The sequence below is a fragment of the Polaribacter sp. HA6-7 genome, assembly GCF_055693625.1.
The window spans coordinates 2080343-2541715 of the sequence record NZ_CM146338.1; the positions used below are offsets into that span (position 1 = coordinate 2080343).

The window sequence follows — 461373 nt, forward strand, 5'->3', positions numbered from 1 at the left end:
TTACAAAAACACGCCGAGAACCAAACGGAAACTTTAACAGACAAGCAATTATACCAAACGCAGATCGTTTCTTTTTTATTGGTTTCTTACGGACAATTAGTAATAACAAAAACACAAATCAGTTAGATAACTTGTAAAATTTACAATTCGGTTATAAAAAACAACAATTCGGTATGTTTGTTGTTTTAATTTTGAAAAAACATTCGATATTTACAGTGTTAAACAAATTAAAAAAAATTATGAAAAACATTCTTCTAATAATCGCACTTATTTTTACAGGTTTATCAACTACTAAAGCACAAGAATCTACAGTAAATTTAACTATTAACATTTCGGTTTAAATTCTGATAAAGGAACTTTAATGGTAGGAGTTTACAATAAGGAAGAACTTTTTCTAAAAAAACAATTTAAAGGAAGTCTTGCTAAAATAAAAAATAAAAAATCTGTAGTTATTTTTAAAGACTTACCTAAAGGAGAATATGCCGTTTCTTTTGTGCATGATGAAAATAATAATAAAAAAATGGACACCAATTTCTTTGGAATACCAAAAGAGGATTACGGTTGCTCTAATAACGCTACTGGATTTATGGGACCACCAAAATACAGCGATGCAAAGTTTATACTTTCTGAAGATAAAACAATACACATCGAAATATAAAATTAACCAAACCACAAAAACTTTTTAAAATGAAAAAATCTATTTTAATTATCGCAATTTTCATTGCGACAGGAATTGCTGCGCAAACAAAATATCAAAAAGGAATGCAAAAAGCTTTCTCGCTTTGGAAACAAGGTAAAATGACAGAGAGCTCTCAATTATTTGAAAGAATTTCTAAAGCAGAACCTACAAAATGGTTGCCAGCATATTACACCGCAAACGTAGAGATATTAAGCAGTTTTGGTTTAAAAGACGAAACAGCTTTAAAAGCAAAATTAACAAAGGCTCAAGAATTTTTAGACATTGCAAAAGCTAACTCAGAAAATAACCCAGAAATATTAATTACGCAAGCACTTTTAAATTTAGGATATATTGCTTTTGATGGTCAAAAATACGGAATGACCTTGTCCGGAAAAACAAATCAATTATATGCAAAAGCATTAGAAATTGCGCCAAACAACCCAAGAGTTATTTTAGGGAATGCAGAGTGGAATATGGGAACTGCAAAATATTTCGGGCAATCTACAAAACCATATTGTTCTGAAATTAAGCGCGCAATTGAGCTTGGTAAAAAAGAAAAAATTGAAATTGAATTTTATCCGAAGTTTATGCAAAATAGAGCTGAAGAAGTTTTAAAACAATGCGAATAACAACATCTAAAACTAATCATAAAAAAACTTGAGAATATTCTCAAGTTTTTTTTATGCCTTTTTAATTTTATTAGATTCTAGGTCTACATACAATTTCTTTTTACCATTTGGTAATTTTATTTTTGCATCATGAAAAGTACCAAAAATAGTTTTCCCTTCAATTACTACAGACTTTCTTGGCTCTAAATACTCATAAATACAATTTCTATAAGCATCTAAATATTTTGGTTGAATACGAGTTAGAAATTCGGAATACACCTCATCAAAATCTTGATCTATTTTAGATTGTAACCACCTATTTACCAAAGTTGTATCTAAATATGTTTTTTTAGAATTTTTACCTTGCATAGATTCTTTAGTAGGTAAATCTTCAAAATTTGAAAACTTACCTCCTCTTCTACTCGAAAAGTCTCCGGTTTCTTTAAATTTAGCTCTAGAGCCGAAGCTTTTCTAAGTAGCCATTTAGACATTATCCTATAATTTTATTTATTAAGTCTTGTTTGGCTTTCTCATCTTCACCAAAAAGCCATTGTAAAACATTGTCTTCCCAAATTTCTTCTTTTTCACTTTCAGAAATTATTTTTTGATCAATAGCTAAATCTAATATTTTACCAGGATAAGAAGATTGTTTATCACTTTCCATTTCACCTAAAGGATAAGGATCATCTAAGCCCATTAAAACTTGATTTGTTCCTTGTCTTTTAAACATTAGTTTTAAAGAATCTGTATCGTGTACAAGTGTATCAAAAAATATGTTTTTATGTCCTACAGCTTTTCTAGGATGCGTTTTGCCCTCAAACAAATCGGGCCTTCCGTCGAAACCTTGAATTCTTCTTCCCAAATTCATTTGTGCCAATTGCCCACCGTGCGCAAAACAAGTTCTAATATTTTTAAAACGCTCTTGCATACCATTTAAGGTATAAAAATGATAAGCATCACCACATTGTGCTAACATCCAAATTAAATGAAAACGCCAATTGGTATTTTCTAATTTAATCATCTTATCACCATCATATGGATGAATTTCGATTGCCAACTTGTATTTATCTGCTAGTTCAAAAATTCGATCATTTTCTTCATCAAAAACACAACGCCATTGCCCAATAGAATCCATAAAATGTGTTGGTAAACACAAAACTTTTAAATCTAATTCTTCTACACAACGTTTCATTTCATCTAACGCACCATAAATAAACCCCGGATGCACAACAAATCCGCAAGTAAATTTAGAAGGATGTTCTCTTTGCACTTTTGCGTTAAAGTCATTTTGAAAACGCAATGCTTTTTTCATTTCTTCTAAACGTAAACCATTACCATACAATTGAGAAAGATTTAGAACAACCGCATGGTCTATCTTATTTTTCTCCATCCAAAGTAATTTTTCATCTAAGAAAAAACTAGAATCTGTTACAGGTCGTCGCCAACCTTTTTGTAACATGTGTTTACGCTCATCATCTACCCAAAAAATTTCCTTTTCTTTCATAAATTCAGGAATTTCTTCTGGATAAGGTAATAAATGAGAATGACCGTTAATACGTAATTTGCGTTTCATTTACTATATTTTATTTGGTGCAGACATTACAGTACCACAATTACTACAAGTACATTTTTCTTTATCAGAATAGTATTTATCGAAAATTATTGGCATATCAGTTTCGATGTTATCTAAAGGAAATTCTTCTCTATACAATTGGTTTCCGCAATTTTCGCAATACCATTCTAAAGCATCTAACATACGTTCAGATCTTGGGTATTCAATTACCAAACCAACTGTATTTTCTTTTCTTTGTGGTGAATGTGGTACTTTACCTGGTAATAAATAAATATCACCTTCATTAATTTCAACATCAATTTGTATTCCATCAGAATCTATAATTTTTAAAATCATATCTCCTTCTAATTGATAGAAAAACTCCGGAGTTTCATTGTAATGATAATCTTTTCTATTATTTGGCCCACCAACAACCATTACAATATACTCGCCATTATCCCAAACCTGTTTATTACCAACAGGTGGTTTTAATAAATGACGATGTTCATCAATCCATTTTTTAAAATTTATAGGTTGTACTAAATTACTCATACATTAATTATTATTTTAACAAACAATAGCTTTTGATTGTTTTTTAACTCTTTTTAAAGTGATTGTATTATTCAACTTATTTTTAAAAGAAAAAATACTAATAAGACCTTTTTTACTTTCTAAAACCTCTACAGGAAAAGCAAAATCAGATAAACTATAATTAAAGTTTAAGGCATTCATATTGTACTTATAATTTTCTATTAAACTAGTAAACTCAGTTGCTAATTCTTCTTCTAAAATATAATAATTGCTATTCCCTTTTTCATTAATTAATAAAGCCAATTCATTAGACTTAAATCCTAATAAAGAACTCTTTTGAATAGAAATAGCATAACAATTACTATTTAGTTTAATCGCATGATTAGAAACACTATAATCTTCACTTTTTAAATCTGTAATTAAATTATTACATGTTTTTAGAAAGCTACTAGGTAAGCTAGATAATGACAAGTTGTTGCTAAAACCAGCAAAACTTTTTAAACCTGCATAGGTTTTATAGTTATTACTTGCTAATGTAGCGGTTGGTGTAATTGATAAAGCACCCGCAGTAATTGCAGATGAAAATAGAAATTTTCTACGATTCATAATATTTTAAAGTTTGGTTAATTATTCTTTAAAGTTAGTGTTTTTAATTTTATATGAATCGAACTATAAACTTTTTGTTCTACCACCATCAACAGGTACATTAATTCCGTTAATAAAACTTGCGTTTTCACTGGTAAGAAAAACTATAGCCGCAGCAATTTCTTCTGGTTTTGCAAAGCGTTTTGCAGGAGAAGAATTTTTCATATTTGTTGCAACCTCATCTACTGTTAAGCCTGATTTATTTGCTTTATTTTTAATAATTTCATTTAAACGCTCTGTGTTTGTTGCTCCTGGCAACACATTGTTTACTGTTATACCAAACTGACCAAGTTCATTTGCCATTGTTTTAGACCAACTGGCAACTGCACCTCTAATAGTATTTGAAACTCCTAAACCATCTAAAGGTTGTTTTACCGAAGTAGAAATTACATTTACAATTCTACCAAAACATTCTTCTTTCATAAACGGAACAAGACTCTGAACCAAAATATGATTGCATTTTAAATGTTGCGTAAAAGCATTTTCGAACTCTTCTATTTTTGCGTTAAAAATTGGACCGCCAGCAGGACCACCAGTATTATTGATTAAAACATGAAAATTTAAACTAGTACTTTCTAAAACATCTTTTAATTGATTCGGTTTCGAAAAATCTGCCACCAAATAATTATGATGCTGATTGTTGCTTGGTAAAACGGATAAAACTTCTTTCAATTTAGTTTCATTTCTAGCAATAAGTGTAACATTTGCACCTTCTTCTGCTAAAAGAATTGCGGTTGCTTTACCGATACCTTGTGTACTACCGCAAACTAATGCGTTTTTATTTTTTAAATTTAAATTCATTCTTTTAGCTTTAAAAAATCAAATTAATAGTATTCTTTTAATTCAATTTTATTATTTGTTATCAATCATCATTTGTTTAATCTTAGCTGCTTTTTCAAAATGATCTAGCTGATGTGTTTCAATCCACCAAGTGGCAACTTGCATTAACAACTTCGGATTATCATTTTTGTTTTTGAAAAAAGCATAAAAAGACAAACCAACATTTTCTCCTTTTTTAGCGATTTTATCATCACAAACCTCAACAATTTTTGCTCTTATCTCTTTATTCATATTGTAAGCATATATTTTTTTGTTCGGTAAAAAAACGCAAAGCTTCAAAACCACCTTCTCTTCCTATCCCGCTTGCTTTTTGTCCACCGAAAGGTGTTCTTAGGTCTCGCATCATCCAAGTATTTACCCGAGACAATTCCTGTTTTTAATTGTTTAGAAAACTGCATTGTTCTATTTAAGTTATTTGTCCAAACAGTTGCAGACAAACCATATTTTGTATCATTTGCTAATTCTAAAGCTTCTTTATCAGATTTAAAAGACATTAAAGTTACCACTGGACCAAAAATTTCTTCTTGATTCAATTTACATTTATTGCTACTAACTTCTATAATTGTAGGCTCTAAAAAGTATCCATTTTCACTATCTTTTACAGTTAATTTATTTCCTCCAAACAAAATTTCACCACCTTCATTCTCTGCAATATCAATATAGCTTTTCACCTTTTCTAAATGTTCTTTAGAAACCAAAGCGCCGATATTTGTATCGCTTTCAGACGGATTTCCTACTTTTAATTCTGATACTTTTTTTATAAAATCTCTTTTAAATTTTTCAAAAATACTTTCTTCAACAAAAATTCTACTTCCGCATAAACAGATTTGTCCTTGATTGGCAAAAGAAGAACGAACTGTGGTTGTTAACATTTTTTCGTAATCGCAATCTGCAAAAATGATATTCGGATTCTTGCCTCCTAATTCTAAAGATAATTTCTTAAACATTGGTGCTGCAACTTTTGCAATATGAGCTCCTGTTTTTGTACCGCCAGTAAAAGAAATAGCTTTAATTTTAGGGTGTGCAACAATTGCTTGTCCCGCACCTGTACCCAAACCATGAACAATATTTAAAACTCCTTTAGGTAAACCAGCTTCTGTACAAATTTCTCCTAAAAGATAACTTGTTAAAGGCGTAATTTCACTTGGTTTTGCTACAACACAGTTTCCTGCTGCAATTGCGGGTGCAATTTTCCAAGTAAATAAATATAACGGTAAATTCCACGGAGAAATACAACCAACCACACCAATTGGTTCACGTAAAGTAAAGTTTATAGCATTTAAACCAACGCTTTCATGTGCTTCTGATGAAAATTGTGTAATTGCATTCGCATAAAACTGAAAATTAGCAGCTGCTCTTGGTATATCTATAGCTTTTGCCAAACTTATTGGCTTACCATTGTCTTTAGATTCTGCTTCTGCTAAAAAAGTAACTTTAGTTCTAATTAAATCTGCAATTTTAGATAAGATTTTACTTCTTGTAGCTAAAGTTGTTTGAGACCAGCTTGCAAAAGCATTTTCTGCAGCTAAATAGGCATTTTCTACATCTTCTATTGTTGAATTAGGAATTTGCCCATATACTTCTCCTTTAGAAGGATTGTAATTATCTAACCAATTGTCTAAAACTGGGTTTGCAAACTCTCCGTTGATGTAGTTTTGTATTTTCATTTGATTAAGCTTGTTTTTTGTAAGCCGTAACCTTTATTTCTACAACCAAATCCGGATGCGGTAATTGATGCACAGCTACTGTAGTTCTTGTAGGGCCAGTTTCTTTGTCAAAAAACTCTGCGTACGCTTTATTGTAACCTGCAAAATCATTCATATTTACCAAAAAAGAAGAAACATCTACTACATCTTTTATACTTGCACCAACCGTTTGTAAATTTTTATCTATGTTTTTTAAAACTTCTCTGGTTTGCGTTTCTGCATTTAAAAACTTCGTTCCCATTTCATCAATAATATCTACTCCGGCTATTGAATTGTCTCGGTCTTCTAGAGCTTGTACCCGATACAAAAATGAAATCTCCAACAACTTTTACATGCGGATAAGCGCCTCTTGGTGTTACTTTTTTTCTGACATATTTACTTTGCTAATTCTGCTAATTTTAATGTAGTTTTTAAATTTCTTGTGGTAGCATTTACATTTAATTTTTTCTCTAGAACATTATTGGTAAGTTTCGTTTTTCCGAAACCGGATTTACAATTTAAATAGACTACATCTTTTACTATTTTATATAAATCTTCACCAACATTTTTAACCTCAATGGTTTCTTTATCAGAAATTTTATCTAAAAATGTGAATGCTACAATTTTTTCATTTTCAAGAGAAAAAGGATAGTTTTTTACAATTTCATTTAACTCTAAAACAGTTTTTACAATTACATGAATATCTAAATCGAACTTTTGTAAAATTCCTTTTTTTATACGTTTAGAAACTTCTAGTTTCGACTGTTCTGAAGTTAGAATTATATTACCACTTTGAATATAAGTTTGTACATTTTGAAATTCTAAATCGTTTAATAATTCTCGTAATGTTACCATCGGAATTTTATTTTTTCCCGACACATTAATTCCGCGTAATAAAACGATATATTTTTTCATTTATAAACCTGCTATTTTATCTTCTTCTAAAATCTCATTCGTTTCTTTAATTACTTTATCTAAAATAACTTCCAGCTCTTGCTTAGTCATGTCTAAATGAGTGTGAATAGTATCATCAGCAATTAAATTTAACAAAGCTTTATCTTGCGCTCTACCTCGTTTTAAAGCCTCATAATACCCTATGTTTTCATTAAAAGTAACTAAAGAATATTTAGATGAATATTGTTTTGGAAATGTTTTTTCTAAATCCATTTCAATTTTTCTTTTTCTTTAAAAAGCGGATTAGCAACATGGTCTTTCATTTCATGAAAATTATCTATCGCTAAGTCTGCAATAGCATCTGTATCTTTCTTTCGAGTCTTTTGATAGGTTTTAAAAATCGATTTCCAATCTTTTAAATCTTGATTTAAAATTTCATCTAACACAAAAACATCTTCAAAAGAAGCATTCATTCCTTGTCCGTAAAACGGTACAATTGCATGCGAAGAATCGCCAATTAAAAGCGTTTTATTTTGATAAGACCAAGGAGAACATTTTATGGTTCCTAAAGGACCCGTTGGATTGTTTACAAATTCTTCTTTTATATTAGGAATTAATGCCAAAGCATCTCGGAAATTCTTTTTCAAAAAACGCTGTAATTTTTTCTTCGGATGTTAAATTTTCAAAATTATATTCTCCTTCATCATAACTTAAAAATAAAGTTACGGTAAAGCTTCCGTCCATATTTGGCAGTGCAATTAACATAAAATCTCCACGAGGCCAAATATGTAAATGCTCTTTACTAATTTGGTGTTTTCCTGATGAATCTGCAGGAATTTCTAATTCTTTATAACCGTGATTTAGATAATTCTGAGAATAACTAAACAAAAATTTACGTTCTAATATGTAACTTTTTCTTAAAGAAGAACCAGCACCATCTGCACCAAAAATAACTGCTGCTTCAATAGAAAATTCTTCTTTGGTTTTGTAATCTTTAAAATGTGCAATTTTGTTTTCTATGTCTACATTTTTACATTTTTTATTAAAATGAATGGTTACATTTTCATGTTTTTCTGCTTCATCCAATAAAATTGCATTTAAATCTCCTCTAGAAATAGAATTTATGTATTCATTTTCTCTTCCGAATAATTAGAAGAAAAGGTATTGCCTTCTCGATCATGCATTAATCTACCATACATTGGTATACAAATTTCGCGTGCTTTCTCTTCCATACCGCATAAGCGCAATGCCTTTAAACCTCTGTCTGATAATGCTAAATTTATACTTCTTCCGGCAGAAATATCAACAGTTCTTAAATCCGGTCTACTTTCGTAAACATCAACTTTAAAACCTCTTTGTGCAAGTCTTAAAGCTAACAAACTTCCGCATAAACCTGCACCAATTATTAATATTTTATCATTTTTGTTCATTATATTTTGTTTAAAACTTTTTTTAAATTCCTACGATTAAAAAAATAATTATTGTGCAAAAAACCAATGTTAATAAATGATTTACACCTGAAACTTTACAATCATCATTGTAAATAGAACCTGAATAATCATAAAAATGCCAAGGAAAAATATTATCAAAAATTGGTAAATTAATATTAAAAATTGAATTCAAAATTTTAGGTGATAAATCAATAATATCCGGAGAAATACATCCTAATAAAATTATTGCTATTAATAGTTTAACATGTTTTTTTACAACATAAAGTAAAATAAGGATAATAAATAAACCCAAGATTACATCAACCTTAGAATTTAATGGATAACAGTGAGGTATATAATCTAAAATCCCGTGAGATATAACTCCAAGAACAAAACTAAATACATAGACAAGTAAGTTAATTTTATCCTCTTTAGTTTCTTTTTTAGAAACTACTGAAAAAATAGTTACACCTGCTGTTATGTGAAATATTACATTCATAATCCTACAACAATCCTTTTAAGATAGCTACCATTCTGTAAACATCTTCAAAAGAATTATACATTGGTGTTGGAGCACAACGTATCACATCTGGTTCTCTCCAATCTGTAATAATATTGTTTTCGGTTAGTTTTTTATGCAAACTTTTATCGGCATTTTTAACCTGAATAGATAATTGGCAACCTCTTTCTTTAGGGTTTGAGGGCGTAATTATTTTAATATCATCAGAATTAATTTCATTGATTAAAAACTCGAAATAACCTGTTAATTTTTCTGATTTTTCTCGTAAAGCATCCATACCAACCTCATCAAACATATCTAAAGATGCTTTTATGGCTGCCATAGATAATATTGGCGGATTCGATAATTGCCAACCTTCTGCACCTTCCATCACATCAAATGGTTGTCGCATATTAAAACGAGTTTGTTTATTGTGATTCCACCAACCTGCAAAACGTGGTAAATCTTTATTTTTTGCATGTTTTTCATGTACAAACAAACCTGCTAAACTTCCTGGTCCGAGTTTAAGTATTTGTAGGTACACCAAGCTGCAAAATCTACTCGAATTATGTAAATCCGGAGAAATATTTCCTGCTCCATGTGCTAAATCAATTCCGACAATACAATTTTTTGCATGCCCAATTTCTGCAATTCTCTTTAAGTCTAAAAACTGACCAGTATAATAATTTACACCTCCAATTAATAACAACGCAATTTCATCTCCATGTTCTGCTACAATTGTTTCTAAATCTTCGATATTTAAAAGTTCTTCTCCTTTTCTTGGTTTCCACTCTATAACATCTTCTTTAGAAAAACCGTGAAATTCTAATTGAGATTGTACAGCATATCTATCCGAAGGAAAAGCATCACTTTCGATAACAATTTTATACTTTGTTTTTGTTGGTCTATAAAAAGAAACCATTAGCAAATGTAAATTGGTTGTAAGTGTGTTCATTACAACAACTTCTAGAGGTTTTGCGCCTACAATTTTCGCCATTTTATCGGTTAAATATTCGTGATAATTTAACCACGGATTTTTAGCTTCAAAATGTCCTTCTACGCCTAAATTTGCCCAATCTTCTAATTCTTGATTTATATAATCTTTGGTAGATTTTGGCTGTAAGCCTAAAGAATTACCTGTAAAGTACAACCAATTGTTACCATTTTTATCTTTAGGTATAAGAAATCGATTGCGTAAATAAGAAAGTGAATCTTCTTTATCTTGCTCTTTTGCAAATGCTAAGTTGTTTTGATATTTCATCAATTATAAAAAAATGAGTGTCTTCAAATATAAAACAATCTAAATTTAGAATTAAATTAATCTGAATAAATTACTACCTTTATTTTTTATATAATTAGAAAAATTAAACAATGAAATTTCAAAAATTAGCTATTATATTTTCGCTTTTAATATACATATCTTGTAGCAACAACGGCATCCTTATAACAGGTTTAGAAGGTGTTAGTAAAAGTATAAAAGAACAATATGCACTGAGACAAAAGAGTGGCAATTTTTGATATTAATTTTGATAATTCTGATGATAAAATAATTGCTACAGGAATGACAAATTCTAAAGAAGCGTATCAAAAATTAGTTGATAGTTTGCAGTCTTTAGATGTTTCTTACATTAATAATATTAGAGTTTTACCAGATACGGTTGTTGGAAATAAAATGTTTGCAGTAGCAAGAAATTCTGTAATAAATATTAGATCTGCACCAAAACATTCTGCAGAGTTAGGCACGCAAGGTTTGTTAGGTATGTCTTTAAAAATTTTAGATAAAGCTGGCGATTTCTATAGAATTCAAACTCCGAGATAATTACATTTCTTGGGTTGATAAAGGCGGAATACAGAAAATGAATAAAGGTGAATTTGATACTTGGAATGCTTCTAAAAAAATAATTTTTACAAAGAATTTTGGATATGTTTACAATTCAAAACAACAAAATGCAGCAATAGTTTCTGATATTACTTTGGGCGGACTTTTAAAATATCTTTCTGAAGATGCCAGTTTTTACGAAGTTAAATATCCTGACAATAGAACTGGTTTTGTTAAAAAAAGTGAGGCTGTTGTTTATGAAAATTGGTTAAAAAACCTGCAACCATCAAAAGAAAATGTAGAAAAAGTTGCAAAAAAACTAGAAGGTTTTCCTTATTTATGGGGCGGAACTTCTTCTAAAGGAATTGATTGCAGTGGTTTTACGAAAATGGTTTATTTAATGAATGGTTTTGTAATTCCTAGAGATGCTTCACAACAAATTAATGCAGGTAAACAAGTTGACGAAAAACTAAATTTCGAGAATTTAGAAAAAGGCGATTTACTCTTTTTTGGAACTGAAGCTACAGAAACTAAAAAAAGACGAGTTGTACATGTTGGTATTTGGTTTGGTAATAATAAGCAAGAATTTATACATGCATCTGGCAATGTACATATAAGTTCTATGGATTCTTTACAACCACATTTTGATGCATTTAATAAAAACAGATATTTAGGTAGCAAACGCTATTTAGGCATAAAAGATAAAGAGATTATCAATCTTAAAGAAGAATTTAAATTCTAAGAAATCGTCTAAAAAAATTAAAAGCCTTTCAATAAAATATTGAAAGGCTTTTTTGTTGTGTTGATTGTGATTTTGATTGTTAATACAGAACTCTAAATCTAATTGTTCCTTCAATTTTTCTTAACTCGTCTATAACTTCTTTATTGTATTCTTTATCTAAATCTGTAATTACATAACCTACTTTAGGATCTGTAGATAAATATTGACCGTTAATGTTTAATTCGTATTCTGCTAAAACCTTATTAATTTTAGCCATTACACCAGGTACATTTTTATGAATATGTAAAAACCTGTGTGCATTTGTTTGCCTTGGTAAACGAATGTTAGGAAAGTTTACAGCATCAACAGTATTACCGGAATTAATGTACGCCATTATTTTACTTGGTACAAAATCTGCAATATCTCTTTGCGCTTCTTCTGTACTTCCACCAACATGCGGAGTCAAAATAACATTTGGCAATCCTTTTAATTCAGTATAAAATTCTCCGTTTTTTCTTGGTTCAGACGGATAAACATCAACTGCTGTTCCTGCAATTTTACCGCTTTTTAAAGCAGCAACTAAAGCTTCTATATCTACAACAAAACCTCTAGATAAGTTTACCAAATGAGCACCATCTTTCATTTGAGAAATTTCTTTTTCGCCAAAGAAATTTTTATTTGCCGCGTTGTCATCAACATGTAAAGTAACAACATCAGAAATTGCTAACAACTCTTCTAAAGTGCTCATTTTTGTTGCGTTTCCTAAAGCTAGTTTATCTTCAACATCATAATAATAAACATCCATACCTAAAGCTTCTGCTAAAACAGATAATTGCTTACCAATATTACCGTAACCAACAATACCTAATTTTTTACCACGAACTTCTTTAGAACCTTCTGCTGTTTTGTTCCATTGCCCATTATGAATTTCTGTACTTCTTTGAAAAACACTACGCATTAACATAATAATTTCTCCAATTGCTAATTCTACAACAGAACGTGTATTACTGTAAGGTGCGTTAAAAACAACAATACCTTTTTCTTTACACGCATCTAAATCGATTTGTTTTGTACCGATACAAAAAGCACTAACAACCATTAATTTTTCTGCTGCATCTACAACTTTTTGTGTAACATTTGTTTTAGAACGAATACCTAAAACATGCACATCTTTAATTTTTTCTATCAATTCGTCTTCAGACAAACTTTTAGATACAGTTTCTACAGAAAATCCATCTTTAGATAACTTCTTAAAAGCATCTGGATGTACGTTTTCTAATAATAATATTTTAATTCTATTTTTTGGGTAACTTATATTTCTTGGCAAATCGTTTACGTATAAAAATTCATCTAAATTTGGGGCAATATGGTCTGCGTTTTCTGTTGTTTTTTCTCTAGAAACATTTTCTGTATAAGCAAAAAACTTATCAGCAATACCTGCTTCTCTAGTTACATAATCGCTGTAACCATCGCCAATCACTTGTATTTCTCCGTCTAAATTCATGTCTTTTAAACACTCAATTTTTCCGTTATGTTTTGATAACGGATTATCAGCGTCAAAACCAATTATTTCTCCGTCTTCTGCAAACGTAAATGTATTTGCATACACACGCTCAGAAGGAATATTGTATTCTTTAACAATAGGATCTATAAATTCTTTAAATCCGCAGGAAATTACATAAATATCGTCTGCAAAATTCTCAAAAAATTCTTTGTTACTTTCTATTGATTTAGAAACTTGCTTTTTTAATGCGACTACTAAGTTACTTAAATCTGCCTTATTTGCTTTTAATAACTTAATTCTTCTTTCTAAAGATTCTGTAAAAGAAATTTCGCCATCAATACCTAAATTTGTAATATCTATAATTTCTTGAATTATAGCTTCTTTTTTAGGATTATCGGTTAATGTTATTTCGGCTAAAACATCTAAAGCTTCCACTTTAGTAAGTGTGCTGTCAAAATCGAAAATATAGTTTCTTTTTGTAGTGATCATTATAAAAATCTTGATTGATTTATTCTCTGTAAATCTACAAATATAGTGGCTTAATAGAAAGCCAAACTAAAGTTTTATGATATCTATTATAATTAACATCAATAATATTAAAGTTGATAAAAAACCTTGTAAATGTTGTTATAAATTACGGAATCCTAAAAGAAATAACCACCAAATTATAGGTAATGATTCTACCCAAAATGAACTGTAGTATTTAGATTGATTGATTTTAGATCGCATTAATAAAATGATAACTAGAAAAAAGAAAATCATAAAGGCATTTTTAGAAATACCGTTTACATTTATAGCATATTCTAAAATCAAAGCAAGAATCATAAGGGTTAAACCTAACTTTTTTGTTTTTTCAACTCCTATTTTTTTTGGAATTGTTTGCAAAGAAATTGCATCATATTTTACATCTCTAATATCAAAAGGAAGTATTAACACTACCACAATTAAGAAACGCTGTAGCATTACTAAAAATAGTTTAAAATTAAATTGAATACCAGCTTCTACACAGGGAATTAAAACCGTAAAACCAGCCCAAACAATAGCTACAACAACAATTTTCAAATAACTAACTTCTCTTAAAGTTTTATCGAAACCACTTAGAAAAGGTACTGCATATAAAAAAGTTAAAAGAAGAAAAGGCAAAGTGAATAACAATGTCACTTTTTGGAGTTTAAAAGCATAAAAACACATTGCTAAAAAACAAAAAAAAGAAAAAACCTGAATTACCTTTAAGTTATTTGTTAAACTTCTATGATGCAATTTAGCAACACCTGCATATTTCACAAAATTATACCCTGTTATTGTGCTAAAAAATATAAATATTGATAAGTTTTGATGTAAAGAAAGTTCAAAATATTGTTCAGTAATTTTTACAAGCGAAAAAACTGCCAAAGCCACATGAATACTGGCATTTAGGTAAAAATTTATAAATATTTTTAAAAACTTCATTAAACAAAAATAACGTTTCTGTTCATAACATTAATTTTTAGTTAATAATTAACATCATTTTATACGTTTTCGGTTAGAAAATAATTTATTAAATCCTTATTTTTGAGCGGTCAAAAAATACGTTTTTTAGACATCAAAAAAACAACACTAAATCGATTGAAATCAATCGTTCACAAAACTTAATTAATGAATACAAATTCGTTTCAACTTAGACATATTGGTCCTAATAAAAAGGAACAAGAAAAAATGTTAAAAGCTATTAATGCAGATAGTTTAGAACAGTTAATTAATGAAACTGTGCCGAGACAACATTCTTTTAAAAAACAAACTAGATTTAGAAGAATCTATGAGCGAGTATAAATACTTAGCACATATAAAAGCTTTATCAGAAAAAAATAAAGTGTTTAAAAGTTATATTGGTTTAGGTTATAACGAAGCAATTGTACCAAGTGTTATTCAAAGAAACATATTAGAAAATCCGGGTTGGTATACAGCTTACACACCTTACCAAGCAGAAATTGCTCAAGGTAGATTAGAAGCTTTGCTAAATTACCAAACAATGGTTTGTGATTTAACAGGTATGGAGCTTGCAAATGCTTCTTTATTAGACGAATCTACAGCTGCTGCAGAAGCAATGGCTTTGTTGTTCGATGTAAGAGAAAGAGCTAAGAAAAAAGCAAAAGCAAATAAGTTTTTTGTTTCTGATGAAATTTTACCACAAACACTTTCTCTTTTAGAAACAAGAGCTACACCAATTGGTATAGAATTAGTTGTCGGAAACCATGAAGAGTTTAATTTTGATGATGATTTTTTCGGAGCAATATTGCAATATCCTGGTAAATTCGGTCAAATATTTGATTATGAATCTTTTGCTGAAAAAGCGAATAATAACGACATTAAAATAGCAGTTGCTGCTGATATTTTATCATTAGTTAAATTAAAAGCTCCTGGAGATTTTGGTGCATCTGTAGTTGTGGGTACTACACAACGTTTCGGTATTCCGTTAGGTTATGGTGGTCCTCATGCAGCTTATTTTGCTACAAAAGAAGCTTACAAAAGAAGTATTCCTGGTAGAATAATTGGGGTTACTAAAGACATGAATGGTAAACGTGCCTTAAGAATGGCATTACAAACCGGAGAACAACATATAAAAAGAGAAAGAGCAACTTCTAATATTTGTACAGCACAAGTATTATTAGCTGTTATGGCTGGTATGTATGCTGTTTATCATGGTAAAAATGGTTTACAGTATATTGCTAACAATGTACATCAACATACAAATCTATTAGCAAATGCTTTAGAAAACTTAGGTTTTAAACAACTTAATAAATCTTATTTTGATACTCTTTTAATTGAAGTTGAAGCAGATAAATTAAAAACCGTAGCAGAATCTAAAGAGATAAACTTTAATTATATTGATAAAAACCATGTTTCTATATCTATAAATGAAACTGTAGATAAGGCTGCTTTAAAAGAAATAATTTCTTGTTTTGAAGAGGCTTTTAATTTAAAACCACAAGCATTACCGAAACAACAACTATTTTAAACGAATCTTTATTAAGAAATACTACTTTCTTAGACAATGAAGTTTTTAACACGTATCAATCGGAAACAGATATGATGCGCTACATAAAGAAATTAGAGCGTAAAGATTTAGCTTTAAATCACTCTATGATTTCTTTAGGTTCTTGTACAATGAAATTAAATGCTGCATCAGAAATGTTGCCTTTAAGTAATCCTCAATGGGGAAATATTCATCCATTTGTTCCTTTAAATCAAGCAGAAGGTTATCAAGAAGTTTTAAAAAATTTAGAACATCAATTAAATATTATTACAGGTTTTGCAGGTACATCTTTACAACCAAACTCTGGTGCACAAGGTGAATTTGCCGGTTTAATGACTATTAGAGCTTATCATCAAGCAAATAATGATTCTCATAGAAATATTTGTTTAATTCCTGCTTCTGCACACGGTACAAATCCTGCTTCTGCAGTTATGGCTGGTATGAAGGTTGTTGTAACTAAAACTGCAGAAAACGGTAATATCGATGTAGAAGATTTAAGAGAAAAAGCAACGTTACATAAAGACAACTTAGCGGCTTTAATGGTAACTTACCCTTCTACTCATGGTGTTTACGAAAAAGAAATTAAAGAAATAACTAAAATTATTCACGATAACGGTGGACAAGTTTACATGGACGGAGCAAATATGAACGCTCAAGTTGGTCTAACAAATCCTGCTACAATTGGTGCAGATGTTTGTCATCTTAATTTGCATAAAACTTTTGCCATTCCTCATGGTGGTGGTGGTCCTGGTGTAGGGCCAATTTGTGTTGCTCCACAATTAGTTCCGTTTTTACCAACAAATCCAATAATTAAAACTGGTGGCAAAAGCGCAATTACTGCAATTTCTGCCGCTCCTTGGGGTTCTGCTTTAGCTTGTTTAATTTCTTACGGATATATAACAATGTTAGGTGCAGACGGATTGACTAATTCTACTAAAAATGCAATCTTAAACGCAAACTACATTAAAGAGCGTTTAGAAGAACATTATCCAACTTTATATACCGGAGAAAAAGGTCGTGCAGCACACGAAATGATTATTGATTGTAGAGATTTTAAACAAAAAGGTATCGAAGTTGTAGATATTGCAAAACGTTTAATGGATTATGGTTTTCATGCACCAACAGTTTCTTTTCCTGTAGGAGGAACAATGATGATTGAACCTACAGAATCTGAAAGTTTAGCAGAATTAGATCGTTTTTGTGATGCCATGATTTCTATTAGAGAAGAAATTAAAAATGCATCAAAAGAAGATTTAAACAATCCTTTAAAAAATGCTCCTCATACACAAGAAATGCTTACTTCGGATGAATGGGAGTTACCTTACACTAGAAAGCAAGCTGCATTTCCTTTAGAGTACATTGCCGAAAATAAGTTTTGGCCAACTGTAAGAAGAGTTGATGATGCCTATGGCGATAGAAATTTAATTTGTTCTTGTAATCCTATTGAAGATTACATGTAATAATTGATTAAATAATTATAAAAAAACCACCTAAAATCTAGGTGGTTTTTTATTTTATAAATTTTTTATTGGACAATATCATCTACAATCATTTTTGCATGAATTCTAGAATTTTCTATAAACCATTTATGAGTTTCTAAACCTCCACAAATTACTCCAGCTAAATAAACACCTTTTACATTTGTTTCCATAGTTTCATCATTATATACGGGTATTTTCTTATCGTCTTTAGAAAACTGAACACCTACATTTTCTAAAAATTTAAAATTTGGTTTATAACCAGTTAAGGCTAATACAAAATCATTTTCTATTGTTTTAATACCATTTTTAGTATTTACAATTACATTTTTATCTGTAATTTCTTTCACTGTTGTATTGTAAAAAACGTTTATACTTCCCTCTTTAATTCTATTAATAATATCTGGTCTTACCCAGTACTTTACACGTTGCCCAATTTCTTCTCCTCTAACTATTAAAGTTACCTCAGCACCTTTTCTGTAACATTCTAATGCAGCATCAACAGAAGAATTACTTGCACCGATTACAGCTAATTTCTGACCTGCATAAAAATGAGGATCGTTATAATAATGGGAAACCTTAGATAGATTTTCACCTTCAACATCCATTAAATTTGGCAGATCGTAAAAACCAGTTGCAATTATAATATTAGTTGCTATGTATGTATTTTTTGAAGTGTTTACTGTAAACTCCTTTTCATTTTTATCTATAGAATTTACCGTTTCAAATAAATGTAATTTTAATTTATTTGAAGTTACAATTCTTCTATAATACTCCAAAGCTTCGTTTCTTCTTGGTTTGGCTTCTTTACTTATAAATGGAATATTGTCTATTTCTAATTTTTCTGAAGAAGAAAAAAACTGCATGTTAACAGGATAATTGTATAGAGAATTTACAATTGGACCTTTTTCTATAATTAGATATTTTAATCCTTTCTTTTTAGCTTCTAAACCACAAGCAATTCCTATTGGGCCTCCGCCAACAATAATAACATCATACAAATTCATAAAACTATTTTTAGTTGTAATAAACTTCATCTAAACTAACTACCTCTTCATCTTTCCTTCTTCTAAAAATATGGTTTGGTGCTAATTCGGAAATAGAATGCAAACCTAAAGCTGCAATAATTTCTTTAATTGCTACTACCGTTTTTGAATGATAATTTTTTACTCGAACATTTTTCTTCTCTACAACAAGCGCTTTCACCAAATCTTCATCTTGGGTTGCAACACCAACTGGGCAAGTATCTAAATTACATTCTCTTGCTTGAATGCAACCTAAGCTTAACATAAAACTTCTTGCCATACCAACAGCATCTGCACCTAAAGCTAGATATTTTACCACATCAAAAGCATCTACGGCTTTACCACTTGCAATTATTTTAATTTGATTTTTTAAGTTGTGTTTTAATAATTGTTTATTGATAAAAACCAAACCTTCTATTAAAGGCGTACCAATGTAATTTGTAAATTCTAAAGGAGCAGAACCAGTTCCTCCTTCTCCACCATCAACAGAAATAAAATCGGGTAATTATTATGCGTTGCAAATGCAGTAATCATTTCTGATATTTCTTGGTTATCACCAACACATAATTTAATTCCGACAGGTTTACCATTCGCTAACTCTCTTACTTTTTGAATAAACTGAATTAACTCATCATAGTTAGAAAATGCCGAATGACCTGGAGGAGAATCAACTTGAGTACCCGGAGTTACAGATCTAATTTCTGCGATTTCTTGTGTGTTTTTTTTAGCTGGTAAAATTCCGCCATGACCTGGTTTGGCACCTTGAGAAAACTTAATTTCAATCATTTTAACCTCTGGTCTAACAGCATTTTTTTTGAAAATTTCATCATCAAAAACACGTTTACCATTTATAGATTTTCCTGCACCAAAATAACCCGTTCCTACTTGAAAAATTAAATCACCGCCTTGTAAATGATAAGGAGAAATTCCGCCTTCGCCAGTATTATGTGCAAAATCGCCCATTTTTGCTCCTTGATTTAACGCCATAACTGCATTTTTACTAAGCGAACCAAAAGACATTGCAGAAATATTTATGATAGAACTTTTATATTTTTGAGTACACTTATCTGAACCAAAAGTAATTTTATCGCCAATTATATCGTGGTGTGCAGTAGGAAAAAGTGAATGTTTTACAAATTCATATCCTTTTTTATAAACATTATGTTGTGTACCAAAAGGAATGGTTTCTTTTTCTAATTTAGATCTTTGATAAACAATACTTCTTTTTTCTCTATTTATGGGAGTTCCGTTTAAATTGTCTTCTATAAAATATTGCTGAATTTTATCTCTTTCTTCTTCGAAAAACCAACGTAAACGAGCTACTAACGGAAATGCTCTTAATAACGAGTGTTTGGTTTGTAAACTATCATAAACAGCAATTAAACTAAGCAAACCAGATATTGATAGTAATATTATTGTGCCTATTTGAGGAATAAAATAAACTAAAACTCCAGCTAAAATTGTGATTGCAAATAATATTGCAAGTATGGTATTTCTCATTATATAAAGTATATTTTAAAAAGGTTTAAAAATAATGAAATTAGCACGAAAATTGTACTTGCTTTGGCAAATAGTTTGCGTTAGGGATTGAATTGGAAATCCTTTTTATGAAGAATGAATAAAAAGATTGAAAAGTAAAGCCCGACCTGTAAGGTAACGCCCAAAAAAACTCTAACAAATTAATGTTAGAGCTTTTAATATGTTTGAAAAACTTAAGAAAATTATTTCTTAAATTTTGCATATTTGTTTTTGAACTTGTCAATACGTCCTGCAGCATCAATAAGTTTAGATTTACCAGTGTAAAATGGATGAGAAGTTCTAGAAATCTCTAATTTTACTAAAGGATACTCTACACCATCAACGTCTAAAGTTTCTTTTGTATCTGCAGTAGAACGCGTTAAAAATACGTCTCCGTTAGACATGTCTTTAAAAGCAATCAGTCTATAATTTTCTGGATGAATTCCTTTTTTCATTTTTAATATATTTAATACTTTAATGTTATGTTTGTAAGAGTAAAGTTGGTAAAGTTTTACTCAAAATTCTAAATAGCTGTTATTAACTATTTTGAGGATGCAAATTTAAGCTTATTTTTTAATTTACAAATAAATAAATTGTTTTTATTTTAATAAAGTTCTTTTTTATGCTTCTTTTAATACATAAAAGTTGTTTTTTATGCTGATTTTTTTGAATCTTTACGTTCTAATATATTGAAATCTATATAAATAATGAAGAAATTTTCTACTTTAGTAACACTTTTAACAACGTTATTTTTAACAATATCTTGTTCTAATGATTATAAATTTATTCTAGAAAAACCAAATAAAGCTGTTTTAAATGAATCTGTTACCTTAAAACTAACAGAAAAAGACAGCAAAGAAATTGAAAAAGTACAATTTTACGTAAACGGTAAACAAGTAGAAAGTAACGGTAATACTGCTACCATAAATACCAAAGATTTGGGTGTAGGTAAACATGCTGTAAATGCACTTGCTTTTTTTGATGGTAAAACTAAAAAAACGAATGGATTTATTGAAGTTTTTGCCAATACAAAACCTGCCATCTATAAATTTAAAATTATTAATGAATATCCGCACGACACAAAAGCTTACACACAAGGGCTAGAATTTTATAAGGGTTATTTATATGAAACTACGGGTCGTAGAGGTGAATCTACTCTTAGAAAAGTAGATATAAAAACGGGTAAAGTTTTACAAAAAATAGATTTAGACAACAAATATTTTGGTGAAGGAATGACAATTGTGGATGACAAAATAATTTGGCTTACCTGGGAAAGTAACAAAGGTTTTGTTTACGATTTAGAAACTTTTGAATTAGAAAAGGAATTTGCTTACAATAAAAGTAAAGAAGGTTGGGGTTTAACGCACAGCGATAAAGAACTTATAAAATCTGATGGTTCTGATAAAATTTGGTTTCTAGACCCAAACACACTTAAAGAAAAACGTTTTATACAAGCATACACTAATGATCGTTCTGTAAATTATTTAAACGAATTAGAGTTAGTTAATGGTAAAATTTACGCTAATAAGTATCAAAAAAACACGATTGCAATTATTAATGCAGAAACTGGTATTGTAGAAGGTTTAGGAGACTTAAGAGGTTTAGAAAAAGTGATGTCTAAAACTCAGAAATTAGTAGAAAACGATGAGGTTTTAAATGGTATTGCATACGATGCAGAAAATAACAGATTGTTTGTTACCGGTAAATATTGGGGCAAATTATTTGAAATAGAATTGGTTAAGCAATAATTATATTACTTTTACGTATATAAGAACTTATACTTACAAAACATTAATTTATGCGTTATTTTATTTCTTTCGTTATTTGTATTGCTTTAATTTCTGTAAGTTCTTGCAGAAAAGATTTCTCTACAATAGAAAGTTTTGGAGCTTTAGAATTTTCTAAAGACACCGTTTTTTTAGATACTGTTTTTACAAATATTGGTTCTGCAACTTATAATTTAAAAGTATATAATAGAAGTAATAATGCAATCACCATTCCTTATATTACTTTAGAAAAAGGAAACAGTTCTAATTATAGACTAAATGTAGATGGTATTGCTGGTAAAACATTTAATAATATAGATATTCTTGCTAAAGATAGTATCTATGTATTTATAGAAACTACAGTAGATGTTTCGGCAGAAACAAATCCGTTGTATATAGACAGAATTTTATTTGATAACGGAGATAAAGAACAAAACGTAGATTTGGTTACTTTGGTTGAAGATGCAAACTTTATTTATCCGGGTAAAGATGCTATCTCTATGAAAATTGATAGTTTAACTTTAGACGGAGAACCAACGACAATTAAAGGTCGTTTTTTAAATGATGATGAACTTATTTTTAATAAAACAAAACCAACTGTAATTTATGGTTATGCTGCGGTACCTGCAAATAAAACACTTACTATAGAAGCTGGTGCAAGAGTTCATTTTCATGATAATTCGGGTTTAATCGTAGACAATAAAGCTACCTTAAAAGTAAACGGAACTCTTAATGATAAAGTTATTTTTGAAGGTGATAGACTAGAAAATAGTTTTAGTGAAATTCCTGGACAATGGGGAACTCTTTGGATGCGAGCCGGAAGTACAGAAAACGAAATAAAAAACACAATTATAAAAAATGGTATCATCGGAATTTTAATTGATAGTATAGGCAGCAGTACATCGCCAACTTTAAAATTAGAAAATACCGAAATCTACAACCATTCTAACTTCGGAATTTTAGCTAGAGAAACAAATATTGAAGGAAATAATGTTGTAATTGGTTCTGCAGGTCAAGCCTCTTTGGCCGCTACCATTGGAGGAACTTATAATTTTACCCACAGTACTTTCGCAAATTATTGGAACAATGGAATAAGACAATTACCAGCCGTGTTAGTAAATAACTTTTTTACCTATACAAATGAAAGTGGAGAAGAAATTGCAGAAACTAGAGATTTAAAAGCTGCAAATTTTACCAATTGTATTTTTGAAGGCAATAATAATATAGAGTTTGTTTTAGATAATTTAAATAATGGGAGTTTATTTAATTATGCCATCAAAAATTGTATGATCCTTTTTAATGATACCAATAATTCTTTTGAAGGCATTACAGAACTAGACTTTAACAACAACACAAATTACAGTGATATTATTTTAAACGGAAATGCTAATTTTAAAGATACTCAGAAGAGTAATTTTATAATTGGTGAGAATAGTGACGCTATAAATAAAGCTTTATCTACTCCTTTTAATATTGATATCTTAGGTGTAGACAGAACTTCAAATCCTGATATTGGCGCTTATCAGCATATTATTTTTAATGATTAATCATTTCTTTTTTAATTAAATTTACAAAATCGTTTTTAGCATCTATAAAAACAGCCAAAGACGTTGCTTTCTTCTTAAAACCGTAAAAACTTTCGAACTTTATATTTTTATTCAAATAAATAATTACATTATGTCCTGATGAGCTTCCTAACGGCGAAAAGTACTTTATTGGAGATTTTTCTGAAAACTCTTTCGTAGAAACCTCTATCTCTTTAATTGTTTCAAAAGGAATAATTGCATTTGCTAAAATGCCGAATTTTAAAACTACTTGTTTCTTTTTTAAGTCTATAAAAACAGGTCTTCTCGATAAAGATTTTATAAGCGCCAATACTTGTAAAAAGGTATAAATACTTAAGGTCGTTAAAATAAATGTCCCTTTGCTATTACCCACCTTTATCATAGAATGTGTTACAAACGCTTCTACAGCAATAACCAATAGAAACCCCGTAATTACACTATTAGCTGTGCTTTCTTTATGATAAGAAAACTCATTTTCTTTTAACTTTCTCTTCCTCCAATTAAAAAGACCGTAATAAACAACAGAAATTTCAGCAGCTAGAATATTTCCTATAATTCGAGGCATTATTTTCGTACAAATTCTTTGAACTATCTCATAAAAATCTAAAGAATTATTTTTGTTTTCTTTTACTTTTTTTAGTTCACTACTACTTTTTATTATCACAAAAAAAACAACTAAAACCTCAACAAAGGGCAATGTATAAATTTTTAGATTTTCTTTTGGAAGAATAGAGCACGCAATAAAAAACCTAGCAAAGCAACAATAATTATTGTTTTATTAGAAATGTCTTTACTCCTAATTAATAAATAATAGACAAAAGGAACTGTTATTAGCAAATCTATAAGTACAAATACTGAAATTTCTGAAACAAGATTAGATCTTTTTGTAATTGTCACCAATAATAGAAACATTAATAACGGAATACCGAAAACAAATAGATTACTTCGAAAATTAATTTTACCAATCATAAAAAAACTATTATTCATTCTATAGCACTTGGCTTTCCCATTTTTTTGTTACGCTTTTCAAGAGCTATTTTTCCTTGTAAACAACACCGTTTTTCATCACAAAAACTACATTTTCCATTGTGTTAATGTTTTTTGTTGGATCTTCATCTACAGCTATAATATCTGCATAAAATCCTTTTTTAATTTGTCCAATTTCATCTGACATCTTTAATAACATCGCATTTGTAATTGTTGCAGATTGTATTGCTTCTATAGCTGGCATACCGGCTTCTACCATAAAACCAAATTCTTTACCATTATTACCATGCTTAAAAACACCCGCATCTGTACCAAAAGCAATTCCAACACCTTTTTTATACGCTTTTGCAAAAGTTCCTTGAATCTGTGGACCAACTGCTAAAGCTTTAGGAACAACTATTTCTGAGTAAAACCTTCAATTTTAGCTTTCTCTTCTACTTCTTTACCTGCAGTAATTGTTGGCACTAAATATGCATCGTGTTTTTTCATTAAATCCATTGTCCCTTCACTCATATAAGTTCCATGTTCTATGGTTTTAACACCTCCTATTATTGCTCTTTTCATACCTTCATCTCCGTGCGCGTGCGCAGCAACATGCATTCCATAATCTTTAGCCGTTTCACAAATAGCTTTAATCTCTTCTATTGTAAACTGCGGATTATCGCCTGATTTTGCCACACTTAAAACACCACCTGTTGCTGTTATTTTTATACAATCTGCTCCGTTTTTATAACGCTGTCTTACAGCTTTTTTTGCATCATCTACAGAATTTACAACACCTTCTTTTGGTCCAGGATTTCCAATTAGTTTTCTTCTACTACCGTTTGTAGGATCTGCATGACCACCAGTAGTTGCCAAAGATTTACCCGCTGTAAAAACTCTTGGCCCCATAATTTTACCGAATTTATAGCATTTTTTATAGAAATATTTACACCTGTCCCGCCTAAATCTCTTACAGATGTAAAGCCATTTAATAAGGTTGTTTTTGCAAAACCTACAGAATTAAATGCAACATCTGCCTCGTTTAAAATATAATTATTCAGCCTTGTATTTCTATTAAATTCTTGCTCTATATGAACATGAAAATCAATTAAACCAGGTAAAACCACTTTATCTTTTAAATCTATAACATTTGCAGTAGAACTTTTAGGAGCAACATAACCATCTAAAATTTTAGAAACTTTATCTCCTTTTACAACAATTGTTTTTTTAGAAGAAATTACACCGGATTTTGTATCTAATAATTTTCCGCATAAAATATATGTTGTTTGTGCATTAACGTTTTGTAACATAAAAAGTGTTGTAAAAAGTAAAAGTAATTTCTTCATTTGTATAAATTTTATCTTTAAATGTATGAAAAAATACCTAATTTGCTTGCTTTAAACTTAAATAATGAAAAACGTAGTTATTACAGGTACAAGTAGAGGAATTGGTTTTGAACTTGCCAAACAATTTGCAGAAAATGGTCATAATGTTTTGGCTTTGTCTAGAAATACAAAACCTTTGTTAAACTATAACCATAAAAATATTACAGTAATTTCTGTTGACTTATCGAACTCTAATGATTTAAAAAAAGTTTCTGAATTTGTAGAGAACAATTGGCAAAGTGTAGATATTTTAATAAACAATGCTGGTAAACTTATAAATAAACCTTTTACAGAGCTTTCTTCTAACGACTTTCTAGATGTTTATAAAGTAAATGTATTTGCAGTTGCAGAAATCACAAAAATTATGATTCCTTATTTGAGGAAAGGAAGTCATGTAGTTACTGTTAGTTCTATGGGCGGAATTCAAGGAAGCATGAAGTTTGCAGGATTGGCTGCATATTCATCTGCCAAAGGAGCTGTTATTACCTTATCAGAATTGTTAGCAGAAGAATATAAAGAACAACAAATAGCTTTTAATGTTTTGGCTTTAGGAGCCGTTCAAACAGAAATGTTAGCAGAAGCTTTTCCTGATTATCAAGCACCTTTAACAGCAACAGAAATGGCAGATTATATGTACAACTTTGCTTTAACAGGTAATAAATTTTATAACGGTAAAGTTTTACAAGTATCTTCTACAACTCCGTAATTTCATTTCAATTTTGGATACAGATTATAAAAATTACATACCCCAAAAAGCAATTCCTTTTTTAGAATTTTTAATTAATGAACATAATTTCACATTAAAAATTGTAAACCAAAGAGCCACAAAACATGGCGATTTTAGAAGTTTACCAAATGGTAAATTTCAAATAACCGTAAATAATAATTTAAATAAATATCAATTTCTATTGACTTTGGTGCATGAAATAGCACATCATGTTACGCATCAAAAATTTGGAGTAGTTCAAGCACATGGAAAAGAATGGAAAGCTATTTTTCAGCATTTGATGTTGCCTTTTTAAATCCAAATATTTATCCGAATGAAATTTTACCTCATTTAGCCAATTATTTAAAAAACCCGAAAGCAAGCACAGATTCTGATGTAAATTTATCTCTAGCTTTAAGAGGAAATGTTGCAGAAAATGGCAAACATTTTATTTTTGACATTCCCTTAAACGAACTCTTTATTTTTAAAAATACTATTTACAAACGCGGTAATAAAAGAAGAACTCGTTACGAATGCTTAAATATGTCTAATAAAAAAGTCTATTTATTTAATCAAAATGTAGAAGTAAAACTTTACAAAGATTTATAATGATATAAAAAAAGCTCCTTTTTTAAGGAGCTTTTTTAGTTAATCTCTTTTGATAAATAAAGTATCTAAATTCATTTCTTTTTGCAACCAATTTCTTAATTCCCTTTCTTTAGGTGTTATAATACTATCTGGTATCTTTAGATTCCATTTAATTGTTGCAACCGGAATTGTATCAATCTTAATAAAATCTTTAGAAGACAAAACACTTGCAAAACCAATTTCTTCGATATCTACATATCTTATTTTAGCATCTTTTGCTATTCTACTAAAAGCTACTACTTTTTGATTTTTATTTAAAGCATCTTGTTCTATTCTGTTATTTAAACTAGATATAGTTTCCTCTAAATCTGCTATTTGCTTTTGTAAACCTGCAATAATATTTTTACTTTCCTTAAGCTCTTCTCTTTTCTCTTTATAAGCTGTTGTAATCAACTCAAAACTTTTGGTATCGCTACCCTTAATAATTATTTTAAAATCCTTTATTTTATCGTAGCTAACGTTATTTGCTAATTGATTATTTAAAATATTTTCTTCGCCATCACTTACTTCATTAAAGAAATTAAGATTAATAATTTTATTTTCATAACTATAAGAATCATCAATTAATTGAAAAGACTTTACAGTTTTAACTTCGTTTTTGATAAAATTATTAACCTGTGTTTTTACTTGGTTTTCTTTAAAAACAGTTATAAAAGTAAATATGGCCGGTATCATTACAGCAATACCAACTACCGTTGCAATGGTAGAGTATCTTTTACGTTTAGCAGCATTTGCATATTTATGCATAGGAAAACGTAATAACTTTAATACCAAAAATGTTGCCAATGCAATAAAAATAGTATTTATAGTAAATAAATACATAGCACCAAAAAGTAAGAAAACTTACCTTTAGCTAAACCATAACCAGCTGTACATAAAGGCGGCATTAATGCTGTTGCAATTGCAACACCAAAAATAACAGAAGCTATAGTACCTTTTTTTGTTCTTGCAACCATTAAGGCTAATCCACCAAAAAAGGCAATTAAAACATCTCGAATATCTGGACTAACTCTTCCTAATAATTCTGAATTATCTTCACTTAAAGGAAAAAAGTAAAAGAACAAGAACGAAGCAAATAAACTTAAACCAATCATGGTTCCTAAGTTCATCAAAGACTTTTTAAAAGTATTGATGTCATTTAATGCAAAAGACATACCTAAACCTAATATTGGCCCCATTAATGGCGATATTAACATGGCACCAATTACCACTGCTGTAGAGTTTGCATTTAAACCGATAGAGGCCACAAAAACGGCAAAAAGTAGAATCCAAGCTGTAGCACCTTTAAATGGTATATCTGCTTTTATAGCTTCTATAGTTGCTTCATGATCTGTATCATCTCTAAAGTCGAAAAGTTCTATTAAAAACTTTTTTACACTTTCTAGCAAACCTTTTGCATCTTTCTGAACATTTTGTTTAGAATTTTCTGCAGCATTAGGTGTAGGGTTTTTAAGATCTTCTTCCATTTATATTAATTTATAACTTTGGAAAGATACAAAAAAAGTGATTTGATTCTTAAAATATATACTATTGTAGATAAATTTTATCTATCTCTAATTTAAAAGTTTCTTGTTTTTTATTACCTATTAGAAATGCAATTTCAGCAATACTGTTAGCAGAAAAATTTCCGATTGATAATTTTCTTCCTCTAAAGGCAGGATACATTTCTGAAAGCTTTATTCTAATAGTTTGCCACTCTCCGGAGGTTGTAAAAGGCGATATGTAGGAATGAGCATTATCTAAATTATCTTTTAATCTAAATTGATATTTTTTACCATCTCCTTTTACCTTTATAACTACCTCTGTATAGCCAATAGTTTTTAAGTTTATATTTTTATTTCTTAATGATGAAAATCCGCCATTATTTTCTAAAGAGATTTTTCCATAAAATTCTCCATAACCTGAATTATTTAAGATAAAACTGCCATAAGACTTTCCTCCCATTACAACATCATCTACTATTTTCCAATCTTCAATGTTTACAGATTTTTTAAAGTCGAAAAGTATTTGGCTTGATAAATTCATAGTGCTAAAATAAATGATTAAAATTATTTTGTTTATCATTTCTTATAATTATTTAAACAAAAATACTAGTTTAAAAGCAAAACTATGTTGAAGTAGTGTTAAAAAAAACTCCACACAAAGTGTGGAGTTTTATAATCAAGTGACCGGGCTGGGGCTCGAACCCAGGACCCTCTCCTTAAAAGGGAGATGCTCTACCAACTGAGCTACCAGGTCATTCTTTTCGCTTAGCGGGTGCAAATATACACCTTAATTTAAATAAAACAAGTTTTTTTTTATTTTATTTCATCTAAATAAACTTGCCTAACTTTCTTTAATAAATTAGAAGAATAAACAAAACTTACAACCGACTCATTTTCAGTAGAAAATATATCTTCACTAGAACCTTCCCAAGCTTTTACTCCTTTATTTAAAAAAACAATTTTTTCTCCAATTTCTATTACAGAATTCATATCATGTGTATTTATTACTGTCGTAATTTTATATTCATCTGTAATTTCTTGAATTAAATTATCAATTACAATTGCAGTTTGAGGATCTAAACCGAATTTGGTTCATCACAAAACAAATATTTAGGGTTCATAACAATTGCTCTAGCAATTGCAACTCTCTTTTGCATTCCTCCGGATAGTTCTGCAGGTAATTTTTTGTTGGAATTTTCTAAATTTACCCTTTTAAGAACTGTGTTTACACGATCTAACATTTCCGATTGAGATTTCTTAGTAAACATCTTTAAAGGAAACATTACGTTTTCTTCTACCGTTTGAGAATCAAACAAAGCACTTCCCTGAAAAACCATGCCTATTTCTTGTCTCCACTGCATTTTTTGTTCTTGAGTAAATTCTGTGTTTAATCTTCCGTCAAAAGCAACTGTTCCTTTCTCTGGAACATGCAATCCAATTAAAGATTTTAAAAATACTGTTTTACCGTAACCACTTTGTCCAATAATTAAATTTGTTTTACCAGGTAAAAAAGTTGTTGTAATCCCTTTTAAAACTTCTGTACCATTAAATCCTTTATGTAAATTTTTTACTTCTATCATATTTTATGTTAATAGCATTTGAGTTAAAAAATAATTTGCAATAACTATTAAAATGGTTGTCCAAACTACAGCTTGTGTACTTGCTCTTCCTACAGCAATCGATCCTCCTTTTACATAATAACCATGATATGAAGGCACAGTAGCTATTAAAAAAGAAAAGATTATCGTTTTTATTAATGCATAAACTATTAAAAATGGTTTAAAATCTGTTTGAATACCTGTTATGTAATCTGTACCTGCAAACAAACCAGAAAGCACACCTGCAATCCAACCTCCAAAAATACCAAGAGCCATTGCTAACGTTATTAAAAAAGGATAGAAAAAAAGAGCCGCTATAATTTTTGGTAATACTAAAAAATTAAGTGAATTAATTCCCATAACTTCTAAAGCATCAATTTGCTCTGTAACTCGCATTGTACCAATACTTGATGTTATATAAGAACCCACTTTACCTGCCAAAATAATACAACAAAATGTAGGTGCAAATTCTAAAATTATAGATCTTTTTGCGGCAAAACCAATTAAAGAATCTGGTATAAATGGGCTATCTAAATTTAAGGCAGTTTGTAATGCAATCACTCCTCCAATAAAAAATGAGATAAACATAATAATACCTAAAGATTTAATACCTAAATCTTCAACTTCTTTCATTAATGCTTGGTAAAAAACACGACGTTTCTGCGGTTTTCTAAAAACACGCTTTAACATCATAAAATACTTACCCACATGTTCTAAATACGTCATTTAAACTAATTTTAGGCTAAAGTATTAAAATATGATTAATTGAATGTTAATTATACAACTTCAAAATAAAAAATAATTACTTTTGATGAAATTTATAATATTTTTCAACTAATGAAGAAAGCTATTTTCTACCTATTAACATCAATTATTTTAATCTCTAGTTGTACTAGAAGTAGTACAAAAACCTCAAAAAAACCAAAGTTGGTAATTGGTATTGTAATAGATCAAATGAGATATGATTATTTAACAAGATATGCAGACAGGTATTCTGAAGGCGGGTTTAATAGAATTTTAAAAAACGGATTCTCTCTTGAAAATGCCCATTTTAATTATATACCAACATATACTGCTGTCGGACACACATCTATATATACAGGTACAACACCAGATAATCACGGTATAATTTCTAACAATTGGTACGATAAAAAATTAAAAGAAACGATCTACTGTGTAGATGATGATAACTACAAAACGGTAGGAAATGATGGTTATGTAGGAAAAAAATCTCCACATAGATTATACACTACAACAATAACCGATCAGTTACAATTAGCACAAAATATGCAAGGAAAAACAATTGGTATTTCTATTAAAGATAGATCTGCAATTTTACCAGTTGGGCATACAGCTAATGCTGCATATTGGTACGATGGAGGCGATAAAAATCAATGGATAACAAGTTCTTTTTATATGGATGAATTACCAAATTGGGTAAAAAATTTTAATAAAAATAACAAAGCAGATTCTTATTTAAATACTACTTGGGAAACTTTATATGATATCGAAACATATACACAAAGTAGAGCCGATAATAATATTTACGAAAACAATTTAAACGGAAAAGAAAAACCAGACTTTCCTAAAGACTTAAAAGAATTAAGAGAAAAAAATGGTAATTTTAGCTTGATCAAAACTATTCCTGCTGGTAATACTTATACTGTAGATTTTGCAAAAGCAGTGATTAAAGGAGAACAATTAGGTACTACTGAATTTACAGATTTTTTGAGTGTTAGTTTTTCATCTACAGATTATGTTGGTCATAGATACGGTGTTGCTGCTGTAGAAACTGAAGACACATATTTAAGACTTGATAAAGATTTAGAAGATTTTTTTAATTTTTTAGATACTGAAGTTGGTAAAGGAAATTACACTTTATTTTTAACTGCAGATCATGCAGCGGTTCATGTACCATCTTACCTTCAATCACTAAAAATACCTGCACATTATATGAGCACTAAAGATTTTAGCGATTTCTTATTAGGTGTTACCCAAAAGTATTTTAATTCTAAAGAATTGATAGAAAATGTTTCTAATTATCAAATCTTTTTAGATAAAAATAAAATTGAATCTTTAGGTTTAGATAAAAATGATGTTGCACAAAGAATTGCTGATGAAGTTGTAAATTTTGATAAAATATACAAAGCTGTAACTGCTAGAACATTACAAACAACTAATTTTACTAGCGGTATTTTAAGCTCTTTGCAAAATGGTTACAATCAGAAATTTTCCGGAGACGTTTTAATGATTCCTTATCCTGCAACATTAATTAGTAGTAGAAAAGGTACCAGTCACGGTTCTCAGTTACTCTTATGATACACACGTACCAATTATATTTTATGGTAACGGAATTAAAAAAGGAAGATCTACTAAGAAATATGATATTATAGATATTGCACCTACAATTTCTAATTTACTTAAAATTGAAGCGCCAAACGGAACATCAGGAAAAATTATAGATGAAGTTTTAGAGAAATAATTACAATTTAAAAACAGAATTATCTTGGTGCTTTTTAATAGCTTTTCTAGAAAGAACAATTCCTATTATAAGCGATATAAAAGCACCAATTGAAATTCCCGGAATAAAATTTATGAATAGAAAAAAATCATAAGCTCCATGAAATATTGTAGCTAATAACAAACCAATTAAATTCAATTGAACTCTATTCTTAGAAAACTTAGCTTTTCCCATAAAATATCCCATCAAAATTCCGAAAGTTGCATGTGCAGGAACAGCCGTAAAAGCTCTAATTAAACCTGTCCCAGCACCATATTGAAAAGTATATATTACATTTTCTAAAGCTGCAAACCCCATAGAAACCATTACTGCATAGACGATTCCATCGAAGGGTTCGTTAAATTCTTTATTTTTTTGCGAATAAAACCTTACTATTAAATATTTAGAGAATTCTTCAACTAAAGCAACTACTACAAAAGCTTTTAAAAACTGATGAAATATATCTTTAGAATTTAATTCGGAAATAATAAGGCAGCAGCATAGCCAATAGCAAATGTTAGAGTCACACTTACAGTTGCACCTAATAGAAATGTTTTTACTAAAATTGCTACAGGCTCTTTTTCATATTTATCTTTAAAGTAAATATATAAAATTATAATAGTTACTGGCGCAATAGCCAAGAGTAGTAAATTCATTTATCCGCAGCAATTTAAACTTGATCTTAATTTTTGGTAAAAATACTTCTGCCATCATACATCGTGCACTACCACCACCGCAAGTTTCTATTGTTTCTAAAGAACTAGAAATAATTTTACAATGATTATTTATTTTAGCTACCTGACTTTGTGTTAACGAATCGTGTGCAGTTTTACTCATCACAAGAAATAACTCATCATTAGCTCCTCTAACTTGTAACATGTTACCCGCAAAATTATGCATTTGAGCTTCAGTAATTTCAATGACCTGTTTACCATCTTCTTTTAAATGCTTTAAGACATTTTTCTTTTCGGCTTTATTATCTATGGTATCAAGACAGATTACTGCAAAAGTTTCTGCAACGCACATCATCACATTTGTATGATAAATTGCTGCTCTCTCTCCTTCTACAGTTTGATTAGCAACAAAAACTACAGGTGTATACTCAAAATCTTCACAAAACTCTATAAATAAATCTTCATCTGCTCTAGCAGATAAAGCGCAGTATGCTTTTCTATTTACTCTATCTAAAATAATACTTCCTGTACCTTCTAAAAATAAATCTTCTTCTTCAGCAGAAGTATAATCAACAATATTTTCGATTAAAAAATCATTTTTTTCTAACTCATTTAAAATATCATCTCTTCTTTCTAAACGTCTATTTTCTGCAAACATTGGATACAATCCAACAGTTCCATCAGAATGAAAAGAAATCCAATTATTGGGAAAAATTGAATCTGGTGTGTCAAATTTATCAGTATCAGAAACTACTACAACATTAACACCAAAACTTTTCAATTTAAAAACATAAGCATCAAATTCTTGTTGAGCTTTGTTATTAATTTCAGCATTTTTTAAATCAATATCTTCCTGAAAATAGTTGTTTACTGCAGTTTGTTCATTCATCCTAAAGTTGATAGGACGAATCATTAATATGGTATTTGTAGTTTGTTGCATAAATTTTAAATAAAGTACAAATATAAACACATATTATTATAGAATACGTATTAAAATTAAAAACCGTTTTCTTTTTTTGAAAACGGTTTTTACTAAATTTATTACAAGCTTTATTCTCTTATTAACGGCATTGTAGAACACCTTAGCAAGCCTTCTTGTTTGGCTATTTCTGAATAAGCAACTTCTTCAACTATAAATCCTTTACTTCTAAGCCATGTATTTAAGCGAGTAAAGTTTTTTTCTGAAATGATTACATCTTCTGAAATCGAAAAAATATTACTATTCATGTTATACATTTCTTCCTTATCAATTTCAAAAATATTTTCTTTTCCAAAGAAATCTACTAACCATTGATATTCTTTTTCAACTAAAAATCCGTTTTTATGAAGTATAGCTTTATTTTTTCCTATTGGTTGAAAGCAACAATCTAAATGTAAAGCATTCTCTTTAGGGTTCACATTATCTTTTCTTAATTCAAAAGATTTTACAGTTTTTTCTCGAAACAATTCTTGCAACGCAATTACAGCATCTGTATTCGTTCTTGCTGTAATAAAATCTGGATAATCTTCTCCTGAGTAAGTACCCACAAAAATATAATCATTCCAGGGCATTACATCACCACCTTCTACATGACATTCTTCGGGTAGCTTGATAATATTTTTAGCATCAATTTGAGATAGCACATGATTTATCGCATCAATTTCTTGATCTCTATCTGGCAAAATATTTGCTTTTACCAATTTGTCTTCTATTACAAATGCTATATCTCTAGAAAATATTTGATTATAATCTTCTATAACTTTTGGTCTAAAAACTTCTACATTATATTTTTCTAAAACAGTTGCAACCGCATCTATTTCAGCAATCATATCTGCTTCTTTTGGGTAAGTACCCCAAGAACATGCTGCTTACTTTTAGGGTCGTAACAATCTTCTACTTTGGGCGTAGGACCCACACTATTTGCAATTCCTAATACTACAGCTTTAAGTTTAGCTGTTTCATTTTTGATATTTAGTTTTAACATATAAAAAATGTAAAAAAAGCTTCATATAATTATGAAGCTTTTTATTGTTAGTGTTTTTATTATCTATTTTCTATAGATGTAAAAGCTCTTAAGTTTTCGCCAGTATAAATTTGACGAGGTCTACCTATTGGCTCTTTGTTTAAACGCATTTCTTTCCATTGTGCAATCCAACCTGGTAATCTACCTAAAGCAAACATTACTGTAAACATCTCTACAGGAATACCCATTGCTCTATAAATAATACCGAGTAGAAATCTACATTAGGGTATAATTTTCTATCTACAAAATAAGGATCGTTAAGTGCTTCTTGCTCTAATCCTCTTGCAATATCTAAAATAGGATCTTCGATACCTAAATCTTTTAAAACTTCATCGGCTGCTTTTTTAATAATTGTAGCTCTAGGATCAAAGTTTTTATAAACTCTATGACCAAATCCCATTAAACGGAAAGGATCGTTTTTATCCTTTGCTTTAGCCATGTATTTTTTTGTATCTCCACCATCTTCTTTAATAGCTTCTAACATTTCTAAAACAGCCTGATTAGCACCACCGTGTAATGGTCCCCAAAGTGCAGAAATTCCTGCAGATAAAGAAGCAAATAACCCTGCATGAGAAGAACCTACTATTCTTACTGTAGAAGTAGAACAGTTTTGCTCATGATCGGCATGTAAGATTAATAATTTATCTATTGCGTCTTTAATTATTGGATTGATTACGTATTCTTCATTTGGCTCTTCGAACATCATTTTCATGATATTTTCAACATAACCTAAAGATTTAGATCCGTAGTTTAAAGGTAAACCTGTTTTCTTACGCATTGTCCAAGCAACTAACACAGGAAATTTACCTAGTATTTTTACAATTGCATTGTACATTTCTTCTTCTGAATTTACATTTACTGAAGAAGGATTAAAAGCTGTTAAAGCACTTGTTAAAGAAGACAAAATACCCATTGGGTGAGCTGTCTTAGGAAAAGCATCTAATATTTTTTTAACATCATCATCTACAACAGACTTAGATTTAATATCAGAATGAAATTTTTCTAATTGTTCTTTTGTTGGTAACTCACCAAAAATTAAAGCATATGCAACTTCTAAAAAGTCTGCTTTTTCTGCTAAATCTTCAATAGAATACCCTCTATATCTTAAGATTCCTTTTTCACCATCTAAAAAAGTAATAGCACTTTCACAAGAACCTGTATTCTTGTATCCAGGATCTATTGTAATAACCCCATTGGTAGCTCCACGCAACGATTTAATATCTATTGCTACTTCATTTTCTGTTCCTTTTACAAGAGGAAATTCATATGAATCTTCTCCGATTTGTAATTTAGCTATATCTGACATTTATAATGATTTTATTGTGTTTTTCTCAATTCCACGAAGATACCATATTTTATAGATAATTTATATTACTTTTTTATAGTTTTTCAATATTTTAAAATAATATTAACTTATAGTTTAAAAACGAAAAAACCCCGCATAAAATGCGAGGCTTGTAATGTTTATAAAACTTAAAAAATTATATTTTAAAAGCTTTTTCTTTAGGGAAATATGCAACTTCACCTAATTCTTCTTCTATTCTTAATAATTGATTATACTTAGCCATTCTATCAGAACGAGAAGCAGAACCTGTTTTTATTTGTCCACAGTTTAATGCAACTGCTAAATCTGCAATTGTATTATCTTCTGTTTCACCAGATCTATGAGACATTACAGATGTAAAACCTGCATTTTTAGCCATATATACTGCTGCAATTGTTTCTGTTAAAGTACCAATTTGGTTTACTTTAATTAAGATAGAATTTGCAATGTTGTTTTCAATTCCTCTAGATAAACGTTCTACATTTGTTACAAACAAATCATCTCCAACTAATTGTACTTTATCACCAATCTTTTCAGTTAAATATTTCCAACCTTCCCAATCGTTTTCATCCATACCATCTTCAATAGAAATAATAGGATATTTAGCGGCTAATTCTGCTAAGTAATCTGCTTGTTCTTGGCTAGTTCTAATTTTACCAGTTTCACCTTCAAATTTAGAATAATCGTATTTTCCATCAACATAAAATTCTGCCGCAGCACAATCCAATGCAACCATAATTTCGTCTCCGAAAGAATAACCTGCATTTTTAACTGCTAATGCAATAGTATCTAAAGCATCTTCTGTACCATCTAAAGTTGGTGCAAAACCTCCTTCATCACCTACAGCAGTAGATAAATTTCTGTCATGTAATACTTTCTTTAAATTATGAAAAATCTCTGATCCCATTTGCATAGCCTGAGAAAAAGTTTCTGCCTTAACTGGCATCACCATAAATTCTTGAAAAGCAATAGGTGCATCAGAATGAGAACCACCATTAATTATATTCATCATAGGAACTGGTAATGTGTTTGCAGAAACACCACCAACATATCTATATAAAGGCATTCCTAACTCATTTGCAGCAGCTTTAGCAGCAGCTAAAGAAACTCCTAAAATTGCGTTAGCACCTAATTTAGATTTATTTGGAGTACCATCTAAATCAATCATTAATTTATCAATACTATTTTGTTCAAATACAGAAACTCCTAAAAGTTCTGCAGCTATAATATTATTTACATTATCAACAGCTTTTAAAACACCTTTCCCCATATAAGCATCTCCTCCATCTCGTAACTCTACTGCTTCATGTTCTCCTGTAGATGCTCCGAAGGAACTGCTGCTCTACCTAAAATTCCATTTTCAGTAGTTACATCTACTTCAACTGTTGGATTTCCTCTTGAATCAAAAATCTGACGTGCGTGAACGCTAATAATAATACTCATTGTATATTTTATTTAATTAATTTACTATTCTATATTGCTAATTTACAAAATATGATACTCATTTATTTGAGTTTAAACGGATTCTTACGAAAACGATTTCAATATTTATAGATTAACAATTAAGTTTATGAATTGCTTTTTATAGTTTCTATAAACTGGTCGAATAAATATTCTGAATCATTAGGTCCTGGACTAGCCTCTGGATGATATTGTACAGAAAAGACAGGTTTATTTTTCATTTTGATACCAGCAACCGTATGATCATTTAAATGAACATGTGTTATTTCAATATCTTTATTACTTTCAGTTTCTTCTTTATTGATTGCAAAACCATGGTTTTGAGAAGTAATTTCACCTTTACCAGTTGCAATATTTTTAACAGGATGGTTAATACCTCTATGACCATTATGCATTTTATATGTAGAAATACCATTTGCCAATGCAATAACTTGATGACCTAAACAAATACCGAATAAAGGTAAATCTCGTTTTATAATTTCTTTAGCAACTTCTTGGGCATCTATTAAAGGCTCTGGATCTCCTGGTCCGTTAGAAATGAAATACCCATTAGGATTAAATGATTCTAATTCTGAGAACTTAGAATCGTAAGGAAATACTTTAATATAAGCACCTCTTTTAGCTAAATTTCTTAAAATATTTTTCTTAATACCAATATCTAATGCCGATATTTTAATTGAAGCATTTTCATCACCTACAAAATATGGTTCTTTTGTAGAAACTTTAGAAGCTAACTCTAATCCTTCCATACTTGGTACAGATGCAAGTTGTTTTTTTAGTTCTTCGATGTTATCTGTTTCTGTAGATATGATTGCGTTCATAGCACCATTGTCTCTAATATAAGCTACTAAAGCTCTAGTATCAACATCAGAAATTGCAACAATATTATGCTTTTCGAACCAATCTTTTAAATTACCGTTAGAATCTACTCTAGAGTGAGTAAAACTAAAGTTTCTACATATTAAACCAGATATTTTAATTCCATCAGATTCTACTTCATCATCATTTACTCCATAATTACCGATATGAGCATTTGCAGTAACCATTATTTGACCAAAATAAGATGGATCTGTAAAAATTTCTTGATAACCTGTCATACCTGTATTAAAACAAATTTCTCCTGTTGAAGTTCCTTCTATACCTACAGATTTTCCATAAAAGATAGTTCCATCAGCTAATAAAACTAGTGCTTTTTTTCTTGTTTGATATTTCATTAATATATAATTGTGTTTGTTGTTGTTGTAAAAATATAAAAAAGGGATAAACGTAAACGTTTATCCCTTTTATATAAATTAAAAAATTTTCATTTTTTATTCTTCAGATTTTGCTTCTGTTGCAGTACCTTCTACTTGAGCAGATTCAGATTTTTTCCTCTTCCTCTTCTTGTAGATTTTTTCGCTTTTTTACCATTAGGGTTATAGATTTCGTTGTAATCAACAAACTCTACCATTGCCATAGGAGCGTTATCTCCTTGACGATTTCCTAATTTGATAATACGAAGGTAACCACCTGGTCTATCTCCTACTTTTACAGAAATTTCTTTAAATAATTCTGTAACAGCAAATTTATCACGTAAGTAAGAAAAAACAATACGTCTATTGTGAGTAGTATCAGTTTTAGACTTTGTTACTAATGGTTCAACAAAAACTCTTAATGCTTTTGCTTTAGCCACTGTTGTGTTAATACGCTTATGTTCTATTAAAGAACAAGTCATATTAGCTAACATCGCTTTTCTATGCGAAGTTGTTCTTCCTAAATGATTGTGTTTTTTTCCGTGTCTCATGACCTTGTTTTATTATTCATCTTGCATCAACTCTCTTTGAGGAGCAAAATATGAAAATTAATCTCTATCTAATTTGTATTTGCTTAAATCCATTCCGAAACTTAAACCTTTAACAATAACTAATTCTTCTAGTTCTGTTAAAGACTTTTTACCAAAGTTTCTAAACTTCATTAAATCACTTTTGTTAAAGGAAACTAAATCGCCTAATGTATCAACTTCTGCAGCTTTTAAACAATTTAATGCTCTTACTGATAAGTCCATATCAATTAATCTAGTTTTTAATAACTGACGCATATGTAATGATTCTTCATCATATGTTTCTGTCTGTGCAATTTCATCTGCCTCTAAAGTGATACGCTCATCAGAGAATAACATAAAGTGGTGAATTAAAATCTTAGCAGCTTCTGTTAAAGCGTCTTTAGGATTTATAGATCCATCAGTATCAATATCGAAAACTAATTTCTCGTAATCCGTTTTTTGTTCTACACGGTAATTTTCGATTGCGTACTTTACATTCTTAATTGGTGTGTAAATAGAATCTGTAAAGATTGTACCTATTGGTGCTGAAGCTTTTTTATTTTCTTCTGCAGGTACAAACCCTCTACCTTTTTCTATTGTAATTTCTGCATTTAATTTAACAGATTTATCCATGTTACAAATAACTAAATCTGGATTCAATACTTGGAATCCCGATATAAATTTCTGTAAATCTCCAGCAGTAAACTGCTCTTGACCTGAAATAGAAACAGATACAGTTTCTCTATCTGTTTCGTCTATTTGTTTCTTAAAACGAACTTGCTTTAAGTTTAAGATAATTTCAGTTACATCTTCTACAACACCAGATACAGTAGAAAATTCATGTTCTACACCATCAACTCTTAAAGATGTGATTGCAAAACCTTCTAAAGAAGATAAAAGTACTCTTCTTAAAGCGTTTCCTATTGTTAAACCAAAACCTGGTTCTAAAGGTCTAAATTCGAATCTTCCGGAGAAATCTGTAGATTCTATCATTATAACCTTATCTCGGTTTTTGAAAATTTAAAATTGCCATTTTTTCTTCGTTTTAATTGTTATTTAGTTGCGCGAAATATGAGTGTGAAGAAATACTTATAAATCCTTTGGCTAAATACCAATATGATTAATTTATTACTTAGAATATAATTCTACGATTAACTGCTCTTTAATGTTTTCTCGGAATTTGTAATCTTGCTGGTACTTTAACAAAAGTTCCTTCTTTTTTATCAGAATTCCAAGTTAACCATTCATAAACATTATTGTTAGATGCTAAAGCATCATCAATAGCTTGTAAAGATTTAGACTTTTCTCTAACAGCAACTACATCTCCTTCTTTTAATCTGTAAGATGGTACGTTTACTAATTCTCCATTAACAGTAATATGTCTGTGAGAAACTAATTGACGTGCACCACTTCTTGATTTAGAAACACCCATTCTGTAAACAACATTATCTAATCGAGACTCACATAATTGTAATAAAATCTCACCTGTAATACCTTGTGAAGCAGAAGCATCTTTAAATAAGTTTCTGAATTGACGTTCTAAAATACCGTAAGTATATTTAGCTTTTTGCTTCTCCATTAATTGAGTAGCATATTCAGATTTTTTCCTCTTCTTCTTGCATTACCATGCTGTCCTGGAGGGTAATTTCTTTTTCGAAGTTTTTATCTTCTCCAAAAATAGCTTCACCGAATTTACGGGCTATTTTTGTTTTTGGTCCTGTATATCTTGCCATTTCGTTTGTGTTATAGATAGGGATTATGAATTAAGGCTTACTCCTTCGATAATCTTGTTCCTATCAAGTTAAAATATTTAATTATACTCTTCTTCTCTTAGGAGGACGACAACCATTATGAGGAATTGGAGTAACATCGATAATTTCTGTTACTTCGATACCTGCATTATGAATAGATCTAATTGCAGATTCTCTACCATTTCCTGGTCCTTTTACATAAACTTTTACTTTACGTAAACCTGCTTCTTTTGCAACGTTTGCACAATCTTCTGCTGCTAATTGAGCTGCGTAAGGAGTATTCTTTTTAGAACCTCTAAAACCCATTTTACCTGCAGATGACCATGAAATTACATCTCCTTTTTTATTAGTTAAAGAAATAATGATGTTATTAAAAGATGCTGTTACATGAGCTTCTCCTATTGCTTCAATTATTACTTTACGTTTTTTTGAACTTGCTTTTGCCATAATTATTTAGTTTTAGTAACTTAGTTTTCTATTAATAATTGGTAAAACCAATTGATAGATCTTATGTTACTTGTCTAACTTACTTTTTCTTGTTAGCTACAGTTTTTCTCTTACCTTTTCTTGTACGAGAATTGTTTTTAGTTCTTTGTCCTCTTAAAGGAAGACCAAGTCTATGACGAATTCCTCTCTGACATCCAATATCCATCAAACGTTTGATGTTTATCTGAACTTCAGATCTTAATTCTCCTTCAATTGTGAAAGATCCAACTTGCTCTCTAATTGCAGCGATTTGATCATCAGTCCAATCTTGAACTTTAATACTCTCGTCTACCTTAGCTTCTGCTAAAACTTTTTTAGCTCTGCTGCTTCCAATACCAAAGATGTAAGTTAAAGCAATAACCCCTCTTTTATTCTTTGGAATATCAATACCTGCTATTCTTGCCATTACCCTTGTCTTTGTTTAAATCTAGGATTTTGTTTATTAATTACGTATAATCTACCTTTTCTGCGCACTATTTTGCAGTCGGCACTTCTTTTTTTAACTGATGCTCTAACTTTCATCTGTTTAGTTTTTTTAGTATCTGTAAGTAATTCTTGCTTTTGATAAATCATACGGACTCATCTCTAACTTTACCTTGTCTCCAGGTAAAAGTTTGATATAATGCATACGCATTTTTCCGAAATGTGAGCCGTTACAATATGTCCGTTTTCTAATTCTACACGAAACATAGCATTTGATAATGCTTCTGTGATTGTTCCGTCTTGTTGAATTGCTGATTGTTTAGCCATACTATTTATTTGATTTTCTATTGCTGTTTCCTGTTTTCATTAAACCATCATAATGATTATTTAATAAATACGAGTTAATTTGTTGCATTGTATCAATTGCTACACCTACCATAATGATTAATGATGTACCACCGTAAAACATTGCCCATCCCTGTTGTACTCCAAACTGAACTACAATTGCAGGTAATATAGACAATGCAGCTAAAAATAACGATCCAGGGAAAGTTATTCTAGATAATACACTATCTAATCTATCCGCAGTATCTTTTCCAGGTCTAATACCAGGAATAAAACCACCACTTCTCTTCAAATCCTCAGCCATTTTATTGGTAGGAATTGTAATTGCAGTATAAAAATAACTAAAAATTATAATTAGTAAAGCAAATATAACATTGTACTGCCAACCATTAGGATCTGTTAAACCAACTAAAGCTGGAAATCTTTGACCTAAAGCTAAAGGCAAAAACATAATTGCTTGAGCAAAAATAATTGGCATTACACCTGCTGCATTTAATTTCAAAGGAATGTAATCTCTTGAACCTGCAACATTTTGTACATTACCTGCAACTGTTCTTCTTGCATATTGTACAGCAATTTTTCTAACAGCTGTAACTAATAAAACAGTTAATAAAATCACTACAAACCAAACGATAATTTCAATTAAAATCATCATTAAACCACCTGCACCTGCATTTTCTGTTTTAGAAACGAATTCTTGTAAAAAAGCAGCTGGGAAATTAGCAATAATACCAACAGTAATTAATAATGAAATACCATTACCTATACCTTTATCAGTAATACGCTCACCTAACCACATAGCAAAAATTGTACCTGCAGTTAAGATTATGATTGACGATACCCAAAAAGTTAAACCACTAACTAAAAAAGCTTCGGTGGTAAGTTAAATTGAGTCTTAATAGCAGTAATATACGTTGGTGCTTGCACTAACGTAATAACTATTGTTAACCATCTTGTAATTTGTGTAATTTTTTTCTACCACTTTCTCCATCTTTTTGTAATTTTTGTAAATAAGGAACAGCAATTCCCATTAACTGAACTACAATAGAAGCAGAAATGTATGGCATTATACCAAGAGCCATTACTGACGCCCTAGCAAATGCCCCACCTGTAAATGCATTCAATAATCCTAAAAGACCTCCGAAGTACTTTCTTTTAAAGCTGATAACTGTAATGGATCTATACCAGGTAATGGTACAGCAGCCATAAAACGATACACAGCAATTAAACCGATAGTAAGAAGAATTTTGTTTTTTAATTCTTCAATTTTGAAAATATCCTTTAGCGTATTAATAAAATTCATCATTTACGTGTTCTTATAAAGCAACAGCTTCTCCTCCAGCTGCTTCAATAGCTGCTTTTGCTGATGCTGTAAATTTATGTACAGTTATATTTAATTTAGCTTTTAACTCTCCGTTTCCTAAAATTTTAACTAGGTCGTTTTTACCAGCCAATCTATTAGCAATTAGAATATCTAAATTTACTGTATCTGTTATTTTTCCACTATCAACTAAAGATTGTAATTTATCTAAATTGATTCCTTGATACTCCTTACGGTTTATATTTGTGAAACCAAATTTAGGTACACGTCTTTGAAGAGGCATTTGACCACCTTCAAAACCTATCTTTTTAGAATAACCAGAACGAGATTTCTGTCCGTTGTGACCTCTTGTAGCAGTACCACCTTTTCCAGAACCTTCACCTCTTGCAATTCTTTTTCCTTTTTTAATGGAACCCTCTGCAGGTGTTAAATTATGTAAACTCATTTTTTATAAATCTTATTTAATTTCTTCAAAAGAAACTAAGTGTTTAACTGTATTTACCATACCAATAATTGTAGGAGTTGCCTCATGTTCTACAGTTTGGTTCATTTTACGTAAACCTAAAGCCTCTAAAGTTCTTTTTTGACTTTGAAGACGTCCGATTTGACTTTTTACTTGTGTAACTTTAATTCTTGCCATCGTTCTTAGATTTATCCGTTAAATACTTTTTCTATAGATATACCTCTTTGCTTAGCAATAGAAGATGCACTTCTTAATTGTAATAATGCATCAAAAGTAGCTTTTACAGCATTGTGAGGATTAGATGATCCTTGAGACTTTGATAATACATCATGTACACCAACAGATTCTAATACGATACGTACAGCACCACCAGCAATAACCCCTGTACCAGGAGATGCAGGCTTGATAAAAATCTTTGCTCCACCAAATTTACCTTTTTGTTCATGAGGTAAAGTACCATCTAAAATAGGAATTCTAACTAAGTTTTTCTTTGCATCTTCAACTGCTTTTGCAATTGCAGAAGAAACATCTTTAGATTTACCTAAACCATGTCCTACAACACCATTACCATCACCTACAACAACAATTGCAGAGAAACCAAATGCTCTACCACCTTTTGTAACTTTGGTAACACGTTGTACACCTACTAATTTATCTACAAGTTCTAACCCACTAGGTTTAACTCTTTCTACGTTTTTATAACCTTGCATATTTTCTTAAAATTTTAAACCAGCTTCTCTTGCAGCTTCTGCTAATACTTTAACTCTACCATGGTATAAATAACCATTTCTATCAAAAGCAACATTTTCTAATCCTGCTTTAGTAGCTTTTTCTGCAATTGCTTTACCTACCGCAGTAGCTGCTTCAATTTTAGAACTTGCTTTAATATCTTTATCTCTAGATGAAACAGCAGCTAAAGTCACTCCGTTTACATCGTCTACTATTTGAGCGTAAATTTCTTTGTTACTTCTATAAACCGATAATCTTGGTTTTGTAGCAGTACCGAAATAATTTTTCTAATTCTACGCTTTATTCTAGCTCTTCTTTCTAGCTTTGATAATGCCATATTGCTATATTATTATGCAGATTTACCTGCTTTTCTTCTTAATAATTCACCAACAAACTTAACACCTTTACCTTTATATGGCTCCGGAGCTCTAAAAGAACGAATCTTTGCAGCTATTTGACCAACTAACTGTTTGTCAAAAGAAGTTAATTTAATGATTGGGTTTTTCCCTTTCTCTGATACTGTTTCTACTTTCACTTCGGAGCTAATTCTAAAACAATATTATGAGAGAAACCTAAAGCTAAGTCTAATTTCTGACCTTGATTTGAAGCTCTATAACCTACTCCTACAAGTTCTAATTCTTTAGTCCAACCTTTACTTACGCCTTCAACCATGTTATTGATTAAAGCTCTCATTAAACCATGTTGTGCTTTATGGTCTTTGCTTTCCGATGCTCTATCTAATGTGATAACTCCATCTTCAATACTTACTGTAATTCCTTCAGAAATAGTTTGAGTTAACTCTCCTAACTTCCCTTTTACAGTAATTACGTTGTCTTTTATGTTTACATCTACACCTTGTGAAATGCTAACGGGATTTTTTCCTATTCTACTCATTTCTTAAAAATTAATAAACGTAACATAAAACTTCTCCTCCAACATTTTCTTGACGTGCTTTTTTGTTTGTCATAACACCTTTAGATGTTGAAACAATAGCAATACCTAGCCCGTTTAATACTCTTGGCATCTCTGAAGAACCAACATATTTTCTTAAACCTGGCGTACTGATACGTTGGATTTTTCTAATTACTGAATCTTTTGTTTCCTTGTCATACTTTAAAGCTATCTTGATAGTTCCTTGAACTTTATCATCATTAAACTGATAACTTAAAATAAACCCTTGGTCAAACAAAATTTTAGTCATTTCCTTCTTCAAATTTGAAGCCGGAATTTCTACTACTCTGTGTCCTGCAACGATTGCATTTCTAACTCTTGTTAGAAAATCCGCAATTGGATCTGTATACATACTTATTTATATTGCGATTACGGTTTTCAAATACCTCTATTTATGCTACAGATTTCTCTGTGATAAATGAACCTATAATCAGTTAAAATTCTTATACTCAAAAAAAATAGAGCGTGCAAAGATACACATTCTATTTTTATTTTTAAGCTTTATTTAAATTTTCTACCAACTTGCCTTTTTAACACCTGGTATTAATCCTTGATTTGCCATTTCACGAAACGTTACACGAGAGATACCAAATTGTCTCATATATCCTTTTGGACGTCCAGTTAATTTACATCTGTTGTGCATTCTTACTGGTGATGCATTTTTTGGTAATTTTTGCAATGCTTCATAGTCTCCAGCTTCTTTTAAAGCTTTTCTCTTTTCTGCATATTTTGCAACTGTTTTTGCTCTTTTACGTTCGCGAGCTTTCATTGATTCTTTAGCCATTTCTTAATTTTTTTGAATGGTAAACCTAATTCTCCTAATAATGACTTTGCTTCCTTATCAGTATTTGCAGATGTTACAAAAGTAATATCCATACCGTTAATCTTCTTAACTTGGTCAATATTTATCTCTGGGTAAATGATTTGTTCAGTAATACCTAAATTGTAATTACCTCTACCATCAAATCCATTAGCTTTAATACCGTTAAAGTCTCTTACACGTGGCAAAGAAGCTGTAACTAGTCTGTCTAAAAATTCATACATTTTATCACCTCTTAACGTAACTTTTGCTCCAATTGGCATTCCTTTACGTAATTTAAATGATGCAACATCTTTTTTAGACATTGTAGATATCGCTTTTTGACCTGTAATTTTAGTCAACTCTTCTAAAGCATAATCTATTAATTTCTTATCTGCAATTGCAGCACCAACACCTTTAGAAACAACAATCTTTTCTAATTTTGGTACTTGCATTACATTCTTATAACTGAATTCTTCAGTAAGAGCTTTAACAACTCTTTCTTTGTATTCTGATTTTAATCTTGGTACGTAACTCATGATTACTCTTATTTTTTAGTTTTTTTAGAGATTCTAGTTTTAGTATCTCCATCAACCTGATAACCTACTCTTACAGCTACACCTTCTTCTACTAACATTACGTTAGATATATGAAGAGAAGCTTCTTTCTTTACAATACCACCTTGAGGATTTTGAGCATTAGGTTTAGTGTGTTTAGAAACTAAATTTACACCTTCTACTAAAACTCTATCCTTATCTTTGATAATTTGTAAAACCTTACCTTCAGATCCTTTATGATCTCCTGCAATTACTTTTACAGTATCTCCTGATTTTAATTTAAACTTCTTCATTTTATTATAATGTTAAAGCACTTCAGGTGCTAATGATACTATTTTCATGAATTGTTTCTCACGAAGTTCACGTGCAACTGGTCCGAAAACACGAGTTCCTCTCATTTCCTCTGTAGGATTTAAAAGTACACAAGCATTATCATCAAATCTAATATAAGATCCGTCTTTACGTCTAACTTCTTTCTTTGTTCTTACAACAACTGCTCTAGATACTTGACCTTTTTTTACAGTTCCGTTAGGAGTTGCAGATTTAACCGATACAACAATCTTGTCTCCAATACTTGCGTAACGCTTTTTTGTACCTCCTAAAACTCTAATTACTAAAACTTCTTTAGCTCCAGTATTATCTGCTACTTTTAATCTTGATTCTGTCTGTAACATATTATTTAGCTCTTTCTAGGATTTCTACTAATCTCCAACGTTTAGATTTACTCATAGGTCTTGTTTCCATGATCCTAACTGTATCTCCTTCGTTGCAATCATTCTTTTCGTCGTGTGCAACGTACTTCTTAGTCTTTAATACGAACTTTCCGTACATTGGGTGCTTAACTCTTTTAGTTTCAGCAACAACAATAGATTTTTCCATTTTGTTACTAGAAACAACACCAATTCTCTCTTTTCTAAGATTTCTTTTTTCCATCTTTAAAACTGACTATAGAATTATTGTAATTCTCTTTTGTTAATTCTGTTGCAATTCTTGCTACAGTTCTTCTTAAACTTCTCAACTGCAATGGGTTCTCCAAAGGAGTTATTGCGTGAGCCATTTTAAGATCAGTATAATTCTTTTGCAACGCTCCAAGCTTTTCATTAAGATCTGCTATAGATAATTCTTTTATTTCTGATTGTTTCATTGTATTTAGAATTAAGCGTTAATATCAAAATCTCTTGCTACTACAAACTTCGTTCTTACTGGAAGTTTTTGTGCTGCTAAACGTAAAGCTTCTTTTGCAACATCCATTGGCACTCCACCAATTTCAAACAAAATTCTACCTGGTTTAATAACTGCAACAAAATGATCTGGTGCTCCTTTACCCTTACCCATACGTACTTCTAAAGGCTTCTTAGTGATAGGCTTGTCTCGGAAATATTTTAATCCATAACTGACCTTCTCTTTTCATATGACGAGTAGCCGCAATACGAGCTGCTTCTATCTGACGCGAAGTTAATAAATTCCGGTCTAAAGATTTGATACCAAACATTCCGTTAGAAAGTTGATTTCCTCTACCAGAAATACCTGTCATATTTCCTTTCGCCTTCTGTACCTTACGGTATTTTACTCTTTTTGGCTGTAACATTTTTAATTTCTAATTTTAAAAATTATTTTCTTCTACGAGGTTGACGTTTAGATCTGTCACCACCTTTAGAACCAGATTGTTTCTTAGACAATCCTACTAATGGAGATAATTCTCTTTTACCATAAACTTCGCCTTTCATAATCCATACCTTCACACCTAATCTTCCGTATGTAGTATGAGCTTCTACAAGTGCATAATCAATATCAGCTCTAAAAGTAGAAAGAGGAATTCTACCTTCTTTAAAGTGCTCTGAACGTGCCATTTCAGCTCCATTTAAACGTCCTGAAATCTGAATTTTAATACCTTCAGCATTCATTCTCATTGTAGCTTGAATAGCCATTTTAATAGCTCTCTTATAAGAAATTCTATTCTCAATTTGACGAGCAACACTAGTTGCTACTAATCTTGCATCTAATTCTGGACGCTTGATTTCAAAAATGTTAATTTGAACTTCTTTTCCTGTAATTTTCTTAAGCTCTTCTTTTAACTTGTCTACCTCTTGACCACCTTTACCGATAATAATACCAGGTCTAGCAGTAGTGATAGTAACGGTTACAAGTTTTAAAGTACGCTCTATAATTACTCTAGAAACACTTGCTTTAGATAATCTAGCATGTATATACTTTCTTATCTTATCATCTTCAGCAATTTTATCTCCGTAGTCATTACCACCGTACCAGTTAGATTCCCAACCTCTGATGATTCCTAAACGATTTCCTATTGGATTAGTTTTTTGTCCCATTTCTACTTTGATTATTTGCTTATTGTTTTAGTACCTAACTCTAAAGTAACGTGATTAGAACGCTTACGAATTCTATGAGCACGACCTTGTGGAGCTGGTCTTAATCTTTTTAACATTCCTGCGCTATCTACATAAATAGTTTTCACATATAATCCAGCATCTTCTATAGCTGCATCTTCATTCTTAGCTTGCCAGTTTGCAATTGCAGACAACAATAATTTCTCTAAGTTTATAGATGCTTCTTTAGGGCTAAATTTTAAGATTTGTAAAGCTTTTTCAACTTCAACACCTCTTACTTGATCTGCTACTAAACGCATTTTTCTTGGTGATGTAGGACAGTTAGTAAGCTTAGCGAAAGCACGTTGCTTTCTATCTGCTTTTAACTGATCTGCCATATTTTTTTTACGAACTCCCATTTCCTACTATTTTTTTCCTTTATTTTTTGCACCAGCGTGTCCTCTAAAAGAACGAGTTGGTGAAAATTCGCCTAATTTATGCCCTACCATGTTTTCTGTAACGTAAACCGGTACAAATTGACGTCCGTTATGAACAGCAATTGTTTGTCCAACAAAATCTGGAGTAATCATACTTGCTCTAGACCAAGTTTTGATTACAGTTTTGTTTCCACCTTCTACATTAGCTAACACTTTTTTCTCTAACTTATAGTGAACGTAAGGTCCTTTTTTTAATGATCTTGCCATAACTTATTATTTCTTTCTACGTTCTATAATATACTTATTACTAGCTTTGGTTTTAGATCTAGTCTTGAATCCTTTAGCAGGTATACCATTTCTTGATCTTGGATGCCCTCCGAGAAGAACGTCCTTCACCACCTCCCATTGGGTGATCAACCGGGTTCATTCTTACTGCATTTGTTCTAGGTCTTCTACCTAACCATCTAGATCTACCAGCTTTACCTGAAACAAGTAATTGATGATCTGAATTAGATACAACACCAATAGTTGCCATACAAGTTAACAAGATTAATCTTGTTTCACCGGAAGGTAACTTAACTGTAGCATACTTACCATCTCTTGCCATTAATTGAGCAAAAGAACCAGCAGAACGAGCCATAACAGCTCCTTGACCTGGACGTAATTCTATACATGAAATCGTAGTTCCTAAAGGAATTTCACTTAAAGTCATTGCATTTCCAATTTCTCGAGCAACATCTTTACCTGAAATAATAGTTTGACCTACTTTTAAACCGTTTTGCGCAATTACATAACGTTTCTCACCATCAGCATAACTTAATAGCGCTATAAAAGCTGTACGATTTGGATCGTATTCTATTGTTTTTACTGTTGCAGGAATACCTTGCTTATCTCTTTTAAAATCGATAATACGGTACTTTTGTTTATGACCACCACCAATATTACGTGTTGTCATTCTTCCCTGATTGTTTCGACCTCCAGATCGTTTTTTCGGAGCAAGTAAACTTTTCTCCGGCTTATCAGTTGTTATGGTGTCGAACCCATTTACAACTCTAAAACGCTGACCTGGTGTTATTGGTTTTAATTTTCTAACTGACATTTTTGTCTTTTAAAGATTGTTATAAAAATCAATACTTTCTCCTTCTGCTAACTGTACAATAGCTTTCTTATACCCACTCTTAATACCAGTAACTAAACCTTTTTTAGTAAACTTAGTATTTCTTTGAATTGGATAATTTAAAGTTCTTACACTAGATATAGAAACCCCGTAAGCAGATTCAACTGCTGACTTAATCTCTAATTTATTAGCATTTTTATCTACTACAAATGCATAACGATTAAATAATTCACTATCGTTTGTAGCTTTTTCCGTAATAATAGGTTTTATTAAAATACTCATTTCGAATCCCTATTTGCTTAAATTAGTGTTTATACCTTCTAAAGAACCTTCAGTAATCACTACTTTGTTTGCGTTTAACAAACCGTATGTGTTAATTTCTGAAACTTTAATTACTTTAGAATTTTTCAAATTACGTGATGATAAATACACATTTGTATTATCACTACCTAAAACAAATAAAGACTTTTTAGTATCTAATTCTAACGCTTTTAAAACGTTTAAAAAGTTTTTAGTTTTTGGATTTTCAAAGTTAAAATCTTCAACTACTACTAAATTCTCATCATTTGCTTGAATACTTAAAGCAGACTTACGTGCTAAACGCTTTAAGTTTTTATTCAATTTAAAAGAATAATTTCTTGGTCTTGGTCCGAACATACGTCCACCACCTCTAAAAACACCAGACTTGATAGAACCTGCTCTTGCAGTACCAGTTCCTTTTTGTTTTTTTATCTTTCTTGTAGAACCAGCAATTTCTGCTCTTTCTTTAGATTTGTGCGTACCTTGACGTTGATTTGCCAAGTATTGCTTAACATCTAAATAAATAGCATGATCATTAGGCTCAATACCGAATACATCTTTAGAAAGCTCAACCTTTCTACCTGTATCTTTTCCTGTAATATCTAAAACAGCTACTTTCATTATTTCTGAATAGTTACAAAAGCATTTTTGTGTCCAGGAACAGCTCCTTTAACAACAAGTAAGTTCTTTTCAGCAACTACTTTTAATACTCTTAAGTTTTGTACTTTCACTTTATCTCCACCCATTCTACCTGCCATACGCATTCCTTTGAATACTCTTGCAGGATAAGATGCAGCACCAATAGAACCCGGAGCTCTTAAACGGTTATGTTGACCATGCGTAGCTTGACCAACACCAGCAAATCCATGACGTTTTACAACACCCTGAAAACCCTTACCTTTAGAAACACCGGAAACATCTACAAACTCACCTTCTTCAAAGTGATCTACAGATATAGAATCTCCTAATTTATACTCACCTTCAAACCCTTGAAATTCAACGACTTTTTTCTTTGCAGTGGTGCCAGCTTTTTTAAAGTGACCGTCTAACGCTTTGTTAGAGCTCTTCGCCTTCTTGTCATCGAAACCAAGTTGTAACGCATTGTAGCCGTCAACCTCTTCGGTTCTGACTTGGGTAACAACGCAAGGACCCGCTTCGATTACTGTACAAGGAATATTCTTCCCGTTTTCATCAAATAAGCTGGTCATTCCAATTTTTCTTCCTATTAACCCGAGACATTTAGTTAAAATTTTAGACGAATAGATATTTATCCAGCGCGTCTATATTAATAATTATATTTTTTGAAACAAATGTTTCAGTACACATCCTTAAAATTTCATAAAAAAAAACAGCGCAAACAAATTCAACGCTGATTTTGTTTTTTCCGTTTTTCCTTCGCGAAACGCTCCGGACATGTCACTATTAGTGATAATTACATCAAAAATAGCAGTTCCCTACTCTATTTCGGGTTGCAAAAGTATAAAAAACTTTCGGTTTAACAAAATTAAACCGAAAGTTAATATTTTACTTAAACTTTGATCTCAACTTCAACACCACTTGGTAACTCAAGTTTCATTAAAGCATCAATAGTTTTCGAAGAAGAACTATAAATGTCTAATAACCTTTTGTAAGCAGCTAATTGAAATTGCTCTCTAGATTTTTTATTTACGTGTGGAGAACGTAAAACTGTAAAAATCTTTTTATGTGTTGGTAAAGGTATTGGTCCGTTTACAACAGCACCAGTACTTTTTACCGTCTTAACGATTTTCTCAGCAGATTTATCTACTAAATTATAATCGTAAGACTTTAATTTTATTCTAATTTTTTGACTCATCTTATATTCTTTAGTCGATTAACCTTTAGATTTTGCTATCACTTCTTCAGATACATTAGAAGGAGTTTCAGCATAATGTGAAAATTCCATAGTAGAAGTTGCTCTACCGGAAGACATAGTTCTTAAAGCTGTAACATAACCAAACATTTCTGATAATGGCACTAACGCTTTTACAACTTTTGCACCGTTACGATCACTCATATCGTTTACTTGTCCTCTTCTTCTATTTAAATCACCAACGATATCTCCCATGTTCTCCTCTCGGAGTTAACACTTCTAATTTCATTAATGGCTCCATAATTTTAGCTTTAGCAGCTTTAGCAGCAGCTTTAAAACCTAATTTTGCAGCTAACTCAAAAGAAAGTTGATCAGAATCCACTGCGTGGAATGATCCATCCTTTAAAGTTACTTTCATAGAATCCATTTCGTATCCAGCTAATGGTCCGTTTTTCATAGCTTCTTTAAATCCTTTCTCAATAGAAGGTACAAATTCCTTAGGAACATTACCACCTTTAATTACAGATTCAAAAACTAATCCTTGAACACCTTCTTCTGCAGGCTCCATAGTAAATACTATATCAGCAAACTTACCACGACCACCAGATTGTTTCTTATAAACTTCTCTATGATCTGCAGATGCTGTAATAGCTTCTTTATATTCTACTTGAGGCTGACCTTGGTTAACTTCAACTTTAAATTCACGTTTTAAACGATCTACAATTACATCTAAGTGTAATTCTCCCATTCCTGAGATAATAGTTTGACCGAAGCTTCATCAGAACGAACAGTAAATGTTGGATCTTCTTCAGCTAACTTACCTAAACCAATACCTAATCTATCTACATCTGCTTTAGTTTTAGGCTCAACAGCAATACCAATTACTGGGTCCGGAAAATCCATAGATTCTAGAACAATTGGATGCTCTTGAGAAGACAAAGTATCTCCTGTTTTGATAGATTTAAAACCTACTGCCGCACCAATATCTCCAGCTTCGATAAAATCAATTGCATTCTGCTTGTTAGCATGCATTTGATAAATACGTGAAATACGTTCTTTTTTACCTGAACGGTTATTTAAAACATAAGAACCAGCATCTAAACGACCAGAATATGCTCTAAAAATGCTAAACGACCAACAAAAGGGTCTGTAGCAATTTTAAATGCTAAAGCAGCAAAAGGTTCATCTACACTTGGCTTACGTAATTCTTCTTGTTCTGTATCTGGGTTTACACCTACAATACCATCTTTATCAGTTGGTGAAGGTAAATAACGACAAACAGCATCTAATAAGAACTGAACTCCTTTATTTTTAAACGCAGAACCACAAATCATAGGAATAATTGCCATATCCATTACAGCAGCTCTAAGTGCAGCATGCACTTCTTCTTCTGTAATAGAATCTTCATCTTCCATGAATTTTTCTAAAAGATTCTCATCGTAACTTGCTACTTCTTCAATTAAAAGTGCACGGTACTTACGAGCTTCTTCTTTCATATCCTCAGGAATTTCGATAACATCGAAAGTAGCTCCTTGAGTTTCATCATGCCATACAATAGCACGATTCTTAACTAAATCTATAATACCTTTAAACTCATCCTCGTCACCAATATTTAAAACGATTGGCACCGCATTTGACTTTAACATATCTTTTACTTGCTGACAAACTCCTAAGAAATCAGAACCTTGACGGTCCATTTTATTAACAAAACCAATTCTTGGTACTTTATAGTTATCTGCCAATCTCCAGTTAGTTTCAGATTGAGGTTCTACACCATCAACAGCTGAAAATAAGAAAACTAAACCATCTAAAACACGTAATGATCTATTTACTTCTACAGTAAAATCAACGTGTCCTGGAGTATCAATAATATTAAAGTGATATCCTTTTGTTTTCGGAGTTTTTTCTCCGTTTTCTATTGGAAAGTTCCACGTACAAGTAGTAGCTGCAGAAGTAATTGTAATACCTCTTTCTTGCTCCTGCTCCATCCAGTCCATTGTTGCTGCACCATCATGTACTTCTCCAATTTTATGAGAAACACCTGTATAATACAATACACGTTCTGTTGTTGTAGTTTTTCCAGCATCAATATGTGCTGCAATTCCAATATTTCTTGTAAATTTTAAATCTCTAGCCATTTCTATTAAAATCTGAAGTGAGAGAAAGCTTTATTTGCTTCTGCCATTTTATGAGTATCAGTACGTTTTTTAACAGCAGCTCCTTCTTCTTTAGCCGCAGCTAAAATCTCAGCAGCTAAACGCTGTGCCATTGTTTTCTCGTTTCTTTTACGAGTGTACAAAATCATCCATTTAATAGCCATAGAAACCTTACGATCTGGTCTAATTTGCATTGGTATCTGAAACGTAGCACCACCAACACGACGAGATCTTACTTCTACGTGAGGCATTACATTTGATAAACCATCTTTCCAAATCTCTAAAGCTGTTTTTTCTTCTTCACCTTTTCTTTCTTCTACGATATCTAACGCATCATAAAATACTTTAAAAGCTACTGACTTCTTACCATCCCACATCAAGTTATTCACGAAACGTGTTACTAACTGATCATTAAACTTTGGATCCGGTAATAAGACTCTTTTTTTGCTGCTCTTTTTCTCATGTCTTTACATTAAAAAAGTTACTAATTTACTTTTTTGGGCGTTTTGCTCCATACTTAGATCTACGTTGGGTTCTACCCTCAACACCTGCAGTATCTAATGCACCACGTACTACGTGATATTTAACTCCTGGCAAATCTTTTACCCTTCCACCTCTAACTAATACTATCGAGTGCTCCTGTAAGTTATGTCCTTCTCCTGGAATGTATGCGTTTATCTCATTACCATTTGTCAATCTAACTCGGCAACTTTACGCATTGCTGAATTAGGTTTCTTTGGTGTTGTAGTATAAACACGAGTACAAACTCCACGTCTTTGAGGACAAGACGACAAAGCAGCCGATTTACTCTTCTTAGTTATTTTGGTTCTTCCTTTACGAACTAATTGTTGAATAGTTGGCATACTAAATAATTACTGTTTTTCGTTTATAATTAAACATTATCTCTTTTTTAAGAGTCCGCAAATGTACAACTAATTTCTAATTATTCAAATGTCAGTGAGTTATTTTTCAAAAAACATTTTTTTAGGAGAACCATTATCAGTAAAACTTATACATTTGACATCTACAAACCTTATCATTGTTAATGTCTTTTAAAAAAACATTTTTTATAATTCTCTCCACACTTCTTGTGAACTACACAGTGAAAGCACAAGACTATGAATTGAAAATTACATCAATAAATAAAACAGAAAACAAAATCTTAAATAAAATAAATTATTTGAGAAAATTTCAAGACTCGACAATAATATCAAAAGAATTAAAAAAAATCGAAAAAGAATTACAAAAAAAGGATACTACACCTATATGATTGACAGTGTAAAAAAACAAAATAAAATTTTTAATATTTACATGAGTCTAAATAAAAATGTAAACAATATCATCATATCTTTTTCGAAACTAAATCCCGCAACATTAAAAGTATTAAAACTACCCAACACTAAAGCAATTGTTCAAAGCAATAAAATTGAAGAATACCTAAATAAGCTATCCTTCAAATTAGAACAAAATGGTTTAAGCTTCTCTAAAATTTATTTAGAAGATTACAAAACGTCAAATAAAACAATAAAAGCTTCCTTAGTAATAAGAAACTTAAAAGAAAGAAAAATAAACAACACGATAATAAAAGGTTATGAAAATTTCCCAACAAAATACATAACCAATCATTACAACATCAACACTAAAACGATTTACAACAATAAATTATTAAACAAAATAAGCAAAAACACGAAACCTTTAAAATTCATTCAAGAAATTAAAAAACCGAAATACTTTTCACAAAAGACTCTACCTTATTATATATGTATTTAAAAAAATAAACAGAAGTAGTATTGATGGATTGATAAATTTTGCAAACAACGAAAACGGTAAAATAAAATTTAATGGATATTTAGAGTTAAATCTATTAAACATAATTAATAAAGGAGAAGAAATAAATCTTGAATGGAAAAATTTAAATAATGACAGAAGTGAATTTTCTTTAAATTTTATTAATCCTTATATTTTCAACTCAAAAATATCACCGAAATAAAATTTAACATATACAGACAAGATTCAACATTCACAAATACTAGATTTGAAACTAATTTAAAATACAAATTATCTAAATATTCAAAAATATCAGTTAACTACACCACAGGATCTTCGGCAGAAATTATTAAAAGCGACAATATAGAAACATTTAATAATAATTTCTTCGGATTTGGTTATGAATTTACAGTTCCAAATTACGATGAATTCAATTCTGATAAATTTTCGTTTTTAATAAACCCTTCCATTGGAAAAAGGAAAACAAGAACAGAAAACACATCACAAATTAAAATTGAATCTAGAATTAGTTATTTATTTAACTTGAACAACAGAAACAAAATATATCTTCAAAACAATATGGGATTTTTAAATTCTGAAAATTATGTAAACAACGAATTATTTAGAATCGGAGGTAAAAATACGATAAGAGGAGTTAATGAAAAAAGCATATTTACTGAAAACTATATAACACAAAATATAGAATACAGATACCTAACTAAAAAAGACGCTTACTTGTACACAATATCTGATTTAGGAATAATCTACAATAAAGAAAATAGTGAAAAACTATTTGGTATTGGAATAGGCTATTTATTTAACACAAATAAATCTAAAATTAACTTTTCTATAACAACACTATTAAAAAAGAAGCTTCTGTCAACCCCTGAAAACACTCAGTTCACAATAAATTGGATGAATTATCTATAATGAAACATTAATTTTAACACTTAAAATTAACAATTATTAACCATTTCATTGTTTTATTAATAAAATATTTAGATATTTGGGCTAATTAATTCAAATCAAATAAATAATGAAAACAAAGTTAAAGGGAATTTTAACGCTATTACTGGCGTTTGTTGTGCAAATAAGTTTTGCGCAAGAAAAAACAGTTTCGGAACAGTCTCGGATGCCACAGGATCACTACCTGGAGTAAGCATTCTAATTAAAGGGACTACTAAAGGAACTGAAACTGATTTCAATGGTAAATTTACTATTAAAGCTAACAACGGAGACGTTTTAAGCTTTAGTTATGTAGGATACAAAACTATTGAAAAAACAATCGGATCATCAAATACAGTTAATGTAACTATGATTGAAGATGCTAGTGTACTAGACGAAATTGTAGTAACTGCATTAGGTATTAAAAGAGACAAAAAATCTATTGGTTTTGCTCAACAATCTGTTAAACCGAGAAAACTTAGTGAGATCAAGAGAAACAGATGTCAACAACGCGTTAGCAGGTAGAGTTGCTGGTGTACAGGCAGTAGGTGCTCCTTCTGCAGGTTTTGGTAATTCGGAATAAGATTAAGAGGTAACTCTAATGTATTATACATTGTAGACAATGTGAAAATTAGTTCTACATCTGACATTAACACAGATGATATTGCTGATTTATCTGTTTTAAAAGGTTCTGCAGCAACTGCATTATACGGGCCTGAAGGAATTAATGGTGTAGTTATTATTACTACAAAGTCTGCAAAAAGTGGTGAAAGTGTTGTTACATTAAACCATAGTACGGCAATGGAAAATGTTTACATTTTACCGAATACCAAAATGAATATGGTGGTGGTTACTCTCAAGAATTTAACACATTTAACTATGACCCTTCTAGACACCCAGCTTCATGGGCTTCTTTTAATGGTCAAAAAATGGTTGAATATTATGCTGATGAAAGCTGGGGTCCAAAATTAGATGGACAAATGGTTCGTCATTGGGATTCTTGGATTCAGGGAGATCCTGAATTTGGAAAATTAAGAGCTTTTGAAGCTAACCCAGATAACATTCAAGACTTTTTCGACACAGGTATTATCAACAACACTTCTGTAAGTTTTGCTAAAGGTGGTGATGACTACAACGTAAGAGTTGGTTTAACAAATATTGACAGAAATAGTGTTTTTCCTAATTCTAAAAGAAAACAAGTACAAGCTACAATTAATGCGAGTTTAGATATTACAGACAAGTTAACTGCATATGCTAACTTCAACTATCAAGATAGAAGAACTAATAACTTTCCGAGACAATGGTTATGGAAATGTAGTTTCTAACTTAAACCAATGGTGGCAACGTCAACTAGACATGGACAGAGTAAGAAATTATGAAAGAAACGGTCAGTTTGTATCTTGGAATATTAATAGTCCAACAAACTCAGCACCATTATATTGGGATTCTCCATTTTTTGAAACTAATGAAAACTTAAACTTTCAAACAAAAAATGCAATCTACGGTAAGATTGGATTAAAATATGAAGTTAATGAAAATTTAAACATGAGTTTAGATTTAAGAAAAACATTTAACTCTTATGAATATAATAATAGAACAGCTTTTGGTAGCTTAGGAGGGCAAACATTACCTTCTTACAGTGAAACTGAAAACATGGACTTTAGAGAAGAACTTTTTGGTATTGTAAATTACTCTAAAGATTTAAATGAAGATTTTGACATTACAGCATCTGCCGGTTTTGAATTATCTACAATAGGATCTGAAAGTTTAAGCGGTAGTACAGTTGGAGGATTAAACACTTTAGGTTTCTACAGTTTAAGTACTTCAGTAGATAGACCAACAGTAAATAACTCTTCATCTAAATTTAAATCTAAATCTATATTTGTAAAAGGTTCTGTTGGATATAAAGACATATTATTTTTAGATGGATTTACAAGATTTGACTGGGGATCATCTGCATATTCAGAAGAAAATAGAATTGAAACATATGGTGGATCTTTAAGTTTTATATTCTCTAAATTAATTCCACAAAACGATTTTTTAAGGTTTGGAAAATTAAGAATGAGTGCAGCTCAAGCACCTAAATTCCCTTCTCCATATCAATTATCTGCTGTATATGGAATTGGTACTCCTTACGGAAGTACAGGTACTTTATCTGCTCAAGGAACGTTTGCTAACCCTTTCTTACAAGGTGGAGTTCGTAAAGATTACGAAATTGGTACAGAATTAAGATTATTCAACAGTAGATTAGGAGTAGATTTTGCTTACTTTAAGAAAATAGATGAAGAACTGCCTGTATCTGTTACTTTAGACGGATCTACGGGTTACACAAGTACTCTTAAAAATGATGGTAAGCAAACATACAATGGTATAGAAGTTGCTTTAAATTATGATATTATTAAAAAAGAAGATATCGCATGGGATGCAACTTTAAGTTTTGCTACTTTAGAAAGAACAGTAAATAAAATTTCTGAAGGAATTGATGTAAATGTGTTATCTAGTTCTTGGAGAGGTATTCAATTACAGGAAAGAGTTGGAGAAGAATGGGGAGCTATTTACGGTAGAGCATTCAGAAGAGATGCTGATGGTAACAAAATATTAACAGCTTCGGAGCACCAATCTACGACACAAATCAATATTTAGGTAATGTATTGCCTGATTTCACTGGAGGATTCTCTAACAATATACGTTACAAAAACTTTAACTTAGGTTTTGATATTGACTTTCAAAAAGGAGGAAAAGTATTTTCTGTAACAAGAATGTTTAACAATTATTCGGTTTAGGAATAGAGACTGTTGGTAATAACAACTTAGGAAACCCTGTAAGAGACGCTGTAGCCAATGGTGGTGGTGAATTAATAGAAGGAGTAGATGAAACTTCGGAGCACCTGTATCTTATAATATTGAATCTAGTACTTACTGGGGTCGTTTATTTGCTTTACATGAAAGATGGTTATATGACGCTTCTTATGTTAAGTTAAGAACTGTACGTTTAGACTACGATTTACCAAATAACATTTTAGAAAAAACTCCTTTCAAAACATTAAATTTAGGTGTATTTGCAAACAATGTATGGCTAATTCACTCAGCTTTACCAGGATTAGACCCTTCTGAAATTGAAACAAGAAATGGAGTAAATTGGACTGAAGGTGGACAATTACCAAACGTTAGAACCGTTGGTGTTAACGTAAGAATGTCATTTTAATTAAAAAATAAATTAAGAAATGAAAAAAATTAATAAAATAAAAACCCTTATTCTTGCTGTAGCGGTTTCATTTACAGCATGTGATACAGTGGATTTTGGTGACACAAACCAAAACCCAAATAACCCAAGTACTCCAGTAACGGCATCCTTATTAGCGAATGTTCAAAGAGGAACAAGTGGTTATATAGCTAGCACTACATCAAATTTATACGTTCAATATTTGTCGAACGGTCAATATGATGAAGAATCTCGTTATCAAACACTAAATTGGAGCCCTGATGGATCTTATGGTCTATTAGAAGATTTACGTCAAATTATTGAAATAAATTCTAATGATGATACTAAAATAGCTGCTCAAGCATATGGTTCAAATGGAAATCAAATTGCTGCTGCCTCAATTTTAAGAGTATACATTATGCATGGGATGACAGATAGATGGGGATATTTACCATATTCAGAAGCTTTAGATGTTTCTAACAATATCTACCCAGCATATGATTCTCAAGAAGCTATTTACGATGGCCTTTTTAATGAATTAGACGCTGCATTAGCTTCTATTGATGGTGGCAATGGTCCTGATAGTGATATTTATTTCGGAGGAGATATGGATAGATGGAGAACTTTTGCTAATACTATTAAGATGGTAATGGGATTAAGACTTTCTAAAGCAGATCCTGCGAAAGGTCAAGTTAAATTTAACGAAGCATTATCCGGAGTAATATCTTCTAATGATGAAAATATTAAATACACATACCTATCAGAAGATTCAAATGATAATCCTTGGCAAGATAGATTTGAGTCAAGAAAAGATTACCTAATGAGTGATGTTTTTGTTGACAAATTAATTGGTACAGGAACAAATACATTACCAGAAGATCCGAGATTAGCTAAGTTTGCAGAACCTGCAACTACTTCAGCTACTTTTGTTGGAGCACCTTACGGAGCTTCAAACTCTGCAACAGCAGATTATTCTTTCATTACAAGTGATATTATTAGTAATAGCGAAGCACCATTAATGATTTATACTTATTCTGAAGTTTTATTTGCTAGAGCCGAAGCTGCTGCTAAAGGTTGGACAACTGAAGATCCAGCTACACTATACAACCAAGCAGTTACTGCTAGTATGGAACAATGGGGCGTTGATTCAGCGGATGCTACAGTATATTTAACTGCAAACCCATACACTGGAATTGAGGATATTGCATATGAAAAATATGTATCTTTATTTTTTCAAGGATATAATAGTTGGGCTGAATGGAGAAGATTCAAAGCCGAAGGTAATGATGGACGAATAGCATTAGTTGCTCCAGCAAACTTATTATCAAATGCTACAGACATTCCTCAAAGACACGGTTACTCTGCAACCGCAGGTGCATTAAATGAAGAAAACTACAACGCAGCTGTTAGCGCTCAAGGTGCTGATAATCTCGACACTAAACTATGGTTATTTAAATAATCACTGTTATTATTTTATAGAGAAGCACTCAATCTAGTTCGATTGAGTGCTTTTTTTGGAAAAATAATAAATTATACTTTCAATATTTTATGTTAAAAAATTGTTTTATTAAGATAATTTTAAGACTTTTGGAATTAATTAATTCAAATAATTATACAATGAAGACAAAGTTTAATGGAATTTTAACGCTATTACTGGCGTTAGTTGTGCAAATATCATTTGCTCAACAAAAGACTATTACTGGTAAAGTTAAAGACGGCTCGGATTATTACCTGGAGTTAGTGTTTTAATACAAGGAACAAATACCGGTACTGAGACTGACTTTAATGGTGAGTACACAATTAAAGCAAATACTGGAGATGTGCTAGTATTTAGATATCTTGGTTATAAAGTTGTTCAAAAAACAGTTGGTAACTCAAACTCAATTAATGTTACCTTAGTAGAAGATGCTAATGTTCTAGACGAAATTGTTGTTGTAGGATATGGTACAACTACAAAAAAATCATTTACAGGTAGTGTTAGTACTGTTTCAGCAGAAAATATTGATGCAAAAGCAGTATCAAATGTTGCTCAAGCTTTAATTGGTGAAGCTTCGGTGTATCTGTTGTAAGAACAAATGGTAGACCTGGTGGAAGTGCTAACATTAGAATTAGAGGTTTTAGTTCAATTGAAGGAAATAGTTCGCCACTTTATGTTGTGGATGGTGTTCCTTATACAGGAGATGTAAACTCAATTAATCCTAATGATATTGCATCAACTACAATTTTAAAAGATGCATCTGCAACAGCTATTTATGGTGCCCGTGGTGCGAATGGTGTTGTTTTAATTACAACTAAAAGAGGTAAGAGTGGAAAAAGTGTTGTAGAATTTGATTTTCAAACATCTATCAACAGTAGAACATTACCATTTTATGACTTAATTCATAGTGAAGAAGAGTACATGGGATTAGTTTATGATGGATTGAAAAACAGTGCAGAGTTAACTGGTCAAGCAAACCCATCTCAGTATGCTTTAGATAATGTTTTTTCTGATAGAGGTATCGCTCCTTTATATAACATGTGGAACGTTGCTGACGGTAATGAATTAATAGATCCTTCTACAGGTCAAGTTAGACCAGGCGTAACAAGAAAATTTACTCCTACTGACTGGGCTGACGCAGGTTATAGAGACGGAATAAGAAATGAATTCAACTTTAAAACATCTGGTGGTACTGAGAATACAAAACATTACTTTTCTTTAGGTTACTTATCTGACGAAGGTTACGTGCAAGAATCTCAATTTGATAGATATAGTGCTAGATTAAATGTTAACACTAAACCTATGGATAGAGTTAAGATAAACACTAATTTAGATTATTCTTACAGTGAATATAATGATGCTACTGGTTATGGTGGTGGAGTTGTAACTTATATGTTAGATTATATCCCAACAATTTACTCTTTATTTTTAAGAGATGCAGATGGTAACATCTTAACAGATCCTAACACAGGAAATCGTCTTTATGATTTTGCAGATAACTCTGCTGGTAATGGTAGAGATTTTTCTGCAACATACAACGGTATTGGAGAAGCTATTTATAACATTAATAGAACTAAAAGACATAACATAAACGGTAACGTAAATTTTGTTGTTGATATTTTAGAAGGATTAACTTTCGAAACTACTTATGGTGTAAATATTTATAGTAGTAACTTCGACCAAGTAAGAAACTCTATTCAAGGTAGTGCAGGTGTTGCTTTAGGAGGAACTTTATACAAGTCTAATACTACATATTCTGCTCAAAACTTTAATCAAATTTTAAGATACGCAACAACTTTTGGAAACGACCATAACTTTAATGCTTTAATAGCACATGAAAGTTTTGAATCTTCATTTGAAGATTTTGATTTAAGCAAAAAAGGAGTTGTTAACTTAAACCCTAATGCAGTAATTGTTCCGAGAAAATTACATCGATCAAAATGGTGTGTCTAATGGTTCTAGAATTGGTAGAAGCTTAGAAAGTTACTTTACTCAAGCTAATTATAACTACGCAGGTAAATATTACTTATCTGGTACATTAAGAAGAGATGGATCTTCAAGATTCTTTAAAAACAAATGGGGAACATTTGGATCTGTAGGTGCAGGTTGGGTTATTAGTGAAGAAGATTTCTTAAGCTCTAGTGAGACTATCGATTTCTTAAAGTTAAAAGCTAGTTATGGTGTTTTAGGAGACCAAGGAAATAATTCTTTTGCTGGTCAATTAGGATTTAATGTACAAAACTTATTAGGATTACCTTCTTTAGCTCCAAGAGCAGTTGTAGATCCAAACATTACTTGGGAATCTAGTCAAAGTTTCCAAACAGGTATTGAAGCTAGATTTTTTAATGGCGCTATAGATTTTGGTTTAGATTATTTTGTTAAAACTACAACGGATTTATACGTTAACAAAAGATTATCACCTTCTACAGGGGATGCTATTATCTTAACAAACGATGGTGAAATGGTAAATAAAGGTTTAGAATTTGATTTAACTGGTAACATCATCAGAAATGAAGATTTTAAATTATCTTTATCTATTAATGGATCAATGTACGAAAACGAAATAACTCAAATGCCAATTGAAAATGCAACTGGTGAAGCAAAAGTTATTAATATCGATGGTAATTTTGCACAATCTGCAGGTCGTAGTAGATTTGACTACTACTTAAGAGAATGGGCTGGTGTTGATCCTGCTACCGGTAATGCTCAATGGTTAGAAAGCTGGGTTGATGAAAATAACAATGGTCAATACGATACTAACGAAGGAATTAATGATTTAGAAGTATACAAAGCTGCAAATCCAGGAGCAAGCATTCAAGAACGTGTTACAACTGAATATGCAGACGCAACACGTAAATACAACAATAAATCTTTAATACCTACAGTAAGTGGAGCATTTAGACTTAACACTTCTTATAAAGATTTTAACTTAAGCGCTCAATTTAGTTATAGTTTAGGAGGTTATGGTTATGACCAACAGTACGCTACTCAAATGAGTAATGGAAAAGTAGGTTCTTACAGTTACCATGCAGATATGAGAGATAGATGGATGAATCCTGGTGATATTACAGATGTACCAAGACTTTATTCTAACGAAAACATTAGAGTAAATGCGGCTTCTACAAGATTTATTACAAGTTCTGATTATTTATCTTTAAATAATGTAAGGTTAGGATATAGTATACCGACTCAGTATTTAGAAAACATAGGTCTTTCTTCTGTAAGCTTATGGGTATCTCGGAGATAATTTATTTTTAATCTCTGCTAGAGACGGTTACAACCCAACAACATCTCTTACTGGTACTTCTGAAAGATATAACTATAGTCCAATATCAAACTACACTTTAGGTGTTAGAGTTAAATTTTAATTAAACAATTTTAATTATGAAAAAAATAAATTTTATATTATGTATTATTGTTGCGAGTCTCTTCTTGAGCTCTTGTGATGAAGAATTTTTAGATCAAAGACCTACTAGTTTTATCTCGAATGAAGATTTAGGAGAAACTGCCTTAATTAACCCAAGCATTGTTGAAGGTAACTTAAGAGGTATTTATAACCAAATGGTTACTGCATACATAGGTGGAACAGGTAATCAGGAAGATTTTGGACATAAATCTTTTGATTTAATGAGTGATTTACTATCTAGTGATATGGCACAAATTGGTGCTAGATTTAATAGATTTGTAAATTTATCAAATCTTTTATGGACAAATGATCCGTCTATAACACTACCAAATTATACTGCTTGGAGATTTTATTACAGAATCATTAACAGTGCAAACTTAATTATTGCTGCTAATGGTGGTAATGATGCAGTACCAGCATCTGATGCTGTTAAGGGTGTTGTAGGGCAAGCAAAAGCTATTAGAGCGTTTGGTTATTTTTATTTAAGCCAGTATTACGCAATTGAGTATGATGCTAATGCAGAAATTTTACCTATCTATGTAAACCCAGGTGAATCTGGAAAAGCAAAGTCTACAATGGGTGAAGTATATGACCTAATAATTTCAGATTTAAATTCTGCAATTAGCTTTATGAGTACGTATACAAGACCAAACAAAGCTTCTATAAATCAAAATGTAGCTAAAGGTTTATTAGCTTACGTTTATGCTTCTATGGGGCAAAGTGATAAAAACTTAATGGCTAGAGATTTAGCTGATGAAGTAATTAATTCGGTGAATTCACAATGATGAATCAAGATGAAGTTACTGGTGGTTTTACACAATTAAGCACTCCAGGATGGATGTGGGGATTTGACCTTACAGTTGCAAATGACTTAGGTTTAGTTTCTTGGCATGGTTTTATGGACTACTATAGTTATTCTTACCAAGCAGTAGGAAACTTTAGAGGTATTGATGATGGTTTATATGCTAAAATCAATGATAATGATATAAGAAAACAACAATTTGGTGCTCCAGCAAGTGGTGGTACTGTTGCTGTAGGTGAATCTCCGTTAATTCCAATCGGAAAATTCTATAATGCTGCAAGAACTCCTTTTTCTCAAAATCCTATGACAGATGATTATGTTTACATGAGAGTTACAGAAATGTACTTACTTTCTGCTGAATTAAGTGCTGTAGAAGGAGATGATACTGCTGCAAGAACTAGATTAAAGCAAGTTTTAGCTAATCGTTATGATGACGCTGCTGACTATGCATACGTTGATGGTTTATCAGGTCAAGATCTTGTTGATGAAATAGTGTTTAATACTAAAATTGAATTCTTAGCTGAAGGTAAAAGTTATTTACTAATGAAAAGAAGAAAATTAACAAACACAAGAGGTAGTATTCACTTAAACAGAGCTGGAGAAAGTTTTGCTTATGATGATCCAAGATTAACTTTTGAAGTTCCACAAAGAGAACTTACAGATAATCCTAACATTACTGAAGGAAATAAATAATATTTTTTAATATTATATATAACATTAAAACCATCTCTTTTAGAGATGGTTTTTTTTGCTCTTAAATTAGCATACATTTGCAAAATGAATAATGAAATGACAAATATTTTTGGAATTAGAGCGATTATTGAAGCAATCGAAAGTGGTTCTACAATTAATAAAATATACCTTCAAAAGGGTTTAAGAGGAAATCTTTTCTATGAATTAGATAAATTGATAAAAGAAAAAAATTAACTACAAGTATGGTACCTGTAGAAAAATTGAATCGTTTATCTAAAAACAACAACCATCAAGGTGCTGTTGCTCAAATTTCTCCTATAGAATTTCATGATTTAGAAACTTTAATTGAAAAAACTTTAGAAAGTGATAAGAAACCTCTTTTCTTATTATTAGATCAGCTATCTGATGTTAGAAATTTTGGAGCTATAATAAGAACTGCAGAATGTACAGGTGTTAACGGAATTATTGTTCAAAAGAATGGAAGTGCTCCTGTAAATGCAGAAACTATTAAAACTTCTGCTGGTGCTGCTTTTAAAATTCCTATTTGTAAAGTAGATCATATAAAAGATGCATTATTCATTCTTCAATCTGCAGAAATTAAAACAGTTGCGGCAACTGAAAAAACAGATGATTCTTTATACCAAGTAGATTTAAATCAACCAATAGCAATCGTTATGGGTTCTGAGCATAGAGGGGTTAACCCGTCAATACTTAAAATGGTGGATTATAAAGCAAAATTACCTTTATTAGGTGAAATCGCTTCTTTAAATGTTTCTGTTGCTTGTGGAGCTTTTTTATATGAAACAGTAAGACAAAGAATGGAATAACTATATTATAACTCCTCCTCTACTTCACTGTTAAGTTCTCGGAGGAATAAAATTTCCATCTTCATCAAAGTAAGTATCAAATTCAGTTTTACTAAATTGATATTCTTTTTGTACAATCCCTTTTTTCTATAAATAATAGAAAATAGAAATCCCATAATAAAGCCAGATAAATGACCTTCCCAAGACATGCCTTCTTTAATTGGTAACACATACCAAATCATACTTCCGTATAAAAAAATAATTATAAGAGAAAGGGCAATTAATCTATAATGTTTTCTAATAATTCCGCTAAAAAAAACAAAACTAAATAACAAATAAACGATTCCGCTGGCACCAATATGGTAAGATTCTCGGGCAATAATCCAAGTTAAAGCACCGGATAAAACACCTCCATAAATTAATATTTTTAGGCCTATATCTCTATAAAAATAAAAAAGACTAAGTAGTAAAACAAATAACGGAATAGAGTTATTAAAAAGGTGTTTAGTATCACTATGAATAAAATGAGTGAAAAATACACCTCTTAATCCTTGAAAATTTCGCGGTAAAATTCCGAATTTATTAAAATTGAAATTAAATTTAATTTCCACCCAATATATAACCCAAATGGCAACTACATATAGTACAGGTATAAAAAAGATAGATTTTGATGTATTTAATTGATTTTCTTGTTCCATATAGTTTTAAAAATATCAAAAATTTTACCAAAATAGAAATTAACAACATCTGTCATAAAACTTTACTATTTTTACAGCATGAATGAACCTTTGGCAGAAAGAATTAGACCGAAAACTTTAGAAGATTACATCAGTCAGCAACATTTAGTTGGTAAAAACGGTGTATTAACTAATTTAATAAAGCAAGGTATTATTCCTTCTTTGATTCTTTGGGGACCACCAGGAATCGGAAAAACGACATTAGCAAACATAATTGCGACAGCATCTAATAGACCTTTTTATACTTTAAGCGCTATTAGTTCCGGTGTAAAAGATGTAAGAGAAGTCATTGAAAAAGCCAAAAAAAGTGGTGGATTATTTACTGCTAAAAATCCGATTCTTTTTATTGACGAAATACATAGGTTTAGCAAATCTCAACAAGATTCTTTATTGGGTGCAGTAGAAAAAGGTTGGGTAACTTTGATTGGTGCCACCACAGAAAACCCAAGTTTTGAGGTTATTCCTGCACTTTTGTCTAGATGTCAGGTTTATATTTTAAATTCTTTTGATAAAGAAGATTTAATTGCATTATTAAATAGAGCTATTGAAAAAGATGAATTTTTAGCTGCTAAAAAAATTGTATTAAAAGAAACGGATGCTTTACTTCAAGTATCTGGCGGAGATGCTAGAAAACTTTTAAATATTTTCGAATTATTGGTTTCTGCTGATGAGGAAATAGAAATTACAAATGAACTGGTTTTATCTAAAATTCAAAAAAATACAGCTAGATATGATAAAACTGGCGAACAACATTATGATATTATATCTGCATTTATTAAATCTATAAGAGGTAGCGATCCTAATGCTGCGGTTTATTGGCTTGCAAGAATGATTGAAGGTGGTGAAGATGTAAAATTTATAGCTAGAAGAATGTTAATTTTAGCGTCTGAAGATATCGGTAATGCAAATCCAACTGCACTAATTTTAGCAAATAACACTTTTCAAGCAGTCTCTGTTATCGGAAATCCTGAATCGAGAATTATTTTAAGTCAAACTGCTGTTTATCTTGCTAACTCAGCTAAAAGTAATGCGTCTTACATGGCAATAGGAGCCGCACAAAATTTAGTTAAAGCAACCGGTGACTTATCTGTACCTTTAAATTTAAGAAATTCGCCTACAAAATTAATGAAGGACTTAGAATATGGTAAAGATTACAAATATTCGCACGATTATCCTAATAACTTTATAGATCAAGAGTTTTTACCTTCAGAAATTTCCGGCACAAAATTGTACGAACCTGGCAATAACCAAAGAGAAAATCAATTTAAAGAAATATTAAAAAATAGATGGAAAAATAGATACGACTATTAAAACTTTACTTGATATTTTTCTTGAACTAACTTCTCGTTTTCGTAGTATTCTGCAATCCATAGATTATCTTTTAAGTAGAATATTCCGTTTTTATCTTTAATAATAAATACATCTTTAACTTTACTATTTAAAATGATGAAAACAACCTCCGGTTTTAAATTAATCAACTGAAATCCGTTTGACTTTGGTTGTGCATAAAGTGTTTTTATAGTATTGGTTACTTTAGATAAAGTCTCTTTTTTTACTTTATTCTTAATTTTTGTAACTGTATTATCTATTCTAACTAAGGGCTTAATATCAGATACTTCTTTTTCTACATCGTTTTTAACAATTACCTCTTTATTCTTAGTTGATTCTAATATTTCATTATTATTAGTAATTGCAACTTCTAAACTTGGCTCATAAACAAAATTAGACATCGAAGCATGCGCTCTTCTTATTGCTTCTTGATAACTTTTTTGTAATCTTTAATTCTACTGCCACCTTCTTTAGAAGTGTATAAAACCTTGTTAAAACAATCTCTTAATTCAATTAGAACCGCCGTTTTAAACATAGATGATTTATCTTGAATAATAACTTTTAGTGCTTTACAAGGATCATTTTTTAACTCTAAAGGTAATTCTTCGGAATCTAACATAACATTAAAACCATTCTTTTTAAAAAGAAACTTTGTTAAAGAACTAGTTTGATATTGATCTGTTTTCTTTAAAAAACTAAACCTTTCTGGAACGATTAAGTATTTATAATTGTTTATTTTTTTCTGTTGACTATATACCGAACTAAAAGTTAATATAAATATAAGTGTATAAATTGTTTTCATTTTAATTAAATAAAAGGTTAAAACCGAATTGTAAAGAAACATTATTTGCAGAAGAAATATTAGATAATTCTGTGATATTATCTACTAATCCGTAGAAATTAATTTTCCATATTTGGGTAGAAAGTCCAAAGCCAATATTCGAATATGAAAAATTATCGACAGTATATGTTAGTTTTGCATGTAGTTTATTTGAAAAGGATTTTTCATAAAAACCTGTAAAAGCGAATTGCTGACGTAAAGGTCTAAAAACTGAATATAATTGCGCACCAAAAGCATCGGTAAAGAAATCTTTATACGTGTCATCATAGCAATATTTGCTTCTTTTTTCACCAAAACTATATTTAATTGCTGCATTAAATTTAGCAGGTCTCCATGAGATATAAGAATCTTGATTTTCTTCTGTTGGCAATTGTTCTTCAAAAGCATCATTCAAATTCTGCCAATAATTTGTATTGTTTGTATCATAATCAAAAGCAATACCTTCGAAAGTAAAACTTCCTTTTGTTATAGTATTTTTAATGTTTTTAGTATGATTTATAAAACCAATATCTAATAAACTTGCAGAAAACTGTAATTGCGGAGAAAAGTTATAGGACAAACCGAAATCTAATCCAACGCCCATATTTCCGCCAAAAAAAGTATTACCAATGTATGTACTTGCATCATTAATGTATTCATTGTCTTTAATCAAACCAGAGGTTCTAAAATTTATATCTATATTTTCTAAATAGTGCACATAAATATTATTATTACCAAGGTTAGAAGTAAAAGTACCAGTGTTATTTGTAGATTCTACATTTAACGAAGACGAATAGATTTTAAAACGCCCTCCTAAAGTCAAATTATCATCTATTTTTCTAGTAATTCCTGCATGAATTACACCCAAATAATCAAGTTTGTAAAGAATTTGAGATGCACTAAAACTTTTGTTTAAATACGCAGCATTACCTTCGTTTATAAGTGTAATTCCGTCTTTAGGTAAATAACCAATTCCGTCTACTTCATTATAAAAACCACCACTTAAATATGTTTTATCATCTAACCTATAACCAATATTTATTACGTCGATTTTGGCGTTTATACTTAAAAAATCACTAGTAGATATATTCGCTAAAACGGCTGTAACTTTATCTGTAATATCTCTATTATCAGCAGCAAATAAATCTGAAACTGTAAAACCAGTTGATCCTATTTCTGATGAAAACCCGTAAAGCATAGGTACACCAATATGGTATTTATAATTAGTTTCTAAACCAGGATTTAAGAGTAGTGTTTGCGGTAAACCTGCAAAGTCATACAATACTTGTTTATTTTGACCGTAAACACCAATGCAAAAGATAAATACTAAGTAAAATAGTTTTGTTTTCATTTTATAAAGGCGCTTCTAAATGTATTGTTGCTGCAGAATTAAATATGATTTCACCAACATCAGATGCAATTATAGGCGTTGTTTTATCATCTAAACTCAACTTTACCTCTACTCTAGTAAAATTTCTAACCGTTGGATTTGATTCTATATTTAAAATTTCTGTTTGTTTGAATTCTAAGTTATTTGCAGCTACATTTAAATCGTTTAACTGATAAATAAGATTGTCATTTTCATCTAACAACGAAATTTCTACCGTAAAATCTCTGTTGAATCTATTCGTAATTTCAAAATCGAAATCTAATTGTACTAAATTTTGTCTTATAAAACTTGTTTCAAATATTTTAACGTCAGATTTTTCTGAAATTTCTGTAATTGGAGGAGCGCCAGGAATTGGCACAAAATTATTTGGCGATATTGTAAAATAGGTTAATGATAAAGCATAAGAGGGCTTTAGTGTATAATCTTCTATCTGATCGAAATCCACAGCTTCTGAGCACCCAAATATTAAAACAAAACACAAAAGCATTTTTATTATTATATTTTTTTCATCTTAAATATTTTACAAATTACAAACGCTTAAATCCTTATAAATATTGCTTAATCTCAAGTAAATTAGCTACAGAAGTAACATTTTTGTCTGTTGCTGTTTCATCATTAAAAACACAATGAATTGCCTTAAAACCTACATTTAAAGCACCGTTAATATCTGCTTCTAAACTATCGCCAATCATAACCGAGTTTTCTGCAGTTGCGTTGGCTTTCTTTAATGCAAAATTAAATACTTTCGGATTCGGTTTTTTTACGCCAACAGAATCAGAAGTAACGATCGCATCAAAATAATCAATAATTTTTGAACTTGTCATTTTCTTCATTTGAACTTCGTCAAATCCGTTTGTAATGATATGCAACTGATATTTACTCTTTAGATAGTCTAAAATTTCGAAAGTTCCTTCGAATAAGTGATTAAAACTTGATAAATTATCTATGTAATCGATCGCTAATTTATCAATCAATGCATCAGAAATTTCAAAATTCAATTTATTAAAAGACTTTTTTAACCTATTATATCTAAGTACTTCTTTGGTTACTTTTTCGTCTCTGTAAAGTCGCCAATATTCTAAATTAATAGGCATATAGATTCTTAAAAAATCATCAATTTCTATATTTACATTGTTTAATTTAAAAATTTTCTCAAAGGTTAAACCAGAGTTTTTATCAAAATCCCAAAGCGTGTGGTCTAAGTCGAAAAATACGTGTTCTATTTTCATCCTTTAAAAGTAAAGATTATAAATAAACTATAAGCACATTAAGTTGTTATATTTGTAATAATAAATTATTTTTTTTGAGTAAAAAACTACATATATTATTTCTTTGCGGCTGGTTTCCTTCTAGAGTCTTGCCAACTAATGGCGATTTTATAGAAAGACATGCTAAAGCTGTTTCAAAAAAACATAAAGTAACAGTTTTACATATAATTTCTGATGAAAATTGTATACAAAAAATAGAAATAGTTTCAGAACAAAAAGACGAATTAGATATACATATTGCCTATATAAAAAAGACGAAAAATCCTTTAAATAAGCTACTTTTATATAGAAAAGCTTTTCTTTCTTTATTAAAAAATATTGGTGATTTTGATGTTGTACATTTAAATAAATTATATCCTTTTGGTATTTTTAGTTTGTATCTAAAAAAAACTCAAAAGAAACCATTTATTATTTCTGAACATTTTACGGGTTATCATTTACCTTTATCAAAAAACATTTCTTTTATTGAGAAGTTTATCAGTAAAAAAATTGCTAAAAATGCAGCATTTATTTGCCCAGTTTCTAACAATTTAAAAGAAGCAATGCAACAGTTAGGTTTTGATGGAAATTACAAAAGAGTACCCAATGTTGTTGATACAAATTTATTTGTTCCTTCAGAATCTAAAAATTCGGTTTTTACAATCTCGCATATTTCTAATATGGTTAATCGTCATAAAAACATTGAAGGTTTACTACAAGTGATCAAAAAACTAGAAACTAAATTAGCAAATTTTAAGGTTGAAATAATTGGTGAAAATTCTAGTAAATACATCTCTTTTGCTAATAAAATTGATATCAATCTAAATAATGTAACATTTATTGATCAAATTCCTCATAAAGAAATTTCAAATAGATTACAGAACAGTGATTTGTTTGTTTTGTTTAGTAATTATGAAAATCTACCATGTGTAATTTTAGAATCTTTTTCTTGTGGTGTACCTGTAATTTCTACCAATGTTGGCGGAATTGAAGAATATTTTCCAGAAGATTTTGGTAAACTAATCAAAAAAAATAATCAAGAAGAATTATTAAAAAGTATTATACTTTTTGAAAAAAGTTTTAAAACCAAAACACTTAATAAACAAAAAATGCACAATTTTGTTATCGATAATTTCTCTGAAAATAAAATTGCGCTAGAGTTTGAAAAATTATATTTTAAAGCATTAAAATAAATTACACTGAACTTAATTAAAACGTACATATTAAATTTTTTAAAACGCTCTCGGTAGTTATGTGTTTTTGGCAACAATTTTTGCTAAGATTTTATCTTTAGCTGCATCTTGGGTAGCTTTACAATTTATAGATAATCAAGATTTAGGTGTATTACTTTTTTCTTATAATGTTATTGTATTTATTTTGCCAATTAGCGGTTTAGGCTTACATCAAAGTTTACTAAGATTTAGTGCATTAAACAATAATACAGAAGATAAAAATCATATTTTTTTATATGTTTTAAAATACGGATTAATTTCGTGTCTTGTTTTAATAAGTATTATTATAAGTACTAGTTTTTTTATTTCTTTTCAATTTGAAAAAGCACAATTTTTCATAATTATTTTATCGTTTTTATTAATTCCGGCTTTTCTTTTTGAAATTATTAAAACCCAGTTAAGACTAAATCACGACAATAAAAGCTATGCATATTCCGAGTTTTTATACAGTCTAATCTTCTTAATTCTAATTACCGTTTTAACCTATTATTATCAAGAAAATGGTTATATAATTTCTTTATTACTGGCACCTGTTTTGGCGTCTTTATTTTTTATCAAAAAGATAAAAATTAAAGCAACTAAAATAAAAATAGTTTCAGAATTAAATTTTCAATTCGGCGATATGGTTTTTTTGCTAGTTTATCTAACGTTGTTACACAATTACTTTTTGCTATTGATATTTTATTAATTGGTTACTTAATAAACGATGCAGAAATGGTAACAAATTATAGATATGTTTCTATTATACCTTTTAGTTTATTATTTCTACCAAGAGTTTTTATTAACACTGATTTTGTTGCTTTTACAGAAAAAATATTAGACAAAAATTATATAAAAACGTATATAAAAAGCTATATACAACTGTTTACTATATTAAGTTTCTTATTAATTATGTTTAGTTATTTTTTTGGTAGTTTTTTACTAAGTCTTTTAGATGAAAGCTTTATTAAATACCAAACAACTTTCTTTATTTTAATGCTTGGAATTTCACGGTATATCTATTTTAAGAGGTTTATATGGCAACCTACTTTCGTCTATTGGAAAAGCACATATTAACTATTATATTGCTAGTATTGCGCTTGTAATAAATATAATTAGTAATTATTATTTGATACCAAAATACGGCATTAAAGGTGCTGCAATAACTTCTGCTATTTTAATGTGGTTAACAGGTTTATTCTCTTTTATTTGCTTTAAAAAACTTTACAAGAGAGTTCTTTTAAAAGCAAAATAGTTTTCTTCTTCCGCGCCAAAACTTCGATAGAATTTGGCAATACTTGGTATATTACCACCTTCAAAATCTAGTGTTAGATTGCTATTTTGATACTTTTTAATAACCTCTGAAAGTAAAAAACTAGATGCTTGTAACGTTTTACCTTTTGTAGTAAAAGCGGCAAATAAATAGGTGATTCTGTTATTATGATCTGTAAAAAGTGCACCTCCTAAAAGTTGCTCGTCCTTAAAAACACCTATTAAAAATCCTTTTCGATTTCGTAAAATAGCATTAGACAATGCAGTTAATACTTCATAAGGAATTTTATATGAATAATTCTCTTTGTGTATTTTAATCAACTCAGCTATAGTTGTTTCTTTTACATAAACTGATGCCTTCTCTCCTACTTTAATTGCGTGTTTTCTTCCTTTAGAAAAATTCTTTTTAAAAGAAGCATAATCAGTATTTAAGATTAGTTTGTAATTTTTTAATGTAATTGTATTTTCTGTAGAATAATTCTGAGAATTAAAATGAATAACAACTTTAAAAAAATGAATCGGAATTTGACTTAAAAATTCTTTTTGTAATTCTTTTGAAATTAAATCCTTAGAAAAAACTCCTAATTGCTGACTAAAATAAGGTTGGTTACCAAATTTAAAGAACAATTTACGCTGCCAAGAAATTGGTAAAACTGCTTCATAATCGTTCAAGACTAAAACACTCCAATTTTTAGAAACAGTATCTAAGTACCAAGAAAACGCATAAATTCTAGACTGAATTGAATTTTTAATACAACCATCATATTTATCAATGTTGATATTTTTTCTTGAGATAAGCTTAATCATCCTAAGAAGTTGCTATTTTAACCATAGACTCATACAATCTTTTCCAACCTTTCCATCTTAAATGATTGCTTAAACTTTCATTATGAAATAAGGTTATAAAGGTTCCGTTTACAGCTTTTACTTCATTTCTTAAATCTCTAATTTTTCCAAGAGATTGTTTGGGTGTTATTTTTAAATAGTCGTTTAAAGTTGTATCCATCAAAGCAAAAGGAAATACCTTTAAAGGAGTTTGAATTTCGAAATCTATATCGTAAAAATAATATGGTGTGCAGGTACTCGCTCTAAAACCAACATTACTAGCATATCCCATAGAATAATCTTCTTGAACTTCTAAATCTATCAATTGCTGATACGTTTCTGGTAAATTAAAACGTAAATAATGCTGTCTAGATCTTATAACCGGCATGTTGGTTATAGATTCTAATCTTTCTTTTTCTTTTTTTAGCAACCCAGGATTTTGCATTGTAAAATAAGATGGATGTAAACCAACTCTTGCATAATCTACCAAATCTTTTATAAGCAATCTGTATTTGTTTTTAGATGCAGATACATTGGTATCAAACGTTGTATAATCTCCTATAGAACAAAAAAAGATAGTTCTAATATCCGATGCTTTTTTTATGTCTAAAATCTTTTGAAAATTATCAAAAGGATCTTTCTTAATATTTAAAGAAACTGCAAATCTGTACCAAACATTTATCAAACGAAGTTTAAATAAATCGTTAAAAAAACCACCAAAGGTTCTAATAAAATTTTTATGTTTATAGGCAAATGCATTATCAATATCTATAGTAGATAAATATTTGTAAGATCTTGTTTTGTAATCGTAATCTGGAAATTTTTCTTTTAACTTTTCTAACAACTTGTATGCCCAAATATCTACAACCGGTTTTTCCAAAAATCCGTTTTTGTATGCTAAACTTTCTGTTGCTGTATAACGACCATGCATGTCTTTTACGTGCGGTAAATATTCTTCATAGCGCGATATTAAATAAAAACTTGCCGCAAAAATATCAAAAGGAATTGCTGATTTACTTCCGGCACCAAAAAAACACGGAGTATTGTCCCATTTTTGAATATTAATATCTAAATCGTTTACACCTTGTTCAAACAACAAATCGTTACTTTTTATAAAAAATTCGTTTCCTAAAGGCGTTTTTGTGTATGTTAATTTGGGTCCACTATGTGCCACAAATTCTTCTACTTTTGTTGTAAAATCAACAGAAATTAAAAGCGTTCTAGTTAAAACATGCTTAAAAATGTAACGAACTCTTGGTGTTATTTTATGTGTGTAAACTAATATCATTTATGGGTATAGAAGTTTTAATTAATTGTAAATTCTATAAAATTCCTTCGTCTGCAAAGCTAAAATAATCTTTTTGGGTAATTATCAAATGATCTAAAAGTTTAATATCTAAAGTAAAACCTGCATCTTTAATCTTTTTAGTAAGTTGTTTATCTGCATTACTTGGTTGTAATTTACCTGATGGATGATTATGTGCCACAATAATTGCCACACAAGCCAATTCTAAAGCTCTTTTAAATAACAACCGAACATCTACAACTGTTGCCGTTAAACCACCTTTACTTACTTGCGTTTTTGCAATAACTTTGTTAGAATTATTTAAAAACAGTACCCAAAATTCTTCATGTTCTAAATCGCCAATAATACTCTGTAAAACTAAAGAAGCATCTTTACTACTAGTTATTTTTGGTTTTTCTAAGGCAACTTCTAATTGTCTTCTTTTGCCCAATTCTAAAGCTGTAATTATACTAATTGCTTTTGCTTCTCCGATGCCTTTAAATTCCATTAATTTTTCTAAAGAAAGTTTCGCTAGTTGGTTTATGTTACCATCTATCGATTTTAAAATTCTTTTAGATAAAGCCACAGCACTTTCGTTTCTGTTTCAGAACCTATTAAAATAGCAATAAGTTCTGCATCAGATAATGATGTTTTACCTTTAGCAATCAATTTTTCTCTTGGTCTATCGTCTAATGCCCAAGATTTAATAGTCAATTTTTCCACGCTTTTTTTATAAAAATACAAAATCAGATTTAAGTTAGGTTTAACCGATTTAGTACCGCTTTTTAAATGGTTGAAAAGAAAATTCAATTTTAAAAAAACAATTTACAGACTTTCGTATCTTTGCAACTTATATTCTATCTATTTTTACATATGAAGATTATTATAGCTGGAGCTGGAGATGTTGGCTTTCATTTAGCAAAATTACTTTCTTACGAATCTCAAGATACTTATATCATAGATTTTGATGGAGAAAAACTAAATTATATTAACAATCATTTAGACGTAATTACCAAAAAAGGAGATGCCACTTCTATAAAACTTTTAAAAGAAATTGGTATAAATTCTGCTGATTTGTTAATTGCTGTTACAGAAAGTCAGAATACAAATTTTACAATTTCTGTAATCGGTAAATCTTTAGGTGTTAAAAAAACAATTGCTAGAATAGACAACCCGAATTTTTAAATGAATGCGAAGTAAACTTTAAAGAGTTTGGTTTAGATTTTATGATTTCGCCACAAGAATTAGCAGCAAATGAAATAAAAATGTTGCTTAAACAATCTTCTTTTAACGATACAGTAGAGTTTGAAAGTGGTTTGTTTAATGTAATGGGTACTTCTTTATCTTACAAATCTCCATTGGTAGATTTAACTGTAAAAGAAGCTAAACAGAAATTTAGCAATATCGATTTTATAACTATTGCTATTAAAAGAGATAATGTTGCACAAACTATTATCCCTAGAGGAGATACAAAATATCAACTTAACGATCAAGTTTATTTTTCTGTACCAAGTTATAATATGAAGGATTTATATCCGATTATAGGAAAGAAAAAATTCGATATTAAAAATGTTATAATTCTTGGAGGAAGTAGTATTGGTCAAAAAACCGCAAGGAATCTTTGTCAAGATAGTTTTAACATCAAACTAATTGAAGAAAGCAGAGAAAAAGCAGAAAATTTAGCTGAAGAATTAGAAAATGTCTTAGTAATTCATGGTGATGGTAGAGATTTAGAATTATTGGAAGAAGAAAATATTAGAGAAACCGATGCTTTTATTGCAGTAACGGGTAATTCTGAAACCAATATTATGTCTTGTTTAGTAGCAAAGTCTAAAGGTGTTAAAAAAACCATTGCTTTGGTAGAAAACATGGATTATATCGAGATTTCTCAAACCATTGGTATCGAATCTTTAATCAATAAAAAACTAATTGCTGCAAGTAATATTTTTAGGCATATTAGAAAAGGAGAAATACTTGCATCTGCAAATTTACACAACATAGATGCTGAAATTTTTGAGTTTGAAGTTCAGCCGAATGCTAAAGTTACAGAAAAACCTATTAAGGATTTAAATTTTCCTAGAGATGCAGTTTTTGGTGGCTTAATTAGAAATGGTAAGCCATATATGTCTTTTGGTGAAATGCAAATTCAAAGCGGAGATAAAGTGATTGTTTTCTGTTTGCCGAAGCAATTAACACTGTAGAAAGCCTATTTAGATAAATGGGGAATTTAAACACAAAAATAATTTATCGTTTTTTAGGTATTACAGCAATACTTAATGGTCTGTTTATGTTTTTAACGGTTCCGTTTAGTATTTTTAATGATGAAATAGAAAAATGGGGAATTTTAAATGCAGGTATTATAACAACCTTTATTGGTAGTTTACTTTACTTTTTTAACAAACCCACAAACACTAATATTCAGAAAAAAGAAGGTTATTTAATTGTAACACTTGGTTGGCTAATTCTATCTTTTACAGGAATGTTACCATATTTACTTTCCGGAGCAATACCAAGTATTTCTGATGCTTTTTTGAAACAATTTCCAGTTATTCTACAACTGGCTCTTCAATATTAACCGATATTGATAACATGCCAAAAGGAATTCTTTTTGGCGAAGTGCTACACATTGGATTGGCGGAATGGGAATTATTGTTTTAACAATTGCTATTTTACCACTTTTAGGTATTGGTGGTATGCAATTATTTATGGCAGAAGCTCCAGGTCCATCAGCAGATAAATTACATCCAAGAATTACAGATACAGCTAAAAGATTATATTTAATCTATGTAATATTAACATTATTAGAATTCTTTTTATTGAAATTTGCTGGCATGACATGGTTTGATGCAATTAACCATGCAATGGCAACAATGAGTACTGGTGGTTTTTCTACAAAATCTGATAGCATCGCATTTTATAACGGAAAACCTTTAATACAATACATTGTCATCTTTTTTATGTTTGTTGCAGGTACAAATTTTGTATTGACTTATTTCGCTTTAAAAGGAAAAATGCAACGTGTATTTAAAAGTGAAGAATTTAAGTATTATTTATTTGGATCTTTAGGTGTTTCTGCAATAATTGCAATCATTATTATATTCTTTCCAGATCCTAATTTAGAATCTGTATTAGCGCATCCAAAAGTTTTAGGAGAAACAGAAAGTGCTATTAGACATTCTTTATTTATGGTTATATCCGTAGTAACTACAACTGGTTTTGTTTCTGCTGATTTTACAATGTGGAACTTTTTTGCAACCGGAATCTTTTTTGCACTATTTTTTACAGGTGGTTCTGCTGGTTCTACAAGTGGTGGTGTAAAGGTTGTTAGACATATTGTCATGCTTAAAAATAGCTTTTTAGAATTTAAAAAAGCATTACACCCTAATGCCATTATACCAGTAAGATACGATGGCAAAACAGTAAACCAAACCATTGTTTTTAACATACTATCTTTCTTTATAATTTATATGTTAATTTTTATCATATCTTCAGTGATTTTAACATTATTAGGTTTAGATTTTATGTCTGCAATTGGTGCTGCAGCATCTTCTCTAGGAAATATTGGGCCTGCAATAGGTTCTGTAAGTCCTGTAGATAATTTTGCTCATTTAACCAACTCTGCAAAATGGTTTTGTTCTTTTTTAATGTTAATTGGTAGGTTAGAATTGTTTACTGTTTTAATACTATTTACACCTTTCTTTTGGCGTAAAAACTAGAAAACTACAATCTTTCTAATTTTAACATATTGTTAACAAATACTAAACACTAGTAATAGCTTTATTTTTTTGTATCTTAGACTACCTAAAAACTAACGATATGAAACAAAAGTACTTTTTAAAGGTTTTCTGCCTTTTTATTTTAACAGTATTTACAGTTAATTCTGTAAATTCTCAAACTACTGGTGATATTGCTTTCACAGCATTTAATGCAGACGGAGATACAGATTTTTCTTTAGTTAACTTAGTAGATCTTTCTCCAAATACAATAATATATATAAAAGATGGCTCTGGTTTTATAACTTGGAACACTGGAAGCAATGTTATAAAATCGGAAGTATCACAGTATTTACAGATGTTGATGCCACATTAAACCCTTTATTAGGGGTTTCGAAAGGAACTATAGAAAAAAGTGGATCTTTTAATTGGTCTGCAAGCGGTGAAGCAGTTTTTGTTTATTTAGGGACTGATAAAGATACACCAACTACTTATTTAACAGGTTTAAAAAATGGAAATTTAAGTGGAGAATTAACTGGTACTGGTTTGACTGCTGGAGTTGATTTTTTAGAATTTAATCCTGTTTCTAGTCCTGACGGAGGATTTTATAATGGTTCAAGATCTACAGAAGCATTGTATTCAAATTATTTTAATCTTATGATAGATAAAAATAATTGGACACACAACACTGGTGATGGAGAAGCTACTTTACCTATTTCTAAAGAATCTTTTACAATATTAACCACAAATTGGTTAGGTGCTATAAGTTCTTCATGGACTGACCCTTTAAATTGGGATAATGGCGTTCCTAATTCTAGTTCTTTAGTTATAATTCCGGATTTAATGCCGAATGCACCTGAAATTAGCACATCTACTAATGCAGAAGTTGGTAATTTATCAATTTCTGAAGCTGACGGATTATCTGTATTATCCGGAAGTTTAACTGTATATGGAAATGTTACAGTTAATGCAGGAAGCTCTTTGTATTTAGAATCTAAAGTTACTGCATCAAAAACTTTAGATGCTGCAACCCTAATTTTAAATGGAAGTTATACTTCTGTTGATGATAATTCTTTTTTCTATTTTACAGAAACTTTTATTGACGATACATCTGAATGGAGTTTAATCTCTTCTCCTACCGTTGGAGAATTAATAGATGGTAACACCGGAGAGGGAAATTTTGCTGTTTTTAATGCTTTGCAACAAAGTGCAACAAACTACGGAATCGCATTTTACGATAATTCTCAATCTGATTCTAATCTTCGTTGGGATTATTATTCTAAAGCTGAAGTTGATGTTGCCAATACAAGCGCAGTTCTAACAATGGAACAAGGTAAAGGATACAGCGTTTTACCAAATTCTGCTTTAAATTCTGATACTGCGAAAGGAAACTTAGGGTTTAAAGGTGATGCACCTACTTCTGATGTTTCAATTACAATTACCGACAAAACAGCCACTTCAGGAAATGCTTTTAACTTGGTAGGAAATCCTTATCCTGCGTATTTACCTTTTAATACTGCTGTAAATTCAACTAATTTATTATCAGAAAATTCGGAGTATTAGAAGAGGAAACACTTTGGATTTGGGATAAAACTACTGCTTCTTATATTACAGTTAACCAAACTACAACTGTAGGAACCGGAACAAATCAAAGACCATCTCTATACATAGCTCCGGCACAAAGTTTCTTTGTAAAATCTAGCAATACTGGTGGTGATTTTAAGTTTAAACAAGCAGATCAAAGTCATCAAACAACAGGAACATTTAATAAAATAGAAAATTTGAGACCAGAGATTAATTTAAGTATTACAAACAATGGAAAAATCTCAAATACTTCTATCTATTATTATGCTGAAAAAACAACAGGTTTTGACAACGGTTATGATAGTTCAATTTTTACAGGTGCCGGTGATTCTTTTACAATATACACTAAATTAGTATCAGAAGAAAGCAATCAAAAATTAGCAATTCAAACTTTACCAAAATCCAATTTTGATTCCATGGTTATTCCTGTTGGTGTTAATGCACCTGCTGATTCAGAAATTACATTTTCTGCAAACGGAATTAATTTACCAAAAGAACATAACATTTATTTAGAAGATAGATTAACAGGCACATTTACGCTACTAGATACTTCTTCTAATTATATTGCTACTGTTAAAACTAATAATACTGATGATCGTTTTTTTATTCATACAAAGACAAACGAAGCTCTAAATATAGAAAATGTATTAGTTAGTAATATTTCAATTTTTCAAACAAGCAATACTAACTTAAAATTAACAGGGTTTAATAATGAAAAAGTAAACATTTCAATTTTTAATATCTTAGGTAAAAATGTTTTAAAGAAAGAGCTAAACATTGTTGACACAAAAAATGTTGCACTACCAAATTTAACGAGTGGTGTATATATTGTAAAATTAGAAACACTTTCTAATAGCATTAATAAAAAGATAATTTTAGAATAATTCTTTAGAGATAAAACATTTAACCATGAAAAAAACGAAACAAAAATTACTCGTAAAGAAGCTATTAAAAAAATAGGTAATTATGGTAAATATACTGCTTTAACTGCCTTGGGAACTTACATGATTTTAAATCCTCAAAAAGCGCAAGCACAAAGTCCAGAAAAACCTGGAGTAGGATTTTAAACTGAAATTTTAAAACAATTAAAACGCTTCAATTTTATTGAGGCGTTTTTTATTGAATATCATTTAGAAATTACCTACATTTATTTTTCATGAAAAATCAATCTGAATTATTACTTAAAACCATAGAAGACAAAACAATTGTTTGGTTTAAAAATAGTAACGAATATCTAGTATTAGAGAATACAACAGCAGATATTTTAAAACGATTAAGTAAAGGAATTTCTGTGAAAGAAATAGCAACTCCATTAGCTAAAAAACTACAGGTGCCTTTGGATAAAACAATAGATTTTATTTTAGACCTTGAAAAGAAAATTTATGCCAATAAATCTATTATTAATAATACAATTGTTAACGACTATAGAGATGTTACGAAACCAACTTCTTTCGAGTTCACAAAGTATTACAAAATAAATAATGAAGTTTATAAAGTTGAATTCAACTCAGAATATGAACTGTATTTAGTTCATCCTAAATTTGCGCATTTAGAAACTACCATCTCAGATAAAATACACACTACATTTACAGTCTTTCTAAATAATAGTTTTATCTTTTTTTATGTTGACAACAACTTTATTGGTGCTTGGAACAAAAAAGAGGTTCATTATTTTCAAGGAAAATTTTCAATGGAATTAATTCAAAAAATCCATCAGAAAAAAGAAAATGAATGGATGGGTGTTTTTCACGCATCTGCTGTTTCTAACGGTAAAAAAACTATATTATTTTTAGGAGACTCAGGTAACGGTAAAAGTACTTCTTTAGCTTTATTACAAGCAAACGGGTATACTTGTTTAGCTGATGATTTTGTGCCGATCGATATAGAAAAAAATGAAGTTTTTAGTTTTCCTGCATCAATTTCAATCAAAAAAACAGCTTAAAAACACTACTCCCTTTTTATCCGGAATTAGAAAACTCTGCAGAATATCATTTTAAAAGACTAAATAAAATAGTTCGCTACTTAGAGCCAAAGAATAGTAACTTTTTAGCACATTTACCTTGTAAAGATTTAGTATTTATTAAATATGAAAAAGATAGTGATATCTCTTTTAGTAAAATTTCTAAGATTGAAGCTTTTCAGCAATTAGTGCCAGATTCTTGGCTTTCTCCAATAAAAGAAAACTCTGAATTATTTTTAGACTGGTTTTCGAACTTAAATTGTTATCAAATTACATATTCTGATAATAAAAAAATGATAAATACAGTTTCTAAAATTTTTGAGAATGAATTATAAAGAAACACTCTTTTTTGTAGCCAAATGTTTAACAATAACTTTAGAAAAAAAGAACCGAATCGAAATTGAGGATTCATTAAAAAACACTGAAATAGATTGGGATTCTGTTGTTAAAGTAAGTACGAAACATTTTGTTTTTCCTTCATTATATTGCAATCTAAAAAGAGGGAATCTATTACAATATTTACCTGAAGAATTGGTAAATTATATGGTTCATATAACCGATTTAAACAGGGAAAGAAACAAACAAATTATAAAACAAGCAAAAGAAATTAATAGTCTTTTACTTGCAAATGATATTACGCCAATTTTCTTAAAAGGAACCGGTAATTTACTAGAAGGTTTGTATGCCGACATTGCAGAAAGAATGGTTGGTGATATTGATTTTATTGTTTCAAAAAACGATTACATTAATACAATTAAACTTATTAAAGGTTTTGGTTATAATCGAGTTAGTAAAGAAAGTTATGATTTCCCACAATTTAAGCATTATGCAAGATTGCATAAAGAAAAAAGAATAGCTGCAATCGAAATACATAAAGAACTTTTAATTGAAAAATATGCAAGTGAGTTTAATTATGATAGCGTTAAAAAAACCTCTTAAAAATAAATGAAATAACAGTTTTAAGTTATGATGATCAAATTTCGCTTTCTATAATTGCGAAGCAAATAAATGATGATGGAATATATTTTAAAGACATTGCTCTAAGAAATGCATATGATGTATTTCTATTGTCAAAAAAACAACAGCAAAAGAGGCATTTAAAAACTTCAAAAATTTAAAGAACCCTTTAAATTCTTTTTTAGCTTCAACTTATATTACCTTTAATAAAGTTTCTTCCTTAGAGTATGAAAACACAGTGGAAACTGAAAAGTATTTACAAGTTTTTAATAACCAAATATCAAATAGGGTGAATACAAAACGTGTTCATAAAAACATTGGATTTTATTTATTCGTTAAAAATAGATTAAATATTATTTTAAAATCAATTGTAAATAAGGAATTTAGAAAATGGGTATTTAATAGAATACGAGATAAAAACTGGCAAAAAGAAAAGCTTAGGCAACTAAACCTTACAAAATCTAAATCAAATTCTTAACTTCATCAAAATCTAAGCCACCATAATTGCTGTAACTCATTAACACCACTGCTGTTTTTTCTAAATTCTGATTAAACAAAAACTCTTTAAAAGCTGAAGGATTTGTATAGATAATTAAATCTTCTCTTTCGAAGGCATTTGCTATTTGGGCAGAAGTTACTTCTTCTAACTGTTTAATTTTTACTGCATTTGGTGAGTAAAATACAACTGCTTCATCAGCAGCATCTAATGCTCCTTTATACTCTGACAAAAACTCAGCATTTAAACTCGAATACGTATGCAATTCTAAACATGCTAAAACTGTTCTGTTAGAATATTGCTCTTTAACAGCTTTTGTAGTTGCAGCAACTTTACTAGGACTATGAGCAAAATCTTTAAAGATTACAGAAGAATTATTTTCTGCAATTTTTTCTAAACGCTTACTTGCTCCTTTAAAACTAGCAATTGCTTCATAAAAATCATCTTCATCAACACCCATGTGTTGACAAATCCATTTTGCACCTGCTAAGTTTTGTAAATTATGATTTCCGAAAATTTCTAAAGGTAAATCTCCTTCTTCTGTTTCTAAAAAAGTAATACCGTTTTCTATAAAATGTTTCGGAGTTTCATATGGATATTTTTTTATATGATTTTCAGAAGATTCTACAACATCTTTTACGTTATCATCTTCAATATTGTATACCATACTTCCTCCATTAACCATAGAATCAGTAAAAATTTGAAACTGATCTTTATAATTTTCAAAAGTTGGAAATACATTAATATGATCCCAAGCAATACCACTTAACAATGCAATATTAGGCTTGTATAAATGAAATTTAGGACGCATATCCATAGGAGAACTTAAATATTCGTCTCCCTCTAAAACAATAAAATCATTTTCTTCTGTTAAATGCACCATTGTTTCAAATCCTTCTAATTGTGCACCAACCATATAATCTACTTGTCTTTCATGATAATTTAAAACATGTAAAATCATAGAAGTTATGGTTGTTTTACCATGAGATCCACCAATAACAACCCTTGTTTTGTTTTTAGATTGCTCATATAAAAATTCTGGATAAGAATAAATTTTTAACCCTAATTCTTGGGCTTTTAATAATTCTAAATTATCTTTTTTAGCATGCATCCCTAGAATAATAACATCTAATTCATTTGTTATTTTTTCTGAAACCAACCAAATTCTTTTGGCAATAGACCATATTTTTCTAACCTAGATTTAGACGGATCGTGAATTGTATCATCACTTCCGGAAACTTGGTATCCTTTTTGGTATAATGCTATTGCAAGATTGTGCATTGCGCTACCACCGATGGCAATAAAATGAATATTCATTTAACAAAATTTTAAAAAGTAAAAGTACAAAAGCTCTTTACATTATTAATTATATTTATCACGAAACTAATCGAAAAGTTACTTTTACTTGCAAAAAGTACCACTTTAGTAAAATACGTTTTAGTTTCAGTAAAATTTACACTTATTTTAGGTGCAAACAATTTAACTATGAAAAAAATTATAACAACTTTATTTTCAATATTTTTGATTTCTACGACCGTTAATTCTCAAGATAATTTTAACGAATTATGGTTAAATGTCGAAAAATTTGAGTTGGATGATTTACCTAAATCAGCCTTAAAAATTGTCGACAAAATATATAACAAAGCTGCAAAAGAAAATAATTCACCGCAATTAATTAAATCGCTGTTTTACAAAAGTAAATTTTCTCTTACTTTAGAAGAAAACGCACAGTTAAAGGTTATAAATCAATTTAAAACACAAATTGCACATCAAACATTTCCTACAAAAAACATTCTAGAAAATATTTTAGGGAATTTATATTGGCAATATTTTAAACAAAATAGATATAAATTTTACAATAGAACTGCTACTAAAGAAAAAACCAATTTAAAAGACTTTAGAACTTGGGATTTAGCTACAATTTTTAAAGAAATACAATTTCATTTTGATAATTCTTTACAAAATGATAAGCAACTTTTAGAAATAAAAATCACAGATTATAATGATATCTTAAATATAGATGATGAAACTATTCAATTTAAACCATCTCTATTCGATTTTTTAGCGAATTCTGCACTAAAATTTTATAATACAAGCGAAAATTCAATTCATAAACCTTCATATAAATTCGAAATAAACAATCCAGATTTCATTAAAAATTCACAGACTTTCTCTTCTTTAGAAATCAAATCAAAAGATAGTATTTCAAATCAATTTCATGCTTTAAAATTGTATCAAAAATTGATACAATTACATTCAGAAAAAAATCAAAAAAATGCACTAGCGCATATTGATATCGAAAGATTAAAATTTGTAGAGAGCAACGGAACTTTTAAAAACAGTAAAGCTGAACTTTTAAAAACACTTCAAACTAGTAAACAAAATAATAGTTTACACGAATCTAGTGGTTTATATGCTTTTGAAATAGCACAGTTTTTTAATGAAAAGGCATTGCATTATAAGGATACTCTAAAAAAAGAAAATCAATTTAAAAACAAAGAAGCTTTAGAGTTGTGTAACCAAACTATTTTAAAGTTTCGAAAAGTTTAGCTGCAAAAAAATGCAAAGTATTAAAAGCAAATATTTTAAACTCATCTTTAAGCATAACTTCCGAAGAATTTATTCCAATTCAGTCTAATTCTAGATTTTTAGTATTATACAAAAACCTAAATAAACTTTACTTTTCGGCTTACAAGGTCTCTGAAAGTGAATTGAGCTCATTTAATGATATTTATGACATCCAAAAGAAAAAAACTTTCTTTCAAAACTATCAAAAGTAAAAACGTGGATAAGTAATTTAAAAAATGAATCTGACTTTTTACAACACACCACAGAAACTATTGTTCCTAAGTTTGATGGTGGTAAATATTTAATTATTGCATCAGAAAAAAGAGACATAGAAACCAATTTTATTCACGCTTCTACTGTAATACAAGTTACTGATTTAACTCTGGTAAGTAATACTTTTAATAACTCTTATAATTATCAAGTTTTAGATCGAAATACAGGAAAACCTATTGAAAATGCTAAAATAAATTTACAAAACACTAGACGTAATTACGGTTCATATATCAACAAAACCTTAGTTACAGATAAACAAGGATTTGCAACTTTTAAAAGCAATAGCAGATATAATAACGTTCAAATTAAAGTTCAAACCAAAGATGATGCTGCAACTTTTGGTTCTTCATATTTATACAATAGAGCAAATAATAATGCAAACAATAAGAATGATTATATTGACATTAAGGCTTTTATTTTTACGGATAGAAGTATTTACAGACCCGGACAAATTGTTTATTTTAAAACTATTTTAACTCAGAATGAAAATGAAATTTCAAAGGTTGTAAATAATAAAACTGTAGAAATTAGTTTAAAAGATGTAAATAACCAAATTGTAAAAACTCAAACTTTAGAATTAAATGATTTTGGCAGTGTTGCTGGTGAATTTCTATTGCCAAATAACGGTTTAACAGGTAATTATAAAATTCATGTTAAGGCAAATTCAATCATCACTAAAAACGTACGTTTTAATGGCGCATTCACAAATATTGCAGTAGAAGAATACAAAAGACCAAAATTTAAAACTGAGTTTAAGCCAATAACAGAAAGTTTTAAAATTAATGATTCGATTGTAGTTAATGGTTTTGCAAAAGCTTTTTCGGCGCAAATATTACCGATGCAAATGTTGTTTATAGAGTACTAAGAAAAACACAATTTCCGTCTTGGTATTCTTGGAGAAGGCCTTACTACAGCTCAGAATCACAAGAAATCTCTAACGGAGAAGTTGTTACAGATAGTTACGGAAATTTCTCTATCAAATTTAAAGCAATACCGAGATAAAAGTACTTATGAAGAAAATTTACCAATTTTTACGTATCAAATTACTGCAGACGTAACTGATATTAATGGAGAAACTAGAAGTGCCACAACCACTGTAAAAGTTGGTTACCATAGTTTATTGGCTTCTATTTCTATGGATAGTAATATTGATAAGAATCAGCAGAAAACAATAATTAATATTGAAACCAATAACTTAAACAATCAGTTTACTGCTGCTCAAGGAACTTTAAAAATATACAAATTACAAGCACCAAAAGCTCCTTTAAGAAATAGACCTTGGCAAGAACCAGATTATCAGCAAATTTCTAAAGAAGAATTTAAAAGATTGTTCCCGAATGATCCTTACTCAAATAAAGAAGATGATGTTGCCAATTGGCAAAAAGGAGCATTAACTTTTTCTAAAAAATTTAACACTAAAAATTCTAAAAAAATAAAAATATCAAATCTTAAAAAATGGGAATCCGGTAAATACATTGCTCTATTAGAAACCAAAGATAAGTTTGGTAAAAAAGTAAAAGATGAAGTTAACTTTTCGGTGTTTTCGACATCAGAAAAACAAGTTGCAGACAATAAGTTGTTTGTAATTAATACCGATAAAAACTCGTATAAAGAAGGTGAAACAGTAAACTTAAAAATTGGTTCTGCTTCTAAAGACATCACAATTATTGTGCAAATAGAAAAAAATTACAAAATTGTAGATACGAGACTAATCCATCTAAAAAACACTACTAAAACGGTTAAAATCCCTGTAAATAAAGAAGACATTGGTGGTTTTGCTATTAAATATCATTTTGTAAACTTTAATTACTTTAAAAGCGGAAGTATTCTTGTAAATGTTTTAGATAAACCTAAAAGTAATATTGAAATTGAAACAAATGTTTTTAGAGATAAACTAAGACCCGGACAAGAAGAAACATGGAGTTTTACCATCAAAAATGATAAAAACGATAAAGTTGCTGCAGAATTATTAGCCTCTATGTACGATGCTTCTTTAGACGAATTTAAAACACACAATTGGTATTTTTATCCAGTAAAAGCTACTAAAAAATATTACTCGTATAAATCTAGTAATGCAAACTTAAGCTTTGGTGTAAATAATTTTAACGTAACAAATAATAGAAACAGGTATTTAAATTTTCCGACTATAAAGAACATTACCTATAACTGGTTTGGGTTTAGTTTGAATAATAATTCTTGGCTAAACAACAGTTATCTAAGAACAATTAGACAAAAGCTAAATTCAAAAAAGATTAAAATAACAAAGTCTCGGCTCGTTTAATGGTACAATTTACTGGTTTTATTACTGATGAAAATAACGAACCTTTACCAGGAGTTTCAATTCTTAATAAAAATAAAACAAAAGGCGTAAACACAGGTTTTGAAGGTAACTTTACAATTGATGTTAAAAAAAATGATATCATATCTATCAGATATATTGGTTATCAAAGTGTAGAGGTTAAAGTAGAAGATTTTTCTAGATTAAATGTTCAGTTAATTCCAGATTTAGCATTATTAGATGAAATAGTTGTTACAGGTTATGGTACTCAAAAAGAAAAGCATCCGATAGAACAGGTTCGATAAGCGTACCACAAGAAGAAGCCGAAATAACAACTGTTTTAAGCGGAAAAGCCGCAGGAATAAATATTGCTGATGATAATAAAACAATAAGAATTAGAGGAAATTCTTCTTTAAACTCGAATGAAAAACCATTAATTGTAATTGACGGTAAGATCAGTACTTTAGATGTTTTAGAGTCATTAAAAACTGAAAACATCAGTAGTTATCAAGTTTTAAAAGATTCTGAAGCAGTTGCTTTGTATGGCTCGAAAGGAAATAATGGTGTTATAATTATAACTACAAATGCTGTTGCAGATTTATCTCAAATTAAAGCGCGTAAGAATTTTAAAGAAACTGCATTTTTTTATCCACAGTTAAAAACTGATAAAGAGGGAAAAGTAAGTTTTACCTTTACAATGCCAGAAGCATTAACTCGATGGAAATTGCAATTGTTAGCACATACAAAAGACTTAAAATATGCTGTAAAAAGTATGCAAACTGTTACTCAAAAAGAAGTAATGGTAATACCAAATGCACCAAGATTTTTAAGACAAAAGGACACAATTACTTTAAGTGCTAAAATTACCAACCTAACAAATAATACCTTAAACGGAATTGCACAACTTGAGCTATCAGATGCTATTACCAATAAAAAAATAGATGTTTTAATGCAAAACATTGGTGCAAATAAAAACTTTACAGTTGCTAAAGATGGTAACACAAATGTTTCTTGGAAAATTTTTATTCCGGAAACTGTACAGGCGGTTCAGTATAAAATTGTAGCGAAAGCCGGTTCTTTTTCAGACGGAGAACTACAAGTATTGCCAGTTTTATCTAACAGAAAACTGGTTACAGAAACATTACCAATTTGGGTAAATTCTAATGAAAACAAAACGTTTACCTTAAAGAAATTAAGAGAAAATAATTCTACAACTTTAAAAAATCATAAATTAACATTAGAAGTAACCTCTAACCCAGTTTGGTATGCAATTCAATCTCTGCCATATTTAATGGAATATCCGTATGAATGTTCAGAACAAACTTTCTCTAGATTTTATGCAAATACTTTGGCTAGTTTTATTGCGATTTCAAATCCTAGAATTCAAGAAGTGTTTAATCTATGGAAATCTTCTGATGCGTTGCTTAGCAATTTAGAGAAGAATGAAGAATTAAAATCATTAATTATTCAAGAAACACCTTGGTTAAGAGATGCACAATCTGAGTCTGAACAGAAAAAAAGGATTGCATTGTTATTCGATTTGAATAAAATGAAAAACGAGCAAGAAAGAGCCATTGCAAAACTTAAAGATATGCAAAAGAGTTACGGTGGTTTTCCTTGGTTTAAAGGCGGAGAATATGAGAATAATTACATTACACTTCATATTGCAACTGGTTTTGGTCATTTAGAAAAACTAGGTGTAGCTCAGTTTAACACAGACACAAAAAAAATGATTAACGCTGCTGTTAATTATTTAGATAGCCAAATTGTAAAGAAACACAAAACACTTTTAGAAAATGCCGATAAATTGAAGAGAAAATCTAAAAATAAATCTGCCGGTGAAAAAGTATATAAAAATTATTTAGAAAAAAATCATTTAGATTATACAACAATTCAGTATTTGTACATGCGAAGTTTTTATCAAAATTTAGCTAAAAATACATCTTTAAAAGTAGCTGTTAATTACTATCAAGAACAATCAAAAAAATATTGGACAGAGTTTAATTTATATGCAAAAGGGCAAATTGCATTAAATCTATTTATAACAAATGAAAAAACATCAGCAATTAAAATTTTAAATTCATTAAAAGAAAATGCTATTACTTCAGATGAATTAGGTATGTATTGGAAATCTAATAATAGCGGTTATTATTTTTATCAAGCACCTGTTGAAACACAAGCTTTAATGGTAGAAGTTTTTTCCGAATTAGAAAATAACACCAAAACAATTGACAAATTAAAAGTTTGGCTGTTAAAAAATAAGCAAACCAATAGCTGGAAAACAACCAAAGCAACATCCGAAGCAATTTACGCTTTACTTTTAAACGGAAACGATTGGGCTTACAATAACGAAGAGTTAGTTACTATTAAAATTGGTGAACATAAAATTGAACCAACAAAGTTAGAGAACGCAAAAATAGAAGCTGGTACAGGTTATTTTAAAACTTCTTGGTCTCAGTAAAGAAATTACAAAAGAAATGGGTACTGTAACTATTAGTAAAAAGAATAAAGGTATTGCTTGGGCTGGTTTATATTGGCAATATTTTGAAGACTTAGATAAAATTAGTGCAGCAAACACTCCTCTTAAGTTGTCTAAGAAATTATTTTTGAAAGTGAATTCTGACACCGGAAAAGAGTTAATTGAAATTACAGATAATAGTCAATTAAAAGTTGGTGATTTAATTACTGTTAGAATAGAATTATCTTCTGATAGAAATATGGAATTTATTCACATGAAAGATATGAGAGCTGCTGGTTTAGAGCCAATAAATGTAATTTCTAGTTACAAATATCAAGATAATTTAAGTTATTATGAAAGCACTAAAGATGCGGCCACAAACTTCTTTTTTGATTATTTACCTAAAGGGGTTTTTGTTTTTGAATATGACTTAAGAGTTAACAATGCTGGTAGTTTTAGTAACGGAATTACAACCATAGAAAGCATGTATGCACCAGAAGTTTACTAGCCATTCTAAAGGTGTAAGATTAACTGTAAAATAAAGTTTATTTGGTGTAATTTTTAATGCATATGAGTTAATTTTAAAAGTAGTTTACAACTAATTTTGCTATTAAATAAACATAAACAATCATGAAAAAAACATTTTTAATTATAGGTCTTTTAGTAGCAGGAGCTTTTTCTGCAAATGCACAAAGTATTTCTAAAAACGCAATTGGTTTGCGTTTAGGTGATAATGATGGTTTTGGAGGAGAAATTTCTTACCAAAGAGCATTAAACAATAACAATAGATTAGAAATAGATTTAGGATTAAGAGATAATTCTAATTACGATGGTTTTAAAGCTACAGGTATTTATCAGTGGGTTTGGAACATCGAAAATAACTTTAACTGGTACGCTGGTGTTGGTGGTGGATTAGCAAATTACAATGGTAACGGAAATGATAATTTTTCTGAAACTTTTATTTTTGCTGCTGGTGATATTGGTATTGAATACAACTTCGATTCTGCACCAATTTTACTTTCTTTAGATTTAAGACCAGAGTTTGGTTTTGGTGATAATTTTAATGATTACGATAATGATATCGCATTTAGTATTAGATATCAATTCTAGAAACTAGAAACACATAAAAAAATCCTCTAAATTAATTTTTAGAGGATTTTTTATTTTTTTAATTTGAAAATTCTGAACTCAATTCATTAATTTTTTGGTGGATATTTTTGTAAAATTTTAGAAATAACCTCCTTTAAATGAGCCTCTCTTTGTTCGAGGTTCTGTTTTTTGAAATCTTACTTTCTAAAGAACCTTCCCAAACTAAATCATTGGTCTCTGCATCAATAAATTTTATAATTAATTTCTCATTTATTTTATGATTCCCAATTGGTATTCCACCTGAAACACCCACATTTCTATTTCCTAATCCTATAGAAATCGACTTATTATTTCTTACAGTAGCTGTTTGTGTATCAAAATAAATAAAAAAGTCTGGTAATTTATCTTGTTCTAAAAAATTGTCTTTTAATACTAACGTAATGTAATTTGTAATTCTTGTTATGTCAAAATCATTTAAATTATCTCCGTTATCTTCATAAAAATTGAATGTTTTATATTTAGAGTACCTTGTATTCGAATCATAATCTGACACTACTTTCGAACTAGAACATCCAAAAATTAAGAACAATAAAATAAACTTAACAACTTTCATTTTGCAATTTATTTAATAATTACTCTTGTTGGTGTATCTGTACCGTTTATAATACTTTCTGTACCTTTTGCAACTGCCTGAATTGTTTGTGTTATAACAGTCATGTTTAAAGTTTCAGCCTCATCAGTTAATTTATGATAATCTGGATCTACATCTATTGGTGTTGTTGAAAACGTATGCGATGGCACACCTAATCTTGCCAATGAAGCGTTGTCTGATCTAAAAAATAAATTAAATTTTTTATAAGGATCTCGAAATAACTGATAACCTGTACCTTCTAAATTCTTCTGAATAATCTTTCCAAAATCAGAACGATCAAAACCAGTTAACCAAGCTGTATTTGGGCCAAAACTTGGTGTTTTACCAATCATTTCTAAATTAATTCCTGCAACAAATTTATCTGCATCTATACCTTTACCAAAATGTGTAGAACCAATTAAGCCCATTTCTTCTGCAGTAAATGATGCAAAAACAATTGTTCTTTCATTCCCGATTTCTTTAAAATATTTTGCCAAAACTAATAATCCTGTAACACCGGAAGCATCATCATTTGCGCCATTGTATATTAAGTCTCCTTCTCCACTCTCTTTCATTCCTAAATGATCGTAATGCGCAGAAATAATTACATATTCATCTTTTTTGCTTTTCCCTTCTAAAACGCCAATAATATTGCTAGAAGTAATGTCTTCTTTCGTTCTTCTATTTTTAAAAGTAAACGTTTGTCTATAATCTTTTAAACCGTTAAACGTGGTAAGTCCTATTTTATTGTATTCATTTTCTATATAAACCGCAGCTTTTTCGATACCTGGTGTTCCAGATTTTCTACCTTCCATATCATCTGCAGCTAAAGTGTATAAATGTTTTCTAACCAAATTAGAATCTATAAAAAAGTTTTTTCTGGTTTTACAAGTTTTCCGGAAATACCATCGGCTCCTTTTTTTCCATTTAGACTTGGTTCTCCGGCTGTTCCTGCTTTTCCATCTTTTCCTTTTGTAACAATAGCACAACTAAGCATTAAGCTCATGGCTAAAAAAGCGCAAATAATTTTTCTCATATAATATCTATTTAGAGGCTAAATATAACTATTTTAAATTGAAGGTTCTCTTATAAAATTCGATTATAACTCTATAAATAAGCGTTAAAATTTTATGTATTTTTGTTGAAAATTTTACAAATGATTTTATCTGAAATTCCGAATATAAAAAACACAGATGCAAATAACTTTTTCTTATTAGCAGGACCTTGTGCTATAGAAAGTGAAGAAATGGCATTAAGAATTGCTGAAAAAGTAGTTAATATTACAGACAAATTAGAGATTCCTTACATATTTAAAGGAAGTTTTAAAAAAGCAAATAGAAGTAGAATTGATAGTTTTACAGGAATTGGAGATGAAAAAGCATTAAAAATTTTACGTAAAGTTTCAGAGACATTTAATGTACCTACAGTTACAGATATTCATGAAGTTTCTGATGCAGAAAAAGCAGCAGCATACGTAGACGTTTTACAAATTCCTGCTTTTTTAGTACGTCAAACAGATTTAGTAGTTGCAGCTGCAAAAACAGGTAAAGTTGTAAACTTAAAAAAAGGACAGTTTATGAGTCCTGGTGCCATGAAGCACGCTGTTCAAAAAGTAAAAGATGCGGGTTCTAATAAGGCTTGGGTAACAGATAGAGGAACAATGTTCGGTTACCAAGACATGATTGTAGATTTTAGAGGAATTCCGAAATGAGAGAGTTTGCTCCAACAATTTTAGATGTTACACACTCTTTACAGCAACCTAATCAAACTGCTGGTGTTACAGGCGGAAGACCAGAAATGATTGAAACTATTGCTAGAGCCGGAATTGTAAACAACGTTGACGGTTTATTTATTGAAACTCATTTTGATCCTAAAAACGCAAAATCTGACGGTGCAAATATGCTACATTTAGATAATTTAGAAAGTTTATTAAGTAATTTAGTAGCCATCAGAAAAACAATAAATAACTTGTAAAATATAAGTTATTAGTACTTATTTCAACCATTCAGATTTTAATTTGAATGGTTTTTTTATGAATCAAATATAAAGGCACAATAATTGTTTAGCTTAATTGTTAACACATATTATATGAAACAATTTATTTTTTTCTTTTTAATAATTTCTTACTCAACTTTTTCTCAGAGCTTTGATAAAGTTGATAGTATCGTTTTAGAATATCCTAAATTCTCTAAAATTGAAAATTTAGCTTCTAAAATAGATGCTGATTTCTCTTCGGATGAGGAAAAGGTTAGAGCTGCATTTTTTTGGTTGGCAAAAAATATAAGATACGACTTAAAGCAGTATTACAATCCTACAGGAAGAAGTTTTAAATTTAGTTACAAAAATGAACTTGAAAAAGAACAAAAAATAGAAGCTGCTAAAAATAAAATAATAAGTAATACTTTTAAAAGTAAAAAAGGTTTGTGTGAAGAATATGCACAATCTTTTAAGAAAATATGTACTTTATTAAATATAGAAGCTGCAGTAATAAAAGGATATACAAGAAATTCTGCAGATGATATTGGTAAAGTAGTTTCTGAAACAAACCATGCTTGGAACGCAGTAAAACTTAATAATAAATGGATCATTTTAGACGCTACTTGGGTTGCAGGATATTTAATGAATGGAAAATGGACACGTAAATTTAACTCTTATTTTTACGACATACCTAAAGAGAAAATTTTTAAAACACATTTACCCGAAGACAGCATGTGGATTTTAAGATTTGGCAGAATTACAAAAAGTGAGTTTTATAATCAACCAATTTACGGACAAGAATTTTTAGATTCTGCTATTGAATTATTATCTCCAAAGAGCGGATTTATCAGTATAAAAAAAGGTAAAAATATTGTTTTAAAATTTAAGAATTTATCAGAAAAAGCTTCTTTGTTGTATCACTTTAAAAATTATAAATATGCAAAGAGGCCAATTTTAAAATCAGAAAATAATATCACAACTTTAACAATTTTAAATCCGTTAAGAAACTCTGAATTATATTTATTTTTAAATAATAAAACTGCACTTCAATTTAAAGTTTTATAGCTTAGTTTCTCTTATAAAAACCTTTGTCTTTAAGTGAATGTGCTTCTTTTAAAACAGACAGCAGAATTTCTTCATTTATATCTTCAATTTTAAAATATCTAAGAGATTTAACCACTTTTCTATTCTCTGAAATTAAATGTTCATTGTATTTTGTTAAATGTGCAGAAACCCAAAAAGCGATATCAACATATCCTTTCTTTTTAGATGGATTTAAATAACAAAAAGGTTTTTCATTTAAATAATAAAAAGGAATTTTCCATTTAAATTGTAAATCAACTTCAGAAAAAGTAGCTTCTATTAATATTTGCAAGTGTAGTAAAATAGACTTAAAAGGTTCGGTTGATTTAATATATATTCTTCCGCTGGTTTCATAAATAAAGATAAACAATACGCCTCTTTTTGTATCTTTACGAAAGTTATAAAATTTACAAGAAAAACCATGCAATTGCAAGATAATTTTAAAAACAACTTTTCTTTAAAAGGATTCGCAAGTATATTAATAGGATTTTATTTTTTTACTCGCTTATGCTTATAAATATTTATTAGATGGTTTTTTAATTGATAATCATCCTTTAGGTGTTATAAGCCCTCAAATACTAGAAATTCTTTGTATTGTTTTGGCTGTTATATTTATAGTATTTTCTTCTTTAGCTATTTTTTTAAAGCAAAAAGAAAGGCAAAAAAAGAAGACTCTTTATTATGGAATAAGCAAAGTAAAAGTGCTCTTAAAAAATATTCTTTAACAATTATTATAGGGTTTGGTATTTTATTGATTCTAAAAAACTACGGATATATTAACCTTTTAACTCCTATATTTCTATGTTGTTATGCTACTTTATTATTTCTATTAAAGAGTAAGAATAACAATAAATTGTATGTTTTAATTGGTTTGGCTATTCTATTAGCTTTGTATTGCTTTATGATACCAAGTTATTGGTATTCATCATTTACAATTATGGTTATTGCGCATGCAGCTTTTGGCTTGGTAGAAAAAAATTAATTTTCAACTTTAAAACCAGGTTTTACATATCCTTTAGGCACATTTTCTAGGCGGAACGGTTAAAACACTCCCATCTCTAACAGCATTGTAATGCGGTGATAAAATTTCTATGCCTGCATTATGCAATTCATTTTTAATACTTTCGTGCAATAAAGAATAAATTAAAGCTCCTTTTTCTGGATTTTTTGTGTGGCAGTTGATTTCATAATTTATATAAAAATCATCTAAACTTTTTACCAAAACAAATGGTTCGGAGATTCTAAAATCATTTTGGTATTTTTTGCTCCTTTCACCAAAGCTTTAATAACTTCTCCACTCGGCACATCATAACCAATAGTTACAGAAGTATGTAAAATAACACCAACTTCTTCTGCAGCATTTTTACTAAAATTGATTATATGATTTCCTAAAATAGTAGAATTTGGAACTGTAACATCTAAGTTCTTAATAGTTCTAACTCGAGTTACTAATAAACTTCTTTCGGTAACATCACCAACTGTATTTCCTATTTCTACGCGATCACCAACTTTAAAAGGTCTCATGTAAGTAATTACAACACCCGCAACAATATTAGATATTGCTGCTGTAGAACCTAAAGAAAATAATACACCAAAAAATATTGAAACTCCTTTAAAAGCATCTGATTGTGAACCTGGTATGTAAGGAAAACAAATAACCGCTGCAAAAGCTATAATTACAACTCTAATTAAATTAAAAGTTGGTTTTGCCCAATCTGCATGAAAACCATCTAACCTTACCGCTTCTCTTTCTAATTCGCCAGTTACATACTTTAAAAATTTAAGTAGATATTTAGTAATAAAAACAATTACTAGAATAAAAAATAAGCCCGGTATAAATTGTAAAAAACCACTTATTACAAACTGTACTGGTTTCATTACATAATCAAAAACTGTAGATGCCACTTCTTTTGTTTCTGGTATAAAACTAAAAACAAAAGGCAAATAAACCACTAAGAAAAAAATACTAATAGCTATTCTTAATGCTCTTACCGAAAACTTTAAAATATGTTTTTCTCTTCTTGGTGTTATAAATTTAAAGATGTTTAAAAGCTCTTTTTTCTTAAATAACACATTTCTATCTAAAGAATCTAATTTGGTTTGTAACCATCTAAAAAACTTCTTTAAAAGAAAGAAGAAAAGGAAAATTCCTAGAATTGCAAATCCAAAATAAATATACTTTAAAGTCATAATAACCAATTAATTTAATAATATTAATGTATTACTAAGAATATTCTTTTTGAATTTTCCTAACAATATCTTCTAAACCATTTAATTGAAGTTCATATACCAGCGCCATTTGTTTACCCAATTTACCTTGCGGAAATCCTTTGGTTTTATACCAAACTATATAATGTTCTGGTAAATCTATTAAAAATCTACCTTTAAATTTTCCAAATGGCATTCGCATTTTAGATAAATCAATTAGAAATTGTCTGTCGTTTATCATTCTTTACCGTCTATGTAATCTTGTAAATATGAAAATCTTTCAGTCAGTTTTCCGTTTTCTGTCATTTTAGCACGTGCTAACACTCCATTTTCATCATTATTAAAAAATGCAGGAATTACGTTTTCTAAAAACATTTCTCCGAAACCTTCACTTGCATCTTTTGGTAGTTCGCATGGTAAATTATCTACAGCCATCACAACAATAGCATTTTCGTCATGATAATCTACTTCTTTTTCTGTTGTTGGATCGTATCCGTAAATAGGTTCTGCAATAGTAGATGCTTTTATTGTTGAAGCCACCGGACCATCGACATCACAAGAAATATCTGCAACAAACTTTATATTAAAATCTTTAGATTTTGCATCTTCTCTTGTAAACAAATATGGCGCACCGTTTCCGTAAAAGTGACCCGCAATAAAAAAATCTGAAACTTTTGCAAAACGCATAAAATTAGATTCATAATTTTCTGGATGATTGTAAAAATCAAAATTATCTAAAACTTTACCATCTTTTCGTTTATTATAATCTAAAACATCTGCTAAACAATAAACAGTTTCATCAAAAGTTTCATTTAAATATTGGTTTACAGAAACTTCTCTAATTTGCATTGCATCTAGCATTTCTTTTGCACCATAAGCAACTTTACCATTACCAGTTAATAAAATTTTTATTTTTGGTAATGCTATTTTTTTTAATTCTGATATTAATTCTTGTTGGCTATCTAATGTTTCTGCTTTAGGCAAATTAAATGTTTTGTTTTTTAAACCAATTGCTCTAAAACCATTATATGCGCCTACAATACCGGCATATCTACCAAAACCAATTAAACGAGCACCATTTTCTTTAATAATTGTTTCGTGGTCGTATAACTCTATATTTTTATCTAAAATAGCTAATAATAAATCTCTATTATATGGTTGTTTCTTAATTGTATGACTAAAAAAGAAATATTTTTTATTAGGAATTAAAGCATTAATTGGCACTTCTTTTACACCCAATAATACATCGCAAGTAGACATATCTTCTAGTACATCAAAACCAGAATCTTTATAACTCTGATTGCTAAAAACACGAATATCAGAACTTTCTACTACAATTTCTGCATCGGGATATTCATTTTTAAACTGCTTTAATTTAGAAGGTGAAAAAACAACTCTTCTATCTGGTGGATTTTTTCGTTCTTTTATGATACCGAATTTCATATGTTTTAGTTTTGTTCGAAGATATTTTATTTAAATGAACCTACAAAAAGTTAGTTTACTCTTTCGACTTCACTCTCTAATTTTAAGACAGCACTACCGTCTTTTTGCTTGATATACAATGCTTTATTGCCAGCTTCTCCTTTTCTAACAATTTCTGTGTTGTCTATTGTTTTTGATACTTTTTTAGAATACGTTTCTACAACTTTACCTTCTGCTGTACCTTTTCCCCATTTCCAAGTAACGTTTGTTCCTTTTCTTATCATAAGATTTATTAATTTATTTACTATTATTAGAACTAATTTGTGCTACAATTATAAGTTTTTGTATTTTTGCAAACTTGTAATATTAATTACTAAGACAAGTTACAAAGTTTCAGCAGTATTAAAAAATGAAATTTTAAAATTAAATTGGCTTAATATTTGTAATCTTATTACAGTTCTTTGAAATTTTGGGGACGACTGGTTTTGACAGCAAGGTCAGTGAATTTGTAAGCATATCGAGTTATGAAATTACACTCGTAAAACCTAATTTCAACTTTTTAAACGGCGAAGATAACTACGCTTTAGCTGCATAATTCGAATCATAGTAGAATTAGCCTCGGCACACAAGGTGTGCAAGCTTTATGTCCACGAAAAGCCTTGGTTTATGGCGTTTCACTTTTGGGCATCGTAAAAATAAACATAGAAAACCTGTAACTTTGCCAGGTTTTTGAAACTAAAAAAGTTAAGTTTAAAGTGGATTGTTCTTAATCAGCTTTAAATCGAAAATTAAGAAAGAACTAAATATGTAGAAAGCTTTTTGGCTGCTTGTTTGGACCCGAGTTCGATTCTCGGCGTCTCCACAAAATTAAAAAAACCTCTAATTAACTTAATTAGAGGTTTTTTATTTTAACATGTTTAGTAAATAATTATTTTTTCTTATTTCCTTTTTTAATAATTATCGATGTTGTAATAAACGGAATTCTTATATATTTAACTTTACATTCATGACACTTATAAATTTTTGCTTTAAAAAATAAACGTAAATAAGAATTTCTTGTTATTCTTTTTCTAAAACCTGAATTGCATGAAGGACATTTACTCATAATTGTCTTTTAAAAATTAACTATAAAAAACATGCTTATTTAATTAGTAACTTGAAAACCTCTTTCTAATTGCTTTCCTTTTTTAATAATAAATTCAGAAAACAAATAAGGTATTCTTAGAACTTTTGTTTTGCAATGAAAACATTTAAAAACTTTTGACTTTGGTATAATCCTTTGAAAAAAGTTTCTAGTAGATCTTTTACTGTAATTAGAATTACATGAGGGGCATTTTGACATTAAATTGGGTGTTTTAGGGGTTAAATTTTATTTTAATAAAAACACTTTTTCTTATAATATCATGAGCAATTATCTCAAATATAATTATTATTTTAACAATTCAAACATATTTATCTTAAAAATTTATGAATTTTTAGATGTAAATTTTATTCTTTTCGCAACAAATTACAGTTAATCAATATTATAAGTAAAAATGTAAATTGATTATTTAAATTGATTTGTTTTTAATTTATCTTGCAAGAAATTCTAATAATTTTGAAAAGAGTATTTATCTCTGTTACTAATGATTTATCTACAGACCAAAGAGTTGCTAAGGTTTGTAAAACGTTAACGAACAATAATTACGAAGTAATATTAATTGGTCGAAAACTAAAAAACAGTAAAAATATTTCTAGAAATTATACAACCAAAAGATTTAAACTGCTTTTTAATAACGGCTTCCTATTTTTTGCCGAATTTAATCTTCGATTATTTATTTACTTATTATTTCATAAAAAAGATATTTTATTAGCAAATGATTTAGATACATTATTGCCAAACTTTCTTGTAAGTAAACTTCAAAATAAAAAATTGGTTTTTGATAGTCACGAACTCTTTTCTGAAATACCGGAATTAGTTAATAGACCAAAAGTTAAAAGTTTTTGGATGATTTTAGAAGATCTAATTATTCCGAAATTAAAAAATAATTATACCGTTTGTGATAGCATCGCTAAACATTATAAAAATAAATATCAAACTAATTTTAAAACCATCAAAAACTTACCTTTTCAAAAAGAATTAAAAAAAGGGAATTTCAATTTTGACACAAAAAATCAAAAAATTATCTTATATCAAGGCGCAACAAACCTTGGTAGAGGATTAAATTTAATGATTGAGACAGTAAAACTTATAGATAATTGTTGCTTTGTTATTATTGGCGACGGTGATGAGTTTCTGAATTTAAAATTAAAAGTAGCATCAGAAAAATTAGAAAAAAAGTATTTTTATTAGGTCGAAAAACTCCCGAAGAATTAGCTAAATTAACTCCGTTAGCAGATTTAGGTATTAGTATTGAAGAAGATTTAGGGCTTAATTATAGATATGCATTACCTAATAAAATATTCGATTATATTCAAGCAAACGTGCCTGTTTTAACTGCCGATTTGCCGGAAATGAAAGCTGTTATTACAAAGTATAATGTTGGTGAAGTTCTAAAAAGTAGAAAGCCAGCAATTATTGCATCACAAATTAATCAAATGTTTGCAAAAAGTTATTCTGAATCTTTAAAAGTTGCAAAAAGAGAATTAGTTTGGGAAAAACAAGAAACTGATTTATTAAAAATCTTTGAAAACTTACAATAACTACTTCTTATATTGATGCGGATTCTCTCGAACTCCTTTCTTAAAGATTTTTCGCAAACTTCCTCTAAAGCCATTGTCTAATCGCAATAAAATATCTTTAATTTTTTCTGACGATCTTCCTCTAAAAGTAGTCACATGAAAAGTATCTGAAGTTAAAAAAGGATCATTCGAAAAATAATAATTAGAAACACAATTTCTAACATCATCCTTTAAAACTTTACTTACAGAATGCCAAGAATTATTGTGTGTAGACATTACAACTAATCTGTTAAACTTACTAACAATGGTTATTTGTGACTCTTTTAAACCTTTTGGCCATAATTCTAAATTACCGCCATTTTCTAGTTTCCAATTGGGTGAAACATAATAAAGCAAGTTTAAAACGCGCCATTTATTTCTATCCTTGTCATGTGAATTATCTAAATGCGGATTCAAAAAATTGTCTTTCTCCATTAAAGACAAACCTCCTGCATACAGATTCTCATCACCTTCTATATCTTTTAATTCACAAATTTCACCAACTAACTTTACAACTCTTTTATCTTGAAAAGCATAAACAATTTCCTCTAAAAGCACATCATATTTATTCATTTGATATGCTGTAAATTTAAACTCTCTTAAGTTTTTTCTTAACAGCTTCTTTTGTGTCTCGAAAATTCTGATAGATTTCTAAAGCCAAAGTTTCGGTAACAAATTATCTAGATAAAAATAACCTATTTCATCCTTTGATGATAAAAATTGCTTTTTTAAAGCATCTTTATTTTCATTTAAATTCGTTAAAATTAAATTAGCAATTTCGGTTCTATTCATGCTTTAATTTTAGTTGACAGAGGTAACTTACTTTCATGCAATTTAAAAAAAATACTGATGATTTATTCTTTGCCAAATTCTCGAAAACAGGTTGTAAAAAAGCAGCTGCTTTTAATAACTTAAATTTAGAAATTTTATTGATTAGCTTTAATAGTTGCAAACTATCAGCATCAATCAAATTACTTTTTTCTAAGAAAATTAAATTTTTCATTGCCTTTTTTGTCTTTTTAATAAAAAGTGCATTGTCATCAATACCCAAATGATAAACCTCGTTTGCTATTTGTTCTATTTTGTAACCTTCTTTTATCAAATCCATAGAAAAAAGTAAATCTTCTCTACCATAATCAACTAATTTTTCTTCGAATTTAATTTTTGAAAAAACTGCTTTCTGAATTAAAAAATTGGAGGTAAAAAAATATTTTGAAGGGTTTTGTCTTCTTTTATTTAAAGAAATTTCTTCATTTTTTTCCGTATTTGTATCTTAAATACTTTTGATTTTCGGTTGAATCTTGATATTTAATTCCGCCACAAAAAACAATTTTATCAGAATTAAAATACTTTATATAATTTTTAATAAAGTTATTGCTTACCGGTAAAACATCTGCATCTAAAAAAAGCAACCAATTAAATGTGGCTTTTTCAGCTAACAAATTACGTATTGCACTTCTACCAACATTCTTCTTAAAAGCGATAAAAGTTGCGTTAGAAAGTGTGTTTATTTCTTCATTATTTATAGTAATAGAAGAATTAGATCCATCATCAAAACAAATAATTTCGAAAGGTATTTTTTCTAAAACTAATTGTTTCTGAATATTTTTAACTAATAAAAATGCATTGTAATTATATGTTGGTATTAATACAGATAGCATTAAGCACTTGCTTGTTGAGCAACTTCAAACAACTCGCCACCTTCACATTTTAAAGTTTTTTGTTTAAACTTTACTATTAATTGATAATCGTGAGTTGCCATTAAAATTGTTTTACCACTTTTATGTATTTCGTTTAAAAGTTCCATCACTTCCATAGAAGTTTTAGGATCTAAATTTCCAGTTGGCTCGTCTGCTAAAATTAATTCCGGATCATTTAAAAGAGCTCTTGCAATGGCAACTCTTTGTTGTTCTCCGCCAGAAAGTTCGTAAGGTTTTTTAAAATATTTAGATTTTAAACCAACTTTATCTAAAACTTCATGAATCTTTTCTTTCATCTGTTCTTTGTCTTTCCAACCTGTTGCTTTTAGCACAAACTTCAGATTGTCAAAAACATTTCTATCATTTAAAAGTTTAAAATCCTGAAAAACAATTCCTATTTTTCTTCTTAAAAACGGAATTTGTTTCTCTTTTAACGTTTTTAAATCAAAATCTACAATGTTTCCTGTACCTTTTTGCAATTGCAAATCGCCGTACAAAGTTTTCATTAAGCTACTTTTACCACTACCCGTTTTTCCTATTAAATAATAGAAATCGCCTTTATTAATGGTTAAATTAACTTTAGAAAGCACTAAATTATCTCTTTGGTAAATTTCTGCATTTTCTAATTGTAAAACATGATTTTTCATAGGAATAAGTAGTTTCTACAAACTTAAAAGTTTCTATTGATTTTTTAACTATGAATTGACAACAATTCTTATTTTTGATTTTGAATAAAATAATATTTCTTCCCCAATCCAACAAAGTAAAAAATTATTCGTTATACATTTTGAGAATAAATATAACTCTATGAAATATCGTTTTTTAACAAAACTGATTCTTTCTTTTTGCATCTTTTTATGCAGTATTCATTGTTTTTCGCAACAAACAATTGCAGATGCAACAAATTTAACAACGTATAATAATGCATTAAAATTATACAATTCTAAAGCTTACGCTGCTGCTTTTAAAACTTTTAGTAAAGTTGCAGAAGACGCAAGTGTTGGTTCTAACTTAAAATCTGATGCAAGTTACTACGAAGCAATGTCTGCAATAAAATTAAATAGAGCAGACGCAGATAAAAAAGTATTAACTTTTGTAGAAGAAAACCCAAACAGTAATAAAAAAAATATTGCTTTTTACAATGTAGCAAACTACTATTTTGCGAATAAAAAAGCAGCTTATGCTTTAAAATGGTTTCAAAAAGTAGACTTAGATAATCTTTCTAAAGAAAACAGAAAAGAACTTAATTTTAAAATGGGTTATTGCTTTTTAGCTACAAATAATTTACAATTAGCCAAAGCACGATTTTTACCTTTAATTAATGATGCAAAATATGGTAATGATTCGAGATATTACTTCGGATTTATTTCTTACAAATTAGAAGATTACGGTATTGCAGAATCCACCTTAAAAGAAATTGCAGACGACGAATCTTACAGAGCAGAAATTACTTATTATTTATTAGATATTAGTTTTAAAGCAGGTAAATTTAAACGATGTATTAAAGTTGGTTTAGAGTTATACCCAACAATAGAAAGAAAATTAAAATCTGATGTTGCTAAAATTATTGGAGAAAGTTATTTTAATTTAAATAAATATGCAGAATCTATTCCTTATTTAAAAGCCTACAAAGGCACAAAAGGAAAATGGAATAACACCGATTTTTACCAATTAGGATATGCGTATTACAAACAAAACGATTTTGAAAATGCTGTAAACAGCTTCAATAAAATTATCGATCAAAAAAATTCAGTTTCTCAAAATGCATATTATCATTTAGGTGAATGTTACATGAAATTAGAGAATAAAAGTGCTGCTTTAAACGCATTTAAATCGGCTTCTTTAATGAATTTTGACAAAAACATAAAACAAGACGCAGCATTAAATTATGCAAAACTTAGCTACGAAGAAGGAAACCCTTTTGAACCCGTAGCAGAAGTTTTACAAAAATATTTAAAAGAATATCCGAAATCTAAAGCGTATCAAGAAATTAACGAATTAGTAGTTTCTTCTTTCTTAAACCAGCAAGATTACAAAGGTGCTTTGGCATTTTTATCAGAAAAAAATCCGAAGAAAATATTACGCTAACATATGAGGTCTCTTTATATAGAGGAATTCAATTGTTCAACGAAAATAAGTTATCCGAATCGGTTCCATTTTTCATAGAAGCAAAGAAATCTAAAATTAACCAAATTAATCAGAGAGCTAAATATTGGGAAGCAGAAAGCTTATATCTTTTAGAAAACTACAAAGATGCATTGTCTAAATTTATAGCTATTAATAACGCTTCAAAATCAGTAAACATCAATGAATTTTCTAGATTAAATTATAATATTGGTTACAGTTATTTTAAACTAAAACAATATGAAAACGCTGGTAATTATTTTAAAAATTTCCTGAAAAAGGATAGCATTTCAGACAATTTAAAATACGATGCTTTAATTAGGTTAGCAGACAGTTACTTTGCCACTACAAATTACACAAAAGCAATTTCTACATATAAAAATGTTACTGATAATTTTGGTCTTGGTGCAGATTATGCGCAGTATCAAATAGGTATGAGTTATGGTTTTATAGATAAAAATGAAGAAAAAATTACAGCTTTAAAAAACGTAATAAATAACTACCAAGTTTCTAATTTAAAGGACGATGCTTTATACCAATTAGGAAACACATATTCTAAAATAAAGGATCATAAAAATGCTCATATTGCGTATGACCGTTTGATTGAAAAACATCCGAAAAGCACCTTTGTTTCTAGAGCTTTACTGCGACAAGGTTTATTGTATTTTAATGACAACTCTAACATGCAATCTTTAATGAAATATAAAGATGTTGCTGCAAAATTTCCAAATTCACCAGATGCGCTAGAAGCCGTTGCAAACGCAAGAAATGTGTATATTGAAGAAGGAAATTTAGAAGATTATGTAAATTGGGTTGCTACATTAAAATTTATAAATATTACAAATTCAGAATTAGACAATACTACTTTTGCCGTTGCCGAAAAAAAATATTTAGAATCTAAAAAAGGAGAAGATATTATAAATAGTCTTCAGAATTACATTAGAAAATTCCCTAAAGGAACTCATAAAATAAAAGCCAATTATTATTTAGCAGATGTATTATTTCAAGTTAAAGAATTTAAAAAATCGATTCCTTATTTCGAGTTTGTTATTAACGAAGACACATCTGATTTTACAGAAGATTCACTAAATAAATTATCTCAAATTTATTTAAATCAAGAAGATTTTAACACTGCATTACCACTTCTAGATCGATTAGAAGAAGAAGCTTATGTTACAGAAAACATTATTTATGCACAGAGTAATTTAATGAAAGGATATTACGAAACAGAAGCCTATGATTTTGCAACAGAGTATGCTAAAAAATCTTGCAAAAAGATAAACTTGATGCAACTATTAGCAATGATGCAAAAAATAATTGCAAGATCTTCTTTTAAAAGTAACGATTTTATAACTGCAGAAAAATATTATAGAGAGATCGAAGCTACAGCTATTGGCGAGATAAAAGCAGAAGCTCTTTTTTACAATGCTTACTTTAAAAATCAGCAAAAACTATTTAAAGAATCTAATAAAGTAGTACAAAAGTTAATTGCCAAATATGCAAATTACAAATACTGGGCTGTAAAAAGTTATGTAATAATGGGTAAAAATTATTACGGATTAAATGATGTTTACCAAGCAACGTTTGTTTTAGAAAATGTAATTAAAAACTTTAAACAGTTTGATGATATTGTTAAAGATGCAGAATTAGAATTAAATACAATACGAGAAAACGAAGCCAAAACAAATAATTCAGTAACACTATGAAAAGAAGAACTAATGAGAAAAGGCTTTTTATTAATTATAGTTTTATTGGTTGTTTTCTCTGCTAATTCGCAAGAGAAAAAGAAAGATACTGTAGTAGAAACAGAGGTTGTAAATGTTGTTACAAAATACAATCCTAAAATTGCTGATGTAAAAAAAATTAAAAACAACCCTACAATTCAATTACTTAAAAAAAGTGATAAGAAAAAATTGAAATATTCTATATTTTCTGCACCTGTTGCCTCTACTTTTATTCCTAAAACGGGTGTTGTAAAAGGTATTAATGTTGGTGTTAAAGAAAGAGTTTATAACAATTATTTTGCAGCCGGAATCGGGAATTACATAAGTCCGTATGCAGAGTTATTTATATATCACAACACAAGATTTAATGATGAATATGGTGTGCATGCTACATTTAATTCATCAGAAGAAAACATTAAAGACACTAAATTAAATAGTACATTTTTAAATTTTAAATCTTCGGCATATTTTAAAAAAGAAGAAAGGTATTTCGATTGGAAAGTTGGTTTAGACGTCGAAAGAAACCATTATAATTGGTATGGTTTACCTACAGATATTCTTTATAGCGAAGCAGTTATTAATGGTATAGAAGAAGATCAAAATTACACATATTTTAAAACTACTGGCCAATTTAAATTTCATGATTCTTATATCGATTATGGTAATATTACAGCTTCATATTTTACTGATAAATATAACAGTTCGGAAATTTATGCAAGCTTTAATACAAAATTAGATTTTCCGTTAGACTTTATAAATTACAATTTAAATACGATTTCTTTTGATGCGGGCGTAGAAGTTTTAAACGGAAATTTTACTGAAAACTATGACAATTCTGACGGAATAAATTACAATATAATTACAGCAAAATTAATCCCGAGTATAAACATGAGTTTGGGAATTTACTTCTAAAAGCTAGTTTAAGAACATTTGTTTCTGTTGATACAGAAAATGATATTACAAACTTTTTTATGTTTCCAGATTTGTTTTTACAAACCCCAATATATAAACAATATGTAAATATTTATACAGGTTTAACAGGTAATTTAGAAACCAATACTTATAAAAAGTTCACAGAAGTAAACCCTTATGTTTCTCCAAGTTTATTTATTACTCAAACAGCAGAATCTTCGAATATTTTTTTAGGTTTAAAAGGAAATTTAACTAAAAGTATTAGCTACAATATTAAAGCTAGTGTTGTTAAAGAAGAAGATAAACCTCTTTTTTTAAGAAACAATACAAAATCTAACGGAAATAGTACCTCGTTTAACGGCGAAGAATTGAAAGGTTATGAATATGGTAATTCTTTCACCATTTTTTATGATGATGTTAAATCGAATACTATTTTTGCCGAATTTGAATATCTTTTTAACAAAAACCTTACTTTCTCTACTCAAGTAGAAGCAAAAAACTACACAACATTAAATGCTTTAGAAAGTTGGAATTTACCAAGCTTAGAAGGTGCTTTTTTGGCAAAATATAAAAAAACGAAATGGTATGCGACCGCAAATATATTTTATGTTGATGAAAGAATGGATGCTTTATACAACGCAGAATTTCCTTCTAGTCTAAGTGGTATTCAAACTTTAAATTCTTTTGTTGATGTAAATTTAGATGGTGGTTATCATTTTAACGATAAATTCTCTGCTTTTCTTAAATTAAATAATGCACTAAATACTAATTATCAAAGATTTGCAAATTTTAATACACAAGGGTTTCAAGCCTTAGCCGGTTTTACCTATAAGTTTGATTTTTAAAACATTACATTCAATAATATAAATAAACAGTATCAAATTATAAAAAAATAATTTTCTCAATTCATTTTTGTAGCTTTAACAATTCTAAAATTATTCTACAAACATGAAAAAAATATTATTTCTACTTACATTATCTTTATTAATTATTTCTTGTAATAATAAGCAAGAAAAACAAATTAATAACGGACTCTCATCAGAAGAAAAAATAGATTCTACTAAAATAAAAACACTTTTTAATAGCGCATTAACCCAAGGTAAATCTTATGAATGGTTAAGAGATTTAACGCAAAATATTGGTGGTAGATTATCTGGTTCTAAAGAAGCTGCACAAGCAGTAATTTGGGGAGAAAAACTAATGAAAGAAGTAGGTTTAGATTCGGTTTGGTTGCAACCAGTAATGGTACCACATTGGGTTAGAGGAGAAAAAGAAATTGCCACTTATACAACTAACGGAGTTCAAAAAAATGTTGCTATTTGTGCATTAGGTTTTTCTGTTGCGACTCCTAAAACTGGCGTTTTAGCAGAAGTTTTAGAAGTAAAATCTTTAGAGGATGCAGAAAAATTAGGCGATAAAATGAAAGGTAAAATTGTATTTTTTAACAGACCTTTTGATAATACTCTAATAAACACATTTGGCGCTTATGGCGGTTGCGTAGATCAAAGAGTACAAGGTGCTGCAGTATGTGGTAAATTTGGTGCAAAAGGTGTTATAGTTCGTTCTATGACAAATTCTGTAGATGATTATCCGCATACAGGAACAATGACTTATAATGATTTGCCAAAAGAAAAACATATTCCGGCTGCTGCAATTAGTAGCAAAGCTGCTAATATTCTAAGTAAAGATTTACAAACAAATCCAAATTTAAAATTCTACTTTAAGCAAAGTTGTAAAACCTTACCGAGACGCTCCTTCTTTTAATGTAGTCGGAGAAATTAAAGGAACAGAAACACCAGAAAATATTTTTGTTGTTGGCGGTCATTTAGATTCTTGGGATTTAGGTGAAGGTGCTCATGATGATGGAACCGGAATTGTACAATCTCTAGAGGTTGCTTATTTATTTAAGAAAAACAATATCAAACCAAAAAACACAATACGAATTGTGTTTTATATGAATGAAGAAAATGGAACACGTGGTGCAAAAAAATATGCAGAATTAGCTAAATTGAACAAAGAAAAGCATATTGGTGGTTTAGAGTCTGATGCAGGCGGTCATACACCTAGAGGTTTTTCTATACAAGCAAACAACTCGAATACAGCATTGCTACAAAGTTGGAAAAAATTACTATCTCCTTACGGATTACATGATTTAGACAAAGGTGGTTCTGGTGCAGATATTGCCCCGCTTCAAGCAGAAAACGTTACTTTGGTTGGTTACAGACCGAGATAGCCAGCGTTACTTTGATTATCATCATACAAGCAGAGACACGTTTGATAAAGTAAATAAAAGAGAACTAGAATTAGGTAGCGCATCTATGGCTAGTATTGTTTACCTGATGGATAAGTACTTGTACAACAACCAAATTGTGAAACCATAATAATGGAAACGACTGTACTTATTTTAAGAATTTTCTTCGGAATTTTATTTTGCTTTGCAGGAATAATGCACATTATAAAACCCAAAATTTTCAAACATTTTATACCTGAATTTCTACCAAAATTATTAATAAATTATGTTTTTGGTGCCTTAGAGTTTTTTCTTGGCTTAGGTTTATTTTTTACTAGTAGTGTAAAAAATGCATCTGTAGGAATTTTTATATTATTGGTAATCTTTTTACCAATTCATATTTGGGATGCTACCAAAATTAGACCTGCTATAGGATCAAAAAAATTGCATATGTTAGAATTCCGCTACAATTTCTATTAATGTATTGCATCTATTTAATCTATATAAATTATTAAAAAATGAATAAAAACTTAATCTTAATTTTAACCCTAATTTCAATTTTCTCTTGTAAAAAAGAGCAAGTAGATTTAATTGTTTTAAATTCTAACACTTATACTGTAAATAACGATTTTAATAAAGCAGAAGCGTTTGCTATTAAAGACGGTTTGTTTGTTGCCGTTGGTAATAACAACGAAATTAAAGGTAAATATGAATCTAAAAACATAGTTGATGCGCAGAGCCAAACAATTGTTCCTGGTTTAATTGATGCACATTGTCATTTTTTTAGAATGGGTTTACAACAACAAAAAGTTTCTTTAGAAGGCACAAAAAGTTATGACGAAGTTTTAGAGAAAATTGTTGCTTTTCAGAAAGAAAAAACACAAGTTTTATTACTGGTCGTGGTTGGGATCAAAACGATTGGGATATAAAAGAGTTTCCTACAAAAGAAAAATTAGATGCTTTATTTCCGAAACACCTGTTGCAGTTGGCAGAGTTGATGGTCATGCATTGTTAGTAAACCAAGCGGCCATAGATTTAGCAGGTATTACAAAAGAGACAAAAGTTTCGGTGGAGAAATTATAATAAAAGATGGTAAAATGACAGGGGTTTTAATTGACGCAGCTATGGATTTTATTAAATTCCCATCAACATCATTAGAAGAAGCAACACAAGGTTTATTAGATGCTCAAAAAATATCTTTTTCATATGGTTTAACTACTGTTGACGACGCTGGTTTAGACAGAAGCACTATCGAGTTAATAGACAGTCTTCAAAAAGAAAATACGCTTAAAATGCGTGTTTATGCAATGGTATCTCGGCGACAAGCAAGAGCAAATAGATTATTATATAAATAAAGGAATTATTAAAACAGAAAAATTAAACGTTCGTTCGTTTAAAGTGTATGGTGACGGTGCTTTAGGCTCTAGAGGAGCAGCTATGAGAACATCTTATTCTGATAGAGAAAATCATTTTGGAGCTTTAATTTATTCACCTGAAAGATATCAAGAAATAGCAATACAAATTGCTGCTTCAGATTATCAAATGAACACACATGCAATTGGTGATTCTGCCAATACTTGGATGCTTAAAACCTATAAAGAAGTTTTAAAAGATGCTAAAAATAGACGTTGGAGAATTGAACATGCGCAAATAATTTCTGAAGATGATTTCTCTTATTTTGAAAATATAATTCCGTCTGTGCAACCAACACATGCAACTTCTGATATGTATTGGGCAGAAGATAGAATCGGAGAAAAAAGAATGAAAGGAGCTTACGCTTTTAAAGATTTACTAAATAAATACGGTAAAATTACTTTAGGTACAGATTTTCCGGTAGAACAAGTAAATCCGTTTTTAACTTTTTATGCTGCTACTATAAGAAAAGATTTAGAAAATTATCCTGAAGAAGGTTTTCAAATGGTAAATGCATTAACAAGAGAAGAAACTCTAAAAGGTATGACTATTTGGGCTGCATACTCTAATTTCGAAGAAGAAGAAAAAGGTTCTATTGAAGTAGGTAAATTTGCTGATTTTGTGATTTTAAATCAAGATATTATGCAAATTGAAGGAGAAAAAATTCCTAAAACAAAAGTTTTAGCAACCTATTTAAATGGTGAAAAAGTATATTCTGAATAAATAAAACTAGAGAAATAAAAAAAGGGTTGATGAAGTAATACATTTCATCAACCCTTTTTTTATATACTATTTAAGATCTTGCAATAGAACCTCTACAGCTTTTTTTAATTGATCATCTTCATTTCTTGCTTTCCAACCAGGTTTGTTTTCTACTAAAACATCCGGCACCGCAGGACCGTGTTCCATATTTAAACCAGATTCTTTTACATACCAAGCTCTATACGGCATTCTTATAGCACCATCTTGCAAACGATAACTACCGGTAGATATTACAGCTCCAAATGTTGGTTGCCCTACTAATTTACCTAATTTTAAACTCTTAAATGCGTGTGCAAAAATCTCTGCATTAGAATAGCTACTTTGATTAGACAAAGCAACTAATGGTTTCGTATTTACAGATAAAACTGCTCTCTCATTAAAAGGATAATTTTCTTTGTATTTTAAATTGTTCTTCTGTAGATTATCTGTAGCATCTCGTGGCACGGTATATGCGTGTTGCTGATACGTTAACACTGCTAACAAACGATCTGTGGTCCAACCACCACCATTATTTCTCACATCAATAACAATCCCTTTTTTACCATAACCACTAGCTTTTAATTCTCGTTCAAAACGTTCAAAACTTGGTAAATTCATTCCTTGTATATGAATATATCCTAATTGCCCATTAGAATATTTTTCTACTAACTTTTTACGAGAATTTATCCATTCTTCATAACGCAAACCACTTATGGTTCTTGTAGATTCTGTTCTTACAACAACTTCTTTTTTATCAGCTAAAGTTAAAAAAATTTCGTTACCGAGATGTATTTCTTAAAAAACTATAAAAGTTAGTGTTTTTATTAATTTTCTTTCCATTTACAGCAGTAATTACATCGCCAGTATTCAAAGAAACATTCGTTTTTGTAGCGGCTGAATTTGGTAAAATATAATCGATTTTAACACCATTATTAACATTAGAAACTGCCAAACCTAAAAGGCCAACTCTATCGCTAGAAACTTCTTCCGGCGAACTACCTCTATAACCCATGTGGCTTGCATTTAACTGCCCTAACATATTATTGTACATAAAAGTATAATCTTGTTTTGTGGCTGCAGATAAAACCCAAGGTGTGTATCTTTTGACTATTTTATCCCAATTATAACCATGATATTGAGGATCATAAAATCCAGCGGTTATTGCTCTTACACCTTCATAAAAAACTTGTTCATTTAATTTATAATTATCAACTGTATAAGTTGCAATATGTGAAAAAGAAGAAACTTTATCTGTCTTTAAGTTTAAAGATTTTAACTTTCCTCTAGATGAATAGTATAATGTTTCTTTGTTTAAACTATTACCGCCAACATAAGTAACTCCTTTAATTTCTTTAGGTAATCCTCCTAATAAATCAACTTTATAATAACCATTTTTTCTAGTTGCTGGGTTTGTAGCAGAAATATAAATACTTTTACTGTCTGCACTAAACAGTGCTCCGTATTCATTACCTGCCCAACTAGTTAACTGAACCAATCTGTCGTAAATTTTATCTTCGTCTATTTTTACAACAACTTCTTTTTTGTCTTTCTTTTTTCTGTTTTTTGTTGATAATAGTCTCCTTCTTTATAATCAGAATTTGTTTTTTCCCAATCTGATTTTTGCAACCAAACCATCCAAGTATCATAATTGATACCGCCTCTATCTCCTGCTCTATTAGAAACAAATGAAAGTTTTTTACCGTCAGGACTCCAAACAGGATTAGAATCTGACCTTGGATGCATAGAAACATTCATCTTTTTCGAAGGATTTTCGACAGATTGAATATAAATTTCGCTATCAAAATTTAAATCTGATTGAGAATAAGCGATGAATTTACTATCTCGGACTCCACGCAACACTATTTGCTGCTGCCCAAGTATCAGAATAACTTTTTGGCTTACTTAATTTGCCATTATTTACATCTGCAATAACCAATTGACCTCTACCAATTCTATATGCCAACTTCTTTCTATTAGGAGATAAAATTGGTTCAAAAACATCAATTTTACTATTTGTAAGTTGTGTTACTTTGGTCTTTAGACTTCGGTGTAAATTCACATTTTCATCCGTAGAAACAACTTTATATAATTCATTTTGACCACTTCTATCTGATAAAAATCCTAAAGTATTATTATCTATCCAAAAAGGATTGTCATCTTTATAAGGATGATTGCTTACATTATTCGTTTTAGTTTTATCCTTATTATTTTCTTTCACAAAGATTTCTCCGTTAATACTCAAAGCGATTAACTTTCCGTTTGGAGAAACACTTAAATCTCTAATTCCGTCTGTAACTGTTTTAGTTTCTTCTATATTAAATCGATTATCAGTAGCTAAATTTAAATTGATTTTTGTTGTTTTTCCATTCAACATTTTAAAAACTTCAATTCCGCTATTATAAATAATTGTACCATTGTTGCTAACAGAAAAAGATAAAACCCCATCAACTTTTAAATTTGTTAGTTGATTTTCAACTCCTAATTTACTTCCATTTTCATTTAAAGTCGTTTTGTAAATATTGTATCTACCACTTTGCGCACTTATGTAATATAAGTTGTTATTTGCGTCCCAAAGTGGTGTATGATCGTTCTTTTTACTAGTTGTAATTTGATGATATTCTTTCGTTTTAATATTATAAATCCAAACATCTCTTTGCGCAGGACCATTATAATCTTCTCTAGAAATCCTACATGTTCCTTTTACAAAAGCTACCAATTTTCCGTTTGGTGAAACAGAAGCCTGACTACCTAAAGCAGTCATAAAACGAGTTGGTGTTTCTCCTTTTTCGTTAATTTTATAGATAGATGATTCTCTTTCTGTACCTTTAAAAATCCTATTACTAGAAAAAATAATCTCACCATTTTCTCGCCATTGGCTTGGTGTGTCTGTCGTTGGATAAAAAGTTAATTGATTTGGTACACCTCCATTTAAATCCGTTTTAAAGATGTTTCGACTTCCTTTTCTATTCGACATAAAAACAATTTCATTGCTTTTAGAATTCCAAATAGGATTACTTTCGTAAGCCTGATTTATCGTTAATCTGTTTTTTTGATTTGTATTTAAGTCTAACACCCAAATATCACCATGATAACCAAATGCCATTTTAGATGCATCAGGACTAATTGTTGGGGTTCTTATTAACGTGTTTTGTGCGTTTAAAAGAGTTAAATTACATAGAAATGCAATAATTAGAATCGTTTTTTTAGTCATATTATTTGAATTTAAAACACCTAAGTTAGCCTTTATTAGTAACGATTCTGAAAATTTGAAAATTGTTTAAGACTTTTTTAAGTTTTATTTAACGAATCACACACAATTTAAAATATTAATACAGAAATATATACACTTTTTTAAGTTCTAAATGATTGGATAAGTAGTACCAAATTATACTTGCTTTAGATTTTAAAGTATCTAAATAATTCAACTTATATTTGTTTAAAATTATATCATAAAAATGAAAAAATACTTAGTTCTTTTTGTAACAATATGTTCACTTTTTTCTTGTGTAAGTGACGAAGTTAATTTTAAACCGCAAACAGAAGAAGACATTATTAAATATATTGAAGCTAATGATTTAAATGCAAATAGAAGCAATACTGGTTTGTATTATGTTATTTCTAAAGAAGGCTCGGTGCTAGACCAACTAATAGTTCTAATGTTACCGTGGCTTACAAAGGATATTTTTTAGATGGTGAAACTTTTGATGAAAGTAGTTCTGAAGGTATCTCTTTTGGTTTGAATCAAGTAATTCTAGGATGGACAGAAGGAATTACGTATTTTAAAGAAGGCGGAGAAGGAAAATTACTAGTACCCTATAATTTAGGTTACGGTTTAAATGGTAGACCAGGAATACCTGGTGGTGCTGTTTTAATTTTTGATATTAAATTGATAAGTGTAAATTAAAAAAAGCGAAACTTAAAAGTTTCGCTTTTTTTATGATATAATTGGTAATATAAAATCCTTAATTCCAGAGACACCATTAGCACCTAAGTTCTTAATAAATGCAGAACCTATAATAGCACCGTTTGCATAATTACAAGCCGTGTTAAATGTTTGTTTATCAGAAATTCCAAAACCTACAATTAGCTTACTTTTCAAATTCATATTTTTTATTCTTTCGAAATAAGCTATTTGATTATTAGAAATCTCTCCTTTTGCACCCGTAATTGAAGCAGAAGCAACTACATAAATAAAAGACTTTGTGTAATTATCTATTTTATGAATTCTTTCTTCTGATGTGTGAGGGGTTATTAAAAATACGTTTGTAATTCCGTATTTATCAAATAAATCTTTGTAATGGTTTTCAAATTCTACCATAGGTAAATCTGGTAAAATAACCGTATTAATACCACAATCTATAACTTTCTGACAAAATTTATCTTCACCATATTTTAGCATCTGATTCAAATATCCCATTAAAACCAATGGAGTTTTGTTTGAATCTTTAATAGACATTAATTGATCAAAAACAATGTCTAAATTTACACCATTTGCTAAAGCTTTCGGCTACTGTCTTGAATCGTTGGCCCGTCTGCAAGCGGATCTGAATAAGGCAAACCTACCTCAATAAAATCTACACCACTTTTTTCTAATTCTGAAATTACCTGCGTTGTATCATCTAATTTCGGATAACCACATGTAAAATAAATAGATAATAAATTTTCTTTTTCTTCTAAAATACTTTCTAAATTTTTCATGCTAAAATTGGTTCTTTTTTACTTTCTAATTTTTGCTTCACTGCCGTCCATAAATTAATTCTTACCTGTAAGGCTCTTTTTGCAACATCTAAAACATCTTGCCATTTTGTGTTATCGTCTCCACATAATTCTTCTATCATTTGCAAAGACAACGGTCCGTGTTCATCACCATCTAACTCTATATGCCTTTCTAAGTAATATGTAAAATTATCAAAAGTAATATTTTCTTTTGAAGAAGTTTCTTCTACTATTTTTAAGAACATATCTGGTATAATATCTTCTCTTCCATAAGTAAAAGCTGCAGCAATTTTATGTGTTTCTTTAGAGTTGATAATATCAAAAGTAAAATTTACAAACTCTTTTACAGCATCTGATACGTAAACTAGTTCTAAGGATTTTTTTACAGTTGATCCTTCTTGAATACTTTGTAAGAATGTTTTTATAAGAGATGTATCTGCTCTCAATTCTTTCATAGCATCAACATACATTTCAAAATGACTTTTGAAAACGCCATCCTTATTTACATCGCTCTCTTCTGCTAATGTAATTTCATTTATAAAACGAACAAGATTGGTGTTCTTTTTTGGTAACCACGGTAAAGAAACAGAAGTTAAATTAATTTGTAAAGCTTTTAAAAGCGACATAAAATCCCAAACAGCAAAAACATGGCTTTCCATAAAAAACTTAATATCTTCTATAGAACTAAGTGTTTTATATAAATCGTGCTCTCTTAATTTTATTCTTAAGGGCATTAATTCTGTTTCTATAAACTTTAAATTAGAATTCATTATTCTTTTAAATGCTTTATATAGGTTTCTAAATCTTTATCTCCTCTTCCGGATAAATTAATTACTACAACTTGATTTTCTTTAAACTCAATTTTTGGTAAAACTGCCAAAGCATGTGCCGTTTCTAAAGCAGGAATAATTCCTTCAATTTTTGTCAATTCATATGCTGCTTCTAACGCTTCTGCATCTGTAGCATTCATAAATTTAGCTCTTTTACTTTCATATAAAAAAGCATGTAATGGCCCAACTCCCGGATAATCTAAACCTGCCGAAATCGAATATGGCTCTACAATTTGCCCATAATCATCTTGCATTAAAATAGTTTTACTTCCGTGAATAATACCTACTTCACCAAGTTGAGAAGTAGCAGCACTTTCACCGTAATTAACACCTAAACCAGCAGCTTCTACAGCAATTAATTCTACTTCGTGTTCATCCATATAATGGTAAAATGCTCCGGCAGCATTAGAACCTCCACCAACACAAGCAATAATTGTATCAGGATTTTCTTTACCTGTTTTTTCTTTTAATTGCCATTTCATTTCTTCAGAAATTACAGCTTGTAAACGTGCAACCATATCTGGATGTGGATGCGGACCAACCACAGATCCTATTAAATAAAATGTTTCCGGATTCTGAATCCAATATCTTATTGCTTCATTGGTTGCATCTTTTAGCGTTTTACTTCCGCTAGTTGCTGCCACAACTTTGGCACCTAACATTTTCATTCTAGCAACATTTGGCGCTTGCCTTTCGATATCTTTTTCGCCCATAAAAACTGTACAATCTAAGCCCATTAAAGCACAGACAGTTGCTGTTGCAACACCATGTTGTCCGGCACCAGTTTCTGCAATAATCTTAGTTTTACCTAATTTTTGTGCAATTAAAATTTGACCAATTGTATTGTTTACTTTATGAGCACCCGTGTGGTTTAAATCTTCTCTTTTTAAATAAATATGAGCTGCATATTTTTCTGATAAACGTTTAGCATAATACAAAGGCGTAGGTCTACCAACATAATCTTTAAGTAAAGATTTATATTCGTCTTGAAACTCTTTAGATTCGATAATTTGAATATAATTATCTTCTAATTCCTTTACATTAGGATACAACAATTCTGGTATAAATGCACCTCCAAACTGTCCGAAATATCCGTTTTTATCTCGGTTGAAATTTTGATTTCATATTATATTTTGTTCTTGAAGCTTTTAACTTCATTAATATTTTTTAATCCTGGTTCTATTTCAAATTTACTATTTACATCTAAGCCATAAATAGGTAAATTAGACTTTGCTATTATTTGTACTTGTTCTAAATCATTTAAACCAATACCACCGCTTAAAAAGAAAGGCTTATCAAAAGGATATTTTTCTAAAACAGACCAATCAAATTTTGTACCATTACCACCTCTTTCTTTTCCTTTTGTATCAAATAAAAAGAAATCTACAACGTCTAAATATGGTTTTAAAACATCAAAATCAAAAGTGTCTTTAATTCCGAAAACTTTTATAATTTCAACTTCATTTTTTGAAATATAATGCTGATTTTTTTCTTTTTAATCTGCTTATTTTCATCAATAAACAACAGCCTTCTTTCTGCTAATTGTTTTTTTAATTCGGTAATATAATCTACGGATTCATCACCATGTAATTGAACTGCATCTAATCGATATTCTTCTACCAAAGAAATTACAATCTCGATATATTCATTTACAAAAACACCTGTTTTTTTTATAGAATTAGAAAATTCGGGAATAATACCTTCAAAATTTCTTTTTGATTTTTCATAGAAAATAAAACCCATGTAATCTGGATTTACATCAGCCAATTGCTGAATATTTTCTGTAAACTTCATTCCACAAACTTTCAGTTTCATACCTATCTAATTTGACTGATAAATTCTTGACAAGCTTCTCCTGGATTTTCTGTTTTCATGAAATTTTCTCCAATCAAAAAACCTTGAAAACCAAATTCTTTTAATCCTGTAATAATTTTTGGATCAGAAATTCCGCTTTCAGAAACTTTTAAACAAGTATCTCGGTATTTGGCTAGAAAGTTTAATAGAGTGATCTAAATCTACTTCAAACGTCTTTAAATTTCTGTTATTAATACCTATAATTTTATTGTCTAAATCGTTAATTTTATCTAAATCTTCTTGTGTATGTACTTCATATAAAACTTCCAATCCTAAATCTGTTGCTAAATTTCCGTAGTTTTTTAGTTCTGTTGCAGTTAAACAAGAAGCTATTAAAAGAATTACATCTGCACCAATTGCTTTCGCCTCGACAATTTGAAAACCATCAACAATAAAATCTTTTCTAAGAATAGGTTTTTGCTGATTGATTACTCTTGCCTCCATTAAATCTGCCATCGTACCACCAAAAGAAGTATCTGTTAAGATAGATTGTGCTGCCACATTTGCATCTAAATAACCATTGGTAACCTCTGCAATTGTAGCTTTATCGTTTATAATTCCTTTTGACGGAGATTGACGTTTGTACTCTGCAATAATACCTGTAGAACCAACTTCTAATAACGATTTTTTTAATGAAAAAACAGTTCTACCAAAATTAGGACTTTCTACTAATTTCTTTACTGGAATTTCTGCTTTAATCTTAGCAATTTCCTTCTTTTTAAATGCGATTATTTTATCTAAAATTGTCATATTTATAATTATGAATTCTAAATTAAGAATTATGAATTTGTGTTTCTAATTGTTTTTTGAATACTTCCGATTATTTTTAAAATTTCTTCAATATCCTTTAATAATGATTCTGATTCTTGTTGTGTTAAAAAATCTGTATCTTTTAATAAACGAATCCAATAATGAGACTCTCTTGCTTCTTTATAAGCTATTGATAGTTTAGCAAAAAAGTCTTTTCTGCTTTGGCCTCCAATTGCTTCTTCTATATTTGCGCCAATTGATGTTCCTGATCGTAACAACTGTTTACTCAACACAAACTCTTTTTTTCTTGAGATAAATGTTTGTACAGTTTAACAATTCTAATTGCGAAATTATAGCTTTTGATTTGAATTATATTGTCCTTTTTCATCAGTCGTAATTTCTAACTCGTAATTAATAATTACTTATTCAAATTATTTCTATACCTAAGAAAAAATAAACAATTAATCCAACAATTAACCCAACAGCTGCTTGCTTAAATAATTCTTTTGTCTGAATACCTATTGCCAAACCAATAAATAGAAAACCAGGTACAATTAGAAATAAGTTCTTTTTCTTTTTTGCCATTATTTTTATTAAAAATATAAATGCTAAATACTAATTAATTTTTCTAATGTTTGTTTTGCTTTTAAACCAAATAATGATTGTTTGGCTTCTTCAAAAGCTGTTTCAAATGATTTAGTTTCATCAACAATTGTTAAAGCAAATGCTGCGTTTGTTAAAACTACGTTGTTTTGAGATTCAGTTCCGTTTCCCTCTAAAATAGTTTTAAATATTTTTGCTGCATCTGCCACAGAATTCCCTCCAAATATTTCTGACTGTTGTATTCTTTTCTGACCTAAATCTTCTGGATTAATTAACTGCTCTCCGTTTTTAGTAAACAATTTAAATCCGCTAGTTAATGATATTTCATCATAACCATCTAGTGCATGAATAATACCGTAATTGATATTTTCTTCTTGTAAAATATAATTATACAAACGTGCAACTTCTAAATTAAATGTACCCAACATGTGGTTTTTTGGTGAACTCGGATTTACCAAAGGCCCTAACATATTAAAAAACGTTTTTAATTTTAACGCCTTTCTTGTTGGTCCAACAGCTTTCATTGCTGGATGAAATTTAGGTGCATGTAAAAAACATATATTTGCTTTTTCTAAATGTTCTTTTAAAACATTTTCATCATTTGTAAAATTATAACCAAAACTTTCTAACATATCTGAAGAACCAGATTGAGAAGAAACCGAATAATTACCATGTTTTGCTACTTTTTGTCCTGTACCTGCAACTATAAATGATGTTAAAGTTGATATATTAAATGTATCTTTTCCATCTCCGCCTGTACCAACAATATCAATCGTATTAAAGTCAGAAAAATCTACTTTAATAGACAATTCTTTTAATGCATCTCTAAAACCCGATAATTCGTTTACGGTAATTGGTCGCATCATAAAAACCGTCATGAATGAAGCCAAATGGGCATCATTATATTTTTCTGATGCAATATCTATCAGAATTTGTTTGGCTTCAGATTTAGACAATCTCTCGTGATTGTATAATTTGTTTAAAATTGCTTTCATTACGAATTTGCATTGATAAAATTAGTAACCAACTGCTCGCCAACATCTGTTAAAATAGATTCTGGATGAAATTGTACAGCAGAAATAGGATATACAGCATGTTCAATTGCTTGTATTAAGCCATCTTCATCTCTAGCAGTTACTTTTAATTCTTCTGGAAAACCTTCATCTGTTGCTGCCCAAGAATGATAACGTGCTGCTAAAAATGTTTCTGAGACATCTTTAAAAATAGTCGCATTTTTATCTGTTACATTCATTTCTGTTGCTACGCCATGAAAAACATCATTAAGGTTGATAATTTTACCGCCAAAAACCTCGGTTATTGCTTGTAAACCTAAACAAACTCCAAAAATTGGTTTTACACCAGCATATGTTTTAATTACTTCTTTTAAAATACCAGCTTCATCAGGAATTCCTGGTCCTGGAGATAGCATAATCATATCATAATTTGCAACATCTGCAATACTTATTTCATCGTTTCTAAAAACTGCAGGAAAATTTCCTGTAATTTTTTCTACCATGTGAACCAAGTTATAGGTAAACGAATCGTAATTGTCTAATATTAATATTTTCATAATTAAAGCTTTTAGCTCTTGGCTCTTGGCTTTCAGCAAATAGCTAAAGGCAAAAAGCGAACAGCCAATTATATATTTTCTGCTAAAAACAACGCTTTCTTTAACGCTGCTAATTTATTATTAACTTCTTGTAACTCTTTTTCTTCATCAGAATGAATTACGATTCCTGCACCTGCTTGGTAATACAACACATTGTTTTTACTTACAAAACTACGAATTGCAATTGCCAAATTTACAGAACCGTCTAAACCTATAATACCAACTGCACCACCATAAAATCCACGAGATTGATTCTCATAAGTGTCTATTAACTGCATTGCTTTGTATTTTGGTGCGCCACTTAAAGTTCCTGCCGGAAAAGTATCGCCCACAATTTCTATAGGGTTTCCTTTTAATTGTCCGAAACTGTAGAAACTAAATGAATAACGTGACTAAAATACTGTACTTCTTTAAAAACCTCTACTTCAACTTTATCTGCATGCTTACTTAAATCGTTACGTGCCAAATCTACCAACATAACGTGCTCTGCAGTTTCTTTTTTATCTGCAGATAATTTTTTACCTAATTGAATATCTTTTGCCATATCGCCAGTTCTTCTAAACGTCCCAGCTATTGGATTAATGGTTGCTTTACCCGCAGAAATTTTAATTTGCGCTTCGGTGAAGATCCCATCAATTTAAAAGAACCATAATCAAAATAAAATAAATATGGCGACGGATTGATAGAACGTAAAGCTCTATACACATTAAACTCGTCTCCTTTAAATTTTTGTTGAAATTGACGTGATAAAACTAATTGAAAAACGTCTCCTCTTTTACAATGAGATTTTGCTTTTTTAACATACTCTATAAATTCTTCGCCTTTTACATTCGAAGTTTCGTCTCCAACAATTTCGAAACTTTGTGTATTAAAAGTTTGTGCATCTATAATTGTTTGAATTTCTTTTATTCTAGACTCAGAACCTTCTTCAATATTTTCAATCAATGTCATTTCATCATTAAAATGATTGATTGCAATAATAAATCTGTAAAAACTATATTGCATTAATGGTATTGCAGATGGCGCTTCTTTAACACTTAAATCTATGTTTTCGAAATATTGTACAGAGTCGTAAGTTGTATAACCATATAAACCATTAAATGATTTTAATTCTGCCGGACAATCTAAATCGATTGCTTTGCTATAATTCTCAAAAATCGCATTAAAATCTCTACCAATTTCTTGGTTAGCCAATTCTTCTCCTTTATGAGAAAATTTTAAATGATGATTCTCTGCTTTAATCGTTACAACAGGTTCTATAGCTATAAAAGAAAAACTTTCTTCTTTACTATGATAATCTGAACTTTCTAATAAAAGTGTATTTGCGTATGTATCTCTAAAACGTAAATACAAACCTACAGGTGTTATTGTATCTGCAATTTTTGTCTTAAAAGTAGTCTTAAATTGTATTTTCTTCATATTGATAATATGTAATTGTCTCGTAAAATTTACGGTAACAATTTGTTTGTTTAAAGAGAAATAAATGTTTCATTAACTTCTCGAAATGATGCTTAATAAAAAGCGAAAAGGCTTATCGTGAGATAAGCCTTTTTTTATGTTATATACATATAGGTTTCTTCTCACTTATTAGATAAGAGAGTTCCACCACCATGTATTGTTTGTGTTATTTTTCATACTTGCAACAAAAATAAGATAGAATTTTAAAATAAGCAACCTTTATTATGTTTTTGTTTTTCTTACGAAACCTAAAGCTTATTACTCTATATTTTTTTAAGAATGTTTTACTTTTTTGGTTTAAGATTTCTAGTAATTCTATTTCATTTCCATAATTTAATAGTTTAAAATCAAATGTATCATCTTCTACAAACCTTACAAACTCTTCTACCCTATGTTCGGAATGTTAAAATTATTTATTAAAAAATTAGAGGCTAAATAATATTTTATAGCTTTTACAGGAACCTCTGGTATACCAGCTTCTTTTTTATTTTTTACTTCTGATCTAAATAAAGGGATTAATAATTGATCTACAACGTTTACAATATTCAATCCATCTACAAGTGTTTGTTTAGGATAATGCATTTTATCTACCTCAACATTCTTTATTGTAGTTAATTCTGCATTTCTTTTCGCGCCAAAATAAATAACATCTTTTTTCTCTATAAACCTATTCGTAATCTCTACATCCGTTTGAAAGTTACCGGTTAATTTTCTAGTAGAAACTACAATCTCATCCAATTTATTAATTTCTTCTAACAAAAAAATAGTAACTTTTCTTGATGTTAAAATATCTGAATTAATAGTAAAATCGAAATCTTGATATTCTAGAGCTCTAACTTTTATGCTATCGTTTTCTCCAACTAATAAATCAAATTCACCTATTTCATTTGAAACTGCACCTTTCTTAGTTGAAGAATTAAAAATCGTTATTCCTTCTAAATCATTTCCTTCAACAATAATCTTTCCTTTAATATTCTTACGAATGATTTCTTGAGAAAATGAATGTATGCTTAAAAACAAAAAAATTAATGCTACTATTTTTTTCATAGACAACTGTTTTTACGGGCTTTATTTAAAACTGTTAATTATGTTTAAATATACGCAAAAAAAGCTAAACAAAATGAAGTTATTTTACTATTTTTTTTAATGTTTTTGCAACTATTAATAAATGAATACAATAACGATTCTAGAAAAACCAAAATCTTATTATCTCATAATTTTCACATTCATTTCTTCTACCTTTTTATCTGATAAAATTGATGGCGCATTAAACAATAAATCTTCTGATGTACCAGTTTTAGGAAAAGCCATCACTTCCCTAATAGAAGCTTTTTTCTCTAAAATCATCATTAATCGATCAACACCCCATGCAATTCCACCGTGTGGTGGTGCACCATATTGAAAAGCTTTATACATTGTTCCAACGCTTTTCATCATTTCTTCTTTATTGTAACCCATATTTTTATAAGTTGCTTCTAAAATTTCAGATTTGTGTGCACGTACAGAACCTCCGCCAATTTCATAACCATTTAAAATTAAATCGTATTGTTGGGCAATAATTGTTCCTATTTCTTCACCTTCTCCGTTCATATGCTTTTCTAAATCATAAATTGCTGGCATCGAAAAAGGATTGTGTGTAAATGTCCATCTTCCTTCATCTGTTTTTTCAAACATCGGAAAATCTACAACCCAAGCTGGTCTTAATTCCTTCGGATTAATCAATCTTAATATTTTTGCCATTTCTTGACGAACAGCGTCTAAGGCTTTATTTGCTGTGGCATAATCTGCTGCAGAGAAAAATACAATATCACCAACTTTAGCCTTTGTAGTGTTTATTATCTTTGCAGCTATTTCTTCTCCTAAAAACTTAATTATTGGAGATTGTAAATCGTTTTCATTAACAATAATATACGCTAAACCACCTAAACCATTTTGTTGTGCAATGGCAGTTAAGTTTTCAATTTGCCCTTTAGACATACGTTTATTACCTTGCTCTTTTGCAGAAACTTTAATGCATTTTACAATTCCGCCTTCTTCTATTGGCTTACTAAAAACCTGAAAAGTTGTGTCTTTTACAATTTCGGTAATATCTTGCATTTGCAAACCGTAACGCAAATCGGGTCTATCACAACCATATTTATCCATCGCATCTTTGTAAGTTATTACTTCAAAAGGATGTAAAATCCATTTTTTACCATAAATTTTTCTCACAACTTCATTAAACATCTTAGTATTTAAATCGATAATTTGCTGCATACTTACGTATGCCATTTCTATATCTAATTGCGTAAATTCTGGTTGTCTATCTCCTCGAGAATCTTCATCTCTAAAACAACGTGCTATTTGAAAATATTTCTCAAAACCACCAACCATTAACATTTGTTTAAACTGCTGTGGTGCCTGTGGCAATGTATAAAATGAACCTGCCTGTTTTCTAGTAGGTACAATAAATTCTCTAGCTCCTTCATCTGTACCAGCAGTTAAAATTGGCGTTTCAATTTCTAAGAATTCTTCTTCATCTAAAATATCTCTAAGTAACTTAATTACTTTATGTCTATTTACTATTGCTTTGCGAACTTCATCGTTTCTATGATCTAAAAACTTGTATTCAAAACGAACTTTTTCATTACTCTTTGCTGCTCTTTTAATTTCAAAAGGTAATGTTTTTGATAAGTTTAAAATCTCTAAAGTTGCAGTTTCTAACTCTAACTTACCGGTTCTTAAACCAGCATTATAATCATCTTCATTTCTTTTTACAACTACACCTCCAACAGAAATTACCGTTTCTGGTTTTAATTTTACCAATTCATCTAAATTAGGAAAAGTCTCTCTACTTAAACGAACTTGAAAAATTTGATAACTAGAATCACGTAAATCAATAAACATTAACTCACCGTGATCTCTAACACTTGCTACCCAACCAGATAAAACTACATTTTCTGAAATAGATGCTTCTGATAAATCTGATATTTTATGCGTTCTGTATTCTTCTTTAATTATGATAGGAGTTTTTTGCAACTCTTCCTCGCTTTTAGCAGTTGGCTGTTGACTTTTAGCCTTTAGCTTTTCGCTAACTGCTAAAGGCGAATTGCTAAGGGCTGAATTTTCGCTAACAGCGTTAAGAATCTCTTCACGAATTACTTTTCCTGAAGCTCCCTTACCAATAATTGCAATTACTTTACCAACTAAAATTCCAGCTTTTCCTTTGTTTCCGTTTTTAATATCATTTGCAATTGCTTCGTTTTCTGATATTACTTTTAAAACAGCAGCTTTAATTTTATCTTCTGAAATTGTATTGTTTTCAAAATACGTTTTATAATCAAAACTTGTATCTTTTAAATAAGATGAAATTCCGTTTTGCACTAAAACAGAAGTGATTTTATCTTCTTTAAAAAGTTTAAAAATTTCTATTAAATCATTTACATCATGAATGTTTTCGTATTCATCTGCAGCAATATTATTTACTAAGGTTTTAGCAACAAAAGAAGGATCTTTAATAGCATTATTAAGAGATACAAATGTTTTAGAACGCAAAGAATCTGCCGTAAAAAACTTAGCATCCTGCGGTAAAACTCCGCCTTTAATCAAAATAGATTCTACAGCAAAAGGTAAAGAACTAATATCTACACTTATACTTTCTACTACTTGTTTAATACTTACAAAAGGTAAATCTGGTTCTGATATAAAACGATAATCTGCTTCAAATTCCTTTTTACGCATAGTTTTGGTTTGCTTTAAATCTGCATCCCATAAAACCGTGGTTTGATCTGGTCTAAACGTTTTATTCTCTGTAAAATAATTAAGTTGTTTTTCAATTTCTTCTTTTAAAGCCTCTATCATAAACTTAAAAGAATTTAAGTTTTTAATCTCGGTTCTAGGATTTAAAATTGTCGTTCCTTTTTTTCTTAACGAAACAGAAACATCAGATTTAAACTCTCCTTTTTCTAAGTTAGCTTCAGAAACACCTATATTCTGCACAATTCTTTGAATATATTGCGCGTAGGTAGAGGCATCTTCTATATTTCTAATACAAGGTTCTGTAACAATTTCTATTAACGGCACACCAGCTTTGTTAAAATCTACCAAAGAAACTTTCTTTTCGTGCATTAATTTTGCAGCATCTTCTTCGATATGCACTTGTGTTAAATCTACTGTAAATTCTGTACCATCGTTTCTAAAACAAGAAACTTGCCCATTTGGTATAACAGGATTATGAAATTGAGTTATTTGTATATTTTTAGGATTGTCTGGATATTCATAATGTTTTCTATCCCAAGAAATAACTTCATTAGAAAATGTAGAGTTTACAGCTTTACCAAAATAAATCGCTTTTGTAATAGCCTCTTTATTAATTGCTGGTAAAACACCCATTTGACCTGTACAAACAGAGCAAATATTGGTATTTGGTATTTCTGTTTCTTCATTAGGACAAGAACAAAATAATTTTGTCTTTGTGTTTAAACGAACGTGTGTTTCTAAACCAATTATCAATTCTAAATCATGTGCTTTTAAAGCATCATTTAATTGCGCTAGTTCCATTATAAAATATCGTTTAAGAAGTTCGCAAAATGTAATACTTCTGCATCATTTTTTTTATCTGCTGTAATTTGTAAACCTGTATTTGTGCCTTTTGGTATTGTTAGTGTTGGTAATTCTCCTAAACTAAAACCAACCGTATAAGCATCAGACAAATACATTGCTAAAGGATTGTTTAAACTATCGCCAATTTTAGGCGGATCTTGAGGTGTTACTGGCGATAAAATAACATCTACAGCTTCGAAATCTTTGCTAAATCTTGCTGAAATTTGATCTCTTAAATTTTGTGCTTTTAAGTAAATTTCATCAGAAAAACCTTGTGATAAAACTTGATTACCACCAACAATTCTTCTTTTTGTTTCTTCAGAAAATTTTTCTGAACGGGTAATCGAATACGTATCTTTTAAATTTTCTCCTTCTACTCTATCTCCATAATTTGTACCATCTAATCTAGATAAATTAGATGCGGTTTCTGCCATTGCAAGCGTGTAATATGTAGAAACTAAAATATCTGCATCAAAAAAATCTAACTCTTTAACTTCAATTCCTTTCGATTTTATTTTATCTAAAGTAGCTAAGAAATCATCTTTTATTTCTTTAGAGATTGCATCTGTTTCAATAAAACTCTTAAAATAACCAACAGATTTTACATCATTTTTGGTTTCATCAGAAATTAATTCTGATGTATAAGTAGTTTGATCTTTTACATCTTTACCACTAATTTCATTAAGAATAATTTTGATATCTTCTATTGATTTTGCAATCGGGCCAACACAATCTGTAGAGGACGCATAAGCCATTAAACCGTATCGAGAAATTCTGCCATACGTAGGTTTTAAACCATATACTTTATTGTAACCGGCAGGTTGTCTAATAGAACCACCTGTATCGCCTCCAATAGAAAAAACTGTATAATCTTTTGCAACATTTACTGCAGAACCTCCGCTAGAACCTCCACCAACTAAATCAGGATTTACAGCGTTTTTTACTGCTCCGAAAATCGTATTTTCTGATGACGATCCATGCCCAAAAGAATCACAATTTTCTTTAACTAAAGGTATTGCACCTGCGTCTAACAATTTCTGAATTGCAGTTGCTGTGTAAGACGATTTGTATTTTTTAAGCAAATTAGAACTCGCCGTTGTATAGGTTCCTTGCAACATATAAACATCTTTTATACCAAACGGAATTCCTTCTAAAAGACCTATCTTTTCTCCTTTTGCAATCTTATCATCTACATTTTTTGCTAAATCTAAAGCAATATCATCTAATAACGCATTTACAGTATTATGAGAATTCTGCTTTAACAAATCTAACTTTGCTTGCACCAAAGCTGTACAAGTAATTTCTTTAGACACCAATTGCTGATGTATTTTTTTTATTTGCGAACTCATATTAATCTTCTATCACTTTAGCAACTACTAAAAAACCATCTTTTTCTTTCGGAAAGTTTTCTTTAATTATTTCTTTTTCTGTTAATGAACTTTCTATAACAACATCTTCTCTTAAATCATCTAAAGACACAACATTATTATAATTGACATTGGTAGTATTATTATTGGCTTTTTTAATTACGTCGAATAATTTATTAACCGATTCTGATGGTTTTGCTCCTTTAATACTAGACAAAATGTCTACCGTCATTATTTTACTCATCTCTTTAAATTTAGATTCAAAAAAAACCTTCCAAAAATTTGGAAGGCTTTATATATTTTTTTGACAACAACCTTCCTTTCCTATATATTAGGATTATTGAAATTACGATTATTGTTGTTAATTGTCATATTATCTATTGATATTGACAAATATATGTAGAAATTATGTTACAAAACCTTCTTTTTTATCATTTTATCTAGCCTTTACATAATCTACAATATATTGATGTTTAATTACTGATATGATAAAAAACAAAGCTTATTTAAATAAAAATTACTTTTTTAAAAGATAAAAAGAAAGCTGTAATATTAAAAATTCGCAATTTTTGATAAAACTATTTTCTTAAGGGAATTGCGATATTAGGATAATCTGTAATTAAGCCATCTACTCCCATTTCTAATAAATTAATCATATCTTGTTTTTTATTAACTGTCCAAGGAATAACTCTCATATTATTCTTCTGAATATTTTTTACCTCTTCTTTATTCAGTAATAAAAAGTACGGACTATAAATTTCTGGCATAAAACTTAACATTTTCATGTTTGTTTTAAAATCATCCTTATAAGTTAAAAAAGCCAATTTATAAGCAGGATATGTAGCGTGAATATACTCTAAAACTCTAGGATCGAAACTTTGTATCACAATTCTATTTAAAGACACCTTAGTCTTTTTTAATGTGTTAACCACTAAATCTGAAAACTCTTTTACAGATGGCTGATATCCATTTCTCTCATCTGTTGGTGTGCTTTTAATTTCAATATTATAGAGAATATTAGCATTTTTTTGCTCTGCAAAAGAAATTACTTCAGATAATAAAGGTTTATGAGCAGCAACTTTTTCTTGCTCAGGAAATTTAGAATTCCCTAAAGAACCAACATCGTATTTCTTTATGTTTTTGTACTTGTTTTTATAAATATTAAAAGCAATAGCGTTTTCTCTACTTAAAAGATTACCATCTACATCTAAAGTAATATCGTTATTCAACCAAGGTTCATGAGAAACAACTACCTTGTGATCTTTACTAACTACAACATCTAATTCTAATGTATTTACACCTAACTTTAATGCTTTTTCAAAAGCTTGTATTGTATTTTCTCGGTGATAAACCTCTAGCGCCTCTATGCCCTTGTAATTCAAAATTATATTGATTGTTTTTCTCTAAAATTACTTGATCAATAAAAGATACAGTTTCATTGAATACACCTTCCCAATCATTCGACCTTAAATCACAAGCAATTACATGATTGCCAGCTTCCGGAAAAGCTACTTTTTTCTTTTTATCAAAAGAAGTACCTAAATTACTATACATCTCTAGAATTGCGGCTACAGATACCACTTGATCTTGTTCTTTTTCATTTTTGTAATAATAACCAACAAAAACAGGAATCTTAACTTTTGCAAAAGTTTCTGGAGTCATATTACTTGTAAGCATTTTTATTAAAGCCTCGTAACCGTTAACGTGATATTTTGTAGACCAATATTTCGCTTGCTCCGCAGGCCTTTTTTGTTTTACAATTTCACTACCATTCATTTTTATAAAACCTGCTTTTCCTTCGGTAGTTAAAATTGTTTTAAAAGCAGGGTTTTTTAAACCGATAAACGGAGAATACATTACCAATCCTAAAACAGAAGTATCTTCTGATGCTAGTTTTAAACTCAATGTACCTCCTGTTGATGTACTAACTATAACAACCTTTTTACCAATTTTTTTCCCTATTTCTAAAGCTTCTTTTGCAGATGCTATATAATTTTCTGGTGTTAAATTAATAAAACTATCATCTCTATCTAAACCATGCTCTTTTAAACGAGATAAGTAAACATTTGCATCGTATTTTTTTGAAAGCATACTCATTACAGGCTCTCCTTCTCTACCACTTGCACCAAAACCATGTAAATACACAAATGCAATTGGAGATTGTTTTTCTTTATACTTATTAGACCAGATAATTCTAGCTTCATTACCAGGTTTCATTCCTTTCACACTTACTTCTTTATTCTTAATACTATTTTCTAAACTAGCTAAATCGAAAACTTCTTGAGAATTAAAAATAGCTACAGAGAAAATTAATAAAAAAAACGTTAAGATATTTTTTTCATTGTAAATATTTAAAAAGGTTTCTAAGACATCTTAGAAACCTTTGATTATTGTTTAAGTAATTAAAAGCTTGCTTTTAATTGAACACCAAAAAATCGAGGAGCACCGGCTATAAAAGTTGGTATACCAAAAGCACCACCAGTATTACCCGCATCGATAATATACTCTTTATCCAATGCATTATTCATAAAAAATGTAAGTTCATAATCTTTGTTAATTACCAAACCTGTTTTAAAGTTTAAAATACCGTACGCATCTTGCGATATGTTTGGCAAATTAGTTTCTTCAAAAAACACTTTAGATTTATAAGTGTAAGTTGGTCTAAAGAAATATCCTAAATTTTCATTAACATCTACGTTAAAATTAAATCCGGCAGAAAAAGAGTTTTTAGGAGTCAATCTAAAAGTGTTTCCTGCAAGTATTTGATCATTTCCGTTTGAGTCTTTATCATCGAAAGACGCATCTATGTATCCGTAATTAGCAAAAAAACTAGATGTTTTAGAAAACGCATATTGCATAGCTAATTCAAAACCAAAAGAACTAGCGTTACCACTATCTTCTGGCACAGAAGTTAAAATACCGTTTTCAAACTTTGTAATTGTTGTTTGAAAATTAGAATAATCATACACATAAGCATTGGCATCAAATTGTAAACTGTTATTAAAAAATAATGATTTTCCACCTACTTCATAAGACCAAACAATTTCGTCTGATAAAACTGTTGTTTCTGTTGCTGTAACTCTAATAACATTTGGTCTTCTTCCTCTAGAAGTTGTACCAAATAGCGTAATATTATCATTTATATCATAATTTACTGCAAAACGACCAACTGCAGATAAAAAACTTTCATTAGCTTCTATTTTTTCTTGATTAGTTGAAGCAAATAATACATTTGGAAAATTTCCTGACAAATATCCTAAGACTGATGGATTTTCTGAATCTATTACCTGAAAGCCTGCATTTATTTCTTCTAATGTTGCTCTTAACCCCATTGTAACAGACAATTTTTCTGAAACATCATAAGAAGCATCTACAAAAAGATCTCCGGAGTAATTTTCTCCAAAATTCGTATAAGTTTCTTTATTAAATGAATTTAAAGGAGCACCAGCAAGTGCACCAAATACATTAGGATCATTTGGTAAAGAAGGTGCTAAAATCGCTACTCCGTTAGAAACTAAAAAATCTGAATTTAAAAGTAACATTGCAACACTTCTTTCATCATACTCCCACGGTACATTTTGCGAACCATCTTCATAAAAGAAGTTTGCACCAAAGAAACCTCTAAATTTATCATCGGTATCAAAATTAAATCTAAATTCTTGACTAAATTGTTTCCCTTTAGATATTTCACTAAAAAATAATGCTGGTGCAACAGTTCCATCTGCATCAAAAGCCTCATTAGAATCAAACTCTCTATAAGCAGTTGTAGATGTTAAATCCCAAATATCATTAAAACTATGTTTTAAAATTGCAGTAGCACCCCAAACAGTTCTATCTAAACCTAATTCTTCTCCTCTTTCTAAATCTGCAAAAGTGTTCGGATTTGTATCTCCTCCTACAGGCGCAAACGTTCCACTTTTAAAAGATGTTCCAGGAGGTGTATCTTGTTGCCAATTAGCAATAAAATCTAAAGTTGTATCGTTATTTAATAAATATTTAAAAGACGTTCTAAAAGCAAGTGTTTCTTTCCCATTTAAATCTCCTCCAGAAATATTTTCTATAAAACCATCTCTTTTATTATAAATGGCAGCAGCTCTAAAAAATAACTTATCTTCTACTAAAGGCGCATTGAAATGACCTGTTGCTAAAAACTGATTAAAATTACCATAACCTAACTTTAAAGAACCGAGATGTTTCGTTTTTTGCTTTGTTTTGAATAATGTGCATTGCACCAATTTGAGCGCCCCTACCAAATAATGTTCCTTGCGGACCTTTAAGTACCTCTACACGTTCTATATCATAAAGTTCTACAACAGAACCTCTAGATTTACTAATTGATACACCATCTTGAAAAATAGAAACTCTTGGCTCTACTCTAGAGTCTCCGCTATCACTTGTAATACCTCTAATAACAATTCCAGGATTGTTAACACTTTGAATTTGTACTTGAAAACCCGGTACATATTCCGACAAGGCATCATATTCAAATGTTCCTTGATTTTCTATAAAATCTGTACCATAAGATGTAATAGCAATTGGTACATCTTTGTTTTTTTGTTCTCTTTTTTGTGAAGTAATTACAACCCCTTCTAACATAAAAGAACTCTCTTTTAAAACAAAATTTTGAGTGGTGACCATATTACTTATTTCAACTTTTTTTGAAACCGTATTATACCCTAAATATGATACTTCTACGATATAAGTTGCATAAGCAATTTTACTTAACATAAATTTTCCGTTTTCATCAGAAGTTGTTCCTTTAGACAACTTTTTGATGTGAACATTTGCTCCCATAATAGCCTCTCCATTATCAGAAGTTACAACTCCTTTTAAGGCTCCAACATTTTGTGAATTTATATTAACGATAGTAAAAAGCATTAAAAAAGTGAGTAAAGATTTAAAGTACATTTATTTTTATTTTTAGGTTAAATTAGACGGCAAATTTATTTCCTATCAGCCATAAAGATGTTAACCTAAAATGATACAATGGTTACTATTTCAAAAATAAAAAGTCTTTTTTTACATATAATTTACAATACTATAACATCAAATTTTCACACTATTAAACCTTAGATATACTAATTACTAATTCGTAAAGAGCTATCAATTGATAAACAAATTATTAAGAAATCTAAGTTTATTTTTAATACTTTTTTATCTATTTATTTTAATTAACATCTAACCATAAACTCACCTCTAAAAAGCTTTAATTTTCTTAAAAAACTAAAACCACGATTGTTTCATCCTTACAAAACATCAGTTTTAAGCTTATTTTGATGATTTTATTTTTAAAATAGAATTAAAAAGTAGTAAAATTAAAAATAAAGCCATTTTTAAGCGATTTAAGACGTTTTTAAGAAATCAACAAATGTTGATAATTTTCATACCAAATCGCTAAAAACTATTGAAAATTAGACTGAAAATTGTAAATTTGATTTTACTGAAATTCGTATTTGTAATAACGATTTTCATCAAAAATTAAAATTAACAATTCACTTTATATATAATGAGCGAAGAAAAAAACATAATTATTCTGCCGATAGTATTCAGGCATTAGAAGGTATGGAGCATGTAAGAATGCGTCCTTCTATGTATATCGGTGATGTAGGTGTGCGTGGTTTACACCATTTAGTATACGAAGTTGTAGATAACTCTATTGATGAAGCAATGGGAGGACATTGTGACACTATACATGTTACAATTAACGAAGACAATTCTATTACAACAAAAGATAATGGTCGTGGTATTCCTGTAGGAATTCATAAAAAAGAAGGTGTTTCTGCATTACAAGTTGTAATGACAAAAATTGGTGCTGGTGGTAAATTCGATAAAGATTCTTATAAAGTTTACGGAGGATTGCATGGTGTTGGTGTAAGTTGTGTTAACGCATTATCAGACCATTTAACTGCAACAGTACATAAAGAAGGTAAAATTTGGCAGCAAGAATACGAAAGAGGTAAAGCTTTATATCCTGTAAAAACGATTGGCGAAACAGACTTTACTGGTACCATTGTAACTTTTTTACCGGACAAGTCAATTTTTCAGCAATCTACAGAATACAACTACGAAACTTTAGCTACACGTTTGCGTGAACTAGCGTATCTTAATAAAGGAATTACAATTACTTTAACAGATAAAAGAAATACAGATGATGAAGGCAACTTTGTTTCTGAAACTTTTCATTCTGATGAAGGTTTACCGAATTTATAAAGTATTTAGATTCTACAAGAGAGCAACTAACAGCTTCTGTGATTTCTATGGAAGGTGAGAAAAACGGAATTCCGGTTGAAGTTGCTATGGTTTACAATACTTCTTACGCAGAAAACCTACATTCTTATGTAAATAATATCAATACGCATGAAGGTGGAACACATTTATCTGGTTTTAGACGTGGTTTAACAAGTACGCTTAAAAAATATGCAGATGAATCTGGTTTATTAAAAAATGTAAAGTTTGAAATTGCAGGAGACGATTTTAGAGAAGGATTAACCGCAATTGTTTCTGTTAAAGTTGCAGAACCTCAATTTGAAGGACAGACTAAAACTAAGTTAGGTAACAGAGAAGTTACTTCTGCAGTTTCTCAAGCGGTTTCAGAAATGCTTACCGATTATTTAGAAGAAAACCCTAACGATGCTAAAACAATTGTACAAAAAGTAATTTTAGCAGCAACCGCAAGACATGCAGCACGTAAAGCCGGAGAAATGGTGCAACGTAAAACTGTAATGAGTATTGGTGGTTTGCCTGGTAAATTATCTGACTGTTCTGAAACTGATCCTGCTCAGTGTGAAATATTTTTAGTTGAGGGAGATTCTGCAGGTGGAACAGCAAAACAAGGTAGAGACAGAAACTTTCAAGCAATTTTACCACTTCGTGGAAAAATCTTGAATGTTGAAAAAGCAATGCAACATAAAGTTTTTGAAAACGAAGAAATCAAAAATATGTTTACTGCTTTAGGTGTTTCTATTGGTACAGAAGAAGATCCTAGAGCCTTAAACTTATCTAAAGTTAGATATCATAAAGTAGTTATTATGTGTGATGCCGATGTAGATGGATCGCATATTGCAACTTTAATTTTAACATTCTTCTTTAGATATATGAGAGAAATGGTAGAGCAAGGGTATATTTATATTGCAACACCACCTTTATATTTAGTTAAAAAAGGTCAAAAAAGAGAATACGCTTGGGATGATAATCAACGTGATTTGATTGCTCAGAAATTAGGTGGCGGTGTAAACATCCAAAGATATAAGGGTCTTGGAGAGATGAATGCAGAACAATTATGGGATACAACAATGAATCCTGAATTTAGAACTTTACGTAAAGTTGTAATTGATAGTCCTACAGAAGCAGATAGAGTTTTCTCTATGTTAATGGGAGACGAAGTACCACCACGTAGAGATTTTATTGAACGTAATGCAAAATATGCTAAAATTGATGTTTAAAAAACATTGAATTTAAAAGTAAAAGCCTCAACAAATAGTTGAGGCTTTTTTTGTACCTATCTTTAGGTATTTTCCCCTTTTTTGTAGCAAAACGGTTAATATTTTAGCAGTCTATTAACATAATTTTATATATTCGCTTAAGTTTCCCCGTTAATTATAGAAACATAACTAAAACATAACTAAACATGAAAAAATCTATTTTAATTTTCTTAGGAGCCATTTCATTGGCCTTTAACACCAATGCTCAAGACGGTTTTGAAGGCTACTTATTAGCAAGTGATCAAGATCGTGGTAAATTAATAAATGCTTATATAAATCCTGCAATGAAAGGATTAATACATAGTATGAATAATGGTTGGTATCACACAGCAAAGGTTCATAGCCCTTTCGGATTCGACCTTTCTATTGGTTTAAATGCCTCTTTAGTTCCAGAAGAAGATGAAATGTTTACCTTATCTGGTTTAAACTCTATAAATACTGGTTCTATATCTGCTGCAACTGTTGCTGGTTCAGAAGACTTTACTCCATTAACAGCTGTTAGTTTTCAAGACCCAAATAATTCTGCAATAACTTATACAACAAGTTTTAACGCTCCAGGCGGTGTAAAAGAAAGCTTACCTCTTAATGCTGTTCCTGCACCTGCAGTTCAATTAAACTTAGGTTTACCTGCTAAATTTGAAGTTAGCTTAAGGTTGGTTCCTAAAGTTGGTTCTGACAATGTAAAAGGAGATTTATTTGGTATTGGATTAAAAAAAGAAATTACAAACTGGTTTGGTCCTTTAGACAAAACACCTTTACATGTTTCTATTTTAGCGGCATATACAACTATGAATGTTGATTATAACATTAAAGACAGTAACGCTGTAGATGTAACTGATGGAATTGCTCAATTTAAATTAAACTCATACAATGTAGAAGCTATAGCTTCATTAAACTTCCCTTTTATTAATTTATATGGTGGTTTTGGTTACGGTTCTGGTAGCTCTACGTTAAAGATGTTAGGAGACTATGAATTATCTTATGGTGGACAAACAAGAACTATTACAGATCCTATAGATTCTGAATTTAACGCTAGCGGATTTAGAACAACACTTGGTACAAGATTAAGCTTAGGGTTCTTTAAAATATTTGGTAGTTATACATTACAAGAATATAACACTGCTAATTTAGGTATTGCAATTAGCATTAGATAATTTTTATTTAAATATTCAACAAAAAAAGACATCTCGTTAAGATGTCTTTTTTGGTTTAAAATAGTTAAAAATTCGTCTAAAAAATTGTATTTTAGCGGGATATATTTTAAACAAATAAAAAACATATAAATATGAAAGTTACAGTTGTTGGTGCAGGTGCAGTAGGTGCTAGTTGTGCAGAATACATTGCTATTAAAAATTTTGCTTCTGAAGTTGTTATTTTAGACATTAAAGAAGGTTTTGCAGAAGGTAAAGCAATGGATTTAATGCAAACAGCTTCTTTAAATGGTTTTGATACTAAAATTACTGGAAGCACAAATGATTATACTAAAACTGCAAATTCTGATGTTTGTGTAATTACTTCGGTATTCCTAGAAAACCAGGGATGACTCGTGAAGAATTAATTGGTATTAATGCCGGAATTGTAAAAATGGTTTCTGCTAGTTTAATCGAGCACTCTCCAAACACAATTATCATTGTAGTTTCGAATCCTATGGATACTATGACGTATTTAGTTCATAAAACTACAGGATTACCTAAAAATAGAATTATCGGAATGGGTGGTGCATTAGACTCTGCTCGTTTTAAATATAGATTAGCAGAAGCTTTAGGTGCTCCTATTTCTGATGTTGACGGAATGGTAATTGGTGGGCATTCAGATAAAGGAATGGTTCCTTTAACTAGATTAGCTACTAGAAACTCTGTTCCTGTTTCAGAATTTATTTCAGAAGAAAGATTAGAACAAGTAAAACAAGATACTAAAGTTGGTGGTGCAACATTAACTGGTTTATTAGGAACTTCTGCTTGGTATGCTCCTGGTGCTGCAGTTTCTGGTATGGTACAAGCAATTGCTTGTGATACTAAAAAAATCTTTCCATGTTCTACTTTATTAGAAGGAGAATTTGGTTTAAACGATTTATGTATCGGAGTTCCTGTTGTTTTAGGTAAAAACGGAATTGAAAATATTGTAGAAATCAACTTAAGCGATGCAGAAAAATCTCATTTAGAAGAATCTGCTGCGGGTGTTTCTAAAACAAACGGTTTATTAGAATTATAAGAAATTCTTATTTAAATTATAATTAAAAAGTCTAGCTTTAAAAAGCTAGACTTTTTTTATTACTATAATTTAAAACTTTTAAATTATGACAATCCGGAAATAACTCCGTTTTTATCGATAAACATATTTTCTGATGCAGGTTTTGAAGGCAACCCAGGCATTCTCATCATTTTACCAAGAATAGGAATAACAAATTGTGCACCGGCTGCTATCTCAATTTCACGAACTGTAATTACAAAGTTTTTAGGCCTACCTATTAATTTATCATTATCAGAAAATGATTTTTGTGTTTTCGCCATACAAACAGCAAAATCATTAAAACCTAACCTATCAATTCTTTTTAGATTTAATAGCGCTTTGTTATCGTAAACAACCTTATCTGCACCATAAATTTCTTTAGCAATTATTTCTATTTTATCTTTTATAGGAGATTGCCAATTATACAAAGGCTTGTATTGTGTTGCTTTTGTTTCTACTACTTCTACAACAGCTTTTGCTAGATCACTTGTACCTTCACCTCCGTTAGCCCATCCTTTAGAGAGAACCGCTTTTACACCTAATTTTGCACAACTTTCAATTAAAAAATTAACTTCTTCTTCAGAATCAGAAATAAAAAAATTTATTGCAACTACAGGTTCTATATTAAACTTTCTAATATTTTCTATATGCTTCTCTAAATTAGCAAAACCTTTTTTTACTTTTACCAAATCTGCAGTATCATAAGCATCTTTTAACGCGCCACCGTGATGACGTAAAGCTCTAATTGTAGCTACTAAAACTACACATTTAGGATTTAAATCTGCAAACTGAGATTTAATATTTAGAAATTTTTCAGCACCTAAATCTGCTCCAAAACCAGCTTCTGTAACAACATAATTAGACAAAGAAAGTCCCATTTTAGTTGCAATAATAGTGTTAGTACCTTGTGCAATGTTTGCAAATGGTCCGCCATGAATAATTGCAGGATTTTCTTCTAAAGTTTGTACCAAATTTGGTTTAATAGCATCTTTTAATAAAATTGCCATCGCATTTTCGGCTTTCAAATCTCTTGCAAATACTGGCTTTTTATCGAAAGTAAAACCAATAAAAATGTTACCCAATCGTTCTTTTAAATTTTCTAAATCAGAAGCCATACAAAGAATTGCCATAACTTCTGATGCCGGAGTAATATTAAAGCCATCTTGTCTAGGTATTCCGTTTGCTGTTCCTCCCAAACCAATAGTTACATCTCTAAGAGCTCTATCATTCATATCTATAACACGTTTCCAAAGAATAGTTCTAGGATCGATGTTTAAGTTCTTTGTTTTACTTTGGATGTTATTATCAATCAAAGCAGATAGTAAGTTATTGGCTTTTTCGATTGCATTAAAATCTCCTGTAAAATGCAGATTGATGTCTTCCATTGGCACAACTTGAGAATATCCACCGCCAGCTGCACCACCTTTAATTCCGAAAACAGGCCCTAAAGAAGGTTCTCTCAAAACCACTGTCGCTTGTTTCCCAATCTTATTCAATCCTTCAGTTAATCCTATGGAAACTGTTGTTTTACCTTCTCCAGCAGGAGTTGGAGTTAATGCAGTTACCGGAACCAAATTATTTTCTTTCACTTTGGTTTCATCTATTAAATGTAATGGCAATTTAGCTTTGTATTTACCATACATTTCTAAATCGTCTTCTTTCACATTTATTTTTGCTGCAATTTCTTTTATATGCAACAACTTTTTTGCTTGAGCAATTGCAATATCTGTTTGGTGTTTCATTTTTATATAATCTGAATGTTATTTTATCAATTTTGAAAAATAAATATAGTTAAATTTCATATTCTATAAAACGATAATCAGAATCGAAACAAACTTTAACATATAAATAATTTTCACTCTAACAAACTCATTTAAATAAGATTATATATTTAGAAAGTAAAACAACATTTTTTTATATATTTGGCGCATGCAAGCAAAATGGTACTTTAGTACTTTCTTTTTAATATTTATATACTTTGGCGCATTCCAAGAGCAAGTTTCTTTACCAAACCAAGAAATTGTTCTGAAATTTGTTGATGCAAATATTAATGAAAAAGATATTGAAAAATCTATTGCAGAAGTTAAAGAAAAACTACTAAAAGTTGGGATTACAAATATTGTAATTCATAAATCTGAAACTAGCACATTAAAGATCTCTTATTTTAGTAAGATTGATATTAAAAACATAAGAGAAATTCTTTCTAAAGAGAATAAATTACTTTTAAATACAAATTCTCCTTACAAGAACTCAACAAATTATAATCTTGATGTTTACGAACTAAATGATGCAACACAACTATCTAATGTAGATAAGAAGTTTGTATTCGAAATTAAATACAATTCAGATCGTTTTACTACTGTTAACTATAGTGCTTTAATTAAAAACTTAGAAAGTAGTACAGCAGAACAATTGTATAAAACTGCTTACAAAGTAAATAAGGACAATCCTTTTACAAAAGATAAAGCTTCTTGTAAAGAACCGAAGTTAGGGCTGGCCCAAAGTCTTATCTATCTTAACAAAAGTATTTTTAAACACTTTTTAAGAATACACTTCAATTTTATGAGAACCATACTCATAAGCTAAAAAAACATACAAAAAAATTAATTGTCTGATAATTCGAGAAACTATATATTTGCTCGTTTTTAACAAAAAAAGCAGACAATAAAATAAAAAACATGCAAAACAAAGGACTTATTAAAGTATTCGCTATCCTTTTCGGAATAGTGAGTTTATATCAACTATCATTTACATTTTTAGCCAATAAGGTAGAAGATGATGCAAAAGTATATGCAGAAGAAAAAGTAACTGATAATGATGCTAGATTAAAAGCAACAACAGAAAAAAAATATTTAGACAGTGTTGCTAATAAAAACATTGTAGATTTAGGTATTGCAGAATACACTTATAACGATGTAAGAGACAAAGAAATGAATCTTGGTCTTGATTTAAAAGGTGGTATTAATGCAATCTTACAAGTTTCTGTAAAAGAAGTTTTAAAGAATTTATCTAACGATTCTAAAAACGAAGCTTTTAACAAGGCTTTAGAAATTGCAGACGAGAAGCAAAAAAGTAGTAACTCTAACTATTTAGATTTATTTTTCGAAGAATTCGAATTACTTGCTGGAGATACTAAATTAAGCGATCCATCAATTTTTGGTACGAAAGCATTAAGTGATAAAATCTCTTTTAACGAAAACAATATTTCTGTTAGAGAAACTTTACAAAAAGAAATAAACAGTTCTATTGGTACTGCTTTTGAAGTATTAAGAAGTAGAATTGATAAATTTGGAGTTTCTTCTCCAAACATTCAAAGAATTGGTAACTCCGGTAGAATTCAAATTGAATTACCTGGTGCTAAAGACATCGAACGTGTAACTTCTTTAATTACAAGTAAAGCAGAATTACAGTTTTGGGAAGTTTACACAAATGCAGAAGTTTTACAATATTTATCTGTAGCAAACTCTAAGTCTATCGAGTTATTAAAAGATACATCTGTAACTGAAAAAGTAAAGGACACTACTAAAAAAGATGATATTGATGATTTATTAGGAGAATCTATCGATTCTACACAAGTAAATCAAAAAATGCTTTTCTCTTACTTAAGCCCAATGCAAGCACAAATAAGCTCTACAATTGGTTATTCTAAAGTAATTGATACTGCAAAAGTAAATGATTTATTAAAGAGAAAAGAAATTAGAGATTTATTACCAAACGAGTTACGTTATGTAAAATTCTTATGGGATTATAAATCTTTTTCTACAGAAAGAAATGCAACTTCAGATGATGAGTTTGAAGCTGATGAAATTGTTGCTTTATACGCTATAAAATCTAACAGAAATGATGTTGCACCTTTAGAAGGTGATGTAATTTTAGATGCGTCTCAAGTATACAGTCAATTAAACAAGCTAGAAGTAAGCATGACAATGAATAGTGGTGCAACAAAAGCTTGGGCAAAATTAACAACAGATTTAGCTGCACAACCAAACAAATTTATTGCTGTAGTATTAGATGATAACGTTTATACAGCACCAACAGTAAATAATGCAATTACAGGTGGTAGCACTTCTATTTACGGTGGAAGCATGACTGTTGCAGAAGCAGAAGATATTGCTACAGTATTAAAGGCAGGTAAATTACCAGCTGCTGCAAGAATTATTCAAGCAGAAGTTGTTGGGCCTTCTTTAGGTCAAGAATCTATCAACGCTTCTATCAACTCATTTGGTTTAGCTATTTTATTAGTTTTAATCCGGATGGTTTTATACTATGGTAAAGCTGGTTTATATGCAGATATTGCATTAGCAGTAAACATTTTATTTATCTTCGGTATTTTAGCATCATTTAATGCTGTATTAACTTTACCTGGTATTGCTGGTATTATCTTAACAATAGGTATGTCTGTAGATGCCAACGTAATTATATTCGAAAGAATTAAAGAAAGTTTATCTAAAAAGAAAGGTTTAAAGCAATCTGTAGAAGAAGGATTCTCTGTAAAAGGAGCATTATCTGCAATTATTGATGCAAACATTACTACATTATTAACAGGTATTATTTTATATGTTTTTGGTACAGGACCAATTAAAGGTTTTGCTTTAACATTAATGATTGGTATTGCAACATCTTTATTTACTGCAGTATTTATTACACGTTTATTAATTGACGGTGCTGTAAATAAAAATTCTAAATTAACATTTAACACTTCTTTCTCTAAAGGATGGTTCCAAAATATTAATGTAGAATTCTTAAAGAAACGTAAAATTGCTTATGTAATTTCCGGTGCAATTATTATTGGAGGTTTAATCTCTATTTTTTCTATCGGATTAAAGCAAGGTGTAGATTTTAAAGGTGGTAGATCTTATGTTGTTCGTTTTGATCAAGACATGAATGCTACAGAAGTTGCAGAAACTTTAAAAGGAGCATTTGGTACTGCACCGAAGTAAAAACTTATGGTACGCCAAATCAATTAAAAATTACAACAGTTTATAAAATAGAAGACGAAGGACAAGAAGTAGACGAAGAAGTACAGAGCACTTTATTTACAGGTTTACAATCTTATTTAGGTGAAACTTCTTACGAAAACTTTAAACCAGGTTTCGAAAAAGAAAGTGCTGGTGTAATGAGTTATATTAAAGTAGAACCAACTATTGCAGATGATATTAAAACATCAGCATTATATGCAGTATTCGGTTCTTTATTAGTAGTATTCTTATACATTTTATTACGTTTTAGAAAAGTATCTTTCTCTATTGGTGCTGTAATTGCAGTTTTCCATGATGTATTAATCGTATTAGGTGTATTCTCTATCACTTATAGCTTTATGCCTTTTGACATGGAAATTGGTCAATCGTTTATTGCGGCAATATTAACCGTTGTTGGTTATTCGCTAAATGATACCGTGGTAATATTCGATAGAATTAGAGAATTTGCAGGTATCCATTCTAACTGGAAATACAGCGAAGTTGTAGACAAAGCATTAAGTTCTACTTTAGGAAGAACAATCAACACTTCTTTAACAACATTATTAGTAATGTTAGCAATCTTCTTATTTGGTGGAGATTCTATTAAAGGATTTATGTTTGCCTTAATTGTAGGTGTAGCAGTTGGTACATATTCATCTTTATTTGTGGCAACACCAATAATGTTTGATACTTCAAAAAAAGAAGAAAAGAACAAATAGTTCTAACTTAACTTAACAAAAACCGTTTTCTTGTGCTTAAACATAAGAAAACGGTTTTTTCATTTCATTAATAGCAGTTATATTTGCAAACTTATGAGTATTATAAAACTTCAAGACCTTTATTTTAAACCTTATATTAATAAGGATAAAATTTCGGCAATTGTAAAGTATTTAGCAACAGCTGTAAAAGCAGATTTACCAAAAGATGAAGTTCCAATTTTTGTAGGAATTTTAAACGGATGCTTTTTATTTGCAGCAGATTTTATTAGAGAATATCAAGGCGATTGTGAAGTCTCTTTTGTTAAGCTAGCTTCTTACAATGGCACAAGTAGTACAGATAATGTTAAACAGTTAGTTGGTATTAACGAAGATTTAACTGGCAGAACCGTTATCATCTTAGAAGACATTATAGATACAGGTACAACGCTTCAAGAAATTTATAATATCTTTAAAGATAAAAATGTAAAGCAACTAAAAGTAGCTACATTATTTTTTAAACCAGATGTTTTTAGAAAAGAACTACCCATAGATTATATCGGTCAAAGTATCGAAGATAAATTTATTGTTGGTTATGGTTTAGATTATAATGGTTTAGGAAGAAATTACCTGAAATATATCAATTATCAACAACACCACAAATGAAAAACATCGTATTATTTGGCCCTCCAGGAGCTGGAAAAGGAACACAAGCAGAGTATTTAAAAGAAATGTATAATTTAGTACACATTTCTACTGGAGACGTATTCCGTTTTAACATCAAAAACCAAACAGAACTTGGTATGTTGGCTAAAAAATATATGGATGATGGAAATTTAGTACCAGATGAGGTTACTATTAACATGCTAAAAGCAGAAGTAGAAAAAAATACAGATGCTAAAGGTTTTATTTTTGATGGTTTTCCAAGAACAGAATCTCAAGCAGAAGCTTTAGATGCATTTTTAGCGGAAAAAGGAGAACAAATAAATGGTATGGTTGCTTTAGAAGTGCCGGAAGACGTATTAGTTACTCGTTTATTAGAAAGAGGTAAAACAAGCGGAAGAACAGACGATACCGACGAAGGTAAAATTAGAAACCGCTTTAATGAATACAACACAAAAACTGCAATTCTTAAAGATTATTTTGAAGCTCAAAATAAATATTACGGAATTAATGGTGTTGGTTCTATAGAAGAAATAACACAAAGAATTTCTAAAGTATTTGATACTTTATAAATTTTTAAATTAAATGTAATTAAGCATTTAATTTTATATTTAATTAGAAAACATGACTGAAGGAAATTTTGTCGATTATATAAAGATTTACGCATCTTCGGTAAAGGAGGTCAAGGTTCTGTGCATTTACACAGAGAAAAATTCATTACCAAAGGAGGACCTGATGGTGGTGATGGTGGCCGTGGAGGACACATAATTTTGCGTGGAGATAAAAACATGTGGACATTATTTCACTTAAAGTTTAAACGTCATTTTAGAGCAGAAGGTGGTGGCGCAGGAAGTGCAAGTAGAAGTACTGGTAAAGATGCAGAAGATATCTATATCGATGTTCCTTTAGGTACAATTATTAGAGATGCAGATACGGATGAAATTTTGCATGAAATTACAGAAGATCAAAAAGAAGTAATCTTATTACCTGGTGGTAAAGGCGGACTTGGAAACTGGAATTTTAAATCTTCTACAAACCAAACACCAAGATACGCTCAACCTGGTATCGATGGTCAAGATGGTTGGTTTAGAATCGAATTGAAGTTATTAGCAGATGTTGGTTTGGTTGGTTTTCCTAATGCGGGTAAATCTACTTTATTATCTGTTTTAACTGCTGCAAAACCTAAAATTGCAGATTATGCTTTTACAACACTAAAACCAAATTTAGGTATTGTAGAATATAGAAATCATCAATCTTTTGTAATTGCAGATATTCCTGGTATTATAGAAGGTGCTGCAGAAGGTAAAGGTTTAGGTCATCGTTTTTTACGTCATATCGAAAGAAACTCTGCGTTATTATTCTTAGTTCCTGCAGATAGTGATGACATTAATAAAGAATATGAAATTCTTTTAAACGAGCTTAAAAAACACAATCCAGAGTTGTTAGATAAGGATAGATTGTTAGCTATTTCTAAAACAGATATGTTAGATGAAGAGTTACAAGCAGAAATTAAAGCCGAATTACCAAAAGGTGTAGAAGCTATCTTTATTTCTTCGGTTGCTCAAAAAGGTTTACAAGAATTAAAAGACAAACTTTGGAAAATGCTGAATTAAAAAAATCAGTTTTAAAACAAATTTAAAAAGCCATTTTAGAGAATCTATATTTTCTAAAATGGCTTTTTTATTCTTTTAATTCTATTAAAATGGGCAGCCTATATTTTGTTGTTACAGGAATTCCTCTTTTAATAGCAGGATATATTTTAGGTATTTTATTTACAGAAAGTAGTATAATACTATCTAACTGTGGTAAACTGTTTTTAATTGCTTCGGATGATTCTATGTCTTTTAATAAAATAGTTCCTTTAGAATCTATTACTAAGTCCACAAAAACTATTTCTGAAACAGCCTTATCTACAGCAAACTCATGTTTTAGTAACTCCTCTCCTATTTTATTATGAATTGTATTTCTAAAACAATTCGATTTTTCTTCTTTAGCTATTAGAGAATCACAAACTTTAAAAGAAGGCGAAGTATCTACCGAAGAAAAATTAACAATTGTATCTAATGCCTGTGTTTGCTTTTTTGTACCAAAAGAAAAATTAGTACAAGAAGCAAATACTGCAATAAAAAGCATCAGAAAAACTGTTCGAAATACCATTATATAAAGTTAACGTAATTTAAATAAATAATAATTTTTATTCTACCATTATAGAAAACGGAAAACTATAAGCAACCTTAACGGTTTTACCTCTTTGAGTTGCTGGTGTCATTTTAGGTAAAGAAGTCGCAATTCTTATAGCTTCTTCCTTAATTTTAGGATGCGGCGCTCTTGCATCAATATTAATTACATTACCTTTTTCATCTACTTTAAAAAGTATAATAATCTTTTTTAAACCAACAGTTAATCCTAATTTACTTGGAAGATTTGCGTCAAAATTTTTCAGAAAATGTCTTTTAACACCTAAACTAAAGCAATTTTTAATTTCTTTTGAAGAACTTTTTTCACAACCAGGAAAAATTGGCGGCGTTTCTATGATAGTAAAAGATACTGGTTTTAATGATTTTTTAGTTAATTCTGTAAAAATATTACTTGCATCAACAGTTTTGTTTTTTGAAACATTTGTATCAGAAGTATTTAATGTTCCGCCTAAAGAGTTTAAGTTTTCTTTCATTTTATCTAAAGAAGACTTCATCTTTTTATATTGATCAGAATTTTTATTAGATACATAAGAAAGTGATTTTTCTAAAGATAAGATAGCCTTTTTTAACCGTGCAATTTCTTGTTTTTTTAATGCTAGATTTTTTGCGTTATCTAAAGCATCTTGCTTTTCCTTTTTTTGTTTTAAAACTTTTAATTTATTTACCGATTTATTAGGAGAATCTTTAGCATCTAAGTTATTAGTATATGCCACAAGCATATCTTTATAGCTTTGTGAAGATTTGTTTTTATTCAACTTAAAAAAGCTTTAAAATATTCTTCTGCTTTTATGTAATCTCCTAAATCATAAAAAAATTAGAGCCAAAAATGGCTATTTTCTCTTGAGTAATTCCGTTATTTAATTCTTTATTTTTTTGTAAATATTTGGTTGTTTTTTCTAAATCTAACGCCTCAAAACTTTTAAGCGCTTTATTAAAATAAACTCTTGCCAAGTCTTTATTATCTTGTGCTTGTATAGAAAAAGAAAATATTAGTAATAATAATGTTAGTAGTAATCTCATTTTTTAGGAGTAATTGAAACAATGTTTTATTTGCATTGTAAAACTACTAAAATTTAATGAATTACTCTTCTAACTTCTCACCTCTCATAAAGTAGTCTTTTTTAATTTCTGATATTCTTTTTGTACATATTCGCTTTCTACTTTATCTAAATTTTTAAAACGATCATTATAGCTTTTATACTGTTTGTAAGCCATTTTTTTATCCTTATAAAGATCGTCTGTTATTTTAGCTACCTGAAATTTTGCATTGTGATTTTTACGGTTTTCTTCAAATGCTTTTTCATAAAAACGCAAAGCCATTTTAGGTCGTTTCATTTTATAATATGCAGATGCCAAACCATAATATTCTTCGTCTCGTTTTTCTTTACCAATAGTTGCTGCTCTTAAGTAATTAAACATTGCTTTAGAAAAATTTTCTTTTTTAATATCTATATGGCCTAAATAGGTAAAAGTCTTAAAATTAGTTGCATCTATTTCTGCTGCATTTTCAAATCTTACTTTTGCATTGTCAAAATCTTCTAAATTGTAATACACTTTACCTAACATTGTGTTTGTAAACAAATCCATAGGTTTTATACTATCTAGCTTTAACAAAATGGGCACAATCTCTTTATACTTTTTCTCTCTGTAAAATTGATTTACCTTCACCTTATTTATATTGATATGGTTTGGTGCAACTGCTAAACCTTTATTAATAAACAAATAAGTAGAATCCTTTTCTCTTAACTTAAAAAAACTAAGAGCCAATTTTGAAATTGACTTTACATGTAAACTATCCTTTTTATAAGTTTTGATAAAGCTATTTATCATACGATCTCTATCTTTTGTGTAGGCATATGCTAATCCTAATTGATAAGAATAATGAGCATTTGTACTATCTTTTTCTATTAAATCTTTAAATAAAGAAATGGCTTTTTTGCTTTTTCTATACTGTAAATACAACTTACCCAATTGATATTCTAAAATTAAGTTTAAAGAATCTTTTGCCAGTAATTTCTCATAAATAGCAATTGACTGATTCGATTTACTTAATTTTTGATATGCTTTTGCCAATTTTAAACTCGCTTTTTTATCCTCTTTAAAATCTAAAGCTTTTTCTAAATAATTCGCTGTTTCTTTATAGTTATCGATAGATTCGTAAATAACAGCAGTTTTATAGTTTGACAAAAACGATTGGTCTTTTATTGCCTTTAGTTTTTTTAATGCTAAATGATATCTACCATTATCTGATAAACTATCTATCGCAGAAAAAGCCGAGGTTTGCGCCCCGACTTTTACCACCACAAATAGTAATACAATTAAAATTCTCTTTTTCATTTATTTTAAATTAGTTTACCAAAATAGTAAATGGTACATTGTAACTAACCACAACTTTTCCTTCTTTATTTTCACCAGGAATCATTTTTGGCAAACTACTCATTACTCTTAAAACTTCTTCTTTAATTTCTTGATGTGGAGCTCTGGCTTTCAAATCTATAACCTCTCCATTTTTATCTATTTTAAAACCAACAAAAACTCTTTTTTTACCTGATGATAAGCCCAAATTATCTGGTAAGTTTGTATCAAAATTTTTACTAAAATGTTGTTGAATACTTTTATGAAGACAATTTTTATCTCCTTCCTCACATCCTGGAAAAGTTGGAGCCTTTTCTATTTTTAAAATATTTACAGAACTATCGTTAGAACTTCTTTTCTCTTTTTTCAAAACAGAAAAATCAGGAACCATAACTAAAACCTTTCTGTTATCTTGATAAGTGAAAATTTTCAAACTTACAACTCTCTCTCTGTTTCTGGCTTTTGCAAAACTATCTAAGATATTCATTCTAGATAAATATTCTTCTTTTTCACCATCATTTAAATCCTCAAACGCTAACTCCTCTCCTTGAGGTATTCTAAATTCTTCTCCTATTCCTATGTAAGAATCAAAATAGGTTTCTTTTTTTCCTGTATTAACATTGATTTTCCCATTATCATTGTAATATAATTTCGTAAGTTTTTTTGTCCACTAATTAAATTAGATTCATTTTCAGAACACGAGGTATAAAAAAGCATACTCATTAATACCGGAATCAATACCAAATACTTTAACTGATTCATTTTTTTAGATTGTTTTTTCTTCATCATAATAATTCTTTTTTTAATTAATGTTTGTTTGTAAAATTGGTTGATAAATGCAATATCTTCAACCTGAAAAAAACTTGATAGCAATTTATTTATGTAATTTTCTTTGGGTTCATTTTTGGTGGCAACTTCATCAGAAATATATTCGTGCACTAGGGTAATTCTTTTTTGGTAAATAAAAATCATCGGATTAAACCACATTATAATTTTTAAAAACTCAAACAATAATAAATCTAAAGAGTGCTTTTGAGTACTATGTACTAACTCGTGCGCAATTATTTGTTCTTTTTGATTTTCTGGGATTTCTTCTCCTAAAAAAATATAATTAAAAAACGAAAATGCTTTTGATTGATTCGGGATTAAAACCAAAGTATACCCTACTTTTCTTACAAGTTTATAAGAATTAATAAGCTTGAATATTTGTATTAATTTTGATAAAAAAACCACTGTAAAAACAATAACACCAATGGCAAATATGATATCGATATAATTTAAAGATTGATACCACGTTGATTTCTGAATAACAGTTTCTGGAGATATAACGACTTCTGGCAAGTACACAATATATTCTTGCGGAACCGCTTTTTGAAATGTTGGTATTTTTATTAATGGTAATAAAAAAGACAGTATTGGTGTGCTTAACAAATACCATCTATTTTTAGTGAAAAAGGTTTCTTTACTTAAAAAGAAATCATAAATAGTTAAAAACAATATTTGAAATAAGATTACTTGAATTATATAATTAATCATAGCATTTAATTTTTTATTCTTTCTTATTAACTTCTTTTAAAATAGACTCTAACTCTTTAACATCCATTTTGTTTTCTTTTACAAAAAAAGAAACCATACTTTTAAAAGACCCATTAAAATAACCATTCATTAATTTATGTAAACTCTGGTTGCTATAAGTTTCTTTGTCTATTATTGGGTAATACATAAAACCTCTACCTAACGGTTTGTGCGCTACAAATTCTTTATTTTCTAAAATTCTTACTATTGTAGAAACAGTATTGTATGCTGGTTTAGGTTCAGTAAAACAGCTATAATTTCTTTTACAGAGGCTTCATTTAAATCCCACAATACTTGCATTATTTGCTCTTCTGCTTTTGTTAATTGTTTACTCATATTATAACTAAGTTTTTAGTTCAACAATACAAATATAACTAAAAAATTAGTTTAAACTAATTTTTTAGTTATAAATTAATGTAACAAACGTTTTATAACTTCGTCTTACAATAAAAGTACTTATGGATATTTTTTTATTAATAATAGGTTTCTTACTGGTTCTTTTAGGAATTGTAGGTTCATTTTTACCTGTTTTACCTGGTCCTTTAACAGGTTGGTTGGGTTTGTTAATCTTACATTTTACATCTGTAATAGCAACTAATTGGACTTTCTTAGGAATTACATTGGCAATTGCAATTCTAATTTGGGTATTAGATTATATAATTCCGGCAATAGGAACTAAACGTTTTGGTGGCAGTAAAAATGGTGTTTATGGCACAACAATAGGTTTATTTATTGGTTTGTTTTTTATTCCGATTCCTTTTGGTTTGTTAATTGGTGCTTTTTTTGGCGCATTAATTGGCGAACTTATGTATGATAGTAAAGATACAAACAGAGCTTTAAAGGCTTCTTTCGGTTCGTTTATAGGAATTTTAGCTTCTGCAACTATAAAGTTTTCGGTATCTTTTGTTTTTGTAATTCTATTTCTGATGAAATTTTGGGAATACAAAGCTTCTTTTTTCTAATTCTAATTTTGACAAAAGATATAAGTTTATAAAAAATTGCGACATAAAATAGAATTGTATAATAGCTTACAAATGCGCTTAGCCCTGATTGCAGCATTGTTTGAGCTCTTTTTTTATTCTTTTTCTGAATAAAAAAAGCGATTGCGTAAAGCAGGAATAGCTTCAAAAAAAGAAATTTTGTTGAGTTTAGAGCAAAAAAAAGCGTCCCATTTAAGGGAAGCTTTCCATTGGTTAACAAAACCACGACACTTTTTATAAAGTGCCAAACAACACAACTAAATGCTACTTCAACAAAAAGTAGCGGGCAAATATACAACGTTTTATGATATCTACAAGAAATATTTATTATTTTCTTGAAATCTACAATTGTTAAATTCTTGAAAGATTGTATCTTTGCAGTCTTTAAAAATTTATCATTAATATATAAGAAATGCAATTATCAGAACAAGAAGTTGTACGTAGAGAAAAGCTTACAAAATTAAGAGATTTGGGTATCAACCCTTATCCTGCAGAATTATTTCCGGTAGATACCAATTCGAAAGAGATTAAAGAGAACTTTGCGGAAGATAAACAGGTGGTTATTGCAGGTAGATTAATGGTAATTAATATACAAGGTAAAGCCTCTTTTGCACAGTTACAAGATGGTGAAGGTAGAATTCAGCTTTATTTTAATAGAGATGAAGTTTGTACTGGCGAAGACAAATCTTTATACAATAATGTCTTTAAGAAATTATTAGATTTAGGAGATTTTGTAGGAATTACCGGAACACTTTTTACAACCAAAGTTGGTGAAAAAACCGTTATGGTTAAAGATTTTAAGTTATTATCTAAAGCTTTAAAGCCTTTACCAATGCCAAAAGTAAAAGACGGTGTTACTTATGATGCGTTTACAGATCCAGAGATGCGTTACAGACAGCGTTATGCAGATTTAGTTGTAAACCCACATGTAAAAGAAGTTTTTATTAAAAGAACAAAATTGTTTAATGCAATGCGTTCTTTCTTTAATGATGCTGGTTATTTTGAAGTTGAAACTCCAGTTTTACAACCTATTCCTGGTGGTGCTGCGGCAAGACCATTTATTACACATCACAATTCTTTAGATATACCGTTATACATGAGAATTGCAAATGAGTTATATTTAAAAAGACTTATTGTTGGTGGTTTTGATGGTGTTTATGAGTTTTCTAAAAACTTTAGAAACGAAGGAATGGACAGAACACACAATCCTGAATTTACAGCTATGGAAATCTATGTTTCTTACAAAGATTACAACTGGATGATGGATTTCTGTGAGAAATTATTAGAACATTGTGCTATTGCGGTTAACGGTACTTCTGAAGCTACTTTTGGTGAACATAAAATTGATTTTAAAGCACCGTATGCTAGAGTTACAATGGCAGATTCTATTAAGCATTTTACTGGTTTCGACATTACAGGAAAAACAGAAGATGAAATTAGAGAAGCTGCTAAAGGAATGAATATTCCTGTTGATGAAACAATGGGTAAAGGAAAATTAATTGATGAAATTTTTGGTGAAAAATGTGAAGGAAACTACATTCAGCCAACATTTATTACAGATTATCCTAAAGAAATGTCTCCGCTTTGTAAAGAGCACAGAGATAATCCAGAATTAACAGAACGTTTCGAATTAATGGTTTGTGGTAAAGAAATTGCTAATGCATATTCAGAATTAAACGACCCGATTGATCAAAGAGAACGTTTCGAACATCAGCTTAAATTGGCTCAAAAAGGTGACGATGAAGCTACAGAGTTTATAGATCACGATTTCTTACGTTCTTTAGAATATGGTATGCCACCTACTTCGGTATGGGAATTGGTATGGACAGGTTGATTATGTTCTTAACCAACAACCAATCGATACAAGAAGTACTTTTCTTTCCTCAAATGAGACCAGAGAAAAAAGCACCTTCTATCGAGTTAAACGACGAAGAAAAAGCGGTTTTAGCTATGATTGAAAAAGCTGAAAAAATAGACTTAAACGAATTAAAAACCCAATCTGGTTTATCTAATAAAAAATGGGATAAAACTATTAAAGGTTTAACCAAAAAAGAAGTTGCCAAAGTAAGTAAAACAGACGAAGGTTTGTTTGTAGAAGCTTTATAAAACTTCTAATTAAACATAAAGTTTTAAAAAGGAACTACAGAAATGTAGTTCCTTGTTTTTTTTACCAAATCTTTGGTTGACTACTAATAAATTTTACTCTAAGTTTGTTACTAAAATAGGAATATTAAGAAATGACAGATTATAAAAAAATTATCGAAAACATTTATCTTGATGTAAAAAATTCTGAAGATAATGGTAAAGTTGCCAATTACATACCGGAATTAGGTTGTGTTTCTGCTGAAAATTTCGGTATTAGCATCACAACTATAGATAAACAAAATTATGGTGTTGGTGATTTTGAAAAAGAAGTTTTCTATCCAGAGTATTTCTAAAATCTTATCATTAACATTAGCTTATAAATTAGAAGGAGAAAACTTGTGGCAACGTATAGATGTAGAACCTTCGGAAATCCTTTTAATTCTTTGCAACAATTAGAATCTGATAAAGGTATTCCTAGAAATCCGTTTATAAATTCCGGTGCAATTGTTGTTTGCGATGTATTAATAGGTCATTTAAAAAATCCGAAAGAAGATTTTTTAGATTTCTGTAGAGAAATTGCAAACAATTACAGCATAAATTACAACAAAAAAGTTGCTGAATCAGAAAAAAGAACTGGTTTTAGAAACGTTGCACTTTGTAATTTTATAAAATCTTTTGGTAACATCAAAAACAATGTAGATGATGTTTTAGATTTCTATTTTCATATGTGTTCTTTAGAATTAACTTGTAAAGAATTAACAGAAATCTTTATGTACTTAACAGAAGAAAATTACACTACACATAAAAGAAACTCGATTATTACCGAAAGTCAGACTAAAAGAATTAATGCAATAATGCTTACGTGTGGTTTTTATGATGAATCTGGTGAGTTTTCTTTCCGCGTTGGTTTGCCTGGTAAATCTGGCGTTGGTGGCGGAATTGTAGCTATTCATCCTGATAAATATTGTATTTCTGTTTGGAGTCCGAAATTAAATAAAAAAGGGAATTCTTTTAAAGGAATGTTGTTTTTAGAAAAATTTACTACCGAGACAGCTTCTTCAATTTTTTAGTATTACTAACAACCTAAAGTGTTTGTATTTATATGAGTTTGTCTTTACATCCGAATAAAAATATTAAAGAAGTTTTAAGTTTAGAGGCTTTATTACAAACTCCTTTTCAAGGAAATACAAATGCAATTTGTTTAAAACGCGAGTTACAAGGTAATTTTGCTGAAATAATAGATAAAATTATTTGTACTGATAAAATTACAGTAATAAGTACAAAAGATTTAGAAACTTTAGAATTGACTACAGAAGGAAATTCAGCCCGTGAAATACTTTTAAATGACATGAAAGTATTAGAAGAAAAAGGCGCAGCGCCAGTTTTAAATATTATTAAGAATTACGATGCGGATGACAGTTTTCCTTTTTTCCTACAGATGTTTATTCTTTTCATGTCGACAAGTCGCCAATACCAACAGCAACGTATCTTTGTACTTACTTTGGAGAAGCAAGTGAAATTGTTTCAAATTCTGAAGCAACACAAAAAATCTTGATTCCGGAAATACGAAAAGAACTACTAAAATTGCATGACGGTAAAGAAGAAAATTTTGATGACTTTTTATCAGACTTTTACTTTGACTTGCATTACCAAACAAATCCCGATGCACAAATTACAAACTTGGGCATCGGAAATTTCCGAAATTAGCTGTAGATCATCCTACAAGCAAAGTTTTACCTTGTATACATAGAGCGCCAAAAGAAAAAGGGCAAACTCGTTTACTTATGATTTGTTAAATGATTATCCTTTAAATTTCATACCTAAATGCACCACTTTTTTTGTTTCAAAAAAGTCTTCTTCAAAATAATCTGGTAAGTTATAAATTGTTGCAGACGTATATAATTTAAGTTCTTCAGATAAATCTCCTCCTTTTAAATATAAAATTCCGTTTTTTAAATCGTGATTTTGCTTTTTAGCAATTTTACCTTTTGTCCAACCAACAAAAGTTTCCATTTGTGCTACTGCTCTACTTACAATAAAATCGTAGGTGTCGTTAATTTCTTCTACTCTACAATTCGAAGTTTTTACGTTTTCTAAACCTAAGCCTTCTTTAACTTCATTTACAACTTTAATCTTTTTACCAATAGAATCTACTAAATGAAATTGAGTTTCGGAAATAAAATTGCTAACGGAATTCCAGGAAAACCACCACCAGTACCAACATCCATAACTTTAGAACCTGGTTTAAACTGCATAACTTTTGCTATTCCTAAAGAATGTAAAACGTGGCGTAAATACAACTCGTCTATATCTTTTCTAGAAACAACGTTAATTTTTAAATTCCAATCTTTGTACAATTCTTGCAACTTGCTAAATTGTGCTATTTGCGTTTCTGATAAATTTTTAAAATATTTGTGAATGATATCCATCTTTGTAATGTTTGAATTGCAAAAATAGTTATTGTTAACAAACAATTAGTAACAAAACCTGACGTTTATCATAAAAAGCAATTTCAAAAAGTTTATTTTTGCAAATCAATATTAAAATACTGAATGAAAACAATAACTTTCTCTAGAGTTGATAAAGCTAAATTTTTTAGAACTCTAAATAAAAGAGTAAATACTTATTTTAAAGAAAATAATATCAAAAGAACCGGAAACTGGAAATTGTACTCAAAAGCAATTATAATGTTTTCTCTATTTTTAATTCCGTTTATACTTGTCTTAACTGTATCTATGCCACAATGGGCAATGGTTTTACTTATGGTTTTAACTGGTGTTGGAATGGCAGGTGTTGGTATGAATGTTATGCACGATGCAAACCACGAATCTTTTTCTAAAAGAAAATGGGTAAACAAATTAATGGGAAGCAGCATTTATATTTTGGCTGGTAACGTTTATAACTGGAAAGTGCAACACAATGTTTTACACCATACATTTACAAATGTAGAAGGTCATGACGAAGACATTGATGCTGGTAGAATAATTCGTTTTTCGCAACATTCTAAATGGTTTAATATTCATAAATTTCAAAAATATTACTCTATTTTCTTATATGGTTTATTAACTATTAACTGGGCAATTACTACAGATGTGAAGCAAATGCGTAGGTATTTAAAAAAGAAAATTATCTTATGGTAAATTTCCTAATCCTACTACAGAATGGACAAAATTAGTAATATCTAAAGTAGCGTATTATGCATTATGGATTGCTTTACCAATTTTAGTATTAGATATTTCTTGGTGGAAAGTAATTTTAGGCTTCTTTGTAATGCATTATACCGCTGGTATGATTTTGAGTTTAGTTTTTCAATTAGCACATATTGTACCAAATACAGACATGCCGTTACCAGATAAAGACGGAAATTTAGAGCACACTTGGGCAGTCCATCAATTATATACTACATCTAACTTTGCTCCTAGTAATTGGTTGGTAAATTTCTATACTGGTGGTTTAAATCATCAAGTTGAACATCATATTTTTCCGCACATTTCTCATGTACATTATAATAAATTAGCTAAAATTGTAAAAGAAACTGCAAGTGAGTTTAATTTACCTTATAATGAATACGATACTATGCGTAAAGCAATTATAGAACATTTTAGACACTTAGGAGTTTTAGGAAAAAATCCTGAAATAGCATAACAAAAACACACAACTAACAGTAGTACACAATGAAACATCCATTATCGGACAGAATTAACAGTTTACCTGTTTCGCAAACATTAGCAATGGCTGCTAAAGCCGGAGAATTAAAGGCAGAAGGAAAAGATATTATAAGTTTAAGTTTGGGAGAACCGGATTTTAACACTCCAAATTTTATAAAAGATGCAGCAATAGAAGCTGTAAATCAAAATTATAATTCTTACACTCCAGTAGATGGTTATTTAGAATTAAAAGAAGCTATTTGTACAAAGTTTGAACGTGATAATAATATCAACTACAAACCAAATCAAATTGTGGTTTCTACAGGTGCAAAACAATCTATTGCAAATGTTGCACAAGTATTATTAAATCCTGGTGACGAGGTATTATTACCAGCACCTTATTGGGTAAGTTATTCTGCAATATCTATATTAAGTGAAGCTAAATTTGTTGAAATCCCGTCTTCTATAGACAACGATTTTAAAATTACGCCTGCTCAATTAGAACGTGCAATTACACCAAAAACAAAAATGATTTTCTTTAACTCGCCAAACAACCCAAGTGGTACTATGTATAGCGAAGAAGAATATAGAGCTTTAGCTGCTGTATTAGAAAATCATCCGCAGATTTATATCTTATCAGATGAAATCTACGAACATATAAACTATGGTGCAAAACCTTTTAGTTTTGCTGCAATAGAAAGTATGTACGATAGAACAATTACTGTAAATGGTTTGGCAAAAGCATTTGCCATGACAGGTTGGAGAATTGGTTATATTGGTGCACGGAATGGATTGCAAAAGCTTGTACAAAAATGCAAGGGCAAGTTACTTCGGCACAAACTGTATTGCGCAAAGAGCTGCAATTACAGCAGTATCAGCGCCAGTTTCTAAAATTCAGTATATGGTAGACGAATTTAGAACACGTAGAGATATTGTTGTTGCTTTATTAAGAGAAATAGACGGTTTTAAAGTAAACGTACCGGAAGGTGCTTTTTACGTTTTTCCGGATATTTCTGACTTCTTTGGCAAAACAATAAATGGAGTTACAATAGAAAATGCAAGCGATTTTTCTTTATTTATTTTAGAAAAGGCAAACGTAGCAACCGTAACTGGTGAAGCTTTTGGTGCACCAAATTGTATTAGAATGTCTTACGCAGCATCAGAATTGCAATTAAGAGAAGCAATTAAAAGAATTAAAGAAGCTTTAAGTTAAAAGCAAAACATAAATTATATTAAAAATCCATCTTGTATTAAGATGGATTTTTTTGTTTTGGCGTGCCCTTTCAGGTCAGGCTTTTGCACTCGCTTTTTGTTCATTCTTCACAAAAGAGCTCAAACAAATGCTGCAATCCTTCACGCATGCATACTTGCCAACTATTTTAAATAAGCTATTAAATAGAAATCATAACCAATGCAAATACAAATAAAGAAACTTGTAAAATAACTGCAGTTTGACTTTCTTGTCTTGTATGATGATTAAAAACAAAGCTTTTTATTTTAGAAATAGACTTTCCTTTTTCTCTAGCAATACTATTTTTTATTTCTTTCTTATAACTAGAAGTTAAAATTCCTCTTTCTAATACGGTAGTTGATTGTAAATATTTCATGGTATTTGGTTTTATTGATTTATACTAAGAAGACGACATCTAACACTCTTTGTTACAGACTAAAAGTTTCTAAAAAGTAAAATAAATTCATTTTTCTAGCGTTGATGGTTTACGACAACGAGAAAAAATTGATAAAAATTTTCCATCAACAACTAAATTGCATCTTATGCTTAAAAAATTCTTTATTATTTGCTCTGGTGCAGATAAAAATCTTCTAAATAATTGTGCCGACGGAGAACAAAATAAATATGTTGGTATTGGTGCAACTGTATTTTTTACAGCAATTATGGCTACAATTTCTGCAAGTTATGCGTTATATACTGTTTTCGATACTATTTTTACTGCTCTTATTTTTGGATTAGTTTGGGGTTTGCTAATTTTTAATTTAGACAGATTTATAGTAGCTACAATTAAAAAAAGAGATTCTAAATGGAAAGAGTTTTTACAAGCATCACCAAGAATTATATTGGCAATTATTATTGCAATAGTTATTTCTAAACCATTAGAATTAAAGTTATTCGAAAAAGAGATCAATCAGGTTTTGTTAACAGAAAAAAATCAAATGACTTTAAATAACAAAACTCAAATAGCCGCACAATTTAATCCGGAAATCGCTAAAATTAATAGCGAAATCGATGCTTTAAAAACTGAAATCGTCGAAAAAGAAATTTCTACTAATGCGTTATATGACACTTATATTGCCGAAGCAGAAGGAAGAAAAGGAACCAAATTATTAGGTAAAGGACCTGTGTATAAAGAAAAGAGAGAAAAACACGATACTGCTTTGGCTGAATTAAACCAACTTAAAAAAGACATTGCTGCAAAAATAGAAACCAAAGAATTAGCAATTGCCACTTTAATTGAAAAGCAGAAATTAAATGAGACTAAAACACAACCTATCATTGCAAATTTTGACGGTTTGATGGCTCGAGTAAATGCATTAAACAAATTGCCTTGGTTGCCATCCTTTTTTATTTTCTTGTTGTTTTTAGCCATAGAAACATCGCCAATTTTTGCAAAGTTAATTGCTCCGAAAGGTGAATATGATTTTAAACTAGAAGAACAAGAATCTGCTATTAAAACTTGGGTGCAACAACAAGTGCATCAAAGAGAAGTAATGTTGGCTGCTGATATAGACTTGAACAATAAAGTCTATAAAGATATGGCCGAAGAAGAAGAATTGTATAAATACAAACAAAAAATGGCTCGCGATTTAATGAAATTGCAAGCCGATTCTTTTTATAAAAAGCAACAAAAAATGTTGTAATGCTATTTGTTGGCAGGTAGTTGCGTTAGCGATTGCAACGGCATCCTTTTTTGAGGTACGAAAAAAAGATATAGTGTAAAGCGCGACCTGAAAGGTAACGCCCAACTTCTCGATATAATTTTCTTTAAGAAATTTACTCGAAGCTGTTTACTCTTTTTCTGCCATTTTTTTAACGTAATCTGTAATAATTACAATTTGCGTTGGTCCTACTTTGCCTTCTATATATTTTGCATTTTCGTGATCTAAAGAAATTCTACGAACTGCTGTACCTTGTTTGGCAACCATACTAGAACCTTTTACTTTTAAGTCTTTAATTAAAACAACAGAATCTCCGGCTTGCAAAATAGCACCATTGGCATCTCTATGAATAATTTTTTCACTTTCGTCTAAATGATCTCCAGATTCTTTAGCGTAACGTAAATCGTCATCTTCTAAATACATCATATCTAACAAATCTTGTGGCCAACCTTCGTTTTTTAAGCGAGACAACATTCTCCAAGCGACAACTTTTACAGCTCTGTGTTCAGACCACATAGAATCATTTAAACAACGCCAATGATTGGCATCTGTAGCTTCTGGATTTTCTATTTGAGTTATACAAGTTTCGCAAGCTAACAAACTACCATCTACACCACCTGTAGAAGTTGGTTTTACTTCGTAAATTGATAAATTATTTGTTGCAGCACATAATTCGCATTTGTTACCGCTTCTGCTTTCTAATTCTTGTTGTAAACTCATTATTTATTTTTTATGCAGCAAAAGTACATTTTAAAATTAGTTATACTAATTACTTCTGCGCTTTTAAGATTAAAAGATTTTTACTGTTTTTAATTTCCGTTTGATTTAGCATCATTTTTACGTACTCGCCATTTAGGTATTTTTGAGCTTGGTCTTTATAATGCTTGCTAAATACACGACCAGATTGACCTGTTGGTATAATAGACAAACTATTTTCTACATCAGAAAAATCGACAACTCTTCTTGTAGATGGTCCTGCTTTTACTTTATAATATCCTGTAGAATCGATATCGTAAATTTGATTGTTTATTACTTGGTCTCCTCCGTTGGTTGTAAACGGGCCAACATTAAAATATTTTCTAAGCAAAGCTACTTCGCCAACAGCATGTTTGTGTTCTACGGTTAGTACTCTTTCCCATTTCCAGCCAGCAACATTGGCTCCTAATTGATTTTCTAAAAACTGAAATGCTTTTTTAAATGATGTAGTAACTATCTCTTGCTTGGTTTCTATTTTATTAACAGTATTCACATTATCCCACCAAACAGAATTTTCTCTTTTTGCTTGAACGGGCAACACTTTTTCTACAAAAGGCGTGTTAATAAATTGAAAATATCCTTTTTGCATTTCGTCTGCAAAAGTATTTTTTTGAAACTCGTAAATAAATCTATTATAAATTGTAGGCGCAACTTCTTCTTTGTCAAAATTACCTTGCCATTCTTTTAAAATAACTACTGCTGTTTTTTCACTTGCAGAAAAATCACGTTGATCTAATGCCGCTATTAAATCCTTAGAAATTTCTGGTATAACAGGCGATGTAACATCCATAAGCATTTTTGCCACATCTTCTTTAGACCAATCGTTTTTAGGATTTAACAAATTTTCTATTCTTTTGGCTCTATCTTCTACTAAATAATAACCAGGATATAATTTGTTCTGAATAGAATCTGGTTGATTATTTGCAGAATATACATAATTACTTATTGGGTTAATGGCTTGCGGATTCTCATCAAAATCTATATAATTTAAAATCTCATCTGTACCGGAAGATCCGTTTAAAAATGTTTTTGTGTACAAAGAATCTCTGTAATTATACAATTTACCAGAAGCAAACCATGCAATATTATTTTTAGCATCTCCGTACATCATATTTAAACCAGGCGCATGCAGTTTACTTGCCCCTTTTTTAAAATCTGATAAAGATTTTGCATGAGAAATTTCATAAGCAACATCCATTATTTGGTTTTCTAACTTGGTATAAATCCATTGCATTCCTATTGGTTTTTCTGTTTGCAATTGGTCTATAATTCCGTTCATTAACGGCCCATGTTTACTAACTTTTATTGTGTACAAAGAATCTTTAGCGTCTTTAACTTTTAATCTTTTTTCAATTTTCTTATAGTTTAGCACTTCATTTTTATACAAATATTGGTTTTCATTTTCTGGATTATTCTGTTCTACATAAAAATCGATATCATCGTTCTCGAACATTGTTAAACCATATGCGTAATCTTTATTATGTCCTAAAAGAGGAAAAGGAACTAATGCCAAATGAAAACCATACATTTCATAATTTGGAGTTTTAATATGTGCTTGATACCAAACAGAAGGTTGCGAATAACCAATATGAGGATCGTTTGCAAAAATCACTTTTCCGTTTTTTGTTTTATCTGCGCCAATAACCCAAGAATTACTTCCAATAAAAGGAGCTATTGGCAATACTGCTGTAAGATTTTGCATTGCTTCTGAAAAAGCACCTGTTATTTCTGCATTCTTTTCGTTAGGAATTAGAGTTAAGTTTTTATCTTCTACTCCAATCAATTCATTAAAATATGTACTGCCTAATTTTTCTTTAATTTCATTAAGCATTGGATCTGTTTTATGCGCAATCGCAAAACTAAAAGCCATATAACCAAAAACATTATACATATCTTTTAGCGTATATTTTTCTTTTTTTACACCAACCAATCGATATTCTATCGGTGTTGTTCCGTTTTCTATATATTGATTTATTCCGTCTAAATAAGCAGTAGCCATTTTATAAGCTTCAGAATTCTTATCTAAATTTTGTATTGTTTTTTCTGATGCTTCTTCGATTCCTAAACCAGAAAATAGTTTGTCTGTTCGAATTAACTTTTCTCCGAAAATTTCAGCCAACCTTCCGGCAGCAATTCTTCTTATCAGTTCCATTTGCCACAATCTATCTTGCGCATGCACATAACCTAAAGCCAAGTAAGCATCTTTTTGGTTTTCTGCAGTTATGTGTGGTACACCAATTTCATCAAAATAAACCGCTACATCTTTTGTTGTATTTTTTAATTGTATTTCGCCATTGTATGTTGGTTTTAAACTATTAAAATAAATCCAACTTGCTATTCCTAAACTTATTACTATGACAATTAAAATAGCTACGATTTTTTTGATAATTTTCATCGAAATGTGTTTCATAAATCCAAAGATAATAGATTTAAGTTGTATTTTTGAAACTGATTATTAAATCATACTTCATGAAAAAAATTCAAATGGTAGACCTTCAAGGTCAGTATGCAAAAATTAAAGACTCTGTAAATAATTCTATAGAACAAGTACTAAATACATCGGCTTATATTAATGGTCCTTTGGTTCATGAATTTCAAGCAGATTTAGAAAAATATTTAGGTGTTAAACACGTAATACCTTGTGCAAATGGTACAGATGCATTGCAAATAGCAATGATGGGCTTAGGTTTAGAACAAGGTGATGAAGTTATAACAGCAGATTTTACATTTGCTGCAACTGTAGAAGTAATTGCACTATTAAAACTAACACCAGTTTTAGTTGATGTAGATGAAGATACTTTTAATATTAATATTGATGCACTAAAAAAAGCAATTACACCAAAAACAAAAGCTATTGTGCCGGTTCATTTATTTGGACAAGTTGCCAATATGGATGCAGTAATGGAAATTGCAAAAGAACATAATTTGTTTGTTATTGAAGATAATGCACAAGCAATTGGTGCTAATTATACTTTTAAAAACGGTAAAAAACAAAAAGCTGGTACTATTGGTAATGTAGGTACAACCTCATTTTTTCCTTCTAAAAACTTAGGTTGTTACGGAGATGGTGGCGCTATTTTTACAAATGATGATGCACTTGCACATACAATTAGAGGAATTGTAAATCACGGAATGTACACACGTTATTACCATGATGTTGTTGGTGTAAACTCTAGATTAGATTCTATACAAGCGGGTGTTTTAAAAGCTAAATTACCGCTTTTAGATAGTTATTGCAATGCAAGAAGAAATGCTGCTAGGTTTTACAACAAAGCATTTGCAAACAATCCTAATATTATTACACCAACCACAAAATCAAACGCGACTAACAGTTGCGGCGAAATTTGTGATGTTTGTGATTGTCATGTTTTTCATCAATACACATTGCAAATTACAAATGGCAAAAGAGATGAACTACACAAGCACTTGTTAGACAACGGAATTCCGAATGCAATTTATTACCCTGTTGCTTTACACGCACAAAAAGCATATAAAGACGATAGATATAATGAAACGGATTTTCCTGTTACTAACAAGCTAATTCAAACGGTAATTTCTTTACCAATGCACACAGAATTAGATACAGAGCAATTAGAATTTATAACAAATACAATAAATAACTTTATTAAATAACAACTTTCTATGAAAAAGATATTGGTTACAGGTGGTTTAGGTTTTATTGGTTCGCATACAGTTGTAGAACTTCAAGAAAAAGGTTTTGAAGTAGTTATTATAGACGACTTATCGAACACTACGCTTAGTGTTTTAGATAATATTGCTGATATAACTGGTACTAAACCAGAGTTTCATCAAATTGATTTACGTATTAAAAGTGATGTAAATAATTTCTTTAAAAAAATAAAGTTGACGGAATTATCCATTTCGCAGCTTTTAAAGCTGTTGGAGAAAGTGTTCAAAATCCTTTAGATTATTACGAAAACAACATTGGTAGTTTGGTTTACATTTTGCAAGAAATGCGAGATAGAAATATCGATAACTTTATCTTTTCTTCTTCTTGTACTGTATATGGGCAAGCAGATGAATTACCAATTACCGAAAATGCACCTGTTAAAAAAGCTGAATCTACTTACGGAAATACCAAACAAATAGGAGAAGAAATTATACAAGAAACCTGTAAAGCACATGGCATAAATGCAATTGCTTTGCGTTATTTTAATCCTATTGGTGCGCACGAAAGTATTAAAATTGGTGAGTTACCTATTGGTGTTCCTCAAAATTTAATTCCGTATGTTACACAAACCGCAGCAGGAATAAGAAAAGAATTATCAGTTTTTGGTGATGATTACAATACAACAGATGGTACAGCAGTAAGAGATTATATTCATGTGGTTGACTTAGCCAAAGCACATATTGCAGCATTACAACGTCTGTTAGAGAAAATCAACAAAGAAAAATTTGAGTATTTTAATGTTGGTACAGGTACTGGAAGCTCTGTTTTAGAAGTAATTAAAGCTTTTGAAAAAGCCGCTAAAAAATCTTTAAATTATAAAATTGTTGGCAGAAGAGAAGGCGATATAACAGCTGCTTATGCAGATACAACTATTGCCAATAAAGAATTAAATTGGCAGACAGAAAAATCTTTAGAAGAAGCATTAGCATCTGCCTGGAAATGGCAACAGCAACAAAATAAATAGCTTTTTTAAAAAAACAAATTCTAGAAGAAATCACTATAAATTGACGTATTTTATGTTAATTTATGGTGATTTTTTGTGTTTTTTATCAAAAATTAACCAAAAATGAGTTTTTATATGACAATTATATTCCGCTAGCATTATCATATTTACAATTGCAACCAACTTCTATTTTCAGATTCTTATTTCTAGCGTTTATCTTAGGGTTTTAACACTTATAAATTGACATCGCTTTTTTATCGCTCTAACTTTGCAGCATATTAATTACAATGATACTAGAAAACATGAAACTGATTAAAATTAAAAGAAAAACACGTTTAGAAAAGCGTTACACACCAAAAATGGGTAGACTTCACACAAACGTAACTTACATTAAAAAAACAATTCTAAATGTAATACCTATTAAAACGGTACATAAATATAGAGAAACATATTACGGTCAAATAAAAGATTGTAGCGATTGTATTTTAGCTAAATAAAAGTTCAAATCTCAAAACAAATGTTTTGAGATTTTTTTTAGTTATAATTTAACAGCAAATCAATAAATCTTCACTTTCTATTTTAGTAACTTTAAAGTCTTAAAATCAACTAAAATGAAAAAAATATGTATTGCTTTTATAGCAATTGCAAGTTTTATAGCTTGTAACAATTCTTCCAAAGAAAAAACAAAAGAGCTTCGTGTTAACTACAAAAAAATCGAATTAGACAATGGTTTAGATGTAATTTTTCATGTAGACAAATCAGATCCTGTTGTTGCAGTAGAACTAATGGTTCATGTTGGTTCTGCAAGAGAAAAAGAAGGTAGAACAGGTTTTGCTCATTTATTCGAACACTTACTATTTCTAGAATCAGAAAACTTAGGAAAAGGTGGTTTAGATAAAATGAGTGCAAGAATTGGTGGTTCCGGTGCTAATGGCTCTACTTCTAGAGACAGAACAAACTACTTACAAACAGTGCCAAAAGATGCTTTAGAAAAAATGATTTGGGCAGAGGCAGACAAACTTGGGTATTTTATAAATACGGTTACAGAACCTGTTTTAGCAAAAGAAAAACAAGTTGTAAAAAACGAAAAAAGACAAAGTGTAGATAACCGACCATACGGACACAATCAATACGTAATCGGTAAAAACTTGTACCCAAAAAATCATCCTTACAATTGGCAAGTAATTGGTTCTTTAGAAGATTTACAAAATGCAACTTTACAAGATGTAAAAGATTTTTATAAGAAATGGTATGTGCCAAATAATGCTACTTTAGTTCTTTCCGGAGATATTGATATTGAAGAAGCAACAAAATGGGTTCATAAATATTTTGATGAAATTCCTAAAGGAGAAGAAATTCCGGCTTTAGAGAAAAAACCGGGTGAAGTTAAAGAAACAAAGTTTTTATATTACGAAGACAATTTTGCCGAGTACCACAATTAACAATGGTTTGGCCAAGTGTAGAAATGTATCACGAAGATTCTTATGCTTTAGAAGTTTTAACTCAGTATTTATCAGACGGAAAATCTGCACCACTTAACACTGTTTTAGTAGACGATTTAAAATTAACATCTAACACAGTGATGTATAATTACGCATCTGAATTGGCTGGTGAAACTCAATTAATTGTTAGAGCTTTTAACGGTAAAAATTTAGATGAAGTAAAAGCAGGTATCGAAAAGGGTTTTGCAAAGTTTGAATCTGAAGGTATTTCTGATAAAGATTTACAAAGAATAAAAGCAGGACAAGAAACTCAATTTTATTTAGGTTTATCGAGTGTTTTAGGGAAAGGATCTAACTTAGCTTCTAATAATACATATTTAGGAAATCCTGGTTTTGCTACAGAAGATATCAAAAAAACACTGGCAGTTACTAAAGACGATGTAATGCGTGTTTACAATACGTATATTAAAGATAAAAATTACATTGCTACTAGTTTTGTTCCTAAAAACAGCGCAGAACTTGCCCTTAAAGGTTCTACTTTGGCAAATGTTATAGAAGAAAAAATTGTTAATGGCGCAGAAGAAACTTTTGACCCTAAAATTGCAGCTACCTATAAGAAAACTCCATCTTCTTTCGATAGAAGTATAGAACCAGAATATGGTAAAGCACCCTCATTAGCAGTGCCAAAAGTTTACGAAGCAGGTTTAGAAAATGGTTTAAAAATTTACGGGATCGAAAATAACGAAGTTCCATTAGTGCGTTTTAACTTGACTATTGATGGTGGACAGTTATTAGAATCTTTAGATAAATTGGGTGTCGCTAATTTAACTGCGGACTTGTTAAATAAAGGAACTAAAAACAAAAGCGTACAACAATTAGAAGAAGCTATTCAAGAATTAGGTGCTTCTATCTACATTTACGCAACTAAAGAAAACATTACTTTAAGCGGAACAACTTTAGCTAAAAACTATACCAAAACTTTGGCTTTAGCGCAGGAAATGTTGTTAGAACCAAGATTTGATGAAACAGAATTTGCATTACTTAAAAAAGCGACTATTTCTAATTTAAGACAACAAGAAGCAAGTCCAAACTCGGTTGCAAGAAATGCATACAATACTCTAATTTATGGTGAAGACAACATCCGATCTAAAAACACATTGGGTACAATTTCATCAGTAGAAAATATCTCTATAGAAGATTTAAAAGAATACTATAACAACTACATTTCTCCTTCTGTTGCAAAAATGTTAGTTGTTGGTGACATTACAGAAGAAACTGTGGTAAATTCTCTGGCTTCTTTAAACACAAACTGGCACTCAAAAGCTGTTACAATTCCGGAATATAAAACACCAGATGCTCCTAACAAACCTGTTGTTTATTTTTATGATATACCAAATGCAAAACAATCTGTTTTACAATTTGGCGCACCAGCGTTAGCGGCAACAGATAAAGATTACTACGCTGCTTCTGTTATGAATTATATTCTTGGTGGTGGTGGTTTTGCGTCTCGTTTAACGCAAGAATTAAGAGAAGGAAAAGGTTATACTTACGGTATTCGTTCTGGTTTTTCAGGAACAAAAGCAAAAGGAACTTTTACAATTTCTAGTGGTGTAAGATCTAATGTTACTTTAGAATCTGCACAAGCAGTTAAGAAAATTTTAGAAGAGTATCCTACAACATTTTCTGATAAAGATTTAGAAACAACCAAAGGTTTCTTAATTAAAAGTAATGCCGAGCTTTCGAAACTGCTGGTGCTAAATTAAGAATGTTATCTAATATTGCAAATTACGGTATGAAAGCAGATTATATAAGCGATCGAGAAGAAACCGTGAATAACATGACCAAAGAAAGAATTTCTGAATTGGCAAACACATATGTAAATCCTAATAAAATGATTTGGTTAATTGTTGGTGATGCAGAAACACAATTAAATCGTATGAAAGAATTAGGGTATGGTGAACCTATTTTATTGAACGAAAGACAAAAGAAAATTAAGAATTAAAGTCTTAATTTATTAGAATAAAAAATCCCAATTTCAAAAGTATTGAAATTGGGATTTTTATTATTTGAAAATTCCTTTATTTATTCTGCTAAAACAGCTCCACTTGCAGTAACAGATCTATCTATTTTACGCATTAATCCTTGTAATACTTTACCTGGCCCTACTTCTATAAACTCTGTTCCTCCATCAGCAATCATTGCTTGTACACATTGCGTCCATTTTACTGGTGCCGTTAGTTGTGCTATTAAATTCTCTTTAATTTCTTCTGGATTAGTAACTGCTTTTGCTACTACATTTTGATATACAGCACAGGTTGGCTCACTAAAAGTGGTTGCTTTAATTGCTGCTGCTAATTCTTCTCTTGCAGGCTCCATCATTGGTGAATGGAATGCACCACCAACAGGTAACAACAATGCTCTTCTTGCTCCTTTTTCTGTTAAAACCTCACAGGCTTTTTCTACTGCTTCAATTTCTCCGGAAATAACTAATTGTCCCGGACAATTGTAATTTGCTGCAACTACTACCCCATCTATAGCCGCACAAGTTTCTTCTACAACTTTATCTGCTAAACCTAAAACTGCTGCCATTGTAGACGGCGCAATTTCACAGGCTTTTTGCATTGCTAAAGCTCTTTTAGAAACCAATGTCAATCCGTCTTCAAAAGATAAAACTCCGTTAGCAACTAAAGCAGATAATTCACCTAAAGAATGTCCTGCAACCATTTCTGGTTTAAAAGAATCTCCTAAAACTTTTGCTAAAATTACCGAATGTAAAAAAATAGCAGGCTGTGTAACTTTTGTTTCTTTTAATTGCTCTGCAGTACCTTCGAACATAATATCAGTAATAGAAAACCCCAATATATCATTTGCTTTTTCGAAATATTCTTGGGCTAATGCAGATTTCTCATACAAATCCAATCCCATTCCTGTAAACTGTGCTCCTTGTCCCGGAAAAATATATGCTTTCATTTTTATTCTTTTTTTGTTGTTTGTGGCGCAAAAATAACCTTTTTATTAGAGACTGTAAAACTACTATTTTTATCAAAAAAAGCATATAATTATTCATGTACTAAATTAACTTTGTTTAATACATTAGTTTTTTCATGAAACAAAACTAATATTTAGTACCTTCGTTCTTATGAGAGAAAAAGACAGACAATTAGCAGATACAATATACCTTACGTTGGCGGCATTATTTATTGCTTCTTTGGTTGCTTCTAATTTGATTTTTCAAAAATTCTTTTATTGGGAACCCTTTGGCCTTTATAAATTTGAGGTTTCTGTTGGTATCTTGCCGTATCCTATTACTTTTTTAATTACAGATATTTTATCAGAAATTTATGGTAAAAAGAAAGCGAATCAAGTGGTAATTGCTGGTATTTTCGCTTCCTTTTTTCGATGCTAATTATTTTAGTAGCAGATTTTGCACCTGCAATAGAGAACTCTCCTATTAATAATAATGAATTTCATAAAGTGTTTGGTCTCTCTCCGCTTGCTGTTTTTGCTTCGATGATGGCTTATTTGTGTGCGCAATTTGTAGACATCAAAATTTTTCATTTCTCGGAAAAAGAAAACCAACGGCAAACATCTTTGGTTACGCAATAACTTTTCTACTTTTGCCTCGCAATTTATAGACACTTTTACAGTACTATTTTTATTATCTTCTTTTAAAATTTTACCGTGGTCTATATTTACTAGCTTACTAATTAGTGGCTTTTTATTCAAAGTTATTGTAGCAGCATTAGATACTCCGATTTTATATGGCTTGGTTTATTTATTTCGAAAAAGGTTTCATTTAAAAATTGGAGAAGAAATTTTGTAATTGAATTAAAATTACTGCGTCTAAAAAAGTACAAACAATTTATAAAAATGAAAAAACTAGCATTCTTCCTTTTCGTCTCTTTTAGCTTTACGCAATTACAAGCACAAACTTCTATTTTTAATAATTTATTAGAAACACACGTTTCTAAACAAGGTTTGGTAAATTATAAAAACTTAAAAGCAGACGAGGCAAAATTAAATACATACATTTCTTACTTAGAAAAAACAAAACCAACTTCTTCTTGGTCTGTTGCTAAACAAAAAGCTTTTTGGATAAATGCCTATAATGCTTATACTTTAAAAATAATTTTAAACAATTACCCATTAAAAAGTATTACCGATATTAAAGAAGATGGAAAAACTGCTTGGAAAATTCCCTTTGCCAAAGTTGGTGGAAAGACCTATACTTTAGACCATATAGAACACGAAATTTTACGTAAAAATTTATTCGACCCAAGAATTCATGTGGGTGTTAATTGTGCATCGGGCTCTTGTCCTAAATTAGCAAATATGGCTTTTACGGAACAAAATATTGATTCCGCTTTAGAAAAATTAATGATAGCGTTTGTAAATGATAGCTCTAGAAACAAGTTATCAGAAAAAAAGTAAAAATTTCTTCAATATTTAATTGGTTTAAAGATGATTTTACAAAAGAAGGGTCTGTTATCGATTATTTAAATAAATATGCTGATATCAAAATCAATAAAAAGGCAAAAATCAGTTACTTAAATTACGATTGGAGCTTGAACGAAAAATAGCATTTCTAAAATGCTATTTTTGTTTGAAAACTATTTGTATCTTTCAATTTCAATTCAAAAAAACAAAGAATGTCAAAAACATATTACGACGCATCAGATTTAAGAAAATTCGGAAAAATAACGGAATGGAGCGAAGAATTAGGAAATAAATTTTTTGATTATTACGGTAAAGTTTTTGAAGAGGGTGCGTTAACTGCTCGCGAAAAATCTTTAATTGCCTTAGCCGTTGCACATACAGAACAATGTCCGTATTGTATAGATGCTTACACTAAAGATGGTTTGCAACGTGGTATTACAAAACCCGAAATGATGGAAGCGATACATGTGGGTGCTGCCATTAAAAGTGGTGCGACTTTAGTACACGGTGTGCAAATGATGAATAAAGTAAACAAATTAGAAATGTAAATAGAGTGCCAAAAACGTTCATTCGTTTTTGTGTGAATTGCTTATTTCCGCGCAAGCATGCATCTAAAAACATTTATATTTTATCAATCTAAAACCGAAACACAAATTTCTTCGTAAATACTGCGAACAATTTTTTATTTAAAATAAAGCGAAACATGCAAACGGTTTACAGACAGGGTTACCAAAAACTAACTGAAGACCGCAACTGCTAAAGAATATTAAAAATAAATGGCTACAAAATCATTAAAAGCAAGAAATAACGATATTGCTAATACGTCTCGTCAAATGGAAATTCTTTCTAGCGGCATATTTGCAAACGGAGAATTACCAACTTTTGCTGCTAAAATTAAAGAAACAAATCAGTTTCCTTTACGTCCTAAAAAATTAGAAATTTTACAAATAAACTTAGGTTATATGTGTAACCAAGTTTGCGAGCATTGTCATGTAGATGCTGGTCCAGATCGTAAAGAAATCATGACGGTAGAAACCATGCAACAGTGTTTAGATGTTATTAAAAAAACAGAAGCACATACGCTAGATTTAACTGGTGGTGCACCAGAAATGAATCCTAATTTTAGATGGTTTGTAGAAGAAGCTTCTAAAGCCGGAATTAAAGATTTTATTGTGCGTTCTAACTTAACAATTATTAGAGCTAATAAAAAGTACTACGATTTACCGAAGTTTTTCAAAAAACACAATGTACATGTTGTTTCTTCGATGCCACATTGGACGCGTGGAAAAACAGATAAGCAACGTGGTGATGGTGTTTTTGATAAATCAATTAAAGCTTTACAAGAATTAAATGCTGTAGGTTATGGTATGCCGGGTTCTAATTTAAAGTTAGATTTGGTTTACAATCCATCAGGAGCCTTTTTACCAGGAGATCAAATGGCATTAGAAAACGATTTTAAGAAAGCTTTAAAAGCCGATTTTGACATTGATTTTCATAGTTTGTTTGCCATTACAAATTTACCAATTAGTCGTTTTTTAGATTACTTAATTGCTTCAGATAATTACGAAGATTATATGCATTCTTTATTAGATGCTTACAATCCTGCGGCTGTAGAAAATGTAATGTGTACAAACACAATTTCTATAAGTTGGGACGGTTGGTTGTATGATTGTGATTTTAACCAAATGCTAAATTTAAAAGTTGCAAGTAAGGTAAAACACGTTTCTGATTATAATGAAGAATTATTACAAAATAGAAATATTATTATCAATCAGCATTGTTATGGTTGTACCGCCGGTGCAGGAAGTAGTTGCCAAGGAGTTGTAGCGTAATCTATGAATCAAAAAACCGCCTTATTAATTTTTGCAAATTCAGCAGCTAAAGAAGTAGAGAGAAAAGAATTTCTATCTACAGAGATTTTTAGTGCTTTAAACAAGCAGACTTTAAAAACGGCTAAAAAATCGAAACTCCCTTATTTTGTTATTTCAGAAAAAGAACAAACAGGAGCTTCTTTTGGTGAACGTTTTACCAATGCTATCGATTTAATTTTTAAAAAAGGGTTTGATAATGTTATTACCATTGGTAATGATACACCTCATTTAAAAACAAAGCATTTATTAGATGCGAATACATCTTTAACAAACAAACAACTTGTTATAGGGCCTTCTAAAGATGGTGGGTTTTATTTAATGGGACTTAAAAAGGCACATTTTAATAAAGAAACCTTTTTAAAATTACCATGGCAAACGAATAAACTACAAGCGTCTATTGGTGCGATTTCGACAATTAAAAAAGAACAAATCTCTTTTTTAGAGTTGTTAATAGATATTGATGCGCTAGAAGATATTAAAACGATTTTACAAAGTTTTAAAACACTTTCTTTAGATGTTTTACTACTTTTAAAGAAAACAATTTTTGCTATTAAAATATACAATATTAGCAAGGTTTCGTTTTATAAAACCTCTTCATTTACTAAAAACTACAACAAGGGTTCTCCCTATTTTTTGCGTATCTATAATTTTAGTATTGTTTAACAATACAAATCAACCTTATTTTACACAAAAATTCACTCGATGAAATACATTACTATGTGTATACTTATGCTTGTAACAAGCATAAGTTTTGCACAACAAAAAATTACAGGAACTATTACTGATAAAAGTTCGGCGAAGTGTTACCATACGTTAGCATTAAAGCTACAAATACAAACGGAACAACTTCAGATTTAAATGGTAATTATACCATAACTATTTCTAAAAACACCCAATTTTTAACATTTAGCTATTTAGGTTACCAAACTAAAAAAGTAGCCATTAATAATAACACTGCAATAGATATCGCTTTAGAAGAACTTGCAACTAGTTTAAATGAAGTTGTTGTAACTGCTTTAGGTGTAAACAGGCAAACCAAAGAATTAGGTTATGTGGTTCAAGAAATCAAATCTAAGGATATTAACGAAGTAAAAACACCTAACTTTTTAGACAATTTATCCGGTAAATTAGCAGGTGTTACGGTATCACAAGGTGCAACTGGCGTTGGTTCTTCTTCTAAAATCACCATTCGTGGTGAGGCTTCTTTTTCTAACAACAATCCGTTATTTGTGGTAGACGGAACGCCAATTAACAACAATACTGTTTTTAATTTTACTAATGAAGCCGCTGCCGGATTCCAGGAAATAGATTTCGGAAATGGTGCTATGGAAGTAAATGCGGATGACATTGCATCGGTAACCGTTTTAAAAGGGCCAAGTGCCGCAGCATTGTATGGTACAAGAGCTTCTAACGGTGTTATTGTGATCAAGACAAAAGATGGTAGCAAAAAGAAAGGTTTGGGCGTAAGCATTAACTCTTCTATTACTTTTGATAATGCTTTTCGTTTGCCGATTTTCAGAATGAATATGGTCAAGGAAACGCAGGTAATTTCGAATATGTAGACGGCTTAGGTGGCGGTACTAACGATTTAATCACCTACTCTTGGGGACCTCGATTAGATGCTGGTAATTTTATAGCTCAGTTCGATTCGCCTGTAACTTTACAAGACGGAACTGTTGTGCGCGGTGGAGATACATCGCTGTATTCTAGCGAAAATATAACGCCTACGTTATTTAAATCGAACCCAGATAATTTAAAAGATTTTTATCAAACAGGTGTTACAACCGTAAATAATGTTGCTATAACCAATACTTTTGATACAGGTTCTTATAGATTGTCACTAACCGATTTAGATAGCGAATCTATTATACCTGGTGTAAATTTAGAACGAAAAACGGCAGCGTTAAAAATGACCTTTCGTCCAACAGAAAATACAAAAATTACGAGTAGTGTAAATTATGTAAATTCTAGCAGTGATAATAGACCAGCTAATGGTTACGGTAGTGAAAACGTAAATTATTCTTTAGTTGCTTGGGGACCTCGTTCTCTAGACATCAACAGTTTAAAAAATTATTGGCAACCAGGTTTAGAAGGCGTGCAACAATATTCATTTAACTATACCTATTTCGATAATCCGTATTTTATTTTAAAAGAAAATACCAATTCTTTTAACAGAGATCGTGTTTTTGGTAATGTCGCGATCAACCATAATTTTACAGAAAACTTAAGTGTTTCTTTACGTTCGAATGGATTATTCATCAGAAAAAAGACAATTTAAACGTAATTTTAGTTCTAATCGTTTTAAAAACGGAGCGTATGCAGAACATGATGTTTTTTATCGAGAAATTAATACCGATTTTTTAATAAACTATAAAAACAACTTTGGTAATTTTACTTTTGATGCTTCTTTTGGTGGTAACAGATTAGACCAAACGGCATCAACAAAACAATCGCAAACAACCAATTTGGCACAACCTGGTATTTTTAGTTTAAACAATGCCGCTTCTCCGATAGAAGTGTTTCAGTTTGATTCTAAAAAGAGAATTAATTCGTTATACGGAATTGCAAAATTTGGTTATAAGAACTTCTTATACTTAGATATTACAGGTAGAAATGATTGGTCTAGCGCATTGGCAACTCCTTTTTCTGTAGACGGTACTTCTTTCTTTTATCCTTCTGTGTCTTCTAGTTTTATACTTTCGAATTATACAGAATTACCGGAAAGTATTTCGTTTGCAAAACTAAGAGCTAGTGTTGCACAGGTTGGTAATGATACCAATCCATACCAAACTTCGGTGCTTTTGTGTCGCAGACTACTTTTAATGGGCAACCTACTTTTAGCAATCAAGATTTTATACCAAACGCAAACTTAAAACCGAATTAACTACGTCTTATGAAATTGGTGCAGACATCCGTTTTTTTAGAGATCGTTTAAATTTTGATTTTACATATTACAACGCAACTACCAAAGACCAAATTATTTCTTTACCGATTGCAATTTCTTCAGGTTACAATCAACAAGTAATCAATGGCGGAAAGGTAAACACCAAAGGAATCGAAATTATCTTAGGAGGAACCCCAATTAAAACAGCCAATTTTAAATGGAATACCACTTTCAACTTTGCTACAAACAAATCTACCATCAAAGATTTGCCACAAGATGAAGGTAGACTAACATTGGCGTATAGTAGAATTTACAATAGTGCCAACCAAACCGTATGGTTTCAAGTAGAAGAAGGCGGACAAGTAGGTGATTTATACGGTACGGGTTATAAGAAAAATGAAAATGGTGAGTTTTTAATTGATGATAATGGGCGATACATAGCCAATAACGAGTTGATAAAGCTAGGAAACTACAATCCTGATTTTACTTTGGGTTGGAACAATAGTTTTGAATATAAGAACTGGAATGCCAATTTCTTATTTGATTGGAGACAAGGAGGCGAAATTGTGTCTAGAACTAGCGCTTTGGGTAATGTTGGTGGCCAATTGGCAGAAACTTCTTTTAGACCGAGATGCAGGTATTGTGGCGCAAGGTGTTAATGTAAATACTGGCCAACCAAACACTGTTGCTGTTTCTGCAGAAAGTTATTACAGACAATATTACGATAGAAATCATGAAGAAAACAATGTATACGATGCTTCTTATTTAAAACTTCGTCAGTTTTCTATTGGTTATACTTTAAATTTAGCAGAAGGCTTTTTAGGTTTAAAAGACACTTCTACCATGAACTTTTCTTTTATCGGTAACAACATATTTGTTATTACAGAAAATCCGCATTTCGATCCAGAACAATTGGCAGTACAAGGCAATGGTTTTGTAAGCGGTGTAGAAGACATGAGTTATGCTACAAGTAGAAGTTTCGGTTTTAAAGTAGGATTTAATTTTTAAGAAAGCACCATGAAAAAACATATATACATCCTTGCAATTTTTGCGATAATCTTTGCAAGTTGCACCACAGATTTTGAAGAAATAAATACCAATCCAAACGCACCAGTTGCGGTACAGCCAAACCTCTTGTTAAGACAAGTACTTTATAATTTTGGCGAAAACATGAGTTACGAAGGTTTTGTTGCGGGAGATTTACTGGCACAACACCGTACAGCTTTAGATTTTAATTTGTTTGATAGACACGATTTAAAAAGTCCGCAATTAGGTGGTAATCCTTGGAGTATTTTTTACACCAATTTACGCGACAACGAAATCATTTTAAAACAATCCAAAGAAACACCTGCCTTTGCGGTTTATGAAGGTCCTGCTTTAATTTTAAAAGCATATATGGCTGCCGGATTAACAGACTTATTTGGCGATGTGCCTTATTTTGAAGCTTTTAATGGTATCGAAGGAACGGTAACCCCTGTTTACGATTTACAAGAAGACATTTATCAAAATGAAAACGGAATTTTAGACAATTTAGACAAAGGAGTCGCAGCAATAAATGCGTATACAGGTTCAATACCTTTAGAAGGTGATATTATATACAATGGTAATTTAAATCGATGGATTCAGTTTGCAAACTCGCTAAAAATAAAATACCTCATCCGTATTTCTGCAAAAGTAGATGTAGCTGCACAATTACAAGCTTTGTTTAACAATGGTAACTACATTCAATCCAATTCAGAAAATGCTGTTTTCGATTTCACAAATTCAGAACCAAACAGTTTTAGATTGGCGCAATTAAGAGTTGGAGATTTTAACAACTTTGTACTTTCGGAAACGATGGAAGAAGTGTTAACCGATTTAGAAGACACGTGAATCAATACCTTTTTTAGACCTTTTGCAAACGCAACGGGTAATGATTATAACGGATTGATAAACGGTATTGATGCATCCTCAACATCGGTTGCTTTGTCAGATTATTCTTTGGCTGGTACTGCTTTTAGAGAAGACACATCTAGTTTAGATGCTAATTTTATGACTGCTTGGGAGACCAACTTTTTATTAGCCGAAGCTGCAGCAAAAGGATTTATAAATGCTGATGCAGAAACGTTGTACAACAGAGGTGTAACGCAAGCTTTTGAGTTTTGGAACACCGATTTACCTGCAACTTATTTAGCAACAAATGCAAATTACAACGCAGCAAACAGCACGCCGTTAAACCAAATAATTACCCAAAAATGGATTGCATCACTAATAAATGGTTACGAAGGTTGGATAGAATATAGACGTACTGGTTTTCCGGTATTAAAAGATGTTTCTGCAAGTTTAAACGCAGGTTTAATTCCGGTACGAATGCCGTATCCTGCAGAAGCAGCAAGCTTAAATTCAGAAAATTATAACAAAGCAGCAGCGGCAACAAACGGCAACAGTTTGGATGCTAAAGTTTGGTGGAACGAATAAAGTATGGATGTAATAAATTGGCAATGGTTATTGGTTATAAGTTCAAGTCTTATCTTGTTCTTTTTATCGCCTTATGCAAAAACAACGTCGCAGTTTTTTAAAGCAGTTCATAAAAAGAAAGCGCCAAATACAGTAGTATTAACAGGTAGTTTAATCATTTCTTGGATTTTTGCAAAAAGCATTACCAATGCAGCCAACTTAGGTTTGGCTTTTGGTTTGGTTGGTGGTGTTGCGTACGCAGGTTATTACCTTTCTTTTGCCATTGCTGGTATTATTATTTATCAATTAAGAACTGTTGGTGGTTTTACAAGTATTCATCAATTTTTAATATCAAAATTTGGTAAAAAAGCCATGGCAATCTTTTCGATTTTAATTGCTTTTCGACTTTTTAATGAAGTCCGGAGCAACACCATGGTAATTGGAAGCTATTTCGGCGCACAAGTTAGCACACCTTATTTTACCGCAATAATTGTGTTTACATTACTAACACTTGCCTACGCATTAAAAGGCGGTTTAAGCAGTTCTATTTTTACAGACGTAATTCAAATGGTGCTTTTCTCTGTTTTATTGCTAATTATTTTAGGTACAATTTTTACTACGGATGATTTTTCTTCCGAAGAAATTATAAGTTCGGAACATGGAGTTTCGAATTGGGTTTAAACCTCTTTTTTGCCGCGTTATTGCAATCGTTTAGTTATCCATTTCACGACCCTGTTTTAACTGATAGAGGTTTTATTTCATCACCAAAAGTAACCCGTAAAAGTTTTTTATGGGCAAGTATTTTAGGTGCAATTTGTATTGTCTTGTTCAGTTTAATTGGTGTCTATGCACAAACCAAAGGAATGTCCGGGCAAGCAGCTGTAGAAGTAGGTAAAGCCCTGGGTGTTGTTTTGTTATTAGTTATCAATTTTATAATGATTACCTCTGCAGCCTCAACTTTAGACTCTACATTTTCTTCTTTTTCTAAACTTTTAGCAATTGATTTAAATTTAGGAAAGTCGGTTTCTTTTGGAAGAATTACGATGATTACCGTAGCCGTTTTAGGTACGATTCCTGTTTTTTTAAATGCAGAAATCTTATCTGCAACCACCATATCGGGTACAATGGTTATTGGTTTGACTCCTATTTTTATTTGTTGGAAAGCGCAAGTACCTAAAATTAGTTACTACCTAAGCGTATCTTGTGGTTTGTTCTTTGGGTTTTTGCTACTATTTAATGCTTTTCCGTGAAACACTCATTTTTACAACAGGAAAATATGCCGATTTACTTTGGGTAAATGTTTGGGGAATTTTAAGTTGTGTTTTATTATACTTTATACCATCATGGATCAGAAAATAGAAAATTTAGGCAAACTATCCGGTAAGACACTGCTTTTTGGTGGTGTTTATAGCAATTTACAAGCTATAGAAGCGCTAAAACAAATTGCCGAAAAAGAAGGCATTCCGCCAGAAAACTGTATTTGTACAGGCGATATTGTTGGTTATTGTGCACAACCGGAAGAAACGGTGCAATTATTTAAATTGTGGGGCGCAAAAAGTATTGTAGGCAACGTAGAAATTCAGTTGCGTGAAAATGCAGCAGACTGTGGTTGCGATTTTAGAGAAGGCTCTAGATGCGATGGTTTTTCGCAACTTTGGTATCCGTATGCACAAAGCAAATTATCTAGCAACTCTTTAGAATTTTTAAAAACTTTGCCCAATACAATTCAGTTTGAGTATGCTTCAAAAAAGGCAACTGTAGTACATGGTTCTTATTTCAATGTATCAGAATTTATATTTAAATCTACCGATTGGTCTAAAAAAGCACCAAATTTTACTGCTACCAATAGCGATGTAATTGTTGCAGGCCATTGTGGTTTGCCATTTCAAGATCAACAAAATGGGCAACTATGGCTAAATCCTGGTGTAATTGGCATGCCAGCAAATGATGGTAACCCAAGTGTTTGGTATGCAATTTTAGATGATGCCAAAGAAAATTTTAATTATACACATCATACTTTAAATTATAATTATAAATTAACAAGCAAATTAATGCAAAACGGTTTGCTGCGCGAAGAATACTCTAGAACTATTGTTACGGGTATTTGGGACAATACAGAAATATTACCTGCCATAGAAACAGGTTTACAAGGATTCGGAATTCAATTATAACATAAAAAAAGAAAAAATGAGCTATTTAGAAACAACACACAATGTATACAAAGAAGCAGCATTAACACCAGACGTTGGTTTGTGTTGTACTACCAACCCTATTTGGGAACTTCCTGGTTTAAAAATACCAAGAATTATGCAAGAAATGAACTACGGTTGTGGTTCTACTGTGCATGCTAGAGATTTAACCAACAACCCAAAAATGCTATATGTTGGCGTTGGTGGTGGTATGGAGTTGCTACAATTTGCGTATTTTAACAGAAACAAAGGTGGTGTTATTGGTTTAGATGTTGTAGATGAAATGTTAGAGGCTTCTCGAAAAAACTTTAAAGAGGCAGAAGCTCAAAACGATTGGTTTCAAAGTGATTTTGTCGATTTAAGAAAAGGTGATGCTATGGCATTGCCCGTAGAAGATAATTCTATTGATGTTGCTGCACAAAACTGTTTGTTCAATATTTTTAAGTCAGATGATTTAAAGAAAGCCATTGCAGAAATGTACCGAGTATTAAAACCGCATGGTAAATTGGTAATGAGCGACCCAACTTGCGAGCAAGAAATGAATGACGAATTACGTAATGATGAGCGTTTACGTGCCTTATGTTTAAGTGGAAGTTTGTCGATTGCAGATTACGTAAAAGCCTTAACAGATGCTGGTTTTGGAACGATAGAAATTAGAGCTAGAAAGCCGTATCGAATTTTAGACCCTAAAAATTATCCAACAGAAGAGTTAATTTATATAGAATCGATAGAAGTTGCCGCAATTAAAGACCCAATGCCAGCAGATGGCCCTTGTATTTTTACCGGTAAAGCAGCTATTTATTATGGTGATGAAGACTTTTTTGACGATGGTGCTGGCCACACTTTATTAAAAAATCAACCGTTGGCAATTTGCGATAAAACTGCGGCTGCCTTAAAAGCATTGGGTAGAGATGATATTTTCTTTTCAGAATCTACATATCACTACGATGGTGGCGGCTGTTGTTAATAGAAGCTTTTAGCTGCTATTTTTTAAAAGCATTAAAATGATATAAAACCTCAAATAATGAAAAAACTTTGCATCCTTTTTTTAGTAATCAGTTCTACTGCATTTGCACAAAAAAAACTAGACAAACTATTAAATAAATGGAATACTAGAAACGTACCTTATATATCCGTAGAAACCTTAGCATTGCCAAAAACCAATGCTATTTTATTAGATGCTAGAGAAAAAGCAGAGTTTGAGGTAAGCCATTTAAAAAAAGCCATTTACGTTGGATACGATAAATTTCAACTAGAAGAAACACTTCCAAAATTGCCAAAAGATAAAGACGCTAAAATTGTAGTGTATTGTTCTTTAGGCATCCGTTCAGAAACCATTGCGCACAAATTAATTCAAGAAGGTTATACCAATGTTTACAATTTATATGGTGGTATTTTCGAATGGAAAAACAATAATTTTAAAGTAGTAGATACCTTAGGCAAACCCACAGAAAAAGTACATGCTTTCAGCAAAAATTGGGGCAAGTGGTTGCATAAAGGAACAAAAGTTTACGAATAAACTCATAAAAAACGATGGCTAAAAATCATAAAAACCTATTGCTTGTTTTTACTAGAAATCCGAGAATTAGGAAAAGCAAAAACACGTTTAGCAAAAACAGTTGGCGACGAAAAAGCTTTAGAAATTTACAAGTTTCTATTAGATAGAACAAGAACCATTGCAAGCCAAGTAAACGCCGACAAAGCAGTTTACTATTCCGTTAAAATTAGAGAAAACGATCTTTGGGATGCTAATATTTTTCAAAAACACCAACAAATTGGCGAAGATTTAGGTATTCGAATGCAAAATGCTTTTCTTAACGGTTTTACAGCCGGCTATAACAAGGTTTTAATTATTGGTAGCGATTTGTACGATTTAACACCGGAAACGGTAGACCATGCTTTTCATCAATTAGATACTAATGATGCAGTTATTGGGCCTGCAGAAGATGGTGGTTATTATTTGTTAGGGATGAATCGCTTGCACGAAAAAGTGTTTCAAGACAAAGAATGGGGCACAGAAACGGTTAGAGCCGCAACTTTAAAAGATTTACAAGATAAAAAAGTACATTTGTTACACGAAATGAATGATGTAGATGTTTATGAAGATATAGCAAACCATCCTGCTTTTCAACATTTATTATAAAAATAGACCAAACTAAAATTATGAAACAACAGCAATTACAAGAAACTATCGATTTTTTAATAGCAAAAGGTATTACAAATCCTGCTACAGGTATTGTTTTAGGTACAGGTTTGGGTAAGTTGGTAGATGAAATTACCATCGAAAAAGAAATTCCGTATGCAGACATTCCTAACTTTCCGGTAGCTACTGTAGAGTTTCATTCGGAAAATTAATTTATGGTGATTTGTCCGGTAAAAAAGTTATCGTAATGGCGGGTAGATTTCATTTATACGAAGGTTATACGCCATGGGAAGTAACTTACGGCATTAGAACGATACACGGTTTGGGTATTCAAAATCTATTAATTTCTAATGCTGCGGGTGCTATTAACCTAGATTATAAAAAAGGAGATTTAATGTTGATAGAAGACCACATCAATCTTCAAGGTAGTTCGCCATTAGCTTTTAACGGTGCAAATGCCTTTGGTAATATTTTTGCCGATATGCTAGAACCGTATTCAAAAGCAATCAATATAAAAATAAAAGACATCGCAAAAGCGCATAAAATTCAATTACATCAAGGTATGTACGCAAGTGTTCTTGGGCCACAGTTAGAAACGAGGGCAGAATATAGAATGTTGCAAATTTTAGAAGCTGATGCCGTTGGTATGAGTACTGTGCCAGAGGTAATTGTTGCCAAACAATTAAACCTGCCATGTGCTGCAATTTCTGTATTAACAGATGAGTGTGATCCTAAGAATTTACAACCTGTAGATATTGCAGAAATTATTGCCATTGCTGGTGCTGCAGAACCTAAGATGATTACTATTTTTAAAGAAGTGGTTAAAGAATTATAAACGCATCCTTTAGAATACTTAAAAGAGGATATCTTTAGAGAGCCGTATGGCATACCTAAAAATATTCTCTTTTTGCTTATATAAAATATTATTTATTCTTTAAAATTCAACAACTTTAAATAACAATTAGCCTCTCTTTTTTGCTTTTACTTAACACACTATTCACGTTTAAGTAATCTTATAGTTATATGCTTGTAAGTTTAAATTTACAACATGACTAGAGTCACTTTCTTTGCTTTTTTTATTTTATTACAAACCCTAGGTCAAGAAGTAAAATTCGAAAACTTTTCTGTTAACAATGGCTTATCTAACAATTCTGTTAAAGATATCGAAAATGACAATAATGGTGGTTTATGGGTAGCTACATGGGATGGTTTAAATTATTTTGACGGCTACAGCTTTAAAATTTTTAAAAATGATATCGATGATAAAAATACGATTGCAGGTAATTTTATAGCTAAAATTAAAAAGGATGGCAAGGGTCGTATTTGGATACTTACCGAAGATTTTAAAGTAAGCAGATACATCGGTAATAAAAAGTTTAAAAATTACTCTTTTAAAGAAAAACCTATAGACATTTCAATTTCGAATAATGAAAACATCATTATCTACACCAAAAACAATTGTTATGAATTTATTGAAGGCCAATTTAAAAACAGACCAACACACTTACCCAACGATAAAAATGTAAGATTAAAAAATATCTTATTTACTAAATATCCAAACCTAGTTATTAATGATGTTTTAAAAGACAAAACAGGTAATATTTGGTATGCTACACGTAAAAATGGTTTGTTTATCATAAGAAACAAACTAAATAAATCTAATAAATACCATATAGAAAACTATCTTAAAGATCCTTATTCGCTTACCAGTTTTAATAGTAACGAAATAGAAACCTTGCATGAAGATGTCTTTGGTAATATTTGGTTGGGTGCTAAAGATGGTGGTATAAGTATGGCTTATACAAATTCTGATAAAATTCTCTCTATAGCTCCGCATCCTATAGATACCCCTAATATACCAAACGAAACGCTACGCGCAATTACCAAAGATATTCATGGTAAACTTTGGTTGGGCTATTATACCAAAGGCTTGTATTCTTATAATGCTGATAGTAAAAATTATAAAAAGTTTGCAATTAAAGAAGCGAAAGAACAACCAGATTGGAAACGCATACGCACGCTATTTACAGCATCTGATGGTACAATATGGGCAGGAACTTATGCAGGAATTATCAGAATAAGGAAAAACGGAGAATACATTTTATATGATGCTACAAAAACCGCTAATTTCCCTAACAATAGAAATTATAGCATTTATGAAGATACCAACAAACACTTATGGATTGCATGTTGGGGTGGTGTTGCCAAATTTAATTTAAATTCAAATAAATTTGAAAGCTACAAAGGGCAACATCTATTAGAAAAGTACCATGTTAGAGATGTTAGTTTTATAGACAACGAGTTAATCTTAGCGACAGAAAACAATGGTTTACGCTTGTTTGATGTACATAAAGACAAGCTACAAACCATTCCTGTTAAAAAAGGTCTTTCTAATTTTCATAAAGAAGATAAAAGCGTTACTTCGGTAGTAACCATATAAAATTATTGGATTTAAAAAATGGTGAGCTACAAACGATAACTACTAAAAACGGAATCTTAAGCAACAGTACCTATGCCGTTTATAAAGATTTAAAAACAGGATATTACTGGGTAGCAACTTTAGGTGGATTGACCATTTTTGATAAGGAAAAAGGTATTATTAAAAATATTACTGAAAAAGAAGGTTTACCAAGTCAGCTTGTATATGGTATTTTAACCAATAAAAATGATGTTTGGATAAGCACAACCAAAGGCATTGCAATTATTAATAAAACTAATTTCTCTGTAAAACCTTTTTATCCAAAGGGTGGTTGGCAGGTTTCTGAGTTTTCTGAAGGTGCTTATTATCAAGACGCGAAAGGCGATTTATATTTTGGAGGTATAAATGGCCTAAACTATTTTAATCCTGATAATATTCAATTTAATAACACAGAAGTAAAACTTAAATTATGGGTAGATTATAATGAAAACTACACAAAAAATATTGTAAAAACGCACAATCAAAACCACATCGATATCGATTTGATTCCTATTCGATTTCCTATAAAAGTAGAAAAAAATATTTATTACAAATTAGAAGGCAAAGACAAAGAATGGATTTTACTAAATCTTAACAACAAAATAAGTTACAGTAATCTTATACCTGGTAAGTATACTTTTTTGGTTAAAGAAGGTAAAAACAGCAATCAAAAACTACTTTTTAATTTAGAAATTAAAAAACCTTTTTACCAAACCTTTCTGTTTTTTATAATAGTAATTGCGCTCATTTTAGTTAGTGCCCTTGTCTTTATTTACATCAAAAATAAAGCTGCAATTAGACAACAGAAAAAATTAGAAGAAAAAATAATTGCAAGAACCAAAGTTATCGAAAATCAGAAAAAGGATTTAGAAGACATCAACTCTAAACTCGATGAAAAGAATAAAAAAATACTGCTTCAAAAAGAAAAACTATTAGAATTACACAATCAATTGAAGAACGAAGATTTTGAAATCGAAAAATTTAAAACCTTTGTGCTATCAGAATTTCAAGAACCTGTTTCTAATATCATAAAAAAAGCAAGCGATTTATCAGAAAATTCAGAAAACAAAAAAAGTATTCTTTCACAAGCCAACAAACTAATTACAGTAATTTCTGAGTGGAATTATTTAAGTCAAATTAAAGATATTGGCGCAATAAAAACCTCTGTAGTAGATTTATTACCTATCGTAAAAAATAGTGTTAACAAACTAGAAAACGCATTGCAACAGCACAAAGTAGATTTTAGTTTTCACATTAACAAAACACCAAATTGGGTAGAAGTAGATGTTTTACGTTTTCGTTTAATGCTTCAATATTTATTTAATGATATTCAAAAATATTCTGATAAAGGCAGTCAATTAGAATTACAAATTAAATACAAAGTAGGTAATTTTAATGTACAAATTGCCTCTAACAGCAGTTTACTTTTAAATAGTTGGCATCGTGTAATGCATTACAGTCCTTATTTTAAAGCGTTTCAAACTTTAATAAAAGATTTAAATGGCGAATTTTACAACTTTAACTTAGAAAGTTCCTTTAAAGTATCATTACAAATACCCATACCCCAAATTAATACCAAAGATGCACAAATAGAAACCATCTCTTGGAAACATTTTAACGAACAAGACAATCTCGCTTCAGACAAAAAAAATGTATTGGTTTTTTGTGATAGAGAAAACACTAGCGCTGCAAATCAAATTGTATTAGAAAACAACTATAATTTAATTTTCGAAAATACCGCTAGTAATTTAAATGCAGCTACAAAACAACTTACAATACATAGCATTGTATTATATGACGTTGCTTTTTCTAAAGAACTCTTGTACTTTCTTAAAAATTCTGATGAAATTAAAAATAGAAAAATTCCGCTTATCTATATATCAGAAGATTTTAATACGCAATTAAGAGAACAGTCTGTAGAGTTTGGTATCGATACAATAATTCAATTACCAGCAAGTACCTCGTTTGTACAAAAAAAGATAGCCTCTTTAATAAACACAAAAAGCAACGCACCCTTAGACCATAAATTTCAACAACAAATATTTGATATTTTAACGGATAAAGAACAATTACAGACAGCAAATGACAAGCTCTTAAAAAAGAGTTTACATATTATTAAAAGTGAAATTAACAACCCAACTTTTAATGTAGAAATGTTGGTAGATACTTTAGATATTTCTAGGGTAAAATGTTATCGATTATTTAAAGAGCGTTTAAAACAATCTCCATCAGATGTAATCATGTCTTTAAGACTGCAAAAAGCAGAAGCATTGTTAAAAACGCAAAAACTAAATATATCAGAAATAAGTTTTGAGTGTGGTTATAACGATCCTAAATATTTTGCCAAAGCTTTTAAGAAGCATTATGGTAAAAGTCCTAAAGAATTTAAACAACAGTTTTGTTAAAAGTATTGTTACTGTAGGATTTTCTAAATGTTAGAGAATTGTTACTGTAACAAAACTACACCCAATCTGTATCTTTTATATACCAATTTGAACGATTTATACTCCTTTTAGAAACAATTTTACACCTACCGAGCATTTTGCCCAACTACTTTTATCAAAACTAAAAACACAATTTAAATGAAAAATTTTTACTTATTATTAATTCTTGTCTTTGGGTGTATAGCATATACCGGCGCACAAGTAAAGGTAACAGGGAGTGTAGTTTCCAATACAGACAACCTCCCTATACCAAATGTATCTATTACTGTTAAGGGGAATAACAGTAAAGGAACTGCTACAGATTTTGACGGAAATTTTAAATTATCTCTAAACAAGCAAACAGGTACTTTAGTATTTTCTTCTTTAGGTTACGAAACAAAAGAAATGGCTTTTAACGGTAATCAAGTTTTAAAGGTAACTTTAAAAGAAACTTCAAGTTCTTTAGACGAAATTGTAATTGTTGGTTACGGTTCTCAAAAAAGATCAGACGTTACTGGTGCAATATCTTCTGTAAAAAGCGAAAACTTTAACAAAGGGGTTGTTGCCAATGCAGGACAATTATTACAAGGTAAAGTTGCCGGTGTAAATGTATCCTCTAATAGTGGTGAACCTGGTGCTACACAAGATGTAATTATTAGAGGAGTTGGTAGTTTAAGATCTGGTACAACACCACTTTACATTGTAGATGGTTTTGCTTTAGACAACACAAATAATGGTGTTGCTTCTAACCCATTAAACTTTATCAATCCTCAAGACATCGAAAGTATAGAAGTTTTAAAAGATGCATCTTCTGCAGCAATTTATGGTTCTAGAGCTGCCAATGGTGTTATTGTAATTACTACTAAAAAAGGAAAAAAGGAAAAACAAAAATAAACCTAACACTTTCTAGTGGTTATGCTACGATTGCTAATAAAATAGCAGTTTTTTCTGCTGATGAGTTTAGAGCTAATGTAAATGCCGTAAACGGTACTTTGGCAGATGGTGGTGGGGCTACAGATTGGCAAAAAGAACTTACAAGAGCTGCCATTTCTAATAACATTAACTTTTCTATGAGCGGTGGTACAGAAAATTCTTCTTATGCTGCTTCTATTGGTTTAGATGACCAAGAAGGAATCTTAAGAAACAGTAATTTAAAACGTTATTCGGTCGTTTAAATTTATCACAAAAAGCAATAAACGATAAATTAAACGTAACTTTTAATTTAACTGCTACTAAATTAGACAACACAAGACCAAATTCTAATGCAGTTGTTGGTAATATGCTAAGTTTAAATCCTACAGATACACCTTATGAAAACGGTACGTTAAAAGGAAATTTAAGCAACGATATTTTAAATCCGTTTATTGCAGAATCACTTTACGGAGACTTTACAAATAACAATCGTATTCTAGCAAACATTGCACCTTCTTATAAAATCACAAAAGGGTTAACTTATAAGTTAAACATGGGTGTAGACTACTCTATCACAGAAAGAGATGTGCAAAACTTACCATATGCTACAGAAACCAATACAACATTGGGTAGTGTAAATACAGCTACTACAAAAAACAGCAATACACTTGTAGAAAACACGTTAACTTACAATTTGTATGGTGATAAAAGTAGTTTTACATTTTTAGCAGGTCATACTTACCAGCAAACAGAAGTTAGTCAAAAACAATTTTTCTTAGAAGGTTTTCCGAGACAATGGTGTAGAACCAAGATATCAATTAGAAACTGCAAATCAACAAACAACGCAATCGGCTTTTGCAACTAAAAACGAGTTACAATCTTTCTTCGGAAGACTTAATTATACTTACGACGATAAATACTTAGTAACAGCAACAATGCGTGCAGATGGTTCTTCTAAGTTTGGTAAGAATAACAGATATGGATATTTTCCTTCGGTTGCATTGGGTTGGAATATAAGCAACGAAAACTTTTTAGCCAATTCTAATGCAATTAACAACTTAAAATTAAGAGCAAGTTGGGGACAAACAGGTAGTCAAGAAATACCTTCTAAAATTACCAAAGCAAGTTATACAGAAAGCAACTCTAATAACGACACATATCCTTTAAATAGTGGTGCTACAGATTTAAGTGGTTACCCTTACGGTTCTATTTTTACACGTTTAGCCAATCCAAATATTCAGTGGGAAGTTGCTACACAAACCAACATTGGTTTAGACTTTAGTTTACTTAATTACAAATTAACAGGTACTATCGATTATTTTAATAAAGTTACAGACAACATCTTATTAGAAGTTGCTCCTACAGATCCTATTGTTCCTGTTTCTACTTACTGGACGAACATTCCGAATATGGAAATCGAAAACAATGGTGTAGAAATCGCTTTAGATTATAAAGACTATGTAAACGATCGTTTTTCTTATAATTTTGGAGGTAATATTTCTTTTACAAAAAACACAGTAAACAACTCACCTTACAAAATTTTAACTACAGGTGCTGCTCGAGGTGCAGGACAAACAGGTGCTACTATTAATGGCGTTTTAAATGGCGAATCTATTGGTGCTTTTTACATGCAAGAATTTACAGGTATTGGTGCAGATGGCTTAAATCAATTTAAAGATTCTAATAATGATGGTGAAATTTTAGATGATGATAGAGCTGTAGTTGGCAATGCCCTACCCGATTATGTATATGCTTTTTACTTAAACTTTACTTACAAAAACTTCGATTTAGGCTTTAATTTTAACGGTGCTGGCGGAAACAAAATATACAACCATGTAGCCATGTCTTCTTTTAACAAAGGTAACCTAGCCAACTCTTTTAATACGACAAACAGAGCTGTCGAGTTTTTAAACGAAGCTGCCACAAACTCTAACCTAGTTTCTACAAGATACTTAGAAAATGGTAGTTTCTTAAGATTAAACAATGCAACCATAGGGTATAATTTATCACCAAAAAGTATCGGTTTTGGCGAAAGCATTAAAAATTTACGCTTATCAGTTACAGGTCAAAACCTATTTGTAATAACAGATTACAGCGGTTTCGATCCAGAAATTAATACAGGTAGTCCTTTAGGTGGTATCCAAACTTTTGGTATCGATTACTTTAGTTACCCAAAAAGTAAAACAATTCTTTTAAGCTTAAACGTAGAATTTTAATTAAAAAATAATGAAAAATATAATAAAAAGTACACTCATAGCATTCAGCTTCTTATGTATCTATAGCTGTAGCGATTTAAATGAAGAGGTTTTAGATGAATCTTTAACTGGTAGCGGACAAGCAGAAGCCATAAGTGGTGCTATTGCACCGGCATACGGGCAAGTTTCTTGGACTTGGAGACACACAAACTACTACGGTTTGCAATTGATACCTAGTGACGAGGCTATTTTACCTTACAGAGGTGGTACAGATTGGTATGATGGTGGTAAATTTTTAGCTGCACATACGCACTCTATCACTCCTACAAATGATTTGGTTAAAAGTGCTTGGACAGAGCTAACTATCAACATCTCTAGAACCGTGAGTGCCATCGAAGTTTTAAGACCTTTGGCAGATGCAGGTAATACAGAAGCAGCAGGTGCTTTGTACGAGATGATTGCGCTAAGAGCCTATTTAAATATGTTAACATTAGACAGTTGGGGTTTAGTGTTTAAAAAAGAATTGTCTAGCCAAGATTCAGAAATCTTAAGAAATCAAGAGGCTGTAGATTATATAGAAAGCGAATTATTATCTGTTGTAGACCTTATAAATAATAATAAAGGTCCGGGTAGAATGACACAAGCTGCGGTTTGGGGATTTTTAGCAAGATTACACTTAAATGCTGCTGTGTATAGAGATCCTTACGGAACACCAAACTTTACGACAGAAGATATGGATAAGGTTATTACGTATACCAATAACATTATCAATTCAGGGCAATTTTCTTTATCACCGGAATATTTCGACTTATTTAATGATGATAACAATAGTAATGCAGAGTTGATATTTGCTTTAGACCAACGTGGTGTCTTAAAAGAGAACACAGTCGTTGGGCGTATTGGTCTATTCCTGGTTCTATGTACCCAAGACCAGAGCACTTAAGTGCAGACGGTACAGATGGACCAGCAATTACATCAGATTTTTATCAAACTTGGGTAGCTGCGTATGGTAATGTAGACCCAGCAGATGCAGATCCTAGGTTTTTACAAAAAAACACACAAGAAGCAGCCAATGGTGTAGCAGATCTTACAGGTCTTTCTCCTTTAAACGATGAGAATAACTATTACTGCGTAGCTGCCAAAGACTTCGAAATTGATAGAGGTATTTTAAGAGGTGTGCCTTGGGCTGCAAGAAAAGATGAAAATGGTGCATTTTATACTTGTAGCGATGGATACAGAATTTACCCGGTAAAACAAATAAAAGGAAACGGAAAAGATAAAAATGTAGCCTATGTAAACCTTACAGAAAAAGTAGATTTTACCAACGAAGGTAGAGCACATCATACAGGTTTTCGTGTGTCTAAATATCAATTTAGTCGCACCTCTCCTAACGGTAACAACTTTAGTAGTGTAGATTTAGTATTAATGCGTTATGCAGAAATTTACATGATGCGTGCAGAAGCTAAACTAAGAAAAGGAGACAATGCGGCTGCCTTAGCAGATGTAAATATTGTAAGAACGTCTAGAACTGCACGTGCACCAATACCAACTGCTTTAAACAGTATCAATTTAGATATTTTATACAGAGAGTTAGGTTTCGAGTTCTATTGGGAAGGTTTAAGAAGAACAAACCAAATCCGTTTTAGTCATTACGAAGATTCGTGGACAGAAAAAACAGATGCCAATGTAAACAACAGGTTGTTTCCAATACCACAAGTTGCCATCGATGGTGCTTCTAACACACCAGGTTACTTAGAACAAAATAAAGGATATTAGATTTTATGTTTGATGTATGGGGGCCTTTCTTAATAAGAGGGCTCCCTTTTTTTATCAGATTCACTAAAAGTATAGCATGAAAAACATTTTGAAAAACACACTATTGGTTTTGCTATCTATTTTGTACATAGGTTGTAAAAAAGAAACATCTAAAAAACCTTTAAATGTTATTTTAATGATAGGAGACGGTATGGGTCTTGCCCAAGTTTCTACAGCATTTTATTTCGGAAAAGACGCACCAAATTTCGAGCAATTTAAAGAAATCGGTTTTATAAAAACACAAAGTACAAGCCACACAATTACAGACTCTGCCGCAGGTGCAACTGCATTTGCAACAGGTGAAAAAACATACAAAAGAGCAATTGGTGTTTCTAAAGATAGTTTGCCTATACCTACCATCATAGAGACCTTGCAACAAAAAGGTTATCAATCTGGTTTGGTAAGCTTAACACCCATAACCCATGCTACACCTGGGGCTTTTTATGCCCATGTAAAAGATAGAGATTCGCATGAAGAAATTGCTTTAGACCTTATCGATGCGAATATCGATTTTTTTGCAGGTGGTGGTTTAAAATATTTAAAGCGCAGAAAAGATAAGAAAGATTTGTACGCTGCATTGCTAGCTAAAAATTACCAACTAGATTCTGTAGCATTATCTCCTTATAATATTCACAAAAGAAATGGGTATTTATTAGCAGACGATGGTTTGCTATCTAAATTAGAAGGTAGAAAAAGCTTTTTTCAAGATGCTACACAACTGGGTTTAGACTATTTAACAGAAAAAGAGAAACCTTTCTTTTTAATGATTGAAGGTTCTTATATCGATTGGGGCGGACACGCCATGGATGCCGAATTATTAAAACAAGAAGTTTTAGATTTTGATAAAACTTTAGGAGTTGTTTTAAACTACATAAAAAAACACCCGAACACACTTTTGGTAGTTACTGCAGACCACGAAACAGGAGGCGTAAGTATTGGGAAATCGTATGTTATTGATGAAGCTACAGGCGAGAAACAAGAAGAAGTAACCAATGTTTCTATCAACTTTAACAACGACCAACATAGCGGTACTTTAATCCCTGTTTTTGCAAAAGGTCCAAGCGCACCACTTTTTAAAGGCATTTATGAAAACAATGAAATTTATCATAAAATTTTAAAAGCCATTCACAACAACTAAAAATAATGAAATACAACTCTAAAATAACACGCGTTTTATTCCTACTTACTTTGGTAGTGCATTGCACGCTTTTTGGGCAACAAAAGCCCATCATTCATTCTCATAATGATTACTTACAATCTGTTCCTTTCTGGAACGCTTTTTCTAACGGCGCTACTTCTTTTGAAGCCGATGTTTTTTTAAAAGACAAGCAACTTTTTGTGGCGCATACGCAATCAGAAATACAACCTAAAAACACTTTTGAAACACTGTATGCAAAGCCGCTAAAAACTGTTTTAAACTTACAATATCAAGAAGGTAAAAAACTTTTGCTTTTAATCGATATCAAATCAGAAGCGGTATCTACATTAAACAAAGTAATTTCTGTACTAAAAAAATATCCTAGCATACACAATAGTAACAACATCAAAATTGTTATTTCGGCAACAGACCTCCTGCAAACACCTACAACACTTACCCTTCTTATATATATTTTGATTATCAAGAATTAGGTACAGAGGTATCAAAAAAAGCATGGGATAAAATAGGAATGGTAAGTTTAAGTTTTAAGCGTTTTTCTGAATGGAACGGTAAAGGAAGATTGACGCATGATGATGCTACTAAAGTTAAAAACATCATAGCAAAAGCAAAAAAACTAAAAAGCCTTTTCGTTTTTGGGCAAGTCCAGATTCTAAAAGAGCTTGGAGAACTTTGGCTGATATGGGGGTAGACATTATAAATACAGACAAGCCATTTTTATGTGCCTCTTACTTTAAATCTTTGCCAAATAGAGCTATTACGGCAACAACGTTTTCTAAGGTATACCAACCATCTTACAGTGCAGATCAAAAAGAGTTACCAGTAAAAAATATTATTCTATTAATTGGTGATGGTAATGGTTTAGCTCAAATATCTGCCACAACTTTGGCAAATAATGGCAAGTTATCTTTAACGCAACTAAAAAGTATTGGTTTTATAAAAACACAAGCTGCAGATGATTTTACAACAGATTCTGCTGCTGCAGGTACAGCTTTGGCTACGGGTATCAAAACAAATAACAGAGCCATTGGTACAGATCCGTTTAGAAAACCGATTCAGAATATTACAGAAATTTTAAGCAGTTCTAACTTTTCTACGGCTTGCATAACAACAGACAATATTATCGGGGCTACCCCTGCTTCTTTTTATGCACATGCTATCGACAGGTCTGATGATGCTATCATTTCTAAGCATCTTATCAATAGCAAGCTCAACTTATTTATTGGTGGTGGCGGTGCTAATTTTAAAAACACCTCTTTGGCTAGTAATTTTACCATTTTGCCTTCTTTAGACAATTTAGAAAATACAACGGCAGATAAAGTGGGTATATTTACGGCTGCACATGGTTTAAAAACCGTTATGAACGGTAGAGGAAACCTACTTGCCAACGCTACAAAAAAAGGCTTAAATTTTTTGCATAAAAAAACAAACCCTTCTTTTTAATGGTAGAAGCTGCCAAAATAGACCATGCAGGTCATGCAAATGATACCGCCGGTATATTAGCCGAATCAATCGATTTTGACAAAGCCATTACAGAGGCTTTAAAGTTTGCAGATACGCATCCAGATACTTTGGTAATTATTACCGCAGACCACGAAACTTCGGGCTTTAGCATTCCGCAGGGTAATGTAAAAAAACACCAAATAGAAGGTTATTTTGCTTCGTATGACCATACGGCTATTATGGTGCCTATTTTTGCTTACGGGCCAATGTCTCACGAATTTCAGGGAGTTTATGAAAACAACGAGGTGTTTCATAAAATCATGAAAATTCTAAAAAAATAGTATCCAAAACACTTCGCTTTTCAATTAAAAACCCCAAACAAATGTTTGGGGTTTTTAAGTATATCATCTTTAGGATACTGTATATAGTTCTTGCATAATTTCTGCAAATAATTGGTACGATTTAATGCGGTCTTCGATGTCATAAATATTGGTTACCGCAATCAATTCATCTGCTTGGGTTTCTTCTAAGAACGTTTTTACCTGTGCTTTTACAGTAGCTTTGCTTCCAATAAAAGAATACTTTAACATTTGATGTACTTGCGGATGCTCTAAAATTTCTTGATGTTCTTCGGTAAATGTTACAGGTGGTTTTACACCACTTCTTTTGCCTGTAAGCAAACCTACAATTAATTGTATTAAAGAAGTCGCAATGCGCTTCGCTTCTTCATCTGTATCTGCAATAATGATGTTTACACCTGCCATTACATACGGTTCTTGCAACACATCCGAAGGTTGAAATTCTTCTCTATAAATTTTAATTGCTGATGCCAAATAGTTAGTTGCAAAATGACTCGCAAACGCATACGGCAAACCTTTTTTGGCTGCTAAATGTGCACTATCGGTACTAGAACCTAAAATATAAATAGGCACCTCTACTCCTTCTGCAACGGTTGCTCGCACTGCAGCAGAACTATTTTCTTTTGAAAAGTATTGCTGAATCTTAGCAACTTCTCTAGGGAAATCTTGTGCTGCCGACATAAAATCAGATCGAATAGCTGCAGCTGTTGCGCCATCGGTTCCTGGTGCTCTACCCAATCCTAAATCAATTCTGTTTGGATATAAAGTGGCCAGCGTACCAAATTGTTCTGCAATAATTAAAGGCGAATGATTGGGCAACATAATTCCGCCGTAACCAATACGTAAGGTGTTGGTTGCCTGTGCAGCGTGCCCTATTAAAATTGCTGTGGCACTAGAACCAATGTGTTCTGAGTTGTGGTGCTCTGCCAACCAATATCTTGTAAAACCTGCTTTTTCTGCACTTTGTGCTAGTGCAACAATATTTGCAAAGGTGTCTTTTAAGGTGGCGTTTTGCGATATCAAAGCCAAATCTAATATCGAATATAAGGTATTCTTAGCGTTCATTATATGTAAGCGTTTGTCTGTAAATAACTCTTTGTTACTTTTTAGGGACCGTAAAGTTACAGAACCTTTTTAGTTGTTGGCGCTAAGAATCTGTTAATTCTTGCAATACAACTATCAATACAAACTATGGTTTACAGTAGAAGCATTACGTGTATACTGCAACTGTTACATCGATGTTTTCTTTTTCGACTTTATCGCTACTTTTACTTCTTTAATGCGTACATAAATTAATTTTAAGCGTCCGTTGGCAGTATCTCTTCGCTCTACTTCAAAGGCTGGTATCGACTGAATTAATGGTGTTAATTTTTGAAACCCATAATTTCTAGAATCAAAATTTGGTTGTTTCTTTTGTAACAAACCACCAACATCTCCTAAAAATGCCCAACCATCATCATCGGCAACATCATCTATGGTGCTTGCTATAAATCGTATTTCTTTTTGGGTAATGGTATCGTACTTATTTTTTGGTACGCGAGCCGTTGTTGTTGTCTCTTGCTCGTTATCTTCGTTGTCTTCGTTTTCTTGCTTTAAGATTTCTATGTAAATAAATTTATCGCAGGCTACAATAAACGGATTCGGTGTTTTCTTTTCTCCCAAACCATATACTTTCATGCCAGCTTCTCTTAAACGTGTTGCCAAACGTGTAAAATCGCTATCACTAGACACCAAACAAAAACCATCTACTTTTTCTGAATATAAAATATCCATAGCATCGATAATCATGGCAGAATCTGTGGCATTTTTACCGGTAGTATAGCCATATTGCTGAATAGGTGTAATGGCATTTTCTAGCAACATATTTTTCCATTTAGACAAGTGTGGCTTGGTCCAATCTCCATAAATACGTTTGATGGTTGGGTTACCATATTTGGCAATTTCCTCCATCATTTCTTTAACGTAGGCAGAAGGTATATTATCTCCGTCTATTAATACTGCTAGTTTGATATCCATAGTAATTCTATATAAAGTTTGTTTCTATAAAGATAGTGGGTTTCTTAGAACTGATAAAACTTAACTTGTTTAAATACTGTTTTAAGATTTTAGTACTTAAGCTTATGGCGACTTCATAGAGTTTTAGTAACTTTCAGTTTTTAAACTCAAATAGCAACCCATGGGATTATTTAATAAAATACTAGGCAATGCCAGCGAAATTTCTACCGAAAAATTAACGGAGAAATACCAACGCTTGTTAGTAGACAACGAGCATATAGAACTTGGTTTTAAATTGTTAAGAGATACGTTTATGTTTACCAACAAACGTTTAATTTTAATAGATGTGCAAGGTTTAACGGGTAGTAAAGTAGAATACAAATCGATGCCCTACAAAAGCATTTCTAGATTTTCTTTAGAAACCTCGGGTACTTTTGATTTGGATGCCGAATTAAAAATTTGGATTTCGAGCGAAAACATTCCTTCTGTAAGCAAAAAGTTTAACAAAAGCATCGATGTCTACGAAGTACAAAAGTACTTGGCTAGTAAAGTGATGTAGATTGCTCATCAACATTGATGATTCAATTCGGGTGTTTCTCTAAATTTCCCTTTAAATTTAATGATAATCATTTTCTACCAAAATCTGCAGGTATTTCACCCCAAGCTTTCGTTTCCCATTTTAAGATTTTATTTGTAAACTCATTTTCTTTTAACCATTTATTAGCTCTCAACATTATCTTAAAAACTTCTTTATTTTCAGCATTTTCTTTTACATTACTTCTAGATTTCTTGTCACGTATCCAACTCATGGCTATTTTACTATCAGAATATATTGGTCTAGTATCCCCGATTTTTTTCATATGCGCTAAAGCATGTACAAGTGCCAAAAATTCACCCATATTATTAGAAGCGGCCTTATAAGGCCCTTGCTTAAAAATAACCTTACCTGTTGCTGTTTCTACACCTTGATATTCCATAATACCCGGGTTGCCACTACAAGCAGCATCTACTGAAACTGTATTCAAGTCTGCACCTCCAATTAAATCTAATTGCTCTTTTGAAAATTCCGATTCAAAAATAGTTTTACCTTTATAGTCATCGTAAGTTGCTGCATATGCTTTCTTTGCTAATTCTAAAGTTTTAAAAGACTTATATTTTGCTCCTTTATAAGATAAAATACTTTCTGAACATTCTTTCCAGCTACTTAAAACACCTGTTGTTCTCCCTTCCCAAACAACATAAAATTTCTTTTTTGCCATTAATTAATTTTTAACTGTTCACCATCAATTAACTTCAATTGTTTTAAGCGAGTTTTAACCCCACCTTCACTTCTTCCAAATAGTTTAGACAGTTGTTTTAGAGTATAATTTTTAAAACAGTCTTTTAACAAAGTATCTTCAAGTTCTTGCCAAGATTCATAAGCTCTTGCATTTACTAATCTTGCTTTATAAATATGCTCATCTAAATAACCTGTATGTTTTAAAGGTATTTTTTTACCTCAGCTTTTAAAGCATTAAAATCTAAAACTTTTTTCTCTACAACTACTTTTTCTTTTCTAAGAGATTGACCACACTCTGGACAAAACTTATATATTTCTTCAATTTTAGAGCTACAATTTACACAAGTCGAAAATTCGAAAGTTAACCCCGTAACTTCATTTTCTTTTATAAATAATAAGTCTTTAGGAATTTCTTTTATAAACTTAGAAACATTTCCTTTTTGAGACATTAAATATAAGTGACTTTTTGCCCTAGTAAGTGCCACGTAAAACAACCTTCTTTCTTCTTCTAAAAGAGTATCATATGCTGTCTTTTTAATAACATGGTAAATTTTATCTTGCATCCAAGGGTCCGGAAAACCGCCACGAGCAGAGTTCAAACCAAGAATAAACACAACTTTGGCCTCTAAACCTTTAGCTCCATGAATAGTTTTAAATTGCACATTGTGAATTGCTGCTTTTTTTAACGTCTTTTCAACTTCAGTCTTCATTGCAGTTCTTCTATACAGAACTAATATTTCTTCGCTTGGTATACCTTCATCAATGTGTTTTACAATTTTCTTCCAAATAAAATTTTCTGTGTCACCTTCTTTTTCGGCGTAACTGACTTCTATTTTTGCACCTCCTTTTTTGACTGCAGATACGTTTTTAGGAACTTGAAATTTATTCTTTTTTATAACTTCGTTAGATGCCTTTACTATAAAATCTGTACTTCTATAATTTAAATTTAGCTTTATAATTTCTGGATTGTTAAAGTGTTCTTTAAAATTAACAATGTAATCTATAACAGAACCTCTAAAACCATAAATACTTTGCCAATCATCACCTACACAAAATAATTGAGACTTTGAGTTTACAAGTTCTTTTAGAAAAACGACCTGTTGATTATTTACATCTTGAAACTCATCTACCATCACATATTTAAATTGATCTTGGTAGCGTTTTTTCGTTTCTGGATGCTCTTTTAACAATTTAATAGAATACGCTATCAAATCATCAAAATCTAAATAAGATTTATTTATGCAATACTCATAATATCCTTGAATAATTGGCAATGCAACTCTGTAGAAATTGCGCACTCGCTCATGCTCGTTATTAGAGGCTGTCATTGCAATTTCATCTAAGCTTTTATTTGAAGATTTAATAGTTCCTTTTACATCTAAAACCATTCTAAAAAAACTAGTTAGTTCTTTTTTGTAACCATCAAATTGAGCACTATAATTTAATGAAGTGTTCGTAGATATTTTTTCTGTTATTCGGCCTCTTACAACAGCGTCTAACATCTTATTAAAATCGGTTGAATTATGTGTTGCTTTGTCAAAGGTTTTAACACAAGTTATACCACCTTTTTTCATCTCCATTTCTTTCCAAAAGTAGGATGACTTAAATCACTTACGTGTTCTAAGTATAAATTTGCTGCTGGAATGAAAAAATCGGGATGAAAAGAAATTTTATCTACTCGTTCCTTTTTTTCATAAACATATTCTATATTATTACAATACAACCAATCTGCTATGTATTGTTCAGATTTAGATCTTACCTTATCATTTTTTAATGTAGTAAATAACTTTCCTTCGGGTCTAAATTCAGAGTTTACCTCTTTTTCCTTTATTCTGTCTACATAATAATCAATAATGTATCTTTTTAAAGCCAAAAGGTAATTTATATCATCTGATAAAGTAACCGCAATTTTCTTGGCAATTTCAGACTCAGTTTCTGCAGCTGTATTTCCTATAAAGTCACTAGAACTATTTGCTGACTTGGGTACAATTTTAAACTTGTTATCAAAAACATTTACCCCTTCATCTCTCATTATTTGAAAACAAAAACTATGAAATGTTTTAATTGTAATCTGTTTTAACCAAGGATATTTGTCAAGCATTTTTATGCGTTCTCTTGACAAATCTTCTTGTTTAATACCATTTGTTTCTAAAACTTTTTTATAAAAACCTGTTTTATCTGTAGACAAAATCATTCTATCTACCATTTCATTTGCCGCATTTTTAGTAAATGTAATTGCTAAAATACTTTTGGCATCTGCCTGCTTATCATTAATTAAATAATGTATCTTTTGTAGTAAAGTATTTGTTTTACCGTAACCAGCGCCAGCTAATACTAAAATTCTATTTTTTTCTGATAAAACAGCTTGTCTTTGTTGAGGGTTTAATGCAGTTAAATCTGTACGTGTTACTATTGTATTCATTCAATTAGGGGTAAAATTATTTTCGTTTTTCTTTTTGTTATTTACTCTTTATCCTTTCGCAAAAAATGCTGCTAAGTTCTCACTTTGTGCCAATACTTTATCTGCTTCCATTTTTGCAACATCAGGTGGGTAGCCATATCGCATTAATATTTTCTTTACGGTTAATCTTAATTTTGCTCTAACATCATCGCGCTTGCTCCAGTCTACCGTCGCATTGTTTCTTACTACGTCTACAATAGTATGAATCAATTCTTTCATTTTATCATCTTCTAAAAAACTGGTAGATTTATTTTGAGACAACACACTATAAAAAGCATATTCTTCTCGAGACAAGCCCAATTCTTCCGATTTAGAATCTTCTAATCGCATGTCTTTTGCTATTTGCGATAACTCTGCTAATACTTGTGCTGAATCTATTTGATTGTTATGATAACGTTTTACTACAGATTCTAACATTTCCGAGAAACGCTTTCCTTGTGCAATGTTTTTTGTTTTACGCACGCGAACCTCATCTGCTAACAACTTTTTAAGCAACTCGAAAGCTACATTCTTTTGTTGCATGTTTTTTACTTCTAACAAAAACTCATCAGATAAAATACCAACTGATGGTGCTTTAATACCTGCTGCTTCAAACACATCTATTACACCTTCACTAGATAGCGCATCATCTACAATTTGCTTAATAGCTGTTTCTACTTCGTAGTCTGATTTTGTAGAATTGCCTGTAAATTTATTGATACGTGCTTTTACTGCTTGAAAAAAGGCGACCTCATCTTTTATCTTATCTGCTTGCGGACTAGGAATAGACATCGCAAACAACTTAGACAAAATAGTAACTTCTTTTATAAATCTATTTTTAAGGTCTTCACTTTGTAAGATGAAGTTTTGCGCACCTAATAATACTTGTAGTTTTATGTTAGTTTCTGCTTTAAAATAAGCTTTAAAATCGAAACCATTAAATTGTTGTTCTACCACTTCAAACTTCTCTAACATACCAGCAATAGCTTCTTTAATATCTACAATTGGTGTGCCTTCGCCTCCACTTTGTAAATAGGTCGCCATGGCGTTTCGTAAATCTTGACCAATACCAATATAATCTACGATTAAGCCTCCTGGTTTGTCTTTGTATACACGATTAACACGCGCTATGGCTTGCATTAAATTAGCACCTTGCATCTTCTTATCAATATACATGGTGTGTAAATTTGGAGCATCAAAACCTGTAAGCCACATGTCTCTCACAATTACCATTTGTAATGGGTCGTTTGGGTCTTTTATACGTGTAGCTAATATTTTACGTTGCGACTTTGTAGTATGATGTGGTTGTAAAATGGCTTCATCATCACTGGTACTCGTCATGATGACTTTTATAGCACCTTTGTCTAAATCCTCATGATGCCAATCTGGACGTAAAGCTATAATCTCATTATAGAGTTTAGCACATATTTTACGACTCATACTCACAATCATCGCTTTGCCTTCAAATACTTTTTGTCTAGCTTCAAAATGCGATACTAAGTCTGTTGCTATATCTTTTAGTCTATCGTCTTTACCGACTATTTTTTCTATTGCTGCACTTTTGGTTTTGGCTTTTTCTATTTGTTCTTCGGTTGCACCTTCTATGTCATCTATTTGTGCGTCTATAGATTTGGTAACCTCTTCGTTGAGTTTAATTTTTACTAAACGCGACTCATAACTTATGGGTACAGTTGCGCCATCATCTACTGCTTGTTTAATGTCGTACACATCTATGTATTCTCCAAAAACAGCAGGTGTCGATTTGTCTTCTTTTTCAATAGGAGTACCTGTAAAACCTATATACGATGCATTTGGCAAGGCATCACGTAAATACTTGGCATTTCCATATCGGATTTCCGAACCATCCTCTATCTCCACCACACGTGCCTTAAATCCGTATTGACTTCTGTGTGCTTCGTCTGCAACGACGACGACGTTTGTTCTTTCAGATAAGGTATCAAACACATTACCTTCTTCTGGTGAGAATTTTTGAATGGTGGTAAATATTACGCCTCCACCGGACACGTTTAATAATTCTTTTATATGATTTCTACTATTGGCTTGTACTGGTGTTTGACGTAACAACTCTTTACAGTTACCAAACGTACCAAATAGTTGGTCGTCTAAATCATTTCTATCGGTTAGTACCACAATAGTAGGATTTTCCATTTGTGGATGCGTTACAATTTGTCCTGAGTAAAACACCATAGATAAAGACTTACCGTAACCTTGTGTATGCCAAACCACACCTACTTTTCTATCTCCTGTTTTACTATCTGTTGCTCTTACTGTTTGTTTAACTGCTTTTTGTACTGCGTAATATTGATGATACGCTGCTACTTTTTTTATTTTTACTTGAAATATTAAACCTGTTTTATCATCTTTCTTTTCTTCTTGCTCAAAAACCGTACAGTAGCGTATTAATTCTACTAGTGTTTTTTTATTAAGCATGTATTCTGTAAGAATCTGAAGTTCAGTTCTTGGGTCGTTTTCTTTTTTTATTGGTGCTTTCCAAGATAGAAAACGCGAAAATGGTGCCGATACACTAGATGTTCCTGCTTCTATACCATCACTTATTACACAAATACTATTGTAATAAAATATGCTTGGTACTGCGGTTTTGTAATTTTTTATTTGCCTGTGCGCTTTTAGCAATGTTGCTTTCTCGTCTGTGGCATTCTTCAATTCTATAAAAACAAGCGGTAAACCATTGATGTAAATAACCACATCAAAACGTTTTTCGTTGTTATTTTCTTTGACTACTAATTGATTGACTACCCAAAAACTATTGTTTTCTCGGATGTACAACATCTAGCAATTGCACATTAATACCTTTGGTTCTGCCTTCTTTATAATACTCTACTGTAACACCATTAGTTAGCAACGTATGGAAACGTTCATTGTTTTCCATAATATCCTCTGTACCAAGATTTACAATTTTTTGGTAAGCTTCTACTCTAGCAGATTCTCGAACGTCTCGGATTTAAATGTTGTAATGCCTTTTTTAATTGTTGCTCTAACAATACAGAACTAAAACTTTCGCGTTGTGGATTGTCGCTATAAGGTGCAATGTCTGGTCCGTAATGATAGGTGTAACCTTGTCCTATTAATTGGTCTATAAACGCTTGTTCTATATTGTCTTCGGAAAGTTTACTCATGTTCTATAGCTTTTTCAATAACTTCTGCGGATTCGATTTTGTATATTTTCTCTGTATTTTCTACTAAAGAATTTATTTCAAATTTTAGTGTCTTCTCTTTGTCTGAAATCCCCCATCTTTTTAATGCAAACTCAATTAAAGATTGTTCTCTCGCATCAAAAAACTTAACAATATTTTCTTTGGTGTAACCAACTGCCTCTTGGGTTAATAAATCTATACCATATAAATTAGTTAATTCACCTAAAGACCTATGTACAGAAAATTTAGAAGCACTTTCGTTATAACTTTTTAGCTTTAAGTAAATAACATCTTTTTGAACAGATTTATTAAGACTTGGTGTAAGAAGCACAAAGTTTGCCAAACGTCTTTTATTTACATCAGGCACTCCGTTTTCATCTAAGCCAATAACAGAGTTTTCTTCTCTTGCTAGAATATGTTCTTTTTCAAAATTCGCATTTTTATTATTACGATCTTGTTTTAATAAATAACGTGTAAAATCATCTATACCATTATGATTTTCAGCCAAATAAACTTCATAATTTGCTAAAAAATATTTTAAACTACCCCAATGGTAGTAATCTCCAGATTCATCTTTATCTAACGTAAGATGTTTAATAAATGTTTCAGTATTACAACGTGTGTTTACAAAATTTAAAATGTCAGATAAAATCCAATCCGGATTGGAATCATGATTAAATATGTGATGCGCTAACCAAAACAAATGACCATTACCAGTATCTGCTCTATTGGATACTCCACAGCCATAATACCTAAAGTTTAATTTTTCGACTGCTTGGTATAGGCTTACCCTTTTATTAGTTTCTTTAACTTTAAATGAAATGGCTAAAATTAATGGTAATACTGAAGCTATTGAGTTTTGAAATGCTAATTGTTTTAAAACCAATTTTTCTATTGCATCATTAATAAAACTTCGGTGAATAGTTTATTGTATGTTTCTGCTGCATTGGCTAAAAACTTAACATATTCTATTAACCTTTTCCAATTAGAAGTATGTACTGGTGGATAATATGCTTTTAAATTTTTATAGACATGGTAGCTCTCACTTTTATTGGTTTGTTGAAAAACAATCCATGTATTTCTAAGAAAATTATTTTCTTCTTGATTAGATGTTTGGTTACAAGCGTTTAAATGAAACATTACCTTAGGCCAATAATCGTTTACAGCTGTATACAAATCTTTTATTTCTGCTTTTTCGGCAAAATAAATTAGGTAGTTTTTTATTTTTTCTAATTCACTAAGTTCTTTTCCTCTGTTGTTTATAACTTCAAACATCAAACCAGCTTCTTTACTAGTGTTTGGTATATAAAACAAAAAGCCTAGTTTAGATTTTACTACATTTAAAATAGCATTAACTTCTTCTGAAGATTTAGCATCTAACCATACTTTAAACTCTGTAAAAGCATTATCTAAATTTATATGTGCTTTGGTAGCATTCTCTTCTGAAACATAATTAGGTTCGTCTAACTTTCTAAAAAAGTACTCGTCTAGCTCTCCATTTAAAACAAATAACCTTTTAGTGTTTCCTGTTTCTCTACCTTTAAATAAAAAGGTATTAGTAATAAGTGTTTTATCTTCTTTAGATATTGCAATGTTATTTTTTAACGTAGCTAATAAAATAACAATACTGGTTAAACGTTGTTGCCCATCTACGACATTAAAATTTTGATAATCACCTTCTTTCTCTTGTTCTGTAGCTACTATAGTGCCTGTGTAATGAATGTAATCTTGTTTTTCTAATACGTTTTCTATATCTGCAATTAAATCTTTACGTTGCGATGTTCCCCAAGAATAGGCTCTTTGATAATCTGGAATAGAAAACATATTAAAACCATTATTAAAAATGTCTTGTATGGTTAATATTTGCGATTTTTTAATGTCTTCCATACTATCTTTTTTACTTTTTAAACCCATGTACTCTAATAGCTCCACTCATTAACTTTGGTAACAAGGTGTCTCTGGTTTTGGTTAGGGTTTGGATTTGTTTATTATTAATATCTATTTTTTTGAACAAAAAAGTTGCTAATGAATCAAATCTTGATAAAATATAATTATCAGGAATAATTACAGGAATTGTTTTCAAATCGGTTTGCGTTATTAGTGGTTGAGTACTTCCTGTATTTAATGATTTAAAATTAAAGCTCTTTAGTGTGAAAAAAGAAAAATAAAATGAATCTGTATTTTTTACTTTTGATATCAGAACGTTATCTGAAATCCAAATTGGCTCATTAAAAATAAAAACACTTCCTAGAGTTCCAACTCTACCAGTAAGAATAACTGGCTCATTAATTAAATATTTGTCGTAATATCCAATAGTACCATTTGCTCCAAAGATTTTATATTTTCCACTTTCTTTGTAATCGCTTTTTTTACTCCTTTTCCTGAGGATAGACTTACTAAATCTTGATACTTCCCAACACGCCAACCCTCAGGCAACGCATCACCAATTTGGTATTTACCAAACCACTCCTTAAAAATGGTTTGTGCTATTTGCTCTAGGGTTTTGTTTTGGGCTTGTAGGTTTTCTATTTTAGCATCAAAAGCTGTGAGGACTTTGGCTATGGCTTTTTGTTCTTGGATTGATGGAAATTGAAAAGACATTCTCTTAATAGAATCTCCATTTAAACTTGCTCTTGTCGTCATCGTTGAATATTGAGCAACTGTTTTTCTAAAATTCCTTGACCTAAATAAATAACCAATAAAAGATGGCGAAATTTCAATAGGTGCATTTTCTTTAATTCTTAATCTTTTACAAAAGCCATTAAATGTTGATTTGGGATAATCTTTTAATGCTACAGAAGACATACCAATTTCTTCGGAAGTTTCACTTGTTCTTGTTATTAATATATCCCCTTTTAAAACAGAACAAGTATTCGGTCTTTTTCAGAAGAATTAACTAAACCTTCTGGTTCTGTTGGCAAAAACCAATTGTAAAAAACATCCTTAAAACTTATAAACGTTTCTCCATATCCAAAAGAATCCTTAGATTTAGATAATCCAGAACTTACGTTATATATTTCTCCTAAAGTAGTTTCCACCCAACCATCAAGCAACTTTTCTTTTACACTACTCATAGTTTAAACCCAATATTAGCCAGTTGTGTTTTAATCTCTTGGTTTAGGGCTTCCTCTTGTTGCATTTGCTGTTTTAGGGTTGCGCTTAGGTCTGCCATTTTATCCTCAAATGGGATACCATCGTCTTCTTCGTCTGGGATACCAACGTAGCGTCCTGGTGTGAGTACGTGGTTGTGTTTGCGTATGGCTTCTAGAGTTGCGCTTTTGCAATAGCCTTTTATGTCTTTATAGGCAGATTGCTTCGTGCCTCGCAATGACGTTTCTGATTGAGAGATTGCTTCGTCCTGCGTCCTCGCAATGACGTTGCGCCAATTGTGGTAGGTGTCTGTTATTTTGTTGATGTCTTCTTCGGTGAAATCTCTATGTACTCTAGATTTCATAAAGCCCATTTCTGAGGCATCTATAAATAACACTTCTTCTGTGTTTGTTCTACCTCTGCGTAAATACCAAATACAAGCTGGTATGCCTGTATTGTAAAACAGTTGCTTTGGTAAGGCGACGATACATTCTACCAAGCCTGCTTCTACCAAGTTTTTACGTATTTCGCCTTCGCCGAAGTATTAGAACTTAATGAGCCATTGGCTAAAACGGTTGCCAAAACACCACGTGGCGATAAATGATACAACATGTGTTGCATCCAACCAAAATTGGCATTCCCGTTTGGTGGTGTACCATATTGCCAGCGTGCATCGTCTTGTAAAATATCTATTCCCCATTCTTTTTGGTTAAATGGTGGATTGGCAATTACAAAATCGGCTTTTAAATCGGGTGTGCGTCTTTTAAAAATGAGCCTTCGGTGTTCCAAGACACAAACTTGCTATTAATGTTACGTATGGCAAGGTTCATACGAGAGAGTTTCCAGGTGGTTTGGTTGCTTTCTTGTCCGTATACTGTAATGTCTTTAATGTTACCCGAATGTGCCGTTACAAATTTTTCTGACATGATAAACATACCACCGGAACCCGATGCAGGATCGTAAATACGTCCTTTATAGGGTTCTATCATTTCTACCATGAGTTTTACAATGGCTTTTGGTGTGTAGAATTGCCCTCCTTTTTTACCTTCGGCATTGGCAAATTCACCTAAAAAGTACTCGTACACACGCCCAAAAAGGTCTTTGGAGTTTTCGTTTTCGGCTTGTAGCTCGGTGTTCGATATTAAATCTATCAATTCACCTAAAGCCTTTTTATCTAGGTTTGCCTTACCATATACTTGTGGCAGTACATTTTTTAATTCTTTGTTTTCTTTTTCTACCGCTTCCATAGCTTCATCTATGGTTTGCCCAATAGTTGGCAATTTGGCTTGTGCGTGTATGTGGCTCCAACGTGCTAATTTTGGTACAAAGAAGGTGTTTTCTGCAATGTATTCGTCTCGGTCTTCTGCATCTGAGTATTCGTCTGCTACTAATTTTTGGTACAACTCATCAAAAGATTCTGAGATGTATTTTAAAAAGATAAGCCCTAGTACAACGTGTTTGTACTCTGCTGCGTCTATATTTTTGCGGAGTTTATCTGCTGCTTTGAACAAGTCTTGCTCAAAGGTATTTTTAGTTTTTGCCATGAATGGTTAGTTCTTGTTGGTTTTTAAATTCTTTTAGAAGTAAAAAGGCTATAATTTTAATATAAACCTGCTATGTACCTACAATACATAGGTATACATTGGTTTTTAAGCAACTATTTTCTTTTTAGCAATTTAAAAGAATCTTGATTGCATAAATGTAGTATTCTTTTTTTATTTGAAAGTAAAAAATCGTTAAAAGTATTATTAATCTTATTCTTTATTTACCAAATCTACTTGTAAAAACGCCCTTAAAAACCACTTTATCAAGCAATTTTTAAACGATTTAGCCTTAAAACAAGCACCATTTTTATATAACAAAGCACATTAGTAAAGCTTTACAACCACCTCTAAACCCAAATTTTACCGCATCAGGATGTAATTTCTACTGCATCAAGACGCAATAAAAGTTGCATACGGATGCAGTGAACCTTAAAATTGGGCAAAAAAATCCCAATAACCGAAGTTACTGGGATTTTGAAAATAAAGTTACTTACAATTTAACTCGCTTTTCGGTACTTTAGATTTGCCAATAAATCTCGCATTTTCTTAGCGGGTCTAAATAAAATTCGTGCTTTGGTAACCGCTTCTGCTGTTACTTCTTCTTCGGTTACAAAACCTTCTGAACTTAAACCTACTTGAAAATTACCTAGTTTACCCAAACGTACAATGCGCCCTTCTTTTAACTCTCTAATAATGTTTTTTTCTAACACATTTAAGACTGCCAAACAATCGGTATCTGTTACCGTACATTGTTCAGAAATCATTTCTGCTAAAGATTCGAAGTCTACACTTCCGTTTGGTGTTACAGCCGCGTAATATTTAGGCGTTGCTGTTAAGTCCTGAGGATTTTTCCTCGCTAAAGTCTTATAAATTATAGACATAATATTAAATTTAAAATTACAATTCTTCTTACAACCTTTGATTTTAGAGGCACTTGCAAGGCGATTCCTCTTTGAGTACGCTTTTAAAACTCTGCATTCGCATGCCCAACCACAAACGTTTTAATGCAGTTAAACTATAAGTAAACCAAATACTTACAGGAGTTTTTACTAAAAAATTAAGTCATGTGTTTACCATTTGCAGCATGGTGTCTGCTTTAATTTATAAAAATAAATTTGGTAAGCTTTTAGAAGAATTGTAATTTTATGGTCTCAAGATGAAACTACACACTTCTAATAGTGTTACCGTTTTAAAAAAAGGTCTTAAAGCACCATCTTTAAGGCTTTTTTTACTTTTAATTATACTTTTTGTTTTACAATTTACATCAATTAAAATTTCGCTTTTAAGCTACTTAATCAACCTACTTAAGTAAAATCATAAAAAACAAATATTATAACTTTACGCTTTGTAAAATTACATCTATTTGCTTTAAAAATACATCATAACTTATTCACAAATCCCTTACATTTATTCACAAATTATAATTTATTACGTTTTAGGTAATTATTACGTACTCTTATAAGAGATAATTCATTTATTTTTGTAAAAACAATCATACAAAGTATAAAGTCTTATTTTATGTAAGTTTTACCGACCTAAACAGACATTTATTATACAAAAATGCACTTTTTAAACACATGAACAAGTACATAGACATTGTAAAAAATTCGTATTCCGATTATTGGAACTATGTAAAACAATCTGTTTTGCTAGAACTGAATTGGGAGAATTATTTCTACGGATTGATTTTAATCTCTTTAGTTGTTTGGGGATTAGAAGCCATTTTTCCTTGGCGTAAAAATCAGTCGTTGTTTCGTAAAGATTTTTGGCTAGATACCTTTTACATGTTTTTCAATTTCTTTTTGTTAAACTTACTGGTATTGATTGCTTTATCAAATGCGGCAGCCGAAGTTTTTAATGATATCTTAGGCGTTGTAGGCTTGTCTATTGCCAATTTTCAGCTATTAGAACTCAACACTTTGCCGTTTGCACTCCGTATTTTTATCTTTTTTATTGTAATTGATTTTGTGCAATGGTGCACACACAGATTATTGCATTCTTATGAGTTTTTATGGAACTTTCATAAAGTACACCACTCGGTAAAAGAAATGGGTTTTGCAGCGCATTTGCGTTACCATTGGATGGAACCCGTAGTGTACAATTCTTTAAAGTACATTCCGTTAGCCATTATTGGCGGCTTTACCGCACAAGATGTAGCAGTTGTCCATTTTTTTAATATTACCATTGGGCACTTAAACCATGCCAACATCAATTGGGATTATGGTTGGTTAAAGTATATTTTAAACAACCCAAAAATGCACATTTGGCATCATGCAAAAGTATTGCCGGAAGAACGCAAACAAGGCGTTAATTTCGGAATTACCCTAAGTATTTGGGATTATCTTTTTAAAACGAATTATATACCATATTCCGGTAGAGATATCGAAATTGGTTTTGAAGGTGATGAGCAATTTCCGAAGGGTTTTGTAAAACAAGAGTTGTATCCTTTTGGAAAAAGGGATTAATTGGTTTTTGTGAGTTCGAGTGATTTTGAGGTACAAAAAATTATATCGAGAACTCTTTTAATCTTCTTCAAAAATCATCTCGATACTAATTTTACTCATTTCAATCGTAAAATTCACTCGGTGTGACACATACTCTTGTTTCTTGTCTCTTATCTCTTGACTCATTTTTCTTTAATACTTATTCTTTTCCATTGATGAAAAGAACCAAAAATCTAGACATACTTTTAATTTTCTTGAATTCTACTTTGTAATCCACTATCGCATCCGGATCCACTGCGTTATTTGGATGCTTGCCGTTACTTACAATTTGAATTCTTACGAAATTTAAAATAGGTCGTAACTGTATGTTATCATGATTCTCTTGCCTCACTTCTATTATCTTTCTTCTAGCTTCTTGCTTCTTATTTCTTGCCTCATATTTCTTGACTCATTTTTCTTTCTGCCCTTATTCTTTTCCATTGATGAAAAGAACCAAAAATCTAGACGTACTTTTAATTTTCTTGAACTCTACTTTGTAATCCACTATCGCATCCGAGACCACTGCGTTATTTGGATGCTTGCCGTTACTTACAATTTGAATTCTTACGAAATTTAAAATAGGTCGCAACTGTATGTTATCATAACTTCCTCCTCTTACCTCTTGTCTCTTATTTCTTGTTTCTTGTTTCTCATCTCTTGTTTCTCATCTCTTGTTTCATGCCTCTTGACTCATTTTTCTTTTGCCCTTATTCTTTTCCATTGATGAAAAGAACCAAAAATCTAGACGTACTTTTAATTTTCTTGAATTCTACTTTGTAATCCACTATCGCATCCGAGACCACTGCGTTATTTGGATGCTTGCCGTTACTTACAATTTGAATTCTTACGAAATTTAAAATAGGTCGTTACTGTATGTTATCATGATTCTCTCCTCTTGACTCTTGTTTCTGATTTCTTGACTCTCTATTCTCTTTTCTTGTTTCTCATCTCTTGTTTCATTTTTCTTTCTGCCCTTATTCTTTTCCATTGATGAAAAGAACCAAAAATCTAGACATACTTTTAATTTTCTTGAATTCTACTTTGTAATCCACTATCGCATCCGGACGCCATAGCGCAAGCTGGCCCATTCGCTATAAATGTCCACTGGACATTTACTTTACGCTCTGTCCTCTTTGGATGCTTGCCGTTACTTACAATTTGAATTCTTACGAAATTTAAAATAGGTCGTAACTGTATGTTATCATAACTTCCTCCTCTTACCTCTTGACTCATTTTTCTTGACTCTCTATTCTCTCCTCTTGACTCTTGTTTCTTGCTTCTTGCCTCTTGTTTCTTATCTCTTACTTCTCTACTCTTCCCTCTCAACCCACACCCCAAACCCCACACATTCAAAAAATCATCATTATATAAAAAGCACCCGTTTAAATTCATACATCAGTAATAAAACCGTTAAATGTTAAGAAAATCTTAAAAAAAATCAAAAAAAAGCCAACTACATCGATTTCGCTTAGTATCTTTAGCAAGAAATTTTTACTAAAAACTAAAAACAATATCCAAAAAATGAAGATTAAAAAAGTACTTGTTGCCAATCGCGGTGAAATTGCCATTCGAATTTTTAGAGCCTGTACAGAGGTAAATGTAAAAACCGTTGGAGTTTACACATTCGAAGATCGCTATTCGTTACACAGGTACAAAGCAGACGAATCGTATCAAATAGGTGAAGACAATGCCCCATTAAAGCCCTATTTAGATATCAAAGAAATTATAAGAATCGCTTTAAAAAGTGGTGCAGATGCCATACACCCAGGTTACGGTTTCTTGTCTGAAAATGCAGATTTAGCGCAACAATGTGAAGACAATGGTCTTATTTTTGTAGGTCCTAAAGTTACAGTTCTTCAATCTTTAGGCGATAAAATTACAGCCAAAGAAGTGGCAGTTGCCAACAACATACCCGTTATTAAAAGTAACGAAAATCCTTTAGACAGTATCGAAACAGCTTTAGAAGAAGCTTCTAAAATTGGTTATCCTGTAATGCTAAAAGCAGCTTCGGTGGTGGCGGTAGAGGTATGCGTGTTATTAGAGAGGCTGCCGAATTAAAAAAAGCCTTTAACGAAAGTAAACGAGAGGCACTAAATGCTTTTGGAGACGATACCGTTTTTTAGAAAAGTTTGTTGCCAACCCAAAACATATAGAAATACAAATTGTTGCCGATAATTATGGCAATACAGTGCATTTGTTTGAGCGCGATTGTTCTGTACAACGTCGTTACCAAAAGGTAATTGAATTTGCACCTTCTTACAATTTAAAGCAAGAAACAAAAGATGCTTTATACAACTACGCAATTACCATTTGTAAAGCTGTAAATTATAACAATATTGGTACAGTAGAGTTTTTAGTTGATGATGATGGTGCTATTTATTTTATAGAAGTAAACCCAAGAATACAAGTAGAACATACGGTTACAGAGGTTGTTACCAATATCGATTTGGTAAAAACTCAATTGTTTATTGCGGGTGGTTATAAATTAACCGACCAACAAATTAAAATACCGAGTCAAGAGGCTATTAAAATAAATGGTTATGCGCTGCAATGTAGAATTACTACAGAAGATCCGCAGAACGATTTTAAACCTGATTATGGTGAAATTACCACGTATAGAAGTGCGTCTGGTTTCGGAATTCGATTGGATGCTGGTAGTGTGTATCAAGGGGCTATTATTTCGCCTTTTTTCGATTCGATGCTTGTAAAAGTTACTGCAAATAGTAGAACTTTAGATGGCGCGTGTAGAAAAGTACGCAGAGCCATGGCAGAGTTTCGTATTCGAGGTGTTAAAACCAACATGCCTTTTCTAGACAATATCTTAAAACACGAAACTTTTAGAAAAGGAGATGTTACTGTTAATTTTATCAAAGAAACACCCGATTTATTTGTGTTTAAAGCGCCTAGAAATAGAGCTACCAAACTGGTTACCTATTTGGGTGATGTGATTGTAAACGGAAATGCGGATGTTAAAAAATTAGATCCTACAAAGAAATTTATAAAACCTGTTGTACCTAAATTTGATACCAATGCGGCGTATCCTGAAGGTACAAAAGACAAACTAACTGCATTAGGCCCTGATGCATTTGCGCAATGGTTAAAAAATGAAAAGCAAATTCATTTTACTGATACTACCATGAGAGATGCACACCAAAGTTTGCTGGCAACAAGAATGCGAACTTTTGATATGCTAAAGGTTGCAGAAGGATATGCTAAAAACAACCCCAACATTTTTAGTATGGAAGTTTGGGGTGGCGCTACTTTTGATGTTTGCATGCGTTTTTTACAAGAAAACCCTTGGGAACGTTTGCAATTGTTACGAAAAGCAATGCCAAATGTATTGTTGCAAATGCTAATTCGTGGGTCTAATGGTGTAGGTTACACAGCGTATCCAGATAATTTAATTGCCAAGTTTGTAGAGCAATCTTGGGAACATGGTGTCGATTTGTTTCGAATTTTTGATTCTTTAAACTGGATGCAATCGATTGCACCTTGTATAGAACATGTTAGAACCGAGAACCAATGGTTTGGCAGAGGGTTCTATTTGCTATACTGGCGATATTTTAAATCCAGAAAACACTAAATACAATTTAAAATATTACACCACTTTAGCAAAAGATATTGAAAATGCGGGTGCGCATATTTTGGCAATTAAAGACATGGCTGGTTTGTTAAAACCTTATGCTGCTTTCGAATTGGTAAGTGCTTTAAAGCAAACCGTAAATATTCCGATTCATTTGCATACGCACGATACCTCTTCTATACAAGCTGCTACCTATTTAAAGGCAATAGAAGCTGGTGTAGATGTTGTTGATGTTGCTTTAGGTGGTTTGTCTGGTTTAACATCGCAACCCAACTTTAACTCTGTGGTAGAAATGATGAAATTTAACGACAGAGCAAGCAATTTAAACAATCAATCTTTAAACGAATATTCTAATTACTGGGAAACAGTAAGAGATTACTACTACCCTTTTGAGTCCGGCTTAAAAGCGGGTTCTAGTGAAGTTTTTAAACACGAAATTCCGGGTGGCCAATATTCGAACTTAAAACCACAGGCGCAAGCACTTGGTTTGGAAGATCGTTTTCATGAAATTACCAAAATGTATGCAGATGTAAACTTACTTTTTGGCGATATTGTAAAAGTTACACCAAGCTCTAAGGTTGTGGGTGACATGGCACAGTACTTAGTTAGTAACAACTTAACGGTGCAAGATGTGTTAGAACGCGGACATACCATTTCTTTTCCGCAATCTGTAGTTCAATTTTTAAAGGTGATTTAGGGCAACCCGTTGGCGGATTCCCAAAAGATTTACAGAAACTTATCTTAAAAGACGAACAACCTTATACAGATAGACCAAATGCACATATACCTGCTTTAGATATTGAGGAAGAGTACAAAGACTTTAAAAAGATATTTGAAAACGATTTAAGTAGACCGATTGATTTTACAGATTTCTTATCGTATAAATTGTATCCAAAGGTATTTACAGATGCTTACAATAAGCATTTAAAGTACGACAGTTTGATTAACCTACCAACTAAAAACTTTTTTTACGGAATGGAAGTTGGCGAGGAAATTATAGTTGAGTTAGACAAAGGAAAAACCTTATTAATTACCCTAGATTCTATTGGTAAAGCCAATGAAGAGGGGTTGGTAACTGTTTACTTTAAGGTAAACGGACAAGGAAGATCTGTGCAAATAAAAGATACCTCTGTAAAAGTAGAAACTGTACAAAATATAAAAGCAGCTAAAGATAATGCACACGAAATTGGTGCACCATTACAGGGTTTATTATCTACAATCTTGGTGAAGAAAGGTGATAAAGTTGCTAAGAATCAGCCTTTATTTATCATCGAAGCCATGAAAATGGAAACCACCATTACAGCCAACGAAGATGCTACTGTAGATGCCATTATTTTAAAAGAAGGCACACTTGTAAATTCTGAAGACTTGGTCTTAAAACTAGAAAGTTAATTTTTTTAATAGTTCACGTTAGAAGTCCGTTATTGTTTTTATGCAATAGCGGGCTTTTTAATTTATACGTAAATCAGTATTTATTTGGTAGCTCGTGTTTAATTTCTTCCTTTTTCATCAGGATACAAACCTGGTAAATTATCACTTTGATAATACGTTTTTGTATCAATATTCATTGCACATACCTTTCCTTTAAAAGCAGCACCTGTATCAACATTCCATACATTGGCTCTGTTCATTGGTGTCGGTATTCCGAAATTAGTTGTTGGTGTATGTCCTATATAAATTTCTGCATAATGTTGCAATCGCTTCGGATACGTTGGGTTGTTTTTATCGATGGTAACATCCATTGCCAAAGCCATTTCCCACAAAGTTCTATCAAAGTAGAAATTACCAGGAAACATTTCTTTAACAACACCGTGCATTGATGTAAAACCGGCATGTAAAAACAATCTATTTGCGTCGTCTAAATGGTACAATGATAGGTTTTCGAAAAATGTTAAGTGCTCACTTTTTTCTGCTGCAGTAAAACCATCATAACTATCAATGGTTTCTTTACCACCATGCATGTACCAAGTAGGATTTACACTTTCATCTTTTAGCCATTCTTCGCACCAAACATCATGATTTCCTTTGATAAAAATACAGTTGATTTTTTTGACAACTCGATTAAAAAAGAAACTACTTGTGCAGACTCGCTCCAGCCATCTACATAATCTCCCATAAAAATAAGTGTGTCTTCTTCGGTAACTTCTAGTTTATTTAATACTTGTACTAGGGCTTTTAAACCGCCGTGAATGTCTCCAATTGCAAAAGTGCTCATTTGTTGTGTTGTTTAATAAACAAAACTAAACGATTCTAGCTAACTTTTTAAGTATTTGCTTTAAATTAAGGTTAAAAATACTGCCCTAAACCAAAAACCAACCCTCCTTTTGTAGTATTTACGGTATCGTAGACTTTAAAACCATAATCGATTCTAAAAGTAGCATTGTATATTTTTTTACTGATAAAACGCAGTCCGATTCCGAGAGAATACTCTTAATTTTTCTTGTTTAAAAAGGTCGCTTAATTGTCCGCCTGGTTCTCGCCAAGTACCTGCATCCGTAAAAACATTGGTTTGAATTGCCAGCCACTTTTTATCGTAAACGGTATGTCTATATTCAGAATTTAAAACCGCAACACCAGTACCTCTATCTACCAAAATACCAACACCTCTTATATTTACATTGTTATCTAAAGCAAAGGGTGCAAAAGGTGAATTCTCATTAGAAGCAATACCCAAACGTAATTTATTTGCCCAATTGCCTTTAGCACCAATTCTTTTGTAATAGAAAAAGTCGTTCCAAGCAATTAAAAAATCATTTTGAAAATCGTTTTGCGTAGTAACATATTGCGTGTATAAGACACTTTTAAAACCACTAACGTATTGGTAGTAGTAATCTAAACCATTGTATTGATATACCAGTTTTAACAGTTTTTTATCTAAATCTAACGCCAATGGCACACCGGCTGCTGTTTCACCGGACAAGTATTTATATATCTCTGAAAAAAGCTGATTCCGAAATCGATGCGATGCTTTAAATTCAGTTGATACAAACCTAACAACTCTACCGAAGTATTGTTGTACAAGTAATTGGCTGTTTTTTCACCAAAATACAACGGCTCTTCACTTTTCCAGTCTTTAAAACTGATTGCCAATCCCCATTTTTTAGAAAACAAATTGGGTGCGCGATAGGTAAAACCATAAGAATGAAAACCATTATTTTGATAAAAGCCACCAAAAGTAGTGTTGTTTCCTAAAAAATTATACTCGTACAAACCAAGTTTGTAAGCAAATTGTTTGTTGGTGGTTGTCCGTAAATTTAAACTTGGTAAAAGTGTAAAATTCTCTTCTATGCCAATTTTTACATGGCTTTTAAAATTGGGCAACCGAGTTACTGTAAAATAAGCATGACTTACAGCAGGCAATCTTTTTAAAAATGTGATGTCTTGATTCAGTTTTACAGAATCTAATACTTCGCCTTGTTTCGTGGTTATTATCTTTTTTAAATAGCTTGTTTTAATTTTATCTTGCCCTACTATTTCTAAAGAAACAATTGTTGTTTTTTGCGCAGATGTTACTTGCATGCAAAAACTAAAAAATAAGAACAAGAAACTCTTTTGAATCACGCTATTGAGCTATAAATGTATTTTGAATAACTAAGTTAAGCCAATTATCTGTATCTAAACCATAAATGTACAATTTATAAGAATCGTCTAACACCAAAGCGGGCGGTGTACTTGTATGAATATTATCTGCAACTATAATATTCGATTCGTTATAATACGCAAACTGCTTGTCTTTTGTATAAGTACCTGTTACAAAAGTATCGTCATTTAACGTAAGTACTTCAAAGTATTTGTCTGTATCTGTAAACGTACCATCTTGCCAAGTAAAAACAGGTTCTAATGTGTTTGGGTATGCAATATCAACAGCAGTAGACCATTGGGTTTGCTTGGTTGCGTTTTTTGTTTTTATAGGTTTAGAAATATACAATGTATCGTCTAAAAGATAAGTAACCAAACAATACACATTTGTAGTAACCTCATTTGTAAAACGTCTAAACTTACCACCAAACTGTGCTGCACTTGTAAAGTTTCTTCTTGTATAATTGCTAAAATCTAAAGGATCTACAGTAGTATCTGCGGTTTCATAATAACGATAATCGTATGCACCAGTTAACGGATAAAAATAAATATTGGTTTGCGCCGCATTACCGTTTGCAGAACCTGCAAATGCAATTGCATCTTCTTGCGTTGTTTTATCGGAATTCTTTGCAATGTATTCTGATAGGTTTTGCGGTATAAATTGATCTTCTATAATAAGGTTAACCCAATTATCTTCGCTTACACCCATCATGGTAAAATTATAAATTTCATCTTCTACCAAATCTTTTGGTGCAGCTTCATTTAACTTTGGCGATGCTAAAACATTGCTTTCATCATAATACTGAAAAAACTTTTCTGTGGTATATGTACCGGAAATAAACTCATTTTCTTCATCAGAAATTACTTCAAAATAAATAACATTCTCATCGATTGTACCATCATTCCATGTAAAATTAGGTTCTACGGTAGATTTGTATCCTATTTGAACATCATTAGAATATTCTGTAGCTTTAGTTTGATTGTTAATTTTTATAGGTTCAGAAATTCTTAGTTCATTTTCTTTTATATAAGTAACCAAACACCAAGATTCTATGTCGCTAGAACGTGTAAAACGCCCTAATTTACCACCAAAAACAGCTTCACTAACTAAACTTTCTCTTCTGTAATTTTCGAAATTATCTTTGTCTGCATCTGGCGTTGTTAATTCGTAATAACGAATATCTGTTGCCCCTTCTTCTGGATAATAAAAAATATAGGTGGTATTTGTGCTAGATACTGCACTTGCAGCACAAGCAACTACTGTTTTTTCGGTAACATTTGCTTTTGTTGCAATGTATTCTTGTAAAGTTCTTGGTATGGTAATGTCTGTATCTTCTGAACAAGAAACAATTGCCAAACATAAAAAAAGAAATGCTATTTTTTTAAAGACCATATAATTTTCTAATTAATTCTTCTGCTGGTTTATTTTGCGGTGTAAATCTATTGTTTTTTTCGCCACCAACGTTAGCGTGTCTATGAAACCATTTCCATATAAAACCACCAGCAAACCATTCTTCTTGCCAAAATTGATTGTGAATTGCTTGCAATGCATTGGCTTGCGCTTGTAAATTTACCGAACCTTCTATTCTATTAGAATCCCAAGGTTCTTTACCATTAAAGTCTACACTTCTATACCCAAACTCTGTAAACAAAACAGGTTTCTTTACAGATTTTTGAAGTTTTAGAATTGCTTGTTTGTGCGGTTGCCAACCCGCTTCATAGTCTGCCACTGTGGGCGATTTTAAATCGCTTACAGGAAAATAGGCATCTATACCAATATAATCGATTTCTTTCGGAAAGGTACTCGCGAGTATTCATCCCAATTGGCAGCATAGGTTAATTTGCCCTTGTAAACTGCTCTTATTTTCTGAATAAGTTGCTGCCAAAATGCAGGCCTATTCACAACAAATTGCTCTAACTCTGTACCAATACAAAAAATTTCTGCATTTAAAGATGCTGCCGCTTTTGCGTAGGTTAAAATAAAAGCTGTGTAAGAATCTTCTAGAACTTGCCAATTTTCTTCAGAATCCATTTTTATGTTACCAGTAAATTCTCCTCGCCACACCCAAATGTGTGGTTTTACCATAATGCGCACATTTTCTTTTTGAAAACGTTTTGCGTATTGCAACAAACCATTTTCTGTTTCGCCAAACCATTGCCTTTTGGTGTTATGCGTAATTGTTGGTGTTGCCAAATTCTTTATAAAGCCAAAAGGCATCAATGCAACATAATTGCTTTGTGCCTTTAAAACTGGTGTAATGTGTTGTGTGCTAATAGTATCTCTTGATGCTACAAAGCTTACTCCGTTTATTTTTTTAGACTGACTTTTGCAAGAGAAGTTTAAAAGAATTACTAAGAGCAATAGGAGTTTTTTTGTTTTCATAAATCTCCATAAAAATACTTCTTTTTGTTAAAATAGCGCTCTTAAACCAATGTTAAAACTTTGTCCTAAACCAGTATCGTTACCACGTATGAATTTACTATACAAAACCTCTAAGTTTAACAAGTCTGTTAATTGGTATTTTCCACCAAAACCAAGCGCGGTATAATCTTGTGTAAAATCACCAAAACGTTGTGCGTGTTGCACAAAACCTAGAACAGTAGATTTATCCGAAGGAAAATAACTCATAAAAATTCCGGGTGCTAATAAAAACGTCTTATTTGCAAAACTATCTTCTTCGCCAAAATTATACTCTGTATTTAACTCTGTAAACAATTGCCAGTTACCGCTTGGTAGTGTGTAATCATAAAAAAACGATTCTGAAAAGTGTACGCCGTTTGGTCTAAAAAAACACCATTTTCTGTTTCGTTTTCTATAATCGGAATGTGAAAAGCAGATTGTATCGAAAAGTTTCCTACATTTTCTAATGGCTGAAATTTAATTGCTGGTGCAAAAGAAGAAAGCCCTTTTCTTGCTGTTGCATCATTGCCTAAATCGAAAACTGCCGTTGCACTTTTACCGCCAATTGTATTAGAACGATACTCTAACAATACACCTACATTAATTCTGTTATTTTCAGAAACCCCCGTAAATACTTCTAAAGTTGATGTAAAGTAATTTTCTCTTGCCTTGTCTGCTTTTACTCCGTTAAACTTCCCTTTGGTTTCTGTATACAAATTGTTAAAAAACTTAATATCCCACTGCCCCTTGTTTAATAATTTTGATGGCGTATACGTTTGCACATTGCTTTTTGCAGGTGCATCATTTTCTTGCGCTTGCACTTGTAAACCTATAGCTAAAAAGGCTACAAACAAACTTTTACTTAAAACTTTTTTCATTATTGGTTGATTTTAATGTTGGTAAATTTTTTAAGTAAGTCTTTACAATTTTTAGATACTTACAAACATTTTCTAGAAAATCTATTTATAATGATTCTAAATTTAATTAAAATGAAGTTTCGGTTTTAAGTTCTTAACTTTAGCTTCGACATAAAAGCAACAATCAATCAACTATGGAACATATTGTAATAATTGGGAACGGTATTGCCGGTGTAACTGCAGCAAGACATATTAGAAAAAAGTCTGACAAACAAATTACCATTGTGTCTGCAGAAACCAAATATTTCTTTTCTAGAACTGCTTTAATGTATGTGTACATGGGGCACATGAAATTTGAACATACACAACCTTATGAAAATTGGTTTTGGGATAAAAACAACATTGCCTTAAAAGAAGGTTTGGTAACAAAAGTACATACAGAAAACAGTAATATTGAATTTGCTTCGGTGAAATTTTAGCCTACGATAAATTAATTATTGCTACAGGTTCTAAACCAAATAAGTTTGGTTGGCCTGGGCAAGATTTAGAAGGTGTTATTGGCATGTACCACAAACAAGATTTAGAAAAACTAGAACAACTTGCACCAGATAATAAAGCGTGTAATAGAGCCGTAATTGTTGGTGGTGGTTTGATAGGTATTGAATTGGCAGAAATGCTACGCAGTAGAAAAATACCAGTTACTTTTTTAGTGAGAGAAACCAGTTTCGGAACGGTGTTTTGCCTGCTCAAGAATCTGAAATGATAAATCAGCATATTAAAGAACACCACATAGATTTGCGTTTAAACACCAACTTAAAAGAAATTAAAGCAGATAAAAACGGACGCGTAACTTCTATTATTATTGAAGAAACAGGCGAAGAAATTGCTTGTAATGTTGTTGGTTTAACTGCTGGTGTTACCCCAAATATAGATTTCTTAAAAGAATCTAATATCGAACTTGGTAGAGGTGTAAAAGTAAATCGTTTTTTAGAAACCAATGTAGCTAATATTTATGCTATTGGCGATTGTGCAGAACAACACGAAGCCATCGGACAAAGAAGAAATATTGAAGCAGTTTGGTACACGGGTAGGATGATGGGAGAAACCTTAGCAGAAACTATTTGTGGTAATAGAATAGCATACAAACCAGGGCATTGGTTTAATTCTGCAAAATTTTTAGACATTGAATATCAAACATATGGTTGGGTGTTTAGCGAAAGAAATAAGAAAGAAAACGAAGCGTATTTTCAATGGAAACACCCATCTGAAAATAAATGCATTACCATTTCTTTTGACAAGGATTCTAAACAATTCTTAGGAATCAATACGTTTGGCATTCGAATGCGCCATGAAATATTTGACAAATGGCTTACAGAAAAGCAAAACATATCACATGTTTTAGAATTCTTAGCAGACGCTAATTTTGATCCGAATTTTACAAACTTCACGAAAAAGAAATTGTGGCAAAATTCAACAAAGAAAACAACACCAATATACAACTACAAAAGAAAAGCTGGAAAAGAATTTTTAGCAAAGCATAAGATGATGAAAGCAATAAAACAAACAGGATTACTACTTTTTCTTATAGGTTTAGCCACCTTTATAGCCTTAATTTTTACAGGTGATTTTAATTTAAATCAAACAGAACTTGATACTTTTTTAAAGGATCAAAACTATAAAAATGAAGTAATTGCCAAAGAACTGCAACAAGCAGTAGTAACCAAAGACAACTTGTCTATTTTTGAGTTCTCTAGCCGTACTAGAAAAGCATATGCAAATGCTAATAAACATTACGATGATTTAATTGCAAAATACGATGCAGCAAAAAATTGGGAGAAAAAAGGAGCTCAGTTTCAATATAAAATCTCCGGTAAACCACACAGTCTTAGCTATACACTTGCCAAAAAGGCTGGTAAAGGTTTTGCGGCACAACAAACGGGTTGGGCATGGTTTTTAACCTTTGGTTTGGGTATTATAGGTGCACTTATGTTTATTGTACCAGATGTAATTTTGTTAGGAAAACCTGGTATTAAAAATGATGGTATCTTTTTAAGTGCAGCTACCAATCGCGGTTGGATTGGTTGGTTTGCTTTTGTGTTTCTAGTTAGTTTTTACATACTGCTATACTTCTACCCAGATTACATTGTAAATTGGGTGTATTTGGTAGATCCTATTAGTAAATTTATAAGCGGTAACCCTGCAAGCCAATGGTTTTTATACGGATTTTTATATTGTGTTGTAATGACAGTAATGGCTGTTAGAATGTACATTAAATATCGCCATAATAAATACCAAATATTAAGAACTACATCGGTTTTATTCTTTCAAATAGTATTTGCTTTTTTGATTCCGAAATTTTAGTGCGATTCGAAAAACCGTGGTACGACTTTAAAAATGCGTTTCCTTTAGATTATGATTTCTTTTTTAAATGGAATTTAGAGGAATTATTAGCCAGCGGTGGTTTAGGTCTATTCATTTTAGTTTGGGGTGTTGTACTTACCATTGTAGTTGTACCGGTTATGGTGTATTTCTTCGGAAAAAGATGGTATTGTTCTTGGGTTTGTGGTTGTGGTGGATTGGCAGAAACGCTAGGAGACCCTTACAGACAATTGTCTAGTAAAACTTTACTTTCTTGGCGAGTAGAACGTATTGTAATTCATTCTGTATTAATATTTGTTTTAGTGATGACTGGTTTTGCTTTGTACACTTTCTTTACAAATGAAGGACAAGTATTAGGTATTCAAACACAAACAATTCAAGATATTTATGGCTTTTTAATCGGTTCTATTTTTGCGGGAGTTATCGGTACTGGTTTTTATCCAATTTTTGGTAATAGAGTTTGGTGTAGATTTGGTTGCCCATTAGCAGCTTATTTAGGTTTTGTACAACGTTTTAAATCAAGATTTAGAATTACAACCAACGGTGGTCAATGTATTTCTTGCGGAAACTGTTCTACGTATTGCGAGCAAGGTATCGATGTTAGAGCTTATGCACAAAAAGGAGAAAACATTGTACGTTCTAGTTGTGTTGGTTGTGGTGTTTGTTCTGCAGTTTGCCCTAGAGGTGTTTTAAAATTAGAAAACGGTCCGGAAGAAGGAAGAATAAATCCTACTGATGTTTTATTAGGAAACGATGTTGATTTAATGGATTTAGTAAACAAGAAATAATTACCAACATATCAAGTTTAATATAAAAAAGGACGCTAGAAGGCGTCCTTTTTTTGTGGTTGTTTAAAGCTTAAATTTAAGGATGATAGAATCTTTATGATGAATAGTATATCGTTTTAATACTTCTGCTTGAATAGCCACATCAACTACAAACCTTTTTAAATAAAATAAGCCACAGATAAAATCTGTGGCTTATAAATTCAAATCAAAAAACTAAAAAGTTTTTATAGGTTTGGTAACAATACTCTATCAATTACGTGTACGATACCATTTGTTGTTTGTACATCAGGAATTCCCATATTAGCAACTTCTCCTCCGTTTCCGGCACCTGTAACAGTAAGTGTTCCGTTTGTAAAAGCACCTAATGTTAAATCGTCTCCACCTAAAGGAGTTACAGTACCTGCACTTAATTCTGAAGTAAATTTACCATCGTTGGCAACAACATGATTTAAAAGTACTTGTTGTACTGTTTCTTTTGGTAATTGACGGATATCTGCTGGTGAAGTAAATGTCAACCCTAAGGCAGCACCTAAATCAATAAATGCTTGATCTGTTGGAGCAAAAACTGTAAAAGAAGGACTTCCTTCTGATGCTGTTAAAGCCTCTGCCAATTCTGCATAAACTACTGCCTCAACTAAGTACGTTAATTCTGGAGAAGTAAAAACGTTTGCACTTTGTAAAGCAATTGCAGTTTGTACAATATCTGCACCACTAGCAATCATTACTTTATCAATTACATGCACAGTACCATTGCTTGCAGTAACATCTGTAGCTAAAATTTTAGAACCGTTGATGTAAGTATCTTCTCCTCTTTCGATAAATCTTCTATCTAAAGAAAGTGCAGATGTAGACGTACCGCCATCATTAATTGTATTTCCTGCTAAGTTTCCGTTAGAAACGTGGTATAATAAAGTGTTTGTTAAAAATGATTTTTGAAGAACACCAAGTGTATTTTCATTCAATCCTAAACGCGCAAATGCATCATTAGTTGGTGCAAAAACAGTGTATGCTCCGCTTGCATCATTTGGGTTAGAGTTACTTAAAACTCCTGCAACACCACCTGCAACTGCTGCCGCTTCTAAAGTGCTAAAGTCCGCATTAGATACCGCTATATTTGCTATTGATGGTAATTCATCTTCGAAACTTGATTCGGTTTGACAAGAAGAAACTAAGCTTACTGTTAAAATTGTAATAAATATATATTTTAGTTTGTATAAATTTTTCATGATTGTATGTTTTATTAAATTTTTAATTAAAATGAGTAGACAACGCCACCGTAAGATCCTGTAGCTTTTCCTAAATTTCTACCAGAGATATACGTGTTTGTACCCGCAGTAATACCAATTGAATCTGTAAAAGGATAAAATGCATTGATACCAATTCTTGTATAATTTACACGTGTTGCAGGAAAAAATCCTGTAAATCCTTCGCCTAAAATATCTACACCACTATCATCTGATAATTGGTTTGCTATAAAAGCATCTACGTAAAACTTAGAAGCTGCATACCCTAATTTAAACTCACTTAATAAAGCATTTGGCACATCGTTACCTCTAACACTGTATCCTAATTGCCCTGTTGCAAAAAAACCAGAGTTCATTTTATACGTAGCAACACCAAAAGCATTGTAGGTTGTTGCTTCGTTACCTATTGCAATAATAGATTGTAAACCTTCGTTTGCACTGTAATTACCAATTGGTGTTTCTATACCCGCTGCACCAATAAAATCTAAACTACTGTTTTCAAAATTTAAAGTGTGTAATCTGTATTTAGCATACACTTTTAAATTTTGTACTCCTTTTCTTACATTTTCAAAACCGTTGTTTTCTAAAACTGCATCAGATGCATTTCCTTCGGATTTAATGTAAGGCACATTTAATACAATATTAAAATTGTCTGAAACTCCAATTTCTCCGAATAAAGAAATACTACTAATACTTACATCGTTAAAAACAGGTACGCCATCAATTTCATTGGGTACTAAAAATACTTTGCTGTAATTTTCTTTAGAATAAGAAACGACTACAGAACCTTCACCAGATTTTTTCATAAAACCATTTACCGGACTCTGAGCTATTGTAAAGCTCGATACTAAAAGGCATAAACCTAAAAGTGTTTTCATTTTTTTTGTCATAATGTTTGTTTTTTAATTGTTAGTGACACCATACCTACGAGAAAAAAGAAGTGCGGTTTTATTTTTTTTAAAAAAACCAAAAAAAATTTTACGTATGTAAAGTAACCCCTGAAAGTTTACACTTTTTATAACGACAACTTAAACACATAACCAATAGTATGCTTTTTAAATACCTAACAATTTTATTTTTTCTAACGAACTTTAATCAAAAAGAATTTATTAAAAATTACGATAATCAAGGAAATTTAACATCCGAAGGATGGATGCTAAACAATAAGAAAACAGATTATTGGACTTTTTACTACACAAACGGAACCATAGAAAAAAAGGTCATTTTAATAGTGGTAAAAAAACGGGTTATTGGTATTTTTACGCCGAAAATAATAACCTACTTAAAGAAGGTGGTTATAAAAACAATAAAGCAAGTAACTGGTGGATTTTTTATTCTAAAAACAAAAAAATAAAAATTCAGTATAAGAATGGCCTAAAAGATGGTTATTCGCTAATATACTACAACAACCGTTTAAAAAAATCTGAACGCTACAAGTCTAATAAAAAAATTGGAGAATGGACTTCTTACTATAGTTTTAAGAAAGACAATCCGAACGCAAAATTTTAATGAATTCAAATATTAAAGTAATCATTCCTGCTTATAACGAGCAAGATTCTATAGGAAACGTTATAAGAGACATTCCCAAAATAGTAGGCGAAATTATTGTAGTTAGCAATAACTCAACCGACAAAACTGAAGAAAACGCCGCCAAAGCTGGTGCAACTGTTTTAACAGAGAACAGAAAAGGGTATGGTTATGCCTGTTTAAAAGGAATGGATTACATTTCTAAACAAGAAATAAAGCCAGAAATTGTTGTTTTTTTAGATGGAGATTACTCTGATTATCCGGAGCAACTTACAGAATTAATTGCACCAATAGTGCAACAAGATTTAGATTTTGTAATTGGCGCAAGAGTAAAAGAATTAAGAGAAACAGGTGCAATGACGCCACAACAAATATTTGGTAATTGGCTAGCTACAAGCCTAATGAAACTGTTTTTTAATGCTAATTTTACAGATTTAGGACCATTTAGGGCTATTAAATACAATAAGTTACTGGCATTGCAAATGGAAGATAAAACTTACGGATGGACAGTAGAAATGCAGTTAAAAGCATTAAAACAAAAACTAACGTATGTAGAAATACCTATGAAATATAGAAACAGAATAGGTGTCTCTAAAGTTTCAGGAACCGTAAAAGGTAGTATATTTGCGGGCATAAAAATTTTAGGTTGGATCTTCAAATACAGTTTTAAATAATGGTTTTAGAATACATCGTAATTATCATTTATTCTATATCTCTTTTGCTTATTTTAATGTACGCAATAGCACAATTAAATTTACTTTTTAATTACTTAAAAGCAAGAAAGAAAAAAGACACATCAGAAAAACTAGATTTTTCTAACCCAAAAGAAATTCCGTTTGTTACCATTCAATTGCCTGTTTATAACGAGTTGTATGTTATGAAACGCTTGCTAAAGAATATTGCTAAAATTGAATATCCTTTAGACAAATTAGAAATTCAGGTTTTAGATGACTCTACAGATGAATCTGTAGAAACTACGGCGAAACATATCAAAGAAATTCAAGATAAAGGAATAGATATACAACACATTCGAAGAACCAACAGACAAGGTTTTAAAGCTGGTGCTTTAAAAGAAGGTCTAAAAATTGCCAAAGGAGAATTCATAGCCATTTTTGATGCCGATTTTTTACCTCAAAAAGATTGGTTATTACAAACTGTACCTTATTTTAAAAATGAAAACATTGGTGTTGTGCAAACTCGTTGGGGACACATCAATAGAAATTACTCTACGCTTACAAAAATACAAGCTTTTGCCTTAGATGCACATTTTACTTTAGAACAAGTAGGTAGAAATAGTAAAGGCCATTTTATCAATTTTAATGGTACTGCTGGTGTTTGGCGTAAAGAGTGTATTTATGATGCTGGTAATTGGGAAGGCGATACGTTAACCGAAGATTTAGATTTAAGTTACCGTGCACAATTGAAAAATTGGGAGTTTAAATATTTAGAGCATGTAGAAACACCAGCAGAATTGCCGGTAATTATTAGTGCAGCTAGATCACAACAATTTAGATGGAACAAAGGTGGTGCAGAGAATTTTCAAAAAATGATGAAACGTGTTATAAAAAGTGATAATGTTTCTCTTAAAACTAAAATTCACAGTTTATTGCACTTACTAAACAGTTCTATGTTTACTTGTATTTTTTTAGTAGCCGTTTTAAGTATACCTATGTTATACATTAAAAACGAATACGAGCATCTTAAAATTTACTTTTATGTAATGAGCTTCTTCGTGGTAAGCTCGCTTATCTTTTTTATCTGTTATTGGCATATGTACAAGAATATTTATGGCGGCGGATTTAAAAATTTCATAAAATATATTGGTGCTTTCTTTACCTTTTTCTCTATTGCAATGGGTTTTTCTTTACACAATACAATTGCGGTTTTAGAAGGACATTTAGGTAAGAAAAGTGAGTTTGTGAGAACTCCTAAATTTAATATTAAAACCATTAAAGATGGTTGGAAAAACAATAAATACATCAAAAAGAAACCTTCTATTCATGTTGTTTTAGAAGGCATTTTAGCTATTTATTTTGTTTTTGGAATGTACAGTGCTTTTGTAGTAGGAAATCAAGGTGGTGATTTCGGGTTGTTTCCTTTTCACTTTATGCTTTTTGTAGGTTTTAGCTACGTGTTTTTTAAATCTGTTTTTTCTAAAGCATAATGGCTTTTTTAAAAAAATACACCACAGCATTTGTAGTTTGTTTAAGTATAATTGCTTATTTTCTTTTTGCTTATTTTATTGAAAGAACTGCTTTTTATACCGTGTGTTTTTTATGGTTTTCTTTGTTTACCGGTTTTTATATACTGATAAAAAAGAAACAAACTTCTTTTGAAACATTAGCTGCAATTGCCATTGTATTTCGCTTGGTTTTTCTATTCTCGATTCCGAATCTATCACAAGATTTTTATCGATTTATTTGGGATGGAAGAATGCTATTAAACGGTTTTAATCCGTATTTATCTTTACCGAAACTTTTATCCAACAAAACATACAGCCCATTGCAGATGCCAAAGAGTTGTATGCTGGTATGGGTTCTTTAAACGGAAGTCATTTCACCAATTATCCGCCATTAAATCAGTTATGTTTTTTAATTGCTGCACTATTTGCTAGTAAGAGCATCTTCGGATCTGTAATTGTTTTAAGAACGCTAATTATTTTAGCAGATTTAGGAATTCTATACTTCGGAAAAAAACTTCTACAAAATCTAAACTTACCAATTAAAAACATTTTTTGGTATGTATTAAATCCGTTTATAATTATAGAAATGACTGGTAATCTACATTTCGAATCTGTAATGCTCTTTTTCTTAGTTTGGGCCTTGTATAAATTACAGCAACAAAAATGGATTTTTGCAGCCATATTAATTGCATGTTCAGTATCGGTAAAATTAATTCCGTTGTTATTTTTACCATTATTTTTTCAATGGTTTGTATATAGCAAAGTTAATTTTAAAGCAAAAGAAAACTGGTTGGGTTTTAAAATCAATTTTAAAGGGCTCTTAAAATTCATAGCATTTAATAGTATCATTTTAATTGTAACAGCTTTGTTATTCTTACCATTTTTCTCGTCAGAATTAATTGATAACTATTCTAATTCGGTTGGTTTGTGGTTTCGTAACTTTGAATTTAATGCAAGTTTTTACTATATCTTTCGAGAAATTGGCTACCTTTTTAGAGGTTACAACGAAATTGCTATCATTGGTAAAATAACACCTGTTTTAACAATACTTTTTTTACTGTATGTAACTTTTTTAGAAAAAATAAAGATAGCATTCAGTTAATTACTGCGATGCTATTTGGTTTGTGTTTTTATTATTTTACCGCAACAACTGTGCATCCTTGGTACGTTGCTACTCCGTTAATTTTAAGTGTATTTACAAAATATAAGTTTCCGGTAGTTTGGTCTTTACTAATAATTTTAACGTATCAGGCTTATGCAAATACACCTTGGCAAGAAAACTTATCTATTGTTTTCTTAGAGTATTTTGTGCTTTATTCTTTTATAAGTTACGAACTTTGGCAAGACTATAAAATGAAGAAATTGTAAAATTACAGCGAACTTCTTCTTATCTACTGAGTTTTTTGTATTTTGGTCACTAATTTTTTACCATATATGAAAAGACTTACAATAAAAGACATAGCTAAACAATTTGGTGTATCTATTTCAACGGTTTCTAAAGCGCTGAACGACAGTTATGAAATTAGCGTAAGTACTAAAGAAAAAATTCAGAAATACGCAAAAGAAAACAACTACAAACCTAACTTTAATGCGTTAAGCCTTAAAAACAGGTCTACAAAAACAATTGGTATTATTATACCAAATATGTTAAACTACTTTTTTGCACAGGTATTTAATGGTATCGAAAAAGTTGCTAACGAAAAAGGCTATAAAATTATTTCTTGTATTTCTAACGAATCTTATGACAAGGAAGTAGAAACTATGGAAATGCTTTCTAACGGAAGTATCGATGGATTTATACTTTCTTTGGCAGAAGAAACCGTGTTAAAAAACGACTTTAAACATTGCGAAGATATTTTAGACAACGGCACACCCATTGTAATGTTTGATAGAGTTGCAGAAATTATTAATTGTGATAAAGTTATTACAGACGATTTTAAAGGTGCTTCTAAAACTGTAAAATACTTAGCTAAAGCTGGTAGTAAAAATATTGCATTTATCTCTACAATTAGCAATTTAGAAATTGGTAAAAAAAGACATCAAGGTTATTTAAAAGGTTTAGAAAAAGCTGGTTTGCCGGTGAATAATAAACTAATTATAAATATTATTGAAGAAGATTATAAAAAATACGAAAGTATTTTAGCTCCTATTTTTGATGCAAATGAAATAGATGCAGTGATTGCGACAGACGAATCTTCTGCAATTGCAGCAATGAAAATTGCACAGAAAAAAGGTTTAAAAGTACCCGAAAATTTTGCCGTTGTTAGTTTTTCTAACGGAATTTTAGCGAGACATTCTCAACCAAAAATGACTACTGTGAGTCAGCATGGAGAAAAAATGGGCGCAACTGCAGCAAAACTATTAATTGAAAGATTAGAAAACAAAGCGGCTCCTAAAGACCAACCTAAAACGGTAATTATTAAAACAGATTTAGTAGAACGAAATTCTACTAAAAAATCTTAAATAAATGGATTTAAGTAAGGTAAAACTAGTAGTTTCTGATATGGACGGAACACTACTAAACTCAAAAGGAGAAGTTAGTCCGTTATTTTTCGAACTTTTTAAAAAACTACAAGAAAAAAACATCACATTTTGTGCCGCTAGCGGAAGACAATACCACAGTATTGTAGATAAATTAGCTACAATTAAAGATGATATTTATGTTATTGCAGAAAATGGAGCAATTGCAAAAAAAGCAGATAAAATATTACTACAAGAATCTTTAGAAGCTTCTAAGATTCAAAAAATTATTCCGATTTTAAGAGGCATAGAAGACACCAATTTTGTTTTATGTACCAAAGACGCTGCTTTTATAGAAAGTAAAGACGAGCGATTTATTGGTTATTTTAAAGAATATTACCATAATTATAACAAAGTAGACGACTTATTAGATGTTGTAAAACACACACCTATTTTAAAAATAGCAGTGTACAACTTTAAATCATCAGAAGCTTATATTTTACCAGCAATAAAACATTTAGAAAATGAATATCTTTTAAAAGTTTCGGTAAAAATTGGTTAGATATTTCTACAGACAAAGCCAATAAAGGCAATGCTTTAAGACAAGTGCAAAACTTATTAAATGTCTCTAAAAAAGAAACCATGGTTTTTGGTGATTACCATAACGATATTGAAATGCTAAAAGAAGCTGCTTTTAGTTTTTCTATGGAAAATGCTCATAAAGACATCACAGAAATTGCAAATTATGCGACTACAAGTAATGATAATTTTGGAGTAGAAAGTGTTTTAGAAAAATTAGTTAAGGCTTAACTATTAAACACCAAAAGCTGTTACAACAATAGAACGAGAACCTCCATTATCTCTGTGTTCTCCTAAGTAAACACCTTGCCAAATACCTAAATTTAACACTCCTTTGGTTATGGGTATTTCTACAAAAGAGCCTAAAAGTGATGCTTTAATATGTGCTGGCATATCATCGCTACCTTCGTAAATATGTTCGTAATAAGCCGCATTTTCCGGCACTAAAATATTTATGTGTTTTTCAAAATCTGATCTTACTGTACCATCTGCATTTTCATTTATCGTTAAACTGGCAGATGTATGCTTTATGAATATCTTTAAAATTCCTTTTTCAATTTTTCTAAATGCCGGAAATTCCGCTATAATTGTATCCGTAATTAAATGAAAACCTCTTGCATAAGGTTTTAGTCGAATTTCTTTTTGTTCAAAAATCATACTTAATCTTTATAAGAAACAGTGCTTTGTCTTTCTCTGTTTACCTGCAATTTGGTAATATCTGGTCTCGAATAATGCCCAACAACATCAAAGTTTTGTCTCTCTTCTAAAACCCTATTAAAATCTAAGGTTTCGATGATTAAACCTTCTTTGTGTAAAACAGGTTCAACCAACCATTCTCCGTTAGGAGCTGCAATACAAGAACCTCCATTTGCTAAAACAGCAGGTGCTTTTACTAGTATTTTATCTAAATGCGGTGTTTCTGTAGGAAAATCTTTTGTGCTCATTAAACTAGATACAGAAATTACATAAGAACGAGATTCTCTTGCTATAAATCGTGTAATATCTTTTGTATTGTAATCGCTACCTGGCCAAACAGCAATGTGTAAATTTTCGCCTAAACCATATAAAGCGGTTCTAGGTAAAGGCATCCAGTTTTCCCAACAATTTAAGCCTCCAACGGTAAATTCTTTTAACGGATGTACTTGTAAACCATTTCCGTCTCCTGGCGCCCAAGTTAAACGTTCTTCGTACGTTGGTTGTAATTTTCTGTGGACAGATTTTATAATTCCATCAGCATTGATATAAACTAAAGAAGCGTAAATACTATGTCCGCCTCTATTTTGAGCACGTTCCATAATTCCTAAATAGACAGCAATTTTATACTCTTTAGCTAAATCGCAAATAGCATCTAATTCGCCTTTTTCTATGGTAATTGAATTTCTAACATAATGTGCATGAATTTCTTTTTGAACCTTAGAATCCCAAGCAGCACCATCTGTTAAAGAGACCCAAAACGGATATCCTGGTAGCAAAGCTTCACCAAAAACAATGAGTTCACAATTTTCTTTTGAAGCATCTACAATCGATTTTTGTATTTTTTCGATTGTTTTTTCCTTGTTTAACCAAACCGGTGAAATTTGTGCCAATGCAACTTTTAGTAAATTGTTTTTCATAATTATTCTATAATTTCATTTGAACTTGGAGGCGGTGGAATTGAGGAAACTGGGTTTAAAGGATAGTCAAACATAATAGCTAATTCAATACTATCTTTATGTATTATATCAGTTTTATTATAAACTTTCACTAAGTTTAAAAGTCTATTTTTCAGTTTTTGCGAACTATCTTCTCTATCTAAAGTTAATCTAATATAAGCTCTCTTGTGAGAAAAAGCATAATAATGTTCCTTATCATTATTTTCATAATGCAGTTTTAAAAATTTTGATAAAGCGCTTATGGAAAAAACACCATTAATCAAATCTAAACTATCATTTTTAATATTTAACCCGTTTCTTTCTTTCAAATATCCTCCTGTATCTGCAAAAGGAGATATTTTATACTTAAAATCTGTGTCTTCTAATTCAATAAAATATTTTTCTTTTCTATACAATCCTTTTCTAATTGTGTCTGTTATCTCTTGAAAACTTAAATCATCAATAATAATTTTCGTTGGCTTATACTCTTCAAAAAAACTATTTGAAGGATAATAAAATACTTCTTTTTTACAAGAAGATAAAATCAAAAATAAAATGATAAATCTTTTCATTTTAAACCTCGATACTTACAACCGAGACCTTCATTACTTCTAACGTTAAAAACAGTTTCGTCATCAAAGATTAAATACTGCCCTTTTACACCAACTAATTTACCTGTATATTTAGGCGTTTTAATAAGGTTTAAACTTTTAGGTTTCGTAGGATATTTACGTACAGGAAAATTGATGTTTGTTTCAGAATTATTCTCGATAAAATATTCTTTTGCTTCGATCCGGTATAAACTCTTTTAACTTCTCTCTCCACTCGACTAAGTTTACATCTTCAATATCATTTTTAAGCATTTTACGCCAATTGGTTTTATCTGCAACATGTTCTTTTAATGCAACCTCTGTAATACCAGCTAAATATCGATTTGGCACTTCTACAATTTCTATGGCTTCATGCGCACCTTGATCTATCCAACGGGTTGGTACTTGTTGTTTTCTTGTAACACCAACTTTTACATTACTAGAATTAGCTAAATAAACAATATGCGGCTGTAATTGCACCTTTTTTTCGTAGGCCAAATCTCTATCTTCAATATCTAAATGTGCCTTACTTAATTCTGGTTTCATAATCCAATCACCAGCATTTGGCGTTTCAAAAAAGCAAGATTTACAAAAACCTTGTCTATATATGGTTTTTTCTAAACCACAATTTAAACACTCGTAAGTAACAAAACTTAAAGATATTTCTTTGTTAATTAACTGGTTCATGTTTAAAAAATCAGTTTTCATATCTAAATAATACTGAATTTCCTCTGCATTTTCGGTCATCATTTTTTTTAAAACTCCTTGGTAAATCATCTCACAAATTTTAGTATTTTTAAACTTCGATTTTAAATTGCAAACTGCATAAAAATCGTACTAAACAAACTTACGAATTTCTATGGCTTTTCAGATTATCAATTCTATAATTTCTTGGTTTTTGAAGAAACGAAAACACCAAATTGAACTGTTTTTAAAGTACCCAAAAGATGTACAAAATGAATTGCTTTTAAAATTGATTCAAACTGCCAAACAAACTTCTTTCGGTAAAGAACATCATTTTAATTCTATTAAAAATCACGCAGATTTTGCTAAACATGTTCCGATTCAGAAATACGAAACATTTGAGCCGCTTATAGAAAACTGTAGAAAAGGCGAACAAAATATTTTTTGGCCGTCGCACATTAAATGGTTTGCAAAATCGAGTGGTACAACGAATGCTAAAAGTAAATTTATACCCGTTTCTGATGATGCGTTAGAATATTGCCATATGAAAGCTGGTAAAGACATGTTGTGTTTGTACATAAACAACAACCCTAAAACCCAACTTTTTACTGGTAAAGGCTTGCGTTTGGGCGGAAGCTCGGAAGTTTACCAAGACAATGGCTCTTATTTTGGCGATTTGTCTGCAATTATTATCGAAAACATGCCTTTTTGGGCAGATTTTAGTTCAGCACCGAGTCAAGAAGTTGCTTTAATGAGCGATTGGGAAACAAAAATGGATGCAATTATTGATGAAACTATTAACGAAAATATTACAAGTTTAGCTGGTGTACCAAGTTGGATGTTGGTTCTTTTAAATCGTGTTTTAGAACGTTACGGCAAAGACAATATTTTAGAAGTTTGGCCCAACCTAGAAGTATATTTTCATGGTGGTGTTAACTTTAATCCGTATAGAGAACAATACAAAAAAATCATACCAAAATCCGATTTTAAATACTACGAAATCTACAATGCTTCCGAAGGATTCTTCGCAATACAAGACAGAAATAATTCGAAGGAATTATTATTGATGTTAGACTACGGAATTTTCTATGAATTTATTCCGATGAGCGAATATAAAGGTGAAAGCTCGAATGCAATTACTTTAGCTGATGTTAAAAAAGATATTGATTACGCACTAGTTATTACTACAAACGGTGGTTTATGGCGTTATTTAATTGGTGATACAATTAGATTTACATCTTTAGAACCTTATCGAATTAAAATTACAGGTAGAACCAAACATTATATTAATGTTTTTGGTGAAGAATTAAATATCGAAAATGTAGAAGATGCTCTTAAATTGGCTTGTGAAAAAACAGCTGCTACGATTGCAGATTATACCGTTGGACCAATTTTTATGCAAGGAAAAGAAAAAGGTGGCCATGAATGGATTATTGAATTTATTAATAAACCAGAATCTATGGGGTATTTTTCTGAAGTTTTAGATAATGCTTTAAAGTCTATAAATTCTGATTACGAAGCTAAACGTTATTTAAATATTACTTTAATGCCTCCTAAAGTTCATTTAGCTAAAGAAGGCTTGTTTTATAGTTGGTTAAAGAAAAAAGACAAACTTGGCGGACAACATAAAGTACCAAGATTGTCTAATTCTAGAGAGTTTATAGAAGAGCTTTTAAGTTTATAAAACTATTTATTTAGTGCAATTCTCGCAGTAAGTAGCTCTTAAATATTTATTTTCTAGTAATTGAAAAGTAACACCGTCTTCTAAAGAAGAATTAAATAACTTACAAAAACGGTCTCTATTCATTTCGATAGCATTTAACATGATTGTTCTGTAATTTTGAGAATCTACAGCGTATTCATCTACTATTGTTAAATTTAAATAATAAAAAAGTAAATCTTCATCTATGGTAATTGTTTTTACTTTTTCATCTAAAACCTCTGTAGCTTCATCTGTGTTTGCATAATAAGTTAAAAATTGTGCTAAACTTAGATAATCGTAATTCGATAAATTAAAGTTTTCGTAAGTATCTATAATAAATTCTACAGAAGCATCTTTTTCATCGTACTTTCTAGCTCTCATATCTTTTTCTGCTTTTACAATATGAAAATTCACCAACATTCTATCAATTAAATGTTGTTTGATTCCGTAAGATTTTAACTTTAAAATTTCTTGTTTAAACGAATTTGCTTCGATTTTTTCCCAATTATTTTTCCAAATGATAAACTTTACAACTATCAAATTATACTTTATGTTTTTATTCTTAGGATCTAACTTTTCGATTTTTTTTAGTTCATCAAAAGCAATTTTAGCATAACTTAAGTTTAATATATACTTATAAATACTATTTTTATTAAGAATTGGTACAAATTTTCTTTGTTTAGGTACATTTAAAGTATTTAATAAATCCGGCGAACTTTCTTTTTTAAGTTTCTCAAAAATAGAATTCTGCACTACTAAAGCTTCTTCTATATTTTCTTTTAGAACAAGATCATTAAATGTTGCTACCAACTTTTCTTTCGACATATTTTTATACTTGTCTTTTCGCTCTAATTCTAATATCACAACTGCTTTTCGATGCTTTTGTAAATATTTTTCTAAATCTTTTGAAACTTCGCCAACAACCTTATTTTTAATTGTTTGTTTTGGCAAAGTTTTAAAACTTTTATACTTTGTTTTAGAAATATCATTTAAAAATTCTACCCAATTTTCTGAAGACGAAATCTCTGTAACTATATTTGGTTTTTGAAAAGTTTGTAAAGATTTTACGATACTATTGGCTCTTTTTTCTTGGAGTTCTATATTTCTTTTTAAACTACCCTCTATCGATGCGTAAGCTTTAATATTTATCTTTTTAATATTAAAATCTGTTAATCTTAAACTATCATATAACGGCTTTATGTCTTCTGATGAATAGTCGTATTTATTCTTTTGAAAAGGTATTACAAACTTTAAAGTTTTATATTTTGTAATAAATTTATCTGAAGTGTTGATGCTTTTATCTTTATAGGTTAATGAATCTAAATAAACACCCATATCTAACAAATCCCAACCATAAGAATCTAAATTGTAAGTAGTTTGATATCTACATAATGCTTTGTTGTTTAGAAATAAGATATTAAACTCTAACTCTTCTTTTGCCAAAGCAGCAGGTACAGAACCTACTAATGTTCTAAAACTATTAGTACCAGTAACTTTTTTAAAACCTCTTAATAGTTTCTGTGCAAAAACTGCAGGTAAAACGGTTCCTTTAATTTGAGAAGCATCTAATTCATTTTCACATTTATATCTAGACTTAGAAACCACATCAATAGCAATACCATCTCCTGATTTTTTAAATAGAGCAGTAAACCATTTTTTATTATTAGTAGTAAAATATAAATTATTTCCTTCTCTTTTAATTCCAAAACCAACTTCTTTAGGTTTTTGTCTAAAAGCATTTGTAAAATAACTACATTTTTGATTTCTCTCTGCGTTAGTAGCAGGAAAAGTAAACCCTAAAGAATTTTGAGATTGTAATATTTGTGTACATGTTAGCACAAATAAAAGCACAAGGCTTTGATAAATTTTCATAGTATTAAATTCAGTTTTATAGCAATAAAACCAAATTTAACAAAACTATTAGAATAAGCAAACTATATTTTACGTTCTACTACATAATCAATCATAGTTGATAAAGAATTTTTATACTCTGAATCTGGAAAGTCTTTAAGAATCGCCAAGGCTTTCGATTTGTAACTGTTCATTTTATCGATTGTGTAATCGATACCACCATTTGCTTTTACAAATGCAATTACTTCTTTTACTCTTTTTTTATTTTTATTATGCTTTTTAATAGAGTTGATTAACCATGCTTTCTCTTTTTTAGAGCAATTATTTAAAGTATAAATTAATGGCAAAGTCATTTTTTGTTCTTTAATGTCTATTCCGGTAGGTTTTCCGATTTTAGCATCAGAATAATCAAATAAATCATCCTTAATTTGAAAGGCGATTCCGATGTATTCTCCAAACTTTCGCATTTTACGCACACAATCTTGGTTTACACCTACAGATGCTGCACCAATACCACAACAAGCTGCAATTAAAGTTGCTGTTTTTTTCGAATAATATCAAAATAAACTGCCTCTGTAATGTCTAATTTTCTAGCTTTTTCAATTTGAAGTAGTTCTCCTTCACTCATTTCTCTTACAGCAATAGATATCAACTTTAGTAAATCGAAGTCTTCATTATCAATAGAAAGCAATAAACCTTTAGACAATAAAAAATCGCCTACTAAAACTGCAATTTTATTCTTCCATAAGGCATTTATAGAGAAAAAATCTCTTCTTCTATTACTATCATCTACCACATCATCATGCACCAATGTTGCTGTATGAATTAATTCTACAACAGATGCGCCTCTATAAGTTCTTTCATCAAAACCACCATCAGAAACCATTTTAGCAACTAAAAAAACAAACATTGGTCGCATTTGTTTTCCTTTTCTACGAACAATATAGTAGGTAATTCTGTTTAATAACGGAACTTTAGACAACATAGAATCTTTGAACTTTTCTTCAAAAAGTTCCATTTCTTTTATGATTGGTTGTTTAATTTGTTCCACTAAATTCATAGGTCGAAAATTGTTTTTTTACTATTTAAGATTTATTTGCTAATTGACCACAAGCCGCATCAATATCCTTACCTCTACTTCTTCTTACATTTATTGTAATATCGTGCATTTCTAAATTAGAAATATAATTATTTATTGCTGATGAACTTGCTTGTTGAAACTCACCATCGTCTATTGGATTGTACTCTATTAAATTAACTTTACACGGTACATATTTGCAAAAATCTACCAAAGCTTTGATGTCTTCTTTTCTATCATTTATGCCATCCCAAACAACATACTCATAAGTAATTGCTCTTTTGGTTTTCTCGTACCAATATTCTAAAGATTCTTTTAAGTCTTTTAAAGGAAAATTTGTATTAAAAGGCATTATTGATGTTCTAACCTCATCTATTGCTGAGTGTAATGAAACTGCTAAATTAAATTTAACTTCTTCATCTGCCATTTTACGAATCATTTTTGGTACACCCGATGTAGAAACTGTAATTCTTTTTGATGACATTCCTAACCCTTCCGGAGACGTTATCATCTCTATAGATTTTAATACGTTTTTATAGTTCATTAATGGTTCTCCCATTCCCATAAAAACAATATTTGTTAGTTTTTTGTTATGATACAATCTGCTTTGTTTATCGATAACAACTACTTGGTCGTAAATTTCATCAGGATTTAAATTACGCATTCTTTTTAATCTTGCAGTAGCACAAAACTTACAGTCTAAGCTACAACCAACTTGACTAGAAACACAAGCTGTAGTTCTTTTTTCTGTAGGAATTAAAACAGATTCTACAACCAAACCATCGTGTAATTTAATTCCGTTTTTTATGGTACCGTCTTTACTTTTTTGCATAGAATCTACCTTAATGTGGTTAATCACAAAGTTTTCTTCTAACATTTCTCCGGTAGCTTTAGAGATATTTGTCATATCTTCAAAAGTATGTAAAGACTTGCTCCATAACCATTCGTAAACTTGGTTACCACGAAATGCTTTATCATTATTTGCCACAAAAAAATCTCTTAATTGTTCTTTTGTTAAGGCTCTTATGTCTTTCTTTTTATTCAAAATAGAAGGATTAAAAATTAAATGATTTCAAAATAAATTCTGTTGCAAAAATATGCATAAAAAAACTGACACTTTAAAAAAGTGTCAGTTTTAATATATTGTATTTCTAAATATTAAAAATATTATAGAATTAACATTGCATCTCCGTAAGTAGAGAATTTGTATCCTTCTTTAATTGCTTCTTTGTAAGCTTCCATTACAAAATCATAACCTCCAAAAGCGGCGGCTTGCATTAACAAAGTAGATTTTGGTGGATGAAAATTAGTAATCATTGCATTAGCAATACTAAAATCGTGAGGTGGAAAAATAAATTTGTTTGTCCAACCTTCAAAAGCATTTAATTCTTGCTTAGAAGATACAGAAGATTCTACTGTTCTCATAACAGTTGTACCAACTGCACAAACTCTTCTTTTGTCTTTCTTAGCTTTATTAATCATGTTTGCAGAAGCTTCGGAATGATAATTTGCTCAGAATCCATTTTATGCTTCGACAAATCTTCTACCTCTACTGGGCTAAATGTACCTAAACCAACGTGTAAAGTCATTTCTGCAAAATCAACTCCTTTTATTTCTAAACGTTTTAATAAATGTTTAGAAAAGTGTAAACCTGCAGTTGGTGCAGCAACAGCTCCTTCATTTTTGGCAAAAATAGTTTGGTATCTTTCTTCGTCTGAAGGCTCTACTTCTCTATTAATTTCTTTAGGCAATGGTGTTTGTCCTAATTCTAATAATTTAGCTCTAAATTCTTCGTAAGAACCGTCAAATAAAAAACGTAAAGTTCTTCCTCTAGAAGTCGTATTATCTATCACCTCTGCTACTAAACTATCGTCTTCACCAAAAAATAATTTATTTCCTATTCTAATTTTTCTTGCAGGATCTACTAAAACATCCCACAATCTATTTTCTGCATTTAATTCTCTTAATAAGAAAACCTCTATTCTAGCACCTGTCTTTTCTTTGTTACCAAACATTCTAGCAGGAAAAACTTTGGTATTATTTAACATCATTACATCACCTTCGTCGAAGTAATTAATAACGTCTTTAAACTGTTTATGTTCAATAGTACCATCTGCTCTATTTAACACCATTAAACGAGATTCGTCTCTGTGCTCTGCAGGATAAACTGCCAATAATTCTTCCGGCAATTCAAATTCAAAATGCGATAATTTCATATATGTATTTCTTGTAAAAGATGCAAATATACGATATCGAGATAGGCGTTGTCAAGTGTTTGGCCTATTAATTTAAAGTTCTTCTACCTTAATACCAATTTGTTGCATGTCTTTCCAAAATTTTTGATACGATTTTGTAACAACTTCTGCATCTAAAATTTTAATAGGAACTTTTAACGCCAAAGGTGCAAAAGCCATTGCCATTCTATGATCGTTATAGGTTTTTATTGCTATATTTTCTTTGATTGAAGAACGTTCTTCTAAATGTAACGTTTCATTAGTCACAGAAATTGATGCACCTAAATTTGTTAATTCTTCTTTTAACGCCTCTAACCTATCGGTTTCTTTAATTTTAAGTGTATGTAAACCCGTTAAATTACACGCAATGTTTTCAGAAAAACAAGTTACTGCTATTGTTTGTGCAATATCTGGGGCGTTTTTTAAATCGATCTCTAAAACCTCTTTGCTGCTTACTTTTTCTTTTGATAATGTAATAGAATTATCAGAAAAACTAGTAGCTACACCAAAGTGCTTGTAAATTTCTGCTAAACAAGAATCTCCTTGTAAACTTTCTTGCTTGTAGGCAGACAATTTTATTGAAGACCCTATTTGCGATGAAGCTACAATCGAATAAAAATAACTTGCAGAAGACCAATCAGACTCTACAACAACAGTTTGTTTATCAACAGTTGTTTTGGGTAAAACTTTAATTAAATTACCTTCAAATGAAGTTTCTATTCCAATTTGATTTAGCAACGTTAAAGTCATTTTTATATAAGGTATCGAAGTGATTTTACCAACCAATTCAATTTCTAATCCTTTTTCTAATTTTGATGCTATTAATAGTAAAGATGAGATGTATTGACTAGATACATTACCATTAATTGCAACTTTATCTTTGATAATTCTTTTTCCTTTAACTCGTATTGGTGGGTATCCAACTTTATCTTCATAACTAATTTCTGCACCTAAATCTTTTAGAGCATTCACTAAAATCTCAATTGGTCTGTTTTGCATTCTTTCAGAACCTGTTAAAACAACTTCACTATTTTCTTTAACTGCAAAATAAGATGTTAAAAAACGCATTGCTGTACCTGCGTGACCAATGTCTACAATTTCTTTATCAGTAGAAAGTGCATGTTGCATGTGTACAGAATCATCAGAATCTGATAAATTATTTATCGTTATTTCAGGGAAAAGGTTTTGTAAAATAAGCAATCTATTAGATTCGCTTTTAGAACCAGAAATTGTGATTTCCTCATTTATTTTACTATTCTTTAAAACATTTAACAATATGTCCATTCTAAAAACTGATTTTAATTCTTATTTTTAAACCTTTAATTACAACTAACCAACATGAAAAAACACTTATTATTAGTCGTTTGCATGCTCTTGTGTGTAAATGTCAAAGTTAATGCACAAAAAAATGCTAACAAAGTTTCTAGCGAAAATTTTAATCCTATTACTTGGAGAAATATTGGTCCGTTTAGAGGTGGTCGAAGCGCTGCTGTAACAGGCGTACCTGGTAAGGCAAATCTATTTTACATGGGCGCAACCGGTGGTGGTGTCTCGGAAAACTAATGATGCAGGTAATACTTGGCAAAATATTTCCGACGGATTTTTTGGCGGTTCTGTAGGAGCTGTGGCTGTTTCTGAATCTGATAACAACGTTATCTACGTAGGTATGGGAGAAAAAACGGTTCGAGGAAATGTTTCTTCCGGTGATGGCGTTTGGAAATCTGAAAATGCTGGTAAAACTTGGACACATATTGGTTTAAAAAGTGCCGGACACATACCGCGAATGAGAGTTCATCCTAAAAATTCTAACATTGTTTTTGCTGGCGTTATGGGAGATTTATACAAACCAACGCAAGAAAGAGGTGTCTATAAATCTATAGACGGTGGTCAAAATTGGAAAAAAGTTTTATTTTCTAATGAAAATTCGGTGTAGTAGATTTAATTATAGACCCTAATAACCCAAGAATTTTATATGCAACTACATGGAATATCAGAAGAACTCCGTACAGTTTATCTTCCGGTGGAGATGGTTCTGCTTTATGGAAAAGTACCGATGAAGGAGAAACGTGGACAAACATTTCTACCAACAAAGGGCTTCCTGATGGAATATGGGGAATTAGCGGAGTGACTGTTTCGCCTGTAAATTCTGATATTGTTTACGCTTTAATAGAAAACAAAAAAGGTGGTGTGTACAAATCTACAGATGCGGGTAATACTTGGCGTTTAATTAATGCTGAAAGAAAGCTACGCCAAAGAGCATGGTATTACACACGTTTGTATGCAGACACGCAAGATGAAGACATTTTATATGTTTTAAATGTTCGTTATCATAAATCTACAGACGGAGGAAAAACTTATAAAACATATAATGCACCACACGGAGACCATCATGATTTATGGATTGCACCGGAAGATAACCAAAGAATGATTATTGGTGATGATGGTGGCGCACAAGTTTCTTTTGATGCTGGAGAAAACTGGAGTACAATGAACAACCAACCAACTTCTCAATTTTATAGAGTAACTACTGATAACCATTTTCCATATAGAATTTTGGCAGCACAACAAGATAATTCTACAATAAGAATTGCACATAGAACCGCAGGAAGATTTATTACAGATTCTGATTGGGAACCTACTGCAGGAGGAGAAAGTGCACACATTGCAGTAGATCCTTTAAATGATGATATTGTTTATGGTGGAAGTTACGGAGGTTTGCTAACTAGAAAAAATCATAAAACAGGTGAAACAAGAGCTGTTAATGTTTGGCCGGACGACCCAATGGGACATGGTGCTGAAGATTTTAAATATCGTTTTCAATGGAATTTTCCAATATTCTTTTCTCCAAATAATAAAAAGAGATTGTATGCAGCTTCTAATCATTTACATATTACCGAAAATGAAGGGCAATCTTGGAAATTAATTAGTCCGGATTTAACTCGAAACGACCCAAAAACTTTAGGGCCATCCGGAGGACCAATTACAAAAGATAATACGGGTGTAGAATACTATGGAACTATTTTTGCAGCTACAGAATCTTCTCTAGAACCTGGATTAATTTGGACAGGATCTGACGATGGCTTGGTACACGTTTCTAAAAACAACGGAGAAACATGGACAAACGTTACGCCTAAAAAAATGCCAGAATGGATGATGATTAATTGTATTGAAGTTAGTCCGTTTGACAAAGGAAGCGCATATATTGTTGGTACTAAATACAAATCTGGTGATTACAAACCTTATATTTATAAAACCGAGAATTATGGTAAATCTTGGAAATTAATCGTAAAAGGAATCGAAAATGAAAGTTTTACGAGAGCTTTAAGAGCAGACCCAAAACGTAAAGGCTTATTGTATGCAGGTACAGAAAAAGGAATGTACGTTTCTTTTGATGACGGTAAAAATTGGGAAACTTTTCAGAAAAACCTGCCAATTGTACCAATTACTGATTTAGCTATTAAAAACGATAATTTAATTGCAGCAACACAAGGTAGAGCTCTTTGGATTATTGATGATTTAACACCTCTACATCAACTTGAAAGAAATACAAACGCAAACGTAATTCTTTACAAACCAAAAGATGCTTATAACATGAGCGGTGGTAGAGGAAGAACTTCTAGAACTGCTGGCACTAATCATCCAGGTGGTGTTGCTGTTTCTTATTTTATAAAAGAAGAAAATAAAAAAGACACCATCTCGCTTTCATTTTTTGATGCAAATAATAACTTAATAAAAAAGTTTAGTACTAAACCAAATACAAAAGAAAAAGAAGCAAAATTATCTGTAAAAGATGGTAATAACATTTTCTATTGGGATATGATGTATACAGGTGCAGAATCTGTAAAAGGTATGATTCTTTGGTGGGCTTCTTTAAATGGCCCAATGGCCTTACCCGGTAAATACAAAGTTACATTAACCGTTAATAACCAAAACATAACTAAAGATTTTAATATTTTAAGAAACCCTTCTTCTGAAGTTTCTGAAGAAGAAATGAAGGCTCAATTCGATTTTATTAATGAAATTAATGCTAAAATGACAGAAATTCATAAAGCTTTAAAAAATGTTAAGAAAATTAGAACTCAGGTTGGTGCTTTAAAGAAATCTATTAAAGACAGAAAAAAACATAAAGAACTTTTAGACTTTGCAAACAAATTGGTAAAGGATATTACTAAAATTGAAGAAACTCTATATCAAACAAAATCTAAAAGCGGACAAGATCCATTAAACTTTCCTATTCGACTAAACAATAAATTAGCACATTTAAATTCGTTAACTAGAACCGGTAATTACGCACCTACACAACAAGCTATCGAATTTAAAAATGAAATTACTAAAGAAATTGATGCTGAATTATTAAAACTAAATGCTTTATTTACAAATGGCGTAAAAGAGCTAAATAGAAGAGTAAAAGAAAGCGATATAGATCTTATACAATTAGACTAACTCTTATAATAAAAATTAAAAAAAGCGACTTTATAGTCGCTTTTTTTATTATTCAAACTATTTTAATTTAATTTGCAATTCAAAATCCCTGTAAATGAAAAAAAGGTTACCCTATCTTTTATACTTTTTACCTTACTTGTTGTATCAAATCAAATTATCTTTCACTTTGACATCAAAAGGCAATCTTACGACGCCGAAATTATTAATAAAGCCGGTAAGCAAAGAATGTATAGTCAAAAATTGACAAAAGATGCTTTTTTTGCAAGTAATGCTAAGAATACAGATTCGTTTGAAGATAAAATGTTAGATTTTAGAGAAACGTATCAAGATTTTAAAATAGGAAATTACTACATCAATAATATCGTTTTAAAATTTTACAACAATCAAGATTTAAACGATCTGTACAAAGAAAACCAATCGTATTATAAAAATTTAGAAGACGCATCCTCTGCTATTTTAAACGACATTCATAATGACACGTTGTTCGTAAAATCTTTAAAAACAATTAGAGATAATGAGAACGGATTCTTAGTTTCTATGGATAAAATTGTAGAAGAATATCAAAAAATGTCTGAGGTAAAAGTTAATAAGCTACAACAAATGCAGTTATTATTTCATGCAGCTTCTTTTCTTTTATTACTATACGTTTTGTTTTTTATTATAATTCCTATTTTTGGTAGAGAAACTAAAAGTATCGTTTAAGACATTTTTTAAGTGTTACGTACATGCCGTAAAATACACTAATAAAAAACTTTAAACCCCAAAAGTTTTTCCATTTTCCTTGAGAAAAATTTGTTGCATTCACTTTAGCAAAATCACCTGAAAAAATAGCACTAGAACTATTAATTAATAAACTAATTATGGTTACTAAAACAAAGAAAGGAAGCGCCACTTTTAAAAAGTTAATCCAAAATATTTTAGTTTGTAATTTAGCTGCAACAATTTTAGCACCAGCTACAAAATTCCTAAAAAAACTCATTTTATTTTAATTTGTCGTTGTTATGATGTCTGTCGTGATCTCTTTTGGTTTTAATATCTAACTTTTTTTCAAAAGCATCTTGTAAGTTTATTCCGGTTTGATTTGCCAAACACAAAACTACAAACATTACATCTGCTAACTCTTCACCTAAATCTTTATTTTTATCAGACTCTTTTTCGCTTTGCTCTCCATATCTTCTAGCAATAATTCGTGCGACTTCACCAACCTCTTCTGTTAACTGTGCCATATTTGTAAGTTCATTAAAATAACGAACTCCATGATTTTTAATCCAATCGTCTACTTGTTTTTGTGCGTTTTCTATATTCATTTCTACTTATAATTTTTAATGAATTATTTAATTTTTAATTTATTTCCATTTAATTCCGCAACCAACACTTGGTTTTTGGTTTTCTAAAACGGGCTTATTATCTAATAAATTATGTATTGCTGCTCTAATATCTTTACCCGTTAATGGTTCGCCATTTCCTGGTCTAGAATCGTCTAGTTGCCCATGATAAACTGCTTTTAAATCTTTATCAAAAACATAAAAATCTGGCGTACAAGCGGCATCATATGCCTTGGCTACTTCTTGTGTTTCATCAAATAAATAAGGAAATGGGTATTTTAAATCCTCTGCAACTTCTTTCATAAACTTTGGTGCATCTTGCGGATAATTTATTATTTCGTTAGAACTAATCGCAATAAAACGAATTCCTTTTTCTTGAAATTCATTGGCCATTTTTATCAATTTCAGGTTTACATGAATTACAAACGGACAATGATTACAAATAAACATAATTACCGTACCAACAGATCCTTTTGCACTTGATAAGCTCACAAAAGAATTATCTACAGTATTGATTAAGTTAAAATCTGGGGCTATTTTTCCTATTAAAAACTCGTTAGATTCTGCTCTTGCCATTTTATAATTTTTTATGATTTTTTTGATAAACATTTACTCTTCTTCTGCCAATGCTTTCGCACAGATAAAGCCACCTGTCCAAGCATTCTGAAAATTAAAACCTCCTGTTACTGCATCAATATTTAAAACTTCGCCTACAAAAAACAAATTTTTATGCTTTTTACTTTCAAAACGTTTAAAATTAATTTCTTTTAAATCGATTCCGCCAGCAGTTACAAATTCATCTTTAAACGTAGTTCTGCCATTTGCATTGTAAATACCATTTGTTAACTCTTTAGCCAACTTTTCTAATTGTGCGTTGCTTAAATCTGCCCAATTTTGAGTTTTAGATATCGATGCAAACAATACAAAACGCTCCCATAATCTTTTAGATATCTCTGTAAAAGGTGATTTTAAAATAACTGTTTTTCTAGGTTCCTTCTTTTTTAAATTTAAAAGCACATTTAAAACTTTATCGGTTGGTCTAGACAACCAATTTACAGCAACATTGTATTGGTAATTTTTGTCTGCTAAAAGTCTTGCGCCAAAAGCAGATAATTTTAAAACTGCAGGACCGCTTAAACCCCAATGCGTTATTAATAATGGGCCGAAGCTTCTAATTTAGAATCTATAATGTTTACAGTTGCATTTGGCACAGAAGTCCCTAATAAATCGACCAATCTTTTATCGTTTATATTGAATGTAAATAAAGATGGAACTGGCTCTACCACTGCATGATCTAAGGTTTTGCATAAATCCCACACTTTTTTAGAACTTCCTGCTGCAACCACTAATTGATCTGCTTTAAAAACTTGTTCTTTAGTGTTTACAATCCATTTGTTATTTTCTTTAGAAACTGAATTTACTCCCGAATTTGTCAACACTTTAATTCCTAAGTTACTCACAGACTTTTGAAAACAATCTATAATTGCCTGACTTGTATTTGCTTCTGGAAAAACACGATTATCATTTTCAATTTTTAAAGGAACACCTCTATCATCAAACCACTCAAAGGTATCACCTGTCATAAACTGATGAAAAGGACCTAACAATTCTTTTTCTCCTCTCGGATAAAATTTAACAAGTTCTTTAGGTTCAAAACAAGCATGTGTAACATTACATCTTCCGCCACCGGAAATCTTAACTTTTTGTAAGACATCTTTTCCTTTTTCAAGAATAGTAATATCTAAATCAGGATTATTTTCTTTTGCATTTATTGCTGTAAAATATCCTGCTGCACCACCACCTATTATTACTATTTTTTTCATTTTATATTTGTTATAAATTCAAAAATCTATGTGATTAAACTTGAATTACGTATTTAATTAATCTAAATGATTCTATGACAAAATCATTTCTGAATATGAAAGAATTGTTTTGTAACCTTTGTTTTTAAAATAAGCCGGTGTTTTTTCGTTTCCTGTAACTAATACAAAATCTCCGCCCCAAGCTCCCAAACTTTTAATAGCACCAAAATAATCTGGAAATAATTTTTCTTTAACCGGTGTAAGTTTGATAATACTACTAATAATATTTTCGTGTTCTACTATTAAATTTTCGAAAGTTTGTAGATTTTTAGATTGAACAAACTCTTCAGAAATTTGAGAAATCCTTTTAATTTCTTTATCAAAATTTAAATTACTTTCTCTAAACTTTGCAATACCTTCTTTAGAATCTTGCTTCTGATTTAAATGCACAAAAAACAAATTTTCTTTAAATTTTGGATTGAATTCTATTTGCTCTACAACTGGTTTTTCTGCTTTAATTTTATAATAAATTGGCGTATTATTTTGAGCACAAGCAATATCATAACCACTCCCTTTAAAAGAATTCCATAGCAAATCAAAAGCATTTACATTTGCCCAACTTGCAATAGAATTAATTAAAGTAGACGATGTGCCTAAACCCCAATTTCTAGGAAAAGTAAGCATTGTTTTTACAACAAAACCGTGTTCGACTTCTAAAAAATTTTGATTTAATTTCTTTGCTTCTCTTAAAATATCTAATAATGTTTCAGCAATAATATCTCCGCCACCCTCTTTTTCTGAATTAAATGTGCAATTAACCAATCGCATTTTTTTCAAATCAAAAACTGCTTCAAACCAGCATTCTCCTTTATCTGTAAAACTTCCCCAAATTAATTGCGCTTCTCTTATTTGATCGACAATTAAATCTTGCCCAAACTTAGTAGGTAACGCTAAAGATTTTGCGCCATCTAAGACTAAATATTCACCTGTTAATAACAGTTTTCCGTTTGAGTAATAATTCATTAAACTAAATTAAATTGTTTAAAATGATGTGTAAAATGTTTTACATGAAACTTGCACCAATATTGGTAATCTAACTCTCCGAAAAATGGATGATTCTCTGTTGCATTTGTTTTAAAATGAGTTTCAAAACTCTCTATTTGCAATATCAAATCTTCAATAGAATCTTTTAAGGTAGAAAACTTTGCAGGAACTGGTTCTTCTGATAGCATCGAGGCTTTAAAACCAACTTGTAATTCGTTATCTGTGTCTAAAAAGCTTTTCTTCTAGATGATTTTTCTTCTTCAACAAAAAAATCTGCATCTATTTTGCCGTTAGAAACCTTTAATAACAAAGCCAAATGTTCTACCATTTGTTGTCCATTCATTTTACCAAAAACGGCAGGAGTTTCTATTTCTAGGCTGTTAAGTAAACCTCTTAAACTAGATTCATTTTTAAAATCTACCCAATTAATAGATTTTTTTTATTTCTTCGAATTTAGATACAACCGCAGCATGCGAAACTGTTTTTCCTTCGAAATAATTTGCAATAATCTCTTTTTCTTCTGCATTAGCACCTAATTGATTTAATATATTTTGTAAATGCATTTTCATGTGACCGTGCTGAATTCCTTTTGTTGTAAGTGCTCTTAAAGCAGCGAAATTCTGAGCCAAACCAGCAGTTGCTATAATTTGCATTAATTCTTTTGCAGACGGTTTTTGCAACATCTCTAAAGATAATTTTGCTAACGGATGTAGTGCCGTTAAACCACCAACCGTACCTAATGCTAAAGGTAAATCTATCCAAAATCTAAAAATTCCGTTGTCTATCGTACAATGAGATAAACTTGTATATTTTCCGTCTTTTGCAGCATACGCATGCACACCAGCTTCTACAGCTCTAAAATCGTTACCAGTAGCAATTACAACCGCATCAACTCCGTTCATAATTCCTTTATTATGCGTTACAGCTCTGTACGGTTCTACTTCGGCAATTTTTACTGCTTGGTAAAATTTCTCTGCAAATTTCTGTGGATTTTCTACACCCAAATCTTCAATCTTACAACTTACCTCTGCTCTAACTAAACATTCGGAACGTAATTAGATAAAATACTCATTACAATTTCAATTTCATCATTTCTAAACTTAGCAGCAATAGCTTCTAAACAAGAATTAATAAAATTAGCGCCCATCGAATCTTTGGTTTCGAAAGTAATATGTAATTGATAGTAATTTTCTAAATGATCTGTTTTATCTATTAACTGTATGTCTAAAATTCCGCCACCACGTTTTTCCATATTTTTAGTTATGGATGCAGTTGCCGCATACAATTCGGTTTTATTTTTATTAAAATAAGAAATTAAATCTTCTTTATTGCCAGCAAACATAAAATGTACTTGCCCAATTTTTGTAGTACCTAAAACGGTTGTTTTAAATCCGCCTTTTGTACTCCGAACTTAGCTACCAAAGAAGCTGCAGCTACAACAGAACTCTCTTCTGTTACCATTGGCACAACATAATCTTTATCGTTTATAAGAAAATTTGGCGCAACACCCATTGGCAAATAAAAGTTAGAAATGGTATTCTCTATAAAATCGTCGTGCAACTGTTGCAGTTGCGCATCAGAATTCCAATATTGTTTTATAATATCAACAACATTTAAATTATTATTAAAATAATTTTCTACAATCCAATTGATCTTTTCTTCTTTTGTTAATTTAGAAAAACCCTTTATTTTCTTACTCATTTTATATGCTATAAACTATCAGCAACAAATATAATTCAATCCGTTAAAACATTATGCAATATTCAAGTTTTCTCAATTTTTAAAACATTTTTTGCGGATTTTTACGTAAACTTGACAAACTTTTATTAAAACGATGTCTATAATGAAAAAAATCTTCATTTTAGCAACTATATCTCTACTTGTTAGTTGCAAAGAAAAAAACACAACATCAACTAATTACACAACAGGAAACAAAGAAATCACTTTAGAAGAAATCCGGAATGGCACTTTTTCGGCTAAAAGAATGAATGCTTTAAATTCTATGAATGGTGATTTTTATTCTTTACTAAATACTGATGATGAAGGAAGTACAACTGTAGACAAATACAGTTATAAAACTTTAGAAAAAGTAGAAACAATAGTAAATAGCGCCAGTTTAAAGGATTTAAAAAGTTTTGATTCTTATAATTTTAATGCAGAAGAATCTTCTGTTATTTTAGGTACAGATTTTAAAAAAATCTACAGACGTTCTTTTACAGGTACATTTTATTACTATAATATTAATTCTAAAAAATTAACTTTAATTGGTAAAGATATTCAAGAGCCTACTTTTTCTCCGGATAGTAAAAAAATTGCCTACGCAAAAAATAACAATATTTATATTTTAAATCTTACCAACGGAAATAAAGTAACGCAAGTAACCAAAGATGGTAAATTTAACAATGTAATTAACGGAATTACAGATTGGGTTTACGAAGAAGAATTTGGTTTTGTTAGAGCTTTCGAATGGAGTAAAAACAGTAAATATTTAGCTTTTTTACGTTTTAATGAAAGTGATGTTCCTACTTTTTCCATGGACATGGTTGGTACAGCAAATTACCCAAATCAGCAAGTATTTAAATACCCAAAAGCAGGTGAAAAAAATGCAGAAGTAACTTTACACATGTATACTCTTTCTTCTAAAAACACCAAAAAAATTGCTTTAGGTAATTATGAATACATCCCAAGAATAAAATGGTCTAATGATGCAAATGTATTGGTTGCAACAACTTTAAACCGTCATCAAAACAATTTAAAACTACATAAAGTAAATGCATTAAGAAGCAGTTCTAGTTTGTTATTAGACGAAACTGATAAAGCATATGTAGATATTACAGACAATCTTACTTTTTTGAATGATAACAGCTTTATTTGGACAAGTGAGAAAGACGGATTTAACCATATTTATCATTATGATTTCTCTCGGAAAATTAATCAATCAGATTACAAAAGGAGATTGGGAAGTAACAAATTATTACGGTTATAACGCATCTAAAAAAACAATCTATTATCAATCTGTAGAAAATGGTTCTACCAATAGAGGCGTTTACTCTATTGATTTAGATGGAAAAAATAAAAAACTTTTAAGTAATGAAGAAGGAACAAATTCTGCTTCATTTAGTAAAAACTTAAATTACTTTATCAATACTTTTTCTTCATCAGAAATTCCTCCAATTTATTCTTTATATACAGCAGAAGGAGAAATGCTAAAGGTTATCAAAGATAATTCAGAATTAAAAGAAGAATTATCTGAGTACAAAATGAGTCCGAAAGAATTTTCTACAATTTCTATTAATGGAAATGATTTAAATATGTGGATGATTAAGCCTGCAGATTTTGATGAAAATAAAAAATATCCTTTATTAATGTTTCAATATTCGGGTCCGGGGTCACAACAAGTTGCTAATAAATGGAATGCAAGTAACGATTATTGGCACAATATGTTAGCCCAAAAAGGGATGATTATTGTCTGCATAGATGGTAGAGGAACAGGTTTTAAAGGAAGTGATTTTAAAAAATCTACGTATTTAAATTTAGTTAAATACGAAACGGAAGATCAAATTGCTGCAGCAAAAAAATTGGCAAACCGCTCTTATATCGACGAAAATAATATCGGTATTTGGGGTTGGTCTTTTGGCGGACATATGAGTACAAATTCACTTTTAAAAGGAAGTGATATCTTTACAACTGCAATTGCGGTTGCACCTGTAACCTCTTGGAGATTTTATGACACTGTTTATACAGAACGTTTTTTAAGAACACCACAAGAAAATCCTGCTGGTTATGATGATAATTCGCCTGTTAATTATCCAGAAAAATTAAAAGGAAATTATTTACTGGTTCATGGTACAGGAGACGATAATGTACATGTGCAAAATAGTTACAGAATGATAAATTCTTTAATTGATGCCAATAAACAATTTGATATGTTTATTGTACCGAGATAGAACACACGGAATTTACAAAGGAAAAAATACGCGTTTAAATTTATATACAAAAATGACAAATTTTGTAGAAACGCATTTAATTAATAAATCAAATTCAACAACAAAAATTAAAGGATAATTATGTTAGACAAAGGAGTTAGTACAGCTACTGAAGACCCACAAATGTTTGGTCACCCAAAAGGGTTATTTTACTTATTTTTTGCAGAATTATGGGAACGTTTTAGTTTCTACGGAATGAGAGCGTTACTTACGCTTTACATGGTAAACGAAATCTTTAAAGCAATCGCAGAGAGAGATGCAGCTGCAGCTGTAGTTTATGCTTCTTACGGTTCTTTAGTATATGCATCAACAGTAATTGGTGGTCAAATTTCTGATAAAATATTAGGAATGCGAAGTTCTATTTTTTTAGGTGGAATTTTAATGACAATTGGTCACTTTGTATTAGCTGTAGAAAACGATATGGCGTTTTTCTTAGCACTTGCATTTATTGTTGTTGGTAACGGTTTTTTTAAACCAAACATTTCAACCTTTGTAGGTGCTCTTTATAAAGATGGAGATGTACGTAAAGATTCTGGTTTTACCATTTTCTACATGGGAATTAACATTGGAGGAATGGTTGCTCCTTTCTTATGCGCTTGGTTAGCTGTTGAATATGGCTATCATTATGGTTTTGGTTTAGCTGGAATTGGTATGTTAACTGGTTTAATTTTCTTTTGGAGCGGAATTAAAAAGAATGTTTTTGGAGACAAAGGTTTACCGCCAAATGAAGAAGTATATGAAAAGAAAGTTGCAGGTATACCTCAAAAAACTTTAATTCCAATTATTGCTTTTTTATCTGCACCAGCTATAGCTTGGTTATTAGCTTCATGGAAAGATAATTATGTAACTGGAATTTTCAAATTTATTGGTGTAGCAGTTTTAATCTATCTTGGTTATATTATTTTTAATTTAAAGACTAATGAAGCTAGAAAGAAATTAATAATGGCAGTATTAATTACTTTTTTTATGACTTTATTCCGGGGTTTTCATGAATTATCCGGAAGTGTAATTACACTTTTTGCATCAAGAAATGTTGATTTAGATGGTATAATGAGTGCAGGACAAACTAATGGTCTAAACTCTATGTTTATCATCATTTTAGCAATTCCTGTTTCTCTTTTATGGGGATATTTATCGAAAAGAAATTTAAACCCAAGAACACCCTATAAATTTGGTTTAGGATTATTATTTGCAGGTTTAAGTTTTTACATTTTATCTATAAGTGGTTTAAGTGCTAACGAAAATGGAATGGTTCCTTTTTATTATTTGTTTGCAATGTATTTTATAATTTCTGTAGGTGAGTTGTTTATGTCTCCTGTAGGTTTATCAAAAATTACAGATTTATCACCAAAAAACATTGTTTCTTTTATGATGGGAGTTTGGTTCTTGTCTTCAGCATTTGCATTTCAAATTGTAGGTTTTATTTCTGAAGAACTAGCCATAGAAAATGTTCCTGGTCAAGTTATTAATCCATTAGATACTCTAAGTGTATATACTGATGGTTTCCATTTAATTGCACTTTATGCATTAGGAGCAGGAGCAGTAGTTTTATTGTTTTCTCCGTTAATGAAAAAATTAATGGGTAACGTACATTAATAAAAAAATACTTTAAAAAACCTCATAAATTATGTTTATGAGGTTTTTTTATACCTAAAAGTTTATTTGTAAGTTTGGTATTATAATTGCGAATAATAAATCATGAGAAAATTAATCTTCATTTTAACGTTAACATTAGTATCATTGTCTTTGCACTCGCAAGACAAAATTAAATGGTTGTCTTTTGAAGAAGCAATTGCATTAAATGCAAAAACACCTAAACCAATTTTAATTGACGTGTATACAGATTGGTGTGGTTTCTGTAAAAAAATGGATATTGAAACCTACTCTAACAAGACTATTATCAAAATAATTAATGATAATTTTTACGCAATTAAGTTAAACGGAGAAGAGAAAAAAGACATAACCTACAATGGTCATACGTTTAAGTTTCAAAAAAGTGGCAGAAGAGGATTTCATCAACTACCAGCTACTATAATGAACGGAAAACTATCGTATCCATCAACCATATTTCTATCCGAAGATGAAGAATTACTTCAAAATATACCTGGTTATCAACAAAAAGAAATGTTTGAAAAAATATTAGTTTATTTTTCTGCGGATAAATACAAAACTACCAATTGGAAAGATTTCGATAAAGACTTTAAAAGTAGCTTGTAATTTTAATCAATTAAAATAAAAGCGCCTTTTTGACCTGTATAATGAAACGGAACGTTTAATTCTAAAGATACTTTTTCCCAAAACAACACGTCTTTTTTGTAATTTGAGCCATCAGCTATAACCAAACTTGGTTTTAGAATACTCAACATTCTTTCCAAATTTATTTTTGGCGAATCTTGTAAAATCACAATAGGGTTAATTATTTTCTCTAATTGGTACACTCCTAAACTATCAATTATTAAAATATCTTTTCCTTTAAAATTTACATAGTTTTTAAAATCAACTTTATTAATCTTCTCTATTTTTGCTGAAAGCATAAAAGGTTTAACAGCTTTAATATCATCTACAGAAGCAGAATCTATATTATGCTGAATATTTAGTTGTTTTCCAATTTTATTTCCAATAACAGAAAATCTACTCTTATGAAAAACCATAAAAGCGTTTTGTTCCTTTGCTTTTTTGTGCTCTAAAAAATAAATACCTTGACACAATACTATTGATACTAAAAAGATTACCAAGCGTTTTGAGTTCTTCTTCAATAAAAAGAAAACAGCCGAAAAAATGATAAAATACAAGACTAACATTGTTTTAAATGAAATAGCAATTTCTTGCAATAAGAACTGCTCTTGACGAGAAATAAAGCGAACAAAACTATTCATTAAAGAAATTATTATTCCGTAAAAATCAGCTAAAAACTGTGGTAAAATATTTAAAACGGATAATATTATTACAACGATTCCTGCAACGAGAATAATCCCTAAAAAAGGAATGATTACTATATTGGAAAGCATAAACAAACCCGGAAATTGTTGAAAGTAATATATACTTAAGGGTAAAATACCAACTTGGGCTGCAATTGAAACGGTTAGCAATTGCCATATTTTTTTATCTAAATAATATTTTGGAACATATAAAGAATCTAGTTTTGGTTGAACCCAAATTATTCCGAATACAGCTAGATAGCTCAACTGAAAACCAACATCAAATAAAAACATTGGCTTTACAAGCAATAAGAATAACATTGAGGTAATTAAAGAGAATTCTATTAGTGTTTTCTTTTGAAATGACTGCCCAATTGCTACAAAAGAAAACATAGTAACCGCCCTAACCACAGAAGCAGATAAACCTGCTATAAATGCAAACATCCATAAGAAAACAATAATACCTATTGCTTTGAGATATTTACCGTTTTTAAACCTGTCTATTGGCCTTAATATAAAAGTTAGAATTAATAGTAAAATACCAACATGTAAACCGTAAACTGCTAAAATATGTATTGCGCCTGCATTTTGATAATCTGTTAATAAACTTTTAGAGATATCTTGTCTTTGCCCTAATAAAAGCGCCTTAATTACAGCCAACTCATCATTACTAAAACTTCTTTTTCTAAAGACGTAATAATATTATTCCGAATTTTTTCTGCAAAACCAGCCACCGAAGTTTCTACTAAATTTGATATTTGGTATTGTTCTTTTTCTATAAATATTTGATGATAAATTCCTTGTTTTGCTAAATACGATTTATAATTAAATTGATACGGATTTAAAGGCGGAATTAACTCTTTAAAAATAGGTTTTACATACAACTGATCATCAATAGAAAACCTAAGATCTATAGTATCTTTTTGAACATTTAATAAAACCTCTCCTCTAGTTTTATGCTGATTTAAACCTATAATTTCAGCAATATATTTTTGATAATAGTTTCCTGGTTTTAAAACCTTTGTGATTTTTAAAAGAACTTGTTCTTCCTCTTTATTAAAATTACTGTAATGATTTTTATAATTTCTAGAATCGTTGAGAAACGTTACAGAAACACCTATAAAGAAATAGATTAAAAAAGAAGTTATTGTAGTTAACTGCTTTTTAATATTAAGAATGTTTAAAACAAGAAAAACACCAAATACAACAGATAATTTTAGAAAACCATATTGCCAAATTTCATAATAAAACTGCAAACAGATTCCTAAAATTAAAAACACCAAAAAGTGTAAAGGCACGTATTTAATTAACCTTTTCATAGCAACGTCAAGTTACTAAAAAAACTATAAGATTCTGTTTGTTTTAACATAGGCGTTTTTCCAATATTTTTGAGATAAATCAGAAACAATTACACCTCTAGATGTAGTAGCATGAATAAATTTAATTTTACCATTAGAAACAGCTACAATAAGTCCAACATGATTGATACCTCTTCCTTTTTTTGATGTTTTAAAAAATAGCAAATCTCCTTTTTTGGCATTTTTTAAGGCAATTTTTCTTCCTCTTTTTGCCATATCTCTAGAAATTCTAGGCAATTGTACATTTTCGTCTAAGTAAGAAACATAAACAATACCAGAGCAATCCATACCTTTGGCAGTTGTACCACCAAATCGATATTTAACCCCTTTGTATTTTAAAGCATTGGCAACAACTCTATCTACTTTAGAAATTGGCTTATTTACTGATTTCTTTGCTGAATTACTTACATTTTTAGTTGACGAACAAGACGTAATTACAAAAGATAATAACAGTAATACAACATACCAATTTCTCATCTTCAAATTTTTTATTTTAATGAATTTACAATTGCCGTAGCTACGTTTTTAGATGCTCCTTGGCCACCTAGTTTTTTCTCCAATTCAAAATAATTTAAAAACATTTGCTCTCTAGACGCTTCTTGTAAAATAAGATCTAATTCCTTTTTTAAATTCTTCTTATTAAAGTTTTCTTGAATTAATTCTGTTACCACTTCTTTATCCATAATCAAATTTACCAAAGAAATAAATTTCAAAGTAATTATTCTTTTGGCTATTTGGTAAGAAATATAACCACCTTTATAGCAAACAACTTGCGGAACTTTAAATAGTGCTGTTTCTAGAGTTGCTGTACCAGATGCAACCAATGCTGCATAAGAATTACTTAACAAATCGTAGGTTTTGTTATTGATAAACGCTACTTCTCTATCTTGTATTATTTGCTGGTAAAACGAAAAATCTTGACTTGGCGCACCTGCAATTACAAATTGATATTCAGAAAAATCTGACACCAAAGACAACATTACAGAAAGCATTTTTGTAATTTCTTGCTTTCTACTACCAGGTAATAAAGCAATAATTTTTTTATCAGATAAATTGTGTTCTTTACGAAAATCACTTTCCGAAACTCGCTCTCTATTTGCAATTGCATCTATTAAAGGATGCCCAACAAACGTAACTTCGTAATCGTATTTTTTGTAAAATTCTTTTTCGAACGGAAGTATTACAAATAACTGATCTACATCTCTTTTAATATCTTTAACTCTACTTGCTCTACTTGCCCAAACTTGCGGAGAAATATAATAATTAGTTTTAAAACCTTTTTCTTTTGCCCATTTAGCAACACGCAAGTTAAAACCAGAATTGTCAATAAAAACAATTACATCCGGATTAAATTTTTCAATATCTTTTTTGCAATCTTTTATAAATCCTAAAACTTTAGAAAGATTTTTTAGAACTTCAAAAAACCCATAAAAGCTCTTTCTTTATAGTGACTTACAAGAGTTCCGCCAACATTTTTCATTAAATCACCTCCCCAAAAACGAATATCTGCAGCAGTATCTTTTTTCAACAGTTCTTTCATTAGGTTAGAACCGTGTAAATCTCCGAAGCTTCACCAGCAATTATATAATATTTCATTTTAGAAAAACTTTAATAATAATGTTGTTAACGCAATAAGAATTGTTGCTAATAAAACACCTTTTGCCTTATGATCTTGTTTCTTTTTTATAAAAACAAAGAAGACAAATAAATTAGGTATTGCAGCTAAAGACAAAACTTTACCATATAACTTTCCTTCTTCAATCATTTTTAAGGTATCATCAAAACTAAATTTAGAAAAGTATTCTAAATACAAAAAAACACCACCAAAAGTGGCAAATAGTGCCACTAAAAATCCTATTAAAATATCTTTTTTTACAGTTCCCAAGAATTTAGTTTTTGAATCATATGATGCGCTGTCATATCAAATTGAACAGGAACTACAGAAACATATCCATTTTCTAACGCATAAACATCTGTGTCTTGCCCTTTATCTTTATTAACAAATTGCCCGTGAAAGCCAATAGTATTCTTTACCAAAAGGACTTTTACGCTTGTCGAAATCTTCTTTCCAATAACCACTAGCCTGTCTACAAACTTTTACTCCTTTTATTTCATCCTTTTTTAAATCAGGAATATTTACATTTAAAACCACACCTTCCGGTATTCCGTTTAAAAGTGCATTTAAAGTAATATTTTTTACAAATTCTTCTGATGGTTTAAAATCTGCATGCCATTTAAAATCTAACAAAGAAAAACCTATTGCCGGCACACCTTCTATTCCTGCTTCTATCGCTGCACTCATTGTACCAGAGTAAATTACATTTATAGAAGAGTTTGCGCCATGATTTATCCCGAAAACACACAAATCTGGTTTTCTATTTAAAATTTCGCTAATTGCCATTTTTACACAATCTGCAGGCGTACCGGAACAAGTATATTCTAATTGTGGTCCTTCATCTATAGTAATTGGGTTACAAGTTAAAACATTATCAACAGTAATTGCATGTCCCATTCCGCTTTGCGGGCTATCTCGGCGCAACCACAACTACATCACCAATTTTATTCATTATTTTTATCAATGCTCTAATACCAGGAGCAGTAATTCCGTCATCGTTTGTAACTAAAATTAAAGGCTTTTCTTGCATAATTGTAAAATTTAAATACAAATGTAATTTATTTATAGGAGTTTCTTTTTAACAATTTGTAAAGAATCTAAGCGTTTACATTTGGTTAAATTTGTAACTAATAAATTTTAGTGCTAAAAGTAAAAATTAACATTAGCGTTAGTAACTTTAAATATTTGGCATTATTTTAGTAGTTTAGTAGCAGCACAACAGTAATTATACAAAACATCACACGACAGAAGGTTTATGAAGAAAGCATTTAGAATTAAAATATCGTTTCTAGCATTTTTAATGCTATTTAGTAGCTTACAAGCAAATACTAAGTTTAGTGAACCGGACCTTGAAAAAGATAAAATCTTAGTATATGTTTTAAAAAACATTTTAACAAGAGGTCATTTTGTTGTAAAAGACATGAATGACAATTTTTCTGAGCAAATATTTAATAGTTTTATTGATGGTTTAGACCCAAATAAAAGATACTTTACTCAAAAAGACATTAAAAAATTCTCGAAATATAAATATGAAATTGACAATCAATTGTTAAAAGACGATGTTTCTTTTTACAACCTTGTTTACAGTAATTTTTTAGATAAGATTAAAAATGCTGAGTCTTATTACGCAGAATTACTAGAAAGTCCTTTCAACTTTAAAAAAGACGAAATTATAGATATCGATTATGATAACGTGCCTTTTGCTAAAAATGAAAACGAATTAATTGATTATTGGAGAAAACAATTAAAACTAAACGTTTTAAGTAGAATACAAGACAAATTAGATAAGCAAGAATCTCAAATAAAGAAAGATAAGAATTTTAAGAAAAAATCTTTTAAAACTTTAGAAAAAGAAGCAAGAGCAGAAGTTTCTAAAAACATGGATGAACTTTATTTAAGAATTGAAGAATTAGAACACGAAGACTGGTTTTCTACTTTTTTAAATAGTGTTGTGGGTGCATTCGATCCGCATACAACATACATGGCGCCAAGAATTAAAGAGCGTTTTGACCAAGATATGTCCGGTAAATTAGAAGGAATTGGTGCTAGATTACTAAAAAAAGGAATTTATACTGAAATTTTTGAATTAGTATCAGGTGGACCTGCTTGGAAACAAGGAGACTTAGAAGCGGGCGACATCATTTTAGAAGTTGCACAAGGTGATAAAGAACCGGTAGATATTGTTGGTATGCGATTAGACGATGCGATCAAATTTATAAAAGGTCCAAAAGGAACAGAAGTAAGGTTAACGGTAAAAAAGAAACTCGATGGTTCTACGAAAGTAATTTCGATTATTAGAGATGTTGTAGAATTAGAGGAAACATTTGTAAAATCTACAATTGTAGAAAAAGATGGAAAAAAATATGGTTTAATAGATTTACCTAGATTTTATATTGATTTTTCTGATGCAAATGCAAGAAACTCTGCAAAAGACATGGAAAAAGAAATTGAGCGTTTAAAAGGCGAAAATGTTTCTGGTTTGTTAATTGATTTAAGAAATAATGGTGGTGGATCTTTAAAAACAGCAATAGAAATTGCTGGTTTGTTTATAGAACAAGGACCTGTTGTGCAAGTAAAATATAGAGGACAAGACCCAATCGTTAAAAATGATGTTGATCCTAAAATGCAGTGGGATGGTTCTGTGGTTGTTTTGGTAAACGAACTTTCTGCTTCTGCATCAGAAATTTTTGCAGCAGCAATGCAAGATTATGGTAGAGCTGTAATTATTGGCGGAAACCAAACCTATGGTAAAGGAACCGTACAAAGTGTAATTCCTATCAATAATTTTTATCCGAAGTACGAAAAAGACTTAGGAGCTATTAAAATGACAATTCAGAAATTTTATAGAGTTAACGGTGGTTCTACTCAAATAGAAGGTGTTTATTCTGATATTGCAATGCCGGATAGATATAGTTACATGAAATTTGGTGAAAGAGATTTAGACGGCGCACTTGTTTGGGATAAAGTACCACAAGCAAAGTATACAAAAACAAATACTTACGAAAACTTTGCAGACGTTGTAAATAATAGTAAAAATAGAATTGCTTCTGATGCTAATTTTAAATTGATAAACGATTATGCAAAGTGGCTAAAAGAAAAGCAAGACGACACAACCTATTCTTTAAATTTAAAGCAATTTTCTAGAGAAAGTAAAGTAGTAGAAAATGCTTCTAAAAAATATGCAAACGTTTTTAAATACGAATCTAATCTTAGCTTTAAATCACCTAAATACGAATTACCTTTAATTAAAAAAGATAGTGTTTTAGCTAATAAAAGAAAAGCATGGCATAAAAACTTATCAAAAGATATATATGTTTCTGAGGCTTTAAATGTTTTAAAAGATTTAAAAGTTAAAACTTCTTCAGAAATTGTAAAAAACTAAACATCAATAATTAACCTTAAATACCTGATAAATTAAGTTTATCAGGTATTTTTATATTATAAACATATGAGCTTTAAAGTAACTTTTAACACAAAGTGGTCTGACTTTGACCCAAACAGACACATGAGACATACAGCATATAACGATTATGCTGCAGAAGTTAGAGTACGCTATTTTGCGAAATACAATTTTTCTATTGAAGAGTTTACAAAGCATAATTTAGGTCCGATATTATTTACAGAAGAAACCTCTTTTAGAAAAGAAATTCATTTAGGAGAAAACATTACAGTAAACCTTAAGTTACAAGGTTTGTCTGAAAACAACGAACGTTGGAAAATAGTACACGAAGTTTTTAATGAACAAGGTAAATTATCTGCGATTATAAAAGTATACGGCGCTTGGATAGATTTAACAAAGAGAAAACTTAGAACTCCGCCGGAAGAAACAAAAGAAATGTTCGAGCACGCAGAAAGAGCAGAAGATTTTGAAGTAATTTCTTTAACTAGATAATTCTTAAAACAAAAAAAAGCTGAAGTAAATTATTTCAGCTTTTTTTGTTTGTACAGGCGGAGAGACTCGAACTCTCACACCTCGCGGCACTAGATCCTAAGTCTAGCGTGTCTACCAATTCCACCACGCCTGCAACTTTTCCCGTTATTTCGGGATGCAAATATAAACAATAGTTCCAAACTACAAACTTGTTCATAATAATTTTTCTATTTTTGAGTAAGAAATTAAAAAAAACTTCATGAATACAATTCAAACATACATACAAGACAACAAAAAAAGATTTTTAGACGAATTAATTAGTTTACTAAAAATTCCTTCGATAAGTGCAGACACCGCCTATAAAAAAGACGTTTTAAACACTGCCGATTTTGTTTTAGAAAGCTTAAAAAAAGCAGGATGCGACAAAGTAGAACTTTGTGAAACACCAGGATATCCTATTATTTATGGTGAAAAAATTATAGACAAAAATTTACCAACTGTTTTAGTTTATGGACATTATGATGTTCAGCCAGCAGATCCTATCGAATTATGGACCTCACCTCCTTTTGAACCCGTGATAAAAAACACAGAAATTCATCCGAAGGAGCCATTTTTGCAAGAGGTGCTTGTGATGATAAAGGCCAAATGTATATGCATGTTAAAGCATTAGAGTATATGACATCAACAGGAAACTTGCCTTGTAACGTTAAGTTTATGATTGAAGGAGAAGAAGAAGTTGGTTCAGAAAGTTTAGCTTGGTTTGTACCTAGAAACAAAGAAAAATTAGCAAACGATGTTATTTTAATTTCTGATACCGGAATGATTGCAAACGATATTCCGTCAATCACAACAGGTTTACGTGGTTTAAGTTATGTAGAAGTAGAAGTTACAGGTCCAAATAGAGATTTACATTCTGGTTTATATGGTGGCGCAGTAGCAAATCCTATTAATATTTTAACCAAAATGATTGCTTCTTTACATGATGAAAACAATCATATTACAGTTCCTGGATTTTATGATAAAGTAGAAGATTTATCAGAAGCAGAAAGAGCAGAAATGGCTAAAGCTCCGTTTTCTTTAGATGATTATAAAAAGGCTTTAGATATAAATGATGTGTATGGAGAAAACGGATATTCTACAAACGAAAGAAATTCTATTAGACCAACTTTAGATGTAAACGGAATTTGGGGTGGTTACACCGGTGAAGGTGCAAAAACGGTAATTGCTAGTAAAGCATATGCAAAAGATCTCGATGCGTTTGGTGCCAAATCAAGATTGGAGGGAAATTACCGAGTTATTTAAAACTCATTTCGAAAGTATTGCTCCTAAATCTGTAAAAGTAGTTGTAAAACCTCATCATGGTGGGCAAGGTTATGTTACACCAATTGATAATATTGCTTATAAAGCAGCAAGTAAAGCTTACGAAGCTACATTTAATAAAACTCCAATACCGCAAAGAAGTGGTGGTAGTATACCAATTGTAGCTTTATTTGAGCAAGAACTAAAAAGCAAAACTATTTTAATGGGCTTCGGTTTAAACTCAGATGCAATACATTCTCCAGATGAACATTTTGGTGTTTGGAATTATTTAAAAGGAATCGAAACAATACCTTATTTCTATAAATATTTTACAGAATTATCTAACTAACATAATTAAACTCAATATGAAATCTACCTTAACCAAATTTTTAGTTTGTAGTATTTTTACTGCATTACTATTTAATTGTTCTAAAACTGAAGAACAAAAACAATTTACTATTGCAGAGTACGAAGCTGCAGCAAAACATATGGACAGAAGTTTGTACCGTCTTGTGTACAACCAAGTTTCTAACGTTTCTTTTGCAAATGGTAATAAGTTAATTTACTCAACAAATACTGAAGATGGTAAACGATATGTTTTAACAGATGCAACTTCTAAAACGAAAGCAACTGCTTTCGATCATGAAAACCTAGCTTCTTTATTATCAGAAGAATTAGATAAAGAAGTTAAAGCAACTGCTTTACCAATTTATAATGTAACTATTTCAGAAGATTTAGAAAATATAAATTTCTCGACTTCTAATAAAAAATTTAGCTATAATATAAATGAAAAATCTTTGACTGAAAAACCAGGAAACACCAAAAAATATAGCAGAAATGAGCATGTATCTCCAAACGGGAAATTAGTTGCTTACATAGACAATTATAACCTTTGGATTAGAGATTTAGAAACCAATAAAAAAACGCAAGTTACTTTTGATGGTGAAAAAGATTATGGTTACGCCACAAACAACGCAGGTTGGATTAAAAGTGATGGCGCTGTTTTAAAATGGTCTCCTAACTCAGATAAAATTGCAACTTTTCAGCAAGACGCAAGAGGCGTTGGTATGATGTATTTAACGTCTACAAATGTTGGGCACCCAAGATTAGAAGCATGGAAACATCCGTTACCTGGCGACGAAAAAATCTTTACGATAGAACGTGTAATCATCCATTTAAATAACAAACCCAAAACGGTTCGCCTAAAAATGGGTAAAGATTTTCAAAGAGGAACAACTACAGACCATATTGCCGGTAGAAATAACGAATTGTTAGATGCCCAATGGAACAAAGAAGGTACAAAATTTGCTTTTGTTTCTAGTTCTAGAGATCACAAAATTGCACATTTACAAATTGCAGATGCAAATACAGGTAAAGTAACTTCTATACATAAAGAAGAAGTAGATACTTATTACGAATCTGGTGTAAACGCAGAAAACTGGAAAGTTTTATTTGATTCAAATGAGTTTATTTGGTATTCAGAAAAAACAAATTGGGGCCATATTTACTTATATGATTTAAAAACTAAAAAGCTAAAAAATCAAATTACAACAGGAAACTGGTTGGTGAAACAAGTTAAAAATATCGACGAAAAAAATAGAGTTATTTACTTTTCTGCAGGAGGTAAAGAAGAAGGCAATCCTTATCATAACTACTACTACAAGATTAATTTTGACGGATCTAATATGGTGAACCTTACTCCTTCTAAAGGAACTCATAATGTAAGCTTTAATAACAATTATAGTTTATTTGTAGACACTTATTCTACAACAACCTCTGCTCCTATTTCTGTTTTGAGAGATAATTCCGGAGAAAAAATAATGGATTTAGAAACTGCTGATATTTCTAAATTAAAAGAAAGAAACTGGCAGGCACCTGTAGAATTTTCTGTAAAAGCTAGAGACGAGAACACAGATATTTACGGTATAATGTGTTTACCTAGCCATTACGACGAATCTAAGAAATATCCGGTATTAAACTACATTTATCCTGGCCCGCAATCTGGTTCTGTTGGTAATTACGGTTTTAGACCTGTCTCGGAGAGATTTTCAGGCAGTTGCAGAACTAGGTTTTGTTGTTGTAGCTGTAGATGCAATGGGTACACCAATGCGTTCTAAATCTTTTCATGATGCATATTATGGTAACATGGGCGACAATGGTTTACCAGATAATATTACTGCAATAAAACAATTGGCAAAAAAATATAAAGGAATGGATACTGAAAGAGTTGGAATTTGGGGACATTCCGGTGGTGGTTTTGCCTCTACAAGAGCAGTTTTTGCTTACCCGAATTTTATGACGTTGCAGTTTCGGAGCTGGAAATCATGATAACAGAAATTACGAGGCAGATTGGGGCGAAAAATGGCAAGGTCTTTTACAAAAAGGGAATATTGAAGGTAAAGCAGACGGAACAACAAATTACGATAATCAGGCAAATCAATTAATTGCAAAAGACTTAAAAGGTAAATTACTAATTACCCATGGTTCTATGGATAATAATGTACCACCATCTAACACAATGTTAGTTGTAGAAGCTTTAATAAATGCAAACAAAGATTTCGATATGATTTTATACCCGAATAAAAGACATGGTTATGGCAACATGACAAACTACATGACAAGAAAACGATGGGATTATTTTGTAACTCATTTATTAGATGCCAAACCAGCAAAAGGTTTTAAAATTAAATAATTTATGAAAAAATTACTTTTAATTCTTTTTCTTTCTTTGAGCTTTTTATCTTGTAAAGCTCAAGGTTTAATGACCGAAAAAAACAATTTTACAAGGCAAGATACTTTAAGAGGAAGTATTACACCAGAGAGAATTTGGTGGGATTTAACGTATTACCATTTAGATGTAAAAGTAAATCCGGACAAAAAATTTATTTCCGGTAAAAACACCATAAAATATAAAGTTTTAAGTGTTCATAATACAATGCAAATAGATTTACAGGCTCCTTTAAAGATTACAAAGGTTACCCAAGATGAAAAAGAATTAGAAGTTATACATGATGGAAATGCCCACTTTGTAAAGCTTTTAAAAAAGCAAATTATTGGCAAAACGGATAGTATTATTGTACATTATACAGGAAATCCTAAAGAAGCAATTAGAGCACCTTGGGATGGTGGATTTTCGTGGAGAAAAGATAAAAATGGAAATCATTTTGTAGCAACTTCTTGCCAAGGTTTAGGCGCAAGTGTATGGTGGCCTTGTAAAGACCATATGTATGATGAAGTAGAAAACATGCGAATTAGCGTTACAGTACCAAGTAATTTAATGGATGTTTCTAACGGAAGGTTAGAGAGCGTAAAAAAACATGGCGAATACACTACTTATAATTGGTACGTAGACAATCCTATAAATAATTATGGTGTTAATGTAAATATTGGAGATTACACACATTTTTCTGAAGTCTTTGATGGTGAAAAAGGAGATCTTGACATGGACTATTATGTTTTAAAATACAATTTAGAAAAAGCTAAAAAGCATTTTAAAGATGCCCCAAAAATGATGAAAGCCTTTGAACATTGGTTTGGTCCGTATCCTTTTTACGAAGATGGTTTTAAATTGGTAGAAGTACCCTATTTGGGTATGGAACATCAAAGTTCTGTTACATATGGCAATCAATACAAACAAGGTTACCTTGGTAGAGATTTATCTGGTACAGGTTGGGGTTTAAAGTTTGATTTTATTATAATTCATGAAGCTGGTCACGAATGGTTTGCAAACAACATTACCAATAAAGACATTGCAGATATGTGGATACACGAAAGCTTTACAAATTACTCTGAAAGTTTATTTATAGATTATTATTACGGTAAAAAAGCAGCATCAGAATATGTAATTGGTTTAAGAAATTCTATCAGTAATAAAGCACCAATAATTGGTAAATACAATGTTAATAAAGAAGGTTACGGAGACATGTATAATAAAGGTGGCAATATGTTACATACTTTAAGGCAATTAGTTAATAATGATGAAAAATGGCGCAGTATTTTACGAAAAATGAATAAAGTATTTTATCATCAAACTGTAACTACAAAGCAGATTGAAAATTTTTTAAGTAAAGAAGTAGGAATCAATTTAGAAGCTTTTTTTGTTCAATATTTAAGAAATAAAAAAATACCGACGCTGACTTATAAAATTAAAAATAACACCCTAACTTATAGTTGGATTAATGTTGTAGATAATTTTAATATGCCCTTAAAAATTTATTTAAATGATAAAGAAAAGTGGATTTATCCTTCTACAGAAAAACAAGAAATCATTTTAAAAGATAAAGAAACTGATTTTAAAATTGATTCAAATTTTTATATTTCTGTTAAAAATTAAGATTGAGAAAAAGCCGCAATATGCGGCTTTTTTTATTTTATAAAATAGGCTTTTAAAATATAATCTACCTTCGGATATTTCTCCTTTAGAAAGGCATTACCAAGTTTATTTATCTTTCCTTGTTGTCTTCCTAATTTATCACCGTAACCATCATAAAACTTTAAAACGTTTTCTTTACCCGCTATTACTTTAGCAATTACCGGAAAACCTTTAACGCCAGAATATTCTATTGTATCCAATCTAGCATTCTTCTTTAAATTAATAAAAATTTGATTCGTTCTTGTTTCAACTCCGCTTCTTGCAAAAGCAATTGTCATAGAATCATTTTTCATAATCACAGGTTCATCAACAAAAACTTTATTTGACCAACTTTTATTGATTATAGAATCGTTGTGAATACCAAACTGAGCAACAAAATTTGGTACAACTCTAAAAATAGCAACATCTTTATAATATTCGTATTTAATTAGTTGATATAATCTGTCTACACCTGCCGGAGACCAAGCTCTTTTTGCCTCTATATCAAAATTACCTTGGGTTGTTTCAAACCTTGCTTTAAACATTTCTGGAGCTTCTTTTTTTAACCATCTTTCTTTAAACTTTTTTGTAGCACAAGATGTAAAAAGCACAATACCAAGTAATACTATAATTTTATTTTTCATTTATTTTTCTTTGAATATCTCTAAGTAATTCAACAAATATAACAAAAATCACCACTCCATTTTAACTCTACATTTGTAGAATTCATTTTTTATTCTATGTTTGTAGAGTAAAAAATAATGAGAGTATGCAGTTATCTAAAACCGAAGAACAATTAATGCAGTATTTATGGAAACGTAAAAAGGCATTTTTAAAAGATTTATTAGAAGATTTCCCTGATCCAAAACCAGCTACTACAACCGTTGCTACTTTATTAAAAAGAATATCAGATAAGGGTTTTATAGATTATAAACTGTTTGGTAAATCAAGAGAATATTACCCGATAATTAAAAAAACAGATTATTTTTCTAACCATGTAAACGGCTTGATAAAAAATTTCTTTAACGATTCTGCGAGCCAATTTGCTTCCTTTTTTACCCAAGAAACCAATTTATCTACAGAAGAATTAGAAGATTTGAAAAAAGTTATCGATAGTCAAATTAAAAAGCAACAAAAATGATAAGCTATCTTATAAAGTCGGTAAGTTGTTTAGCATTACTGCTATGTTTCTATCATTTTATTTTAGAAAAAGAAAAAATGCACAATTTTAATAGGTACTATTTATTAATTGGCGTTATAATTTCTTTGATAATTCCGTTTGCAACAATTACCACTTATGCACCTACAGATGCCATAGCAAATACACTAATAAAAATAAAACAACCAGAATTTAGTGCTGATACTTTGGAAACAATAGAAGTTGAAGAAGTAATAGATTATACCAAATACTTTGTTAGTTTTTACTTATTAATATCCTCTTTATTACTAATTCGTTTTGGGAGAAATTTATTCAAAATAATTCAGAAAATTAGACTGAATGAACAAATAAAGTACAAAAAAGCAACCTTAGTTTTGGTTGATGATCAAATTTTACCACACACTTTACGGAAAGCCATCTTTATCAATAAAAAAGAATATGAAAATGGCAATATCGAAGAAGAACTTTTTACACACGAATTAACACACGTTACTCAAAAACATACCATTGATGTACTTTTAATTGAGTTTTTACAAATTCTATTTTGGATAAATCCGCTATTTATATTTCTTAAAAAAGCGGTACAATTAAATCATGAATTTTTAGCAGACGAAAAAGTTATACATCAACATAAAAATACATTTCAATATCAGCATTTATTATTGAATAAAGCTGCTTGGAACAACGAATATTACTTGGCCAGTAATTTGAATTATTCACTTACTAAAAAAAGATTAAAAATGATGACAACACAAAGTTCACAATCTAAAATATGGATTAAAAAGCTCGCGGTAATTCCGCTTTTAGCAGGGTTTGTTTTTCTATTTGCAGAAAGAGTTGAAGCACAAGAAAAAGAAGAAATTATCGAGGTTATAGAAGTATTTGAAAAACAACCTAAAAAAATATTATAACAGAAAATGAAGTCTATAAAAAGTATTTTCATAGAAACGGACATTTTATTTTTAAAGATAAAAATGGAAATAAAATAAAGAAAACTTATGATGAATTAAATGAAAAAGAAAAAGCAAGATTAATACCACCTCCTCCATTAAGATCAAAAAAGATTGTTCCAACAGAAAAACAATTTGAAGCTTTAAAAGACAATAGCAAATTTGCTGTTTGGCTAGATGGAAAAGTGGTTAAAAATGAAACACTTAATAATTATAAGCACACAGACTTTGCTACATATTCAAACAGTTTTGTATATAAAAATGCTCGTAGCAAACGTTTTCCTCAAGAAAATCAAGCGCATTTAGAAACTACAAAATATTTTGAAGCTAAAAATGCAGAAAGAGTTAAAGAATTTGAGGATTATAAAAAAATTACAAAAAAGAAATTATTGAAATAGTAGAGGATAAAAAAATAAAAACGTTTTTATAGATGCTCCGATTATTCAAAACAATCCTAATTCTAAACAAAGTATTTCAAAAGAAATACCTTTTTTAACCACAACTATTAAAGCAGAAAAAGAAACTAATTCCGGTACAATTAAAGATATCCGTCTAAAGTTAAAAGATTTAGATACTTTAAAAAGCACTTATAACATAGAAGATAATGCTCCTTCATTAATTAAAAAAGCTACAGATCCAAAATTCAATAAAAATTGGTTTATTACAATTGATGGGCAAAAATACTATTACACTTTTGATAAAAAAGAAAGAGTAGCTAGATATTATAAAGACGGAAAATTAGTAAATTTAGATATTGTAAAAGAATATAATAAAAAACATAAAATATTTGAAAAGCTTAAAAAAGAGGGAAAACATTATGTTTTTAAAACTGAAACTGAGCAGAAAGTAATTAAAAGAGAATGGTCTGATTTAGGAGGAATGTATTTTAGAATGTCAAGAGCAGATAAAAGCAAGGTTCCATTTCGAGAAAACCCTATTAAACCTTACGTAAAATTAAGAGAAGGAAATAAAGTTTGGTATAAGAAAAAAAGCGAATTAACTGAAGAAGATAAATTATTACTTCCACCTGCGCCACCAAAACCTAATGCAAGTAAAGAAGAAATCTTAAAAGCTAAAAAAGCATATCAAGATTGGAAAAAGAGAACAGGAAATGACATTCCGCCACCGCCGCCTCCAAGAAAAAAATAATTAATCAATAAAAAAAACCGCATTTAAGATAACTTACATGCGGTTTTTAAATTCAAAAATTAAAAATCAATATTATTCAATTATAAGTTTCTTTGTCTTATAAGTTTTGTTGTTATTAGAAAGCTTAACAAAATATAAACCTGCACTTAGCTTCTCTTTTTCTAACGAGATTTTATTGTTACCAAACTTTGTATCAAAATAGGTTCTTTTTAACAAGGCACCAGTTATATTATAAACTTCTAGTTTAGATCTTGCTTCAACTTCAGAGTAAAAACTTAACTCTGTACTTAACTTCATAGGATTAGGATATAATACTGTTTCTCCTTCTTCAACTACGTTATTATCTACACTTAAAGTTTTCTGTGTAAAAACTAAATCTTTTATTGCCAATTCTTTTTCAACAGTTGTAACGCCATCAGAAGACATTGTAAATACAATAGAAACAACATCAGACAAATCGAAATTATTAACCGTTAAAGACTTAAAGTGATCTAAAGAAATTACAAAATCGTTCTTTTCTTCAGTTAATTTTACGGTTTTCTTAAACTGATTTTCCCATTGATCTATTCCTTCTTTAACGATGGTAATTTCTACATCGCTATTTCCTGTTGCAGAAAACTCTAATGCGTTATATTCTGATAAATCTACTGTTTTAAATGTTGGCGTAAAACTTCTGTACGCAGAAACATATGAATTTGTAGTCGCTTTTAAAGCAATATCTCTTTCAACTTTATAGCCAGTTCCTGCATACAAGCTTTCGTTCTGAGTAATTTCAAAATTTGTTACTGTGGTTCCTTCAGGAGAATCATCTTTACCCCAAACACCGTCTGACATGAATACATCATCTCGGAGTTCTATTACTATCGTTTTCAATTCTAAAACCTATATCAAAAATATTACCCGTTTCTATTTTTAGGTTTGTTATGTAACCCGCCTCTAATTCTATAGTTTCGTTAAAATATTCTGTTTCAGAAGTTTCTGTTCTTTTAAACCCTGCATCTATTACAATCGTTTTACTTCTGCTTACATTAATTAATTCTAATTCTAAAGCTCCGTTTTTATACACACCTTTTTTCACAAAAACTGGTGGAGGTGTCGAGTTGTTGAAGTCTGATATTGGTTTCTGAATATCGAAAAGCTCTAAAGTTTCTTCACCTAAAGTAAATAAATCATCAATTGTATTAGTCCAGATTTGAAAGTTATAAAACGTTGCCCCCGCTTCATATTTATCTATATTCCAATGACTTTCTATACCAAAATTAGCATCATTGTTTTTCAATTTTCCGGAGAAACTTAAAACAAATTCTTTTGTTCCGTCTCTATTTTTAATGATAGACTTTATAAAAGGTTGCTCTTTAATTTCTATAGTTGATACAGATAAAATTTCTGCGCCTAATAATCTATCGCAAATAAATTTTGTATGCTCGTAAACACCATTTTCTGTTTTTGTTGCTAAAACTACAGCTACTGTTTCATTGTTTTTAACATAGTCTACAGAGATTAATTCTGTAGCATTTGTTATATCGATTAAGTCTGATGGTGAAGATTCTATTGCTTGTGCACCTTCAATAACATCCATTGGCACTAAATCTGACAATTGAAAAGATTCACTTTTTGAAGCTGTTTTTTTATAGTTTTTAGACTTTTGTATCTTTTTAGCTTTTAGTTTATCAAACTTATAATTGTTTTTACTTCTTAAATAATTTCTTTGATTAACTTTTTGAGAAAGACGATCGTTGCTCTCTAAACCACCCTCATTACCACTTGATAATTTTGGAACTAATACAGGACAAGCTGCAACACCAGAACATGCCGGATCATCACAATCTACCAAACCATCTCCATCATCATCTAAACCATTAGAACAATCTTCTTGTGGAACTGGAGCTGTAGGACATCTTGCGCCATCATTAGAACTACTAGAAGGTCCGTAAGCAAATAAATTAGAATCTAATACGCTTCCTATTTGTAAATCTTGTACATTTTGAATTACATAAACAGTACCTGTTTGATTTGCTGACACATAAAAACGCCCAGACAAATCAAAATAAACTGCTCCGTAAGTATACTTTAAACCCGCAAGAATTGGCACCAAACCTAAATCTGTAACAACATTAGTTTCTGGGTTAATTCTATATAAATGATTCGTATTTTTTTCTACTGTATATAATTGCCCATCAACTGCATTAAATGCCCAATCGTGCACAGATATATTTTTACTAAGTGTTCCTTTGCTGATGTATTTTGTATAATTTGGAGATTCTGGGTTTAAATCTATTGTATAATATTCTGTTCCGCCTCCTTTAAGATAATAAATTCCGAAGCACTAACATCACCTATATATTTACCAGCTGTTGTTAATTCATCAATAGTAAAAGTTTCTACATTAAAATTTTTACCAATTTTTACAATTGATTTTGAAGGAGAACTTAAATAACCCCAAATATATCCGTCTGCTGGATTATAACCCACAGCATTTATATTTCCTGGAGTAATATCTTCTTTTACTAAATAAGAGCTACCAGATGCTAAATCTAAGGCGTAAATATCATTTCGTTGAAATAAATATGCATTATAGTCACAATTAAATGGCTCATTTTGTGCCAGTACCTTATTTGGTAAAATATTGATTAATAAAAGTATTAAAATTGCGTAAGTTGGGGGTAGTTTTGTTGTCATTTTGCTCGATTTTTATACAAATATCAGATAATTAAGCACTTAAAACAAAATTAATAGATAAAAAACAAAAATCTATAGATGAATTGTAAAAATAAAGCAGTTTAGTTGTAAAATAAAAAAACCACACTTTTAAAGGTGTGGTTCTAATTATTGATAAATTAAATTGTACTAATTAATCTACATTGTCATGTAAAAATGAATTGTTAGACTTAAAATCTAGATTATTGTCGTCTTTTTTTATCGCGGTTTTAGATTGACTAATTGGTGCATTTAAATTTAAATCTAAACCTTGTCTTTTGTATGCTGGCTGACGTTCTATTTCATCTATATTTTTACTTAACTGATCGTTAAATTTATAGTTAAAACCTTTCATTTTTTGACGTCTTTCTTCTGCTCTTTTTTGTAACTCTGCAATCGTTAAATCTAAAGGTGTAACTTCCTCACTTGAAGTTTCTATTACATTAACATCAGATTGAGGCGTTGCTGTTTTTAACTCAAAATGAACTTCTTCTTCTTGAACCGATTTTTCTTTTGCTATAATATGAGAGCTTTTACCAATTGTTGGTTGCGCATCAAAATCTTCTAAAACATATCTTGTTTCTTCAACTTTCTTTTCAAAAACAATTTCTTCTGCACCGTAAACTTCAATTTCGTTTACATTTACAGATTTCTCTTCATTTAAGTTAAACTTTATTTCTTCGTCTTTTTTAACTTCTGTGTAAGAGTTTAAAGGTAAATCGAATAATAAATCTGCTTGTATTTGCTCTGGCTGCTCATTTATTTCTTCTTCTACAACTGACGTAGCATCTGTTATTATAAAGTCATCTTCAGAAACCGTTTCTAAAGCAACTTCTTCATAAGAAACAGCAATATTTGCAATACTTTCTGAAGTTTGAACTAAATCCATTTTTGGAGCAACCTTAACTGACTCTTCAACTACATCTTCCTCTAAAGTATGCACAATTTTCTGTTCTGTAACACTTGCTTTTGGCTGATTTAAAGTTGGTGTTTTAGAAATTGTATTTTCACTAAAATTATAAGTAGCTTTTTGCTCATCTTCTAGAGTATGTACAATTTTCTTAACTTCTGTATTTGTAATTGTACTTTGTTGATCTGCAGCAAAACCTGTAGCAACAATAGTTACAGCGATAGCATCACCTAACTCTTCATCTTCACCAATACCCATAATAATATTGGCATCGTAACCTGCTTCATCTTGAATATAGTCGTTTATTTCTCCTATTTCATCTAAAGTAACTTCGTTTGTACCGTAAACAATTAATAATAATACGTTTTTAGCTCCTGTAATCTTGTTGTCGTTTAACAAAGGCGAATCTAAAGCTTTTACAATAGCGGTTTTAGCACGATCTTGCCCTTCTTCTTTTGCTGAACCCATAATAGCTGTACCACTGTTAGATAACACAGTTTTAGCATCATGTAAATCGATGTTTTGCTTATAGTGATGTGTAATTACTTCTGCAATACCTCTAGATGCAGTCGATAATACTTCGTCTGCCTTAGAAAAACCTGCTTTAAAACCTAAATTACCGTAAACCTCACGTAATTTATTATTATTGATAACAATTAAAGAATCTACATTTTGGCGCAACTGATCGATTCCTAATTGTGCTTGTTTTGCACGTCTTCTACCTTCAAAAGCAAATGGCATAGTCACAATACCTACAGTAAGTACATCCATATCTTTTGCAATTTTCGCAATAATAGGTGCTGCTCCTGTACCTGTACCACCACCCATACCAGCAGTAATAAATACCATTTTTGTTTGGGTATTTAACATTTGCTGTATTTCTTGCATACTTTCTTTAGCTGCTTGTGCTCCTATTTCCGGGTTTGCACCAGCACCTAAACCAGATGTTAAATTAGCTCCTAATTGAATTTTATTAGGAACAGGACTGTTTTCTAATGCTTGTGCATCTGTATTACAAATTACAAAGTCTACACCTCTAATTTGCTGCGTGTACATGTGGTTTACTGCATTGCTTCCACCACCACCAACACCAATTACTTTAATGGTGTTAGATTGTGTTTTTGGCATGTCGAATAAAATGTTATCAAATTCTGCGCTCATAATAACGTATCTATTGTTTAATTTTTCTTATTTATTTTTTATTTTCTTCTAGTTCACTTTCTTTTTAGTTCTATTCTGCATTGTCTAAAAAATCTTTTAGACTTTCTGTGAACTTTTCAAAAAATGATCTTTTCTTTTTCGGTTTTGGTTTCTCTTCTTGCACTGGCTGTGTTTCTTCAACTTTTTCTTCTACCGGATTCAGAATTTCTTCAATTGCCTCTTCTATTATTTCTTCTTCTTTAGAATCTTTATCTAATCCTTCCATTAATAACCCAACAGCTGTTGCATAAGACGGACTTGACAAAGCATCATCTGAATCGCCAGCTAAATGCTCGTTAGGAAAACCTATTCTAGCATCCATACCAGTTATATATTCTACTAACTGACGTAAATGTTTTAATTGAGCTCCTCCACCGGTTAACACAATACCTGCAATTAATTTACCTTTTGCAGTTTCATGCCCGTAGTTTTTAATTTCTAAATACACATGCTCTATAATTTCTTGAACTCTGGCATGTATAATTTTAGATAAATTCTTTAAAGTAATTTCTTTTGGTTCTCTACCTCTTAAACCTGGTATCGAAACAATTTCTGTTTCTTTATTTTCCCCTGGCCACGCAGAACCAAACTTAATTTTAAGTAATTCTGCCTGCTTTTCGATGATAGAACAACCTTCTTTTATATCATCTGTAATTACATTTCCACCAAAAGGAATTACAGCAGTATGTCTAATAATTCCGTCTTTAAAAATGGCCAAATCAGTAGTTCCACCACCTATGTCGATTAAAGCAACACCAGCTTCCTTTTCTTCTAAACTTAAAACTGCAGATGCAGAAGCTAATGGTTCTAATGTAATATCACTTAAATCTAAACCAGAACTTTTAACACATCTACCAATATTTCTTATCGAAGAAACTTGGCCTACAACTACATGGAAATTGGCTTCTAATCGTCCGCCATACATTCCTATTGGCTCTTTTATATCTGCCTGAGAATCAACTTTAAATTCTTGTGGTAAAACATGAATTATCTCTTCTCCTGGCAACATAACCAATTTATGTACTTGGTTTACTAAATCTTCAATATCAGAATCGTCTATAACTTCATCTGAATGATTTCTTGTAATATAATCTGAATGATGTAAACTTCTAATATGTTGCCCTGCAATACCAACTACAACCTCATCTATCTTAACACCGAAACACTTTCTGCCTCATCTACGGCTTGTTGTATAGACTGTATTGTTTGTGTAATATTACTTACAACACCACGTTTTACACCTAAACTTTTTGCTTTTCCAATACCAACAACTTCAATTTTATCGTATTCGTTTTTACGTCCAATCATGGCAACAATTTTGGTGGTACCAATATCTAAACCAACAGCTATTTTATTATTTTCCATTTTGATTTATTTTGTGCACACAACTTGGTTGTGATATTTTAAAGTAATTGTTTTATATTCTTGAATCGTTTTATCTTTATACGTTGTGTTATAAAACGCTTTTAACTTGTTAAATTTTAACTTTACATCGATTAATTTGCCAAAATCAATTTTATAATCGCCACTTCTTACGGCAAATTGATACAAACCATCGTCAGATTTCTCTATTCCTACAATTTCTTTTTGCAAAAAATTGTCTTCTAAAATATAAGATATTAATGGTAAAACCACGTTAATATCTTCTTTATTTTCTACGCCGAAACCAACATAACTCTTGCAGAATAATTCTTAGAAAGTGGTACTTTTACCCCTTGTTTATCAATATAATAAGAACCATTTTTAGAAACAATTCTTGCTACTGGTGTACGTTGTTTTATGGTAGATTTTAACACACCTCCTATTGTTAAAAAAACTGCTGCTTTTTCAATATATGGATTTTTAGATACGTTCTTTTCTAATCTGTATAAATCTATTACAGATTTTGCTTGGTTTTTAACTGTTGCATCATTTTGTATTAACAATTTATTAACCATCGAATGCGTTAAAAAATTATTAGTTCCTTCTTCGAATTTCACTTCGATTTTATTTATTTTTTTATTACTATTTCTTACCGAAGTAAAACTATACAAAAAGCTTAAAAAAGCAAGTATAGTTAGAAAAAATAGATATTTTAAAACTCTTTTAAATTTCACTTTCATTCCATTTTAAAAGTTCGTTTGTTACTTCTTTTATCACAACGCCTATATCACCAGCACCTAACATTACTATAATTTTAGCATCAGAATTTTTAATATCTTTTACTAAATTATTTTTTTGGGTCTTTTTTTCTGCTTATTTTCGATTTTAGACAATAACCAATCGGATGTGATGCCCGCAATAGGAGTTTCTCTTGCCGGATAAATATCTAACAATAAAATATCATCAAACTTATTTAATGCATTTGCAAAATCGTCTGCAAAATCTTTTGTTCTAGAAAACAAATGTGGTTGAAAAACAACTAGTACTTTTTCTTCTGGATACATTTCTCTAACAGAATTATGTACTGCATTAATTTCTGTTGGATGATGCGCATAATCGTCTATTAAAACTAAATTATCCGAATTAATTTTATAAGAAAATCTTCTTTGTACACCTTTAAATGTTGATAATCCTTTTTTAATTTCTTCTAAAGAAACGCCATAAACTTCTGCCATTGCCAAAGCTGCCAAAGCATTCATTACATTGTGTCTTCCAGGTAAATAAAATTGAATATCTTTTATTTCTGATGACGGTGTTTGTACATCAAAAACATATTTTCCGTTATCGATTCTTAAGTTGTAAGCTTTATAATCTGCTTTTTCATCTATGGCATATGTTAAACCTTTTAAAGGCAAACCTTTTGCAACAATTAAGCTATCAGAAACTTTATTTGAAAACGCTACAAAAGATTCTGTTAATGCTTCCGGGTTTTCATAAATATCCAAATGATCTGCATCCATAGAGGTTACACATGCAATATTAGGACTCAATTTTAAAAATGATCTATCAAACTCATCTGCTTCTACAACACTTATTTTATCACCACCTAAAATTAAATTAGAATCATAATTTTCTGCAATTCCGCCTAAAAACGAAGTTGCATTAACCGAAGTCATAATATGCCCTAAAATAGACGATGTAGTTGTTTTACCATGTGTACCAGCAACTGCCAAACAAAACGTTGCTGCTGTAATTTTACCTAAAATTTCTGCTCTCTTAAGAACTGTAAATTTATTATTAACAAAATAATTGAATTCTTTATGGTCTGCAGGAATTGCAGGTGTATAAACAACCAACGTTTTTTCTTTATCTAAAAATGAAATAGGAATATTTTTTACAGCATCTTCAAAATGAATTGTAACACCTAATTCTTCTAAAGATTTAGTTATTAAAGATGGTGTTTTATCATAACCTGCAACTACTTTATTATTCGCCGCAAAATATCGAGCAATAGCGCTCATACCAATGCCGCCAATGCCAATAAAATAAACGTTATGTATTGTACCTAAATCCACTATCCTATTAATTTTTCTATTTCGTCAACTATATTTTTTGTTGCACTTGGCAATGCCAATCCTTTTATGTTTTTAGATAAAGTTTCCTGTTTACCAGTATCTTTCATTAAAGATTCAAAAACAACAGAAAATGTATCTAAATTACTTTCTTTTATCATTAAAGCCGCTTGTTTGTCTACAATCGACTTTGCATTTTTGGTCTGATGATCTTCTGCTACGTTTGGAGACGGAATAAATATTACCGGTTTCCCCACAATACATAGTTCTGATACAGAACTTGCACCTGCTCTAGAAATAATTACATCTGCAGCAGCGTAACCAAAATCCATCTTATTTATAAATTGATGCACTTGAACATTCTCTTTAGCATTGCATTTCTTATACTCTTCAAAATATAATTTACCGCATTGCCAAATCAATTGAACGTCTTGTTTTTCAAAAAAATCTAAATTACTTGCAATTAATTCGTTAATTTTTCTTGCACCTAAACTTCCGCCTAAAACAAAAACCGTTTTCTTACTTTTATCTAACTTAAAAAACGTTTGCCCTTCTTCTCTTTTTGTATGAATAGACAATAAATCTTGTCTTACAGGATTACCTGTTTTTACAATTTTATTCAACGGAAAAAAACGTTCTAAATTATCATAAGCAACACATATTTTTTTTGCTTTTTTACTTAATAATTTATTGGTAATTCCAGGATAAGAATTCTGTTCTTGTATCAATGTCGGAATTCCCTTTTTACCCGCCATAATTAATGTTGGTCCGCTTGCAAAACCACCAGTTCCAATAGCTACATCTGGTTTAAATTTCTTTATTATTTTAGATGCATTCCATAAACTACTCATCAACTTAAACGGAAACGACAAATTATCTGAAGTTAACTTTCTTTGTACACCGAAATCCACAGACCTTTAATGTCATAACCCGCTTGTGGCACTTTTTCCATTTCCATTTTATCCTTTGCACCAACAAACAAGAAATTAGCACCTGGATAACGCAATTTTAATTCGTTTGCAATAGCAATTGCCGGATAAATATGTCCGCCAGTTCCTCCGCCGAAATAAGTATGTTAATCGATTGTTTCATGCAAAATATCTAAAGGGTTATCATCTAAAATATCTTCTTCTGTTTCTTCTTTTGAAGCACTAACACTTAAAATCATTCCGAGCGCAAAACATGTCATCCAAATAGATGTACCACCACTACTAATTAAAGGTAAAGTTTGTCCTGTAACCGGAAATAAATTGGTTGCGACCGCCATGTTTATGGTTGCCTGAAAAATAATTGGCAAACCTACTCCAATTACCAATAATGTACCAAATATTGTTGTAGTTTTTTTAATACAACAAATACTCTAAAAAGAAGTAAAAAATATATAAAAACGATAAGAATTGCACCAATTAAACCATATTCTTCTACAATTATTGCATATATAAAATCTGATGATGATTGTGGTAAAAAGTTTTTCTGAACACTTTTACCAGGTCCAACGCCAATAGGACCACCTGTGGCTATTGCAATTTTAGCTTTTTCTACTTGATAAGCTTCTTTACCTTCTGAACTCGAAAAACTATCTATTCTACTTTGCCAAGTTTGCACTCTGTTTGGCATCGCATCCGGAAAAGCTTTTGCTATTAAAATAAAAAATGACAACGCTATAATTCCTGCACCTAAAATAAACCCGATATACTTTAACGGATATCCGCCAACAAAGGCGATAATAAGAATCATTGTAAAAATAATTGCCGTTGTAGAAAAGTTTGCTGGTAAAATAAGCAGCAACACTAAACTTACAGGCAACCAAAGTTGTAATATACTTTCTTTAAAAACAATAGCTTTTTCTTTGTTTCTAGCTAAATATCTAGCAACGTAAACCATTAAGACCAAACCTGCTAAAGTAGAGGTTTGAAAACCAATACCTACAAATGGTATACGAATCCATCTACTAGCATTTGCACCACCAATTGTAGTGCCTTGTGCTAGTGTAAAAATTAAAAGAATTATAACAATTGGCAGCATTAAAACAGATCCACCGGAAAAATATCTGTATGGTATTTTATGTACTCCGTAAATGATAGCAAATCCCATAATTAATAAAACCATGTGTTTTACTAAATACCCAAGAGTAGAACCAGAACCAACAACATAAACCAAGTTTGTACTGGCACTATAAACTGGCATAAAAGAGAATATTGCCAAAACAGCTACAATAGCCCAAATGGTTTTATCTCCTTTTATATGTTGAAAAACTGCTTTCATTTTTAATCCTAAATCTTATAAACTTCTTACTGCTTTTTTAAATTTTCTCCCTCTGTCTTCGTAATTTTCAAATAAATCGAAACTTGCACACGCAGGCGATAATAAAACGGTGTCGCCTTTTTCAGATAATTTATGTGCTACTTTTACAGCTTCTTCTGCACCTGCAGTTTCAACCACAATATCTACAACATTTTCGAATGTATTTTTTATTTTTTCGTTATCAATACCCAAACAAACAATAGCCTTTACTTTTTCTCTTACCAATGGCAAAAGATCGTTATAATCGTTTCCTTTATCTACACCTCCAACTATCCAAACGGTTTGTTTATTCATGCATTCTAAAGCATAAAATGTTGCATTTACATTTGTAGCCTTAGAATCGTTTATATATTCTACGCCTTCTATTTTAGCTACATTTTCTAAACGATGCTCTACACCTTCAAAATCTTCTAAACTTTCTTTTATCGCCTGCTTTCTTGCATTTAATAATTGCGCAGCCATTGTTGCTGCCATTGCATTTTTAACGTTATGTTTTCCTTTTACTGATAAAGATGATATAGGCATATTAAATGTGTCTTTATTTATATTAATCGTTATGTTATTATTTTTTACAAACGCACCAAACTCTAATTCTTTTTCTAGAGAAAATGGCACTAATTTTGCTGATATTTTATTGTTTTCTAACCAATTATTTATAGTTGCATCATCTGCATCATAAATTAAATAATCGGTACTTTTTTGATTTTTAGTGATTCTAAATTTAGATGCTACATATTCACTAAAATTATTATTATATCGATCTAAATGATCTGGTGTAATATTCGTTAGAATAGCAATGTGACTATTAAAATCTTCTATACCATCTAACTGAAAGCTACTTAATTCTAACACGTAATTATCAAAATTTTCTTCTGCTACTTGCTGTGCAAAACTATCGCCAATATTACCTGCTACACCAACATTTAAATTCGCACTTTTTAAAATATGATGCGTTAATAATGTTGTGGTAGTTTTTCCATTAGAACCCGTAATCCCAATAATATTTGCATTGGTATATTTTGCAGCAAACTCAATTTCTGAAATCACTTTAACACCCAATTCTTTTAACTTTAAAATCAAAGGAACAGTATCAGGAATTCCAGGACTCTTCATTACTAAATCTGCATTTAGCAATTCACTTTCAGTGTGTTTCCCTTCCTCAAAAACTATGTTATTACTTAAAAGAACTTCTTTATATTTTTTAGCAATCATACCTTTATCAGAAACAAAAACTTCAAAACCTTTTTGTTTTCCTAAAAGAGCTGTTCCTACTCCACTTTCTCCTGCACCAAGAATTACTAACTTTTTCACAACTATCTTAACTTTAAGGTTACAATTGTAAAAACAGCCAATAGAATACCTATTACCCAAAAACGCACAACAATTTTACTCTCGTGATAGTTTAATTTTTGATAATGATGATGCAATGGCGACATTTTAAAAATCCTTCTTCCTTCTCCGTATTTTTTTCTTGTGTATTTAAACCAAGAAACCTGCATAATCACAGACAAATTTTCGATTACAAAAATTCCGGCTAGTATTGGCAACAATAATTCTTTTCGAATTGCAATTGCTATAACTGCTATAATCCCTCCGATTGTTAAACTACCTGTATCACCCATAAAAACTTGTGCCGGATACGTATTGTACCATAAAAAACCAATTAAAGCTCCTGCAAAAGCAAGTATAAAAACGGTCATTTCTCCGAATTGGGTATATACATTACATCTAAATAATCGGCAAAAATTATGTTACCGAAAACCCATGCAAAAACAGCAAGTGTTACTACCATTATCGCAGACGAACCCGCAGCTAAACCATCAATTCCGTCTGTTAAATTTGCTCCGTTAGAAATTCCTGTTACAATAAAAACCGTAATAAAAATGAAAACTATCCAACCGTATTTTTCAAAACCTTCACCCAAAAAAGATAAAGCCTTTGAATACTCTAATTCATTATTTTTCATAAACGGAACCGTAGTTTTTGTTGACTTATGCGCTTCACCAAAAACTTTAATTTTTCCGTTTGCTTGCAGTACTTGTTGCTCTACAGGCAATTGTTCTTTTATAGTTACATCATCATGAAAGTATAACATAGAACCTACAATTACACCTAAACCAACTTGACCTAAAACTTTAAACTTCCCTTTTAAACCTGCTTTATCTTTTTTAAATACTTTTATATAATCGTCTACAAATCCTATTAACCCCATCCAAACCGTAGTGATTAATAAAATAATGATGTAAACATTATCTAACTTGGCTAATAAAATTGCCGGAATTAGAGTGGCAAAAATTATAATAACACCTCCCATAGTTGGTGTTCCTGCCTTTTGCACTTGCCCTTCTAAACCTAAATCTCTAATAGACTCTCCTACCTGTTGCTTTTGTAAAAACTTTATTATTCTTTTACCGTAAACCGTAGATATTACTAATGATAAAATAAAAGCTGCTGCAGCTCTAAATGTTATAAACTGAAACACACTAGCTCCAGGAAAACTAAAATGATTTTCTAAATATTGAAATAAATAATACAGCATTCTTATAAATTGTTAAGTTGATTGAAACAGTTTTTAACCTCTTCTAAATCATCAAAATGAGTACGAATACCATTTATTTCTTGATAATTTTCATGTCCTTTTCCTGCGATTAATATGATGTCACCAGCATTAGAAAACTTACATGCAGTTTTAATTGCTTGCTTTCTATCTAAAACTGTTAATGTTTTTCTGTAATTTTCTGATGAAACTCCGACTTCCATTTCTTCTAAAATAGTTTGCGGATTTTCTGTTCAGGATTATCTGATGTAAAAACTACTTGATTACTTAATTGAGCAGCTATGTTAGCCATTTTAGGTCTCTTCGTTTTATCTCTATCTCCGCCACAACCAACAACCGTAATTACTTGCTCGTTGCCAGTTCTAATATCATTAATAGTTTCTAAAACATTCTTTAAAGCATCTGGCGTGTGTGCATAATCTACAATTGCCGTAACGCCATCTTTAGAAACTACATATTCAAAACGACCACTTACACTTTCTAACTGACTCACGATGGTTAAAACTTCTAACTTTTCTAAGCCTAATAATTCTGCAGTTGCAATTATTGCAGTAAGGTTGTAAATATTGAAAACACCAATTAGCTTCGTCCAAACTTCAACACCATCAACAGTAATTAAAGTACCGAGACAATTGCTTTTCTAAAATTTTAGCTTTAAAATCTGCAATTGTTTTTAAAGCATAGGTTTTTTTAGCAGCTCGTGTATTTTGCAACATGTAACTACCATTTTTATCATCTAAATTTGTTAATGCAAATGCATTTTTAGGCAAAGCATCAAAAAATTCTTTTTTCACATTTCTATATTCTGCAAATGTTTCATGGTAATCTAAATGATCATGAGAAAGATTTGTAAAAATTCCGCCAGCAAAAACTAAACCTTCCGTTCTTTTTTGATGAATTCCATGAGAACTCACTTCCATAAAACAGAAATCAACACCAGCTTCTACCATTTTATCTAAATAACTATTTATTGCAACCGAATCTGGTGTTGTATGCGTTGCTTTAAACTCTTCATTATCAACTAAAACTTTTACAGTAGACAATAAACCAACTTTGTAACCTGCTTTTTTAAATAATTGATACAACAATGTTGCAATGGTTGTTTTACCATTTGTACCCGTTACACCGATTAATGGTAATTTAGAAGACGGATTGTCATAATAATTCGAAGCTATTATCGCTAAAGCAACATTTGTATCAACAACTTTTACGTATGTAATTCCTTCAATTATTTCTGATGGAAATTCTTGACAAACAATTACAGTTGCACCTAAGGCAATTGCCTTCTCTATAAATAAATGACCATCTACAGAAACACCTTTTAAAGCAACAAAAACATCGTTTTTTACAATATTTCTAGAATCGAAAACAACAGCATTTACATCAACATTTGTTGACCCTGAAACCTCTTCTATGGAAACCTTATATAATATGTCTTTTAAATTTTTCAGCTTATGAGAGTTTTAAAATGATTGTTTGTCCCTTTACTAACTTTTGTCCTTTTTTTAAAGATTGATATGTTACTCTACCAACTCCGAAATTTTTACTGTCAATCCAATATTTTCTAATAATGAAAGCGCATCCATACCGAGACATTCCTTTCACATTCGGAATTTTAGCATAGTTTTTAGCTAAAGAATTATCATATTTAGCATACGATTTTTCTATTTCATCAAATTTAACATCATCATCTACAGACTGATTATCTATTGGCGTTGTTGTATAAATTTTCTGAGCAATTTCTTTAAAAACTGGTCCTGCAACCGTAGCTCCGTAATATCCTTTTTCTTTCTTCGGATCATGCACCACTACAATACAAGAATATTTTGGGTTATCCGCCGGAAAAAAACCAGCAAACGATGCCACGTAATGCTTATTAGAATATCCGGCAGCTACTGTTTTACCATTCTCATCTTTATGTCTTGGTAAATATTTTTTTGCCGTTCCTGTTTTTCCTGCCATAGAAAAATTAGACGAATAAATGTTTTTTGCCGTTCCTTTTTCTACTACATTTTCCATTACTTTTCTAATTTTACTTAACGTTTCATCAGAAGCAATTTTAGAATTTAAAACTTCGGTTTCAAAAACCTTTTCTGTCTTATCTTGCCTTCTTAATTCTTTAATAAACCTTGGTTTTACCATTACGCCATTATTTGCCACCGCATTGTAAAACATAAGCGTTTGCATTGGCGTTACAGAAATACCATAACCCCAAGACATCCATTCTAAAGAAATTTTATTCCATCTTTTGTCTGATGGTTTTGGCACCACAGGAACACCTTCTCCTTTAATCTGAAAACCAATTGGTTTTGTAAAACCATATTTATCTAGCTTTTCTATAAACTTCTCCGGTTTTTTATCGTAATGCTTTCTTATTAACTTAACAATACCAACATTCGAAGAAACCTCAAAAACTCTTCCGGCAGAAATTTTACCATAACCACCTCTATGAGAATCTTCTACCTTAGAACCATGTATAAATATCCTTCCTCTTTCTGTATCAACAACTGTAGATGTATCTATCACCTTATCATCTAAAGCAGCCATTAAACTTGCCAATTTAAAAGTAGAACCTGGTTCGTGACTTTCCCAAACAGCATAATTTCTTTTCTCGTAATATTTCCCTTTTTTGGTTCTACCTAAATTAGAAATAGCTTTGATTTCACCTGTCGCTGTTTCCATAACTACAGCACAACCATGATCTGCTTCAAAATACTCTAACCTTCTTAACAACGCATGATGGGTAATATCTTGAATATTAACATCTATTGTAGTAATTATATCATGACCATCTACTGGTTCTTTTTCATTATAATCTGTAATTGGTTTCCATTGATTCTTTGCAATTTTTTGCTCCCATCTTAAACCGTTTTCACCTTGCATGTAATCTGCAAAAGCACCTTCTATACCAGCTTCTCCTCTAAAATCATCATAACCAATTGTTCTTTCTGCAATTTTACCAATTGGATGCTCTCTCTCTGTTCTATGTTTCGCAATAAAACCACCTCTATAAACTCCCAAGTTAAAAATTGGAAATTTTTTCATCTTCAAATAATCGGTATACCCAATATTTCTAGCAATTAGATAATATCTTCTTTTCTTGTTTTTTGCAGCTCTTAATCTTTTTTGATGATACGCAACTGACTTACCTAACATTTTAGAAAGTTCTTTAGAAAGCGCTACAATATTATCCTCAAAAACATCACTATTTACAGTAACCAAGTCCATATAAATATTAAACTTAGACATAGACGTTGCCAACAAATTACCATCTGCCGCATACACGTTACCTTTATTTGCGTATATAGTATCTTGCCTTACTGTTAATTCTGTTGCTAACTCTCTATACTTATCTCCTTGAACATATTGAAGATTAATAACCCGAACAATTATAGCAAGTAAAAACACGGTCATAAAAGCAGCCACCATGTAAAACCTAGTAAGAATGCTTTTTTTATGTGTTGCCAATTTTAATCGTTTTTATAAGTTACTTTTATTTTCTTCGGAGGAGTTTTAGAAGGCTCTAAACCTCTACTTTTTGCTTTTTCTCTGATACTAGATTCCATTTTCATTCTCATCAAAATCGTACCCGTATCTACATATTCTGCCCTTAACTCTCTTTTTAGTTTATTAAGATTAGAAATCTCTATTACTTTTTTATCTGCTTTATGTGAGCTAGATATCATTACCAACAACAACACAACTACAAAAATGATTATACGCCAATTTTTAAATGCAGATTCATCGGTAAGGAAACTTCCTCGTAAAAAACCGTATACATTTTTCTTAACCTTAGACATTCTACTTTTTTATTGTTGCAATTCTTAATTTAGCGCTGCGAGCCCTATTATTTGTGTTAATTTCCTGTGGGGTAGGTACTATCAACTTCCCGACTTTCTGCAAAGGTTCACTTGTGTTTCCAAAAAATCTTTTTCGGGCTCGCCACTAAATAATCCTGTTCTTATAAATCTTTTTACCAATCTATCTTCTAAAGAATGATATGAGATCACACTCAATCGCCCTTCTTCTTTTAATAGACTTGGCATTTGTTGTAAAAATTCTTTTAAAACATCCAATTCCTCATTTACCTCAATTCTAATTGCCTGAAATATTTGAGCTAAAATTTTATGTTCTTTCGCTTTAGGCAAAAATCTTTGCAAAGCTTCTTTTAACTGAAAACTAGTTTCTATCTTCTCTTGTTCTCTTTTCTCTACAATCGTTTTTGCTATATTTCTAGAGTTTCTTAACTCACCATACAAAAACAATATTTCCGCAAGTTTTTCTTCAGAATAATTTGCAATAATTTCTTTTGCTGATATTTTAGATTTCTGATTCATTCTCATATCCAAATCTCCATCGAAACGAATCGAAAACCCTCTTTCTGCTTCATCAAATTGATGAGAAGAAACACCTAAATCAGCTAAAACACCATCAACCTTTCTAACTCCATGAAACCTTAAAAATCTAGAAATGTATCTAAAATTTTCGGGTATCAATGTAAACCGAGGATCATCAATAACATTTTCTAAAGCGTCTGGATCTTGATCAAAACCAAACAATCTACCATTCTCACCTAATCGATTTAAAATTTCTCTTGAGTGTCCGCCACCTCCAAAAGTTACATCCACATACACTCCGTCTTGCTTAATCGCAAGAGCATCTACACTTTCTTTTAATAAAACCGGACTATGATAATTCATCAAATTCTGTATTTCCCATTACCTCTTCAGCTAAATCTGCAAAATCTAAAGCAGCATCATCAATAGCTTTCTCATAATTATCCTTATCCCAAATTTCTATTATATTTACAGCAGAAGACAACACAACTTGTTTCTTAATACTTGCAAATTCACATAAATCTTTAGGAATTAAAACCCTACCAGCAGCATCAAATTCTACAATTTTAACACCCGCTGTAAACCTTCTAATAAAATCATTATTCTTTTTTACAAACTTGTTAAGTTTATTAAGTTTGCTCATCATTTTATTCCACTCTTCCATAGAATACAATTCTAAACACGGCTGAAAAACAGCTCTTTTTATGACAAACCCCTCATTTAAAATTGGTTGCAACTGCTTCTTTAGAGCTGATGAGAACATCACTCTACCTTTAGCATCTGCCTTACATTCGTATGTACCAATTAGATTTATCACAAATAAGAATATCGTTTTACAGATATCAAAAATATATAAATTTTACCACTTTTTACCACTTTTTACCACATTGTTAATAAATAATTGGTTTTCACTTTTAAAAAATGGTCTATCACATCTTAAAAATTGAAATTGAGACAATTAGAAAAAGAATTTTTATGTTATAAAAAAGAATTACATTTGCGATTAAGTAAAACGAATTGAATGATGACTGAACAGTTAAAAACCGAAGGGAAATTTACATATGCAGAAGCAGGAGAAGGACCTGCAATTATTGTTTTACACGGACTTATGGGAGCCTTGAGTAATTTTGGCGCTACCTTTAATCATTTTTCTAGCAACGGCTATAAAGTTTTGATTCCGGAATTACCCCTATACTCTTTACCTCTAATAAAAACGAATGTTAAAAACTTATCTAGTTTTTTAAAAGATTTTATGGATTTTAAAGGAATAGACAACGCTATTCTATTAGGAAATTCTTTAGGCGGACACATAGGTTTGTATTTTACAAAACATTACCAAGATAAAGTTAGTGCTTTAGTTTTAACAGGAAGCTCGGATTGTATGAAAAAGCAATGGGAGACAGTTTTCCGAAGCGAGGAAACTATGAGTTTATAGAAGAAAAAACAAAAGATGTTTTTTACGATCCTGCAATTGCAACAAAAGAACTAGTAGACGATGTTTTTAAAATTGTAAACGATAGAAACTCTGTAATAAGAACTTTGGCTATTGCTAAGAGCGCTATAAGACATAATATGGCAAATGATTTACCGGACATGAAACAACCTACTTGTTTAATCTGGGAAAACAAGACTCTGTAACTCCGCCAAAAGTTGCTGAAGATTTTCATAAACTTTTACCGAGACTCTGATTTATTTTGGATTGATAAATGCGGGCATGCAGCAATGATGGAAAGACCAGAAGAATTTAATTCTGTATTATCTAAATGGTTAACCGACAGAAACATATAAATCATGAAAATTAAGTCTGCAGATTTTGTAATGAGTAACAGTAATGTTACCAATGCGCCAAAAGACAGAATACCAGAATATGCTTTTATAGGTCGATCTAATGTGGGTAAATCCTCATTAATTAACATGTTAATGCAGCGTAAAGATTTAGCTAAAACTTCGGAAAACCAGGAAAAACACAACTTATTAATCACTTTAAGATTAATAACGAGTGGTTTTTAGTTGATTTACCTGGTTATGGATATGCCCAAATTTCTAAGAAAAAAGAGTAATATTTCAATATTTTATAGAGAATTACTTTAAAGAAAGAGAACAACTAGTTTGTACTTTTGTTTTGATAGATTCTAGACACGATCCGCAAAAAATCGATTTAGACTTTATGCAGTTTTTAGGTGAAAATCAAATTCCGTTTTGTATTGTTTTTACAAAAGCAGATAAATTAAGTAGTTCTAAACTTAATAAGCAAATAACATCTTACAAGAAAAAATTACTACAACATTGGGAAACTTTACCAACATCTTTTCTAACTTCTTCTTCTACTAGTCTTGGTAGAAAAGAATTTTTAGATTTTATTGATGGCGTAAACCAAGATGTTGCAAAAGATTTTAAATAAATTACTTCTACAAATTTACAATGCATTCTACTAAAGAGAATTTACAAGTATTATTTGAAGACAATCATTTAATAATTATAAATAAAAGAGCTGGCGATATTACACAAGGTGATAAAACCGGAGACAAACCTTTAAACGAAGTTGTAAAAGAATATGTAAAAGTTAAATACAACAAACCTGGCAATGTATTTATTGGTACTGTACACCGATTAGATAGACCAACATCTGGTATTGTTATTTTTGCAAGAACATCTAAAGCTTTAGAACGCTTAAACAAGATGTTAAGAGACAAAACTATTAACAAAACTTATTGGGCTTTAGTTAAAAACAAACCCAAAAAAGAAAGAGATACGCTTACAAATTTTCTGAAAAAAGATCCTAAAAAAATAAATCTTTTGTTTACAAAAAGGAAATTGACGGAAGTAAAAAAGCAACATTACACTATAAAGTTATTCAGAAACTAGAAAACTACACACTTCTAGAAATTGATTTAGAAACAGGTAGGCATCATCAAATTAGAACACAACTTTCTAATATCGGATCGCCAATAAAAGGCGATTTAAAATACGGTTTTCCTAGATCTAATAAAGATGGAAGCATAAGCCTACACGCTAGAAAAATAAACTTTATTCACCCAGTTTCTAAAGAAGAAATTAAAATAACTGCGCCAACACCCAAAGATGTAATTTGGAATGCTTGTAACGAATAAAAATATTACGCTACCTCTACAGAAGTAAACTTAAAACTAGTACCATCAAACAAACCTTTATCAGACAATTTTAAAGCAGGAATTACCAACAACGCCATAAAAGACAAACTCATATAAGGCGCTCTTAATTTACTGCCCATATCTTTTGCCATCGCATCTAAAGCTGCGTAAGATTTACCTATTTCTTCTGCAGATTTATCAGACATAATACCTGCTACAGGTAAAGAAACTATTTCTTCTTTTGTTGCAGTTACTGCACAAATACCACCTTTATTCTCTATAATTAAGTTTACAGCCTTTGCAATAGCTTCATCTGTTGCACCAACAGCAATAATATTATGAGAATCGTGCCCAACAGAACTAGCTATCGCACCTTCTTTGATTCCGAAATTTTTAATAAATGCAATTGCAGGCACATCGTTTTTATACCTATTTACAACAGTCATTTTTAAAACATCTGTATTTGTATTAGAAATTAAATTTCCGTTTTCTATTAAAGATTCAGATTCAATTTTATTTGTAACCAATTCACCATCTAAAGCCTCTATAACATTTATTTTCTTTGCAGAAGATTCAAATATAAAATCCGAAACTTTTTTCTTTTCTGTATTAAAGTTGTTTAAAACTTCAAAAGGAACAGCATCAATAAAACTTTTACCGTTTTTAGCAATTAATTCTCCGTTGATATAAGTTTCTAAAACATTGAATTTATCTAAACTATCAACAACAATAAAATCTGCAAAATCATCTTTTTGCAAAAGACCAACATCTAATTTATAATGCTCTACAGGATTTATACAAGCTGTTTGTAAAACTTTAAAAACATCGACACCTTTTGCTACTGCTCTTTCACAAAGTTGATTGATATGACCCAATAACAAATCATCTGGATGTTTATCATCAGAACAAAACATCATATTTTCAAAATGTTCTGGCAACAAATCAATTAAAGCTTCAAAATTTTTGGCTGCCGAACCTTCTCTAATAATCACTTTCATTCCTTTTTGAAGTTTTTCTTGAGCTTCTTCAAAAGTAAAACATTCGTGATCTGTAGAAATACCCGCTGCAATATATTTACTTACATCTTGCCCTCTTAAACCCGGCGCATGACCATCGATTGGCTTATTGTTATCTTTTGCATGTTGTATTTTCTTTAAAACCTCTTCATCATCAAATAAAACTCCGGGATAATTCATCATTTCCGCAAGGTATTTAATGTCTGGATTTTGCATCATCTGTTTAATATCATCAGAATCTATAATTGCGCCAGCACTTTCGAAGGATGTTGCAGGCACACAACTTGGTGCGCCAAAATTAAATTTTAAAGGTACTTTTTTACCGTTTTCGATCATAAAATCGACACCTTTTACACCTAAAACATTTGCAATTTCATGCGGATCTGAAACCGTTGCAACTGTACCATGTTTTACTGCGATTTTTGCAAATTCTGAAGGAACCAACATAGAACTTTCTATGTGAATATGTGCATCTACAAAACCTGGTAAAATATAATTTTCTACAGAATGATCTGCTGCTCTTACAGCTAGAATTTTACCATCTTTAACCTCTACTTCTCCTTTGTAAATCGTCTTGTTTTTTATATCAACTATATTTCCTTGTACAATCATCTTCCAAATTATTTGTTGCAAATTTACAAAGAATTAAAGCCGATTTAAACTTTATTTAGGATAGATTACTTGATGTAAAGGAACATCAAAATCGTTAGAATCTTCTATTTGATAAATTGGTTTAAAAAAGTTTAATCCTATAAATTTAGCGTCTTCTTTACACTTCAATAAAAAGCGATCGTAAAAACCTTTACCGTAACCAACTCTGTAATTTAACTCGTCTGAAATAAGCATTGGCACAAAAATTAAGTCGAGCTTCTGCTCATCTACTTTAACAGCATTCACAGGTTCCGGAACTCCAAATTTATTCAATTCTAAAACCGTTTTTTCTTCTAAATAATAATGAGAAAGCGTATTGTTTTTAAGATTCGATTTGCTAACAACAATTTTAATATTACGTTTTCTTAAAAAATTAATAATTGGTTGCGTATCGATTTCTTTAAACTTTGTAAGTGATAAAAATAAGTGCGCAACTTTAACACCACTATAATCTAAATTATAAATTTGCTGATAAATATTATCTTGAAATTCTTCAATTTGACTAACAGATAAATCTTTTTCTTTTTTGCTTATAAATTGCTCTTAATTCTTGCTTTTTCATCAATGATTATAAATTTATAACATTACAACAATTTCAATTCTTTTTGAAGTTTTTTTGTCAAACCACCAACTACTAAATCGTAAGAATGATTGATTAAATCTTTCACTAAATCATCAGAAACATCGCTATTATTTATAAGTACCGTATTCCAATGTTTTTTATTCATGTGAAAACCAGGATTAATTCCTTCGTAATTACCTCTTAACTCCAATGCTTTTTCTCGATTGCACTTTAGGTTCATTTTCTCTTCACCTTTTTCCCAATTATTTAAACTTGTTAGTAAAAACATTTTATTCATTACTTTAAATACCAAAGTAACATCATCAAAAGGAAAGTGTTCTGTTACTCCTTTTTTTGACATACAAAAATCTCGTAGTTGCTCTATATGCATAAACTATTAGGTTTTAAAGTTATTTTTATCAATTTAAAAAGTATCTTTATCTACCAAATTTACAATTAATATTTAAATGGAAAATGTTTTTTTAGACAACACCTCTATCATTAGTTATTCTCATAAAAATTACGAGAAAAATAATTTTTCTGCAATTTCTCAAATAAAACTTTCGCAAGGAACAGAAACTATAGAATGGCTAAATACTTACGGAATTAAATTTCAAGAGGAATATAAAAAAGTAATTTACCGAATAATTTAGATGATTTTTTGATAAAATTATTAAGTGATGAAAATCATCCAAACAAAGTAATTTTATTAGATAATTTACTATTTATAACAACACGTGTTTTAATTACAGAAAGCAGAAAATTAGAGTCTGAGCAAATGATTTTTATTGTTTCTGCAGATTTTTTATGGTCTATTCAAGAAAAACATGGCGATTATTTTAATTGGATTCGTGAGCGATTAGAAGGTAACAAAGGAATTGTTAGAAAGAAAAGAGCCGATTATTTGTTGTTCTTACTTTTAGAATCGATTATAGACAATTACCAAGATACTTATGAGGAAAATGCTGTTCTTAGCGCAGATAAACTAAATTCTACCAACATAAAACCTACACCAGAATTTACTTCTTTAGTAGAAAAAAGAAAACAAGAACTTTTTAATTTTAAGAAAGCTACAATGAGTTTAAAAGACACAATTGTAAAGTTAGAAAAAATTGAAATTGATGGTTTTGAAGTAAAATATTTTAGTGAATTAAAAGAACAAACAAATAACTTAATTTCGAATATCGATTTCGAATTGCAAGAGTTAGAAAGTAAGATCAACTTAATATTTAGTATTCAAGGACACAGATTAAATGAAGTAATGAAAACGCTTACAATTTTATCTGTAATATTTATTCCGCTTACTTTTTTAGCCGGAATTTACGGTATGAATTTCGAATACATACCGAATTAAAATTTAAATATGGTTATTTTATTTTATTAGGAATAATGGTGCTGGTTACCATTGCTTCTGTTTGGTATTTTAAACGAAAAAAGTGGTTTTAACGTTTTTATAATCAATAAAAAAACCTTTTTAAGTTCGAATTAAAAAGGTTTTTTTAAAATTTCTATTTAATAATTTTATACAAAACAGGTTTACTTGGTGTTGCATCGTTTTCAAACGGAGCAATCATTAGGTTTAATAAATACTCGCCATCTTCTACATCGTTTGGTACATAAATAAATTCTGTAATTGTAGCATCCATTCTAATTTCGCCAGCAGTATTCCAAAAAGCATTATGAGATAACAATTTACCATTATCATTTTCTTTATCAACAGATGGTAAATCTATCAATAAATGTTTTATCCCTTTTTCTCTTAAATAAATTGCGGCTTTTTCAGACAAATATGTAGGATTTGTATTTGAATACTGCATACTCTTTTTATCATCTAAATTAGGCAAAGTTCTAATTACAATAGCGTCTCGTTTCTTATTTTTTAAAGCTGTTTTTAATTGCTTTACTCCTATCATAAAATCTCCATTATGAAACAACGGTGCAATTGTAACAACCTCTGCTAAAAATATAAAATACTTTAAGTTTTTGTTTACAGAGTGTACTTCTTCTGTAATATGACCTACACATTCTGTGTGTGTAATATGAGAGTGCGGATTGAAATGAATACTATTAAAATTTACAACAGCACCTTCTGATACCTTTATTGTTTCTTCGCCTATTTTTTCTGCAGTAATTTTAGGCTCCTCTAAATACCAAGCATTTACATTTTTTTTGATGGATCTATAGGAATTGAAATATCTATAGGATTAGATATATTTACTTCTATTTTTCTTGAATTATATTCTATAGTTGCTTTCATTTTTTACTTTACTATTTTTAATCCTCAATTTAATTTGAACAAATCAGATGCAATTCCATCGGCTAAAAACTTTCCTTTTTGCGTAGTTTTTAAGGTTTTATTTTCAATATACAATAAATCTTCTATTATAAATCTATTAGATAATTTTTCTAAATAATTTAAAAAATCATCTCCAAAATCATTTTTAATTTTTTCTAAAGACACCCCCCAAACGGTTCGTAAACCCGTCATCACATACTCATTGTATCTATCTGTTTTAGAAAGTGTTTCCCTTTCGATTGGCAATTTATCCTCTAAAATTGCTTTTATGTAATGCGTATTATTTCTAACATTCCAACTTCTTTGTTTACCATTAAAAGAATGTGCAGATGGCCCAATACCCAAATAAGATTTACCTAACCAATAAGAAGAATTATTTTTACTAAAATAGTTTTCTTTTCCAAAATTAGACAATTCATAATGTATAAACCCTTCTTTTTTTAATGTTTTGGTTAATATTTGAAACTGCTCTTCTGCCTTAACATCATCAACATTTTTAATTTTCCCTTTTGCGATTAATGATTCTAAAGCCGTTTTAGGCTCTACTGTAAGCGCGTAACTAGATATGTGCGAAATACCAAAATCTAAAGCTGTTTTTATATTTTCTTCCCATTCTTTATTTGAACAATCAGGAATTCCGTAGATTAAATCAACCGAAATATTATCGAAATACTGTGTAGCAATTTCTAAACATTTTTTTGCTTCGGATGCATTGTGTGCGCGATTCATCAATTTTAAATCTTTCTCAAAAAAAGATTGTACACCAATACTTAATCTATTGATTACTGTTTTAGAAAGTTCTATTATTTTTTCTTCGGATAAATCATCTGGATTTGCCTCTAAAGTAACTTCGGGATTTTCTATAACATCAAAATGATGATATACAGTAGCAATCAAATTATTTATTTCTGATGTATTTAAAACAGACGGAGTACCGCCACCGAAATAAATAGTTTCAACTTTTTCGCCTTTTAATTCTTCTTTTCTTAATGCAATTTCTTTTTTTAAACAATGCAACATTACTTCCTTTTTCTTTAAAGAAGTAGAAAAATGAAAATCGCAATAAAAACATGCTTGTTTACAAAATGGTATGTGAATGTATATTCCTGCCATTACTTTTTAACTCTCTTTTCGTTTTGCTTTACAAAACTTGCCCAACCAGTATAATTTTTCCCGCCTACTACTCTGCCGAATTATAAAAATGACAAACTGCTGCAGCCAAACCATCTGTTGCATCTAAGTTTTTTGGCAAGGTTTTTAAATTTAAAAGCGATTTTAGCATTAGAGCTACTTGCTCTTTACTTGCACTTCCGCTACCTGTAACAGCCATTTTTATTTTCTTTGGTAAGTATTCTGTAATCGGAATTTCTCTAGATAAACCCGCAGCCATTGCAACGCCTTGCGCTCTACCTAACTTTAACATCGATTGTACATTTTTACCAAAAAAGGAGCTTCAATAGCAATCTCATCAGGATTATATGTATCAATAAGTTCTATTGTTCTCTCAAATATTAGCTTTAATTTTAAATAATGATCCTCGTATTTTTTTAAAAGTAACTCGTTCATTTGAACAAATTCCATTTTTTTACCAACCACTTTTATAACGCCAAAACCCATAATTGTTGTTCCGGGATCGATTCCTAAAATTATTTTTTCTGTTGCCAAAGGCGAAAATTGTTTTTTGATTTTATCATTAAACTTAATGATGATTATTTATTACTTTGCAAAACAATGAAATATTCGCAAACACACAAATCTAAACAAATCTTTTGGTTGCTCATAAAACTAACGATTGTATTTGTTTGTGCTTATTTTATTTGGCAAAAATTAAACAACAACACGTTATTATCTTTTAATGAATTTAAAAACGTTTTGAGTCAATCTAAAGTATTTTCGTTAAAAAATTGCAGCTTTTTACTAATATTTACTTTTGGCAACTGGTTTTTAGAAATTTTAAAATGGAAAACACTTGTTAAAGAATTGAAAAAAATTAGCATATTTACTGCCGCAAAACAATCTTTAGCATCTCTTACAGCTTCTTTAATAACACCTAATAGAATTGGAGAATATGGTGCAAAAGCATTGTGTTTTAAAAAGAAAAACAGCATACAAATAATGCATTTAAACCTAATTGGTAATTTACATCAATTAGTAGCAACAGTGTTTTTTGGTTTTTTAGGTTTCATATATTTCTACAAAAACTATCCAATAAACTTCGATCTTTCTAATTTTTATAACGTTTTAATTTTAACCTGTGCTTCTTGTATTTTAATAATAGTTCTATGGAAACTGTTACTTTCTAAATTAGAAATTTTTAGAAATGGTATTGTAAAAATCAAAACAAAAACACATCTAAAAATAGCTTTATATTCATTTTTTAGATATCTTATTTTTTCTCATCAATTTTATTTTTTATTGATGATTTTTAAAACGAACATTACCTATATTGAAGCTATTACCGCCATTAGTTCTATCTATTTATTAAGTTCTTTTATACCAATGTTATCAATTTTTGATGCGGTTTTAAAAGGTTCGGTCGCCTTATTTATTTTTGGAATTTTAGGTGTAAACTCAATAACAATCTTAAGTATTACAACATTAATGTGGCTTCTTAATTTTGTTATACCTTCTATTGTTGGTAGTTATTTTATAATTACATTTAGCCCTAAACAACAAGCATGATTTATATACTGTTTTTTCTGTATTTACTTTATGCGATATTAATTATCGTTTTAACAATAGGATTTGTTAGCGTTAAAGAGTTTACTTATAAAAGTACGATTTTCACCAAATTTACAGTTGTTATTCCGTTTCGAAATGAAGCTAAAAAATTGCCTTTATTATTAAATTCGATATTAGAACTAAATTACAATTTAGACTTTGTAGAGTTTTTATTTATTGATGATGATTCTTCTGATAACTCTATCAACATCATTTCTAACACTTTAAAAGAACTAGAAATTGATTATACGATTCTTAAAAACAAGCGCGTTTCTAATTCACCAAAAAAAGATGCTATTACCTCGGCAATAGCAATTGCTAAAAATAACTGGATTATTACTACGGATGCAGATTGTGTTTTACCCAACAAATGGTTAAAAACTTTTAGCAGTTTCATAGAACAAAAACAACCTAAAATGGTAGTTGCTCCTGTAAACTACATTGTTAAAAACAACTCTTTAGAACAGTTTCAGTTACTAGATTTTATGAGTTTGCAAGCAACTACAATTGGTGGTTTCGGAATCGGTTTTCCTTTTTTATGCAATGGTGCAAACCTAGCGTACAGAAAAGATATTTTTTTAGAATTAAATGGTTTTAAAGGCAATACCTCTATTGCAAGTGGTGATGATATTTTCTTATTCGAAAAATTTAAAGAAGTCTACAAAAAAGATGTTCAGTTTTTAAAATCTAAAAACGCTATGGTGGCTACTTTTCCGGTTACAACCAATTCAGGTTTAATAAACCAGCGAGTGCGTTGGGCTTCTAAAACAAGTAAGCTAAAATCTATTTCTGTAAAATTAATTGGTTTACTAATTTTTCTTGTAAATCTTAGCGTTGTACTTAGCATCTTCTTATCGAATAGCTTACTAATTATTTTAACGCCAATTTTTGTGAAAATAAGTATCGATATATTCTTATTTCTGCCAACTATAAGATTTTACAATCATAAAAATTCTTTTTACAAATGGTACCTTTTTAGCAGTATTTTATATCCTTTTTTTAGTGTGTTTATCGTTTTTAAATCACTTTTTTATAAATATAATTGGAAAGGAAGAACATTTAAAAAATGATAATGCAATAAAGTTTGCAAACAAGTTTAGCCAAGATTGAAGTGGCATCCTTTTTAGAACTGTTCTTTTAAATTTGCGAAGAATGAACAAATTTAAAAGAACAGCTGTAAAAAGATATAACGGAAAGCTGGAAATAGCTTCTAAAAATTAAAATAAAGCGTTCATTAATGCTTCAGCTTTAAACCAAAGTATTAGTGCAACTGCTAACAATAAGACTAGAAAAAGTCCTCTTTTAGGTTTTGCTTCTTTCTTTCTTCCAAATTTTCTTTTAAACTCCATTTAAAAATATTTTAATAACGAAGATAAAAAAATGTACCGACACCAAAAGTTTTTAACTTTAATAGTTCTCGGATTCTGCAGGATTGTCTGTTAACGTTTCTATAAACGCAATAATATCTTGCTGTTCTTGGGTTGTTAATTCTAAATTATCGAAAGGTAAAGTTTGATGTTCTAAGTTAAAACCAAGACCACCACCGCCACCAAGATTGTAAAAATTAAGCACTTCTTCTAACGTATTGTAGACACCGTTGTGCATGTAAGGCGCAGTAATTGCTGCATTTCTAATGCTTGGTGTTTTAAACATACCTTTGTGTAATTCTTCTTTGTAACGCCAATAAAAACCTAAATCGTCATCTAATTTTTTATTCTGATTCGTTTCACGGCACACCAATAACTTCTTTTTCGGTTTCTGTAAAAAATGGCGGAACGGTTCCGTTTGTTAATGGCATAAAATGACAAGTTGCGCAAAGCGCTTTTCCCATAAACAAATTATAACCTTTCTTTTCGTTTGTTGTAAATGTATTTTCTTGACCTCGAATATTTCTATCGAATTTAGAATTGAAACTGTTTAATGTAGATACATAAGAAGAAATTGCTTTAATAACTTCTCTATTACTTTTTGGCACTGTATTATAAGCTTCTGTAAACAGTTTTATGTACGTTGTATCTTTTAAAATGTCTTCTGAAAACGTATGAACCTCTGTATTAAACTCTTTAGAATTGTTAAAAACCATAGAAATTTGATCTAATAAATCACGAGATCGACCATCCCAAAAGAAGCTTTTTTGAAACGCAGAATTGATTAACGTTGGTGTATTTCTTAATAACAAATTACCTTTATTATCTTTATTTAAAGCAACACCATCTGCATAACCTTTTGCTGGCAAATGACAACTAATACATGCCATTTTTTTATCTTTAGATAACTTAGGATCTGAGAATAATTTTTCTCCTAAACTTATTTGTTTTTCTGTAGGATTTCTATTTGATGGCGGCGTAAAGTAATTTAAATTGAATGAATTATTTTCGAAAAAAGTAGGTGCATCAAAATTAAAAGGTTCAGATTTTACGGGTTGCCATAATTTTGATTCTTTTCTAATTGCTACCCAATTTCTTGTAATAGCATTAAAATAATCTCTTGTAAAAGTGTATCTATCAAAAGTATTAAAATCTGTATTTTTCTCTATAAAAGCTATTGCTTTTTTTATGTTTTCTTGAAACTCAAGATCTAAATTTTTATTTGTATTCTTAATTATTGGTTGTACTGTTTTAGAATACACGAATAATAAACTTTCTAATGAAGTTATGGTTTCTGAGATTCCTAAATGACTTACTGGCGTGTCGAAACCAGAAATTGATAAACTAGCAATTCTAAATAATTGCTGATGTGTAGCAATAAAAAATCGCTGCGTATTTAATTTTCTTTTTAAAGCCCCTTTTTTAAAACCGATAACAACCCCTTTGTAACATAGATTTCTTTTTTAAAATCTAGTTCTGATGTTTCTAAATCGTAGATACTTTCTTCTATTTTTTGTAAACCAACAGGCTCTAATATTTTGCCATTATCTTCTTTATAAATAGGTAATGCTGGTCCATTGGCACGGTGCCCAACTTCTGGATTTAAATAAGAAACATAAGGTTCTGCTCTTTTAAAATTTTCTCTTACTTTTTTAAAGTAAAACTTGGTTTTATCACCTTTAAAACCTTCTTGTTTTAAGCTATCTAAATAACTAATTGCTTTAGAAATATTTTCTACGTAATAATTTTGAGCAGTAGACCAATCTACCTTAGTAAAGTACTCTTTTTCTTGCTTGTCTTTACAAGAAATAGTTAGTAATAATGTTAAGATTGAAATGAATAAAGTAGTTTTAATTTTCATAAAAAAAGTATAAAAACAAATGAATCTCCATATTACATGGAGACTCATTTTATAAAATAAATTTGGTATTAATTATCTAGGTAAACCTTGTAATAAAACTATTTGACCACCTTGATTGTGAGGTAAATTTGTAGATCTAAAATCTTCACTTTGCCAATAATGTGGTTGTAATGCAAGAATAAAAGTATCTGCTTGTCCTAATTTATCAGAAACATCTATTAATGCTCCAAATTCTCCAGAAAAATTACTGCTTCCTGTTGGAGACAGGTTACTTTCTATTTTTAACTCTAAAACAACATTTGCATTGTTACCACTTAAATCTGTTTGGTAAATTTGCGCTGCATGATTTCTACTAAAAGAATTAGGATCTTCTTGCACATACACATAGTTTTCTGTAACACAAATATTATCTGGACTTTGCAATTCTGCTAGGTTACCGTCTTTGTTGTTTGTATCTGTATTTCCACTAATAATTTGAGTTAATTTTCCTTCTAAAGGATTTGTATCATCTAACTCTAATTTATAAACAGTACCCCAGTCATTATAAGTTCCTCTTCCTGGACCTCTACCTGTTACTGCTATAAATACATTTCTTGCATTTGCATCAGAACCTTTTTGGTAATCTACATCTTCTACTCTCATAAACTGAGATGCAAAAACATTAGTACAAGCAGTTTCCATTTCATTCTTTGTCATGCTTGCTCCATTTTCTATTTCTACAAACTCTACATCATATGTAGCACCAAAATCTAAACTACCTTCATTATAAACTGTAGACGCATCAACGCTTTTAACTCCTTTTGCACCATCAGAAACCTGCTTAAATCTTAATACATAAATTTTACCATTTTCTAAATCTGCATCTCCGTTTTCAGAAACATACATTGTTACTTGCCCTTCAGATCCGCTAGAGTCATCATCTCCACCAATAATTACTGTTTTACCAGCATATGTGTTTTTTGGTAATGGCACTGCGTTTTCCCAAGAAAACTCACCTAAAGCATCTAAACCGAAATCTGCAGTTGGTGTTGGTGATTCTACCCAAGGGTCGATAGCTTTTACATCGTAAGAAATACTTTCTGATGCTGATAAGAAGATATCTTTATCGCCACCATGAATATCTTTTTCCCACATTGTAGCAGAACATTGTCTTGCAAAATCTGCAACACCTGCATTTAATAACCAATCTCCTTCTATAGGATTCATAAATTCATCAAAACGAATTCTAGAAACAGCATAATCATCTTCTGCGTTTACTACTAAAATATATTCGTCTCCGTCTTTTAAAAATCCTGCTCCATCTTGAGAACCTAATAAACGAAAACCGTTAGATAAAACATCTGTAGAACTTATTAAAGAATACGCTTTTAAATCTGTGTAATTTGCGTTAATTTTTACTAAAGGAGATAATGTAGATTTGTTTGAAAATAAATCCGGAGTTGGTGTAAAGTCTTTACCATCTTCACCATCTTTTCCGTCTTGCCCATTTTGTCCGTCTTGACCGTTTACACCGTCAATTCCGTTTAAGCCGTCTTCTGCACAACTTGTTATTAAGGTAAAACTAGCACTCATAAATGCAAGCGCTAAAAATAATTTTGCAATTGGTTTTTTCATGATTATAATTAAAAGTTAGTTATGATGCCAAAACTATAATTATAAAAAAAGGGATTGTTAACTAAGAAAAACCATATTGTTAAACTAGGGTTAGATAAAAGTTAAGAACTTTATCTAAATATTACGAGCGGTAAAAATTGAAAAAACAACCCTTACCACTCGATAGTATATTTTAAAGAACACTACTTTTTTATAGCTCTCAACATCTCTCTTTTACCTGGAGGCCCAGGTAAACGTTCTACAAAAAAACCTACTGCTTGCATAGCTCTTCTAACACTACCTTTTGCAGAATAAGTTACTAAGATTCCGTTTGGCTTTAATGCTTTGTACATTTTTAAGAAAATTTCTTCGGTCCGGAGTTGTGGTTGAACACGCGCCCCGAATGCATCATAATAAATTAAATTAAAAGCATTTTCATCATTTATATCTTCAAAAAATTGTTTTCTTTTTGTTAAAGAAAAATTGTCAGAAATCTGATGCTTTTCTTCCCAAGAAACATCATGCATTTTTTTAAAAACTTCTTCTTGTTCTTTTGCTTCTAACACAGCAACAAAATTCATTTTATCAATTTCATCTGCAGTAACTGGGTAAGCTTCTACACCAACATAATCAATTTCTTTTTTACCTTCTAAATAAGTTATAAAACAGTTAAGACCTGTACCAAAACCAATTTCTAGTATAGATACTTTGTCTGCAACAACTTCTTTTAAACCACATTTTATAAAAACATGGTAGGTTTCATTGATAGAACCATTTTTAGAATGATATTGCTCATCCCAATCTGGTAAATGTATGGTAGAAGAACCATCCGAAGTAATTAGTATTTCTCTTTTCAAAATGGAACTTTATTATAAAGTAATTTCAGATTTTAATAACACTCCGTTTGCTTCAAAAGCATATTCTTTTTTCGGAGCTGTTATTTTTGCTATTTCTTCTGCACTTTTACCTGCATCTTCTGCGTAGTGCTTTAACTCATCTACTGGCGTAATTTTTACAAAAGCTTTACCTGCAACAATTACTTCTTTACCTTGAGAATCTAAAGGCATAAAAAAGCCATAATCTTTAAAACGCACCATTGTTTCTGTTTCGTTTTCTAAAGGTAACTTCATCCAACATCCTTTTTTAACACAAACTTCTTTAATATTAGAAGCAAATTTTACATCTATAGTATCGCCAACATTCATTGTTTCAAACTTTGCTAACATTGCTTTAGAAGTTAAAGCATTGTCTTTAGAAATTTCATCTCCGTAAGATTGAAAAGCAAATGTTTGTGGTGCTGGTGTTGTTGCTTCTTGATTACTTCCTTTTTTAACCTCTTTACATCCAGTTAATACTAAAAGTGCTAGAGCACATAATTTTACAACTAATTTCATATGATTTATTTTAATAACTTGTTTACAAATGTAATCAATTTAACAGTAAAACGACCTTTTTTATGTTACTACAGATGAATAAATTATGTACATTTGTAGAGAAATTTAATCAAACAAATTATGAATTCTAACATAGAAATCAAACATATAGAAAAGTCGAAGATAGACACAGTAGATTTTAATAACTTACCTTTTGGTAGTGTTTATTCTGATCATATGCTAACTTGTACTTTTAAAGACGGAAAATGGCAAGATGCTGTTGTAGAACCTTTTGCACCAATCTCTTTAGATCCTTCTGCTAAGATTTTTCATTACGGACAATCTATTTTTGAAGGTATGAAAGCCTACAAAGATGCCGACGGAAATACATTATTATTTAGGCCTTTAGATAACTGTAAGCGTTTAAATAAATCTGCAGAACGTTTGGTAATTCCGCAAATACCGGAAGAAACTTTTATGAACGGTTTAAAAGCTTTACTAAAGGTAGATGACGCTTGGATACCAACAAAAGAAGGTAGTTCTTTATATATTAGACCATTTATGTTTGCTTCGGGTAACGGTTTTCATGCATCTCCTGCAGACGAATATAAATTTATGATTTGTACTGCGCCTTCACGGTGCTTACTTTGCTGGTAAAGTAAAAGTTTTAATTGAAGAAAAATACGCGCGTGCTGCAAATGGTGGTGTTGGGTTTGCAAAAGCTGGTGGTAATTATGCTGCTCAATTTTACCCAACTCAATTAGCCATAGAAAAAGGATATAATCAAGTAATCTGGACAGATGACAATACACACGAGTATATTGAAGAGGCTGGTGCAATGAATATTTTTATTAGAATTAACGATACGTTAATTACTAGCCCAACAAATGATAGAATCTTAGACGGAATTACACGTAAAAGTATTATTCAAATAGCTAAAGATTTAGGTATTAATGTAGAAGTAAGAAAAATTTCTGTTACAGAAGTAATTACTGCTGCAAAATCTGGCGAATTAAAAGAAATGTTTGGTGCAGGTACTGCTGCCGTAATTTCTCCTATTGCAGGTTTTGGTTTTCAAGAAAACGACTATGATTTACCAGAATTAGAAAAGCCGTATGCTGCTCTTTTAAAGAAAACAATTACAGACATACAAACAAATAAAGCAGAAGATCCTTATGGTTGGAGAGTTCAACTATAAATAAATTTGCATAAAATATAAAAGCACTAAGTTAAAACTTGGTGCTTTTTTTACATTATTTTTAAAGTATATATCTATAGAATCTAATACATAATCAAGAAAGTTTAATTTGATTAATTTTGTACTTTTATAAAAAAAACATGAAAACTAAATTTATTACTTTTTTAGCTGCTTTTTTAGCTGCTTTTTTATTACTTGTTTCTTGTGGTAGCGGTAAAACTTTCCAAAGTTTTTTTAATAATCACAAAAAAGATATTGGCGTAACTGCATTTCAGGTTCCTAATTTTATGCGTGCATTGTTAACTAATATTTCTCCTGAAATTAACAACTTATTTGGCAACGTAAAAGACTTTAAATTTATCACTTTTAACAATATCTCGAAGCAAAAGCAAAACTTGTTAATTAATGAAATGAACTTAGTAACAGACAACAACTTTACCGATATGCTGCGAAGCAATCAGCCGAGAAAAAACAAAAATAGTTTCTGTAAAAGAAGATGGCGATGTTGTTACTCAAGCAATCATTTTTAATTCTACATTAGCAAAAACATCTGTCTTTTACTTAAAAGGTCGTTTTGATCCTAATCAAATTAAAAAATTATCAGATGAAAATCAATTTGAAAACCTTTCAAATAAATTAATTCAGAATTATAAAATATCACCAAGCACAAAAAACACTCCTGGTTTTAATCCAAATTAAAAAATGAAAAAAATAATAGTTGTTTTTACTTTATTACTAATGGTATCTTGTAACTCTCAAGGTAAAAGACCATTGGTTGGCGTTACAGAATATCAACAAAAATTAAATGCAAATTATAAAGACGCTTCTATATCTCCTTTAAAAAAAGAGACTTAAAAAAATTTAAAGGTTTAGATTTTTTTCCAGTAGATTCTACTTTTATTGTAACTGCAAAATTAATTAGAACAGCAAATGCGCCAACTTTTGAAATGGCAACAACTACAGACAGAAAACCATTGTATAAAGAATTTGGCAAATTAAATTTCAAATTAAAAGGCAAAGATATTCAACTAACTATTTACCAAAGTCAAGACGATTTAAGAGACGAAAAATATAAAGATTATTTATTTCTTCCATTTACAGACAACACCTCTGCAGACCAATCTTATGGTGGCGGACGTTATATGGATGTAATGCTTACAGACATAAAAAAAGATGATACAATAGAGTTAAATTTTAACAACACATACAACCCTTATTGTGCCTATAACGACAAGTATTCTTGCCCGTTAACGCCAAGAAAAAATCACATCGACTTAGAAGTCACAGCAGGAATTAAAGACTTTAAAAAATAAGTTTAGAAGCTATTTCCTGCTTTCACTACTCGCTTTTTTCGTTCCTTAAAAGAGCTCAAACAAACCGTTCAATCAGGGCTAAACCTATTTGCTAGCAATTAGAAATTTAAAAAACTTACATTACTGATTAATAGAAATATCTGCTTCTAAATCTGCTGCGATAGCTTTCTCTAAATCAATTAAATCTTGTTTTCTAACCTTTAGTTTGGTTTCTGCATGTGCTTTTGCATTTAATTTAGAAGACATTTCTGCAATTTTAATAGCAGTTGGTAATAAATGATCTTCTTCTACAACAACATCTAAAAACCCAGCATCTACAGCTTGTTTAGTATTATAAATTTCGGCATTATTTACACTTCTATTTAAATATACTTTAGACAAACGCGCTTTTGCAATTGCAATACCTGCATTGTGCATTGTCATACCAATTAAAACTTCATTTAAACCAATTTTAAAATCTCCTTTTACACCAATTCTGTAATCAGCAGATAATAATAAAAAAGCACCTTTAGCAATTGCGTGGCGAGAACAAGCTATAATTATAGGCTTAGCAAAAGATAACATTCTTAAAGACAATTTAGAACCACTAGTAACTAATTCTTTGGCAGATTCAGGTGATTTTGTCATAACTTTTAAATCAAAACCTCCAGAAAAGATTCCTTTTTGTCCTGTTAAAATCACCACTTTATTTTCTTGTGCTGCTTTATCTAAACTTAAATTTAAACCTTCAATAACAGCAGGAGAAATAGCATTGGCCTTACCATTATTAATTGTTATTAATGCATAATTATCTTCAGATTTATAGGTAACAAATTCGTTCATTCTATTATTTTTAATTAGTTAAAACAAGGTACAATAAAATCTTAAAAAGAAAAGAATTTCTATTAGTATTTGATTGGTAAAAGTTTAAATCTTCTTAATATTAATTTGTTTATTTTTGCTCTTTCACATTTAAAAACTTAAGAAATAGTTAATTATTAAATGAACTCTAATAATACTTAGACTTAAGATTTTGCAAAATTTCATGACAAAAATTAAACAATTCTTTTTCTCTTTTCAACAAAGTTTCTCTTTGCTTTTTCTGTTTAAATGGATTTTTATCTGTTTACTTGTTGGCGCATTAACGGGAAGTGCATCTGCCATTTTTCTATGGACGTTAGAATGGGCAACAACTTATAGAGAAACAAATATCTGGATTGTTTGGTTACTACCAATTGCCGGTTTAATTATTGGTTTATCATATCATTATTTTGGTAAAAGTGTTGTAAAAGGAAATAATATGTTATTAGAAGAATATCATTCTCCTAAAAAAGTAATTCCTTTAAAAATGGCACCTTTGGTTTTTTTAGGAACAATTTTAACGCATTTATTTGGTGGTTCTGCGGGTCGAGAAGGTACAGCAGTTCAAATTGGTGGTGCAATTGCAGATCAATTTACCAAACTATTTAAACTTTCTAATTTAGACAGAAAAATATTATTAATAGCAGGTATAAGTGCAGGTTTTTCTTCTGTGTTTGGCACACCTTTAGCTGGTGCAATATTTGCTTTAGAAGTAATGGTCATTGGTAGAGTAAAATTTGATGCAATTCTACCTAGTTTTTTAGCAGCGGTTTTTGCCAACTATTTTTGCGATTTTTGGCAAATTTCTCATCATACACATTACACAATTTCTACCGTAGCAGAGTTAACGCCAGTTACTGTATTATGGGCATTATTAGCAGGAATTATTTTTGGATTAACTAGTATGTTGTTTTCAAAATCTACACATTTACAGGGTAAAACATTTAAAAAATTAATTAAATATCCGCCATTAAGACCAGTAATTGGTGGTGTAATTTTAACAATTACTTGGTATTTTATTGACACTACAAAATATATGGGACTTGGTGTGCCTACTATTGTTGATGCATTTGACATCAACCTAAATTCTTACGATTTTATCTTAAAGCTTTTATTTACCTCATTTACACTTGGTGCCGGATTTAAAGGCGGAGAAGTTACTCCGTTATTTTTTATCGGTGCAACTTTAGGTAATGTTTTAATATGGTTTATACCGTTACCAATGCCTTTATTAGCTGGTATGGGTTTTGTTGCTGTATTTGCTGGCGCAACCAACACACCTATTGCATGTACAATTATGGGAATTGAATTATTCGGAATTGAATCTGGCGTTTTTATCGCTTTAGCATGTACTAGTGCATACTTGTTTTCCGGACATTACGGTATTTATTCTGCTCAAATTATAGGTAGTTCTAAACATCTGTTTCATAAAAAAGAAGAAGGATTAACGCTTACTGATGCAGACAATCTACGCAATAAGAATTAATCCTTTTTTAATATCTATTTTTGATTATTTACAATTCTAAATCATCAACATCTACCCAATTTTTTTCTGAGTTACAGTTCCTTTGTCTAATATTATAACTCCTGGATTTGCTCTAATCATTGTTTTTAAAGTTGTTTCATCACAAAATAAAAATTCGAAAGGCAAATTATATTTTTCTTTAGCAAGATTTAAATCATCAGAAAAAGAAGCAGATACTCCATAAACCGTGTACCCTTTTTGTATTGCTTTGTTAGCAATATCTTTAATTGCCGGAAAACCTTTAACATCAGACTTGTCTAAATTATAAACAATTACCAGCATTACTTTTTCTTTTTCTAATAAAACTGGCGCTAAATCTTGCTGTGTATCTTCTAACATAAAATCGTGAACTGGTGGTATAGAACCATCCGCAGGATATTGCATTCCTTCTTGTAAATTCTTACCAACTGCATAAGCTCTAAAATCTATTATTGGCAAATGTGTTAAAACATGTTGTACAATAAATAAGAAAATACCTAAAGATAAAAAGGTAATTATTTTCGGAATTTCTCCTTTAAAAATTGGGTTTATCAATTCAACTTTAATTAATAAAACTACAATTAGTGCAATTAGAATTACGTTTTTATAGAAAGTTTCCCAAGGCGTTAATTTTATTGCATCACCAAAACAACCACAATCTGTAACCTTATTGTAATAAGCAGAATACCAAGTTAAAAACAAGAAAATTACAGTTATAATTAACAAACTCCAAACTGTAATTTTGGGTTTGTAACCAATTAAAATCATCACTCCTAAAAGTATTTCTGCTACAATTAAAATTATTGCAAAAGGCAATGCATACGGAATTAAAAACTCCATATTTAAGACACTTTCAGAGAAATATTCTTGAAATTTATATTGAGAACCTATAGGATCTACCAATTTTACAAAGCCAGAAAAAATAAACAAGGCTCCTACTATAATTCTAAATAATTGTATTATTATTTTCATTTTGTTGGTTTTAATGACATTTTTAATAAGAACCTCTAATTCCCTAAGTGAATCATTGCAAAAACTGCATAATTAATCATGTCTTGGTAATTAGCGTCTATACCTTCCGATACAATCGTTTTACCTTTATTATCCTCAATTTGTTTTACACGTAATAATTTTTGTAAAATTAAATCAGTTAAACTAGAAACGCGCATATCTCTCCAAGCCTCACCATAATCATGATTTTTATTCATCATTAATTCTTTGGTAATTTTTGCATGTGCATCATATAAAACAGTTGCTTCATCAGTATTTAAATCCGGATTTTCTACAACACCTTTTTCTAACTGAATTAAAGCCATAATAGAGTAATTTATAATTCCTATAAATTCAGATTTCTCACCTTCGTCTACTTTTCTTACTTCATTTTCTTGTAATTGACGTATTCTAGTTGCTTTTATAAATATTTGATCTGTTAAAGATGGTAATCGTAAAATTCTCCATGCAGAACCATAATCGCTCATTTTTTTATAAATAAACTTCTACATTCTTTAATTACAGCATCATATTGTTTAGATGTATCTTGCATTCTATTTTATTAAAAGTATTTGTTCAAAAATACTAAATACTATAAGCTTTTCTTTTATTTTTACAGAAGTTTTTTAAAACTGCATTCATAATTTAAAAATAAGTAAAATGACCATAAATTGTAAAGGAACCTTAATCGATCTTTCATCGCCTAAAGTTATGGGAATTTTAAACATTACACCCGATTCTTTTTTTGACGGCGGTAAATACAAAAACGAGTCTGATATACTTTCTCAAACAGAAAAAATGTTAAAAGATGGCGCAACCTTTATCGATGTTGGCGCTTACTCTTCTAGACCCGGTGCAAAGCATATTTCAGAAAAAGAAGAGTTACAAAGAATTGTTCCTGTAATTAATTTGTTGCTTAAAAATTTTCCTGAAATTATCATTTCTGTAGATACTTTTAGAAGTAAAGTTGCCAAAGAAACCATAAACGCTGGTGCAGCTATTGTAAACGATATTTACGGCGGAAATATGGACAGCAACATGTTCGAAACCGTTGCCAATCTTCAAGTACCTTATATTTTAATGCACATGTTAGGTACACCACAAAACATGCAGAAAAACCCTGTTTATAACAACGTTATTCAAGAAATTATTAGTTTTTTTGCTGCTCAAATACACAAATTACATCAGCTAAAACTTAATGATGTAATTATTGATGTTGGTTTTGGATTTGGTAAAACTATCGATCATAATTTTGAAATTCTTAAAGATTTAAGTCTCTTTAAATCTTTAGACGCACCGATTTTAGCCGGAATTTCAAGAAAATCTATGTTATACAAAACACTAGACATTACTGCACAAGAAGCTTTAAACGCAACAACTTCTGCAAATACAATTGCGCTTTTAAATGGTGCAAATATTTTAAGAGTACACGATGTAAAAGAAGCAATCGAAGCAGTTAAAATTGTAAATAAGATTTCTTTTTAGAAGCTATTTCCTGCTTTCACTACTCGCTTTTTTCGTTCCTCAAAAGAGCTCAAACAAACCGTTCAATCAGGGCTAAGCTTGTTAATTTACTTTATTTTATATTAAATTAATATAATTATTATCTATTATAGATTTTGATATTGTTCTCCAAATTATTTATTAGTACATTAGCCTAAAATCACTAATTTTTATGCTCGATTTTATAGAATTTTCTTTGTTAGATGTTTTAGATATTTTGCTAGTAGCAATATTACTTTATTACATCTATAAACTTTTAAAAGGAACTGTCGCCATAAATATTGTAATTGGTATTGCCTTAATTTTCTTAATCTGGAAAATTACACAAGCCTTAAAAATGGAAATGCTTAGCGGAATTTTAGGCTATTTACTTTCTGGTGGTGTAATTGCCTTAATTATTGTTTTTCAGCAAGAAATAAGAAAATTCTTATTAATGATTGGTACAACTAATTTTACCAACAAAAGAAACTTTTTAAAACAATTAAAATTTTTACAAACAGAAATTGGTTCGGATATTGATACCGAAACAATTATAGAAGCATGCCAAAAAATGTCTAAATCTAAAACGGGTGCTTTAATTGTTATTGAAAGAACAAATAGTTTAGATTTTTTAATTAATACTGGCGATACAATGAATGCGCTTTTAAACGACGCTTTATTACAGAGTATTTTTTATAAGAATAGTCCTTTACATGATGGTGCCTTAATTATTAGAGATAATTATATTGTAGCTACAAGAGTTGTTTTACCAATTTCTGATAGCACTAAGATTCCTGCAAGGTTTGGCTTAAGACATAGAGCTGCAATTGGTGTATCTGAGAAAACAGATGCTGTTTGTCTTTTAGTTTCAGAAGAAACAGGAGAAATCTCTTATATAAAAGACGGTGGTTTTGAATTATATGCTAATTATACAGACTTAAACGAAAAGGTTAGAAAAGACCTAATGTAATACTTCATCCAAATAAAAAAGGCTCTCTAAATAGGAGAGCCTTTTATTTTATAACTGTAACTATAATTAGTTAGCTGGTGCCATTTTAGACTGAATTTGAGCCATTACCTTAGCATACATTTCTTGTTCTTCTTTTGGTAATTTTGAAGCCATTTCTCTTCCTTCATCTAATAATTTTTTACCTTTTGCAGCAATTGCAGTAATCTTTGCAACATTACCATTTGCTGCTATATAATCTCTTGCATAAACAGTATATGCCTTTAAGTTTTCTACAATTTTATCATTAGAAAATGAAGGAATTGTAATACCAACTAAACCAGATTCCGTAGGTTTTTCTACAACAATGTCTGTTTCTACTTCTTTTTTAACAACTTCAGTTGTGTTTTCTATTACTTCAGTTTCTTTAATTTCTTTAACATCTTTAGTGTTAGATTTACAAGAAGTAAACATTAAAGCACCAATAAATACAATTGATAATACTTTTTTCATTTTTATATTGTTTAAGATTGAATACCAAATTTAACAATTAAAAAAGAAAAATATCAATTTATCCTAAGTATTTAAGAAGCAACATCTAAACTAAATTGCTTATCGTATAAATTCTTGTAGTAACCCTCTTCTTTTTCTAACAATTCATTATGGGTTCCTTCTTCTACAATTAAACCTTTATCCATAACAATTATTTTATCAGCTTGTTTAATTGTTGCTAATCTATGAGCAATTACTATAGAAGTTCTATCCTTTGTAATTGTTTCTGTTGCAAACTGAATCATTTGTTCTGCATGTGCATCTACAGAAGATGTAGCTTCATCCAAAATTAAAATACTTGGTTTACTTACGTACGCTCTTAAAAAAGCTATTAATTGTCTTTGACCAGAAGAAAGCATTGCTCCTCTTTCTTTTACATTGTAATTATAACCACCAGGTAATGTCATAATAAAATCATGAATACCAATTTGTTTTGCTGCTTTTTCTACTTCTTCTTTAGAAATAGTGTCATCCTTTAAGGTAATATTATTTAAAATAGAATCTGAAAATAAAAAAACATCTTGTAAGACTACTGCAACCTGATCTCTTAAACTTTGCAATTTATATTCATCAATAGAAATATCATCAATTTTAATTACACCGCTATCAATCTCATAAAAACGATTTAACAAATTAATAATGGTAGATTTTCCTGCACCAGTTGCACCAACAATTGCAATTGTTTGTCCGTTTTTAACTTTTAAATCGATACCTTTTAAGACTTCCTCACCAGCAACATAACTAAATTTTACATTTTCAAAATTAATAGTACCTTTTAAGTTTTTCGCTTCAATTGTTCCGTTTTTAGAAATTGTACTTTCTGTATCTATAATTTTAAAAACTCTCTCACCGAGATACAATTCCCATTTGCAATTGATTAAATTTGTCTGCAATTTGTCTTAATGGTCTAAATAACATTTGTGCCATCTGTACAAAAGCCATCACTGTACCAGGACCAGGAACTGCACCATCTATTACTTGCTTACTTCCAAACCAAACAATTAAACCAATACCTATTGATGATAAAATTTCTGCTATCGGAAAAAAGATAGAAAAATACCAAATTGTCTTTATATAAGCATCTTTATGTTTGTTGTTTATCTCTTTAAAGTTGTTGTATTCTATGTTTTCTCTATTAAATAACTGTACAATTTTCATACCTGTTACTCTCTCTTGCACAAATCCGTTTAAATTAGAAACCTGATTTCTAACTTCTTGAAAAGTTGCCTTAATAGCTTTCTGAAAAACTTTTGTAGCATACACCAAAATCGGTAAAACCGCAATTGCTATAAATGCTAGTTTCCAGTTTATTATAAACATTACAACAATTACAGCAAACATTTGTAAAACATCACTTACAATTGTAAAAACTCCGCTACTAAAAAATGCCGCAATGGTTTCTATATCAGAAACCACTCTTGTTACAAGTTTACCTACAGAATTCTTATCAAAATAAGACATTCTAAATTGTAAAATATGTCTAAAAATCTTTGCTCGAATATCTCTAATTATATGCTGACCAACCCAATTTGCGTAATAGATAAACGTAAATCGTAAAACAACTTCTATCATTAAAACACCCAACATTAATAAAATACTGTTTATTAAACCTTCGGTATCTTTATTTGTAATATAAACATCTACAGTTTTCTTTAAAATAATAGGCGTTAGTAAGGCAACACCTGCTAAAAGAATTGTAGAGGTAGACGCTATAATAAAATTACGTTTGTATCTTTTTGCAAAGCTCATTAGCCTTAAAAAGATATCCATATCAAAAGCATTTCCTGTTTTATTTGCCAAAATTTAATATTTTATTTTAGTTAAAAATAACCCTTTTGCAGGCACAGATAACCCTGCGTTTCCTCTATTTTTACTCTCTATAATTTCTCTAAAATTATCTACTGTAATTTTTTCTAAACCTACATCTACTAATGTACCAACTATTGCTCTAACCATATTTCTAAGAAACCTATTGGCAGAAATATGAAACACTAATAAATCCCCTTCTTGTTTCCAAACGGCTTCTGTAACATTACAATTAAAAGTATACACATCTGTTTTTACCTTAGAAAAAGTCTGAAAATCTTCATATTCTAATAACAAACTCGCGGCCTTATTCATTTTAGAAACATTTAACTGTTGCGAATGTATTTGCCATGAAAAATCTAATAAAAAAGGATTTCTACCCAACCAAATTTTATACTCGTAACTTCTACTTTCTGCATTAAATCTTGCATGATGCTCTTCTTCTACTAAAAACACACGATAAATTGTAATATCGTTTGGTAAAATAGAATTTAACTTATGTACAATATCGCCTTTAATTTCTTTTTCTAAATCGAAATGTGCAAACATTTGTGAAGCATGTACACCAGTATCTGTTCTTCCTGCACCTACAACTTCTATTTGCAATTGTAAAACAGTGCTAATGGCATGATTTATTTTTTCTTGTACAGACACAACATCCGGCTGTATTTGCCAACCATGATAATTCTTTCCGTTGTAAGCGAGTTCTATAAAATATCTCAAGAAAATAGTTTTTTGTAGACTGTAAAATTACGGAATTTATTTTGTTATTAGTATTTTTGATAACCGAAGAGAAGTTAAACTTTTCTTACTAATTTATATGAAGAAAATTCTACTTTTATCGGATACACATAGCTTTATAGATGCTCAAATTTTAAAGTTTGTAAAACAGGTAGATGAAGTTTGGCATGTTGGTGATATTGGCGACTTAAATGTTACCGATACTATAAAAAAACTAAAACCTTTAAGGGCTGTTTATGGCAATATTGATGATAAAGATGCAAGAGCAGAATTTCCTTTAGATAATAAATTTGAATTAGAAAATGTAACAGTTTGGATGACACATATTGGTGGTTATCCTAATAAATATTACAAAAGAATAAAAGACGAAATTCAACTAAATCCTCCAAAAATTTTTATTTCTGGACATTCTCATATTTTAAAAGTACAGTTTGATAAAAAATTAAATTTGCTTCATTTAAATCCTGGTGCTGCTGGCAAACATGGTTTTCATAAAATTAGAACAATGCTAAGATTTAGCCTAGACAGTGGAGAAATTAAAAACCTAGAAATAATAGAATTAGGTTCTAGAGGATAATTTAACTTTTTTCTATAACCGGTAATTCAACAGAAATTGTAGTTCCTTCGCCTATTGTAGATTCGATTAAAAATTTTCCGTTCATCATTCGAATTCTAGCTTCTATTTGATTTAAACCTAAACCATCTTTATTTGTTACCTTATTTTTATCGAAGCCAACTCCATCGTCTGTAATTTGAAAACATAGATTTTTGTCTTTCTCGTAAAGGGTAATTAAAGTATAACTCGCTTTACTGTGCTTTAAAATATTATTTACAAATTCTTGAATAATATTATAAATTTTAATTTCAAAATCTTGATGATATCTTCTTATATCCGAAATATCTGTATCAATTTGCAAAACAGAATTAGAGTATTTTGTTGCGATATCTTTAATAGCAAAGTTTAATCCAAACTTTAATAAAACCGATGAAACCAAAGTATGCGATAAATCTCTAATTTTTTGAGATGCTTCTGCAATAATGTTTTGTGTTTTATCTATTTCTAAAGGAATATCTCCTTTAAACAATGGTTTAGTCGCCATTAAATGCAAGTTAGCAGATGAAAGTAAAGCACTTACACTATCATGTAATGTTTCTGCTATTTCTTTACGTTCTGTTTCTTTACCATCTATGGTTGCGTTTAATATTCTTGCTTGAGATTCAGATTTTAATTTTTCTATATTCTGATTCTGAATTAATTGTGTTTGAGATAATTTAAGCCTTAAGTTTTTCTGCTTTAGTTTATAGAGATTTAAAAAATACAGTAAAGAAATCATTACAATAAAACTACCGATTCCAAAAAGCCAAAATGTTCTTTGATCTTTTAATCTTTTGTTTTCTTCTTCTCTTTTAATATCTTTTACATTATATTTAGCTGAAACCTCTTCAACCATTCTTCTGATTTCCTTATCTCTTAACCCATTTTCAATATCATAAGACATTTCTTGGTAATCATACGCCTTATAATCTTCTAAATTACGCATTGCCCACGCTAAATTATAATATAAATCTGCTTTTAATTTAACAGCAACTTGACTATTATCGTTTTGTATGGAATTTATTCCTTTTATATAAGTTTCTTTTGATTTAGTAAACTTTTTTAAATGTAAGTATATATTACCTAGATTTATATTTGTATTTGCTAATCCAATTTTATCATTAGTTTTTAGATGAATGTCAATCGACTTTTTAGCAAATAATATTGCTTTATCATACAATGAATCTAACTCATAAATACCAATTAAATTTCCGTAAGAAATTGCTTTATAATTTAAAATCTCAACATTTAAACTGGGTATTTTTTCAAGTTTATTAAAGTAATACTTTGCGCTATCTAATTTAGAAAGCTTTTGAAAAGTACTACCAATTCTCAAATAAGACTTTGCTAGTTTAACATACTTGTAATTTTTTAAAGTCTTTTCTTGAATATTTGATGTAACTAAAGTATTTAATCCTATTTTATAATATTTTAAAGCTTTTTCTAATTTATTTACCTTCTTATAAATATCCCCTATAAGTAAAGTGTTATCATAGAACGTAATTTCATTAGTATTTCCATTTAAGTCATCGTATAAATTTAAGGATTCATTTAAAGCTGTAACGTAATCCTTTTTTTCATATTTCCTCAGTATTTTATCATATCTAATCCTAAAAGTAGTATCGTTTTGAACTGTAAAAACTGATGAAATTTCATTTTTAAAAATTTCATCAGTTTTAAATTCAATAAAAGTACGTTCCTCTAAATTATAATTAAATAAATTAATAAACTGTACAAAAAGTAAAATTTTATATTTCAAAATGTATAAAAAAACTTTTAATTATCATTACCATCATATGAACTTATTTTAGGTTTTCTTGAAACTAAGGCAAAACTTCTTTGAGATAAGCTCTTAGAGCTTAAATTTAACAAATGATTAACAAAATCAATCCTTAAAACTTCTCCCTCTAATTTAGTGAAATTTCTAGAAAAAGTTGTTTCAGAAGACTTACCTTTTTCTAAGTGAATTTCATAGATATTTGCCTCTTGATTGTATACAAAATCTACAGTAGTTTGGTTTTTTACCGTAAAATCTAAATCATAAGTTCCGTCTTCATTACTTGTAATGCTATATTCTGATAAAAATGTATCATCTAGATTTTTTTTAGCCATTTCAATATTATCATCAATAATACTAATATTAGACTTTTTATTAGATCTATTATCTACAAAACCTATACTTAATTCTTGATCGTCTATTAATAATTCTTTAGATTGTTTTTTACTTGTCAGGTTATCAGATTCATAAAAATGAAACTCATTTTTATTTGTTTCTTCGTTTTTAAATGCTTGTGTTTTTACATTTTCATCAACATCTAAATCAATAGAATAAGCACCAGTAGCGTCTCTTTTTATCTTATAAGATTTAAGTGCATTTTCACTTTCTTCTACAGGTAAAATGCTCTCGTTCGAAGAACATGCTGATAATGTTAATACCGCTACAACAACTAATGATGCTAATTTTGTAATTTTCATAATAATGGAATTCTTGAGGTTTGTTTTAAGTTAAGTTGGGTAATTTGGGGATAGGTAATATTCTAAGGACAACAATGTACACAAATAAATTAGTGCTTATGTTTTTGGGGAATGCAACTTAAGTTTAAGTTTTAGGGGCGGTTTTAAACTTAATAAAGTATAGGCTATACTAACTTATATTTAACAGCATACATTGCTAATCCTACTGAATTTTTTACATTTAATTTTTTTAATAATTTTTTTCTATATGACTCTACTGTGTGATGACTAATATGCATTTTATCTGCAATTTCACTTGTACTTAGTTCTTTTGTAACTAATTTTAACACACTTATTTCTCTTTCTGTTAAAGACTCAAATAAAAAATCTTCTCGCATATCTCCTTTTCTTGTTTTTTGCCCAGAAAAAGACTTTAAAAGCTCTTCTTGTATATCATTACTAAAATATTGCTCGTCATTTGCTACTGCTTTAATTGCTTTTACAATATGCTCTCCTGCATTATTTTTAGAGATATAACCTCTTGCGCCTAGATTTAATACTTCTTGTACAATTTTAACATCATCGTAACTAGATAGTACAATTACCTTTTGGTCTAATTTGTTTTCTTTAAAATATTTTAAAACATCAAAACCATCTAAAACAGGCATCGTAATATCTAATATTAAAATATCGGCATTATTCTCTTTTTTACTAAACCAATCTATTACTTCTTGACCAGTTAAAGAATAATCTCGAATTTCGATATCTTTATCTGTATTTATTACAGCGATGATCCCTTCTATTAAAATCTTATGATCATCTGCTACGTGAACGTATATTTTATCTTTCATTATTTATGCTACAAATTTAAATTAGAAATAGTTAGTAGACAATCCCTGAAAACAGTGAATTTTAACTATCCCTGAATTCAGGGATGCATGTCCCTGAATTCAGGGATACAAACAAGTTAAACAACTACAAAAGAGATGTTTAAAAAACTATAAAATTGGCTAGAAAGTTAACTTTTTAAAATTAAAAAAATGAATGATTTATTTAAAAAAACGTATTATAAATTAGGTCATAAAAAAACCGAGAATAAATCTCGGTTTTTTTCGCACTAAATATACTAAGATGTTAGTTTTATCGCAATCTATCTACAGATTTTACAAGATCTTCATCCTTCTTTATAGCTTTATTTGCCAAAACAACAAGCAAAATAGCTAAAACTGGTATAAACATCCCAATACCTTTCTCTGAAACAGAAGCTTCTCCAGGTAAAGTTAGAGATACATAAATCAATAATCCTAATAAAATAAGGTTTATCAAAATTGTTACACGTCCAATTACAAATTGTAGTTTTCTATTTTTAAATATAAAAATAGCTACAAAAGACAATATAGCCGATACTAGAAATAAAACAGGGATAACCTTTAAAAGAAAAGATTCACTATTTAATAAATCCATAGCGAAGATATCTTTTTTTATAGATTTCCACAAATTAAAAACAAAAATTAATACTCCGAAATTATTGAAGCTAAAAATAAATATACACTTTGTATTCTTTGTATCATTTGTTATTTCTATTGCAACAAAAGTATACATTCTTTTTTAATAAAGAAAACCTAAAACTAAAAAAAAGCATATATTTGTTACATAATAACCGCACAACAAGGCTAAAAAGTAGAACTATACTTTTAGCTCCATTCAAAAAAAACACACATCTTACAATACAAATTTAAGATCCAAAAAAATTTAACTTAACAATTTTAGAATGTTCGAAATCTCAGAACTAAAAGCAAAAACTCTTGCTGAATTACAAAATGTTGCCAAATCTATTGGTTTAACAAAAACTAGTCAGTTAAAAAAATTAGACCTAGTTTATCAAATTTTAGATACACAAGCAGCCAATCCTACTAAAGCAAAGGCTGCCGTTTCACCTAAAAAGGAAAATGTAGAAAAAACAGAAAAACCTAAAAGAAAACGTGTAACTAAAAAAGCTGTTGCTTCTGAAAAAGTTAATACCGAAGAAAGCATTGCTAAAACGGAAGAAAAAAATACGGAAGCAGTAACAAAAGAAAGAGCTAAACCAAATCCAAGACCTCAGAAAAAGCCACTAGCTAAAAAAGAAGTTAAGGTAGAGGATACTACTAAAGAAAATGTTGCTCCTAAGAAAAATGTTGTAAGCAAAAAGGAAGATAAAACAGAAACCAAAACTGTGAATCAACCAAATAAACCACAACATAACAAAAACAACAATCAACCAAACAATAAGCAAAAAAATAACAATAGAGATAAAAACTCTAATAGAAATAACGGTAATAAGTCGAACAATAGATACAGAGATCCTGATTTTGAATTCGACGGAATAATAGAAAGTGAAGGAGTGTTAGAAATGATGCCTGATGGTTATGGTTTCTTAAGATCTTCTGACTATAATTATTTATCGTCTCCTGATGATATTTATGTTTCTCAATCTCAAATTAAATTATTTGGTTTAAAAACTGGTGACACAGTAAGAGGAAATGTTAGACCACCAAAAGAGGGTGAAAAATATTTTCCTTTAATTAGAGTTTCTAAAATAAATGGATTAAACCCGAATATTGTTAGAGACCGTGTTTCTTTTGAACATTTAACGCCTTTATTTCCTCAAGAAAAATTCAATTTAGCAGAAAAAGGAAGCTCTTTATCTACAAGAATTATCGATTTATTTTCTCCGATAGGAAAAGGACAACGTGGTATGATTGTAGCACAACCTAAAACAGGTAAAACGATGCTTTTAAAGGATGTTGCCAATGCAATTGCAGCTAATCATCCGAAGTATATCAAATTGTTTTACTGATTGATGAGCGTCCGGAAGAAGTTACAGACATGAAACGTAATGTTCGTGGTGAAGTTGTTGCTTCTACCTTTGATGAACCAGCAGACAAACACGTTAAAGTTGCCAATATTGTTTTAGAAAAAGCAAAACGATTGGTAGAATGTGGACACGATGTTGTAATTCTTTTAGATTCTATTACTCGTTTAGCTAGAGCTTACAATACGGTTGCTCCTGCCTCTCGGAAAAATACTTTCCGGTGGTATTGATGCAAATGCATTGCACAAGCCAAAAAGATTCTTTGGTGCTGCTAGAAACATAGAAAATGGTGGTTCTTTAACTATTATTGCTACTGCTCTTACAGAAACAGGTTCTAAAATGGATGAAGTAATCTTCGAAGAGTTTAAAGGAACTGGTAACATGGAACTTCAATTAGATAGAAATATTTCTAATAGAAGAATTTATCCTGCAATCGACTTAATTAAATCTTCTACAAGAAGAGACGATTTATTATTAGATGCGCAAACGGTTCAAAGAATGTGGGTGTTAAGAAAATACTTAGCAGACATGAATCCTATTGAAGCAATGGAATTTATAAATGACAGAATTAAGTTCTCTAAAAACAATGAAGAATTCTTAATATCGATGAACGGATAAGAATTTAAAAACTTATAAACAAATTAAAACACCCTTCTAAACTTATTAGAAGGGTGTTTTTTGTACTTAAAATTATTATTTAGTAAGCATAAAAAAACCGTTCAAAGCTAATTGAACGGTTTTTAATATTATCTAAGTATACTTTTCTCTTAATTAGAAACATACATGTTAGCTCTATTATCTTCTATATCGCTAGCTTTTTTAATTGCTTCATAAATCTTAAAAGTTAATCTCTTTCTAGATTCAGCAATCTTTTTTCTATTAGCTTCATAGTTTGGTAAAGCCGTTGGTAATTCTCTTTTATTTAATTCAAAAGAAAATACACCTCTATTACCTTCTATACCTTTGTATAATTGGTTTTCTTTAGCACCATACATTGCACCAACTACCTTAGGCTCTACTCCTACACCGAGAAAGTGAAGAATTTTTAAGATCTACATTTGTAGCTGTTCGTACAGTTGTATTATTTGCTTTTGCAATTTCGTCTAAAGAACTTCCGTTTAATTTTTCTGAAATTAAAGCCGCTTTCTTCTTATTAGTTAAAATTGGTCTTACTCTGTTAATTGCTTTTTCAACTGGCATTAAACCTTTTTCTGTTTCTGCTGTTACTACTGCAACTACATAACTACCTTCTAAGTCGAAACGTTTAAAACTACCAACTTCAGAATCTCCGCTAAATGCCCAAGAAACAATTTGTCTTTGGTTTCCTAAACCAGGAACATTTTCATCTAACACTTGTAAACCTACTGCAGATCTTAAGCTATAATTTTTATCTTTAGCTAAAGTAGCATAATCATCTGTCTTAGAAATTGCTAAAGCAAACTGTTCTGCTTCTTGAAAAACAGCATTTTCTGTAGCTTCTGATGGCACTATTTGTTTACCATATGTTGCTAATTTTAAAACTGTTTGATTGTTTTTTGTATCATCTACACTTACAACATGGTAACCAAAAGGAGTTTCAACTACACCTAAAGATCCTTTTTTGTTTGTAAAACTAAAATCTCTAAAAGCGGGTGTCATTCTATTGTAATTAAACCAATCTAAGTCTCCGCCTTTTTCTCCGTAAACTTTATCCGAAGAAAATTCTTTTGCTAAATCGGCAAACTTACTTTTTCTTCTTTTAACAACAGTTAATAAACTATCTGCAAGTTTTTTTGCTTCTTCTTTAGTTCTTGTAACATCTTGTGGCGCTGCTTGAGAACCAACAAAAGGTATTAAAATATGACTAGCTTTTACAGAATCTGGCATTTTAGTAACTTCTGTAATTTTAGATATTTTAAAATATCCTTGATCTTTATAAGGACCAAAAACATCACCTTCTTTACCTGCAAAAATATCTTTGGCTACTGTTTGATTAACTGACGCATTGAATTTATAACCTAAATCTAAATTAATATCAGAATTATTTTCTTCAAAAAACTCTTTGTATTCAGTAGCATTTTTTAAACCTAACCTCTTATCGTTGTTTCTATCTAAAGAATCTTCAATTAAACTTGCAACATTCTGCTTAATTACAGCTTCATCTTCCGGTGTAGCAAGAATATTGAACTTTACATAAGAAAGATCTCTAGCTTCTTCTACCTTAAACTGACTTTCATTATCTTTAATGTAAGAAGCAATTTCAGATTTTTTAATTTTAACCAAACTATCAGAAATACTGCTGTAAGGTATATACACAAACTTACCACTTAACTTTGTGTTTTCGATTAAATATTCTGTTTCACCTTCTTTTAATGAAGCACCTAAACCAGCAGTAACTAACTTATTATAAGTATTTGTTTCTGCATTATTTTTAACTTGGTTCATATAACCGCACCAAGCTGCCCACATTTGCTCGTTGTTTGCTTTTGTATCTGCTAAGAATGTTTTAAACTTTCCTTCATCGAACAAACCAGCCTCGTTTAAAAACTGCGGATTATTTTGAACTGACGGAGAGTTAATTACTTCGTTCCAAACATCTTGTTCGCCAACAGTAATACCAGCTTCGTCTAACTGATTTTTATATATTTTTTTCTTACAATGTTATCCCAAACATTTTTTGCAGCTTGCATTTCAGAAACTCTACCACCTGTTTGTTGTTTGTATTGCTCTAATTCTTTTGCAAATTCTTGTGTAGAAATAGCTTCTCCGTTCACTTCTCCTACTTCATTTACTTTACTTGAATTAAAAAAATCTCCTAAAGTAGAAGGATCTAATACAAAAGCAAAAAGTGCTAAACCAATTATGATAATCAAGAACATTGAGCGTTCTCTAATTTTTGATAAAATTGCCATACGTTTTTATTTATTTTCAGTGGGCGAATATACGATTTGGGTTTTAATATTGCAACCCATTTTAAACTAAATAAACAGTAAATAGCAAGTAATGCGGTAAGTAGTAATAACTAATCTTCTGTATCGATAATTTTTAAGCAAACGTCGTCTATTTTTGCGCCACTTATATTTAAAATTCTTATTTCGAAACCTTCTATATCAACTACTTCATTCTCTTCTGGTATACTTTCTGTATGTTCGATAATAAAACCACCTAGAGTTTCGTAAGCTTCAGACTTCGGAATGCTTAAATCGTATTCTTCATTTAAATAATCTACTTCTAATCTTGCAGAAAAATTAAATGTTGAATCGTTTATTTTTTCTTCTAGAAACACTTGAGAATCGTGTTCATCTTCAATTTCGCCAAACAATTCTTCGACGATATCTTCTACAGTAATCATTCCGGAAGTGCCACCGTATTCATCTACAACTACTGCTATACTTTTTCTCTTTTTCATTAAGATATTTAAAATATCATTAATCATCATAGATTCTGGTACAATTTCTACAGGTAGTAAAATAGACTTTATAGTTCTTGGTTTTTTAAATAATTCAAAAGCATTTACATAACCAATCACATCATCCATAGACGTTTTATAAACCAGCACTTTAGACAAACCGGTCTCGATAAAAATCTTTTTTAATACTGATACTTTTTCGTGAATTTCTACAGCTATAATCTCGGTTCTAGGAACCATAACTTCTCTTGCCTTTACATTATGAAACTCTAAAGCGTTTTGAAAAATTTGTATTTCAGAATCTAATTCTTCATCAGTACCAGTTTCTAGTTGTTCTGTAATATAATTTCCTAATTCTTCTTTACTAAATTCAACTTGCTGTTCATCTGCATCTGTTTTGAAAAATACTTTCAGAAAAAATCTGAAATTAAGGTTATAAACTCAGAGAAAAAATGAAACAATACATAGAAAAAATAGGCAGGTAAAGCAAAAATTTTAAGAACCTCATTTGCATAAATTCTAAAGATTGCTTTTGGTAAAAACTCTGCAGTTATTAAAATAATAATTGTAGAAATTATGGTTTGAATAAGTAAAATAGAAAAATCATTATAGCCATCTAGCGGCAGAATTCTTACTAAAAACCTACCCATATAGTAACTATAAATTACTAAGGATATATTATTACCAACCAACATTGTGGTAATAAATTTAGAAGATTTTTGAGTGATTTTGTTTAGAATTTGAGGAATAAAGCCTTCTCTTTTTTCTCTAATTCTATGTGAAGTTTATTTGCAGAAACGAATGCAATTTCCATTCCCGAAAAAAATGCGGAAAGTATAATTGACAATAATATAATGATGAGTTCTACTTCCATTAAGAAATCTAAAACTATTTATTTTGATTGTTTCGTTTTTGTACTTTTTTTCTAAAATGTCTCTTAAAAAAGAATACTAAGGTAATCATTAATGCAAAACCTAAAAACAAATAAGATCTACTTCTTTCAGAGTTCCATCTTACAATACCTTCTACTAAGCAAATAAATGCAACCATTAAATATCCGTACTGAAAAAATTTCCAAAGCTTATTCATAATATATTATTCTTCTTTAGTATCGATTTTACCGATAGTTGTTTTGGCTATATATTTACTTAAATCTTCTTTACACTCGAAACCAACACCTGTAATGGTATCTTTTTCTTTAAACATTGTAAAAGGCTTTTCTGAAACAAAATAACCTGTTTTCTGATCCCAAAATAATTGTTCTGTTTCTAATCTAGATTGTTCTGTATGATTTAACACGACAACATTTCCTTTAATTTCCGAAACTTCTGTTTTAACGTAAGATAATGCATAATCACCTATAATTGTAACAGAATCTTTTCCTTTGTTTTCAAAGTTAATAATTTTTATCCCTTTAGGAAACTCATTATAAGGATGATTTTGACGATTGCTAAAATCTAACAATAAAGGCGTAATTAATTTAGATGTTATTCTACCAGAGTCTTTGTAAACATGAAAAGCATCTTTTGCCTTACCAATTGGCAGGTTTTTTTCTTCTAAAAAATTACGAACTTCTTCTGTAGAATTAGAGCATGAAAAAAGCATTACTGTAAAACAAATTACAGTAATGCTTTTAAATAATATTTGTATGTAGTTTTTCAAAAAAACTATTTATTAGGTATTCTTACAGTTTCTCCAATCCAACATTTAATTGTAAACTTTCCTCCTGGAGTTGCAGTTGCGTTAAAAATATCTTTTTGACTTGGTACATTTTGTCTATAGATGCTGATATACTTTCTAGCTCTAGAAGATATACTTGGATCTACAGAAGATGCTTTTCTAGCCATATTTAATGCAGCTACATAAACCATTCTTTTTTCGAATAAGTTTTCTCCACAATTATTTACACTAGATTGGTATAAAGTTGCGATAAATAAATATGCTCTACCAAAGTTAGGATTAAATTTAATTGCCTCTCTAGCTAAACTTCTAGCTTTACTTAATTGACCTCTATCTCTTGCTGCTTGTGCAAACTTTAATTTATACTTTGCTTTCTTTAATGGATCTGTTTCTAAGCTAAAAGATTTTTCTCTCATATCATTTGCTCCTGCAGAATCGCCATTATCTTCTAAAACGTTAGCTAAGAAAGAATATGCTTCTGGTGAAGGAGATGCTTCTGCGTAAGCTCTAACTAACTTTTCGAATAGTGGATCAGTTTGGCATCCTTTATTAAACATTCTAGAAACCGCTCTTTTTAACCAAACTGCATCTGTTTTATTTGCTTCAAAATCTCTTTGATATAAAGGTATTAAACGTTCACAAGTAGCTATTTCAGAAATAATATTATCCAATCCACCTTCAACAGTACCTAAAGCCTTAGAATTTATTTTGTACGCTCTTAATCTTCCTAAACCTCTTTTATCTAAATTAACAGAATCCTTTCTTAATTCAACTAATTTCTTAGCGTATCCCTCTAATTTAATATTTACATTTTCTAATACATTATCATAAGTATCAAATACTAATTGAGGGTTAGCATCTTTATTTCTATCTGTTACACCTTGAAAATAAAGATATAAATTTTTAACTCCCATTTTAGTAGGATCAATCTTGTATGCTTTTTCTAATATTGAGAATATAGTGTTATCATCTGCTAACTTATTTTTGTATAAATAAGATGCATAATCACTATGTACTTTTGCTGGATTAGAGTTAGGAAAAACTTCTAACCTTTGTTCGTATACTCTTTTGCTAAAACAGGATCTTTTCTAACATCTTCTGCTAAGTTTGAACCTAATTTATAGATATTTACAGATAAATCTTTACAATTATCTAATAAAAATATCCAATTTGTATAAGCATCATCGTATTTTTTAGACTTATAGTCTCCGCTAAAAAGATTGTATTTAATTTCACAATCTGTTTTTGATACCTGTGCATTTGTTTTTACTGTAGTTATAAATAACATTGCAGCTAATAAAAACGTAATTTTCTTCATTTTAATAGTTGTTTTATAAATTAATCAATCTTTCTTTTTCTGAACCAACTTTGAGCTCCGGAAGCTGTCAATGACAAACTAAGTCTAAAATTAAAGTAATTCTCTTGAACTAGGTTGTTTGTGGTTGTACCTCTTTTACCATATTCGAAACCTAAATTAACATTAGATAATTGTTTCAGTGGTAAACCTAAACCAAAAGACATGCCAAAGTCGTTAATTGAGGTATAATTTGTTCCGGAACCAGATCCGTCAATCGCTAATCCGATGTTTTCGTATCTTAATCCAGCCCTGTAAGTAACTCTATCCCAGTAACTAGAAATAGAATTTACTTTTGGTATGTAATAACCTCCTAAAGATACTCTGTTAGAAGATTCGTATTTAAAAGAATTGTTTGTATTATTGATAAACCCTTCGGTTGTATAGCATCTTGATTTTGATATTCTACACCAACATGCCATTTATCATATTTACCTACACTTACTCCTAAGATAGATTTTAAAGGCATTTTATATCTACCATTCGTAGAACTGCTAGAAAGTGTATCTCTAGGAATATCTATACCTGCACCAGAAAGTGTTAAAGAATATAAATACTCGTTACCATACGTTTTTAAATCATTACCTAACTTAAAAGTTGCTCCCGCATTTAAATAAGTATCGTTTTTCAAGAATTTTTGATATTGTGACCCTAAAGTAACAGTACCACCTCTAACAATGCTTGTTTCTTTATATTTTGTAGCTAAACTAACATCTGCTCTTTGGTTTGTAATACTATTTTCTATATTTCCAAAGCTATAATCAGCTTCAATACCTATGGCAATCTCTTTAGTTAATTTAACACCAAAACTTCCGTATAATCTATTAACACCACCTTCACCTGAATATAAAGTTATTGCAGATATATCACCATTTGCGTCAAATTCGCTATTTGAAAGAGAATAACCAACTGAAGATACTGGTTGTAAACCAACAGAAAAACCAGCTTTACTTCCAATAGGCACACCTAAAGCAATGTAATTTAAACTTGTAGATGTAGAGCTTTGTTTAGCATCAGCAGATTTTACCGTTAAATCGTTGTTTAAAAGTCCGATTGCATAAGTAGTTTGCCTTAGAAAAGCATTTGCTGCGGGATTTGTAAAGTTTAAATATTTATAATGGTTAAAAGAAACTCCTATTCCTCCCATTGTTGCGTTTTCAACTGTTCTTGGCGTATACTGCTCACCAATTCCAAAAAGAATATGGAGAAGAACTAGTTCTTTGAGCTAATAATGTTGCCGATGTTATCAGTAAAAAAACCGTTAAAATCTTTCTAATCATTTGTGTTCCTTAAATTTCAATATTTCATTTAATCCTTGTAGGAGAAAATTTTGATTGGCAAATATGCTACTTTTAAATTGTTTTGACAAGAAATTTGTGTCTCCTCCCGTTAAAACTATTGTTAAATTTGCAAATTTTTGCTCATAGCTATCAATTATTCCTTGTAACTCTTTAACTACACCATTTAAAACACCGGAAATTATACTTTCTTTTGTGTTTTTACCAATAAGATTTTCTAATTCTAATGTTTCTAATAAAGGTAAATTTGCAGTAAACTTATTTAATGCGTTGTAACGCATTTTTATTCCCAAAGAAATTGCTCCACCCGGATACTCTGCATCAGAATTCACAAAATCAAAAGTAATACATGTACCCGCATCTATTACTAAAACATTTTTATTAGGAAATTGTTGAACTGCACCTGCAACTAGTGCAATTCTATCTACACCTAAAGTATGTGGCGTTTTGTACAAATTCTTAAAAGGAACTTTTGTTGCTGATGAAACCACTTCTAAATCTACTAATTTATGAAGCTGCAACATCTTTTTTTCTGAAATAGAAGCAACATTTGAAATGATTGCCTGCGAAATTGAATGTTCTTTTAAAATTTTTCTAATTTCTGAAATAATTTTTCTTTTATCAAAAACATAAAGATTTATTAATTTATCTCCCTCAAAAACAGCAGACTTAACCCTTGTATTTCCTACATCAATTGTTAGATTCATGATTCAAATTTAGATAAAAATAATTTTTTTTTACTTTTTTTCGAAAAAAGATTAGGAGATATCAAAAAACATTATATATTTGCATCCGCTAAGGCAATGGTACCTTAGCTCAGTTGGTAGAGCAAAGGACTGAAAATCCTTGTGTCCCTGGTTCGATTCCTGGAGGTACCACTTAAAAACCCAAACATTAGTTTGGGTTTTTTTATGCTTATAATTTAAATTTTACTCTAAATTAAAGACAAAACTGCCGGTAAAATAGCATTTGTATTATTCTTATTCCGAGATTATAGAAAGTTTAGTTTTTTGCGGAATTTTATCTAATTCTATAAACTTAATTTTATATCCTGCTTTTTTAGCCAAAGATTTTGGAACTATAGAGATTCCAAAGTTATTTTCTACCAACTTAAATATAGAACTAGAATGTATTGTATTATGAGAAACTAATGGTGTAAAACCACAATCATCAAAAATTTGCATCACTTTTTCGTAATAAGAAGCACTATACTTTGCATCAAAAAGTATAAAAGACTCTTCTTTAAATTCTGATAAACTTTTGAAGTTATCTTTATTAACTTTATGATTTCCGGGTAAGACCAAACAATAATTTTCTGTTAAAATTGTTTTGATTTCTAAAGCTCTTGGTACTCTTTCTAATCTCACAAAACCAATATCTAAAGACATAGATAACAAATCATCTATTTGTTTCTGATTATCAATCTCTTTTAAATTAAATAAAACATTTGGATTATTTTTCTCAAAATTCAACAACAAATTAGGAATTACATCTTGCATAGCAGAACCTACATAGCCAATTTTTAATTCTCCTTTTTTACCGTCTTGCAATAATTTTGCATTATCTAAAGTATTATTAATTGCACCTAACTGCTTAGAAAATTCTTTCTGTAAATAAACACCTACTTTTGTTAAGACAACCTTTCTATTATGTCTTTCAAACAAGACAACACCCAATTCATCTTCTAAAATTTTAATTTGCCTACTTAAACCAGGTTGAGAAATAAATAATTTATCAGCAGCTTTTCTAAAGTGCAATTCTTCTGCAACTGCCAAGAAATAACGCATATGTCTTAATTCAATTTGATAACTCATAGTTATTAATTAAGATATTAAATGATATTATAAAGCATCAAAAGTAATTATAACTTTGTTAAAACCCAATTTACAAAGTAAGATGTTTAAATACGGAATAGATAAACTTACACTTAAAAGTGTTGATAGAATAGCTAAAGGAACTTTAAAAGCAACAATAACCAATGAGGCCAAAGAAAAAATAAATTCTTGCCGAAAAAAGTAGTTGCTATTACTAAAAGTGACAAAGTTGTTTACGGAATTAATACTGGCTTCGGACCTTTATGCGACGTTCAAATTTCATCCGAAGAAACCAATTTATTACAGAAAAACCTATTAATAACACATGCTGTTGGTGTTGGCGAAAATATTGATAAAAAATTATCTAAAATAATGATGATCTGCAAAGTACATGCACTTTGCCAAGGTTATTCGGTGTACGTTTAGAGTTAATTGAACGAATAATTTATTTTATTGAAAATGATTTATTACCAACTGTACCCAAACAAGGTTCTGTAGGTGCTTCGGAGATTTGGCACCGCTTTCCCATTTATTTTTACCGTTAATTGGTGAGGGAGAGTTTTGGATTGGCAATAATATTCTACCTGCCAAAGAAGTATTAAAAAATTATAACATTAAACCGTTAGAACTACAAGCAAAAGAAGGTTTAGGGTTAATAAACGGAACACAATTTATTTTAGCTCATACAATTACCGGACTTCTAAAAATGAAATACCTATTAAATTTAGCGGATATTTACGGCGCGATGAGTATAGAAGGATACAAAGGTAGTTCCTCACCGTTTAAAGAAGAATTGCATAAAATTAGACCATTTAAAGGCAGTTTAAAAGTTGCAAAAAGAATGCGAAAACTTTTTAAAAATTCTCAAAATATTACTTCTCATATTAATTGCGAAAGAGTTCAAGATCCGTATTCTATGCGTTGTATTCCTCAAGTTCACGGCGCTTCTAGAAATGCTTTTAACCATTTATTAGAATTGGCAGAAATAGAAATGAATTCTGTAACAGACAACCCAATTGTTTTAAGTGAAACAGAAGCTATTTACGGTGGAAATTTTCACGGTCAACCTTTAGCAATGGCTTTAGACTACTGCTCTATTGCGGCATCAGAACTTGGTAATATTGCAGACAGAAGATGTTACTTATTATTAGAAGGCAAATATGGTTTACCACGGCTATTAACCAAAAGTGGTGGCTTAAATTACGGCTTTATGATTCCGCAATACACAACAGCAGCATTAGTTACAGAAAACAAATCATTGTGCTTTCCTCCTTCTGCAGATAGCATTCCTACTTCTTTAGGACAAGAAGATCACGTTTCCATGGGAAGTATTTCAGGAAGAAAACTAAATCAGATTTTAGAAAATCTAGAAAAGATTTTAGCCATAGAATTAATGTATGCTGCACAGTCTTTAGAATTTAGAAGACCAAATACGTTTTCTAAAATAATAGAAAAAAACCATTCAGTTATTAGAACCAAGGTTGGTAAATTAGAAGATGACCGACTTTTAAAAGAAGATATTAATGCAATGATTTTATTAGTAAAAAACAAACAACTTATCGTAAAATAAAATTAGTTATGACGTTTCAAGAACAAATTCTACAAGGAATTCCAGCCAATTTACCTTCAAAAAAGAAATATCCTGAAGATGCAAATCGAGCTCCAAAAAGAAAAAGACATATTAACTATTGAAGAAAAACAGCTAGCCATAAAAAACGCTCTTCGTTATTTCCCTAGAGAATGGCATTTAGAATTAGCTAAAGAATTTGCTGATGAATTAAAAGAATTTGGTAGAATTTACATGTATCGCTTTAAACCAAATTATAAAATATACGCAAGAGAAATTTCCGAATACCCTGCAAAAACTTCACAAGCAGCAGCATTAATGTTGATGATTCAGAATAATTTGAATCCAGATGTTGCGCAACATCCAGAAGAATTGATTACTTATGGAGGAAATGGTGCTGTTTTCCAAAATTGGGCGCAATATCTTTTAGTGATGCAATATTTAGCAATTATGACAGAAAAACAAACGTTGCATTTGTATTCGGTCATCCGATGGGATTATTTCCTTCTTCTAAAAACGCCCCAAGAGTTGTGGTAACCAACGGAATGATGATACCAAATTACTCGAAACCCAACGATTGGGAAAAATTTAATGCTTTAGGTGTTACGCAATACGGACAAATGACAGCGGGCTCTTTTATGTATATTGGTCCGCAAGGAATAGTTCATGGAACTACAATAACCGTAATGAATGCTTTTAGAAAAATATTAAGTAAAGATGAAAATCCGAACGGAAAGATATTTTTAACAGCTGGTTTAGGCGGAATGAGTGGCGCGCAACCAAAAGCAGGAAATATTGCTGGTTGTATTACTATTTGCGCAGAAATTAATAGAAAAGCTGCTACCAAAAGACACGAACAAGGTTGGGTAGATTTATTAATTGATGATATCAACATTTTAGTTTCAAGAACCAAAAAAGCACAAGAAAATAATGAAATCATTTCTATTGCTTATATAGGAAACGTAATCGAGGTTTGGGAAAAATTTGATGTAGAAAATATTTTTATTCATCTTGGTTCAGATCAAACGTCGCTTCATATTCCTTGGACAGGGGGTTATTATCCTGCTGATTTATCCTACGAAGAATCTAACATTTTAATAAAAGATAATCCAGCTAAATTTAAAGAAGAAGTTCAAAAATCATTAAAAAGACATGCCGAGGCAATTAACAAACACACACAAAAAGGCACTTATTTTTTTGACTACGGAAATGCTTTTTTATTAGAATCTTCTAGAGCTGGTGCAGATGTAATGGCTAAAAATAATATTGATTTCAAATATCCGTCTTATGTGCAAGATATTTTAGGCCCAATGTGTTTCGATTACGGTTTCGGTCCTTTTAGATGGGTTTGCGCTTCGGTGATGAAAAGGATTTAGATAAAACTGATGAAATTGCTGCTATTGTTTTACATGAAATAATGGAAAATTCTCCGGAAGAAATAAAATTACAAATGCAAGACAATATTACTTGGATTCTAAATGCAAAATCGAATAAAATGGTTGTTGGTTCACAAGCAAGAATTCTATATGCAGATGCAGAAGGGCGAATTGCAATTGCAAAAGCCTTTAACAATGCAATAGCTAAAGGTAAAATTGGACCTGTTGTTTTAGGACGAGATCATCATGATGTTAGCGGAACTGATTCTCCGTTTAGAGAAACATCTAATATTTACGACGGAAGTAAATTTACAGCAGATATGGCAATTCATAATGTAATTGGCGATAGTTTTAGAGGTGCTACTTGGGTTTCTATACACAATGGTGGCGGCGTTGGTTGGGGAGAAGTTATAAATGGCGGCTTCGGAATGCTGCTTGACGGAACCAAAGAAGCTGAAGAAAAATTAGAAAATATGCTTTTTTACGATGTAAATAACGGAATAGCAAGAAGAAGTTGGTCAAGAAATGATGAAGCTATTTTTGCCATCAAAAGAGAAATGAAAAGAACGCCAAACCTAAAAGTTACCATTCCTAATTTGGTAGATGAAAAATATTTAAAAAACCTTTTCTAATGAAACTCTTATTTAAAAATATTAAAGAATTACTTCAGGTTAGAGAAACCTATATAGATTTTCTTTCAGGAAAAGAAATGAATATTTTACCAAGTATAAAAAATGCTTTTTTGTTGGTTGAAAATGGCGTTATTTCTGATTATGGAGAGATGAAAAATTGTCCTAAAATCAAAGTTAAAACCATTGATGCTAAAGGAAAAATAATTCTACCTGCTTGGTGCGATTCCCATTCACATATCGTCTATGCTGGTAATAGAGAAAATGAATTTGTAGACCGTATAAAAGGATTAACTTATGCAGAAATTGCAGCGAAAGGTGGCGGAATATTAAATTCAGCCAAAAAACTTCAAGAAACTTCTGAAACCGAATTATACAATCAAAGTAAAAAACGTTTAGAAGAAGTTATTTTATTAGGAACTGGCGCAATCGAAATAAAATCGGGTTATGGTCTAACCAAAGACGCTGAGTTAAAAATGTTGCGAGTAATTCAAAAGTTAAAAGAAAATTATCCTTTAGAAATTAAGGCTACTTTCTTAGGTGCTCATGCAGTACCAAAAGAGTACAAAAATAACAAAAGTGGTTTTTTGCAAATGTTGATAGATGAAATATTACCAATCATTGAAAAAGAAAACTTAGCCGACTTTATAGATGTTTTCTGTGAAGAAGGATATTTTTCTGTAGAAGACACACAACTTATATTAGAAACTGGAAGAAAACATGGTTTAGTTGGTAAAATTCATGTAAATCAATTTAATGCAATTGGAGGAATTCAAAAAGGAATAGAAAACAATGCATTATCAGTAGATCATTTAGAAGAAATGAGAAACGAAGATATTTTAGATTTAAAAAACACCAAAACAATACCAGTTGCTTTACCTAGTTGCTCTTACTTCTTAGGAATACCATATACTCCTGCTAGAAAAATGATAGATAACGGTTTGCCTTTAGCTTTAGCTACAGACTATAATCCGGGTTCTACGCCTTCGGAAACATGAATTTTGTTGTTTCAATCGCATGTATTAAAATGAAGATGACACCGGAAGAAGCCATAAATGCCGCAACAATTAATGGCGCTTACGCAATGAATCTTCAACATAAAACTGGCTCAATTACAAAAGGAAAACTAGCCAATTTAATTCTTACAAAAGAAATTAATTCATATAATTTTATCCCATATTCTTTTGGAAACCATTGCATTGAAAAAGTATTTTTAAAAGGAAAAGAAATTAAAAAAATATAAATATGGATTTTTTGAAAGATTTAAAAGTCGATTATAAAAAAGGGAATAAATCTAATTATACCGGAAGAGAGTCAATATTAAAAAACCAATATTGGCATCAAAATATAAAAGTTGCTTCAATAGAAAATATTGAACCTAAAAATGACCAAAACTTCGGAATTATTGGATATGCATGCGATGAAGGTATAAAAAGGAATTTAGGAAGAATTGGAGCAAAAAAAGGACCGGAAAATATTCGAAAAGTTTTAGGTAAACTTCCGCTTCACCATACAAATAAAACAATAACAGATTACGGAGATTTAATTTGTATTGAAAATAATTTAAAAGATTGCCAAGAAGCTTTTTCTAAATCTATAAGCAAATTAATCACAAACGGAATTTTACCAATAGGCATTGGTGGCGGTCATGATATTGCTTATGCTAATTTCAATGGAATTAATAACTACTTAAAGTCATCAGGAAAGAATAAAATAGGAATTATAAATTTTGATGCACACTTCGACCTTAGAAAAGTAGATTTACAAGCAAATTCCGGCACACCATTTAATCAAATCTTGTCTGAAAACGATACCGCAAGTTATTTTGCTATTGGCATTCAACATCAATCAAATACATCAGAATTATTTCAAATTGCAAAAGACAACAATGTGAGTTTTGCAACTAATTTTGATTGTGAAACATTTACAGATCAACTTAAAAACAAATTAAAAATTTTCACACAAAATGTAGATTACCTTTATATCACAATAGATTTAGACGGATTCTCATCTGCTTATGCACCTGGCGTTAGTGCGCCTTCGGCTTTTGGTTTATCTCCTTTATTTGTTTGTAGTGTATTGACATATTTATTAGAAACTAAAAAAGTAATTTCTTGTGATATTGCAGAATTAAATCCCAATTTCGATCAAGACAATGCAACTGCAAAATTGGCAGCAAGATTGATAGATTTTATTATTTTAAAAGCATAAAAAAGCCTTTTAGAATTCTAAAAGGCTCTTTTTAATTATGTATTACAATAAAATTACTTTAACATTTGAAGATTGTTTACTTCTTGATTTGTTAAAGGTCTCCATCTTCCTCTTGGTAAGTTTTTCTTAGTTAATTCAGCAAAAATTACTCTATCTAACTTATTAACTTTATAACCTACGTGTTCAAAAATCTTACGAACAATTCTATTTCTACCAGAATGAATTTCAATTCCGATTTCAGATTTTGGTTGTCCTTCTACATAAGAAACTGCATCAATAAACACCTTTCTACCTTCTATAATCACCTCTCCTCTTAACTTTTCTAAATCTCTTAAATCTAGCTTTCTATCTAAAGAAGCGTGGTATAATTTACGAACATTGTGTTTTGGATGCGTTAATTTTTTAGCCAAATCACCGTCATTAGTAAACAACAACAAACCTGTTGTATTTCTATCTAATCTACCAACCGGATATATTCTTTCTTTAGAAGCATTTGATACTAATTCCATTACTGTTTTCCTACCTCTATCATCATCCATTGTAGTGATATAGTTTTTAGGTTTGTTCAGTAAAATGTATCTTTTTTGTTCAGGAGAAATTGAAGTTCCGTCGAAACGAACCACATCATCTGGCTGAACTTTATACCCCATTTCTGTAACCAACTTACCATTAACCTCTACACTACCGTGTTCGATATAAGTATCTGCTTCTCTTCTTGAGCAAATTCCGAATTGGCAATATATTTATTTAAACGGATTCCTGATGATTCATCAGATTTTGGAGTTTCTTTTACTTTAGAAAAAGATTTTTTAGTGTTTTTTCTTCCTAACGGAGAACTTTTCTTGTTTGAAGTTCCACTTTTTCTACTTAAAGGTGTACTTTTTTTACCTTCTTGTCGTCCTCTCGACGAGTTTCTATTTGAATTCATTATAAAAATTTTTGCAAAGGTAGTTATATTATTGAATTCTAGTTCAATCTATCAATCACTTTATCTAAAAGAAGTGACGTATCAATAAAAATCAAACACAAAACACCAATTAAAAGTAACATTTTTAAAATGTTGTGTAACATTCTGTAATGATTTCTTGTTTGAGATTTCCAAAGTGAAAAACCTACAAAAAAGAAAATAATTAATGCAAAATAAAAATAATATCGCATGTAACTTAAAGAAGGATAACTAAACAAAATACTTACCGGCAAAATAGTTAAAGCAAGTATTATTATAGATGTTATTTTTGTTTTACGTTCGCCATAAACCACCGGAAACGTGTTATAATTACTTACAATAGCTCCTTTTAAATTTTGCAAATCTTTAATAAGCTCTCTAACCATAACTACTAAAAACAAAAAACTAGCATGCACAAAAATTATAGGAGAGAAATTGCCAAAATAGACAAAAACAGCAAAAAATGGTAAAACTGTTAAGATTGTAGCAGTTACAAAGCCTAAAATAGGGTTCATTTTTAATTTATGTGAGTAAAACCAAATAGCAAAAATGTAAACAGCAAAAAACAATGCTGCTCGCCATGAGATTAAAACTCCGAATAAGAAACCTATAAAATTTAATATAAAATACAATCTAAGTTTTGTAGACTGCTTTACATAATTATCTAAACCGGCTTTAACAGGCCTGTTAATCTTATCAATTTTAGAGTCGTAAAAATTATTAATTATATAACCACCAGCAATTACAAACACAGATGCTAATACTAAAAACAGTAAATGTAAATCGAAAAGTACTTCTTTTAAAGACCTAGCTGGTGAAAAAATAAATATTGCCGCAAGATATTGTGCTACAATTAAAACTAAAATATTGTAACCTCTAACTGCAGAAAATAAACTAAAAAATTTAAGAATTGTTCTTTTTAATTTTGAAGTACTCATAAAGTTTTTTAAAATCTATAAACCAATTCTAGCTTATAATCTTTTAAACTTTTTTGAGCTTTTGCAAAATCTTCTGTAAAACCTAAGATGTAACCACCACCACGTAACCACAAAGTTTAAGATAGTAGTCATTTGTTGATATTCCTTTTCCCAAACTTTATGAAAAGCAGAAGGTATCATTGGTTTAAAATTCTTTAAAACAATCTTAGATAAAGACTTTACATTACCAAACAAAGATTTTACATTACCTTGTAAAAAATCTTCTATACAAGCATCTGTAGTTGTAGAAAATTCTTCACTAATCATTTTTCTAAAACCTTCGTTCTTCATCTTATTCATAAAGATGTTTACCATTGGCTCTGTTTCACCAATTTGCTCTGAATCTAACAAGAAAACAGCGCCTTTACCTTCTTTTTGTGAAGGAATTCCTGCTGGTTCGACATTATCTTTAGAATTGATTAAAATTGGTAAACTTAGGTAACTATTTAAAGGATCTAAACCGAACTTTTACCATGAAAAAAAGATTCCATTAAAGAAAAAACTGATTTTAAATTCAACAATTTGTCTCTTGTTAAATTCTCTAAAACAGTAATTTTATTAGAAGCATACTTATCATAAATAGATGCTACTAAAGCACCAGAACTACCAACACCATAACCTTGCGGAATTGAAGAATCGAAATACATACCGTTTTCGATATCTTTTTTTAGTTCTTCTAAATTAAAAGTAACTAAATCTGTTTTTAAGTTAGATAAATAAGTATAAAACTTTTCTAAATTACCATTAGAATCTAGAGCTTTTCCGAGAAAGACCATCAGATGATTTTAAAGCGCCTCTATATGCATTAAAAGGAATCGCAAGCCCTTTCGAGTCTTTAATAATTCCGTATTCTCCAAAAAGTAAGATTTTAGCGTAAAATAGTGGGCCTTTCATAGTTATGTTTATTACGTTACAAAAATACGAATTTATTTGTAAACAAATTCTTATTAATTATTCTTGTAAAAAGTTTTCCAAACGCCTACTTTTTCGCCTTTAAAATACTTTCCTTTTTTCTTTATTTTACCTTTCTTGTCGTAGGTTTTCCACATCCCGGTTTTTAATCCATTTTGGTAAACACCAGTTACCCTTACCTCACCTGTATTATAAAACTCTACATACTTACCATCTTGCTTACCTTTAACAAAATAAGATTCTTTGGCTTTTTTACCGGAGATATAATAATCTATAATTAGTTGCTTTTTAGTTTTATTTTTTGATGAAACCCTGTAATAAACAGCATTTTCTTTAGTTGTTATATTTCCGTTTGCATCAAACCAAATCTTATCTTGTGCTAAAGTTAAAAATGATGAAAAGAAAAAAACAATACTAAAATAAACTTCATAATATTAAAATTAGGTTACTTTTTTACTGCTCCTAAACCTACAGTATCATAAATATACTGCTTTTTCTGACAGTAGTTTGCCAAATCTTCTTCGATAAATTTGTTTACCGCATCTTTTTCGTTTTCAGGATATAAAACATGCACATTTGCGCCGGCATCTAAAGTAAAACAAATATTACTCTCATTTTCGGCTCTGTACTTCCAAATTTTATTGATTATTTCTAAAGTATTTGGCTTCATTAAAATAAAATACGGATTACTCGTTAACATCATTGCGTGTAATGTTAAAGCTTCACTTTCAACTAAATTTACAAAAGCCTTAATATCTCCGTTTTGTAAAATGTTAGATATTTTCTCTAGATTTTCATTTGCTTGCGTAAATCTATTTTCTGCATACGGGTGATTATGCATTAAATTATGACCAACCGTACTAGAAACAACTTTTTCGCCTTTATCTACTAATAAAATAGCATCTTGATAATTTTTAAAAACCGGGTGAACTTCATACGGAAATTGAACTCCGAATAAATCAGAACTTCCTTCAATTTCAGGATGCTCTCCCCAAACCACCAAAGGCCCTTCGATACTTCTACTTGCACTTCCGTAACCTAAACGTGCTAAAAAAGATGCTTTTTGATTGATAAAATCCTTAGATAAATCAGGATTTAACTCTTTCTCTAAACTCATTAAACACATAGCAATTGCACTTAAACCACTTGCCGAAGATGCAATTCCGCTAGAATGCGGAAAAGAGTTTTCTGATTTAATTATCATCTTATAATCAAAAACATACGGACAATAATTTGCTACTCTATTAAAAAACTCAGCAATTTTTGGTTTAAACTCTTCCTTTTCTTTTCCTTCAAAAAATAAATCAAAATCTACTTTTTCAGATTTTTCTGATTTCAAAAAATCTATTGTAGTAATTGTATGACAGTTATTTAGCGTAAAACTTATAGAAGCATTTTTGGGAATTTGAGGATTGCTTTTTCCCCAATATTTTACCAACGCAATATTACTTGGTGTTTGCCATGTAAAAGTTGCCTTTTCTATTTTTTCTGAAAGTATTTCTGGAATAAATTGTGTCGTATTCAAAAGTCTAAAATTTGCATCAAAGATAAAACTATTTCTATGAAATTTCTGTCAACTTTTTAAGTACATTTTCTTTGTAAGTTCTACTAATAGGAATCGCATTTTTACCAATCTCTACAAATTCATTTGTGTAAGAAGTTGCTTTTTTAAGATTTACAATAAAAGATCTATGAATTCTAAGAAAGTTTTTAGCGGGTAATTTCGTTTCAATATTACTAATTGTTTCTCTAGTTGTAATTACTTTATTTTTTAAATGAAGTTTAATATAATCAGACAAACTTTCTACATAAAGTAGTTCATCAAAATTAATTTTTAGCATTTTTCTATCAGATCTCACAAAAATAAAATCATTCTTTACAAGATTTTCTTCGGATGAAATTTCTGAAGAAACTTTAGAGTTTTGATGAAATAATTTATTAATTGCCTGCAAAAAACGGTCAAACGAAATCGGTTTTAACAAGTAATCTACTGCTTGTAAATCGAAACCATCTACTGCATATTCCCTGTATGCAGTTGTAAAAATAATTTTAGCTTTTTGGTTGATAGATTTCGCCACAGACAATCCAGAAATGTCTGGCATATTAATATCCAAAAAGAAAATATCTATATTTTGAGTATTTGACACTTGAAAAGCCTCCATTGCATTCTTACAAGTTGCTATCAATTCTAAACTAGGTATTTTAGCTACATAAGAAGTTAAAATATCTCTTGCTACAGGTTCATCATCAACAATAACACAAGTGATTTTTTTCATATTATTTATTTTGAAAATCTTCTAATTGAATTTTTAAACTTACACTAAAAGTTGCTTCTTCATCTTGAATTTTAAGCTGATGTTTATCTGGATACAACATTTGCAATCTTTTTCTAATATTATCTATACCAATACCAACACTTGAATTAAGATCATTTTTTGATGGATTTTGAATTGTAAATGCCAATTCATTATCAGTTGCGCTTAGCTTGATATCAATTTCTAAAAAACCATTGCTTATTTTACCATGCTTAAAACTATTTTCTGCAAAAGGAATTAATAACATTGGCGAAATCTCTATATTTTCTGTTAAAATATCCTTTTGAAAATTTACTTTTAAAGAATCATGAAAACGCATTTTCTCTAAAGAAATATAATCTTCTAAATGATTAATTTCTTGCTGTAAGTTAACTTTAGGTTTTTCTATTTGATATAATATATAATCTAATAAATTAGATAATTTTAAAATCATTTCGGCGCTTCATCTCCTTTTTGCAATGCAAAACCATAAATTGTATTTAAAGAATTAAATAAAAAATGTGGATGAATTTGCATTTTTAAAAACTTTAATTCTTGTTCTTTTAATTGTAATTGAGTTTGTAGAAATTTATTTTTTAAATCTTCTGTTTTTTTGATCTAAATAATTAAATAACATTAATCCTATCACAATTGAAAACAAAACAACCATGTAAACTCCAAATATTATAAATGGCAAACCTTTAGTTAAAGGAATTACAGTTATTTTATCAGATGCATCTAAAAAAATAAACCCAAATAAAATTGATAAAATTATAGCGCAATTAGAAATTATAAACGTGTAAATACTATAAAGAAAAAATAAAAAATATTTCTTTTTTTGAAGATAAAAAGGAAACAAATAGTACAAAAACAAATAACTTGTAACAATTGTACTTGGCATTAAATACCATGAAAATGAATTTACATAATTTACATTTAAGCTACCATAACCTAAAAAATAAGTGTAAAAGAAATAGACACCAACCCAAAAAATGATATGGCAAAAAGCGGTAAATAGTAATTTTATATATGAATTCATTGTTTTAAATAATTTACCAATATCATATATTTTTTAAAAACTCAGAAGTTTTTGAGGCAAAATACGAGAAAACGAACCTTTTCTACCAAATTAAGTTATTTTTGTTAAAACCCCTTATTATTTGGTTGTTTACTAATTTTAAATAATCAAACGTCGTTTTTTAAAAATTTGAACGTCTATTTAAAATACATTTGATTCATATTAATTACTAAAAACAACTTATTATGAAATTATTACCAATGAATTTATTAAATGATGGCGGACCATTATTTATGTACACAATTTTAATCACCTTAATTATTTGTGTTCTATTAACAATAATAGTTTTAATTAAAGGCGATAAAAACGATAAAGGTCTAAAATTGATTAAGTCTATAAGTTTGTTTGCTTTGGTTTGGGGATTTTTAGGTATGATGCTTGGATTAATGGGAGCATTTCAAGCTCTTTCAATTTCCTCAGGTTTTTCAACTAAAATCTTAGCAGGAGGATTGAAAATTTGTTTGTATTCTCCTATTTTTGGTTCTTTAACTTTTCTAATTGCACGTTTAGGCATTATCGGTATAATACTAAAAGAAAAATAATCGACTTCTTTTTTTATTGAAGTTCCTACCCATTTCATTCGATAAGAAATGGGTATTTTTGCATCACATGAAAACCAAAATAGTTTTTTTATTATTAAATGGCGAAAAGCCAAAAAAACTGCCAAATCTATCTAATTACGATATTATTTGTGCAACCGATGGCGCTTATCAATATTTAAAAGAAAAAAATTACACCAAATTTTATTACGGGAGATTTTGATTCTTTAGAGAGTTTACCAACAGAAATTGAAGTAATAGAAACACCAGATCAAAATTTTACAGATTTTGATAAAATGCTACAAATCTTATCTGACAAAGGTTTTACAGCTATTGATATTTACGGAGCAAGCGGTAAAGAACAAGATCATTTTTTAGGAAATTTACACACCACAATTCAATGGCAAGAAAAGTTAAAACTTACTTTTTATGATAATCATGGTCGTTATTTTTTAGCTGATAAAAAAACAGTTCTTAATAACTGTAAACATAAAACCGTTTCTTTAGTTCCTTTTCCTGAAGTTAAAAACATTACCACTAAAGGACTTCAGTATTCTTTAAATAATGAAGATTTAGTTTTTGGAGAAAGAATTGGCACAAGAAACAAGGCAATAGAAAACAACATAGATATAAGTTATACTTCGGAAACTTATTTATTTTTATAAACGATTAAATTATGAGCAGAAAAATAAAATTATTGTGGGATTTTAGAGGTGAAGACGCAAAAGAAACTGCAAAACACCACACAATACACTTAAGAGAGTTTGCAGAACTAGAAAAATTAAACTTTCACGAAATTGATATTATAGAGCAAAACCCAATGCTTTGTGCTGCATTTATAACGGTTGATGAAAAAGACATGAAAATTTACAGAGACGCTCTAAAACCACAAAGAGGTGAAATTGCCTAAAAATTCATAGTAACACCAAAACTTTGTGGTGTTACTTGTAAATTCCAAACCACTTTTTTCTTAAATCTTTGGTCATTATATTTTTGATCGTATTTTGTATCTAAAAATCGATCTATGGCTTCAACAATAAAAATACTTATTGCTGTAGAAAATGCAACATCAGAAATCCAGTGAAAACGATCTATAATTCTTGCAATACCTGGTATTGAGCCAATGGTATACAAGCCTGCTTTTATCCACGGACTTTCAAAATGTTTTGCAATTGCATAAGCATTTGTAAAACCTAACATGGTGTGTCCGGAAGGAAAAGAATCATAATTAAAAACCCTATCTATATGAAAAGGATCAAAAGAACTTTTACCAACATCTATTCTTGGTCTTGCTCTACCAATAATTCGTTTAGAAACTTGTTGTAATAATCCCGAAGCAGCTGCAGACGATATCAATAAAACACCAGTTCTTCTTAATTTGGCGTTTTCTGTAAACAAACCTGTTAAATACACAGCACCAGTTAGCATAAAATTGTTATTCGGACTACCAATATCATTGCCATAGTTTGTTAACCATCTTGGTACATCGTTTCGCCAACCATTTGCCCAATTATCTACATTATCATCTATTACATATAAAGCTGCGGTTCCTGCTGCTACATATCCTAAATTTGCAAAATCTTTCTTTTTCCAATACAGAGGTCTAGTATATGCATAGCCCATTCCGCCTGCCATATTACCTAAATCATATGTAAATTTTTGCCAAAAATCTCTATCGTTATCTTTTCTTAAATTCAAATTAATAGAGTCTTTCTGACCGTAAGAAAGCCCGAAACTAAGAAGAATTACAAATGCTATTAGTTTTTTCATGAATATTTTTATTGACACAGCTTATTGTTGTTTAATTTAAAAATGCACAAACTTCGCTGTAAAATTGCTTCGGATTTTCTGCATGTAACCAATGTCCGGAATTTTTAATTGTAGCAATTTTTGAACTTGGAAAATGTGCTTCTATAATAGCCTCTTCATCTTCTGTAATGTAATTTGATTTTTCTCCTTTTAAAAACAAGGTTTCTTTACCGAATACAGTAAATGGAGGCAATGCTGCACCAACTTCTGGATTATTTTCTGTTAGAGATTCTAAATTAAATCTAAAAGCCAATTTACCTTTTTCTAACCAATACACGTTTTTTAACAAAAACTGACGAACACCTAAATCCGGCACTAAATTAGCCAACTTCTTATCAACCTTACTTCTAGAATCTTCTACTTTAAAATCTATCGAATTTAAACCAGCTAAAATAGCATTATGATGCGGTTGGTATTGCCTTGGTGAAATATCTACAACAATTAGTTTTTTAACTAAATCTGGATAAGTTACAGCAAATTGCATTACTGTTTTTCCGCCCATAGAATGCCCTAGCAAATAAACTTCTTGTAGATTATGATGTAAAATGTATCGATGTAAATCTTCAACTAAAACTTCGTAATTAAACTCATCTTCATGAAAACTTCTACCATGGTTTCTTTGGTCTATTAAATGCACCTCAAAATCTTCTGAAAACTTATTTCCAAGTGTTTTCCAATTATCTGACATACCAAAATAACCGTGTAAAATTAATAAAGGAAAACCTTCTCCTTTTACTGTGGCATGTAATATTTCTTTAGACATGTAAGTTTTATTTAAGATTGAAACTATTTTAACTTGTGTAAATACATGTTTACAACATTTTCTAAACCTAAATATAGACTTTCTGCTATAAGCGCATGCCCAATTGAAACTTCTGCTAAGTTTGGTATATTTTCTTTAAAAAACTTTATATTATCAAGACTTAAATCATGACCAGCATTTATACCCAAACCTAAATCATGTGCTAAAATCGCTGCGTTAGTATAAGGTTTAATTGCCTCTTTGTTTCCTAAATCATATTGTGTTGCAAATTCTTCTGTATACAATTCTATTCTATCAGTACCCGTTTTAGCTGCAGCTTCAATCAGTTTTAAATCTGTATCAATAAAAATAGAAGTTCTAATACCATTTTGTTGAAACTCTTGAATTACTTCTTTTAAATAAGATTGATGTTTTATGGTATCCCAACCAGCATTTGATGTAATAGCGTCTATTGCATCCGGTACAAGTGTAACTTGAGTTGGTTTTGTTTCTAACACCAAATCTATAAAAGATTGTATCGGATTTCCTTCAATATTATACTCTGTTTTAACCACAGAAACCAAATCTCTAGCATCTTGGTATTTTATATGTCTTTCGTCTCGGTCTTGGATGAATTGTGATCCCTTGTCCACCAAAACTTTCAATATCTGCTGCGACTTTTAGTAAATTTGGCACATTTCCGCCACGAGAATTTCTTAAAGTTGCTATTTTATTAATATTAACACTTAACTTTGTCATCGTCTTAAATTAGACAACAAAGATAAATTATTAAATCATTTTATCCTATATTCGTAAAGCATGAATATTACAGACTATATACTAAATGAAATAAAGCCTTTAAGCTTAAAAAGCAGTGTAAAGGCTGCACAAAAATTGTTCGATAATTTTCCGATAACACATTTTGCCGTCGTAGAAAATAACAAGATTTTAGGATGTTTTGCTCAAGACGACATACAAACAATAGAAAATAAATCTGACGAATTAGTTGGTTATGCACATTTGTTAAATTCTTTTTTTGCCGATGAAAAAGCAACAGTTTTAGAACTTTTAAAGATTTTTGCTGATAATGACACAACGATTATTCCAGTGCTTAATAAAGAAAAGGAATATATTGGTTATTACGATTTATGTGATGTTTTAGATGTTTTTTCTACAAGTCCTTTTATGATAGAAGACAGCGAAACTTTAATTATCGAAAAAAATGAAAATGATTATTCGATGAGCGAAGTATCGCAAATAGTAGAATCTAATGGTGGTAAATTATTAGGTTTATATGTTTCTGAGAAAACTCAAGGCAATGTACAAGTAACTTTAAAAATTAAAGCAGAAGATATCAATGAAGTTATGCATACCTTTAGACGTTATGACTATAAAATAATCTCTACGCATGAAAACGATATTTATTTAGAAGATTTAAAAAACAGATCTGATTATTTACAGAAATATCTCGAAATGTAATTTCTAAGAAATTATTAAAAAGAAACACAATTTAAAATATTAAATATTTTACAAGTTTGAAAAAAGTAGCAGTTTACGGCCAATCATATTCTATATCAGCAGAAAAAGAAATTCAAATTCTTTTAAAGATTTTAGAAGAAAATAATATCGAGTGCTTTATTGAAGAAAAGTTTTACAACTTGCTTGTAGAAGGAACAATTCTTGATAATAAATACAAAACATTTTCTCATTTTAGAGATTTAGACAATTCTTTCGATTTGATGTTTACACTTGGCGGAGACGGTACAATATTAAGGGCTGTAACCTACATTAGAGATTTAGACATTCCGCTTTTAGGTATTAACACAGGTCGATTAGGTTTTTTGGCAACCATCAACAAAAACACGATTAACGAAAGTGTAGAGTTAATTTTAAAAGAAGAATATACAACTCAAGAAAGAACTCTTTTAGCTGTGAAAACGGCACCCGAAACAAAAGAATTTTCTGAACTTAATTTTGCTTTAAACGAAGTTACAATTGCTAGAAAAAACACAACTTCTATGATTGGTGTAACAACCAATCTTAACAACGAATACTTAACAAATTACTGGGCAGATGGTTTAATTATAGCAACGCCAACAGGCTCTACTGGTTATTCTTTAAGCTGCAATGGCCCTGTGATTTCTCCGGATTCTAAAAACTTAGTAATTACACCAATTGCACCACACAATTTAAATGCAAGATCGATGGTAATTTCAGACCGAACTTCGATACAATTAGAAGTAGATTCAAGAGAAAAAGACTTTTTAATTTCATTAGATTCTAGAATTACAACAGTTTCCGAAAACACAAAAGTTTTTATAGAAAAAGCACCATTCACCATAAAAAGTATCATTCCAAATAATCAATCTTTTTTACAAACTCTTAGAAGCAAATTGCTTTGGGGAGAAGACACAAGAAACGCAACAAATCTTTAACGCACTAACTACAATAAAACCTAAAAAAAAGGTTATTCAAAAAAGACTGAGTATTAACTTTATAAAGCAAATTGAAATTCCTATATTTGCTCGCTATTTTTTAGAATGAAAAAAAGTATTTTATTTATCGTATTTGTTAGCCTATCTGCAATTATGTTTGGGCAAGTGTATGAAATTGGTGTTTCTTTAGGAGGCACAAATTACGTTGGTGATGTTGGTAGAACCAATTACATATACCCTAATCAATTAGCAGGTAACGCTTTTTTTAAATATAATTATAATCCTAGAATTGCTTTTAAAGGCACAATTTCTTATTTACCAATTAAAGGAAATGATAAGAATGCCGATACCGATTTTAGAAGAAATAGAGGATTAAATTTTACAAATACAATAGGTGAAATTGCTTTAGGAATGGAGTTTAATTTTTATGAATATGATATTTCATCAGAAAATAAAACTTGGACACCATACATTTTAATTGAGCTTGCAGCTTTTAATTACTCTTATATTAGAGAACAAACTACTGCAGGAGAAGATATTTTTGATAAAAAAACATCTTTTGCGATACCAATAGGTTTGGGCTTTAAGTCTAAATTAAGTGGTAATTTTGCATTTTCTATAGAAAGTAAATTTAGATATACTTTTGAAGATGATTTAGATTATCTAACAGAAGACAATTTAAATTACAATATAGAAGGTAATAGTAATGATTGGTATATGTTTACCGGAGTATCTTTAATTTATACTTTTGGTAGACCCGCTTGTTACACACAAGGATTTTAAAATATGGATAAAAAACTACGTATCGATTTACAAAGAGTTCCAAAACACGTTGCCATAATTATGGATGGCAATGGCCGATGGGCAAAAGGTAAAGGAATGAATAGGATTTTTGGTCATAGAAATGCACTTAACGCAGTAAGAGACTCTGTTGAAGCTGCAACAGAAATTAATATAGAAGCAATTACTTTATACGCTTTTTCTACAGAAAACTGGAACAGACCAAAGTTAGAAGTAGACTCATTAATGACTTTATTAGTTAATTCTTTAAAAAAGGAATTACCAACTTTTATGAAAAACGGAGTTAAGGTAAATGCTGTAGGATTAATAACAAGTCTTCCTAAAAAAGCACAAAAAGCTCTTAAAGAAGTATTTGAAGAGACAAAAAACAATTCTAGAATCGTATTAACTTTGGCTTTAAGTTATGGTTCTAGAGAAGAAATTGTTAATACAATTAAAAATATATCTAAAAAAGTTGTTAATAAAGAACTTAATTTAGAAGAAATAGATGAAAATACTATAAATAATCATTTATATACATTTAATTTGCCGGACGTTGATTTAATGATAAGAACTAGCGGAGAACAACGCATTAGTAACTTCTTATTGTGGCAGTTGGCATATGCCGAACTATATTTTACAGATGTACTTTGGCGGATTTTAGAAAAGAGCATTTTTATGATGCAATTATAGATTACCAGAATAGAGAACGAAGATTTGGAAAAACAAGCGAACAAATTACAGAATAAATTTTTTATGAAATTATTTTCTGCAGCAATAGTGTTTACAGCACTATTTTCTACTTACAGCGCAAATGCTCAAGTTAAAAAAGATAGTATATCTATAATTAAAAAGGATACCATATCCACTAAAAAAGCTTCGTTCGTTAAAGGACAAGAATACATTTTAGGCGGTATTACTGTAACTGGTCTTCAAAAATTTAGCGAAGAAACAGTTCGAGTTTTTACAGGATTAAGATACGGGCAGACAATAAAATTGCCTGGAGACAAGCTTACAAGTGCTATTAAAAAACTTTATGAAAGTGACCAATTTAGTGATGTAGATGTCTATTTAGCAAAAATTGATGGTAATACAGTATACCTGCAATTAGATGTACAAGAATTACCTCAGCTAAATCAAGTTAAAATAAACGGAATTAAGAAGTCTAAAGCCAAAGAACTTTTAAAAGAAACCGAATTAAAACTTGGTAAAATGGTAACAGATAACTTGTTAGTTACCTCTAAAAATTATTTCAGAAAAAAATATACAGATAAAGGATTCTTAAAAACAAAAGTATCTTTAGATGTTCAAAAAGATACTTCGGATATTAATATCGTAAACATGTCTGTGTTTATAGATAAAGGGAAAAAAATTAAAATTAAAGATATCAACTTTAATGGAAATGACGCTATTTCAAATAAAAAATTAAGAGGTGCCATGAAAAACACCAAAGAGAAATTTTTTGGTCGTTTACGGAAAGGATCTAAATATATAGAAGAAGATTATCAAGAAGATTTAGAAAGCATTTTAGATCTTTATAGCAGACAAGGTTATAGAGATGCTCGTATTTTAAAAGAAGGAATTTCTTGGAATGATGATAATACAATAGACATTAATATCGATTTAGAAGAAGGTAGACAATATCGTTTTGCAGAAATATTATTTGTTGGAAATAAAGAGTATACAGACGAGCAATTACAGCAAGTCTTAAGGATTGAAAAAGGAGACATTTATAACGGTGCTGTTTTAAAAGAACGTGTTAGCGGAGACGGAAGCCCTACTTCTTTTGATATTTCTTCGGAATACCAAAACAACGGTTACTTATTCTCTCAAATTAATGCAGTAGAAACTAAAGTAGAAAACGATTCTATTACAGTAGAAATTAGAATTAGAGAAGACGAAAAAGCAAGAATTAAAAAGGTTACTGTTTCTGGTAATGACAAAACAAATGATCATGTAATTTTTAGAGAATTACGTGTAAAACCAGGAGATTTATTTAGTAGAAGAGAAATTATTAGATCTATTAGAGAAATAGGTCAGTTAGGATTTTTTGATCAAAATGTAACACCTGATGTAACGCCAAATTACGGAGATAAAACTACAGACATCAATTTTAACGTAATTGAAAAAGGTGGTAGTCAAATAGAATTACAAGGTGGTTATGGTGGTGGTTCTTTTATAGGAACATTAGGTTTATCTTTTAACAACTTTTCTATAAAAAACATTTTTAATAAAGAAGCTTACAAACCATTACCAACCGGTGACGGTCAAAAATTATCTTTAAGACTTCAATCTAGTAGAACTTTTAACACATATAGTTTTTCTTTTACAGAGCCATGGTTTGGTGGTAAAACTCCAAAATCTTTATCATTTTCTATTTATCAATCAAATCAGTTTCAGTTAGACCCTCAAACTTTTGATGTAGACAGAAGTAGAAAACTAGGTATTACAGGTGCTTCTATTGGTTTAGGACAACGTTTAAAATGGCCAGATGATTTCTTTCAGTTATCACAAACAATTTCTTACCAAAGTTTTCAATTAAAAAATTATGGTTTTAGAGTTGGAGACAATGTTTTAGACAATGGTACATTAAATAACTTATCTTATAATATTAACTTAACAAGAAATTCTTCAGGACCAAGTTTAATTTTCCCAACTTATGGTTCAGAATTTTCTTTCGGAATTAAAGCGACACTTCCATATTCTTTATTCACAGATAAAGATTACAATCAACCAGATAATTTAACTGCAGAAGAGCAAAATGACTTTTTAGCAGATAAATATAAGTGGTTAGAATACTATAAATTAAACGCTAAAGGTAAATGGTATACTTCTTTTACAGATAAATTAGTGTTGATGACGAATGCTGAAATGGGATTCTTAGGATTTTATAGTGATAAACTAGGTCAAACACCATTTGAACGTTACTTTGTTGGTGGAGACGGTATAGCTCAATTTCAGTTAGACGGTAGAGAAACAGTAGGTTTAAGAGGGTATGAAAACAACAGATTATCTTCTATTTCTGGAGGTACTATTTATAATAAATTTCAATTAGAATTAAGGTATTCTATTACAGATTCACCATCTGCATCTATTTATACTTTAGGTTTCTTAGAAGCTGGTAACTCTTATGACAATTTTAGAACATTTAATCCGTTTAACGTAAAAAGATCAGCTGGTTTAGGTGTAAGAATTTTTATGCCTGCATTTGGTTTATTAGGTATCGATTTTGCTCATGGGTTCGATCCATTACCTGGTCAAATAGAAAAATCCGGTTGGCAAACACATTTTATTATCGGAAGACAATTCTAAGAAAACTGTACATTTGTTAAGACTAAAGTTTTTTTGGCATGGTTTTTTCTAAATACTAAACGAATGAAAAAAATATTTTTATTTACAGTTCTTTTATTTACAGTTAGTATTTCTTGCGCTCAAAGAAATCAAATTATTGCCTACATAGATATGGAATACATTCTAGAAAATGTTCCTGAATATCTTGAAGCACAAAATACTTTAGACGAAAAAGTAGTAAAGTGGAGACAAAAATTAGATAAAGAAGCAAGATTTATTGAAGTACTAAAAACTGATTTAGCAAACGAAAAAGCTATTCTTACAAAAGATCTTATAGAAGAAAAAGAAGAAGAAATAGCATTAAAACAAGACGAATTAAGAAGATTAGAATCTTTGTATTTTGGACCTAAAGGCGATATGTTTTTATTAAGAAAACAATTAGTAAAACCTATACAAGACCAAGTTTACAATGCAATACAAAGTATTTCTGCTAGAAAAAAATACGATTTTGTTTTTGATAAATCTAGTGAATTAGTAATGCTATATTCAAATAAAAAATACGATATTAGCGACCTCGTTTTAGCAACTATTGATAGAACAAGATTAGTAGATCAAAAAAATGCTAAAAAGAAGCAAGCAAGTGCGCCAAAAGAATTAACAGATAAACAAAAAACTGCAATCGCTAAAAAAGAAGCAGCAATTGCAAAAAAACTATCTGATAAAGAAGCGAAGCAAAAATTAGCAGAAGAGAGAAGACAAGCACTGTTAAAGAAAAGAGACGAAAAAAGAGAGTTGCTTAGAAAAAGAAAGAAGCGCTTAGAAAGAAAAAAGAAGACGCAAAGAAAGAGCAAGAAAAACAAGAGAATAATAATTAAATTAAAAACAAGAATGAAAAATTTTAAAACATTACTATTAATTGCTGTATTTACTTTAGGAGTAGCTGGTGTTGCGAATGCACAAAAAATAGGTCATGTAGATTACCAAAGAGTTATAGATAATATGCCAGAAACAAGAGCATTATCTACTACTTTAGAAAAATTAGGTAAATCGTACCAAAATGAAATTGAAGGTTTAAAGAAAAAGTTAGAAGCTAAAGTTCAAAAATATACTGCTGAGCAAGCAACACAAACAGAAGCTACTAACAAGCAAAGAGCACAAGAAGTACAAGTAGACAAGGCAAGATTTGATCAAGCACAACAAGCTGCTTACCAAGAAATGCAAAAGAAACAAGCAGATGGTTTAAAGCCAATTGTAGAAAAAGCTGAAAAAGCAATTGAATCTGCTGCTGCATCTAAAGGAATTTTATATGTTCTTGATGCTAAAAGTTTAATCGTAAAAAAAGGAGAAGATTTATATAGTGCTGTAAAAGCTAAATTAGGTTTATTAAAAGATTTACCAAAGCCACAACAAGCAAGACAATAATTTCTACTTTTTAAATTATATAAGAAACCTACTTTTTTAAGTAGGTTTTTTTATTTTTACGCATATGATATCTAACAATAATCCTATTGGTTTTTTTGATTCTGGTGTTGGTGGCACATCAATATTAAAAGAAGTGATAACGCTTTTGCCTTTTGAAAATACAATCTATCTTTCCGATAGTAAAAATGCTCCTTACGGTCAAAAAACCAAAGAAGAAATTATTGCATTGTGTATTAAAAATACTGAATTTTTATTAGCTAAAAATTGTAAAATAATTGTTGTTGCTTGTAATACTGCCACAACAAATGCCATTGATTTTTTAAGAGACAAATATGCAATTCCTTTTATAGGGATAGAACCTGCTATAAAACCCGCTGCTTTAATTACAAAAACTAAAATTATAGGAATTTTAGCAACAAAAGGAACGCTAAACAGTACTTTGTTTGAGAAAACATCTAAAACTATATCTAAAGATATTACGATTAAAGAAACGATAGGTAAAGGACTTGTAGAACTAATAGAAGCCGGAAAATTACATTCAGAAGAAATGAATGATCTACTTCTTCAATACCTGAATCCTATGATTAAAAATGATATCGATTCTTTGGTGCTTGGTTGTACTCATTATCCTTATTTAATACCTCAAATTAGAAAAATTGTTGGATCTAAAATTAAAATTATAGATTCTGGCGAAGCAGTTGCCAAACAAACGAAAGCTATTTTAGAGAAAAACAATCTAATTAAAAAAGATGCTAAAAAAGCATCTCATATTATTTACATCAACAAAGATAAGACTGCATTAAAGAATTTAATTGTTAATGATAATATAGAAGTGATAGAAAAAGATTTCTAAAAGCTACCGTAACTTGCATTTATATTAGGGCAAGCTGCACCTCTTGGTTCTCTTGTCCATAGGTTAAAACCTATAGAAATTTGATGAAATCCATTCTCTGCGAATAATACATCGTTTAATTGCTTTGTATGCGTGTAAGAAAACATCAAATTCTTATAATTTACACCAATTAAAGGCGAGATGTAAGAAGAGTTATCTTCGCTACTTGCATCAAAATTTCTTCTATAAGATAGTGCTGCCCAAAATTGCGTGTTTTTAAAAGTTTTGTAGGCTTTAAAATTTAGATCTGCAATTCTTTCTTTAGTTCCTTCTCTTATTTGCAACATTACAGAAGGTTCAAATTGTACAAATCTTTCTTGTCCGAAATAATAACCAACGGATAAAATATAATTTCTTAAATCTAAAGGTTCTTGAACATTCAAATTGTTTTTTGCTGTTAAGAATAAGTTTTTAACTGTAAAATAAGAAGACAAACCTCCTCTGTGATAAGCCAAACTAAAATCTGCATTATAGTAACTTGTACTTTCTATAATTTGACTAACAACACCTGGTCTATCTCCGAGAAAATGTTCTTTGATCTGATTGGTTTTGTACAAAAGAAAAAGCCAAACCAAAAGATAATTGTTGAAACATTTTACTCGTGCTCATTGGTAAATGATAAGCATAAGCACCTTGCATACCTTGCTGAGAGTGAAATCCGTTTTTATCATTAAATAAAACCAAACCATAACCAGCATTCGATTCTTCGCCAAATTTGGTATGAAAACTTACCGTTTGTAATGCAGGTGCATTTGGCACACCAATCCATTGCTGTCTTGCAGTTAATCTTAATTTACTAGAATTACCAATACCTGCTGCAGAAGGGTGTACTAAAAAAACATTATCTGATAAGTAATCTGTATAAATTGGTAACGTTTCTTGTGCTTGGTTTTTTATTGAAAATAAAACAATAAATAAAAGACAGATTTTAATACTTGTAAACTTCATTAACCCAATAGCGTTTTTTAAGAAAATCAAATATATTATAAAAATCTTTAAGAATTCTTTGTTCTAATAAGTTTTAACACAGTTAAAAATAAAAAATAATAGTTGTTCTTTAGAAATTATTCAAATATTTAATGGCAACTTGCATTATTAGAAACAATATCTAAAATTGGTTTTGGTGATACATACGGAATACCTAATCCAAGACCTCTAACAATAAATAATAAACCTATAAAAACAACAACATAAGGTATTGCTTTCTGAATTGATTTCTTTAAACTTCCTTTTGCAAAGTTTCCTAAGAAAACAACAGAGGTCATTAACGGCACTGTACCCAAACCAAATAAAAACATATACAAACTACCTTCTAAAGCATTTTTAGTTGCCAAGGCACCAAATAAAGCCATATAAACTAACCCGCACGGTAGAAATCCATTAAGAAAACCTATTGTAAAAAAAGTATCGTTTCTTTTCTTTTTTAACTCTTTACCTAAAGTGTTTTTTAAATGCACTAATAAAGCGTTTACTTTTTTAGAAAATTTAATTTTATGAAAAAGCTTTGGAAAAAGAATAAATAAAATCATGAATACACCAACAATAATTGATATTTGCTGTTGAAATCCGAAGAAATAAAAACCTTTACCCAACAAACCAAACAATAAGCCAATTAATGCATATGTTAACAATCTACCAAAATGATAAATCATAACCTGCAGAAAACCTTTGGTTTTATTTTGCCTATCTATTGGTAGCATAAATGCTATTGGCCCGCACATACCAATGCAATGAAAGCTACCCAATAAACCAAAAATTAGTGCAGATATTAACATTAATATTCTATTTCTTGTTTTACTAAATATTCTTTATCATTGTATTTGAAAGCAACACTAATGTTCCATCGACCACCTAACAAACGTTTCTCAGGCACGAGCAAATATGAATTAGAAATCGAAATAGGAATTTCAAAATCTAATTGTTTATTAGATGGTCTGTATAGGAACACTTTTCCTTGTATCTTTTTAGGGTTAAATATTACAGGAAATACTACTTTTAAATCATTGTTAACTTTTAGAATTTTTACTTTTTCTTTTAAATTATTTGCATTTAGAGTTGCGTTAATTTCATTTTGAAAACCTAATTCTTTCTGATAATATTTTTCTGTAACCAAATCATGGCTATAAGAATTATTTGTACTCATAGTAATAACGAAGTATAAAATAAATCCCATAAAAGCTAAAATTGCTATCACAATTCCTGTTCCCCAATTAAATTTCATAATTTTCTTATTTATAACTTCTAGGTCCTAAAAAACTAGAATTAGCCGTTTCTATTAATTTTCCTTCAGAGTAAACTCCGATTTTTAACTTGTCTTTATCACCTTTCAAAGCTGCTTGATTTATTTCAATAAACAACGTTCCTTCTGCCAAACCTTGTTTTGGAACTACAAAATTTTTATTTGAAACTAATTTTATTTCTCCTTTGTGAGATAACAATTTGTAGCTAACATCTGTAATATCTTTTGTTGTTTTATTTATCACCTTAAACGTATAAACGTTACTGATAATATTGTTTTCTTTATGCTGATACAATTGCCCTGGAAGCCTTAAAATTCTTGCTTCTACGTCGTTTCTTAAAAACAACATTCCTATTAAAATACCAGTTAAAATTAATAAAACAGCAGAATACCCTTTCATTCTTGCTGTAAACTCGAAAGGCTTTTTCTTTGCAATATTATCTTCACTTGCATATCTTATTAATCCTTTAGGCAAACCAACATTTTCCATCATATGGTCGCATTCATCTATACAAGCTGTGCAATTAACACATTCTAGTTGCGTACCATTTCTTATATCTATTCCTGTAGGACAAACAACTACACATTGTTTACAATCGATACAATCTCCTTTACCTAAAGCGTTTCTATCTTCATTTTTTCTGAATTTTGCACGACCATTTTCTCCTTCACCTCTCTTATAATCATATGTAACATTAATAGTTTTATTATCTAACAAAACACCTTGTAACCTACCATACGGGCAAGCAATAATGCAAACTTGTTCTCTAAACCAAGCAAACACAAAATAAAAGACACAAGTAAATATTGTTAATGAAATTAAGGTGCTAATATTATCAAACGGGTTACCAGTTATATAATTTATAAGTGTATCGCTACCAATTAAATATGCTAAAAATACATTTGCTATTAAAAAGGAAATAATAAAAAACACAAACCATTTTAAAAGCCTTTTTCTAATTTTTTCTGCATTCCATGGTTGTTTATCTAAACGGATTTGTTTGCCTCGATCACCATCAATCCAATATTCTATTTTTCTAAAAACCATTTCGAGAAATATGGTTTGCGGACAAATCCATCCGCAGAAAATACGACCAAAAACAACCGTAAAGAGAATTACAAAAACAACACCAACAATCATTGAAATAACTAATAAATGAAAGTCTTGTGGCCAAAAAGGAAATCCGAAAATATTAAATTTTCTTTCTAATACATTAAACAATAAAAATTGGTTGCCATTAATTTTTATAAAAGGTGCAGATAATAAAAAAAGTAATAAAAAATAACTAACGTAAGTTCTGTATTTATAGAAAAATCCGCTTGGTTTTTTAGGAAATACCCAAGAACGCTTTCCCTCATTATTAACAGTCGCAATACTATCTCTAAAATACTCGTTCTTGGGCTTATCCATAAAAATTAACTATTAAATTACTTTTCCTTTTTCTATATTATTCTTCTGTCCAGATTTCTCCTTGTGGTGCTTTAGCAACGGTAGGTGTTGTACCTTGAAGGGTTAGAACATAACTTGCTACTTTTGCAATATCTGCAGTTTTTAATGTTTTATCCCAAGCAATCATTCCTTTACCATCTCTACCACCATTAGAAATAGTTGCAAAGACATTTTTAATTCCGCCACCCAAAATCCAATATTCATCTGTTAAATTTGGTCCAATAGAACCTCCTCCATCTTTTTGATGACAAGAAGCACAGTTTAAATTAAACACTGCTCTACCTCTACTTAAATCTTTAGCATCTGTTAAAAGTGTTACATTTTCTGCTGTAATTAAATCTTTAGCTGTGGCTTTGTATTTGTTTAACGCTGCTTTTGCTTCTGCAACCGCCTTATTATATTCTACCACCTGATTATCGCCATCTAAAACTTCGAATCTTACTAAATAAACAACCGCGAAAATTATGGTTGCATAAAACATATAAATCCACCATGGCGGAAGCGAATTATCTAATTCTCTAATTCCGTCGTAATCATGATCTAAAACTATTTCTTGCTCTTCTTCTATTGCTTTTGCTTTGGTCCAAGATTTTAATAATTTTTGAATCCAAGCATTACTTGGTTCGGCACAATACCATCTTTTTCGTTTTGCAGTTCTGTAGCTCTTTTAATTGCTAATACATTAACAACTTCTTTTAAAACAACTACTAAAACAAAACCAATTAAGGCCAACCAAACCAACGGATTCTCGTAAAAACTAAATGGGTTTTCGTACACCATAAACGATTTTGCAAGCGTTATAAACGTAACAATTACAAAAATTACATATACTGTAGATTGTATAGATTTTTTCATTTTACTAACTTTTTAATTATCTAATGGTATACTGCTTACTTTACTGATATAGTCTTTTTTGGCTGTAAAAACCCACCAAAACAAGGCTACAAAAAAAGTAAAGAATATAACTAATGATATCATTGGATAAATTTCTATACCTGTAATACTCTCTAAATGTCCTTTTAAAAATTTAAACATAATTTCTATTTTTTAGTAGGTTTTTGTTCGTCTTTAACTTTTATATCTGTACCTAAACGTTGTATGTAAGCTATAATCGCTACAATTTCTCTGTTTTTCATTTCTATAAAAGCTTCGCCATTATCTTTTGCATATTTTTTATCAGCTTCATAAGTTTTTGCAAAATCTGGATCTGAATATAGATTTTCTTCAATCTGTGTACCTTGAGCTAACATATTAGCTTGCGCATTTGAAATTTCTTCTTCAGTATATGGTACACCTAAAGTTACCATTGCTTTCATTTTATTTTCTGTATTCGATTTATCTAGCTCGTTTCTTACCAACCATTTATAGGCAGGCATTATAGAACCTTCGGATGTACTTTGTGGATCGTACATATGATTAAGGTGCCAACTATCGTTATACTTCTGCCCTATTCTATGTAAATCGGCCCAGTACGTTTACTTCCCCATAAAAAAGGATGATCGTACACAAATTCACCTGCTTTAGAATACTCGCCATAACGCTCTACTTCACTTCTAAAAGGTCTTACCATTTGCGAGTGACAACCAACACAACCTTCTCTTATGTATAGATCTCTACCTTCTAATTCTAATGGTGTATAAGGTTTTACACTGCTAATTGTTGGTATATTAGATTTTACTAATAAAGTTGGTATAATTTGTACAACACCACCAATTAAAATAGCTACTGTAGCATATAATGTTAATTTAATTGGTTTTCTTTCAATCCAAGTATGCCATCCTTCTCCTTTTGTTCTGTATTTAGAAACTTTAGTTAAAGCTGGTGCTTCTGCTAATTCGTCTGTAACGCCAACACCTGCTTTTACAGTTCTAACAACGTTGTACAACATTACAATTGCACCTACAATAAATAAAGATCCTCCTATGGCACGCATCCAATACATTGGTATAATTTCGTTGACAGTTTCTAGGAAGTTTCCGTAAGTTAATTTTCCGTCCGGATTAAATTGTTTCCACATAGAAGCTTGTACAAAACCTGCTACATACATTGGTAAAGTGTACATTATTATACCCGAGTACCAATCCGAAATGGAAATTTGCCAAACCTGTTGAGTATAATTTAGTTTTAAACATTCTAGGTATTAACCAATACAACATTCCGAAAGTAAAAAACCCATTCCATGCTAATGCACCAACATGTACGTGTGCAATAATCCAATCAGAAAAATGTGCAATTGCATTAACATTTTTAAGAGAAAGCATCGGGCCTTCAAAAGTTGCCATACCATAACCCGTAATTGCAACTACCATAAATTTTAAAACAGGATCTGTTCTTACTTTATCCCAAGCTCCTCTTAATGTTAGCAGTCCGTTTATCATTCCACCCCAAGAAGGCGCTATTAACATTACAGAAAATGCAACACCTAAGTTTTGTGCCCAATCCGGTAATGAAGTATATAATAAATGGTGTGGTCCTGCCCGAGATATAAATAAATATTAAAGACCAAAAGTGTACAATTGATAATCTGTAAGAATAAACAGGTCTGTTTGCTGCTTTAGGAACAAAGTAATACATTAAACCTAAAAACGGAGTTGTTAAAAAGAAAGCAACTGCATTGTGACCATACCACCATTGCACCAAAGCATCTTGCACACCAGCATACACAGAATAAGACTTTAAAAAACCTACTGGTAATGCCAAACTATTAAAAATATGTAAAACAGCTACGGTAACAAAGGTTCCTAAATAAAACCAAATTGCAACATATAAATGTCTTTGTCTTCTTTGTAGAATAGTCCGGATCATGTTTACACCAAAAGCAACCCAAACTAAAGCTATTGCAATATCTATTGGCCACTCTAATTCTGCATATTCTTTAGACGAAGTATAACCTAATGGCAATGTAATTGCGGCAGCTACAATAATTGCTTGCCAGCCCCAAAAGTTAAAATTACTTAAAAAGTTACTTGCCATTCTTGCTTTTAACAAACGTTGTAAAGAGTAATAAACACCTGCAAAAATTGCATTGCCTACAAAGGCAAAAATTACTGCATTTGTATGTAAAGGTCTTAAACGCCCAAAACTTAAACACGAAATTCCGTCTGTTACGTTTGGGAATAAAAACATAAACGCTAGCAATAAACCTACAGAGAATCCTACAATTCCCCAAAGTAATGTTGCGTAGATGAATTTTTTTACGATTTTATTATCGTAATAAAATTGTTGCATTTCCATAATTTAAAATTTAGTCTAAAGTTGATTTTTCTTGTTTTTTTATAATTAGCTCATCATCAAAAAGCATGCGAACAGATGGTGTATACGAATCATCGTATTGCCCTTTTTTAACTGAATAAATAAATGCTATAAAAAATATTAATGCCACTAAAATACTTAGTGTAAGTAGTAAATATATTACGCTCATATCTTGCCTGATAATTGATACAACAAAAATAATATTGATACATTTCTTAAAATATGACATTTGTCATGTTTAAAATTTATCTTTAAATTGTCATAGAAAATAATTGTGTTTTTGGTTTGTTTTTTAACAGATGCACGTCAAAAGCCATACAAATATTTCTAACGAAAGGTCTTGCTTCTTCGGCACAGAAAGTGAATTTTCATTTATCACAACCAATCCGTCATTTTCCATTTCTTTTAGTAAAGTCAAATGGTTTTCTATATTTTTAATTTTTAAAGTATCACCTTCCCAAGAAGTAGAAAAATGACACATAATATTTAAAATATGTTTTCTAATAATTCTATCTTCTTCAGATAAAAGGTGTCCTCTAAAAATAGGAATTTCACCAGAGTTTACTATTTGCTGATATTCTTTTACTGTCTTTGCATTTTGTGCAAAAGCATACCAAGAATCTGAAATTGCAGACATACCTAAACCAACCATTAATTGAGTTTTATTGGCCGTATAGCCCATAAAATTTCTATGCAAAGTTTTATGCTCTGTTGCCTTAAATAAACTATCTGTTTTTAAAGCAAAATGATCCATACCAATTTCTACATAGCCCAAAGCAGCAAAAAGTTCTTTACCTATTTCGTACAGTTCTCTTTTTTCTTCGTTTGCAGGCAAATCATTTTCATTAAAACCTCTTTGCCCTACTCCTTTTACCCAAGGTACATGTGCGTAACTGTAAAAAGAAATTCTATCGGGTTGTAATTCTTTTGTTTTATTAATTGTGTAGATTACATTTTCTTTAGTTTGAAATGGTAATCCGAAAATTAAATCGTGACTAACAGATGTATATCCTATTTCTCTAGACCAATTTGTAACCTTTTTTACCTCTACAAACGGCTGAATTCTATGAATTGCTTTCTGTACTTTTTCATTATAATCTTGCACACCAAAACTTACCCTTCTAAAACCACAATTATATAAAGTTTGTAGTTGCTCTTTGGTTGTGTTACTCGGGTGTCCTTCGAAACTAAATTCTGCATTTTGATGTTTTTTAGAAATCGAAAAAATTCCATTCATTAAATATTCTAAATTTTCTTTTGAGAAAAAAGTTGGTGTTCCACCACCTAAATGCAACTCTTTAATTATTGGCGTTTCATCAACCAAAGCAACATACAATTTCCATTCTTTTAAAACAGTTTCTATATATTCCTCCTCTACTTCATGACGTTTCGTAATGTGCTTATGACACGCACAAAAAGTACATAAACTCTCACAAAATGGTAAATGAATATAAATACTTATTCCTTCGGATGTGTTGCTTTCTTTAAAAGAAATTTTAAAGGAATTTATCCAAACATTTTTATCGATTCCGGCTTTGTTCCAAAAAGGAACTGTTGGATAACTTGTGTACCTAGGACCTGGAATATTATATTTCTGAATTAAAGAATTTTGCATATTATTTTATTTTTTTACCCAAAATATTGGTAGAAATTGTTGTAAAAATTACGATACTAATAGAACTTAAAGGCATTAAAATAGCTGCAATAACGGGCATCAAGTTACCTGTAATTGCAAAACCCAAACCAATTAAATTGTAACATAAAGACAGTAAAAAGCTATACTTTATAATTTTAATAGCCTTTTTAGATGCGTTAATAAACGTTGCTATTTTAGAGAATTTTGATGCATCTAAAATTCCGTCGCAAGCAGGTGAAAAAACATTGATATTTTCTGATAAAGCAATACCTACATCACTCTGAGCCAAAGCGCCAGCATCATTTAAACCATCGCCAATCATAGCCACTTTTTTGTTTTCTTTTTGAAGTTGTGCTATTACATTTAATTTATCTTCGGCTTTTGGTTGAATAAAAGCGTGGTTTCTCTTGGTAGATTTTGTTCTAAGTACAATTTCTCTCCTTCATTATCTCCAGAAACCACAGATAAACTAAATTTATCTTTTAAAGATTTAAATAATCCTTTTACTCCTTTTCTGTAAGAATTTTTAAAAGTAAATTTACCTTTATAAACGCCATTAAAACTGATATAAATTGCTGTATCTAAATTAGAAGACTCACTAGAATTTAGCACGAAATTAGAAGATCCTAATTTTAAAATTTCGTTATTATAAGTTGCTACAATTCCTTTACCAACAAACTCATCGTACTTAGAAATTGGTACTGAATCTAACTTAGAAAATGTATTGTATAAAGTTCTACTTAACGGATGATTAGAAGATCTTAAAGCACTTTTTAAAATTCTTTTTTCGAGAGTATTTAGCGTAGTTCCATCATAAGAAATTGTATTTTCTTTGTGCGTTGTTAATGTACCTGTTTTATCAAAAATTATAGTGTCTATTTTTGCCAACTGCTCTATTACAGTGGCATTTTTTAAATAGAATTTTTGTTTACCAAAAATGCGCAACATATTTCCTAAAGTAAATGGCGCCGCTAATGCTATTGCACAAGGGCAAGCAATTATTAAAACTGCCGTAAAAACGTTTAATGCTTTGTTTACATCTATAAATAACCAAAATAATGTTGCTATAAACGCAATTGCCAAAACTGCAATTGTAAAATTTTTACTAATTCTGTCTGTTATTGTTTTAAAATGCGACTTGTGCTCTTTTTGAAAAACATCGTTACTCCATAACTGAGTTAAATAACTTTGAGAAACCGATGCTAAAACTTCCATTTCTATGCTTCCAGAAATTTGCTTACCACCTGCAAAAAGTTTATCCCGATTTTTTTGAAACCGCTTCTGCTTCTCCAGTAACAAAACTATAATCAATGTCTGCATTTCCGTTTATTAAAATTCCGTCTACAGGTATCAATTCTTCATTTCTAATTAATAATCGATCGCCTTTTTCAACATCATAAATCTGTACGGTTTCTTCTTGATTATCCTTAGTTATTTTTGTGACCGCAATAGGAAAATACGATTTATAATCACGTTCAAAAGACAAGAAATTGTAAGTTTTTTGCTGAAAAAATTTACCTAATAGCAAAAAGAAAACCAAGCCGGTTAAACTATCAAAAAAACCGGTTCCTAAATCGAAAATTATTTCTACAGAACTTCTAATAAATAACACCGAAATACCCAATGCTATCGGCACATCAATATTTAATATTTTAGATCGCAAACCTTTATAAGCAGAAATAAAATAATCCTTACCTGCATAAAAAACTACGGGTAACGAAAAGAAAAACATCAACCATCTAAAAATGTTTTTATACTTTTCTATCCAAAAACCATCGACTTCGAAATACTCCGGAAAAGATAAAAACATTACGTTTCCGAATGCAAAACCCGCAATACCAAGTTTGTAAATTAAGCTTCTATCAATTGCTTTTTTTCCGCTTTCATAATCTTCTAAACTAATGTAAGGCTCGTAACCAATTGCACTTAATAACAGTACAATTTCTTTAATTTTTGTTTTAGCAGAGTTATAAGTAACTCTAACTTTTTTCTTAGGAAAATCTACTTGAGATGCACTAACATGTACGTTTAATTTATGTAAATTTTCTAGAACCCAAATACAAGAACTACAATGAATGTGTGGTATGTAAAGTGATACGATTTCTATATTACCATCAGAAAAATCTAATAATTTTGCTGCGATTTCTTTAGTATCTAAAAAATCGTATTTGCCTTTAATTTCTGAAGGTATTGCCCCAGGATTGTCTTGAAAATTATAATAACACGTTAAATCGTTTTCAGAAAAAATCTCATAAACAGTTTTACAACCGTTACAACAGAAACTTTTATCATCAAACGTAATTAAACTATCATTACAAGAATCGCCACAGTGATAACATTGTGTAGAATTCATATTTACTCTTTTGCCTACTGCAAATTTCTAATAAGAGTGTCTTTTAAAATATGATATTTATCAGGTTTTTACTATTTTTGATTTTATCTAAAACATTTTTAACATGAGCAAATGTGAACAATGTATTGTTCGACAGTTTAATTCTTTAAAACATCTTTCTAAAGAAGAATTGTTAAGAATGTCTAATTGCAAAACTTCTAAAATTATAAAAAAAGGCGAAATTCTTTTTGATGAAGGCGAACACATCAATGGTGTTTTTTGCATTAAAGATGGTGTTTGCAAGGTTTCTAAAATGAGCGATAACGGTAGAAATCATATTGTTAGCTTAATACAAAAAGGTGATTTATTAGGTGAACGCAGTTTAATTTCAGAAGAAGTTTCTAACCTAAAAGCTGTAGCTTTAAATGATATGGAAATTTGTTTTATTCCGAAAGATGAAATTATTAGAGATTTAGAGAAAAACAATAATTTTACAATGAGTGTTTTAAAAGATATGGCCAATTCTTTAAAAACAGCAGACAATTTAATTGTAGATATGGCTCAAAAAACAGTAAAACAACGTTTGGCTGAAACACTTTTACATTTAGAAACTAAATTTGGTATAAATGCAGACAATAATATTAACATACAGCTTTCTAGAGAAGATATTGCAAATATTATTGGTACAGCAACAGAATCTGCAATTCGATTACTTTCTGATCTTAAGAAGAAAAACGTTATCGAATTTAAAGGTAAAAACATTAAAATTTTAGACAAAATAGCCTTAGAAAAAATGGTTACTGGTTTTTAATACTTTTTAAAAAGAATAACCAATTGCAAAATTAAATACAGGATCGTCTACTCTAAAATCCCAACGCTTGCCTTCTTGTAACGCCGGATCATGAAATGGTGCAGCCAAATCGAAACGAATTACAAAACCTTGCACATCTACACGAACACCAACACCTGCTCCGATTCCTAATTCGTTTATAAAATTTGATGTAAACTTATCTTTACCTGCAGTGCCAAAATCCGGATTTGCTTTAGAATTCCACACATTTCCAGCATCAGCAAAAACCGCTCCTTTAAAAAACGAAAAGATTGGGAAACGATATTCTAAATTTGCTTCTAAACGAATATTACCAGTTTTATCGAAAAAATTACTTGTTGTATCTGTGTTATCTGCAACATCATTTTCATTGTACGTTCCTGGACCTAAAGACCTAATATTAAATGCTCTAACACTATATGGGCCACCAGCATAATATTGTTTTACAAACGGAACAACATCAGAATTACCATATGCATAACCATAACCAGCAAACAATCTCGCTGCAATGGTTTGGCTTTTATTTGTACCAAAATTGTAATGATATCTTGCATCAAAATCTGCTTTTGCATATTGTGCATATTGCAAACCTAAAAACTCTTTAGTACCATTAGTTTCATTTTCTTTTGCTAATAAACTTATAGAATTCCCTGCTATATCTAATGTAGAATTTAAATAAAATTGATGCGTTTTAGCATTATTCAACATTTCATTATAAGTAAACGAAAATGTTAATCCGCTTATAAATTGTTGCTCAAAACTTTGTTCTAGAAAAGAGTTGTCTTCTAATATTTGCTGAAACTCTTCTGTAGTGTTTGATAATCTTGTATAATTTACCGAAATAGGATTTAACTCGTAAGTAATATACTTATTAGCGTTCCAAACATAACCAAAAAGTGCACTACCGAGACAGCAGTGTATACAACTTACTTCTATTTAAATATGTTACACCTAAACTCGTTTTTGTTTTTGGCACAGAATATTCAAAAAAATCTTCATCAATAGAAAAAGGAGCAATAACTCTCGGAAAAATTAATTCGGTTTTTAAACCTAATTCTAAACTACTTAAACCGAATTTTCGCCACTAGAAACTTGTGTTTCATAACCAAAATTTGTGCTTATATTTAGTGTTTCGCCACCTTTAAAAAGGTTTCTATTGCTGTAAGTTAAAGACAATTACGGACCTGCAAAATTATTAGACTTTGTAACCGCTTGTAATTCTGCTCTAATAGCTCTTTTTGTTAACGGCGATAAAAATATATTAGCTTCTAAAACACCTAAACTATCTGTTTCTAACCTTTCTAATTCTTTATACTGAATGTTTACATATTTGTAAGCACCAATAGAAGACAAGCGTCTTGCTGTATTTTTAGATGTTAACGGATTGTAGTTTTCGTCTTCTTTAATTGTAATAAAATCATCTAAATATTTTGGTTTAAAAAACACAGAATCTTGAAAATAACTTTTATTATCGAACCTGGTTTCTTTTACGTTTGTAGAATCTTTTAAATTAAAATTTGGGTAAATATTTATCTTTTTTACTTGATACGGAATTGTAGCTTTCTGAGGCACTTTTGCCTTCAATTTTAAAAACAAATCGAATCTTTTATTTTTATATTGATTTGTGTCTGCTTCAAAAATTAAAAAACTAGGATTAAAATTATAATAACCTCTTTGCTTTAATTCGGTATCTAAACGTTGTCTCTCTAACTTTAAATTCGCTAAATCGAAACGCATGTTTTCCGGAAATGGAGATTTTTTGGTTAATTCTTTTATTTCTTGGTAAATAGGACTTTCTATACTATCTATTTGATAACTCGCCATTTTATAAGGCGCAGGTACTTTTAACCTATAAACTACGCTTGCTTTTTTATCTTGTTCATCAAAAAGAAGTTGCTCTGCTATAGAAAAAGCCATGATTTTCTAATCTATTTTTTAGTATTTCTGTAACTTCTAATACATTTACATCACTTTGGTAAACGGGTTCTTCTCCAAATCTTTTAAACAACCATTTATTTAAAAAGTTAGGATTCTCTTTTTGATTTTTGTAATAATAGTACAAACCTAAATAAGCACCCAAAAACTTAGAATTTGGTTCGGTCTTAAAACTGTATTTAAATCTACTTTTAAATTGGTTGCATTATCTACCGCAGAATCTACATCCATTTCAATTTTTGCACCTGTATACAAACGCTCGTCTTCGGGTATGTATTTTTGAATACTACAAGAATATAAAAATGTACCAAAAAGTACTGCAATTAATAAGTGTTTTACAATTTTATTCAAAGTTTAATTCTTTTTTATTAACAGATTCTTTAGCTGATTTTGGTTGACTCTCTTCTTCTTTTGGCTTTTTTTCTGATGTATTCTTGTCTGAATTTGAACCTAAAAGAGCTTTCCATAATTCTTGAAATTCATTGAATTCTTGTGTGAAAATCAACCCGATTCCGCTAACAATAGTTTGACCATCGATTACATTTTCGAATTCACTTTTTCTAAATCCTTTTAAACGATATCTGCCATCTTCTGTTATTTTATATTCTAAACTAACATTACCAATTAACGGAGTTTGCTCTCCGGTTGTGCTACTTCCTTGTATATCAATTTCGCTACCAACTCTAACAGTTAACCTTTCGTTAAACAGTTGTTTTTGTGCAGCAACATCTAGTTGCGTTCTGTCTGTTGGTGCATCACCTTGATAATCTGTAAAACTATTTAAACCGAAATCTAATTCTATCCCGAAGTACCCAAAAGTTTATCAGAAAAAGTATTTAATTGTTCTGAAACTGCATCGTTTAAATTGTTTCTTGCTATGGATGCAAAACCACCAAAACTACCATCGCTACCAGCATCAGGATAAAATCTATTAAGTACTAATAACGAAAAAACTTGTTTATTCAATTCTTCTTCTTGCTGCTTAATTTGCTGAACTCTACCATAAACTTGTCCGCCAATAGCACCTTGCTCTTCTTCCGGCATGCTTAAATCAAAAGATATTTTTGGCTGTAATAATTCGCCATCAATATCTAAATATACCTGAAAAGGTAATACTTGTTTGTACTTATTTTGTACTGATGCATCTTCATTAGAAATCTGTGCCGCCATTAAAGATGACGCAGACGTTTCTAATTTATAAATGGCACTTACATCTAATTTCGCATCAAAAGGATCACCGGACCAAGTAACTCTTCCGCCAGGTGCAAGCAAAAATTTTCTATTAACTAAATTGTATAATGTTAGTTCGTAATGCCCGCTAGCTACTTGATATGCTCCAGTAAACGTAATTCTACCATTTGGCACCATTGTAAAAAGAAAATCTCCTTCTCCGAAACTTTAAAATTATCGCCAGTATCTTCGTTTATAATAATGGTAACTACAGCTTCTTTGTTAATTTTTAATTGAGAAGAAATATCAAACCCGCTAATTACTGCAGATTGTTCTTCTGTTTGCGTTAAAATAGCATCCGGATTTTTTCGATTTACAAAAGCCACAACACCATCTCTTTCTTCTACATTTGCATACGAAGATGGCATTACATAAGTTACATCTGTATCTTTACCAAGTGTAAAGCTGGCATTTATTTTTGGTATTTGTAAATCGCCAGTTAATGTTGCATTGGTGTTAAAAGTAACTTTACCATACAAATCTGGATTGTCTTTTTGTGTTGCGTTTAAAATTCTAAAGTTTTCTGCTTTTAATTTTAAATCGAATTCTGGATTTATAAAACTTTCTGTTTTAATGTCTCCGGAAAGCGTTAATGCATTATTTTTAGCATCCAAAACTGTAAAATTGGCCATCGAAATACCCGAATTATCCACAGTTAATTGCTCTTCTTTTAACGTAAATTTTGTATTTAACTTTGTGATATTAAAAACAGCATTATCAAACGTTAAACTACCATTGTATTTAGGTTTGCTTGTTGTACCAGTAACTTTAAAATCGCCGGAAAAACTTCCGCTAGTTTCTTTTATTTCTCCTAAAGAAAGAGTTTTAAGAGCATTCATTTTAAACTGATTTATGTCTAAATCTAGGTTTAAATTTGCAATATTGTTATTTACAAAGTAATCTCCTTTTAGATCTAAATCGACGTCACCTTCTTTTAAATAGGTATTAAAATTATATTTATTATTTCCTAAAGATTTTGCATCCATAGATAATTTACCCAAATTGGTATTTAAAACTTTAAAATTAGAAACCGAAACATCTGTAATAACACCTGTATTTGTAAAAGGTTCTACAAGTACAAAATCGCCATTTAAAACACCGTTTGCTATTTCATCTTCCGGATTCAAATAATTAAAAACTTCATTTATGTTAAAGTTATTATACACCAACGCAATGTGTTTTTTCTGAACATTTTTTAAGTTGTTTGTTATTTCTATAGATTGATTTTCTTTATTGATTCTAAAATTCGAAAAGGTTAAGTTGTTATTTTCTATAACAATTTCATTTTCTTCTAGTATAGACCATTTACTTTTATTTAAAATTAAACTGTCTTTGTTTACCGTAAATTTTAGTCGATCTCGATTTCCTGTAATTTTAGTATTTACATTCATCAATTTTTCACCTTTGTGAAACCCTAAGAAATTAAGCGCTAATTCATTATTAGTTTGGTTACCAGTAATTACAGTTTTGGGTACATCTACAGGACCCGCTTTAATGTTTTTAAAACCTAAATTAAAGTTGAAACTCTCTTTATCTGTATCCATAGAAAAAGACAAACTATCTAATTTATTACCACTATAATTAATAAATGGTGCAGAAACATTTGCTTTTAAAAGTCTTTCTTGTTCTTTAAAATCTAATGCTATATCAATGGTATCAATATCTTTTAGGTTCACCAGAAAAACGTCTTTAATTAAAGAAGTTTGCGAAATTTTTGCTTCTAATTTTAAATTTATAGGATTTTTAATTGTGTCGGAAACTTTATCATCTCTATAAAAATAACTTAAAACATGACGTTGCAAACCTTTGCTAAACGTTTCTGGATCTGTGTTAGACTGCAAATTAACATTTAACATTTTGTTATTTATTTTAAAAGCAGTAGTGTCTTTATTAATAAAAGCTTCTGCATTTACAGCACCAAGTAAATACGTGTTATTATCGTAAACTACAACACCATTTTTAATAGTAGATTTTATATTATAACTATCTATATTTCCTTTAAAATCAACAGATACATCCATACCCGTTTTAACATTTCTATTTAAAAGACCTAAAGCTTGTAAATCTGCACCAATTACATTTAAATCTACATTTGCTTGTGTTGCTACAGAATCTAAAATAATAGATCCGTTAAGATTTAAATTTAAATTATCATCTTTATAATTAGAAGAAATAACACCAACACCATCTTTAAAATTACCTTCTAAACTTAAATCTTTAATTACATATTCTTGTAACTGAAATTTAGAAATGTTTGTTTCTAATTTCGCATCTAAATTATTTAGATTTTCACCAGTTCCGTTAGATTGTAATGAAAGTGATAAAGCGCCAAAATTTTCATTTTGTAATAACTCCCCTAAATCATAATCTGTAATAGATGCTTTAACATTGTAACTAATATTTGTATCGTTAGATAAATTTCCTTCTACAAAAGCATTCCCTTGAGATGTATTTATATTAGCATCAATTTTACTGTTCTTTAAACTACCGTTAACATTACCAGTAATTAAAATTTCTTCAGGTAATTTTAAATTTAATTCTTTTTCATTAACAATTTGTAAAAGATCTGCTCTTTTAGTTTCAGCTTTAAAATTTGGTAAATTCAATTGTAATTTATCCGGATTTGTAGCATTCTTGACACTTCCGTTTAAAGAAACATTTGTAGCATTACCCCAATTAACACTTGTGTTTTCAATCTTTAAATCATTTAAATTTCCGTCTATAAATAATTTTCCTTGAAATGCTTTTGCACTTAATTTAGATAAGTATTCGTTTTCTTTTAATTGCGGCTGAAATCTAAAAACCTCTTTTAACCAAACATTAAATGAAGGCAAATTGATTTGCAAATTGGTAGTTTCTGGTGAAGAAATTAGCTTGGATAATGATGTGTAATTAGCTTGTAAATTACCGGATATTTTATTTTGATTGACAGCAATTTTTAAATCGGAAATACTAGTTTTTGTATCTGTTGCCTTTATAGTTAATTGAAATTTTGAAAGATTTAAACCAGATTTTTCTTTAAAATTAAAACGCTCTATTTCTAATTCCGCTTGTTTATCTTTTAATTTAATTTCTTTCGCTTTTAAATTTAAATTATCAATAAATAAAGCTTCGGATTAAATACATTTAAACTCGGTTTTTGATTATTTACAGCATATTGAACTTTGTTTTCTGAAAAATCTATTTCATCTATTTTTAAATCGATTGCTGGCCAACTAAAAGTTACTGGTGTGTTATTATTTACTTTTTGATTGTCTCTAGAATTTAAAGCTAATAAAATTTCTGATTTATGTAACTGAATTGTATTTATATCAAAACTATTCTTTTTTAAATCTGCGCTGGGTATTTCTGAATAAAAATCTGTGATGGCAACATTTGCAGACAAATTATCTATCTTAGATTGATAGAAAGCTTTTGTGTTATTAATCGAGATCTTATCCGCAGTAATTGTTGGTAAAATTACTTCTGTAGCAGGTAAAACTATTGATGTAGGCTTTTGAATATAAGAGATTTCAGAATTTTTAAGTCCAACTTCATGAACATTAAAATACATAGAATTTACATCAACTTTATCGATATCTACAGCTAAACTACCAATCTTAAACTTGCTATCAACACCTAAAACATCATCTTTCAAATTTATATTTATATTTTTAAAATTTAAGGTTCCTAAGACAATATCAACAGGATTTGTTGTTGTATCTTTAGCAACTTCCGTAGTATTTTCTGATGCAAATGCATCAATTAAAAACTGAAAATTATAATTATTTAGCGTGTCTTTTCTTACGATATTTGCTCTTACACCATTCCATTCTAAATTATCTACACCGATAGATTTTCCTGAAATCATTGCAAAAAGTGGTACGTTTGCTTCTAGAGATTTCGAATAAATTAAGGTATCACCTTTTTTATCTTCTAAAAATAAACCGTTTAATTGAATGTCACCATCAAAAGTAATAAACAACTTATTTATCGCTACCTTTGTATTGGTTTTATTAGAAACATAATTAACAGCTTTTTGTACGATTAAATCTTGTCCCCAAGAACTTCGGATAAATAAAACTAAAAAAAGGAAAAAACAAAACAGCAATAAGAACCCTTAAAGTTCTTCTTACAAAACGATATTTCTTTTTAGTTTTCTTTCTTTTCGACATAAAAGTTTAAATAATTATGTAAAAATACATCAGTATTATTAATTTTTAAGTTTTACAGCTATTTATTATGTGAATGATTTACTAAAGTTTTAATTAAAATTTACAAACACATTTTTATTTGTAGCAATAACGTTTTTCTAACAAAATTATTTAAAAACCTATTTAAAAAACACTTATAATCGACTTATATTTAGTATATTTAGGTGCTATAAATAAGAAAATTGAAAAAGTATCCTAACATATTTGTTGAGCGAAAAAAGCACCGTAACAAGCAACAACTTCTAATTAAGTTTGATTATAATAATGATTTAATAAATATTATAAGAAAAATTGATGGAGCTTTATGGAGCAAATCTCTTAAATGTTGGTATTTGCAAGATACCGCCTTAAATTTAGAAGCTCTTAAGCGAAATTTTGATAAAATTACAAAATTAACGATTCTAAACTCAACAAAGAAAACCCCTTTCAACAGAAATTTATCTGCGGATGAAAAAGTGCTTTTAAATAATTTTTACCTTTATTTAAAAGGGAAAAGGTATAGTAAAAGCACCATACAGACCTATACTTTTTTTGTTGCCGATTTTATAAACTTTCACACTAAAACCGCTTTAAACGAACTAACTAATAAATCTGTAGAACTTTTTATTGAAAGTGTATTTATAGAGAGAAATTACTCTGTAAGTTCTCAAAGGCAATTTATTAGTGCTTTAAAACTATTTATAGTTTTTTGCCCTGAAACTTTAATAAATAATTTAGAATTAGTTAGACCCAAGAAATCTAAAAAACTACCTAATATTTTGTCTCAAGAGGAAGTTTTAAAAATTATTGGCGTTACCCAAAACTTAAAACACAAAGCAATATTAGCTTTAATTTATTCTTGCGGATTAAGAATTAGCGAATTGATTAATTTAAAATTAGAGAACTTTAATATTGATAGAAAGCAATTAGTTATTAAAAATAGTAAAGGAAGAAAAGACAGATATGTTAGTTTAGCCGATAGTTTTATTCCGTTATTATCTAATTATTATTACTCATACAAACCCGAAATTTATTTTGTAGAAGGACAAAACAAGGGAAAATATAGTGCGGAAAGTGTACGTCAGTTTTTAAAGAAGAATTGTTTAAAAGCAGGCATTAGAAGAACGGTAACACCACACACTTTAAGGCACAGTTATGCAACACATTTACTTGAAAACGGAGTTGATATAAGATACATTCAGTCTTTGTTAGGACATTCTAGACCGGAAACCACTATGATATATACACATGTAAAAAGAAAAGATTTAATGGAGATTCAGAATCCGTTAGATAGAGCCTTACAAAAGATAAAAATGACCGATAATAACAACAAAAAAGTTTTATTATCCGGTAAATTATAATGAAAATGCAATATATTTGATTGCATATAACTAGTTGTAAACAATTTAAGAAATGTCAAAAAGCATTCATATTACAAGAAAGAATTTTAAAGGTTTAACTAAAGCCGAAATTGACGAACAAGCTCAAAACCCAAATTCTGAATTATCAGAATGGAATCGAAAGAGTCAGATTAAAAAAAGGTTAAGAAAAATCGAAAAAATGAAAAAAAAGCAATTAATATTAGCTTAATTTTATTCATACTAATTTTAATTTTACAGTGCAATGGAAACATACCTTTAATGAAGAATAATATTGCAGGTATTTATATTAATAAGAATTATCAAAAGAAAATCTGTTGTATTGAATCACCTCATAAACCAGACAGTTTAATTCTGAAACCTGATGGAACATTATCAAGTAATTTTTTTGGAGTTGGAACTTACAAAGTCAATTACGGAATATTTGAAACTGAAATTGAACTACATTATGAAAACAGAAACGGAAAAGCTGGATATTATACTTATTTAATAAATAGATTATTTGAACAACCAAAAATCATAATGAATTCCGATACAAATCATTATTTTGAAAAATTAAATAAGCCAACTAAAAATAAAAAACAAAAGGCGGAATAAAGCATAAACAAAAATGAAAAAAAACTGTTTACAACACCGTGTATATTTTATTGCTTTCTTTTAGCCAACTTACGAAAATCCTCTCGGATTTTCTATTCAGTATTTATTTGCTAACTTTACGCTAAACCAACGCAACAAAGCATACACAAACACGTTGGGCTTAATTATGAAAAAGAACTATTTGATATTCATTATACTAATTTCTTTTGGAGTTAAAGCTCAAAATATAAAGTTGTTGAATAAAGATTTAAACTTAACAGACACTTTAAAATATAATAGAGAGATTAGAATATATTCTGGAAGAGGAATTACTAATTATTCTTCTGTATTTAGAATGTACAATTACGAGAGAAAAAAATGGAAAGCTGAATTTTATGAGCATTATGCTGAAATTCCTAATAAAACTGAATTAAAAATTGAGAAGAAAAAGCTAAAACCAAAAAACAATTTTGACTTTATATTTCTAAAATTCTTGAGAAGTAAAGTTATGAATTTGCCAAATCAAGAAGAAATTAGTTGGAAAATTCAAGGAAGAGATTCAATTTTTGAAACTAAAACAAATAGAAAAGGTAAAGAAATAATTGAGTACGAATCCGTTCATAAATCCATAAGCATATTAGATGGAGTAAGTTATATTGTACAAGTGAAAGAATTCAATAAAACGAATGAATTTAAATATTATAATCCTGAAAGTTATTATAAAAACTTTAATGAGATAGATGAACTTTTGTTTATGGTTGAAATATTGAATATAGTCAGAAATGAATTTAAAATTTGGAAAAAAACTAAGCCCAACAACATATATAATTTATTGCTGGCTTATTGCTTACTTGCGAAAATCCTCGCGGATTTTCTTTGACAGTAATTATTTACTAAATTAGGTGCTTAAACCACGCAACAAACCATATACAACAACGTTAGCCAATATTAGAAAAAAACTCGTAAAACCATCGAAAATAGAATGGCTGAATTAAGCAGATTAGATAAAATAAAATTAGAACGAGTCTTTGATATGGGAGGTGGATATGTTCTCGATTTCACAAATAGAACATTTGAAGAATTCTTTTTAGAAAAATATGAAATCGAAATTTATAACGAAAAGTATGAAAATGAATATAGTGGTTCTAAAGCGAATAGAATAAGAGAATTTTGGAACAAAGAAAATAATTATATTGTTGGAAAATCTATTATTGAAATTCTTGATTATAGCAAAGCAATAGGATATTCTTACCAACATCCAACAGAAACTATTAGTGAAGAATTAATAGAACAATGTTATAAAATTGGACACAGATTACGAGATGAAACAGGTATTGCCGAAATTGACGCAATTAAACCAATTGAAGATACCGGAGATTATAAATTATTATCTGAATCTATAAAAAATCATATTTTAAAAGATCAACCTGAAGCTGGACTTGATAGATTACACACTTATTTAGTTGGTTATATTAGGAGTTTATGTGAAAAACACGAAATTGGATACGAGAAGAAAGAATCTCTAAATGCTATTTTTGGAAAATATGTGAAAAATCTCGTCAAATTGGAAAAAATTGAATCTGAAATGACAGTTAAAATATTGAAGTTTTCAATATCAATATTAGATTCATTTAATTACATCAGAAATAATAAAAGTTTAGCGCACGACAATGAGAAAATAGCTGATTATTCGGAAAGTATTTTAATTTTTAATAATATAAACAGTCTTGTAAAATTTATTCAAGTAATTGAGGAAAGATTTGATAATGAACAAAAGATGAATGAACCAATTATTGATGAAGAAGATAATTTACCATTCTAAAAACATTGGCTAACACCGTGTATAATTAATTGCTAGTTTTAGCCAATTTACGAAAGTCCTCTCGGACTTTCTATCTGTGATTTATTTGCTAACTTTAGTGCTTAAAACACGCAACTAATCATACACATAAACGTTGTGCATAATTTAACCCAATGTAAAATCCTGAAATAGGTTGACTAAAAATTAAACAACTTTAGTTAAACTATGAGCACAAAAACAAAACAACCCTGCCGAAAAAAGAACTACAATAAAGTCGGTTTCGAACTCAAATTATTCATCATTGACCAAATTCATAATGGACGGATTTCTGTAAATTATGCAGCTAAAAAATACGATATTTCTAGAGCAACTATTCAGTACTGGATAAAAAAATATAGTACCTTAGATCAAAAGAAATTAGGTATGAGTAAACAAGACGAAATTAAAAAACTCAAAGAAAAAATTGAGGAACTGGAATTTATAAAAGACTTCCAACAAGATATAATTGCAGACATGGAAATCATTACTGGAGTCGATATGTCAAAAAAGTCATTGCCCAAAACATTAGCAGAAGAGATTCAGAAAAAGAAACAAAACCGTTTAAAAGAAAATGGTTAACTCAATGTTTTGGGATTACTAAACAAGCTTTTTATAAACGCTTAAAATCATACAAAATAAAGCAAAACAACGAACGTATTTTAATCCAATTAGTTAAAAAATGTCGTGACAAAATTGGACAGAAATTAGGCGCTAAAAAACTATATCATGAATTGAAAAACGACATCAAAAAACAAGGAATTAAAATAGGGAGAGATAAGTTTTACACATTCTTAAGAAACCATAAACTATTGATCTCTAGAACTAAAAACTATCATACAACCACTAATTCTAATCATCATTTTTATAAATACAAAAACCTAATTACTAATAAAACCCCTACAAGAGCTGAACAACTTTGGGTAACAGACATAACCTATATTAAAACTCAAAAAGGACATAGTTATTTGGCTTTAGTTACAGATGCCTATTCTAAACAAATAATGGGATATAAACTAGATTCACATATGAAAACATCTCTTTGTATAGATGCTTTAAAAATGGCGCTTAAAAACCGTAAATACCCAAATCAAAAATTAATACATCACTCAGATAGAGGCTTACAATATTGCAATCCAACTTACGCTGGTTTTGCTGAATCAAATGGATTAAAAATGAGTATGACTGAAAAACATGACCCTTATGAAAATGCTATTGCGGAAAGAATTAATAGAACTTTAAAATATGAATATGGTTTGAAAACAATAATAAAAAACACTAAATTAGCACAAAAGATTACTAAAAGAGCCGTTTATATTTACAACAACCTAAGACCACATCTAAGTCTCGATTTATACACTCCTAAACATGTGCATATAAATCAAAATATTGAATATAAATCGTATCGAAAAAATAAAAATAATCTGGAATTATTAACCTTTTAAACATCAAAAAAAGGTCAACCTATTTCAGGACAATACACAAGAAACGTGAAAAAAATATTAATCTTGACTTTACTCTCATTTTTCGGTTGTAAAAACGAACCAACCTGTACTGTGAATGAAAATAACGCTGGAAAAGAAATCTATGATTTGGACGAGGCGACTTGTTTCATTGCATTAAAGCTAAACAAGAAAAAATCTGACTTGAATTTGATTCGTGACGCTCTACTTGCGGAAATGAATTATATGGAAAAAATTGGACTGACTTCTGACAATCCAAATCCTGAAAGCGAATCTGAATCGAATGCCGAATTGGATATAAACCAAATGGTTGAATATGCTCTGAATGAGGAAAAAGTTGACCTAAACAAAGAACAATTACTCGAAATCTATGATACTGAATTTGAATATTTAATATTTATCGGAGTCGCGAGTGAATAAAGAACTATGCACAACAGCGTGCATAAGTTGACAAAACTTATGAAGAAACATCTAATTTTAATTTTTATTGGTCTTATATTTTCTTGCAACACGCAGAAAACAGAATTCGGAAACGCAGAAATATTGCAAAAAGTAAGTCTGACCAATATTAACGAATTAAGTAAAAATCGAACTGAATTTGACAATGACACTCTAAAAATCATAGGCGAATTGCATCTCGATTTGGAAAACAAAGGAATTTATGTAGAATCAGAAAAAATTTGGATTAAATCATTTAAACCAGCAACCGAATTAGATAGTGTGTGGAGAAAAATGAATGGAAAAAAGTTGAAATAATCGGACTTTATAAAGCTGGTAAAACTGGACATTTAGGTTTATATAATGGACAATTAAAAGAAATTTATTATATCAAAACGAAATAAAAAACTATGCACAACACCGTGTATAATTAATTGCTGTTTTCTTCTCTACTTGTGAATATTCCTGCGGAATATTCACAGGTTCGTAAAAGTTTACTAATTTAGTTGCTAAACCACGCAACTAACCATACACAAACACGTTGTATTTAACGGCGGAATTTCAGCCAGAAATTCCTAATTTGTATTTTGGAGTTCTAAAAAGTAAATTGACATAATTACACGCCGAAAAAAATACTCAAAAACTAAAAATGAAAATATCTTCTCCTCCATTTTAAGAGAAAATTGCACCGTTAAAAATTATTTAAGACTAGTTACAAATAGAATGAAAAATTAAAGATTCATTTAAAACTTAAAATTAGAGCGGGAAAAAAATCTGTGGAAAGAAGAGATTTTAGCACAACGGCGGAAATCTTAAAATTGAATAAAACGGGAAAATTAAAGAAGCATTTAAAAGTAAAATTTGAGCCGGAAAAAATCTGTGGAAAGAAAAGATTTTAGCACAACAGCGGGAATTTAAAGCGGAAACTAGAAATAGGGAGTTTGAGCATTGAAAGCGGGAAAAATATTGAGCTTTGAAGCGGGAAAAAAGAGCGGTATAAAATTTCAAGTAGAAAGATTATTTAGAACTCAAAACCGCTAAATACAACACCGTATATAATTTATTGCTGGTGATTTACAAACTTACGAAAATCCTTGGCGGATTTTCTATTCCGTTTTTATTTACTAAATTAGTTGCTTCAAAAACGCAACAAATCATATACAAAATCGTTGTAAGTAAGCTGTGAAACGAAATCAGGAATGGAAAAATGATATTTAAAGGAATAGATAATCAAACTGTAGAGTTCAAAATTACTAATTATGAATTTCCCGAAAATACGACTTGTGAATACGACTCGAATTGGTTATTAATTTACTTAAATATTAACAGTAAATGTGGAAAATGGAAAACCATTGACCCAGCATTATTAACGGAAGAAGTTAAAGAAATAATTAAATGGTTTGAAAACTTGTCAAATAATATAAAACCTGAATCGAAAAACTTAACTTTTATAGAACCAAACATTGAATTTAAACTTAAAGAATTTAACGAAAAACTGAAAACAGTGAAAATAATTTTTGACTTGGAATCTCGACCGAAAAATGCAAATGATGAAAAGGAATATTATGTGGAATGCGCATTAAATAATATAGAATTAAAAACTGTTTCTGAAAACTTAAAAAAAGAATTGAGTTCATTTCCTACTCGTGGATTTGAATAAATAAAACACTTATAATTTGGGAGAAAAATTTGATATTGAGTTTGTAATAATTGGAATAATATTTTTGCTTGCTGTTGGAGCAATAATATATGTTGAAATGAAAACTTACAAAGTAAATGAGGAAAGTACAAGTTTTAAATATTATTCAATTCGCGGAGCAATATTACTTTTTATATTAGCCATATATTTAATATATAATGAGATAATCAAAATAATTTAAAAAAAAGAAAAGCCTACTTACAACACCGTATAAACTTTATTGCTGTTTTTAGCTCACTTGGGAAATTCCTTCGGAATTTCGCCGTTCGTGTTTTATTTAGTAAATTCATTGCCTAAACCACGCAACAAAGCTTATACAACAACGTTAGCCATAATTTAAGAAAAATGACAACAGAATTTGAAACTGAAATAGTAAAAACAAAAGAATTCAATAAAATCTTTATGATTGTATTTCTAATTCTATATGCGATTTCAGGATTTTACATTTTTATGTATGAAAAAGAAAGTCAAAACTTATATTTGAAATATTTAGCTCTTGCAATTTATTTATCAGGAATTTATTTTTTATTTGGACGATCTTTTTTAAAACCGAAAAAAATCGGAAAATTAAAAATCTCAACTGAGAGAATTGAATTTAACCTAGATCATAAGAATAAAAATATTTCATTGAATGAACTTGAAAATGTTTATTTGAAATATATGGATTATGGAAGCTGGAAAACTCATTCGATTTTCGGAAACAAAAACTTCTTGAGAATAACGGAAAAGTCAGAAAAAAAATATGATTTTGAAATACTTATTAAAAATAAAGATTCAAAAAATGACCTTAAAAGAATTTTAAATAACCCGAATTTTATGGAAAATTTGATTTTATGAAAGACGGAAACTCTCGAACTGAATTTTAAAAAACTATGGCTAACACCGTGTATAATTAATTGCTGCTTTTAGCTCACTTGGAAAATCCTTCGGATTTTCGCCGTTCGTGATTTATTTAGTAGATTAGTTGCTTAAATACGCAACTAATCATAACACAAACACGTTGTGTGTAATTACAAAAAAATATGAACTATGAAAAAACTATTTATTTTATTATTAATTATCGTTACAAATTCATGCAAAAACGAAATCATTGAAAAGAAATCAATTAGTGGAAATTTTAAGGGAGTAAATGGTGAATTTTCAATTATATTAGATAGTATAGATTCTGATAACAAAAAATTCAAAATAGATTCAATAAGCTTAATTAATAATTCGTTTGAATTTAAGAACCTTAGCAGTAAAAAAACAAAAAAGTATGAAATTAAAGTTGTTAGCGATTCTTTAAAACGAACAATTTCTAATATCACAATCCGGTTTAAAAATGAAAATGTTTTAATTGATGGTAAATTAAATAAGCAGAACACATACTTTGAAACAGTAAAAGTTATAGGAGGACAATTAAATAAAATTCAAGCTGAATTTAATAGTATAATGCAAAAACATGGTAATGAATTTGAAAGAGAAATAGCTTTACCTGAAAATAAGGGAAAAACTGATTCACTATTTAGAAAAGTAGCTAAATTAATTGAACTAGATCAGATAAACTTCATCTACCAAAAACCAAATAATAAAATTTCATTAGAAAACATTATAAGATTATCAGGTAAAATATCAAAAGATAGTTTAGAGTTATATTACAACTTCCTTGATAGTAATTTAAAGTCGTCTAAAAACGGAGAAATTCTTTTTGAGCAAAAAAAGTTAAATAAATTAAAAATTGGTGATTATATTCAGAATTTTACTGCATTTGATTTAAATAATAAGGAGATAAAAATTTCGGATTTTAAAGGAAAAATTATATTATTAGATTTTTGGGCTTCTTGGTGCGTGCCTTGTCATGAACAAAATCAAAAGGAATTTTCTAAGCTTTATAAAAAATATAAAGATGAAAATCTTGTTATAATTAGCTACTCTTTAGACAAAAAAGATGCTAAAGAAAAATGGAAAGAAGCCTCTAAAAAAGATAATATTACTTGGATAAATATTTCAAATTTGAAAGGTTTTAATGACCCAGTTTCAAGACAATATAACATATCTTCAATACCTAATAGTTTTTTAATAAACCAAAAAGGAATTATTGTAAAATCTTTTAATGGTTATAATCCTGACAATGAAATTATAGAAAGTGAAATTTTAAAATTAATGAAATAAAACTACACACAACACCGTATATAATTTATTGCTGGCTTCTCGCCTACTTACGAAAGTCCTCGCGGACTTTCTTTGTCGGTAATTATTTACTAAATTAGTTGCTTAAAACACGCAACAAACCATATACAACAACGTTGCAAGTAATGGCGGAATTTCAGCCTGAAATTCCTAATTAGTGATTTTTCTTTTCTAGAAATTAATATTGAATAATATTACATTGGAAAAATTGAAAATGACTACTACTCTATTTTTAGAAAATAAACCCTAAAAAAGAGAAAAAAACAGAATTGAATGCTGAAAAATGAAGCGTGAATAAATAAGCGGAAATTAATTAAAGCGGAGTTTTAAGCTGAAACGTGAAAAAAAGCAGAATTGAACGCTGAAAATAAAGCGTGAATAAATAGGCGGAAATTAATTAAAGCGGAATTTTAAGCAGAAACGTAAAAAAAGAGAGAAATAAAACGGAAAAATTGAAAATTAAGAAATGAGAAATTTAGTTAGAAAATCACTACTTGCAACAACATATATAATTTATTGCTAGTACTTATCTACTTACGAAAATCCTTAGGGGATTTTCTATTCCGTTTTTATTTACTAAATTAGTTGCTCGAAATACGCAACAAACCATATATAAAACCGTTGGGCACAAGCTTGACCCGTCCTGAAATAAGGCTACATAATTTTAAACATTATGTACAGAAATGACAAAGTAATTAGACGTTACAGTGAACCTTTTAAATTAAAAATTTTAGCCGAACTTACAATCGGGAAACACACAAAAAGCGAACTTTGTAAACTCTACTCAATTGCACCTACAACAGTAAATGTGTGGATTAAAAAGTATAATCGTAAAGACTTAATGAACACCGAGAGTAAAAGTGGAAACAAAAGACGAAATATCTAGAATTAAAGGGCTTCAAAAAGAGATTGAACAGCTTAAAAAACTACTACTTAAAAAGGATCTCGATGCTATGGTAGAAGAATCTTATTTAGAAGTAGCAGCAGAAGATCTTGGTTTTAAGTCTATTGCTGAACTAAAAAAAGTTAAGTATAAAGCCTTAATAAAAGCTAAAGAAAAATCTAAGAGATTTGCGTCTTTAACGACTATAACCCATTGTTTTGGGCTTAAACGTGATGCGTATTATAAATACAAATCTAGAGCTGATAAACGTTTAATACTAGAACAACAGATTATAAATATTGTTAGAAAAAGACGCAAATCTCTTCCTAGAGAGGGTGTGCGTAAGCTTATTAAATCTTTAGATATAGATTTTAATAAAGTAAATATTAAAGTTGGTAGAGATACTTTATTTAATGTCCTTAGAAAACACCAAATGCTAACACTTAGAAAGAAAACAAGTGCTAGAACTACTAACTCTTATCATCGTTTTTATAAGTATAATAACATCATAAAAGACTTAGAAGTTACCGAGAGCTAACCAGGTTTGGGTATCTGATATCACATACATTAGAACCGTAAAAGGGTTTTGTTACCTGGCTTTAATAACAGATATGCATTCTAGAAAAATAGTTGGGTATGATCTTAGTGACAGCTTAGAACTAAAAGGATGTGTCAGAGCACTTAATAAGGCAATTTATCAAGCTAAAAAAATTAAACAACTTATTCATCATTCGGACAGAGGAATACAGTATTGTAGCAATGTATACACACAAATATTAAAAAGAAAAAGATAGATATTAGTATGACCGAAGAAAATCATTGTTACGAAAATGCCATGGCTGAACGTGTAAATGGTATATTGAAAGATGAATTTTATCTCGACCAAACCTTTGATAACGTGGCTCACGCTAAGAGAGCCGCAAAAAATGCAATTAATTTATACAACGAAATAAGATTACACTTATCTTTAGACTATAAAACACCAAATATGGTATATAAATATGGTATATAAATTATCAGCTTAATTCAATTTTAACCTGTAGCCATATTTCAGGACTAGACAGCTAAAAATTGAACTATGAGAAAAACAACTTCATCACATTGGGAAAACCTACCGAATTAGAAGGACTCTTATTTTTTTCACAGACAGTTGATGAGATGTTGTTCGAATACACATTAGATTCTTATAAACCTATGGCATTAAATTGTCGATTATTGTGTATAGAATGTTTGAGTACAATTGGAGAAATTAAAGATGGCTATATGCCTAAAAAGAACCTTCAATCTGTCTTGGAAGAATTAAAATGGAGTTTGGAAAAAGATATAGCTGCAAAAAACATTTTAGGAAAAAAGTTTGATTTTTACCTGAACCAAATTAAACCCAATGAAATAAAAATTAATGCATTAGAGAATATAATTAAGTTTATACATAACCATTTTAGCGAAAGAAAATATTTAAAAGAAGTTAAAAAATCTCTTTTTATCCTTGTTAAAGAAGGAAAGCAAAAAGATAAAATCAAAAATTTAACAAGTTCATTCTTAACAGAACTAATAAATTACGGTTATCATCCAAACCATATAGATTATCAAAATTATCATTTCTTTTTTGACAAAACTAAAGAGCAAAAAATAAAAGAAATTAAGCAATTAAAAGATTTTTTTGAATTATTTAGTTTTAAATCAACTGAATATATAGTAGCTTTCATTGGTAGTATATTATTTAAAGATTTTAAAGAGACTTTAAACAAATATGATGTTGTTGTTACAAAAACCTATAATTGTTTTTCAACTATCCCAGGAGATTTAAGATTTAAGAAAAGCAGAAAAGAAAATGAATCGTTTATAATTTGTTCAAAAGTTAAAGGATTAGACCATCATTCTGCAAGAGAAAATGTAGAAAAATTTCTTGGACAGGTTACAAATCTTTTTAACTTCTTTCATCATAAAGAAAAACCACAGTTAAATAATACAAGTATAGTTTCAAGAACAAGTGATAATTATGTCGTAGTAATTGACAAACCTATAAAGTCAATTTTAAAAACTAAAAATGATGAGTATCCAAATTTTGCAGCAAAATCAGTTGAAAATGTATTATCAAATTTTAAATTAAATGGAGAATCAACTTATCGATTTTCAAGAAGTATAGATTTACATAGTGCTGCATTATCTGCTTCAGCCATTGAAAACCAAATGTTAGATTTATGGGCTGCTTTAGAAACTTTAATGCCTAAATCAACAGAATCAAATAAAGATAGAATTGTACAAATTGCTGACCAACTTATTCCTTTTCTTCAAATTAATTATATAGAAAAACAATTTGCGGAACTTTATGAGAATTTAAATAATTGGAATCCTGTTTTTTTTAAGAAGATGCTTAAAAAAACTATTGGTTATGAAGAACCAAATCCAATTGTTTCCGTAGCTGCTTTAGTTACGCTAAAAGAAAATAAAGAATTGCGATTAAAAATTTATGAGAAATTAGCTGATTTTCCATTACTTAAAAACAGGATTTATAGTGTTCACGAAATGTTTAATTGTCCTAAAAACATTAAAAAAGTATTAAATAAACATTACACAAAAATTGGTTGGCATTTAAGAAGAATATATAGAACAAGGAGTTTAATAATTCATTCGGAACTTACCCTACTTTTACACCAATCTTAATAGAGCACTTGCATTATTATATAGATATATTTATCAAAAAACTAATTGAATTAGGAAGCGAAAAACAAATTGGTACAATAGAACAAGCAATTCTTGAAATTAAAATAACTTTAGATTATCATAATGATTTATTAGACAAACATCAAGAAGAAGATTTGACTATAGATAATTTTAAAGAATCATTATTAGGAATAAAATAAAGCCAATGCCCAACACCGTGTAAAAAAATTGCTTGTAAAAGCCTATTTACGAAAATCCTCGCGGATTTTTTGGTTCGTGTTTTATTTACTAACTTTATTGCTTAAACCACGCAACTTTCCTTACACAACAACGTTGGCAAACATATACCAATCACTCAAAAGAATTAAAATGGAAATAACTGAAAACGAATCTATTTCAATTGATCTAGCTTTAAAAAAATTTTTAGACTTAAATCAAAAAGATAACGTTTTTAAAGGTGTTCTGCCATTCTTTTTAAAAGAAACAGGAATTAAAAAAGAGCGAATTGAATTTATAATAATAGAATTAAGTACTTTAAATATTCTCTCATATAAAAACGAAAGAGGAGATAAAACTTTAGGGAATAAATTTAATCGTGATGAAATCATTGAGCTTTTGAAAAATGGAGGAATGACAGATAAATGGCTAGAAAAAGAAAATAAACGAGTTAATATAAAATTAATTAACAAAACTCTTTCTGAATTTTTTGGACTAAATGGATTGCTCGAATTAGTTTTTTTATTACACTAATTCTTTTAGCACTGAAATTAGTAGAATTATACAACAAACCTTAATAAATAAAAATCACAAAAAATTATTGATATGAAAAACAAACTTAAAAAAATCACTTTATTATTTACTTTACTAACTTATCTAAGTTCTTATAGTCAAGAAAAATTCAATTTTGACAATAAAGGTTTAAATGACTATTTAGTTTTAAACTTTAAAGACAAAACTAAATCGGAATTATATTCAAAAACTATAAATTGGATAAAAGAGACATTTAAAAAACCTGATGAAGTAATTAATTCAAAAATTGAGAATGAAAAAATATTCATAGAGGGAATAAGTCCTTCTACTCTGAGAATTGGAGGTGGAAGCTCAATGAATGCTAAATATAGAATTGAAATAGCTTTTAAAGAAGGAAAAATAAAATTTAACCCAACAAGACTTGAATATTATACAAAAGAGTATGGCTGGAATGAAATTTATATAAATGAAAATGCAAAACGTTATTATAAGAAAAGTGGTAAAGTTAGAGGTTTATATTCCGAATTAATAACAGATATTCCTAGTGTGTTTAATAATCTTTCTAAAGGTTTAGAAAACTACATAAAAGGAAAAAAGAAAACAGAAGAAGATTGGTAAAACAACTTGAAATATAGAGAAATTGAAGTTACATTGAATAATAAAAAAATACGATTTGCCAACACCGTATAAAATTAATTGCTAGTTCTAGCCTACTTACGAAAGTCCTCGCGGACTTTCTATCTGTGATTTATTTGCTAACTTTAGTGCTTAAAACACGCAACTAATCTTATACAACAACGTTGGCAAACATATACCAATCACTCAAAAGAATTAAAATGGAAATAACTGAAAACGAATCTATTTCAATTGATCTAGCTTTAAAAAAATTTTTAGACTTAAATCAAAAAGATAACGTTTTTAAAGGTGTTCTGCCATTCTTTTTAAAAGAAACAGGAATTAAAAAAGAGCGAATTGAATTTATAATAATAGAATTAAGTACTTTAAATATTCTCTCATATAAAAACGAAAGAGGAGATAAAACTTTAGGGAATAAATTTAATCGTGATGAAATCATTGAGCTTTTGAAAAATGGAGGAATGACAGATAAATGGCTAGAAAAAGAAAATAAACGAGTTAATATAAAATTAATTAACAAAACTCTTTCTGAATTTTTTGGACTAAATGGATTGCTCGAATTAGTTTTTTTATTACACTAATTCTTTTAGCACTGAAATTAGTAGAATTATACAACAAACCTTAATAAATAAAAATCACAAAAAATTATTGATATGAAAAACAAACTTAAAAAAATCACTTTATTATTTACTTTACTAACTTATCTAAGTTCTTATAGTCAAGAAAAATTCAATTTTGACAATAAAGGTTTAAATGACTATTTAGTTTTAAACTTTAAAGACAAAACTAAATCGGAATTATATTCAAAAACTATAAATTGGATAAAAGAGACATTTAAAAAACCTGATGAAGTAATTAATTCAAAAATTGAGAATGAAAAAATATTCATAGAGGGAATAAGTCCTTCTACTCTGAGAATTGGAGGTGGAAGCTCAATGAATGCTAAATATAGAATTGAAATAGCTTTTAAAGAAGGAAAAATAAAATTTAACCCAACAAGACTTGAATATTATACAAAAGAGTATGGCTGGAATGAAATTTATATAAATGAAAATGCAAAACGTTATTATAAGAAAAGTGGTAAAGTTAGAGGTTTATATTCCGAATTAATAACAGATATTCCTAGTGTGTTTAATAATCTTTCTAAAGGTTTAGAAAACTACATAAAAGGAAAAAAGAAAACAGAAGAAGATTGGTAAAACAACTTGAAATATAGAGAAATTGAAGTTACATTGAATAATAAAAAAATACGATTTGCCAACACCGTATAAAATTAATTGCTAGTTCTAGCCTACTTACGAAAGTCCTCGCGGACTTTCTATCTGTGATTTATTTGCTAACTTTAGTGCTTAAAACACGCAACTAATCTTATACAACAACGTTGTAGCACATTAAAAAAATGAACAGAGGAAAATTAATTATTTTTATTAGCTCTGCTATTTTGAATATAGCTTTATTATATTTTCTGTTTTCAAAATCGGAAAATATTGATAGAACAGCTTATTGGCATCCATTTGAATTAAACTCAAATTTGAATTTAAAATCAATAGTGAAAGATGGATATAAGTTTGCAAGTATGCCTTGTGGTCAAGTACAATATACCAAACAGATTGCTGACACAATAGTTCAATACGAAGTAGAAATAGATTGTGAAAGATACAAAGGAAAATATGTGCAAGAAATTTACACTGAAGAAGTGGAAATTGAAGATGTTTCTGAATCAAATTCAACTAATTCTGTTAAAACTTGGGAAGAAGAAATAGCCGAAAACAAATATTATCCTTGGAAATTGAATGAAATTAAAAACTGCTATCAAGAAATTAACTGGAGAATATATTCAGTAAATTTTGGAGAGGATTTAGATTTAGAGAAAGTCCGTGATTTCATTTATGAAAAAGACGGTAATATAATAATGGAAAATTGGAATAGCGAAACAGGTGGAAATGCAATTGTTTATTATCGAGATAATTCCCTTTATTTCAATGTGAACATTTCCAAAGAGGAATTTACGGAGAATAACAAAACTTGGGTTTTTAAAATTATAAAAACAATACCATATTTAGATTCTGAAAAAAACGAAAGAATATTGAGCAACAGAAAAAAAGAGATAAATATTACGAATAAAAAAACGTGCTACAACACCGTGTATAATTAATTGCCTGGTTTTAGCCATTTTACGAAAGTCCTCGCGGACTTTCTATCTGTGTTTTATTTACTAACTTTAGTGCTTAAAACACGCAACTAATCATACACAACAACGTTAGCAATAATTTAAAATATGAAAAATATAAAAGCACTTTGGATAACATTATTAATAATAACTTTTATCCTATTTTATTTCTTAATTCCTTTAGAGGTTTATAACAAATCTCCATTTATAATAGCTGGTATTGGTGGAGTAATATTCACAATTCTACTAGCTCAAGTTATATTTAATTTTAAAGACTGGAATGATTACATTGTTAAAACAAAACACTCAGGAATAAAAAAATATAAATATACTCCACTACTTATAGTTCCAGGTTTAATAATGTATTTTGTTTTTTTATCAACTTTTCTTATCAAAAAAATGATAACCTTAAAGAAGCTGGACATAAAGCCACTGGAGAAATAATAGATATAACTTCCTTTCAAAGATTAAAAGGTGGAGGAAGTAGTTCATTGACTATTAAATTTAACACGAAAGAAGGAAAAGAACTTATTGTTGACCAAAACGTCAATGATATTTCTAATTATTATAAGGGACAAACCATTGAACTCATATATTCAAATGAAACCCCTGAAATGATTAATATTATTCCTTCTGTAAAAATAGATTATGATGAGATTAAAATGAATGAAATAATCTCTTTATTGAGTGTAAGTGACAAAAACATTCATCTAAAAAAAATCAATCCTAAATGGGAAAAAACTGAAAATAATATTTGGGTAAAAAAACCAAGAGATAGAATAGAAATTACCGAGAAAAACGAAATTGCTTGTGTAATAGGTGATGACTTAATAAATACTTACAAAAAAGAATTAACTGATTTAAATTTTATAAATATGAACATTGAAGACAAAGGAGGTCGAGAACTTTTGAAAGTTCAAGTCATAGAGTAATATTGAATCAAAAAACTCAGGAGTATTTATAATAACCATCGTAATAGTAATAGAAAAATAACTATTGCTAACACCGTATAAAATTAATTGCTAGTTTTAGCTCACTTGGGAAATTCCTTCGGAATTTCGCCGTTCGTGATTAATCTAGTAAATTAGTTGCTTGAAACACGCAACTAATCTTATACAACAACGTTGTGCGTAAGCTTGACCCGTCCTGAAATAAGGCTACATAATTTTAAACATTATGTACAGAAATGACAAAGTAATTAGACGTTACAGTGAACCTTTTAAATTAAAAATTTTAGCCGAACTTACAATCGGGAAACACACAAAAAGCGAACTTTGTAAACTCTACTCAATTGCACCTACAACAGTAAATGTGTGGATTAAAAAGTATAATCGTAAAGACTTAATGAACACCAGAGTAAAAGTGGAAACAAAAGACGAAATATCTAGAATTAAAGGGCTTCAAAAAGAGATTGAACAGCTTAAAAAACTACTACTTAAAAAGGATCTCGATGCTATGGTAGAAGAATCTTATTTAGAAGTAGCAGCAGAAGATCTTGGTTTTAAGTCTATTGCTGAACTAAAAAAAGTTAAGTATAAAGCCTTAATAAAAGCTAAAGAAAAATCTAAGAGATTTGCGTCTTTAACGACTATAACCCATTGTTTTGGGCTTAAACGTGATGCGTATTATAAATACAAATCTAGAGCTGATAAACGTTTAATACTAGAACAACAGATTATAAATATTGTTAGAAAAAGACGCAAATCTCTTCCTAGAGAGGGTGTGCGTAAGCTTATTAAATCTTTAGATATAGATTTTAATAAAGTAAATATTAAAGTTGGTAGAGATACTTTATTTAATGTCCTTAGAAAACACCAAATGCTAACACTTAGAAAGAAAACAAGTGCTAGAACTACTAACTCTTATCATCGTTTTTATAAGTATAATAACATCATAAAAGACTTAGAAGTTACCGGAGCTAACCAGGTTTGGGTATCTGATATCACATACATTAGAACCGTAAAAGGGTTTTGTTACCTGGCTTTAATAACAGATATGCATTCTAGAAAAATAGTTGGGTATGATCTTAGTGACAGCTTAGAACTAAAAGGATGTGTCAGAGCACTTAATAAGGCAATTTATCAAGCTAAAAAAATTAAACAACTTATTCATCATTCGGACAGAGGAATACAGTATTGTAGCAATGTATACACACAAATATTAAAAAGAAAAAGATAGATATTAGTATGACCGAAGAAAATCATTGTTACGAAAATGCCATGGCTGAACGTGTAAATGGTATATTGAAAGATGAATTTTATCTCGACCAAACCTTTGATAACGTGGCTCACGCTAAGAGAGCCGCAAAAAATGCAATTAATTTATACAACGAAATAAGATTACACTTATCTTTAGACTATAAAACACCAAATATGGTATATAAATATGGTATATAAATTATCAGCTTAATTCAATTTTAACCTGTAGCCATATTTCAGGACTAGACAGCTAAAAGAAACCTCTGAAATTAGAAATGAAAGATAATAGTTTCATCAAAAAATTTAGAAATAAAACTGATTCAGATTTAAGGTTCATTTTAGATAATAAGGAAAAGTATACCCAAAAAGCTATTGAAGCTTCAACTTATATTCTAAAAGAGAGAAATGGAGAGTTAATTGAATTAGAAACAAACAAAGAGAAACTAATAAATGAATTAAAAGAAGATAAAAATACGTGGATAGATTTTGAAAAAAAGAATATAGAAAATGGGAAAAAACTATTATGCTACTAAATTACTTTGGTTCGGAATTGGTTGTATAGTTTGCGCTTTTTACTTTTTGCACCTACTCTATTTACCACTAAAAACTCTTTGATTGAAATAAATGGAGAAATTCAAAATGTTAATACTTTTTATACTCAGGTTAGTTCAAAAGGTCACAAAAGTGTAAAATCTGAATTGTTTTTAAAACTCGAAAAAGATAAGAGAACTTATAAAATATTTAAAAATATTGAGCAAAGTTGGAGTAATGAAAAATACGAGCTTATTAAAAAAAGACTAAAAAAATCAGGAAAAGCAAAAGTCCGGATAAAAGAAAATCAACAATCTAAAATTGAACCTGAAGTATTTCAACTTGCAACAGGAGAAAACGATATTTTATATGACATGGATGACGTAAAGTCTGAACTGAGATTTATTTTTCCGTTCTTACTGATAATGGGAGTTTTTGGAATAGGTGTTTATGTTAATCACAAATTTCCTAATCGAATTAAGGATTTAATAGGGAAAAAGCCTACGCACAACAACGTATAAATTTTATTGCTAGCTAATCGCTTACTTGCGAAAGTTCTCGCGAACTTTCTAATCAGTAATAATTTACTTACTTTTAGCTTGACAAACCCGCAACAAAGCTTATACAGAGCCGTTGTAAACAATTTTACAAAAAACATAACTATGAAAAAAATTATTTTATTATTAGTCATTATAGTATATTTTGTAAATTGTAAAAACAAAGAAAAACAGACTTTAAAAGGAACTTTAATTGCTGGAAAAGCAAGTCAAAATTTATTTAACAAACCTATTTATTTAAAATACATAAAAAATGATTCAGTTTTCACAAAAATCGACACAGTTTCTTCAAGTGGGAAATTTGAGTTTACTGTTGTTGAAAATGAATATCCATTAAAAGCTTTTTTAACTGATAATGTTTCTAATCATGCTACTAAAGTTAAAGAAGTAAATCAACTTTCAAGTTTAATATATTTTCAATTTGGTTCACCAAATACTCCTAAACAATTTGGAAAGAAAAAAGATATGAAGATGTTCCTTTTAGAAAAAGGCAAAATGAAAATAGAAATTACAGATTCTATTTATAAATCTAAAATATTTGAATCTAAATTAAATAAAGAATTAAATAAATTAAGTAATTTACTAAATCCAATAATGTTTAGAAGTAACAAATTTTCTAAAATAAAACTATCTGAAATAAAGGATAAAGAAATTTTAGACAGTTTACTTTCTGAATACACACAAATTAATCTTAAAAAAACTTCAATATTAAATAATTTTATAGAAACACATAAAAACTCTTTTTCTAGTGCTTATGCTTTTAATTTAAAACCATACACACAAAAAGAAGACATTGAAATATTTAAAAAAATAAACCCTGAAATTCGTAACAGTAAAATTGCAGAAATTGGAAGAATTAAGATAAAAAGATTTGTAAATAACACGACTATTTCCACTAAAATAGAAAATTTCAATTTACTCGATAGAAATAATAAAAAAGTATCTCTTCATGATATAAAATCTAAATATATTTTGTTAGATTTATGGGCTTCATGGTGTGCACCTTGTAGAAAGGAAAACAAAGGAATTATGAAATATTATTCCAAATTTAATAAAGAGGATTTTCAAGTTGTAGGAATTTCAGTAGATAAAAACAAAAATCAGTGGTTGAATGCTTTAAATAAAGATAATATTGAATGGATATCTTTAATTGATGACAAATTTAGAATTAATGATAAATTAGGAGTAACCTCTTATCCAACGAATTTTTTAATGAATTCAAATTACAAAGTAATTGAAAAGAACTTAAGTTCTGAAAAATTAAAAGAAACTTTAAATAAACTTTTAGAATAAAAAACTGTTTACAACACCGTATAAAAAAATTGCTAAATTTAGGCTTTACCAAAGTTCGTTGCTTTTTTGCTCACATCAATTTTCCTTCGGAAAATAGCCGTTCACAAAATCGCAACTTTCTTTATACAAACACGTTGTAAAGCATTTAAGAAACGAAACTACATATGAAAAAAACAATCATCTACTTTTTAGTAATTGCATTTTCTCAAAATGTTTTAAGTCAGAATAATGAATATGAGAAAGGCTTAGTAGATTTAGCAAAAACATACAAAAATTTTCATTTTAGAGGTGACCCACCGAGTAATGTTTATGAAGAAATAAAATCAATTCCATCAAAAAAACTATTAACAGCTAAAAAATTTATAACAGAAGTTGTTACTTCAAACAATAAACTATTAACAACTGAATTTTTAACTAAGCCAGACTCAGTTACCTTAAAAAGCTTATACATAATTCGAGGTGTAAATTGGAATATGCACGAAGCTGAGGCTAAAGATAATATGGCGATTGTTGATTCTCTTAAAAGTGAGAAAACAAATTATCACGAATTAGTTTCTTGTTATTATGGTATGTTATTCTCTGCAATTGGAAATAAAAACAAACCATTTGATTTATCAGAAGTTAATCTTAATTTAAGAGACTACAATCTCATTGATGATACGGAAAAAGGAATATTTTTCTTAACAAGTATGAGAACTTTTGGCACAATGATTTGGGGTTATATTAATGTCCCTAAACCACCGAATTATAAAAAGGCTCTCAATTATATTAATAAGTATCCTAAATACAATGGAATTAAATATTACAGGTTTACGGACTTAAACTTCAAGGATTTTAAATTAACGACCGACAAAAGAAAACCAAAAGAAAGTTATAAAAATTACTATATAAATAAATACATAGAAACTTTGATGTACCATTCCTTGTGCTTATCAGAAAAGAAAAAATACAGAAAAGAAAAAGATAATTTATTACTTGAATCTATTCTGAGAAATGAATCCTATTGGAAGTACACAAAATACAAACCAACTTTGGAAAAAATATTTAAGAAAGTAAAAGAATAAAAACGCTTTACAACAATGGCTATAAGTAATTGCTTGTTCTCGCCTACTTCTGAAAATCCTCGCGGATTTTCAGTTTGGTGCGTACTTGCAAAGTTAACCGCAAACCCACGCAACTATTCATAGCCGAGACCGTTGTAAAACATTTGAGGAAAAAATGGAAAGTCTATTTAAAAAATTAAAGTTAATTGATTCCTTGGTGTTTGAATATGATATTGAACCAAAAGAATTTCAGAAAAGAATTAAATTGATTGTTGATGAAGAAACACCGATTTTATTAGACGAATTATATCGCTCAAAAAAATATTTTGCGGAATAGTAGAAGATAATAAATTTACATTGAGAAAAAAAGAAAGTTTATGAATCTGAATATTCAATCGTCTAATGCTGTAGGAATAATAAGTGTGGAAAATCAGAAAACCAAACTAAACTTGAAAATTTTCGGATATGATGAAATCTCGACACTTGCGATAATAATTGGACCAATATTCTTTTTGATATTATTTTCTGTAATCATAATAAAAGAAGCATATCCTGCATTAATATTGTTTGTTCCAATAGCAGCATTGATATTGATTTTCCCTTATTACACTATGAAGAAAAATATGAAAACATTCCGAAATGAATTAAAAGAGAATTTGAAATTTAAATAAAAACGTTTTACAACAACGTGTATAATTAATTGCTTTGGTAATTGCCTATTTGGAAAATTCCTTCGGAATTTTCTCGCGTTCGTTTTTGTTTACTAAATTAGTTGCTGAAACACGCAACTAACCATACACAAAACCGTTGGCTACAATTAAAACTGATGTAAAATCCTGAAATAGGTTGACTAAAAATTAAACAACTTTAGTTAAACTATGAGCACAAAAACAAAACAACCCTGCCGAAAAAAGAACTACAATAAAGTCGGTTTCGAACTCAAATTATTCATCATTGACCAAATTCATAATGGACGGATTTCTGTAAATTATGCAGCTAAAAAATACGATATTTCTAGAGCAACTATTCAGTACTGGATAAAAAAATATAGTACCTTAGATCAAAAGAAATTAGGTATGAGTAAACAAGACGAAATTAAAAAACTCAAAGAAAAAATTGAGGAACTGGAATTTGTAAAAGACTTCCAACAAGATATAATTGCAGACATGGAAATCATTACTGGAGTCGATATGTCAAAAAAGTCATTGCCCAAAACATTAGCAGAAGAGATTCAGAAAAAGAAACAAAACCGTTTAAAAGAAAATGGTTAACTCAATGTTTTGGGATTACTAAACAAGCTTTTTATAAACGCTTAAAATCATACAAAATAAAGCAAAACAACGAACGTATTTTAATCCAATTAGTTAAAAAATGTCGTGACAAAATTGGACAGAAATTAGGCGCTAAAAAACTATATCATGAATTGAAAAACGACATCAAAAAACAAGGAATTAAAATAGGGAGAGATAAGTTTTACACATTCTTAAGAAACCATAAACTATTGATCTCTAGAACTAAAAACTATCATACAACCACTAATTCTAATCATCATTTTTATAAATACAAAAACCTAATTACTAATAAAACCCCTACAAGAGCTGAACAACTTTGGGTAACAGACATAACCTATATTAAAACTCAAAAAGGACATAGTTATTTGGCTTTAGTTACAGATGCCTATTCTAAACAAATAATGGGATATAAACTAGATTCACATATGAAAACATCTCTTTGTATAGATGCTTTAAAAATGGCGCTTAAAAACCGTAAATACCCAAATCAAAAATTAATACATCACTCAGATAGAGGCTTACAATATTGCAATCCAACTTACGCTGGTTTTGCTGAATCAAATGGATTAAAAATGAGTATGACTGAAAAACATGACCCTTATGAAAATGCTATTGCGGAAAGAATTAATAGAACTTTAAAATATGAATATGGTTTGAAAACAATAATAAAAAACACTAAATTAGCACAAAAGATTACTAAAAGAGCCGTTTATATTTACAACAACCTAAGACCACATCTAAGTCTCGATTTATACACTCCTAAACATGTGCATATAAATCAAAATATTGAATATAAATCGTATCGAAAAAATAAAAATAATCTGGAATTATTAACCTTTTAAACATCAAAAAAAGGTCAACCTATTTCAGGACAATACATGAATCGTGAAAAGAGAAAAAGTAATAGAAAAGTTGGAAAAGCATTTAGCTGAAAATCTTTATGTTAGACTGACTAGAAAAAGAGGAGGATTTGAAGGAATTACAACAGGATTTATTCTTGACAAATCATCTGATTTTGTTTTACTTCAGGAAACAGACGAATTCAGAATTCTAGGCTATCAAATAATCCCTATTAAAACAATTAAACACGTTCGATACAATAAAAACGACAAAACATACGAACGGATTTTAAAGGAAGAAGGATTAAAAAAGAAAGTTACATCAAAATACAAGGTGGACTTAACTAGCTGGAATACTATTGCGAATGACATAAAAGCAACGGAATTGACAATTATATCGGAATGTGAGCATCCGAAACTAAATTATTTTTGCATTGGACAACTAAAACGAGTGAATAAAAAGTCCATTTCAATAAGGTATTTTAATGCTCAAGGAATTTTAGACAAGAAAAATACAAAGCATAATTTTGAAGACATTACAAAATTGAGTTTTGATGACCATTATGCAAATGTATTCTCGAAATATGTAATCGAAAAATAACTGTAGCCAACAACGGCTATAGTTCATTACGGTTGAAATTCCTAATCGGAATTTCAAGCCTTTTTGCTAAATTTATGGTTACGGCGGAATGATACTCGCGTACCATTCCGTAACGAAACCATAGCCAAAACCGTTACCACACATTTGAAATGAACATCGTAGGAACAAATATAAATTTTATTTTACTCGAAATTATTGACGAGCAAAACAGCAGTGATTTAAAATTAGTTCTTTCAAATATGGAAAGTTATCCAAGAAAGTTAGAACCAAATAAATACAAAAGGTTTGAACTTGAATTAATCGGAATTGAAAAAAAGCGGAACTGAAAGTTAAATTGGCTGAATATTTAAACAATTATTTAGACATAGAAAAAACTGAAAATAACAACTTGGATTTTTGGTCTGATAATTATCAAATTGGAGAGTTTAAAATAGAAAAGTTTGACGAAAATATTTCAGAATTAAGCAAAGAAGATTGGACTAAAAATTTCCAAAGTTTACTCGACCTATATTATCGAGAATCTGACAGAACAACAAAAGAATCATTATTACAATCAAAATTTCTTGATAAGTTAAAAGCATTAAGTGATGATGTGACAAAAAAACACGAACAAAAAATTAAGTTTTTTAAAAACGACAAAACGAAAATCGAATCATTAAATGCCAAATTAAATTTATCGAATCGAATTGAAAATTTAAGATTGAAATATATTTCGGAAATTAATAAAATTGAATAAAAAAACGTGTGGTAACACCGTATATAATTTATTGCTAGTTCTAGCCTACTTACGAAAGTCCTCGCGGACTTTCTTGGTCGGTAATTATTTACTAAATTAGTTGCTTGAAACACGCAACAAACCATATACAACAACGTTGCCAGTAATTTGAGAAACAGAACTAAATGGGAGTTTGGAACACAGAAATAAAAGGAAACGATACGACACTTGACATTTATTCGAACTTTTTCGATAAGTACAATAATGGAGGAAATCAAGTTTGGGTCTCGAACGAAATCAAAGCGGAATTTGAAGATTATTTTTCAGATTCAGACGACAGAAATAATTCATTATTCGGACTTGCATTAGCGCAATGGGAAACAAAATCTTTAGAACCTGAAATTTATAAAACCGTTAAAGAAATAATTGAAAACGGAACGGATTTGGACTTATGGAAAGAACTTGGTGCAGACAAAAAAACTCTGAATGACAGAAAATCGGAATTAGAGAATTTCCTAAAATTAATCTCAACCGAAAAACCAAAAGCAAAAAGACGAGTAAGACCAAAATTTGAGTTTACAACAAACGAACTCGTTAAAATCAGAACGATTGACGGAACAAAAGAATTTAGAGTTAATGAAGAGTTTACAAACGGAAAATATATCCATACAAGCGGAATAATGGAATGGAGTTCGGTGGTGGAGCTGGAATAATGTATTACACAGGAGAAAGTAAAAGCATTTCTGCCAAATGGATTGATAATAACAATCTTGAAATAATTCACGAATCGAATTTGACTTTTGACAAAAAAGAAAAAGAATCGTTTTTTCGAGGAGATAAAGCGATAATAAAATATAAAACGGAATAAAAACTACTGGCAACAACGTATATAATTTATTGCTAGTTCTAGCCTACTTACGAAAATCCTCGCGGATTTTCTATTCGGTTTTTATTTGCTAATTTAGTGCTTAAACCACGCAACAAACCATATACAAACACGTTGGCAAACATTATGAAGAATGTAAAATCCTGAAATAGGTTGACTAAAAATTAAACAACTTTAGTTAAACTATGAGCACAAAAACAAAACAACCCTGCCGAAAAAAGAACTACAATAAAGTCGGTTTCGAACTCAAATTATTCATCATTGACCAAATTCATAATGGACGGATTTCTGTAAATTATGCAGCTAAAAAATATGATATTTCTAGAGCAACTATTCAGTACTGGATAAAAAAATATAGTACCTTAGATCAAAAGAAATTAGGTATGAGTAAACAAGACGAAATTAAAAAACTCAAAGAAAAAATTGAGGAACTGGAATTTGTAAAAGACTTCCAACAAGATATAATTGCAGACATGGAAATCATTACTGGAGTCGATATGTCAAAAAAGTCATTGCCCAAAACATTAGCAGAAGAGATTCAGAAAAAGAAACAAAACCGTTTAAAAGAAAATGGTTAACTCAATGTTTTGGGATTACTAAACAAGCTTTTTATAAACGCTTAAAATCATACAAAATAAAGCAAAACAACGAACGTATTTTAATCCAATTAGTTAAAAAATGTCGTGACAAAATTGGACAGAAATTAGGCGCTAAAAAACTATATCATGAATTGAAAAACGACATCAAAAAACAAGGAATTAAAATAGGGAGAGATAAGTTTTACACATTCTTAAGAAACCATAAACTATTGATCTCTAGAACTAAAAACTATCATACAACCACTAATTCTAATCATCATTTTTATAAATACAAAAACCTAATTACTAATAAAACCCCTACAAGAGCTGAACAACTTTGGGTAACAGACATAACCTATATTAAAACTCAAAAAGGACATAGTTATTTGGCTTTAGTTACAGATGCCTATTCTAAACAAATAATGGGATATAAACTAGATTCACATATGAAAACATCTCTTTGTATAGATGCTTTAAAAATGGCGCTTAAAAACCGTAAATACCCAAATCAAAAATTAATACATCACTCAGATAGAGGCTTACAATATTGCAATCCAACTTACGCTGGTTTTGCTGAATCAAATGGATTAAAAATGAGTATGACTGAAAAACATGACCCTTATGAAAATGCTATTGCGGAAAGAATTAATAGAACTTTAAAATATGAATATGGTTTGAAAACAATAATAAAAAACACTAAATTAGCACAAAAGATTACTAAAAGAGCCGTTTATATTTACAACAACCTAAGACCACATCTAAGTCTCGATTTATACACTCCTAAACATGTGCATATAAATCAAAATATTGAATATAAATCGTATCGAAAAAATAAAAATAATCTGGAATTATTAACCTTTTAAACATCAAAAAAAAGGTCAACCTATTTCAGGACAATACAGAAACTACTGATTTTAATCTTTATTTTGAATTTTGGCTTTTTGAATTCACAAACGAATAATAAAAAAGAAAGCTTTAAAACTGAATTTGACAGTATTTTACATAAAAGGATTTATCGCGTTGAATATAGTTCAATTCACACAATAGAATTAATTGAATTTAAAGAAGGAAACTATAAAGGACGTTTAATAAATGTTTTAACAAGATATGGAAGAAAAACCAAAGACTTTGTTCAAAAGATTGCAATTCCTGAATTATTAACTGAAAAATTAATGAATGACTTTAAAATGCTAAATATTGAAACGCTGAAAGGTTGTGGGAATGTTTTTTCAAGAGAATATAATTGTGTTGGTGCTTTAGATGGTGATGGAACTAATATCCTAATTTTAACAAATAAATTAAATAGAAAACTAAATTTCGAAGCTATTTATCCAGGAGGAAAGGAAAACAAGGATTTTCCTGAAAAACAGAAAACAGCTCAAAAAATCCTGAATTTAATTCACGAGAAAATTGACTTTGAAAAATTTTTACATAAATATATGAAACACCTTCCTTCAGGAACTTATGGTTATTATGGAGTGAATATGATTAAATTAAGATAAAAAACGATTTGCCAACACCGTACAAAATTAATTGCTTGCTTCTAGCCTACTTACGAAAATCCTCGTGGATTTTCTTTGTCAGTAATTATTTAGTAAATTTATTGCTTAACCGCGCAACTAACCTTGTACAAACACGTTGCCAGTAATATGAAAAAAACGAACATCCTACTAAAATTTTTATTCATCGCATTGATTTTTACATCTTGTAATACCAAAGTGAATAATATTGAAATTGACAAAATTTCTCATATTGATATATTTGAGAATTACGAAGATAATGTCAAGTTGAGTAAAGATATTGTCAATCAAAATTGGAATGAATTTTTAAAAACAAAAATTAGTGGATTTGACCCAAAAGACACTAAAGATTTGAAATTCTTTTCGAATACAAGACCGTAAGTAAACAAACTAATAATACAATTCAGATATCCGAAATTTGACAAACCAAAGAATTTGGAAAAAATCCGTGAAGTAACTGTTGAGCAGATTGAGGAAATAAAAAAGCAACAGAAAAAAAACAAAACATTAATTTTGGAATCAACTAAAAAAGTTGAGGAATTAATTGAAATGTTGAATAACGAAAACTATTCTGAATTTTATAAAAACTTGCATTCTAATGTAACCAAAGAGTTTACTTACGAACAGTTTTTGAGTTTTCTAGGACAAATAAAGGAATTAGGATTTGAAAATAAGCAACGTGAATACCTTAATAAAGCGTTAGTTAAATTCAATGATTCCTCAAACGAATTAACAGATATAATAGAATATCGATATTGGCAAAAAAATAATCGTGAGAAATATGAATCTTTCAATTTTCAGAATTTTGAAGGAAAAATGAAATTAGTTGGATATCGAGTATATTAAAAATACTACTGGCAACACCGTATAAAATTAATTGCTGGTTATAGCCTACTTACGAAAGTCCTCGCGGACTTTCTATCTGTGCTTTATTTGCTAACTTTAGTGCTTAAAACACGCAACTAATCTTATACAACAACGTTGGGTAACATATGAAAGGAAATTTATGAAAAAATTGCTAGCTATATTATTTTTAATTTATTCTTCAGGAATTCTTACACAGAATAAAACTGAATTTAACTGTGTGAATGAATTTGATGAAATTGAAACAGAAGTTGAATTACAGAATACAGTTTCATATAAAATAATTTCTTCTCAAAAATTATATACTAAAGAAACTTTTGAATTTAGCAAAGGAATAGTACTCGTTTCTAATTTAAATGAAAAATTAAAACCCAAAGAAATTGTCAAGGTAATTTCTACTATTGGAATTAAAAATAATTTGAATAAAATTACCGCATTTGAAACTTGTCGCGCTTTAGAAATATATTATAAAAACACAAAACCTAATGAGGAAGAATTAAATCATCTTAAAGAAAATTTAATTATTGAACTTTCTTTAGATATTAACAAATCATTGAATAAAAAGGAAAGAAAAAGAAACAAGAAAAAAGAGACCTCATTGAAAATATTGGAATTAACGCTTGTGAAATTTTATCAAAAAATAAGTTTGAAAATTTCAGTAAGAAAGACCTTTCAAATATAATCATCTCTGAGGCTTCTAAAAATGTAGAGAAAATGTTGAAAATATATGACTTATCATTTGAAGAAGGTTCTTTGGTGTTTATGAAAGATTTGACAAATTATTTAGTTGACAATTGTAAAATTGTGAAAGAATTAGTAAAAAGGAATGAATAATACGTTACCCAACACCGTACAAAATTAATTGCTTGCTTGTTGCTCACTTACGAAAATCCTCGCGGATTTTCTTTGTCAGTAATTATTTATTAAATTTATAGCAAAACTACGCAACTAACCTTGTACAAACACGTTGCCATTAATTTTAAAAAAAACAGAACGAAATTGAAAAAAGAGAAAATAATAGACTTCGGAGTTTTAGCTTTACGCTGGTATTTAGTTTTCTATATGATTAGTTATGGATGGAGTAAATTAACATTAAGCCAATTTGGAGTTCACGATTCATCTATTTTAGAACAATCGATTAAAGATATTGATAGTTTTTATGTGGCTTGGCATCTATATGGAAGAAGTACATTTTTCAATATTTCAACTGGAATTTTAGAAATTATTTGTGGAATATTACTCATTTTCAACAGAACTTTGTTAATTGGAGCTTTATTAGTTTTATCAGTATTAACCCAAATTTTAATAATTGATATTGCTTTTACAACTGGAGTATTTGGATTTGCACTTCCAATCAGAATTGGCGGAATGATTTTAGCTGATTTATTAATTCTCTTTTATTACAAAGAGAAAATAATAATTGCATGGAAAAATCTAACAAATAAAATATCAACAAAATTCAAATACAAGTGGTGGATATATTTGATTTTACCAATAATTGGATTTTTAATGGATTTCGTATTTGCGATTTTTACAACGCCTATTAAAATGTTGCTAAATTGGCTTGGGAGCTAAAAACTAATGGCAACACCGTATATAATTTATTGCTAGATTCTTGCCTATTTTCGAAAGTCCTCTCGGACTTTCTTTGTCCGTAATTATTTACTAAATTAGTTGCTTGAAACACGCAACAAACAATATACAACAACGTTGTGTGTAAGCTGAAAATCGTAACTAACGAATGAAAAAAATCCTAAAATTTAAACATTGGCAACTATTTATTTTGATAGTTCTGACTGCTGCCTGGACATCACCAAGTCCTTTACAGGAAATTATTAGATTTATAGGTCTAATTACTTTTCTCATTTGGATTTATGCAATTGGAATTTATGGACAAAAGAAATTGGAATCTCTAAAACTTCCAAATTTGAACACTAAACTTTTTAAAATTAATATAATTCTATTTCCGATTTTATTAATCATTTCATTTCTGCTTTCGCCTGAACAAACTACTGAAAATACTCAAGCGGAATTTAACACTCAAACGATTTTACTAATTCCGATTACACTTTATATGTTTTTTGCATTATTTCAAACAATAGTTTTCTCTTGCAAAACACTTTCTATAATTGAACTGAAAAGAGAAGTGAAATTTTCTGACTATTTAGTGAATTTAATATTAACTCTATTTTTAATAATTGGAGTTTGGATTTTACAACCGAAAATAACAAAACTTATAGCTGAAACTGAAAATAATTGAGCGGAATGAAAAAAGCCTACACACAACACCGTATAAACTTTATTGCTAGTTTTAGCTCACTTGGGAAATTCCTTCGGAATTTCGCCGTTCGTGCTTTATTTAGTAAATTCATTGCCTAAACCACGCAACAAAGCTTATACAACAACGTTACCACACATTTGAAATGAACATCGTAGGAACAAATATAAATTTTATTTTACTCGAAATTATTGACGAGCAAAACAGCAGTGATTTAAAATTAGTTCTTTCAAATATGGAAAGTTATCCAAGAAAGTTAGAACCAAATAAATACAAAAGGTTTGAACTTGAATTAATCGGAATTGAAAAAAAGCGGAACTGAAAGTTAAATTGGCTGAATATTTAAACAATTATTTAGACATAGAAAAAACTGAAAATAACAACTTGGATTTTTGGTCTGATAATTATCAAATTGGAGAGTTTAAAATAGAAAAGTTTGACGAAAATATTTCAGAATTAAGCAAAGAAGATTGGACTAAAAATTTCCAAAGTTTACTCGACCTATATTATCGAGAATCTGACAGAACAACAAAAGAATCATTATTACAATCAAAATTTCTTGATAAGTTAAAAGCATTAAGTGATGATGTGACAAAAAAACACGAACAAAAAATTAAGTTTTTTAAAAACGACAAAACGAAAATCGAATCATTAAATGCCAAATTAAATTTATCGAATCGAATTGAAAATTTAAGATTGAAATATATTTCGGAAATTAATAAAATTGAATAAAAAAACGTGTGGTAACACCGTATATAATTTATTGCTAGTTCTAGCCTACTTACGAAAGTCCTCGCGGACTTTCTTGGTCGGTAATTATTTACTAAATTAGTTGCTTGAAACACGCAACAAACCATATACAACAACGTTGTAAGTAATTTTGACCCGTCCTGAAATAAGGCTACATAATTTTAAACATTATGTACAGAAATGACAAAGTAATTAGACGTTACAGTGAACCTTTTAAATTAAAAATTTTAGCCGAACTTACAATCGGGAAACACACAAAAAGCGAACTTTGTAAACTCTACTCAATTGCACCTACAACAGTAAATGTGTGGATTAAAAAGTATAATCGTAAAGACTTAATGAACACCAGAGTAAAAGTGGAAACAAAAGACGAAATATCTAGAATTAAAGGGCTTCAAAAAGAGATTGAACAGCTTAAAAAACTACTACTTAAAAAGGATCTCGATGCTATGGTAGAAGAATCTTATTTAGAAGTAGCAGCAGAAGATCTTGGTTTTAAGTCTATTGCTGAACTAAAAAAAGTTAAGTATAAAGCCTTAATAAAAGCTAAAGAAAAATCTAAGAGATTTGCGTCTTTAACGACTATAACCCATTGTTTTGGGCTTAAACGTGATGCGTATTATAAATACAAATCTAGAGCTGATAAACGTTTAATACTAGAACAACAGATTATAAATATTGTTAGAAAAAGACGCAAATCTCTTCCTAGAGAGGGTGTGCGTAAGCTTATTAAATCTTTAGATATAGATTTTAATAAAGTAAATATTAAAGTTGGTAGAGATACTTTATTTAATGTCCTTAGAAAACACCAAATGCTAACACTTAGAAAGAAAACAAGTGCTAGAACTACTAACTCTTATCATCGTTTTTATAAGTATAATAACATCATAAAAGACTTAGAAGTTACCGAGCTAACCAGGTTTGGGTATCTGATATCACATACATTAGAACCGTAAAAGGGTTTTGTTACCTGGCTTTAATAACAGATATGCATTCTAGAAAAATAGTTGGGTATGATCTTAGTGACAGCTTAGAACTAAAAGGATGTGTCAGAGCACTTAATAAGGCAATTTATCAAGCTAAAAAAATTAAACAACTTATTCATCATTCGGACAGAGGAATACAGTATTGTAGCAATGTATACACACAAATATTAAAAAGAAAAAAGATAGATATTAGTATGACCGAAGAAAATCATTGTTACGAAAATGCCATGGCTGAACGTGTAAATGGTATATTGAAAGATGAATTTTATCTCGACCAAACCTTTGATAACGTGGCTCACGCTAAGAGAGCCGCAAAAAATGCAATTAATTTATACAACGAAATAAGATTACACTTATCTTTAGACTATAAAACACCAAATATGGTATATAAATATGGTATATAAATTATCAGCTTAATTCAATTTTAACCTGTAGCCATATTTCAGGACTAGACATTTATCACTCGACTCAAAAAATAAAGGAAATTTGAAGAAAAAGGAAAAAAATTCTAAATTTCAGTTATGGATTTTAACCATATTAATTCTTTCTTTAATTAGTTTTGGAATTTGGAATAGTTTCACAGAAAAAAACGAATTGAAAAACTCAAAAAATACAATTGGAACTATAATTAAAATTGAGGAGAGATTTCAAAGAGGTTTTTTTATAAAGTATGAATTCCAAGTAAAAGAAGAAAAATATACCGAAAATCAGAAATTGACAATTAAAAGAGAACTTATAAAAATCGGAGATAAATTTAGGGTTTATTATTCAGAAAAAAATCCGAATTACAGTGAACTTATATTTGAAAAGCGAATCGAAGAATAAATACTAAACCAATGAAAAAAAAGTTTTTATTAATAATTGGAATTTTAGTTTTAATTCTCTTTTTTACTCCAAAAGGAATTTATGAAAAATATTATTACGACTTTCTTGAATGGAAAAACTTACGAGATAAAATTGTTTGGAAAGAAAATATAAAGTTAAATAAGAAAGATTTTAAATCCACCGAATCTGGAGAAAATTTAGTGTTATATGCAAAAGTTGGTTTATCAATAAGATATTTTACGAATCCAATTATGTTCAAATCAAAAACTGTTTTTATACCGAAAGAGTCTTTTCTAAAAACAGCAAACGATTCAATAAGTTTAAGAATATCCGAAGCGAAATTTAATTTATTGGAAATATATCGCAGGAAAATGGAAACTTATGTCAAAAACTTGAAAAAGGAAAATATTGACACTTTAAAAAAGGTTGATTTCAATAATTTGAATTTAAAATATTATGAATTATTTGAAACAGAATGGGAAAAATATCTTGATTCACAAAATGAGCCTAAATCTTTAGAAAATTTAGAAAGGAAAATAAAATTGGAATTATAAAAAACTACTTACAACACCGTATATAATTTATTGCTGGCTTCTCGCCCACTTACGAAAGTCCTCGCGGACTTTCTTGGTCGGTAATTATTTACTAAATTAGTTGCTTGAAACACGCAACAAACCATATACAACAACGTTGGTAGTAATAAATTTGCTTTTATTCGTTAAATCTATAAATAAAGTAAAACATACCTATTATAATAGTTAACCACAAATAACAAACAACAGTTCCTTCTTGCCAAAGTTTTACATTCCATTCATTCACTATTAAAGAAGTAACTGCATACCAAATCGCAAACCAACATACTACCAACAGCACATAAAAAATATGCTTTATACTTCTTTTTATTTCATACATTATTTCACTTAAAATTTCTTTCATAATTTATCTATTTAATTTATTAATTTCGCACATTTCTTATCTGCATCACGTTGTAAGTAATTTTGACCCGTCCTGAAATAAGGCTACATAATTTTAAACATTATGTACAGAAATGACAAAGTAATTAGACGTTACAGTGAACCTTTTAAATTAAAAATTTTAGCCGAACTTACAATCGGGAAACACACAAAAAGCGAACTTTGTAAACTCTACTCAATTGCACCTACAACAGTAAATGTGTGGATTAAAAAGTATAATCGTAAAGACTTAATGAACACCAGAGTAAAAGTGGAAACAAAAGACGAAATATCTAGAATTAAAGGGCTTCAAAAAGAGATTGAACAGCTTAAAAAACTACTACTTAAAAAGGATCTCGATGCTATGGTAGAAGAATCTTATTTAGAAGTAGCAGCAGAAGATCTTGGTTTTAAGTCTATTGCTGAACTAAAAAAAGTTAAGTATAAAGCCTTAATAAAAGCTAAAGAAAAATCTAAGAGATTTGCGTCTTTAACGACTATAACCCATTGTTTTGGGCTTAAACGTGATGCGTATTATAAATACAAATCTAGAGCTGATAAACGTTTAATACTAGAACAACAGATTATAAATATTGTTAGAAAAAGACGCAAATCTCTTCCTAGAGAGGGTGTGCGTAAGCTTATTAAATCTTTAGATATAGATTTTAATAAAGTAAATATTAAAGTTGGTAGAGATACTTTATTTAATGTCCTTAGAAAACACCAAATGCTAACACTTAGAAAGAAAACAAGTGCTAGAACTACTAACTCTTATCATCGTTTTTATAAGTATAATAACATCATAAAAGACTTAGAAGTTACCGAGAGCTAACCAGGTTTGGGTATCTGATATCACATACATTAGAACCGTAAAAGGGTTTTGTTACCTGGCTTTAATAACAGATATGCATTCTAGAAAAATAGTTGGGTATGATCTTAGTGACAGCTTAGAACTAAAAGGATGTGTCAGAGCACTTAATAAGGCAATTTATCAAGCTAAAAAAATTAAACAACTTATTCATCATTCGGACAGAGGAATACAGTATTGTAGCAATGTATACACACAAATATTAAAAAGAAAAAAGATAGATATTAGTATGACCGAAGAAAATCATTGTTACGAAAATGCCATGGCTGAACGTGTAAATGGTATATTGAAAGATGAATTTTATCTCGACCAAACCTTTGATAACGTGGCTCACGCTAAGAGAGCCGCAAAAAATGCAATTAATTTATACAACGAAATAAGATTACACTTATCTTTAGACTATAAAACACCAAATATGGTATATAAATATGGTATATAAATTATCAGCTTAATTCAATTTTAACCTGTAGCCATATTTCAGGACTAGACATTTACCAGAAAAAACTCAAAATGAAGAATCTATTGAAATTTATCATTCTATTTCTGTCTATAATTAATAATTACGGACAAGAAAAGAGTTTAGAGTATTTGAATTTCAAAACAGAACTTTTAAAGAATGAGAAAGTGTTTGTTATTGAATATATTCAATTTTGCAATGGAGAAATGATTCTTCCAAATAAAGATGGAACCATATGCGAAAGGCCTTATTATTTGTTCGGAGCAAAAGTGGAAAATACTTCAAAAGGAAATTTTCTAATTGTCACAAATTCAATACAATAGAAATGAAAAATTCTGAATTTATTGAAACTGTAAAAGAAAATATAAATGATATAAAAGAATCTGAAATTTCACCAATAAGTCACGAATACTTAAACTCTAAAGGAGAAAAAGAAATTATTGAATTAGAGGTTGACCATTTTTGTAAAACACAATTTGAAATTCATTCAACTAATGGAAAAATCACAAAAAATCTAAATGAATTTTATTTAAGTGAAAAAAAGTAGACGACAAAACACCTAATGATAACTATGAAATTAATCAAAAATCAATATTGAATAAGATATTTCAATTAGCGCAAAAAGAAACGGAATAAAAACTACTTACAACAACGTGTATAATTAATTGCTGCTTTTAGCTCACTTGGAAAATCCTTCGGATTTTCGCCGTTCGTGATTTATTTAGTAGATTAGTTGCTTAAACACGCAACTAATCATAACACAAACACGTTGTGGGTAATTAAACTAAAAATCGTAATTTAATGAAAAAGGTGTATTATATTATTTTATTGTCTTTTTTTAGTTGCTTAACTAAGAATGAAAATGGAAATAAATCAATAAAAAAAACAGTAGCGAAGTATATATTAGTGGTTTAAGTGACGAAGTTGGGTTTAATGAATCTGTCAACATATCTAGTGAATCAAATTTTTACAATAAATTACATAAAAAAGAAACAAACTATTTAAATGATACAGTTATTATCAATTTTAGGGAAGTAGAATCTCCAAAAATATTCGAGTTTTCCGGTTTTGGGAACAATACATATTATCCTGTAAGAGTATTTATTACTCCAGGAGATAGTATTCATTTTGAACTTAAAAATGGAAAACTTAACTTTAAAGGAAAGAATTCAAGTCACTATAACTTCTTTCTTGAATTAGAGCAAAAATTTGATCCTTGGACAGATTTGAAATTTAGTAAGTTAAATGCAGATTTTATAGCATATAAAAAGCAGTGTGAATCATTTTATAATTCAAGACTTAAATTTTTAAATGATTATATCGAAAAACATAAAAGTGTTTCTAATGAATTTAAAACAGCTATTAAGGAAGAATTAGAATTAGAATATTTACTTAATTTAATACGTCCAAGGTCTGAAGTTCAAGATATATATACTATAAATACTAGTGAAGATTTAACAACAATAATAAAAAACTCTAATAGAGATGAAGTAGATTTTTTTGATTTGGATAATTATCTAAACAAGATAAAACTACAAGATTTAAATAAACCTCATTTAGTAAATAATATGTATTACAAAATGAGTATAGTTCCCCTCATTAGACAATACTTTGTCAAAGGCGAAGAAAAACCTTTTTCAAAAGAATCTTTTAAACAAGAGCTAAAATTTATAAAAAACAATTTTAATGATACAGTTGTAAAATTCGTAACTGGAAGGTTAATTGTTGATTACTATAATAAAGGATTTGGGAAAGATAAAAACAGTAATGAGTTTATGAAAACATCCATAAAAGAATATAAAAAAACAATTACAGACCCAACTTATACTAAAGCTGTTGAAGATATTATAAATGAACTTAATGCTTTAAATGAAATAGTCCCTAAAAATCTAAAAGAGTCTGTAATCAACTTATCAAAAGACACTATAAATCTAAGTTCTATTTTAAATAATAAGCAAATAAAAGTTATAGATTTTTGGGCAAGTTGGTGCCAACCTTGTGTAAAAGAAATTGTTGTAGGTAATGAAGTTAGAGAAAAATTAGTACAGAAATATAACCTAAAATTTATATACTTTTCTGTAGATAAAGATTCAGAACAATGGATAAAACAGAGTATTTATTTTGAAAATTTTTTACCAAATGGCAAGCAGTTTAAAATTTTAAATCTTAATAAATCAAAGTTTATTAAGTTCTTAAACATAAAAAACAGTTATGGCTTAACAATTCCAAGATACGTTATTTTAGATACAGAAAATAAAGTTATTGACAACAATGCTCCAAAGCCATCTAACGAGAAATTTGAACAAATTATTCAAGAATTATTAGAAAAATAACTACCCACAACACCGTATATAATTTATTGCTAGTTCTAGCCTACTTACGAAAATCCTCGCGGATTTTCTATCTGTGATTTATTTGCTAACTTTAGTGCTTAAACCACGCAACGAAATCATACACAATCACGTTAGGCACAATATGACCAAACCATATGGAAGAAAACAAACCAGAAGAAGAAAAGATTGAAACTTTCGAAGAAAAGTTCGAAAAATTCATAGGAAGTGCAAAAGGAGAAATAACATCCTTAAAAACTGAACTGAATGACATAACGGAATTATATAATGATTTTGTCAAAAAACCAAGTACAGCAATTCCGAGTAAAGCTGAAAAACTAAACGAGACTTTTGAAAAAGTAACGGAATACAATACTGAAATAAGTGAAATTGAGACTAAGGTTCAGGAGTTTGAAACCAAAGTTTTCGGAAAAACAGCAGAAGATAAAGAAGCTCTGAAATTTAAGCTAAACAACTTGAAAGACGAACTCGAAGAACTTCATTCTGATTGGGAAGAAAAATATGATACGTTATCAACAAAAATTGAGGGACTTCTTCCAGGTGCAACTTCGGCTGGACTTGCGAAATCATATCACGACCAGAAAAAAGTTATAATAAACCAAATTTATTTTGGTCTCTAGTTTTTATTGGAACTATGGTTGGAATGGTTTGGTATGCAATTGTAACTTTAAAAGAGAGTGATAGCGTAGGAAATGCATTTATGAATATTTTAGCAAGAGCACCATTTTTTGTTCCTACAATTTGGCTTGCTTTATTTTCAAGTAAACAGCAAAGTCAAAATCGTAGACTTGAACAAGAATATGCTCATAAAGAAAGTCTTGCGAAATCTTACGATGGATATAAACGAGAAATTGAAAAGCTACCGAGATAGTGACAATAAAAATGAGATTATGGAAAAATTAGTAGCATCTTTAATTGAGGCTTCTAGTTTCAATCCAAGTTCAACGCTGGAAAGAAAGTCACATAATGATTCACCACCACTTTTTGGTTCATTTCTAAAAAGGAGAGACGATAAAGCGGAATAAATACTGTGCCTAACAATGTATAACCGCAATTACGGCGGATTCGACTACGTCCGAATCCACTCGGAATTGCTAAAGTCAGTGCTAAACCGAAAAGTCTGCGTATATTAATCCGTAACTGACGGTTATACGAGACCGTTGTGTGTAATTTAAACGAACGACATTGAGAATAATAACGATAATTCTATTACTGACTTTATTTAGTTGTAAAAAATCCATTTCACAAGAAAAAGAAGTTACTATTGAACAAACTGAAAATCAAAATTCGGCGGAAAAAATTGCTCTAGATTTCATTAACAAATACGTGGAATATTGTAATAAACGAAATTCTGAACAAGAATTAATCGAATGGATTTCTGAACAGCAAAACGTTACGGAAAATTTTAAAATAGAACTTAAAAGAATAATTAGTGAAGCGGAAAAAAAAGAACCTGAATTAGGACTAGGATTTGACCCAATATTTGACGCTCAAGACTATCCTGATGACGGATTTGAAACAGAAAAATTTAACAAGCATTCTGAATTAGTAACTGTCAAAGCGAAAAATTGGAGTGATTATAAACTGAATATTAAAGTGGAACATAAAAATGAACAATGGCTTGTAAACGGAATCGGAATAATAAATATGTCGGAAAAAGAGCGAATTAAAAGATAAAAAACTACACACAACAACGTATAAAAAAATTGCTACATTAGTGCTTAACCAAAGTTAGTTGCATTTTTTGCTACTTCTGAATTTCCTTCGGAAATTCCTCGCACACAAAAAACGCAACTCTTTTTATACAAACACGTTGTGTACAATTTAAGAAACGACCGAAAATACATTGAATAATTTGAAAAAAATATTAGGAATAATCATATTGCTGATTCTACAATCGTGCTATTTCGGAGCTGGATTAGTAGAAAAGGAAATTACGGACGACTATTTTTTATTTGCAAATAATTCACTTGACGAAATGAGTATTTGGTTTCACGCTGAAAAATATTCTAATCGACTAATTGTACCTGAAACAGTTTTTGCATTAGGAGAAAACGGAGATTTTATTATTGCAAAAAGTCATCCAAAAAATCTTGAAAGCGGAATTAATAAAAGTGTTACATATTATCATATCATAGAAGTTGACAAAAAAAGTACTGAACAAAGTCCAAATTTGACTTTAGAACAATTTGAGAATAAAAGAAAAGAACTGAATATTCCGAAAAATTTGGATTTTGAAATTGTTTACGAGGAATTAAAATAGAAATATATTTGAAGAGAACAGCCATAAATATTAAAACTGAAAAATGGAATGAAATAATCTCGGAATTAAGAAAAAGAGGTTGGATTGTTACTGCTAAATATTACGGTTTTAACGCTGGAATTGATGATGATTTTTTGATTTTGAGAAAGGGATTTAAAAAAATATTGTTTGGTTGGACTAATTGGTTTGAGGGAGAAATAAAATGCAATGACCGAATTTTTGAATATTTAGAATCTGAACTAAAACTGGAATTTGAATATGGAAAACCCACAAGTCTTAAAACACTTGTAATTTCAACATACAGAATTCAATCTTTGCCATTATTTCTCGTGAAAAAACTGAATTTATTAAAGAGTTGAAAATAAAAAAACTGTACACAACACCGTATAAAATTAATTGCTAGTTTTAGCCAGTTTACGAAAGTCCTCGCGGACTTTCTATCTGTGATTTATTTGCTAACTTTAGTGCTTAAAACACGCAACTAATCTTATACAACAACGTTGGGCTTCATTTCTCACTCGAACTCAAAAAAATGAAAAAGAAGATAATAATTACATTTTTTTTAATTTTAATTATTCTAGCTGGAATGTTTAGTTGGAAATATTTGAATTGGAAAAAAAGCCTATATGAACAACCTGCTTCTTTAGATTTATTTATAGCTCAATCATTCTTTGAAAAAGATGAAGAAAGACCTTGGGCTGAATTTTGGGATAACAGTTGGAATAAAGTTACAAATGAAAATGAAAGAACAATTGAATGGATTTCAAATTCAAAAGATTTTGAAAAAATAGATTCAATATATCTTGGTTTTAAAAATGCAACAAATGAAAAATTCTATTATGTAACTTGGGGTGAACCAAATTCGAGAATTAGAATTAGTTATAATGTCTTCAAAAACGGAAAAATTGATTCTATTCCTTTTGAAGGTTTTGGTTGTGGAACTGGAATTTATATTACTCCTTTAGAAAAAGGAGAAGTTGCAGGTGGAAAGTTTTTGAATCCAATTTTATATAATCCATATTCAGGTTATCCATTACCAATAAAAAATGAAATATTTCCAAAATTATTTAAAGAAATATATGGAGATTCAATTGCTATAAAATTTGAACAAGCAACTTATAGTTTACCTTGGAATAAAATTCCGTCACAAATGATGGAATCAAAAGAAATCATTATTTCAACAGAAAAACTTATTGAAAATTGGAAAAAATCAGAATTAAAATTAAGTAAGGAATTTGATAAAGAATATGAAAACAGTTACTATTTCGAAGAAAATGGAATTTACAAATTAAGTTCTTTATTTGAAAAAAAGCAGGAAAAATAAAAACGAAAGCCCAACACCTTGTATAATTTATTGCTTGCAAAAAGCATACTTACGAAAATCCTCGCGGATTTTCTTGGTTTGTGTTTTATTTACTAACTTTATTGCTTAAAACCGCAACAAACCATACAAAAACACGTTGTAAACAAGCTGAAAACGAAAACTATGATACATTTGATTTGGTCTATAATAAACGGAATTATTGTTCTTTACTTTCTTTATCTAATTGTTGGATTTATAGCTAAAGGGAAAAAAATATTTAATCCACAATTTAAATTTGTCTCAATCTTTATAATGGTAATCGGAATTGTACAAATAATTTCCGCATCTAATTCAGGAAAAAACTCAAACCGAATATCAATAACAGAAAACTATGAGAGAAAAAATAACTCGGAAATTAAACAAGTGAAATTGGAAGATAATTGGACTTTTGATATAAATATGCTTGTAAAATATTCTATAGAACAGAATGAATATATCCCAATTGAAAGTAACAGTTATTTGACTGGAATTGTGAGCGGTTATATGTGGGAATTTAAGTCAATAGATACGAACAATTTGAATATGAATGGAAAAGCGGAATTTATTGCTAATGGAATTTTAAAATGGAATCTTTTTGGAATTACTGTTTATAACGAATCAAAAACATTTAGCGGAATTATAGAATGAAAAAAGCCTGTTTACAACACCGTATAAAATTAATTGCTAGTTTTAGCTCACTTGGGAAATTCCTTCGGAATTTCGCCGTTCGTGATTAATCTAGTAAATTAGTTGCTTGAAACACGCAACTAACCTTATACAACAACGTTGTAAGTAATTTAAGAACATGTAAAATCCTGAAATAGGTTGACTAAAAATTAAACAACTTTAGTTAAACTATGAGCACAAAAACAAAACAACCCTGCCGAAAAAAGAACTACAATAAAGTCGGTTTCGAACTCAAATTATTCATCATTGACCAAATTCATAATGGACGGATTTCTGTAAATTATGCAGCTAAAAAATATGATATTTCTAGAGCAACTATTCAGTACTGGATAAAAAAATATAGTACCTTAGATCAAAAGAAATTAGGTATGAGTAAACAAGACGAAATTAAAAAACTCAAAGAAAAAATTGAGGAACTGGAATTTGTAAAAGACTTCCAACAAGATATAATTGCAGACATGGAAATCATTACTGGAGTCGATATGTCAAAAAAGTCATTGCCCAAAACATTAGCAGAAGAGATTCAGAAAAAGAAACAAAACCGTTTAAAAGAAAATGGTTAACTCAATGTTTTGGGATTACTAAACAAGCTTTTTATAAACGCTTAAAATCATACAAAATAAAGCAAAACAACGAACGTATTTTAATCCAATTAGTTAAAAAATGTCGTGACAAAATTGGACAGAAATTAGGCGCTAAAAAACTATATCATGAATTGAAAAACGACATCAAAAAACAAGGAATTAAAATAGGGAGAGATAAGTTTTACACATTCTTAAGAAACCATAAACTATTGATCTCTAGAACTAAAAACTATCATACAACCACTAATTCTAATCATCATTTTTATAAATACAAAAACCTAATTACTAATAAAACCCCTACAAGAGCTGAACAACTTTGGGTAACAGACATAACCTATATTAAAACTCAAAAAGGACATAGTTATTTGGCTTTAGTTACAGATGCCTATTCTAAACAAATAATGGGATATAAACTAGATTCACATATGAAAACATCTCTTTGTATAGATGCTTTAAAAATGGCGCTTAAAAACCGTAAATACCCAAATCAAAAATTAATACATCACTCAGATAGAGGCTTACAATATTGCAATCCAACTTACGCTGGTTTTGCTGAATCAAATGGATTAAAAATGAGTATGACTGAAAAACATGACCCTTATGAAAATGCTATTGCGGAAAGAATTAATAGAACTTTAAAATATGAATATGGTTTGAAAACAATAATAAAAAACACTAAATTAGCACAAAAGATTACTAAAAGAGCCGTTTATATTTACAACAACCTAAGACCACATCTAAGTCTCGATTTATACACTCCTAAACATGTGCATATAAATCAAAATATTGAATATAAATCGTATCGAAAAAATAAAAATAATCTGGAATTATTAACCTTTTAAACATCAAAAAAAAGGTCAACCTATTTCAGGACAATACAACAGAACAATATGAACACATTTCTTTTTGCTTGGAATCCTAACAGATGGGATTGGGAAGATTTACAAGAAAGCATTGAACATCTTGAAAAAGTTGGATATGTTGAAAGGAGATGGAGTTGTGGAAATTCAAAGAGCATTAGAAAAGGAGATAGAGTTTTCTTGATTAGATTAGGTAATGAACCAAGAGGAATAATGGGAAGTGGTTATGCCAAATCATCATACTACGTTGCACCACATTGGGACGGAACAGAAAATAAAACGACTAATTATATTGATATTGAATTCGATATTTTAATTAACCCAAACGAAAACAAGTTATTTGATAAAGAATCTTTGGAAAGTATTGATAAAAATAATTTTCAACAATGGTTTCCTCAACAAAGCGGAATTTCAATAAAAGAGGAAGTTTTGGAAAGTTTGGAATCTAACTGGTTTAACTTTATCAAAGAGAATAAATACATAAAGAATAGTTTTGTATCTAATGACGTTACAACTCAATTTAAAAAAACATATAAGGAAGGTAAATCAAAAGACATTGTACAAACTCGATACGAACGAAATCCTGAAGCCCGAAAAAGGTGTTTAAAGCATTTTGGCTATTCTTGTAAAGTCTGTTCTTATGATTTTGAAAAGCATTTTGGAGAAATTGGTAAAGGATTTATTCACGTTCATCACATAAATCAAATTTCGGAAATAGGAAAGGAATATGAAGTTGACCCAATAAAAGACTTAATTCCTGTTTGTCCGAACTGTCACGCAATGATTCATTCCAAACGACCAGCTTTTACGATAGAAGAAATTAAAGAAATATTAAGATAAAAAACTACTTACAACAACGTATATAATCCATTGCTAGTGAGAGCCTACTTACGAAAATCCTCGCGGATTTTCTATTCGGTTTTTATTTGCTAAATTACGTGCTAAACCACGCAACGCATCATATACAAAACCGTTGCCCGTAATTAAGAAAAACAGTCGCAAAAATGAAAAATTACCAAAACATTAAATTATTTACCCTAATTTTATTAGTATTTTTTTCTTGTAATAAAAAAGAGAGTTCGGATTTAACTACAATATTATTGGAACTGTAAAAGACTCTACTTCTAACGGAATTGAGATTTCTTTAGTAATCCCTAGTAAAGGTTTAGAAAAAAGAAGTAAAGCAAAAATAGTGAATGGTAAGTTTGAATTTAATGGTTATATAGAAAAGCCTGAATTTGCTGAAATCCAATTTGAATATGATATTTTAAATAATAGTGGTAATCAATTCTATATTCCAATTATAATTGAACCACTAAATACTAAGCTTTCATTAGAGATAACTGAAAGTACAGCAGGTACTTTTAAAGAAATAAATGAATTAAAGTTTTTAAGTGGGGTAAATAATAAAATATTCTATGAAGAACTCTATAAACCAAAACTTATAAAACATTTTAGCTATTTGAATAACTATCAAAAAGTCAGAGATAGCATTCAAAAATATAAATATTCACTCGAAAAGGTTGAATTCTTCAGAAAGTTTGACAGTATCTATGATAATAAAAATGCAATTGCTTATGTAAGCTTATGGAATTACTTACTGTCTTCAAGTATACCTCACTTTGATAGAGATTACATTAATGATAATGATAAAAAATTTTTAAAAAAAATAGCTAGGAAAGTAGATTCAAGTGCTATCTCTCTAAAAGACTACAAAGAATTCCAAGCTAAAATAAATGGCTTAATCAATTATAAAACGCCTTTAAAATTTACCGATTTCACACTTCAAAATAAAAACGGAAAAAACTCATCTTTATCAGAAATAATAAAAAAATAAATATACAGTTCTAGATTTTTGGTGGAGTAATTGCACACCTTGTAGAGAATTTAATAAAGAGAGTGAACCAATCTACTCAAAATTGAAAGAAAATAAAATTGAAATTGTTGGAATAAATATAGATACTGACCCAAGTATCTCGGAAAAAGGTCTCTAACGAAGACCGAATAAAATGGGTTGACTTATATGCTGGACCAAATTCAGATATTCAAACTGAATATAAAGTATATTCATTTCCAACAAAAATTGTTATCGACAACAAATTTAATATTGTCGATTTCGATTTTAAAAAAGCTGAAGAATTACTAAATTTAGAAAAATAACTATGGGCAACACCGTATATAATTTATTGCTAGTTATAGCCTACTTGCGAAAGTCCTCGCGGACTTTCTTGGTCGGTAATTATTTACTAAATTAGTTGCTTGAAACATGCAACAAACCATATACAACAACGTTGTGTGTCATTAAAAACGAACTTTTATGAAAATTGAAAAAGTAAAGAATTATAATCAAAAATTATTAGCTATTTTAGGAACAATTGGTGGAATATTTTTAGTTGTTGCTTTGGTTTCGTTTATATCAATTGTAATTCAGGAACATAGAAGATTTGATTACAATGAACCGGAAACTGGAATTTTATCAGAAGAAAAAATCGAAAAACTACAGAAGGAAAATAAACGAGAACAAGTTATTTCCTATGAAAATCCGATATTAATTGACTCTTTAAATTTGAATTATATTATTCCTGTTTCACATAAAACATTGAATGAAAAAGAAGATATAACTGGACTTTTGAACGCTTTTACATCTTCAGATTCTGAAGAGTTCACAAAAAAAGACGAAAGATATTCAGCAAGATTTTACGGAGAATTTAATAATATTATAGTTTATAATGCAAATAGTGGAATTAACAAGAAGTTATTTGATACCCGAATTAATTTTAATAAAATAAAAACGGAGTATTTTGAGAATGAAATTCTAATTTTAATAAAAGCCTCTGAAAAAGATACTTTTAAAGACGGAGTAATTAATCTAAAAGATTTTAGCTCACTTTACGTTTACTCATTTAAAGAAAATAAGATGAGAAAAATAGGAGTTGAAGGAATGGATATTTATAATTTTAAATTTATCAATAAAAGTAAAGACTTGCTTATTGAATTCGGAATTGACAAAAATAAAGATGGTACGTTTGAAAGTTACAATGAACCAACAATAATTAAAAAATACGATTTTAAAAATGACAAAATAATTGAGATTATAGATCCCAAAATTAATTCTGAATTACAAAGAACATTAGAAGGAACGAAAAAATAACGAACACACAACACCGTGTAAAAAAAATTGCTTGTTTTAGCTTATTTACGAAAATCCTCACGGATTTTCTTGGTTCGTGTTTTATTTACTAACTTTATTACTTAAACCACGCAACTTTCCTTACACAACAACGTTGGCAGTAATAAAAAAATGAGAAAAAGAATTTCAGCGAGTAATAAAATTAAAAAATATTTCATTCTTATATGTTTAGGAATTTTACTCTTTATGGGTTTTAATATCTACTTCGAAAATGGCTTTGATATTTTTATTACATTGTTACTCATCCTAATAGTTTCTATTTTCTCTTCAATTTATTTATATTTTGACAGAATGAAAATCTTAGAATATGACCAAAACTATTTGTTTATTAAAGAAAAAAATAATGAAAAGAAAATAAAACTGGAGCAAATTAAAAAATTTAAGAAAACAAACATTGAAGTTAATGACCAAAGTATTTGGAGAATATATTACACAGACAAACATAACACTGAAAAATCAATAAGAATGAGGCCTAGATTTAATTCTGAGTATTTTAATGAATTTAAAAAGAGTGTCAAACTTAGAAATGAAAACCTGATTATAGAATAATAAAATTTGAATTATAGTAAGAATACTACTGCCAACAATGTATAACCGCAATTACGGCGGATTCGACTGCGTCCGAATCCACTCGGAATTGCTAACGCCAGTTCTTAACCGAAAATCATTATCTTTAATCTCGTAACTGACGGTTATACGAGACCGTTGTGCACAATACCAAAACTGAACGCAAATGAAAGAAAATAAAGATAGAATTATAATTGCAAGTGACGTAAATGAACGTGATGGAATTGGAGTTGAAATCTATCGAAATAACGAATTAATTGCGGAAATTTTTAGAGACGACACAGAAAAAACAAGAACAATTCAGATTTTTAAAGAAAATATTTCACTTAATTCTATGGAGGAATTTATTCAGATTTTTAAAAAAGAAATACCTTGGGAATTTATAGATTATCAAAACGAATAAAATTGACCGTTCAAAAATAATAAAATATTGAATTAAACTTGAGAAAAACTGCAATAAATATTGAAACCCAAAAATGGAATAAAATAATTTCTGACTTAAGAAAACGAGGTTGGATAGTTACAGCAAAATATATCGGATTTGATGCTGGAATTGATTACGACTTTTTAATTTTAAGAAAAGGGTTTAAAAAATATTGTTTGGTTGGACAAATTGGTTTGAGGGAGAAATAAAATGTTCAGACCTAACTTTTCAATATTTAGAATCTGAATTGCAAATGGAGTTTAAATATGGAAAACCAACAAGTTTAAAACCTCTCGTGATTTTGACTTACAGAATTCAATCTTTACCATTAATACTAGTGAAAAAATTGAAATTACTGAAAAACTAAAAAGTACTGTGCACAACAACATATATAATTTATTGCTAGCTTCTTGCCTACTTACGAAAATCCTATCGGATTTTCTTTGTCTGTAATTATTTACTAAATTAGTTGCTTAAACCACGCAACAAACCATATATAAACACGTTGTGCATAATAAAATGAAAGTCTTACAAAACATAATATTTTTGCTTTTAATTAGCTTTTCGTGTTTCAGTCAGAAAAACGAAAAAGGAATGTTTGACTTTAAGTTTTTAGATAAATGCACGAATAAATTTGTAGAAGCTGAATTTGAAATTGACACCATTCCAGGATTAGAAAATAGTATTTCTCTTACCTATTTTATCAAACGAGGGAATTTAATTTCTCAAGGTTTTTACTCAAATAGAATTAAGGAAAATTCAATAGACACAATTATAATACCGAAAATTCTCTTTTCTTTTGGAAACGAACTACATTCAAAACGTTGGAAATATCTAAACTGTGAAAAAACTTGCGAAGGTTTAGAAACTGATTTTTATGAAAATGGAAAAAAAAGAATAGTTGGAAATTTTAAAGAAGGAAAGCCAATTGAAATAAAAGAATATAGAGAAAATGGGACACTTTTAACTCAAACTTTTTACGAAAATTTCACTTTAAATATTAGTCGAATAAACTATTTTGATTTGAAAGAAGAATTGATTGAATATGAAGTTTATAATAACAAAAAAAGAAAAACTATTATTAAAACTTATGACAATAAAGGAAATTTAATCGAAAAAGAAATGAACAAAAAATATGTTGAAAAATACAGTTGGAATTAAAAATTACTATGCACAACACCGTACAAAATTAATTGCTTGTTTTTGCTTAATTACGAAAATCCTCGCGGATTTTCTTGGCCGGTAATTATTTAGTAAATTTAGTGCTTAAACCACGCAACTAACCTTGTACAAACACGTTGTGCATAATGCGAAAAACAAAATAGTAACCAATTAAAATTTATATATAATGAACAATGAACAAACAAAATTATTAGCAAAAGTTGTAGCAAAAGCTTGGACTGACGAAGACTTTAAAGCAAAGTTGAAAACTGACCCTAAAACCGTACTTTCAGAAGAAATATCTGATATAAATCCTGATGTTCGAGTGATAATGCACGAGAATACACCAAATCAATTAAATTTTGTTTTGCCTGCGAAACCTGACCTTGTTGGACTTTCGACAGATGAAATTCTTGCAAGAGCATCTCAAATAATTTCAGTTCAATTAGAAATGTTTGACATTATGTAGTTTATGGCAACAGAAAATAAATTTAATTTAGATTGGCTTGTTGGTAATGACTTCGACAAAGAAAAGTTCCTATCTGATTATTTTGAGAAACAGCCTTTACATATTAAAAAGGCTGTTTCTTTAAATTTTGACGTAGAAAAATTTGAAGAAATACTCCGGCGATTTGAGAATGAATTAGGAGATAGATTAAGAGTAAATAAAGGAGGAAATCCTACGATTGTTCCTTATTTAAAATTGGGTGCTGAATTATGCCATTGGGCAATTGAACGATATGCCGAAGGCAACACCTTAATTCTAAATGGTCTTCACGAATTAGATTCAGATTTAGCAAAAATCAGTTCAAATCTTCAATTAGATTTTGGACGTAAGGCTTCTGTTAATGGATTTCTGACACCACCATCTTCTCAAGGTTTTCAAGAGCATTTTGACTCTCACGATGTTTTCCTTTTCCAAACTTCGGAAAAAAGCATTGGAAAATATATGATTCCGAAGTTTATCTTCCTTTACCTAGACAACAACGACACGTTGATTTTGACGACAATTCAAAACCTTTAATTGATGTTGTTTTAGAAAAAGGAGACGTACTTTATATTCCAAGAGGTTTTGTTCATTCGGGTTCAACCAATTCCGAAGATTATTCTTTACATTTAACAATTGGAGTTAGACCAACTTTATGTTTGGATATTGTAAATTCTTTAATGGACGAAATTGCTCTAAAAGAACCGAAACTGCGAGAATCACTTTTATCTAATAATAGAGAAGATATTATTGAAATTGTTCAGAGGAATTTGAATTCCATTAATTTGTGGAAAAAAGCGACCAATAGACATAAAATCAATTCAATTGGAGAGGCTCGCTCTGGTGTAATTAATAGAGTTAATAGTCTTTCAAAAATTGAAAATATAAATAATAAAACCACTTTTAAAAAAGGAAAAACAACAAACTTTGAGATTGTTGATTTTGACGATAAAATCGGTTTAGTATTTTCAATTGGTAAATCAAGAGATAAAAATAATGAACTAAATCCAGCAGCCGTTTTATTCCCAGCTTCAAACTATGGAATTTTAAATTTGATACGTAAAACTGATAAAACATTTTCGTTAGAGGAAATATCTGTAAACTATGATATTGATGAATGTAAAGAACTTTTTAGAATACTTGTAAGAAGAGGATTTTTAGAAATAGTCGATTAAAATTGAGCGAAAGCACTATGCACAACACCGTATAAAATTAATTGCTGGTTTTAGCCTATTTACGAAAGTCCTCGCGGACTTTCTATCTGTGATTTATTTGCTAATTTTAGTGCTTAAAACACGCAACTAATCTTATACAACAACGTTGTAACCAATACGAGAAAAACCCGAACTGAAAATGACATTAGGATTAATAATTACAATTTTAGCTTTAGGAATTGCTCTTTTTGTTGTGATAAATCAATCCAAAAAAGCAAAAAGCAAACTAAATGCGGAAATTGAAAATAAGAACGGAGACTTATCGAGAAAGGTTGAAGAAAACGACAAACTAAATTCTGATTTAGAAAGATTTAGCGAAATTGTATCAATCGAAAATGAAATTGAATTAAAGAACAAAGAATTTTCAGAAATTAAAGCGAGTGCAACTGAACTGAATAATAAGTTTATTAATGCTAAATCAATCTTCAAAGAATTAGAGAAAGATATCAAACTTTACCAAAACGATTTAGAATTTATTGACCTCGGAATTTACGAGCCAATTTTTGATTTAGAAACTTCAGAAAAGTATAAAGAGAGAATCACACAAATTGTTACAAGACAAAAACAGCTTATCAAAGGTGGAAATGCTTGTGTTTGCAACACTGAATGGACTGTTGGAAATAGCCGAAAACAAGGCGAAATAATGACAAGAAGATATATCAATCTCACTTTAAGAGCATTTAATGGAGAATGTGACTCATTAATATCTAAAGTGCGCTGGAACAATATAAAGCGTTTTGAGGAAAGAATAAAAAAGGCATTTAATGCAATCAATAAACTTGGAAAATCAAACAATACATTTCTAACAGACAAGTATTTAAAGCTTAAACTTGACGAACTACAATTAGTATATGAATTAGCTCACAAAAAGTATCAAGAAAAAGAAGAGGCAAGAGAAATCAGAGCACAACAACGAGAAGAAGAAAGAGCACAACGTGAATTCGAAAAAGCTCGAAAAGACGCTGAAATGGAAGAAAAGCGTTATCAAAAGGCATTGGAAAAAGCAAAAAAGGACTTAGGATTAGTAAGTGGTGAAAAGTTGGACGAACTAAATTCTCAAATCGCACAATTGGAACAGAGTCTAAAAGATGCACACGAAGCCAAAGAAAGAGCAATTTCAAGAGCGCAAGAAACAAAATCTGGACACGTTTATATAATTTCTAATCTTGGCTCATTTGGAGAAAACGTTTATAAAATAGGAATGACAAGAAGACTTGAGCCAATGGATAGAGTAAAAGAATTAGGAGATGCATCTGTTCCTTTTACTTTTGACTTACACGCAATGATATTTTCAGAAAATGCACCAGAACTTGAGAACCTTTTACATAAGGAATTTGATGACAGACGTATTAACAAAGTAAATTACAGAAAAGAGTATTTTAAAGTTACGTTAGATGAAATAGAACAAGTAATCAAAGACAAGTATGAAAAAGAAGTAGATTTTATAAAAGTATCAGAAGCCCAACAATTTAGAGAAACACAGTCTATAATAAAACAAATCCAACAAGCAAAAAATGAAAAGGCTGAAAGTGAAATTGAAAAATATCCTGACAGTTTGTTCTAAAAAAGTACTGGTTACAACAACATATATAATTTATTGCTGGCAAAAAGCTTACTTACGAAAATCCTCGCGGATTTTCTTTGTCAGTAATTATTTACTAAATTAGGTGCTTAAACCACGCAACAAACCATATATAAACACGTTGTAACCAATACAAGAAATGTAAAATCCTGAAATAGGTTGACTAAAAATTAAACAACTTTAGTTAAACTATGAGCACAAAAACAAAACAACCCTGCCGAAAAAAGAACTACAATAAAGTCGGTTTCGAACTCAAATTATTCATCATTGACCAAATTCATAATGGACGGATTTCTGTAAATTATGCAGCTAAAAAATATGATATTTCTAGAGCAACTATTCAGTACTGGATAAAAAAATATAGTACCTTAGATCAAAAGAAATTAGGTATGAGTAAACAAGACGAAATTAAAAAACTCAAAGAAAAAATTGAGGAACTGGAATTTATAAAAGACTTCCAACAAGATATAATTGCAGACATGGAAATCATTACTGGAGTCGATATGTCAAAAAAGTCATTGCCCAAAACATTAGCAGAAGAGATTCAGAAAAAGAAACAAAACCGTTTAAAAGAAAATGGTTAACTCAATGTTTTGGGATTACTAAACAAGCTTTTTATAAACGCTTAAAATCATACAAAATAAAGCAAAACAACGAACGTATTTTAATCCAATTAGTTAAAAAATGTCGTGACAAAATTGGACAGAAATTAGGCGCTAAAAAACTATATCATGAATTGAAAAACGACATCAAAAAACAAGGAATTAAAATAGGGAGAGATAAGTTTTACACATTCTTAAGAAACCATAAACTATTGATCTCTAGAACTAAAAACTATCATACAACCACTAATTCTAATCATCATTTTTATAAATACAAAAACCTAATTACTAATAAAACCCCTACAAGAGCTGAACAACTTTGGGTAACAGACATAACCTATATTAAAACTCAAAAAGGACATAGTTATTTGGCTTTAGTTACAGATGCCTATTCTAAACAAATAATGGGATATAAACTAGATTCACATATGAAAACATCTCTTTGTATAGATGCTTTAAAAATGGCGCTTAAAAACCGTAAATACCCAAATCAAAAATTAATACATCACTCAGATAGAGGCTTACAATATTGCAATCCAACTTACGCTGGTTTTGCTGAATCAAATGGATTAAAAATGAGTATGACTGAAAAACATGACCCTTATGAAAATGCTATTGCGGAAAGAATTAATAGAACTTTAAAATATGAATATGGTTTGAAAACAATAATAAAAAACACTAAATTAGCACAAAAGATTACTAAAAGAGCCGTTTATATTTACAACAACCTAAGACCACATCTAAGTCTCGATTTATACACTCCTAAACATGTGCATATAAATCAAAATATTGAATATAAATCGTATCGAAAAAATAAAAATAATCTGGAATTATTAACCTTTTAAACATCAAAAAAAGGTCAACCTATTTCAGGACAATACAAAAAATTCGAACTAAATGAAAAAGGTATTTATAATTATGGGAATTTTATCAATTTTTGGTTGTGGAGCAAAAAATCTCTCACCAAAAGAAACTGAATTAGTGAATAAGTTAGGCTTTGAAATCGAACTTATAAAAGAACTGAAAAAAGAAACGAAAAATGAATTAATTCAGTTACCAGGAATCGACCAAGAAACCGGAGATATTTTGGAGCAATTTCATAACGGAATTAGCTCGATAACTTCAGAAGAAAAAGGAAATTCTATAGTTCGAAAACTTAAAGAAAAATTTAGAAAAAAAGGATATTTAATATTTGTTTACACTGGAATAGACGATTTAAGAAGTATTGGAATAATAAAAGGGAAAAATGACCTCGATATTTTACGTTATAGAAGAACAGATGGAATTAATCACGATTTAGAAAATCAAGATATTGTTTCAAAAATATCTGAATGGAATGATAAGTTTGGGCTGAACATAATTGGATGTGGAAGAGATTGGCTTGAATTGGAATTTAAGAAAATGCCAGTAGATTTAGATGAATTTTCAAAAGAAGTTTATGAATTTTGCCCTGATTCTGTTGACCAAGGTGTTGGAGAAATCGAAAACTTGAAATTAATGATTAAGCAAATGAACGGACTTTGGTTATGGTGGGATTAAAAGTACTGGTTACAACACCGTACAAAATTAATTGCTTGCTTCTTGCCTACTTACGAAAATCCTCGCGGATTTTCTTTGTCAGTAATTATTTATTAACTTTATTGCTTAACCACAGCAACTAACCTTGTACAAACACGTTGGCGGTAATTTAAGAAACACCTAGAAAAAAAGATGATAAAGGAAGAATTTTTAGAATTAGTTAAGGAAATAAAAGAAAATGATAAGGAATTTGAAATTTCATCTCGTGAATTATTATACTTTTTTGGTTGCGAAAAAAGAACTTCGGAAATGTCGCTTATATAAATAGGTTCTTAAATGAAAATCAACTTGAAACAGTCCCAAATTATGTAAATAACTGGATTGACGGAGACATAACTTTAAAACATAAGAAAAAAGCAACAACAAAGAATGGTGTTGACCCAATTCAAAGAATAAAATTACTTCCTTCTTCAAATAATGAACCGATTTTTGTAACAAAGGATGCTAAATTAAAGGAAGCAATAACTTTAATGATGATGCATAATTACTCTCAACTACCTGTAATGAATGGACCAAGAACTGTTGTTGGATTTATTAATTGGGAAACTATTGGTTGTGCAATTACTAATGGTCATAAATCAGAAGACGTAAAAGATTATATAAATAAAGATGTTACTTTATTAAGTTATGAAACACCTTTACTTGAGGCTATCTCAATAGTTATCGATAAAGAGTTCGTTTTAGTATATAAATCTGATAAAACTATTAGCGGAATTGTAACAATCGCAGATATTAGCACCCAATTCCTTTCAGTTACAGAACCTTTTATTTTACTTGAACAAATAGAAAACCATATAAGACAAATTTTAGACAAAAAGTTTTTGATTTCTGACTTAAAAGAATTCTGTAAAATTGGAGACCTAGAAAGAGAAATAGAATTTATAGATGACCTAACATTTGGAGATTATATTCGTATAGTTGGAAAACCTGAAAATTGGGAAAAATTAAATTTATCAATCGAACGTTCTCATTTTATAAAGCAATTAGACAAAATCCGACTAATAAGAAATGATGTAATGCATTTTGACCCAGAAGGAATTACAAATGAACAACGAAGAGATTTAATAAAAATGGCGAAGTTTTTAATGGAATTAAGAAAGTATCATTGAAAAAACTACCGCCAACACCGTGTATAATTAATGGCTGGTTCTCGCCTACTTACGAAAATCCTCGCGGATTTTCTATTCGGTTTTTATTTGCTAAATTAGGTGCTTAAACACGCCACTAATCATACACAAACACGTTGCCAAACATATATGAAAATCGGAAATCATAAAATATTTTGTCTTTTTATTTTTACTTTATTCTGTAACTTGACTATTGCTCAAAATGATATTTACTTTTTAATAAATAAGAATGATTCACTTATAAAGACACAAATTTCAAATAAGCCGAAAACTTTCACTGGATACAGTCTATTTTATGACAAAAAAGTTAGAACAAAAAAGAATAATACACCGAATTTAAAACAATCAAAATCAGATGGAGTGATTACGATTTCGGAAGAAGATCCAAAGTATGATTATTACGTCTATGAAAAACCTTCAGTTGTATTCAGTTTTATAAAAGAATATGATAAATTAATTGATAAAAATGAGCTTAACGATTTAAAAATAATAAAAGACCGAAAGGAATTTCTGAAAATTAGTGAAAAAGGAGGATTTGACGGACTAGGGAATACATATTATTTTCTTGAAAAAAGAGAAAACGAAAAGTACTTAATTAGAAAAGTTTACGCTGTAATATTTGAATAAGTGACTTTTATGAATAAAATACGTTTGGCAACACCGTATAAAAAAATTGCTAAATTAGTGCTTGAGCAAAGGTAGTTGCGTTTTTTGCTACTTCTGAATTTCCTTCGGAAATTCCTCGCACACAAAAAACGCAACTTTTCTTATACAACAACGTTGGCAATAATTAAAAAAATCACGAATATGAAAGAAAAATTTATTGGAATTATAATATTAGGAATTATTTTCCAAAGTTGCGTAACTAACAAATATTTGAGTTCAGCAACGCCTACAAATGAAGTTACGAACATAGAATACTTTGAACCATATTCTTATATTCAATTAATAAAAAAAGGGAATAAATCTGAATTGAATGATAGTTTATCTTTGGAATCTAAAAGAATAATTGACTCTGTAATTTATTCTAATAAAAATTTGTATAAAATCAAAAACAAAATTATCATTGAGAATAGTTCCATTAATGAAAAAGTTGAAAACGAATTATCTTTCTTAATTCAATCAGCGATGCAAAAAAGGAAATTAGAAGGAATTAAAATAACTCCTGTAATTGATTCAATCCTTGAATCTAAAAACCAAAGATTTGCTCTTGGAATCGTTGGTGTCGGATTTGGAAGAAGAAAAGGAAATTATGGCGGACAAGTAGCTAAAGGGGTTGCTGTTGGAGTTTTAACATTGGGGCTTTTTGCTCCAGTTCCAATAAAATCAAATCTTTCACTATATTCTGTAATTATTGATTCTCAAAAAAATGAGATTGCTTTTTATAAAAAGACATTACCAATTGAAAAATCTCCAACTGACCCGATTATAATAAAAAGGCAATTAGATAAAATTTATGAAAATTATTTATTTAAAAAGAAATAACTATTGCCAACACCGTGTAAAATTAATTGCTGGTTTTAGCCAATTTACGAAAGTCCTAGCGGACTTTCTATCTGTGATTTTTTTGCTAACTTTAGTGCTTAAATCACGCAACTAATCTTACACAACAACGTTGCCACCAATTTGAAAAATGAACAAAACGACAAAAAACATCCTTATTACAATTGGAATTCCGACTCTTTACGCAATAATTTTAAGATTAGCATTCGGAGTTAAAGATTGGAATGAACTATTTTCTGTAATGTCAATTACATTCCTTTTTCTTCTTCCAACAATAGTTGGTGCATTAACTGTTTATCTTTCCGATAGGAATAAAGTTCAAAAATTATGGTATCGTATTTTCACACCTTGGATTCCTATAATTCTATTTCTTATAATAACACTTGCTTTAGCTATTGAAGGTTGGGCTTGTTGGTTAATGATTCTTCCTGTTTTCTTAATAGCAGCATCAATTGGAGGATTAATTGGAGGTTACTTAAAACTAAAAAAGAGAAATGACAAATTAAACATTTCATTACTAATCCTTATTCCTTTTTTAATTTCACCTATGGAGCAGCTAATTGAAAAAATTCCAGGCACATATAAAGCATATACTTACATAGATATTAATTCAAGTGCAGAGAAAATATGGGAAAATGTAACAAGAGTCAGAACTATTGAAAAAGAAGAAGATACTGGATATTTGACAGAATTTTTAGGATTTCCGAGACCTTTAAAAGCTGAATTGAATTATAATGGAATTGGAGCTTATCGAGAAGCGATTTTTACTAATGGACTAATTTTCAGAGAAACAGTTACGGAATATGAAGAAAATAAGAAAATGGTCTTTTCAATTAAGGCAAATACTTATGAAATTCCATCAACAACTCTTGACGAGCACATTCTAATCGGAGGAGAATATTTTGATGTATTAAATGGAACTTATGAACTTGAAAAGCTGACCGAAGGAAAATATCGTTTGCATTTATATAGTAATTTCAAAATGAACACTACTTTTAATTTTTATGCTGGTTGGTGGGGAAAAATAATAATGAAGGACATTCAAAATAATATTCTGAAAGTTGAAAAGAAACGAGCAGAAGAATAAAAAACTGGTGGCAACACCGTGTATAATTAATGGCTAGTTTTCGCTTACTTACGAAAATCCTCGCGGATTTTCTATTCGGTTTTTATTTGCTAAATTCCGTGCTTAAAACACGCCACTAATCATACACAAACACGTTAGGCACAAGCGCAAAGCATGTAAAATCCTGAAATAGGTTGACTAAAAATTAAACAACTTTAGTTAAACTATGAGCACAAAAACAAAACAACCCTGCCGAAAAAAGAACTACAATAAAGTCGGTTTCGAACTCAAATTATTCATCATTGACCAAATTCATAATGGACGGATTTCTGTAAATTATGCAGCTAAAAAATACGATATTTCTAGAGCAACTATTCAGTACTGGATAAAAAAATATAGTACCTTAGATCAAAAGAAATTAGGTATGAGTAAACAAGACGAAATTAAAAAACTCAAAGAAAAAATTGAGGAACTGGAATTTGTAAAAGACTTCCAACAAGATATAATTGCAGACATGGAAATCATTACTGGAGTCGATATGTCAAAAAAGTCATTGCCCAAAACATTAGCAGAAGAGATTCAGAAAAAGAAACAAAACCGTTTAAAAGAAAATGGTTAACTCAATGTTTTGGGATTACTAAACAAGCTTTTTATAAACGCTTAAAATCATACAAAATAAAGCAAAACAACGAACGTATTTTAATCCAATTAGTTAAAAAATGTCGTGACAAAATTGGACAGAAATTAGGCGCTAAAAAACTATATCATGAATTGAAAAACGACATCAAAAAACAAGGAATTAAAATAGGGAGAGATAAGTTTTACACATTCTTAAGAAACCATAAACTATTGATCTCTAGAACTAAAAACTATCATACAACCACTAATTCTAATCATCATTTTTATAAATACAAAAACCTAATTACTAATAAAACCCCTACAAGAGCTGAACAACTTTGGGTAACAGACATAACCTATATTAAAACTCAAAAAGGACATAGTTATTTGGCTTTAGTTACAGATGCCTATTCTAAACAAATAATGGGATATAAACTAGATTCACATATGAAAACATCTCTTTGTATAGATGCTTTAAAAATGGCGCTTAAAAACCGTAAATACCCAAATCAAAAATTAATACATCACTCAGATAGAGGCTTACAATATTGCAATCCAACTTACGCTGGTTTTGCTGAATCAAATGGATTAAAAATGAGTATGACTGAAAAACATGACCCTTATGAAAATGCTATTGCGGAAAGAATTAATAGAACTTTAAAATATGAATATGGTTTGAAAACAATAATAAAAAACACTAAATTAGCACAAAAGATTACTAAAAGAGCCGTTTATATTTACAACAACCTAAGACCACATCTAAGTCTCGATTTATACACTCCTAAACATGTGCATATAAATCAAAATATTGAATATAAATCGTATCGAAAAAATAAAAATAATCTGGAATTATTAACCTTTTAAACATCAAAAAAAGGTCAACCTATTTCAGGACAATACAGCAACACTCAAAAAATGGCTATTTGGCAATATCAACTTACTGTTATTCCTAAACAATCTGTTTTGGGAAAATTTGGAAAAATTCCAAATAAACTTGAAGTTAATGAAGAAGCTTGGGAGAAATATTGGGAAAATGTAATTGATATTGAAAACTTGCCTGAACCAAACTTTGAAGATGCAAATACAATCAATTGGTGGAAAAATTCTAAAATAAAAAAATCGGAATTAGTTGAAAATATTGACAAACTTGTTAAAAGAGCAGAATGGAGTAAAGACTCTTTGGAATCAATCAGTTGGAAAGGAAATGAAAACCTTGAAGAAGACAATGATTGTTTTATAGCATTTAATAAATACTCTAAAGTTATTGGAGAATTTAGCTTTAGAGTTGACTTGAGAAAGAAAAGAAATATTGAAAATTTCCTAACTGGAATGCTTGAAATTTGCGAGAAAAATGAACTTTTAGTTTATAATAATGAAGGAATTTTGTTTCTACCTAAACTTGAATTAATAATTGGAGATTTAAAGAATTCTAGAGCTTTAGATTTTTTGACGAATCCCGAGAAATTTATTGAAAAAATAGCTAAAAAAGAAAATAAAAGTAAAATTGAAAAAACTAACTTTTGGAAAAAACTGAAACAATTTTGGAATTAAAAAGCCAGTGCCTAACACCGTACAAAATTAATTGCTTGCTTTTTACCTAATTACGAAAATCCTCGCGGATTTTCTTTGTCAGTAATTATTTAGTAAATTTACGCTAAACCAACGCAACTAACCTTGTACAAACACGTTGGGCACAATTTGACCAAACAACAATCTGAACAATAAAAAACAGAAAATATGACCTTAAATGAATTAGGAACAAAACTTAGCGAAATGTATAATAACGCACCGAAAGGAGATTCAGTTGCTATGATACATTTGTTCGGAATTAAATTTGCGACCGAAATAAAGGAAAGTGAATATTCAAAAAAGGACATTATCACACAAGCAGAAATATCGGCATCCTATTTGACGGAATTGACCAAAGGAGTAAAATTAGCTGAATACGTAGTTCCTAAAAACTAACTTATTGAAACAGTCAGAATTTTTAGAGAAAACAAGAAAAGCATATTTGGACGCAAGAGAATGTTCTTATTTGCCGAAATCAAATTCAAATGTTCTAAGTAGAGGAACAAGTCACTCTATATCGTCAATTACAGAAGACTTATTTGGATGCTATTGTGCAGAAAAACTAACTAAGCCAAATAGAATTAAAATATTAATTGACCCACCAATTTCTTTTAAAGGAACTGAATTAAAAAACAAAAGTGGTAAAAGGTCATTATTGTTAAGACCGAGACATTGCTTTTACGAAAGATAATATTGTTAATTGCTTCTTCGATATTAAAACAGATTTAGGTTATAAAAGATTTGAATTCTTAAATCAAGCAAAGGACAGAAATAATCAATTAAATATTATCAAAGAAAAATATGCACATTACAAAGATGGTAGGACAAAAATCAATCAACGAATTAAAATTTCGTCTGACATAAAATTTGTTTATGTAGTTATTTCTCAAGGTAATATTGTGAGAGATAAAATGAATGAATTTATTAGCGGAATTAAGTTGTTAGAAAATGTAGATGTTTTTGTGATTTCCAAAGGAGAACATCTGAATTCATACAATGATATTTCTAAAACGGAAATTAATGTTGCGGACTTTAATGGACTTGATAAGCTGATAAACGAAAAACTGAACGGATAAAAACTGTGCCCAACACCGTGTATAATTCATTGCTAGTACAGGCTTGCTTACGAAAATCCTTGCGGATTTTCTATTCGGTTTGTATTTGCTAAATTAGTTGCTGAAACACGCAACGAAATCATACACAAACACGTTGTAAAACATTAGAACGAATGTAAAATCCTGAAATAGGTTGACTAAAAATTAAACAACTTTAGTTAAACTATGAGCACAAAAACAAAACAACCCTGCCGAAAAAAGAACTACAATAAAGTCGGTTTCGAACTCAAATTATTCATCATTGACCAAATTCATAATGGACGGATTTCTGTAAATTATGCAGCTAAAAAATACGATATTTCTAGAGCAACTATTCAGTACTGGATAAAAAAATATAGTACCTTAGATCAAAAGAAATTAGGTATGAGTAAACAAGACGAAATTAAAAAACTCAAAGAAAAAATTGAGGAACTGGAATTTGTAAAAGACTTCCAACAAGATATAATTGCAGACATGGAAATCATTACTGGAGTCGATATGTCAAAAAAGTCATTGCCCAAAACATTAGCAGAAGAGATTCAGAAAAAGAAACAAAACCGTTTAAAAGAAAATGGTTAACTCAATGTTTTGGGATTACTAAACAAGCTTTTTATAAACGCTTAAAATCATACAAAATAAAGCAAAACAACGAACGTATTTTAATCCAATTAGTTAAAAAATGTCGTGACAAAATTGGACAGAAATTAGGCGCTAAAAAACTATATCATGAATTGAAAAACGACATCAAAAAACAAGGAATTAAAATAGGGAGAGATAAGTTTTACACATTCTTAAGAAACCATAAACTATTGATCTCTAGAACTAAAAACTATCATACAACCACTAATTCTAATCATCATTTTTATAAATACAAAAACCTAATTACTAATAAAACCCCTACAAGAGCTGAACAACTTTGGGTAACAGACATAACCTATATTAAAACTCAAAAAGGACATAGTTATTTGGCTTTAGTTACAGATGCCTATTCTAAACAAATAATGGGATATAAACTAGATTCACATATGAAAACATCTCTTTGTATAGATGCTTTAAAAATGGCGCTTAAAAACCGTAAATACCCAAATCAAAAATTAATACATCACTCAGATAGAGGCTTACAATATTGCAATCCAACTTACGCTGGTTTTGCTGAATCAAATGGATTAAAAATGAGTATGACTGAAAAACATGACCCTTATGAAAATGCTATTGCGGAAAGAATTAATAGAACTTTAAAATATGAATATGGTTTGAAAACAATAATAAAAAACACTAAATTAGCACAAAAGATTACTAAAAGAGCCGTTTATATTTACAACAACCTAAGACCACATCTAAGTCTCGATTTATACACTCCTAAACATGTGCATATAAATCAAAATATTGAATATAAATCGTATCGAAAAAATAAAAATAATCTGGAATTATTAACCTTTTAAACATCAAAAAAAGGTCAACCTATTTCAGGACAATACAGAAATCCTAGAAATGAAGAAAAACCCGAAACTATTTTCAATTTTAATCACTTTAATCGTATCTGCGATTTTAGGATATATAGAAATTGGAATTTTTAAAGAATATGGCTGGACTGTATTTCTTGTTATTCCATTCATAATTGGATTTCTTCCACCTTTTATTAATGGAAAATTATCAGAAATAAGTAAAAAAGAGAGTTATAAATTAAGTTTTCTAACACTCGGAATTGTTTTAATTGGACTTTTGATTTTCGCAATTGAAGGAATGATTTGTATTGCAATGTCTTTGCCATTAATCGCTTTATTAGTTTGGCTTGGCTCTTATTTAGGATACAAAGCAAATTCGGAAAGTGGATAAATCCGACAAATACAACAATTGGACTTCTTATCCTTAGCGTAAGTTCAATGAGTTTCGACTATGTTAATGAACCTGAAAACTTAATTCCTGTTAGAACGAAAGTTATTGTTAACTCAAATATTGAGAATGTTTGGAAAAACGTTGTGACTTTTGACAAAATAGACGAACCAACTGACTGGATATTTAAAACTGGAATTTCATATCCAACAAACGCAACTATTAAAGGAACTGGAATTGGAGCAATAAGATATTGTAATTTTACAACTGGTAGTTTTGTAGAACCAATCACAACTTGGAACGAACCGAATTTATTACAATTTGACGTAAAAGAACAACCAATTCCTATGAATGAATTTAATCCGTTTTGGGAAATTCATCCACCACATTTAGATGGTTATTTCAAGTCATATAAAGGTCAATTTAAACTTACCAAAATCGGAGAAAATAAAACGGAATTAGAAGGAACGACTTGGTATAAAGTAGATATTACACCGAGAAATTTACTGGAAAACTTGGTCTGACTTTATAATTCACAGAATACATAAACGAGTATTGAATCATATAAAAATAGAAACTGAAAATAAATAACGTTTTACAACACCGTATAAAATTAATTGCTAGTTCTATCCTACTTACGAAAGTCCTCGCGGACTTTCTATCTGTGATTTATTTGCTAACTTTAGTGCTTAAAACACGCAACTAATCTTATACAACAACGTTAGCTGTCATTTATGAGCAACACCGAAAACAGATACTATTGTGACGATTCATTGAAATATGGAGAAGAAGAAAAGTGGCAATATTTACTTGATTATGCTCTTGAAAAGGCTGAATTTGTTGAATTCAATGTACTTTATACAAATCAAGAAATTACACTTGAAATTGAATCTCTTTCTGAATTTTTAGTAGAAAAAAACAAAAGGGGTGAAAAAATTTACTCTAATGGAAATTATTTTGTCAGATATAAATTATCAGATGAATTAAAGGAATTTATCAAATCAAAAAAATACGGAGATTGGAATGGTTATAATTATGAAGATATGAGTTTTGTGAAAAATGGAAAAGAATTTTTTGCAACAAATACTCACGAAAATCTTATAATTATAGAAATGAATAAAAATTTGAAAGAAAAATTAACTGAAAAAAGTTTAACTTTTGGTGTGATTGGGGAAAAAATCCAGCAAAATCGGAATAAAACTAAACCGAATTAAAAAACGTCAGCTAACACCGTGTAAAAAAAATTGCTACATTTAGCTTAAATAAAAGTTGTTGCATTTTTATCAACTTCTGAATTTCCTTCGGAAATTCCTCGCTGAAAAAACCGCAACATTTCTTACACAACAACGTTGGCAACCATTACCAATCACACTCAAAAGGAATGAAAAGATATGAAATAAGCAGAATACCATATGACCCTAAATGGATACATAATCCTGAATATAGATTAGCTAAAAAATCTGAGTTAAACGAATATAAAAAAATGGATGGACTCTTGAAAGAGAATATTTTTTAATAATAACACCATTTTTAGATTGGTGGAAAAAATTATCAGACGGAAATAAAATTACCTTATTTGGAATCATTTTAACTGCTTTTTTAACCTTGCTCTTATGGAGTCTAAGTGAATATTTTCAATATAAAAAATCGAATCTAAAGACTGAAAATTTTTTACTAATAAAACGTTTTGATTCATTAAATAAATCTCACGATTCATTAAATCGGAATTTAGAATTATTAAATCAACGTTTTCATTCCTTAAATCAAGATTTGAAAGAAAAAAATAAAATAATTGAAAGTTTGAAATCAGAAATAAAACCCAAAAACACTTCCGGTAAAAAGTAAATTGTTTGAACTTACTTTTGGCGGAATTAAAAACGGTTGCCAACACCTTGTATAATTTATTGCTCATTTTTAGCTTATTTACGAAAGTACTCGCGTACTTTCTTTATTAGTTATTATTTATTATCTTAGTTGCTTAAAGGCGCAACAAACCATACAAAAACACGTTGGCAAACATTATGAAGAAACTACTGATTTTAATCTTTATTTTGAATTTTGGCTTTTTGAATTCACAAACGAATAATAAAAAAGAAAGCTTTAAAACTGAATTTGACAGTATTTTACATAAAAGGATTTATCGCGTTGAATATAGTTCAATTCACACAATAGAATTAATTGAATTTAAAGAAGGAAACTATAAAGGACGTTTAATAAATGTTTTAACAAGATATGGAAGAAAAACCAAAGACTTTGTTCAAAAGATTGCAATTCCTGAATTATTAACTGAAAAATTAATGAATGACTTTAAAATGCTAAATATTGAAACGCTGAAAGGTTGTGGGAATGTTTTTTCAAGAGAATATAATTGTGTTGGTGCTTTAGATGGTGATGGAACTAATATCCTAATTTTAACAAATAAATTAAATAGAAAACTAAATTTCGAAGCTATTTATCCAGGAGGAAAGGAAAACAAGGATTTTCCTGAAAAACAGAAAACAGCTCAAAAAATCCTGAATTTAATTCACGAGAAAATTGACTTTGAAAAATTTTTACATAAATATATGAAACACCTTCCTTCAGGAACTTATGGTTATTATGGAGTGAATATGATTAAATTAAGATAAAAAACGATTTGCCAACACCGTACAAAATTAATTGCTTGCTTCTAGCCTACTTACGAAAATCCTCGTGGATTTTCTTTGTCAGTAATTATTTAGTAAATTTATTGCTTAACCGCGCAACTAACCTTGTACAAACACGTTGTATTTCATACCGCAGCAGCCGCACAAAATAGCACTTTTGGTTTTTTCCAACGCAACATCAAACGCTGAAAAAACCAAAAGAGCTATTTTTTTCCAACGCTCGAACTGAATTTCGTAACTTTGAAAAATGCAAACAAAAATAGAAATAGAAAATAATCTGAACACTTTACCAAGTCAATTTGCCGACTTACTTGGTGTTGAATATGCTTCTACTGTTTCTAAAGAACATAAGAAAATTAAAGGTCAATTTTTTACACCTACTAAAATTTCAGATTTTATGGGAAGTATTGCGTCTAAACCAACTTCTAAAAATATTACAATTTTAGACCCAGGTTGTGGAACAGCTATTTTGACTTGTTCCTTAATTGAAAAAATTGTTGAATTTGGACTTAATTCAATTGAATTAGTTGCTTATGAAAGTGACATCAAACTTTTTCCTTATACAGAACAATCTTTACAAAATTTAAAAAAATGGCTTAAAGAGAAAAATGTTAAATTCAAGTACACACTTTTGGCTAGTGATTTTATAGAAGACATGTCTATTTCTTTAAAAAAACACAGAGAATCATTTGATTACATAATATCTAATCCTCCATATTTTAAACTTTCAAAAGACGATAAAAGAGTTAAACTTTTTCAAAATTTAGTTAAAGGACAATCAAATATTTATTCATTTTTTATGGCAGTTTCTGTTAATCTGCTAAAAAAAGATGGAGAATTAATTTTTATTGTACCTAGAAGCTTCGCTTCGGTCAATATTTTAATTCTTTTAGAGATTATTTTTTTAGCCAAATAAACTTAAATTTCGTTCATCTTTTTAAATCAAGAAGTAAAACTTTTGATAGAGATAGTGTTTTACAAGAATTGTTGATTTTAAAAGGAAATAAAAATAATTCAGAAAATGTTACTATTTCAACATCAGAAGGATTAAAAGATTTACAAGAATCTAAACTAAAAGAATATCACATTTCAGAAATTATTGACCTTAAATCAAAAGCAAAAATTTTACATCTTCCAACTACAAACTATGAAGAAAATGTAATGCAATTATTTAAGTCTTGGAAAAATAATTTAATAGATTTTAATATTCAAATATCAACTGGTCGAGTAGTTTCTTTTCGTTCAAGAGACCTTTTATTTGAAACTTATCAAAACACTACAATATTTCTTACTCCTTTGTATTGGTTACATAATGTGACTAAAATGTCTATTAATTGGCCAAATTTTATTCCGAAGAAAAGCCAATATATAAATATGACAGAAAAGTCAGAAAAATTATTATTACCTAACAAAAACTTCGTTTTTTTAAGACGTTTCAGTTCTAAAGATGATAAAAGTCGCTTAATTGCTGCTCCATATTTTTCTCACTACAACAAAAACAAATTAATTGGCGTTGAAAATAAGTTAAATTACATTTATAATTTAGAAGGAGAGTTACAAGAAAATGAAGCTGTTGGAATAGCTGCACTTTTAAACTCTAACATTTTCGACACCTATTTCAGAACTTTTAATGGGAATGTAAATGTTAGTGCTACAGAAATAAGATTAATGCCCTTTCCTCCTATTGAAACAATTAGAGAAGTTGGAAATCAACTTATTGAAAAAAACGATTATTCAGAAAAAACAATTAATGAAATTACAAGCCAATGGCTTATAGAAAATATTGAATTAATAAATGACTAAAATTGAAGAAGCACAAGTAATTCTAAAAGATTTAGGCTTACCAAAATCACAACAAAATGAAATGTCTGCTCTAACTTTGTTAGCACTTTGTAATATTTCTGAAAAAGACGATTGGAAAGATTCTAAAAAAATAAGTTTAGGAGTTACTAAGGGAATAATGAAATTTTTCTCGGAAGTTTATAACAAAGATTATGCAGCAAACACGAGAGAAACAGTTCGAAGATTTGTATTACATCAATTTGAACAAGCTAGAGTTGCAGACTATAATCCAGACATTCCTAACTTGCCAGTAAATAGCCCAAGAGCTCATTATGCAATTTCTAAAGAAGCATTGAAAGTAATTCAAACTTTTGGAACAAAAAATTGGGATTCTAATGCAAAAAACTTTAGAGATTCTATTGGGAATTTAGCAAAAGCTTATGCGAAAAAAGAGAAGTAGTTAGAGTTCCTGTAAAATTACCAAGTGGAAAGATACTTTCATTGTCTTCTGGAAAACATAATGAAGTTCAAGCTGCAATTGTTGAACAATTCCGACCAGAATTTGCAGAAAATAGTGAACTCTTATATTTAGGAGATACAGAACTGAAAGATTTATATTCAGATAATAAAACTATGTCTGAAATTGGAATCCCAATCGACCAACATAGTAAATTACCTGATGTTGTATTGTACGACAGAGAGAAAAATTGGCTATTTTTAATTGAGGCTGTTACTTCTCACGGACCCGTTTCTCCAAAAAGAATTGTTGAATTAGAGCAATTGTTGGAAAAATGTGATGCTGGAAAAGTTTATGTCACAGCTTTTCCCGACTTTAAAGAATTCAAAAAATGGTCGAGTAAAATTGCTTGGGAAACTGAAATTTGGATTTGTGAAATGCCAGGTCATATGATTCATTTCAATGGAGATAGATTTATGGGACCAAGATAAGCCAACGCTGAAAGCCATACACATTTGCAATTCGCTACAGCCACCACACAAAGCCAAAAATTGCAAAAGAGTATGTCTTCTCCAACGCTAGCAAGTTTGCGGAATAAAGTACGAAAATACAACACCGTATATAATTTATTGCTAATTTTAGCTTACTTACGAAAAATTTCGCAAGCATTTAATTTGGTTTTTATTTACTAACTTTAGTGCTTAAACCACGCAACAAATCATATACAAACACGTTGTGCAACATTAAAAAAACTGTAAAATCCTGAAATAGGTTGACTAAAAATTAAACAACTTTAGTTAAACTATGAGCACAAAAACAAAACAACCCTGCCGAAAAAAGAACTACAATAAAGTCGGTTTCGAACTCAAATTATTCATCATTGACCAAATTCATAATGGACGGATTTCTGTAAATTATGCAGCTAAAAAATACGATATTTCTAGAGCAACTATTCAGTACTGGATAAAAAAATATAGTACCTTAGATCAAAAGAAATTAGGTATGAGTAAACAAGACGAAATTAAAAAACTCAAAGAAAAAATTGAGGAACTGGAATTTGTAAAAGACTTCCAACAAGATATAATTGCAGACATGGAAATCATTACTGGAGTCGATATGTCAAAAAAGTCATTGCCCAAAACATTAGCAGAAGAGATTCAGAAAAAGAAACAAAACCGTTTAAAAGAAAATGGTTAACTCAATGTTTTGGGATTACTAAACAAGCTTTTTATAAACGCTTAAAATCATACAAAATAAAGCAAAACAACGAACGTATTTTAATCCAATTAGTTAAAAAATGTCGTGACAAAATTGGACAGAAATTAGGCGCTAAAAAACTATATCATGAATTGAAAAACGACATCAAAAAACAAGGAATTAAAATAGGGAGAGATAAGTTTTACACATTCTTAAGAAACCATAAACTATTGATCTCTAGAACTAAAAACTATCATACAACCACTAATTCTAATCATCATTTTTATAAATACAAAAACCTAATTACTAATAAAACCCCTACAAGAGCTGAACAACTTTGGGTAACAGACATAACCTATATTAAAACTCAAAAAGGACATAGTTATTTGGCTTTAGTTACAGATGCCTATTCTAAACAAATAATGGGATATAAACTAGATTCACATATGAAAACATCTCTTTGTATAGATGCTTTAAAAATGGCGCTTAAAAACCGTAAATACCCAAATCAAAAATTAATACATCACTCAGATAGAGGCTTACAATATTGCAATCCAACTTACGCTGGTTTTGCTGAATCAAATGGATTAAAAATGAGTATGACTGAAAAACATGACCCTTATGAAAATGCTATTGCGGAAAGAATTAATAGAACTTTAAAATATGAATATGGTTTGAAAACAATAATAAAAAACACTAAATTAGCACAAAAGATTACTAAAAGAGCCGTTTATATTTACAACAACCTAAGACCACATCTAAGTCTCGATTTATACACTCCTAAACATGTGCATATAAATCAAAATATTGAATATAAATCGTATCGAAAAAATAAAAATAATCTGGAATTATTAACCTTTTAAACATCAAAAAAAGGTCAACCTATTTCAGGACAATACAAACTTCGGACATTTAAACGACAAACACTAATGTCATAAAAATGTCAAAGTAAAACCGTTATCAAACCTTCTATGATTTTATAACTTTGAGAAAAACCATTTATATGAAAAATTCTATAGGAAATAAAATTCTTGAACTTCGAAAATCAAAAGGACTAACTCAAGAAGAATTAGCTGAATTATCAAAAGTCAACTTAAGAACAATTCAGAGAATTGAAAATAATGAAAATGAACCAAGAGGAAACACATTGAATTTAATTTGTGATGTACTTGAATTTAATAGTAGTTATTTCACAAATAAAATTGACCAAAATAATGGTAAACCCATCGGCTCTATAATCGTTAATGCAGTATTTCTTGTTCTGTTGAATTTGCTTTTGATGTCAGTAATCGGATTCTTGACTTTAGACTCAAATGCAAATATGAATAGTCGAATTGGAGCTTTTTTATTAAGTTTTTTTATACCATTCTTTATTCTGCTATTTACACAGAAAATGAACGGACTTGAGAGAATGTTGAAATTTGGAACAGGCTTTTTAGCTTATATTATTATGTTAATGGTGGTTCAGGGATTTCGAGAAGGGTTTCGCGCTGGATTTGGAACAGGTTTATTCCTTTGTTTAATAATTGCTGTAGGTGTTTTATTTTACGGAAAAGCGATATTGAAATTAATAAAATAAAACGTTGCACAACACCGTATAAACTTTATTGCTGTTTTTGGCTCACTTGGGAAATTCCTTCGGAATTTCGCCGTTCGTGTTTTATTTATTAAATTCACTTCTTAAACCACGCAACAAAGCTTATACAACAACGTTGTAAGTAATTTGGGGAAAACGTAACAAAAAGTGAAAATAATATACAAAAAGAAAAAAATAAAACAATGAAAAAAATAATTTTAATTCTATTCGGAATTTTAGCATTAAGTTGCTCAAAAGAATCAGAAACAAAATATTCGACGGACTCTGAAAAAGTATTCTTAATAATTACGGAAAATACTACCAAAATTGAATTAACCAAAATCGCATCTGAATTTAAAGCTGAAAAGAATATAAACGTTGACTTTTCAAAAACCGAATTTACCGAAAGCGGAAAAATCAAAAAATTAAATTTAGAAGTAGATTGTAATGATGGTTTTAAAGGAATCGCAACAAGTTCAGGAGTAATTTTGAAAGCTAAAAATTCCGGTTTTTCACGAGATTATTCTGAAAACTCTAAAGTTCCGTTTGTAATTGGAGCAATGTAATTTGAATAAAAACTACTTACAACAACGTGTATAATTAATTGCTGCGTTTAGCTCACTTGGAAAATCCTTCGGATTTTCACCGTTCGTGATTTATTTAGTAGATTAGTTGCTTAATAACGCAACTAATCATCACACAAACACGTTGGCAACAAGCTGAAAAACGAACTCAACGAAAAAAAATGAACTCAAGAACAATCGAGAAAAATATTGGAAAACCGACAAAAATCGATTGGAAAAAACCGAAAGCAATTGGAAGTTCATCATTTTATCTAAAGTCTTTTAAAGCAAAAAATAATTCGACGGAATTTATAAAAGAAAACTCTAAATGTAGTTTTGAAAAATATTCAGGAGGAATTCTTTTAAGGTCAAACTTGTCTAATAAAACAAGTGCGTTTACAATAAAAGAATCGGAAATCGAATACATAAAATTAATACGTGGAAAAGAAAGCGTTGAACCTCTGACTTTATCACCAATGTGGATTATGTTGAAATTAGGAGTTTCTAAATTAATTGCGAGATATTTTAGAATTGTGCTAGGAGAATATTCAATAGAAGAAATGAAATTAAAAATCGAGACCGAAAATCAAACTATGGAATTCACGCAAAACGGTTATATATTTGAAAGACAATTGAGTTTCTTTAAAAACCTGAACTACGGAGAAAAATTAATAATTGAAATGAACGAATAAAATAAAAATCGGAACGAAAAAAAGAAAGCCTGTTGCCAACAACATATATAATTTATTGCTGGCTAATTGCTTACTTACGAAAATCCTCGCGGATTTTCTTGGTCTGTAATTATTTACTAAATTAGCTGCTTAAACCACGCAACAAACCATATATAAAGACGTTGGCTGTAATACAAAAAAAGTGACTTTATCCAAAAGACATCATTATTTACCTGAATTTTATATAAAAGGCTTTGTCGGAATTGACGGTAAAGTTTCTGTGTATAATAAAAATAAAGGTAAAATTGAAAATGGTAGAAAAAGTCCCAAACAAATCTTTTTTGAATGGAACAGAAACACATTTGAATTACAAGGAAAGAAAACTGATTTTGTCGAAGGTTTACATAGATTTGGAGAGAATCAATTTGCACCAACTTATAAAAAACTAATTAAAAACCTTGACGGAATTGCACTTACTGCTTATGATGTATTTCAATTAATGTTATTTATTTCAACAATTTATAGAAGAATACCTTCTCAAGATGAAAGTGCAATCGAATATATTAAAAACTTAAAACAAGAAAACTCATTTTTTGGTATTAGGAATAAAAATACAGGAGAAAATGCTCCAATAGAAATGTTTGAAAGAATAATTAATGAACCATCATTTATGGAAAGTTCAAAAATTATGAGGTCAATGGAAGATTATTTTAAAGTTAATAGAGTAGAAACTGCAAAAAACTGGAAATTATCATATTCGCCTAAAAATAGTCCACAACTACACCTTCTTTCCGATAATCCATTAATTATAGAAGGAAACTCAAAAAATGAATTACTTAATAGAATCTCAATATTTCCTCTTTCAAAAGGCACAACAGTATATAATACTTGTAATAAAATTGTAAATAAAGTTAGTCCTGAAAGTACAATTTATGTGGATATACTAACTTTCATACAAGCCGAAAATTTAGTTTGTGGTCCAGATAAAGAATATTTAAAAATCATTTCAGAATTTGCAAAAGAATATGATACAGAAAGAAAAATTGAGTTATTGAAATGGAAAGTATTTGAAATTTTCGAATAAAGTACTACAGCCAACAACATATATAATTTATTGCTGGTTTATTGCTTACTTACGAAAATCCTCGCGGATTTTCTTTGTCAGTAATTATTTACTAAATTAGTTGCTTAAACCACGCAACAAACCATATACAAACACATTGGCTGTAATTAAAAATCGAAATCAAAATTAACATATGAAATTTAAACAACATTTATTTACAATTCTATTTCTGACAATCTCAACAATCGGAATTGCTCAAGATTATAAAAATGAATTAAAGAAGGAATTTAACGATTATTTGAGCACAATTGTGAATATGGAATTCGAAAAATCTATGGAATATATAGTACCTGAGTTTTTTGAAATTATTCCAAAATCGCAAATGATAAAAGTTATGAAAATGACATTTAGCAATCCAAGTATGGAATTTGAAATCAAAAACCCGAAAATTTTGAAAGTAAAAGACAAAAAGGAAATTGAGTCTAAATACTATTCACTTTTAACTTATTCAAATCAAATGAATATGAAAATAAAAGGAGAAGAGGGAGAAACAAAAGACGAAAAAACAGCGAGAATAAATTTAACTAAATTATCATTAGAAAGTACTTTTGGTTCTGAAAATGTTGTTTATAATGAAAAAACAGATTTTTTTGAAATTCAATCTCAAAAAGATGTTTACGGAATTTCTGAAAATGGAGAAAAAAACTGGAAATTTTTAGTAATTGAAAAGAAACAGAAAATGATTTTGGAAAAGTTATTACCAAAAGAATTGAGTGAAAAAATATAAAAAACTACAGCCAACACCGTACAAAATTAATTGCTTGCTTTTTGCTCATTTACGAAAATCCTCGCGGATTTTCTTTGTCAGTTAATATTTATTAACTTTATTGCTAAACCACGCAACTAACCTTGTACAAACACGTTAGCTGTCATTTATGAGCAACACCGAAAACAGATACTATTGTGACGATTCATTGAAATATGGAGAAGAAGAAAAGTGGCAATATTTACTTGATTATGCTCTTGAAAAGGCTGAATTTGTTGAATTCAATGTACTTTATACAAATCAAGAAATTACACTTGAAATTGAATCTCTTTCTGAATTTTTAGTAGAAAAAAACAAAAGGGGTGAAAAAATTTACTCTAATGGAAATTATTTTGTCAGATATAAATTATCAGATGAATTAAAGGAATTTATCAAATCAAAAAAATACGGAGATTGGAATGGTTATAATTATGAAGATATGAGTTTTGTGAAAAATGGAAAAGAATTTTTTGCAACAAATACTCACGAAAATCTTATAATTATAGAAATGAATAAAAATTTGAAAGAAAAATTAACTGAAAAAAAGTTTAACTTTTGGTGTGATTGGGGAAAAAATCCAGCAAAATCGGAATAAAACTAAACCGAATTAAAAAACGTCAGCTAACACCGTGTAAAAAAAATTGCTTAATTTTAGCTTAATCAAAGTTAGTCGCATTTTTGTAAACTTCTATTTTCCTTCGGAAAATAGCCGTTCACTTTAAACGCAACTTTCCATAACACAAACACGTTACCAACAATTAGAATGACCAACATAAATCCGAATAGAATCAAGTTTTATCAATTCCTAAACGATGACATTTCATTGGAATTATTTGAAAGTTGGATTTATAAAAACAAAGTGCTTGAAAATATAATTCAAGAAGACGATTATAATGATTTATTAGCTTTTAATTTTAAAAGTAGAGAGACCAAGAATTTTATAAAATCGATTGTTAAGAAACAT

The 461373-nt window shown here is 30.0% G+C and carries 426 protein-coding genes, 3 tRNA genes, 1 other RNA gene and 107 pseudogenes (2 of these 537 only partly in view); 280 read left to right on the forward strand and 257 right to left on the reverse strand.

From position 1 onward, the window contains the following. From ACZ1HD_RS11610 to ACZ1HD_RS11620, 3 genes and pseudogenes are all read left to right on the forward strand, one after another. Positions 1 to 137, forward strand: a pseudogene (locus ACZ1HD_RS11610) (TonB-dependent receptor); it begins 2022 nt to the left of the window's first position. Between the two features lie 224 nt (positions 138 to 361). After that, positions 362 to 658, forward strand: a complete 297-nt coding sequence (locus ACZ1HD_RS11615; RefSeq protein WP_472687512.1) for a DUF2141 domain-containing protein — start codon at positions 362 to 364, stop codon at positions 656 to 658. 29 nt (positions 659 to 687) lie between these two features. Next, a complete protein-coding gene (locus tag ACZ1HD_RS11620) occupies positions 688 to 1308 on the forward strand; it encodes a hypothetical protein (RefSeq protein ID WP_472687513.1) in 621 nt (206 codons plus the stop codon). Between the two features lie 51 nt (positions 1309 to 1359). Here ACZ1HD_RS11620 and ACZ1HD_RS11625 read toward each other — a convergent pair whose 3' ends face one another. The 12 genes and pseudogenes from ACZ1HD_RS11625 to kynU all read right to left on the reverse strand — a co-directional run bounded on the left by ACZ1HD_RS11625 (position 1360) and on the right by kynU (position 10624). Further along, complete coding sequence (locus ACZ1HD_RS11625) at positions 1360 to 1656, reverse strand: hypothetical protein (RefSeq protein ID WP_472687514.1); 297 nt, start codon at positions 1654 to 1656, stop codon at positions 1360 to 1362. 121 nt (positions 1657 to 1777) lie between these two features. Beyond that, positions 1778 to 2860 (reverse strand): amidohydrolase family protein, encoded by a 1083-nt coding sequence (locus tag ACZ1HD_RS11630; protein WP_079737009.1) that lies wholly within the window; start codon positions 2858 to 2860, stop codon positions 1778 to 1780. Between the two features lie 3 nt (positions 2861 to 2863). Beyond that, positions 2864 to 3391 (reverse strand): 3-hydroxyanthranilate 3,4-dioxygenase, encoded by a 528-nt coding sequence (locus ACZ1HD_RS11635; protein WP_472687515.1) that lies wholly within the window; start codon positions 3389 to 3391, stop codon positions 2864 to 2866. Between the two features lie 15 nt (positions 3392 to 3406). Continuing rightward, the gene (locus tag ACZ1HD_RS11640) at positions 3407 to 3976 is read right to left on the reverse strand and encodes a hypothetical protein (protein ID WP_472687516.1); all 570 of its coding nucleotides are present in this window, start codon (positions 3974 to 3976) and stop codon (positions 3407 to 3409) included. Between the two features lie 63 nt (positions 3977 to 4039). Then, positions 4040 to 4816 carry an SDR family oxidoreductase gene (locus tag ACZ1HD_RS11645; protein WP_472687517.1) on the reverse strand — a complete coding sequence of 259 codons (777 nt, stop codon included), beginning with the start codon at positions 4814 to 4816 and terminating at the stop codon, positions 4040 to 4042. Between the two features lie 51 nt (positions 4817 to 4867). Continuing rightward, positions 4868 to 5086 carry a DUF6500 family protein gene (locus tag ACZ1HD_RS11650; RefSeq protein ID WP_077809786.1) on the reverse strand — a complete coding sequence of 73 codons (219 nt, stop codon included), beginning with the start codon at positions 5084 to 5086 and terminating at the stop codon, positions 4868 to 4870. Then, positions 5079 to 6522, reverse strand: a pseudogene (locus ACZ1HD_RS11655) (aldehyde dehydrogenase). Before ACZ1HD_RS11655 ends, ACZ1HD_RS11650 begins: the two are co-directional and overlap by 8 nt. A gap of 4 nt (positions 6523 to 6526) precedes the next feature. Beyond that, positions 6527 to 6872: pseudogene (locus tag ACZ1HD_RS11660) on the reverse strand (RidA family protein). A 64-nt stretch (positions 6873 to 6936) separates the two neighbouring features. Further along, positions 6937 to 7455: a DUF1697 domain-containing protein gene (locus tag ACZ1HD_RS11665; RefSeq protein ID WP_472687518.1), complete on the reverse strand. Its 519-nt coding sequence runs from the start codon at positions 7453 to 7455 to the stop codon at positions 6937 to 6939. Beyond that, positions 7456 to 8864 (reverse strand): annotated as a pseudogene (locus ACZ1HD_RS11670) (FAD-dependent oxidoreductase). Between the two features lie 22 nt (positions 8865 to 8886). Next, a complete protein-coding gene (locus ACZ1HD_RS11675; protein ID WP_472687519.1) occupies positions 8887 to 9363 on the reverse strand; it encodes a hypothetical protein in 477 nt (158 codons plus the stop codon). A 4-nt stretch (positions 9364 to 9367) separates the two neighbouring features. After that, entirely contained in the window at positions 9368 to 10624 is a 1257-nt protein-coding gene (gene kynU, locus ACZ1HD_RS11680) for a kynureninase (protein ID WP_472689345.1), read from the reverse strand. A 243-nt stretch (positions 10625 to 10867) separates the two neighbouring features. On the opposite strand from kynU, the gene ACZ1HD_RS11685 reads away from it, so the two are divergent. Together ACZ1HD_RS11685 and ACZ1HD_RS11690 are read left to right on the forward strand one after the other, a co-directional pair. Further along, a complete protein-coding gene (locus tag ACZ1HD_RS11685) occupies positions 10868 to 11182 on the forward strand; it encodes an SH3 domain-containing protein (RefSeq protein ID WP_472687520.1) in 315 nt (104 codons plus the stop codon). A gap of 37 nt (positions 11183 to 11219) precedes the next feature. Continuing rightward, entirely contained in the window at positions 11220 to 11924 is a 705-nt protein-coding gene (locus tag ACZ1HD_RS11690) for a C40 family peptidase (RefSeq protein WP_472687521.1), read from the forward strand. A 79-nt stretch (positions 11925 to 12003) separates the two neighbouring features. Here the strand turns inward: ACZ1HD_RS11690 and serA are convergent, their stop codons facing one another. Together serA and ACZ1HD_RS11700 are read right to left on the reverse strand one after the other, a co-directional pair. Next, on the reverse strand, positions 12004 to 13896 hold the full coding sequence (serA, locus tag ACZ1HD_RS11695) for a phosphoglycerate dehydrogenase (protein ID WP_079737020.1): 1893 nt from the start codon (positions 13894 to 13896) through the stop codon (positions 12004 to 12006). A 138-nt stretch (positions 13897 to 14034) separates the two neighbouring features. After that, positions 14035 to 14856 carry a UbiA prenyltransferase family protein gene (locus ACZ1HD_RS11700; RefSeq protein WP_472687522.1) on the reverse strand — a complete coding sequence of 274 codons (822 nt, stop codon included), beginning with the start codon at positions 14854 to 14856 and terminating at the stop codon, positions 14035 to 14037. 186 nt (positions 14857 to 15042) lie between these two features. Here ACZ1HD_RS11700 and gcvP point away from each other — a divergent pair. Next, a pseudogene (gcvP, locus tag ACZ1HD_RS11705) lies at positions 15043 to 17880 on the forward strand (aminomethyl-transferring glycine dehydrogenase). A gap of 65 nt (positions 17881 to 17945) precedes the next feature. Here gcvP and ACZ1HD_RS11710 read toward each other — a convergent pair. From ACZ1HD_RS11710 to ACZ1HD_RS11725, 4 genes are all read right to left on the reverse strand, one after another. Further along, positions 17946 to 18905: a YpdA family putative bacillithiol disulfide reductase gene (locus tag ACZ1HD_RS11710; RefSeq protein ID WP_472689346.1), complete on the reverse strand. Its 960-nt coding sequence runs from the start codon at positions 18903 to 18905 to the stop codon at positions 17946 to 17948. A 10-nt stretch (positions 18906 to 18915) separates the two neighbouring features. Continuing rightward, positions 18916 to 19416, reverse strand: a complete 501-nt coding sequence (locus ACZ1HD_RS11715) for a glutamate synthase-related protein (protein ID WP_472689347.1) — start codon at positions 19414 to 19416, stop codon at positions 18916 to 18918. Further along, a complete protein-coding gene (locus ACZ1HD_RS11720; RefSeq protein WP_472687523.1) occupies positions 19371 to 20423 on the reverse strand; it encodes a glutamate synthase-related protein in 1053 nt (350 codons plus the stop codon). Before ACZ1HD_RS11720 ends, ACZ1HD_RS11715 begins: the two co-directional genes overlap by 46 nt. Before the next feature lie 221 nt (positions 20424 to 20644). Further along, the gene (locus ACZ1HD_RS11725) at positions 20645 to 20896 is read right to left on the reverse strand and encodes a type B 50S ribosomal protein L31 (protein ID WP_077809799.1); all 252 of its coding nucleotides are present in this window, start codon (positions 20894 to 20896) and stop codon (positions 20645 to 20647) included. Positions 20897 to 21148: 252 nt separating this feature from the next. Between ACZ1HD_RS11725 and ACZ1HD_RS11730 the strand changes: the two genes are divergently transcribed. After that, positions 21149 to 22189 carry a glutaminyl-peptide cyclotransferase gene (locus ACZ1HD_RS11730; RefSeq protein WP_340933059.1) on the forward strand — a complete coding sequence of 347 codons (1041 nt, stop codon included), beginning with the start codon at positions 21149 to 21151 and terminating at the stop codon, positions 22187 to 22189. 50 nt (positions 22190 to 22239) lie between these two features. After that, complete coding sequence (locus ACZ1HD_RS11735; RefSeq protein WP_472687524.1) at positions 22240 to 23754, forward strand: hypothetical protein; 1515 nt, start codon at positions 22240 to 22242, stop codon at positions 23752 to 23754. Here ACZ1HD_RS11735 and ACZ1HD_RS11740 read toward each other — a convergent pair. Together ACZ1HD_RS11740 and ACZ1HD_RS11745 are read right to left on the reverse strand one after the other, a co-directional pair. Beyond that, the gene (locus ACZ1HD_RS11740; RefSeq protein WP_472687525.1) at positions 23744 to 24337 is read right to left on the reverse strand and encodes a hypothetical protein; all 594 of its coding nucleotides are present in this window, start codon (positions 24335 to 24337) and stop codon (positions 23744 to 23746) included. The genes ACZ1HD_RS11735 and ACZ1HD_RS11740 overlap by 11 nt on opposite strands. Before the next feature lie 468 nt (positions 24338 to 24805). After that, positions 24806 to 26087 (reverse strand): annotated as a pseudogene (locus ACZ1HD_RS11745) (metal-dependent hydrolase family protein). Positions 26088 to 26151: 64 nt separating this feature from the next. Here ACZ1HD_RS11745 and ACZ1HD_RS11750 point away from each other — a divergent pair. Genes ACZ1HD_RS11750 through ACZ1HD_RS11760 form a run of 3 tightly spaced genes read left to right on the forward strand, consistent with a single transcriptional unit; the run spans position 26152 to position 27441 of the window. Further along, entirely contained in the window at positions 26152 to 26832 is a 681-nt protein-coding gene (locus ACZ1HD_RS11750; RefSeq protein WP_472687526.1) for an SDR family NAD(P)-dependent oxidoreductase, read from the forward strand. Between the two features lie 13 nt (positions 26833 to 26845). Continuing rightward, entirely contained in the window at positions 26846 to 27148 is a 303-nt protein-coding gene (locus ACZ1HD_RS11755) for a SprT-like domain-containing protein (protein ID WP_472687527.1), read from the forward strand. Then, on the forward strand, positions 27109 to 27441 hold the full coding sequence (locus ACZ1HD_RS11760) for a hypothetical protein (RefSeq protein WP_472687528.1): 333 nt from the start codon (positions 27109 to 27111) through the stop codon (positions 27439 to 27441). Before ACZ1HD_RS11755 ends, ACZ1HD_RS11760 begins: the two co-directional genes overlap by 40 nt. Before the next feature lie 39 nt (positions 27442 to 27480). Here the strand turns inward: ACZ1HD_RS11760 and ACZ1HD_RS11765 are convergent. From ACZ1HD_RS11765 to ACZ1HD_RS11785, 5 genes and pseudogenes are all read right to left on the reverse strand, one after another. Next, positions 27481 to 28946, reverse strand: a pseudogene (locus tag ACZ1HD_RS11765) (DUF389 domain-containing protein). Positions 28947 to 29007: 61 nt separating this feature from the next. Beyond that, the gene (locus tag ACZ1HD_RS11770; protein ID WP_472687529.1) at positions 29008 to 29544 is read right to left on the reverse strand and encodes a CIA30 family protein; all 537 of its coding nucleotides are present in this window, start codon (positions 29542 to 29544) and stop codon (positions 29008 to 29010) included. A gap of 101 nt (positions 29545 to 29645) precedes the next feature. After that, a tRNA-Lys gene (locus tag ACZ1HD_RS11775) sits at positions 29646 to 29718 on the reverse strand. A gap of 59 nt (positions 29719 to 29777) precedes the next feature. Further along, positions 29778 to 30544: pseudogene (locus ACZ1HD_RS11780) on the reverse strand (ABC transporter ATP-binding protein). Positions 30545 to 30547: 3 nt separating this feature from the next. After that, the gene (locus ACZ1HD_RS11785) at positions 30548 to 31288 is read right to left on the reverse strand and encodes an MlaE family ABC transporter permease (RefSeq protein WP_077809807.1); all 741 of its coding nucleotides are present in this window, start codon (positions 31286 to 31288) and stop codon (positions 30548 to 30550) included. A gap of 111 nt (positions 31289 to 31399) precedes the next feature. Here ACZ1HD_RS11785 and pafA point away from each other — a divergent pair, with 111 nt between their 5' ends. Beyond that, complete coding sequence (gene pafA / locus ACZ1HD_RS11790) at positions 31400 to 32881, forward strand: alkaline phosphatase PafA (RefSeq protein WP_472687530.1); 1482 nt, start codon at positions 31400 to 31402, stop codon at positions 32879 to 32881. Between the two features lie 163 nt (positions 32882 to 33044). Here the strand turns inward: pafA and ACZ1HD_RS11795 are convergent, their stop codons facing one another. The 38 genes and pseudogenes from ACZ1HD_RS11795 to rpsL all read right to left on the reverse strand — a co-directional run bounded on the left by ACZ1HD_RS11795 (position 33045) and on the right by rpsL (position 57181). Beyond that, a complete protein-coding gene (locus ACZ1HD_RS11795) occupies positions 33045 to 33614 on the reverse strand; it encodes a PrsW family intramembrane metalloprotease (protein WP_472689348.1) in 570 nt (189 codons plus the stop codon). Positions 33615 to 33656: 42 nt separating this feature from the next. Beyond that, positions 33657 to 34676, reverse strand: a complete 1020-nt coding sequence (gene ctlX, locus ACZ1HD_RS11800) for a citrulline utilization hydrolase CtlX (protein WP_472687531.1) — start codon at positions 34674 to 34676, stop codon at positions 33657 to 33659. Positions 34677 to 34786: 110 nt separating this feature from the next. Beyond that, a pseudogene (locus tag ACZ1HD_RS11805) lies at positions 34787 to 35700 on the reverse strand (dimethylarginine dimethylaminohydrolase family protein). Positions 35701 to 35759: 59 nt separating this feature from the next. Continuing rightward, a pseudogene (locus ACZ1HD_RS11810) lies at positions 35760 to 37045 on the reverse strand (citrate synthase). A 175-nt stretch (positions 37046 to 37220) separates the two neighbouring features. Continuing rightward, positions 37221 to 38506 (reverse strand): annotated as a pseudogene (gene eno, locus ACZ1HD_RS11815) (phosphopyruvate hydratase). A 125-nt stretch (positions 38507 to 38631) separates the two neighbouring features. Continuing rightward, a complete protein-coding gene (gene carA / locus ACZ1HD_RS11820) occupies positions 38632 to 39738 on the reverse strand; it encodes a glutamine-hydrolyzing carbamoyl-phosphate synthase small subunit (RefSeq protein ID WP_472687532.1) in 1107 nt (368 codons plus the stop codon). A gap of 96 nt (positions 39739 to 39834) precedes the next feature. Next, positions 39835 to 40307: pseudogene (gene rplQ, locus ACZ1HD_RS11825) on the reverse strand (50S ribosomal protein L17). A 57-nt stretch (positions 40308 to 40364) separates the two neighbouring features. Beyond that, positions 40365 to 41358: pseudogene (locus ACZ1HD_RS11830) on the reverse strand (DNA-directed RNA polymerase subunit alpha). A gap of 95 nt (positions 41359 to 41453) precedes the next feature. Continuing rightward, positions 41454 to 42058: pseudogene (gene rpsD / locus ACZ1HD_RS11835) on the reverse strand (30S ribosomal protein S4). A gap of 81 nt (positions 42059 to 42139) precedes the next feature. Continuing rightward, positions 42140 to 42523, reverse strand: a complete 384-nt coding sequence (gene rpsK / locus ACZ1HD_RS11840) for a 30S ribosomal protein S11 (RefSeq protein WP_077809818.1) — start codon at positions 42521 to 42523, stop codon at positions 42140 to 42142. 79 nt (positions 42524 to 42602) lie between these two features. Continuing rightward, positions 42603 to 42968, reverse strand: coding sequence for a 30S ribosomal protein S13 (gene rpsM / locus ACZ1HD_RS11845; protein ID WP_077809819.1), 366 nt, complete (start codon positions 42966 to 42968; stop codon positions 42603 to 42605). Further along, positions 42968 to 43084: a type B 50S ribosomal protein L36 gene (gene ykgO, locus ACZ1HD_RS11850; RefSeq protein ID WP_004568720.1), complete on the reverse strand. Its 117-nt coding sequence runs from the start codon at positions 43082 to 43084 to the stop codon at positions 42968 to 42970. The genes rpsM and ykgO overlap by 1 nt, the downstream gene beginning before the upstream one ends. A 13-nt stretch (positions 43085 to 43097) precedes the next feature. Next, a pseudogene (gene infA / locus ACZ1HD_RS11855) lies at positions 43098 to 43312 on the reverse strand (translation initiation factor IF-1). Between the two features lies 1 nt (position 43313). Further along, a pseudogene (gene secY / locus ACZ1HD_RS11860) lies at positions 43314 to 44636 on the reverse strand (preprotein translocase subunit SecY). Positions 44637 to 44646: 10 nt separating this feature from the next. After that, entirely contained in the window at positions 44647 to 45096 is a 450-nt protein-coding gene (gene rplO, locus ACZ1HD_RS11865) for a 50S ribosomal protein L15 (protein ID WP_077809821.1), read from the reverse strand. A 12-nt stretch (positions 45097 to 45108) separates the two neighbouring features. Next, positions 45109 to 45291, reverse strand: a complete 183-nt coding sequence (gene rpmD / locus ACZ1HD_RS11870) for a 50S ribosomal protein L30 (protein ID WP_077809822.1) — start codon at positions 45289 to 45291, stop codon at positions 45109 to 45111. An 11-nt stretch (positions 45292 to 45302) separates the two neighbouring features. After that, positions 45303 to 45824, reverse strand: coding sequence for a 30S ribosomal protein S5 (gene rpsE, locus ACZ1HD_RS11875; RefSeq protein WP_077809823.1), 522 nt, complete (start codon positions 45822 to 45824; stop codon positions 45303 to 45305). A 6-nt stretch (positions 45825 to 45830) separates the two neighbouring features. Further along, a pseudogene (rplR, locus tag ACZ1HD_RS11880) lies at positions 45831 to 46180 on the reverse strand (50S ribosomal protein L18). Positions 46181 to 46192: 12 nt separating this feature from the next. Then, positions 46193 to 46737: pseudogene (gene rplF / locus ACZ1HD_RS11885) on the reverse strand (50S ribosomal protein L6). A 10-nt stretch (positions 46738 to 46747) separates the two neighbouring features. Continuing rightward, positions 46748 to 47146 (reverse strand): 30S ribosomal protein S8, encoded by a 399-nt coding sequence (gene rpsH / locus ACZ1HD_RS11890; RefSeq protein ID WP_472687533.1) that lies wholly within the window; start codon positions 47144 to 47146, stop codon positions 46748 to 46750. A gap of 162 nt (positions 47147 to 47308) precedes the next feature. After that, on the reverse strand, positions 47309 to 47578 hold the full coding sequence (rpsN, locus tag ACZ1HD_RS11895; RefSeq protein ID WP_068363324.1) for a 30S ribosomal protein S14: 270 nt from the start codon (positions 47576 to 47578) through the stop codon (positions 47309 to 47311). Beyond that, a complete protein-coding gene (gene rplE, locus ACZ1HD_RS11900; RefSeq protein WP_472687534.1) occupies positions 47560 to 48132 on the reverse strand; it encodes a 50S ribosomal protein L5 in 573 nt (190 codons plus the stop codon). The genes rpsN and rplE overlap by 19 nt, the downstream gene beginning before the upstream one ends. 8 nt (positions 48133 to 48140) lie before the next feature. After that, on the reverse strand, positions 48141 to 48443 hold the full coding sequence (rplX, locus tag ACZ1HD_RS11905; protein ID WP_077809828.1) for a 50S ribosomal protein L24: 303 nt from the start codon (positions 48441 to 48443) through the stop codon (positions 48141 to 48143). A gap of 12 nt (positions 48444 to 48455) precedes the next feature. Next, positions 48456 to 48824, reverse strand: a complete 369-nt coding sequence (gene rplN / locus ACZ1HD_RS11910; RefSeq protein WP_015482230.1) for a 50S ribosomal protein L14 — start codon at positions 48822 to 48824, stop codon at positions 48456 to 48458. A gap of 1 nt (position 48825) precedes the next feature. Further along, positions 48826 to 49083 carry a 30S ribosomal protein S17 gene (gene rpsQ, locus ACZ1HD_RS11915; protein ID WP_018943599.1) on the reverse strand — a complete coding sequence of 86 codons (258 nt, stop codon included), beginning with the start codon at positions 49081 to 49083 and terminating at the stop codon, positions 48826 to 48828. Continuing rightward, entirely contained in the window at positions 49064 to 49294 is a 231-nt protein-coding gene (gene rpmC / locus ACZ1HD_RS11920) for a 50S ribosomal protein L29 (RefSeq protein ID WP_472687535.1), read from the reverse strand. The genes rpsQ and rpmC overlap by 20 nt, the downstream gene beginning before the upstream one ends. Positions 49295 to 49305: 11 nt before the next feature. After that, a pseudogene (gene rplP / locus ACZ1HD_RS11925) lies at positions 49306 to 49738 on the reverse strand (50S ribosomal protein L16). A 22-nt stretch (positions 49739 to 49760) separates the two neighbouring features. Beyond that, positions 49761 to 50480, reverse strand: coding sequence for a 30S ribosomal protein S3 (gene rpsC / locus ACZ1HD_RS11930; RefSeq protein WP_077809831.1), 720 nt, complete (start codon positions 50478 to 50480; stop codon positions 49761 to 49763). Between the two features lie 11 nt (positions 50481 to 50491). Continuing rightward, positions 50492 to 50896, reverse strand: coding sequence for a 50S ribosomal protein L22 (gene rplV / locus ACZ1HD_RS11935; protein ID WP_077809832.1), 405 nt, complete (start codon positions 50894 to 50896; stop codon positions 50492 to 50494). 6 nt (positions 50897 to 50902) lie between these two features. Then, positions 50903 to 51181: a 30S ribosomal protein S19 gene (gene rpsS, locus ACZ1HD_RS11940; protein WP_077809833.1), complete on the reverse strand. Its 279-nt coding sequence runs from the start codon at positions 51179 to 51181 to the stop codon at positions 50903 to 50905. 6 nt (positions 51182 to 51187) lie between these two features. Next, positions 51188 to 52013 (reverse strand): annotated as a pseudogene (rplB, locus tag ACZ1HD_RS11945) (50S ribosomal protein L2). 9 nt (positions 52014 to 52022) lie between these two features. Then, positions 52023 to 52313 carry a 50S ribosomal protein L23 gene (gene rplW / locus ACZ1HD_RS11950; protein ID WP_077809835.1) on the reverse strand — a complete coding sequence of 97 codons (291 nt, stop codon included), beginning with the start codon at positions 52311 to 52313 and terminating at the stop codon, positions 52023 to 52025. Between the two features lie 9 nt (positions 52314 to 52322). Then, a complete protein-coding gene (gene rplD / locus ACZ1HD_RS11955) occupies positions 52323 to 52952 on the reverse strand; it encodes a 50S ribosomal protein L4 (protein ID WP_077809836.1) in 630 nt (209 codons plus the stop codon). Continuing rightward, the gene (gene rplC / locus ACZ1HD_RS11960) at positions 52952 to 53539 is read right to left on the reverse strand and encodes a 50S ribosomal protein L3 (RefSeq protein WP_472687536.1); all 588 of its coding nucleotides are present in this window, start codon (positions 53537 to 53539) and stop codon (positions 52952 to 52954) included. Before rplC ends, rplD begins: the two co-directional genes overlap by 1 nt. 320 nt (positions 53540 to 53859) lie before the next feature. Further along, the gene (gene rpsJ / locus ACZ1HD_RS11965) at positions 53860 to 54165 is read right to left on the reverse strand and encodes a 30S ribosomal protein S10 (protein ID WP_068363283.1); all 306 of its coding nucleotides are present in this window, start codon (positions 54163 to 54165) and stop codon (positions 53860 to 53862) included. Positions 54166 to 54183: 18 nt separating this feature from the next. Further along, positions 54184 to 56300: pseudogene (fusA, locus tag ACZ1HD_RS11970) on the reverse strand (elongation factor G). A 5-nt stretch (positions 56301 to 56305) separates the two neighbouring features. Beyond that, positions 56306 to 56776: pseudogene (rpsG, locus tag ACZ1HD_RS11975) on the reverse strand (30S ribosomal protein S7); the annotation flags it as partial. 31 nt (positions 56777 to 56807) lie between these two features. Further along, positions 56808 to 57181: pseudogene (gene rpsL, locus ACZ1HD_RS11980) on the reverse strand (30S ribosomal protein S12). Between the two features lie 403 nt (positions 57182 to 57584). Between rpsL and ACZ1HD_RS11985 the strand changes: the two are divergent. From ACZ1HD_RS11985 to rlmB, 14 genes and pseudogenes are all read left to right on the forward strand, one after another. Further along, positions 57585 to 58088 carry a hypothetical protein gene (locus tag ACZ1HD_RS11985; protein WP_472687537.1) on the forward strand — a complete coding sequence of 168 codons (504 nt, stop codon included), beginning with the start codon at positions 57585 to 57587 and terminating at the stop codon, positions 58086 to 58088. Between the two features lie 28 nt (positions 58089 to 58116). Then, positions 58117 to 58308, forward strand: coding sequence for a hypothetical protein (locus ACZ1HD_RS11990; RefSeq protein WP_472687538.1), 192 nt, complete (start codon positions 58117 to 58119; stop codon positions 58306 to 58308). A gap of 245 nt (positions 58309 to 58553) precedes the next feature. Next, the gene (locus ACZ1HD_RS11995; protein WP_472689349.1) at positions 58554 to 59015 is read left to right on the forward strand and encodes a ShlB/FhaC/HecB family hemolysin secretion/activation protein; all 462 of its coding nucleotides are present in this window, start codon (positions 58554 to 58556) and stop codon (positions 59013 to 59015) included. A 237-nt stretch (positions 59016 to 59252) separates the two neighbouring features. Continuing rightward, complete coding sequence (locus ACZ1HD_RS12000; protein ID WP_472689350.1) at positions 59253 to 59555, forward strand: carboxypeptidase-like regulatory domain-containing protein; 303 nt, start codon at positions 59253 to 59255, stop codon at positions 59553 to 59555. A gap of 99 nt (positions 59556 to 59654) precedes the next feature. Beyond that, positions 59655 to 60002 carry a hypothetical protein gene (locus ACZ1HD_RS12005; RefSeq protein WP_472687539.1) on the forward strand — a complete coding sequence of 116 codons (348 nt, stop codon included), beginning with the start codon at positions 59655 to 59657 and terminating at the stop codon, positions 60000 to 60002. Beyond that, positions 59960 to 60355: a hypothetical protein gene (locus ACZ1HD_RS12010; RefSeq protein WP_472687540.1), complete on the forward strand. Its 396-nt coding sequence runs from the start codon at positions 59960 to 59962 to the stop codon at positions 60353 to 60355. Before ACZ1HD_RS12005 ends, ACZ1HD_RS12010 begins: the two co-directional genes overlap by 43 nt. Further along, positions 60282 to 61673 carry a TonB-dependent receptor gene (locus ACZ1HD_RS12015; RefSeq protein ID WP_472687541.1) on the forward strand — a complete coding sequence of 464 codons (1392 nt, stop codon included), beginning with the start codon at positions 60282 to 60284 and terminating at the stop codon, positions 61671 to 61673. The genes ACZ1HD_RS12010 and ACZ1HD_RS12015 overlap by 74 nt, the downstream gene beginning before the upstream one ends. Positions 61674 to 62253: 580 nt before the next feature. Then, on the forward strand, positions 62254 to 63690 hold the full coding sequence (locus ACZ1HD_RS12020) for a SusD/RagB family nutrient-binding outer membrane lipoprotein (RefSeq protein WP_340933008.1): 1437 nt from the start codon (positions 62254 to 62256) through the stop codon (positions 63688 to 63690). Between the two features lie 289 nt (positions 63691 to 63979). Then, on the forward strand, positions 63980 to 64300 hold the full coding sequence (locus ACZ1HD_RS12025) for a carboxypeptidase-like regulatory domain-containing protein (protein WP_472689351.1): 321 nt from the start codon (positions 63980 to 63982) through the stop codon (positions 64298 to 64300). Positions 64301 to 64338: 38 nt separating this feature from the next. After that, positions 64339 to 65661 (forward strand): TonB-dependent receptor plug domain-containing protein, encoded by a 1323-nt coding sequence (locus ACZ1HD_RS12030; protein WP_472689352.1) that lies wholly within the window; start codon positions 64339 to 64341, stop codon positions 65659 to 65661. Then, positions 65621 to 66955, forward strand: a complete 1335-nt coding sequence (locus ACZ1HD_RS12035) for a SusC/RagA family TonB-linked outer membrane protein (protein WP_472687542.1) — start codon at positions 65621 to 65623, stop codon at positions 66953 to 66955. Before ACZ1HD_RS12030 ends, ACZ1HD_RS12035 begins: the two co-directional genes overlap by 41 nt. A gap of 137 nt (positions 66956 to 67092) precedes the next feature. Next, complete coding sequence (locus tag ACZ1HD_RS12040; RefSeq protein WP_472687543.1) at positions 67093 to 67899, forward strand: RagB/SusD family nutrient uptake outer membrane protein; 807 nt, start codon at positions 67093 to 67095, stop codon at positions 67897 to 67899. Then, the gene (locus ACZ1HD_RS12045) at positions 67896 to 68609 is read left to right on the forward strand and encodes a RagB/SusD family nutrient uptake outer membrane protein (protein WP_472687544.1); all 714 of its coding nucleotides are present in this window, start codon (positions 67896 to 67898) and stop codon (positions 68607 to 68609) included. The genes ACZ1HD_RS12040 and ACZ1HD_RS12045 overlap by 4 nt, the downstream gene beginning before the upstream one ends. Before the next feature lie 84 nt (positions 68610 to 68693). Further along, a pseudogene (rlmB, locus tag ACZ1HD_RS12050) lies at positions 68694 to 69436 on the forward strand (23S rRNA (guanosine(2251)-2'-O)-methyltransferase RlmB). Between the two features lie 5 nt (positions 69437 to 69441). Here the strand turns inward: rlmB and ACZ1HD_RS12055 are convergent. Beyond that, positions 69442 to 70113 (reverse strand): rhomboid family intramembrane serine protease, encoded by a 672-nt coding sequence (locus ACZ1HD_RS12055; protein ID WP_472687545.1) that lies wholly within the window; start codon positions 70111 to 70113, stop codon positions 69442 to 69444. A 78-nt stretch (positions 70114 to 70191) separates the two neighbouring features. Between ACZ1HD_RS12055 and ACZ1HD_RS12060 the strand changes: the two genes are divergently transcribed. Then, positions 70192 to 71463, forward strand: coding sequence for a replication-associated recombination protein A (locus tag ACZ1HD_RS12060; protein ID WP_472687546.1), 1272 nt, complete (start codon positions 70192 to 70194; stop codon positions 71461 to 71463). Here ACZ1HD_RS12060 and ACZ1HD_RS12065 read toward each other — a convergent pair. From ACZ1HD_RS12065 to ACZ1HD_RS12085, 5 genes are all read right to left on the reverse strand, one after another. Continuing rightward, entirely contained in the window at positions 71460 to 71882 is a 423-nt protein-coding gene (locus ACZ1HD_RS12065; protein WP_472687547.1) for a hypothetical protein, read from the reverse strand. The two genes, ACZ1HD_RS12060 and ACZ1HD_RS12065, sit on opposite strands and share 4 nt — an antisense overlap. 17 nt (positions 71883 to 71899) lie before the next feature. After that, positions 71900 to 72283 carry a hypothetical protein gene (locus tag ACZ1HD_RS12070; RefSeq protein WP_472687548.1) on the reverse strand — a complete coding sequence of 128 codons (384 nt, stop codon included), beginning with the start codon at positions 72281 to 72283 and terminating at the stop codon, positions 71900 to 71902. A 1-nt stretch (position 72284) separates the two neighbouring features. Further along, positions 72285 to 73652 carry a DUF5723 family protein gene (locus ACZ1HD_RS12075; RefSeq protein ID WP_472687549.1) on the reverse strand — a complete coding sequence of 456 codons (1368 nt, stop codon included), beginning with the start codon at positions 73650 to 73652 and terminating at the stop codon, positions 72285 to 72287. Between the two features lies 1 nt (position 73653). Next, entirely contained in the window at positions 73654 to 74136 is a 483-nt protein-coding gene (locus tag ACZ1HD_RS12080; RefSeq protein WP_472687550.1) for a hypothetical protein, read from the reverse strand. Positions 74137 to 74236: 100 nt separating this feature from the next. Beyond that, on the reverse strand, positions 74237 to 74920 hold the full coding sequence (locus tag ACZ1HD_RS12085) for a YjjG family noncanonical pyrimidine nucleotidase (protein WP_472687551.1): 684 nt from the start codon (positions 74918 to 74920) through the stop codon (positions 74237 to 74239). 74 nt (positions 74921 to 74994) lie between these two features. Here ACZ1HD_RS12085 and ACZ1HD_RS12090 point away from each other — a divergent pair, with 74 nt between their 5' ends. From ACZ1HD_RS12090 to ACZ1HD_RS12100, 3 genes are all read left to right on the forward strand, one after another. Next, positions 74995 to 76131 (forward strand): glycosyltransferase family 4 protein, encoded by a 1137-nt coding sequence (locus ACZ1HD_RS12090; protein ID WP_472687552.1) that lies wholly within the window; start codon positions 74995 to 74997, stop codon positions 76129 to 76131. Positions 76132 to 76192: 61 nt separating this feature from the next. Further along, positions 76193 to 76858: a hypothetical protein gene (locus ACZ1HD_RS12095; protein WP_472687553.1), complete on the forward strand. Its 666-nt coding sequence runs from the start codon at positions 76193 to 76195 to the stop codon at positions 76856 to 76858. A gap of 291 nt (positions 76859 to 77149) precedes the next feature. Then, the gene (locus ACZ1HD_RS12100) at positions 77150 to 77404 is read left to right on the forward strand and encodes a hypothetical protein (protein WP_472687554.1); all 255 of its coding nucleotides are present in this window, start codon (positions 77150 to 77152) and stop codon (positions 77402 to 77404) included. Here the strand turns inward: ACZ1HD_RS12100 and ACZ1HD_RS12105 are convergent. The 3 genes and pseudogenes from ACZ1HD_RS12105 to radC form a co-directional block, all read right to left on the reverse strand. Further along, the gene (locus ACZ1HD_RS12105; RefSeq protein WP_472687555.1) at positions 77374 to 78228 is read right to left on the reverse strand and encodes a hypothetical protein; all 855 of its coding nucleotides are present in this window, start codon (positions 78226 to 78228) and stop codon (positions 77374 to 77376) included. The two genes, ACZ1HD_RS12100 and ACZ1HD_RS12105, sit on opposite strands and share 31 nt — an antisense overlap. Before the next feature lies 1 nt (position 78229). Continuing rightward, complete coding sequence (locus ACZ1HD_RS12110; RefSeq protein WP_472687556.1) at positions 78230 to 79534, reverse strand: polysaccharide deacetylase family protein; 1305 nt, start codon at positions 79532 to 79534, stop codon at positions 78230 to 78232. Between the two features lie 34 nt (positions 79535 to 79568). After that, positions 79569 to 80254 (reverse strand): annotated as a pseudogene (radC, locus tag ACZ1HD_RS12115) (RadC family protein). A 150-nt stretch (positions 80255 to 80404) separates the two neighbouring features. On the opposite strand from radC, the pseudogene trkA reads away from it, so the two are divergent. The 8 genes and pseudogenes from trkA to ACZ1HD_RS12155 all read left to right on the forward strand — a co-directional run bounded on the left by trkA (position 80405) and on the right by ACZ1HD_RS12155 (position 87727). After that, a pseudogene (trkA, locus tag ACZ1HD_RS12120) lies at positions 80405 to 81749 on the forward strand (Trk system potassium transporter TrkA). Continuing rightward, positions 81750 to 83247 (forward strand): annotated as a pseudogene (locus ACZ1HD_RS12125) (TrkH family potassium uptake protein). It abuts the pseudogene before it with no gap. 100 nt (positions 83248 to 83347) lie between these two features. Then, the gene (locus ACZ1HD_RS12130) at positions 83348 to 83620 is read left to right on the forward strand and encodes a hypothetical protein (protein ID WP_472687557.1); all 273 of its coding nucleotides are present in this window, start codon (positions 83348 to 83350) and stop codon (positions 83618 to 83620) included. Then, positions 83551 to 84807: a hypothetical protein gene (locus ACZ1HD_RS12135; protein WP_472687558.1), complete on the forward strand. Its 1257-nt coding sequence runs from the start codon at positions 83551 to 83553 to the stop codon at positions 84805 to 84807. The genes ACZ1HD_RS12130 and ACZ1HD_RS12135 overlap by 70 nt, the downstream gene beginning before the upstream one ends. A 218-nt stretch (positions 84808 to 85025) precedes the next feature. Further along, a complete protein-coding gene (locus tag ACZ1HD_RS12140) occupies positions 85026 to 85712 on the forward strand; it encodes a T9SS type A sorting domain-containing protein (protein WP_472687559.1) in 687 nt (228 codons plus the stop codon). 272 nt (positions 85713 to 85984) lie between these two features. Next, complete coding sequence (locus ACZ1HD_RS12145; RefSeq protein ID WP_472687560.1) at positions 85985 to 86770, forward strand: hypothetical protein; 786 nt, start codon at positions 85985 to 85987, stop codon at positions 86768 to 86770. 206 nt (positions 86771 to 86976) lie between these two features. Then, on the forward strand, positions 86977 to 87123 hold the full coding sequence (locus ACZ1HD_RS12150; protein ID WP_472687561.1) for a hypothetical protein: 147 nt from the start codon (positions 86977 to 86979) through the stop codon (positions 87121 to 87123). After that, complete coding sequence (locus ACZ1HD_RS12155; RefSeq protein WP_472687562.1) at positions 87113 to 87727, forward strand: nucleotidyltransferase family protein; 615 nt, start codon at positions 87113 to 87115, stop codon at positions 87725 to 87727. The genes ACZ1HD_RS12150 and ACZ1HD_RS12155 overlap by 11 nt, the downstream gene beginning before the upstream one ends. 479 nt (positions 87728 to 88206) lie before the next feature. Here ACZ1HD_RS12155 and ACZ1HD_RS12160 read toward each other — a convergent pair. Next, positions 88207 to 89558: pseudogene (locus tag ACZ1HD_RS12160) on the reverse strand (UDP-N-acetylmuramate--L-alanine ligase). Positions 89559 to 89726: 168 nt separating this feature from the next. Between ACZ1HD_RS12160 and ACZ1HD_RS12165 the strand changes: the two are divergent. The 8 genes and pseudogenes from ACZ1HD_RS12165 to ACZ1HD_RS12200 all read left to right on the forward strand — a co-directional run bounded on the left by ACZ1HD_RS12165 (position 89727) and on the right by ACZ1HD_RS12200 (position 96928). After that, positions 89727 to 90791, forward strand: a complete 1065-nt coding sequence (locus ACZ1HD_RS12165; protein WP_472687563.1) for a hypothetical protein — start codon at positions 89727 to 89729, stop codon at positions 90789 to 90791. Between the two features lie 742 nt (positions 90792 to 91533). Next, positions 91534 to 91689 (forward strand): annotated as a pseudogene (locus ACZ1HD_RS12170) (hypothetical protein); the annotation flags it as partial. A 6-nt stretch (positions 91690 to 91695) separates the two neighbouring features. Then, positions 91696 to 91947, forward strand: a complete 252-nt coding sequence (locus ACZ1HD_RS12175; RefSeq protein ID WP_472687564.1) for a hypothetical protein — start codon at positions 91696 to 91698, stop codon at positions 91945 to 91947. An 81-nt stretch (positions 91948 to 92028) separates the two neighbouring features. After that, positions 92029 to 93363 carry a hypothetical protein gene (locus ACZ1HD_RS12180; protein ID WP_472687565.1) on the forward strand — a complete coding sequence of 445 codons (1335 nt, stop codon included), beginning with the start codon at positions 92029 to 92031 and terminating at the stop codon, positions 93361 to 93363. After that, positions 93363 to 93665: a carboxypeptidase-like regulatory domain-containing protein gene (locus ACZ1HD_RS12185; RefSeq protein ID WP_472687566.1), complete on the forward strand. Its 303-nt coding sequence runs from the start codon at positions 93363 to 93365 to the stop codon at positions 93663 to 93665. Before ACZ1HD_RS12180 ends, ACZ1HD_RS12185 begins: the two co-directional genes overlap by 1 nt. Before the next feature lie 233 nt (positions 93666 to 93898). Beyond that, positions 93899 to 95821 (forward strand): alpha-2-macroglobulin family protein, encoded by a 1923-nt coding sequence (locus tag ACZ1HD_RS12190; protein WP_472687567.1) that lies wholly within the window; start codon positions 93899 to 93901, stop codon positions 95819 to 95821. Positions 95822 to 95837: 16 nt separating this feature from the next. Beyond that, positions 95838 to 96326 (forward strand): alpha-2-macroglobulin family protein, encoded by a 489-nt coding sequence (locus tag ACZ1HD_RS12195; RefSeq protein WP_472687568.1) that lies wholly within the window; start codon positions 95838 to 95840, stop codon positions 96324 to 96326. A 122-nt stretch (positions 96327 to 96448) separates the two neighbouring features. Continuing rightward, the gene (locus tag ACZ1HD_RS12200) at positions 96449 to 96928 is read left to right on the forward strand and encodes a hypothetical protein (RefSeq protein WP_077809861.1); all 480 of its coding nucleotides are present in this window, start codon (positions 96449 to 96451) and stop codon (positions 96926 to 96928) included. A gap of 133 nt (positions 96929 to 97061) precedes the next feature. Here ACZ1HD_RS12200 and ACZ1HD_RS12205 read toward each other — a convergent pair whose 3' ends face one another. From ACZ1HD_RS12205 to ACZ1HD_RS12215, 3 genes are read right to left on the reverse strand one after another with little or no spacing between them, the layout of a single operon-like run. Beyond that, positions 97062 to 97520 carry a DUF4136 domain-containing protein gene (locus ACZ1HD_RS12205; protein WP_472687569.1) on the reverse strand — a complete coding sequence of 153 codons (459 nt, stop codon included), beginning with the start codon at positions 97518 to 97520 and terminating at the stop codon, positions 97062 to 97064. Positions 97521 to 97528: 8 nt separating this feature from the next. Further along, positions 97529 to 98392, reverse strand: a complete 864-nt coding sequence (locus ACZ1HD_RS12210) for a M28 family peptidase (protein WP_472687570.1) — start codon at positions 98390 to 98392, stop codon at positions 97529 to 97531. Between the two features lie 8 nt (positions 98393 to 98400). Beyond that, positions 98401 to 98574 (reverse strand): hypothetical protein, encoded by a 174-nt coding sequence (locus ACZ1HD_RS12215; protein WP_472687571.1) that lies wholly within the window; start codon positions 98572 to 98574, stop codon positions 98401 to 98403. A 120-nt stretch (positions 98575 to 98694) separates the two neighbouring features. Here ACZ1HD_RS12215 and kdsA point away from each other — a divergent pair. Both kdsA and ACZ1HD_RS12225 read left to right on the forward strand, forming a co-directional pair. Continuing rightward, positions 98695 to 99512 (forward strand): annotated as a pseudogene (kdsA, locus tag ACZ1HD_RS12220) (3-deoxy-8-phosphooctulonate synthase). A gap of 114 nt (positions 99513 to 99626) precedes the next feature. Continuing rightward, entirely contained in the window at positions 99627 to 100580 is a 954-nt protein-coding gene (locus ACZ1HD_RS12225) for a transglutaminase domain-containing protein (RefSeq protein WP_472687572.1), read from the forward strand. Between the two features lies 1 nt (position 100581). On the opposite strand, the gene ACZ1HD_RS12230 is transcribed toward ACZ1HD_RS12225, so the two are convergent. After that, complete coding sequence (locus ACZ1HD_RS12230; protein ID WP_472687573.1) at positions 100582 to 100890, reverse strand: DUF1801 domain-containing protein; 309 nt, start codon at positions 100888 to 100890, stop codon at positions 100582 to 100584. Between the two features lie 297 nt (positions 100891 to 101187). On the opposite strand from ACZ1HD_RS12230, the gene ACZ1HD_RS12235 reads away from it, so the two are divergent. Further along, entirely contained in the window at positions 101188 to 101580 is a 393-nt protein-coding gene (locus tag ACZ1HD_RS12235; protein ID WP_472687574.1) for a hypothetical protein, read from the forward strand. A gap of 33 nt (positions 101581 to 101613) precedes the next feature. On the opposite strand, the gene ACZ1HD_RS12240 is transcribed toward ACZ1HD_RS12235, so the two are convergent. Genes ACZ1HD_RS12240 through ACZ1HD_RS12260 form a run of 5 tightly spaced genes read right to left on the reverse strand, consistent with a single transcriptional unit; the run spans position 101614 to position 104512 of the window. After that, positions 101614 to 101820, reverse strand: coding sequence for a hypothetical protein (locus ACZ1HD_RS12240; protein WP_472687575.1), 207 nt, complete (start codon positions 101818 to 101820; stop codon positions 101614 to 101616). Next, positions 101814 to 102788: a mechanosensitive ion channel family protein gene (locus ACZ1HD_RS12245; RefSeq protein ID WP_472687576.1), complete on the reverse strand. Its 975-nt coding sequence runs from the start codon at positions 102786 to 102788 to the stop codon at positions 101814 to 101816. The genes ACZ1HD_RS12240 and ACZ1HD_RS12245 overlap by 7 nt, the downstream gene beginning before the upstream one ends. A 34-nt stretch (positions 102789 to 102822) precedes the next feature. After that, positions 102823 to 103047, reverse strand: a complete 225-nt coding sequence (locus ACZ1HD_RS12250; protein WP_472687577.1) for a DUF3820 family protein — start codon at positions 103045 to 103047, stop codon at positions 102823 to 102825. Then, positions 103044 to 104249, reverse strand: coding sequence for an NAD(P)-dependent oxidoreductase (locus ACZ1HD_RS12255; RefSeq protein ID WP_472687578.1), 1206 nt, complete (start codon positions 104247 to 104249; stop codon positions 103044 to 103046). Before ACZ1HD_RS12255 ends, ACZ1HD_RS12250 begins: the two co-directional genes overlap by 4 nt. A 50-nt stretch (positions 104250 to 104299) precedes the next feature. Continuing rightward, a complete protein-coding gene (locus ACZ1HD_RS12260) occupies positions 104300 to 104512 on the reverse strand; it encodes a hypervirulence associated TUDOR domain-containing protein (protein ID WP_077809870.1) in 213 nt (70 codons plus the stop codon). Between the two features lie 187 nt (positions 104513 to 104699). On the opposite strand from ACZ1HD_RS12260, the gene ssrA reads away from it, so the two are divergent. From ssrA to ACZ1HD_RS12275, 3 genes are all read left to right on the forward strand, one after another. Then, positions 104700 to 105093: a transfer-messenger RNA gene (gene ssrA / locus ACZ1HD_RS12265) on the forward strand. Between the two features lie 732 nt (positions 105094 to 105825). Next, complete coding sequence (locus tag ACZ1HD_RS12270) at positions 105826 to 106560, forward strand: glycosyltransferase family protein (protein WP_472687579.1); 735 nt, start codon at positions 105826 to 105828, stop codon at positions 106558 to 106560. Between the two features lie 131 nt (positions 106561 to 106691). Beyond that, positions 106692 to 106910, forward strand: a complete 219-nt coding sequence (locus ACZ1HD_RS12275) for a hypothetical protein (protein ID WP_472687580.1) — start codon at positions 106692 to 106694, stop codon at positions 106908 to 106910. Here the strand turns inward: ACZ1HD_RS12275 and ACZ1HD_RS12280 are convergent, their stop codons facing one another. From ACZ1HD_RS12280 to ACZ1HD_RS12300, 5 genes are all read right to left on the reverse strand, one after another. Further along, a complete protein-coding gene (locus tag ACZ1HD_RS12280) occupies positions 106911 to 107501 on the reverse strand; it encodes a 2OG-Fe(II) oxygenase (RefSeq protein ID WP_472687581.1) in 591 nt (196 codons plus the stop codon). 78 nt (positions 107502 to 107579) lie between these two features. Beyond that, positions 107580 to 107720, reverse strand: coding sequence for a hypothetical protein (locus ACZ1HD_RS12285; RefSeq protein WP_472687582.1), 141 nt, complete (start codon positions 107718 to 107720; stop codon positions 107580 to 107582). Further along, positions 107713 to 108036, reverse strand: coding sequence for a hypothetical protein (locus ACZ1HD_RS12290; protein WP_472687583.1), 324 nt, complete (start codon positions 108034 to 108036; stop codon positions 107713 to 107715). Before ACZ1HD_RS12290 ends, ACZ1HD_RS12285 begins: the two co-directional genes overlap by 8 nt. Before the next feature lie 142 nt (positions 108037 to 108178). Further along, the gene (locus ACZ1HD_RS12295) at positions 108179 to 108589 is read right to left on the reverse strand and encodes a glycosyltransferase family 2 protein (RefSeq protein ID WP_472687584.1); all 411 of its coding nucleotides are present in this window, start codon (positions 108587 to 108589) and stop codon (positions 108179 to 108181) included. Then, positions 108589 to 109275, reverse strand: a complete 687-nt coding sequence (locus ACZ1HD_RS12300; protein ID WP_472687585.1) for a cell division ATP-binding protein FtsE — start codon at positions 109273 to 109275, stop codon at positions 108589 to 108591. Before ACZ1HD_RS12300 ends, ACZ1HD_RS12295 begins: the two co-directional genes overlap by 1 nt. A gap of 160 nt (positions 109276 to 109435) precedes the next feature. On the opposite strand from ACZ1HD_RS12300, the gene ACZ1HD_RS12305 reads away from it, so the two are divergent. From ACZ1HD_RS12305 to ACZ1HD_RS12335, 7 genes and pseudogenes are all read left to right on the forward strand, one after another. Then, positions 109436 to 110716 carry a tetratricopeptide repeat protein gene (locus ACZ1HD_RS12305; RefSeq protein WP_472687586.1) on the forward strand — a complete coding sequence of 427 codons (1281 nt, stop codon included), beginning with the start codon at positions 109436 to 109438 and terminating at the stop codon, positions 110714 to 110716. Positions 110717 to 110748: 32 nt separating this feature from the next. After that, positions 110749 to 112458, forward strand: coding sequence for a tetratricopeptide repeat protein (locus tag ACZ1HD_RS12310; RefSeq protein WP_472687587.1), 1710 nt, complete (start codon positions 110749 to 110751; stop codon positions 112456 to 112458). A 12-nt stretch (positions 112459 to 112470) separates the two neighbouring features. Beyond that, entirely contained in the window at positions 112471 to 113388 is a 918-nt protein-coding gene (locus tag ACZ1HD_RS12315; protein ID WP_472687588.1) for a hypothetical protein, read from the forward strand. 59 nt (positions 113389 to 113447) lie between these two features. Next, positions 113448 to 114233, forward strand: coding sequence for a hypothetical protein (locus ACZ1HD_RS12320; protein ID WP_472687589.1), 786 nt, complete (start codon positions 113448 to 113450; stop codon positions 114231 to 114233). 103 nt (positions 114234 to 114336) lie between these two features. Further along, positions 114337 to 115769: pseudogene (locus tag ACZ1HD_RS12325) on the forward strand (M20/M25/M40 family metallo-hydrolase). A 2-nt stretch (positions 115770 to 115771) separates the two neighbouring features. After that, entirely contained in the window at positions 115772 to 116098 is a 327-nt protein-coding gene (locus ACZ1HD_RS12330) for a DoxX family protein (RefSeq protein ID WP_472687590.1), read from the forward strand. A gap of 38 nt (positions 116099 to 116136) precedes the next feature. Beyond that, positions 116137 to 117754 (forward strand): annotated as a pseudogene (locus tag ACZ1HD_RS12335) (amidohydrolase). Positions 117755 to 117820: 66 nt separating this feature from the next. On the opposite strand, the gene ACZ1HD_RS12340 reads toward ACZ1HD_RS12335, so the two are convergent. The 4 genes from ACZ1HD_RS12340 to ACZ1HD_RS12355 all read right to left on the reverse strand — a co-directional run bounded on the left by ACZ1HD_RS12340 (position 117821) and on the right by ACZ1HD_RS12355 (position 120983). Beyond that, entirely contained in the window at positions 117821 to 118477 is a 657-nt protein-coding gene (locus ACZ1HD_RS12340) for a S41 family peptidase (protein ID WP_472687591.1), read from the reverse strand. Between the two features lie 73 nt (positions 118478 to 118550). Then, the gene (locus ACZ1HD_RS12345; RefSeq protein WP_472687592.1) at positions 118551 to 119267 is read right to left on the reverse strand and encodes a PDZ domain-containing protein; all 717 of its coding nucleotides are present in this window, start codon (positions 119265 to 119267) and stop codon (positions 118551 to 118553) included. 29 nt (positions 119268 to 119296) lie between these two features. Beyond that, a complete protein-coding gene (locus ACZ1HD_RS12350; RefSeq protein WP_472687593.1) occupies positions 119297 to 119629 on the reverse strand; it encodes a hypothetical protein in 333 nt (110 codons plus the stop codon). Then, on the reverse strand, positions 119610 to 120983 hold the full coding sequence (locus tag ACZ1HD_RS12355; protein WP_472687594.1) for a hypothetical protein: 1374 nt from the start codon (positions 120981 to 120983) through the stop codon (positions 119610 to 119612). Before ACZ1HD_RS12355 ends, ACZ1HD_RS12350 begins: the two co-directional genes overlap by 20 nt. A gap of 244 nt (positions 120984 to 121227) precedes the next feature. On the opposite strand from ACZ1HD_RS12355, the gene ACZ1HD_RS12360 reads away from it, so the two are divergent. Both ACZ1HD_RS12360 and ACZ1HD_RS12365 read left to right on the forward strand, forming a co-directional pair. Beyond that, entirely contained in the window at positions 121228 to 121461 is a 234-nt protein-coding gene (locus tag ACZ1HD_RS12360; RefSeq protein WP_472687595.1) for a hypothetical protein, read from the forward strand. After that, positions 121437 to 121676 (forward strand): FKBP-type peptidyl-prolyl cis-trans isomerase, encoded by a 240-nt coding sequence (locus ACZ1HD_RS12365; protein ID WP_472687596.1) that lies wholly within the window; start codon positions 121437 to 121439, stop codon positions 121674 to 121676. Before ACZ1HD_RS12360 ends, ACZ1HD_RS12365 begins: the two co-directional genes overlap by 25 nt. 30 nt (positions 121677 to 121706) lie before the next feature. Here the strand turns inward: ACZ1HD_RS12365 and trpA are convergent. The 19 genes and pseudogenes from trpA to ACZ1HD_RS12460 form a co-directional block, all read right to left on the reverse strand. Next, positions 121707 to 122470 (reverse strand): annotated as a pseudogene (gene trpA, locus ACZ1HD_RS12370) (tryptophan synthase subunit alpha). After that, positions 122467 to 123258 carry a DUF3050 domain-containing protein gene (locus tag ACZ1HD_RS12375; protein WP_472687597.1) on the reverse strand — a complete coding sequence of 264 codons (792 nt, stop codon included), beginning with the start codon at positions 123256 to 123258 and terminating at the stop codon, positions 122467 to 122469. Before ACZ1HD_RS12375 ends, trpA begins: the two are co-directional and overlap by 4 nt. After that, positions 123258 to 124382, reverse strand: coding sequence for a tryptophan synthase subunit beta (trpB, locus tag ACZ1HD_RS12380; RefSeq protein ID WP_472689353.1), 1125 nt, complete (start codon positions 124380 to 124382; stop codon positions 123258 to 123260). Before trpB ends, ACZ1HD_RS12375 begins: the two co-directional genes overlap by 1 nt. Positions 124383 to 124444: 62 nt before the next feature. Then, positions 124445 to 124792 (reverse strand): phosphoribosylanthranilate isomerase, encoded by a 348-nt coding sequence (locus tag ACZ1HD_RS12385; protein WP_472689354.1) that lies wholly within the window; start codon positions 124790 to 124792, stop codon positions 124445 to 124447. Then, positions 124765 to 125112 (reverse strand): phosphoribosylanthranilate isomerase, encoded by a 348-nt coding sequence (gene trpF / locus ACZ1HD_RS12390; RefSeq protein ID WP_472687598.1) that lies wholly within the window; start codon positions 125110 to 125112, stop codon positions 124765 to 124767. Before trpF ends, ACZ1HD_RS12385 begins: the two co-directional genes overlap by 28 nt. 23 nt (positions 125113 to 125135) lie before the next feature. After that, positions 125136 to 125922, reverse strand: a pseudogene (gene trpC, locus ACZ1HD_RS12395) (indole-3-glycerol phosphate synthase TrpC). A gap of 29 nt (positions 125923 to 125951) precedes the next feature. Beyond that, positions 125952 to 126310, reverse strand: a pseudogene (locus ACZ1HD_RS12400) (four helix bundle protein). Positions 126311 to 126348: 38 nt separating this feature from the next. Continuing rightward, the gene (locus ACZ1HD_RS12405; protein WP_472687599.1) at positions 126349 to 126507 is read right to left on the reverse strand and encodes a hypothetical protein; all 159 of its coding nucleotides are present in this window, start codon (positions 126505 to 126507) and stop codon (positions 126349 to 126351) included. Between the two features lie 23 nt (positions 126508 to 126530). Continuing rightward, entirely contained in the window at positions 126531 to 127520 is a 990-nt protein-coding gene (gene trpD / locus ACZ1HD_RS12410) for an anthranilate phosphoribosyltransferase (RefSeq protein ID WP_079737084.1), read from the reverse strand. Further along, complete coding sequence (locus ACZ1HD_RS12415; protein ID WP_340932889.1) at positions 127520 to 128095, reverse strand: anthranilate synthase component II; 576 nt, start codon at positions 128093 to 128095, stop codon at positions 127520 to 127522. The genes trpD and ACZ1HD_RS12415 overlap by 1 nt, the downstream gene beginning before the upstream one ends. A gap of 68 nt (positions 128096 to 128163) precedes the next feature. Continuing rightward, positions 128164 to 129553 (reverse strand): annotated as a pseudogene (locus tag ACZ1HD_RS12420) (anthranilate synthase component I family protein). Positions 129554 to 129976: 423 nt separating this feature from the next. Continuing rightward, positions 129977 to 130639, reverse strand: a complete 663-nt coding sequence (locus ACZ1HD_RS12425) for a carboxypeptidase-like regulatory domain-containing protein (RefSeq protein WP_472687600.1) — start codon at positions 130637 to 130639, stop codon at positions 129977 to 129979. A 159-nt stretch (positions 130640 to 130798) separates the two neighbouring features. Continuing rightward, positions 130799 to 134131 carry a bifunctional amidotransferase subunit GatB/aspartate--tRNA ligase AspS gene (gene gatB/aspS, locus ACZ1HD_RS12430; protein WP_472687601.1) on the reverse strand — a complete coding sequence of 1111 codons (3333 nt, stop codon included), beginning with the start codon at positions 134129 to 134131 and terminating at the stop codon, positions 130799 to 130801. Beyond that, on the reverse strand, positions 134131 to 135522 hold the full coding sequence (locus ACZ1HD_RS12435) for an amidase family protein (protein WP_472687602.1): 1392 nt from the start codon (positions 135520 to 135522) through the stop codon (positions 134131 to 134133). The genes gatB/aspS and ACZ1HD_RS12435 overlap by 1 nt, the downstream gene beginning before the upstream one ends. A gap of 1 nt (position 135523) precedes the next feature. Beyond that, positions 135524 to 135784, reverse strand: a complete 261-nt coding sequence (locus ACZ1HD_RS12440) for a hypothetical protein (protein ID WP_472687603.1) — start codon at positions 135782 to 135784, stop codon at positions 135524 to 135526. 334 nt (positions 135785 to 136118) lie between these two features. Beyond that, positions 136119 to 136922: a glycerophosphodiester phosphodiesterase family protein gene (locus ACZ1HD_RS12445; protein WP_472687604.1), complete on the reverse strand. Its 804-nt coding sequence runs from the start codon at positions 136920 to 136922 to the stop codon at positions 136119 to 136121. Beyond that, complete coding sequence (locus ACZ1HD_RS12450; protein WP_472689355.1) at positions 136858 to 137757, reverse strand: alpha/beta hydrolase; 900 nt, start codon at positions 137755 to 137757, stop codon at positions 136858 to 136860. Before ACZ1HD_RS12450 ends, ACZ1HD_RS12445 begins: the two co-directional genes overlap by 65 nt. Positions 137758 to 137942: 185 nt before the next feature. Then, positions 137943 to 139793 (reverse strand): TonB-dependent receptor, encoded by a 1851-nt coding sequence (locus ACZ1HD_RS12455; protein ID WP_472687605.1) that lies wholly within the window; start codon positions 139791 to 139793, stop codon positions 137943 to 137945. After that, positions 139702 to 140448: a carboxypeptidase-like regulatory domain-containing protein gene (locus tag ACZ1HD_RS12460; protein WP_472687606.1), complete on the reverse strand. Its 747-nt coding sequence runs from the start codon at positions 140446 to 140448 to the stop codon at positions 139702 to 139704. The genes ACZ1HD_RS12455 and ACZ1HD_RS12460 overlap by 92 nt, the downstream gene beginning before the upstream one ends. A 654-nt stretch (positions 140449 to 141102) precedes the next feature. Here ACZ1HD_RS12460 and gyrB point away from each other — a divergent pair. The 3 genes and pseudogenes from gyrB to mdh all read left to right on the forward strand — a co-directional run bounded on the left by gyrB (position 141103) and on the right by mdh (position 145232). Continuing rightward, positions 141103 to 142982 (forward strand): annotated as a pseudogene (gyrB, locus tag ACZ1HD_RS12465) (DNA topoisomerase (ATP-hydrolyzing) subunit B). 185 nt (positions 142983 to 143167) lie between these two features. After that, the gene (locus ACZ1HD_RS12470) at positions 143168 to 144175 is read left to right on the forward strand and encodes a DUF6588 family protein (protein ID WP_472687607.1); all 1008 of its coding nucleotides are present in this window, start codon (positions 143168 to 143170) and stop codon (positions 144173 to 144175) included. A 131-nt stretch (positions 144176 to 144306) separates the two neighbouring features. Further along, positions 144307 to 145232 (forward strand): annotated as a pseudogene (gene mdh, locus ACZ1HD_RS12475) (malate dehydrogenase). Positions 145233 to 145315: 83 nt separating this feature from the next. Here mdh and ACZ1HD_RS12480 read toward each other — a convergent pair. Continuing rightward, entirely contained in the window at positions 145316 to 146992 is a 1677-nt protein-coding gene (locus ACZ1HD_RS12480; RefSeq protein ID WP_472687608.1) for a formate--tetrahydrofolate ligase, read from the reverse strand. A 187-nt stretch (positions 146993 to 147179) separates the two neighbouring features. On the opposite strand from ACZ1HD_RS12480, the gene ACZ1HD_RS12485 reads away from it, so the two are divergent. The 4 genes and pseudogenes from ACZ1HD_RS12485 to obgE all read left to right on the forward strand — a co-directional run bounded on the left by ACZ1HD_RS12485 (position 147180) and on the right by obgE (position 153179). Beyond that, positions 147180 to 147836: a hypothetical protein gene (locus ACZ1HD_RS12485; RefSeq protein WP_472687609.1), complete on the forward strand. Its 657-nt coding sequence runs from the start codon at positions 147180 to 147182 to the stop codon at positions 147834 to 147836. Positions 147837 to 147928: 92 nt separating this feature from the next. After that, a pseudogene (secDF, locus tag ACZ1HD_RS12490) lies at positions 147929 to 150927 on the forward strand (protein translocase subunit SecDF). Between the two features lie 93 nt (positions 150928 to 151020). Further along, positions 151021 to 152138: pseudogene (locus tag ACZ1HD_RS12495) on the forward strand (adenylate kinase). Positions 152139 to 152190: 52 nt separating this feature from the next. Continuing rightward, positions 152191 to 153179 (forward strand): annotated as a pseudogene (gene obgE / locus ACZ1HD_RS12500) (GTPase ObgE). A gap of 67 nt (positions 153180 to 153246) precedes the next feature. Here obgE and ACZ1HD_RS12505 read toward each other — a convergent pair. The 7 genes and pseudogenes from ACZ1HD_RS12505 to ACZ1HD_RS12535 all read right to left on the reverse strand — a co-directional run bounded on the left by ACZ1HD_RS12505 (position 153247) and on the right by ACZ1HD_RS12535 (position 158030). Further along, positions 153247 to 153699, reverse strand: a complete 453-nt coding sequence (locus tag ACZ1HD_RS12505; protein ID WP_340932866.1) for an energy transducer TonB — start codon at positions 153697 to 153699, stop codon at positions 153247 to 153249. 61 nt (positions 153700 to 153760) lie between these two features. Beyond that, entirely contained in the window at positions 153761 to 154519 is a 759-nt protein-coding gene (locus ACZ1HD_RS12510) for an energy transducer TonB (RefSeq protein WP_472687610.1), read from the reverse strand. A 43-nt stretch (positions 154520 to 154562) separates the two neighbouring features. Continuing rightward, positions 154563 to 154784: a hypothetical protein gene (locus tag ACZ1HD_RS12515; RefSeq protein ID WP_472687611.1), complete on the reverse strand. Its 222-nt coding sequence runs from the start codon at positions 154782 to 154784 to the stop codon at positions 154563 to 154565. Positions 154785 to 154868: 84 nt separating this feature from the next. Continuing rightward, complete coding sequence (locus ACZ1HD_RS12520; protein WP_472687612.1) at positions 154869 to 156101, reverse strand: tetratricopeptide repeat protein; 1233 nt, start codon at positions 156099 to 156101, stop codon at positions 154869 to 154871. 10 nt (positions 156102 to 156111) lie between these two features. Continuing rightward, the gene (locus tag ACZ1HD_RS12525) at positions 156112 to 156552 is read right to left on the reverse strand and encodes an energy transducer TonB (protein ID WP_472687613.1); all 441 of its coding nucleotides are present in this window, start codon (positions 156550 to 156552) and stop codon (positions 156112 to 156114) included. A gap of 143 nt (positions 156553 to 156695) precedes the next feature. Continuing rightward, complete coding sequence (locus ACZ1HD_RS12530; RefSeq protein WP_472687614.1) at positions 156696 to 157655, reverse strand: M56 family metallopeptidase; 960 nt, start codon at positions 157653 to 157655, stop codon at positions 156696 to 156698. Positions 157656 to 157668: 13 nt separating this feature from the next. Then, positions 157669 to 158030 (reverse strand): annotated as a pseudogene (locus ACZ1HD_RS12535) (BlaI/MecI/CopY family transcriptional regulator). Positions 158031 to 158152: 122 nt separating this feature from the next. On the opposite strand from ACZ1HD_RS12535, the gene ACZ1HD_RS12540 reads away from it, so the two are divergent. The 4 genes and pseudogenes from ACZ1HD_RS12540 (at position 158153) to ACZ1HD_RS12555 (ending at position 162314) form a co-directional block, all read left to right on the forward strand. Further along, on the forward strand, positions 158153 to 158656 hold the full coding sequence (locus ACZ1HD_RS12540) for a DUF456 domain-containing protein (RefSeq protein WP_079737104.1): 504 nt from the start codon (positions 158153 to 158155) through the stop codon (positions 158654 to 158656). 430 nt (positions 158657 to 159086) lie between these two features. Further along, positions 159087 to 160780, forward strand: a pseudogene (gene lysS, locus ACZ1HD_RS12545) (lysine--tRNA ligase). Positions 160781 to 160911: 131 nt separating this feature from the next. After that, positions 160912 to 161829, forward strand: a pseudogene (locus ACZ1HD_RS12550) (glutaminase). 32 nt (positions 161830 to 161861) lie between these two features. Next, positions 161862 to 162314: a hypothetical protein gene (locus tag ACZ1HD_RS12555; RefSeq protein WP_472687615.1), complete on the forward strand. Its 453-nt coding sequence runs from the start codon at positions 161862 to 161864 to the stop codon at positions 162312 to 162314. A gap of 245 nt (positions 162315 to 162559) precedes the next feature. Here the strand turns inward: ACZ1HD_RS12555 and rsmG are convergent. After that, positions 162560 to 163188, reverse strand: a pseudogene (gene rsmG, locus ACZ1HD_RS12560) (16S rRNA (guanine(527)-N(7))-methyltransferase RsmG). A gap of 123 nt (positions 163189 to 163311) precedes the next feature. Between rsmG and ACZ1HD_RS12565 the strand changes: the two are divergent. Together ACZ1HD_RS12565 and ACZ1HD_RS12570 are read left to right on the forward strand one after the other, a co-directional pair. Beyond that, positions 163312 to 164404: pseudogene (locus ACZ1HD_RS12565) on the forward strand (fatty acid desaturase family protein). 29 nt (positions 164405 to 164433) lie between these two features. After that, positions 164434 to 165619, forward strand: a pseudogene (locus ACZ1HD_RS12570) (pyridoxal phosphate-dependent aminotransferase). A 178-nt stretch (positions 165620 to 165797) separates the two neighbouring features. Here ACZ1HD_RS12570 and ACZ1HD_RS12575 read toward each other — a convergent pair. Next, complete coding sequence (locus ACZ1HD_RS12575) at positions 165798 to 166013, reverse strand: hypothetical protein (RefSeq protein WP_472687616.1); 216 nt, start codon at positions 166011 to 166013, stop codon at positions 165798 to 165800. Positions 166014 to 166179: 166 nt separating this feature from the next. On the opposite strand from ACZ1HD_RS12575, the gene ACZ1HD_RS12580 reads away from it, so the two are divergent. Further along, positions 166180 to 167280, forward strand: coding sequence for a DUF4407 domain-containing protein (locus ACZ1HD_RS12580; RefSeq protein ID WP_472687617.1), 1101 nt, complete (start codon positions 166180 to 166182; stop codon positions 167278 to 167280). 147 nt (positions 167281 to 167427) lie between these two features. Here the strand turns inward: ACZ1HD_RS12580 and ACZ1HD_RS12585 are convergent, their stop codons facing one another. After that, positions 167428 to 168018: a PhnA domain-containing protein gene (locus ACZ1HD_RS12585; protein WP_340932846.1), complete on the reverse strand. Its 591-nt coding sequence runs from the start codon at positions 168016 to 168018 to the stop codon at positions 167428 to 167430. 49 nt (positions 168019 to 168067) lie between these two features. Next, the gene (locus tag ACZ1HD_RS12590; RefSeq protein WP_472687618.1) at positions 168068 to 170449 is read right to left on the reverse strand and encodes a penicillin acylase family protein; all 2382 of its coding nucleotides are present in this window, start codon (positions 170447 to 170449) and stop codon (positions 168068 to 168070) included. Positions 170450 to 170523: 74 nt separating this feature from the next. Between ACZ1HD_RS12590 and ACZ1HD_RS12595 the strand changes: the two genes are divergently transcribed. From ACZ1HD_RS12595 to ACZ1HD_RS12610, 4 genes and pseudogenes are all read left to right on the forward strand, one after another. After that, the gene (locus ACZ1HD_RS12595) at positions 170524 to 171687 is read left to right on the forward strand and encodes a DegT/DnrJ/EryC1/StrS family aminotransferase (RefSeq protein WP_077809913.1); all 1164 of its coding nucleotides are present in this window, start codon (positions 170524 to 170526) and stop codon (positions 171685 to 171687) included. A gap of 9 nt (positions 171688 to 171696) precedes the next feature. Beyond that, positions 171697 to 172709: pseudogene (gene galE, locus ACZ1HD_RS12600) on the forward strand (UDP-glucose 4-epimerase GalE). A 281-nt stretch (positions 172710 to 172990) separates the two neighbouring features. Continuing rightward, positions 172991 to 173185: a hypothetical protein gene (locus tag ACZ1HD_RS12605; RefSeq protein WP_340932839.1), complete on the forward strand. Its 195-nt coding sequence runs from the start codon at positions 172991 to 172993 to the stop codon at positions 173183 to 173185. A 114-nt stretch (positions 173186 to 173299) separates the two neighbouring features. Continuing rightward, positions 173300 to 176132, forward strand: a pseudogene (locus tag ACZ1HD_RS12610) (M16 family metallopeptidase). Between the two features lie 80 nt (positions 176133 to 176212). Here the strand turns inward: ACZ1HD_RS12610 and fabD are convergent. After that, the gene (gene fabD / locus ACZ1HD_RS12615; RefSeq protein WP_472687619.1) at positions 176213 to 177100 is read right to left on the reverse strand and encodes an ACP S-malonyltransferase; all 888 of its coding nucleotides are present in this window, start codon (positions 177098 to 177100) and stop codon (positions 176213 to 176215) included. Between the two features lie 169 nt (positions 177101 to 177269). On the opposite strand from fabD, the pseudogene ACZ1HD_RS12620 reads away from it, so the two are divergent. The 25 genes and pseudogenes from ACZ1HD_RS12620 (at position 177270) to ACZ1HD_RS12740 (ending at position 202833) form a co-directional block, all read left to right on the forward strand. After that, positions 177270 to 177953, forward strand: a pseudogene (locus tag ACZ1HD_RS12620) (queuosine precursor transporter). A 47-nt stretch (positions 177954 to 178000) separates the two neighbouring features. Further along, complete coding sequence (locus ACZ1HD_RS12625; protein WP_472687620.1) at positions 178001 to 178561, forward strand: DUF547 domain-containing protein; 561 nt, start codon at positions 178001 to 178003, stop codon at positions 178559 to 178561. A gap of 218 nt (positions 178562 to 178779) precedes the next feature. Continuing rightward, positions 178780 to 179115 (forward strand): arsenosugar biosynthesis-associated peroxidase-like protein, encoded by a 336-nt coding sequence (locus tag ACZ1HD_RS12630; protein ID WP_077809920.1) that lies wholly within the window; start codon positions 178780 to 178782, stop codon positions 179113 to 179115. Positions 179116 to 179343: 228 nt separating this feature from the next. Beyond that, the gene (gene arsS / locus ACZ1HD_RS12635; RefSeq protein WP_472687621.1) at positions 179344 to 180399 is read left to right on the forward strand and encodes an arsenosugar biosynthesis radical SAM (seleno)protein ArsS; all 1056 of its coding nucleotides are present in this window, start codon (positions 179344 to 179346) and stop codon (positions 180397 to 180399) included. A gap of 3 nt (positions 180400 to 180402) precedes the next feature. Next, positions 180403 to 181101: a TIGR04282 family arsenosugar biosynthesis glycosyltransferase gene (locus ACZ1HD_RS12640; protein ID WP_472687622.1), complete on the forward strand. Its 699-nt coding sequence runs from the start codon at positions 180403 to 180405 to the stop codon at positions 181099 to 181101. 39 nt (positions 181102 to 181140) lie between these two features. Next, positions 181141 to 184330, forward strand: a pseudogene (locus ACZ1HD_RS12645) (SusC/RagA family TonB-linked outer membrane protein). A 9-nt stretch (positions 184331 to 184339) separates the two neighbouring features. Then, positions 184340 to 185779, forward strand: a pseudogene (locus tag ACZ1HD_RS12650) (SusD/RagB family nutrient-binding outer membrane lipoprotein). Between the two features lie 3 nt (positions 185780 to 185782). Further along, a pseudogene (locus ACZ1HD_RS12655) lies at positions 185783 to 187117 on the forward strand (sodium:solute symporter family transporter). Continuing rightward, positions 187102 to 187929 carry a metallophosphoesterase family protein gene (locus ACZ1HD_RS12660; RefSeq protein WP_472687623.1) on the forward strand — a complete coding sequence of 276 codons (828 nt, stop codon included), beginning with the start codon at positions 187102 to 187104 and terminating at the stop codon, positions 187927 to 187929. The pseudogene ACZ1HD_RS12655 and the gene ACZ1HD_RS12660 overlap by 16 nt, the downstream one beginning before the upstream one ends. A 16-nt stretch (positions 187930 to 187945) precedes the next feature. Then, complete coding sequence (gene arsM / locus ACZ1HD_RS12665; protein WP_079737127.1) at positions 187946 to 188914, forward strand: arsenosugar biosynthesis arsenite methyltransferase ArsM; 969 nt, start codon at positions 187946 to 187948, stop codon at positions 188912 to 188914. Positions 188915 to 188971: 57 nt separating this feature from the next. Further along, positions 188972 to 189466 (forward strand): rhodanese-like domain-containing protein, encoded by a 495-nt coding sequence (locus ACZ1HD_RS12670; RefSeq protein WP_340932820.1) that lies wholly within the window; start codon positions 188972 to 188974, stop codon positions 189464 to 189466. 42 nt (positions 189467 to 189508) lie between these two features. Continuing rightward, positions 189509 to 190090 carry a TIGR04282 family arsenosugar biosynthesis glycosyltransferase gene (locus tag ACZ1HD_RS12675; RefSeq protein ID WP_472687624.1) on the forward strand — a complete coding sequence of 194 codons (582 nt, stop codon included), beginning with the start codon at positions 189509 to 189511 and terminating at the stop codon, positions 190088 to 190090. A gap of 20 nt (positions 190091 to 190110) precedes the next feature. After that, positions 190111 to 190925: pseudogene (locus tag ACZ1HD_RS12680) on the forward strand (purine-nucleoside phosphorylase). 213 nt (positions 190926 to 191138) lie between these two features. After that, positions 191139 to 192530, forward strand: coding sequence for a ligand-binding sensor domain-containing protein (locus ACZ1HD_RS12685; RefSeq protein WP_472687625.1), 1392 nt, complete (start codon positions 191139 to 191141; stop codon positions 192528 to 192530). 5 nt (positions 192531 to 192535) lie between these two features. Next, positions 192536 to 194953 carry a helix-turn-helix domain-containing protein gene (locus ACZ1HD_RS12690; protein ID WP_472687626.1) on the forward strand — a complete coding sequence of 806 codons (2418 nt, stop codon included), beginning with the start codon at positions 192536 to 192538 and terminating at the stop codon, positions 194951 to 194953. Between the two features lie 177 nt (positions 194954 to 195130). Beyond that, positions 195131 to 195865 (forward strand): TonB-dependent receptor plug domain-containing protein, encoded by a 735-nt coding sequence (locus tag ACZ1HD_RS12695; protein ID WP_472687627.1) that lies wholly within the window; start codon positions 195131 to 195133, stop codon positions 195863 to 195865. 98 nt (positions 195866 to 195963) lie between these two features. Beyond that, positions 195964 to 196146 carry a hypothetical protein gene (locus ACZ1HD_RS12700; protein ID WP_472687628.1) on the forward strand — a complete coding sequence of 61 codons (183 nt, stop codon included), beginning with the start codon at positions 195964 to 195966 and terminating at the stop codon, positions 196144 to 196146. Positions 196147 to 196250: 104 nt separating this feature from the next. Further along, entirely contained in the window at positions 196251 to 196748 is a 498-nt protein-coding gene (locus tag ACZ1HD_RS12705; RefSeq protein WP_472687629.1) for a hypothetical protein, read from the forward strand. Positions 196749 to 196776: 28 nt separating this feature from the next. Beyond that, a pseudogene (locus ACZ1HD_RS12710) lies at positions 196777 to 198099 on the forward strand (SusC/RagA family TonB-linked outer membrane protein); the annotation flags it as partial. Positions 198100 to 198109: 10 nt separating this feature from the next. Beyond that, entirely contained in the window at positions 198110 to 199021 is a 912-nt protein-coding gene (locus ACZ1HD_RS12715; protein WP_472687630.1) for a hypothetical protein, read from the forward strand. Beyond that, positions 198997 to 199854, forward strand: coding sequence for a RagB/SusD family nutrient uptake outer membrane protein (locus tag ACZ1HD_RS12720; protein WP_472687631.1), 858 nt, complete (start codon positions 198997 to 198999; stop codon positions 199852 to 199854). The genes ACZ1HD_RS12715 and ACZ1HD_RS12720 overlap by 25 nt, the downstream gene beginning before the upstream one ends. A 76-nt stretch (positions 199855 to 199930) precedes the next feature. Next, positions 199931 to 201031, forward strand: a complete 1101-nt coding sequence (locus tag ACZ1HD_RS12725) for an alkaline phosphatase (protein ID WP_472687632.1) — start codon at positions 199931 to 199933, stop codon at positions 201029 to 201031. A 5-nt stretch (positions 201032 to 201036) separates the two neighbouring features. After that, complete coding sequence (locus ACZ1HD_RS12730; protein ID WP_472687633.1) at positions 201037 to 201522, forward strand: PI-PLC domain-containing protein; 486 nt, start codon at positions 201037 to 201039, stop codon at positions 201520 to 201522. Between the two features lie 208 nt (positions 201523 to 201730). Further along, the gene (locus ACZ1HD_RS12735; protein WP_472689356.1) at positions 201731 to 202492 is read left to right on the forward strand and encodes an alkaline phosphatase; all 762 of its coding nucleotides are present in this window, start codon (positions 201731 to 201733) and stop codon (positions 202490 to 202492) included. Then, positions 202492 to 202833 (forward strand): alkaline phosphatase, encoded by a 342-nt coding sequence (locus tag ACZ1HD_RS12740; RefSeq protein WP_472687634.1) that lies wholly within the window; start codon positions 202492 to 202494, stop codon positions 202831 to 202833. The genes ACZ1HD_RS12735 and ACZ1HD_RS12740 overlap by 1 nt, the downstream gene beginning before the upstream one ends. 69 nt (positions 202834 to 202902) lie before the next feature. On the opposite strand, the gene ACZ1HD_RS12745 is transcribed toward ACZ1HD_RS12740, so the two are convergent. Both ACZ1HD_RS12745 and ACZ1HD_RS12750 read right to left on the reverse strand, forming a co-directional pair. Then, positions 202903 to 203916, reverse strand: coding sequence for an LLM class flavin-dependent oxidoreductase (locus tag ACZ1HD_RS12745; protein ID WP_472687635.1), 1014 nt, complete (start codon positions 203914 to 203916; stop codon positions 202903 to 202905). Between the two features lie 165 nt (positions 203917 to 204081). After that, on the reverse strand, positions 204082 to 204867 hold the full coding sequence (locus ACZ1HD_RS12750) for an NYN domain-containing protein (RefSeq protein WP_472687636.1): 786 nt from the start codon (positions 204865 to 204867) through the stop codon (positions 204082 to 204084). Between the two features lie 160 nt (positions 204868 to 205027). Between ACZ1HD_RS12750 and ACZ1HD_RS12755 the strand changes: the two genes are divergently transcribed. After that, a complete protein-coding gene (locus ACZ1HD_RS12755; protein WP_472687637.1) occupies positions 205028 to 205405 on the forward strand; it encodes a PH domain-containing protein in 378 nt (125 codons plus the stop codon). Positions 205406 to 205472: 67 nt separating this feature from the next. Here the strand turns inward: ACZ1HD_RS12755 and ACZ1HD_RS12760 are convergent, their stop codons facing one another. The 15 genes and pseudogenes from ACZ1HD_RS12760 to ACZ1HD_RS12830 form a co-directional block, all read right to left on the reverse strand. Further along, positions 205473 to 206105 (reverse strand): ribonuclease H1 domain-containing protein, encoded by a 633-nt coding sequence (locus ACZ1HD_RS12760; protein ID WP_472687638.1) that lies wholly within the window; start codon positions 206103 to 206105, stop codon positions 205473 to 205475. 220 nt (positions 206106 to 206325) lie between these two features. Beyond that, positions 206326 to 207699 (reverse strand): UvrD-helicase domain-containing protein, encoded by a 1374-nt coding sequence (locus ACZ1HD_RS12765; RefSeq protein WP_472687639.1) that lies wholly within the window; start codon positions 207697 to 207699, stop codon positions 206326 to 206328. After that, on the reverse strand, positions 207696 to 208547 hold the full coding sequence (locus tag ACZ1HD_RS12770; protein WP_472687640.1) for a UvrD-helicase domain-containing protein: 852 nt from the start codon (positions 208545 to 208547) through the stop codon (positions 207696 to 207698). Before ACZ1HD_RS12770 ends, ACZ1HD_RS12765 begins: the two co-directional genes overlap by 4 nt. Positions 208548 to 208595: 48 nt before the next feature. Next, positions 208596 to 211376, reverse strand: a complete 2781-nt coding sequence (locus ACZ1HD_RS12775; RefSeq protein WP_472687641.1) for a type I restriction endonuclease subunit R — start codon at positions 211374 to 211376, stop codon at positions 208596 to 208598. Next, a complete protein-coding gene (locus tag ACZ1HD_RS12780) occupies positions 211351 to 211476 on the reverse strand; it encodes a hypothetical protein (protein WP_472687642.1) in 126 nt (41 codons plus the stop codon). Before ACZ1HD_RS12780 ends, ACZ1HD_RS12775 begins: the two co-directional genes overlap by 26 nt. 46 nt (positions 211477 to 211522) lie before the next feature. After that, entirely contained in the window at positions 211523 to 211723 is a 201-nt protein-coding gene (locus tag ACZ1HD_RS12785; RefSeq protein WP_472687643.1) for a type I restriction endonuclease, read from the reverse strand. Beyond that, positions 211716 to 212627 carry a hypothetical protein gene (locus ACZ1HD_RS12790; RefSeq protein WP_472687644.1) on the reverse strand — a complete coding sequence of 304 codons (912 nt, stop codon included), beginning with the start codon at positions 212625 to 212627 and terminating at the stop codon, positions 211716 to 211718. Before ACZ1HD_RS12790 ends, ACZ1HD_RS12785 begins: the two co-directional genes overlap by 8 nt. A 5-nt stretch (positions 212628 to 212632) precedes the next feature. Then, positions 212633 to 213628 (reverse strand): DUF262 domain-containing protein, encoded by a 996-nt coding sequence (locus tag ACZ1HD_RS12795; protein WP_472687645.1) that lies wholly within the window; start codon positions 213626 to 213628, stop codon positions 212633 to 212635. A 10-nt stretch (positions 213629 to 213638) separates the two neighbouring features. After that, on the reverse strand, positions 213639 to 214166 hold the full coding sequence (locus tag ACZ1HD_RS12800; RefSeq protein WP_472687646.1) for a restriction endonuclease subunit S: 528 nt from the start codon (positions 214164 to 214166) through the stop codon (positions 213639 to 213641). 125 nt (positions 214167 to 214291) lie between these two features. Beyond that, positions 214292 to 214588: pseudogene (locus tag ACZ1HD_RS12805) on the reverse strand (restriction endonuclease subunit S); the annotation flags it as partial. An 8-nt stretch (positions 214589 to 214596) separates the two neighbouring features. Continuing rightward, entirely contained in the window at positions 214597 to 214815 is a 219-nt protein-coding gene (locus ACZ1HD_RS12810; protein WP_472687647.1) for a hypothetical protein, read from the reverse strand. Continuing rightward, positions 214812 to 215345 (reverse strand): N-6 DNA methylase, encoded by a 534-nt coding sequence (locus ACZ1HD_RS12815; RefSeq protein ID WP_472687648.1) that lies wholly within the window; start codon positions 215343 to 215345, stop codon positions 214812 to 214814. The genes ACZ1HD_RS12810 and ACZ1HD_RS12815 overlap by 4 nt, the downstream gene beginning before the upstream one ends. After that, positions 215339 to 215620, reverse strand: coding sequence for an N-6 DNA methylase (locus ACZ1HD_RS12820; RefSeq protein WP_472687649.1), 282 nt, complete (start codon positions 215618 to 215620; stop codon positions 215339 to 215341). The genes ACZ1HD_RS12815 and ACZ1HD_RS12820 overlap by 7 nt, the downstream gene beginning before the upstream one ends. Beyond that, entirely contained in the window at positions 215575 to 216375 is an 801-nt protein-coding gene (locus ACZ1HD_RS12825; protein WP_472687650.1) for an N-6 DNA methylase, read from the reverse strand. The genes ACZ1HD_RS12820 and ACZ1HD_RS12825 overlap by 46 nt, the downstream gene beginning before the upstream one ends. Positions 216376 to 216872: 497 nt before the next feature. Further along, a complete protein-coding gene (locus tag ACZ1HD_RS12830; RefSeq protein ID WP_472687651.1) occupies positions 216873 to 217256 on the reverse strand; it encodes an HU family DNA-binding protein in 384 nt (127 codons plus the stop codon). Positions 217257 to 217952: 696 nt separating this feature from the next. On the opposite strand from ACZ1HD_RS12830, the gene ACZ1HD_RS12835 reads away from it, so the two are divergent. Next, positions 217953 to 218840, forward strand: coding sequence for a sterol desaturase family protein (locus ACZ1HD_RS12835; RefSeq protein WP_472687652.1), 888 nt, complete (start codon positions 217953 to 217955; stop codon positions 218838 to 218840). A 1038-nt stretch (positions 218841 to 219878) separates the two neighbouring features. On the opposite strand, the gene ACZ1HD_RS12840 is transcribed toward ACZ1HD_RS12835, so the two are convergent. Further along, on the reverse strand, positions 219879 to 220184 hold the full coding sequence (locus ACZ1HD_RS12840) for a hypothetical protein (RefSeq protein ID WP_472687653.1): 306 nt from the start codon (positions 220182 to 220184) through the stop codon (positions 219879 to 219881). 195 nt (positions 220185 to 220379) lie between these two features. Between ACZ1HD_RS12840 and ACZ1HD_RS12845 the strand changes: the two are divergent. The 4 genes and pseudogenes from ACZ1HD_RS12845 to ACZ1HD_RS12860 form a co-directional block, all read left to right on the forward strand. Continuing rightward, positions 220380 to 221289 (forward strand): annotated as a pseudogene (locus tag ACZ1HD_RS12845) (ATP-binding protein); the annotation flags it as partial. 30 nt (positions 221290 to 221319) lie between these two features. After that, positions 221320 to 222441: a hypothetical protein gene (locus ACZ1HD_RS12850; RefSeq protein WP_472689357.1), complete on the forward strand. Its 1122-nt coding sequence runs from the start codon at positions 221320 to 221322 to the stop codon at positions 222439 to 222441. Further along, a pseudogene (locus ACZ1HD_RS12855) lies at positions 222362 to 223413 on the forward strand (pyruvate carboxylase); the annotation flags it as partial. The gene ACZ1HD_RS12850 and the pseudogene ACZ1HD_RS12855, both read left to right, overlap by 80 nt. Before the next feature lie 3 nt (positions 223414 to 223416). After that, positions 223417 to 223833 (forward strand): biotin/lipoyl-containing protein, encoded by a 417-nt coding sequence (locus ACZ1HD_RS12860; protein ID WP_472689358.1) that lies wholly within the window; start codon positions 223417 to 223419, stop codon positions 223831 to 223833. 98 nt (positions 223834 to 223931) lie between these two features. On the opposite strand, the pseudogene ACZ1HD_RS12865 reads toward ACZ1HD_RS12860, so the two are convergent. The 8 genes and pseudogenes from ACZ1HD_RS12865 to ACZ1HD_RS12900 all read right to left on the reverse strand — a co-directional run bounded on the left by ACZ1HD_RS12865 (position 223932) and on the right by ACZ1HD_RS12900 (position 229299). Continuing rightward, positions 223932 to 224656 (reverse strand): annotated as a pseudogene (locus ACZ1HD_RS12865) (metallophosphoesterase family protein). Between the two features lie 177 nt (positions 224657 to 224833). Continuing rightward, positions 224834 to 225361 (reverse strand): hypothetical protein, encoded by a 528-nt coding sequence (locus ACZ1HD_RS12870; RefSeq protein WP_472687654.1) that lies wholly within the window; start codon positions 225359 to 225361, stop codon positions 224834 to 224836. Next, on the reverse strand, positions 225322 to 225960 hold the full coding sequence (locus tag ACZ1HD_RS12875) for a POTRA domain-containing protein (RefSeq protein WP_472687655.1): 639 nt from the start codon (positions 225958 to 225960) through the stop codon (positions 225322 to 225324). Before ACZ1HD_RS12875 ends, ACZ1HD_RS12870 begins: the two co-directional genes overlap by 40 nt. A gap of 43 nt (positions 225961 to 226003) precedes the next feature. Next, on the reverse strand, positions 226004 to 227413 hold the full coding sequence (locus ACZ1HD_RS12880) for a hypothetical protein (protein WP_472687656.1): 1410 nt from the start codon (positions 227411 to 227413) through the stop codon (positions 226004 to 226006). After that, on the reverse strand, positions 227403 to 227834 hold the full coding sequence (locus ACZ1HD_RS12885) for a glycoside hydrolase family 113 (protein ID WP_472689359.1): 432 nt from the start codon (positions 227832 to 227834) through the stop codon (positions 227403 to 227405). The genes ACZ1HD_RS12880 and ACZ1HD_RS12885 overlap by 11 nt, the downstream gene beginning before the upstream one ends. Beyond that, complete coding sequence (locus ACZ1HD_RS12890; protein WP_472687657.1) at positions 227789 to 228382, reverse strand: glycoside hydrolase family 113; 594 nt, start codon at positions 228380 to 228382, stop codon at positions 227789 to 227791. The genes ACZ1HD_RS12885 and ACZ1HD_RS12890 overlap by 46 nt, the downstream gene beginning before the upstream one ends. A 48-nt stretch (positions 228383 to 228430) precedes the next feature. Next, a complete protein-coding gene (locus ACZ1HD_RS12895; protein ID WP_472687658.1) occupies positions 228431 to 228736 on the reverse strand; it encodes a hypothetical protein in 306 nt (101 codons plus the stop codon). Further along, positions 228721 to 229299, reverse strand: a complete 579-nt coding sequence (locus ACZ1HD_RS12900) for a hypothetical protein (RefSeq protein WP_472687659.1) — start codon at positions 229297 to 229299, stop codon at positions 228721 to 228723. The genes ACZ1HD_RS12895 and ACZ1HD_RS12900 overlap by 16 nt, the downstream gene beginning before the upstream one ends. A 173-nt stretch (positions 229300 to 229472) precedes the next feature. On the opposite strand from ACZ1HD_RS12900, the pseudogene ACZ1HD_RS12905 reads away from it, so the two are divergent. Beyond that, positions 229473 to 230819, forward strand: a pseudogene (locus ACZ1HD_RS12905) (NAD(P)/FAD-dependent oxidoreductase). Between the two features lie 4 nt (positions 230820 to 230823). After that, positions 230824 to 232445 (forward strand): annotated as a pseudogene (locus ACZ1HD_RS12910) (4Fe-4S binding protein). Between the two features lie 224 nt (positions 232446 to 232669). On the opposite strand, the gene ACZ1HD_RS12915 reads toward ACZ1HD_RS12910, so the two are convergent. Together ACZ1HD_RS12915 and ACZ1HD_RS12920 are read right to left on the reverse strand one after the other, a co-directional pair. Beyond that, a complete protein-coding gene (locus ACZ1HD_RS12915) occupies positions 232670 to 233671 on the reverse strand; it encodes a fasciclin domain-containing protein (protein WP_472687660.1) in 1002 nt (333 codons plus the stop codon). Positions 233672 to 233697: 26 nt separating this feature from the next. Further along, positions 233698 to 234567 carry a hypothetical protein gene (locus tag ACZ1HD_RS12920; protein WP_472687661.1) on the reverse strand — a complete coding sequence of 290 codons (870 nt, stop codon included), beginning with the start codon at positions 234565 to 234567 and terminating at the stop codon, positions 233698 to 233700. Between the two features lie 301 nt (positions 234568 to 234868). Here ACZ1HD_RS12920 and ACZ1HD_RS12925 point away from each other — a divergent pair, with 301 nt between their 5' ends. From ACZ1HD_RS12925 to ACZ1HD_RS12960, 8 genes and pseudogenes are all read left to right on the forward strand, one after another. Further along, positions 234869 to 235198 carry a toxin-antitoxin system YwqK family antitoxin gene (locus ACZ1HD_RS12925; protein WP_472687662.1) on the forward strand — a complete coding sequence of 110 codons (330 nt, stop codon included), beginning with the start codon at positions 234869 to 234871 and terminating at the stop codon, positions 235196 to 235198. Then, a complete protein-coding gene (locus tag ACZ1HD_RS12930; RefSeq protein WP_472687663.1) occupies positions 235198 to 235890 on the forward strand; it encodes a glycosyltransferase family 2 protein in 693 nt (230 codons plus the stop codon). Before ACZ1HD_RS12925 ends, ACZ1HD_RS12930 begins: the two co-directional genes overlap by 1 nt. Continuing rightward, on the forward strand, positions 235890 to 237380 hold the full coding sequence (locus ACZ1HD_RS12935; RefSeq protein WP_472687664.1) for a cellulose synthase family protein: 1491 nt from the start codon (positions 235890 to 235892) through the stop codon (positions 237378 to 237380). Before ACZ1HD_RS12930 ends, ACZ1HD_RS12935 begins: the two co-directional genes overlap by 1 nt. Then, the gene (locus ACZ1HD_RS12940) at positions 237380 to 237760 is read left to right on the forward strand and encodes an MptA/MptB family glycosyltransferase (protein WP_472687665.1); all 381 of its coding nucleotides are present in this window, start codon (positions 237380 to 237382) and stop codon (positions 237758 to 237760) included. The genes ACZ1HD_RS12935 and ACZ1HD_RS12940 overlap by 1 nt, the downstream gene beginning before the upstream one ends. Next, complete coding sequence (locus ACZ1HD_RS12945) at positions 237736 to 238500, forward strand: MptA/MptB family glycosyltransferase (protein WP_472687666.1); 765 nt, start codon at positions 237736 to 237738, stop codon at positions 238498 to 238500. The genes ACZ1HD_RS12940 and ACZ1HD_RS12945 overlap by 25 nt, the downstream gene beginning before the upstream one ends. Before the next feature lie 50 nt (positions 238501 to 238550). Beyond that, positions 238551 to 238766: a hypothetical protein gene (locus tag ACZ1HD_RS12950; RefSeq protein WP_472687667.1), complete on the forward strand. Its 216-nt coding sequence runs from the start codon at positions 238551 to 238553 to the stop codon at positions 238764 to 238766. Positions 238767 to 238832: 66 nt separating this feature from the next. Next, complete coding sequence (locus ACZ1HD_RS12955; protein WP_079737161.1) at positions 238833 to 239861, forward strand: LacI family DNA-binding transcriptional regulator; 1029 nt, start codon at positions 238833 to 238835, stop codon at positions 239859 to 239861. 40 nt (positions 239862 to 239901) lie between these two features. Beyond that, positions 239902 to 240668: pseudogene (locus ACZ1HD_RS12960) on the forward strand (HAD family hydrolase). A 3-nt stretch (positions 240669 to 240671) separates the two neighbouring features. Here ACZ1HD_RS12960 and ACZ1HD_RS12965 read toward each other — a convergent pair. The 4 genes and pseudogenes from ACZ1HD_RS12965 to ACZ1HD_RS12980 form a co-directional block, all read right to left on the reverse strand. Further along, positions 240672 to 241094: a secondary thiamine-phosphate synthase enzyme YjbQ gene (locus ACZ1HD_RS12965; RefSeq protein ID WP_472687668.1), complete on the reverse strand. Its 423-nt coding sequence runs from the start codon at positions 241092 to 241094 to the stop codon at positions 240672 to 240674. 2 nt (positions 241095 to 241096) lie between these two features. After that, positions 241097 to 242050: a carbon-nitrogen hydrolase family protein gene (locus tag ACZ1HD_RS12970; protein WP_472687669.1), complete on the reverse strand. Its 954-nt coding sequence runs from the start codon at positions 242048 to 242050 to the stop codon at positions 241097 to 241099. A 2-nt stretch (positions 242051 to 242052) separates the two neighbouring features. Continuing rightward, positions 242053 to 242640: a hypothetical protein gene (locus ACZ1HD_RS12975; protein WP_472687670.1), complete on the reverse strand. Its 588-nt coding sequence runs from the start codon at positions 242638 to 242640 to the stop codon at positions 242053 to 242055. A 1-nt stretch (position 242641) separates the two neighbouring features. Further along, positions 242642 to 243435: pseudogene (locus tag ACZ1HD_RS12980) on the reverse strand (DUF2797 domain-containing protein). 82 nt (positions 243436 to 243517) lie between these two features. Here ACZ1HD_RS12980 and ACZ1HD_RS12985 point away from each other — a divergent pair. Further along, positions 243518 to 245026, forward strand: coding sequence for a GH3 auxin-responsive promoter family protein (locus ACZ1HD_RS12985; RefSeq protein ID WP_472687671.1), 1509 nt, complete (start codon positions 243518 to 243520; stop codon positions 245024 to 245026). A gap of 6 nt (positions 245027 to 245032) precedes the next feature. On the opposite strand, the gene ACZ1HD_RS12990 is transcribed toward ACZ1HD_RS12985, so the two are convergent. From ACZ1HD_RS12990 to ACZ1HD_RS13010, 5 genes and pseudogenes are all read right to left on the reverse strand, one after another. Further along, positions 245033 to 246916, reverse strand: a complete 1884-nt coding sequence (locus ACZ1HD_RS12990; protein WP_079737168.1) for a hypothetical protein — start codon at positions 246914 to 246916, stop codon at positions 245033 to 245035. 62 nt (positions 246917 to 246978) lie between these two features. After that, a pseudogene (locus ACZ1HD_RS12995) lies at positions 246979 to 247955 on the reverse strand (polyprenyl synthetase family protein). 25 nt (positions 247956 to 247980) lie between these two features. Next, entirely contained in the window at positions 247981 to 249018 is a 1038-nt protein-coding gene (gene rlmN, locus ACZ1HD_RS13000; RefSeq protein ID WP_472687672.1) for a dual-specificity RNA methyltransferase RlmN, read from the reverse strand. Positions 249019 to 249140: 122 nt separating this feature from the next. Further along, positions 249141 to 250189, reverse strand: a pseudogene (gene queA / locus ACZ1HD_RS13005) (tRNA preQ1(34) S-adenosylmethionine ribosyltransferase-isomerase QueA). 72 nt (positions 250190 to 250261) lie between these two features. Continuing rightward, positions 250262 to 251491 carry a 3-phosphoshikimate 1-carboxyvinyltransferase gene (locus ACZ1HD_RS13010; protein ID WP_472687673.1) on the reverse strand — a complete coding sequence of 410 codons (1230 nt, stop codon included), beginning with the start codon at positions 251489 to 251491 and terminating at the stop codon, positions 250262 to 250264. 54 nt (positions 251492 to 251545) lie between these two features. Here ACZ1HD_RS13010 and ACZ1HD_RS13015 point away from each other — a divergent pair. Together ACZ1HD_RS13015 and ACZ1HD_RS13020 are read left to right on the forward strand one after the other, a co-directional pair. Further along, positions 251546 to 254650 (forward strand): annotated as a pseudogene (locus tag ACZ1HD_RS13015) (VPS10 domain-containing protein). 225 nt (positions 254651 to 254875) lie between these two features. After that, positions 254876 to 255352, forward strand: coding sequence for a hypothetical protein (locus ACZ1HD_RS13020; RefSeq protein ID WP_472687674.1), 477 nt, complete (start codon positions 254876 to 254878; stop codon positions 255350 to 255352). Here ACZ1HD_RS13020 and ACZ1HD_RS13025 read toward each other — a convergent pair. The 7 genes and pseudogenes from ACZ1HD_RS13025 to ACZ1HD_RS13055 all read right to left on the reverse strand — a co-directional run bounded on the left by ACZ1HD_RS13025 (position 255336) and on the right by ACZ1HD_RS13055 (position 260522). Beyond that, the gene (locus ACZ1HD_RS13025) at positions 255336 to 255629 is read right to left on the reverse strand and encodes a hypothetical protein (RefSeq protein ID WP_472687675.1); all 294 of its coding nucleotides are present in this window, start codon (positions 255627 to 255629) and stop codon (positions 255336 to 255338) included. The genes ACZ1HD_RS13020 and ACZ1HD_RS13025 overlap by 17 nt on opposite strands. Before the next feature lies 1 nt (position 255630). Beyond that, entirely contained in the window at positions 255631 to 255957 is a 327-nt protein-coding gene (locus ACZ1HD_RS13030) for a nucleotide pyrophosphohydrolase (RefSeq protein ID WP_077809974.1), read from the reverse strand. A gap of 39 nt (positions 255958 to 255996) precedes the next feature. Continuing rightward, on the reverse strand, positions 255997 to 256551 hold the full coding sequence (locus ACZ1HD_RS13035; protein ID WP_472687676.1) for a thioredoxin family protein: 555 nt from the start codon (positions 256549 to 256551) through the stop codon (positions 255997 to 255999). 33 nt (positions 256552 to 256584) lie between these two features. After that, a pseudogene (locus tag ACZ1HD_RS13040) lies at positions 256585 to 257798 on the reverse strand (BaiN/RdsA family NAD(P)/FAD-dependent oxidoreductase). A 72-nt stretch (positions 257799 to 257870) separates the two neighbouring features. Next, positions 257871 to 258800, reverse strand: a complete 930-nt coding sequence (locus tag ACZ1HD_RS13045; RefSeq protein ID WP_472687677.1) for a GYDIA family GHMP kinase — start codon at positions 258798 to 258800, stop codon at positions 257871 to 257873. Continuing rightward, positions 258800 to 259009, reverse strand: coding sequence for a DUF1569 domain-containing protein (locus tag ACZ1HD_RS13050; protein WP_377501037.1), 210 nt, complete (start codon positions 259007 to 259009; stop codon positions 258800 to 258802). Before ACZ1HD_RS13050 ends, ACZ1HD_RS13045 begins: the two co-directional genes overlap by 1 nt. 237 nt (positions 259010 to 259246) lie before the next feature. Continuing rightward, positions 259247 to 260522, reverse strand: a pseudogene (locus tag ACZ1HD_RS13055) (hydroxymethylglutaryl-CoA reductase, degradative). Positions 260523 to 260664: 142 nt separating this feature from the next. Here ACZ1HD_RS13055 and ACZ1HD_RS13060 point away from each other — a divergent pair. The 3 genes and pseudogenes from ACZ1HD_RS13060 (at position 260665) to ACZ1HD_RS13070 (ending at position 265024) form a co-directional block, all read left to right on the forward strand. After that, positions 260665 to 262886 (forward strand): annotated as a pseudogene (locus tag ACZ1HD_RS13060) (S9 family peptidase). Positions 262887 to 262888: 2 nt separating this feature from the next. After that, positions 262889 to 264403, forward strand: a complete 1515-nt coding sequence (locus ACZ1HD_RS13065; RefSeq protein ID WP_472687678.1) for a peptide MFS transporter — start codon at positions 262889 to 262891, stop codon at positions 264401 to 264403. 102 nt (positions 264404 to 264505) lie between these two features. Next, on the forward strand, positions 264506 to 265024 hold the full coding sequence (locus tag ACZ1HD_RS13070) for a thioredoxin family protein (protein WP_077809981.1): 519 nt from the start codon (positions 264506 to 264508) through the stop codon (positions 265022 to 265024). 2 nt (positions 265025 to 265026) lie between these two features. Here ACZ1HD_RS13070 and ACZ1HD_RS13075 read toward each other — a convergent pair whose 3' ends face one another. The 6 genes and pseudogenes from ACZ1HD_RS13075 to surE form a co-directional block, all read right to left on the reverse strand. Next, entirely contained in the window at positions 265027 to 266385 is a 1359-nt protein-coding gene (locus ACZ1HD_RS13075; RefSeq protein ID WP_472687679.1) for a ComEC/Rec2 family competence protein, read from the reverse strand. After that, on the reverse strand, positions 266376 to 267044 hold the full coding sequence (locus ACZ1HD_RS13080) for a ComEC/Rec2 family competence protein (RefSeq protein ID WP_472687680.1): 669 nt from the start codon (positions 267042 to 267044) through the stop codon (positions 266376 to 266378). The genes ACZ1HD_RS13075 and ACZ1HD_RS13080 overlap by 10 nt, the downstream gene beginning before the upstream one ends. 24 nt (positions 267045 to 267068) lie before the next feature. Next, positions 267069 to 267560 (reverse strand): C40 family peptidase, encoded by a 492-nt coding sequence (locus tag ACZ1HD_RS13085; protein ID WP_472687681.1) that lies wholly within the window; start codon positions 267558 to 267560, stop codon positions 267069 to 267071. 11 nt (positions 267561 to 267571) lie between these two features. Beyond that, a pseudogene (gene lpxB / locus ACZ1HD_RS13090) lies at positions 267572 to 268679 on the reverse strand (lipid-A-disaccharide synthase). A 1-nt stretch (position 268680) separates the two neighbouring features. Then, complete coding sequence (locus tag ACZ1HD_RS13095) at positions 268681 to 268968, reverse strand: hypothetical protein (RefSeq protein WP_079737186.1); 288 nt, start codon at positions 268966 to 268968, stop codon at positions 268681 to 268683. Next, positions 268956 to 269728: pseudogene (gene surE, locus ACZ1HD_RS13100) on the reverse strand (5'/3'-nucleotidase SurE). Before surE ends, ACZ1HD_RS13095 begins: the two are co-directional and overlap by 13 nt. Before the next feature lie 225 nt (positions 269729 to 269953). Here surE and ACZ1HD_RS13105 point away from each other — a divergent pair. Further along, positions 269954 to 272080 (forward strand): carboxy terminal-processing peptidase, encoded by a 2127-nt coding sequence (locus ACZ1HD_RS13105; RefSeq protein ID WP_472687682.1) that lies wholly within the window; start codon positions 269954 to 269956, stop codon positions 272078 to 272080. A gap of 66 nt (positions 272081 to 272146) precedes the next feature. Further along, positions 272147 to 272590: an acyl-CoA thioesterase gene (locus ACZ1HD_RS13110; RefSeq protein WP_340932730.1), complete on the forward strand. Its 444-nt coding sequence runs from the start codon at positions 272147 to 272149 to the stop codon at positions 272588 to 272590. Between the two features lie 51 nt (positions 272591 to 272641). Here the strand turns inward: ACZ1HD_RS13110 and ACZ1HD_RS13115 are convergent. After that, positions 272642 to 272723: transfer RNA gene (locus ACZ1HD_RS13115), tRNA-Leu, on the reverse strand. Positions 272724 to 272828: 105 nt separating this feature from the next. Here ACZ1HD_RS13115 and ACZ1HD_RS13120 point away from each other — a divergent pair. The 5 genes and pseudogenes from ACZ1HD_RS13120 (at position 272829) to ACZ1HD_RS13140 (ending at position 278201) form a co-directional block, all read left to right on the forward strand. After that, positions 272829 to 274217, forward strand: a pseudogene (locus tag ACZ1HD_RS13120) (dipeptidase). A 16-nt stretch (positions 274218 to 274233) separates the two neighbouring features. Beyond that, positions 274234 to 275985 carry a DPP IV N-terminal domain-containing protein gene (locus ACZ1HD_RS13125; RefSeq protein ID WP_472687683.1) on the forward strand — a complete coding sequence of 584 codons (1752 nt, stop codon included), beginning with the start codon at positions 274234 to 274236 and terminating at the stop codon, positions 275983 to 275985. After that, entirely contained in the window at positions 275963 to 276196 is a 234-nt protein-coding gene (locus ACZ1HD_RS13130; protein WP_472687684.1) for a prolyl oligopeptidase family serine peptidase, read from the forward strand. The genes ACZ1HD_RS13125 and ACZ1HD_RS13130 overlap by 23 nt, the downstream gene beginning before the upstream one ends. Before the next feature lie 46 nt (positions 276197 to 276242). Then, positions 276243 to 276560: pseudogene (locus tag ACZ1HD_RS13135) on the forward strand (alpha/beta hydrolase family protein); the annotation flags it as partial. A gap of 3 nt (positions 276561 to 276563) precedes the next feature. Continuing rightward, positions 276564 to 278201, forward strand: a complete 1638-nt coding sequence (locus ACZ1HD_RS13140) for a M1 family metallopeptidase (RefSeq protein ID WP_472687685.1) — start codon at positions 276564 to 276566, stop codon at positions 278199 to 278201. 32 nt (positions 278202 to 278233) lie between these two features. Here ACZ1HD_RS13140 and ACZ1HD_RS13145 read toward each other — a convergent pair whose 3' ends face one another. Further along, on the reverse strand, positions 278234 to 278863 hold the full coding sequence (locus ACZ1HD_RS13145) for a peptidylprolyl isomerase (protein ID WP_472687686.1): 630 nt from the start codon (positions 278861 to 278863) through the stop codon (positions 278234 to 278236). Positions 278864 to 278988: 125 nt separating this feature from the next. On the opposite strand from ACZ1HD_RS13145, the gene ACZ1HD_RS13150 reads away from it, so the two are divergent. The 4 genes from ACZ1HD_RS13150 (at position 278989) to ACZ1HD_RS13165 (ending at position 281477) form a co-directional block, all read left to right on the forward strand. Then, the gene (locus ACZ1HD_RS13150) at positions 278989 to 279360 is read left to right on the forward strand and encodes a BlaI/MecI/CopY family transcriptional regulator (protein ID WP_472687687.1); all 372 of its coding nucleotides are present in this window, start codon (positions 278989 to 278991) and stop codon (positions 279358 to 279360) included. Next, positions 279357 to 280289 carry a M56 family metallopeptidase gene (locus ACZ1HD_RS13155; RefSeq protein ID WP_472687688.1) on the forward strand — a complete coding sequence of 311 codons (933 nt, stop codon included), beginning with the start codon at positions 279357 to 279359 and terminating at the stop codon, positions 280287 to 280289. Before ACZ1HD_RS13150 ends, ACZ1HD_RS13155 begins: the two co-directional genes overlap by 4 nt. Positions 280290 to 280513: 224 nt before the next feature. Further along, entirely contained in the window at positions 280514 to 280726 is a 213-nt protein-coding gene (locus ACZ1HD_RS13160) for a hypothetical protein (protein ID WP_472687689.1), read from the forward strand. A gap of 481 nt (positions 280727 to 281207) precedes the next feature. Continuing rightward, on the forward strand, positions 281208 to 281477 hold the full coding sequence (locus ACZ1HD_RS13165; RefSeq protein WP_472687690.1) for a hypothetical protein: 270 nt from the start codon (positions 281208 to 281210) through the stop codon (positions 281475 to 281477). 72 nt (positions 281478 to 281549) lie between these two features. On the opposite strand, the gene ACZ1HD_RS13170 is transcribed toward ACZ1HD_RS13165, so the two are convergent. From ACZ1HD_RS13170 to ACZ1HD_RS13250, 17 genes and pseudogenes are all read right to left on the reverse strand, one after another. Continuing rightward, positions 281550 to 282350 (reverse strand): T9SS type A sorting domain-containing protein, encoded by an 801-nt coding sequence (locus tag ACZ1HD_RS13170; RefSeq protein WP_472687691.1) that lies wholly within the window; start codon positions 282348 to 282350, stop codon positions 281550 to 281552. Then, on the reverse strand, positions 282319 to 283794 hold the full coding sequence (locus ACZ1HD_RS13175; RefSeq protein WP_472689360.1) for a DUF6923 family protein: 1476 nt from the start codon (positions 283792 to 283794) through the stop codon (positions 282319 to 282321). Before ACZ1HD_RS13175 ends, ACZ1HD_RS13170 begins: the two co-directional genes overlap by 32 nt. Further along, the gene (locus tag ACZ1HD_RS13180; RefSeq protein WP_472687692.1) at positions 283752 to 284156 is read right to left on the reverse strand and encodes a DUF6923 family protein; all 405 of its coding nucleotides are present in this window, start codon (positions 284154 to 284156) and stop codon (positions 283752 to 283754) included. Before ACZ1HD_RS13180 ends, ACZ1HD_RS13175 begins: the two co-directional genes overlap by 43 nt. A 172-nt stretch (positions 284157 to 284328) precedes the next feature. Further along, positions 284329 to 286245 (reverse strand): cell division protein FtsZ, encoded by a 1917-nt coding sequence (gene ftsZ / locus ACZ1HD_RS13185; RefSeq protein WP_472687693.1) that lies wholly within the window; start codon positions 286243 to 286245, stop codon positions 284329 to 284331. 70 nt (positions 286246 to 286315) lie between these two features. After that, positions 286316 to 287649: pseudogene (ftsA, locus tag ACZ1HD_RS13190) on the reverse strand (cell division protein FtsA). A 6-nt stretch (positions 287650 to 287655) separates the two neighbouring features. Further along, on the reverse strand, positions 287656 to 287919 hold the full coding sequence (locus ACZ1HD_RS13195; RefSeq protein ID WP_472687694.1) for a hypothetical protein: 264 nt from the start codon (positions 287917 to 287919) through the stop codon (positions 287656 to 287658). 20 nt (positions 287920 to 287939) lie between these two features. Further along, positions 287940 to 288263: a cell division protein FtsQ/DivIB gene (locus ACZ1HD_RS13200; RefSeq protein ID WP_472687695.1), complete on the reverse strand. Its 324-nt coding sequence runs from the start codon at positions 288261 to 288263 to the stop codon at positions 287940 to 287942. A gap of 106 nt (positions 288264 to 288369) precedes the next feature. Next, positions 288370 to 289721: pseudogene (gene murC, locus ACZ1HD_RS13205) on the reverse strand (UDP-N-acetylmuramate--L-alanine ligase). Beyond that, a pseudogene (gene murG / locus ACZ1HD_RS13210) lies at positions 289721 to 290760 on the reverse strand (undecaprenyldiphospho-muramoylpentapeptide beta-N-acetylglucosaminyltransferase). The pseudogenes murC and murG overlap by 1 nt, the downstream one beginning before the upstream one ends. Positions 290761 to 290793: 33 nt before the next feature. Next, a pseudogene (locus tag ACZ1HD_RS13215) lies at positions 290794 to 291983 on the reverse strand (FtsW/RodA/SpoVE family cell cycle protein). 15 nt (positions 291984 to 291998) lie between these two features. Then, entirely contained in the window at positions 291999 to 293333 is a 1335-nt protein-coding gene (gene murD / locus ACZ1HD_RS13220; protein ID WP_472687696.1) for a UDP-N-acetylmuramoyl-L-alanine--D-glutamate ligase, read from the reverse strand. Between the two features lie 2 nt (positions 293334 to 293335). Further along, positions 293336 to 294561, reverse strand: a pseudogene (mraY, locus tag ACZ1HD_RS13225) (phospho-N-acetylmuramoyl-pentapeptide-transferase). Between the two features lie 2 nt (positions 294562 to 294563). Then, a pseudogene (locus ACZ1HD_RS13230) lies at positions 294564 to 296030 on the reverse strand (UDP-N-acetylmuramoyl-L-alanyl-D-glutamate--2,6-diaminopimelate ligase). A gap of 1 nt (position 296031) precedes the next feature. Then, a pseudogene (locus tag ACZ1HD_RS13235) lies at positions 296032 to 297993 on the reverse strand (penicillin-binding protein). A 56-nt stretch (positions 297994 to 298049) separates the two neighbouring features. Then, entirely contained in the window at positions 298050 to 298379 is a 330-nt protein-coding gene (locus ACZ1HD_RS13240) for an FtsL-like putative cell division protein (protein WP_077810011.1), read from the reverse strand. A gap of 1 nt (position 298380) precedes the next feature. Beyond that, positions 298381 to 299279 (reverse strand): annotated as a pseudogene (rsmH, locus tag ACZ1HD_RS13245) (16S rRNA (cytosine(1402)-N(4))-methyltransferase RsmH). Then, positions 299266 to 299733 (reverse strand): division/cell wall cluster transcriptional repressor MraZ, encoded by a 468-nt coding sequence (locus ACZ1HD_RS13250; protein WP_077810012.1) that lies wholly within the window; start codon positions 299731 to 299733, stop codon positions 299266 to 299268. The pseudogene rsmH and the gene ACZ1HD_RS13250 overlap by 14 nt, the downstream one beginning before the upstream one ends. A gap of 207 nt (positions 299734 to 299940) precedes the next feature. On the opposite strand from ACZ1HD_RS13250, the pseudogene ACZ1HD_RS13255 reads away from it, so the two are divergent. From ACZ1HD_RS13255 to ACZ1HD_RS13265, 3 pseudogenes are all read left to right on the forward strand, one after another. Further along, positions 299941 to 300704: pseudogene (locus tag ACZ1HD_RS13255) on the forward strand (alpha/beta fold hydrolase). A 3-nt stretch (positions 300705 to 300707) separates the two neighbouring features. Then, positions 300708 to 301317 (forward strand): annotated as a pseudogene (gene yihA / locus ACZ1HD_RS13260) (ribosome biogenesis GTP-binding protein YihA/YsxC). A 20-nt stretch (positions 301318 to 301337) separates the two neighbouring features. Continuing rightward, positions 301338 to 302026, forward strand: a pseudogene (locus ACZ1HD_RS13265) (RluA family pseudouridine synthase). Positions 302027 to 302031: 5 nt separating this feature from the next. On the opposite strand, the gene ade reads toward ACZ1HD_RS13265, so the two are convergent. The 3 genes from ade to ACZ1HD_RS13280 are packed head-to-tail and all read right to left on the reverse strand — an operon-like array spanning position 302032 to position 304646. Next, positions 302032 to 303654: an adenine deaminase gene (gene ade / locus ACZ1HD_RS13270; RefSeq protein ID WP_472687697.1), complete on the reverse strand. Its 1623-nt coding sequence runs from the start codon at positions 303652 to 303654 to the stop codon at positions 302032 to 302034. A gap of 51 nt (positions 303655 to 303705) precedes the next feature. Further along, positions 303706 to 304227, reverse strand: coding sequence for a 5-formyltetrahydrofolate cyclo-ligase (locus ACZ1HD_RS13275; RefSeq protein ID WP_472689361.1), 522 nt, complete (start codon positions 304225 to 304227; stop codon positions 303706 to 303708). A 50-nt stretch (positions 304228 to 304277) separates the two neighbouring features. Next, complete coding sequence (locus ACZ1HD_RS13280; RefSeq protein WP_472687698.1) at positions 304278 to 304646, reverse strand: MmcQ/YjbR family DNA-binding protein; 369 nt, start codon at positions 304644 to 304646, stop codon at positions 304278 to 304280. Positions 304647 to 304722: 76 nt separating this feature from the next. Between ACZ1HD_RS13280 and ACZ1HD_RS13285 the strand changes: the two genes are divergently transcribed. Together ACZ1HD_RS13285 and ACZ1HD_RS13290 are read left to right on the forward strand one after the other, a co-directional pair. Further along, complete coding sequence (locus ACZ1HD_RS13285; protein ID WP_472687699.1) at positions 304723 to 304908, forward strand: hypothetical protein; 186 nt, start codon at positions 304723 to 304725, stop codon at positions 304906 to 304908. Positions 304909 to 304916: 8 nt separating this feature from the next. Next, positions 304917 to 305609 carry a CorA family divalent cation transporter gene (locus ACZ1HD_RS13290; RefSeq protein ID WP_472687700.1) on the forward strand — a complete coding sequence of 231 codons (693 nt, stop codon included), beginning with the start codon at positions 304917 to 304919 and terminating at the stop codon, positions 305607 to 305609. A gap of 154 nt (positions 305610 to 305763) precedes the next feature. Here ACZ1HD_RS13290 and ACZ1HD_RS13295 read toward each other — a convergent pair. The 3 genes and pseudogenes from ACZ1HD_RS13295 to ruvC all read right to left on the reverse strand — a co-directional run bounded on the left by ACZ1HD_RS13295 (position 305764) and on the right by ruvC (position 308216). After that, positions 305764 to 306512, reverse strand: a pseudogene (locus tag ACZ1HD_RS13295) (cyclase family protein). Positions 306513 to 306536: 24 nt separating this feature from the next. Next, complete coding sequence (gene hemW / locus ACZ1HD_RS13300; RefSeq protein ID WP_472687701.1) at positions 306537 to 307664, reverse strand: radical SAM family heme chaperone HemW; 1128 nt, start codon at positions 307662 to 307664, stop codon at positions 306537 to 306539. Beyond that, a pseudogene (gene ruvC / locus ACZ1HD_RS13305) lies at positions 307664 to 308216 on the reverse strand (crossover junction endodeoxyribonuclease RuvC). The gene hemW and the pseudogene ruvC overlap by 1 nt, the downstream one beginning before the upstream one ends. A gap of 66 nt (positions 308217 to 308282) precedes the next feature. Between ruvC and ACZ1HD_RS13310 the strand changes: the two are divergent. Next, a complete protein-coding gene (locus ACZ1HD_RS13310) occupies positions 308283 to 309233 on the forward strand; it encodes a lysylphosphatidylglycerol synthase domain-containing protein (RefSeq protein ID WP_472687702.1) in 951 nt (316 codons plus the stop codon). After that, the gene (locus tag ACZ1HD_RS13315; protein ID WP_472687703.1) at positions 309230 to 310342 is read left to right on the forward strand and encodes a glycosyltransferase; all 1113 of its coding nucleotides are present in this window, start codon (positions 309230 to 309232) and stop codon (positions 310340 to 310342) included. Before ACZ1HD_RS13310 ends, ACZ1HD_RS13315 begins: the two co-directional genes overlap by 4 nt. 337 nt (positions 310343 to 310679) lie before the next feature. On the opposite strand, the gene ACZ1HD_RS13320 is transcribed toward ACZ1HD_RS13315, so the two are convergent. The 6 genes from ACZ1HD_RS13320 to ACZ1HD_RS13345 all read right to left on the reverse strand — a co-directional run bounded on the left by ACZ1HD_RS13320 (position 310680) and on the right by ACZ1HD_RS13345 (position 315487). After that, entirely contained in the window at positions 310680 to 311012 is a 333-nt protein-coding gene (locus tag ACZ1HD_RS13320; RefSeq protein WP_472687704.1) for a cytochrome-c peroxidase, read from the reverse strand. Continuing rightward, complete coding sequence (locus ACZ1HD_RS13325; RefSeq protein ID WP_472687705.1) at positions 310999 to 311901, reverse strand: cytochrome-c peroxidase; 903 nt, start codon at positions 311899 to 311901, stop codon at positions 310999 to 311001. The genes ACZ1HD_RS13320 and ACZ1HD_RS13325 overlap by 14 nt, the downstream gene beginning before the upstream one ends. 146 nt (positions 311902 to 312047) lie before the next feature. Continuing rightward, entirely contained in the window at positions 312048 to 312500 is a 453-nt protein-coding gene (locus ACZ1HD_RS13330; RefSeq protein WP_472687706.1) for a hypothetical protein, read from the reverse strand. A 72-nt stretch (positions 312501 to 312572) separates the two neighbouring features. Beyond that, positions 312573 to 314114, reverse strand: coding sequence for a hypothetical protein (locus ACZ1HD_RS13335; protein ID WP_472687707.1), 1542 nt, complete (start codon positions 314112 to 314114; stop codon positions 312573 to 312575). A gap of 182 nt (positions 314115 to 314296) precedes the next feature. Continuing rightward, on the reverse strand, positions 314297 to 314950 hold the full coding sequence (gene mnmC2, locus ACZ1HD_RS13340; protein WP_472687708.1) for a tRNA (5-methylaminomethyl-2-thiouridine)(34)-methyltransferase MnmC2: 654 nt from the start codon (positions 314948 to 314950) through the stop codon (positions 314297 to 314299). Between the two features lie 12 nt (positions 314951 to 314962). Continuing rightward, positions 314963 to 315487: a DUF4920 domain-containing protein gene (locus tag ACZ1HD_RS13345; RefSeq protein ID WP_472687709.1), complete on the reverse strand. Its 525-nt coding sequence runs from the start codon at positions 315485 to 315487 to the stop codon at positions 314963 to 314965. Between the two features lie 120 nt (positions 315488 to 315607). On the opposite strand from ACZ1HD_RS13345, the pseudogene ACZ1HD_RS13350 reads away from it, so the two are divergent. From ACZ1HD_RS13350 to ACZ1HD_RS13365, 4 genes and pseudogenes are all read left to right on the forward strand, one after another. Then, positions 315608 to 316664 (forward strand): annotated as a pseudogene (locus ACZ1HD_RS13350) (branched-chain amino acid aminotransferase). A gap of 140 nt (positions 316665 to 316804) precedes the next feature. Further along, on the forward strand, positions 316805 to 317194 hold the full coding sequence (locus ACZ1HD_RS13355; protein ID WP_472687710.1) for a hypothetical protein: 390 nt from the start codon (positions 316805 to 316807) through the stop codon (positions 317192 to 317194). 172 nt (positions 317195 to 317366) lie between these two features. After that, positions 317367 to 317519, forward strand: coding sequence for a hypothetical protein (locus ACZ1HD_RS13360; RefSeq protein ID WP_472687711.1), 153 nt, complete (start codon positions 317367 to 317369; stop codon positions 317517 to 317519). A 44-nt stretch (positions 317520 to 317563) separates the two neighbouring features. Continuing rightward, positions 317564 to 317977 carry a DUF1684 domain-containing protein gene (locus ACZ1HD_RS13365; protein ID WP_472689362.1) on the forward strand — a complete coding sequence of 138 codons (414 nt, stop codon included), beginning with the start codon at positions 317564 to 317566 and terminating at the stop codon, positions 317975 to 317977. A 120-nt stretch (positions 317978 to 318097) separates the two neighbouring features. On the opposite strand, the gene ACZ1HD_RS13370 is transcribed toward ACZ1HD_RS13365, so the two are convergent. Next, the gene (locus tag ACZ1HD_RS13370; RefSeq protein ID WP_472687712.1) at positions 318098 to 318799 is read right to left on the reverse strand and encodes a crotonase/enoyl-CoA hydratase family protein; all 702 of its coding nucleotides are present in this window, start codon (positions 318797 to 318799) and stop codon (positions 318098 to 318100) included. Between the two features lie 202 nt (positions 318800 to 319001). Here ACZ1HD_RS13370 and ACZ1HD_RS13375 point away from each other — a divergent pair, with 202 nt between their 5' ends. Then, complete coding sequence (locus ACZ1HD_RS13375; RefSeq protein WP_472687713.1) at positions 319002 to 320303, forward strand: voltage-gated chloride channel family protein; 1302 nt, start codon at positions 319002 to 319004, stop codon at positions 320301 to 320303. Between the two features lie 51 nt (positions 320304 to 320354). Here the strand turns inward: ACZ1HD_RS13375 and ACZ1HD_RS13380 are convergent, their stop codons facing one another. Together ACZ1HD_RS13380 and ACZ1HD_RS13385 are read right to left on the reverse strand one after the other, a co-directional pair. Continuing rightward, the gene (locus tag ACZ1HD_RS13380) at positions 320355 to 321293 is read right to left on the reverse strand and encodes a BT_3928 family protein (RefSeq protein ID WP_472687714.1); all 939 of its coding nucleotides are present in this window, start codon (positions 321291 to 321293) and stop codon (positions 320355 to 320357) included. A 35-nt stretch (positions 321294 to 321328) separates the two neighbouring features. Then, positions 321329 to 321864: pseudogene (locus tag ACZ1HD_RS13385) on the reverse strand (DUF1599 domain-containing protein). Positions 321865 to 321971: 107 nt separating this feature from the next. Between ACZ1HD_RS13385 and folP the strand changes: the two are divergent. Continuing rightward, entirely contained in the window at positions 321972 to 322796 is an 825-nt protein-coding gene (gene folP, locus ACZ1HD_RS13390) for a dihydropteroate synthase (RefSeq protein ID WP_472687715.1), read from the forward strand. A 190-nt stretch (positions 322797 to 322986) separates the two neighbouring features. Beyond that, complete coding sequence (gene cdaA / locus ACZ1HD_RS13395) at positions 322987 to 323763, forward strand: diadenylate cyclase CdaA (RefSeq protein ID WP_077810037.1); 777 nt, start codon at positions 322987 to 322989, stop codon at positions 323761 to 323763. A 66-nt stretch (positions 323764 to 323829) separates the two neighbouring features. On the opposite strand, the gene ACZ1HD_RS13400 is transcribed toward cdaA, so the two are convergent. From ACZ1HD_RS13400 to truA, 3 genes and pseudogenes are all read right to left on the reverse strand, one after another. Next, on the reverse strand, positions 323830 to 324252 hold the full coding sequence (locus tag ACZ1HD_RS13400) for a hypothetical protein (protein ID WP_079737229.1): 423 nt from the start codon (positions 324250 to 324252) through the stop codon (positions 323830 to 323832). A gap of 71 nt (positions 324253 to 324323) precedes the next feature. After that, positions 324324 to 326091: pseudogene (locus ACZ1HD_RS13405) on the reverse strand (ABC transporter ATP-binding protein). Positions 326092 to 326094: 3 nt separating this feature from the next. Beyond that, entirely contained in the window at positions 326095 to 326820 is a 726-nt protein-coding gene (gene truA, locus ACZ1HD_RS13410) for a tRNA pseudouridine(38-40) synthase TruA (protein WP_340932666.1), read from the reverse strand. A gap of 97 nt (positions 326821 to 326917) precedes the next feature. Here truA and ACZ1HD_RS13415 point away from each other — a divergent pair, with 97 nt between their 5' ends. Then, complete coding sequence (locus tag ACZ1HD_RS13415; RefSeq protein ID WP_079737232.1) at positions 326918 to 327415, forward strand: metallophosphoesterase family protein; 498 nt, start codon at positions 326918 to 326920, stop codon at positions 327413 to 327415. A gap of 1 nt (position 327416) precedes the next feature. On the opposite strand, the gene ACZ1HD_RS13420 is transcribed toward ACZ1HD_RS13415, so the two are convergent. The 4 genes and pseudogenes from ACZ1HD_RS13420 to ACZ1HD_RS13435 all read right to left on the reverse strand — a co-directional run bounded on the left by ACZ1HD_RS13420 (position 327417) and on the right by ACZ1HD_RS13435 (position 331458). After that, positions 327417 to 329192 carry a tetratricopeptide repeat-containing sensor histidine kinase gene (locus ACZ1HD_RS13420; RefSeq protein ID WP_472687716.1) on the reverse strand — a complete coding sequence of 592 codons (1776 nt, stop codon included), beginning with the start codon at positions 329190 to 329192 and terminating at the stop codon, positions 327417 to 327419. A gap of 17 nt (positions 329193 to 329209) precedes the next feature. Continuing rightward, on the reverse strand, positions 329210 to 329908 hold the full coding sequence (locus tag ACZ1HD_RS13425) for a hypothetical protein (protein WP_472687717.1): 699 nt from the start codon (positions 329906 to 329908) through the stop codon (positions 329210 to 329212). A gap of 164 nt (positions 329909 to 330072) precedes the next feature. Further along, positions 330073 to 330738 (reverse strand): response regulator, encoded by a 666-nt coding sequence (locus ACZ1HD_RS13430; protein WP_472687718.1) that lies wholly within the window; start codon positions 330736 to 330738, stop codon positions 330073 to 330075. Between the two features lie 289 nt (positions 330739 to 331027). Continuing rightward, positions 331028 to 331458, reverse strand: a pseudogene (locus ACZ1HD_RS13435) (DUF4293 domain-containing protein). A gap of 200 nt (positions 331459 to 331658) precedes the next feature. On the opposite strand from ACZ1HD_RS13435, the pseudogene rho reads away from it, so the two are divergent. Next, positions 331659 to 333359, forward strand: a pseudogene (gene rho, locus ACZ1HD_RS13440) (transcription termination factor Rho). Between the two features lie 149 nt (positions 333360 to 333508). On the opposite strand, the gene ACZ1HD_RS13445 reads toward rho, so the two are convergent. The 11 genes and pseudogenes from ACZ1HD_RS13445 to ACZ1HD_RS13495 all read right to left on the reverse strand — a co-directional run bounded on the left by ACZ1HD_RS13445 (position 333509) and on the right by ACZ1HD_RS13495 (position 341168). Next, positions 333509 to 333736, reverse strand: coding sequence for a hypothetical protein (locus ACZ1HD_RS13445; protein ID WP_472687719.1), 228 nt, complete (start codon positions 333734 to 333736; stop codon positions 333509 to 333511). Positions 333737 to 333749: 13 nt separating this feature from the next. Further along, positions 333750 to 335249, reverse strand: a complete 1500-nt coding sequence (locus ACZ1HD_RS13450) for a peptidylprolyl isomerase (RefSeq protein WP_472687720.1) — start codon at positions 335247 to 335249, stop codon at positions 333750 to 333752. A gap of 98 nt (positions 335250 to 335347) precedes the next feature. Beyond that, a complete protein-coding gene (locus tag ACZ1HD_RS13455; protein ID WP_472687721.1) occupies positions 335348 to 335632 on the reverse strand; it encodes a SurA N-terminal domain-containing protein in 285 nt (94 codons plus the stop codon). Positions 335633 to 335742: 110 nt separating this feature from the next. Beyond that, positions 335743 to 337003: pseudogene (locus ACZ1HD_RS13460) on the reverse strand (hemolysin family protein). A 14-nt stretch (positions 337004 to 337017) separates the two neighbouring features. Then, on the reverse strand, positions 337018 to 337218 hold the full coding sequence (locus tag ACZ1HD_RS13465; RefSeq protein WP_079737240.1) for a hypothetical protein: 201 nt from the start codon (positions 337216 to 337218) through the stop codon (positions 337018 to 337020). 6 nt (positions 337219 to 337224) lie between these two features. Continuing rightward, complete coding sequence (gene lptC / locus ACZ1HD_RS13470; RefSeq protein WP_472687722.1) at positions 337225 to 337791, reverse strand: LPS export ABC transporter periplasmic protein LptC; 567 nt, start codon at positions 337789 to 337791, stop codon at positions 337225 to 337227. A gap of 5 nt (positions 337792 to 337796) precedes the next feature. Next, the gene (locus tag ACZ1HD_RS13475) at positions 337797 to 338723 is read right to left on the reverse strand and encodes a tetratricopeptide repeat protein (RefSeq protein ID WP_472687723.1); all 927 of its coding nucleotides are present in this window, start codon (positions 338721 to 338723) and stop codon (positions 337797 to 337799) included. 131 nt (positions 338724 to 338854) lie between these two features. After that, positions 338855 to 339127 carry a hypothetical protein gene (locus ACZ1HD_RS13480; protein WP_472687724.1) on the reverse strand — a complete coding sequence of 91 codons (273 nt, stop codon included), beginning with the start codon at positions 339125 to 339127 and terminating at the stop codon, positions 338855 to 338857. A gap of 20 nt (positions 339128 to 339147) precedes the next feature. Further along, complete coding sequence (locus ACZ1HD_RS13485) at positions 339148 to 339585, reverse strand: hypothetical protein (protein ID WP_472687725.1); 438 nt, start codon at positions 339583 to 339585, stop codon at positions 339148 to 339150. Then, a complete protein-coding gene (locus tag ACZ1HD_RS13490) occupies positions 339477 to 340310 on the reverse strand; it encodes a hypothetical protein (RefSeq protein ID WP_472687726.1) in 834 nt (277 codons plus the stop codon). The genes ACZ1HD_RS13485 and ACZ1HD_RS13490 overlap by 109 nt, the downstream gene beginning before the upstream one ends. A 129-nt stretch (positions 340311 to 340439) precedes the next feature. Further along, positions 340440 to 341168: a type III pantothenate kinase gene (locus ACZ1HD_RS13495; protein WP_472687727.1), complete on the reverse strand. Its 729-nt coding sequence runs from the start codon at positions 341166 to 341168 to the stop codon at positions 340440 to 340442. 98 nt (positions 341169 to 341266) lie between these two features. Here ACZ1HD_RS13495 and ACZ1HD_RS13500 point away from each other — a divergent pair. Then, positions 341267 to 341339, forward strand: a tRNA-Phe gene (locus ACZ1HD_RS13500). A 102-nt stretch (positions 341340 to 341441) separates the two neighbouring features. Here ACZ1HD_RS13500 and ACZ1HD_RS13505 read toward each other — a convergent pair. Continuing rightward, positions 341442 to 342275 (reverse strand): LysR substrate-binding domain-containing protein, encoded by an 834-nt coding sequence (locus ACZ1HD_RS13505; protein ID WP_472687728.1) that lies wholly within the window; start codon positions 342273 to 342275, stop codon positions 341442 to 341444. An 82-nt stretch (positions 342276 to 342357) separates the two neighbouring features. Here ACZ1HD_RS13505 and hutH point away from each other — a divergent pair. The 4 genes and pseudogenes from hutH (at position 342358) to hutG (ending at position 348058) form a co-directional block, all read left to right on the forward strand. Next, positions 342358 to 343845, forward strand: a pseudogene (hutH, locus tag ACZ1HD_RS13510) (histidine ammonia-lyase). Between the two features lie 8 nt (positions 343846 to 343853). Then, positions 343854 to 345850: pseudogene (locus ACZ1HD_RS13515) on the forward strand (urocanate hydratase). Continuing rightward, a pseudogene (gene hutI / locus ACZ1HD_RS13520) lies at positions 345850 to 347090 on the forward strand (imidazolonepropionase). Before ACZ1HD_RS13515 ends, hutI begins: the two co-directional pseudogenes overlap by 1 nt. Before the next feature lie 2 nt (positions 347091 to 347092). After that, on the forward strand, positions 347093 to 348058 hold the full coding sequence (hutG, locus tag ACZ1HD_RS13525; protein ID WP_375240957.1) for a formimidoylglutamase: 966 nt from the start codon (positions 347093 to 347095) through the stop codon (positions 348056 to 348058). A 53-nt stretch (positions 348059 to 348111) separates the two neighbouring features. Here the strand turns inward: hutG and ACZ1HD_RS13530 are convergent. The 8 genes and pseudogenes from ACZ1HD_RS13530 to ACZ1HD_RS13565 all read right to left on the reverse strand — a co-directional run bounded on the left by ACZ1HD_RS13530 (position 348112) and on the right by ACZ1HD_RS13565 (position 354226). Next, positions 348112 to 348986 (reverse strand): annotated as a pseudogene (locus ACZ1HD_RS13530) (pseudouridine synthase). A gap of 38 nt (positions 348987 to 349024) precedes the next feature. Further along, positions 349025 to 349942 (reverse strand): geranylgeranylglycerol-phosphate geranylgeranyltransferase, encoded by a 918-nt coding sequence (locus ACZ1HD_RS13535; protein ID WP_340932624.1) that lies wholly within the window; start codon positions 349940 to 349942, stop codon positions 349025 to 349027. A gap of 8 nt (positions 349943 to 349950) precedes the next feature. Then, positions 349951 to 350875 (reverse strand): annotated as a pseudogene (locus ACZ1HD_RS13540) (mevalonate kinase family protein). A gap of 463 nt (positions 350876 to 351338) precedes the next feature. Next, positions 351339 to 352418, reverse strand: a complete 1080-nt coding sequence (locus tag ACZ1HD_RS13545) for a diphosphomevalonate decarboxylase (RefSeq protein ID WP_472687729.1) — start codon at positions 352416 to 352418, stop codon at positions 351339 to 351341. 34 nt (positions 352419 to 352452) lie between these two features. Next, positions 352453 to 353169: a LytR/AlgR family response regulator transcription factor gene (locus ACZ1HD_RS13550; protein ID WP_472687730.1), complete on the reverse strand. Its 717-nt coding sequence runs from the start codon at positions 353167 to 353169 to the stop codon at positions 352453 to 352455. Between the two features lies 1 nt (position 353170). Then, positions 353171 to 353641 carry a sensor histidine kinase gene (locus ACZ1HD_RS13555; RefSeq protein ID WP_472687731.1) on the reverse strand — a complete coding sequence of 157 codons (471 nt, stop codon included), beginning with the start codon at positions 353639 to 353641 and terminating at the stop codon, positions 353171 to 353173. After that, on the reverse strand, positions 353638 to 353724 hold the full coding sequence (locus tag ACZ1HD_RS13560) for a histidine kinase (protein WP_472689363.1): 87 nt from the start codon (positions 353722 to 353724) through the stop codon (positions 353638 to 353640). The genes ACZ1HD_RS13555 and ACZ1HD_RS13560 overlap by 4 nt, the downstream gene beginning before the upstream one ends. Positions 353725 to 353776: 52 nt before the next feature. Then, on the reverse strand, positions 353777 to 354226 hold the full coding sequence (locus ACZ1HD_RS13565) for a hypothetical protein (protein WP_472687732.1): 450 nt from the start codon (positions 354224 to 354226) through the stop codon (positions 353777 to 353779). Positions 354227 to 354450: 224 nt separating this feature from the next. Here ACZ1HD_RS13565 and ACZ1HD_RS13570 point away from each other — a divergent pair, with 224 nt between their 5' ends. From ACZ1HD_RS13570 to ACZ1HD_RS13580, 3 genes are all read left to right on the forward strand, one after another. Further along, positions 354451 to 354807 (forward strand): MotA/TolQ/ExbB proton channel family protein, encoded by a 357-nt coding sequence (locus ACZ1HD_RS13570; protein WP_472687733.1) that lies wholly within the window; start codon positions 354451 to 354453, stop codon positions 354805 to 354807. Positions 354808 to 355010: 203 nt separating this feature from the next. Continuing rightward, positions 355011 to 355469, forward strand: coding sequence for a thiamine diphosphokinase (locus ACZ1HD_RS13575; protein ID WP_472689364.1), 459 nt, complete (start codon positions 355011 to 355013; stop codon positions 355467 to 355469). Positions 355470 to 355480: 11 nt separating this feature from the next. Next, complete coding sequence (locus ACZ1HD_RS13580; RefSeq protein ID WP_079737253.1) at positions 355481 to 355714, forward strand: hypothetical protein; 234 nt, start codon at positions 355481 to 355483, stop codon at positions 355712 to 355714. Here the strand turns inward: ACZ1HD_RS13580 and ACZ1HD_RS13585 are convergent. The 3 genes and pseudogenes from ACZ1HD_RS13585 to ACZ1HD_RS13595 form a co-directional block, all read right to left on the reverse strand. Then, positions 355711 to 356574, reverse strand: a complete 864-nt coding sequence (locus ACZ1HD_RS13585) for a phosphatase PAP2 family protein (RefSeq protein WP_472687734.1) — start codon at positions 356572 to 356574, stop codon at positions 355711 to 355713. The two genes, ACZ1HD_RS13580 and ACZ1HD_RS13585, sit on opposite strands and share 4 nt — an antisense overlap. Before the next feature lie 31 nt (positions 356575 to 356605). Next, positions 356606 to 357376, reverse strand: coding sequence for an alpha/beta fold hydrolase (locus tag ACZ1HD_RS13590; RefSeq protein WP_472687735.1), 771 nt, complete (start codon positions 357374 to 357376; stop codon positions 356606 to 356608). 23 nt (positions 357377 to 357399) lie between these two features. After that, a pseudogene (locus tag ACZ1HD_RS13595) lies at positions 357400 to 358114 on the reverse strand (pyridoxine 5'-phosphate synthase). 60 nt (positions 358115 to 358174) lie between these two features. Here ACZ1HD_RS13595 and ACZ1HD_RS13600 point away from each other — a divergent pair. From ACZ1HD_RS13600 to murI, 7 genes and pseudogenes are all read left to right on the forward strand, one after another. Continuing rightward, complete coding sequence (locus ACZ1HD_RS13600) at positions 358175 to 358834, forward strand: CBS domain-containing protein (protein ID WP_079737257.1); 660 nt, start codon at positions 358175 to 358177, stop codon at positions 358832 to 358834. Positions 358835 to 358890: 56 nt separating this feature from the next. Continuing rightward, entirely contained in the window at positions 358891 to 359790 is a 900-nt protein-coding gene (locus ACZ1HD_RS13605; RefSeq protein ID WP_472687736.1) for an NAD kinase, read from the forward strand. A 105-nt stretch (positions 359791 to 359895) separates the two neighbouring features. Next, positions 359896 to 360573 carry a type IX secretion system protein PorG gene (gene porG / locus ACZ1HD_RS13610; RefSeq protein WP_472687737.1) on the forward strand — a complete coding sequence of 226 codons (678 nt, stop codon included), beginning with the start codon at positions 359896 to 359898 and terminating at the stop codon, positions 360571 to 360573. Positions 360574 to 360576: 3 nt separating this feature from the next. Beyond that, positions 360577 to 361319, forward strand: a pseudogene (locus ACZ1HD_RS13615) (isoprenyl transferase). A 7-nt stretch (positions 361320 to 361326) separates the two neighbouring features. Then, positions 361327 to 363882 (forward strand): outer membrane protein assembly factor BamA, encoded by a 2556-nt coding sequence (gene bamA, locus ACZ1HD_RS13620; RefSeq protein WP_472687738.1) that lies wholly within the window; start codon positions 361327 to 361329, stop codon positions 363880 to 363882. Positions 363883 to 363945: 63 nt separating this feature from the next. Then, the gene (locus ACZ1HD_RS13625) at positions 363946 to 365283 is read left to right on the forward strand and encodes an OmpH/Skp family outer membrane protein (RefSeq protein ID WP_472687739.1); all 1338 of its coding nucleotides are present in this window, start codon (positions 363946 to 363948) and stop codon (positions 365281 to 365283) included. Between the two features lie 64 nt (positions 365284 to 365347). Then, positions 365348 to 366136: a glutamate racemase gene (murI, locus tag ACZ1HD_RS13630; RefSeq protein ID WP_472687740.1), complete on the forward strand. Its 789-nt coding sequence runs from the start codon at positions 365348 to 365350 to the stop codon at positions 366134 to 366136. On the opposite strand, the gene ACZ1HD_RS13635 is transcribed toward murI, so the two are convergent. The 13 genes and pseudogenes from ACZ1HD_RS13635 to ACZ1HD_RS13695 all read right to left on the reverse strand — a co-directional run bounded on the left by ACZ1HD_RS13635 (position 366133) and on the right by ACZ1HD_RS13695 (position 377105). After that, the gene (locus ACZ1HD_RS13635; protein ID WP_472687741.1) at positions 366133 to 366750 is read right to left on the reverse strand and encodes a type IX secretion system membrane protein PorP/SprF; all 618 of its coding nucleotides are present in this window, start codon (positions 366748 to 366750) and stop codon (positions 366133 to 366135) included. The two genes, murI and ACZ1HD_RS13635, sit on opposite strands and share 4 nt — an antisense overlap. Next, positions 366689 to 367123, reverse strand: a complete 435-nt coding sequence (locus ACZ1HD_RS13640) for a PorP/SprF family type IX secretion system membrane protein (protein WP_472687742.1) — start codon at positions 367121 to 367123, stop codon at positions 366689 to 366691. Before ACZ1HD_RS13640 ends, ACZ1HD_RS13635 begins: the two co-directional genes overlap by 62 nt. A 128-nt stretch (positions 367124 to 367251) precedes the next feature. Next, positions 367252 to 367950 carry a sulfite exporter TauE/SafE family protein gene (locus tag ACZ1HD_RS13645; protein WP_340932593.1) on the reverse strand — a complete coding sequence of 233 codons (699 nt, stop codon included), beginning with the start codon at positions 367948 to 367950 and terminating at the stop codon, positions 367252 to 367254. Further along, positions 367950 to 368396 (reverse strand): FixH family protein, encoded by a 447-nt coding sequence (locus ACZ1HD_RS13650; RefSeq protein ID WP_472687743.1) that lies wholly within the window; start codon positions 368394 to 368396, stop codon positions 367950 to 367952. The genes ACZ1HD_RS13645 and ACZ1HD_RS13650 overlap by 1 nt, the downstream gene beginning before the upstream one ends. 7 nt (positions 368397 to 368403) lie before the next feature. Further along, positions 368404 to 369825, reverse strand: a complete 1422-nt coding sequence (gene ccoG / locus ACZ1HD_RS13655; RefSeq protein ID WP_472687744.1) for a cytochrome c oxidase accessory protein CcoG — start codon at positions 369823 to 369825, stop codon at positions 368404 to 368406. Positions 369826 to 369862: 37 nt separating this feature from the next. Continuing rightward, positions 369863 to 370345, reverse strand: a complete 483-nt coding sequence (locus ACZ1HD_RS13660) for a c-type cytochrome (protein ID WP_472687745.1) — start codon at positions 370343 to 370345, stop codon at positions 369863 to 369865. 3 nt (positions 370346 to 370348) lie between these two features. Further along, positions 370349 to 370471, reverse strand: a pseudogene (locus ACZ1HD_RS13665) (cbb3-type cytochrome c oxidase N-terminal domain-containing protein); the annotation flags it as partial. Then, complete coding sequence (locus tag ACZ1HD_RS13670; RefSeq protein WP_472687746.1) at positions 370456 to 370719, reverse strand: hypothetical protein; 264 nt, start codon at positions 370717 to 370719, stop codon at positions 370456 to 370458. The gene ACZ1HD_RS13670 and the pseudogene ACZ1HD_RS13665, both read right to left, overlap by 16 nt. A 12-nt stretch (positions 370720 to 370731) precedes the next feature. Then, a complete protein-coding gene (locus ACZ1HD_RS13675; RefSeq protein ID WP_340932584.1) occupies positions 370732 to 370899 on the reverse strand; it encodes a CcoQ/FixQ family Cbb3-type cytochrome c oxidase assembly chaperone in 168 nt (55 codons plus the stop codon). 5 nt (positions 370900 to 370904) lie between these two features. Beyond that, positions 370905 to 373098 (reverse strand): annotated as a pseudogene (gene ccoN, locus ACZ1HD_RS13680) (cytochrome-c oxidase, cbb3-type subunit I). Positions 373099 to 373108: 10 nt separating this feature from the next. Next, the gene (gene ccoS, locus ACZ1HD_RS13685; protein ID WP_077810081.1) at positions 373109 to 373285 is read right to left on the reverse strand and encodes a cbb3-type cytochrome oxidase assembly protein CcoS; all 177 of its coding nucleotides are present in this window, start codon (positions 373283 to 373285) and stop codon (positions 373109 to 373111) included. Positions 373286 to 373367: 82 nt separating this feature from the next. Next, a pseudogene (gene hemN / locus ACZ1HD_RS13690) lies at positions 373368 to 374731 on the reverse strand (oxygen-independent coproporphyrinogen III oxidase). A 1-nt stretch (position 374732) separates the two neighbouring features. Further along, positions 374733 to 377105, reverse strand: a pseudogene (locus ACZ1HD_RS13695) (heavy metal translocating P-type ATPase). Positions 377106 to 377208: 103 nt separating this feature from the next. On the opposite strand from ACZ1HD_RS13695, the gene ACZ1HD_RS13700 reads away from it, so the two are divergent. Beyond that, entirely contained in the window at positions 377209 to 377895 is a 687-nt protein-coding gene (locus tag ACZ1HD_RS13700; protein WP_472687747.1) for a Crp/Fnr family transcriptional regulator, read from the forward strand. Positions 377896 to 377901: 6 nt separating this feature from the next. Here ACZ1HD_RS13700 and tamL read toward each other — a convergent pair. From tamL to ACZ1HD_RS13730, 6 genes and pseudogenes are all read right to left on the reverse strand, one after another. Then, positions 377902 to 380199: pseudogene (gene tamL / locus ACZ1HD_RS13705) on the reverse strand (translocation and assembly module lipoprotein TamL). Next, on the reverse strand, positions 380192 to 380353 hold the full coding sequence (locus ACZ1HD_RS13710; RefSeq protein WP_472687748.1) for a hypothetical protein: 162 nt from the start codon (positions 380351 to 380353) through the stop codon (positions 380192 to 380194). Before ACZ1HD_RS13710 ends, tamL begins: the two are co-directional and overlap by 8 nt. A 39-nt stretch (positions 380354 to 380392) precedes the next feature. After that, positions 380393 to 380650: pseudogene (locus ACZ1HD_RS13715) on the reverse strand (translocation/assembly module TamB domain-containing protein); the annotation flags it as partial. Continuing rightward, complete coding sequence (locus ACZ1HD_RS13720) at positions 380647 to 381216, reverse strand: translocation/assembly module TamB domain-containing protein (RefSeq protein WP_472687749.1); 570 nt, start codon at positions 381214 to 381216, stop codon at positions 380647 to 380649. The pseudogene ACZ1HD_RS13715 and the gene ACZ1HD_RS13720, both read right to left, overlap by 4 nt. Then, positions 381171 to 383924, reverse strand: a complete 2754-nt coding sequence (locus ACZ1HD_RS13725) for a translocation/assembly module TamB domain-containing protein (RefSeq protein ID WP_472687750.1) — start codon at positions 383922 to 383924, stop codon at positions 381171 to 381173. The genes ACZ1HD_RS13720 and ACZ1HD_RS13725 overlap by 46 nt, the downstream gene beginning before the upstream one ends. Before the next feature lie 242 nt (positions 383925 to 384166). Further along, positions 384167 to 385168: a hypothetical protein gene (locus tag ACZ1HD_RS13730; RefSeq protein ID WP_472687751.1), complete on the reverse strand. Its 1002-nt coding sequence runs from the start codon at positions 385166 to 385168 to the stop codon at positions 384167 to 384169. A gap of 285 nt (positions 385169 to 385453) precedes the next feature. Between ACZ1HD_RS13730 and ACZ1HD_RS13735 the strand changes: the two genes are divergently transcribed. From ACZ1HD_RS13735 to ACZ1HD_RS13990, 52 genes are all read left to right on the forward strand, one after another. Continuing rightward, positions 385454 to 386611, forward strand: a complete 1158-nt coding sequence (locus ACZ1HD_RS13735; protein WP_375241287.1) for a tyrosine-type recombinase/integrase — start codon at positions 385454 to 385456, stop codon at positions 386609 to 386611. Between the two features lie 52 nt (positions 386612 to 386663). Further along, on the forward strand, positions 386664 to 386840 hold the full coding sequence (locus tag ACZ1HD_RS13740) for a hypothetical protein (RefSeq protein WP_472687752.1): 177 nt from the start codon (positions 386664 to 386666) through the stop codon (positions 386838 to 386840). A gap of 50 nt (positions 386841 to 386890) precedes the next feature. Next, positions 386891 to 387226 carry a hypothetical protein gene (locus ACZ1HD_RS13745; RefSeq protein ID WP_472687753.1) on the forward strand — a complete coding sequence of 112 codons (336 nt, stop codon included), beginning with the start codon at positions 386891 to 386893 and terminating at the stop codon, positions 387224 to 387226. Positions 387227 to 387461: 235 nt separating this feature from the next. Continuing rightward, a complete protein-coding gene (locus tag ACZ1HD_RS13750) occupies positions 387462 to 388085 on the forward strand; it encodes a hypothetical protein (protein WP_472687754.1) in 624 nt (207 codons plus the stop codon). A 102-nt stretch (positions 388086 to 388187) separates the two neighbouring features. Then, entirely contained in the window at positions 388188 to 389027 is an 840-nt protein-coding gene (locus ACZ1HD_RS13755; protein ID WP_472687755.1) for an abortive infection family protein, read from the forward strand. A gap of 204 nt (positions 389028 to 389231) precedes the next feature. Next, positions 389232 to 389624, forward strand: coding sequence for a transposase (locus ACZ1HD_RS13760; protein WP_472687756.1), 393 nt, complete (start codon positions 389232 to 389234; stop codon positions 389622 to 389624). A gap of 14 nt (positions 389625 to 389638) precedes the next feature. Next, positions 389639 to 390487, forward strand: coding sequence for an IS3 family transposase (locus tag ACZ1HD_RS13765; protein ID WP_472689365.1), 849 nt, complete (start codon positions 389639 to 389641; stop codon positions 390485 to 390487). Between the two features lie 45 nt (positions 390488 to 390532). Continuing rightward, positions 390533 to 390925 carry a hypothetical protein gene (locus ACZ1HD_RS13770; protein ID WP_472687757.1) on the forward strand — a complete coding sequence of 131 codons (393 nt, stop codon included), beginning with the start codon at positions 390533 to 390535 and terminating at the stop codon, positions 390923 to 390925. A gap of 27 nt (positions 390926 to 390952) precedes the next feature. Next, entirely contained in the window at positions 390953 to 391261 is a 309-nt protein-coding gene (locus tag ACZ1HD_RS13775) for a hypothetical protein (RefSeq protein ID WP_472687758.1), read from the forward strand. Positions 391262 to 392150: 889 nt separating this feature from the next. Then, positions 392151 to 392603, forward strand: a complete 453-nt coding sequence (locus ACZ1HD_RS13780) for a WapI family immunity protein (RefSeq protein ID WP_472687759.1) — start codon at positions 392151 to 392153, stop codon at positions 392601 to 392603. A gap of 16 nt (positions 392604 to 392619) precedes the next feature. Continuing rightward, positions 392620 to 392823: a hypothetical protein gene (locus tag ACZ1HD_RS13785; RefSeq protein WP_472687760.1), complete on the forward strand. Its 204-nt coding sequence runs from the start codon at positions 392620 to 392622 to the stop codon at positions 392821 to 392823. 164 nt (positions 392824 to 392987) lie between these two features. Next, positions 392988 to 393479: a hypothetical protein gene (locus tag ACZ1HD_RS13790; RefSeq protein WP_472687761.1), complete on the forward strand. Its 492-nt coding sequence runs from the start codon at positions 392988 to 392990 to the stop codon at positions 393477 to 393479. Between the two features lie 192 nt (positions 393480 to 393671). Further along, a complete protein-coding gene (locus tag ACZ1HD_RS13795) occupies positions 393672 to 394793 on the forward strand; it encodes a peroxiredoxin family protein (RefSeq protein ID WP_472687762.1) in 1122 nt (373 codons plus the stop codon). A gap of 691 nt (positions 394794 to 395484) precedes the next feature. After that, positions 395485 to 395697: a transposase gene (locus tag ACZ1HD_RS13800; RefSeq protein WP_472687763.1), complete on the forward strand. Its 213-nt coding sequence runs from the start codon at positions 395485 to 395487 to the stop codon at positions 395695 to 395697. Beyond that, on the forward strand, positions 395672 to 396232 hold the full coding sequence (locus ACZ1HD_RS13805) for a hypothetical protein (RefSeq protein ID WP_472687764.1): 561 nt from the start codon (positions 395672 to 395674) through the stop codon (positions 396230 to 396232). Before ACZ1HD_RS13800 ends, ACZ1HD_RS13805 begins: the two co-directional genes overlap by 26 nt. Before the next feature lie 28 nt (positions 396233 to 396260). Further along, a complete protein-coding gene (locus ACZ1HD_RS13810; RefSeq protein ID WP_472689366.1) occupies positions 396261 to 396488 on the forward strand; it encodes a DDE-type integrase/transposase/recombinase in 228 nt (75 codons plus the stop codon). Between the two features lie 8 nt (positions 396489 to 396496). Next, positions 396497 to 396706 (forward strand): integrase core domain-containing protein, encoded by a 210-nt coding sequence (locus ACZ1HD_RS13815; RefSeq protein ID WP_472687765.1) that lies wholly within the window; start codon positions 396497 to 396499, stop codon positions 396704 to 396706. 89 nt (positions 396707 to 396795) lie between these two features. Beyond that, a complete protein-coding gene (locus tag ACZ1HD_RS13820; RefSeq protein WP_472687766.1) occupies positions 396796 to 398358 on the forward strand; it encodes a hypothetical protein in 1563 nt (520 codons plus the stop codon). Positions 398359 to 398366: 8 nt separating this feature from the next. Next, positions 398367 to 398558, forward strand: coding sequence for a hypothetical protein (locus tag ACZ1HD_RS13825; RefSeq protein WP_472687767.1), 192 nt, complete (start codon positions 398367 to 398369; stop codon positions 398556 to 398558). A 169-nt stretch (positions 398559 to 398727) separates the two neighbouring features. Continuing rightward, positions 398728 to 399108 (forward strand): hypothetical protein, encoded by a 381-nt coding sequence (locus ACZ1HD_RS13830; RefSeq protein WP_472687768.1) that lies wholly within the window; start codon positions 398728 to 398730, stop codon positions 399106 to 399108. Between the two features lie 72 nt (positions 399109 to 399180). Beyond that, positions 399181 to 399726, forward strand: a complete 546-nt coding sequence (locus tag ACZ1HD_RS13835) for a DUF4468 domain-containing protein (protein ID WP_472687769.1) — start codon at positions 399181 to 399183, stop codon at positions 399724 to 399726. A gap of 218 nt (positions 399727 to 399944) precedes the next feature. After that, positions 399945 to 400325 carry a hypothetical protein gene (locus ACZ1HD_RS13840; protein ID WP_472687768.1) on the forward strand — a complete coding sequence of 127 codons (381 nt, stop codon included), beginning with the start codon at positions 399945 to 399947 and terminating at the stop codon, positions 400323 to 400325. A gap of 72 nt (positions 400326 to 400397) precedes the next feature. Continuing rightward, on the forward strand, positions 400398 to 400943 hold the full coding sequence (locus tag ACZ1HD_RS13845) for a DUF4468 domain-containing protein (protein WP_472687769.1): 546 nt from the start codon (positions 400398 to 400400) through the stop codon (positions 400941 to 400943). 200 nt (positions 400944 to 401143) lie between these two features. Continuing rightward, positions 401144 to 401899, forward strand: a complete 756-nt coding sequence (locus ACZ1HD_RS13850; RefSeq protein WP_472687770.1) for a hypothetical protein — start codon at positions 401144 to 401146, stop codon at positions 401897 to 401899. Between the two features lie 123 nt (positions 401900 to 402022). Then, positions 402023 to 402358 carry a hypothetical protein gene (locus tag ACZ1HD_RS13855; RefSeq protein WP_472687771.1) on the forward strand — a complete coding sequence of 112 codons (336 nt, stop codon included), beginning with the start codon at positions 402023 to 402025 and terminating at the stop codon, positions 402356 to 402358. A 47-nt stretch (positions 402359 to 402405) separates the two neighbouring features. After that, complete coding sequence (locus tag ACZ1HD_RS13860; protein WP_472687772.1) at positions 402406 to 402846, forward strand: hypothetical protein; 441 nt, start codon at positions 402406 to 402408, stop codon at positions 402844 to 402846. A 244-nt stretch (positions 402847 to 403090) separates the two neighbouring features. Continuing rightward, positions 403091 to 404092, forward strand: coding sequence for an IS3 family transposase (locus ACZ1HD_RS13865; RefSeq protein WP_472687773.1), 1002 nt, complete (start codon positions 403091 to 403093; stop codon positions 404090 to 404092). Positions 404093 to 404100: 8 nt separating this feature from the next. Further along, positions 404101 to 404310, forward strand: coding sequence for an integrase core domain-containing protein (locus tag ACZ1HD_RS13870; protein ID WP_472687765.1), 210 nt, complete (start codon positions 404101 to 404103; stop codon positions 404308 to 404310). 77 nt (positions 404311 to 404387) lie between these two features. Beyond that, on the forward strand, positions 404388 to 404645 hold the full coding sequence (locus ACZ1HD_RS13875; RefSeq protein ID WP_472687774.1) for a hypothetical protein: 258 nt from the start codon (positions 404388 to 404390) through the stop codon (positions 404643 to 404645). A 78-nt stretch (positions 404646 to 404723) separates the two neighbouring features. Continuing rightward, on the forward strand, positions 404724 to 405164 hold the full coding sequence (locus tag ACZ1HD_RS13880) for a hypothetical protein (protein ID WP_472687775.1): 441 nt from the start codon (positions 404724 to 404726) through the stop codon (positions 405162 to 405164). Between the two features lie 141 nt (positions 405165 to 405305). Then, positions 405306 to 406493, forward strand: coding sequence for a TlpA family protein disulfide reductase (locus ACZ1HD_RS13885; protein WP_472687776.1), 1188 nt, complete (start codon positions 405306 to 405308; stop codon positions 406491 to 406493). 164 nt (positions 406494 to 406657) lie between these two features. After that, a complete protein-coding gene (locus ACZ1HD_RS13890) occupies positions 406658 to 407557 on the forward strand; it encodes a hypothetical protein (protein ID WP_472687777.1) in 900 nt (299 codons plus the stop codon). A 154-nt stretch (positions 407558 to 407711) separates the two neighbouring features. Continuing rightward, positions 407712 to 407873, forward strand: coding sequence for a hypothetical protein (locus ACZ1HD_RS13895; protein WP_472687778.1), 162 nt, complete (start codon positions 407712 to 407714; stop codon positions 407871 to 407873). 85 nt (positions 407874 to 407958) lie between these two features. After that, a complete protein-coding gene (locus ACZ1HD_RS13900) occupies positions 407959 to 408207 on the forward strand; it encodes a hypothetical protein (RefSeq protein ID WP_472687779.1) in 249 nt (82 codons plus the stop codon). A gap of 207 nt (positions 408208 to 408414) precedes the next feature. After that, positions 408415 to 408807: a transposase gene (locus tag ACZ1HD_RS13905; RefSeq protein ID WP_472687780.1), complete on the forward strand. Its 393-nt coding sequence runs from the start codon at positions 408415 to 408417 to the stop codon at positions 408805 to 408807. A gap of 14 nt (positions 408808 to 408821) precedes the next feature. Continuing rightward, positions 408822 to 409670, forward strand: coding sequence for an IS3 family transposase (locus ACZ1HD_RS13910; RefSeq protein ID WP_472689365.1), 849 nt, complete (start codon positions 408822 to 408824; stop codon positions 409668 to 409670). A gap of 43 nt (positions 409671 to 409713) precedes the next feature. Then, a complete protein-coding gene (locus ACZ1HD_RS13915) occupies positions 409714 to 410268 on the forward strand; it encodes a hypothetical protein (protein WP_472687781.1) in 555 nt (184 codons plus the stop codon). A gap of 334 nt (positions 410269 to 410602) precedes the next feature. Beyond that, positions 410603 to 411004 carry a hypothetical protein gene (locus ACZ1HD_RS13920; protein WP_472687782.1) on the forward strand — a complete coding sequence of 134 codons (402 nt, stop codon included), beginning with the start codon at positions 410603 to 410605 and terminating at the stop codon, positions 411002 to 411004. A 164-nt stretch (positions 411005 to 411168) separates the two neighbouring features. After that, positions 411169 to 411696, forward strand: a complete 528-nt coding sequence (locus ACZ1HD_RS13925) for a hypothetical protein (RefSeq protein WP_472687783.1) — start codon at positions 411169 to 411171, stop codon at positions 411694 to 411696. Further along, the gene (locus tag ACZ1HD_RS13930; RefSeq protein WP_472687784.1) at positions 411669 to 411851 is read left to right on the forward strand and encodes a hypothetical protein; all 183 of its coding nucleotides are present in this window, start codon (positions 411669 to 411671) and stop codon (positions 411849 to 411851) included. The genes ACZ1HD_RS13925 and ACZ1HD_RS13930 overlap by 28 nt, the downstream gene beginning before the upstream one ends. A gap of 203 nt (positions 411852 to 412054) precedes the next feature. Then, positions 412055 to 412447, forward strand: coding sequence for a transposase (locus ACZ1HD_RS13935; RefSeq protein WP_472687780.1), 393 nt, complete (start codon positions 412055 to 412057; stop codon positions 412445 to 412447). 14 nt (positions 412448 to 412461) lie between these two features. After that, a complete protein-coding gene (locus ACZ1HD_RS13940; protein ID WP_472689365.1) occupies positions 412462 to 413310 on the forward strand; it encodes an IS3 family transposase in 849 nt (282 codons plus the stop codon). Positions 413311 to 413373: 63 nt separating this feature from the next. Continuing rightward, a complete protein-coding gene (locus ACZ1HD_RS13945) occupies positions 413374 to 413949 on the forward strand; it encodes a hypothetical protein (RefSeq protein WP_472687785.1) in 576 nt (191 codons plus the stop codon). Between the two features lie 453 nt (positions 413950 to 414402). Then, positions 414403 to 414813 carry a hypothetical protein gene (locus ACZ1HD_RS13950; protein WP_472687786.1) on the forward strand — a complete coding sequence of 137 codons (411 nt, stop codon included), beginning with the start codon at positions 414403 to 414405 and terminating at the stop codon, positions 414811 to 414813. Positions 414814 to 414973: 160 nt separating this feature from the next. Then, positions 414974 to 415513: a hypothetical protein gene (locus ACZ1HD_RS13955; RefSeq protein WP_472687787.1), complete on the forward strand. Its 540-nt coding sequence runs from the start codon at positions 414974 to 414976 to the stop codon at positions 415511 to 415513. Positions 415514 to 415830: 317 nt separating this feature from the next. Further along, positions 415831 to 416406, forward strand: a complete 576-nt coding sequence (locus ACZ1HD_RS13960; protein WP_472687788.1) for a DoxX family membrane protein — start codon at positions 415831 to 415833, stop codon at positions 416404 to 416406. A 166-nt stretch (positions 416407 to 416572) separates the two neighbouring features. Then, a complete protein-coding gene (locus tag ACZ1HD_RS13965; protein ID WP_340932540.1) occupies positions 416573 to 417091 on the forward strand; it encodes a hypothetical protein in 519 nt (172 codons plus the stop codon). 348 nt (positions 417092 to 417439) lie between these two features. Then, on the forward strand, positions 417440 to 417841 hold the full coding sequence (locus ACZ1HD_RS13970; protein WP_472687782.1) for a hypothetical protein: 402 nt from the start codon (positions 417440 to 417442) through the stop codon (positions 417839 to 417841). A 188-nt stretch (positions 417842 to 418029) separates the two neighbouring features. Continuing rightward, positions 418030 to 418815, forward strand: coding sequence for a transposase (locus ACZ1HD_RS13975; RefSeq protein ID WP_472687789.1), 786 nt, complete (start codon positions 418030 to 418032; stop codon positions 418813 to 418815). Continuing rightward, the gene (locus ACZ1HD_RS13980) at positions 418803 to 419249 is read left to right on the forward strand and encodes a transposase (protein ID WP_472689367.1); all 447 of its coding nucleotides are present in this window, start codon (positions 418803 to 418805) and stop codon (positions 419247 to 419249) included. The genes ACZ1HD_RS13975 and ACZ1HD_RS13980 overlap by 13 nt, the downstream gene beginning before the upstream one ends. 190 nt (positions 419250 to 419439) lie before the next feature. Further along, a complete protein-coding gene (locus ACZ1HD_RS13985; RefSeq protein ID WP_261973281.1) occupies positions 419440 to 419670 on the forward strand; it encodes a hypothetical protein in 231 nt (76 codons plus the stop codon). Positions 419671 to 419681: 11 nt separating this feature from the next. Further along, positions 419682 to 420224 carry a hypothetical protein gene (locus tag ACZ1HD_RS13990; RefSeq protein WP_261973282.1) on the forward strand — a complete coding sequence of 181 codons (543 nt, stop codon included), beginning with the start codon at positions 419682 to 419684 and terminating at the stop codon, positions 420222 to 420224. A gap of 157 nt (positions 420225 to 420381) precedes the next feature. On the opposite strand, the gene ACZ1HD_RS13995 is transcribed toward ACZ1HD_RS13990, so the two are convergent. Further along, positions 420382 to 420606 (reverse strand): hypothetical protein, encoded by a 225-nt coding sequence (locus tag ACZ1HD_RS13995; protein ID WP_472687790.1) that lies wholly within the window; start codon positions 420604 to 420606, stop codon positions 420382 to 420384. A 102-nt stretch (positions 420607 to 420708) separates the two neighbouring features. Here ACZ1HD_RS13995 and ACZ1HD_RS14000 point away from each other — a divergent pair, with 102 nt between their 5' ends. From ACZ1HD_RS14000 to ACZ1HD_RS14290, 59 genes and pseudogenes are all read left to right on the forward strand, one after another. Continuing rightward, complete coding sequence (locus ACZ1HD_RS14000; protein ID WP_472687791.1) at positions 420709 to 421455, forward strand: transposase; 747 nt, start codon at positions 420709 to 420711, stop codon at positions 421453 to 421455. Between the two features lie 28 nt (positions 421456 to 421483). Then, positions 421484 to 421930, forward strand: coding sequence for a transposase (locus ACZ1HD_RS14005; RefSeq protein ID WP_472689367.1), 447 nt, complete (start codon positions 421484 to 421486; stop codon positions 421928 to 421930). A gap of 343 nt (positions 421931 to 422273) precedes the next feature. Further along, entirely contained in the window at positions 422274 to 422495 is a 222-nt protein-coding gene (locus ACZ1HD_RS14010; RefSeq protein ID WP_472687792.1) for a hypothetical protein, read from the forward strand. 679 nt (positions 422496 to 423174) lie between these two features. Continuing rightward, complete coding sequence (locus tag ACZ1HD_RS14015; RefSeq protein ID WP_472687793.1) at positions 423175 to 424281, forward strand: TlpA family protein disulfide reductase; 1107 nt, start codon at positions 423175 to 423177, stop codon at positions 424279 to 424281. A gap of 155 nt (positions 424282 to 424436) precedes the next feature. After that, the gene (locus ACZ1HD_RS14020; RefSeq protein ID WP_472687794.1) at positions 424437 to 424919 is read left to right on the forward strand and encodes a hypothetical protein; all 483 of its coding nucleotides are present in this window, start codon (positions 424437 to 424439) and stop codon (positions 424917 to 424919) included. Positions 424920 to 424942: 23 nt separating this feature from the next. Then, complete coding sequence (locus tag ACZ1HD_RS14025; RefSeq protein WP_472687795.1) at positions 424943 to 425170, forward strand: hypothetical protein; 228 nt, start codon at positions 424943 to 424945, stop codon at positions 425168 to 425170. A 19-nt stretch (positions 425171 to 425189) separates the two neighbouring features. Continuing rightward, a complete protein-coding gene (locus tag ACZ1HD_RS14030) occupies positions 425190 to 425324 on the forward strand; it encodes a hypothetical protein (RefSeq protein WP_472687796.1) in 135 nt (44 codons plus the stop codon). Between the two features lie 160 nt (positions 425325 to 425484). Then, the gene (locus tag ACZ1HD_RS14035) at positions 425485 to 425976 is read left to right on the forward strand and encodes a hypothetical protein (protein ID WP_472687797.1); all 492 of its coding nucleotides are present in this window, start codon (positions 425485 to 425487) and stop codon (positions 425974 to 425976) included. A gap of 178 nt (positions 425977 to 426154) precedes the next feature. Then, positions 426155 to 426562 carry a hypothetical protein gene (locus ACZ1HD_RS14040; RefSeq protein WP_472687798.1) on the forward strand — a complete coding sequence of 136 codons (408 nt, stop codon included), beginning with the start codon at positions 426155 to 426157 and terminating at the stop codon, positions 426560 to 426562. An 8-nt stretch (positions 426563 to 426570) separates the two neighbouring features. Beyond that, positions 426571 to 426921, forward strand: a complete 351-nt coding sequence (locus ACZ1HD_RS14045) for a hypothetical protein (protein ID WP_472687799.1) — start codon at positions 426571 to 426573, stop codon at positions 426919 to 426921. A 173-nt stretch (positions 426922 to 427094) separates the two neighbouring features. Beyond that, positions 427095 to 427886, forward strand: a complete 792-nt coding sequence (locus ACZ1HD_RS14050; protein ID WP_472687800.1) for a hypothetical protein — start codon at positions 427095 to 427097, stop codon at positions 427884 to 427886. Between the two features lie 162 nt (positions 427887 to 428048). Continuing rightward, complete coding sequence (locus ACZ1HD_RS14055) at positions 428049 to 428552, forward strand: hypothetical protein (RefSeq protein WP_472687801.1); 504 nt, start codon at positions 428049 to 428051, stop codon at positions 428550 to 428552. 209 nt (positions 428553 to 428761) lie between these two features. Then, positions 428762 to 429154 carry a transposase gene (locus ACZ1HD_RS14060; RefSeq protein WP_472687780.1) on the forward strand — a complete coding sequence of 131 codons (393 nt, stop codon included), beginning with the start codon at positions 428762 to 428764 and terminating at the stop codon, positions 429152 to 429154. 14 nt (positions 429155 to 429168) lie between these two features. Next, entirely contained in the window at positions 429169 to 430017 is an 849-nt protein-coding gene (locus ACZ1HD_RS14065) for an IS3 family transposase (protein ID WP_472689365.1), read from the forward strand. 48 nt (positions 430018 to 430065) lie between these two features. Further along, positions 430066 to 430875: an HNH endonuclease gene (locus tag ACZ1HD_RS14070; RefSeq protein ID WP_472687802.1), complete on the forward strand. Its 810-nt coding sequence runs from the start codon at positions 430066 to 430068 to the stop codon at positions 430873 to 430875. 352 nt (positions 430876 to 431227) lie between these two features. After that, a complete protein-coding gene (locus ACZ1HD_RS14075) occupies positions 431228 to 431872 on the forward strand; it encodes a hypothetical protein (protein ID WP_472687803.1) in 645 nt (214 codons plus the stop codon). A 52-nt stretch (positions 431873 to 431924) separates the two neighbouring features. Further along, positions 431925 to 432029 (forward strand): annotated as a pseudogene (locus ACZ1HD_RS14080) (hypothetical protein); the annotation flags it as partial. 323 nt (positions 432030 to 432352) lie between these two features. After that, positions 432353 to 433186 (forward strand): hypothetical protein, encoded by an 834-nt coding sequence (locus ACZ1HD_RS14085; protein WP_472687804.1) that lies wholly within the window; start codon positions 432353 to 432355, stop codon positions 433184 to 433186. 150 nt (positions 433187 to 433336) lie between these two features. Further along, positions 433337 to 433774, forward strand: a complete 438-nt coding sequence (locus ACZ1HD_RS14090) for a hypothetical protein (RefSeq protein WP_472687805.1) — start codon at positions 433337 to 433339, stop codon at positions 433772 to 433774. Between the two features lie 184 nt (positions 433775 to 433958). Further along, on the forward strand, positions 433959 to 434195 hold the full coding sequence (locus ACZ1HD_RS14095; protein ID WP_472687806.1) for a hypothetical protein: 237 nt from the start codon (positions 433959 to 433961) through the stop codon (positions 434193 to 434195). Between the two features lie 38 nt (positions 434196 to 434233). Continuing rightward, on the forward strand, positions 434234 to 434425 hold the full coding sequence (locus ACZ1HD_RS14100) for a hypothetical protein (protein ID WP_472687807.1): 192 nt from the start codon (positions 434234 to 434236) through the stop codon (positions 434423 to 434425). 385 nt (positions 434426 to 434810) lie between these two features. Further along, entirely contained in the window at positions 434811 to 435377 is a 567-nt protein-coding gene (locus tag ACZ1HD_RS14105) for a toxin-antitoxin system YwqK family antitoxin (RefSeq protein ID WP_472687808.1), read from the forward strand. A gap of 187 nt (positions 435378 to 435564) precedes the next feature. Continuing rightward, complete coding sequence (locus tag ACZ1HD_RS14110) at positions 435565 to 435846, forward strand: NHLP leader peptide family RiPP precursor (protein ID WP_472687809.1); 282 nt, start codon at positions 435565 to 435567, stop codon at positions 435844 to 435846. Between the two features lie 3 nt (positions 435847 to 435849). After that, positions 435850 to 436457 (forward strand): annotated as a pseudogene (locus ACZ1HD_RS14115) (JmjC domain-containing protein); the annotation flags it as partial. Between the two features lie 87 nt (positions 436458 to 436544). Continuing rightward, complete coding sequence (locus ACZ1HD_RS14120; protein ID WP_472689442.1) at positions 436545 to 437039, forward strand: hypothetical protein; 495 nt, start codon at positions 436545 to 436547, stop codon at positions 437037 to 437039. A gap of 178 nt (positions 437040 to 437217) precedes the next feature. Then, positions 437218 to 438642 (forward strand): SNIPE associated domain-containing protein, encoded by a 1425-nt coding sequence (locus tag ACZ1HD_RS14125; RefSeq protein ID WP_472687810.1) that lies wholly within the window; start codon positions 437218 to 437220, stop codon positions 438640 to 438642. A 209-nt stretch (positions 438643 to 438851) separates the two neighbouring features. Continuing rightward, entirely contained in the window at positions 438852 to 439244 is a 393-nt protein-coding gene (locus ACZ1HD_RS14130; RefSeq protein WP_472687756.1) for a transposase, read from the forward strand. Positions 439245 to 439258: 14 nt separating this feature from the next. After that, positions 439259 to 440107, forward strand: coding sequence for an IS3 family transposase (locus ACZ1HD_RS14135; RefSeq protein WP_472689365.1), 849 nt, complete (start codon positions 439259 to 439261; stop codon positions 440105 to 440107). A gap of 52 nt (positions 440108 to 440159) precedes the next feature. Next, entirely contained in the window at positions 440160 to 440801 is a 642-nt protein-coding gene (locus tag ACZ1HD_RS14140; RefSeq protein ID WP_472687811.1) for a DUF4253 domain-containing protein, read from the forward strand. A gap of 171 nt (positions 440802 to 440972) precedes the next feature. Beyond that, positions 440973 to 441104, forward strand: coding sequence for a hypothetical protein (locus tag ACZ1HD_RS14145; protein ID WP_472687812.1), 132 nt, complete (start codon positions 440973 to 440975; stop codon positions 441102 to 441104). After that, positions 441068 to 441949, forward strand: a complete 882-nt coding sequence (locus ACZ1HD_RS14150; RefSeq protein ID WP_472687813.1) for a CBS domain-containing protein — start codon at positions 441068 to 441070, stop codon at positions 441947 to 441949. Before ACZ1HD_RS14145 ends, ACZ1HD_RS14150 begins: the two co-directional genes overlap by 37 nt. Before the next feature lie 147 nt (positions 441950 to 442096). Beyond that, positions 442097 to 442594: a hypothetical protein gene (locus ACZ1HD_RS14155; RefSeq protein ID WP_472687814.1), complete on the forward strand. Its 498-nt coding sequence runs from the start codon at positions 442097 to 442099 to the stop codon at positions 442592 to 442594. Positions 442595 to 442774: 180 nt separating this feature from the next. Then, on the forward strand, positions 442775 to 443452 hold the full coding sequence (locus ACZ1HD_RS14160) for a hypothetical protein (protein WP_472687815.1): 678 nt from the start codon (positions 442775 to 442777) through the stop codon (positions 443450 to 443452). A gap of 148 nt (positions 443453 to 443600) precedes the next feature. Beyond that, complete coding sequence (locus tag ACZ1HD_RS14165) at positions 443601 to 444557, forward strand: SRPBCC family protein (protein ID WP_472687816.1); 957 nt, start codon at positions 443601 to 443603, stop codon at positions 444555 to 444557. A 205-nt stretch (positions 444558 to 444762) separates the two neighbouring features. Further along, the gene (locus ACZ1HD_RS14170) at positions 444763 to 445155 is read left to right on the forward strand and encodes a transposase (RefSeq protein WP_472687780.1); all 393 of its coding nucleotides are present in this window, start codon (positions 444763 to 444765) and stop codon (positions 445153 to 445155) included. 14 nt (positions 445156 to 445169) lie between these two features. After that, a complete protein-coding gene (locus tag ACZ1HD_RS14175) occupies positions 445170 to 446018 on the forward strand; it encodes an IS3 family transposase (protein WP_472689365.1) in 849 nt (282 codons plus the stop codon). 51 nt (positions 446019 to 446069) lie between these two features. Further along, the gene (locus ACZ1HD_RS14180) at positions 446070 to 446705 is read left to right on the forward strand and encodes a hypothetical protein (protein WP_472687817.1); all 636 of its coding nucleotides are present in this window, start codon (positions 446070 to 446072) and stop codon (positions 446703 to 446705) included. Between the two features lie 186 nt (positions 446706 to 446891). Beyond that, positions 446892 to 447119: an HTH-like domain-containing protein gene (locus ACZ1HD_RS14185; protein WP_472687818.1), complete on the forward strand. Its 228-nt coding sequence runs from the start codon at positions 446892 to 446894 to the stop codon at positions 447117 to 447119. 4 nt (positions 447120 to 447123) lie between these two features. After that, a complete protein-coding gene (locus ACZ1HD_RS14190; protein ID WP_472687819.1) occupies positions 447124 to 447414 on the forward strand; it encodes a hypothetical protein in 291 nt (96 codons plus the stop codon). A gap of 208 nt (positions 447415 to 447622) precedes the next feature. Beyond that, on the forward strand, positions 447623 to 447799 hold the full coding sequence (locus ACZ1HD_RS14195; RefSeq protein WP_472687820.1) for a hypothetical protein: 177 nt from the start codon (positions 447623 to 447625) through the stop codon (positions 447797 to 447799). Between the two features lie 204 nt (positions 447800 to 448003). After that, positions 448004 to 448396, forward strand: a complete 393-nt coding sequence (locus tag ACZ1HD_RS14200) for a transposase (RefSeq protein WP_472687780.1) — start codon at positions 448004 to 448006, stop codon at positions 448394 to 448396. Between the two features lie 14 nt (positions 448397 to 448410). Further along, positions 448411 to 449259, forward strand: coding sequence for an IS3 family transposase (locus ACZ1HD_RS14205; protein WP_472689365.1), 849 nt, complete (start codon positions 448411 to 448413; stop codon positions 449257 to 449259). Between the two features lie 49 nt (positions 449260 to 449308). Next, positions 449309 to 449653, forward strand: a complete 345-nt coding sequence (locus ACZ1HD_RS14210; RefSeq protein ID WP_472687821.1) for a hypothetical protein — start codon at positions 449309 to 449311, stop codon at positions 449651 to 449653. A gap of 47 nt (positions 449654 to 449700) precedes the next feature. After that, entirely contained in the window at positions 449701 to 450174 is a 474-nt protein-coding gene (locus ACZ1HD_RS14215; RefSeq protein ID WP_472687822.1) for an SRPBCC family protein, read from the forward strand. A 249-nt stretch (positions 450175 to 450423) separates the two neighbouring features. Beyond that, a complete protein-coding gene (locus tag ACZ1HD_RS14220; protein ID WP_472687823.1) occupies positions 450424 to 450864 on the forward strand; it encodes a hypothetical protein in 441 nt (146 codons plus the stop codon). A gap of 807 nt (positions 450865 to 451671) precedes the next feature. Next, the gene (locus ACZ1HD_RS14225; protein WP_472687824.1) at positions 451672 to 452277 is read left to right on the forward strand and encodes a hypothetical protein; all 606 of its coding nucleotides are present in this window, start codon (positions 451672 to 451674) and stop codon (positions 452275 to 452277) included. 265 nt (positions 452278 to 452542) lie between these two features. After that, positions 452543 to 453211, forward strand: a complete 669-nt coding sequence (locus ACZ1HD_RS14230) for an Eco57I restriction-modification methylase domain-containing protein (protein ID WP_472687825.1) — start codon at positions 452543 to 452545, stop codon at positions 453209 to 453211. Between the two features lie 68 nt (positions 453212 to 453279). Beyond that, on the forward strand, positions 453280 to 454098 hold the full coding sequence (locus ACZ1HD_RS14235; protein WP_472687826.1) for a hypothetical protein: 819 nt from the start codon (positions 453280 to 453282) through the stop codon (positions 454096 to 454098). Continuing rightward, entirely contained in the window at positions 454091 to 454537 is a 447-nt protein-coding gene (locus ACZ1HD_RS14240; RefSeq protein WP_472687827.1) for a hypothetical protein, read from the forward strand. The genes ACZ1HD_RS14235 and ACZ1HD_RS14240 overlap by 8 nt, the downstream gene beginning before the upstream one ends. Before the next feature lie 41 nt (positions 454538 to 454578). Beyond that, positions 454579 to 455025, forward strand: coding sequence for a BsuBI/PstI family type II restriction endonuclease (locus ACZ1HD_RS14245; protein WP_472687828.1), 447 nt, complete (start codon positions 454579 to 454581; stop codon positions 455023 to 455025). Between the two features lie 313 nt (positions 455026 to 455338). Beyond that, positions 455339 to 455731 (forward strand): transposase, encoded by a 393-nt coding sequence (locus ACZ1HD_RS14250; RefSeq protein WP_472687780.1) that lies wholly within the window; start codon positions 455339 to 455341, stop codon positions 455729 to 455731. Positions 455732 to 455745: 14 nt separating this feature from the next. Further along, positions 455746 to 456594: an IS3 family transposase gene (locus ACZ1HD_RS14255; RefSeq protein ID WP_472689365.1), complete on the forward strand. Its 849-nt coding sequence runs from the start codon at positions 455746 to 455748 to the stop codon at positions 456592 to 456594. A gap of 140 nt (positions 456595 to 456734) precedes the next feature. Continuing rightward, positions 456735 to 457310, forward strand: coding sequence for a helix-turn-helix domain-containing protein (locus ACZ1HD_RS14260; protein ID WP_472687829.1), 576 nt, complete (start codon positions 456735 to 456737; stop codon positions 457308 to 457310). Between the two features lie 200 nt (positions 457311 to 457510). Further along, positions 457511 to 457873 (forward strand): hypothetical protein, encoded by a 363-nt coding sequence (locus tag ACZ1HD_RS14265; protein WP_472687830.1) that lies wholly within the window; start codon positions 457511 to 457513, stop codon positions 457871 to 457873. Between the two features lie 179 nt (positions 457874 to 458052). Next, entirely contained in the window at positions 458053 to 458562 is a 510-nt protein-coding gene (locus ACZ1HD_RS14270) for a hypothetical protein (RefSeq protein WP_472687831.1), read from the forward strand. A gap of 181 nt (positions 458563 to 458743) precedes the next feature. Next, a complete protein-coding gene (locus tag ACZ1HD_RS14275; protein ID WP_036827682.1) occupies positions 458744 to 459625 on the forward strand; it encodes a DUF4238 domain-containing protein in 882 nt (293 codons plus the stop codon). 172 nt (positions 459626 to 459797) lie between these two features. Continuing rightward, positions 459798 to 460391 (forward strand): hypothetical protein, encoded by a 594-nt coding sequence (locus ACZ1HD_RS14280; protein ID WP_472687832.1) that lies wholly within the window; start codon positions 459798 to 459800, stop codon positions 460389 to 460391. Positions 460392 to 460578: 187 nt separating this feature from the next. Continuing rightward, entirely contained in the window at positions 460579 to 461004 is a 426-nt protein-coding gene (locus tag ACZ1HD_RS14285) for a hypothetical protein (protein ID WP_472687833.1), read from the forward strand. 228 nt (positions 461005 to 461232) lie between these two features. Further along, on the forward strand, positions 461233 to 461373 hold the beginning of the coding sequence (locus tag ACZ1HD_RS14290; protein WP_472687834.1) for a barstar family protein. 597 nt of this gene lie beyond the right edge of the window; only the first 141 of its 738 coding nucleotides appear in the window; its start codon is at positions 461233 to 461235; its stop codon lies off the right edge, out of view.

Bases quoted from the DNA above. Each gene is read 5' to 3' on its own strand.
- ACZ1HD_RS11615 (WP_472687512.1), top strand. From the start codon at position 362: ATGGTAGGAGTTTACAATAAGGAAGAACTTTTTCTAAAAAAACAATTT.
- ACZ1HD_RS11620 (WP_472687513.1), top strand. From the start codon at position 688: ATGAAAAAATCTATTTTAATTATCGCAATTTTCATTGCGACAGGAATT.
- ACZ1HD_RS11625 (WP_472687514.1), bottom strand. From the start codon at position 1,656: ATGCAAGGTAAAAATTCTAAAAAAACATATTTAGATACAACTTTGGTA.
- ACZ1HD_RS11630 (WP_079737009.1), bottom strand. From the start codon at position 2,860: ATGAAACGCAAATTACGTATTAACGGTCATTCTCATTTATTACCTTAT.
- ACZ1HD_RS11635 (WP_472687515.1), bottom strand. From the start codon at position 3,391: ATGAGTAATTTAGTACAACCTATAAATTTTAAAAAATGGATTGATGAA.
- ACZ1HD_RS11640 (WP_472687516.1), bottom strand. From the start codon at position 3,976: ATGAATCGTAGAAAATTTCTATTTTCATCTGCAATTACTGCGGGTGCT.
- ACZ1HD_RS11645 (WP_472687517.1), bottom strand. From the start codon at position 4,816: ATGAATTTAAATTTAAAAAATAAAAACGCATTAGTTTGCGGTAGTACA.
- ACZ1HD_RS11650 (WP_077809786.1), bottom strand. From the start codon at position 5,086: ATGAATAAAGAGATAAGAGCAAAAATTGTTGAGGTTTGTGATGATAAA.
- ACZ1HD_RS11665 (WP_472687518.1), bottom strand. From the start codon at position 7,455: ATGAAAAAATATATCGTTTTATTACGCGGAATTAATGTGTCGGGAAAA.
- ACZ1HD_RS11675 (WP_472687519.1), bottom strand. From the start codon at position 9,363: ATGAATGTAATATTTCACATAACAGCAGGTGTAACTATTTTTTCAGTA.
- kynU (WP_472689345.1), bottom strand. From the start codon at position 10,624: ATGAAATATCAAAACAACTTAGCATTTGCAAAAGAGCAAGATAAAGAA.
- ACZ1HD_RS11690 (WP_472687521.1), top strand. From the start codon at position 11,220: ATGAATAAAGGTGAATTTGATACTTGGAATGCTTCTAAAAAAATAATT.
- serA (WP_079737020.1), bottom strand. From the start codon at position 13,896: ATGATCACTACAAAAAGAAACTATATTTTCGATTTTGACAGCACACTT.
- ACZ1HD_RS11700 (WP_472687522.1), bottom strand. From the start codon at position 14,856: ATGAAGTTTTTAAAAATATTTATAAATTTTTACCTAAATGCCAGTATT.
- ACZ1HD_RS11710 (WP_472689346.1), bottom strand. From the start codon at position 18,905: ATGAATTTGTATGATGTTATTATTGTTGGCGGAGGCCCAATAGGAATT.
- ACZ1HD_RS11720 (WP_472687523.1), bottom strand. From the start codon at position 20,423: ATGAGAAATACCATACTTGCAATATTATTTGCAATCACAATTTTAGCT.
- ACZ1HD_RS11725 (WP_077809799.1), bottom strand. From the start codon at position 20,896: ATGAAAAAAGGAATTCATCCAGAAAATTATAGACTGATTGCTTTTAAA.
- ACZ1HD_RS11730 (WP_340933059.1), top strand. From the start codon at position 21,149: ATGAAGAAATTTTCTACTTTAGTAACACTTTTAACAACGTTATTTTTA.
- ACZ1HD_RS11735 (WP_472687524.1), top strand. From the start codon at position 22,240: ATGCGTTATTTTATTTCTTTCGTTATTTGTATTGCTTTAATTTCTGTA.
- ACZ1HD_RS11740 (WP_472687525.1), bottom strand. From the start codon at position 24,337: ATGCCTCGAATTATAGGAAATATTCTAGCTGCTGAAATTTCTGTTGTT.
- ACZ1HD_RS11750 (WP_472687526.1), top strand. From the start codon at position 26,152: ATGAAAAACGTAGTTATTACAGGTACAAGTAGAGGAATTGGTTTTGAA.
- ACZ1HD_RS11760 (WP_472687528.1), top strand. From the start codon at position 27,109: ATGGAAAGCTATTTTTCAGCATTTGATGTTGCCTTTTTAAATCCAAAT.
- ACZ1HD_RS11770 (WP_472687529.1), bottom strand. From the start codon at position 29,544: ATGATAAACAAAATAATTTTAATCATTTATTTTAGCACTATGAATTTA.
- ACZ1HD_RS11785 (WP_077809807.1), bottom strand. From the start codon at position 31,288: ATGACGTATTTAGAACATGTGGGTAAGTATTTTATGATGTTAAAGCGT.
- pafA (WP_472687530.1), top strand. From the start codon at position 31,400: ATGAAGAAAGCTATTTTCTACCTATTAACATCAATTATTTTAATCTCT.
- ctlX (WP_472687531.1), bottom strand. From the start codon at position 34,676: ATGCAACAAACTACAAATACCATATTAATGATTCGTCCTATCAACTTT.
- carA (WP_472687532.1), bottom strand. From the start codon at position 39,738: ATGAAATATCAAACAAGAAAAAAAGCACTAGTTTTATTAGCTGATGGA.
- rpsK (WP_077809818.1), bottom strand. From the start codon at position 42,523: ATGGCAAAAGCAAGTTCAAAAAAACGTAAAGTAATAATTGAAGCAATA.
- rpsM (WP_077809819.1), bottom strand. From the start codon at position 42,968: ATGGCAAGAATAGCAGGTATTGATATTCCAAAGAATAAAAGAGGGGTT.
- ykgO (WP_004568720.1), bottom strand. From the start codon at position 43,084: ATGAAAGTTAGAGCATCAGTTAAAAAAAGAAGTGCCGACTGCAAAATA.
- rplO (WP_077809821.1), bottom strand. From the start codon at position 45,096: ATGAGTTTACATAATTTAACACCTGCAGAGGGTTCCATTAAAAAAGGA.
- rpmD (WP_077809822.1), bottom strand. From the start codon at position 45,291: ATGGCAAGAATTAAAGTTACACAAGTAAAAAGTCAAATCGGACGTCTT.
- rpsE (WP_077809823.1), bottom strand. From the start codon at position 45,824: ATGCAAGGTTATAAAAACGTAGAAAGAGTTAAACCTAGTGGGTTAGAA.
- rpsH (WP_472687533.1), bottom strand. From the start codon at position 47,146: ATGTATACAGATCCAATTGCGGATTTTCTAACAAGAGTTAGAAATGCA.
- rpsN (WP_068363324.1), bottom strand. From the start codon at position 47,578: ATGGCTAAAGAATCAATGAAAGCTCGCGAACGTAAAAGAGCAAAAACA.
- rplE (WP_472687534.1), bottom strand. From the start codon at position 48,132: ATGAGTTACGTACCAAGATTAAAATCAGAATACAAAGAAAGAGTTGTT.
- rplX (WP_077809828.1), bottom strand. From the start codon at position 48,443: ATGAAGAAGTTTAAATTAAAATCAGGAGATACTGTAAAAGTAATTGCA.
- rplN (WP_015482230.1), bottom strand. From the start codon at position 48,824: ATGTTACAGACAGAATCAAGATTAAAAGTAGCAGATAATACTGGAGCT.
- rpsQ (WP_018943599.1), bottom strand. From the start codon at position 49,083: ATGGAAAAAAGAAATCTTAGAAAAGAGAGAATTGGTGTTGTTTCTAGT.
- rpmC (WP_472687535.1), bottom strand. From the start codon at position 49,294: ATGAAACAATCAGAAATAAAAGAATTATCTATAGCAGATCTTAATGAA.
- rpsC (WP_077809831.1), bottom strand. From the start codon at position 50,480: ATGGGACAAAAAACTAATCCAATAGGAAATCGTTTAGGAATCATCAGA.
- rplV (WP_077809832.1), bottom strand. From the start codon at position 50,896: ATGGGAGTTCGTAAAAAAAATATGGCAGATCAGTTAAAAGCAGATAGA.
- rpsS (WP_077809833.1), bottom strand. From the start codon at position 51,181: ATGGCAAGATCATTAAAAAAAGGACCTTACGTTCACTATAAGTTAGAG.
- rplW (WP_077809835.1), bottom strand. From the start codon at position 52,313: ATGAGTATTTTAATAAAACCTATTATTACGGAAAAAGCTACAAACGAT.
- rplD (WP_077809836.1), bottom strand. From the start codon at position 52,952: ATGAAAGTAGCTGTTTTAGATATTACAGGAAAAGATACAGGTAGAAAG.
- rplC (WP_472687536.1), bottom strand. From the start codon at position 53,539: ATGACCAGCTTATTTGATGAAAACGGGAAGAATATTCCTTGTACAGTA.
- rpsJ (WP_068363283.1), bottom strand. From the start codon at position 54,165: ATGAGTCAAAAAATTAGAATAAAATTAAAGTCTTACGATTATAATTTA.
- ACZ1HD_RS11985 (WP_472687537.1), top strand. From the start codon at position 57,585: ATGATTGACAGTGTAAAAAAACAAAATAAAATTTTTAATATTTACATG.
- ACZ1HD_RS12010 (WP_472687540.1), top strand. From the start codon at position 59,960: ATGGTTGAATATTATGCTGATGAAAGCTGGGGTCCAAAATTAGATGGA.
- ACZ1HD_RS12015 (WP_472687541.1), top strand. From the start codon at position 60,282: ATGCTAACTTCAACTATCAAGATAGAAGAACTAATAACTTTCCGAGAC.
- ACZ1HD_RS12020 (WP_340933008.1), top strand. From the start codon at position 62,254: ATGAAAAAAATTAATAAAATAAAAACCCTTATTCTTGCTGTAGCGGTT.
- ACZ1HD_RS12040 (WP_472687543.1), top strand. From the start codon at position 67,093: ATGAAAAAAATAAATTTTATATTATGTATTATTGTTGCGAGTCTCTTC.
- ACZ1HD_RS12045 (WP_472687544.1), top strand. From the start codon at position 67,896: ATGATGAATCAAGATGAAGTTACTGGTGGTTTTACACAATTAAGCACT.
- ACZ1HD_RS12055 (WP_472687545.1), bottom strand. From the start codon at position 70,113: ATGGAACAAGAAAATCAATTAAATACATCAAAATCTATCTTTTTTATA.
- ACZ1HD_RS12060 (WP_472687546.1), top strand. From the start codon at position 70,192: ATGAATGAACCTTTGGCAGAAAGAATTAGACCGAAAACTTTAGAAGAT.
- ACZ1HD_RS12065 (WP_472687547.1), bottom strand. From the start codon at position 71,882: ATGTCTAATTTTGTTTATGAGCCAAGTTTAGAAGTTGCAATTACTAAT.
- ACZ1HD_RS12070 (WP_472687548.1), bottom strand. From the start codon at position 72,283: ATGAAAACAATTTATACACTTATATTTATATTAACTTTTAGTTCGGTA.
- ACZ1HD_RS12075 (WP_472687549.1), bottom strand. From the start codon at position 73,652: ATGAAAACAAAACTATTTTACTTAGTATTTATCTTTTGCATTGGTGTT.
- ACZ1HD_RS12085 (WP_472687551.1), bottom strand. From the start codon at position 74,920: ATGAAAATAGAACACGTATTTTTCGACTTAGACCACACGCTTTGGGAT.
- ACZ1HD_RS12105 (WP_472687555.1), bottom strand. From the start codon at position 78,228: ATGATTAAGCTTATCTCAAGAAAAAATATCAACATTGATAAATATGAT.
- ACZ1HD_RS12110 (WP_472687556.1), bottom strand. From the start codon at position 79,534: ATGATATTAGTTTACACACATAAAATAACACCAAGAGTTCGTTACATT.
- ACZ1HD_RS12130 (WP_472687557.1), top strand. From the start codon at position 83,348: ATGAAACAAAAGTACTTTTTAAAGGTTTTCTGCCTTTTTATTTTAACA.
- ACZ1HD_RS12145 (WP_472687560.1), top strand. From the start codon at position 85,985: ATGAAAAATCAATCTGAATTATTACTTAAAACCATAGAAGACAAAACA.
- ACZ1HD_RS12155 (WP_472687562.1), top strand. From the start codon at position 87,113: ATGAATTATAAAGAAACACTCTTTTTTGTAGCCAAATGTTTAACAATA.
- ACZ1HD_RS12165 (WP_472687563.1), top strand. From the start codon at position 89,727: ATGAAAAAAATTATAACAACTTTATTTTCAATATTTTTGATTTCTACG.
- ACZ1HD_RS12185 (WP_472687566.1), top strand. From the start codon at position 93,363: ATGGTACAATTTACTGGTTTTATTACTGATGAAAATAACGAACCTTTA.
- ACZ1HD_RS12195 (WP_472687568.1), top strand. From the start codon at position 95,838: ATGGGTACTGTAACTATTAGTAAAAAGAATAAAGGTATTGCTTGGGCT.
- ACZ1HD_RS12200 (WP_077809861.1), top strand. From the start codon at position 96,449: ATGAAAAAAACATTTTTAATTATAGGTCTTTTAGTAGCAGGAGCTTTT.
- ACZ1HD_RS12205 (WP_472687569.1), bottom strand. From the start codon at position 97,520: ATGAAAGTTGTTAAGTTTATTTTATTGTTCTTAATTTTTGGATGTTCT.
- ACZ1HD_RS12215 (WP_472687571.1), bottom strand. From the start codon at position 98,574: ATGAGAAAAATTATTTGCGCTTTTTTAGCCATGAGCTTAATGCTTAGT.
- ACZ1HD_RS12225 (WP_472687572.1), top strand. From the start codon at position 99,627: ATGAAACAATTTATTTTTTTCTTTTTAATAATTTCTTACTCAACTTTT.
- ACZ1HD_RS12245 (WP_472687576.1), bottom strand. From the start codon at position 102,788: ATGACTTTAAAGTATATTTATTTTGGATTTGCAATTCTAGGAATTTTC.
- ACZ1HD_RS12250 (WP_472687577.1), bottom strand. From the start codon at position 103,047: ATGATAAACGACAGACAATTTCTAATTGATTTATCTAAAATGCGAATG.
- ACZ1HD_RS12255 (WP_472687578.1), bottom strand. From the start codon at position 104,249: ATGAAATTCGGTATCATAAAAGAACGAAAAAATCCACCAGATAGAAGA.
- ACZ1HD_RS12260 (WP_077809870.1), bottom strand. From the start codon at position 104,512: ATGATAAGAAAAGGAACAAACGTTACTTGGAAATGGGGAAAAGGTACA.
- ACZ1HD_RS12280 (WP_472687581.1), bottom strand. From the start codon at position 107,501: ATGAATAAATATGATGTGCTTTTAGAGGAAATTGTTTATGCTTTTCAA.
- ACZ1HD_RS12285 (WP_472687582.1), bottom strand. From the start codon at position 107,720: ATGAATAGAACCGAAATTGCTAATTTAATTTTAACGAATTTAAATGAA.
- ACZ1HD_RS12290 (WP_472687583.1), bottom strand. From the start codon at position 108,036: ATGGATTTGATAAAAGAAGGTTACAAAATAGAACAAATAGCAAACGAG.
- ACZ1HD_RS12295 (WP_472687584.1), bottom strand. From the start codon at position 108,589: ATGCTATCTGTATTAATACCAACATATAATTACAATGCATTTTTATTA.
- ACZ1HD_RS12300 (WP_472687585.1), bottom strand. From the start codon at position 109,275: ATGAAAAATCATGTTTTACAATTAGAAAATGCAGAAATTTACCAAAGA.
- ACZ1HD_RS12305 (WP_472687586.1), top strand. From the start codon at position 109,436: ATGAAATATCGTTTTTTAACAAAACTGATTCTTTCTTTTTGCATCTTT.
- ACZ1HD_RS12315 (WP_472687588.1), top strand. From the start codon at position 112,471: ATGAGAAAAGGCTTTTTATTAATTATAGTTTTATTGGTTGTTTTCTCT.
- ACZ1HD_RS12320 (WP_472687589.1), top strand. From the start codon at position 113,448: ATGTTTCCAGATTTGTTTTTACAAACCCCAATATATAAACAATATGTA.
- ACZ1HD_RS12330 (WP_472687590.1), top strand. From the start codon at position 115,772: ATGGAAACGACTGTACTTATTTTAAGAATTTTCTTCGGAATTTTATTT.
- ACZ1HD_RS12355 (WP_472687594.1), bottom strand. From the start codon at position 120,983: ATGACTAAAAAAACGATTCTAATTATTGCATTTCTATGTAATTTAACT.
- ACZ1HD_RS12360 (WP_472687595.1), top strand. From the start codon at position 121,228: ATGAAAAAATACTTAGTTCTTTTTGTAACAATATGTTCACTTTTTTCT.
- ACZ1HD_RS12375 (WP_472687597.1), bottom strand. From the start codon at position 123,258: ATGAATTCTAATTTAAAGTTTATAGAAACAGAATTAATGCCCTTAAGA.
- trpF (WP_472687598.1), bottom strand. From the start codon at position 125,112: ATGAAGTTTACAGAAAATATTCAGCAATTGGCTGATGTAAATCCAGAT.
- ACZ1HD_RS12405 (WP_472687599.1), bottom strand. From the start codon at position 126,507: ATGGCAAAAAAGAAAAAGAACTTATTTCTAATTGTACCTGGTTTTCTA.
- trpD (WP_079737084.1), bottom strand. From the start codon at position 127,520: ATGAAAGCAATTTTAAACAAATTATACAATCACGAGAGATTGTCTAAA.
- ACZ1HD_RS12415 (WP_340932889.1), bottom strand. From the start codon at position 128,095: ATGAAAATATTAATATTAGACAATTACGATTCGTTTACCTATAACTTG.
- ACZ1HD_RS12425 (WP_472687600.1), bottom strand. From the start codon at position 130,639: ATGAAAAAAATAGTAGCATTAATTTTTTTGTTTTTAAGCATACATTCA.
- gatB/aspS (WP_472687601.1), bottom strand. From the start codon at position 134,131: ATGGAACTAGCGCAATTAAATGATGCTTTAAAAGCACATGATTTAGAA.
- ACZ1HD_RS12435 (WP_472687602.1), bottom strand. From the start codon at position 135,522: ATGAGTTCGCAAATAAAAAAAATACATCAGCAATTGGTGTCTAAAGAA.
- ACZ1HD_RS12440 (WP_472687603.1), bottom strand. From the start codon at position 135,784: ATGAGTAAAATAATGACGGTAGACATTTTGTCTAGTATTAAAGGAGCA.
- ACZ1HD_RS12450 (WP_472689355.1), bottom strand. From the start codon at position 137,757: ATGAAACCTGGTAATGAAGCTAGAATTATCTGGTCTAATAAGTATAAA.
- ACZ1HD_RS12460 (WP_472687606.1), bottom strand. From the start codon at position 140,448: ATGTACTTTAAATCTTTACTCACTTTTTTAATGCTTTTTACTATCGTT.
- ACZ1HD_RS12470 (WP_472687607.1), top strand. From the start codon at position 143,168: ATGAAAAAATCTATTTTAATTTTCTTAGGAGCCATTTCATTGGCCTTT.
- ACZ1HD_RS12480 (WP_472687608.1), bottom strand. From the start codon at position 146,992: ATGAAACACCAAACAGATATTGCAATTGCTCAAGCAAAAAAGTTGTTG.
- ACZ1HD_RS12485 (WP_472687609.1), top strand. From the start codon at position 147,180: ATGCAAGCAAAATGGTACTTTAGTACTTTCTTTTTAATATTTATATAC.
- ACZ1HD_RS12505 (WP_340932866.1), bottom strand. From the start codon at position 153,699: ATGCTTTTTATTGCAGTATTTGCTTCTTGTACTAATTTTTCTTTTGGT.
- ACZ1HD_RS12515 (WP_472687611.1), bottom strand. From the start codon at position 154,784: ATGAGATTACTACTAACATTATTATTACTAATATTTTCTTTTTCTATA.
- ACZ1HD_RS12520 (WP_472687612.1), bottom strand. From the start codon at position 156,101: ATGAAAAAGAGAATTTTAATTGTATTACTATTTGTGGTGGTAAAAGTC.
- ACZ1HD_RS12530 (WP_472687614.1), bottom strand. From the start codon at position 157,655: ATGATTAATTATATAATTCAAGTAATCTTATTTCAAATATTGTTTTTA.
- ACZ1HD_RS12540 (WP_079737104.1), top strand. From the start codon at position 158,153: ATGGATATTTTTTTATTAATAATAGGTTTCTTACTGGTTCTTTTAGGA.
- ACZ1HD_RS12555 (WP_472687615.1), top strand. From the start codon at position 161,862: ATGAGTTTGTCTTTACATCCGAATAAAAATATTAAAGAAGTTTTAAGT.
- ACZ1HD_RS12575 (WP_472687616.1), bottom strand. From the start codon at position 166,013: ATGAAATATTTACAATCAACTACCGTATTAGAAAGAGGAATTTTAACT.
- ACZ1HD_RS12580 (WP_472687617.1), top strand. From the start codon at position 166,180: ATGCTTAAAAAATTCTTTATTATTTGCTCTGGTGCAGATAAAAATCTT.
- ACZ1HD_RS12585 (WP_340932846.1), bottom strand. From the start codon at position 168,018: ATGAGTTTACAACAAGAATTAGAAAGCAGAAGCGGTAACAAATGCGAA.
- ACZ1HD_RS12590 (WP_472687618.1), bottom strand. From the start codon at position 170,449: ATGAAAATTATCAAAAAAATCGTAGCTATTTTAATTGTCATAGTAATA.
- ACZ1HD_RS12595 (WP_077809913.1), top strand. From the start codon at position 170,524: ATGAAAAAAATTCAAATGGTAGACCTTCAAGGTCAGTATGCAAAAATT.
- ACZ1HD_RS12605 (WP_340932839.1), top strand. From the start codon at position 172,991: ATGAAACTGATTAAAATTAAAAGAAAAACACGTTTAGAAAAGCGTTAC.
- fabD (WP_472687619.1), bottom strand. From the start codon at position 177,100: ATGAAAGCATATATTTTTCCGGGACAAGGAGCACAGTTTACAGGAATG.
- ACZ1HD_RS12625 (WP_472687620.1), top strand. From the start codon at position 178,001: ATGAAAAAACTAGCATTCTTCCTTTTCGTCTCTTTTAGCTTTACGCAA.
- ACZ1HD_RS12630 (WP_077809920.1), top strand. From the start codon at position 178,780: ATGTCAAAAACATATTACGACGCATCAGATTTAAGAAAATTCGGAAAA.
- arsS (WP_472687621.1), top strand. From the start codon at position 179,344: ATGGCTACAAAATCATTAAAAGCAAGAAATAACGATATTGCTAATACG.
- ACZ1HD_RS12640 (WP_472687622.1), top strand. From the start codon at position 180,403: ATGAATCAAAAAACCGCCTTATTAATTTTTGCAAATTCAGCAGCTAAA.
- ACZ1HD_RS12660 (WP_472687623.1), top strand. From the start codon at position 187,102: ATGGATCAGAAAATAGAAAATTTAGGCAAACTATCCGGTAAGACACTG.
- arsM (WP_079737127.1), top strand. From the start codon at position 187,946: ATGAGCTATTTAGAAACAACACACAATGTATACAAAGAAGCAGCATTA.
- ACZ1HD_RS12670 (WP_340932820.1), top strand. From the start codon at position 188,972: ATGAAAAAACTTTGCATCCTTTTTTTAGTAATCAGTTCTACTGCATTT.
- ACZ1HD_RS12685 (WP_472687625.1), top strand. From the start codon at position 191,139: ATGACTAGAGTCACTTTCTTTGCTTTTTTTATTTTATTACAAACCCTA.
- ACZ1HD_RS12695 (WP_472687627.1), top strand. From the start codon at position 195,131: ATGAAAAATTTTTACTTATTATTAATTCTTGTCTTTGGGTGTATAGCA.
- ACZ1HD_RS12705 (WP_472687629.1), top strand. From the start codon at position 196,251: ATGCTAAGTTTAAATCCTACAGATACACCTTATGAAAACGGTACGTTA.
- ACZ1HD_RS12715 (WP_472687630.1), top strand. From the start codon at position 198,110: ATGAAAAATATAATAAAAAGTACACTCATAGCATTCAGCTTCTTATGT.
- ACZ1HD_RS12720 (WP_472687631.1), top strand. From the start codon at position 198,997: ATGTACCCAAGACCAGAGCACTTAAGTGCAGACGGTACAGATGGACCA.
- ACZ1HD_RS12725 (WP_472687632.1), top strand. From the start codon at position 199,931: ATGAAAAACATTTTGAAAAACACACTATTGGTTTTGCTATCTATTTTG.
- ACZ1HD_RS12730 (WP_472687633.1), top strand. From the start codon at position 201,037: ATGAAATACAACTCTAAAATAACACGCGTTTTATTCCTACTTACTTTG.
- ACZ1HD_RS12735 (WP_472689356.1), top strand. From the start codon at position 201,731: ATGGGGGTAGACATTATAAATACAGACAAGCCATTTTTATGTGCCTCT.
- ACZ1HD_RS12740 (WP_472687634.1), top strand. From the start codon at position 202,492: ATGGTAGAAGCTGCCAAAATAGACCATGCAGGTCATGCAAATGATACC.
- ACZ1HD_RS12745 (WP_472687635.1), bottom strand. From the start codon at position 203,916: ATGAACGCTAAGAATACCTTATATTCGATATTAGATTTGGCTTTGATA.
- ACZ1HD_RS12750 (WP_472687636.1), bottom strand. From the start codon at position 204,867: ATGGATATCAAACTAGCAGTATTAATAGACGGAGATAATATACCTTCT.
- ACZ1HD_RS12755 (WP_472687637.1), top strand. From the start codon at position 205,028: ATGGGATTATTTAATAAAATACTAGGCAATGCCAGCGAAATTTCTACC.
- ACZ1HD_RS12760 (WP_472687638.1), bottom strand. From the start codon at position 206,105: ATGGCAAAAAAGAAATTTTATGTTGTTTGGGAAGGGAGAACAACAGGT.
- ACZ1HD_RS12765 (WP_472687639.1), bottom strand. From the start codon at position 207,699: ATGAAAAAAGGTGGTATAACTTGTGTTAAAACCTTTGACAAAGCAACA.
- ACZ1HD_RS12770 (WP_472687640.1), bottom strand. From the start codon at position 208,547: ATGAATACAATAGTAACACGTACAGATTTAACTGCATTAAACCCTCAA.
- ACZ1HD_RS12775 (WP_472687641.1), bottom strand. From the start codon at position 211,376: ATGTTGTACATCCGAGAAAACAATAGTTTTTGGGTAGTCAATCAATTA.
- ACZ1HD_RS12780 (WP_472687642.1), bottom strand. From the start codon at position 211,476: ATGGAAAACAATGAACGTTTCCATACGTTGCTAACTAATGGTGTTACA.
- ACZ1HD_RS12785 (WP_472687643.1), bottom strand. From the start codon at position 211,723: ATGAGTAAACTTTCCGAAGACAATATAGAACAAGCGTTTATAGACCAA.
- ACZ1HD_RS12795 (WP_472687645.1), bottom strand. From the start codon at position 213,628: ATGGAAGACATTAAAAAATCGCAAATATTAACCATACAAGACATTTTT.
- ACZ1HD_RS12810 (WP_472687647.1), bottom strand. From the start codon at position 214,815: ATGAGTAGTGTAAAAGAAAAGTTGCTTGATGGTTGGGTGGAAACTACT.
- ACZ1HD_RS12825 (WP_472687650.1), bottom strand. From the start codon at position 216,375: ATGGCAAAAACTAAAAATACCTTTGAGCAAGACTTGTTCAAAGCAGCA.
- ACZ1HD_RS12830 (WP_472687651.1), bottom strand. From the start codon at position 217,256: ATGTCTATAATTTATAAGACTTTAGCGAGGAAAAATCCTCAGGACTTA.
- ACZ1HD_RS12835 (WP_472687652.1), top strand. From the start codon at position 217,953: ATGAACAAGTACATAGACATTGTAAAAAATTCGTATTCCGATTATTGG.
- ACZ1HD_RS12860 (WP_472689358.1), top strand. From the start codon at position 223,417: ATGGAAGTTGGCGAGGAAATTATAGTTGAGTTAGACAAAGGAAAAACC.
- ACZ1HD_RS12875 (WP_472687655.1), bottom strand. From the start codon at position 225,960: ATGCAAGTAACATCTGCGCAAAAAACAACAATTGTTTCTTTAGAAATA.
- ACZ1HD_RS12880 (WP_472687656.1), bottom strand. From the start codon at position 227,413: ATGGTCTTTAAAAAAATAGCATTTCTTTTTTTATGTTTGGCAATTGTT.
- ACZ1HD_RS12900 (WP_472687659.1), bottom strand. From the start codon at position 229,299: ATGAAAAAAGTTTTAAGTAAAAGTTTGTTTGTAGCCTTTTTAGCTATA.
- ACZ1HD_RS12915 (WP_472687660.1), bottom strand. From the start codon at position 233,671: ATGAAAAATTTATACAAACTAAAATATATATTTATTACAATTTTAACA.
- ACZ1HD_RS12920 (WP_472687661.1), bottom strand. From the start codon at position 234,567: ATGAAAACACTTTTAGGTTTATGCCTTTTAGTATCGAGCTTTACAATA.
- ACZ1HD_RS12930 (WP_472687663.1), top strand. From the start codon at position 235,198: ATGAATTCAAATATTAAAGTAATCATTCCTGCTTATAACGAGCAAGAT.
- ACZ1HD_RS12935 (WP_472687664.1), top strand. From the start codon at position 235,890: ATGGTTTTAGAATACATCGTAATTATCATTTATTCTATATCTCTTTTG.
- ACZ1HD_RS12940 (WP_472687665.1), top strand. From the start codon at position 237,380: ATGGCTTTTTTAAAAAAATACACCACAGCATTTGTAGTTTGTTTAAGT.
- ACZ1HD_RS12955 (WP_079737161.1), top strand. From the start codon at position 238,833: ATGAAAAGACTTACAATAAAAGACATAGCTAAACAATTTGGTGTATCT.
- ACZ1HD_RS12965 (WP_472687668.1), bottom strand. From the start codon at position 241,094: ATGATTTTTGAACAAAAAGAAATTCGACTAAAACCTTATGCAAGAGGT.
- ACZ1HD_RS12970 (WP_472687669.1), bottom strand. From the start codon at position 242,050: ATGAAAAACAATTTACTAAAAGTTGCATTGGCACAAATTTCACCGGTT.
- ACZ1HD_RS12975 (WP_472687670.1), bottom strand. From the start codon at position 242,640: ATGAAAAGATTTATCATTTTATTTTTGATTTTATCTTCTTGTAAAAAA.
- ACZ1HD_RS12985 (WP_472687671.1), top strand. From the start codon at position 243,518: ATGGCTTTTCAGATTATCAATTCTATAATTTCTTGGTTTTTGAAGAAA.
- ACZ1HD_RS12990 (WP_079737168.1), bottom strand. From the start codon at position 246,916: ATGAAAATTTATCAAAGCCTTGTGCTTTTATTTGTGCTAACATGTACA.
- ACZ1HD_RS13010 (WP_472687673.1), bottom strand. From the start codon at position 251,491: ATGGACATATTGTTAAATGTTTTAAAGAATAGTAAAATAAATGAGGAA.
- ACZ1HD_RS13020 (WP_472687674.1), top strand. From the start codon at position 254,876: ATGTATAGTCAAAAATTGACAAAAGATGCTTTTTTTGCAAGTAATGCT.
- ACZ1HD_RS13025 (WP_472687675.1), bottom strand. From the start codon at position 255,629: ATGAGTTTTTTTAGGAATTTTGTAGCTGGTGCTAAAATTGTTGCAGCT.
- ACZ1HD_RS13030 (WP_077809974.1), bottom strand. From the start codon at position 255,957: ATGAATATAGAAAACGCACAAAAACAAGTAGACGATTGGATTAAAAAT.
- ACZ1HD_RS13035 (WP_472687676.1), bottom strand. From the start codon at position 256,551: ATGGCAAGAGCAGAATCTAACGAGTTTTTAATAGGAAAAATAGCCCCA.
- ACZ1HD_RS13045 (WP_472687677.1), bottom strand. From the start codon at position 258,800: ATGAATTATTACTCAAACGGAAAACTGTTATTAACAGGTGAATATTTA.
- ACZ1HD_RS13050 (WP_377501037.1), bottom strand. From the start codon at position 259,009: ATGCTATCAGAAGAACCAGTTCCTGCAAAGTTTTCTACCTTAAAAGAT.
- ACZ1HD_RS13065 (WP_472687678.1), top strand. From the start codon at position 262,889: ATGTTAGACAAAGGAGTTAGTACAGCTACTGAAGACCCACAAATGTTT.
- ACZ1HD_RS13070 (WP_077809981.1), top strand. From the start codon at position 264,506: ATGAGAAAATTAATCTTCATTTTAACGTTAACATTAGTATCATTGTCT.
- ACZ1HD_RS13080 (WP_472687680.1), bottom strand. From the start codon at position 267,044: ATGAAAAGGTTAATTAAATACGTGCCTTTACACTTTTTGGTGTTTTTA.
- ACZ1HD_RS13085 (WP_472687681.1), bottom strand. From the start codon at position 267,560: ATGAGAAATTGGTATGTTGTATTACTGTTATTATCTTTTGTAATTACG.
- ACZ1HD_RS13105 (WP_472687682.1), top strand. From the start codon at position 269,954: ATGAAGAAAGCATTTAGAATTAAAATATCGTTTCTAGCATTTTTAATG.
- ACZ1HD_RS13110 (WP_340932730.1), top strand. From the start codon at position 272,147: ATGAGCTTTAAAGTAACTTTTAACACAAAGTGGTCTGACTTTGACCCA.
- ACZ1HD_RS13125 (WP_472687683.1), top strand. From the start codon at position 274,234: ATGAAATCTACCTTAACCAAATTTTTAGTTTGTAGTATTTTTACTGCA.
- ACZ1HD_RS13130 (WP_472687684.1), top strand. From the start codon at position 275,963: ATGGGTACACCAATGCGTTCTAAATCTTTTCATGATGCATATTATGGT.
- ACZ1HD_RS13140 (WP_472687685.1), top strand. From the start codon at position 276,564: ATGAAAAAATTACTTTTAATTCTTTTTCTTTCTTTGAGCTTTTTATCT.
- ACZ1HD_RS13145 (WP_472687686.1), bottom strand. From the start codon at position 278,863: ATGAAAAATAAAATTATAGTATTACTTGGTATTGTGCTTTTTACATCT.
- ACZ1HD_RS13150 (WP_472687687.1), top strand. From the start codon at position 278,989: ATGCAGTTATCTAAAACCGAAGAACAATTAATGCAGTATTTATGGAAA.
- ACZ1HD_RS13155 (WP_472687688.1), top strand. From the start codon at position 279,357: ATGATAAGCTATCTTATAAAGTCGGTAAGTTGTTTAGCATTACTGCTA.
- ACZ1HD_RS13165 (WP_472687690.1), top strand. From the start codon at position 281,208: ATGTATTTTAGAATGTCAAGAGCAGATAAAAGCAAGGTTCCATTTCGA.
- ACZ1HD_RS13180 (WP_472687692.1), bottom strand. From the start codon at position 284,156: ATGACAACAAAACTACCCCCAACTTACGCAATTTTAATACTTTTATTA.
- ftsZ (WP_472687693.1), bottom strand. From the start codon at position 286,245: ATGAGCGCAGAATTTGATAACATTTTATTCGACATGCCAAAAACACAA.
- ACZ1HD_RS13240 (WP_077810011.1), bottom strand. From the start codon at position 298,379: ATGTCTAAGGTTAAGAAAAATGTATACGGTTTTTTACGAGGAAGTTTC.
- ade (WP_472687697.1), bottom strand. From the start codon at position 303,654: ATGATTGTACAAGGAAATATAGTTGATATAAAAAACAAGACGATTTAC.
- ACZ1HD_RS13280 (WP_472687698.1), bottom strand. From the start codon at position 304,646: ATGCATATAGAGCAACTACGAGATTTTTGTATGTCAAAAAAAGGAGTA.
- ACZ1HD_RS13285 (WP_472687699.1), top strand. From the start codon at position 304,723: ATGGAAAATGTTTTTTTAGACAACACCTCTATCATTAGTTATTCTCAT.
- hemW (WP_472687701.1), bottom strand. From the start codon at position 307,664: ATGGCAGGAATATACATTCACATACCATTTTGTAAACAAGCATGTTTT.
- ACZ1HD_RS13310 (WP_472687702.1), top strand. From the start codon at position 308,283: ATGAAATATTCGCAAACACACAAATCTAAACAAATCTTTTGGTTGCTC.
- ACZ1HD_RS13315 (WP_472687703.1), top strand. From the start codon at position 309,230: ATGATTTATATACTGTTTTTTCTGTATTTACTTTATGCGATATTAATT.
- ACZ1HD_RS13330 (WP_472687706.1), bottom strand. From the start codon at position 312,500: ATGAAAATTAAAACTACTTTATTCATTTCAATCTTAACATTATTACTA.
- ACZ1HD_RS13335 (WP_472687707.1), bottom strand. From the start codon at position 314,114: ATGAAAAAACCAATTGCAAAATTATTTTTAGCGCTTGCATTTATGAGT.
- ACZ1HD_RS13345 (WP_472687709.1), bottom strand. From the start codon at position 315,487: ATGAAATTAGTTGTAAAATTATGTGCTCTAGCACTTTTAGTATTAACT.
- ACZ1HD_RS13355 (WP_472687710.1), top strand. From the start codon at position 316,805: ATGAAAACTAAATTTATTACTTTTTTAGCTGCTTTTTTAGCTGCTTTT.
- ACZ1HD_RS13360 (WP_472687711.1), top strand. From the start codon at position 317,367: ATGAAAAAAATAATAGTTGTTTTTACTTTATTACTAATGGTATCTTGT.
- ACZ1HD_RS13370 (WP_472687712.1), bottom strand. From the start codon at position 318,799: ATGAACGAATTTGTTACCTATAAATCTGAAGATAATTATGCATTAATA.
- ACZ1HD_RS13375 (WP_472687713.1), top strand. From the start codon at position 319,002: ATGACAAAAATTAAACAATTCTTTTTCTCTTTTCAACAAAGTTTCTCT.
- ACZ1HD_RS13380 (WP_472687714.1), bottom strand. From the start codon at position 321,293: ATGAAAATAATAATACAATTATTTAGAATTATAGTAGGAGCCTTGTTT.
- folP (WP_472687715.1), top strand. From the start codon at position 321,972: ATGACCATAAATTGTAAAGGAACCTTAATCGATCTTTCATCGCCTAAA.
- cdaA (WP_077810037.1), top strand. From the start codon at position 322,987: ATGCTCGATTTTATAGAATTTTCTTTGTTAGATGTTTTAGATATTTTG.
- ACZ1HD_RS13400 (WP_079737229.1), bottom strand. From the start codon at position 324,252: ATGAAAAAAGTATTATCAATTGTATTTATTGGTGCTTTAATGTTTACT.
- ACZ1HD_RS13415 (WP_079737232.1), top strand. From the start codon at position 326,918: ATGAAGAAAATTCTACTTTTATCGGATACACATAGCTTTATAGATGCT.
- ACZ1HD_RS13425 (WP_472687717.1), bottom strand. From the start codon at position 329,908: ATGAAAATTACAAAATTAGCATCATTAGTTGTTGTAGCGGTATTAACA.
- ACZ1HD_RS13430 (WP_472687718.1), bottom strand. From the start codon at position 330,738: ATGAAAGATAAAATATACGTTCACGTAGCAGATGATCATAAGATTTTA.
- ACZ1HD_RS13445 (WP_472687719.1), bottom strand. From the start codon at position 333,736: ATGTATGGTGCTAAAGAAAACCAATTATACAAAGGTATAGAAGGTAAT.
- ACZ1HD_RS13455 (WP_472687721.1), bottom strand. From the start codon at position 335,632: ATGGCAATTTTATCAAAAATTAGAGAACGCTCAATGTTCTTGATTATC.
- ACZ1HD_RS13465 (WP_079737240.1), bottom strand. From the start codon at position 337,218: ATGAATAAGCTTTGGAAATTTTTTCAGTACGGATATTTAATGGTTGCA.
- ACZ1HD_RS13475 (WP_472687723.1), bottom strand. From the start codon at position 338,723: ATGGGAGTTAAAAATTTATATCTTTATTTTCAAGGTGTAACAGATAGA.
- ACZ1HD_RS13480 (WP_472687724.1), bottom strand. From the start codon at position 339,127: ATGAAGAAAATTACGTTTTTATTAGCTGCAATGTTATTTATAACTACA.
- ACZ1HD_RS13485 (WP_472687725.1), bottom strand. From the start codon at position 339,585: ATGGCATGTTGGTGTAGAATATCAAAATCAAGATGCTATACAACCGAA.
- ACZ1HD_RS13490 (WP_472687726.1), bottom strand. From the start codon at position 340,310: ATGGGAGGAATAGGAGTTTCTTTTAACCATTATAAATATTTAAACTTT.
- ACZ1HD_RS13495 (WP_472687727.1), bottom strand. From the start codon at position 341,168: ATGAATCTAACAATTGATGTAGGAAATACAAGGGTTAAGTCTGCTGTT.
- ACZ1HD_RS13505 (WP_472687728.1), bottom strand. From the start codon at position 342,275: ATGAGTTATCAAATTGAATTAAGACATATGCGTTATTTCTTGGCAGTT.
- hutG (WP_375240957.1), top strand. From the start codon at position 347,093: ATGGATTTTTTGAAAGATTTAAAAGTCGATTATAAAAAAGGGAATAAA.
- ACZ1HD_RS13535 (WP_340932624.1), bottom strand. From the start codon at position 349,942: ATGAGTACTTCAAAATTAAAAAGAACAATTCTTAAATTTTTTAGTTTA.
- ACZ1HD_RS13550 (WP_472687730.1), bottom strand. From the start codon at position 353,169: ATGAAAAAAATCACTTGTGTTATTGTTGATGATGAACCTGTAGCAAGA.
- ACZ1HD_RS13555 (WP_472687731.1), bottom strand. From the start codon at position 353,641: ATGATTTTAAAATTATCTAATTTATTAGATTATATATTATATCAAATA.
- ACZ1HD_RS13560 (WP_472689363.1), bottom strand. From the start codon at position 353,724: ATGCAAATTCATCCACATTTTTTATTTAATTCTTTAAATACAATTTAT.
- ACZ1HD_RS13565 (WP_472687732.1), bottom strand. From the start codon at position 354,226: ATGAATTCATATATAAAATTACTATTTACCGCTTTTTGCCATATCATT.
- ACZ1HD_RS13570 (WP_472687733.1), top strand. From the start codon at position 354,451: ATGAAATTATTACCAATGAATTTATTAAATGATGGCGGACCATTATTT.
- ACZ1HD_RS13580 (WP_079737253.1), top strand. From the start codon at position 355,481: ATGAGCAGAAAAATAAAATTATTGTGGGATTTTAGAGGTGAAGACGCA.
- ACZ1HD_RS13585 (WP_472687734.1), bottom strand. From the start codon at position 356,574: ATGAAAAAACTAATAGCATTTGTAATTCTTCTTAGTTTCGGGCTTTCT.
- ACZ1HD_RS13590 (WP_472687735.1), bottom strand. From the start codon at position 357,376: ATGTCTAAAGAAATATTACATGCCACAGTAAAAGGAGAAGGTTTTCCT.
- ACZ1HD_RS13600 (WP_079737257.1), top strand. From the start codon at position 358,175: ATGAATATTACAGACTATATACTAAATGAAATAAAGCCTTTAAGCTTA.
- porG (WP_472687737.1), top strand. From the start codon at position 359,896: ATGAAAAAAAGTATTTTATTTATCGTATTTGTTAGCCTATCTGCAATT.
- bamA (WP_472687738.1), top strand. From the start codon at position 361,327: ATGAAATTATTTTCTGCAGCAATAGTGTTTACAGCACTATTTTCTACT.
- ACZ1HD_RS13625 (WP_472687739.1), top strand. From the start codon at position 363,946: ATGAAAAAAATATTTTTATTTACAGTTCTTTTATTTACAGTTAGTATT.
- murI (WP_472687740.1), top strand. From the start codon at position 365,348: ATGATATCTAACAATAATCCTATTGGTTTTTTTGATTCTGGTGTTGGT.
- ACZ1HD_RS13640 (WP_472687742.1), bottom strand. From the start codon at position 367,123: ATGAAGTTTACAAGTATTAAAATCTGTCTTTTATTTATTGTTTTATTT.
- ACZ1HD_RS13645 (WP_340932593.1), bottom strand. From the start codon at position 367,950: ATGTTAATATCTGCACTAATTTTTGGTTTATTGGGTAGCTTTCATTGC.
- ACZ1HD_RS13650 (WP_472687743.1), bottom strand. From the start codon at position 368,396: ATGAAATTTAATTGGGGAACAGGAATTGTGATAGCAATTTTAGCTTTT.
- ccoG (WP_472687744.1), bottom strand. From the start codon at position 369,825: ATGGATAAGCCCAAGAACGAGTATTTTAGAGATAGTATTGCGACTGTT.
- ACZ1HD_RS13660 (WP_472687745.1), bottom strand. From the start codon at position 370,345: ATGTTTTATGCAACCATAATTTTCGCGGTTGTTTATTTAGTAAGATTC.
- ACZ1HD_RS13670 (WP_472687746.1), bottom strand. From the start codon at position 370,719: ATGAAAAAATCTATACAATCTACAGTATATGTAATTTTTGTAATTGTT.
- ACZ1HD_RS13675 (WP_340932584.1), bottom strand. From the start codon at position 370,899: ATGTTTAAATTTTTAAAAGGACATTTAGAGAGTATTACAGGTATAGAA.
- ccoS (WP_077810081.1), bottom strand. From the start codon at position 373,285: ATGAGCGTAATATATTTACTACTTACACTAAGTATTTTAGTGGCATTA.
- ACZ1HD_RS13700 (WP_472687747.1), top strand. From the start codon at position 377,209: ATGAGCAAATGTGAACAATGTATTGTTCGACAGTTTAATTCTTTAAAA.
- ACZ1HD_RS13720 (WP_472687749.1), bottom strand. From the start codon at position 381,216: ATGGTGCCAAATGGTAGAATTACGTTTACTGGAGCATATCAAGTAGCT.
- ACZ1HD_RS13740 (WP_472687752.1), top strand. From the start codon at position 386,664: ATGTCAAAAAGCATTCATATTACAAGAAAGAATTTTAAAGGTTTAACT.
- ACZ1HD_RS13745 (WP_472687753.1), top strand. From the start codon at position 386,891: ATGAAGAATAATATTGCAGGTATTTATATTAATAAGAATTATCAAAAG.
- ACZ1HD_RS13755 (WP_472687755.1), top strand. From the start codon at position 388,188: ATGGCTGAATTAAGCAGATTAGATAAAATAAAATTAGAACGAGTCTTT.
- ACZ1HD_RS13760 (WP_472687756.1), top strand. From the start codon at position 389,232: ATGAGCACAAAAACAAAACAACCCTGCCGAAAAAAGAACTACAATAAA.
- ACZ1HD_RS13780 (WP_472687759.1), top strand. From the start codon at position 392,151: ATGATATTTAAAGGAATAGATAATCAAACTGTAGAGTTCAAAATTACT.
- ACZ1HD_RS13790 (WP_472687761.1), top strand. From the start codon at position 392,988: ATGACAACAGAATTTGAAACTGAAATAGTAAAAACAAAAGAATTCAAT.
- ACZ1HD_RS13795 (WP_472687762.1), top strand. From the start codon at position 393,672: ATGAAAAAACTATTTATTTTATTATTAATTATCGTTACAAATTCATGC.
- ACZ1HD_RS13800 (WP_472687763.1), top strand. From the start codon at position 395,485: ATGTACAGAAATGACAAAGTAATTAGACGTTACAGTGAACCTTTTAAA.
- ACZ1HD_RS13815 (WP_472687765.1), top strand. From the start codon at position 396,497: ATGACCGAAGAAAATCATTGTTACGAAAATGCCATGGCTGAACGTGTA.
- ACZ1HD_RS13830 (WP_472687768.1), top strand. From the start codon at position 398,728: ATGGAAATAACTGAAAACGAATCTATTTCAATTGATCTAGCTTTAAAA.
- ACZ1HD_RS13835 (WP_472687769.1), top strand. From the start codon at position 399,181: ATGAAAAACAAACTTAAAAAAATCACTTTATTATTTACTTTACTAACT.
- ACZ1HD_RS13840 (WP_472687768.1), top strand. From the start codon at position 399,945: ATGGAAATAACTGAAAACGAATCTATTTCAATTGATCTAGCTTTAAAA.
- ACZ1HD_RS13845 (WP_472687769.1), top strand. From the start codon at position 400,398: ATGAAAAACAAACTTAAAAAAATCACTTTATTATTTACTTTACTAACT.
- ACZ1HD_RS13850 (WP_472687770.1), top strand. From the start codon at position 401,144: ATGAACAGAGGAAAATTAATTATTTTTATTAGCTCTGCTATTTTGAAT.
- ACZ1HD_RS13855 (WP_472687771.1), top strand. From the start codon at position 402,023: ATGAAAAATATAAAAGCACTTTGGATAACATTATTAATAATAACTTTT.
- ACZ1HD_RS13865 (WP_472687773.1), top strand. From the start codon at position 403,091: ATGTACAGAAATGACAAAGTAATTAGACGTTACAGTGAACCTTTTAAA.
- ACZ1HD_RS13870 (WP_472687765.1), top strand. From the start codon at position 404,101: ATGACCGAAGAAAATCATTGTTACGAAAATGCCATGGCTGAACGTGTA.
- ACZ1HD_RS13875 (WP_472687774.1), top strand. From the start codon at position 404,388: ATGAAAGATAATAGTTTCATCAAAAAATTTAGAAATAAAACTGATTCA.
- ACZ1HD_RS13885 (WP_472687776.1), top strand. From the start codon at position 405,306: ATGAAAAAAATTATTTTATTATTAGTCATTATAGTATATTTTGTAAAT.
- ACZ1HD_RS13890 (WP_472687777.1), top strand. From the start codon at position 406,658: ATGAAAAAAACAATCATCTACTTTTTAGTAATTGCATTTTCTCAAAAT.
- ACZ1HD_RS13895 (WP_472687778.1), top strand. From the start codon at position 407,712: ATGGAAAGTCTATTTAAAAAATTAAAGTTAATTGATTCCTTGGTGTTT.
- ACZ1HD_RS13905 (WP_472687780.1), top strand. From the start codon at position 408,415: ATGAGCACAAAAACAAAACAACCCTGCCGAAAAAAGAACTACAATAAA.
- ACZ1HD_RS13925 (WP_472687783.1), top strand. From the start codon at position 411,169: ATGGGAGTTTGGAACACAGAAATAAAAGGAAACGATACGACACTTGAC.
- ACZ1HD_RS13930 (WP_472687784.1), top strand. From the start codon at position 411,669: ATGGAGTTCGGTGGTGGAGCTGGAATAATGTATTACACAGGAGAAAGT.
- ACZ1HD_RS13935 (WP_472687780.1), top strand. From the start codon at position 412,055: ATGAGCACAAAAACAAAACAACCCTGCCGAAAAAAGAACTACAATAAA.
- ACZ1HD_RS13955 (WP_472687787.1), top strand. From the start codon at position 414,974: ATGAAAAAATTGCTAGCTATATTATTTTTAATTTATTCTTCAGGAATT.
- ACZ1HD_RS13965 (WP_340932540.1), top strand. From the start codon at position 416,573: ATGAAAAAAATCCTAAAATTTAAACATTGGCAACTATTTATTTTGATA.
- ACZ1HD_RS13975 (WP_472687789.1), top strand. From the start codon at position 418,030: ATGTACAGAAATGACAAAGTAATTAGACGTTACAGTGAACCTTTTAAA.
- ACZ1HD_RS13990 (WP_261973282.1), top strand. From the start codon at position 419,682: ATGAAAAAAAAGTTTTTATTAATAATTGGAATTTTAGTTTTAATTCTC.
- ACZ1HD_RS13995 (WP_472687790.1), bottom strand. From the start codon at position 420,606: ATGAAAGAAATTTTAAGTGAAATAATGTATGAAATAAAAAGAAGTATA.
- ACZ1HD_RS14000 (WP_472687791.1), top strand. From the start codon at position 420,709: ATGTACAGAAATGACAAAGTAATTAGACGTTACAGTGAACCTTTTAAA.
- ACZ1HD_RS14010 (WP_472687792.1), top strand. From the start codon at position 422,274: ATGAAAAATTCTGAATTTATTGAAACTGTAAAAGAAAATATAAATGAT.
- ACZ1HD_RS14020 (WP_472687794.1), top strand. From the start codon at position 424,437: ATGGAAGAAAACAAACCAGAAGAAGAAAAGATTGAAACTTTCGAAGAA.
- ACZ1HD_RS14025 (WP_472687795.1), top strand. From the start codon at position 424,943: ATGGTTTGGTATGCAATTGTAACTTTAAAAGAGAGTGATAGCGTAGGA.
- ACZ1HD_RS14030 (WP_472687796.1), top strand. From the start codon at position 425,190: ATGGAAAAATTAGTAGCATCTTTAATTGAGGCTTCTAGTTTCAATCCA.
- ACZ1HD_RS14050 (WP_472687800.1), top strand. From the start codon at position 427,095: ATGAAAAAGAAGATAATAATTACATTTTTTTTAATTTTAATTATTCTA.
- ACZ1HD_RS14055 (WP_472687801.1), top strand. From the start codon at position 428,049: ATGATACATTTGATTTGGTCTATAATAAACGGAATTATTGTTCTTTAC.
- ACZ1HD_RS14060 (WP_472687780.1), top strand. From the start codon at position 428,762: ATGAGCACAAAAACAAAACAACCCTGCCGAAAAAAGAACTACAATAAA.
- ACZ1HD_RS14070 (WP_472687802.1), top strand. From the start codon at position 430,066: ATGAACACATTTCTTTTTGCTTGGAATCCTAACAGATGGGATTGGGAA.
- ACZ1HD_RS14085 (WP_472687804.1), top strand. From the start codon at position 432,353: ATGAAAATTGAAAAAGTAAAGAATTATAATCAAAAATTATTAGCTATT.
- ACZ1HD_RS14090 (WP_472687805.1), top strand. From the start codon at position 433,337: ATGAGAAAAAGAATTTCAGCGAGTAATAAAATTAAAAAATATTTCATT.
- ACZ1HD_RS14095 (WP_472687806.1), top strand. From the start codon at position 433,959: ATGAAAGAAAATAAAGATAGAATTATAATTGCAAGTGACGTAAATGAA.
- ACZ1HD_RS14105 (WP_472687808.1), top strand. From the start codon at position 434,811: ATGTTTGACTTTAAGTTTTTAGATAAATGCACGAATAAATTTGTAGAA.
- ACZ1HD_RS14110 (WP_472687809.1), top strand. From the start codon at position 435,565: ATGAACAATGAACAAACAAAATTATTAGCAAAAGTTGTAGCAAAAGCT.
- ACZ1HD_RS14120 (WP_472689442.1), top strand. From the start codon at position 436,545: ATGGACGAAATTGCTCTAAAAGAACCGAAACTGCGAGAATCACTTTTA.
- ACZ1HD_RS14125 (WP_472687810.1), top strand. From the start codon at position 437,218: ATGACATTAGGATTAATAATTACAATTTTAGCTTTAGGAATTGCTCTT.
- ACZ1HD_RS14130 (WP_472687756.1), top strand. From the start codon at position 438,852: ATGAGCACAAAAACAAAACAACCCTGCCGAAAAAAGAACTACAATAAA.
- ACZ1HD_RS14140 (WP_472687811.1), top strand. From the start codon at position 440,160: ATGAAAAAGGTATTTATAATTATGGGAATTTTATCAATTTTTGGTTGT.
- ACZ1HD_RS14145 (WP_472687812.1), top strand. From the start codon at position 440,973: ATGATAAAGGAAGAATTTTTAGAATTAGTTAAGGAAATAAAAGAAAAT.
- ACZ1HD_RS14155 (WP_472687814.1), top strand. From the start codon at position 442,097: ATGAAAATCGGAAATCATAAAATATTTTGTCTTTTTATTTTTACTTTA.
- ACZ1HD_RS14160 (WP_472687815.1), top strand. From the start codon at position 442,775: ATGAAAGAAAAATTTATTGGAATTATAATATTAGGAATTATTTTCCAA.
- ACZ1HD_RS14165 (WP_472687816.1), top strand. From the start codon at position 443,601: ATGAACAAAACGACAAAAAACATCCTTATTACAATTGGAATTCCGACT.
- ACZ1HD_RS14170 (WP_472687780.1), top strand. From the start codon at position 444,763: ATGAGCACAAAAACAAAACAACCCTGCCGAAAAAAGAACTACAATAAA.
- ACZ1HD_RS14180 (WP_472687817.1), top strand. From the start codon at position 446,070: ATGGCTATTTGGCAATATCAACTTACTGTTATTCCTAAACAATCTGTT.
- ACZ1HD_RS14185 (WP_472687818.1), top strand. From the start codon at position 446,892: ATGACCTTAAATGAATTAGGAACAAAACTTAGCGAAATGTATAATAAC.
- ACZ1HD_RS14200 (WP_472687780.1), top strand. From the start codon at position 448,004: ATGAGCACAAAAACAAAACAACCCTGCCGAAAAAAGAACTACAATAAA.
- ACZ1HD_RS14210 (WP_472687821.1), top strand. From the start codon at position 449,309: ATGAAGAAAAACCCGAAACTATTTTCAATTTTAATCACTTTAATCGTA.
- ACZ1HD_RS14215 (WP_472687822.1), top strand. From the start codon at position 449,701: ATGAGTTTCGACTATGTTAATGAACCTGAAAACTTAATTCCTGTTAGA.
- ACZ1HD_RS14225 (WP_472687824.1), top strand. From the start codon at position 451,672: ATGAAGAAACTACTGATTTTAATCTTTATTTTGAATTTTGGCTTTTTG.
- ACZ1HD_RS14230 (WP_472687825.1), top strand. From the start codon at position 452,543: ATGCAAACAAAAATAGAAATAGAAAATAATCTGAACACTTTACCAAGT.
- ACZ1HD_RS14240 (WP_472687827.1), top strand. From the start codon at position 454,091: ATGACTAAAATTGAAGAAGCACAAGTAATTCTAAAAGATTTAGGCTTA.
- ACZ1HD_RS14250 (WP_472687780.1), top strand. From the start codon at position 455,339: ATGAGCACAAAAACAAAACAACCCTGCCGAAAAAAGAACTACAATAAA.
- ACZ1HD_RS14260 (WP_472687829.1), top strand. From the start codon at position 456,735: ATGAAAAATTCTATAGGAAATAAAATTCTTGAACTTCGAAAATCAAAA.
- ACZ1HD_RS14265 (WP_472687830.1), top strand. From the start codon at position 457,511: ATGAAAAAAATAATTTTAATTCTATTCGGAATTTTAGCATTAAGTTGC.
- ACZ1HD_RS14270 (WP_472687831.1), top strand. From the start codon at position 458,053: ATGAACTCAAGAACAATCGAGAAAAATATTGGAAAACCGACAAAAATC.
- ACZ1HD_RS14280 (WP_472687832.1), top strand. From the start codon at position 459,798: ATGAAATTTAAACAACATTTATTTACAATTCTATTTCTGACAATCTCA.